The following is a 454464-nucleotide window of genomic DNA, read 5'->3' as shown; positions in this document are numbered from 1 at the left end:
CTGGCGCTTGGCGCGGCAGCGCTCGCCGCGCTGCTGGCCGGCTGCGCCGCCGGCGGCACCAACCTGTCCGCGGTGCCCGAGTTGCGTCCCGGAATGCCGGCCGGCTACCTCGCCGCCGAGGCGCGCCCCGACAGCCTGAGGCTGCTGTCGGCGCCGCCGGCGCAGGGTTCGGCGGCGCTGGCGCTCGATGAAGAATCCGCGCGCCAGGCCGGTCCGTTGCGGGGTTCGCCGCGCTGGCAGCTGGCTGCCGACGATGCCGTGCTGACCTTCCCGCAGGCGGCCAGCACCTTCTCCTGCGCGCTGGGCGTGCCCGTCAGCGACAAGGACACGCCTTACCTGAACATGCTGCTGCGCCGCAGCCTGGTCGATGCCGGCCTGTCCACGTACAAGGCCAAGGACCATTACCAGCGCACCCGCCCCTTCGTGGCCACCAAGACCCCGATGTGCACGCAGGCCGAGGCCGCCAAGCTGGAGAAGGATGGCTCCTACCCGTCCGGCCACAGCGCCATCGGCTGGGCCTGGGCGCTGATCCTGACCGAGATCGAGCCCGCGCGCGCCAATGAGCTGCTGGCGCGCGGCCGGGCCTTCGGGCAAAGCCGCGTGGTCTGCAACGTGCACTGGCAGAGCGATGTCAATGCGGGCCGCACCATGGCGGCAGCGACGGTGGCGCGCCTGCATGCCGATCCCGCCTTCCGCGCCGACCTGGAGCGGGCACGCAGTGAAGTGGCTGCCGCGCGCGCCGCGGGAGCGCGGCCATCGCGCGATTGCCAGGCGGAAAGCGCGGCGCTGGCGCCGTAGTTCCGCCGCGGATGGCCGACCTGGGCTACTTCACCGGAATCACCGTGCCGGCCGGCACCGGTACGGCAGTCACGCTGTTCTGGGGACTGCCGCTGACGATGCGGTCCGAATACGTCAGGTAGACCAGGGTATTGCGCTTGCGGTCGACCGCGCGCACCACGTGCAGCGCCTTGAACAGGATCGACATGCGCTCGGAAAACACATTGTCCTGCTGCTTGATCGGCGCCTTGAAGCCGATCGGGCCCACCTGCCGGCACGCGATCGAGGCCTCGGGCGGGTCTTCCGCCATGCCGAGCTGGCCCTTGATGCCCCCGGTGCGGGCGCGCGACACGTAGCAGGTAATGCCGTCCACCTGCGGATCGTCATAGGCTTCGATCACGACCTTGTCGGAACCGGTCATGCGGAAATTGGTGCTGACGCTGCCGATCTCCTCGGCACTGGCACCCGCGGCGGCGCTGGCGCAGGCGGCGGCCAACAGGATGCGAACGAGTTGGTGGCAGGACCTCATGGCTGTAGCGCGCATCGGCATTCAGTTCACCGACGACTTGATGTCGCCGTGGCGCTTTTCCATTTCCTGGCGCAGCGCGCGACGCTGCTGCGCGGCGGCAAAGCGCTGGCGCTCGACCTCGTCGCGCGGCTCCAGCGGCGGCACCTCGGCGGGGGTGCCGTTGTCGTCCACCGCCACCATGGTGAAATAGCAGCTGTTGGTATGGCGCACCAGCTTGCTGCGGATGTTCTCGGTCACCACCTTGATGCCGATCTCCATCGAGCTGCGGCCGGTGTAGTTGACCGATGCCAGGAAGGTCACCAGCTCGCCCACGTGGATGGGCTGGCGGAACACCACCTGGTCTACCGACAGCGTGACCACGTAGCGGCCGGCGTAGCGGCTGGCGCAGGCATAGGCCACCATATCCAGGTACTTGAGGATGGTGCCGCCGTGGACGTTACCGGAGAAGTTGGCCATGTCCGGCGTCATCAGCACGGTCATGGAAAGCTGGTGGGACAGGTCATTCATGATGCGGGATACGAAGATTGCGGGGGCGGGATTGCCGGCTGCGGGCGCCGGCAGTTTAACCCGGATCGCCGCGCCGTTGCCGGCTGGCATGGCGTTGCGTCGGCAACCGCCGTGCCGGCGCAGCGGGCGTATCCGGCGCATAAAAAAAAGCGGCCTGCCAGGCCGCTTCTTTCGCTATGGACGCAAACTGCTTACTTTTTCTTGTTCACGGCGTCCTTGAAACCCTGGCCTGCCGAGAACTTGACCGTCTTGGCGGCCGGAATCTTGATGGTTTCGCCGGTGCGCGGATTGCGGCCGGTACGGGCAGCGCGCTTGCCGGCGCTGAAGCTGCCGAAACCCACCAGCGTTACAGAATCACCCTTTGCCACTGCCTTCTTGATACTGTCCAGCGCTGCGTTGAGCGCACGCTCGGCGGCGGCATTGCTCAATTCTGCTTCCGCGGCGATGGCCGATACCAGTTCACCTTTATTCATGGCTGATTTCCCTTGTTGGTCGTCGTCACCGATGTGCGTGCCTCGCGGCAGGCCATCGATCGGCGCAGTCTAATCTGCCCTTCGCGCGTAGAGCAATCCCCAGTGGCACCAATGCGACAAAAAAACCCGCAAATCCTTGCTTGAGGCCGGTTAGCGGGCAATTTCCACCCCTGTTCGCGCTTGCCGCCGCCGCTTTTTGCCGGCCCGCCACTGCGCCGGGAGCGGGCGCCCGGAATAGTGACCTCAAAACTAATCAGCATAGGACAGATTCCCCCAATTGGGGCGACGCACCACAACGGATCATCGGACGCACCTCGCCGGCTCATTCTGGCGCAGGCTTGCCCCGCTGCCGGCAGCGCCCCGACGGCCGCGCGTCCCAGGACCTCGGGCCGCGTGCGGCATGCCGGTGCGGCTTTTTACCCGGCACGGTGCAAGCGGCACCAGGATGCAGCCGTCTGTGGAACGCTTTTTGCATACTGGTGCGCCCATTTTGAGCATGAGGTCACTATGGACAACTGGAAGACCGGCACCGACGCGCTGTTTATCCTGCTTGGCGCCATCATGGTGCTGGCCATGCACGCCGGCTTTGCGTTCCTCGAACTCGGCACGGTGCGCAAGAAAAACCAGGTCAATGCGTTGGTAAAAATCCTGGTGGATTTCGCGGTTTCCACCATCGCCTATTTCTTTATCGGCTACACCATTGCCTACGGCGTGCAGTTCTTTTCCGGGGCCGCAACGCTGGTCCAGAAAAATGGCTACGAACTGGTCAAGTTCTTTTTCCTGGCGACCTTTGCCGCGGCGATTCCGGCGATTATCTCCGGCGGTATTGCCGAGCGCTCGCGCTTCAATCCGCAACTGGTCGCCACCTTCGTGCTGGTGGGTTTTGTCTACCCGTTTTTCGAGGGCATGGTGTGGAACCAGCGGTTCGGCGTGCAGGACTGGATCGCGCGGGTGGCCGGCGCGCCCTTCCACGACTTCGCCGGTTCGGTGGTGGTGCATGCGCTGGGCGGCTGGATCGCGCTGCCGGCAGTGCTGCTGCTGGGCGCGCGCCGCGGCCGCTACCAGAAAGACGGCCGCATCAGCGCGCATCCGCCCTCGAACATCCCGTTCCTGGCGCTGGGCGCCTGGATTCTTGCGGTGGGCTGGTTCGGCTTCAACGTGATGAGCGCGCAGACCGTCGACAAGATCAGCGGCCTGGTAGCGATCAATTCGCTGATGGCGATGGTCGGCGGCACGCTGGCCGCCTGGCTGGCCGGACGCAACGATCCAGGCTTCGTCTACAACGGGCCGCTGGCCGGCCTGGTGGCGGTATGCGCCGGTTCGGACCTGATGCATCCGCTGGGCGCGCTGGTCACGGGTGCCGTGGCCGGCGCGCTGTTCGTCTCTATGTTCACGCTGGCGCAAAACAAGTGGCATATCGACGATGTGCTTGGCGTGTGGCCGCTGCACGGGCTTTGCGGCGCCTGGGGCGGCATCGCCGCCGGCATCTTCGGCGCGAAGGCGCTGGGGGGCCTTGGCGGGGTCTCGCTTGGCGCGCAGTGGCTCGGCACCTTGCTCGGCATCGTCGTGGCGCTGGCTGGCGGCACGCTGGTCTATGGCACGCTCAAGCGGCTGGTGGGCATTCGCCTCGACGCCGAGGGCGAGTTCAACGGGGCCGACCTGACGCTGCACCGGATTTCCGCCACCCCCGAGCGCGAAACCAACTGGTAATACGCGCCAGCCCATTTCCGATATAAACAGACGAGCCGTGCCATGCGGCTTGTCTTAACAATTATTTGCTTGCGCTTCCGCACGCGGCCTCTCAATAATTCCCGTGCCCGGGAATTGCGCGCAACGCGCAGGGGCTCGCACGCCGCAGCCGGCTGGTTCGGAGGATGTTGGGTCGGCGGCTGGCCGGTTACACCCACACCAAAGGATTACGCCGATGGACGCCTCTACCTTCGACAACCTCAAGACCCTGGTGGTCTCCTACGCCACCGAATTCGGCGTCAAGATCCTGGCGGCCCTCGCCTTCTGGGTCATTGGCCGCTGGCTGATCCACTTTGTCGTGCGCCTGGTGCAGAACGCGCTCGGCAAGCAGAAGGTCGATCCGACGCTGCTGCGCTATGTCGGCTCCATCGTCACCGTGACGCTGAACGTGGTGCTGGTGATCGGCATCCTCGGCTACTTCGGCATCCAGACCACCACCTTTGCGGCGCTGATCGCCGCCGCCGGCGTGGCCATCGGCATGGCCTGGTCGGGGCTGATGGCGAACTTCGCCGCCGGCGCCTTCCTGGTGGTACTGCGGCCGTTCAAGGTGGGCGACTTCGTCACCATCGGCGGCGTGGCCGGAACCGTGCGCGAAATCGGCCTGTTCGCGACCACGCTGGATACGCCGGACAATGTCCAGACGGTGATCGGCAACAACAAGATCTTCAGCGACACCATCCAGAACTTCACCGCCAATGCGTTCCGGCGCGTGGAACTGAAAGTGCAGCTGGCCGCCAGCACCGACGTGGCCGATGCGGTGGCGCTGCTGAAGAGCCGCATTGCCGAGATCCCCAACGTGCTGGCCGAGCCGCCGGTCGATGTCGAAATCCTCGAGTTCACGCTGGTCGGTCCGGTGCTGGCGGTGCGGCCCTATTGCCATAACGATCATTACTGGCAAGTCTATTTCGACACCAACCGCGTCATCCGGGAGTGCTTTGGCCAGGCCGGCTACGCCGCGCCGATGCCGGCGCACATGGTGGTGGTGCAACAGGCCGGGGTGCCGCACGCCGGCGCGGAGCAAGCCGCGGCACAGCAGGCCGCCTGAACTGGCGCGGCGCGGCTTCAGCGGGCGCCCGGGCGCGCGTGTGCGCCTGAACGCCCGTAATGGCGCATCAGCACCGCGCCGGCGCCGCAGGCCGCCATCACCACGCCCAGCGGCAGCGCGCTGCCGTCGCGCCATACGCTGACGGCGGCGCCGCCGAGCGTGCCGAGCGAAAACTGCAGCGTGCCCATCAGCGCCGAAGCGGTGCCGGCGCGATGCCCCTGGTGCGCCAGCGCCAGCGCCGAGGCGTTCGGCGAAACGCAGCCCAGCGCACCGATAAAGACGAAGAACCCGCCCAGCAGCACCGGCAGCACCGCCATCCCCGCCAGCGCGGCCAGCGCCAGCACCATCCCCGCGGCCAGCGCCGCCAGCAGCGTGGCACCCAGCACCTGATCGAGCGAACGCCCGCGCACCAGCCGGGCATTGAGCTGCGACATCGTGATCAGTCCCAGTGCATTGGCGCCGAACACAAAGCCATAGTGCGACGGCGCGATGCCGTGGAGCTCGATCAGCACGAACGGCGAGCCCGAGATATACGCAAACATGCCCGCCGAACCGAAACCGGCCGCCAGCGAATAACCCAGGAACTCGCGGTCGCGCAGCAGTTCCGCGTAGCTGCGGGCCACGGTGCCGAGCCGCAGCGGCGCCGCATGGCGGCGGTCCAGCGATTCCTCCATGCGCAGATGGACCAGCAGCAGGATCAGCAGGCCGGCCCCCGCCAGCACCCAGAAGATGGCGCGCCAGCCCGAGACGGTCAGCACCGCGCCGCCGATGATCGGCGCCAGGATCGGCGCAACTCCCATCACCAGCATCAGCGAGGAAAACGCCCGCGCCGATTCATGCGCCTCGAGCCGGTCGCGGATCACCGCCCGCGCCATCACCATGCCGGCGCAGCCCCCCAGTGCCTGCAGGAAGCGCCATAGCATCAGCGATTCGACGTTGCGCGCCAGCGCGCAGCCGACGGCGGCGGCCACGTAGAGGCACAGCCCCACATAGAGCGGCGGCTTGCGCCCGAAGCGGTCGCTGAAGGGACCATAGAAGGCTTGTCCGAGCGCCAGCCCGACCAGGAAGGTACCCAGTGTCAGCTGGACCTGGCCGATGTCGACGCCCAGGTCCCGCGCCAGCGTCGGGAAACTGGGCAGGTACATGTCGATCGACAGCGGCGCGATCGCCATCAGCGAGCCGCAGATCAGCAGCCAGGCAGGGAAACGCGGCGTGGGCAATTGTTGCACAACATAACCAACGCGGCCGGGCGCCGGCGAAGATGGCCCGGAACGTATCGCGCAGAATGCCGGCGCGCCGGACGCCATCGCCAACGCCGGACCAGGCAAAGCTGGCAAACCTCGCAGGATTGGTAAATAGTTAGGTCACGCAGTGATATTCACGGGCCTTGCAACGCAGCAGCGTGACGATGCATGGGGAGCGCGACTTTCATGCGCGCCGGCGTGGAGGGTACAATGCCAGCCTGTCGGCGTAAGACTCGACGTCGGCCTCGCAGAGAGGGACGACAGTACAGGTCCTCGCAACATTAGCCTGCATGGGATTGGTAAATAGTTAGGTCACGCAGTGATATTCACGGGCCTTGCAACGCAGCAGCGTGACGATGCATGGGGAGCGCGACTTTCATGCGCGCCGGCGTGGAGGGTACAATGCCAGCCTGTCGGCGTAAGACTCGACGTCGGCCTCGCAGAGAGGGACGACAGTACAGGTCCTCGCAACATTAGCCTGCATGAGAATACGACAAACGCCGCTTTCCGCTTCGCTAGGCGCCGCCGCTTTCGCGGCCGTGCTGCTGCTGGCGCCGCCCCTGACGGCCAAGGCGGCGCCGGCGCAGTTGCGCAATGCCAGCGTGCCGTTGCTGGTGCCCGCGGTCGACGACGCCGACCCGGTGGCGCGCATGCTCAAGGGCGCGGCCACCGGCCAGAACACCGGCGCCGCCGGCGTGCCGGAACTGCTGCGCAACGCCACCGGCCCTGACAACGTGCTGGCGCGCGCCTGCCGCCAGCTCAACGATGCCCTGCCGATCGAAATCGACGGCGAAACCCGCCTGCGCCGCTGCCAGTCGGTCCCGGGCAAACACGTATTGTTCCAGCTGGAGCTGACCAACTACCGCGGACCGATGCTGGACCTGGCCAGCTTCGAGGTCAACTACGCCGCGCCGCTGCAGCGCAATATCTGCGCCAACCGCGATGTCGAGATCCTGACCAAGCTCGGCGTCAGCATGTTGTTCCGCTACATGACCCGCAAGGACCGCGGCGAGCGCCGCATCGGCGACGTCTATATCAACGGCCCGATCTGCAGCGCAGCGTTGCGCTGACCCGCGCGCGCCAGTGCCAACAAAAACGGCCCGCTGCTGCGGGCCGTTTTTTTTCAGGCAACAACACGTCTCATGCGGCGCGCGGCCGCAGCGGCACCACGTTGGCGGCGCGCCGCACCAGCATGCGCGTGTCCTTCCAGCCGGCGTCGGCCAGCGGCGAGCCCCACACCAGCTCATGCAGCCGCGCCAGCGCGAACGGATTGCCGAGCAACACATGCTTCTGCGCCGGCGTGAGCGCGCGCGGCCCGTGCGTCAGCGCATGCTCGACCAGGCTCTGGTGGCGCTGGCGTGCCGATTCCGGCTGCACCACGCGCGGCGTCGCGGTGGCGCACATCAGCGCGTTGGTGACCGGGTCGACCACGGCGTCGACGAAGTTCGGCGTTTCGGCGGCGTTTTCGACATGCTGCTGGGTTTCGACGATCTCGCGCGGCACCAGCGTTTCTTCCGGGATCATGAACAGCCCCGCGCTGCGCGAAGCGCGGCCCAGCGACACCCGCGACAGCATCACCGAGAGCGGGATCGACAACGCCAGCGAGCCGACGATCGGCAGCAGCCACAGCACATAGGACGGGTTCAGCCAGTACACCAGCCGGCCCCACGCCAGCCCCAGCGCGGTATGCCAGCCGTGGCGGCGGAAGGCCTCGCCCCAGGTAGTCTCGGCATCTTCGCGCGGCGGCGATTTCCACGAAATGCCCCAGCCGCTGTACGCGGCGATCACGAACTTGGTATGGAACAGCATGCGCGTGGGCGCCAGCAACGCGGACAGCAGCACCTCGATCAGCATGCTGGCAAAGAGCTGCACCGCGCCGCCGTAGCGCCGCGCCTGCTTCATCAGCAGCGCCACGCTGGCGAGCTTGGGCAGGAACAGCAGCGTGGCCGTGGCGGAGAACAGCGCCAGCGCCTTTTCGGGATGCCACTCGGGCCAGGTCGGGAACAGCTGGTATTGCTGCGTGAAGTATTCCGGCGGCACCAGCGCGTGCTTGGCCAGCATCGCCGTCGACAGCAGCAGGAACAGCAGCCACAGCGGCGCCGACAGGTACGCCATGATCCCGGTCAGGAACACCGCGCGGTGCACCACGTGGAAGCCCTGCTTGAGCCACAGCCGGAAGTTCATCAGGTTGCCCTGGCACCAGCGGCGGTCGCGCTTGACTTCGTCGAGCAGGTTGGGCGGCAGCTCTTCGTACGAGCCCTCGAGGTCGTAGGCAATCCACACGCCCCAGCCGGCACGGCGCATCAGCGCGGCCTCGACAAAATCGTGCGACAGGATCTCGCCCGACAGCGGGCCGCGGCCCGGCAATGGCGCCAGCGCGCAGTGTTCGATGAACGGTTTGACGCGGATGATGGCGTTGTGGCCCCAGTAGTGCGATTCACCCAGCTGCCAGTAGTGCAGCCCGGCGGTGAACAGCGGCCCGTACACGCGCGTGGCGAACTGCTGCACGCGCGCATACAGCGTCTCGCGGCCCACCGCCAGCGGCGCGGTCTGGATGATGCCGGCGCCGGGATTGGCTTCCATCAGCCGCACCAGCGTGGCCAGGCAGTCGCCGCTCATCACGCTGTCGGCGTCGAGCACCACCATGTAGCGGTACTTGCTGCCCCAGCGGCGGCAGAAATCGGCCACGTTGCCGGTCTTGCGCTTCACCCGGTGGCGACGCCAGCGGTAGAAGATGCGGCCGAAGCCGCCGACGGCGCGGCACAGCTCCATCCAGGCATCGTGCTCGGCCGTGCGCAGGTCCGGATTGCCGCTGTCCGACAGCACGATGAAATCGAAGTTGGACAGGTGCGGCGTGCGCGACAGCGATTCATAGGTGGCGCGCAGGCCCGCGAAGACGCGCGTCACGTCTTCATTGCAGATCGGCATGATGATCGCGGTGCGGGCCTCGGCCGCGATTGGCGCGTCAGGCCGGCCCGGCACCGCCGAGCGCGAGATCAGATGCTTGTCGCCGCCCTTGGCCAGCACCAGGAAGCCCATCATGGCGGTCCAGAAGCCGGCCGACACCCACGAAAACAGGATGGCAAACAGGACCAGGATGGCAATCTCGAGCGGATCGGTGCCGTGATACGGCAGCACGCTGGTCATGAAGTACGTGGCCAGCGCGGTCTGGATTCCGACCAGGCCCAGCAGCACCCAGCGGCGGTGCGAGCCGGCGGGATGCCATTTGCCTTCGGCGTCGGGCCCGTCGTGCAGGGTGTCCCACGTCTCGGGCACCGGCGCGCGGCCCAGCATGCGGCGCCATGTGTTGCGCACCCAGCCGGTGACGATATGCGGCGGCCACTGGCGCGGCACCATCGAGCTGCGCTCGGGCGCGGGGCCGGTGTCCGCCTTCACGGTGCCGTCTTCGCGCCGGCGCAGCAGCGGCGCGCCGCCGACCTGCGGATTGCCGTAGGCCATGGCGAAGCGCCGCTGCACCGAGGCATAGGCGCTGCTGCCGTGCGCCGGCGGCGCTTCCTTGCCGGCCAGGCGCGACTGCAGGCGCGTGATTGCCTCCTGCGCGTCGCGGCCATCGGTCGTGACCGGGATCACCGGGGTCACCGAAGCCAGCGGCGTGACGGGTGCCGCCGCTGCGGCCAGGCTGGCGCTGTCGGCCAGCAGTTCGCTGCGCACTTCAGGCGATACGGGCAGGCGGTCGAGATAGCGCTCGCATGCCGCCGCCTGGGCCGGTCGCTGCTTTAGGCGGGGGGTAAGATGTAGCTCCACGTCTCGGACAGGGTTGTATTGCCGTTGCGAAGATAGCCGCGCAACTCTACCGGCTTGGTTTCGTCCTTGCGGCGCATCAGCATGGTCATGCGCCAGCCGCCGGTCGCGTCATTGCGCTGCACCGACGTCTTCAACAGCTCGCCGTTGGCATCGGCCGAAACCACCGGGTCGATGCGCACGTCCGCCGGCAGCCTGCGGAAGGCAGGGCCTTCGAAGTCCACCACCAGCGAAAAGCTCATGTCCTCCTTGCTGCGGGTCTGGCCCTGGCCCAGGCGGGTCTGGGTCACCCACGACAGCGGCGGCTCCTGTTCGCCGTCCTTCTGCCACAGCAGGCGGTATTCGTAGTCGAAGGCTTGCTTGGGCTTGGGCGGGTTGTCTGGCACCCAGTACGCGACGATGTTGTCATTGGTCTCGTCCGGCGTCGGGATCTGCACCAGCTCGACCCGGCCCGAGCCCCAGTTGCCGCGCGGCTGCACCCAGCCACTGGGCCGGCGCTCATACCACGCGCCGATCTCCTGGTAGCTGTTGAAGCTGCGGTCGCGCTGCATCAGCCCGAAGCCCTGCGGATTGGTCGCCGCAAACGACGTCACCAGCAGCCGCTTGGGATTGACCAGCGGACGCCAGACCCATTCGCCGGTGCCCAGGTGGATCGACAGGCCGTCCGAGTCGTGCACTTCCGGGCGGAAATCCTGCGCCGGCGACGGCTGGTTCTCGCCGTACAGGTACATGCTGGTCAGCGGCGCGAGGCCAAGCTTGGTCACGTTCTCGCGCAGGTAGAGGCGCGACTTGACCTCCATGGCGGTCTCCGCGCCGGGCTTGATGGTGAAGCGGTACGCCCCGCTCATGCGGCGCGAATCCATCAGCGCATAGATGGTGATTTCCTTGGCATTGGCGCCGGGGCGTTCGATCCAGTATTCGACGAAGCGCGGGAATTCCTCGCCCGAGTTGAGCGCGGTATCCACCGCCAGGCCGCGCGCCGAGAGCCCGTACCACTGGTCCTTGCCGAGCGCGCGGAAGTAGCTGGCGCCGAGGAACGAGGCCAGTTCGTCCTTGCGCTTGCCCTGGTTGAGCGGATACAGGATGCGGAAGCCGGCGTAGCCCAGCCCTTTCAGCTTGGCGGCATCGACCTTGTGCGGGCCGTAGTTGAACGCGGAGGGGTCGAAGCGGAATTCCCGCACGCTGTTGCCCACCACTTCATGGATGCGCACGGGCTGGTCGAACACCATGCCCTCGTGGAAGAACGACAGCTCGAACGGCGAACGCGTTCCCCGCCACGCGAAGCGCTCGGGCTTGTACTCGATCTCGCGGTAGCGCTCGTAGGTCAGTTCGCGTAATTCGCGCGGCAGGTTCGGCGCCGGCGCCTTGTAAGGCGAGGCCGCCAGCTGACGCGCGCGCGATGCGACCGTGTCGAAGTCGAACGCATGGGCCGCCATCGCGCACAGTGCCAGCGCCCCGCCGCCAAGCCAGGCCGCGATCCCTGCCGCCGCGCGCGCGGCGCGGCGACGGGCCTCCGGCCCGGCGCAGGGCAAGGTAAACGGTACGGCTGTTGGTGGCGTGGCGATCTGTGACATGTATGCCAGGGTGAGCGGTTGAATCGGAGCGGCCGGCATCGGCGGCCTGAACGATGAAGGACACGGCAAGAGATGAGCCCGACGCCGAGTGGCGAGGCCCTGGCGCGGGGCAGATTGCCCGCGGGACACCATGTCCGGGTTGTTGCGATGCGCAATAAACCATAGCAACTCGAGACGCAAAAGTCACGTTTCGATCACGCAAGGTTTGCAACAAAATGTAGGCCACGTAGCCCGAAAGCCGCTCCACGCATGGCTTTGCGGGCGATCTGGTCACATCGCCGCGAGTTCGGCACGGCCAGCCTCGATCGGCTGCCCCGGTCGCGCACCGATACGAGCCGGCTCGTGTCCGGCCCGTTTAATAGACGGTTACTTTTTGGCGCCTTCGCTGTAGGGATCGAACTTGCCGCTCTTGGCGCCTTCGGAATAGGGGTCAAACTTGCCGCTGTTCATGCCGCCCTGGCTGAACGAGTCGAACGACTTCTGCGCGCCGCCCTGGACCGGCTCCATCTGATCGGGCCTGGCGCCCGGGTTCAGTGCGGTCACGTTGTCGCTTTTTGCGCCATCGGTGTACGGGCTGAACTTGTCCTGTTTCGCCCCATCGGTGTAGGGATTGAACTTGTCCTGCTTGGCGCCGTCGGTGTACGGACTGAATTGGTCGGCCTTGCCCGCGGTCTGGGCGTGCACCGTGCCGAAGGCGCAGGCGACGGCCAGGCCGATTGTGAGATAGCGCAGCGTCATGAGATCTCCTTTCGCAGGATTGGGCGCCCCTGGGGCCGACGGCGCGAGGGGCAGAAATCAACGCTAGGTCAGGGCCACGCAGGTGTCAACCGCAGCCCGGTGGACGCAACTGGCGAGGCGCATTGGCAAGCGCCGCCACCGCCGCGCATTGCGCTTACAATGCCACTCCAACGCCACCATGTAGCTACAAGGAACCGTCATGCTGACTCGGCACACTTCACCCTCTGGCAGCGTCGCCCGCCCCGCCCTGCGCGCCGCACTCGCAGGCGCGCTGGGCGCGGTGCTGCTCTGCGCCGCGCCGGCGCATGCGTACTTCGACAACTACCTGAGCGGCACCATCATCGGCACGCTCAACGACAAGGAAGGCGCGTCGCTGGCCAAGTCGGTGCGTACCGCGCTGAACGATACGGCCGATGGCCAGTCGGTGGCATGGACCTTTCCGGCCGCGGGACGGCGCCAGCAGATCGACGGCACCATCACCCCGGTCGAGAGCAAGACCGACAAGGGCCAGCCGTGCCGGCGCCTGAAGTCAGACCTCAAGCGCGGCAGTGCCGAAGAGCATTGGAGCGGCTGGTTCTGCAAGCAGTCCAACGGGCAATGGAAGTCGCGCCACGTGGGCGAATAAGCCGGCCTGCAGCACGCCGTGCCGCGCGGCGGGCTTAGCGGCACAGCTTGCGCAGCAGTTCCCCGGCGATGGTGCCGGGGCCGGCCACCTGGAAGGTACCGGATTGCGGCGCGCGGATGGTGTAGAGCGATTCGCCACGCGCAAAGCGCTTGCTGTAGAGGGTCTGCTCGACCACGGCAAACATCGACGTGGCGCAATTCAGCACCATGCGCTTGAGCGAGGAACGGATCGGTTCGCCGCTGGCGGTGCGGATCACTCCCGACGGCGAGTTGCGCATCACCACCACGCCAACCTGCGTGCCCTGCCGGCGCACGGCCGACTGATCGAAATAGGAAATCACGCCGTTGGCGCCCATCAGCGGCAGCCAGCGCTGCGGATCAGGGGCGCCGGGATCGGGCGCGGCCACCAGGCGGCAACCTTCCCTGGGCGTCGAGCGAAACACGGTACCGGTGCCGGGGGCCTGGCACTCGTAGAGGCCGGCGGCAGCGGCAGGACGGGCAGCAGAAGCCGGTGCCGCCTCGGCGGGCAGCGCAACGCCGTCATCGGCGTGTGCCTGCGGCAGGGCCAGCCCGAACACGCAGCCAGCCAGCGCGGCCGCGTGCCGAAACATGCGGAACATCATGGAATTACCCTCATGTAGACGGGAAAAAGCGATCCGCATTGTCGCACAGGATGCATGCATTGCGGCGCGCGCGCGCGCCCCGATCCATGCATCCAGGCGGCCTTCAGCCGTGCAGGCGTCGCCAGGCGACGAGGTCCTCGATGGTCAGCACCGGCAAGCGGTACATCTCGGCAAAGGCCAGCGCTTGCGCGCGCCGCGCCATGGTGCCATCCGGATTCATCAGCTCGCACAGCACCGCGGCGGGCAACAGCCCCGCCATGCGCGCCAGGTCGACCGAACCTTCGGTATGGCCGCGGCGCTCGAGCACGCCGCCGTCGCGCGCCACCAGCGGGAACACATGCCCGGGGCTGACCACCGCATCGATGCCCGCGCCGTCGGCAATCGCCGCGCGGATGGTAGTGATCCGGTCGGCCGCGCTGACCCCCGTGCTGACGCCCTCGCGGGCCTCGATCGACACGGTGAAGGCGGTGCCGTACTGGCTGCGGTTGTGCTCGACCATCGGCCGCAGGCCCAGGCTGCGCACCTTGTCAGTCGGCAGGCACAGGCACACGATGCCGCTGCATTCGCGGATCATCATGGCCATGTTGGCCTGGGTCAGGCGCTCGGCGGCAAGGATCAGGTCGGCCTCGTTCTCGCGGTCGTCGTCATCGAGCAGCACTACGGGCCGGCCCTCGCGCATGGCCTCGAGGGCCTGTTCGATGCGCAACTTCAGCGGGCGCGGGTCGGCGCCTGCCATCGTATCGACAGTGGCCTTGGCGTTGGTATCCGCGGACGCCGCGGGGGCAATGGCTTCGGTGGAAAAGCTAGACATGAAACGCTCCGGGTTCAGCATCAATGGGCGTTCCAGGGGAAGGATCAACGGATGCAAGGCCCGCACGCCATACCGCAGGCACGCGCACGAACCGCCGCGCCCTGCGCGCGCAAGGCTCGGCAAACCACGTGGCCAGGCAAGTGCCAGGCCACGCGGGCAAGCTCCGTCCATCTTCTTTCATCCGGACTATGACCGTCGGCCCTGGCCTCTCACCAGGTCTGCTGACCTCGCACGGGAATGCGAGCGCTCGCGGGCTCGCCGGACACGCGCTGCGCGTCGCGGCATACCGCCGGTGGGGACTTCCACCCCGCCCTGAAGACGTAACGTAACCGGGCCGGCCAAGCGGCCGGCACCGGCCCGCGCATGTTAGCACGGTTGTCCTGTGTCGCTGCGGGTCGCGCGCCGCGCTCATATCCTGCGGACAACGCCGAGGTTCCAGCCACCTTCAGCCTCGGCAACGTACCTTCCCGTGTACTACAAATAGGGTAAGGAGGCAGCGCCTGGGAGCTGCAAGCGCCGGTTTCCCCTTGGCTTGCCTGACCACAACGCAGCATCGTTTCTGCATGCTTCCCATGCGCCGACCAGACCAAGAAGCCAGACCAGACAGCCATGCGAGTTGCATCCCCCTCCTTCCGACCTTCTCCGCGCGGCGGTGGCGACGGCCGCGCCGCGCCGCCCTGGCGGCGCTGCTTGCGCTGGCCGGGTGCCTGAGCACAGCCGCGCGCGCGGCGCCCGCGGTCCAGCTGGGCTACGGCTTCGACGACAGCCATCACCTGCAAAAGGCGGAGGTCGCCATGCTGTGGGATTCGGGCCTGGCGTGGGGCAACCCGCAGGGCTGGCAGGTGGATCTGCAATGGGAGCTCAACGTTGCCCGCTGGCTCAGCGACAGCAACAACAATCCCAACGATCTGTGGGAGTTCGGCGCGTCGCCGGTGGTGCGGATCGCATGGTGGCGCCACACCTGGGTGCCGTTCCTGGAGCTGTCGGTGGGCGCGCGGCTGCTGAGCGGCACGCGCACCTCCGACGATCACGTGATCTCCACCGCGTTCCAGTTCTCGGAATACGCCGGCCTTGGCGTGATGCTCGGCAAGGACCGCAACCTGGCCGCGGGCTACCGCATCCAGCATCTGTCCAATGGCGGCATCAAGGAGCCCAACCCTGGCACCACCTTCCACGTCATCTACCTGCGCTACCGCTTCTGACGGGAGCGTCGTGCGCCCCGCCCTGCGTTTCAAACAGGACACGCGTGGCGTCGTCGGCCGGGAAGAAGCATTCGATGCGCAGTTCCTGCAGCGTGACGTCCTGCGGAATGCCAAGCGTGGTCAGCGTCGAGAACAACGACGCGCGGAACGCGCCCGCATGCAGCACCACCGGCAACAGCGGCGGCGGCGGGCCGTCGCTGCCGTCATCCTCGGGCAGCAGCACGCCGCCGGGGCCGACCATGTCCGGATGCCAGTCGGCGATGCGGGCGAACAGCGTGCGCGCGGTCTGGTCGTGCGCCTGTACCTGCAGCTCCTGCCAGACGCGCCGCAACAGGTAACGGCCGACCTGGCGCGCGTTCTCGATGACCGGCCACAGGCCGTCGGGATCGAACACAGTCAGCATCAGATTGATCCGGTGCGGATCATCGGCAAGCGATGCCGGCGGGCGGCCGCCCAGCAGCGTATCGAACATGCGGCGGTAGGCGACGTTGGCGTCGACCAGGTTCCAGAAGCGGTCCAGCACCACGGCCGGGTACGGCTCCTGCTTGGCCAGGATCAGTGCGATTGCCTGCTGCACCATCTGCAACGGCGGCGCGGTCAACGCATGTTCGCTGTAGGCGGGGGCAAAGCCGCTCGCCAGCAGCAGCCGGTTGCGCTGGCGCAGCGGCACGCCCAGGCGCTCGGCCAGCGCCAGCACCATCTCGCGGCTGGGGCGGGCCCGCCCGGACTCGAGGAAGGAGATGTGGCGCTGCGACACCCCGGCCGCCAGCGACAGCGCCAGCTGGCTGTAGCCGCGCTTGCCGCGCCAGTAACGCAACAGTCCGGGGAAGTCGAGCGTGGCCTCGGAGGCAGGCGTCAGCGTTTCCATGCGCGTTATTACAGCATGGCGGCGGCTTCGCCGCGAATACCTGACAGGTAATCGCCGCCATCGATTGACGTAGCCGGGGACCGGAAAGCGCCGCCGCTTGCGGCGGGCGCATCACAGTGGCGATGTTGTGTAACAGGCGGATGGTATGCTTGATCTTTTCAGACACCCGGCGCGCAGAGGGCGCGCACCCTGATGGAAATTGCCATATTACTGGCGCTGATCCTGCTGAACGGCCTGTTTGCGATGTCCGAGATTGCACTCGTGACCGCCCGCAAGGCACGCCTGCAACGCCAGATCGAGAACGGCGACCGCGGCGCCATTGCCGCGGCCAAGCTGGGCGAGGACCCCACCCGCTTCCTCTCGACCGTGCAGATCGGCATCACCTCGATCGGCGTGCTCAACGGCGTGGTCGGCGAATCGACGCTGGCGCAGCCGCTGGGCCTGTGGCTGCAGGGCTTCGGCATCTCGGAAACCACCGCCGGCTATGTGGCCACCGCGATCGTAGTAGCCGGCCTGACCTATTTTTCCATCGTGCTGGGCGAACTGGTGCCCAAGCGCCTGGGCCAGATGGCGCCCGAGGCGATCGCGCGCCTGGTGGCGCGCCCGATCGGCTGGCTGGCGGTGGCCTCGACCCCCTTCGTCAAGCTCCTGTCGAGCTCCACGCGGCTGGTGCTGCGGCTGCTCGGCACCCAGGTCGACCGCGGCCCCGGCGTGACCGAGGAAGAAATCCATGCACTGCTGGTGGAAGGCTCCGAGGCCGGCGTGATCGAGCAGCACGAACACACCATGGTGCGCAACGTGTTCCGGCTCGATGACCGCCAGCTGGCGTCGCTGATGGTGCCGCGCGGCGACGTGGTCTACCTCGACGTTGACGCCACGATGGACGAGAACCTGCGCCGCATCGAAGAGTCCGACCACTCGCGCTTCCCGGTGGTGCGTGGCGGCATGCACGACATCATCGGCGTGGTCAGCGCGCGCCAGTTGCTGGCGCGCCGGCTGCGCGGCGAGGAAGCCGACCTGGAGGCCGCGGTGCAGCCCGCCGTATTCGTGCCGGAAAGCGTGACCGGCATGGAACTGCTGGAGAACTTCCGCGCCTCGGGCGGGCAGATCGCCTTTGTCATCGACGAGTACGGCGAGGTGCTGGGCCTGGTGACGCTGCAGGACCTGATCGAGGCCATCACCGGCGAATTCAAGGCCGAGGCGGCCGGCGAGCAATGGGCGGTCCAGCGCGACGACGGCTCGTGGCTGCTCGATGGGCTGATCCCGATCCCGGAACTGAAAGACCGCATCGGCCTGCGCCAGGTGCCCGAGGAAGAAAAGGAGCGCTACCACACGCTCTCCGGCATGCTGCTGTTGCTGCTGGGGCGCCTGCCCCAGATTGCCGACACGGTGCAATGGGGAGACTGGCGCTTCGAGATCGTCGACATGGACGGCAAGCGCATCGACAAGGTGCTGGCCGAGCGCCTGCCGCCGCAGGACGGGCCCGAGGAAGACACCACCGGCTGAGTACCGGAGGCCCGCGCCACCTGGATGGCGCCGTAGTGATCGCAGTCAAACGAAGTTGCGACCGAATCACTTTGGCGCAATCCGCAACGCCCCACCTCCTTCCCTTCGCTTATGATCGGGCTTCGCGGCCCGCAGGCGGCCGCGGCACGCATGGCTGCACCGCGGCAACGACTGCGACCGCAGCGTGCCGGCGGCCTGCCGAAGAACCATTTCAGACACGGGGAGACGCGTGCGCCGCAAGCCATTGTCCGGCGGCCCGCAAGATCATGCATGGATCCTGATGCCGACGATCTCGTCGACAGCGCTGCCAGCGGCGGCAGCGGCGCGATGCAACCGTCCGCGCTGGTACGCGCGCTGACCGCGCGCCGCGCCCAGGCCGGTCCGCCGGCGACGATCCTGGCGATCCGCCTGGACCGCTTTGCCAGCGCCGGTGAAACCCTCGGGACTGGCCGCTGCGCCACGCTGCGCGGCATCGTGCAGGCGCGCCTCGCCTGCCTGCTGCCGCCGGGCGCGTTCATGCACTGGATGGCCGCGGCGGACCTGGTGGTCATTACCCCGCTGCCCGCGGGCGGGCCCGATCCCGGCCAGGTGGCCAGCCGCGTGGCCGACGACCTGTCCCGGCCTTTTGCACTGGACGGCTTCGAGCTGCATCTGTCGTGCAGCATTGGCGTGGCCAACGACCATGCCGACATTCCAGCCGAGCGCAGCCTGCAGCAGGCCTTCGACGCCATGCTGCGGGTCAACCGCCAGGGCGGCGCCGGCCTCGCGCGCGCCGACAAGCCGCTGTCCCCGCCCACGGCCCCGTTGCTGGCGGCGCTGCCCGACGCACTCCAGCGGGGCGAACTGAGCCTGCAGCTGCAGGCGCGTGCCGACCTGGCCGGCGCCGCCGTCAGCGGCTACACGGTGCGGCTGCGCTGGCAGCACCCGGTGCTCGGGCGCGTGGCGCCGCAGGATTTCCTGCCCGGCGTCGAAGCACTGGGGCTGGTCGGCCGCATCGGCAACTGGCTGCTGGAAAGCGTGCTGCCGCTGGTCCGTGCCGCCGAGACCATCGCCCCGCTGCAGTTCACGCTACTGGCCTCCAGCGCGCAACTGCATCGCCCGCAAATGGTGGAAGCGCTGGCGCAGGCGCTCGATGCGGGCGGCATCGCGCCAGCGCGCTTGTGCATCGAATTGCCGGCCAGCACGGTGCCGACCGACGCCGAACTGATCGACCGCTTCGCCGCCCTGCGCCGGCGCGGGCTGCAGCTGGCGCTGGGCGATTTCGACGACAGCCCGGCTTGCCGCGAGGCGCTGGCGGCGCTGCATCCGGACGCCGTCACGCTGGATGCGCGCGGCCTGGGCCATGCGCGCGAGGCCCGCTGCGGTGCCGACAGCCTGCGCGAAGCCTGCCGCGCGGCGCGGCGCGCCGGCGCGTCGGTCTGCGCCAAGGGCATCGAGACGCGCCAGCAGCTGGACGCGGTGCGTGCCTGGGGCTGCCACAGCGTGCAGGGCTACCTGCTGGCGCAGCCGTTTCCCGCGGTCTGGCTGCTGCAGACCCATGCGGCGATCGAGCAACGCGCCCGGGCCTTGCTGGCGCCGCCGGCCTGACGCCCACCCCGCGCGGCGCGGCTGCGCCAATGGTTGCACGATTTACAAATTGCCACATACCAGCTATCAAAGCCGCGCACAGCGGCGGTAAAATCTGCGGCAATCCCTAACTCGATGAATCTCTCGATTCAGAACCTTCAAAAAAGGAGCCCGGCGTGAAGAAAGGTTGGATCTGGTGCGTTTTGTTTGCCACTCTGTTGGCCGGTTGCAACACGATGGCGGGGCTCGGCCAGGACATTCAGCGCGGCGGCCAGAAGCTCGAAAGCTCGGCAGACCGACACAAATAAGCCGGCCAGGGCTGCATCGACAGCAAAACGGCACGCCCGATGGCGTGCCGTTTTGCTTTGTCGGTCGCGGGCTGCCGCGCCGGCTCAGGACCTGGCGCGCAGGGCCCTGGCCTGTTCCGCCAGCGCGCGGATGCGGCCCCAGTCAGCACCGGCGACGGCATCCTTGGGGACCACCCACGAACCGCCCACGCACACCACATTGGGCAGCGCCAGGTACGACGGCGCCAGCGCGGCATCGATGCCGCCGGTCGGGCAGAAACGCAGCTGCGGCAGCGGCCCGCCCAGCGACTTCAGCATCGGCACCCCGCCCGCGGCCTGCGCCGGGAAGAACTTGAGGAACGTGAAGCCGGCTTCCAGCGCCGCCATGGCCTCGCTGGCCGTGGCCACGCCCGGCAGCAGCGAAATGCCCGCGTCTTGCGCGCCCGCGGCCAGGGTCGGCGTCAGGCCGGGCGAAACAGCAAACTGGGCGCCCGCGTCGCGCACCGCGTGCAGTTGCTCCACGTTCAGCACCGTGCCCGCGCCCACGCACGCTTGTGGCAGCGCCGCCGCGACGGCACGGATCGCTTCCAGCGCCACCGGGGTGCGCAGCGTGATCTCCAGCAGCGGCAAGCCCCCCGTCACCAGCGCCTCGCTGACATGCAGGGCCTCGTCGACCGAGTGGAATTCCAGCACCGGGATCACCGGCACATCGGCAAGGCGTTGAAGCAGCGGGGAAGTCTGGTTTGACATGGGGATCTCGCGGTATGTGGGTTCAGGAAAGCATCGGGTTGGGGCAGCGGCTCAGGCGATCACCGATACCGACTGCGCCAGTCGCGCCAGCACGGTCTGCGCATCGGGAATCGGCGCCACCGCGCCATAGCCGGTGGTGGACAGCGCTGCCGCCACATTGGCATAGCGCGCGGCCTCGAACGGATCGGCGCCCGCCGCCAGCCGCGCGACGAAGCTGCCACCGAAGCAGTCGCCCGCGCCGGTGGCATCGACCGGCTTGACCGGATAGGCCGGCACCAGGCTGCGGGACTCGGGCGTCGCGATGTACGAGCCCTCTTCCCCCAGCTTGAGCGCGACCAGGCCGATGCCGCAACCGAGCAGGTAGTCGGCAATCGCGTCGCGGTCGTCCAGCCCGGTCAGCACGGTGATGTCGTCCCAGCTGGGCAGGCACACGTCGGTCATCCGGAAGGCTTCGCGCATGATGCCGCGCGCGCGCGCCAGCGACCACAGTCGCAGGCGCAGGTTGGTGTCCAGCGTGACCCTGGTGCCGGCCTTGCGCGCGTGCTCCATCGCATCCAGGCCGGCATCGCACGCGCTGGTGCTGATGGCGAGACTGATGCCCGACAGGTGCAGGTAGCGCGCCGACGCGATCGCGCCCAGCGGCAGCTGCTCATGCTGGTAGCGGCTGGCAGCGGAGCCTTCGCGCAGGTAGTCGAAGCGGTGGCCGTGGCTGTCGTGCGAGACAAAGTAGACCCCGGTGGGGGCGCCCGCGTCGATGTGCACATGCCGCGTGTCGACGCGTTCCTGCGTCCACAGTGCGCGCAGGCGCTCGCCGAAGGTATCGGCACCGACCGCGCAGATATAGCCGGTGCTCGCGCCCTGGCGCGCAGCGGCAATGCAGAAGTTGGAGGTATCGCCGCCGAAGCCCTGCAGGTAGCGCGACGGATCGTCCGGCTGCTGGTTGAATTCAACCAGCGGCTCGCCATAGGCCAGGATGTCGATGCTCATGGGGCTGCTTGCCTCAGAAGAAGGTTTGCACGATGTCGATCACGCGCATGTCGCGGTCGAGCACCGGGATATGGCGCCACTTGTCGAAGGTCAGGCACGGGTGCGAGATATCGAAGGCGATCATGTCGCCGACCCGGATGTCGTCGCCCGGCCGGATCTGCAGATAGGCGTGCTGGTCCATCATGCCAGTGACCTCCCAATGCGCGGGCACGTCCACCGGCGCTTCTTCACCGGGACGGTAGCGGCGCGCGGGGATCGGCATGCCGGCGTCGAACGCGGCATCGCGCTTGCCCATGCCGATGATGACGCGGTCGGGTTCCGGAATCGACTGGACATAGGCCCACAGCTGCAGTGCCGGCAGCAAGCCCTCGCGCAGCTTCTGCGCGACCGGGTTGCTCGCCAGGATGCGCTGCTGCGCGGCTCGGTAGATGCCCACATCGTGCGTCAGGTAGCAGCCGGGGCGCAGCACGATGTCGAGCGGCGCACCAATGTCGGTGCGCGCGAACTCCTCGGCCACCACATCGTACCAGGCGGAACCCGCACCCGACATCACCACCGGGCTGCGGCCAAAGCGCCCCTGCGCGGCCAGTTGCTTGGTCACCGCCACGGTGCGCTGCAGGAACTTGCGGATATCGGCTTCTTCCTTCAGCACGCCCTCGTAGATTTCCACGCCGGCCAGCGACAAGGCCTCGGGCCAGCGCGCCAGCGCGTCGAGCACGGCTTGCTGCTGCGCGTCGTCGCGCACGCCGGTGCGCCCGCCTTCGACGCCGAGCTCCAGCAGCACCTGCAGCGTCTGTCCGCGCTGCTTGAAGAACTTGCCGAGCTGGTCGACCAGCTCGGCCGAATCCACCAGCGCGAAGAATTCGAACCCCGGGTCGCGCAGCAGGTCTGCGATGATTTCCATATTCCGGCGGCCGACCAGCTGGTTGGCCATCAGCACGCGCTTGACGCCGTGCGCATGCGCGGCCGCGGTCTGGTGCGCGGTGGCCAGGGTGATGCCCCACGCGCCGGCGCCGAGCTGCCGGGCAAACAGCTTGGGCGCCATGGTGGTCTTGCCATGCGGCGCCAGCTGCACGCCGTATTCGTTCATGAAGCGGCGCATCCACTCCAGGTTGTGCGCAAGACGGTCTTCATACAGCACCGCCGCCGGCAGGCTCAGTTCTTCCTGCAACAGGTTCCAGCCGGTCTGGCCAGCCGCGTCCGGGGCAATCGGCGCCTCCATCCGCCCCAGCGCCTTGTTGAGCGGATCGATCACGCCAGCCTGATACTTTATTTCACGCATGCCTGTCATCACCCTGAAAAAATCTGATTGACGTAATGATATCCCTGAAAATAAGATATTTCATCCTTGTTATAAAGTAACACACGAGGCTGCGACAGCAACCGTGCGCTGCCGGCAAGGGCGCTCACCACAAGGCGCCAGTCACTGTTATAGCCCCTGCCCGCACCGGCTGCAGATCTCGTCACATATCGATTCGAACCCGCTGCGCCACCTCGCCCCCGCCACCAGACATGACCGCGCCCTTCGACATCCTGACCCGCATCGCCGAGCGCGGCCCCGCGCTGCGCCTGGCCGAGCAGAAGGTGGCGCAGGTGGTGCTCGAAGACCTGGCCGGCGCGGCGGCGGCGAGCATCAACGAACTGGCCCGCCAGGCCGGCGTCAGCGAAGCCAGCGTGACGCGCTTCGCCAAGGCCATCGGTTGCCGCGACGTGCGCGACCTGAAGCTGCGCCTGGCCCAGGCCGCGGCGGTGGGCGCGCGCTTCCTGCAGCCCGGCAACGTTCCCGCCGCTGCAGCCGCGCCCGCCACGCTCGCCGACAGCATCCACGCCGATATCCTCACCGCGCTGGAAGCCAACCGCGGCCTGCTCGATACCGATCGTATCGAGCAGGCCGCGCGCCTGTTGCTGGGCGCACGCATGGTCTACGCTTTTGGCATGGGCGGCGGCTCGTCGTTCATGGCCGATGAAGCGCGCCACCGGCTGGCGCGACTGGGGCTGCCGGTGGCCAGTTACCAGGACGCCCTGCTGCAGAAGATGGTGGCGGCGACGCTGGGCCGCGACGACGTGGTGCTGGCCTTTTCGGCCAGTGGCCGCGTGCCGGAGATGCTGGCCAGCTGCGATATCGCGCGCGAGTATGGCGCCCGCCTGGTGGCCGTGACCGCGCTGGGCTCGCCGCTGGCGGCACGCGCCGAGGTGCTGCTGCCGGTGCGCACGCTGGAGACGGATTTCATTTTCAAGCCATCGGCCTCGCGCTACGCCATGCTGATGGTGCTGGACGTGCTGGCGACGCAGTGCGCACTGTTGCAGCCGGACCAGAGCAAGGAGCGCCTGCGCCGGCTCAAGTACGTGCTCGACAGCCACCGCGGCGAAAGCGGCCCCGGCAAGGGCCCCGACAGCCGCCAGCCGCTGGGAGACTGACCATGCCACACCTGTTCGATACCCTGATCCGCTGCGTCACGCTGATCGACGGCTCCGGTGCGGCCGCGCGCCTGGCCGACGTGGCCTTGCGCGATGGCCGCATTGCCCGCATCGACGCCCCCGGCGCGATCGACCCCGATGCGGCCGCGCACGTGGTCGAGGGCGATGGCCTGGTGCTCGCACCCGGCTTTATCGACGTGCATACCCACGACGACACCAACGTGGTGCGCCAGCCGGAGATGACACCCAAGCTGTCGCAGGGCGTGACCACGGTGGTGGTCGGCAACTGCGGCATCAGCGCCGCGCCGGTGACGCTGGCGGGCGATCCGCCCGACCCGATGAACCTGCTCGGCCATGCCGACGCCTTCCGCTATCCGGATTTCAAGGCCTATGTCGATGCGGTCGAGGCCGCGCAGCCCGCGGTCAATGTCGCCGCGCTGGTCGGCCATACCGCGCTGCGCAGCAACCATATGGACCGCTTCGACCGCGCCGCCACGCCGCAGGAAATCGAGGCGATGCGCGCGCAGCTGGAAGAAGCGCTGCGGCACGGCGCGCTGGGCCTGTCGACCGGCCTCGCCTACGCCAACGCCTTCAGCGCGCCGACCGAGGAAGTGCTGGCGCTGGCCGAGCCGCTGGCCAAGGCCGGCGCGCTCTACGCCACCCACTTGCGCAGCGAATTCGCCGAGATCCTCGAGGCCATGGACGAGGCCTTCCGCATCGGCCGCGATGCGCGCGTACCGGTGGTGATCTCGCACCTGAAATGCGCCGGCGTGGCCAACTGGGGCCGCAGCACCGAAGTGCTGGACGCGCTCGACGGCGCGCAGCGCTGGCAGCCGGTCGGCTGCGACTGCTATCCCTACACCGCCAGTTCGTCCACGCTGGACCTGAAGCAGGTCACCGGCGACTTCGACATCATGGTGACCTGGTCGGAAGGTGCGCCCGAGATGGGCGGCCGGCTGCTCGCCGACATCGCCGCCGAATGGCAGGTGGACCTGCACCAAGCCGCGCGCCGGCTGATGCCCGCCGGCGCGGTCTACCACTGCATGGAAGACGCCGATGTCGACCGCATCCTGAGCCACCCGGCCACGGTGGTGGGCTCGGACGGACTGCCCAACGACCCGCTGCCGCATCCGCGCCTGTGGGGCGCGTTCCCGCGCGTGCTCGGCCACTACGCGCGCGACCGCGAGCTGTTTCCGCTGACCGTGGCCGTCAACAAGATGACCGGCATGTCGGCCGAACGCTTCGGCCTGCACCGGCGCGGCTTCGTGCGCGAGGGCTATTGGGCCGACCTCGTGCTGTTCGACGCCGCCACGATCCGCGACGCGGCCAGCTTTACCGATCCGATGCAACCGGCCGAGGGCATTGCCTCGGTCTGGGTCAACGGCGAGCTGTCATGGCAGCAGCGCCAGAGCACCGGCGTGCGCGCCGGCCGGTTCCTGCCCCGCGGGGCGGACTGACCCGCACGCACCGCCGCTCCCTCCCCTATCCAACTCATTTCCAGGAGTACCCATGGACATCAAACGATTCGGCGTCGAAGGCGGCACCGGTACCGGCGGCCAGCACATGCCCTTTGCGCGCGCGGTCGCGGCCGATGGCTGGCTCTACGTCTCCGGCCAGGTGCCGATGGTCAACGGCGAGGTCATCGACGGCGGCATCGTGCCCCAGACCCACCAGGCCATCAAGAACGTGCTGGCGATCCTGGCCGAGGCCGGCTACGGCCCCGAGCACGTCGTGCGCTGCGGCGTGTGGCTGGACGACACGCGCGACTTCGCCTCGTTCAACAAGATCTTCAAGGAATACTTCGGCGCCAACCCGCCCGCGCGCGCCTGCGTGCAATCGAGCATGGTGGTCGATTGCAAGGTCGAGGTCGACTGCATCGCCTACAAGAAGCCGGCAGCCTGAGCCTGCTGCCTGCCTGCTTGCTTGACTAACCATTCCTGACTGTTTGCTCCCCTCTCCCGCCCGCGGGAGAGGGGCCCGGGGGAGAGGGCCGGCGTCACCACAATGTGAGCCGCCAGGGCGCTTGCCGCGCGTGCCCGCTTCCCCTCCGCCTCTCCCGCACCGCGAGAGAAACAAGAAAGCCAAAGCTCTGCTGCCGCCACAAGCGGCTCTTTTTCCACGCAAGGAGACAATATGGGTGCCGTCACCGGAACCACGCTCTTGGTGTATGCGCTGATCGCAGTGATCGCACTGGTCGTGCTGATTGCGCGCTACAAGCTCAATCCCTTCATTACCCTGGTCGTCGTTTCGGTGCTGCTCGGCTTTGCCGTCGGCATGCCGATGAGCGACATCGTCAAGTCCTTTGAGGCCGGTGTCGGCGGCACCCTTGGCCATATTGCGCTGGTGGTGGGACTGGGCACCATGCTGGGCAAGATGATGGCGGAGTCCGGCGGCGCCGAGCGCATCGCCAACACGCTGATCGATTTCTTCGGCGCGAAGAACGTGCATTGGGCCATGGCCACCATCGCGTTTATCGTCGGCCTGCCGGTGTTCTTCGAAGTGGGCTTCGTGCTGCTGGTGCCGATCGCCTTCAACGTCGCCAAGCGCACCGGCACGTCGATGGTGCTGGTCGGCATTCCGATGGTGGCCGGCCTGTCGGTGGTGCACGGCCTGATCCCGCCGCACCCGGCCGCGCTGCTGGCCGTGACCGCATACGGCGCCGACATCGGCAAGACCATCATGTACGCGCTGATTGTGGGCATCCCGACCGCGGCGCTGGCGGGTCCGCTGTTCGCCCGGCTGATGGACCGCTACGTCAAGCTGCCCGAAGTCAACCCGCTGGCCGAGCAGTTCACCGAAGAGGATGAGCGCGTCAAGGAATCGCATGAACTGCCAGGCTTCGGCATCACGGTGTTCACCATCCTGCTGCCGGTGGTGCTGATGCTGATCGGCAGCTGGGCCGACCTGTTCACCACGCCCAAGACCTTCGCCAACGATTTCCTCAAGCTGATCGGCAATTCGGTGATGGCGCTGCTGATTGCCGCGCTGGTGAGCTTCTACACCTTCGGCAAGGCGCGCGGCTTCAATCGCGAGACCATCCTCAAGTTCACCAACGAGTGCGTGGCGCCCACCGCCATCATCACGCTGGTGGTCGGTGCCGGCGGCGGCTTCGGCCGCATCCTGCGCGACTCGGGCATCTCCACCGCCATCGTCGACGTTGCCACCGGGGCCAATGTGTCGGTGCTGGTGCTGGGCTGGCTGGTCGCGGTGATGATCCGCATCGCCACCGGTTCGGCAACCGTTGCCATGACCACCGCCGCGGGCATCGTCGCGCCGATTGCCGCCAGCGTGCCCGGCACCCGCCCGGAACTGCTGGTGCTGACCACCGGCGCCGGCTCGCTGATCCTGTCGCACGTGAACGACGGTGGCTTCTGGCTGGTCAAGGAGTACTTCAACATGACCGTGGCCCAGACCTTCAAGACCTGGTCGGTCTGCGAAACCATCATTTCGGTGGTGGCGCTGCTGCTCACGCTGGGCCTGGCCACGCTGGTGTGACGGCCAACGGGGCCCACGGGGCCGCACCGCGGCGGCCCCGGCAGCATGCCTGCCATGGCCGGCCCGGAATGCGACATCTCTCATCGACGCCCTGGTACCGGCAGCCAATGCTGCATGCGTGTTGGCGGCGCTCGGCTCCGCAAGCGATCGCGCCCTTGCCCTGATTCCGTTTTTGATGCATATTGACATCAAACCTGATTCAAGGAGCCCGCGATGCGCACGACAGTCACGATCGATGACGCCCTGTATGAACAAGCCCTGGAGATGGCGGACCCCGGTATGGACAAAGCAGACCTGTTTCGCGAGGCAATCAAGACTTTCGTTCGGGTGCAGGCCGCCAAGCGCCTCGCGGCCCTCGGCGGCGCAGCGCCCGGCATGCAAGACATAGCGCGCCGCAATCCCGAACCCGACGCCAAATGAACGTGCTCGTCGACACTTCGGTATGGGTCGGCCATTTCCGGCAGCGCAATGACGCGCTGATCCGCCTGATGGAGGCGGACCAGGTGCTGACCCACCCCCTGGTGGTGGCCGAACTGGCCTGCGGCACGCCCCCGTCGCCCCGGGCACAGACGCTCGGCGACATCGGGCTGCTGCAGGCCGCCCGGCAGGCAACGCTGGGAGAAGTCATCGCACTGGTGGAGCGCGAGCAACTGTATGGGCTGGGCTGCGGACTGGTGGATGTCACCTTGCTGGCTTCGACCCTGATCACCCCCGGTGCCCGCCTCTGGACGCTGGACCAGCGCCTGAGCGCCTTGTCCGTCCGGTTCGGCGTGGGATATCGCCCTCGCCTGCACTAGGGATGCGCCGCGCACGCAACGGTTTACATGGCCGGGCCCACCGCCTAAGGTCAACCAGTCAGTGACTCGCCGGGAAACGCCTCCCATGTCGATCGACCGTCGCTCATTCCTCGCCCTGGCCGCAGGACTGGCCGCCACCGGGATCGGGCCAGCGCCGCCGGCCCATTCCGCCACCGTTGCCGCGCCCCTGCGCCGCACCATTCCCGGCACCACCGAAGCCCTGCCCGTGATCGGCATGGGCACCGCCGACACCTTCGACGTCGGCACCGGCCCCGACGAACGCAAGCCGCTGGCGGAGGTCATGGGGCTGTTGCTGCAGACCGAAGGTTCGGTGGTCGATACCGCGCCCAGCTACGGCAGCGCCGAAGCCGTGACCGGCGATCTGCTGCGGGCGGCCAATGCGCGCAACCGGGTCTTCCTCGCCACCAAGATCTCGGCCCGATCCGGCGCGCCGGCGCAGGCGCAATGGGAACGGTCGCTGGCCGACCTGCACGTCGACCAGGTCGACCTGCTGCAGATACACAACCTGATCGACTGGCAAGGCAACCTGCGCTGGCTGCGCCAGTTGAAGGAACAGGGCCGCATCCGCTACCTGGGCATCACCCATTACCGCGACGACGCTCACGAGGCGCTGGAGAAAATCGTGCGCGCCGAGCGGGTGGACTTTGTCCAGCTCAACTACTCCGTGGGCGAGCGCAATGCCGAGCGCACCCTGCTGCCGCTGTGCGAGGCGCGCGGCGTGGCGGTGCTGGTCAACCGGCCGTTCCAGGACGGCCGCCTGTTCCGTGTAGTCAAGGACCGCCCGCTGCCGCCATGGGCCGGCGATATCGACTGCGGCTCATGGGGCCAGCTGTTCCTGAAGTTCGTCGTCAGCCATGCGGCCGTGACCGCGGCGATCCCGGCCACCTCCAAGCCGCGCAACATGGCCGACAACCTCGGCGCGGCGCTGGGCCGCATGCCCGATCCGGGCCAGCGCGAGCGCATCGCCGCGCTGCTGCGCTGAGCCACCTCACCGTGGACGAGCCCGCGCGCGATGCACCCTCCGGCGGCCTGGCCCGCCTGTGGCGCGGCTTCGGCGTCCGCGCCGGCGAAGCCGGCGCCGTGGCGGCCGGCTTCCTGTTCTTCTTCTGCCTGTTCGCCAGCTATTTCATGCTGCGCCCGGTGCGCGAGACCATGGGCATCGCCGGCGGCGTGAAGAACCTGCAATGGCTGTTCACCGCCACCTTCGTCGTGATGCTGGCGGCGATCCCGCTCTACGGCGCGGTCTGCGCCCGGCTGCCGCGGCGCCGCTTCGTGCCGTGGGTCTATGCCTTCTTCATTGCCAACCTGCTGGCCTTTGCCCTGGCCACGCGCGCCCTGCCCGACAACGTCTGGCTGGCGCGCGTGTTCTACGTGTGGCTGTCCGTATTCAACCTGTTCGTGGTGTCGGTGGCGTGGAGCCTGATGGCCGATGTGTTCCGGCCCGAGCAGGCGCGCCGCCTGTTCGCGCTGCTGGCCGCCGGCGCCAGCGCGGGCGGACTGGCCGGCCCGATGCTGGGCGGCTGGCTGGTGCCGCACATCGGCCTGACCGGCCTGATGCTGCTGTCGGCCGCCTTGCTGGCCGCCACGCTGCCGGGCGTGGGCTGGCTGTTCGGCTGGCGCCGTCGTGCCGGCGCCGGCGTGGCGCCGCCGGGCCAGGCCGTTGCCAGCGCAGCGCAGGATCCGGCCAATCCGATCGGCGGCAGTCTGCTGGCCGGGCTGTCACTGCTGCTGCGCTCGCGCTACCTGCTCGGCATCGCCCTGTTCGTGATCCTGCTGGCCACGGCCAGCACCTTTCTCTACTTCGAGCAAGCCCGGCTCGTCGCCGAGGCCTTTCCCGAGCGCACCCGCCAGACCCAGGTGTTCAGCGCACTGGATGCCGTGGTGCAGGCGCTGACCATCCTGGTGCAGCTGTTCTTCACTGGCCGCATGGCGCGCCGCTATGGCGTCACCGTGCTGCTGACCGCGGTGCCGCTGGCCGTTGCCGCAGGGTTCGTCGTGCTGGCCCTGCTGCCCACCTTCGGCGTACTCGCCGGCGTCATGATCCTGCGGCGCGTCGGTGAATACGCGCTGCTGCGCCCCGGCCGCGAGATGCTGTTCACGGTGGTCGATGCCGAGACCAAGTACAAGGCCAAGAACGTCATCGATACCGCCGTCTACCGCGCCGGCGACGCGGTCAGCGCCTGGGTCAAGACCGCGATCGATGCCTTGTCTGGCCACCCTGCCACCGTGGCGCTGGCGGGTGCCATGCTGGCGCTGGCGTGGACGGGACTGGGCTGGTGGCTGGGGCGGCGGCATGCGGGGCAGCTTGCGCCGGCAGATGCCAGCCAGGACCATGCCGCGGGCAATGTGGCGGCACGCTAGTCCCACCATCAAGGGTTTTCCCGGTTGACGCTCCCATTGCGAAGTCATACATTGGCCTCGCAGATCCAGATAGAGACCATCTGTAAGATGGTCTCTTCGCGCCTTGCGCTTGCCGCGGCCTCTTACAGAACAAGTAAAAGGAGACCGCCGTGCAATCCTCTGCCATCAAGCTTCGTGGCATCGATGATGTCATTGCCTACATCGATTCCTGCCCTGGGATACGCGGCAGGGCCGGTGTCATCTGGTGGCTCGCCCTGGGCGGGCTGTTCCTCGACGCGTTTTCCAATTCAGCGCTAAGCGCCGGCCTCGGGCCGATGACGCGCGACCTCCAGCTCGCGCCCGCCAGGGTTGCGCTGCTGACGTCGTTTGCATCGTGGGTGGCCATTGCCTTCAACCCCATCGGCGGCTGGATGGCCGACCGTTGGGGCCGGGTCCGTCCGCTGATCCTGGCCAAGATCCTGGCGGTGGCCGGCGCGCTGCTGGTGGTGTTCGCGCCCGGGTTCGAGGTGATCCTGGCCGGGCGCTTCTTTGTCGGCGCGGCTTATGGCATCGACTTTGCCATCGCCATGGCCGTGCTGGCGGAGTTCACCCCGGTAAAGCTCAAGAGCCGGCTGAACACATGGCAGGGCATGTGGTACACGGCGGTCTGCGCCAACCTGCTGCTGGCGCTGCTGTTCTACTCATGGGACGTCGGCGATGCGATCTGGCGCTACTCGGTCGCGGCCACGGCGGTGTTCGGCGTGGCCATCCTGCTGCTGCAGGCCCTGTTCCTGGTGGAAAGCCCGACCTGGCTGGCGCGCAAGGAGCGGCTCGAGGCCGCCGCCACCGCCATGACACGCATCTACGGGCGCGCCTTCGTCGCCGCGCCGCCGGCGCAGCGGATCCGCGTCCTCAACCAGGCGCGCCGCGGCCTGGCCAACGTGCTGCTGATCTTCCGCGGCACCTATCTGCCGCGCACCATGCTCGCGGCCACCGTGCAGATCGGGCAGTCGATCCAGTATTTCGCGATCGGCTGGTACCTGCCGCTGATCAGCGCCGCGTTGTTTGGCAAGGACTTCGTCTACGCGACCATCGGCGCGCTGGTGTTCAACGTATGCGGCATTGTCGGCGGCTTCTTGTCACCGCTGGTCGGCCGCACGCTGGGGCTGCGCCGTGCCTCGGCGTTCGGCTTCGCGGCGGTGTTCGCCATGCTGCTGATCCTGGGGCTGTTCAACGGCAAGATGCCGCTGTGGGTGGCCGTGGTGGTGCCGTCGCTGTTCATCCTGTTCCACTCTGCCGGGCCCGGCGCCAACGGCAAGAGCCTGTCGTCGCTGTCATTCCGCAGCGAACTGCGCGCGGGCGCCAACGGCATCATCGGCGCGCTCGGCGCCATTGGCGCGGCCCTGGGCTTGCTGGTATTCCCGCTGTTCCGCGCGCAATACGGGCTGGAAACCACCTTCCTGATCCTTTCCGTGGTCCCGCTGCTGGCCAGCCTGGCCTGCTTTTCGATCCGCTGGGACCCGACCCGCACCACCATCCATCCCGACAACGAAGCGGATGCGCCGCAGTTCAAGGGCGATGCCGCCGACGCGTCGGCCCTGATGCATCCGGTCATCGAAAAGGCCCGGCCATGACCCGGCGCAACGATGTCATCCTTGCGATCGATGAAGGCACCTCGGGCACGCGGGCCGCGGTGGTGTCTGCCGACGGCCGTGTGCAGTGCCTTCACTACGCCACGCTCGAAATCCACAGCCCCTGCCCCGGCGTAGTGGAGCAGGACGCCAACACCCTGCTCGAGCGGACCCTCGCGGTTTGCCGCGCCACGCTGGCCGAGGCAGCCCGCGAGAACCTGAACGCAGTTGCCCTCGCCGTCGCCAGCCAGCGCGCCACCGCGGTGTTGTGGGACACCCGCAGCGGGCGCGCGCTGGTGCCCGCGATGGTGTGGCAGGACACGCGCTATGCGGCCGAACTGCGCCGGCTTGCGCCGGATTGGGATCCCATCCTGCGCGCAACCGTCGGCCGTCCCGGCGGCGTTCGCTCGCCCTACCTTTGGGCCGCGCGGCACCTGCGCGACACACCGGCGGTAGCCGAAGCCTTCCGTGCGCGCAGGCTCGCCTTCGGCACCATCGACACCTGGCTCCTGTGGCACCTGTCGACCGCGCGCGCGTGCCTGACCACGCCGACCCATGCCACGTCCTGCAACGCCTACGTGCTGACGGAGCATCGCTACCAGCTCGACTGGATCGACGCGCTCGGCTTCCCGCGCGAACTGCTGCCGGAACTGCGCCAGGATGCAGACGATTTCGGCCGCACCCGGCCCGAGGTGCTCGGCATCGACGTGCCGATCCTGGCTAGTGCCGGCGACCAGCTCGCCGGCGCCATCGGCCTGGGATGCCTCGATCCCGGGCAGGCGATGTGCCTGCATGGCACCGGCAGCTTCGTCGACCTGATCGTCGGCCCGCAGCTGCCCGCCCGCACCGGCCTGTCGGACAGCACCCTGACCATGACGGCGCGCCGGCAACAGGGGGTGTCGCATTTCTCGGTCGAGACCTTTGTCGCTACCACCGGCTCGGCGCTCAACTGGGTCTGCGACAAGCTTGGCTGGTTCGACAACGCCAGGCAGATCAGCGCGCTGGCCGGCACCGTGGCGTCGGCGCGCGGCGTGACCTTCATCCCGGCCCTGACCGGCCTGCGCGTGCCGCGCATGCAACCGGAGGCACGCGCGGCGCTGAGCGGCATCTCGATGGCAACCACGCGCGCCGAAATGGCCTTTGCCATCCTGGAAGGCATTGCGCAGTCCGTGGCCTCATGCATCGACGCCAACCAGGACATTGCCGGCGTGCCGGTGTCGGCGCTGGTGGTCGGCGGCGGCCTGTCCGGCAGCGACGCCCTGCTGCAGATGCAGGCCGATCTCAGCGGCATGACCGTCCACCGCATGACGCAGACCGACCGTGCCAGCCTGCGCGGCATCGCCTACCTCGCCGGCGCTTCAGGCCTGCTGTGGGATTCGATGCAGCACGCCCGCGCCACCACGACCCCCGAGGCGGTATTCGAGCCGGCGCTCAGCACCGATCAACGTGCCCAGCGGCGCGCGCACTGGCATGCGCGCGTGGCCTCCGAACTCGACCATGCCGATGCGCTCGCCACCAGGCCGGCCGAGACGGGCCCCAAGACCCATTGACCAGGAGCAACCCCAGACATGGTGATTTTTCCCTCCCGCAGCGCGAACCGAGAGCGTGCCGCCATGACCGGCACGGAGCCGTTGCGGCTGGTGCGCCAACAACTGCTCGACCGCCTGGAGACGGATGCCTTCGACATCCTGGTGGTCGGGGGCGGCGTCACCGGCGCCTATGCCGCGCTCGATGCCAGCCTGCGCGGCTATCGCGTGGCGCTGGCCGAAAAAAGCGACTTCGCCGCGGGGACCTCGTCCAAGTCGTCGAAGATGGTGCACGGCGGCCTGCGCTATATCGAGCAGGGCAACCTTGGCCTGGTGCGCCATTCGCTGCTGGAGCGCCAGCGCCTGCGCCGCAATGCGCGCCACCTGGTGCAACGGCTGCCGTTCCTGTTCCCGGTGATGGAGCGCAACGGCGTCTTCGACAAGCGCCTGGCCAAGGCCTTCGAGAGCCTGCTGTGGACCTACGACCTGGCCGGCGGATGGCGCGAGGGCATCCTGCATCAGAAGCTGACCAAGGCAGAGGTCTTGTCCCACTGTCCGACCTTCAACGAGGAACACCTGACCGGCGGCTACCTGTACTTCGACGCGCGCGTCGACGATGCCCGCCTGACGCTGAATCTCGCGCGTACCGCCGCGTTCCACGGCGCGGCGGTGCTCAACCACGCCACCGTCACCGCGATCACCCGCGACGGGCACGGCAAGGTGGATGGCGCCATCGTCCACGCCGGCGAGCGCGAGCTGCGCGTGCGCGCCGGCGCGGTCATCATGGCCACCGGGGTCTGGCTGCGCGACTGGACCGGCCGCAATCCTGGCGAAGCCAGGCCACTGCATATACGGCCGGCCAAGGGCGTCCACGTTGCCATCCCGTGGCTGAAGATCCGCAACGACTGCACCGTGACGATCCCGGTGCCGGGCCGCAGCCGCCGCGCCACCATCACGCGTTGGGGCGACGTGTCTTACCTCGGCACCACCGACGAAGACTATGACGGCGACCTCGACAACGTGCTGTGCACGCGCCAGGAACTCGATTTCCTGCTCGAAGGCGCACGCTCCGCGCTGAAGGTCGAGCTCTCGCCGCAGGACGTGGTGGGCAGCATCGCGGGTTGCCGGCCGCTGGTGGCTCCGCCCGGCGGCAAGACCCTGGAGATCCGGCGCGACCATGAGATTCATACCGCGCACGACGGCCTCGTCACCATCGTCGGCGGCAAGCTCACGACCTCGCGCCACATGGCCGAGCAAACCATCGACGCCGCGCAGAAGGTCATCGGCAAGCGCGGCAAGTGCCGCACGCGCTCGGCCTACCTGCTCGGCGCCGCCGGCTATGACCCGCAGGCCATCGTCGCGTCCGGCGGCATGGCCGCGCACCTGGGCGAGCGCTATGGCACCGAAGCACGCTTCGTCAGCGACATCCTGCAGGCCGACCCCGCCCTCGCCAGGCCGATCGTCGAGGGCCTGCCCTATACCGAAGCCGAGATCGTCTATGCCGCGCGTCACGAACTGGCGGGCACGGTCGACGACATCCTGTCACGACGCCTGCGCGCGCGCCTGATGGCGCGCGATGCCTCCGCCCGCGCCGCGGCACGGGTGGGCCAGATCCTGCAGGCCGAACTCGGCCTGTCCGAAGCCGTCGTGGCGCGGCAGGTCAGCGAATACCTCGCCGCCGTCGCGCACGAAAAATCCGTCCTCATGGGAGACCCAGCATGATCAGCAAGGAAGCCATCAAACGCGGCTACAACCGCGGGCAGTACGTCGTCGGTGCGCATACCCCGCCCGGGTACGCGGCGCATATCCGCGACACCCCGGATGCGCCCGGCCTGCAGCGCGATGCGGTCGCGCTCAGTTCCGCGGATCTCGCGGCCCTGCGCGAAGTTGCCGACGAAGTGCTGACCGCAACGGCCGATGTGGTGGCATGGACCCGCGACTGGTGGGCCGGCTCGATGATCACCGAGACCGCCGGCAAGCCCGCCACGCCGCGCGCTGTCATCGTGCGCGTCTCCAGCATCGAACAGGTGCAGGCCGTCATGCGCATCGCCAGCGCGGGCGCCATTCCGGTCACCGTGTCGGCCGGGCGCAGCAACGTGACCGGGGCTGCCTTGCCGGTGCGCGGCGGCATCGTGCTCGACGTGTGCGCGCTCAACCGCCTGATCGGGATCGACCGGGAAAGCCAGATCGTCGAGGTCGAAGCCGGCATGTTCGGCGACATCTTCGAGCAGACCGTGCAGCGCGAGTTCGGCATGACCATGGGCCACTGGCCCTCGTCATACGCGATCAGCACGGTTGGCGGATGGGTCGCCTGCCGCGGCGCCGGGCAGCTGTCCACGCGCTACGGCAAGATCGAAGACATGGTGTTCGGCATGGACGTGGTGCTGGCCGACGGCAGCCTGATAACCGTGGGCGGCTATTCGCGCGCGGCCGTGGGACCTGACCTGCAGCAGCTGTTCATCGGCTCCGAGGGCATGCTGGGCGTGATCGTGCGCGTGCGCCTGAAGCTGCATCGCCTGCCCGACTACGGGCGCGCCATCGCCTATGGCTTCAGCAGCTTCGCGAGCGGCCTGGACGCCTGCCGCGAGATCATGCAGCGCGGCGCCAACCCGGCCGCGCTGCGGCTCTATGACGCGCTCGAAAGCGGGGTCCAGTTCGGCCTGCCCGACACCAATGTGCTGCTGGTGGCCGACGAGGGCGCGCGCGAGATGGTCGATGCCGTCATGACCATCAGCGAGCGCGTGTGCCGCGAACTCGGCGAGGAACTCGACGGCGCCGCCATCTTCGAGCGCTGGCTCGACACGCGCTACCTGACCGGCAAGAGCGCCGAGGGCTTCAAGCGCAGCCCGGGCTTCGTCGCCGACACGCTGGAAATGTCCGGCCCCTGGCGCGACCTGGCCGCGATCTATGCCGACGTGGTCAAGGCGATCAACGCCGTGCCGGGCACCCTTGCCGGCTCGGCGCACCAGTCGCATGCCTACGTCGACGGTGCCTGCCTGTACTTCTCCCTGCGCGGCGAGGTGGCGGTGGAGGACCGCCGGAAATGGTATCGCCAGGCATGGGATGCGGCCAATGCGGTGCTGATCCAATACAATGCGGCACTGAGCCACCATCATGGAATCGGGTTGCTGCGCGCGCCGTACCTGGCGTCGTCGCTGGACACGGCGTTCCCGCTGCTGGCGGCGGTCAAGCAGGCGCTTGACCCGCAGCATCTCCTGAACCCTGGCAAGCTGGGTCTCGGCGACCGGCTCGCCCATGAAGCGAAGTAATCCGCATGGACAGGTCCCTCGGTGCGCGCCTGACGCGGCATCCCGTCATCGGCACGCTCTACGGTGTCGACCAGATCGACGCCATCCTCGCAAGCGTCGCCGAAGTCTGTATCGTCGCCAACGTCGAATTGCGCAAGCTGCAGCGCGTGATCGCGACGCTGGCCGGCGCCGGCAAGTATGTCATCGTCAATATCGACAGCTGCGAAGGCCTGTCGCAGGACAAGGGCGGCGTCGACTACCTGGCGGAGATCGGAGTGACCAGCCTGGTCTCCACCCGCGTGGCCACCATCCAGCGCGCCAATCGCGCCGGCATGGTGACGATGCAGAAGGTCTTCGTCACCGACCGCTCCACCTGGCCGCGCAGCGTCAAGGCGCTCGAGCAGAGCGACCCGAACCTGGTGCAGCTGATGCCGGCGCCGATGCTGTCGCACCTGCCGGAAGCGGACCGCAAGGCGCTGCCGCCGATCGTGACCTCGGGCTTTGTCTGCAACCGCGACGACATCCGCGACGCGCTGACACATGGCGCCGTCGCGGTGTCGACCAGCGATCGCAAGCTTTGGAGCCTGGATGCGAAGGTGCTCAAGCCGTGATACCGCCGCCGGGAAACGGCCGGCGGGGTTTCGCTGACCGCTGATCGGCCAAAGCTGGCCTGCCACCGCAGGAAGATCGTATAGTCATGTCCTCGGACCGGGCTTGCCGGCCGGCGCGGCGTGCTGCGTCGCGTCACCCGCAAGCCGTCCCCCTTATTCGTGATTCCGGAGGACTCCCCATGAAAACCAAAGCCGCCATCGCCTGGAAAGCCGGCGCCCCGCTGACCATCGAAGACGTCGACCTCGACGGCCCGCGCGGCGGCGAAGTGCTGGTGGAAGTGAAGGCCACCGGCATCTGCCACACCGACTACTACACGCTGTCCGGCGCCGACCCCGAAGGCATCTTCCCGGCAATCCTGGGCCATGAGGGCGCGGGCATCGTCACCGACGTCGGCCCGGGCGTGACCTCGCTCAGGCCGGGCGACCATGTGATCCCCCTGTACACGCCGGAATGCCGCCAGTGCAAGTTCTGCCTGTCGCGCAAGACCAACCTGTGCCAGGCGATCCGCGCCACCCAGGGCAAGGGCCTGATGCCGGACGGCACTTCGCGCTTTTCGATCGACGGCAAGCCGATCTTCCACTACATGGGCACCTCGACCTTTGCCAACCACATCGTGGTGCCGGAGATCGCGCTGGCGAAGATCCGCCCGGATGCGCCGTTCGACAAGGTCTGCTACATCGGCTGCGGCGTCACCACCGGCGTGGGCGCGGTGCTGTTCACCGCCAAGGTCGAGGCCGGCGCCAACGTGGTGGTGTTCGGCCTGGGCGGCATCGGCCTGAACGTGATCCAGGCAGCGAAGATGGTGGGCGCGGACAAGATCATCGGCGTCGACCTGAACCCGGCGCGCGAGGCGATGGCGCGCAAGTTCGGCATGACCCATTTCATCAACCCGAAGCAGGTCGAGAACGTGGTCGACCACATCATCCAGCTGACCGACGGCGGCGCCGACTACTCGTTCGAATGCATCGGCAACACGCAGGTCATGCGCCAGGCGCTGGAGTGCTGCCACAAGGGCTGGGGCAAGTCGATCATCATCGGCGTGGCCGAGGCCGGCGCCGAGATCTCGACGCGCCCGTTCCAGCTGGTGACCGGGCGCGAGTGGAAAGGCTCGGCCTTCGGCGGCGCGCGCGGCCGCACCGACGTGCCCAGGATCGTCGACTGGTACATGGAAGGCAAGCTCAACATCGACGACCTGATCACCCACACGCTGCCGCTGGAGCGCATCAACGAAGGCTTCGACCTCATGAAGCGCGGCGAGTCGATCCGCTCGGTGGTGCTGTACTGAGGACGGCGCCGACATGGAACTGATTTCTCAACATGGCTGCCACGGCGGCGCGCAGCGCTTCTATCGCCATGACTCGGCGGCGATCGGACTGCCGATGCGTTTCTCGGTCTACCTGCCGCCGCAGGCGCAGGCTGGCGCACGGGTGCCGGTGCTGTTCTGCCTGGCCGGCCTGACCTGCACCGAAGAGACCTTCATGACCAAGGCCGGCGCGCAGCGTTTTGCCGCCGAGCACGGCCTGATGCTGGTGGCCCCCGACACCAGCCCGCGCGGCGCCGGGCTGCCGGGCGAGGCGGATGCGTGGGACTTCGGCGTGGGCGCGGGCTTCTATGTCGATGCCACCGAGGCGCCGTGGCACAAGCACTGGCGCATGGAAAGCTACGTCGCCGAAGAACTGTTCGAACTGGTGACCAGCGCCTTGCCGGGCGATGCCGCGCGCGTCGGCATCTGCGGGCATTCGATGGGCGGACACGGCGCGCTGGTGCTGGCGCAGCGCCATCCGCAGCGCTTCCGCTCGGTGTCGGCGTTCGCGCCGATCGCCGCGCCGTCGCGCTGCCCGTGGGGCGAGAAGGCCTTTACCGGCTACCTCGGCAGCGACCGCGCCGCCTGGGCGCAGCATGACGCGAGCGAGCTGATGGCGCGCCAGCAGGGGGCGCCGTTCCCGGCCGGCATCCTGGTCGACCAGGGGCTGGACGACCAGTTCCTGCAAAGCCAGCTGCATCCGGACGCATTCGCCGCGGCCTGCCAGGCGGTCGGCCAGCCGCTGACGCTACGCCGGCACAGCGGCTACGACCACGGCTACTACTTCATCACCAGCTTTATCGCCGACCACATCCGGCACCACGCCACGCGGCTGTAGCCGCGGGCTCAGCCTTCCGCCACGCGGCGGTAGGCCCCCGGGCGCGATCCGGTCCAGCGCCGGAACGCCCGGTGGAACGCGCCGGGCTCGGCAAAGCCGAGCTCGGCCGCGATATCCGCGACCGGGCGTCCGGAATGGCTGAGCGCCTCGATCGCCAGGTCGCGCCGCAGCGCATCCTTCAGGTCCTGGTAGCTGACGCCCTCCTCCATCAGCCGGCGCCGCAGCGATGACGCGGACAGGTTCAGGCTGACCGCCAGGTCCTCGAAAGTCGGCCATTGATCCGGACGCTGGTTGCGCAGCAGCCTGCGCACGCGCGCCCCCATGCTGCTGCGGTCCGAATACTTGACCACCACGTTGTGCGGCGCATCGCGCAGGAAGGCCTTCAGGCTGCGCTCGTCCTGGCGCACCGGCTGCGCCAGCAGCGCCGCGTCGAACACCAGCGCGGTGGCCGGCTGGCCGAACGCCAGCTGGCGCGAATACATGACGCGATATTCCGCGCTGTAGGGCGGCTCGGCATAGTCGAACGCCGCCAGCCGCACCGGCACGCGCCGCCGCAGCAGCCAGCTCATCAGGCCGTGCAGCATGATCAGCATGGTTTCCTGCGCGAACACGCCCGGCTGGCGGCCCAGGTGCGCGCTGGGCGCGGTCAGCACCAACGCGGCCTCGTCGCCATGGCGCTCCAGCCGCACGCCGATATCGTCGAGCAGCAGCCGGAAGTACCGCGTGATGCGCTCCAGCGCCTGCGCCAGGGTGCGGCTGCCCGCCACCGCATGGCACAGCATGGCAAAGCTGCCGCACTTCATGCTGCGCGAATCCTGGCCGAAGAATTCATCGTCCAGCGCCGCCGCCACGGCCAGCCACAGCTCGCTGTAGCTGGCCGCCGAAACCCGCGCCTGCGGCACCGCCAGCAGCGCCGGCGCAATGCCGGCGCTGCGCAGCACCGGATCCGGGTCGATGCCGCGCGCGCGCAGTCCCGCAATGGCGTGGTGGACGAAACAGATGGCGACACTGCCTTTTTCCATGGTGCTGAGGGTGGCAAGCGATGGTGGCAAACGAGTTCACGAAGATTGGCGGATTTTGGCATAGGAGCCGGCCCCGGGCGTTCCTACACTGCCCGCAGGTCAAACGCCGAGCGCGCATTCTGCCTGAGTTGCAGCGCAGCTCCAAACGCCACTCCAACTGCCATGCACAGCGACTACACCGAAGAGCAAACCATGATCCGCGACAGCGCGCGCGCCTTTGCCACCGAGCGGCTGGCCGGTGGCGCGGCGCAATGGGACCGCGACGGCCGCCTTCCCGACGAGATCGTCGCCGAAATGGGCGCGCTCGGGCTGCTGGGCATGATCGTGCCCGAGGAATGGGGCGGCACCTATACCGACTACGTCGCCTATGCGCTGGCCATCGAAGAGATCGCCGCCGGCTGCGCCGCTTGTGCCACCATGATGAGCGTGCACAACTCGGTCGGCTGCGGGCCGATCCTGCACTACGGCACCGATGCGCAGAAAGAACGCTACCTCGCCCGGCTGGCCAGTGGCGAGCTGATCGGCGCGTTCTGCCTGACCGAACCGCAGGCCGGCTCCGAGGCGCACAACCTGCGCACCCGCGCCCGCTTTACCGACAACGGCTGGGTGCTCAACGGCAGCAAGCAGTTCGTCACCAACGGCCAGCGCGCGGGCGTGGCGGTGGTGTTTGCCGCCACCGAACCGGAGCGCGGCAAGAAAGGCATCTCGGCCTTCCTGGTGCCCACCGACACCCCCGGCTTTATCGTCCACGCCCCGGAAAAGAAGCTGGGCATCCGCGCCTCGGACACCTGCGCCATCACGCTGGAAGACTGCGTGGTCCCGCATGACGCGTTGCTGGGCGAGCCCGGCGAGGGTCTGCGCATCGCGCTGTCCAACCTGGAGGGCGGACGCATCGGCATCGCCGCGCAGGCGATCGGCATCGCCCGCTCGGCATTCGAGGCCGCCTGCCGCTACGCCTCCGAACGCATCCAGTTCGGCCGTGCGCTGCGCGAGCATCCTCCCATCGCCAACATGCTGGCCGACATGGCCACCGAACTCAATGCCGCGCGGCTGCTGGTGCATCGCGCCGCGCGCATGCGCAGCGAGGGCGTGCCGTGCCTGTCCGAGGCCTCGCAGGCCAAGCTGTATGCGTCGGAGCTGGCCGAGCGCGTGTGCTCCAAGGCGCTGCAGATCCACGGCGGCTATGGCTACCTTGAAGACTACCCGGTCGAGCGCCATTACCGCGACGCCCGCATTACCCAGATCTACGAAGGCACCAGCGAGATCCAGCGCATGCTGATCGCGCGCAGCCTCTGATTCCTCTTCCCCTGCAGAACAACACCCTCCGGAGACAACCATGACTGCCGTGCCCAACACCGCCACTGCCGTGCCGACCGTACCGCTGCTGATCAACGGCGAATGGGTGGACTCGTCCGCCACCGAATTCCGCAACGTAGTCAACCCGGCCACGCAGGAAGTGCTGGCCCGCGTGCCGCTGGCCACCGCCAGCGAAGTCGCCGCGGCCGTGGGCGCCGCGCACCGCGCCTTTGCCACGTGGCGTCATACCCCGATCGGCGCGCGGCTGCGCGTCATGCTGCGCTTCCAGGCGCTGATCCGCGAGCACAGCAAGCGCATCGCCGCAATCCTGACCGCCGAGCAAGGCAAGACCCTGGCCGATGCCGAAGGCGATATCTTCCGCGGGCTGGAGGTGGTCGAGCACGCCTGCTCGATCGGCACGCTGCAGCAAGGCGGCTTTGCCGAGAACGTGGCCGCCACCGTCGATACCTACACGCTGCAGCAGCCGATCGGCGTCTGCGCCGGCATCACCCCCTTCAACTTCCCGGCGATGATCCCGCTGTGGATGTTCCCGATGGCGATCGTATGCGGCAATACCTTCGTGCTCAAGCCGTCGGAGCAGGATCCGCTGTCGACCATGGAGCTGGTCAAGCTCGCGCTGGAAGCCGGCGTTCCGCCGGGCGTGCTGAACGTGGTGCACGGTGCCAAGGACGTGGTCGATGCGCTCTGCACCCACCCGGACATCAAGGCGGTATCGTTCGTCGGCTCCACCGCCGTCGGCACCCATGTCTACAACCTCGCCGGCGCGCACGGCAAGCGCGTGCAGTCGATGATGGGCGCCAAGAACCACGCGGTGGTGCTGCCCGACGCGCACAAGGAGCAGACCCTGAATGCGCTGGCGGGCGCGGGCTTCGGCGCGGCGGGCCAGCGCTGCATGGCCACCTCGGTGGTGGTGCTGGTGGGCGCGGCACGTGACTGGGTGCCCGACCTGGTGGCGCGCGCCAGGACGCTCAAGGTGGGCGCCGGCGCCGAGCCGGGCACCGATGTCGGCCCGGTGGTTTCGGTGGCGGCAAAGGAGCGCATCCTCGGCCTGATCGCCGCCGGCGAGCGTGAAGGCGCAACGCTGGTGCTGGACGGGCGCGGCGTGGAAGTCCCGGGATATCCGCAGGGCAACTTCATCGGCCCGACCATCTTCACCGACGTGAAGACCGACATGTCGATCTACACGGAAGAGATCTTCGGACCGGTGCTGGTGGTGATCGGCGTGGACACGCTGGACGACGCCGTCGCGCTGGTCAACCGCAACCCGTTCGGCAACGGCACCGGCGTGTTCACGCAAAGCGGCGCCGCGGCGCGCAAGTTCCAGAGCGAGATCGACGTCGGCCAGGTCGGCATCAACATCCCCATCCCGGTGCCGGTGCCCTACTTCAGCTTCACCGGCTCGCGCGGCTCCAAGCTGGGCGACCTGGGGCCGTATGGCAAGCAGGTGGTGCAGTTCTACACCCAGACCAAGACGGTGACGGCGCGCTGGTTTGATGATGCCACGGTGAATGACGGGGTGAATACGACGATCAGTTTGAAGTAAGCGACGCGCCGAAATCCCAATGCCGGACGCGAACCGCTTGTGTGCTCCCCTCTCCCGCTCGCGGGAGAGGGGTTGGGGGTGAGGGCCGGCGCCGGCAGTACCACAACCTCACCGCCAGCCACCGGGTTGTGGATGCCAACTGTCATTGAAGCGAAGCCATTGCCAATTGACACTCCCGCCCTCACCCCCGCCCCTCTCCCGCTCGCGGGAGAGGGGAGAAAACAAGCGGGATACTGACACCTGAAACGAAGGAGACACCCCATGCATATCGCCTTCATCGGCCTGGGCAACATGGGCGCGCCCATGGCGCGCAACCTGCTCAAGGCCGGTCACACGCTGACCGTATTCGACCTGAACGCCGCCGCGGTGGCATCGCTGTGCGCCGAGGGCGCGGGCAGCGCCGACTCGGCGCGCAAGGCAGTGGCCGAGGCCGATTTCGTCATCACCATGCTGCCGGCAGCCGCCCATGTGCGCAGCGCCTACCTCGGCGACGACGGCGTGCTGGCCGGAGTGCGGCCGGGCGTGCCGCTGGTCGACTCCAGCACCATCGACCCCGCCACCGTGCGTGAACTGGCCGCCGCGGCCGAGGCACGCGGCAATGCCCTGGCCGATGCGCCGGTCTCGGGCGGCACCGTCGGCGCGCAGGCCGGCACGCTGACCTTCATGGTCGGCGCCAGCGAGGCGCTGTTCGCGCAGGTGCGCCCGGTGCTGGCCGGCATGGGCCGCAACCTGGTCCATTGCGGCGGAACCGGCACCGGCCAGGTCGCCAAGATCTGCAACAACCTGATCCTGGGCATCTCGATGATCGGCGTATCCGAGGCGATGGCGCTGGGCGTCAGGCTCGGCATCGATGCCAAGGTGCTGGCCGGCATCGTCAATACCTCCACCGGCCGCTGCTGGGCTTCCGATACCTGCAACCCGTGGCCCGGCGTGATCGAGACCGCGCCGGCGGGCCGCGGCTACAGCGGCGGCTTTGGCGCCGAGCTGATGCTCAAGGACCTCGGCCTCGCTGCCGACGCCGCGCGCAGCGTGAAGCAGCCGCTGTTCCTCGGCGCGCTGGCGCAGCAGGTCTACCAGGCCGTGAGCCATGCCGGCGACGGCCATCTCGACTTCTCCGGCGTGATCCGCCAGTACCTGTCCGCCGCGGACAAGGAGCACCAGCAATGATCGAGTTCGCCCTGCACGGCCATGTCGCCACGCTGACGCTGAGCCGCCCGCCCGCCAACGCCTTCACCGCCGAAGGCCTGCAACAGCTGCGCGAGCTGGTGGCAAGGATCGACGCCAACCCTGAAGTCCGCGCCGTGGTCGTCACCGGAGCCGGCGAAAAGTTCTTCAGCGCCGGCGCCGACCTGAACGGCTTTGCCGACGGCGACCGCGCCCACGCGCGGGCGATGGCGCAGCAGTTCGGCAGCGCCTTCGAAGCGCTGCAGCAAGCGCGTCCGGTGGTCATCGCCGCGATCAACGGCTATGCCATGGGCGGCGGGCTGGAATGCGCGCTCGCCTGCGATATCCGCATCGCCGAGGAACAGGCGCAGATGGCGCTGCCCGAGGCCGCCGTGGGCCTGCTGCCGTGCGGCTGCGGCACGCAGACGCTGCCCTGGCTGGTGGGCGAAGGCTGGGCCAAGCGCATGATCCTGACCAACGAGCGCGTCGACGCGGCCACCGCGCTGCGCATCGGCCTGGTGGAAGACGTCGTGCCGCGCGGCCAGGCCCTTGCCACGGCGCTGGCGATGGCCGAACGCGCCGGCAAGGTCAGCCCGCGTGCCGCCGCGCACAGCAAGCGGCTGGTGCACCTGGCGCGCCAGGGCGTGCCGCGCCAGGCGGCGCTGGCGCTGGAGCGCGAGCGCTTTGTCGACCTGTTCGACGATGCCGACCAGCGCGAAGGCGTCCACGCCTTCCTCGAGAAACGCGCGCCGCAATGGCGCAACGCCTAGGAGCGCGCCATGCGCCTGACCGAAGAGACCAAGGCCGCCAACCTCGATGTGGCCGGGCCGGAGGTGCTGTTCCAGGTGGTCAACGGCGTCGGCATTGCCACGCTGAACCGGCCGCGCCAGCTCAATGCCCTGTCGTACCCGATGGTGGTCGCGCTGGGCGCGCAGATGGAAGCCTGGTCGCGCGACCATGCCATCCGCGCGGTGGTGCTGCGCGGCGCGGGTCCGAAGGCCTTCTGCGCCGGCGGCGATATCCGCGCGCTGACCGACAGCTACCGCGACGGCACGCCGCTGCACCGGCGCTTCTTTATCGACGAATACACGCTGGACTACCGCCTGCACCGCTATCCCAAGCCGCTGGTGGCGCTGATGGACGGCATCGTCATGGGCGGCGGCATGGGCCTGGCTCAGGGCGCGCACCTGCGCCTGGTCACCGAACGCTCGCGCGTGGCCATGCCCGAGACCGGCATCGGCCTGGTGCCCGATGTGGGGGCCAGCCACTTCCTGTCGAAGCTGCCGGTGCCGCTGGCGCTCTACCTGGGCCTGACCGGCGTGAGCATCGGCGCGGCCGATGCCTTGCTGTGCGGACTGGCCGATGCGGCGGTGGACAGCGCCACGCTGGCCGGGCTTGAGCCAACCCTGGCCGGCATCGACTGGGGCCCTGACACGCTCGCGGACCTGCGCCGCGCGCTGGTCCGCGAACAGGTTGTCAGCGCCGCCGAGGCGCCGCTGCTGCAAGTGCTGCCGGCGCTGCTGCAGCATTTCCCGGCCCACGCCACCCTGCCGGAGATCCTGGCCGGACTGGCTTGCCAGGACGATCCCGCCTGCACCGCATGGGCCACCCGCACCATCGACGTGCTGCGCACCCGCTCGCCGCTGTCCGCGTGCGCCACGCGCGAACTGCTGCTGCGCGGGCGCAGGATGGACCTGGCCGACTGCTTCCGCATGGAACTGGCGGTGGTGGTCAACACTTTCACGCAAGGCGATTTCGTCGAGGGTGTGCGCGCGCTGATCGTCGACAAGGACAACGCTCCGCGCTGGCGCGCCGCCAGCTATGACGCGGTGGACCCTGTCCAGGTCCAGGCGCTGTTCCGGCCGTGGTGGGCGCCGGGCGAGCAGCCGCTGCCCCTGGCCCTGCACCACTGAGCGGATGCGCTGCCGTGAGCCTCGACGCGCTGCTGGCGCGCAGCCCATGGGCCGCGGCACTGACGCCGGCGCAACGCGACCGCGTGCGCGCCGAACTGCGCGAGCGCGCGGTGCCGCAAGGCGCCTATGTGATCCGCAAGGGCGACCGGGCCGACAGCTGGCTGGGCGTCGCCGACGGGCTGGTCAAGGTGCATTGCGCCTCGCCCTCCGGCAAGCGCGCCACGCTCACCGGCGTGCCGGCCGGAGGCTGGCTCGGCGAAGGCTCGCTGCTCAAGCGCGAGGCGCTGCGCTATGACGTGGTGGCGCTGCGCGATTCCCGCATCGCCTGCATGCCCGGTGCCACCTTCCGCTGGCTGCAGGAGACCAGCCTGCCCTTCAACCGCTACCTGCTCGACCAGCTCAACGAACGGCTTGGACTGTTTATCGCCACCGTCGAGCATGAGCGGCTGCATGGCATCGAGGGCCGCGTGGCGCGGGCGCTGGCGACGCTATTCAATCCGGTGCTGTGCCCTGGCCTGGGTCCGGCGCTGCATCTGACGCAGGAGGAGGTCGGCCTGCTGGCGGGGATTTCGCGCCAGCGTGCCAATGCCGCGCTCAAGGTGCTGGAAAGCGAAGGCCTGCTGGCGGTCGAGCACGGCGCCGTGCACGTGCTCGACCTGGAGGCGCTGCGCCGCTACTGAATGCGGCGCACGTTCAGGCTTGTGCCGGCGATGACGACGGCTTCACCAGCCCGTCCGCCCGGAACATCGCCTTGATGCCGCGCACCGCCTGCCGGATGCGCGATTCATTCTCGATCAGCGCAAAGCGTACGTACTCGTCGCCATAGTCGCCGAAGCCGATGCCGGGAGACACCGAGACCCTGGCCTTGGCCAGCAATTGCTTCGAGAATTCCAGCGAGCCCAGCGCCCGGTACGGCTCGGGAATCCGCGCCCAGATATACATCGAGGCCTTGGGGATTTCCACCGGCCAGCCCGCTTCGGTCAGCCCGCGCGCCAGCACGTCGCGGCGCGACTGGTATTGCGCGGCGATCTCGCTCACGCATTGCTGGTCGCCTTCGAGCGCGGCAATGGCGGCAATCTGCAGCGGCGTGAAGGTGCCGTAGTCGTGATAGCTCTTGATGCGCGTCAGCGCCGCCACCAGGTCCGGATTGCCGACCATGAAGCCCACGCGCCACCCTGCCATGTTATAGCTCTTGGACAGCGTGAAGAACTCGACCGCAATGTCCTTGGCGCCCGGCACCTGCATGATCGACGGTGCCTTCCAGCCGTCGAAGACGATGTCGGCGTAGGCCAGGTCGTGCACCACGAAGATATCGTGCTTGCGCGCCAGCGCGATCACGCGCTCGAAGAAGTCCAGCTCCACGCATTGCGCGGTCGGGTTGGACGGGAACCCCAGCACGATCATCTTGGGCTTGGGATAGCTGCCGCGGATGGCGCGCTCCAGTTCGGCAAAGAAGTCGATGCCCGGCACCAGCGGCACCGAGCGGATATCGGCCCCGGCGATCACCGCGCCATAGATGTGGATCGGATAGCTGGGATCGGGCACCAGCACGGTGTCGCCACGATCGAGCGTGGCGAGCATCAGGTGCGCCAGGCCTTCCTTGGAGCCGATGGTGACGATGGCCTCGGTATCCGCATCGATGTCGACGTCATAGCGCTGGCGGTACCAGTGCGAGATCGCGCGCCGCAGCCGCGGAATGCCCTTGGATGCCGAATAGCCGTGCGTATCGGGCCGCTGCGCCGCCTCGGTGAGCTTGGCCACGATATGCGCCGGCGTGGCGCCATCGGGGTTGCCCATGCTCATGTCGATGATGTCCTCGCCACGGCGGCGGGCGGCCATCTTCAGCTCGGCGGTGATATTGAAAACGTACGGGGGAAGGCGATCGATGCGCGCGAAGCGGCGCTTGCCGGAGGAAGCGGCAGTCATGAAGAGTCCTTTACGTAAGCGCCCGGAACCGTCCGAGCGACGTCGGCAGCTTTTGTCTCGGCTGCCGGGGACTCATGTTAGCGGGGAAGCGGCCGTTGCACAACCGGCGTGCGCGGAGGCCTAAAGCCTGCCACCCGGAATACCTGTCGGCCGCTTCGCCGGCAGATGGCGCACGATGCAGTCCAGCGCGGGAGAATCGGAACGCCCGCCCAGCGCCGCGCTGACCGAATCGCGGTACTGCTGCGCAGAGATGCGCTGGTAGTACAGGCGCGAGGTCTGGTCCAGCCAGTAGACGTAGTCGTCGTCGCTGCGGCTGCCGCTGGTGCGCAGCCACTCGCTGATATTGTTGGTCCCCACCATCATGTTCGGGCACGCCGCCGGCAGCGAATCGAGATAGGCATTGAAGTCGGTGGCCTGGCGGCTGCGCACGGCGTCCGGCGCACAGGCTGCCAGCATGGCAACGGATGCCGCGGCAGCGGCGATGATGCGCAACGGCTTGGATGCAGGCAGCACGGCAGTCCTCCCGGCGGTGACCTTGCCTGCCATCTTATGGCAACGCCGCGCCCGAGTACACCGTGCCGCCGCGGCGCCTCAGTCATCGAGCGTCTGGTGCACCGCCGCGTCGCCGCGCTTCCAGTAGGCCGATGCGCGGATGCGCTTCTTGTCGATGCCACGCTCGCCGACCAGGTACTGGCGCACCGCCTTCATCGCGGCCGCTTCTCCCGCCGCCCAGACATAGCCTTCGCCCTGCGGCAGCGTGACCTGGCGCAGCGCCGCTTCCAGCAGGCTGCCCTCCGGCGCATCGCCGCGATGCAGCCAGTGCACCTCGACCTTGGCCCGGCTCGGCAACGCGATCTGCGCGGTCGCATCGCCCACTTCCATGACGACGACGGCGCGCGACTCCTCGCCCAGCTCTTCCAGCCGGCGCCCGATCGCCGGCAGCGCGGTATCGTCGCCGATCAGCAGGTGCCAGTCGAACGCCGTCGGCACCACGAACGAGCCGCGCGGCCCGCCCACGCCCAGGTACTGGCCCGGCCGCGCCTGCGCCGCCCACGTCGACGCGGGGCCATCGCCATGCAGCACGAATTCGAGGTCCAGTTCCTGCGCGGCAGCGTCGTAGCGGCGCGGCGTGTAGTCGCGCGCGGCCGGGCGCGGCTGCCCCTCGGGGAACACGATGCCGTCTGCCGTGACCTGCGGCAGCACCGGCTTGTCATCGCCGGCAGCCGGGAAAAATACCTTGACGTGATCGTCGAACGACGCCGAGACAAAATCCTGCAGATCCGCGCCGCCCAGCGTCACGCGCAACAGTTGCGGCGAGACCTGCGTGGTGCGCAGCACCTGCAGCAGGCGCATCTTCAGCGGATGCCGCACGCGCTCGACGGCCAGGTTGCGTGCGGGTTCAGTAGCGTTTTCAGTCATATCGGAATTCCTTGTAGGCGTGCCCTGCGCCTGCCGGGCACGATGGCTGAAGGCCGATGCCAGGGTCAGCGCCATGGTTCAGGCCTGCGGGCCCGCTTCGATCTCGGCCGCCGCACGCGCCAGGATCGCGGCAATGCGACGCTGCTCGTCGGCATTCGCTTCGCTGCGCATCACCAGCGCCTGCTTCAGCGCGGCACGCGCCTGCATCAGCTCCGGCAGCCAGCCGCCCTGCTCCGGCTCGGGCTGCTGCTCGCCACGCATTGCCCGGCGCATCCACTCCATCTTGCGCGCCACGTGGCGCAGCCGCGCCACCATCACGTCGACCCGCTCGCGATTGGCCGCCAGATGGGCCTTGCCGGTCTGCGACAACTGGTAGCGCTTCTTGTTGCCTTCGGTATCGACGGTGGCATAGCCGACTTCTTCCAGGTACGTCAGCGCGGGATAGACCACGCCCGGGCTGGGCTTGTAGAAGCCGTTGGTGCGCGTCTCGAGCGCCTTGATCAGCTCGTAGCCGTGGCTGGGCTTTTCGTCGAGGAGGCTCAGCAGCAGTAGCTGGAGGTCGTCGGCGCTGAACTTGCGGCCGCGGCGCCAGCCTTCGTTGTCGAAGCCGCCGGGGCCGTCGCCGCCGAAGCCGTCGTCGTCACGGTTGCCCCAGAAGCCGGTGCCACCTCGGACCATGGCGTGACGCATGAAGTGCGGAGCGAGTCGCATGAAAACGTTTCGAGCCTTGCCATGAGAGGCGTGGGGATGGCTTGGATGGTGATGTTGGTGGCGCATACGCCCTCCGATGCATCGCTAGATAGATCGTACGATATATATCGTACGATCTAAAGTCAACCCGGGATACGGCCGCATTCGTGCGCCAGATGCGTGCCTTACCGCACGAAGCCAGGTTGTTTATCCCCGCTCCACTTTCCAACATTCATTTAACGCCAAGCAGCGCGACAGACGCTGCGGTGCCCGCACAGAGATGCATTCAAGAACAACAAGTCCTACCGGGGAAACAACATGGTCGCCAACACGCAGCGCAGGCTCACTGCAATCTGTATCGGCGCCATGATGCTGGCGCCATGGGGAATGGCGCACGGTGCCATGGAGGATGCACTGCTGAGCGCGGAACCGGTGGTTCCATCAGCGCGGGGGTTCTTCGCGGAAGCGGCCTATGATGGAGGCGGCCATTACCAGGGCGGGCATTTCCGCACGGGCTACAAGTTATCGCCCGCGTGGTCGCTGGAGGCAGGATACTGGCGCCGGCACGTCACCTATGGCGACGATTCCGCCGGCATCGACAGCTGGCTGGCGTCCACCAGCTATGGCCTGGTCACGACGCCCGATGCAGGCCGGAAGCTGACCTTGCGCCTGTCCGCCTGGGGCAACTACACCGGCAACCTCAGCAAGAGCGGCTCCGCCTCATCCGGCAAGTTCAGCGATTTCACCATCGCGCACCCGAACGATACGCAAGTGCAGGCCGACGTGATCTACACAGGCCAGCCCTGGACCAACCACTTCCTGACAGGCTTCCTCAGCGCCGGCTACAGCTGGGTTCGCGCCGGCGATATCCAGGGCACGCTGAAACAGGGCTCATGCCTGTACAACGTCAGGGTCGGCTCCGACAACATGGCCCTCGGCACCCTGGCGGCGCCGTGCCGGGTCGGCCGTGCCACCATCTCCAGTGGCGGCTTCCGCATGAACGCCGGGCAGATCGGACTGGACGCGGGCGATGGCTTCAATGACGACGGCGCATTCATCGGCGCCGGCGGTTCGTGGCGGTGGCGCTATGGAGCGTGGAGCCTGGTGGCCGGCTACCACGCGCAGTACTTCTTCCGCGAGCTGGACGACCGCTATACCGCCTACGGCGCGCCCAAGTCGCAGTTCAACCAGACCATCGTGCTGCAGGCGTCGTACGCGATCAACCGCTACGTAGACGTATTCGTGCGTGGCCAGGGCGCGCAGAACAGCCTGATGGGATATGTGCCGATGCTCTACAACCCGGTCACGGCCAGCAAGCTGGACCGGTCGTTTGCATTGTTCTCGATCGGGTTGCGCATCAGCGGGTTCTAGTGGCAGGCGCTGGAGGCGCGCCGGTCAGCGGCGATGCAGGCGAACCCGGACGCCGTTGCCGGATCGGATCGTCACGCGCCCCACCACCTTCGGCACATGACCAGGGTCCGCTTCGACACGATAGCGGCGCACGATGCTGGCGAGGATCAGCACCGCTTCCTGCGTGGCGTAGGCAGCGCCGATGCACACCCGCGGCCCCTTGCTGAACGGGATATACGCGCACTTCGACGACTCCTTGCCGGCCTGCGTGTCGAAGCGGTCGGGATCGAACTCGTCCGGCCGCTCCCACAGCGTACGATGCCGATGCAGCAGCCAGGGCGAAATCAGGATCGGCGAGCCCTCCTTCACCGACTTGTCGCGGATGCACTGCGCCTGCGCGGCCTCGCGCACGAAGAACCCCACGGGAGGGTACAGGCGCAGCGTTTCGCGGAACACATTGCCCACGGTCGGCAGGCTCTTGATGTCGCTCAGTTCGAAATCCCGGTCTCCGACCGCGGCCTGGATCTCCGCCCGCATCTGCTCCTGCAGGTGCGGGCATTGCGACATCAGGTAAAGCGCCCACGTCAGCGCGCTCGCGGAAGTCTCGTGGCCGGCCAGGAACAGCATGCAGACCTGGTCCACCAGGTCTTCATAGGTGAAGCGGTCGCCGCTGACTGGGTCGACAGCGTCCATCATGGCAGCCAGGATGTCCTGCCTTGCGCTGCCCTGCCCGCTGTCGCGCTCCGCCATCCGTCGCGCGATGATCCCGGACAGGATGGTCCGGATTTTCTTCGCCGCGCGCTTGCTCGCCCAAGCCGAAAACACCGGCGGCAAACGGTAGATCATCAGGATCATCGCCCGTTGAGCGTGATGCTGGAAATCCAGGAAGGCGTCGTAGATCTCCTTCGCCGCGGACTCCTCCAGGTTTTCCGACAGAATGGTGCGAAAGATGATGTCCGCCGTCACGTAGGTCATCTCGCCGTCGACCTCGTACGAACGCCCGTCCGCCACCTCATCCAGGCGCCGGATCATGCCCGCGACCGAATCGGCCATCAGCGCGAACACCAGCCTGAGCCGCGCCTGCGCGAACGCCGGCTCCACCAGGCGGCGCTGCCGCTCCCACAGGTCACCGTTGGTGGTGAAGATACTGGTGCCTAGCAGCGGCTCCAGCATCCGGTGCATCAGCTTGTGCTTGGGGTACGCATGCGCATCGCCCAGGATCCGGCGCACCCAGTCGGCATCGTTCACCATGAAGATGTCCATGCCGGGCTGCGAGATCTTGCCCATCTTCATCGAATAGCTGCGCTCGAACAGCACATCGATCCACGAATTCCAGCCACGCAGGAAGCGCAACAGGAACGAACTCTTGCGCACATGCGGCTTGGGATATGGGGGCTGAAAATTCATGGGGGCGAACGGCGGATATCAGAAAGGCTGGACGCGGCGCGGGCCCGCCGTCAACCGGAAATAGTCGTACTCGTTAGGCAAGGCGCTTGCCATCAGGTACTGGAAGTGGAGGCGCTGCTTGCTGCGTTTGATTCGCAGAAACTCCTGCTGGCTGAACATGCGGAACGGGCGCACGACTTGCGCAACCGGACGCGCAACCTTGGCGCCTGCAATGCCGGAGATATCGAGCGGATTGGCCTGCGAGAAGCACAACGAATCGGCGCGCGCGTTCATGTCGAGCCACTGAAGGTCACGCGCATCGGCCAAGCGCTGCAGATCGCGGCGAAAGCCCTTGGCCGACGGTATCAGGCTCAGCAAGGGGATGCACTGGCCCAGCGTGACCAGCGTTACACGGCGCCGCTGAGCCGGCGTCAGTACCTGCGCCAGCCGCGCCGCCAGCGAAACCGCTACGATCGACCCGACACTATGGCCGACCACCAGTGCCTCATCGCATGGCGAGTTGTCCAGGTCTTGGCGGACCCAGTCTGCCAACGCATCGATGCGCGCAATGACGTCCTCCGGCTCCCGCTCGCCCCATCCCTGCACGAAGCGGTAGATTTGCAGCAGCCAGAACACCGCCAGCCGGTTCGCCAGCGCCATGCCGCCACCGAACAGCGCGGCGCCGGCGGCCATGCCACCGGCCCGCACCACCCAGGCACTGGCGCCCGCGGCCCCAAGCATTGCCTTGACACCCACGCCGCAGCCGACTGCCAGCATCAACAGCAAAAGCAGGTACATCAGTGGATATAGCGCACTGTAGAACGGTCCGCGGAACGACTTGCTGAGCCGGCCGAACGCCCCGCAGACGATGTAACGCCCGTAGCTGGCGAGCGAGGAGACAACCAGCCTGGCCAGGCTGGGCTCCCAATGCCGGCGCACCAGATCGTCCCAGTGCAGGAACTGGTAGTGCGTCGACACGGCGTGTCCGCCCCACTCTCCGTCCACGTTCCAGGCACTCACATGCTCCGCAAGCCTTGCCCGGGCGCTTACGGTCACCACCCCGCCATGATGAACCGCCTGCTTTGCCGATTCTTCGCGATACAGACGGTGGTAGTAGGCCGCACCGCGCGGATCGAAACCACTGACGTAATAGACCTTGCGGTGCTTCACCTGGCCCGCCACGACCTGCGCAGCCTCTTCCTGAACCATGGTGTCCATCATTGCGTCCGGTGATGCAGCTTCTTCTTCAGCACCAAGTCCACCACCGGCTGCTCTCGCTTGTTCGCACGGCGGCAATGGTCCTTCTGAAACTTGTCGGTGAACCAGATGATGAAGCGCGCCCACCAGCGGTGCTGCTCACGCCAGGCATGGGAGGAAACGGACTCCCAGGCATAGCCGTTGAGCAGCGTGGCGTTGACAAAGTGGTCCAGCGCACGAACGCCAGCGCGGCCACGTTCGGTATTGCCGAAAAAGCCGATGTAGACAATCAAAAGGTATCCGAGGACGGCCAACGGGACGATGAAGACCATCAGCAGGAAGCCGGCAATGCGTTCTCTCATGGCTGCGGGGGCGAGGTTAATGAGTGAGGGCGGGGGGGGGGGGCGCTAGAGGCAGGTCAGCCAACCTGCTGCGTCGAAAGGAAAGCAGGTGCGCTGGCAAGCCAGCGCCCGGTAGTATAACGAGAGACGGCCTCTATATCGGTGTGTCAGCCAGCGGCGCAATCACGCGAGACGGAGTTACGGTTTGCATTGTTGTAGTTTTGAAACACAGGGGTCGCTCCAACTCGCATGCGGCAGCGTCCGGTTCGGTGCAATCCTTAATTCCGGATAATTGAGCATATGCGGGTTTTCTCCTATTTGTACTAGGGTCCTATCGGCCGTTGAATAACCCATAGCCGGTGCCGGCTCCATAAAGGACTAGCATGGTGACGATCAGTCTTTTTTTGCTGTCTGTTGTTTTCTTGGCCATAGTCGTCATTGAATCCGCTGCCGAGGATTTTAACGATGAGCATATTTAAGCGAGACGCCGTCAGGGAGAGCAGACTACCTACCCGAGCAGTGCGGCCAGAATATTTACTGTGGCGGTGAAGTCCCACACTCTTCCGCTGTAGGCGTCTGCTGTGACCAGCCCAACAACAAAGAGCGAGCGGGCCAGCCGCCGCCGTTGCAACCTCCCGCGTTGCCGTTCCGGGACTTGCGCCAGCATGTCATCGGCATAAAACGACGAATTGATCTGCGAAACCCGGATCAGGTAATTCCGGAATCGCGTAAAGGTGTTCATGTCCACGGCGCCAGGATCGTTCCAGAAGGCATCCAGCGGCCCCTGGTACGTCAATCCTGGTTTGGCGTAGAAGCAGCGGCCAAGCGCAATCACCGGTACACGGTGGAACAAGGCTTGCAGCCCGGTGGTCGAGTTAACGGTCACCAGCCCCATGCAACGATGCAGCAGCGATGGCAGGTGCGCGTCGTGAATATAAAGAATGCGCCCGCTTGCGCCAAAACGTGCTGCGCATGCCTCAATGGTCGCAGAGTAGTCCGTATGCCCGCGATCCATCGGGTGATGCTTGAACACTAGTACGCTGTCGGCCGGCGCATGAGCGGCGAACGAAAAAATCGTCCACTCGATAAAATCCTCGATACGCCGCCATGGGCTATGCACGCGGATCTGGCTGTCATTGTAGACCTGCAGCGGCGCCAGGAAAAAATGGGGATGCTCGCTTGCCAGTAGCAGCTCGCGAAGATCTCGTTCCTGCCAGCGATAGACCTGCTTGCGGAATGCAGCCCGAATCCACCGGCCGAGTTCATGCAAGCCGATCTGTTTGTGATGCCGGTAATGCGGATAGCGGCGTGCGTTAGCCATACCGCCGGCAAAGTACCAGAACGATTGCAGCGCCATCTTCCGGAATGAGTGCCGGAACTTGCGGGGCCTGGCAGGCCCAGCCAACTTTGGGACGTCTCCCGTCGCCAACGGTGCGATCGGAGAATCGGCATTGACACCACCACGCTCCAGCGTGATGTAGTCCGGCCGCACATAGCCCTCCTCGAAGGCCCAGAATGCGATGCCCAGCGCTGCAGCCACACGAGCGGCAATCCGATGCTGACGCCGGCTGGTTCCGAACACGACGACCGCATCGATACGACGCCGCGCCAGCAGGTCCCGCAGGAACGACTCCCACAGCACCATCGGCTGCGTGAAGCGGACAACAGCGCCCGCCCGGTAGAAGAAATCGTCCCCACCGTTGAAATTGACTTTGGTGACCTGGCTACCTTTGGCAACAAGCAGGTCGCGGAGACGTGAGAAGAACGGTCCGTTCGGTCCTTGCAGTAGAAGGATGCGCCGATGCCTGGCAATCTGGCCGATGCTTGCCTGCTCGGTCCCGACCGGCGCTGCAACATCTTGTGAAGCCGTATCCCGGCTGACTCTCGTCAGATTCGGTATATCAACGCTTCCAGCTGTCTTCCTGAACGACAACATTTCCCGACCCTCACGCTGCACTTGTTTTCCGCCAATGCCTTCTTTGTTTCTTGCCCGTTGCCGCCCTATTGTTCTGGCGCAGCTACAGGCCGGTGCCGTCCGCCACTATCGCCCTGGGCCTGCCCGGCTCCGCCGTGACTTCTGCTCCGCCGCGTTTCGCCCACCCGCGGCCGCATCGCGCCAGCGGGTCCATGGCTTGAGCACGGGCTGCATCCAGCGTTGCAACAATCGCTCACCCGTCGTTGGCGCCTCATTGCGCCACGTCAACATGTGGTCAACCGCCTGCTCGGGAGTGGCAAAGCTGTCCCGCGCATTGCGCAAAACGTAGCGCGGATACAGGATCAGCGTTCCCGCTACGAGCATATCGAGCGAAAGCTGGCGGCACCGACGAGGTATTTCGCATCTGTCGTCGGTCAAGCCCCAGCCAGCGTAGAACGGCGCACCGTGCGTCGTGACGGGCTTGCCACGCAACAGGGCCTCGAAACCCGCCAAGGACGTCAGCACGTGCACGCTGTCGACAGCCGCAATCAAACGATCCATGGGGCAATCGGACACGACTTCGTCGCACAGCGCCGCAAGCTCCGTCTCGGCATCGCGGTCTCCACGCAAACCGGTCATGACATCCGGATGCGGCTTGTAGACGATGTAGGCATCTGGCGCTTCTGCTCGTACAGCCGCAAGCAGCGCGCGATTGGTGCGGATGCCGGGGGCTCCGAACCGGAGAGAAGCATCCGCTTCCACCTGACCTACGGCCAGGATGACTTTGCGGACCGCCGCCGGACGGCTCCAGGTTCCCGCACCAACGTTGTACTTTGTCAGGCCAGCATTGATGATCGATTGCCGGAGGCGGGCAGCGCGGGAGCGCGTCTCGGCATCGAATTCCGCACTTGCCAACAGCTGTTCCAGGTCGGACTCCCTGGTTGCGTCGTAGTAAATGCCGGTGCGGTCGAACACCCACGAGAGTGGCCGGATCAGCTGTGCGCCCAATCCGACAGAACGAAGGAAGCCATCCTCCACGGTAATCACGGAAAGGTCGGGGCGAGCTGACGTGTCGATCGCCCGGCCCCAACGCACAACGGTCGTGCCGTGGGGAACCGCGCCCAGGTTCCGATGAAAGACAATCTCGTTTCCTTGCAGGAAATCCCGCAAGATCGGGCGCTTCCAGCGCGAAAATCCGACCGCATGCAGTTGCTCAGGGAACTGCTGGCGCATCTGGCGTTGCAACGCCAGATAGTCGATCGCATCTTCCGCCTCGCAGCACTTGCCGGAATGTGGCAGGACATAGCGCGTGTACCGGACCAGCGCAGCAAATGCCAGTTGCTCCAGCGATACCGGATGACGCCTGGACGGCCCCGGCAGATCGTCGTTGGTCAGTCCCCAGCCAGCGTAGAACGGCATACCGAAGGTATGTACGGTCTTGCCGTGAAGGAGAGCTTCGAAGCCCACTTGCGATGTGACAACAAACACCACCCGCGCCTGCCGAATCAGCGGAACGACGTGTATGTCCTCCTGCAACCGCACCACGCGCGGATAATTGCCCGCGTCGAGAATGCTGCCAAGATAGCCCCGCTTGCGTCCGAGTGCGACCTCGGGGTGTTCCTTGACAACGATCTGGCAGTCCGGGTAATTCAACAGCGCAGACTCCAGCATGCGCCGGAAGCTGCTGCCACCAGCCATGCCAAACTGGACAGAGGCATCGTTGGCGGTCTGGTCGATAACCAGGACGTACGGCTCCGCCGGCAACTTTGCAGACGCTGGCGCATAGTTGTACTTGGAAATTCCGCCCGCACGCCAACGCTCGATCAGACGTTGCGCCCTTGCCCGCTCCATTTGCGTGACGGGCATGGAGACCATGGCCTCAAGCCGGGACGGCCCCGATGCATCGTAATAGATGCCAAGGTCATCCACAACCAGCGAGCAAGTCTGCGACGACGCCCCCGGATGCAGCGATCGCAGGAATCCATCCTCCAGGCACAGGAAGCGCTTGATGCCGCGCGAGCGAGCGAACGCTTGCGCCTTGCGTGCGGTCGGCCGCCGCCCCCAGGCAGCAATGCCTGTGAGCGGCGCACGTTCACCCCGCAGCGGATGCACCGCAATCACCGCTTCGCCAAGAAAGGCGGAGAGGTGTTCAATGCGGCGAATGCCGTGGGAAAGAATGCCGATGGCACCCTCAGACGGAAGGCTCATCGGTCCCCAGGTCATGAATCTGCAGGATGCCGACTACGCGCCCCGAATCATCCTTGACTACCAGTGCCCCAATCCGCGCTGCATGGATCCGCGCTTCCGCGTCGGCAAAGCGCTCATCGGGGGAAGCCAGCTTCGGGTCGGTCGACATGATTTGCCTGGCGCGGATCGCCTTGTAGTCGTAATCCGAATCGAACGCGCGGCGGACATCTCCGTCCGTGACGACGCCATGGAGCGTGTCGCCCTCCATCACCAATGCCATACCAAGACGGCTCCGGTTGATGACATGCACAACATCGCGGAAAGAAGCTTCCGGCTTGCAGATCGGCAGATTTTCCTTGTGCATCACGTCTGCGACCCGAGTCAGCAGCCTCCGGCCGAGACTTCCACCGGGGTGAAAACGCGCGAAATCCTCCGGCTGGAAATCGCGGTTCACGGAAAGCACCACCGCAAGGGCATCACCCATTACCAGCGTTGCAGTTGTCGAACTGGTGGGCGCCAGGTTGTTGTTGCACGCTTCCCGCTCGACCGAGATATCCAGCACAACATCACTATGCCTGGCCAACGTTGAATTGACCTTCCCGGTCATCGCGATCACCGGGTTCTGCTGATGCTTCAGGAACGGCAGAATACGGATCAGCTCTTCCGTTTCTCCGCTGTTGGAGATCATCAGCACCACATCGATGGGCTTGATCATGCCCAAGTCGCCGTGGAATGCTTCGCCCGGGTGCACGGAAAATGCCGGCGTCCCGGTCGATGCCATGGTGGCAGCGATCTTCTTTCCGATCAGGCCCGACTTGCCCATGCCGACGACAACCACCCGGCCGCGGGCACCCAGGATAGTGTCGATCGCCTTTTCAAAGGCTGCGTCGATACGGCTCGACATGCGATCCAGTGCCTGCATTTCCGCGGCAACGACATTGCGTGCCAATGTAATGACCCCAGTCATTTCTCTCATTCCCCGCTTGTTATTGTTGCTGTTCGTTCTACTTGTCAGTCGGGCTCGACTATTGCGCGACGCCAGACATCACCGTGGCAAAACCCTCAGCCGTACCAAAGACCTGCGCCTTCCCTTGCGCAAGCAGAATGGCATCAGCCAGTTCACGGAACGCACCCTCTCCACCACGGGTCGACAGCGCACCCGTCGCGCGCGCCTTCACATAGCTGGCCGAATCCGCGACGGCGTACGACAGACCGCATGCCGCAAAGGCGGGCAGGTCGATGCTGTCATCGCCGATACAAACGGTTTGCTCAGGCGTTGCGTCCGCTTGGGCCATCAGCGCGCGACAAGCAGCAAATTTGTCCCTGACACCAAACTGGAAAATCGTGACGCCAAGGTCGGCCACACGCTTACGCAGTGTTTCCGAGTCGCGGCCGGACAGGACTGCCACGCGCACGCCGTTCTCTTCCAGCAGACGGATACCGAGGCCGTCGCGCACATGGAAGCGCTTCAGGCACTCACCGGTGGCGTCGTAGTAGATGCCACCGTCGGTCAGAACGCCATCCACGTCGGTGATCACAAGACGAACATCGGCCAGCGACGGCGGCAACGCGGATTGCTCGCCCGCCATTAGCGCCCGCACGCGCGCAAGGCACTCCGGCGTATCCACGCCCGGGCCGGTAGGGGCAACCTCGAACGCACGAATACGCATGCCTGCTGCCAGCAATCGCAGTTGCTCGAGCTTCTCTGCCTGCTCGACCATGGGCTGGGGCAACTCCGCGTACGCCGCCAGCACCTCGCGGCGATATGCGTACACGCCAACGTGCTTGAGGTAGGTGGCCGCCTCCGCATCACGCGGGTACGGGATCGGTGACCGGCTGAAATACAGCGCATCGCCGTTCGAGGCCAGGACAACTTTCACCGAGTTCGGGTTGAGCGCCTCGTCTCCATCGATGCCGTGGCAGAGCGTACCGACTTGCACCGATGCGTCGTCTAGCATGCCCGCGGCCAGCCTGGCAATGTCCTCAGGCCGAACCAGCGGCTCATCGCCCTGCAGATTGATGTAGATATCCGCAGCCACGTGCGCCATCACTTCCGCGAGACGATCCGTGCCCGAGGGATGGTCAGGGGAGGTCATGACACACTGGCCGCCAAAGCCTTTCACCACCTCTGCCACACGTGCATCGTCGGTGGCTACCAAGACGGCGTGAACGCCCGACACCTGGCACGCACGTTCGTAGACGTGCTGAACCATAGGCTTGCCCAGAATATCCGCAAGCGGCTTTCCCGGCAGGCGCGTTGATCCATAGCGTGCCGGAATAACGATGGCGACTCGAACCTTTTCCCCGTTCAACACGAGATCAGCTCCATCAATCGATGTTCAACGGGGGCAGCGACTTCACAAGGTCGTCGATCGCCTTTACTTGCGCGAGAAACGGCTCCAACTTGTCGAGCGGCAAGGCGCTGGGCCCATCGCACCTGGCATTGGCCGGATCGGGGTGCGCTTCGAGGAACAGGCCGGCCAGGCCAACGGCCATACCCGAACGCGCCAGTTCCGCAACTTGCTGCCGGCGTCCACCCGACGCCGCGCCACCGGGATCGCGCTGTTGGAGGGCGTGGGTCACGTCGAAGATGATCGGCATATCGTTCGTGACTTTCTTCATCACGCCAAAGCCAAGCATGTCGACGACGAGGTTGTCGTAGCCAAAGCAGGTACCACGGTCGCACAGGATCAGCTGGTCGTTGCCGGCTTCCTTGAACTTCTCGACGATGTTTACGACCTGCGTGGGGCTCAGGAATTGCGGCTTCTTGATGTTGACCGGCTTGCCGGTCTTGGCAAGGGCGACAACGAGATCTGTTTGGCGGGCCAGGAAGGCGGGTAGTTGCAGTACGTCTGCAACTTCTGCAACTGGCTCGGCTTGCCATGGCTCGTGGACATCGGTGATTACGGGTACGCCGAACGTAGCCTTCACCGCTTCGAAGATCCTCATCCCCTCTTCGAGGCCTGGGCCGCGGTAGGAGTGAATGGAAGAACGGTTGGCTTTGTCGAAACTCGCTTTGAATACGTATGGAATGCCAAGCTTCTGGGTGACGCGAACGTACTCGGCACAAGCGCGCTGCGCCAGGTCTTGCGATTCCAGAACGTTGACTCCGCCAAATAATACGAACGGGGCATCGTTCCCTACGTTTATATTTCCGAAAATCATGTTCATTATTATCACTCAATTAATCAACGATATTTATTACGACATCACTTTTGAATATCGAGATCCCTTCCAAATCATTCGAAGCAGTTCGTGCCGCGAATCCAAATAAAATCTATTCTTATCGCGCAGGTACTTTCTCCTACGACGATCATCAACCATGATTCCTGCCGGAACAATAAAAAGGTCCATCGCTCGGACAGCGAGGTCACACCCAAGTTGTCGCATTCGGCCTGTATGAGCTGGAGTCTGCGCCTCCTTCCTTACGGGATCTTCAGCCTTATTCTGCGCCTTCAATATCTGAACCCCCTCTCTCCACAGCGCAATCGCACCCAGGTTATCCAATGGCGGGACAATATATCGCACATCTCTTCCCGAAAAATAATTTTCCAGGACAACTCCAGAAAAAATGCTCGCATCGCGCCAATCCGGCTTTTTAAATAAATTAAATAGCCGCTCGACGGATCCGATCGTCGCCAATTTGGAAATCCAATCGAATGACATCGGCAGAACTTTTGCCGCCTCATTACAAAAATCGATCGAATAGGCCACAACGCCCTTATGAAGATCGACAGCTAACCCCTTACGTTTTTGCTCGCCGTCAATTTTTAAGTAGACCGGCTCGAGTACATTTTCACTCGAACGATTGAAGCATACAAAACTATCATCCGAACTCAAAAATATTGTTTCGATCAAAAGTGCATATTTGATGTAATCTTCGCTTCTGTCGGATGGCGCCAGTCTATCGCGATAATACCCGAAGCCCTTATGCGAGCCCGGAACCATACCGAGAACATCATCGATTTTCGTGTATGTGCAGAAATAGTAGCCAATAGTGTTCTGCAGCCTAAGCAATTTTGCCAGACTGCTCTGCAAAGTCCCATTATGACCAATATCAACAAAGGCAACTCTGTCATCAGAGTCCACGGAAAGCCCATGCTCCTTACAATACGAAAGATAAGATTCCCTCTCACGCTGCGCATTTTCTAGCACGCCCTGCACAAAGAGAACCGATGCGAGAAACTCTCGTAGAGCTAACATGCCCTTACCGCTTTCAACCTCGAAATGTATAGGCAGTCCAATCTCCGCGAGCTTCGTAGCAGGCAAACCGAACCTTGACGATAGATGGGTGGCCAAATCCACTCGATGGCGAATTTTTGAAATCTCGCTCAGAAACACATCCACCTCATCGCGCACGTCTTGCTCTGATTGGAGTGAAGCAACGCGCAAGGCACGGCGTGAAGCCAAAAGGTAATGCGCCGGCGGCACCAGATCGGGGGCCATCTTCTTCAAGACGTTGTAGATTCGGTAAGCAATTTTCCCGTCACGCGCGAGGAAATAGATTTTAGATACCTTATCCACTCTCGCCCGATCGACAATCCAACTGACATATCCCAGCAGTACATCGCCGATTACGTTATAACCTAAATTGTATGCCTTGCCTTGCGAGTAGCCGGGGTTATTGGCAATAACCGGATACTTTGCGAGATTACGCTGAATAACCCCATTCCTCAAACTCGAACATTTACCATCCAGCTCCTTGAAACCAAGGATTGACGATTTGATCTGATCGAAGTTTGATTTCAACCATACTGCAGAAATACCAGCCTTTTTTGCACTATGATAATCGGACCGCAAGCTATCCCCTATATGGAGAATTCTCGCATCATTCTCTTTGAGCTTCACGGTAGCATACAACTTACCGCTCTCTTTTGTTTCATCGAAGTCCGAAGACACGTAAACGCAATCCACTGAAATCTTCAAGTTTTCGATTATTTCGCTAACGAATTGAAGATTAAAATACGTGTCGGATACAACGATCACTCGCTTGCCTTTTGATCGTGCAAATTTCACCAACTCAATACCAATGGTACGCGGGTGCAGCAGAGCACGTTCGACCTCAAGTTCCTTTTCATACAAGTCCGTCTTAGCTTCTACGGGAAGCAAAAGATTGCGACAAAGTATCTCGTATCTGTCTACGAGTGGAGTCTCTTCTTGAAATGCGCTGTACTGTTTTGCCGATTGCCTCGCCTTCACAAATGCGTCCGCATCGACGCCATACTTCGCGCAGGCATGCTCGCCGACAATTCGTAGAACATCTGAAGGTCGGCCGACACTCCGCTCCACCAATGTATCGAAAAGGTCGAAGGAGATTACATCGAATCCGTCAATCTGCTTTTTTATCCTATCCAGCGCAATGGAATTTGAATACAAACCCGATACGGGAAGACCTTCTTTTTTTGCTGCGGCTGGCTCTTTCTTTAGCGCGCCTGCATCGAGCTTCGAATATACGTATTGAGACCTATCAAAAACGTGATTGTTGTAATACAGAGAAAGCATATCCCTATAGGTATTCTCCCCTCGCAGAAAATCATACTGCGGCACATTCTTCCGTGTTTGGATAATACCAAGAAATAATTGCTCCCAAAAATCAGGTCTGTGGAGTTTATGATAAAGGGAAAAATAGCCACCATCACCTTCCAATTCGTTAACTGGAACTATTGGCCTATAAAAATACTCGGTTTGCTTCGAAAAATAGCTCGCCTCATAGACCAACGAAGAAGAGATCGCCGCAACCTTCTCTATCGCATCCACGCACAGTAGTTTGTAGCCCGGTTCGGACACAAGCGAGACATTTTTAAACTCCTTCAAAAATGCCAACTGGTCCTCGTCGCCGCCCTTAAGCAGCGGGTGTCTCGAAAAATAGACATGCCTATGGTTTTTTGTCAGCCCGGCAAATTCTTCCTTGAAATCTAAAACGTTGAGCATTTTGCCACGTTTGCACACAGCCTTATCTGTAAGCGTTTGCCCCACAAAAAGGCAAGAGCCATCAACGAGCTTATTCTCAAGGGATTTTTTAAACTTATTCCACCCCATGACGGATTGAATCCTTAGCTTATCAGCGTAAAGACCAAATACCCGAGTATCGAGCGATGATTTTTGCAGTCTTGAATTTATCTCGGGTGAATTTGATTTAAATGCAAAAAAGTTGTCATCCATGAACCTTATGGGATGCAACCAAATATCAACATATATCAAACCAGCACGAGCAATGATATTCCGCGTCTCTTCAGATATTTCGTAACCAACGATCAGACTACCCTCAAGATTGCTTTTCAAGTAATCTACGGACTCATCAGTAATGCTATTAGGGTCGAAATAAAAATGGGTTGAATCCACATTCAGCTCAATACCACTCCGACGAAAAAACTCCTTCCGAGCGACAGCACCCGATTCATTTTCACAAATGAATTCTCCGATGGAACAATCTAGCGCTGACGACAGAGCACGGGAGAGAAGTCGCATGAACCAGGAGTGATGGTATCGTTGCGTCTCAGGGCGGGTCATCAGAAAATCGCAACAAATAACGACCGCTTTGAAGTTATTAGAGTTCATGAAATAGTTTTGCCCGTGTGTTGTCAACGTACTGCTGCCCAAACTTATCGAGGAACTGAAATTTATATAGCTTTCTCAAATCATCCCCAGGCCTAACGCACTGAAAAAATCTATGCGCAGTCCTCAGGGAACTAGGTGCTGCAAAGAATGCGCGGGTTATCCACTCAGCACTCTCTTTTCCATCTTCGGTGCAGCGACTCAGCCAGTACAGGATATTGGGGTAGTAGCTGGTGCTGGGAGGAGTCCGTTCGACATATGCCAGCAGATCCTTTCGTAATAAAGCAGCCCCTGGAGAGCGCCAAGATTTATACGCTCTCCAAAGAACGCTGCAAGCACCTGGATGCATCGAAACGTCTCCAAAAGATAGTACTTTTGGATTAGGTGCCTTCGCAGACAAGAGCCCATCTAAAACCGAGTGCAATCCCTCAGTGAGATAAATAGCCTCCACGACCCCGTGCCCTTCGTTCGCTATCGTACGAATATTTCCAAAACCACGGTCGAGTTGAAGTCGTATTTGACGAAGATCCGGCTCACATTCCTCACCATAGAATATGGTCAGATTACGGAACGATTTCAGCTCCCCAAAATAGTCCTTTTTGGATTGAAATCGGCCGTGGAAATACTTTGAACTAAATGTATGTTCGCCAAACAACTCTATTTCTGGGCAGAAGGCGAATGCTCCCTCCAGTTCTACATTATGTAGCATACCTATGAGTCCGGCTGCCCCCATAGATGACCCTAACGCATATACTTTGCATTTTGGAAACTCGCTGCGAATAACGTCGCGGAGAGCAGCGGCGGCATCCTCCAACGTATCTCCCAATCCCGGAACCCCATCCAGATACCAACTATTATTTTCACAATTCAGGTAAATAACATTAACACCCCTTTCCTCGAGTTGGCGGCTAAAGCGAAACTTTCCAGGTGGTGTATTAATGGAACTAAACGCAACAACAAGACTATCTGAATCGCGCCGTGAAATTTTAAAATATGGCGTATTGTTAATTTTCATTGACCCACCTTTATAACCCCAGCACTACCTTCGCACTAATGGCGATTTGGTAAAGAATTTGGAAGACATCCTTCGCAAACTGACGCGTCTTGAAGTCCACCTTCGGCAACACCATGATCTCGTCGCCTGCTCGAACCGCGCCATCCTTCTTGCCGTCAGAGAAGCTACCGTCGCGGTGCGCGATGATTACGCGCGACGTGTCAGCGTTCTGTGAAAAGCCTCCGGCCTGCTGGATGAATTCATCCAGGTCCATGCTCTTGTCATAGGCAACGGCGTTGGGAAAGAGCACCTCGCCGCTGACCAGCACAAGACCATCCTTCACCGGCACGCGAAGAATGTCGCCATTTTCAAGAAGCAGACCATTGCGGGCCTCGGATTTCGCAATCAATGTCTGGCCGGTGGGCTCAATCTTCTTTGCGCGTTCCACCCACTGCAGCATCAGTGCGGCTTCCTCCTTGCGCAGCTGAGCTTCCTCCGCCGTCCCAGAGCGAGCGGTCAATACGCTGGACTCTAGGGTCTTCAGCGTGGCACCAAGCAATGCCTTCTGTCGTGCCTTCACACTCTGGCGGAACAGTTGGATGCTCTCAGAATCCGATTCCGGCGTGAACTGGACCTGACTGAGCAGGTGGCCCATGCGGGTGCCATAGGGCAGAACAAATTCCTGGGGGCCGGTGTGCTCGCCTTCAACGCGGACCGTGATCGTCCCCGGCCGCTTGTCAGCCGTGAATTCGATCTCGTCGCCATCCCGCAGGTCGATCTGGTTGCCTTGCGAGATGGGGAAGTATTCGACGTTCCGTACAGTTCCGCTGTTGCGCACCACCCGCACGTTGGTGGCTTCAGGCAGCGGCTTGGCCAGGCGGACGAACTGGTCGAGGCGGGCCTGGTCGCCCATGAACTCGAATCGCTTTGCGTTTTCTGCCAGACCGCTGACCTTAACGGTCTTCTTGCGGGACTGGACGAAAATGACGTCGCCGTTGTTCAGTTGCCGGGAAGTCAGATCGCCTTTCAGCAGGAAGTCATAAAGGTTCACGACTTCCAGCGTCTGGTTGCCACGCTTGATCGCGACATCCAGGAACGATCCGCGGTCCGGATCGATACCGCCGGCCTGGTCGAGATAGCGGAGCACGCTGTCGCTCGACGTGCCGTCGTACATGCCGGGCCGGCGAACAGCGCCGGTCACATACACGCGCACCGGTTGGGCTGCCAGCAGGCTGGCATAGATCGACACCTTGCTGGCAAACACCCGGCGCAGCGCATTGCTGATTGCCGTCTGCAGGTTGCCGTTGGTGATGCCCTGCACCCGGAACGGGCCGATTTCGGGCAACAGGATGGTGCCGCCCGCGTCTACGGTCAGCACTGTGTCGACGTTGTAGCCATTCCAGATCCTCAGCTGAATCCGGTCACCGACGGAGATGACGTGGCTGGGATTGAAGATGGATGCGCTGTCGCGGCTGAACGCGCCGGTGAAGAGCTGCGCGCCAAAGGCGTCGCTCGCCATGTTGGCGGTGTAGTCGTTGTTCTGCGGAGCGCTCTCAGGCAGAGACGTTTCGGCTCGAGCGGGGACCATGGGCGCGGCAGCGGTGCCCGTGCTGAACGTGGTGCCAGCAGGTGACGTGCCGCCCTGCGCCGCAATGACCGCATAATCCATTTGCCCGATGGCTGGCGACTGCGCCATGCGCGTTCCGGCCTGCGCAAGCGCACTATTGACGGCCGCGAGTCCTGCGGCGGCCACTGCAAGGGTGATGATTCTTCTAAGCATTTCTAGTCCCGGTGGTCGCGGATGATGGCGCTCATCAGTTGCACGACGCCAGCAAGCATCAACGTCATCAGGACAAAGACCACGATGTTGTAAATGCGCCTGGGTTGAAGCGGATATTCCGGGCGCGTCGGGCTTTGCACGACGGCCACGTTCTTGAGCTTGCGCGTTGCCTCGATCCGCGCTTTTTCCAGCGCGCCGATAGCGGTCTTGTAGATATCGAAGGCGAATTCCGCTGCAGCTTGCAGGCGGTCGTGCTCTTCCACGACGCGGTTCAGGCCACGGCCTTTCGTGGAGACCATCCGGCCGCGCTGCTCTGCCATCTGGCGCTCGACTGCGGCGATCTGGGCGTCGATCTGCTGGATTGCCGGGGACTGGGGCGTAAAGACGTCCTTCAGGGAATTCCGCTTGACATGCAGTTCGGCAAGGGTTGCCTCGGCGTTTGCCACCACGGTCGAGAGGCTCTCGACTTCGCCGCGCGGCGATACCAGGCCATTGGCGTTCTGGTAGGCAACCAGCGCCTGACGTGCCGCCTTCAGGCGTTCGCCCTGGTCGTGTACCTGTTTCTCGATATAGACCACCTGCTCGCTGGCGATGCGGTGAGTCATTTCGTTCATGAAGCGTTCGCCGTCCCGGACCAGTTCGGTGCTGATGGCGTGGGCCATTTCCGAGGTGTACGCCTGGACCTTGATCACTAAAACGCGGGCGAAGTCATCGTATTCGACGCTCACGCGTTTCAGATAGTAATCATGGAAACGCTCAAGCGACGCATCCTCGAACCAAAGCCGGGACAACGGGTCCCGGCCGCTGTCCGCGTAGTGCTTGCGCAGGCCCAGGCGCTCGTCCAGTTTCTTGAGCATGTCCGCAGAGAGCAGGTATTCCCGCAGCAGCAGCAGGTCCTGTGGCGCGGTGTTGCCGACCAGCAGCGAAGTGAAGTCGCTCGCGCTGGCACCCACGCCATCGCTGCGCTCGATAACGACGCGCGCTTCCGACACGAAGAGGTCGGAGGCAATCACACTCCAGTACACAACGGCGACAAGGCAGGCGGCGATAGCCACCTGCCAGATGCGGTTCAGGCGGTTCAGGCTGTTCATGCGTGTCAGGCGGCCAATCTGCCCTGCGGCGCCCGACGTGATCGTCTTCATCATGCTGTGATGCTTTCCCTGTACTCGCGCAGGGCTTCCTCGACGGAATCGAACCAATGCGCGCGGCCCTGATGCAGCCAGACCGCCGCCTGGCAAAAATTTTTCAGTGTGGATTCGCTGTGCGAGACCATCACCAGGCCTGCGCGGCCGGCGAGATCTTCGAAGGCTTTCTGGGACTTGCGCTTGAACGCCGCATCACCGACCGCCGTCAGCTCGTCCACCAGGTAGGTATCGAAATCAAAGGCAAGCGACATGGCGAAGGCCAGACGCGATCGCATGCCGGACGAATAGGTCTTTACCGGGTCATCGAAGGCGTCGTTCAGTTCAGAGAACTCGCGCACGAATTCGAGCTTGTCGGCAAGGCCGTCGCTGATGCCATGGATGCGGCAGACGAACTTGGTGTTCTGCCGGCCACTGAGCGAGCCCTGGAATCCACCGGACAGCCCGAGCGGCCACGAGACCCTGCAGTTGCGCTCGATGCGCCCGCTGTTGGGCTGGTCGATCCCACCGACCAGCCGCAACAGCGTGGACTTGCCTGCGCCGTTCGCGCCAATCAGCGCCACGCGGCTCTTGGGCGGGATACACAGCGATACGCCTTTCAGCACCCACTTGGAGCCATGGGCGGTGCGATAGCGCTTGTGGACGTCGGTGATTTCAATCATTGCGCCGTCAGCCTGGTTGCGTATCGCATATGCAGGGCCAGGCCGAGGAATACCGTGACCAGTGCCCAGAAGGCCAGGAATCCGAGGCTGATATGTGCTTCGCCGCGGTATGCAGCGAACCAGCCGCTGCGCATGGCTTCGAGCCCGTGCGTGATCGGGTTCACCAGCACGGCATTGCGCATGCCCAGCGGCAGGCTGGACACCGAATACATGACGGCGGACAGGAAGTAGAGCGGCGTGAAAGCGATCTTGATGAGCTTGCCCAGCCCCGGCAGGAGCGTGCCGATCACCGAAAGCATCAGGCCGAGACCGAGCCCGAAGGCCCACAGAAGGAACGCCGACCACATGACGAGCAAGGGGTCGGCCGGGCGTATGTCGATGTCGAGCAGTGCAAGCGCGGCCAGCAGCACCGCGCCGACGATGACGTACAGGAATGCTTCGACTGCGGCACGAACCAGTACGGTATCGACTGGCTGTACTTGCCGGTAAGAGAACAACGCCTGGTTCGCAGAGATGGCTTCCATGCCGCGTTGGGCAATGTTCCGGACCAGGAAAAATCCCCACACGCCGACAAGGATGAAGACTTCAATATTTGCGTCTTGCCTCACCTGATGCCGGATCACGCCGAAGACCACCATCAGGAAGACGATGTGGGCCGACGGCTCCAGCAGGATCCAGAGCCAGGCCGCACGCCCTCCCGCCAGGCGACCAGTGGCCTCGCGCAAGAAAAGCGCCTTCCAGACGGAAACCGCGACGGAGACGTCCGACCGGACCGAGGCCCGGTTCATTGCTGGATGTCGCTCAGGGTGAAGGCATAAAAGGCCCGGCCACAAAACGTGCGTTTTAATGCACATACACCAGCCTCGCACGATGGGACGATCTCGGCCCACTGAGGCCTCGCCAGCCGCGAGGTGCGAGGCGGCTGGCCAGCCAATGACCGACAGGCCACGAGCATGCTGCCGGCGACCGGTTCCCGATTTGCTCCACGCATTATTCGTTTGTGTTTTTTTTGACCGGGTGGCGCTTTACGCCACGGCTACTTTTGCAGCGCGCAATATTACGGGCCAGTCGCAACGCTGGCAACATCTGGTAACAATTTTCCACACGCACCCCCCAGAAGGGTGATGACAGCACATTTTGCCTGCGGCGAGATGCATTTCGGTCCACTCAGAGACGGATGAGTGGACCAATCAGCACTACCGAGATCCGCGCCGGGCTTGGGTCTTGCGGCCGGATACCACAGTTTTGCTGCACTGCAAAATCAGATTAATCCTATCCTCAGCCAGAGATGCAGGATAATCGCCGGATCAATCAACAACTCAAAATATTTGGAGCCCGTAAAATAGGAGAGAAAATACCCAGACAAATCAAACAAAGGGAAAATAGTTAATCCGTGTAGTCCATCAGCCATAAATGATGACGGGATTAAGTCACGTGGCGAAATTCCGATGACACCAGCCCGGATTGCCAGGCGAAACCCCTATGGGCCCCGCCCTGCCTATCGTCTGTGCGGCGTCGCACCGACACAGACTTCTCGGAATTTGTCACTGAGAAGTAGGCGGAAACCCCGGCTTATTTCTACGGATGAAGAAAAGGCGAGCCTGCTTTGTGGGGAAGTGGATCGCAGATGGATTAGGACGCGTGCGGGTACGCCTTACTTTCTGGTCGCCGCGTTGTCTGCTCCGCGCTGAACCCTTGAAAGCCGCGCAGCGATTCGGAATTTTCTCAATTCGTCTTCCGCGTTGAAGCCGGTCCGATCGGCTCGATCCGCGAAAAAAAAGCGGCAAACATTGCCGCCATCCTGTAGACAATTGCGTGCTTCAGCGAGGGCCGGGGAGTCGATGGTCGTTGTACGTCAGCAACACCATCGGGCACAACAAGCCTCCCGCCCCGTCGCCAGCTACCCCAACCGATACCAATAGCACCCATCTGCCGCCATCTCCCGCACCGCTTCCCCACGATGCAGCAGATAGTTCAAATGCGCAATACTCTCCCCCGTCGCCATCCCCAGCAGCCCCCCACTCCCCGTAATCGGCCGCGAAAACAATTCCCCGAACACATCCACCGCCCGCCTCGGTTCGGCCAGCGCCCCGCGCAGCCGGTCCAGCGCCTGCATCTGGCTGGCGCGCAGATAGTCGATCCGTGCGTGCAGCCCGCGGAACGGTTCGTTGTGCGCGGGCAGCACCAGCACATCGTCCGGCACGGCGGCACGGACCTTGTCGAGCGAGGCCAGCCAGTCGGCCATCGGATCGGCGTCGGGCTCGGTCGGGAACACGGATACGTTGGAAGAGATGCGCGGCAGCACCTGGTCGCCCGATACCAGCAGCTTCAGCGCCGGGCAGTACAGGCAGGCATGTTCGGGGGAATGGCCGGTGCCGACGATGACCTGCCAGTCGTGCGCGCCGATGCGGACGGTATCGCCGTCGGAGAGACGGCGGAAGCTTTCCGGCAGGGCGTGCACGTATTTGCCGAAGCCGCCGAAGCGGGTGCGGTACACCTCGATCGCTTCGTCATCCCATCCGGCCTTGCGATAGAACGCGATCGCGTCGTCCGGCGCGGCGCGTCCGGTATCGGCGGCGAGCACGCGGCACATCAGGTATTCGAGCCGCGTCATCCAGAGTTGGCAGTCGAACTTGCCGGTGAGCCAGCCGGCCATGCCGATGTGGTCCGGATGCATATGGGTCACGAACAGGCGGCTCAGGCCACCTTCCAGCGCGCCGCCGGCGGCGAACAGCGCGCGCCAGGCCTGCGCGGTTTCCGGGGTCTGCAGGCCGGCATCGACCGCGGCCCAGCCGCTGCCGTCGCGGATTGCCCACAGGTTGATATGGTTCAGCCCGAGCGGCATCGGCATGCGCAGCCACAGGACGCCGGGTGCGACTTCCCGCGCGCGCCCCGGTTCAGGGGCGTCGCCGCAGGGGTAGTCGAGTTCGGGCTTTTGAAGGGAGATGGGGACAGCTGCGAGCGCGATGTCGGGGGATTGGGCGGTCATCGGTGTCTGGGCCGGTGGGGCCGGCCATGCTGTGCGCCATGGTAGGGAGCAGCGATGCCCCGCCCCGGCGCGTTATGGATAGCTGACACCTTAGCCCAGATGGGCGATTCCTGCCACGCGCGCCCTGCCCGCGTGCCGGCCGCTGGAAACGACAGCCCGCTAGCGCGTCGGTGCCGGCAGCACCTTGCCCGGATTGAGCAGGTTCAGCGGATCCAGCGCCTGCTTCACCTGCCACATCAGTTCCAGCTCCACCGGCGACTTGTAGCGCGTCAGGTCATCGCGCTTGGCCACGCCGATGCCATGCTCCGCCGAGATCGAGCCGTTCTCCGCGTGGGCCATGCCGTCGACCAGCACGGAGACCCGCTCGTACCATTGCGCCAGGAATTCCCTGGTGGGCTGGTCCTTGGGCCGCAGCGGGTTGAAATGCACATTGCCGTCGCCCATATGGCCGTAGATCACCATGCGCGCATCGGGCACCAGTTCGAGCACCCGGGCCGACGCCTCTTCCACGAACGCGGCGATGCGCGACAGCGGCACCGAGACATCGCACTTGATGCTGCCGCCGGTGCGGGTCTGCGCGTCGGAGATCTCTTCGCGGATGCGCCAGAAGGTCTGCGCATCCGACAGGCTCGCGGCCACGGCAGCGTCCAGCACCAAGCCCTGGCTGAAGCCGGATTCGAGGATCTCCATCAACGTCGCGTTGAGGCTGTCGGCGTCGGTGCCGGAAGTCAGTTCGACCAGCACCATCCAGTCGTGCCGGTCCTGCAGCGGCGACGCGACATTGCCAAGGTATTCCAGCACGAGCTCCAGCGCGGGCCGCGAGACCAGCTCGAATGCGGTCACGGCCTGGCCGGACAGGCGCTTGGCTTCGCCGAGCAAGGCCACGGCAGCGGCGGGGTCCCGCACCGCGACGAAGGCCACGGCGCTGCTGCGCGGCTGGGGCATCAGCTTGAGCACGGCGCCGGTAATGATGCCGAGCGTGCCTTCCGCGCCGACGAACAGCTGCTTGAGGTCGTAGCCGGTGTTGTCCTTGCGCAGGCCGCGCAGCGACGAGTAGATGCGGCCATCGGGCAGCACCACCTCGAGGCCCAGCACCAGGTCGCGCATATTGCCGTAGCGCAGCACCGCCGTGCCGCCGGCATTGGTCGACAGGTTGCCGCCGATCTGGCACGAGCCCTCCGAGCCAATACGCAGCGGAAACAGGCGCTGCTGCGCTTCGGCGGCGCTGCGAGCCGCGCTCAGCGTGACGCCGGCCTGCACGGTCATGGTGTCGTTGACGGGATCGATGGCCAGCACGCGGTTCATGCGGCTCAGGTTGACGACCACGGCAGTGCCGCTGTCATCGGGCACGGCGCCGCCCATCAGCGAGGTATTGCCGCCCTGCGGCACCACTGGCACGCGCTGCGCATGGCACCACTGCAGCACGCGGCTGACTTCTTCCGTCGATGCTGGCAGCACCACCACCTGGGCCCGCCCGCGATAGATGCCGCGGTAGTCAGTGACGTAGGCCTGCGTGTCGGCGTCGCCGCTGCGGCAGGCGTTGGCGCCGACGATGGCCTGCATCGCGCGCAAAGTGGTATCTGGGTTCGGTAGCTCGGCGGTCATGGAGACAAGGCGAAGGAGATGCGGATCAATATGCGGCGGACGGCTTGTCCGCGGCGGCGCCTGCATGCGGCTCACGGAACGAAGCGGCAAGCTTGCGCGCGGCATTGGCATACAACATCACGTCCACGCCCGTGGCGACGAAGGTGCAGCCCAGGTCGAGGTAGCGGCGCGCGAGCGCGGGGTCCGACGTCAGCGTGCCGGCGGCCTTGCCGCTGGCGATGATGGTGCGCATTGCGTCCTCGATGGCGGCCTGCACGTCCGGATGGCCGGGGCGGCCGCGGTAGCCCATCGAGGCGGCCAGGTCGGCCGGGCCGATGAAGACGCCGTCGACGCCGTCCACCGCGCAGATCGCTTCCAGGTTCTGCAGCGCGGTGACGGTTTCGGCCTGCACCAGCAGGCAGATTTCGTCGTCGGCCACGTCAAGGTAATCGGTGCGCGCGCTCCACTGCGACGCGCGCGCGATGGCGCTGCCCACGCCGCGGATGCCAGTCGGCGGGTAGCGCGTGGCGCTGACCAGCGCGCGCGCCTGCTCCGCGGTATCTACCATCGGCACCAGCAGGCTGCGCGCGCCGATATCCAGCAACTGCTTGATCAGCGGCACTTCGCCGGCCACGGCGCGCACCACCGGTTGCACCGGATACGGCGCCACGGCCTGCAGCGCGTGCAGGGTCGAGCGCAGGTCGTTGGGCGCGTGCTCGCCGTCTATCAGCAGCCATTCGAAGCCTGCGGTGGCCGAGACTTCGGCCAGGTACGGCGTCGCCATCGACAGCCACAGGCCGATCTGCGCCTGGCGCGCGGCCAGTGCGGTCTTGAAGGGGTTGTTTGCGGGCATGGGGATTTCCTGGAGCGAAGGGATGGCGCGTGGCGCTTCAGCCGAGCTGGCCCTGGCAAAGGTACTTGCTATGCATGTAGTCGTCCAGCCCGTGGCGCGAGCCTTCGCGCCCGTAGCCGGATTCCTTGACGCCGCCGAACGGCGCCGCCTCGGCCGCGATCGCGCCTTCGTTGATGCCGACCATGCCGGTTTCCAGCGCCTGCGCCACGCGCCAGATGCGGCGGATATCGTTGGAGTAGAAATATGCGGCCAGGCCGAACGGGGTGTCGTTGGCGTCGCGGATCACCTCGGCTTCGTCGCGGAAGCGGAAGATCGGCGCGACCGGGCCGAAGGTCTCTTCGCATGACAACTGCATCGCCGGCGTGGCATCGACCAGCACCGTCGGCGCGTAATAATGCGGGCCGTCGGCGCTGCGCACGCGCTTGCCGCCGGTGACCACGCGCGCGCCCCGTGCCACCGCATCTTCGACATGGCGCGCGATCTTGTCGACGGCGCGGGCATTGATCATCGGCCCGATCTGTGCGGCGTCTTCGGTGGCGGGGCCGACATGGAGCGCGCCCACGCGCTGCGCCACGCGCTCTACAAACGCGTCGTGCACGGCGTCATGCACATAGACCCGGTTCGGGCACACGCAGGTCTGCCCGCCGTTGCGGAACTTGGATGCCATCAGGCCATCGACCGCGGCATCGAGGTCGGCATCGTCGAAGACGATGAACGGCGCATTGCCGCCCAGCTCGAGCGAGAGCTTCTTCAGCGTCGCCGCCGATTCGCGCGCCAGGTGCTTGCCGACCGGCGTCGAGCCGGTGAACGTGACCTTGCGCACGCGGCTGTCTGCCAGCCAGGCATCGACCACCCCGGGCGTGTGTTCGCGCGACGCCGTAACGATGTTGACGACGCCCGCCGGCATGCCGGCCTGCTGCGCCAGCCACGCCAGTGCCAGCGCCGTCAACGGCGTGTCCTCGGCGGGCTTGGCCACCACCGTGCAGCCCGCGGCCAGCGCCGGCGCGATCTTGCGGGCGATCATCGCCAGCGGGAAGTTCCATGGCGTAATGGCCGCGACCACGCCCACCGGCTCTTTCAGCACCAGCAGCTTGCGGCCGGGCACGGCCTCGGCCACGATGTCGCCGCAGATGCGCGTGGCTTCCTCGGCAAACCATTCCACGTACGACGCGCCGTACTGCACCTCGCCGCGCGCCTCCTTCAGCGGCTTGCCCTGTTCGGTCGAGATGATGCGCGCCAGGTCTTCCTGGTGGGCAAGGATCAGCGCATGCCAGCGCTTGAGCAGCTGCGCGCGTTCGCGGGCGGGCCGGCGGCTCCATGCCGGGAAGGCCGCGGCCGCGGCGTCGACGGCAAGGCGCGCATCGCCGGCATCGCTGTCGGCCACCTTGGCGAAGGCCTCGCCGGTGGCCGGGTCGGTAACGGGAAATCGCGCAGCCAGGCCGGCTTCGCGCCATTGGCCATCGACCAGGTTCTGGCTGCGCAGCAGCGTGGGCTCGGAAAGCGTCAGCATCGATATGTGTGGAGAGAGATGGGTAACGCGCGCCTCAGCTGACGATGCCGAGGTGCCACGGCACGAACTCGTTGTCGCCCAGCCCGAGCAATTCGCTCTTGGTGGGCTCGCCCGAGGCCGCGCGCAGGATATGGTCGAAGATGCGCTGGCCCATCTGCGGCACGCTCAGCTCGCCGTCGAGCACCAGGCCGCAGTTGATGTCCATGTCTTCTTCGAGACGGTGATACATCGCCGAGTTCGACGCCAGCTTGATCGTCGGCGCCGGCTTGGAGCCGAACATCGAGCCACGTCCGGTGGTAAAGCAGATCAGGTTGGCGCCGCTGGCGATCTGGCCGGTGACGGCCACCGGGTCATAGCCGGGCGAGTCCATGAACACAAAGCCGGCCTGGTCGATCGGCTCGGCGTACTCATAGACCGCCTGCAGCGGCGTGGTGCCGCCCTTCATGGCCGAGCCCAGCGACTTCTCGAAGATATTGGCGAGGCCGCCCTGCTGGTTGCCATGGCCGACCACGCCGTTGAACTGCGCGTTGTGGCCGGCGGTGTAGCGCTCCCACCAGGCGAGGCGGTCCAGCAGCTTCTGCCCCACTTCCGGCGTGACCGCGCGGCGCGTCAGCATGAACTCGACGCCATGGATCTCCGGGGTCTCCGACAGGATCGCCGTGCCGCCATGACGCACCAGGATATCCATTGCCGCGCCCAGCGCGGGGTTGGCGCTGATTCCGGAAAAACCGTCGGAGCCGCCGCACTCCAGCCCGATCTTCAGATGGCTGGCAGGCACCGGCTGGCGCAGCGCGGCATTGGCCGCCGGCAGCATCGATTCGATCGCGCGGATTCCGGCCGCGATGGTGGCGCGCGTGCCGCCGGCATCCTGCATCACCAGCGTATGCACCGCGGGCCCCGGCTCCAGCCCTTGCGACTCCACCAGCGCCGCGACCTGGTTGCGCTCGCAGCCCAGCCCGACGATCAGCACCCCGGCCAGGTTGGGATGGCGCGCATAGCCGGCCAGCGTGCGGCGCAGCACGTCGAAATGCTCGCTCGGCGATGACATGCCGCAGCCGCTGGTCTGCGCAAAGGCGACCACGCCATCGACATTGGGATAACCGGCGAGCCGCTGCGGCGTGAAATGCGCCGCGATCTGGCGGATCACGGTGGACGAGCAATTGACCGACGACAGGATGCCGATGAAGTTGCGCGTGCCGACGCGGCCGTCCGCGCGCACAAAGCCGTTGAAGGTGGCGCGCTGCGCCTCCGGCACGTAATCCACCGGACGCACATCCTGGCAGAAGGCCGGATCGCGGTAGAAATCGACCAGCGTCAGGTTGTGCGCATGCACGTGCTCGCCCTGCGCGATATCGCGCAGGGCCATGCCGATGACGGTATCGAACTTGCGCACCGGGGTGCCGGCCGCGATGGCGCAGGCCGCGATCTTGTGGCCGGCCGGGACCTGCGCTCGCACGCGCACGGCCGGATCGGCCAGCTGCTGGCCCAGGGCGAGGTCGCTGCGCGCGACCAGCACGTTGTCGTTGGGGTGCAGCCGGATGACGGGATTGGGATTCACTGGGTCTTGGCCTTCGCGTGCCGTCAGCTTTGCTGCAGCAGTTCTTTCAGCTTGAGGCGCTGGATCAGCTGGGTTTCCTGTTCATAGACGCTGGCAACGTACTTCTTGTAGTCGGGCCCGTCCAGGTACATCACGGGCGCGTCCAGCCGCGCCGCGACCTGTCTGAACTCGTTGCTGGCGACCGCGGCGCGGAAGGTGTCGCGCAGCTTCTTTTCCACGGCAGGCGGCAGGCCCCTGGGCGCGCCGATGCCGTTGGGCGCTTCCACCACCACGTTGTAGCCCAGCTCCTTGAGCGTGGGCGTGTCCTTGAAGCGGGTCGCGCGCTGTTCGCCCCACGTTGCCAGCAGGCGCAGCTTGCCGGCTTCGACATGCGGCGCCCATGAGCTGGAATCGGCCAGCAGTTCCACCTGCCCGGCCAGCACGTCCTGCAGCGCGGCGGCGCCGCCCTTGTAGGCGATGGCATTGAACTGGATGCCGGCGGCCAGCGCGAACTGTTCCATGCCGACATGGGTGGCGCCGCCGATGCCGGCGTGCGCATAGGTGAGCTTGCCGGGGCTGGCCTTGGCGGCGGCCACCACGTCCTGCAGCGTCTTGTAGCGCGAGCTGGCCGGCACCGCGATGCCGAAGGTCTGGCCCGAGGTGCGCGCCAGGTAGGTCAGCTCGGTGCGAGGGTCCAGCTGCAGCATGCCGAGCTGCGCGAAGCGCGTCACCGAGATCGGGATCTGGCCGATGGTATAGCCATCGGGATTGGCGCGCGCCAGCGCCTTGGTGCCGATCATGCCGGACGCGCCGGCGCGGTTCTCCACCACGATCGACTGCTTCAGGATGCCGCCGGCCACCTGGCACAGCGCGCGCATCGACTGGTCGGCGGTGCCGCCCACCGGCCACGGGCAGATGAAGGTGATGGGACGCTCCGGGTACTGGTCGGCCAACGCGCGCGTGGCCGGCAACAGCACGCCGGTGGCACCCGCGGCGGCTCCGATGAGCAGGCGGCGGCGCTTGGCATCGATGGGAAATGCTTGAGTCATTTGCAGGTGTCTCCGATGTTCTGATTATCGGCGGGACCGGCGCTGCCAGCCTCGTCATGCCCGCATTCTGTTGTCTCCGTCCATAACAATCCAATCGAAAATTGGCATTGCTTCATAACCTCGAGGTTAGATAGACTGCGGGCGTGGTACAGATCGACCGCGCGCTGCGCTCCAATATCAAGCTGCGCCACCTGCAACTGCTGGTGGCGCTGGACGAGTTTCGCCATCTCGGCCGCACCGCGGAATTCCTGTCGGTGAGCCAGCCGGCGGTGTCCAAGGTGCTGACCGAGGTCGAGAAAATGATGGGGCTGACGCTGTTCACGCGCTCTACCCGCGGCACCGAGCCGACTCCCGCGGGCGAGTCGCTGGTGCGCTTTGCGCGCTCGGTGCTGGCGCAGTACGAACAGACCCGCGACGAGATTGCCGCGGTGCAGAGCGGCGCGTCCGGGCGCATCCGCGTGGGCTCGATGGGCGCGGCCTTGCCGGTGCTGCTGGCGCAGGCCGTCGGCACACTCAAGCAGCGCCACGCGCACGCCACCGTACTGGTGGAGGAAGGCGACCTGACCCACCTGCTGCCCAAGCTGCGCCTGCGCGAACTCGACCTGATCGTGGGCCGGCTCGAGCCCGGCTATGCCGCGCCCGACCTGCTGACCGAAGCGCTTTATGAAGAGCCGATGGTGGTCGTGGTGCGGCGTGGCCACAAGCTGGCGCGCAAGGCCCGGCCGGGCTGGGCCGACCTGGCCGCGATGCCGTGCGTGCTGCCGCCGCCGTGGGCTTCGCTGCGGGTGAAGATCGAGCAAGCCTTCTTCCGCCACGGCCTGCATCCGCCGCAGGACGTGATCGAGACCTCCTCGTACCTGGCCCAGGCCGCCTTCGTCGATCAGCGCGGGGCCGCCGCCTTCATGGCCGCATCGGTTGCCATGGCGATGCAGCAGGAAGGCCGGCTGCAGGTGCTGAAGATGGAGGTGCCGGTCGAGCTGCCACCCGTGGGCATCATCACGCTGCGCGAACGCGCGCCGTCGATCGGCACCGACCAGCTGGTGGCGTGCCTGCGGCAAGAGGCGGCGGCGCGGCAATAGGTTGCGCGTGCGGGCCGGCGCGCTTGCGCCATCGCTGTTAGGATCATGCTCCGGGGAGCCCCGCGCACGCCAGGCGGGGCACCAAGCCAGGAGACATCCATGCCCGAAAAGAAGGCCGTCCTCGTCGTCGGGGCTGGCGACGCCACCGGCGGCGCCATTGCAAGGCGCTTTGCCCGCGAGGGCTACGTTGCCTGCGTGACGCGCCGCCATGCCGACAAGCTGCAGCCGCTGGTGCAGCAGATCCGCGCCGATGGCGGCGAAGCCCATGCCTTTGGCTGCGACGCGCGCAAGGAAGACCAGACCGTCGAGCTGATCGCGCGCATCGAGCGCGAGATCGCGCCGCTGGAGGTGGCGGTCTTCAATATCGGCGCCAACGTGCAGTTTCCCATCACCGAGACCAGCGCGCGCGTGTACTACAAGGTCTGGGAGATGGCGTGCTTCGGCGGCTTCCTGATGGGCCGCGAGGCCGCGCGCGCGATGCTGCCGCGCCAACGGGGCTCGATCTTCTTTACCGGCGCCACCGCCAGCCTGCGCGGGCGCGAGAACATGGCCGCCTTTGCCGGCGCCAAGCACGCGCTGCGGGCGCTGGCGCAAAGCATGGCGCGCGAACTGGGGCCAAAGAACATCCACGTCGCGCACCTGGTGATCGATGCTGCCATCGACACCGAGTGGATTTGCGAGAACTTCCCGGAGCGCTACGCGGCCAAGGCCCAGGACGGCATCGTCAATCCCGACCATATCGCCGATACCTACTGGATGCTGCACCAGCAGCCACGCGACGCGTGGACGCATGAGCTTGACCTCCGTCCCTGGATGGAACGCTGGTAGGCAAGGCGCGCCGCCAGCGCACGCACAACGCACAACACGCAGCGCATACAGACCACCACAACAGGAGACCGGCCGTGACCAGGCAAGTGGAATTCTTCTTTGATTTCGGCAGCCCCTACTCATACCTGGCATGGAAGGAATTGCCGCGCGTGGCGCAGCGCACCGGCGCCACCATCGTCTGGCGTCCGATTCTGCTCGGTGGCGTGTTCAAGGCCACCGGCAACCACAGTCCCGCCGAGGTGCCCGCCAAGCTGGGCTGGCTGCATGCCGACACCGCGCGCTGGGCCGGGCGCTATGGCGTGCCGTTCCGGCAGAATCCGCATTTCCCGGTGAATACGCTGATGCTGATGCGCGGCGCCACCGGCTACCTGCGCCAGGACGACGCCACCTTCCTGCGCTATGCCGACGCCATGTTCAGCGCAATGTGGGAACAGGGCCGTAACCTCAACGACCCGGCCGAGATCGGCGCGGTGCTGGCCGCCGCGGGCTTCGATCCACGGGCCGCGCTGACGCTGGTGGACGACCCGGAAGTCAAGCAGGCGCTCAAGCGCGACACCGAGCACGCGGTCACGCGCGGCGTGTTCGGCGCGCCCAGCTTTATCGTCGGCGACGAGCTGTTCTGGGGCAACGACCGTCTCTTGTTCGTGGAAGACGCGCTGGCGCGGCCCTAGCCAGCGCCGCGCGCGACCAGCACCGGCACGGAAGTGGCGAGCAGCGCCATCCCTGACGCCGTCAGCAGCGACAGCACGATCTTGCGGAAGGTTGCCTCGCTGATGCCCAGGTAAAGCCGGGTGCCCAGCAGCGTGGGCACCAGCATCGCCGGCGCCACCACCAGGAACATGGGCAGCATCTCGCGCGTGACGATGCCCTGGCCGACATAGGCGGCCATGGTCATGGCCAGCGTGGCGAGGTTGAAGTTCTGGATTACGGCGCGCTGCTCGTCCTTGTCGAAGCCGCGCAGGGTGCACCACAGCGTGGGAATTACGCCGGTAAAGCCGCCGATGCCACCCATCACGCCGCCGGCGGCGCCGGCCACGCCGTCGGCCACGCGCCCGCCCACGCCGATATGCGGCAGCCGCCGCGCCATCAGCATCACCGGGCACCACAGCGTCAGGAAGGCGCCCAGCACCGCCTTGAACCACTGCGCGTCGAGCAGCGGCAGCACCGCCACGCCCAGCGGGATGCCGGCCACGCCGCCGGCAACGAAGGGCCACAGGCGCCGCCACGACAGGCCGCGGCGCACCGACGCGGCCGCCAGCAACTGGCCGGTGAGCGCGCCGAACACCGTCATCGCCGCCGCCAGGCGCGGTTCGATCGCCCAGGCCCAGAACGACATCGCCACCATGCCGAAGGCAAAGCCGGACAAGCCCTGGACGAAGCCCGCCACGGCGGCGCCGGCAATGACGATCAGCAAGGTGGAATCGAAGGGCACGGGGAAGGACGCAAGAGAGCGGCGAGACAGGGCGCATAACTATGCACTTCCCTGCCCGCGTTGTCAGCCCTCATCCCTGATGCAATGCGCAAATCTGATACGGTTTTTTTCTCCGGACTTGATTCTGTTCCGCCTCGCGCGGGTCCGCTACGATCTGTTCATCGGCAATGGCCTGCGCGGCGCAACGACGGCCGCGCGTGCCCGAAGGTGCGGCGATATGTCGCCCGGCTGCCACCGGGCATCACGCTGCCCTTTGCGGTCCGCGCGGCGTACACTACGCTTACCGCACGCGCCTGCGCCCCCGCGCCCCCGGCGCGCTCCTGCCCACGGATCCGACTGCCAGAGTTTGTTCAAAGGCGGTCCGCGCCCGTCCAAGGCATGCGCCAGGCCAGCGCCCCGGAGAACACGACATGTTTGGTTTGACCGCGCTCGACCTCGCCCGCATCCAGTTTGGCTTCACCATTTCCTTCCACATCGTCTTTCCCGCCATCACCATTGGCCTGGCCGCCTATCTGGCCGTGCTCGAGGGCTGCTGGCTGCGCACGCAACGGCCGCTGTACCGCGACCTCTACCACTTCTGGTCCAAGATCTTTGCCGTCAACTTCGGCATGGGGGTGGTTTCCGGCCTGGTGATGGCTTACCAGTTCGGCACCAACTGGAGTTTTTTCTCCGAGTTTGCCGGCAGCATCACCGGGCCGCTGCTGACCTATGAAGTGCTGACCGCCTTCTTCCTGGAAGCCGGCTTTCTTGGCGTGATGCTGTTCGGCTGGAACCGGGTCGGCCCGGGGCTGCATTTCTTCTCCACCGTGATGGTGGCGCTGGGCACGCTGATCTCGGCGACGTGGATCCTGGCGTCGAACAGCTGGATGCAGACGCCGGCGGGCTTCGAGATCATCGACGGCCGCGTGGTGCCCACCAACTGGTTCGAAGTCATCTTCAATCCGTCGTTCCCGTATCGCCTGGTGCATATGAGCGTGGCGGCCTTCCTGGCCACTGCGCTGTTTGTCGGCGCCTCCGCCGCCTGGCACCTGCTGCGCGGACGGGACAATCCCGCCATCCGCAAGATGCTGTCGATGGCGATGTGGATGCTGCTGATCGTCGCGCCGATCCAGGCGGTGATCGGCGACTTCCACGGCCTCAATACGCTCAAGCACCAGCCCGCCAAGATCGCCGCGCTGGAGGGGCATTGGGAAAACAAGGGCAACGAGGCCCTGCCGCTGCTGCTGTTCGGCTGGCCCGACATGGAGCGCGAGGAAACCCGCTTCGCGGTCGAAGTGCCGCACCTGGGCAGCCTGATCCTGACCCACAGCTGGGACGGGCAGATCCAGGGCCTGAAGGAGTTCCCGCCGGAAGACCGGCCCAATGCGGCAATCCTGTTCTGGTCGTTCCGGGTGATGGTGGGGCTGGGGCTCCTGATGATCCTGCTGGGCGTGTGGAGCCTGGTCTTGCGGCGCCGCGACCGGATCTATCGCGTCCGTCCGTTCCTGCATATGGCCTTGTGGATGGGACCCGCAGGCGTGATCGCGATCCTGGCCGGCTGGTACACCACCGAGATCGGGCGCCAGCCGTGGGTGGTGTATGGGCTGCAGCGCACCGCGGACGCGGTGTCGCCGCACGGCGTGCCGGAACTGGCGGTGACGCTGGCGATCTTCGTGGTTGCGTATTGCTTCGTGTTCGGCGTCGGCATCGCCTACATGATGCGTCTGGTGCGCAAGGGTCCGCTGCTGGAAGAGCCCAAGCCGCATGGCGGCCCCGGTCGCGAGCATACGCCGGCGCGGCCCCTGTCGGCCGTGGACGACGATGAAGCGCTCGCCCCCACCCCCACCGCACGCACCCGGAGCTGACACATGGGCATCGATCTCTCGCTTCTCTGGATCGTCATCATCTTCTTTGGCGTGATGATGTATGTGGTGATGGACGGCTTCGACCTGGGCATCGGCATGCTGTACCCGTTCGTGCCTGACCGGCATGACCGCGACGTGATGATGAACACCGTGGCGCCGGTGTGGGACGGCAACGAGACCTGGCTGGTGCTGGGCGGCGCCGGGCTGCTGGCGGCGTTCCCGCTGGCGTATTCGGTGGTGCTGAGCGCGCTCTACCTGCCGCTGATGCTGATGCTGCTGGGCCTGATCTTCCGCGGCGTGGCGTTCGAGTTCCGCTTCAAGGCCAATGACCGCGAACGCCCGGTGTGGGACGCCGCCTTCATCCTCGGCTCGGCCACGGCCACCTTCTTCCAGGGTGTGGCGCTGGGCGCCTATATCGACGGCATCAAGCTGGAAGGCCACCGTTTTGCCGGCGGCCCGCTGGACTGGCTGGCGCCGTTCCCGCTGTTCTGCGGCGTGGGCCTGATCGTGGCCTACACCGTGCTGGGCAGCACCTGGCTGATCATGAAGACCGAGGGCGACCTGCAGCAGCGCATGATCCGCCTGACCGGCACGCTGGCATGGCTGCTGCTGGCGGTGATCGCCGTGATCAGCCTGTGGACGCCGCTGACCCATCCCGAAATTGCGGATCGGTGGTTCAGCCTGCCCAACCTGTTCTGGTTCTCGCCGGTGCCGATCCTGGTGGCGCTGTGCATGTTCATGCTGATGCGAGCGCTGCGCCGCGAGCCCGATATCTCGCCCTTCCTGTATGCGCTGGCACTGGTGTTCCTGGGCTACAGCGGGCTGGCGATCAGCGTCTGGCCCAATATCATCCCGCCCGGGATCTCGATCTGGGAGGCCGCGGGGCCGCCGCAAAGCCAGGGCTTTGCGCTGGTGGGCGCGCTCTTCATCGTGCCCTTCATCCTGATGTACACGGTGTGGGCCTACTACGTGTTCCGCGGCAAGGTGCGCCACGGCGAGGGCTATCACTGATGGGTGCGCCGCACCCGGACAGCGGCGGCACCGGCGCCGGCACCTGGCTGCGCCGCGTCGGCTGGCTGGTGCTGATCTGGGCCGCGAGCGTGGCGGCACTGGGCGTGGCCGCGTGGGTGCTGCGGCTGATCATGCGGGGCGTGGGCTTCCACAGCTGACGCCCCGCGCTTCGGGGCCTGCGCCTCAAAGCTGGACCGAGGCCTCGCCGATGCCTTCGAACGCCACCGTCACCAGGTCGCCCGCGGCGGCATCGAGGATGCCGACCCAGGTACCGGTGGTGACCACCGTGCCGGCCTCGACGCGGGCTCCGTCGCGCGTCGCATGGCGCAGCCAGGCAACCAGTCCATAGGCCGGATCGCCCAGCGCGTGGGTGCCGCGGCGCTCGAAAGTCTGCGCGCCGATCTGCACCACGCAGCGCTGGCTGGCCCAGTCGCGCGCGGCATAGTCGCGCCACGCCCCCAGTACCAATGCGCCATGCGCCTGAAGATCCGCCAGCTTCAGCAAGGCGGGTGCCTTCACGTACTGCTGCCAGCGCGAATCGACGATCTCGATGGACACCGCCATCGCCTCGACCAGTGCCGCTGCATCGGCATAGTCGAGGCTGGCCGCTTGCGCCGCATTCACGCCCTGCCCCAGCCGCAGCGCGATCTCCGCCTCGATGCCGCGCCACGTAAAGGGCCAGTCGCCGGCATGCGCAGGACTGTTCCAGACCCCGGCCGCCGGCAGCCGCGCATGGGTCATCGTGGCGTCGCGAGAAGGCCCGCCGGATTTCCAGTACGCGGCGCCGGCCTCTTGCCAGCCCAGTGACTGCGCGACGATGGCTTGCACCGCGTAGGCCTGCCCGGCGTTGGCGAGCGCCGTGGCGAATGCTTGCGCATCGGCGCAGCGGCGTTCGCGCCGCGCGCTGAGCAGGGCCTGGGCGACGCGGTCGATATCGGTAGTTGTCATGACTTGGTTGAGTCCTTGTGGATCAAGAATATTGCCCTGCAAGCCGCGCCCGCACGCTGGCGGGCGCGTCCACGCTTTATGAAGCGCTGGCGTTGGCCGTTTCGCCGCGGACCTCGCGCTGGCCTTCGGCGTCATCGTCGGTCTCGCCCATGGCGCGGCCGAAGGTTTCAGGCGCGAACTGCACCGCCAGCGCAAAGACGCCATACATGGCCGCCAGCATGCTGAACATGCCGCCAACGCCGTAGCTCTCGAACACGCGCCCGCTGACCAGCGGCGTCAGCGCCCCTGCCAAGGTGCCAAGCGCCAGGATCAGCGAGGTGCCGAAGGCGCGCACATGGGTAGGATACTGTTCCGGCGCGAAGATCCAGATCGAGGTATTCAGCAACACCACGCAGAACGTAAAGGCCGCGCCGAACAGCAGCACCAGCGCAACGTTATACGTCAGGAAGCCGAAGCACAGCCCCGCTGCGCAGGCCAGGCCCGCGCCGACGGTCAGCACCCGCTTGCGCGGGATGTGATAGCCGCAGTACGACGCGGCCAGCGCGCCGAACAGGCTGCCGCTCTGCATCACCATGGTGAAGAGAAAGCTCTTGGAGATGGTATATCCCTGCGCCATCAGGATGGTCGGCATCAGCGTCAGCACCGAGATCTGCGCGCCATAAGTCATCGACACCGCAATGCCCAGCGCGATGGTGCGCCGTCCCAGCCGGCCCTTGAAGATATCGCTCAACCGCACTTTGGCGCGCGGCGCTTCGTCCTGAATCGCCGCCTTGATATAGGGCGTGGGCTCGCCGTCGAGCTTGCCGAGCCGGCCCGATGCCAGCACCGACAGCACCCGGTTGGCCTCGTCCACCCGGCCCTTGGACAGCAGGAAGCGCGGCGTCTCCGGGATAAAGCGCCGATAGAAGATGACGAAGAACGCCGGCAGCACCAGGCAGGCAAAGAGCCAGCGCCAGCTGTCCGGTCCCGGGAACAAGGCGAACACCGCCAGGCCGAATGCCGGCGCCAGCATATTGCCCAGGCCGCCGCTGCCGACACTGACCAGGCCCACCGCCGTGCCGCGGAAGCGGGTCGAACACAGTTCCGCCAGCATGGTCACGGCGATCGAGATCTCGCCGCCCAGGCCGATGCCGACGATAAAGCGGCCCGCCGCCAGCACCCAGTAGTTCGGCGCCAGCGCGCAGATGATGGCCCCCAGCGTGAACAGCAGCAGGTTGGCGCTCAGCATCGCGCGCCGGCCGTAGCGGTCGGCGATATAGCCCGAGCCGATGCGCCCCAGCGCGGCGGCGCTGAACGTCAGCGTGTTGAGAAAGCCGATTTCCGCCACCGAAATCCCCCACTGCTCGCGCAGCATGGGACCGATCAGGCCGACGGCGTTCTGCTCGAACACGTCGAACATCACGCCCAGCATGATCATGAAGATGATCTTCTTGTGCGAGGCGGTCACCCCGATGCCGTCCATGGCCCGGTCCAGCTCCTGCTGCTGGGGGGAATTCGGCGATTGAACTACAGTTTCTGCGCCCATCTTTGTCTCCTCCTCGTCTAGAGGTCGCCGCGGTGTGTCCGCGAGCCTGGTGCCGCCGTGAGCGGCGGGCATTTGTCGAGCAGCGATAAAACTTCGTTCCGGCGCGCCGTTACTCCAGGGCCGGCGTCGAGTGCGGCGGCCGGCGGGCAAGCAAGGCCTGCTCGGCCGCGAACGCCAGGCGCAACAGCACGGGCTCGGTGAAGGGCAGGCCGAAGAATTCCAGCCCCACCGGCACGCCTTGCGGCGCATTGCGCTGCGGCGCGGAAAACCCGGCCGGGATGACGATGGCGGGAAAGCCGGTGGCCGACGCGAGCACGCCGTTGCGCTCGGCCTGGGTCTCCCCGATCGGAACCACCAGCCGCCGCTGGTGCGGAAACACCAGCGCGTCAAGCCGGTGCCGCGCCATCAGGTCCCGCAGCCATTGGCGCAGGGTGTGCTGGCGCTGCATGCGCTCGCGGTATTCGGCCTGCTGCTCGCTCAGCGCGACCGCGGTGGCCAGCGTTCCGGCCACGCTGGGATGCACGCCGCCCGCGGCGATGATGTCCTGCATGGACCGTACCGGCACGCCGGGCGGCAACTGCGACAGGTAGGCGTCGAGATCGCGCTCCATCTCGTAGTGGTGCACCAGCGTGGAAGCCAGCAGCGCGTCGGGGCTGATCGCGTCCTCGATGTCGACCAGTTCGGCGCCCTGCGCGGCGATGACGGCCAGCGCCTGCTGCATCACGGCGTTGACCGGTCGATGCACATCCTGGCTGCCGAAAAAGCTGCGCAGCACGCCGATGCGCGCGCCCCTGAGTCCGTCGCGGTCGAGGCTCGCCGCATAGCTCGCCGGGACATGGCCGGGACCTTCGCTGGTGACCGGGTCGGCGGGGTCATAACCGGCGATGACATCGAGCATCAGCGCGGTATCGGCAACGGTGCGCGTGATCGGACCGATGGTGTCCTGCGTCAGCCCGCACGGGACCAGTCCGGCCCGGCTGATCAGACCCATGGTCGGCCGCAGTCCGACCAGGCTATTGGCCGAAGCCGGAGAGCGGATCGAATTGACCCCGTCGGTGCCGATACCAAGCACGCCGAAGCTCGCGGCGATGCCGGCGGCGGTGCCGCCGCTGGAGCCGCCGGGCGTGCGTCCCAGGTCATAGGGATTCAACGTCTGCCCGCCCAGCGTGCTGACGGTCTCGCCACCGGACGCAAGCTCATGCAGGTTGGTCTTGGCCAGCACCACCGCGCCCGCCTCGCGCAACCTCTGGATGACGAAGGCATCGTTGGCTGACAGGTTGTCGCGCAGGCATTCGGCGCCCGCGGTGGTAGCCATGCCGGCGCATTCGATGTTGTCCTTGACCAGCACCGGGATGCCCTGCAGCGGCGCCAGCGCCTGCGAGGGATTGCGCGCAGCGGTGGCGTCGATGCGGTCCGCTTCTTCCAGTGCCTGCGGATTGACCTGAAGGATGCTGCGCAGCGCTGGGCCGCGCTGGTCATAGGTGGCAATGCGGTCCAGGCAGCGGCTGGCCAGCTGGCGCGCCGTCAGCGTGCCGTCGCGCATCGCGGCATGCGCACCGGCAACGGTGGCTTCCACCACGCTGAACGGCGCGTGCTGGCCCGGGCCGTGCGGCGCCGGTTGGTACGAGGTTTTCATGAGGGGACTTCCATGCGCCGCACGGGCGCGTAGGGTTGGGGGGAGTGCGGCGGGGCCGCGGCAAGGTGGCCGCGCCCCGCCTGGCCCGGCTATCGGTTGACCAGCCTGGCGGGAATGGTCCAGATCGCGAAGGCGCCGAGGACCAGCATGCCGGCGATCATGTAGTAGGCGCTGCTGCCGCTCTGGGTCACGTCGCGCAGGTAGCCGATCATGTAGCCGCTGGTGAAGCCGGCCAGATTGCCGATCGAATTGCTCATGGCGATGGCCGTGGCCGCCGCCGCACCGCTGAGGAACGCCGTCGGCAGCGACCAGAACAGCGGGGTGCAGGTCAGGATGCCGGCGGCGGCGATCGACAGGAACACCAGCGACAGCGCGGTGTTGTGCATCACCCATGGCAGCGCCAGGAAACCGATCGCGCCCATCATGCAAGGGATGATCAGGTGCCAGCGCCGTTCGCGGTGCTTGTCGGCGCTACGGCCGAAGAAATACATCGCGACAATGGCGGCCATGTACGGGATCGCGCTCAGCAGGCCGATATGCAGCGGATCGCTGACACCGGTCGACTTGATGAAGGTCGGCAGCCACAGCGTGATGCCGTACTGGCCCGTGACATAGCAGAAGCAGATCAGGCTGATCAGCCAGACGCGCGGATCGGTAAACACCCTGCCGACGCGGGCCTGCGGGTCCGCCGCCTTGATGTCCTCCGCCTTGGCCTGCTCGAGCACGCGCTTCTCGTCGCTGGTGAGCCACTTGGCCCTGGCGATCGAGTTGTCGAGGTAGTAGAAGCAGAAGCAACCCAGCAGCACCGCCGGCACCGCCTCGATGATGAACATCCATTGCCAGCCGCCCCACCCTCCGACGCCGGCCATGCTGCCCATCAGGAAGCCGGACAGCGGATTGCCGATGATGCCGGACAGCGGCGAACCCATGCAATAGATGGCCATGATCTTGGCGCGCCGGTGCGACGGATACCAGCACGACAGGTAATACACGATGCCGGGCGTGAAGCCCGCCTCCGCCAGCCCCAGCAGGAAGCGCAGCGTGTAGAACTGGGCAGGCGTCTCCACGAAGGCAAAGCAGGCGGACAGTATCCCCCACGTGATCATGATCCGGCCGATCCATACCTTGGCGCCGAACTTGTGCAAGGCCAGGTTGCTCGGCACTTCGAACAGGAAGTAGCCGATAAAGAAAATCCCGGCGCCCAGCCCATAGACGGTTTCGCTGAAGCCCAGTTGCTGCGACATCTGGAGCTTGGCAAAACCTACGTTGACACGGTCGAGATAGGCGATCAGGAAGCAGACCATCAGGAATGGCACCAGCCTCCAGCTCACCTTGCGATAGGTCGCATCCTCGAACGTCCTGATCCTTGCTCCCGCCTGCAGAGTCGTATCCACAGCGTCTCCTCTGTTTTTATGTCAGGTACGGCAGTGCTGCGCTGATCCGTTGGGATCAGTATCCGGCCGGGGCGGCGCGTGCGCCCGTCCCCGTACCAGATGGAAAGGGCTGCGTCAGGCGGCAGCCTTGAGCGACAGCGGCACGGTATGCGCGGCGAGATAGTCCATGGCGGCAACGGTGCCGCTGGCGGCGACCGGCACGCCCGAGATCTTCAGCCCCATCTCGCAGCCCGCCAGCGTGGCCATCAACGTAAGGTCGTTGCAGTCGCCCAGATGGCCGATGCGGAACATGCGGCCCTTGACCTTGCCCAGGCCGGCGCCCAGCGACATGTTGAAGCGCTCGTAGATATGCCTGCGCACCACGTCCGCGTCGACGCCGTCGGGCATCATCACGCCGGTCAGCACCGGGCTGTACACCGCAGGATCCGCGCACTGGATCTCCAGGCCCCAGGCCCTGACCGCGCGGCGGCAGGCCTCGGCCAGGCGCTGGTGGCGGGCAAAGACGTTGTCCAGCCCTTCCTCCAGGATCATGTCGAGCGCTTCCGACAGCCCGTACAGCAGGTTGGTGCTGGGGGTGTAGGGCCAGTAGCCGGTCCGGTTCATCTCGATGATCTCGTTCCAGCCCCAGAAGCTGCGCGGCAGCCGAGCCGAGCGCGAAGCCTCGATGGCCTTGGGCGATACCGCGTTGAAACTGATGCCCGGCGGCAGCATCAGGCCCTTCTGCGAGCCCGACACGGTCACGTCGACGCCCCATTCGTCATGGCGATAGTCGGCGGAGGCCAGCCCGGAAATGGTGTCGACCAGCAGCAGCGCCGGGTGCCCGGCCGCATCGATGGCGCGGCGCACCGCGGCGATATCGGAGGTCACGCCGGTCGAGGTTTCGTTGTGCACCACGCATACGGCCTTGATGGCATGCGTGGCATCGGCGCGCAGGCGGGCCTCGATCATGTCGGCCTGCACCCCGTTGCGCCAGCCTTCGACGCCCGGCAGGCCGAGGAACTCAGGGCGGATGCCCAGGTTCTCGGCCATCTTCTTCCACAGCGTGGCGAAGTGTCCGGTTTCAAACATCAGCACGGTGTCGCCGGGGCTCAGGGTGTTCGACAAGGCGGCTTCCCACGCGCCGGTGCCCGAGGCCGGATAGATCACCACCGGGTGTTCGGTCTTGAAGATCTGCCTGATCCCATCCAGCACCTTCAGGCCGAGCGCGCCGAATTCCGGGCCGCGATGGTCGATGGTCGGGTAGCTGATGGCGCGCAGGATCCGGTCCGGCACCGGGCTCGGACCGGGAATCTGCAGGAAGTGGCGGCCGGCGGGGTGAAAGTTGAGATTCTGCATGGAACTCCTCCGTTTGAGTTTTGAATGCAAAATACTCTACCAAAGGAGTGGTGAAAAAACAGAGCCGATAGGAGTCTTTTTCGCTAGCGTTTACCCGATAACCTCCGATGAAACTTGGGTTTACCATCAATCTGGCGTTCCTGTTAAGCGGCTGCTAAACTTGCATTCAATCTGTCCACCGGGCGAATTGAATGCAAATCCAAGCCGATTCAAACCCTGACGTGACGCGCCAGCTCCCTCCGGTGGAACGCCAGCGCCTGCACGACACCGTGGTCACGCATCTGCGCACCCTGATCGTCGAGGGCGCGCTGGAGCCCGGGCGCAAGCTCAACGAGCGCGAGTTGTCCGAGACCCTGGGCATCTCCCGCACGCCGCTGCGCGAAGCGCTGAAGGTGCTGGCGGCGGAAGGGCTGATCGAGATCTCGCCCAACCGCGGCGCCAGCGTCGCGCGCCTGTCCGCGACGGAAATCCGCGATACTTTCGAGCTGTTGAGCAACCTGGAGGCGTTTTCCGGCGAACTGGCGTGCCAGCGCATCACCGCCGTGGAGCTGGCCGAGCTCAAGGCCTTGCACTACGCCATGCTGGCGTGCCGCGCCCACGAAGACCTGCCCGGCTATTACCGCCTGAACCACCAGATCCATGACCGCATCAACCTGGCGGCCCGCAATGCGGCGCTGCGCCAGACCTACCTGTCGGTGAACCGGCGGCTGCAGGCGCTGCGCTTTCGCTCCAACTACCGCAAGCCAAAATGGGACAGCGCCATCCATGACCATGAGGAGATGCTGGCGGCACTCGAAGCCCGCGACGGCAAGCGCATGGCCGAGATCCTGCGCCAGCACCTGCTGGACAAGCGCGACGCCGTGCTGTTGATGCAGGCGGGCGTGGGGGGCGAAGCCGGCGGCACCCCGCAGGCCTAGCCCTCGCTTGCCAGGTCCGCCCCAAGAATCCAAATAGCCCCATCAGCATTCTTTGCCCCGCTGTCACCACGGTGACAACCCCGCTTCTTACTCTGCGAGCGCATTGCGGCACACGCAATCCGCCGCGCGGCCCTTGCCGCCGGCGCACAACAACGCAGATGAACAGGGGAATGAACGATGGCAGGGAACCTTGCACCGGCCCGGTCGGCGGGGAAGGCGCGTGCGCGCGCGCTGGCCGGCACCGTCGCAGTCATGCTGGCCGCGACGCTGGCAGGCTGCGGCGGCGGCGACAGCGCGCCATCAGGCGCGCCCAGCGATACCGACACCAGCAAGCCCGCGCCGGAGCCTGAGCGCGCAAGCGGCCCGCGCGTGCTGCTGGTCGGCGTCGACGGCGCCACCTATGCACAGGTGCAAAGTGCGGTGCTGCGGCGCGAACTGCCCAACCTGGCCAGCCTGAACCTGGTGCCGACCGCCACCGGCGGCATGCCCGGCACCATCACGTCGCAGCCGCCGCTCGACGCGCCCAGCTGGGCCACGGTGCTGACCGGCGCCTGGGCCAATCGCCATGGCATCGTCGACGACACCGGCGCCACCCCGCCGCGCGCGCCGACCGTGTTCCACTATCTGCGCGCAGCCGGCAAACCCGGCAGGCAGCAAGGCGCCGTGGTCAGTGCGCCAGCCCTACCGGTGCTGCTCAAGACGGACCAGGACGCGGGCGCGCTCGATACCCTGGTCGATTGCGCCGGGGTCGACCGCTGCGTCACGCAGGATGCCGTGCGCCAGGTGCAGTCCGGCTATGGCGTGGTGTTCGCGCAGTACAGCGCGCCGGCGCAGGCCGCGCAAGCCGGCGGCTTCGGCAATGGCGCCTATGCCGCCGCGCTGGCCGAGACCGACCGGGCGCTGGGCGAACTGTTGGCCGCCGTGGCCGCGCGCCGCCAGGCGCAGCCGGGCGAGGACTGGCTGGTGCTGGTCACCACCAGCCACGGCCTGGATGCCACCGGCGCCACCACCACGGTGCCGACGGTGGAAAACCGCACCGCGTTCCTCGCCACCAACAAGGCCCTGAACAGCGCGCTGGCCCGTCCAGGCGCGCTGGCGCCCGACACTCCGGCGGACCTGTCCGCGCTGCCGAGCGAGGCCGATATCGTGCCGACCGTGCTGGCCCATGCCGGCGTTGCGCCTGACAGCGCGACAACGCGCCTCGACGGCTCCGCGCTGACCACCACCACCGCCGGCGTGCGCGCCATCGGCGCCAGCATCAGTCAGTACAACGACGCCATTACGCTGACCTGGCAGAACCCGAGCCCGGCTGACGGCGTTACGCGCGTGTTGCGCGACGGCGTGCAGGTCGCCGCGCTGGGGCCGGAAGTGCGAACCTTCACCGACAAGGCGTTCGACATGCCCACGGGCCTGTACCAGTTCAACTACACTCTGGTGCGCAATGACGTGCCGGTGTCGTACCTGGCGCAGATCCACTACGTCAAGCCGGTCACACTGATGCCGTCGCTGCTCGATGGCCTGGCGTCGTATTTCAGCCTCGACGGCAAGCCCTTCGCCGACGCGAAGAACGCGGCCACGCTGGGGCCGTGGGTGGCAAGCCTTGACGGCGGCACGCTCGCCGCCGACAACTTCGGCGGCCAGTCGCTGCAGCTGGACTCGCGCATCGACAGCTACCAGCTCAGGCACAATGCGGCCGATATCGCGCAAAGCCCGCAGTTCACCATCGGCCTCTGGTTCCGCACCGACTGCACCCAGGGCAACAGCACCGGCGAGCCGATCCTGTCGAACAAGAACTACATCTCGGGCGGCAATGCCGGCCTTGCCATCGCCCTGTTCGGCAGCTGCGAGATCCGTTTCAACCTGGGCAGCGGCAGCGGCAAGCGCGACGACATCAACGGCATGAAGGTCTCGGCCAACCAGTGGGCGTACCTCGCGCTGTCGGTCGACGCGACGGCGAAGCGCTTCAGCGCCTATGTGGTCGACCCGGTGCTGGGCCTGCAGAAGACCGAGAACAAGGCGATCGCCAACACCGACGTGACCCGGCTCTCCGGCCTTGGCACCGGCTGGGGCGTCAACGACGACGCCACCCACAACTACGTCGGCAACAACCCGGGCGCGCTCAAGGGCGTGATAGGGCTGAACGAGCTGGCGCTGTGGACGCGCGTGCTGACGCTCGACGAGCTGAAGGCCATCACGGGCGCACGCCAGCCGCTGTCGACGCTGAATCCCTGAACCCAAGAATCCGGCGGCGCACCCGTTTCGTGAGGGAACGGGTGCCGGCCGGCCCCTCCCCCTCCCCGCATCCCGATCCCCCTGCAGGAGATTGACACCATGACCTTCCGACCTTCCATCCTGGCCCGGCCGCACTGGCTGGCCGCCCTGCTGCTGAGCGCGGCGCTCGCCGGCTGCGGCGGCGACTCCGGCGAGGGCACCAGCGGCACCCCGGCCGCGGCGCCGATCACGCCCGGCGCGCCCGGCACCGGCGGCAACCCCGGCCAGGGGACCGGCAGCGACCGGCCCGGCGAGACTCCGGCGGTCAAGCCGCAGCTGCGCTGCGCGCCCTGAAGCCGGCCCGGCCGTTCCACCCTCCCCGCAACCATCCGGCACCGAATCCAATGAATTCCCAAAGCAGACGCAACTTCCTCAAGCTTGCCAGCGGCAGCGCCGCCGCCACCGCCGCGCTGGCGGCCTTTCCGCCGTCGATCCGCCGCGCGCTGGCGATCCCCGCCAACAATGCCACCGGCACCATCCGCGATGTCGAGCACGTGGTCATCCTGATGCAGGAGAACCGCTCGTTCGACAACTACTTCGGCACCCTGCGCGGCGTGCGCGGCTTTGGCGACCGCTTCCCGATCCCGCTGGCGGGCGGCCTGAACGTCTGGCAGCAGACCTATGCCAACGGCAGCACCACCCGCACCGTGCTGCCCTACCACCTCGACAGCAGCGCCGGCAACGCGCAGCGCGTCAGCGGCACCCCGCACTCGTATCCCGACGCACAGAACGCCTGGGACCTGGGCCGCATGAACAAGTGGCCGACTTACAAGCAGACCCAGTCGATGGGCTTCTACACCGAGGCCGAACTGGATTTCCAGGTGGCGCTGGCCAACGCCTTCACGCTGTGCGACGCCTATCACTGCAGCTTCCATGGCGGCACCAACCCCAACCGCCTGTTCCACTGGACCGGCACCAACGATCCGGCCGGCGCCTCTGGCGGCCCGGTGATCGACAACAGCGGCGACTCGTTCACCGGCTCGGCCGCGCCCTACACCTGGAAGACCTATCCGGAGCGCCTGGAAACCGCCGGCGTGAGCTGGAAGGTCTACCAGAACCTGCCGGACAACTTCACCGACAACCCCCTCGCGGGTTTCAAGCAATACCGCGACGCCAATGCCGCGCGCGGCAACCAGGCCAACGGCAGTCCCTATCCGCCGTACACCAGTGCCGACGACGCTATCAGCCCGCTGCTCAAGGGCGTGGCCAACACCATGCCCGACGGCGGCTTCCTGCAGGCGCTGCGCGACGACGTCGCCGCGGGCAAGCTGCCGCAGGTGTCGTGGATCGTTGCGCCGGCGACGTACTCGGAGCACCCCGGGCCGTCCAGCCCGGTGCAGGGCGCCTGGTACACGCAGGAGGTGCTCGATGCCCTGACCGCCAATCCCGCGGTCTGGAGCAAGACCGTGCTGCTGATCAACTTCGACGAGAACGACGGCTATTTCGACCACCTGCCGCCGCCGTGCGCGCCGGCCTACGACGGCGACACGCTGGCCGGCGCCACCACGCTCGACCCGGAACAGGTCAAGCCGGAGTACCACGTCGACAAGCGTCCCTACGGCCCCGGCCCGCGGGTGCCGATGTACGTGGTCTCGCCGTGGAGCCGCGGCGGCTGGGTCAACTCGCAGGTGTTCGACCACACCTCGGTGCTGCGTTTCCTGGAAGCACGCTTCGGCGTGGCGGAGCCCAATATCAGCGGCTTCCGCCGCGCGGTGGCGGGCGACCTGACCTCGGCCTTCAACTTCGTCAGCCCCAATACCAACCCGCTGCCGCAGCTGCCCAGCCGCGACAAGGCCAGCGCCGACGCCATCCGCACCGCGCAAGGCGTGCTGCCGCAGGTGCCGCTGCCCCCGGCGGGCAGCCAGCAGATGCCGCGGCAGGACCCGGGCACGCGCCCGTCGCGCGCCCTGCCCTATGAACTGCACGTCAGCGCGCGCGAAGACGCCCGCGACCAGCGCGCGCTGTGGCTGCTGTTCAGCAACACCGGCACCGCGGCCGCGGTGTTCCACGTCTACGACCGCCTGCACCTGGACCGTGTGCCGCGCCGCTATATGGTCGAGCCGGGCAAGGAGCTGCATGGCAGCTGGGATGTCTTTGCCAGCGACGGCGGCAAGTACGACCTGTGGGTGCTGGGCCCGAACGGCTTTCACCGCGCCTTCCGCGGCGACGTCGCGGCGGTGACCGCGGCCGGAGCCAGTGCGCCGGAAATCCGCGTCTGCTATGACATCGCCAACGCCGCGGTGTACGTCGACATGATCAACACCGGCAGCGCCCCCTGTACCTTCACGGTCCAGCCCAACGCCTACCGCGCCGACGGCCCGTGGACCTACGAGGTGCCCGCCGGCATGCAGCTGCAGCAGCACTGGCCGGTGGCGCGCCAGGGCAACTGGTACGACTTCACCGTCACCACCGCGCAAGGCGGCTTTGCCCGCCGCTTTGCCGGGCGCATCGAAACCGGCACGGACGGCGTGTCCGACCCGGCGATGGGCGCGGCGGGCTGACGCAACCCGCCGACCCGGCGCCACGCCAGTCCCGCCCCGGCCGGTCCCATGCGGATCGGCCCGGGCGGGCGTCGCCGTTTTGTCATATTGGGCCGCTAGACTGCGCGGTCGTCCGGCCCGGTCCGGACTCTTCCCCAAAACTCCGCGCGGATGACCATGCTAGGCGACCTGCTGATGACCTTTTTCGAAGTGGCGCGCCAGGGCAGCATCACCATGGCGGCGCGGCAGCTGCGCGTGAGCCAGCCCACGGTAACGGGACGCATCCGACAGCTGGAGGAAAGCTACGGCGTGGAACTGTTCCATCGCCGTGCCAGCCGCGTCGACCTGAGCGATGTGGGCGTGGCGCTGATGCCGGTGGTCGAGCAGCTGATGCAGCAGGAAGGCAATGCCGATTACCTGCTGCGCAACGCGGGCAACCTGCGCTTTGGCAACCTGCGCATCGGCGCCACCGGGCCGTACTACATCCTGCGCGCGGTGGCGGCGTTCCGGCAGCGCTACCCCGCGATCGACGTGAGCCTGGATATCGGCAACTCGCAGCAGATGCTCGAAGCGCTGTTCGAATACCGCATCGACGCGGCGGTGTCCTCGCATCCGGTGGACGATGACCGCCTGGCCCGCGTCCGGCTGGCGAGCGACCCGATGGTGCTGGTGGTCCATCCCGACCATGCGCTGGCACGGCTGGGGCAGATCGACCTGCCGCAATTGCGCGGCTGCCACCTGCTGGTGCGCGAGCACGGCTCGATGACACGCAAGACCACCGAAACCGCGCTGGCCGCATGCGGGCTGGAATTGCCGCCGCATACGGTAATCGGCAGCCGCGAAGCAATCTACGAGGCGATCCGCCAGGGCCTGGGCGCCAGCGTGGTGCCGCTGGGCGAGGTGCCGCGCGACCCGCTGCTGCGCGTGGTGCCCTTTGCGTCGGGCGCGCCGGTGCTGCATGAATACCTGTACTGCCTGCGGAGCCGGCGGCAGACGCGGCTGGTCGGCGCCTTCCTCGATTGCGTGGCGCTGGACCAGCCGGCTGCCGCGGCCCAGGCTGCCTGACGCGGCGCATGCTGGTGAAAACGACGGGATATGCCGCGACGCAGGCGCCGATGCCGGCATCGGAAAACTTCGGTCCTTCATCACCGCGCGGTCACCGCGCCGCGCCAAGCTTGGCGGTTTCGCCTACGGAGCCCTCGCGCATGCCTGCCGCACCTCGCCTTGCCCTGTTCGACCTGGACCATACCCTGCTGCCACTGGACAGCGAATATGAATGGGCGCGCTACCTGGTCGCCGTCGGCGGCGCCGACGCGGCCGAGATCGACGCGCACAACGCGCGCTGGCTGGCCGCCTACCAGGCCGGCCGGCTCGACTTCGCCGCCCATGCGCGCTTTGCGCTGGGGCTGCTGGCACGCCATCCGCGCCAGCGGCTCACGCAATGGCGCGCCGGCTTCATGCGCGACGTGATCGTGCCCGCGATTCCGCCCGCCACGCGCGAACTGCTGGCGCGCCATCTCGGCGCCGGCGACCTGTGCTGCATCGTGACCGCCACCTGCCGCTTCATCACCGAGCCGATCGCGCGCGAACTGGGCGTGCCGCACCTGCTGGCGGTGGAGGCCCAGCACGATGTGCACGGCGAATTCACCGGCGCGCTGGCCGGGGTGCCCGCCTATGGGCCGGGCAAGGTGCTGCGCGTGCTGGCCTGGCTCGACACGCTTGGCCTTGCGCACACGGAGCTGGCCCACGCCACCTTCTACAGCGACTCGCGCAACGACCTGCCGCTGCTCGAAAGCGTCGGCCACCCCGTCGCCGTCAATCCCGACCCGACCCTGCGCGACGCCGCCGGGGCGCGCGGCTGGCCGGTGCTGCAGATATTTGCGGCGGCAGGCGCGCCGGCCGCCTGACCCATGCACGCGCGCGCCGACTTCCCGGAATACGACCAGTTGCTGACTTTGCTGGATGCCGGCAGCCATGTGCTCGATACCCAGGTGGTGTGCGAAACCACCGTGCAGGGCCACCGCTTCGGCGTCCATGTCGCCACGCTCGGCAGCCGCGACCCGGGCGCGCCGGCCATCGGCATCTTCGGCGGCATTCACGGGCTGGAGCGCATCGGCACGCAACTGGTGCTGGATTACCTGCGCTCGGTGCTGTCCCGCCTGGCCTGGGATGAGCTGCTGCACCGCGAGCTGCAATCGGTGCGGCTGCTGTTCATGCCGATCGTCAACCCCGGCGGCATGTGGGCCGGCACGCGCGCCAACCCCAACGGCGTCGACCTGATGCGCAACGGCCCGCAGGATGCCGACGCGCGCGTACCCTTCCTGGCCGGCGGCCAGCGCATCGGCGCCTGGCTGCCGTGGTACCGCGGCGCCGCCGGCGCGCCGATGGAGGTCGAAAGCAGCGCCCTGCTGCGCGTGGTCCGGCAGGAACTGCTGCCGCGTCCGCTCAGCTTCGCGGTGGACTGCCATTCCGGCTACGGCTGGCGCGACAGCATCTGGTTCCCGTACGCGCGCACGCGCCGGCCGATGCCGCACCTGGCCGAGATGTACCTGCTCAAGACGCTGTTCGAGCAGGCCCATCCGCACCATGGCTATACCTTCGAGCCGCAAAGCCACCAGTACCTGCTGCACGGCGACCTGTGGGACCATGCCTATGACATGGCCCCGCGCGGCAACCTGTTCCTGCCGATGACGCTGGAACTGGGCTCGTGGCTGTGGATCAAGAAAAACCCGCGCCAGCTGTTCTCGCGCGAGGGCATCTTCAACCCGATCAAGGCGCACCGCACCGCGCGCGTGCTGCGCCGGCACGTCAGCCTGTTCGACTTTCTCGGCCGCATCGCCTTTGCGTCGGACCGCTGGCTGCCGCGCGGCGCGCAGCGCGACCAACTGCTGCAACAGGCACGCGCGCACTGGCACACGGAGCCGCCATGAGCCGATGGGTATTCTTGCGGGGACTGACGCGCGAATCGCGCCACTGGGGAACGCTGCCGGCGCGCTGGGAGGCAGCCGGGCTGGGACGCCCGCTGTTGCCCGACCTGCCCGGCAATGGCGCGCTGTCGGCACAGCCAGCGCCATGGAGCGTGCGCGGCATGGTGACGGCGGTGCGGCGCCAGCTGAGCGCCGCCGGCGTGCCGGGACCGTACCGCGTACTGGCCATGTCGCTGGGGGCGATGGCCGCGACCGAGTGGGCCTGCGCGTATCCGGAAGAAGTAAGCGGCCTGGTACTGGTCAATACCAGCATGCGGCCCTTCTGCACGCCGGCGCAGCGCCTGCGTCCGCGCAACTGGGGCAGGCTGCTGCGCGTGGCGCAGCGCTGGCGGGACCGCGCGTATTGCGAACGGACCATCCACGCCATCACCTGCGCGCGCTCCGACACGCTGGCCAGCGACCTGGCCCAGTGGCAGGCCATCGCGGCGGACGCACCGGTCAGCCGGCAGGCCGCGCTGGCGCAATTGCTGGCCGCCGCGCGCTACCGCGCCCCCGCCCAGCCCCCGCGCTGTGCGGTCATGCTGCTGGCTTCCGCGGCGGACCGACTGGTCAGTCCGGCCTGTTCGGCGCGCATCGCGCAGGCCTGGGACGTGCCCTTGCTGACGCACCATTGGGCCGGCCATGACCTGCCGCACGACGACCCGCAATGGGTATGCGATGCGGTCGCACGGTCCGGATCAAGCTTCGGCTAGCGCTTCCTCGACCGGCATGGCGCTGGTCAGCAGGGCCGCCGCGGCATCGACGCGTTCCCACGTGCCGAACAGGCGCGCACTGATCAGCCCGTTCTGCAGCGCGCCGAATACCACCTGCGCCAACTGCTGCGGCGGCAGCTGCAATGGCGCCGCGCCCCGGGCGGCGGCCTGTTCGAACAGGCGCGCCAGCCACTGCTCGTTAAGGCGGGTGAAGTCCTGCATCGCCGCGCGCACGGCGTCAGGCATGGCCAGCACGTCGGCCGACAGCATGCCCACCACGCAGGCCTGGTCGATGCAGGCGCCATCGCGCAGCGGCGCCAGGTATTGCCGCGCCTGCTCGGCGCACGGCAGGCTGGTATCGATGGTCTGCAGCCTGGCCCGCTTGCGCGCGCTGTATTCGCGCACCGCCTCGAGCACCAGGTCGTCCTTGGACGGGAAGTAATAGTGGATGCTCGAGGTCTTGACGCCGACCAGTTCGGCCAGGTCGCGGTAACTGAAGCCGTTGAATCCCCGGCGGCGGATCAGCACCAGCGCGTGTTCGACCAGTTGCTCGCGTACGGTTGGGGTACTCATGGCATCCGCTCCTCGGCTTGCCGCCTGGCCCTTCAAGCCGGCAGCGTTTGTGCGATCAGCGTGATGAGGGACCCGCTCGCAAGGCAAAGTCCAACCCATCCGCCCAGGATCAGCGCAGTGTCACGCCAACGCATGATCAACTCCTGAAGCAGGGCCGCACCTTGGCAGCCCTGTGGTTTTCGGTGGCCGGCGCCAGGCCGGCCGGCTCTCAGGCGACCGCGCCGTCGGTGTAGGGATCAACCTTGCCCACGCGCGCGCCGTCGGTGTACGGGTCGAAGCTGCGGGCCGGCCCGGCCGACACGCCGCTGCGATCCAGGCCGGCTACCGTGCGGCCGCCGTCGGTGTACGGATCGGCCTTGCCCACGCGCGCACCATCGGTGAACGGATCGAACTTGCCGCTGCGGTAGTTGTAGCCGTAGCTGTCGGCGGGCACCGTGGCCGCGATCGTGCGCGCGCCGTCGGTGTACGGGTCGGGCTTGCCGACGCGTGCGCCTTCGGTGAACGGATCGAACTTGCCGCTGCGCGCGCCCTCCGTGAACGGATCGAACTTGCCGCTGCGCGCGCCCTCCGTGAACGGATCGAACTTGCCGCTGCGGGCACCGTCGGTAAAGGCATCGGCGTTGCCGACGCGATAGCTGTAGCCGTACTTGTCGCCGGCGTTGTCCTGCACGCTGGCGGCCTGCGCGACACCGCCTGCGAGCGTGGCGGCAAGGGTGGCGGCGGTGATCAGGGTCTTGGCGGTCTTGGTCATGATGGGCTCCTGGGTGCGATGGGTCGGGATCGCGTCAATTCGGTATCAGTGGCTGTTGCAGTCTTCTTCCGATTCCACATCTATCAGTAGATAGATAGCCGGCCTCAAAAAAATGACCGCTTCCGGTCGTGCAATGGGACCACCGCGTACCGCCTGGTCTTGCTTGTTGGTGGCGGTGCAGCGCTTCCATGGCCTTGATACTATCTACTACTAGGTAGAGAGTCAAGGAAAAACATTTCTATCGGACCGATAGCCATTCCCCAGGGCGGCCCTAAGCCATTGATTTTGCAACAATAGTTCGCCGGCTGACGGATGCGCGGAAGGCAAATAAAAAAACCGCCATGCGGCTTGCGCCACATGACGGCTTCAGACGCGCCACTGATATCGCGCGCAAACTCAACCGGAAACGGCAGCCATCAGCGTGTCGGCGGCGGCTTCGACGCGGTCCGACGTGCCGAACAAGCGTGCCGCGATCAGCCCGCTCTGCAGCGAGCCGAACACCACCTGCGCCAGCCTTGCCGGCGGTACCGGAAACGGCGTGCTGCGATGGGGCTGGGCACGCTCCAGCAGCCCGGCCAGCCATTGCTCGTTCAGCAGGAAGAAGCCCTGCAGCATCTTGTGGACCGATTCCGGCAGGCACAGGGTCTCGGTCGACAGCATGCCGCACAGGCAGATCTGGTCCGAGCCGCAGCTGGCGCGGAATGGTGCCAGGTAGATGGCGGCCTGCTCGGTCACCGGCAGGGTCGTATCGATGCCGTTGATGCGCTCGGCCAGGCGGGCGCTGTATTCCTTCACCGCTTCCTGGACCAGGTCTTCCTTGGTCGGGAAGTAATAGTGGATGCTGGAGGTCTTCACGCCCACCAGCTCCGCCAGGTCGCGGTAGCTGAAGCCGTTGAAGCCGCGCCGGCGGATCAGGATCAGGGTGTGCTCGAGCAACTGCTCGCGTACGGATTGGGTTTTCATGCAAGCAGTTTATCTACGCGAAGATAGACGCTCAAGTTGAAATGCCCCGGGGCTGGGGTAATTCCCTAGCCTCGGGGCACGGTGCAATACATCGGCATTAGCCAGGCAGGACCTGCGCGGCGAAGGTGATCATCGAGCCACTCGTCACGCAAAGTACCAGCCATCCGCCAAGCAACAGGATGCTGTCACGCAAACTCATGATGGACTCCATCGGACGGCGGCCACGGCCGCCATCGTAAGTTGTGGGCCGCCGGCCAGTGCCGGCAGCAATCAGGCCAGGGCGCCGTCGGTGTAGGGGTCAGCCTTGCCGACGCGCGCACCGTCCGTGTACGGGTCGAAGCTGCGGGCCGGCTCGGACGACACGCCGCTGCGGTCCAGGCCCGCGACGGTGCGGAAGCCATCCGTGAACGGGTCGGGCTTGCCGACGCGTGCGCCGTCGGTGAACGGATCGAACTTGCCGCTGCGCGCGCCCTCCGTGAACGGATCGAACTTGCCGCTGCGGGCACCGTCGGTAAAGGCATCGGCGTTGCCGACGTGATAGCTGTAGCCGTACTGGTCGCCGGCGTTGGCGTTCACGCTGGCGGCCTGCGCGACACCGCCCGCGAGCGCGGAGGCAAGGATGGCGGCGGTGATCAGGGTCTTGGCGGTCTTGGTCATGATGGGCTCCTGGGTGCGATGGGTCGGATCGCGTCAAATTCCGTGTCGGTGGCTATTCGAAGGTCGCCTCCCAGGCTCGCATCTACTAGTAGATAGATGATCGGGCCTGAAAAAAAGACCGTTCAGGTCATGCAATGGAATCGCCACATTTCCGTGCCTTCTTTCTTGCTTGCGGTGGCAGTGCAGCGGTGCCATGGACTGAATGCTATCTACTGATAGGTAGATAGTCAAGGAAAAAGATTTCTATCGAAGGAATAGCCCGCCCGCGCTGCCAGGGAAAAGCGCTTCCGAATGAGCAATTCTTCACTTGCAAAGGCCGGCCTGCTAGCCTGAAGAAGATGAATCCTGACCCCCGCCCACCTTCTCAAACCGCGCGTCACCGCTGGCTGGCTGCGGCAGCGGGCATGGCCGTGGCGGCCGGGGTCGCGCGACATCTGCTGTTTCGTGCGCTGGAGCGCAAAGCCTTTGTCACGCCAACGGATGAGACAAGGCTCGCGAAACCACCCGACAATTACACCCCTACGGTGCGGTACGACACCTTCGCCAGCGGCGACCGCATCCTGCATGCGGCCTTCATGGCGGTGGCAGACGGCGAAGCACCGGCCCTGATGGTGTGCCATGGCGACAACGAATGCCTGCCTGACTGGGCTCCGGTGCAGGCGATGCTGGCCGATGCGGGCATCGCCTCCTACGTGTTCGATTACAGCGGTTATGGGCGCAGCACCGGAAGGCCGAGCGTGCGCCGGCTGCGGCAGGATGCACTGGCTGCCTACGCGCAGTTCATCGCCGCCACGCCGCAATCGAAACGGCGCGTGGTGCTGGGACATTCGCTGGGCTCGGGCATCCTGCTCGACGTGGCGCGGCGTTTCGCGCCGCAGCCGGATGGCTATGTGATAGCCGCGGGCTTCAGCTCGGCGCGGCTGGCCGCGGTGCAGACCGGGCGCATTCCCGCATGGGCCGCGTGGCTGCTGCCGGATCCGTGGAACAACGCGGCCCGCGCGAGCAAGCTGGAACGGCCGCTGCTGGTGGTGCACAGCCGTGGCGACGTGGTCATCGTGCCGCCCCACGCGGAGCGCGTGGCCAGCGCCGCCAGGCATCTGCATGCGCTGGTGATGCACGATGCCATGCCGCATGATGCGGCCATCTTGCCGGAGCATATCGACACCTTCTGGCCGCCGATCCTGCGCTTCATGCACGCGCCCTCAACCGGCCCCGAAGCGCCATCGCAGCAAGCGCGCGATACCGGCCACATCATGGCCGATTAATCTAACGTAGAGTCCCGCAAGCGGCAATCATCCTTGTGGGCGAGGCGCCACGGCCAAGTGTCCGAGGGACGCGTTTTCGAATTCTTGTCTATATTTGTCCTCATGGCGAAAGCCCGCAAACTCGCTGTTGACAGCACTGGAGGTACTGCCATGCGTTGGCTTGCAAACTTGTTCAGTCCGCCGACCCCGGAAAAGATCGCCGAAAGGGAACTGCAAGACATGAGGCTGACGCTATTCCAGGCCGAAAGGCGCCTGCTCGAGGCACAGATGCAGGTGGCCTACTACCGCGACATGGTCGCGTTCCTTGAGGATGTCGCGGCCAAGGGCGTGGAAGACGTGGTCGACAAGCGCCGCGCCACGCCGCCGGCCATGCCCGAGTTGCCAGCGCGCACGCCGGGCCTGACCACGGTGCCGATCGTTCCGTCCGCGGCGTGACGCGGGCCCATGCCGCGGCGCTGGCCGCGGCGCGCGGCCAGGCAGGTCCGCACCTGTGCGATACTCGCGCTGCCTGACGCCCGCATGGCGCAGGCAGACCCTCCACAGGAACCGGCCCATGAGCGAACTGCTGCCCGCGATCGAAATCGAAACCGCGCCCAATCCCGGCTGCGCCGTCATCTGGATGCACGGCCTGGGCGCCGATGGCAGTGACTTCGCCCCGGTGGTGCCGGAGTTGCGGCTGCCGGCCGCGCCCGGCGTGCGCTTCATCTTTCCGCACGCTCCGGCGATACCAGTGACCTGCAATGGTGGCTATGTCATGCCGGCCTGGTATGACATCGTTTCCCTCGACCAGGCAGGCCGCCGCGCCGACGAGACCGGCATCCGCGCATCCTGCGAGGCTATTCGCGCCCTGATCGCACGAGAAAATGCACGCGGCATCCCGAGCGGCCGCATCGTGCTGGCAGGCTTCTCGCAAGGCGGCGCCATCGCCTACACCGCGGGACTGACCCATGCGGAGCCGCTGGCCGGCATCGTTGCACTATCGACCTACCTGCCCGCACCGTCGACGCTGGCGGCCGAAGCCAGCGCCGCCAACGCCAGCACCCCGGTATTCGCCGCGCACGGCACGCAGGATGAAGTCGTGCCGCTTGCGCTCGGCGTGGCGGCACGCGATTTCGTGCAGGCGCGGCCAAATCCGGTGACATGGCACACCTATCCGATGGGCCATGCGGTGTGCCTGGAAGAGATTGCCGAGATCGGCGCCTGGCTGGCTGCGCGCTTTGCGCAGGCCGGCGCCGCGCCGGCCTGATTCCTTCGACAAGACTACGATCGGCCAACGCTGCGCCGGTCCGCACCAAGCTGCAAGCATGACCCTCGCCCCACCCCGCCGGATCGATTTCAATACCCGCAAGGCGCTGCTGTTCGCGCTGGCCGCGGAGCGCCTGTCGGCCTATTACGAACACCGCAAGTGGATGACCGACGCCCAGGGCGCCACGCTGGCAGGCGAATGGCTGTCGCGCTCGAAACTGCAGTTGCCGCTGTCCGAGCGGCGCCTGCTGTCCGAGCTGAGCGACCAGTTTGCGCGCCAGCTCGCCGAGACCCTGTCGCGCGAAGCCGGCCTCTACGCCGCGCACGAGATGATGGAAGCGCTCGACCCGAAGTACCAGTCCGCATTCGCCTGCGACATGCTCGAGGAATGCGAGCGGCTGCTGCACGAGCACGGCGTTACGGAATAACGGCGACCGCCACCGAAACCTGCACGGCGGCTGCGTTTGCAAAGGTTGACAATTGCCCGGCGCACGCGCGCTTAAACTTCGCGCACTGATGACGCCCCACTGTCCGTACCATGGAACGCAAGCACTGCCTGGCCTGGATTGCGCTGAGCATGATCACAGCAGCCTTGCTGACGCTGCTGTGCCTGATCCTGAACGACCACGCCGAAACCCAGGCGCAGAAGCGCGTCGAGCAAATGGCTGTCCGCGTCAAGCCGGCAGGCGCTGGCCTGATCCAGGCCAATGCCCTTTCGCCCTCGTCGCAACGACTCCTGCCGGCCCGGCACGCCGACCGGCTGCCGCAGCCCAGCCCCCGCTGAGCTGGTTCCGGGGCGTCCCGGCCCGCAACTTCAGAACGACGACCAGGTAGTTAAGAAGGATTGCGATGCGGACCGGAGCGCGGGCTCGAGTGTAGACGCGCGCTATCCCGGCAACTGCAAAGAATTGAGAACACCCTGGCCGGTGCGGTCATGCGGCCGTTGCGGGCCATTGCAGCCCTGCAACGGCGGCCAGCGCCTGGTATGAGGTCGCCAGGTGATAGGGCGAGGTCGAGGGCATCTCCGCGCGCACCACGTCGCCGGTCGGCGCCACGCATTCATGCCAGCCTTGCGCAGACAGGAAACGGCTGCGGAATTGCCCGGCCCAGCCGGCCAGCGTGGCCAGCGACTGCGCCGATCCCTCCACCGCCAGCGCGCGCGCAAACTCGGTCTGCGCCCAGATGCGTTCGGTGCCGTCGATCCGTGCGCCGTCCGCATCCAGCGCCGCGCAGACACCCAGCGTGCCGGCGGCGACGCCGTGCCGCTGCGCGAACGCGAACGCGCGGCGCAGGGCATCCGATAGCGGCAGATCGCCGAACAGCGCCGGCCTGCCGGCCACCAGCGAAAACCATTCGAACTGGTGGCCCGGTTCGATACGGTTGTCCGCGCTGCCTTGCGGCAGCTCCGCCACGCAGCCGCTGGCGGGATCGACGAAGCGCTCGTGCACGGCCATCGCGATCTCGCGCAGGCGTTCCGCATACCACTCGTCACCGGTGGCGTCGAGCGCGGCCAGGTAGGCCTCGGTCAGGTGCATGACCGGGTTCTGCAGCACGCCCGCACCCTTGGGCCTGAAATGCCCGGTCAGCGCGGCGTGGTACAGGCCCAGTCCGTCGGCGAAGCGGTCTTCGACAATATCGACGGTTTCATCGAGCACCTCCAGCGCATCCTCGTTGCCGAAGCGCGCGTAATACGCGGCGCAGGCGAAGATCACGAAGGCATGGGTGTAGAGGTCGCGGGTGCTGTCGAGCGGCGCACCGGCCGGGTCGACGCTGTAGATCCACGCGCCTTCGCCATTGCCGAAGTAGGCCTGCAGCGAGCCGAACAGCGTATCGGCATGCGTCTGCTGCCCCGCCAGCGAAAACACGTACAGCTGGCGCGCGCACGCCATGGCGCGATAGCGCGCCGGCGGCAGCGGCGCGGCGCTGCCGCCGTCGAGCGCTTCAAAGGGCAGCAACAGGTCGGGATTCCAGCCGGAGGCGGTCCACAGCGGCAGCACGACGGCATCGTAATGCGCCGTCAGGGCGGCGATCCGTTGGTTGAACTCGGGCGAGAGAGGCATGTTCAGCGACAAAGATCCGGCGCGGCGACTGCCGCAAAGGCCGTATCTTGCCATGGCGCGCCCTTAAATCCCCCATGGCATTTGCGACGCACACTTGCTAGCATCAATGCGCCTACCTGAGAACGGGAGAGACCCATGTCGACTTTGCCTCTCACGCTGACCGACGATCACCGCACGCTGGTGCTCCATGTCCTCGAGGACGCACCGGGCCGCTTCACCTGGCGCATCGTCATGGAAGAACGCTGCGGCGCCGCCGACGAGGACTGCACGGTAGCGGCACCGGGAACCTACCGGTCCTATGCGGAAGCCGAAGCCGCGTGCTGGGCCGCCGGCAATGGCATCCTGAACGGCCCGCGCGCCGCAGGCGAACTGCGCGTCACCTGACACCGGCAGAAGATCGCGATTTACTTGCACTACGCGCCGCGTGACCTAGTCTGGAAGTGTGGCAGTGGCAACGCGGGCGATGCATTGCCCGCGATTCCTCATTCCGGCCACGTCCCGGGCACGCGCGCTGCCCGGTGCGCTTTTTTGCCACCTGCCTGTCATCTTCCTGGCCGCTACTGACCTGGTCGCCATGCCCCAAGAAATGGGTACGTTGCCAAGGCCGCAGGAGCATGCAATGGACAAGCCGGTCGTCACGCCCCAGCGTTTCGTTGAACTGATGAACGAACGCCTTACCAAGCACCCGCTGTTCCGCGAGGGCATGCGGGTCTATGCCATTCCGCAGCACAGCGACCATCCGCGCAGCCTGGTGTGCGTGGGACCGCGCGGCACCGAATGCGTATGCGCCACCATCGAGAGCATCGTGCGCGGCGAATGCGAGGTGTTCCCCGACATCGGCCCGGACTGGCACCAACCGCCCAGGACGGCAACGCCGCCCGAGATCCGGGCGCGCTGAGCGGACGCGGCGCCGGGATGGCGCCGCTTGCATTTCAGACGTCGATCGCTGAGTCCGACTTCACCTTGCGGCGCAGTTCGAATTTCTGGATCTTGCCGGTGGAGGTCTTCGGCAAGGGCCCGAAATAGACCGCCTTGGGTACCTTGAAGCCCGCCAGCAACGTGCGGCAATGCGCGATCAGTTCTTCCGCGCTGACGCTGGCCCCGTCCTTCAGTTCGACAAAGGCGCACGGCGTCTCGCCCCACTTGGCATCGGGCTGGGCCACCACCGCGGCGGCCAGCACCGCCGGATGCCGGTAGAGCGCATCTTCCACTTCCACGCTCGAGATATTCTCGCCGCCGGAAATGATGATGTCCTTGCTGCGGTCCTTGATCTTGATGTAGCCGTCGGGCATGCAGACGCCCAGGTCGCCGGTATGGAACCAGCCGCCGGCGAAGGCTGCGCGCGTGGCCTTCTCGTTCTTCAGGTAGCCCTTCATGCAGATGTTGCCGCGGAACATGATCTCGCCGATGGTCTCGCCATCGGGGGGCACCGGCTGCATGGAATCGGGATCGAGCACCGCCACCTGCGACTGCAGGTGGTAGCGCACGCCCTGGCGCGCCTTCTTGACCGCGCGGTCCTGCCCGGACAGCGTGCTCCAGTCGTCCTGCTCGGCGCACACCGCGGCCGGGCCGTAGACCTCGGTCAGGCCGTAGACATGGGTCAGCTCGAAGCCCATCGCCTCCATCTGGGCCAGCACCGCGGCCGGCGGCGGCGCGCCGGCCACCATGCCGCGCACCGGGCCGCGCACGCCCTCGCGCCACGCGGCGGGGGCATTGACCAGCGCGGTATGCACGATCGGCGCGGCGCAGTAGTGGGTCACGCCCTCTGCGCGCATCAGGTCGAACACCAGCCTGGGCTCGAACTTGCGCAGGCACACGTTGACGCCCGCGCGCGCCGCCACCGTCCACGGGAAACACCAGCCGTTGCAGTGGAACATCGGCAGCGTCCACAGGTAGACCGGGTGCTTGGGCAGGTCCCATTCGAGGATATTGGAGACCGCATTGATGGCCGCGCCGCGGTGATGGTAGACCACGCCCTTGGGATCGCCGGTGGTGCCCGAGGTGTAGTTCAGCGCGATCGCATCCCATTCGTCGGCGGGCAATTGCCAGGCGTATGCCGGGTCGCCGCCGGCGAGGAAGGCTTCGTAGTCGGTGTCGCCGAACGGGTCTGCCTGCGGGCCCAGCGCGTCGTGCACGGCAATCACCTTCAGGCCCGGCAATTCCAGCGCCATCTGCCGCGCCACATCGGCGAACTCGGTGTCGGCCAGCAGCACGCGCGCTTCGCCATGGCGCAGCATGAAGAGCAGGTTGGCGGCGTCGAGGCGGATATTCAGCGCGTTGAGCACGGCACCGGCCATCGGCACGCCGAAATGCGCTTCCACCATGGCGGGGGTATTGGGCAGCAGCGCAGCCACGGTATCGCCCCTGCCGATGCCGGCGCGTGCCAGCGCGCTGGCCAGGCGCCGCGCGCGCGCATAGGTGTCGCGCCAGTTCTGGCGCAGCGAGCCATGCACGATGGCCAGCCGATCGCCATACACCTCGGCGGCGCGGACCAGGAAATCAATGGGTGTCAGCGGCACGAAATTGGCCGCGTTGCGGGCGAGGCCGCTGTCGAAATCGGTTGGCATTGCTGGTGTCTCCGCCTTGTCGGGATCATCCCGGGTCATTCGGGCGCTGTCATTCGGGCGCCTTGCGGCGCTGTCACTTTTTCTGGCACAAGGCTATCATCGCACACGCCGGCGCACTGTCATCGAGACGACAAACTTCCCGCAAACCCGCGCCAGGCAAGGCTTACACGATTCTTACAGGATGCGGCGCGGCGCACCCGCCCCTGCCATGAGCGAACCCGCAGACCCCTCTTCCCTTGCCGCCCCGGCACCCGCCGCGATCCTTGCCAGCCATGCATGGTTCGGCGAACTCGCCCCGGCGCACCAGGCCCTGGCCGCGCGCGAAACCCTGCTGCAGTCGTTTGCCGCGGGCAGCTTCATCGCCCGGCGCGGCGAGCCCTCGCGCCACTGGATCGGCGTCGACAGCGGCCTGATCAAGCTGGCGGTGTACACGCCCGACGGCCGCGGCTGCACCTTCTCGGGCGTGCCCGCCGGCGGCTGGTGCGGCGAAGGCAGCGTGATCAAGCGCGAAGCCCGCCGCTATGACGTGATCGCGATCCGCGACTCGCAGGTGTTGCTGGTGCCCGAGCCAGTCTTCAACACACTGCTGGCGCAGAGCCTGCCCTTCGCCAGCTTTGTCGTGCGCCAGCTCAACGAGCGCATGGGCCAGTTCATCGCCACCGTGCAGAACGATCGCCTGCTCGGTGCCGACGCGCGCGTGGCGCAAGCCATCGCGCAGCTGTTCCATCCGGACCTGTATCCGCGCACCAGCCCGGTCCTGGAGCTGTCGCAGGAAGAAATCGGCCTGCTCACCGGACTGTCGCGCCAGCGCGTCAACCAGGCGCTGCGCCGGCTCGCCGATGCGGGCATGGTGCACTTGTCGTATCAGAGCATCCGCGTGACCGACCTGCCACGGCTGCGCCACTTCGGGATGTCAGAGCTGTAACGCGGCAGCCGCCGGGGCTGGAACTGGCTTTAAACGGGATCTTCACGGCCTTGCGCCGGCCGCCGAATCCTGCGACAGTTACCCGCCGCACCGCCGCCAGCTTCCGGGTAGTCTTCCGCATGCCGCTTGTCAGCCGTCACCACGTCCGCTTTGCCCGCCTGCGCTTTCCCTTTGCCGTCCATGTGCAAGCCCTGCACGGCACGGCCAGCCTGCGCGACGCCAATGCGCGGCGCGAAGTGCGCCCGGGCGACCCGTTCGTGGTGCACGCCTTCGCCCACTTCGACTGCGACCTGCCCGGTACCTGGCAGCAACCCTGCGCCATCGTCCTGACTGCGGTACCCGACAGCGACTGCCCGCGCCTGGCCGGCAAGCCCGCCGAGCGCCCGTGGTCGCGCCAGTTTGCCGGCCTGGTCTTTTCCCGCCCCGAAACCGACTGGAACGCCGAGCGCCTGGCCGCGCAATGGCAAGTGCCGGCACGCCTGGTGCGCGCGCGGCTCTTTGCCGAGGGCGAAGCGCTGCATCCGCTGCTGCGCGAACAACGTGCCGCCTTGGCACTGCATGCACTCGCCAGCGCCAGCGGCCTGGTGCCCCCGCTGGACGAGTTGGCCGCACATGCGGGCCTGCGATCCGCCAGCGCGCTGGCACGCGGCTGGCACGACTGGTTCGGCATCGATGCCGAACGGCTGGTCGAGGATTGCCGCGCCGATGACCGGGCGCCCGCATCACGGCCGATGTGGCCGGGGTTGGCCCAGGCGGCAGCCTGATCCGGATTTCCTCCCGTGGCGGCACGCCAGCCGCCACGCCTCGTGCACTTTGTCAATCACCTCAACGCGGGTTGGGCAGGTTAAGGCATATCACGCAAAATCGCGGCCGCAGGGCGGGTCAGCCTCCCTGCGGGCGGGTGTCCTGCATGAGCCAGTGTTCCACCCACGCAGCGCCCTGCCATGACAAAAACCACAGAGAACAATACAGGGATGAAAACAAAACATCTGTTTTTGACGGGTCTGGCGGCGGCCGTACTGACGGCCTGCGGAGGCGGCGGCGGAGATTCGACGCCCACCACCAACGCGCCCACCGCCACGAAAATCAGCGGTACCGCCGCCGTGGGTGCCGCGTTGGGGGGTGCCACCGTGCAGGCCAAATGCGCAGCGGGCAGCGGCACGGCCACCACCGCCGCAGACGGTACCTTCACGCTCAGCATCGAAGGTGCCACGCGCCCGTGCGTGCTCAGCGTCAAGACGCCTGACGGCACCACGCTGCATTCGGTGGTCGAGGCCGGCACCGGCACCACCGCCGTGGCCAACATCACCCCGCTGACGGAACTGGTGACCGCATCGCTGGCACAGGGCAGCACCACGGCCTTCTTCGACCAGTTCGACGCCGCCGCGCAGGCCACGCTCACTTCCGGCAACCTGACCAGCGCCACAGAGGCGGTGCGCCTGGTGCTGACCGGCGTGGTGGACCTGACCAGCGTCGACCCGCTCAAGGATCCGCTGGTTGCCGCCAACGGCGCCAACGCCGGCAATGCCCAGGACAAGCTGCTGGACCAGTTGGGCGATCGCCTGGAAGCGTCAAAGACGACGCTGGGCGAACTGTCCTCGGCAGTGGGCTCCAATGCCGGTGCGGCGGCGGTCCAGACCGCGCTGCAACCGGCGGCGGCGAGCTGCGCCGGGCTGAAGACGGGCAAGTACCATGTGATCGGACTGGGCTCCGCAGCTGCGGAAGCCGGCGACCTCGACGCCGCCGCGCTCAAGCTGCAGGTCGGCAACGAGACCGTCCCCTTCACCGCCGTTGCCAACGATGACTGCCGCTTCACCGTGCCGGGCGCGAACGGGACCACCAACACCGTGATGGTCGCCAAGTCGGGCATCGCACTGGCCGTGCCGCCCGCGGGCCCGATGAGCGATCTGCCCACCCTGCTGCTGCCCGCACAGGCCGTTGCCCTGGCCGAGCTGGCGGGCGACTGGAACGGTCTCGGCATGGAGCGCGACAACAGCGGAACTCCCTACGTATCGCGCCGCGTGAGCTTCAGCATCGATGCCGCGGGCAAGCTGACCAAGGGTGCCGACTGCTCCGGCGTGAATACCTGCGAGGCATGGCTGCCTGAAGAACTGCCGACGCTCAGCGTCAACGCCGACGGCAGCTTCAAGATCAGCGACAGCTTCGGCTCGCAGCTGGCCTATGCATTCAAGGGCACCGACGGCCAGGTGACGGTCGTCATCAGCCACGACGATGGCTTCATGCTCGCCGCCAAGCAGGTGGTACGTCCCCTGCCGGTAGTGGGTGCGACCAACTCGTACTGGGACACGGTCATGTTTGGCGGACTGGTGCCCACGCTGCAAAACGCCGGCACGTGGTCGACCGTCGTGACTGTGGTGGATGCGCAGACCGGCAGCTACACGCGCAAGCGCGTGGAAGACGGCCGCCTGGACAGCTGGAAGGTTAACAGCCCGGCCAACGGCCTGCGCTACCGTGCCGCCACCAGCGGCGCTTCCGAAATGATCTCGCTGATCCCGGGCAATACCGGGCTGAGCCTGGGCATCGCTGCCAACGGAGCGTTCTACGATATCTCGGTGAACCGCCCGTAACCGTAACACCGGGCGCCAGTTCAGGCGCCTTGCATGCGGCTTACACGAAGCCGGCACCGCCCCGCGCTGCCGGTTTTTTCATTCACGCCAGCCCCGCAGCCGCTTGCCAGCAAAAAAAATACCCACAGCCGGGTGGTAGTGGGTAACAAAAGTGGTGCGGGCACGTCGCGGAACTGCCCACGACTGGCATCTTTGCACCAGCTTTCCCGCGCGCCAATAATCTTTCCGGACTAGTTGCGCCCCCACGCCGGTTGCATGGACAAGCGCCGGCGAATCTTGTTCAATGGATCGCCCCTCGCACCGGCTATCTTCAATGCCCCACGCCCGCCTGCTGCTGATCGACGACCACACCCTGTTCCGCACCGGCCTGCGCCTGGTGCTCGCCGACAGCCCGAGCGTGGCCCATATCATCGAGGCCGGCTCGGTCATGCAGGCGGTGCAGGACCACGGCGGCACGGCGGTCGACATCGTGCTGCTCGACATCCAGATGCCGGGCCTGAACGGCATCGAGGGCGTCAAGGTGTTGCGCCGGCACTTTGGGGCGGCGCGCATCCTGATCGTGTCGGGCACGTCGGGCCTCGAAATCATCCCGGCCGAGGTGCGGCGCGAGATCGCGGGTTTCCTGCCCAAGTCCGCCGACGCGCACGAGATCGAGGAAGCCATCGCGTGCTGCCTGGCCGGCGGCACGTATTTTTCCGGCGAGGCCAAGGCCGTGGCGTCGCCCCAGGCGCCCTACGCTGCCAGCACGCTCACACCGCGCCAGCTCGAGGTGCTGCATCAGCTGACCCTGGGCCGCTCGAACAAGGTCATTGCTTACCATATGGGCCTGTCGGAGAACACCGTGCGCGTCCATGTCGCGGCCATCCTGGATCACCTCGGCGTGGTCAGCCGCGTCGAAGCCATCCTGGAGGCACAGCGGCGCGGCCTGGTGCAGGCGGTGCGATGACGACGGAGACCACCGGCCCGGCCGCCCCTGCGCGCAGGCCGCTGCGCTGGCTGCCCCGCTACGATGAGCCGCGCCTGCTTGCCGCGCAGATGAACCTGATCGACCAGAGTTTCGGCTGCGCGATGGCGGGCTGTTCGCTGGCTGCCATCATCCTGGCCGCAGGCCTGACCCTGAACGGTGACCGCCCCGGCGCACTGCCCTGGGCGGGCGCGATGGTACTGGTTTGCGCCGTGGCGTACTTTGGACGGCTGCGGTTGCCGGAGCGGCTGACCGAAGCCGGCGCCACCCGCTATGCGCACGGCATGACCGCCATGCTGGTGCTGATCGGCGCGCTGTGGGGACTGGTGGCCTGGCTCTACCTGGACGTGCGCATGCCGGCGGTAGTGATCTGCATCCTGTCGCTGATTGCCGGCATGAGCGCTGCCGCCCTCGCGGTATTCTCCGCATGCCTGCCGGTGGCCATCGGCTTCTTCGTGCCGGCGATCGTACCGGTATGGATTGCCTTCCTGGCCACCGGCGATATCGAATACCTGCCGATGTTCCTCGGCACGCCGCTGTACCTGTTCGTGCTGCTGGTGTTCGCGCGCAACTATGCGCGCGTGGCGCGGCAATCGATCGCCCTGCGCTTCGAGAACGTGGAACTGATCTCGCAGCTGCGCGAACAGACCGCGCGCGCCGAGGCCGCCCAGCACGCGGCCGAAGAAGCCAGCCGCGCCAAGTCGGTGTTCCTGGCCTCCGCCAGCCATGACCTGCGGCAGCCGCTGCACGCGATGGGGCTATTCCTGGTATCGCTGGGCCGCACCTGGCTGGATGAACGCCAGCGCCAGTTGCTGGCGCATATCGAAGCCTCTTCCGGCGCCGCGCGCGAGATGCTGAACTCGCTGCTGGACTTCTCCAAGCTCGAGGCCGGCGTGATCACGCCGCGCGCGCGTGCGTTCCGCCTGCAGCCGCTGCTGCACAAGCTGGAGAACGAATTCGCGCCGCAGGCCGAGGCGCGCGGGCTGGTGTACCGCACGCGGGATACCACCGTCACGCTGCATGGCGATCCCACCCTGGCCGAGCTGGTGCTGCGCAACCTGATTGCCAATGCCATCCGCTATACGCAACGCGGCGGCGTGCTGGTGGCCTGCCGCAAGCGTGGCGCGCGCGCGACGATCGAAGTCTGGGACACCGGCATCGGCATCCCCGCCGCCCAGCACCGCGCCATCTTTCGGGAATTCCACCAACTCGGCAATCCAGAGCGAGACCAGCGCAAAGGACTCGGGCTGGGCCTGGCCATTGTCGAGGGCCTGGCGCGCACCATGCAGACGCGCGTGACGCTCGTGTCCAGCCCCGCGCGGGGCTCCGTGTTCCGCTTCGACATGCCGCAGGCCTGGGAGTCGCCCGAAGAGAGCCCGTCCCCGCCGGCGGCGCGCGCACTCGACGGGCTGCGCGTGCTGGTGATCGATGATGACGAGGCCATCCGCAGCGCGATGTCCGAACTGCTGTCGGCCTGGCGCTGCGAGTGCCGCACGGTCGAATCCGAAGAACAGGCACTGGCAGCGCTGGCGGAATTCACGCCCAGGCTGGTGCTCGCGGATTACCGGCTGCGCGGCCACCATACCGGCCAGCAGGCACTGGACGCGATCCGGCAGCGGCTGGGCCGCCATGTGCCGGCCATCATCATCACGGGGGATACTGCGGCGGACCGCCTGCGCACCGCACATGCGAGCGGCACCGCATTGCTGCACAAGCCGGTGGTGCCGCAGGAACTGCAGGCGGCCATCGGCACCCTGCTGCGGGAATTCCCGGCGCAGGTCAAACCCGCTGGGAACCGCCAGGCGGCGGCCAAGTGAACGACGCCCCGGTCACGCCGGGGTCAGCGCCATCAACCGCCCGAATGCAGCGGCGACAGCGAATAGGCCAGCACCAGTCCCGCCACGATCGCCGGCGATCCGAGCCTGATCGCCGTGCTGCGAGACAGTACGCCCAGATACACATACAAACACACCAGCACCATCGCAGTCACATACAGCAGGCTGTCATAGACTTGCATGGACGTCTCCCTTGCCATTGTTCTTATTGCTTTACTTCGGTGGGCTGCCGACGGGGCGGGATGCGTGGGGTATTGCGGAACTGCGTGGGGGCGCTCCGTCGACAGCATGCTATGGCTGTCTGTTCAAAGGATAGTCCGCACTTCGGCGGCGTGTGGCAATTATGGAAATCCCTTTGCGGCACTGCACCAGCAGCGATGCAGTCGACTTAATCGGCCGACAGCATCTCGGGGTTCCAGGCGATTTCCCACAGATGCCCGTCCGGATCGTGGAAGTAGCCGGCGTATCCGCCCCAGAAGGTGTCCTGTGCCGGCTTGACCACGCTGGCGCCGGCGGCCAGTGCCTGGGCCATCACCGCATCCACCTCGCCCTTGTCGGCGACGTTATGGGCCAGCGAGAAATCGGTCAGCGCGCGCGACGTTACCTGCAGTCCGGCGTCATGCGCGAGGCTGGCGCGTGGCCATAGCGCCAGCTTGAGACCCGCCTGCAGGTCAAAGAACGCCACCGCGCCGTGCTCGAACTGTTCGCCGACAATGCCCGCGGTAGGCAAGCCAAGGCCGTCGCGATAGAAGCGCACTGCACGCTGCAAGTCATCGACACCCAGCGTGATCAGCGTAATTCTCGGTTTCATGGCTGTCCTCCACTATCATCAACCGCCTAGCGCTGGCCAAACGCCGCACCGGCGAACAGGTCCTTCAGTTCGCGCGGCTGCGAACGCCAGTATTGCTTTGGCGCCTGCACGCTCGCACCCAGCCGCGCTGCGGCATGCCAGGGCCAGCGCGGGTCATATAGCATGGCACGGGCCAGCGACACCGCGTCGGCCTCCTGGTTGGCGATGATGGCTTCGGCCTGTTCCGGCTCGGTGATCAGGCCTACTGCAATCGTCGGCAGGCCCACCTCAGCCTTCACCCGCTGCGCGTAGGGCACCTGGTATCCGGGCCCGAGCTTGATCGCCTGCTGCGGCGAGACCCCACCGGTGGTCACGTGGATCGCCGCGCAACCGCGCGCCTTCAGCGCCTTCGACAAGGCTACTGTGCCATCGATATCCCATCCTCCCGGCACCCAGTCGGTCGCCGAGATGCGCATCCACACCGGCCGCTGCGCCGGAAACGCCTCGCGCACCGCGTCGAACACTTCGATGGGAAAGCGCATGCGGTTCTCCAAGCTGCCGCCGTATTCGTCGTCCCGGTGGTTGGCCAGCGGCGACAGGTACTGATGCAGCAGATAGCCATGCGCGGCGTGGATCTCGATGCCATCCAGCCCAAGCCGCGCCGCGCGCCTTGCCGCGGCGACGAAGTCATCACGCACCTTGTCCATGCCTTCGCGATCCAGCGCCACGGGCGCGACTTCCCCAGCGCCGTGGGCCACCGCTGAAGGTGCCACCGTGTGCCAGCCACCGGGTGCATCCGGGGCGATCTGCTGGCCGCCATCCCACGGCGCCTGGCTCGATGCCTTGCGGCCGGCGTGCCCCAACTGGATCGCGATGGCGATCGGCGAATGCGCGCGCATCGCGTTCACCACGCGGCCCAGCGCCGCTTCGTTGTCATCCGAATACAAGCCCAGGTCATGCGGCGTGATCCGCCCTTTCGCCGACACCGCGGTGGCCTCGACAATCAGCATGCCCGCGCCCGACAGCGCCAGCGAACCCAGGTGGATCATGTGCCAGTCGCCCGCATTGCCGTCGTGCGCGGAATACTGGCACATCGGCGCGATGGTGATGCGGTTGGCAAGGGTGAGGCCGCCGATGGCGAGCGGCTCGAACAGATGGCTCATGCGTGGTGCTCCTTGCGGGGATCTTGCTGCCCTGGGGGGGTAAGAACCCTGATTCTAGGCCGATGAAGGGGTTGCTGCAGGCAGTGGCTTTAGGGCAGGCGCAGCGCGCGCCGGGATCCCTGCAAAATCGCTGTCGAAGGGTCTGCCCGCCGCGCCCGCGCTGGCTGCGGCGTGGGGCACCGTCCCATGGCCAACAACTCCCAGTTCAGGCACGTATTACACAGGACGGATTGCAGCACGCGCGGCAACAGGGTGCCGGCGCCCGCGATGCCCAGGCCCAGCCTGAGAAAGATGGTGTCATATCAGGGAAATGTTGGCAGAGTTCAGCCGGTGCCCTCGCCTAGCGGCGGAAACCCCAGCAAATTTGGTGGCAATTAGGTTGCTTGCCCCCCGCTATTGCGCGCCCACCAACTCCGGCATCGGCGGCGTCGTCGGCCGCAGTCTAATGCTCTTGAGCAATGCATCAAGCCGCGGCCGGGCCTGTTCATACGGTGGCGCGTCCGTCGTCAGTTTGGGGTAGGCCGCGCGCGCTGCAGACTCCATCGTTACCTCGATGGTCGGCAAGATTTGAGAGCCCGCCCATCCGCCGTATCCGGTGTACACGTGATAGCCCTCGCGCGGCGGCTGGCCAGGACGCTTGGCCTCCACCACGATGCCGCCCTGCTCCGAGGTCAATGCACCGATCTTGGCGGGACGGGGACCTAAACGTTGTTTCACCGTTGTGTTCTCAGGCAGTTGGCTCAGGATCCCTGTCGCCGAGCGGCCTGTTGCATTCAGGATCGTGGTTTCCGATGCCCCACCGCCGGGAATCGAAGCAACGCTGAGGGTGTAGATCACTGCGGGGCTGTCGGCAAAGCGGAAGGAGGTGGAAATCTTGTTGCCATAGGTGCCGTCGTCGCGCAGGAAGGCATAGGGTAGGCAGAAGCCTCGGTCCTTGGGGATCTCGTAGAGGTCTCGAGGCTGGAGTTGGCTGATCAGTTTGCGCAGGGCGTTCTCTGCGACTTGCCATTGGGCTTCGGTCGGCTCGACATAGTTCTCAAAACCTCGCAACATCGATTGGAAGGCTACAATGTGTTTGCCCACGACAATTGCCCCCCTCAGGTACGGTTTGGCGGCCTTGAGATTTGCGCGAAACGCCGCACTGTCGGGGCGGCGCAAGTCGATCGCCTTCCGATACTGGCCAGATTTTATATCTGCAAGCTCTTTTTCAAGTCTTGCTCTTTCTTCGGCTACGTGCTTCTTGATCTCCGGCTCAAGGAGTTCCGGTCGCCTCCTGTACATGTCTTCCGTTTCCTTCTGCAGCTCCAAGGCGCGCCTCAGCCCGCTGAGGGCCGCAGTGTTCATCGTCTCCCTGTACTTCAGGAACTCGTCGCGTAATTCAAGAGTTTGAGGACCATACACGGCGAATACCGTTTTCAGTTCCTGAGACTCAATTTCGAGGTGTCCTTTACCAGTGCCATTGCCAAAATGTTGAAACAATCGTTCAAACGTCCCCATTTCACTGGTTTCGGATGGAATCGCCCATTCCAGCGGCAGTTGCTCTGACGTGTCGAACATTAGTCTACCTAGGCACTCTGACTTATGACCAGTAGGCTTAATATAGGTTGGCGCTGTAACTGCCAGCCGATCTTCACGGCTTGGACTCGGTATCTCTACACGATTGCCGAAGCGATCAGTACCCATCGTGGTCTTGGGTTCGCGCGCCTGTCCGCTTTGCCCGCATGTGGCCATCGTTATGGCCGCCAGACACACTAGGCCAAAATGCCATGCATGCTTGGGCCTCAATTCTGGATCCATTGCCATTTTTGAATTTGCAACTTGGTCACCACACTACTGGATGCCGACCAACTCCGGCATCGGCGGCGTCGTTGGCCGCAGTCGAATGCTCTTGAGCAAGGCATCCAGCCGTGGCCGGGCCTGTTCATACGGTTGCGCGTCCGTCGTCAGCTTGGGATAGGCAGCTCGCGCTGCAGTCTCCATCGTCACTTCGATGGTCGGCAAGATCTGCGAGCCCGCCCAACCGGCAAATCCGGTGTACACGTGATAACCCTCCCGCGGCGGCTGGCCAGGACGCTTGGCCTCCACCACGATGCCGCCCTGCTCCGAGGTCAATGCACCGATCTTGGCGGGACGGGGACCTAAACGTTGCTTCACCGTTGTGTTCTCAGGCAGTTGGCTCAGTATGCCGGTCGCCGAGCGGCCTGTTGCATTCAGGATCGTGGCTTCCGATGCACCACCGCCAGGAATCGAAGCAACACTGAGCGTGTAGATCGCTGCCGGGCTGTCGGCAAAGCGGAAGGAGGTGGAGATCTTGTTGCCATAGGTTCCGTCGTCGCGCAGGAACGCATAGGGCAGGCAAAATCCGCGACCCTTCGGAATCTCGTAGAGATGACGTGGCTGGAGTTGGTTGATCAGATTGCGAAGGGCGCCCTCGGCGACTTGCCATTGAGCCTCAGTCGGATCCGTGAACGGCGGTATACCTCTGAGCATCGACTCAAAGGCAAGTAAATGATTGCCCAATATGATTGCCCCGCGCAGGTATGAAACTCCACCGCGCCGCTGATCATGGCGAAACGCCATACTATGAGGACGGCCGAGGTCAACCACTTTACGGTATCTATCGGCCTTGAGATCAACAATAGCCTTCTCTGTTTTGGCAATCTCCGCGGCAATATTTGCCATCGTATTGGGCCCCGGAGGATTCGGCCGAAAACGTTCCTCCTTCTCCTTCTGCGCCTTTAATGACCGCAAAGAGTTTCGCAACAAAGCTTCATTCTCCACAGCCCTATAAGTGAAAAATTCATCACTCAGTTCTCGCGAAACTGGTCCATATACTGCAAACACAGTGCGCAGCTCTTCAGTCTCGAATTGAATGTACCCCTTTCCAGTGCCATTATCGAAACGTTGAACAAAGCTATCGAATGTACCAACTTCACTAGTTCTGAATGAAACTGCCCATTCAACGGATGCTCCTTCCGGCACATCGAAAACCAGCCGCCCTAAGCATTCCATGCGCTGTCCTCCAGGAGAGACATACCCCGGTGCTGTAGCCGCCAATCTATCTTCGCGACTCGGATTTGGGATCCCAACCTGGTTTCCAAATCGATCAGTACCAATTGCCTCTTTTGGTTCTTGCGCCTGGCCACTTTGACCACATGCCGTTAGAGTCGCGGCCACTAAGAAAATGGCGCGGAGTCCGAGGACACGCTTGAACATTTTGGTCTGCATTAAACACTCATCCTAAATTTCCACTCAACTATTGGTTCTATCCGGCAGGAGCGCGTTCAATGCCGCCATTTGCTGCATGGCGTCCCCCTCACTTTCGGGCCAGATATTAGCAAGCGTAGTTAAGTTCATTCCCGAATCGTTGTTCTCCCCCCGCATCCACATGACCGGCAAGGCCACGATGAAGCCCCGGACACCAACAGGCGCACGTTCACGTAATAATAATTTAGCATCCCAAGTGAACCCCTCGTCGCGCGGTTCGGGAGCACGCCAGAATCGTTCATTGAACGGCATATAGCCACGTAGTTCGCTATTATCCTTATTCCACGTCGGCCATATAGATGTCGGCTCATCCAACTGAGGCAGGAAGGGAAACGCATTTTGGTATGCGATCGCATTGTCTCGCGCTAGCTCCTGAATCGACTCCCACGTCATTCTTGCGGCCGGCTGCTCAAGGCAGGATGCTAGCTTCCCGGAGGGTGCTGCCCCTCCCATTAACCCAAAATGCTTCCTCCACAATGCTTTGCGTAGATTGCAAGGGAACGTGCCGACAGGCTGCGGATGCCGACCGTCCAATTGCATCGGAGTCGACTTGTCATCATGAACGACTATAGCCAACTCTGAATCCCGATCACCGAGCTGACTGCGATCATTAATGTTCGCGCTGCCTAAAACAACCACACGATCATCAGCGATTAGAAGTTTGCTATGAACATAGATTTGTTCTGTCACCGGCCGACCGCCAAATTTATCCCAATTCCGTAAATTGAGTAACGTTAGATATTGCGACCATTCGTCTCGAGAAATCTCTCTGTCAAGCACCTGCGACCTTGCCGAATTTGCAACTTCCCTCGCCCTCTTCACCTCCATCTTCCGCTCACGCACATACTTCATTGCCAACAGCGCACGCCGAATTCGATTCACCAGACTGTGACTGCCAAACACCAGCGACTGCATCGTCAAATGCTGCTGCGTCATGATGTTGATCGTGTCCAGTGTCCCTTCCGGATGCACAGGCAGCACCATGTAGACATGGAACGGCTTGCCATCGTAAATGGCACGCGTAATACGATCACCCAACGCCTTGCAAATCGGATTCTTCAGGGACTTTTGAGACGGTCCCAGTGCAGCAAATCCGGCAATTTGGGCTTGCGTGGCCATGACCCGCTTCAGGTCATTGACGAAATCTGCACCGCCTCCCTTGATGTCCCGCTGGACATCGTCGAGCTGGCTCCATTTGAGGGACTTGTGAATCTGTCCGGGCGGCACGCCAAGTATGCCAAGTTGCGCTGCATATTTCCGATATCCCGGTGAGCCTTTGACGTCCATCAACGCATGCATCGGTCCTGACGCTGGGGCACCGCCGTCCGCCTCCGCGTCCCCGATCATCGTGCTGCCATAATCGGACTGAAAAAACTGACCCTCGATATAGATAAAATGTGACGCGCCTTCGATGTTCTTCAGCATTGCGCTCAGGCAGCTGCTTTCCGCAACGCTCGGCGTAGTCTTATCCGCCTCTCCCGCAGCTTCCGCCACCCGCATCTTCTTCGGGGCGCTTCGTAGGACCTGGATCCAGCATGACCCCGGAAGGGTCTTGGACCGTGCGGGCCGGTGTGCAGCCCCGATGCGGGGCGCCTTCAGACGCGCCGTGATGCCGAGTTGCCGCAGCAGCGCGTCGACCGTTCTGCCATCGCTGCGCTCATACTGCAGGGCCACGCCATTCCAGCGTCGAACAAAATTGCGGCTCAGGTCATAAACCGATGGCCCTTCGATTCGGCAATGTACGTCATGCCAAGGCATGCGGGGCTGTACGCTGCTGTCAGGGCACTTTCCGCCGGCTGGCAAAAGTTTCCCCAGTTTCTCCAGGTTTGCGTAGCACTGCTTGCGCTGGCTGCCTTCCGCCTGCAGGGCGAGCACCAGGCGCACGACAAAGGCCTGGATCGTATCGGCTGTATCTTGCAGCAGGCTGGGAGGCAAGCTGTCGAGGGTGGCGCCATTCAGCCACGCCATGAGGGCGGTGGTTGCATCGGCCAATTGCGCGCCGCCGTATTCCCGCAATTTTTCCACCTTGGTCTGCAGGGTGGCGCCCAACTGCTGATAGGCCCACTTGCTTGCATCGGCTGCGGTTTCCTGGGCCACGTCGATGACCTTGTCCTGGGCCTTTCGCACGAATTCCGGTACGACGTCGCTGGTGACCCACCAGTCAGAGATCTGCTTGTTGACGTCCTTGACCTTGTCTCTCGCCGCGGAATACACGTCCATCGCTCCCGCCAGCGGCTTCATTGGTGCGGAAAACAGGAATTGCGCCGCGCGACCGGCCTTGTTATCGAAGCAAGCCGCCACCAGTTCGGCGCGTGTCAGGTATGCCGTTTGTTCTACGCTGCTGAGGCTATGAATCGGCGGCACGCAACTGTTATAGAACTCACTGCCCTGCCGCCCGTCTGCCTTGAGCGAATACTTGCCATCGTCGCGCCTGCCGTAAGCGAGGTCGATGCCGCCCACGAACGCAAACTTGTTGTCGATGACCACCAGTTTCTGGTGATGCGAGAAGGCAATGCCCAAGGCGCCAGGCTGATCGCATTGCGACACGGCCGGCAAGACGAAGGCCCGGGGCGCCGGCAGACCGGCGTTGAGCTGGATCACCGTTAGCGCAGTTTCCAGGTCCCCGGTATCTACGCCAACCTTGGGAGACATCCATGGCATGACATAGACACTGGCCCCGTTCCTGACCGCGGTACGCAGGCATGTCCAGAGCGTTTTCTTGCCGGTCAGCACGACATCGAAGTTGACCTGCCAGCCGGTGACGAAAACACTGGACCGCGCACCCTCGATCGCCGCCGCAACGTTGTCGAAGTACTCGGTGCCCGTGACAAAGAACTGCACCGCATTGCCCTTCAAGGGCTCGGAGAAGACATCCTTGCCGTGCACGAAGCAGCCGGGCGCAGAAGTCGCCGTCTTTGCGGCCTTCTGGTCTTCACCAAGGATCTGATACACCTGCTTGTCTGGCGCACCCATAGCTTCTTATTTACTGAGTTTTTTTGTAGATCTGACTGGACGACCCGGCGGCGAGCGCATCGCGCGCGTAGCGTAGCCGTTGCTGCGTATTGTCGTCCGACATGGATTGCGGCAGTCCACCGCTGAAGTCACCGGCATTCAGTGCGTGGCGTGCTGCCTCCGCCTCAGTCCACGTCGGATCCTGCTCGGCAACGTGAACGCGTACGGTCTGGCCGGGATATACCAGCCAGGTGTTTGCCGGACTGGCGCAATAGGCGCGCGCCAGGGCCTCCTCCTGGGCCTGGCTGAGTGTCACGTTACCGTCAGCATCGGTGACGCCATGTGCTACCAACTCGTCGTCACCCACCATGCCGAGGCCCAGCGGCGCCTCCCCGACAGCAATCTTCCAGGGCGCGTGTGCCAGGGCGTGCCCGCCTTCACCCGGCGTATTTGCCAGGCGCATGCGGAACTCCATGGGCTTGTACGGCATCGGGGCCTGAGGAAACTCGGGGAGCGGGTAGGCATTATTCACCGCCCCTTCAAACTTCCTCTGCGCCGCCTTATAAGTAATCGCCCCCGGACACTCCACCGTAATATTCCCGCCCTCGATCAAGATCGAAGCCCCGCCGGCGGTGGCAATGCGGATTCGCTTCGCCGCGGCAAAATCCACGTTCATATTGGCCGAGACCACGGTCAAGTCATCACGCGCCGCTAGCTTCAGCAGATCATGCTGCGCCTGGATATCGATATCATCCTGGCCCGCCGTCAGCTGCAGGCCAATGTTGTTATCCCCCGCCCCCGACAACCCAGCGGCCACGCCTATCGCCTGACCCGCATGGACGCGGGCCTGGCCGGCAACCGCGATGTTGCTGTCGAGGCCGCTGGCAAGTGCCACGCTCTCCCCGCTGGCCATTTGCAGGTCCTGGCCGGCAACCATGGTCAGCCCGGCACGGCCGTTCAGGTGGACCATTGCGGCGGCCTGGTGCGGGACTTTGCCGCTGGTGGTGGTGTTGCCGCTGGACGCGTCGTCCTTTGCCGCTTCCAGCGCTTGCCCATCGACCATGCCCGAAGCGGCCCGGGTCTGCCTCGGCAATGGCGCTTCGTCATCCTTGCCGGTCGACAGCGCCTGGGCCTGGTGGGTGGTCGCGCCCTGGCTCAGGGTCTTGACCAGGTCGCCCGCCTGGCGCAGCAGCGCGATGCCCGCGGCGTTGTCTCCTGTGGGCAGGGCCTTGCCCGTGGCGGCGTCACGGTAGGTCGTCAGCAGCAACCCGGCCTGGCCGCGCACGGCGGCGTGGCCATCGGTGCGCAGCTCGAAGCCCTGGCCGCGGAAGCTGCCGCGGCGGTTGTCTTGCTGGTGGATAAGGTGGCCAAGGTTGAGTTGGGTCGATTGCAACGTGGTCGCCAATTGCGTGCGCAGTTGGCTGTCGCTGTCGTCCAGCACCAGTTGGTTGTAGCCCTTGCCGCCATGTTCCTGGCTCTTGAAACCGGTCAGCGCCGCGGCATTGCGGTGGCCGTCGGGCTGCGCGCCCAGGCCGTGCCAGGCGGGGCTGTTGCCTCCGGCGAGGTTACCTTGCGCGCTTGAGGCGCTGTCCGTGCCCTGCGCATACAGGGCTTGGCTGTCGCTGCCACCCGCGGCGCTCTTGCCCCCAGGCGTGGGAGCGTGCCCCGCTTCGCCTTGGCCGTTGTACAGCGCACCGATGACGAAAGGCTGGTCGATGTCGTCGTCGGCGAACTTGATCAGCACTTCCTGGCCGATGCGCGGCAGCCACTGCCAGCCCATTCCTGCGCCGGCCTGGCGTTGTGCCACGCGGATCCAGCGGCTGCTGCGATCGTCGGCACGCTCGCCGCGCTGCCAGTGGAAGCGCACGCGGATTTCGCCGGCGGGGCTGGCGTGGTGTTCGGCGTTGCCTTCAGGCTGGGACTGGCCGTCGGGACCGACGACGATGGCGCTATGCACGCCCAGCGGGCTGGACCGGCTGTAAAGACGTGGACAATTGACGTCGAGGACGCAGGCGCGCCAGGGACGGCGAGCGTCGATCGCGCGGAAGATGGCGGCGTAGCCCTGTTCGCGTGCCGCGCTCTGCAGCGCTTGCGTGGGAGTCAGGCGCACTGGCGCGTGATCGGGCAGCACGCCCAGCAGGCCGGCGGTTGCCTCCGCGGCGTCGGATGCCGGCGGCGGTGCGTCGAAGCACAAGGCTGCCTCGAGTGGACCCATGCGATCGGCCAGCGCGGCGCGCGTGTCGGCGGCCAGGTTGTTGAAGCCGCTGTGCTCCACCGCTGCGAGCAGCAGCGGATAGCCTGCCGCGTCATCTTCCTGCGGCGGCAGGTGCGGACAGCCGGTGACGGTCAGGCGCGTACCGCTGCGCAGCGTACGTACGGACGCACGGCCGGTGAACAGCAATGCACGGGCTTCGACGGCTTCGATTACCTGTTCGGCAATCCGTTGCGCACTGGCCGCGTCCGGCGCCAGCGACAGGCTGACAGAGAGGTACGGGTCCGGACTGGCGACGCGCGCCATGTTGCCGGCAGATCGTGCCGGGGCGTGGCCGCGGATGGCACGCTTCGCTTCCGGGTCCCATGCGGTGACCGCCACACCGCCGACCGTCGCCCGGCTCTCGCAAGCCAGTTGCTGGATGGCATCGGCCGATTCCTGGCTGTGCGCGCGATGGAAGCGGATGCCGCCACCAGCCGCAGACTCTGCGTCTTCCGGCAACTGCGCGCTGTCGGCAAAGATCACCACCGCATGCCCGCCCGGTGCTTTCTTGTCTTCCACGACGGTATAGCCCAGGCCGGCCTCGGCCAGCAGGCGCGTGAGGAAGTGATAGTCGGTCTCGCGGAACTGCGCGACATGGTCGCGCTCGCCGAACGCCGCGATGCGCGCTTCTGCGCCCGCCGCGTAGCGCCATTGCGCGTGCGGCGCATACGGTTGCAGGATGGTCTCGATGATGCTGTCGAGCGTGCGGTTCTGGAACACCTGGCCGTTGCGCTGCTGCGTGGTCAGCCACAGCCAGGGCACCACCGTCAGGCGATAGCGTGCCAGGCTGCCGTCGGCGCCAAGCTTCTCGGCCTGACGGATCAGGCCGGTGCGGCGCGACTGACCACCACCCGCGAGCGTGGTCAGCAGCGTGACGCGTTGGCCCAGCAGGCTCTCCAGTGCGATATCGGCGTTGGCGCTGACGGCAACGATGCGCGACTCTGCCAGCGCTGAAACGCCTTCGCGCCCGATCCAGGCTTCAACGGCGAGTTCGCCGAGCGCGCCTTCGCCTTCCAGGGCATAGAGCCGGTGCGCCGCGCTGAAAAGATGTTGGTAAAGAGTGGTTACATCCATTCGCTGTCCGTTCGTGCAGCTGCAACTGCGTCAGGGGCCGGCATGCCCGCGGGTCTGCCGTTGCTGGTGCCCGCCTTGGATTGCAAACACGAAGTGGCGCATGCCGGCCCGCCACCCCGATCCTCTAATTCAATCGAACCGTCGCGGGTGTTCAGTTGCGCGCCTTGGCGGCGGACCGCGTGCTGGCCGTCGCCGTGCTGATCGGCTTGCCCTCGGGTTGCGACAGCAGGGCCGCAAGAACTTCGGCATCGGGGTCAGCCGTCGTGGCAGAGGATTTGCGACGTGTTGTTTTCGACTTGGCCGAGGTGTTGGCCCTGGCGACGGTCTTCTTGTCTTTGCTGGTCGCAGCGGTACTGGCGGTGCCCTGTTCCACCGGCGTCGTCGTCTTCGACGTTGCTGTCTTTTTGGGATTTTTGTTGACTTCAGCCGGCTTCAGACCGGTCCCGGCTGGCTGGGTACCGGGAGATGTCAGCGCCGCCAGCGTGGTCACGCCCGCGACGGCACCCGCGGCAACCACCGCGCCATCGACCTTGCCGAGCCGATCGAGCGCAGGGTTGCTGTTTTCGGCATCGACAATGGTTGCGGCCTGCGGCTGCGAATTCTCGGCAACCGACTGGGCGGATTCCGCTGGCGCGGCGGAAGTAACGGGCGCCGATGCGGACACATTGTCGGCCAGAGCCTGCCCGCCGGGTGCCGCTGCGCCAGCGGCAGGCTGCGTAGGGACCGCCGGATTGCCCGCCTGGATCGATACGGGCGCATCGGCGCCCGGGTCCAGCCACAGCCAGCCGGCCACGGCCGTAGCGGCAACAGCGACCAGGCCTGCCCCCAGGTAGCGCCAAACCGGCTTTCTGGCCGGCGCATTGGCGGCCATCGGCACGCGCCCTTCCAGGCTGGCCAGGATGCGGGTCTGCGCGGTGGCGTCGGCGTCAGGCTCGTTGCCGAAGAGCGTTGGTGGCGCTGACGGCTTCACATCGTCGCTATTGCTCATCTGTCATCAAGAAATTTGAAATAAAATGCGCGGCGGCTGCTAACGGGCGGATTTACAATTACAAGACCGTTGTGTCATATATGGCAAATTCGTTCAATTTGGCCTTAGACTTCCGGATTCTACGGCTGGCCTCGTCGAAAGACAAACCCGATACGGGGGACATCCCCCCCGGGATTGAGATCTCATCGAATACAGATGTAAAAAATACTGAATATGCTGAGTCACCCTTGCGCCAGCCTTCACAGCAAGGGTCGCAGCCAGCCCCGGTCAAGCAGGAAAGCATGGTCTTTGTCGCACTGGTCCTCTATTTCGTGTTGATGGTTGCCGCTGCTGCCGTGCTGCTTCTTCCCGCAGTACGGCAGCGCTGCTTTGCGGTGGCGCGCACGCAGTGGCGCCGCGTGAGCACCAGTGCGGCGTCGGCGGGCTCGCAATCGGCCAGCTCGATCCGCCAGTCGGTTGGCAACGCCACCACTACGTTGGCTTCAGCCAGGGACTTCCTGGCACAGCGCCGCGCCCTGGTGCTGGCGGCCGCAGGCGTGGTAACGCTGCCGCCGGTGGTGGCGCTGGCGTTGCGTCACCGGCAAGTGTTCCAGTTCGAGGACGATGAGGGCGTGCGCGAACCGGATCCGCAGATCGCCGCGCTGCTCAATGGCGAGCGGCTGGTGCCGCCGCCGCCGCTGCCGCCAGAGGTCTTCACCACGCGCGAGGTTGAGCTGATCCGCCCGGCCATCCGCGAAGCCAGCCGCGACTGGGAGCAGCTGGACGCCGATTTCAGGCAGCGCTTGTTGCTGGTCTACAAGATCATGCGCGACGAACACGGCTATGAAATGGCGCTGCTGGAGGGCTACCGCAGCCCGGAACGGCAGGCCAAGCTGGCCGCGATGGGCAGCCACGTGACGCAGGCCGGCGCTTATCACAGCTACCACCAGTTCGGGCTGGCCGCGGACAGCGCCTTCTACCGCGGCGGCAAGCTGGTGATCAGCGAGAAGGACCCGTGGGCGATGCGCGGCTACGAGCTGTATGGCCGTGCCGCCGAGTCAGCCGGTCTGGTCTGGGGCGGCCGCTGGAAGATGATGGATCTCGGGCACGTCGAGCTGCGCCGTCCCGGTGTGCTGGGCAAGCGGCCAGCGCAGCAATAACGGCACGATCGCCCCGCTTGGCGGGGCTGGCAGGAACATGGAAACAGGACCGGCAGCAGTTGGCCGGCGCAATTTGGGGAGAGCGTAGTGGCACGTCCTTTCATTCTGCTGGGCGACAAGACCGACCACGGCGGCGTGGTGATCACCGCTTCGGGCAACACCAGCACCAACGGCAAGGGCATTGCATGCGTGGGGGATCGTGTCACCTGCCCTCGCTCCGGTCATGACGGCACCACCGTCATCGTCACCGGCGACCCCAACGTAATCATCGACGGCCGTGCCGCCGCGCGGCACGGCGACAAGACCGCTTGTGGCGCAACCTTGCTGTCGAGCCAGGGCGTGACCGGCAGCCAATGAAGTCCCGGCAGCGAACGGCCGTTTCAAACGCCCTCCCGCCGCTACTCGACACGAAACCATGTTTCCAAGACTGATCAAGTCCACGCTGATTCTGTTCGCGGTGTTCGCCGTGGTGTGGGTCGCGACCATTGCCTGGTGGCAATCGATCAACCGGATGCCGACCACCACGGACATCGTCACGCACCTGGTACTGATGCCGGCCGGCATGGTGGCCGCTTACCTGGTCATCAAGCGCGCCCTGGACGGCATCCGCACCAATGTTGCGGCCGCCAGCCAGCCGCCCGCCACTGCGGCGCCCGCAGAGGCCGGCAATGGCACGGCGGCAACGCAGGCAGAGCCCAACGATCCCACCCGTACCTGGCGCGCGGCGCTGCTTGCCACCGCGGTGCGCACGCCCGCCGGCAACGCGGCGGATGCGCTGGCGGAGGCCGCCAAGGCCGGCAACCGGCCTGGCCTGGTTGCGATGGATGGCTTGCCCGCACCTGTCTTTGCTGCCCAGGTCGAGTCGCTCGATATCGAAACCCTGCGCACGGAATTCGCCACGCGCACGCCTGATCTTGTCTGGGACGACGAGGCCCTGCGCGCGCTCGCGCTGGCGTCCGAGGTCACCGACGAGCTTGCCATGCAGGCGGCAGTCTACGCGCCAGCCGGCCACGACATGGCCGTGCCGGACAGCACCGCGCCGCTGGTGGCCACCTTGCTGCTGCCGCGCGGCTGGCCGGAAGCGCGCCAGGCCGCGGCCGGTGACTGGCTGCGCGAGCGTTTGTCCCAGTACTGGCCAGCAGCTCGGCTCACGCTCGAAGCCACGGCCGCGCGCGGCGACGGCGACGCGCTGCTGTTGCTGGATCGGGCCACCCAGGCCGTGAACTGCCCGGTCGACGGCCAGCCGGCGTTGCGCATGCTGGTCGCCGCCGATTCGCTGATCGGCGCCAATGCCGTCGAGGCGCTGGAACAGGAAGACCAGCTCTTCAGTGCGCGCTGCCCACATGGCCGAACCCCGGGCGAGGCCGCCGCCGGCGTGCTGCTGGGCGCGCACCAGCCTGCCGCGAGCGCCACCGAGACAGGTTCTGACAGCAAGGCCGACGCAGATGCCCAGAGCACGCCGATCCTGATTACACGCACGGCGATGGCCCGCCTGGACGCGCCTACGGCCGACCGCGGCCAGCCACGACTCGAGGCGCTGGCGCAGGCTGTCACGCAGGCGATCGAAACCATTGCCGGCAAGGCCGAAGCCGCGCCACAGGATGCCCCCGAAACCGCAGCGCAGCCCGGCAACGCCCCTGCGGCCGTGGCAACGATCGTCACGGACACCGGCGTCCACCCCGTCCGCACCGTCGAGATCGCCCAAGTGGTCAGCACCCGTTTCCCGACCCTGGACCCCGTCGCCGACCTGTTGGCGCTGGGCCTGCCTTGCGGCCACGCCGGCGCTGCCGGTGCGCTGCTGCCGGTGGCGGTGGCCCACCAACTGGCGCTCGATGGCGGCCGGCCCGTGCTGGCACTTAGCGCCGGCGACGCGCACCAGCGCGGCGCCGTCGCGATCCTGCCGGCGTGATCCAGCGCCAGACCTGCCGTGACCTGCCCCTGACCCGAACCGCGCCCCCAAATCCCGTATTGCTCCCGAGCCAAAGGCAACATGCATCGCATCCTTAACTTCCTGACCCACACACGCACGCTGTCGGTATTCGGCGTGGTCGTGCTGACCGTCTTCCTGTTGCTGATGGCGCAGACCTTCGAGATCGGACTGGCCTGGGTCGCCATCGTCCTGGGCGTGCTGTTGCTGGCATGGCTGGCCACCTACCTGTGGAAGCGCTGGCGCGCGCGCCGGGCCAGCGGCAAGCTCGAGGGCATTCTCGGGCAGCAGGCCGACATGGCCGCCAAGGCCGCGCCGCCCGACAAGCGCGACGAGGTCGAGGCACTGCGCACGCGCCTGGCCAGCGCCGTGAAGACCATCAAGACCTCGAAGCTGGGCCAGATGTCGGGCAGCGAGGCGCTCTACGAGCTGCCCTGGTACATCGTCATCGGCAACCCCGCGGCCGGCAAGAGCACGGCCGTACTGAACTCGGGCCTGCAATTTCCGTTTGCCGACAAGAACAGCGCCGTGATCCACGGCATCGGCGGCACGCGCAACTGCGACTGGTTCTTCACCACCGAGGGCATCCTGCTTGACACTGCCGGCCGCTATGCCGTGCACGAGGAAGACCGGCGCGAATGGCTGGGCTTCCTGGATCTGCTCAAGCGTTATCGGCCCAAGGCACCGATCAACGGCATCGTGGTCACGGTCAGCATTTCGGAGCTGACCCAGAACCGACCGGAATTCGCCCTCAACCTCGCCAAGAACCTGCGCCAGCGCGTGCAGGAACTGACCGAGCGTCTGGAGGTATTCGCGCCGGTCTACGTAATGTTCACCAAGGCCGACCTGATCACCGGCTTTACCGAGTTCTTCGGCGACAACGAGAAGCAGGAGCGCGACCGGGTCTGGGGCGCCACCCTGCCCTTCGCCCCCGAAGAACGCCGCGATGTCGCGGCCGTGTTCGACCAGCGCTTCGACGAGCTGTGCGACGGCTTGAAGGAAATCAGCGTGGCGCAGATTGCGCAACATCGCAACGGCAAGCTGTCGCCGGGACTACTGAGCTTTCCGCTGGAGTTTGCCTCGGTCAAGCCGACGCTGCGGGCCTTCCTGGTCACGCTGTTTGACGAGAACCCGTTCCAGTACAAGCCCGTGTTCCGCGGCTTCTACTTCACCAGCGCGGTACAGGAGGCCAGCACTACCAGCGTGTCGGCCGAGCGCATCGCGCGCCGTTTCGGGCTGAAGCTGGAAGGCGTGACCGGCAACCGGGAGGTGTTCTCGAAGAACGGCTTCTTCCTGCGCGACCTGTTTTCCAAGGTGATCTTTGCCGACCGCCGCACCGTGCGCCAGTTTGCCAGCCCCGCCAAGACACGGCTGCGCTTCGCCACGTTCTTCGGGCTGGTGCTGGTGCTGGGCCTGCTGCTGGGCGGCTGGACCTGGTCGTTCCTGGGCAACCGGCAGCTGACCGCCAATGTGCAGGCCGATCTGGACAAGATCGTCAAGATGCAGCAGAACCGCGTGGACCTGCAGGCGCGGCTGGAAGCGCTGGACATCCTCCAGGACCGCATCGAACAGCTCGAGCGCTTCCGCGCCGATCATCCGCTGGCGCTGTCGCTGGGCCTGTACCAGGGCGATACGCTGCAGCACAAGTTGCTGGACGAGTACTACAACGGCTTGCGCCAGGTCATGCTGAAACCGGTCGGCGGCGCCATCGAGACCTTCCTGGCAGAGGTCAACGCGCATCCCGACCAGCTCGCACCGATGGTGCGACCGCCTGAAACCGGCGCCGTGACCTCGACCACGCTGGCATCGGCGGCGCCGGCGCCGGCCCCGGCCCCCGCCGCCACGGCAGCCACGGCCACCGCCACGCCCGCCGCAGGCAAACGCTACACCGACGCCTCGCCCACCAACGTGGAAGATGCGTACAACGCGCTCAAGACCTACCTGATGCTGGCGGACAAGCGACATGTCGAGGTGGCACACCTGACTGACCAGATGACCCGCTTCTGGCGCAGCTGGCTCGAAGACAACCGCGGTAACATGCCGCGCGAGCAGTTGATCCGCTCGGCCGAGCGCAACCTGTCGTTCTACCTGGCTCGCGTCAACGACGACAACTGGCCGCTGCTGGAAGGCAACCTGTCGCTGATCGACCAGTCGCGCGAGAACCTGCGCCGCGTGGTACGGGGCATGCCCGCGCGCGAGCGCGCCTACGCCGAGATCAAGGCCCGCGCCTCGACCCGCTTTGCGCCGATGACCGTGGCCCGCATCGTGGGCGACGGCGGTGCTTCCGTGGTCGCCGGCAGCTACGCCGTGCCCGGCACCTTCACGCGCGAAGCGTGGCTCGGCTATGTGCAGCCCGCCATCCGCGAAGCCGCCAGCAAGGAACTGCAGACCAAGGACTGGGTGCTCAATGTCGCCGCGCGCGATGACCTGACCCTGGAAGGCAGCCCCGAGCAGATCCAGAAGATGCTGGTCACGATGTACAAGACCGAATACGCGCGCGAATGGCAGCGCTTTATGCAGGGCGTGACCATCCAGGATTTCGGTGGTTTCGAGCAGGCCGTGACCAGCATGAACCTGCTGGGCGACCCGGCCAGCTCGCCGATCCGCAAGGTGCTGGACACCGCGTATGAGCAGACCTCGTGGGACAACCCCTCGCTGCTCAATGCCGGCCTGAAGCAAGCCACGTCCGGCATGCTGGACTGGTTCAAGCGGCTGATCTCGCGCGGCACGCCCTCGCAGGTCAGCGTCAATGTCGATGTCAGCGGCGCCAACAGCGCGGCGGGCACGATCCCGATGGGTCCGGTCGGCAAGGAGTTCTCGGGCCTGGCGCGCATCGTCGTGATGCATGACAACAACTCGATGCTGCACGGCTATATGGAGTCGCTGTCCAGGGTGCGTACGCGCTTCAACCAGCTCAAGAACCAGGGCGACCCGGGCCCCGGCGCGCGCCAGCTGATGCAGCAGACGCTTGACGGCAACGGCTCGGAGCTGTCGGATGCGCTCAAATACGTCGACGAGCAGATGATGACCGGCCTCACCGACAGCCAGCGCCAGGCGCTGCGGCCCCTGCTGGTGCGCCCGCTGCTGCAGTCTTACGCCGTGGTGATCCGCCCGGCCAGCGTCGAGATCAACAAGGTCTGGAACGCACAGGTTTACCAGCCGTTCAGCCAGACCCTGGCCACCAAGTATCCGTTTGCATCGGATGCCAAGATCGAAGCCAGCGCGGCCGAGATCGGCCAGATCTTCGGGCCGGAGGGCGCCATCGCCAAGTTCACCACCGCCACCATCGGCCCGCTGTCGGTGCGCCGCGGCGACATGCTGGCAGCGCGCACCTGGGGCGACCTGGGCCTGACGCTGGCGCCGGAGTTCACCACCAACTTCACGCGCTGGGTGGCGCCGCTGACGGGCGGTGCCGCAGGCGGCGGTGGCGGCGCCACGGCCGCGGCGGCCCAGCAGACGGTGTTCCAGATCCTGCCGACGCCCGCGACCGGCACCACCGAGTACACCATCGAGATCGACGGCCAGCAACTGCGCTATCGCAATACGCCGGCGCAGTGGGCCAACTTTGTCTGGCCTAACCCGCAGGGTTCGCCCGGCGCCAGGATCACGGCGACGACGTTCGATGGGCGCTCCGTCGAGCTGCTCAACGAACCCGGCCGCTTCGGCCTGGAGCGCCTGATCGCCACGGCCGCGCGCAAGCGCCGCCCGGATGGCGCCTTCGACCTGACCTGGAGCCGCGACAACATCGCGGTCAGCGTGGCATTGCGCATCATCAGCAGCCCGCAGACCGCCGGCAACGCCAGCGCATCCGACTCGCCGCAAAGCCAGGGCCTGCGCGGCCTGCGCCTGCCGACCGCGATCGCCGACGCCAATGCGCCGCTCAACACCGCGACGCCGCCGGCCGCTTCGCCTTCGACGTCTCCCGCGGCGCCGCCTTCCGCACCCTCTGCCCCGAACCCGCAGGCCAGCACGCCGGGCAGCGCGCAGGCCTCGGCCCAAGTCAACCAAGGAGGTACGGCGCAATGAGCCAGCCGACCCAACTGCAGCTGTCCTATTTCGGCAAGATCCCGTCCCGGGGCGACTTCGTCAAAAGTGCCAATAACACCCAGTTGCTCGATACGCTGGACCGCTGGCTGGCGCAGGGCATGGAGCTGCTGGCCGAGGACCCGGCCTGGAAGTCCAGCTATGACGCCTGGAAGCCGATGCACTTCGCCATTCTGGGCTCGCAGAGCAAGCTGGCCATCGCCGGTGCGCTGATGGCCAGCAGCGACCTGTCCTCGCGCCGCTTTCCGTTCCTGACCGCCGCGGCGATGGAAGTGGAGCGGCCCCTGCAATTCATCGCCCGCAGCCCGCTGGCGCTGGCCCGCCTGTGGACGCGCGCGGGGCAGCAGATGCATGCGCTGGCACAGGCTTCCGACGCCACCGCAGGCCTGCAGCAGCTCGCCCAGGCTCAGCTTGGCGTGGAAACCGGCGCCGGCGCGCAGTCACATGACGCAAGCTTTGCCGACTTCATCGACTTCCAGACCGTGGCCGGCCTGGAGCACATGCTGGCGGGCCAGGGCCAGCAGGTACGCCTGCGCCGCACGCTGCTGGCGCTGGGCATCCTGCTGCAGCCGCTGATGTCGTCCGGCTCCTCGCATCTTGAGAAAGGCCTGACCCTGCCGCTGCCCGCCGACCCGCTCTACCGCAGCCTGGCAGCAAGCTTCTGGCTGGAGCTGGTATCGCGCTTCCTGCACCGGGCCGACTTTGAACTGTCGATCTTCCTCGGGCAGATCGGCGGCAACGAGCGGCTGGTGATCGGCTTCAACGGCGCCTCGTCACGCACGCTGCACGGCGTGATCTCGCCACTGGCCTATGCCGAGCAGAACATCAATATCGATGACCCCGAATGGGTCGAGCAACACGTCAACGGAGACTACGGCATGGCCAAGTTCGTCAGTTACATGGACCAGCCGCAACTGTCGCTGCGCCTCGCGCTGGATACCTTCCGTGAAGTCTTTGCCGGGGAATGAGCATGGGTTTCGATGCAGTACGCAACCGGGCAGCTGCTTTCAAGACTGCCTCCATCGCCGTGAAAGCGCGCATGCCAGCGTTGGCAGCTGGATTGCTGGCCGCCCTGACGATGCTATCCGGCCACGCCGCGCCGGGCGATCCTGGTACCACCGGCATCGCTGCGCCTGCTGCCGCCGCAGCCGCTGCTTCGGGCCGCGTCGTTGCAGGCGGCGCCGTTCCTGACGAGGCCACCAAGGCCAGCGTGCTGGCGCGCCTGCGCGAGTTGTATGGCAGCGCCAACGTGGTGGATCAGATCGAGGTCGGCAATGTGGTCTCGCCCCCGAACTGGTCGGCCAACGTGCAGAAGATCCTCTCGCCGCAAATCAAGCAGGTCAGCCGCGGCCAGCTCAGCATCGACGGCACGCAGGTATCCGTGCACGGCGACGTGCGCAACGAAGCCCAGCGCCAGCAGATCGCCAGCGACATGGCCACCGGCCTCGGTCAGACCTATACGGTGAAAAACGGCCTGCGCGTGCCGGCTTCCGAACAGAACCTGCTGGACCAGACCCTGGCCAACCGGATCATCGAATTCGAGACCGGCGCAGCGACGCTGACGCCCAAGGGCCGCGCCATCCTCGATGAAATGGCTGCGGTGCTGCCGCGCCTGAGCGGCCGCAAGATCGAGATTGTCGGCCACACCGACAACTCCGGCAGCCGCGCGCTGAACCTGACGCTAAGCCAGGCACGCGCCGAGACGGTGAAGAACTACCTGATCGGCAAAGGCGGCGAGCCCGGCATGCTGACGGCGGTGGGTGTGGGGCCGGACCAGCCGGTGGCGCCGAATGACAAGGAGGAAGGACGGGCGAAGAACCGGAGAATCGAGTTCCGGGCGGGGCAGTAATGCGATACACCACGCGAGCCAGGGCCCTGGTCCACTGATACCCGTTGCCTGAAGATGGAACCACGCCCCGTCTACATGAGTTCCGAGGACCGGGAAGCGCCCGACCCCGTCACGGCCTATCCCATATGGCTGGAGTGGCCCTGGCGCATCTGGTGCGCCATGATCTGGCTCGCTCAACGGGCCTTGCCCGCGTCACGTGGCGACAGCAAGGTCAAGCTTGAAATGCGCGAAGGCATCCTTGATAGCGTCATCGCCGGCGATGCGGCCTTCAGCGTCCATGAGCATATGGGCTTGCCGGTTGCTGCGCTGGCAAGCCTGAAATGGGACTACCCAGAAGTCATGCCGCGTCGCGCCCATATCCGCGCGACACCCGTAATTCTGCGGCTTGTGGACGGCCAGGATATCCATTTTTTCGACTATCAGATCAACACCGTTCCTGTACCTGGCAACCTGGCCTATTTCGAGACCCTTTCCACCGGTGTCAGCTTCGAGCTGTCGGCTGGAACGATCAGGGCATCTTTTCGGCATGGGGCATCCGTGTCGGCACGGGCCAGGACGCCCTATCGCTTTATGCATCTCGCCGGCCGCAGCCCGTTGCCACGCCATGGCGGACCCTGCTGGCTCGCCGGAACAACGGCTTTCCTCAACTCGTACAAATTGCAGGTTTGTCCATGGCCGCCCTGCTCGCTACGCTGGGAACCATGCTAGTTGCAGGTGAAATCGACACCATCGAGGCCATCTGGGTGTGCGCGATGCTCACCGCTGGCTTCGCACTTACCGCACTTACCGGCTGGCTGATCATCGCAGGCATTCGTGTGATGGCAGGCCCATTGCTCCCCATCCCTGCCATGATGCCCCGCGGCTTATTTGGAGTGCTGCGAAATCAGCGCTTTACCAGCTATGACTTTGGCTGCTACGGCGTTCAGGTACGCAAGATGCTTGAGTGAGTTCCGCCTACAGCGATAGATCGGTACTGGCATCAGCCCGCGTCGTCGCTGGAGCGATTTTCGTCCACACCGAGAAGCTCCTCGATCTGCGACAGCGTGGCATCGTCCTTGACCACCGTGCGCAGCCAGGCATGCAACGGCATGTCGCCCCACTTGGCCGCCCGTGCTGCCAGGTAGGCCACCGGGCTATGTGGCTCCGTGCGTCGGAAAAAATCCGCGACCTCGCGCAACTGGGCCAGCGCCTGGGCACGCGTGCGGATGGGGCCGGAGTGCGTATCGGCAGCGCCAGCCGGCCCGCTTGTTTGTGCGTCGTGTGCAGGCGCAGAAGATCCCGGGTTCTCCCCAGCGCCAGCCGGCCGATCCACCGGCTTGCCGACAAAACGCTCCACCAGCATACGCACTGCCTCCAGCGCCTCGCGCGCCTGGCGGAAGCTTGGTGCATGCTCGCCTGCCCGCTCGTCCAGCACGTCGCCGAGCAGCTTCAGCGCTGCCTCGCAGGACACCAGGTCCGCATGCAGCGCCGTATAGAATGCCGCCGGCGTCTTCTTGCGCGCCGCCTCGAATTGCTCCTGGCTGACCTTGCCCTGCGACAGCTCGTCCGCCTGTTCAGGATCGCGGCGAATAGCTTCCGCGAGATGCGTCGCCACCTCCCAGTCGACGTAGGCGTATCCGCCCGCCGATTCATCGACCAGCGGAATCTCGCGAATCAGCTGGCTCGACCGTCCTGCCAGCCATGTCACACTACCGGTGCGGTAGTCGACATCATCAGCTTCCATTACCGGGTGCAGGTGATCCCAATATTGGCTGCAGAGCTCCGCTGTCAGGCGGTAGCCATCGCCCAGGCCCGCAAAACCCCGCTCCTTCGAAAGCGCCTCGGTCAACCAGACCGCCACGCGAAGATCCTTGGTGCGGTCCTGCAGCAGCGAGGTGGCAATGCCGATCACCTCGCGCCAGTCCGCTTCCTTGATGTCCGTTACCCAATCGCCCTGGTCCAGCGACGGATCGTCAGCACGGCGCGCCTCCTGGATGCGGTCGAATTCAGCGGAAAATAGCAGGTCTTCGCCACAGGGTCGGGCGCCAGGAAGCGGAGCAAGCAGGCGGTCGAACTGGAGGGATGCCATGGTGGTCGGTCAGCCGTGGGAACAAGAAGCAAGTGTACCGTTGGCGGTGCGGTAAGGCCATGGGCGTGATGTCAGTGCGCGGATTTGCGACGTACACTCTGCCGGACCGAACACGTTTATCGGCGCGATTTTCCGCCCGATCCGTTCCGCATCCCCAGCGGTGGGAATGGCAGGCTCCGCGGGCCTTCTTCCATATTAGCGACGCACCTTCTCCAAATGTTCCAGTACCGCACCGCGGCTGGTGCTGCCATCCATGCCGACGGCGAAGGTATCGCGCACCATGCGTTGATCGCCCAGGACATTGCAACGCAGATCGAAGCTGTAGTGGCTCGCACTCCCAGCGGCCGGACTGGATCGGCCGATGTGAAAGCAGGCCTTGTGCCAAGGTACGGTCAGCACACCGCCCGGACCGTTGGGCCGGAACACGTAGACCATCCTGTTCTTGCGGTTCAAGCGGATTGGGTAGTGGGGAAGTCTTTGAGCCAGATGAATTTGATGACACATAGCGCAAACAGCGGCCACGCGGCTAGAAATATCCAATCTGCAGTAATGAACGACGGATCCCGCGCACATTCAAAGTTCTTATCACTGGATTTCTATTAGCGTTGACCCATGGCCGGGTTGGGCCACCTCGGCTCAGGTGCTACCTTCATCGCCACAAATTCGCAGAAACTGAGTGGAAGGAACAACCAAAACAGCGGGATAAATACCACCGCATTGTACAGTAATGCTGTTACATGGAGCTTCCTACGACGCTCCCTCCCTTCCACTGTAAAATCCAGCACAGGGTAATAGCGCAGCAGACATCGCGAAAAACTTATTCCCTTAGAACGCCGACCCACCTGCAGGCCAGCTTTTCCATTGATCATATAGCATCGAACGAATGCCCACATGCGATGCAGTGCAATCGGAAAAATCTCGTCAGCTTTGAGGACAATGCGTTGTTTCACCTTATCAGTACCAGGATGACATTCAGCAATAATTAGCGAATATCGCACCGAGTACACCTTACCAGTGTAGCCAACCATCTTCGCCATCTCTGCCGACAAATTGTGCCAATCCAATTCCCTTTGAACAACCTCCCATTTCGCAAAAGGATTAAATTTAGGGACATATTCTAAAGACATGATGCGCCCAGTGTTTCGATAGAAACGAATCGGCAGATCGCGCGGCGTACAAAGGTCCTTCTTAATTACATAAATAATTAAAATTAAAAAAGCCAACAAACCACAACCAAATATTGCCGTCAGAACAGGAGCTTCCGAGACATCTTCCGTCAGCAGCGAGAATATAAACTTCGCCGCAGATGCAATGCCAATCAGCATTCCTCCGCCAATGAGCAATCCAGCTCCGCGTTGCATGGAGCTTCCACGCGACAGTTCGAGAAAATGGCCATCCAGGTGCAGCAAATCCTCCCCGACATCCGGCACATCATTTTCGAGACAAAATGTCCGCTCAGGCAGGTCTTCGTACCAATAAGGACTTTGGGGCTCAAGTCGAGATCGCTTAGCTGTCATTTCAATCGCTTACTGTAATCAACTTCTCTGCCCATCCGTCTGTATCATTCCTGTCAGGCCAGTATCGGACGTCAATCTGAGCACGTTTGTAGACACGCGTGTTTACCTCTACACTCTCCTCGACAACATATGCTCCGTTCTCGGTCCGTCCTGTACCCTGGCGGTTCCGGAACTTCAACGACGTGTCAGTGGCTGTGGATGAAGCCGCGCGCAATTCCGGCATTACCTGGGCATCGCGCCCACCGGCCATCACCAATTGCGATTGCCCTCGCCCATCAATCGCTTTCACCTTCCACTCATAGACGGAGCGCATCCCATCGAAGTTTGCGAAACTCAATTTCACTCTGAGTGTATCAAAGCCACTCGTAGTTTCGAACCAATCGTCGTTGAATCCCAGTTCGACACCTAGCCCCAACACAAGCGCGTTTAGATCCGCCAGTTCTTCGTTCAACTGCCCGTCTATCCATTTCCCTTCCGCTCTCTTCCCATAGCCCCAATAGCATCTGTCAAGCCAAATCTCCACCGGCGTAGACTCCAAGGACGTTGCCCACCAATAAAGCATGACACCAGCCGCGGTCAATAGGAGGACCCATCCCAAAGGCCCGATTCCGAGAAGCCCACCAACAAGTGCCGTAGAAAATCCAGAAGCAAAGCCGACAACAGCACCAGCGCCAAATGCCACGGCGGCTACTCCATATGCCCTTGCCGCGCTCTTATCGCCTTGTTCCCAAGCACGGAATCCTGTGCAGCCGGCCTGTATTGCATCCAAGCTTAGCGAGATGGCGCCAAGAAACGCACCGGCTTTCATAAAGGACTCCGCCCGAACGCTCCCCATGGCCTTAAGCCCCAGACCACCAAGCTCTGACATCGCGCCTAAGATCCCAAGGGTTGCTGATGCCACAGGCAACTTGGCTTCGATGCCCCCTTGCGGGCCGACAGCCGCATCCATGGTCTTCTTCGAGTCCCGGAATGACCAACACTGGAGCAGCAGAGATCCCAAGGCCAACAGTGGCTCACCGCTTCCCGCAACGATCTTCAAGCTCTTCGCCACAACATCCCGCGCCACAAGCTTTGCAGCGCCTGGCAACAGCCTTACTGAATGCTCCAGCGGCCGAAGAATCTGTACGGCCTCCCTGCTCAGCGTCACGCCTGCAATCTTCAGAGCGCTTGCCGTCCCCGCACCGATCTCGACCATCTGCTGCCTGGCCTTCGCAACCGAAGCCTCAATGGTCGTTTTCAGCTGCTCCGCTTCCTCGAAGGACCAAAGGGTGACTTCGATGACCGTGTTCCTCACCTTGTCATTAGGGATGGTAAGAATCCCCCCGAGCAGAACGCTGCGTGCCTTCCGGCCGGCGACATCTGTCAGCTTCTTGGCGGCATCAGATCCTTTACGCGACAGCTGATTCAGCATATCCACGTATTGCCCGACAGTCATCCTGACCTGGAGAAATATTGGAGTCGCGTTGCGATACAACTTCAGTGCTGCCTGCGTTGCCCTGCGGACACAGACATCAATTGCGTCCGTCGTCTTGTCGGACATCTGCGATGCAGCGCCTTCGATGGCCCCAAGCAAATGGGCTGCCGCCTGCTGGACTTTGTCGTCCATGAAGTTTTTGAACTTCTCAGGGGCCTTGAGTTCGTCGGAACCAAGTATGCCTTTGACGGTGTCATATAGCTTGTCCCCCTTGTTCAGCTCATCCTCCTTCCATGGCTTGGCGCCACTCGGGAACAAGTACTTCAGTAAGTCCTTGCGGCCGCCCATGATCGCGGCATAGGGAATGGTATAGCCGGCCGGGTTAGTGGCATCCTTCTCGTTGGTAAGCCAGTCCTCCCAAAGCTTGACCCCAGCTTTGCCCTGTGGCCCGCCCGCGAGACAGGGGGCGCACATAACCATCAGCCTGACGTTCTCATGGAGTCTTTCTAGATCATAGTCGCCGAGCCAGACCTTCCATTCGTTCGAGCGGGCCCAGACTTCCCAATCGGCATCCGCGTCGCCTATGCCATTCGTCAGCGTCGTCATCTGCTGGACGTATTGCTCTTCGAACTTGACTCGCTCCGCTTCGTTGTACCGCTCCTGAAGCCTGTTCCAGCCCTCCTTACTCTTTGATTCAATGCGCTCCTTTCGTGTCGTCGTCACTGTCTGGACCGCGTCGGGGGTATAGTTCGGATTTCCGACGACATACGACGTGGTGACCCGATCGCCTACCCCACGAGCTTTCTCATCGGTTTCGATTGCCTGAGAAGTCGCCACGGCAATTTGCTTCTTCAGGCCAACAATGGCTTGGGAGATCAGCAGCGGACGCGCTACGGCACCGCAGTATGCCTGACGCCATTGGATGCGATCATGAGTCTGGCCGTTCAACTCCTTGACTATCCCGACAGCATCGTAGAGAGCAAAAGCCGCAACTTTCCCCGGCTTTCCGCTCTTGCTTCTCCTCTCCATCGCTGACGCGGCGAATTTTGCCAGGGCGGGGCCTTGTCCCGCCCTCGGAAAATTTCCATGGAGGCTCTGCCAATGACGGCCCTTTTGTTTCTGTTGCCTGCCTTTGTCATTCCAATAGCCTCCCTCGTAGGAGCAGCGACTAGTGTACTGGGGCTCTTCATCAACGTACTCAAACACCAGGTCATTCAGCCCAGATTGTCCTTGCCCAATTTCAAAAGCATGTTTTGCCTTCCCGGGCGTCGAGGCCAGCGCGCTGACCTGACAAGATTGCATCCGTTTATCGGGGGCTTTCTCGTAAGTGGCACGGACGGAGGATGACCAGACGTCTTCCGCAAATGCCAGCCAAACCTTCTCATATCCAGGTGGGATAGTGATGAAGCTGGCCGGAATATTGTGTCCGTCTCGCTTGCATGCGGTAGTCATCGGCCGGTCGACCTTCCAGTCAGGATCGTCAGGATCCGCCAGCAGACGAAGATAGCCATCTGTCGTCACTACGTACGATTGCCATACGCCGGGGGTGCCCAAATACACATGAACGAAGCCTTTTCGCAACGTGCGCAAGACATACTTACTCAATCGAAGCCGCTTCTTTTCGAATGAATCAAGTGTCGTAACGGCGCTGAGCGGCAGCGTCCCTGTGTTCTGCAGGTAGCTGGGCACGACAGCGTAGCGCACCGGAAGAATCGGATACCCTTCCCGATCACAAAATCCGCACTTTCCGCTCTTATTTCCCGGCGCACATTTCTTGGCCGCATCTGCATTGGCACGCAGCGCTGAAGCGCCTGCGGAAGGTTTCTGTTGCGCCTGACTGACGGTGGCCATATTTGCGGGTCCGGAGCTTGTAGTCTTCGACATCGTTGCCTCGTATCTTTCTCACCTTGGCGCACTGCCGGTGGTTTCATATAGTGCAATTTCGTCCAACACCGCGTCTGATTGTCCGGCGAGAATGTCCGCCAACGTCAAATCATCCGATCCGGCCAGCGTCTCCAGCGCAGCTTGCACCACCGGATGCTGGAACCAATCCTTACTGAGCGTGAGGCTGTTCATTGCGAAGAAGACCACATCTTGTTCGCCGTGCAGACCGCATTCATGGGCCTGGCCAACAGCCTTATCCATAGCCAGCTCCGGGAATGCCGGCAATGGAAGGCCTGCCTTTCGCATCGCCATGCCAACCAACCTCCCTTCTCGGATGCGCTCCTGACCGTCCCAGACAGCGCTAATCTGCCGGCCGGACAACGGGAGCAGCGAGCGTGGCGGGTCGACGATGTCATTTCGTATACCTTCCGGTGGTGACACAACTCGAAGTTGTTTCGCCATGTCTACAAACCACCAACTCGATATGTTAGTTAGTCGTGACAAGGCGAAAGATGGATGCCGATCCACAAGCAACGCTAGTCGATGGGGTTCAAACCATGGAAGCACTTTTCGTCCAGATAGCGGATGCGTAATGACAGTGGACATGGCGATTTTCTTGGCGAAGTCTTCACCGCTCAAGGTAGTGGCTATCCACCCACATACATAGGATCCGTTGACGCTTGTGCACCGGGATACCGCATTGTCGGCGGTTTCCTGCAACAATTCTTCGTCTCTATAACCACGATCACCGGGGGAAAACAATGTCACCACAATGGGGCAAAGCGCCGGCTGGTGTTGAAAATCGGTACGCATCGATCGATGAGACTTTACCGAAGGAACGCGTTCTTTCAGATGGTCCGGGTGGAGAGAGTCGAATGGCGCAACGGGATGATTCGGATCCAACACCACATGAATATAGATTTCGGCATTGAATTCTCTCGCTTGAAAAAACGCACGCCGTAGTTGATTGGAAACGTCGTTGGAGGCGTTTCCCACAGCATCGGTAGTCATGATTTCCACTCACATTGAGCAAGCGAACCCGGCGTCAACTCGGCAGTGGCTTCCACTCCCCCCGGCCGCACAAACAAATGCTGCGCCCCCTTGAACGTAGTCATCCCCGGCGCATGCACCTCGATCGTGTTCCCCAGCACCCGGATCTGCGCCCCGGCCGCATTCAACAGCACATGCTCCTTGGCTTGCACAGTGACCGCCCCCTGAGACGAGGAAACCGTCACCAGCTTTTCGGCTGCAATGCGTCCCTCGCCCTGCAAGCTGGCAACACCCACCTTCCCGCTCGCCGCATGCATGGCAATCCCCCCACCGGCCTCACCCCCAGCCTTGCCATGGGTGAACAAACTCAGCCCGTCAGCGACTGCCACCGACAAATTCCCGCCCGCCGCCACATTGGCATCCTTCTGCGCCGCCATCGTCAGTTGCGTACCCGCGACCAGCACCGCATCGGCGGGCGTCGTTGCGGCGATGCCTTGGGGCGCAGAGACCTGGAGGTGGGGCTCGTTGTAGGCAGTGGCGCTGGCCTTGCCATCGGCCCCCGCTTCCGTATGGCGCAGCACTTCGGAGGTGTGCTTCAGTTGAGCGATGGCCGGCAGTTCGGCGGGAGCCGGCTCTTCCGGTAAATCCGCCTTCTGCTTGCGCGCGACATCGGCCAGCGAGGTCAGCAGTTCGGTGCTGCTTTCCACCTGCGTTGCAGCCCCCTCGCTATCCAGCAACGGCACGCTGGTGCCCGCGCCATGGGCGGTCAGCAACATGCCGGAGCCGCCGCGCAGGGCGCCGCTATCGGCCGTTTCCAGCGCGGCACCGTGGCCGAGTGCTGCCTGGCGGGCGTTGTCGCGCTGTTCCAGGTGATGGCCCAGGGTCAGTGCGGAGGCCGCTTGCGTGGTCGATAGCAAGGTACGGCTTTGTCCCGAGGTATCGTCGAAGACTAGCTGGTTATAGCCGCCCGTACCGTCCTGGCTGTTGCCCAGTGCCTGAGTCTTGACGCCGGACAGCACCGCATTGTGGGCGTGGCCTTGCTGGCCATCGGGCCGGCTGTTGCCGTCCTGCTTGCCATCGGCGGCCTCATTGCTGCCGGCAAACCATGCGGGTGCGTTGCCGGTGGCGTTGGCGGCGCCGGTCTGGTTCTGGTTGTACTGGGCGCTGGCCTGGCCGCGGCCGTTGTAGGCGGCGCCGATGACCACCGGGCGGTCGATGTCGCCATGCTGGAACTCCACCACCACTTCCTGACCGGCTCGCGGCAGTGCCACACCGCCCCAGTTGGCGCCGGCAACCGGGGTCGATACCCGCACCCAACTGCCCAAACCGGCTTCGGCGCGGGCGTTGTCGTCGCCGGCGGGATGGGACAGCCGGCTGGCCGAGCGGGCGCCGCGCTGCCAGTGGAACTGGACCTTTACCCGATGGTCGCGGTCCGTATGCACGGGACCGTCCGTGCCGATGACGACGGCGGTCTGGGCGCCGATGACGGTGGGGCGGAGGTGCAGTTGCCGGCCCTGTCCGTCAAGCTGCTGCGGGCGGTATGGGATCTTTGCCGGGACTACCGTAAATTGGTTGCGGTAGAACGGCACGTCCGCGTCGGCCGAAGTCTCTTCGGCAGGCCCGGCGGTAGTTTGGCCTACTCCGAGCAATTGATCGATGACGCCGCGGAAGCGCTCGTTCAGGTTGTTGCGGGCCGCGTGCGCCACCGCCAGCACGACAAAGCGGCGCTCCTCGTCCCCCTGCACGCGCTCGTAGTCATAATGGCCGGTCAGCATGAAGCGGCTGGCGGGCGCCAGCGTGCGTACGCTGCCCTCGCCAGAGAACGACAAGCGCCGTACTTCGAGCGCCTCCACCAGTTGCCGCGCATGGCGCTGTGCCTGGTCGCCGTCCTCGAACCAGTATTGGCCGGGATAATCTGTGTCCTGCAGGGCCGGCGCGGCTGAATTGCCCTCTGCCGGCGCACCGGCCTCGGCACTGCGCACCGCCTTGGCACGATAGTCCCAGCTGGCCACGGCCACGGCATTGGTCTGCAGCCTGCGCACGCCTTGCCAGCGGTCGATCACGTCTTCGGCAGCGGTGGCATCGGCGCGGCCGAAGCGGATGCTGGACTGTTCGTTGTCCTGGAAGACATCGTTGGCATCGGCGATCACCATGCGGTGCGTGCCAAGTGCGTCGCCATCGGCGGCTTCATGCTCGAAGTAGTAGAACAAGCCTTCTTCGGCGAGCAGGCGCGTCACGAAATCGAAGTCGCTTTCTTCGTACTGCGTGACGATGCTGCGGCGCGGATATGCCGAGGCGTCGCGCAGCGCCCAGCGCCACGCCGGCACCAGCTTGCCCTGGCCGTTGTAGTCGCCAAACACGCTGTCCACCACGTCGATCACTGAAATGTCCTGGAACAGGAAGCTGTCGCGGCGGTGGCGCAGGAAGGACAGCCATGGCTCGACCACCATCCGGTAGCGCGCCAGCCCGCCGTTGGCGCCCACGCGCTCAAAACGTGTGACGTGGCCATGGAAAGGCCGCAGCGTGGTGCGGCTGCGCTGGGTCAGCAGGTCGACGCGCACGGCCTGGCCCAGCAGGCTTTGCGCTTCGATGCCAGCGTTATCCGACACCGCTGTCAGCTCGATGCGGAACCCGCCGCCATCGAGTTGCTCTGCCACCCGCAACTGCTCCGGCATCAGCGCGTCTTGCCCAAGGGGCGTCTGCAGGCGCAGCAAGCGGTTGGCCTGCGAGAAAGCGGCGCCAAGCAATTTGGCCAGGTCGGTCGCTGAAACCATGAATTACTCCCGCGATGTCACGAGTCTACGCATGCCGATATCAGCTGATGCGGTACTTGAACTCACCGTTCCTTCCGGTGGTGACCTTGATCTTGTCGACGCCGCCGCCCTCGGCCATGCGCACCAGCACGGTCTGCGCGATCTCCGGAAGCAGCGTGCCGTTCAGGATATGGTCGACGGCACGCGCGCCGGCGTCCACTTCGGTGCAGCGAGCCAGCACCGCCTCGATAAGGGCGCTGTCCCACTGGAATTCCGCCTTGTGGTTGGCTGCCACGCGGTCGCGGATGCGGCCCAGCTTGAGCGTGATGATCTCGACCAGCACGTCGTCCGGGATCGGGTAGTACGGCACTACCTTGGTACGCCCCAGGAAGGCGGGCTTGAAAGCCTTGTACAGCGTCGGCCGCAACATCTCGGCCAGGGCGTCCGCGTCAGGCAGTTCCTCGGCCGGCTTGTTCAGGCAGGCTTGCATGATGGCCGACGAGCCGACGTTCGACGTCAGGATGATGATGGTGTTGCGGAAGTCGATAGGCCGCCCTTCGGCATCGTCCATCTCGCCCTTGTCGAATACCTGGAAGAACATCTCCAGCACGTCCGGGTGGGCCTTCTCTATCTCGTCCAGCAGCACCACGCTGTAGGGGTTGCGGCGCAAGGCCTCGGTCAGCACGCCGCCTTCGCCATAACCGACATAGCCCGGCGGCGATCCCTTCAGCCCCGACACGCTGTGCGCTTCCTGGTACTCGCTCATGTTGATGGTGATGAGCTTGCGTTCGCCACCGTAGAGGATGTCTGCCAGCGCCAGCGCGGTTTCGGTCTTGCCAACGCCGGACGGGCCGGCGAACAGGAACACGCCACGCGGCTTGTTGGGATCTTCCAGGTTGGCGGTGGCGGTGCGTACGCGCTGGGCGATTGCATCCAGCGCATGGTCCTGGCCGATCACGCGCGCGGCCAGCAAGGGCTTCAGGTTCAGCACCGTGCGCAGCTCATCCTTGACCATGCGGCCAAGGGGAATCCCGGTCCATGCCGATACGATCTCCGAAACCACGTGACCGTCCACCTGCAACGGCACCATCGGTGCTTCACCCTGGAGTGCACGAAGTTGCGCCAGCAACCCGTCAAGTTCGTCGGGCTCCGGAGCCGCAGCGGCTGCCTTGCGGCTGCCCTTGCGCGGCATTGCCACCACATCGCTGTTGGCGGCCATGGGCGGCTCGGCTGCTTCGGCCTCTGCATCGTTGCCCTGCTCCCGTGCGGTGCGAAGCGCCTGGATGCGCGCCACCAGCTCGCGCTCCTGCGCCAAACGCGCATCGGCGGCGGCCACGCGCTGTTCCAGTTCGGCACGCTGCGCTTGCAGCGTTGCCAGGCGCTCCGCGTGCGCGGCGCCGGCGCGTTGCTCGCGCTGCAGCGTGGCCAGTTCTACGGCCAGGCGCTCGAGCGCCTTGCGGTCGTCCTCGATCGCGCCTGGCGTGGCGTTCTGCCCCAGCGCCACCTTGGCGCAAGCGGTATCGAGCACGCTGACCGCCTTGTCCGGCAGCTGGCGGCCGCTGATGTAGCGATGCGACAGGCGCACCGCCTCGGTTATAGCTTCGTCCAGCACGCGCACGCCGAAATGGCGCTCCATCAGCGGAACCATGCCGCGCAGCATCGCTGCCGCCAGGGTTTCGCTGGGCTCGTCTACCTCGACCACCTGGAAACGGCGTGCCAGCGCGGCGTCCTTCTCGAAGTACTTCTTGTATTCGCTCCAGGTGGTGGCCGCGATGGTCCGCAACTCGCCCCGCGCCAGCGCTGGCTTGAGCAGGTTGGCGGCATCGTTCTGCCCGGCCTGCCCGCCTGCGCCGATGATGGTATGCGCTTCGTCGATAAACAGGATGATGGGCTGCGGACTCTTGCGGACCTCCTCGATCACGTTCTTCAGGCGATTCTCGAACTCGCCCTTGACGCTGGTGCCGGCCTGCAGCAGGCCCATGTCGAGCGTACGCACGGTCACGCCCTGCAGCGGCGGCGGCACGTCGCCGGTCGCGATACGCTGCGCCAGGCCTTCCACCACTGCGGTCTTGCCGACGCCGGCTTCACCGGTCAGGATGGGGTTGTTCTGGCGGCGCCGCATCAGGATGTCGATGACCTGGCGGATCTCCGTGTCGCGCCCGATTACCGGGTCGATGCGGCCATCGCGCGCCGATTGGGTCAGATCGACGGTGAACTGGTCGAGTGCCGGTGTCGCGGTCAGCGCGGGTGCCGCCATGGCACCGTTGGCGCTTGCCGTGGCCCCACTGCCACCCGCAATGTCCACCGCCTGCTCCCGCTCTTCGGAACCGGCGGTCAGCTTGTCGAAATCATGCTTGAGGCGGTCCGCATCGAACTCGGCAAAGCGATGCGAGCCGCGTACCGCCAGCGGCGCCAGCGCCGGCTCTGTCAGCAAGGCCAGCAGCAGGTGGCCGGAGCGGATGCGAGTGGTCTGGGAGTCGAGCGATGCAATCAGCCACGCATGTTCGAACAGCTTCGGCAGATAAGGCGAAAATGCCGGCGTGCGCGTGTTGCCGTCCTTGAAGCGCGCGATTTCCGCTTCCAGGTCGCGCTGCAGCGCCGAGGCATCGATGCCGCTGGCACGCACCGCCACCGAAAAGTCGCTGCGCGCGTTCTCCAGCAAGGCCAGGAACAGGTGCTCCAGGTCGACCTCATAGTTGCCGCGCGCCATGCACAGCGACGCGGCGCGCTCGGCGGCCTGCCGGCAGCTTGCATTCAGTTTGGCGATCAACGTCTTGAGGGGAATGGCCATGGCGGCTTCGGCTCCGGTAGGTCTGAATTGCGTTAGTGGTGCGCGTTGTCGGGAAATGGGGCCCGCGCTCAGTGCACGGGCGCCAGCGTGTAGCGGGCATCGCTGCGGTCCTGGCGAGCGGGCCTGGTGCTGAGGAAGGTATCCCAGCCAAGCCGGCCGCTGCCCTGCGCGCCAAGCTCACAGCCGGATACGTCCCTTGCGCGCAGGATCAGGCCCACTTCGTACTCCAGCGTGGCGCCGCACAGCACTGTGACCATCTTGCGCAGGGCCAGCGCGCCTTCGGCGCCGGGCAGGAAGTTGCGATATTGCTCGCGCCCGAGCGGCCCCAGCCAGATCCGCACGCGCAGGTCCCGCTGCCAGACACGCGCCCCGGCCAGTGCCGTGGCACCCAGCAGATTGTTGGTGCCGCCCAGCCGCGAATACTGTGACGGCGGCACCTGATACCAGCCGCCGACGAACTGCTCCACGCGCACTTCAGCCTGGAAGTAGTCGGACAGCACCTGCTGCAAATAGGCGGCCGATACCGGCCGGTGGCGCACGGCGGTGGCATACCCGGCCAGCGCTTCGTCATGGACGACCCCGGCCGTGGCTGACAGGCCGCGCCGCATGGACTTGTCTGCCATGCCGGCCAGCGACAGCAGCAATGGCAGGTAATGCCGGTTGCGGTCGACCTCATGCTGGAACGGCAGCCGGTACTTTTTCCACGCCTGGTAGAACAGCGCCGTGGCGCGATTGGAAAAGATGTCGAAGAAGGCGCGTGCGGCGCGGTCACGGCGCAGGATTTCACGCTCCGCCACGATCTCGGTGTAGTGCAGCGGGAGCGCGCCCTGCGCGCCGAGCATCCCGAAGAAGGTGGGCGTGATCGACACCTGGTCCAGCGCACCATCGGCCAGGGCCTGGGCAAAGGCCGCATCGCTATCAAGTGCGCCATTCAACCCCGTGGCGGCCTCGATGGACTGCAGCTCGCTCGGCGGAAACGACAGCGACAGGGTATTGCGGAAGGCGACGCGCGTGGCGAGCACCTGCTCCGGCGTGCCGGCACCTTCGCGCGCATAGTGGAGCTCAAGCAACCGCACCGCCTGAAAAAACTCATAGCGGTAGGGTTGCCGCAGCAGCGTGCGGATTACACCAGGATCGATTCGCCGCTGCGGGGTGCGCATCTTGCCAGTTCCTTGCTGCCGCGGCGCGATACCGCGACCAGCTGCACAAAGCTGTTCAGGTGGACATAGAGGCCAAAGAAATGATCCATGACCCGGATAAAGCGATGCAGGCCGGTGCCGACGAAGGCATCTTCGTCGAGCGTCAGCTGGATCTCCAGCCCGCGCACGAAGGTGGCGAACGGCTTGCCCGCCAGCCACTGCGTGGTCGGCTTGTAGTCCAGGCCGACGATGCCTTCGATCTGCCGCGCCGAGATCGCGCTGCGCGGCAGGTCATGCAGGCGCAGCATTTCCTTGAGCGTGGCCAGGCCGTTCTGCACCAGGGACAGGTGATTCAGCGCCAGCAGCGACACCAGCCGCCACTGCGACGAGCGTCCGCTGCTCAGCCGCATCGACGGCGTGGGCTTGCGCAGGAAGCTGATGCGTCGGGCGATCGAGCTGCCCTCCATGGTCAGGTCGCCATCGGGCTGGCCGAACGCCAGCAACGCGGGCAGGTCGCGGTTGGTACAGGTCACGCTCAGGCTCAGCGTTTCCGTGCGTGGGCTGGCGGGGTCGAAGTCAGAATCGACGATGGAGATCTCGGTCTCGAAGCCCGGGCTGCGTTCCGCTACCAGCGCATTGCGGCGGGCGATCCAGTAGTGAGCGGCGCTGCCCGGGTCTTCGCCGTGGTGCAGAGAGTAGAACGGCCGGAACTCCACCACGTCGTGGCTGGCGGCGGTTTCACGCACCAGTTGCACCTGGTCGATCGAATAGATCTCGAACCCGTGTGCGCGCCGGCTGTCGGCCACCACCGGATAAGCGGTGGCGGTATGTTCGATGCGGATCGGGTCGGCCTTCTGCCGGAACAGATTCACCACCGGTGTGCAGTGCAGGCGCAGGTGGGCAGCCCCAAGACCTTCAAGCAGACGCGCGGTGTTGCTGTCGCTGCGCACGTCTGTCAGTACCAGGTGCAGCGTCACGCGGCGCACGGCGCCGCCGTGCAACAGCGCCCGCTGAACCGGATCCAGGTCAAGATCGAAGAAGTTGAATTTCTCGGCAAAGCCGAAATGCTCGCTCAGCAGGCGGTATGCCGGATGCGAGCGCGAGGGGGTGTCGATCAGCGCCTCGTCCGCGCCGAAACCCACCTCGCGCAACGGCACCCGCTGCAGGCGCTTCCACACACCCGGGCGCTCTTCCACATACGCCGCGGCCACGTGCAGGAACAGTGCGTCGCCCAGCGCCGCCACGAATGACGGCTCGCCATCCAGGTACACGCGTACCGCCTGTCGGCCCAGCGCATCGAAGCCGCCCTGCTCGCCCAGGAACTCCAGCTCGATCGAGATGGCACCGGTTGCGCCCTTCGGCAAGGTCACCGTCGACGGGGCAGACATTGCCCGCTCAAAGCCTGCGGCAGCGACCCGCAACGGCAGGAAGGTCACGTCATAGGCGGTGCGGAAACGGCACTCCACCTTGCGTACCGGTCGCGTCGTCAGCAACGTGCCGCGTGGCACCTTGACCGGCGCGCTCAACTGCGCCGCCATGCCGGCCACGTCGAAATGCGCAATCGAACAGGACGGAAACGGGCTCAGGTAGTGCGGATACAGCACCTCCAGCAGCGCTTCGGTGAATTCGGGGTAATCGTCGTCGAGCTTCTTGCTGATGCGCGCGGACAGGAAGGCGAACGATTCGATCATTCGCTCGACATGGGGGTCGTCGCAGCCATCGGCCGACATTGCCAGGCGCGCCGCAATCTTGGGATAGCGCTCGGCAAAGTCGCGCGAATACCGGCGCAGGAAGGCCAGTTCGCGTTCGTAATATGGCAGCAAGTCTTCCATTCTGTGTGGCCGGTGGTGACACTAGTGAGGCAGGTACGCAGCGATGGAGGTCGGTGGCTCCGACAGCCAACCTGACGCGCCGCCGCGCGTCAGCTCCGCCCTCGCGTGACCGAATACTGCAGCGTCGATGGCTGCAGCATGGCATCGAAGCTGACCGGCTCCCGCGCGGGACCCACCAGCAGCACTGCACTGATGCCGAAGCACAGCACGCTGGTGGCCCGCTCGTTGACCGACAGCGCGACGTTGACGTTCTGCAAGCGCGGCTCATGGCGCTCGATCGCATTGCGCAACGACTGGCAGATGTACTGACGGTCATCGAAGCTGGCCAGGCTCAGCCCCGCGAAGTCATTGAGGCCATAGGTCAGCAGCGACCGGCGGCATTCGGGCAAGCCGTTGAAATCGGCATCCTCATGGACGATGCGCGTATTCAGCAGCGCCTCGATATCGCGCGCGACGGCCGCCTTCAGCTCCTCCAGCGACAATTGCCGCAGCGCGCTGGGCAGCGGCGCGTGCGGCTCGTCGTCGAAGAGCTTGTCGAGCAGGCTGGGCTCAAAGCCTTTCATGGAAGCGAACGAGCAAATGCCGCGGCAACGCTGCCGCGGCAAGGCTTGACTGCAGGAACGTCAGACCGAGTAGGTCTTGTCGTTCTTGGTCAGGCTCCAGGCGCCCTGGGAGTTGCCGCCCTGGTTGCCGCCGATCTTCTGCTGCGTGTACTTCCATTGCACGGCAGCGTACTTCAGCGTGAAGCTGTCGCTGGGGATGCCCTCGGCAACCACGTTGGCCGACACCGCACCCAGGATGGCGTTCTTCAGCTTGATCTCCAGGTACTTGACGCGCTTGCCTTCACCGTCGGCACGCAGGAAGTCGATGGTGACTTCGTCGAACGTGGTGCCGCCCGACACATGCTGGTACAGCAGCGGGCTGACCACGTCCAGATCCTTGGTGAACACCATCTCGCCGTGCTCGCAGCGCTCGGCGGTATGGCCGCCGGCGGTCGACGCGGTGGCCGAACGCGGCTGCGTGATGCTGTGCTTCCAGGTGTTGACCTCGATCCAGTCCTTGTGGTCCTTGTCTTGCGATTCGCCCTTTATTGCCGGGCTGCCGAACTTGACGTAGATATCCTTCATGGAAAGACCCTCGATGAAAATCGCTATTTAGGCTTCTTGCCAGTTTCCTGGCATTGCTAGGTACTGCGCCCGCATTCCCCCGCAGGGATCACGGTCAGGAGTTTGCCGCTTTCGGCAAATCCGCAACCAGCCGCAGCGAGATCGAAAGTTCGTCAAGCTGGAAGTGCGGGCGCAGGAAGGCGACGGAGCGGTAGGTACCCGGCTTGCCGGGTACCTCCGACACCTGGATCGAGGCCTCCCGCAAGGGGAACTGTGCCTTCTGCTCCTGGCTGGCGTTATCGTCCAGCAGAACGTATTGGGAGATCCAGCGGTTCAGGAAGCTCTCCACGTTCTGCGCTGAAGCAAAGCTACCGATCTTGTCGCGCATCATGGCCTTAAGGTAATGCGCCACGCGCGACACGGAGAAGATGTACTGCAACTGAGCCGACAGCACGGCATTGGCGTTGGCGCTGTCGGTGTTGTACTTCTTGGGCTTCTGCACCGACTGGGCGGCGAAGAACGCGGCATAGTCCGAATTCTTGCAGTGCACCAGCGGGATGAAGCCGAGGTCGCTCAGTTCCTTCTCGCGGCGATCGGTGATGGCGATCTCGGTCGGGCACTTGAGCGCGATCTCGCCGTCGTCGGTCTTGAAGGTATGCGTCGGCAGGTCTTCGACCAGGCCACCGCCTTCGACGCCGCGGATGGCTGCGCACCAGCCAAAGTCTTCGAAGGCCGCGGTCAGGCGCGCGCCGAAGGCCCAGGCGGCGTTGCACCAGAGGTATTTGCCATGGTCGGTGCCGTCCACATCCTCGACGAAGTTGAAGCCCTCCACCGTGGTGCCATCCTTCGGGTTGTACGGCAGGCGCCCCAGGAAGCGCGGCATGGTCAGGCCGACGTAGCGCGAATCCTCGGATTCGCGGAACGACTTCCACTTGGCATATTCGACGGTATCGAACACCTTGGCCAGATCGCGCGGCTTGCCAAGGTCAGCGAAGGTCTCCAGGCCAAGCAGCTCCGGCGACGCCGACGCAATGAACGGTGCGTGCGAGGCGGAAGCCACGTGCGACATCTGCTCGATGAAATAGACGTCCTCGGGCTGGCGCGTGATCTCGTAGTCGCCGATCAGCGCGCCGAACGGTGCGCCGCCGAAGGTACCGAACTCTTCCTCGTAGACCTTCTTGAACAGCGCGCTCTGGTCGAAGTCGATCGCGGTCTTGAAGTCACGCACCAGGTCGCGCTTGGTCGCGTTCAACGCCTTGATCTTGATCATCGTCCCGGTCTGCGTTTCCTTGACCAGGTACGACAGGCCGCGCCACGTACTTTCCAGCTTCTGGAACTCGGGCGCATGCATCACGGCGCTGAGCTGCGCCGAGATCAGCCGGTCCAGCTCGGCCACGCGCGCATCCAGCGTCGCCGACAGGTTGTCGGACACCACCACGGTGCCGTCCAGCACCTGGCTGACCAGCTCGCCGATGATGTCCTTGGCACGCGCATGCTCGGAATCCGACTTCGCCACCTTGCTCTGCTCGACGATCTCGTCGAGCAGGTTCAACGTGCCGACAGCCGCACCGGGCTGGGCCACTCCAGCGGACTGGTTATCAAGCATCGTCGCCCCCGTTCCTGGCATTGGCACCGAGCTTCTGCAGCGACTCGGTGTTGGTCAGGACTTCCGACAGCAGGTCTTCCAGCTTGTCGTTGCCTGCCAGCTTGTTGCGCAGGTCGGCCAGCTTGGAGCGCGCCTCGAGCAGCTTGCGCAGCGGCTCGATCTGCTCGACCACGGCTTCGGGATTGAAGTCTTCGAGGGAATGGAACTTCAGCTCCACGCCAAACTTGCCGCCTTCCTCGGAAAGCGTGTTCGGCACCTGGAACGCCGCGCGCGGCTCGATGCCGGCCATCACGTCGTCGAAGTTGTCGCGGTCGATGTTGACGAACTTGCGGTCGCGCAGCTTGGGCTGGACCACTTCGGACTGCCCCGACAGGTCAGCCACCACGCCCACGACAAAGGGCAGTTCCTTCTGCTCGATGGCATCGCCCTTCTCGACGTCGTACGTCAGTTGCACGCGCGGGGGACGCACCTTCTGCAGGCGCTTCTGGACACTTTCTTTCTTGGCCATCACTACTCTCCGATCTGGCGGAATCCGGTCTGAATATCAGCGCAGGGCGCCGAACGGGTCTGCGCTGCCGCCGCCCGACGCTGCGGGCTGGGCCGGTTGCGCCGCGGCGGCCGTCGGCTTGGCAGGCGCGGCACGGCGGCGCGGGGCCGGCTTGGCCACGGGCGCGGCATTCTTGTCGCGCGGGAACAGCACCTGCTCGCCCAGCGTGTCGCGCAGCATCTGGGCCAGCAACTGGGCGTCGGAGCGGACGTCGCCAGCCAGGGCGCTGTCGGCGCGCAGTTCCTGCAGCGAGCGGCGCGCCACGCGCAGGCCGCTTACCGCCAGCACGCTCTTGGCCTTGCGGTCGGTGGCGTCGCGCTGCAGCGCCTCTTCGGCCGCGACGATTGCTTGCGGGTAGTGCTCGGCGCCGAACTGGATCTGCGCCATGCGCGACCACGGCTCTTCGCGCGTCGGATTGTTCTTGGCGATCTGCTCGAACAGGCTGAGGGCCTGGTCGCGCTGGCCGCTGGTCAGTGCCGCCTCGGCCTCGGACATGCTTTGCATGAACGACTCATCGCTCTGCGGCCCCGGATTGAAGGTTGCGCAGCCGGCTAGCAGCACGGCGGAGCTGGCCAGCATCACCAGGGTGCGTTGGATTCCTGACTTGGGCTTGTAGTCGTTCACGGCGAGTCTCTGTGAAAGTTCGAGATTGCGGCGGGGCGATTCGGGCGTGGCCTTGGCGAGATTCGCGCTAGGAAAAATGCCAAATGCCAAGAATGCCAGAACTGTGTTGAACCAGAATTGGCCGGAATAGTACACTCTGCCGCTTACGGCTGACAACCGATCGGAAGATATTGTCAGCATTAGTACTTTTTGGTAGTTCTCTACCATTTTGTCGGATTGGTCCCAAACTGCTGAATTAGATGCTTCTAAATCCTGTCATGCGCCAAATTGAATTCGGCCGGCAACCGGGTAGCGAGCCAGCACAGCAACGCCCGTGTAGTGCCGCCGCGGCTGTTCCAGGCAGGCTGGCCGCAGGCCTGGCGGCGGTTGCCTGTACCGCGATGCTGACAGGGTGCGCGGTCGGCAGCACGCTGCTGGCGGGCGCGGCCAGCGGCGCGCTGGAGGCGGTGGGACTCAAGCCCTCCAACCTGCCGGAATCGCAGAAGCCGCCGCGCGAAGTCCCGCTCAAGCTGTACGCGGGCACCAACCTCAATGCGGCGGCCGATAACCGGCCCGCGGCCATCGTGGTGCGGCTCTACAAGCTGAAAGACCCGACCAGCTTCCTGCAGGCGCCATTCGATGCCTTCATCGACCCGCAACGAGAGCAGAAGACACTGGGCGCCGACCTGGTACAAGTTAGAGAGATGACTCTAATTCCTGGCCAGCGCTATGAAATCGTGGAAAAGGTTACGCGCGAGGCAGGCACGTTCGGCGTGGTGGCACTGTTCCGCAGCCCTGCCCCGCAGCGCTGGAAGTTCGCCTTCGACACCGCCAAGAGCGAGAAGTCCGGGGTGACCATCGGCCTGCACGCCTGCGCCATGACGCTGACCGTCGGCGATGCCATCACGCCGGCGGGCGCCGCGGCCAGCAGCAACCTCAACCTTGTATCTGCCGCGGGCTGCCGTACCTGACGCGGCACCGGGCACCAACAACGACAACCAAGGCAAACGTGAGTTATTCCGCCAAGATTCTGTGGGGCGAAGGCCTGTTTCTGCGGCCCCAGCATTTCCAGCGGCAGGACGCGTACCATGAGTCGCGCCTGCACGCCACCGCGCAGGTGATCCAACCCTATGGCTGGGGCGTGCGCAATGCCGGTTTCGACACGGATGCACTCGCCAGCGGGGTGCTGCGCGTGACCGAGCTGTCGCTGTTCTTCCCCGACGGCGAACTCTATTCCGCGCCCCAGGCCGATGAACTGCCACCGCCAGTGGTGCTGGACGCCATGCCCGCGGGCACTTCGGAACTGACCTTCTACCTCGCCCTGCAACCGCTGCACGATGCCGGCGGCAACTACCGCGACGACGTGGAAGGCTCGCTGTCATCCCGTTATATCGGCCTGCAGACCGATACGTCGGACCTGTTCACCGAAGCGGAGCCGGCCGCCATCACCTACCTGAAGAAAGCCGTGCGGCTGGTGGCTGAGACCGAGCCGCGCGACCAGTTCATCTCCCTGCCGGTCGTGCGCATCCGGCGTACCGCCACCGGCGGCTTTGAACTGGACGAGACCTTTGTCTCCCCGAGCTTGTCGATCAACGCGTCGGCGGTGCTGTACCTGCGCCTGCGGCGGCTGATCGACGCTCTTCAGGCCAAGGTCAACGCGCTGTACGGTTTCCATCGCGAACCCACCAAGAACATCATCGAGTTCCGCTCGGGCGATATCGCGTCGTTCTGGCTGCTGCACACAGCCAATGCGTCCTTCGCCGCGCTGGCGCACCTGTTCCACCATCCCGAACTGCATCCCGAGCGCCTGTTCCAGGAAATGCTGCGCCTGGCCGGCGCTCTGATGACCTTTTCCAAGAGCCACACGCTGGCCGATCTTCCCGTCTATGACCACGACAGCCCGGGCCCCGTCTTTGCCCGGCTGGACAGCATCATCCGCGACTTGCTCGATACCGTCATCTCCACGCGCTACTTTTCGATCGCGCTGGACGAGACCCGCCCCTCTTTCCATCTGGGGCGGCTGGATTCCGGCAAGATCGACGACAAGACCAGCTTCTACCTGTCGGTCAGCGCGGATATGCCCGTGGCCGAGCTGGTCGAGGCCATTCCAAGCCGCTTCAAGGTCGGCGCCCCGGATGACGTGGACAAGCTGGTGCTGTCGTCGATGCCGGGTGTGCCGCTGAGCTACACGCCGCAGGTGCCGCCTGCCATCCCGGTGCGTCCGGGTGCGTGCTATTTCGCGATCGAGTCGCGCGGCGCGCTCTACGACCGCATGCTGCAGGCCCAGACCATCACCATCTACACCCCGGCCGGCATCCGGGAACTCAAACTTGAACTCATCGCGGTGACATCATGAGCGCTACCTCCACACCCTCGCTGTTTGGTGCCTCCCCGGTCGGCCAGCCATCCCCGGCCGCCGGCGGCTCCGCCGATGGCGCCATGCACGCCCGCACCCTGCTCGATCTGCTCTACGATGGTTTTTTCATGCTGTTCCTGCTGCGCAACGGCCAGCAACCGGGCAGCGCCGAAGAGTTCCTGCAGAAGGTGCGCGAGTTCCTCGATGACTTCGAGCGTGGCGCCAAGCGGCTCAACGTCTCGGCGGAAGACATCTTCGATGCCAAGTACGCGTTCTGTGCCGCCATCGACGAAACCATCCTCGCGTCGAACTTCAGCATCCGCAGCACGTGGGAGCGGCGTCCGCTGCAACTGGTGCTGTTCGGCGAGCAACTGGCCGGCGAAGGCTTCTTCACCAAGCTGGAAGAACTGCGCGCGCAGGGCGCCCCGCGCCTGCAGGCGCTGGAAGTGTTCCATATGTGCCTGCTGCTGGGGTTCCGCGGCAAGTACATCCTGGAGGGGCCGGAGAAGCTGGCCTACCTGACCGCGCGCCTGGGCGACGAGATCTCGGCAATCAAGGGCAAGCGTGCCGCCTTCGCCCCGCAATGGCCGATCCCGGACAAGATCTCTCACGCGCTAAAGCGCGAAACCCCGCTGTGGATCTTCGGCGCGGTCTTTGCGTTGATCGCCCTGCTGGCCTTCCTTGGACTGTCGACTACGCTGCGCTCGCAGACCAGCGACACGCTGCAGGGCTACTCGCAGGTGATCAAGCTGGGCCCGCGCTATTCGCACCTGACCATCTCGCTGCCCTGATGCCGCGTTGATGCCATCGATGACGGTCTTGCCGCCTGCTTGACCGCCTACCGTCCCCTCTAGCGCGACGATGCTCCGATGAAGCCCTTGTCCTCTTACCCCTCCTCCGCGATGGCCGCGCTGTCCGGCCTTCTCGGCCAGCGCACGCGCCAGATCACCCTGGAGACGGCGCTTACCGCAGACGACCTGGTCGTGGAGCGCTTCGTCGCGCAGGAGGGGGTCTGCACGCCCTTCCAGCTGCAGATTGATTGCCTTAGCCCGTCCGCACACCTGGACACCGCGCGCCTGGCCACCGAGGAAATCACGCTGCGCCTGATGCTTGCCGACGGCACGCGCCGCGCCTGGCACGGCTATGTGCAGACCTGCGCGGCCATCGGCGGCGACGGCGGCCTGGCCCGCTACCGCCTGACGGTGGGCACCTGGTTCGATCACCTGTGCGCACGCACGGATTGCTACGTCTACCAGGACAAGACTGCACTGGAGATCATCGAAGACGTCCTGGCGGATTACCCGCTCGCTCAATTCCGCATGGCAGTTGGCCAGCCGATGCGCAAGCGCTCCATCTGCTGCCAGTATCGCGAGACGGACCTGGCCTTTGTCACGCGCCTGCTGGCCGAGGAAGGCCTGTCCTACCGCTTCGAGCATCAGCAGGACGACGCCGAAACGTCGGCCCAGGACGACAAGCCCCAGTCCCGCCATTGCCTGGTGATCTTCGACACCCAGGCCGAACGCCCCGCCTGCGCGCAGGCCAGCATCCGCTTCCACCGCAGCGCCGCGACCGAGCGCGAAGACGCCATCGACCACTGGTCGCTGCAGGCAGCCACCGGCACCAATGCCGTCACGGTTGCCTCGTGGGACTATAAGTTCCTGGCCGCGACAGCGGGCGATGGCAGCAGCGAGAGCCTGGGCGAATGGCCGACGCTGGAATCTTTCGAGACCCGCGGCACCTATCGCTTTCCTGACGCCGACGCGGCCCGGCGCGCCGCGCAGTTGCAGGCGCAAGCGCATGAAAGCCGCTACCTGCGCTATGCGGGCGAAGGCAGCGTGCGCGCCCTGGGTGCCGGCGAACGCTTCACCCTCACCGGGCACTTCGATACCGCCGCGAACGAGTTCGTCACCCTGGCCGTGCGCCATGAGGCCGCCAACAATCTGGGTGCCGAAGTAGCATTGCTGCTGGGCCTGTCCGACATCGAAGCCGGCAGCTACCGCAACCGCTTCGAAGCCGTGCGCGCCGATGCGCCGACCGTGCCGGTGTACTCGCCCAAGCCCACCGCTCCGGAAGGCCAGCCTGCCGTCGTCATCGCCGAAGGCGGCGCCCCGCTGACCACCGAGCGCGACCATCGCGTACGCGTGCGCCTGCCCTGGCTGCGCGCACCGATGGCTGACCCCCGTGCCGACACCGCCGCCGACCCGGCCCAGGACGACCTGACCCAGGTCACCGCCTGGGTGCGCGTGGCCACCGCCGCGGCCGGCCCCAACTGGGGCGCGCATCACCTGCCCCGCGCCGGCACCGAGGTCATGCTGACCTACCTCGATGGCGACATCGACCGTCCGATGGTGGTGGCGCAGCTGCACAACGAACAGGACGCCCTGCCCTGGCCCGCCAGCGAGGCGCCGCTGAACACGGCGCTGTCCGGCTGGCATTCGCACAACCTCGCCGACGGCGGCTACAACCAGTGGGTGGTCGACGACAACACCGGCCAGTTGCGCATGCGCCTGGCCAGTTCCGCCGCCGATACCCAGCTCAACCTTGGCTACGTAATCGCGCAGCCGCCAGCGAGCGGTGAACGCGGCGCCTGGCGCGGCACCGGCGCTGAACTGCGCACCGACGCCTGGGCCATCGTGCGCGCCGGCAACGGCCTGCTGCTGTCGACCACCGTCCAGGCGAGGGCCGGCGGCACCATGCTCGACATCCGCGAGGCGCGCGGGCAGATCACTGCCGCAGAGCGTACCGCCCAGCGCCTGTCCGATGCCGCCACCTCGCAGCAGGCGCTGCCGCTGGGCGCCGTCGCCGCCTTCGAACCGCTGACCAAGGCCATCGACCCGCAACAGGACGGCAGTTATCCGGACCGGGTCAACGAGCAGGACGCCAAGCGCCCGGATACGGGCACCGCCGCCGAGCGCTTCGGGCAACCGTGGCTCCTCGCGGAATCGCCCAGTTCGATCGCACTGGCCACGCAGGCCACCACCAGCATCTTTGCCGGACGGCACCTGCTGGGCCTGGCACAGGCTGACTGGCATGTCGGCGCCGGCAACACCGTCGCCGCGGCGGCAGCCAAGGGCGTGAGCCTGTTCAGCCAGCACCATGGCATTCGCGCGATTGCGGCCGGCGGACCGGTTTCCATCCAGGCGCATACCGATGCGCTGGCTGTCATGGCGGACAAGGCCGTGACGGTGACGTCATCGACCGACGGCATCGAGGTGCTGGCGCAGAAGAAGGTGGTGCTGCACGGCGGCTCGTCGCGGATCGTGCTGGACGGGAATGCGATTACGTTTGAGACGCCGGGGTTGTTGTCGGTGAAGGGGGCTGGGCATCCGTTGGTGGGGGCTGGGGGGAGTCCGGCGGAGTTAGCGGCGCTGCCGGTGGGAGCGATGTCGCCCTCGACGCTAATGCTTGATCACCGCTATCACGACGACGAAGGCCTTGCGGGCGCCCAGTACTTTGCGAAGTTCGCTGATGGTTCTCAACGTCAGGGAACGCTCGATGCGCAGGGTCGCGCCGTCATTGAAGGCATTCCTCCTGGGCCCGTGCAAGTCAGCTTCGGCCCGATGCCGGGCGCGTTTGAACGCAAAGACAAGACACCGACGCCGGGGCACGACCCTAATCCGACGGAAACGAAGTTAGCCAGCCTGGTGGACAAATACCTGTCCACTTCCACGGATGCGGAAGCAAAGTCCGCCTAGCCTATTGCCAGAAGCAAGAGAACATGCCTTCAGTTGCAAACACAACGCCACCGGGTGGCCTGACCTGGAGTCGCTTCCGTGCCATCTGCGCCGACGTCGGCAGTTGGACGTGGGGTACGGTCCAGGGCGCCTTCAATGAGAAGGCAAATTTCTCGCAGATCATCGTAGACGCCGTAATCGGCATGATCCCACTTGTTGGCGACGTGACCGCCGTTCGCGATATTATCGCCGTCGTTATCGGTTTGGTCGACAAACCGGAAAAGCGGGAAAGCGTCTGGGAGTGGGTGCTGCTCGTTGTGCTTGTCGTTGCCTTGATTCCTGTATTCGGTGGCGTCGTCAAGGGCGTGGGCCGCATTCTGATCAAAGTTTGCAAGGAAGCCGCTGCGCTGAAGGGCGCTGCGCGGGCCGCGAAGCTGCTTGAAGGTGCCAATGAAATCATCGCCTTCCTGAATCGCATAGGTGTCAAGAATGCTGAACGGTGGCTACTGAAGCTGCGTTTTGCAGATCATCAGGCAGCGATCATGGAGCGATTCGCGGCATTGATGAACAATCTGTATACGGTACTCGGGCAAATCAAGAGCAAGACTGGTGCTGCGATTCCATCCGCCTTGCTGCGGCGGATCGATGGCCTGCGTAGTGGATTGCTACAACTCAAAGCTAAGGGGAATGAAATGATCCCCAAGGCGATCAAGGAATTGGATCAATATCTGAGGGAGGTCCAAGCCTACATTCGGTCTGGCGGCGAGTCGACAAGTCGGAAGACGATGCATCAGGTGGCCACAGGGCAGCGGGTCGTTACTCGGGCCGATGAGGCGAGGTTGATTGAAGACGGCGCATTGCCTGTGCGCACTGCCAGGGGTGGCTGGAAGCAGAATGAAGCTCTCGTTCGAGCTCCGGAAACTTGGAAGAGCAAGTATCGACCGGCTCCTGGATATCCTGACCTTACCGCCCGAGCGTCATCGGACGGAAAATTTTATCCCGCCATTCGCGCTTATAGCGGAAGGTTGGTCAATCGTGAACTGAAGCAGGGCGAGAGAATATTTCGATTCTTTGGACCTGAAGGAACAACTCACGGTAAGAAAATAAATGAAACGTTCCCTGGTGGCGCTTGGTGGGGCCTTGGCGCACCGCCGAAGTCCGCAAAGGAATGGCGCGAAGGAGCAGCCGTATTGGATGAATTCAACCGCGATGGCTTCTTCGTCACTGGAAGCGTGAATGGGAAAACCGGACCCAAGGCGGTAGTCGGGACTGTCGCAGAGCAACGTGGCAAGATGCTACCAGGGCAATACCTTCCCGGAGGGGCAACTCAGGCGTTCTTCTTCCTTGATAAGAGAGTTTCCGACGCGCTTGAAACATTTGGAAAGAAAGTTCTTGCGTCCGGAAAAGCGATGACGTGGACAGATGAGGTCAGTGGTCTGACTTTTCGCATCGCTCCCACGGGATGGACTGATGCAAACGGTATCTGGGGATACAAGTCGCCGTTTGGAAATGGCACTATTCAAACTCTACGGCTTGGTGCGCGCGAAAGAGCGACGAAAGAAAACCAACAAGTATTGGTAAAACCATGAAACCAAGCCAAATTAACAATCTCCATCTCCCCAACGACGATGAACGGCGAAAACTCTTTCATTGGCTCAAGCGAATCAGTTCGTACACAGCATGGAAACGCATTCTTGGATACTACGAGATCTGGACGCTCGCTATCGAAAACTGCAGGAAACTGGCAAGCAAACTAAATAAAGAACACTCTTCTCAAATCAGCGAATCTCACTATATCGATGTGCTGAAAGGACTCGCACATTTCGAGGATGCAATACTTCGACTTAAACGCGGTGACAAGCGAGTTTTCAAATATGACGTAAACGGCCTGTTTTCAATGGCAGATCGGCCTCGCTCATATTGGGGAAATTACCTGGTTCGTATAGAGTGGAGAGAACATCCAGCAGTCGAAGAAGCCAGTACTCCTGGAGCAATGAAATTTCTCGATGCCTTTAATGATCTCTCTCAGGCTTGGGGAGAATGTTCCGACATACTTGAAAGCGAGTGGCTTGATGACGCCGCCCCGCTTAGCTTTGGCAACTGGCTGCAAGATCAACTTGCGAGTATGCATTTCCCCAGCTTTTTGTCCGATGTACCCGACCCCAAGGTCGCGGCGCTCGTCTCAACTGGGCACACCATTCCTTGCTTCGGCATTTGGGAACCTGTCGAGGTTACGAAATCAGGCAAGTTCTCGCTATTCAAGAAAAAAGAAGAGCCCAAAGGGCCATTTCCGATCATCGGATGCATGAATTACTTGCACGCCGGCTCGCCGGCACCAGCGGCAAGGTATGAGGATGAGGATGAAAGTTACTCCGAACCTGTGACGTGGCGTCTCCTATGGAAGGATACGCGTTACGAGGATGGCTCCATCCCCGCGGAGGAAGAGGAGTATGTCTTCCAGAAACCAACTGGAGCCAAAAATAATCCTGCCCCGCCAAGTGGAACGGATAGCCCCATGATTTGGTTTGAAACGGGGCAACCTGCCCCCAAAGCGGGACGTTGGCTTCCAGAAGATGACCTCTCCGCTAGCATCGTCGTGCAAGCCGGTGAAAAATTTCCGATGCATCGAGGCCGCTCTACTCGGTGGGTCTTCTCGTCCAAATAGGGGCACCGAGGGGGATGGCTTTGAAAAATCCTCTCCCCGCTGACCACCGAGCGCGACCATCGCGTACGCGTGCGCCTGCCCTGGCTGCGCGCACCGATGGCTGACCCCCGTGCCGACACCGCCGCCGACCCGGCCCAGGACGACCTGACCCAGGTCACCGCCTGGGTGCGCGTGGCCACCGCCGCGGCCGGCCCCAACTGGGGCGCGCATCACCTGCCCCGCGCCGGCACCGAGGTCATGCTGACCTACCTCGATGGCAACATCGACCGCCCGATGGTGGTGGCGCAGCTGCACAACGAGCAGGACGCCCTGCCCTGGCCCGCCAGCGAGGCGCCGCTGAACACTGCGCTGTCCGGCTGGCATTCGCACAACTTCGCCGACGGCGGCTACAACCAGTGGGTGGTCGACGACAACACCGGCCAGCTGCGCATGCGCCTGGCCAGCTCGGCCGCCGACACCCAGCTCAATCTTGGCTACGTGATTGCCCAAGCCCCCGCCAGCGGTGAACGCGGCGCCTGGCGCGGCACCGGCGCCGAACTGCGCACCGACGCCTGGGCCATCGTGCGCGCCGGCAACGGCCTGCTGCTGTCGACCACCGTCCAGGCCAGGGCCGCCGGCACCATGCTCGACATCCGCGAAGCCCGCGGGCAAATCACCGCCGCCGAACGTACCGCCCGGCGCCTCTCGGATGCCGCCACCTCGCAGCAGGCGCTGCCGCTGGGCGCCACCGCCGCCTTCGAACCGCTGACCCAGGCCATCGACCCGCAGCAGGACGGCAGCTATCCGGACCGCGTCAACGAGCAGGACGCCAAGCGCCCGGATACGGGCACCGCCGCCGAGCGCTTCGGGCAACCGTGGCTCGTCGCGGAATCGCCCAGTTCGATCGCACTGGCCACGCAGGCCACTACCAGCATCTTTGCCGGACGGCATCTGCTGGGCCTGGCGCAGGCTGACTGGCATGTCGGCGCCGGCAACACCGTCGCCGCGGCGGCGGCCAAGGGCGTGAGCCTGTTCAGCCAGCACCATGGCATTCGCGCGATTGCGGCCGGCGGACCGGTTTCCATCCAGGCGCATACCGATGCGCTGGCTGTCATGGCGGACAAGGCCGTGACGGTGACGTCATCGACCGACGGCATCGAGGTGCTGGCGCAGAAGAAGGTGGTGCTGCACGGCGGCTCGTCGCGGATCGTGCTGGACGGGAATGCGATTACTTTCGAGACGCCAGGGTTGTTGTCGGTGAAGGGGGCGGGGCATCCGTTGGTGGGGGCTGGGGGGAGCGCCGCAGCGTTGCCGGCGCTGCCAATTGCAGCAAGCCAGCCCAACTGGATCGAGATGAGCCTGCTGGGCTATGAAGGTCACCCTATGCGCAACGTCGAATACGAACTCACGTTTGCCGACGGCACCAAGCGTACGGGCAAGCTGAATGGCGTTGCCGAGCAGCGGGAAGAAGCCGTGCCGTGGGGTCAGGGCCACGCTCACATACAAGAACAACCCCGCCGCAAAGGACGTGCCCCGGCCCTCTCTGGATGACCTGCTGGTGGCCACTGAACCGCTCATCCGTGAAGAGGGAGCACGGCTAAACCAGGATCAGACGAATACGACCGCATGAGCACCCAACAACAGACAGAAGAGGCATGGGGCCTTGTCCACGGCCAAGCCAAGCCCGAAGACAAAGGGGTCGGCCTTTGGCTATGGGAAGCGATTCAGGGCGACTTCAATGAAGACCGTTCCGCCGGCCAGATTGCGGCCGACATGGTCATCTCCCTGATTCCGATCGTCGATACGATCTGCGACATCCGCGTCCTGTGTGCGAATATTCGTGCGTATCGGAAGGACCCCGGCAACAAGCTGATCCTGTTCTTCATCGCGCTGACGATTATCGGCTTCTTCCCGGAGGTCGGCTCGGTTATCAAGGGCGTCATCAAGATCGCCTTTGTCTACATTCGCAAGTACTTGCGGCGGGTCGATGAAATTTTCGACGCAACCAAGCTCGGCCGCGCCACCAACCAGGCACTGGATGCCGCCCTGCCCAAGATCACCGAGTTTCTCAGCAGTTCCAGGGTCGTGAAATGGGCCACCAAGGAAGGCGTGGCTGACATCTACCGCTTCTGTTCGAAGAAGATAACTGAGCTAGCCGGCTTGGTCAACGGTGCCAAATTGAATGCGCAGTTCCTGACCGCGGCGGACAAGACCGAGAAGTTTCTCGGACGCCTGAAGTATATTGTTCCGGGATCAACGCGGGAGAAGTTGAACGATTTCCTCGATTTCCTTGGCAAGAACAAGCAAAAGATGGCAAATGGGCTCGAGCGGTTTACCGGGCCGATTCGGACGATTTTGAAGATTACAGCGAAACGGCTAGACGACCATGCGTGGATCGCCTATACGCAAACGCATAACAAGGGCTGGGATCGCACCGATTAGCCGAGAGGGAGCAGCGGGACTAATTAACAGACGGCCGCCCTCTTGGGTAAGCAGGGCACCAAAACTCCCCCACCCTGCACCGAATATCTTGCAAGCCCAATCAACCCAGAAAAAACTGGAGAAAAAATCGCGGATCGAGCTGCAAAAGGACTGAGCAGCCCGCCGATGCTCGATTTGGAGCTAATCCAAACTTTTGAACACAAGAAGATATCCATAGAGGTTATTCAAGGTCCTGCAAAGCTCTACCGCATCGTAGACCCTACCAGTGCAGCCGGTAGAATTTTTTGGGTCGACGAAAGAACTTTTCATAGCCTGAAAAATGGTTCGGATTGGCGCGAGCAACTGGCGGTCAAGCCGGATTGGAACCAGAATGGTCAGTATGTTGTATACGAGATCTCGGCTGGGGAAGGGCTCCCAGTATGGAAAGGCCCTGCCGCCTCGCAGGAGCTTGATGGAACTCCTTATCACCTCCCTGGCGGTGCCGAACAGCTTGTATTCTTCCCACCTGCCGATACGCTCGCACCAACTCGGCCACGCATCGATCCCAGCACTGGCAAGGCGTTTCCCGGCCGTAAGCCCGATCAGATAGATAGCCGCATTGACTGGCAGGACGTAACCGGACGTACGGCGCCGGCTGTCCTACGTGGAAAGGTCAATGATAAGCATGTGCGCGGCCCTTTTGAAACTGGTTGGGGGTTCTCTGACTGGAAGCACTCCGAAGCAAAAGGCATCATGCTCGCATTACCGGACAGCAAGAAATGAGCAAAACCAACCTTCGCCCCTACAACATCACCCGCAACCTGGACCAGGACGCATGGTTTCTTTATCAGACTACATCTTTCGGTTTTTACGAATTGTGTGCAACGCTATGCGAAGAATTTGCCAACCTGTATAACGGATTCATCACCGATCATGGGCTCCATCGCCAAGCTCGGCTGGACTATTGGGTGTCGCGCTATCTGCAGCATGCCGACAATATTCGCCGCGGAGTCAAATTCATCCAAGACGGAGGCGACTATATGCCTATGGTCGATTTTTTGAATTCACCCACCACAGACTATCGCGGTCTTATCGAACAGCCACTCGGTTGGATGAACGAGGAACAATCCAAGCAGTGGAAAACATCACACGAAAAGCTTAGTGCTGCTTGTGGGACCGGGCATGTCACACTTAATAACCTTCGACCAGGAGGTTTGGAATGGCTCAGACGCGACGCAGCGGAAACTGATTCTCCTTTTCTTGACCGAGACGATAGCCATGTCGGTGACATGGCTCAATCAATAAAGTTTATTGAAAAACATGGCATACTCAATTCATTAGAGACTTACCCGAGACACACAATCAATGACGATTTTGCAGTATTCCCCGGGCAGACGTGTCCTCGCACCGGCGTTTGGGTTCCGTCTCAATGGATCGAAGGTGCCAGTAATTTCAGCTTGGCATTCTGTGTTGAAGGCCTATCGATGCAGCCTGCATACCAAATTATTGGGCTTGATATGTGGCATCTCGATGATGAGGATGGAGGCACGCTTGAGCCAGATTGGGAACTCGAAGGAGATCCCGTAACGAAAGCCACTAATACAACGTGGCATTTTGTTGAAAACGGCTCAATGGATCAAAAGTCCCCAATTGGGGAATATCGCCTACGCTGCGAAGGAGGGCAACCTTGCCCCAAGAGCGGCTATTGGATAACGCCGCCCAAGAGCCTGTCGCGGCGATATTTCAAGCGAGGTGACACCATGCCCGAAGTGGCCTCAGACTATGGCACTACCATCTGGCAATGGGACATTAACCAATCCGATCCGAAGCTCTGAAACACGCAGGATGTTTCGTTTGGAATGATCCACCAACACGAACAAGTCCCCAGGGTACACAAGCTGCAGTATCCATTGCTGCTCACTGGAGGCAGCTCAGACAGCCCTGCCGCCATCCTGCCCCGGGGCACATCTCTGTATCTTGATCGCGCTTTCCCCGAGGGTTTTGCCCGATACAAGCTCTACATCAATGTAGAGGGCACAAAGCTGGACACTCGGGAAGCAACGGAGAAATTCTGGCTGGATCCGCTGACTGCTACGCCCTTGGACAAAGAGAGCCTTCACTCGCTGCTCGCGCGCTTTCCGCTGGGGAAGGATGATTTTTCGGCTGCGCTCGCCTCTGGCCAGTTGACCAAAGAAGAGATACGTGACTTGCTCCGGGCCTACAGCGACTAGCGGCGTTCAACTTTCGCGCCGAGCGATTCCCCCCTTTTATCACCGCCCCTTCTCCCTCTCCATCTTCTCAATCACCCCCACCCGCTGCCCACAATCCCCCGCCACCGCCTTGCACAACACCTTGTCATCCACCCCAAGCTGGCGCTGCAAAGCACGAAATTCCCGCAGATAGACCCGCGCCGCCGCCTCGGCTCCAGGCAACGACAAGCGCGCCGAACTATTGGCCCCGACCCACGCATAGTAGTAATGCCCGAGCAACCGCGCCGTCGTATCCTTCCGCCCGCGCGGAATCTCGCGGGCGACGGCGTCGATGCAGGCACGGTATTCGTCGGCATCGCCATGCATGAATTCCTGGCAAGCCGCCATGGCATGCCGGCTTGCCAGCGTCACGGCTGGCGGCAGTTCGGTGGCGCGGGCGTGGGCCATGCCCGCGCAAGCAGCGAGCGTGCAGGCGATCAGGTAGCGATGCATTGGCTTAGGTGCATGGCATTGATGGCGTTTCAGCTTAGCGCCATGGCATGACATCCCCGCGTCATGAAGCAGTCACGATGGGCCCATAGAGTGGCTGCCTGCAGCCGCTTCCCAGTGGTACAGGATCCGGCCAACCCGGCTGGCACCCGCGTTTCGGCGGGCGGTGCCGCGTATCTGGCCTCGCTGATCCAGAACCTGAAAGCGAAGAACCCGAACAACGTAGTGGTGGCGGCGGGGGACATGGTCGGCGCTTCGCCGCTGGTTTCCGGGGCCTTCCATGAGGAGCCGGCGATCGATGTGCTGGGCCAGATGGGCCTGGAGATTTCGTCGGTGGGCAATCACGAGTTCGACAAGGGCCGCGATGAGCTGCTGCGGCTACAGCACGGCGGCTGCTTTCCCCGGTCTGCCGACGGCCGCCGCGGCATTGTCGGCGTGGATACGTGCATGACCAACGACGCATACGCCGGGGCGAAGTTCCAGTACCTGGCTGCCAATGTCATCGACCAGGCGACGGGCAAGCCGCTGCTGCCGGCCTACCGGATAAAGACCTTCGACTGGGCCAAGGTGGCCTTTATCGGCATGACGCTGAAGGATACGCCGTCGGTGGTGACACCTGCGGGCACGGCGGGACTGTCCTTCGAGGCCGAGGCCGACACGGTCAACAAGCTGATTCCTGAACTGCGGCAGCAGAACGTCAATGCCATCGTGGTGTTGCTCCATGAAGGCGGGTCGACCACGGCGGGCACGGTGAACGACAAGAGCTGCCCGGGACTGAACGGTGCTGTCGTCTCGATCGTCGACAAGCTGGATCCCGCCGTGGATATCGTGGTCAGCGGCCATACCCACCAGGACTATGTCTGCACCCGGCCGGACGGCAAGCTGCTGACGCAGACGGGCTTTTACGGCCGGCTGGCCTCGGAAATCGATATCACGATCGATCCGTCGACGCGCAAGGTCTCGTCCAAGGTGGCTAACAACCGTGTCGCGGTCAATGATCTGGTGATCAAGGACAACAACGGCAACCCGATCGCGCTGCCTGCCGGCTACACCGCGCCTGCCAAAGACGGCGCCGTCGATGCGATGGTCAGGCGCTACGTGGAACTGACCGCGCCGATCAAGAACGCAGCCGTCGGCGCCATTACCGCCACCATCGATCGCACCCAGACTGCCGCGGGCGAGTCGGCACTAGGCGACCTGGTGGCCGACGCCTACCTGGCCGGCACTTCCGATGCGTCGTTCGGGCCGGCCGTGATCGCCTTCACCAATCCAGGCGGACTGCGCCAGAACCTGGTGTACGACGCCGCCACCGGTGGCCAGGCCACGTTCGGGCAGCTCTATGCCGTGATGCCCTTCGGCAACAGCATGGTGACGATGGACCTGACCGGCGCGCAGATCCTGCGCCTGCTGGAGCAGCAATGGGAGGCGCCGCAACCTGCGGGCGGGCGTGTGCTCCAGGTTTCCAGCGGCTTCACCTATACCTGGGACGCCAGCAAGCCGGCAGGCGCTGCCGCGGGCCAGGGCAACCGTGTCGCGAGCCGGCCAAGACTTACCGCGTCACGGTGAACAACTTCATGGCTTCGGGCGGTGACAACTTCACGGTGCTGAAGCAGGGCACGAACCAGCAGGCCGGGCCGGTCGACATCGATGTCTTCGAAGACTACTTCAAGGCAAGATCGCCGGTCGGCCCGAGCGCGGCGAACCGGATCACACGCCTGAACTGAGACGCAGCCGGGCCGTACAGCCTAGGCCCGCGCGTCGGCAGCGGCCAGCCGCATCCAGCTGGCCACGGCGCCGGCGCCGGCAAACGCCGCGCCCAACGCCAGCGCCATGCCGGGGCCATGGTCGCCGGCCAGGCCAAAGCACAGCGCCACCAGGGCCGCGCCGGTGGCCTGCCCCAGCAGCCGCGCCGTGGCCACCACGCCACTGGCGCCGCCGCTGCGCTCGCGCGGGGCGCTGGTCATCAATGCCTTGAGATTGGGCGACTGGAAGAAGCCGAACCCGGCGCCGCACAGGCACATGCGCAGGCCGATATCGAGCGTGCTCGGGTTGGCCGGCAGCAGCGCCAGCGACAGCATGCCGGCACTGAGCACCGCCAGCCCCACGCCGCCAAGCACGGCCGGCGGGTAGCGGTCAGACAGGCGCCCGGCCAGCGGCCCGATCAGCGCCACCACCACCGACCATGGCGTCAGCAGGAAGCCGGTCTCCACCTGCCCTAGCCCCAGCACGTGCTGGAAGTAGAACGGCAGCGAGACAAAGGCCAGGCCCTGCGCGGCGAACGAGCACACCGCGGTCAGCGTCGACAGCGCGAACATCGGCCGCCGGAACAGGTCCACCGGCAGCATCGGCGCCGGATGGCCGCGCTCGCGCCACAGCAGCAGCGCAAACGCCACCACGAAGATGCCCGCCGCGGCCAGCGACAGGTGCAGCGGCGCGCGCTGCGCGCCCTCGCCCAGCGCCAGGATCAGGGCGGCAAAGGCAATCACGCTGAGCACCGCTGCCACGCGATCGAAACCGTGCGTGCTGCGTGCCGTCTGCGGCAGGGAACCGCGGCCGATCGCCAGCGCCAGCAGGCCGATCGGCAGGTTGACGGCAAACAGCCACGGCCATGTGCCAACGGACAGGATCACCGATGCCACCGTCGGCCCCACCGCAAACGAAACCCCGACCACCAGCGCATTCAGCCCCAGCCCGCGGCCAAGCCGGTGCGTGGGAAAGATCGCGCTGATCAGCGCCGTGTTGACGCTCATGATGGCCGCCGCGCCGATGCCCTGCAGCACCCGCGCCGCCGCCAGCGTCGGCAGCGACCACGCCAGCGCGCACACCATCGACGCGGCCGTGAACAGCAGCACGCCGCCCAGGTAGATGCGCCGGTGGCCGACCACGCCGCCCAGGGCCGCGAGCGGGAGCAGCGTCGCCACCATGGCGAGCTGGTAGGCGTTGATCACCCAGACCGAGGCCGCCGGGGTGGCGCGCAGGTCCGCCGCAATCGATGGCAGCGCCGTATTGGCGATGGCGGTATCGAGCGTGGCAAGGGCGACGGCAATCAGGATGGCGGCCATGCCGCGCCGCTCGCGCGAGGTCATGGCGTCCGCTGCGGAGGCGGTCTGGAGGGGGGCTGTGCTGGACACTGTCTTTACCGGTTGCCGCCAGACCGGGTCGGCGGCGCAGGGGCGTCGCGCTGGCTGGGGCGATCATCAGGCAAGACGATACGGGAAAACCCTTCACCTTGCTGAAGACGCATTCATATGTATGCACATTACCAGCTTGCAACGCCTATAGATGATCCTCAACATCTATTGAATAAATGATGATCATCATCTAAACTTCGCAAGAACCGGATCCCAGAGGCTGCAGATGGCACGCGCATCACGTGAGCAAACCAACAAGAACCGCGAGGCGATCGAACAGGCATCGTCGCGGCTGTTCCGCGAGCGCGGCCTCAACGGCGTCAGCGTGGCGGAGTTGATGGCCGGCGCCGGCCTGACCCATGGCGGCTTCTATGGCCACTTTGCCTCGAAGGACGCGCTGGCGGCGCAGGCTTGCAAGCGTGCGTTCGAGGAATCGACCGCGCGCTGGGAGCGCCGCCTCGCGCGCGCCGGCGGCGACCGCAAGGCGATGCTCGCCAATCTGGTCGAGCCCTACCTGACCGCCGCGCATTGCGCCCACCCGGGCGTCGGCTGCGCGGCCGCCGCGCTGGCGGTCGATGTCGCCCGCGAGCCCGCCGGCAAGCCCGTGCGCCAGGCCTATGCGGAAGGGCTGCGAACCATGATCGATGACATGGCGCAGACCGTGGCGTCTGACGATCCACAGCAACGCCACGACCAGGCGCTGGTGCGCATGGCGTTGCTGGTCGGCGCCCTCACGCTGGCGCGCGCCACCGAAGGCGATCCGCTCTCCGACGAGATGCTGAACGCGGTGCGGGCGCACCTGCTGGGCAGCACCGGCTAGTACCGAGCTTTTCCCCCGAACACTGACCGACCGCCCGCGGCGGAGTGCAGCGGGGATGCCCTTCCTTTGCCCTTTTCGAACCGCAATAACCGACACACGAGAGCCCCATGTTCGCGCAAGCCCTTTCCAGCCGGCTCGACCGGCGCGGCATCCACTACGCGTGGCTGATTGCCGCCCTGACCTTCCTGGTGATGCTGACCACCTCGGCCGCGCTGGGCCTGCCCGGGGCCTTCCTGCAGCCGCTGACCAGGGAGATGGGCTGGAACACCGACCAGATCTCGTCGATCCTGGCGTTCCGCTTCGCGCTGTTCGGGCTGATGGCGCCGTTCTCGGCGCTGCTGATGGACCGCTTCGGCGTGCGCAACGTGGTCTGCGCCGCGCTGGCGCTGATTGCCGGCGGCATGGCGCTGGCCACCGTGTCGACCGAGCTGTGGCAGCTCTTTGTGGCATGGGGCCTGATGCTTGGCGTCGGCTCCGGGCTGACCGCGCTGGTGCTGGCGGCCGTGGTGGCGAACCGCTGGTTCAGCGCGCGGCGCGGCCTGGTGATCGGCATCCTGACGGCCAGCGCGGCCACCGGGCAGCTGGCGTTCCTGCCGGTGGCGGCCTGGCTGATCGAGCATATGGGCTGGCGCGTGGCTGTGCTGCCGGTGCTCGCGGCGTGCGCGGTGCTGGCATTGCTGGTATTCGGCCTGATGCGCAGCCGGCCCGCCGAAGTCGGCCTGGCCGCGTTCGGCGAAGTGCCGGCCACCACGCCAGTGCCACCGGCACCGGTGGTCGCCGTGCCGTTCACGCTGAGCGGCCCGTTCCGTGTGCTGCGCGACGCGGCACGTACCCAGACCTTCTGGATCCTGGCGGGCACGTTCTTTATCTGTGGCCTCAGCACCAACGGCCTGATCCAGACGCATTTCATCGCCCTGTGCGGCGACTTCGGCATGGGTCCGGTGCCGGCGGCGTCGGCGCTGGCCATGATGGGCGCGTTCGATTTCGTCGGCACCATCCTGTCGGGCTGGCTCTCCGACCGCTACGACAGCCGCAAGCTGCTGTTCTGGTACTACGCGCTGCGCGGCCTGTCGCTGTTCTGGCTGCCGCATTCCACCTTCACGCTGTACGGGCTGTCGATCTTTGCGATGTTCTACGGCCTCGACTGGATCGCCACCGTGCCGCCCACGGTCAAGCTGGCGGCCACGGCGTTCGGGCGCGAGCGCGCGCCGATGGTGTTCGGCTGGATCTTCGCGGCCCACCAGATCGGCGCGGCCGTGGCGGCGTTCGGCGCGGGGCTGAGCCGCACGCTGCTGCTGACCTATACGCCGGCGCTGTACGCGGCGGGGGCAGCGTGCCTGGTGGCCGCGCTGATGGCGTTGATGGTCAGCCGCACGCGTACGGCCGAGCGAACGGAGCCTGCAACCGCCTGATGGCGGGCGCCTTCAGAACTTCGGGATGCGCAGCGTCTTGCTGACCATCAGCGTGCCCGACAGCGCGAACAGCAGCACCAGCGGATGCAGCACGGCCGGACCCAGCACCCATGCGCCGCCAGGCAGTTCGCCGCCCAGCAGGCCCTGCGAGGCGCACCATGCCAGCACCGCGGTCAGCAGCACGCTGGTGGGGATGGGCGTGCCTTCGAAGTACGCAACCTTGCCGCTGTCGCTGCCCGCCGCCAGCGATTCGGCGGTGACGTTGAAGCGCGCCAGCCGGCTGACGCCACAGCAGACAAAGTAGATCAGCACCGCCAGGTCCCAGCCGCCGCGCATGCCGGCGGCAAAGGCCAGCGTGGCGGGGCCGACGCCGAACGAGATCACGTCGGCCAGTGAGTCCAGCTCGCGCCCCAATGCCGAATGCGCATGGCGCCAGCGCGCGATGCGCCCGTCCAGCACGTCGAAGATAAACGCCAGCGGCGCCAGCGCCGCCGCCGTGTAGAAATGCGACAGCCGCTGGTCCGCGACGAAGAACATCGCGAAGAACACCGAGCCCATGCCGCAGGCCGCGTTGCCGAGCGTGAAGACATCGGCCAGCTGCAGTTCGCGCAGCATCGAGAAATGGCGGGGACGTTCGGGCCGGGTGTTCATGGCGCGGGCTTACAGGACCTTGGACTCGTGGTGCACGTCGGGCGGCGCGGCAAAGGTCTCCGCCACCAGGCCGCGCCATTGCTGGAACTCGGGCGATTCGCGGAACAGGACCATATGGTCGTCCACGGTTTCCCAGTCCACCACCAGCGTGTACTGGTCGGGCTGCTCGATCGAGCGGAACAACTGCACGCCGTGGCAGCCGTGCGAGCGCAGGAACAGCGGCGTGGCCTGGCTCACGCCATGCTCGAACTGCTTGTCCATGCCGGGCTTGATGGTGATTTGTGCGATTTCCTTGATCATGTCGTCGTGGCGATGAAGTGGATGCCGGCGCCGGTCGGGTACCGGCGGGTCTCTACTACCTTAGCACGATCGCGGCGTCACATGCCCGCGGCAAGCATTCCGTTACACGCGGGGGTTAGCATCGTTCACCTTGCCATGACCTGCCGAAACCGCCATGCGCCTGCCTCTGCCTGAACGCAGCATTGCCCTGAATGCGCTGCCCGCCCTTTTCCTGGCCTGCCTGCTGGCCCTGCCGTCCGGCGCCGATGCTGCGATGCAGCCATGCGGCAGCCCCGCAACCGCGCTGGCCGACGTGCGCGCCCCCGGCCAGGCCTCGGCGCAGGCGGGAAGGATGGTCGAATTGCAGGCCATCGTCACGGCAGATTTCAGCGGCGACGAGGGACTGCGCGGCTTCTTCCTGCAAACAGCGGACGCGCAGCGCGTGCATCGGCCAGGTGGTTCGGAGGGACTCTTCGTCTATGCGCCACGCACCCGCGCCAACGTGGGCGACATGGTTCGCGTGTCCGGAAAGATCGAGGAAAAATTCGGACAAACGCAGCTGGTGCTGGCTGGCTCGCTGCTGGTCTGCACCCAGGGCCTGTCCGTCACGCCGCGGACGCTGACGCTGCCACTGGCCGACGAGTCCGACCTGGCAGCGCTGGAAGGCATGCTGGTGCGCCTGCCGCAGACTCTGACCGTCAGCGATACCCACGAACTGGGCCGGTATGGCACGGTGGTGCTGAGCCATGGGCGTCCGATCGCGCCTACGCAACAGGCCCTGCCGGGACCGCAGGCGCGCCAGGCAGCGGCAGACAATGCCCGCAACCGGTTGTTGCTCGACGATGGCTCGACACGCCAGTTTCCTGCCGTGGTGCCGTACCCGCCCCCGCGCCTGTCGACAGACCATCCGCTACGCGCCGGCGATACCGTCACCGGCGTGCAGGGCGTGCTGGAGCGGCGCCACGGACAGTGGCGGCTGCAGCCGGTGCGCGCTGCCGGCGCACCGCTCTACCGGCGCGCCAACCCGCGCCCCGCAGCGCCGCCGCGGCATCCCGCCACCGCGCTGCGCGTGGCAGCCTTCAACCTGCAGAACTACTTCAATGGCGACGGCGTGGGCGGTGGCCTCGATGCGCCCGGCAACCGCGGCGCGCAGGACGCGGCCGCGCTGGCGCGACAGCAGGCCAAGCTGGTGGCCGCGCTGCGCGCCCTCGATGCCGACGTGATCGGCCTGATGGAGGTCCAGAACAACGGCTACGGCCCCACCGGCGCGATCCGCCAGCTGGCCGCGCTGCTGGGACCGGACTGGCGCGTAGCCGATCCCGGCACGCCTGCGCTGGGCACCGATGCCATCGCGGTCGGGCTGCTGTACAACGCCCGCACCGCGTTACCCGCCGGCCGGGTGGCCAGCACATGGCTGGGCGAGCGCAGCCGCCAGCCGCTCGCCGCGACTTTCCGCGCCGCGGCGGGCGGCGCGCCGGTGACGGTGGTGGTCAACCATTTCAAGTCCAAGAACTGTGTCGAAGCCGCCGGCGCGCACGCCGACCAGCGCGACGGCCAGGGCTGCTGGAACCCCGCGCGCGTGCAGGCCGCCGACACCCTGGCCCGCTGGCTGGGCATGGCGCCGACCGGCGTCGCCGACGCCGGCGTGCTGGTGATCGGCGACCTGAACAGCTATGCGATGGAGGACCCGCTACGCCTGCTGGCGCGGCGCGGCTATGCCGACATGGTCGCGCGGTTTGCCGGGCCGCAGGCCTACAGCTACGTCTACGAGGCCCAGGCGGGATACCTCGACCATGTGCTGGCCGATGCCGCGGCCGCGGCGCATGTCGTGGCCGTCCACGCCTGGCACATCAATGCCGACGAGCCGGCGGCTTTCTCCTATGTCCCGGTCCCTCGCGCCAATGGCACGCCCGCCCTCTATGCGCCCGGTCCGTACCGGTCTTCGGATCACGACCCTTTGGTGGTCGACCTGGCCAGCAGCCCGCGCGCCAGATAGAGCACCACCAGCAGGTTGGCCGCGGCCAGCGCGCCATGCAGCCAGCTGGGATGGACCAGTGCCTCGTACAGTTCCAGCGGGATATAGATGCCGCCCGACCACACCCCGATCCAGTTGCCCCAGGCCAGCCCGCGCCACAGCCCGTAGGCCTCGGCAAAGCGCATCAGCGCATAGACCGCGGCGGATCCGCCGATGGCCCACAGGCGCGCATTGTCGGGATGCTGCAGCAGCGACAGGAAGATGGTGGGATAGCGGCTGGCCGGGTTGACATGCCAGCGCTGGATGATGGCTTCGGCCAGCGCCTGGGCATCGCGATGCAGCAGTGCGGCCAGGCCCAGCCCCGCCACGATCACCAGCAGCCCCTTGGCGGCCTCGAACAACGCAATGCTCCTGAGTCCCAGTGCGCCCTGCTTTGCCATGCGGTATCTCCGGTCGATGCAAGCCTGCAAAGCCGGTATTGTGCAATATCGGGAGCGGGCCCAGGACGCGCTAGGGTGCAGGCTGGGCCTCCAGCAGCGACTTGAGCCGGCGCACGGCTTCGGTGGACTCGGCCTGCAGCTGGTCGCGCAGCGTCAGTCGGTTGATCAGTGCGAACAGAAGCGTGGGCGAGCGGTAGCGAAACTCCCGCTCGAAGCGCGTGCGTTCGGCCGATGGTGTCAGCGACGGTGACATCGTCGGCGTCAGCCGGTAGGTGATGGTGCCGACGCGGCGCCCTCCGGCCAGCCCTTCGATCGACCACGTGCGCGGCGGCTGGCTTTCGATCACCGTCCAGACCACCACCCCGCCGCGCCGGGCCAGCACGAAGGTTTCGGCGACGCGTTCGCCGTGCCCGAGCGGATGGTCGGTCGCGCCCGCCACCGCCAGCGACGCCGGATGCCAGGCGGGCCAGTGGCGCGGCGTTGCAACAAAATCGAAGACCTGCGCCGGCGGGCGCGCGATCACCACCTCGTCATGGATGGCGGTGCGGTCCAGCCCCGGCAGCGGCGCCACCAGCGCGCCCACGGTGAGCGCGGCAAAGACGAAGCCCCAGAGCGGTTTCCTGTGTCGGACAAGCATGGCGGCGGGACCGGACGCAAGCGGGACGCACCCGTGCATCCCTTGCGCATGGCGCGATGCTTACAGTGTAGTGACTGCCCGGCATCGCGCCAGTCCCGTGCGTGGCTTAGCGCGCCACCGGAGCGGCCGCGCCCTCGGCCGCAGCTGCCGGCGCCGCGGCCACCGTTGCCGGCAGCGGACCCCAGCCGCCGCCCAGCCGGCGCACCAGCGATACCGTGGCGGCCGCGCGCAGTCCGGCAACCTGGTTGGCCTCGCGCTGCGACTGCAGCACGGTGCGGTCGGCATCGATCACCGTCAGGTAGTCGACCGCGCCCGCGTCATAGCGGCTGCGCGAGATGCGCGCCGCCCGCCTGGCGCCGCCGAGTGCGCTGTCCAGCGCGCCGGCCTGCTGGCTGAGCCAGCGCACGTCCGCGAGGCTGTCCTCCACCTCGCGGAAGGCCACCAGCACGGTCTGGCGGTAGCTTGCCACCGTTTCCTCGTGGGCGGCGCGGGCGCCGGCCAGGTTGGCGCTGTTGCGGCCGCCGTCGAACACGGTCTGCGCGATGCTGGAGCCGAGCAGCGGCCCCAGCATCCAGGTGCGCGAGGACCACTTGAACAGGTTGGAGAGATCGGCCGATTCAAAGCCGAACAGCCCGGTCAGCGTGATGCGCGGGAAAAACGCCGCCTTGGCCACGCCGATGCGCGCATTGGCCGCCGCCATCTGGCGTTCCGCCGCGGCGATGTCCGGGCGCCGCTCCAGCAGCTCCGAAGGCAGCCCGGCGGGAATCGCCACCGGCGCGGCATCGAACGGCCGGGACGGCAGCGAGAACGCCGCCGGCGGCACGCCGGTCAGCACCGCCAGCGCATGCTCCTGGTTGGCGCGGCGGCGCTCGATGCCGGCCAGGTCCGCGCGCGCGGTACCCAGTTCCGCTTCGGCGCGGGCCGGATCGAGATCGGTGGTTTCGCCGGCGTCATAGCGCTTCTTCAGCAGCGACAGCGCATCCTCGCGCAGCCGGATGGTGGCGTTGAGCAAGTCGCGCTCGCTGTCCAGCGTGCGCAGCGCGAAATACGCCTGCGCCACGTCGGCCTGCAGCGCCAGCTGCACCGAGCGGTACAGGTCTTCCGCGGCCTCGCCTTCGGCGCGCGCGGCGTTGACGCTGGACGCGACGCGGCCGAACAGGTCCAGTTCATAGCTGGCGAAGGCGCGCGCCTTCAGCACCGTCTGCGGCGGCACGCGGGTGCCGTCGGGCAGGCCCTGCGACGCCGCCGACGGCTGCGAGCGGGTCGGGTCCAGCCCCACGCTCAGCTGCGGGTAGAGGTCGGCCTCGGTGGCACCGGTGAAGGCGCGCGCCTGCTTCAGGCGGGCCGCGGCGATGGCGAGATCCTGGTTGGATTCGCCGGCTGCGGCGATCAGGCGGTCCAGTTCGGCGTCGCCGAAGATCTTCCACCATTCGCCGCGATGCTGGCCCTCGGCCGGCGTCGCGGTCTTCCATTGCGCGCCTTCGGCCTGGGCGGCCTCGGCTTCCTTGAAGGCCGGCACGGTGGCCGTCTCCGGCACCTTGTAGGTCGGTGCCAGCGAGCAGCCGGCCAGCACCAGCGCGGCGGCCAGCGTGGCGATTCGGGGCAACTGCCTTGTGATGTGGGCAATCATTTTGGGATTTCCTTGACTGTTCTGTGCTCTGGGGGTTCAACGCCACCGAGGTAGCTCCCCGCTCCCGCTCGCGGGAGAGGGGTTGGGGAGAGGGCCGGCGCATGCGCGAAGTGAAGCGCCACAGTACTGCCAGCGCTGCCCTCTCCCCCGCCCCTCTCCCTGAGGGAGAGGGGAGCAAACAAGCGCTATTCAGCGGACGCCATCGCCTGATGTTCCACCGACGCCGACGACTTACGCCGCTGGCCCCGCGTAGCCAGCAGCCTCAGCGCCACGTAGAACACCGGCGTCAGGAACAGCCCGAAGAAGGTCACGCCAAGCATCCCCGCGAACACCGCCACGCCCATCGCATGGCGCATCTCGGCGCCGGCGCCGGTGGAGACCACCAGCGGCACCACGCCCATGATGAACGCGAACGACGTCATCAGGATCGGGCGCAGGCGCAGGCGGCTTGCCTCAATCGCGGCCTGCACCACGGTGCGGCCGTGATGCTCCAGCTCGCGCGCGAACTCGACGATCAGGATCGCGTTTTTCGCTGACAAGCCCACCAGCACGATAAAGCCGATCTGCGTGAAGATGTTGTTGTCGCCCTGCGTCAGCCACACCCCGGTCATCGCCGCCAGCAGGCTCATCGGCACGATCAGGATCACCGCCAGCGGCAGCGTCAGGCTTTCGTACTGGGCAGCCAGCACCAGGAACACCAGCAGCACGCACAGCGGGAAGATCCAGATCCCCGCATTGCCGGCCAGGATGTCCTGGTAGGTCAGCTCGGTCCATTCGAACTTGATGCCCTTCGGCAGCGTTTCCGCGGCGATGCGCTCGGCGGCGGCCTGCGCCTGGCCCGACGAGAAGCCCGGCGCGGGCCCGCCGTTCATGTCGGCGGCGGTAAAGCCGTTGTAGCGCACCACGCTGTCGGGACCGAAGCCCTGCTTCACCTGCACCAGCGACGACAGCGGCACCATGTCGCCGGCGGCGTTGCGCGTCTTCAGCTGCAGGATGTCCTCGGCATGGGCGCGGAACGGCGCGTCGGCCTGCACCTTGACCTGGTAGGTCCGGCCGAACTTGTTGAAGTCATTGACATAGGCCGAGCCCAGGTAGGTCTGCAGCGTGTCGAACACATCCGTCACCGGCACGCCAAGCTGCTTGGCCTTGACGCGGTCCAGCCTGACGTCGAGCTGCGGCACGTTGACCTGGTAGTTGCTGAAGATGCCGGTCAGCTCGGGCGTGGCGCGCGCCTTGTTGGCGAACGCGTTGGTGGCCTCGAACAGCGCGTCATAGCCCAGCGCCGCACGGTCCTCGATCATCAGCTTGAAGCCGCCGATGGTGCCCAGGCCCTGCACGGGCGGCGGCGGGAACACCGCGATAAAGGCATCCTGGATCGCCGCGTACTTCTGGTTCAGCTCGGCCGCGATGGCCGCGCCGCCCAGCTCGGCGCTCTTGCGCTCCTCGAACGGCTTGAGCGTGGCGAACACGATGCCGGCGCTCGGGCTGTTGGTGAAGCCGTTGATCGACAGGCCCGGGAAGGCCACCGCCGATTCCACGCCCGGATGCTTGAGCGCGATCTCGCTCATCTTGCGGATCACGTCTTCGGTGCGGTCCAGCGTGGCACCGTCAGGCAGCTTGGCAAAGCCCACCAGGTACTGCTTGTCCTGCGCCGGCACGAAGCCCTTGGGCACCAGCTGGAACACCCCCCAGGTCAGCGCCAGCATCACCGCATAGACGCCGAACACCGAACCCTTGCGGCGGATCACGCCCTTCACGCCGCGGCCATAGCTCTCGGCGCTGCGGCCGAAGAACCTGTTGAAGCGCTTGAAGAAGCCGCCGAAGACGCGGTCCATCCAGCGCGACAGCCAGTCCTTGGGGGCGTCGTGGCTCTTCAGCAGCAGCGCCGACAGCGCCGGCGACAGCGTCAGCGAGTTGAACGCGGAGATGATGGTCGAGATCGAGATCGTCAGCGCGAACTGCTTGTAGAACTGCCCGGTCAGGCCGGTCATGAAGGCCAGCGGCACGAACACCGCGATCAGCGTCAGCGCGATCGCGATGATGGGGCCGCTGACTTCGCGCATGGCCTTGTAGGTGGCCTCCTTCGGCGTCAGCCCTTCCTCGATATTGCGCTCGACGTTCTCCACCACCACGATCGCGTCGTCGACCACGATGCCGATCGCCAGCACCAGCCCGAACAGCGACAGCGCGTTGATCGAGAAGCCGAACAGATGCATCAGCCCGAAGGTACCGACGATCGACACCGGCACCGCCAGCAGCGGGATGATCGACGCACGCCAGGTCTGCAGGAACAGGATCACCACCAGGACCACCAGCGCAATCGCCTCGAACAGCGTGTGCGTCACCGCCTCGATCGAGTGGCGCACGAACTGCGTGGGGTCGTAGACGATGCTGTAGTCGATGCCGTCCGGGAAGTTCTGCTTCAGCTCCTCCATGGTCTTGCGCACGTCATCCGAGATCTGGATGGCGTTGGAGCCCGGCGCCTGGAAGATGGGAATCGCCACCGCGGGCTTGTTGTCGAGCAGCGAGCGCAATGCGTATTCCGATGCGCCCAGCTCGATGCGGGCGACGTCCTTCAGGTAGGTCACGGCGCCATCGGCGGAGGTGCGCACGACGATATCGCCGAACTCTTCCACCGTGCTCAGGCGGCCCTGGGCATTGACCGAGAGCTGCAGGTCGGCGCCCGGCAGCGACGGCGACTGGCCGATCACGCCGGCCGCCACCTGCACGTTCTGCTCGCGGATAGCCTTGATCACGTCGCCGGTGGCGAGCTGGCGCTCGGCCATCTTTTCCGGGTTGAGCCACACGCGCATGGCGTAGTCGCCCGAGCCGAACAGCTGCACCTGGCCCACGCCCTGCAGCCGCGCCAGCCGGTCCTTGACGTTGATCACCGCGTAGTTGCGCAGGTAGGTCATGTCATAGCGGTCGTTGGGCGAGACCAGGTGGACCACCATGGTCAGGTCCGGCGAGCTCTTGACGGTGGTGATGCCCAGCCGGCGTACGTCCTCAGGCAGGCGCGGCTCGGCCTGCGAGACGCGGTTCTGCACCAGCTGCTGCGCCTTGTCCGGGTCGGTGCCCAGCTTGAAGGTCACGGTCAGCGTGAGCAGGCCGTCGCTGTTGGACTGCGACGACATGTACAGCATGTCCTCGACGCCATTGATCTGCTCTTCGAGCGGCGACGCGACGGTCTCGGCGATGACCTTGGGGTTGGCGCCCGGATACTGCGCGCGCACCACCACCGACGGCGGCACCACTTCCGGGTACTCCGAGATCGGCAGCTTGAACATCGAGATGGCGCCGATCAGGAAGATCAGCACCGACAGCACCCCCGCGAAGATGGGGCGGTCGATAAAGAATTTTGAGAGATTCATGTTGGTCTCTGCTAAAAGCGCTCCCCTGGCGGCCTGCTTGTGGCGGGCACCATCAACATCTGGGGGCAATACAAAGTCGGGGTGCTGGCAAGGCACCACATCAAGCAAGCCGACAGTTCTGGATGCTGCAAAACCGCCAGCGCTTGTCTGGGCCTTCTGCTCCCTCTCCCCTCATTCGGGAGAGGGCCGGGGTGAGGGGTGGTTTAACCGGAGCCAGCGGTTTAAACCCACCGGCCTGGGCCTTTGACGCGCCCGCCCTCACCCCCTGCCCCTCTCCCGCAAGCGGGAGAGGGGAGCAACCCTCAGCAAGCTTTCATGGCGCTCAACTCACCGGCTTCACGTCGGCGTCGCCCTTCTCGCTCGCAGCCTGCTTGCGGTCAGGCGCCGCCGGGCGCGGCTCCAGTTCGCTGCGGTAGGCCATGGCCACCGCCTTGGGCTGCACCGTGTCGCCCGGCCGCACGCGCTGCAGCCCGTTGACGACGATGTTCTCTCCCGGCTTCAGCCCCTTGCGGATGACACGCAGGCCTTCATAGTTGGGCCCGAGCTCGACTTCGCGGTAGACCAGCTTGTTGGCCTTGTCGACCACCAGCACGAACTTCTTGCCCTGGTCGGTGCCGACCGCCCGGTCGTTGACCAGCACCGCCGCATGCGGCGCGCCGCCACCCATCTTGACCTTGGCGTACAGGCCCGGCAGCAGGCGGCCGTCGTCGTTGTCGAACACCGCGCGCACGCGGATGGTGCCGCTGCGGGTATCGAGCCGGTTGTCGACCGACTGGATCTTGCCCTGGTGCGGATGGCCGTCCTCATTGGCCAGGCCAAGGTAGACCGGCAGGTTGGCCTGTCCGCCGCCGGCGCCGGGAGCGGTGTAGCGCAGGTAGCTCTGCTCGTCGATCTCGAAGCTGGCGTAGATCGGCGACACCGATACCACCGTGGTGAGCGGCGGCGTCGCCACGCCGGGCGCCACCAGGTTGCCCACCGTGATCTCGGCGCGCGACACGCGGCCGGACACCGGCGCGGTGATGCGGGTGTAGGCCAGGTTCAGGCGCGCGGTTTCCAGCTGCGCCTGCGCGGCGCGCACGTTGGCGCCGGTTTCGCGCGCGGCATGGATGCGCTCGTCGAACTCGCGCTTCGAGATGGCGTTGTCGTCCAGCAGGCGCTGCGCGCGTTCGCCCTCGCCCTTGGCGTGGGCGGCGCGCACCTGCGCCGCGCCCAGCGCGGCCTCGGCGCGTGCCACCTCCGCGGCATAAGGCCGCGGGTCGATGGTGAAGAGCGGATCGCCCTTTTTCACCAGCGCGCCTTCGCGGAAGTGCACGGCATCGATGGTGCCGCCCACGCGCGGGCGGATCTCGACCCGGTCCACCGCTTCCAGGCGGCCGGAGAATTCATCCCACTCGGTGATGGTCTGCCCGACCACCGCGGCCACCTCGATGGCGGGCGCCGGCGGCGGCGTGTTGGCGTGCGCTTCGCCGCTGTGCCAAGGGCGCAGGATCGAACCGGCCACGCCGGCACCGAGCACCACGACGATGGCGAGGGCAATCAGGGTACGTCGCTTCTGCTGCTGCATTTCTCAAACTCCTGGATCGGGTTTTCTTCAACCGGAAAAGCAAATGGCCGAACGCCGCCTGCCGGTCCGCGCGGGCGGATCGGAACCATGGTCAAACTGATGGTCGGACTTGGGACCGCGCGCATCACGGCGCGCGCTGCGGTCCTGGCTCTGGCCGAAACAGAGCCGGCTGGCGGTTGTCTGGAGCGGCTCAGCCGGCGGGCTTGGCTCCAGGCCGGCTGGCGTTGGCGCCAGCGCGGCGTTCAGTCAGGGTGAGGTAGCGTCGGCCACGGCCAGACATCGCCGCAGGAACCGCGCACCTTCGTCGACCCATGCCTGACAGCTGTCATGGGCCTCTTCCACGCCGTCGCCGCAGGCGCCGGGCATGATCATGGCTTGGGCCGGCACACCGGCCTTGCCCAGGCGCCCGGCGAAGGCTTCGCCTTCGGCACGCAGCGCGTCGTGTTCGGCCACCTGCACCAGCGTGGGCGGCAGCCCGGCCAGGCGCGAGGCCAGCGCCGGGGCGGCATACGGATGCACCGTATCGGCCGGCGTCGGCAGGTAGTCGCGATAGTTCTCGGCCAGGCGCTTCAGGGTTTCCATCGGCACCTGCCCGCCGTCGAAGCCCGCGCAAGAGGCGTGCTGCAGGCACGGGTCGGTCACCGGCCGGATCAGCCACTGGCCGCGCGGCTGGGCGGTGCCGCGGTCGCGCAGCATCTGCGCCAGGGCGATCGCCAGGTTGCCGCCGGCTTCCTCGCCCACCAGCGCAAAGCGGGTCTTGTCCACCTTCAGGCGCCGGGCATTGCGCAACACCCATTGCACCGTGCTGTGCGCGTCCTCGGGCGCCGCCGGGAACGGGTGGTCGGGTGCCAGCGAATACGCCGGAGTCACCACCACCGCGGGCACCGTCGTGGCCAGGTCCTGCACCAGGTGGCAGGCGTGCTCCAGGCCGCCGTCGACGAAGCCGCCGGCATGCAGGTACACCAGCCAGGGCAGCAGCGCGGCGCTGTCGAGGCCCGGTGCCGGGTAGCCCGGCGGATAGCACACGCGCACCAGGACCTCGCGGCCGTCGCTGGTCACCGTGTGCTCGGCCACGCGCGCCTGTCCCGGCCCGGCTGCCGCGGGGGCAGTGGCGGCGCTGGCGGCTGCGGAGCGTTGGCCTGGCTTCTGTGACATGGCATAGGCGCACGGCATGGACAATGCGCTTGAGTGTTGCGATGCAACGGATTATGGTGATTGACGAGGATGGGATAAAGCGAGAGATCGCCAATGCACTGTTCCGGGATTGGAATAATCGCAACCCGGCCTGCCATGCGTCTGAAAACCGAAATCCCCACGCATGACAAGGTCTTGGATTTTGTGATTCACTCCCGCTCTCGGCACGCGCGGCGGTTGGCCAGGCCGTTGCGCGCCCGGCCCGCGGGTGGGACTGTCGCGGCGCCGGACGCCTGACTTGAACCCATGCCGGCATCGCGCCCAGCCAGCGCGCATCCAGTACCAGCAGCCGGCAGACTCCCCGTCACAACAACAAGACAGGCCGCGTGCGCTACGAGCGCGGGCGGTGCGCCGTTCGGAGCTATCGTCGGAACCACATCATGGACCGTCTCGTATCAATGCAGGCATTCACCCGGGTCGTCGACGTCGGCAGCTTTGCGCGTGCCGCCGAGTCGATGGACCTGCCCAAGGCCACGCTGACCCGCCTGATCCAGAACCTGGAAACCCATCTCGGCGTGAAGCTGCTGCACCGGACCACGCGCCGCATCAGCGTGACCAACGACGGCGCCGCGTACTACGAGCGCTGCGTGCGCATCCTGGCCGATGTCGAGGAGGCCGAGCAGTCGCTGACGCGCCAGAACAATTCGCCGCGCGGCACGCTCTCGGTCGACACCACGGCCGGGCTGGCGCAACTGGTGCTGGTGCCTCACCTGCATGAATTCTTCCAGGCCTATCCGGACCTGAAGCTGGAGCTGACCATCAACGGCAAGCCGATCGACCTGCTGCAGGAAGGCGTCGACGTGGTGCTGCGCGTCGGCATACCGCTGGACGAAGCCATGGTGGCCCGCCGTATCGGCCATGTGCAACTGGCGTTCTACGCCTCGCCGATCTACCTGAACCGCAGCGGCACCCCGCGCGACCTGGCCGAGCTGGCGCAGCACAAGGCGGTCAACTTCCTGTCCAACCGTAACGGCCGGGAGATGCCCTGGCCGCTGGCGCGCGGCGCGGAGCGCGGCGAGGTGCTGCTGCCCTCAGCCATTTCCACCAACGACGCGGATGTCTACCTTGGCTGCGCGCTGGAGGGCCACGGCATCGCCCGCATCTCGCGCGCCATGGCCGAGCCCTATGTGGCCAGCGGCAGGCTGGTGGAAATCATGGCCGACTGGCAGACCGATGAACTGCCGATCTCGGCGATGTATCCGCAGAACCGGCACCTGTCGGCCAAGGTGCGGGTGTTCGTGAACTGGGCCGCCGAGCTGTTCTCGCGCCATCCGCATTTTGGTGCGGCACAGCAGCCGCTGCCCGTGGCAGCCTGAGCGGCCGGTCCGCTGGCGCGATCCGCCAGCGGCGCGCATGCCCGGCCGCATGTAGGACAAAACCGGAAATCGGTTCAGCGGCCGCCGACCTATACTGTTTCATCCGAAATCACGACAACAAGAGGATTCCGATGAAACAAGTGCTTCTCCCGCTGGCGGCGTGGATTGCCGCAACCATGGCACTGGCCGGCTGCGCCGGCTCCGGCATGCCCTCTTCGTCCGCGGCCCAGCCGTCCGCCACCGGCGCCACCAGCGGCGCCAGGGCGTCGGCCACGCTGCAGCCCAAGAGCGGCTCCAACACCGCCGGCACCGTCACCTTCCAGCAGCAGCCCGGCGGCGTGATGATGACGGCCGCGATTACCGGGCTGCCGCCCAATTCGGTCCACGGCTTCCACGTCCACGAGAAAGGCGACTGTTCCGCGCCCGACGCGATGAGCGCGGGCGGCCATTTCAACCCGGCCGGCAAGCCGCACGGGCAGATGACCATGGCGGACCACCATGCCGGCGACATGAACAACGTCACCGCCGATGCCAACGGCAACGTGCGCGTCAGCATGCTGCTGCCGTCGCTGTCGGTGGGTACCGGCGCCAACAGCGTGATCGGGCGCGCGGTGGTGGTGCACAAGGATCCGGACGACTACAAGACCCAGCCCACCGGCAATGCCGGCGGCCGCATTGCCTGCGGCGTGGTGGCGGCGTCCTGACCGCCGCGCGCGGCCGGCTGGCATTGGCGCCGGCCTGCGCGAATCGCGACGCCCGCGGCGCGGCATGGCAACATGGCACCATTGCCGCAATCACGGAGCCCCGCCACGGGGCGACCCCGCCCACCGATGCCATTGCCGACCGACGCCGCGTTCCCCCATCGCCGCCTGCGCGCCAGTTCGCTGATGCTGTGCTGCGCCACCCTGCTCGGCGGCTGCGCGCTGCCGCCGCTGAATCCCCGCACCGAATCCTTTGCACTGACGCCGGCCGAAGCCGAGTCCACGCCGCTGGGCCGGGCGCTGGCCGGCGAAGTGGCGCGCCACCCGGGGCTGAGCGGCATCCATCCGCTGGAGAACGCCTACGCCGCCTTTGCCGCGCGCGTGCATCTGGCCCGCACCGCCCAGCGCACGCTCGACGTGCAGTACTACATCTGGCGCGATGACCTGACCGGCACGCTGCTGCTCGAGACCCTGCACGAAGCCGCCGAGCGTGGCGTGCGCGTGCGCCTGCTGCTCGACGACAACGGCATTGCCGGCATGGACGAACGGCTGGCCGCGATGGACGCGCACCCGCATGTCGAAGTGCGCATCTTCAACCCGTTCGTGATCCGCCAGCCCAAGGCGCTCAATTTCCTGACGGATTTCCGGCGCCTGAACCGGCGCATGCACAACAAGTCGTTCACCGCCGACGGCGTCGCCACCATCATCGGCGGGCGCAATGTCGGCGACGAATACTTCGGCGCCACCGACGGCGTGCTGTTCGCCGACCTCGACGTGATCGCGGTCGGCCCCGCAGCCGGCGAGGTGGCGCAGGATTTCGACCGCTACTGGTCCAGCGCCTCGGCGTATCCGGTGGACCGGCTGCTGCCGCCGGTCAGCGTGGAACGGCTGCAGGCGCTGGTCGGGCAGGCCCGCGAGGTCGAGCGCAACCCGGCCGCCGCGGCCTACCTGGCCGCGGTGCGCGAACTGCCTGACGTGCGGCGGATGCTGGACGGCACGCTGCAATTCCAGTGGGCAAGCACGCGCATGGTCAGCGACAACCCCGCCAAGGCCCTGGGCGAAGCCTCGCGCAGCACGCTGGTGGCGCACCAGCTGCGCGAGATCCTGGGCGAGCCGCAGCGCACGCTCGACCTGGTCTCGCCCTACTTCGTGCCCTCGACCGGCGGCACGTCCTTTTTTACCGACATGGCACAGCGCGGGGTCGCGGTGCGCGTGCTGACCAATGCGCTGGAGGCCACCGACGTGGCCGCCGTGCATTCCGGCTATGCCAAGCGGCGCAAGCAGCTGCTCGAGGCCGGCGTGGACCTGTACGAACTGCGGCGCGCGGCCGAGCCCCGCAAGAAGGAGGAACGCGCCGGCCCCTTCGGCAGTTCCGGTTCCAGCCTGCACGCCAAGACCTTCGCGGTCGACGGCAACCGGGTGTTCGTGGGTTCGTTCAATTTCGATCCGCGTTCGGCCATGATCAACACCGAACTCGGCTTTATCATCGACAGCCCCGCGCTGGCGGGCCGGATCGAATCCACCTTCGCCAGCGTGGTTCCACAAGCGGCCTACCAGGTCCGGCTGGACGAGACCGGCCGGCTCTACTGGCTGGAACGGCGCGACGGCGAAGTGATCCGCCACGACACCGAGCCCAACACCAGCTGGTGGCGCCGGCTTGGCATCTGGTTCCTGTCGATCCTGCCGATCGAATCGATGCTGTAGCCGCGCGGTCGCCCGCCCCCCCCGGGTACTCAGATCTGGTCGATCAGGCTGCGAACCACGTCGGCCAGCCGGCCGGCGCGCTGGCGCCCCTTCGCGTCGAGTCCCATGCCGCTGCCGCCGGCCAGCGCCTTCAGGCCGAACAGCGCATCGCCCACGTCGCGCCACGCCGGGAAATCGGCATGGATCTTCTCCAGGGCGGCGGCGCCTGCCGCGACCTGGGCAGGCGCGGGCGTGTTGCCGGCCGCCAGGTCTTCCAGCGCCAGGGCGGCGTCGACCAGGCCTTTGCGATTCATCTGCTGTCTCCCCGAAAGCTCTTTTGTCATGGCCGCCGGACTGGCGGCCATGACACTGTAGCAGGCCTGCGCATGGCCTTTGCCGGGACGGGGAAAAGCCCCCGGGCGGGCCCGGTTGCGACGACTCAGTTGCGGCCGATATCCTGCAGGATCCGGGTCATCAGGTACAGGCGCGGCACGATCGAATCCAGTTCGATGTATTCGTCGCGCGCGTGGTAGCCGAAGCCCGCCAGCCCGAAGCTTTCCACCACCGCAGGCTTGCCCGAGCGGGCGGCGTAGCTGGCGTCGGTGGCGCCGCCGGTGCCTTCTGCCAGCGCCAGCGTGCGGCCGTCCAGTTCGGCATAGATTTCCTGCGCGCGCTTGGCGAGCGCGCGGCCGCGCGCGTCGGCGACGAACGGCGGACGGCCCTCTTCCATCGTCACCGTGGTGTGGGTGTCGGGCACCAGCTGGCTGGACTTGACCTTGTCCTGCAGCGCCACCTTCAGCTTTTCGGCGGCACCGGCGGCCGTGGTGCGCACGTCGCCATAGGCCACGGCGCTTTCCGGGATCTGGTTGCGCACCGTGCCGGCCTGGGCCTGGGTCCAGTTCAGCTGCGAGCCCGGCACCAGGCTGGCCGTGTCGCGCGTCTGCTGCAGCTGGTGCGCCAGCTCGAGCAGCGCATTGCGACCACGCTCCGGCGCGGCGCCGGCGTGAGCGGCGCGGCCCTTGACCTGCATGGTGGCGGTGGCGGTGCCGGAGGCACCCAGCAGCAGCGCCTCGGCCTTGACCACATCCTTGGCCGCGGTGGGCTCGCACGACAGCACCACGTCATGCTGCGCGGCCAGCGTGGCGATGGTTTCGGCCGAACCGACCGAGCCCACCTCCTCGTCCGGGTTGAACAGCACCGTGATCTGGGCGTAGTCGCGCCAGCCCTGCTGCTTCAGGATCTCGAGCGAATGCAGGATCACGGCGATGCCGCCCTTGTCGTCGGCGATGCCCGGGCCATAGAGCCGATTGCCCTCCTCGCGGATCGGTTGCGTCGCCAGCGTGTTGTCGGGGTACACCGTGTCCAGGTGGGCAATCAGCATGACGCGGCGCTTGCCGGTGCCGGTGAAGGTGGCCTTGACCATGGTGCCCGGGCCCTTGGTCACGGGCAGGCGTTCGACCTTTGCGCCCAGCGCCTGCAGGCGCTTCTCGGTATAGCTGGCCATCTGCGCCAGCCCCTTGGCATTGGCGCTGCCGGATTCGATCGACACCATCTCCTTGAGCGACTGCACGACCTTGGGCTGGGCCGCCTGCGCGGCCGACAGCAGCGCGGCATCGGGCTGCGCGGCACTGGCCGGCATGCCGGCCCCGGCAAGCGTCAGGGCAGCGGCAATGGCAACGTGGCGAACGGAAAACGGCATGGAATCTCCTCGGTCTGGTCTTGTTGGCGGTGCCGCGGTCATGGCCTTTCGCCGCGGCACAACGGCACGATGCTAGCCCTTGCCAGTCACTATGGGGAGGTTCAATATCGCCAATCCGGATGCCGATCCCGCCACGGCGTTCCGCGCCCCCCGGGCCACCAGCAACCATTCGAACCGCCTCAAGGCATGCCAGCCCCCACTACCGCCATCGCGCCCTCATCCCACAACGTCCCGCTGCACGTGCGCCTGCTGTGGCTGACGCAAGCCATGCCCGGCAGCCTGTTCACCACGCTCGACGTGCTGCGCACGGTGGCGGGCGTGGCCAGCCTGCAGCGCCCCGGCGCCGCGCCCACGCTGAGCTGGCAACTGTGCCGCACCAACGGCCGCACGCTGGCCACCGAGCTGCCGGGACTGGTATCGTCGACCCGGCGCGCGCGCGCGCCGGGCAGCCGCACGCTGCTGGTCATTCCCGCGCTGATGGCCAGCAACGCGCCGCACCTGGGCGAGCTGGCGCTGCGCGATGCCGCGGCGCTGCGGCTGGTGGAGCGCCATGCGCGCGCCGGCGGCTGGATCGCCGCGTGCGCGTCGGGGATGGTGCTGCCGCTGCAGCTGGGCCTGCTGGATGGCGCCAGCGTGGGAGCACCATGGATGTTCCAGAGCTGGATGGCGCGCCAGTACCCGCATTGCGACCTGGCCAGCGACGCGGCCATGAGCGTGCACGGGCAAGTGTTTTCCTGCGTGGCGCCCGCGCTGCAGGTGGAGTTCATGCTGCGCGTGCTGGGCCATCTGCACGATCCCGACCTGGCGCAGGCGGCGTCGCAACTGATGCTGTTCCAGCCCGAGCGCCAGCGCAGCGTGCCGGCGCTGGTGTCGCAACGCTGGCTCGGCCGCACCGCCGACAGCCCGGTCTACCGCGCCATCCAGTGGCTGCGCGACCATGTCTCGGAGCCCTACCGGCTGGCCGCGGTGGCGCAGGCGGCGGCGGTCAGCGAACGCACGCTGCTGCGGCATTTCGGCCAGGTCACCGGCATGACGCCGCTGGACTACCTGCACACGCTGCGTGTCGAGCGTGCCCGCATGCTGCTGGAAGTCACGCTGCACGGCATCCATGCCATTGCCGAAGCCTGCGGCTACAGCGACGCCGCGGCGTTCCGCCGGCTGTTCCAGCGCGCCACCGGCATGTCGATGTCGGACTACCGCGCCCGCTTTGCGCTGCGGGCGCGGCGGCGCTACTGGCGCATGGAAGATACCGCTGCAAAGCGCGCCCCGCGGCGCGGCGCGCGCCGGTAGCCGGTTCCGTGCCCGCGCTCAGGGGCGCAGCGAGATGTGGTTGACCACGTCTTCCACGCCCTGCACGTACCATGCATCGCGCTCGGCCTGGCGGCGCGTGCGCTCATTATTGACGCAGCCCTCGAGCGTCACCACGCGGTCCTGGGTATGCGCGCTGACCTGGGCGGCATCGACGAAGGGATCGGTCTCCAGCACCAGCATCAGCGCCTCGGTGATCTCATCGTCGCGGTCGGTCTCGGCGGGCGCCACCACCAGTTCGTTGACGACGCAGCGGCAACCGCGCGACCACCACGCCAGCACGCCGGCCAGGCGCATGTGCGACAGGCTGATCACCTGCCCCCACAGCGTCACCACGCCGTCCTGCACCGCGACCTCGATCCAGCCGCTGCGCTCGCTCACCGGCTCGCGCATGGCCTCGGGCTTGCCCTTGACGCGCGCGCAAATCTTGCAACTGTGGAATTCGACGGCACTGAGCAGGCGCTCGCACACGGCGTCGCGCAGTTCGCCGTCGCCCACCGGGGCGCCGCCGTTGGCCACGCGCAGGTGGTCGATCACGCTGGTGACGCCGTCCACGCGCCGCAGCGTCGCCGCGGCCCGGGTCTTGTCGACAATATCGGCTACCTCGCCCTCGAGGATCAGGGCGCCGTCCGAGAGCCGCAGCTGGATGGTGGGATGGAGGACATGGCCCTGATAGGGCACATGGGCCAGGGCTGCGCGCGCCTGCGTCAGCACCGCTTCGCTACTCTGCATGTTGTCGCCTCGCCGGTTGGTCTGGAGATGGAGGGATGCGCGCCCCTGCCTGCGGACGCGCGGGAGCGGCGCCGCGGCCTCCTTCAACCCCCGGGGCCCCGGCAACCGCTTCCTCATTATAGGAAGCGGTCCGCCACCGGCCTGCCGCCGCCCAGCCCGCCAGCGGGCAGGGCCGGGCTCAGGCGCCGGCCGCCATGCGCACGCGGGCGACTTCCTGGTTGCGCAGGATAAAGCGCTGGACCTTGCCGCTGGGGGTCTTGGGCAGTTCGGCGACGAACTCGATCTCGCGCGGATAGGCATGCGCGGCCAGGCGCTGGCGCACGTGCAGGCGCAGGGTCTCCGCCAGTTCGGGCGAGGCCGCGTGCTGCGGATCCAGCACCACGAAGGCCTTGATCAGCTCGGTGCGCTCGGGGTCGGGCTTGCCGATCACCGCGGCCTCGACCACGGCCGGGTGCTCGATCAGCGCGCTTTCGACGTCGAACGGGCCCACCCGGTAGCCCGAGGTGGTGATGACGTCGTCGGCGCGCCCGATAAAGCTGATGCTGCCGTCGTGGTTGAGTTCGGCGGAATCGCCGGTCAGGTAATAGTCGCCGGCAAAGGCGCTGGTGGGCGTGCCGTGGTAGCCGCCGAACCAGCACATCGGCGAGCGCTTCAGGTCCAGCGCCAGCGTGCCCGGCTGGCCAGCCGGCAGCTCGCGCAGCGCCTCGTCGACCACCACCACGCGATGCCCGGGACTGGCAAAGCCGGCCGCACCCATGCGCACCGGGTGGGCCAGGGCGTGGTGGTTGCACAGCACCATGCCCAGCTCGGTCTGGCCATAGTGGTCATGGATGGCGACGCCCAGCTCGCTGGCGAACCAGCGGATCACTTCCGGGTTGAGCGGCTCGCCGGCGCTGCTGACGGCACGCAGCTGCCCGCGCAGCGGGCCGGACACGGCGTCGCCGGCCGCGATCAGCATGCGGTAGGCGGTGGGCGAGCCGGCCAGGTTGGTGATGCCGTATTTGCGGATCACGCGGCAGGTGCTGTCGACGCTGAACGGGCCGTCGTAGAACGTGGTGGCATGGCCCAGCGACAGCGGGCCGGTGACGGCGTAGTACAGGCCATAGGCCCAGCCCGGATCGGCCAGGTTCCAGAACGCGTCCTCGTCGCGCAGGTCGACCGCGTCACGCATATAGCCGGCAAATGCGGCAATGGCCTTGAGCGGCACCAGCAGCGGCTTGGCCGGGCCGGTGGTGCCGGAGGTGAACATCATCAGGAAGGGATCTTCGCCGCGCCGCATCACGGGCGCGAACGACGCCGGCTGGCGTGCCAGCTCGGCCCAGAAGCTGAAATCGCCGGCGCTCACGGCGTGTTGCTCCGTGCCGCCCTGGGTGCCGGCCACGGTAACGATGGCAGGACAGCCCGAGACCTCGTCCAGCTTGGCCCGGTTGGCGGTATCGGTAACCACCACCCTGGCGCCCGACGCATTGAGCCGGTGCTCGATGGCCTTGGGCCCGAAGGCGGTAAACAGCGGCTGGTACACGGCCCCGGCGCGCCAGGTGCCGAGGATCGTCACCAGCAGTTCGGCGTTGCGCGGCAGCAGGCCGGCGACACGGTCGCCCGGCTGTACTCCCTGTGCCTGCAGGAAGCCCGCGAACTGTGCGGACAGCGCCTGCAATTCGGCAAAGGTCCAGCTGCGCGCGTCGCCGTTGCGCCCTTCCCAGTTCAGCGCAATCCGCCCTGGCTGTGCGTGCCGGTCGCAGCATTCGACGCAGGCGTTCATCGCCGCCAGGCTGCCGTGCAGTTGCCTGGATACGGCGTCGTCATAGGAAAATCCGTCGAAAGCTTGGGCGTAGTCGCGCATGGGGTCTCCTGAGTCCGGCTGATGCCTTGTAGTCGGTTGCCGTGCGCGTTTTGCCGCGCCACGGCTGCCGCAAGAGTGTGCGCCACGGCGCGCCGATCCGGCAATAACCGATTCCGCCAGCGCGGCTGACGGTTTTTGCCATCCTTGCCATGTGCACTGACGGGCGGCGCAGCGGCGGCCTTGACGCGGCGCCAGCGGGCCCACACGATACGGGCATCGCCCCGAGGAGACAGCGCATGTGCACCAACTATGCCCCGGTCCAGCGCCGCATCCTGCGCGAAATCTTCGGCGTGGAGCCACCCGCGGGCGTGTACAAGGCCGAGACCTACCCCGACTATGCGGCGCCGATCGTGCGCGCCGATGACCACGGTAGCCACAGTGCCGCGCTGGCCTCGTTCGGCATGGTGCCGCGCGCGCGCATTCCACCCGGCGCACGGCGCTACGACACCACCAATGCGCGCAGCGAAACCGTGGGCGAGCGCCCCGCCTTTGCGCGCTGCTGGCGCCAGGGCCAGCTCTGCCTGATACCGGCCACGGCGTTCTATGAGTTCGCGTATCCCGACCAGGGGACGGACGGTGCGGCGCCAGCCGGCTCGCCGGGCAAGCCGGTGCGCTGGCGCGTCTGGCTGCCCGGCGAGCCGGCCTTCGGCATTGCCGGGCTGTGGCGCGACTGGCCGGACCAGGCGCTGTCGTTCACCATGCTGACCGTCAACTCGGCGCAGCACCCGCTGATGCAGCGCTTCCACAAGCCGGGCGACGAGAAGCGCTCGGTGGTCATCGTGCCGCGCGCGCAGTGGCACGACTGGCTGACGTGCCGGGACCCGGAGATCGCGCGCACCTTCCTGCGGCTGTTGCCGGCCGATGCGCTGCAGGCCGAGCCGGCGCCGAAAGTGCAGGGAGCGCCCATTCCCGACGCGGATTAAGCCCCCGGTTCTTTGCGCGGCCCCGCTCAGAAGCGATAGGTGACCGTGCCCACCACCGTGCGGCGCGCGCCGAAGTAGCAGTCGCCGCGCGCGAGGCAGGTGGTCAGGAACTGCTTGTCGAACAGGTTGTTGGCGTTCAGCGCGACCCGCAGCGGGCCGTGGTCATAGGCGATCATGGCGTCGTACAGCGTCACGCCGCCCACGCGGTTCTGGTCGGCGCCGTCATAGCTGGGACCGACATAGCGCAGGCCGCCGCCGGCCACGAAGCCCGGCATCCCGAACAGCTTGAAGCGATAGTTGGCCCACAGCGATGCCATGTTCGACGGCGTGCTCGCCAGCTTCTTGCCGACCTCGGCCGGAGTGCCTTCGACCACGCGCGCATCGAGGTAGGTGTAGGTCGCGATCAGGTCGAGCCGGTTCGTCAGCGATGCCAGCGCCTCCACCTCGATGCCGCGCGTGCGCGCTTCCCCCACCTGCACCGAATCGGGAATGCCGTTGACCACGCCCGCGGTCTTGCGGCTTTTCTCGCGCATGTCGAAGGCAGCGATGGTCAGCGAGGCATTCTTGCCCGGCGGCTGGTACTTGATGCCCGCCTCCCACTGCGAGCCGCGCAGCGGTTTGAACGCCTGGTTGGCCTTGTTGAAGCCGGCCAGCCCCTGGAATGACTCGGAGTAGCTGAGGTACGGGTTCAGGCCGACGTCCGAGCGGTACATCAGCCCGGCGCGCTTGGTCAGCTCGCTGTCGTCGCGGCTGGCCGTGGGCGTGTTGTCCTGCGCGGCACGCGACCAGTCATAGCGCAGCCCCAGCATCAGCAGCCACTTGTTCCAGGCCAGCTGGTCCTGCACGTACAGGCCCGTTTGCGCCTGCGTGGCGGGATTCAGCGAGCGCGTGCCCGGGAGCGTGAAATTGCCGTAGACCGGGTTGAACACATCGAGCGGCGCGGCGGAGCCGCCCACGCCGGTGGTCCCAGTGATTTCAGCGTGCTGGTAGTCAACGCCGGTCAGCAGGGTGTGCTGGACCGGGCCGGTGCGGAAATTGGTCTGTGCCTGGGTGTCGACGGCAAACGAATTCAGCGTCGGCTGGTTGACGTACACCGTGCGGCGCAGCAGCGAATTGCTGCCCGGCACCCAGCCATGACCGGCACCGTTGAAGCCGGCGGCGTAGATGCTGCGATAGTCCACCGAGCTGTGCGAATAACGCAGGTTCTGCCGCACTGTCACGGTGTCGTTGAACTTGTGCTGGAACTCGTAGCCGACCGACTGCTGTTCCGCGGTGTAGCGGTCGAAGCCGGGTTCGCTGATAAACAGGTGGTCGGGAATCTGCCCGCCCGGGTTCGGATACAGCGTGCCGCGCCACGGGAAGAAGCCGACCGAGGTCCCGCTCACGTCGCGCTGGAAATTGGCCAGCAGCGTCAGCGAGGTGTCCTGGGTCGGCCGCCATGTCAGCGAGGGCGCGAGCAGGTAGCGATTGTCCTGGACGTAGTCCACCTGCGTGTCGCTGTCGCGCGCCAGCGCCACCAGGCGGTACAGCCACTTGCCGTCCGCATCGAGCGGGCCGGTCAGGTCGGCCTGCACCTGCTTGCGGTTGTAGTTGCCGAACTGCACCCCAATCTCGCGCGCGGCCTCCGCTTGCGGGCGCTTGCTGACCAGATTCAGGATGCCACCGACCGCGCCCTGCCCGAACAGCATCGACGACGGGCCGCGCAGCACATCGATGCGCTCCAGCGCGTAAACGTCGGGACGCACGTTGTTGTAGAAACCGACCTGGTTCAGCAAGCCATCGCGATACTGCGTGAAGTCCGTGCCACGGAACTTGCCCCAGTCACCGCGCGCATCATTGCCGTAGGGACCGGCGTAGACGCCGGCGCTGTAGCCGATGGCCTGCTGCACGCTCTGCGCGCCCTGGGCTTCCATGCGGTCGCGCGTGATGACGGTGATCGACTGGGGCGTCTCCATCACCGGCGTGTCGGTCTTGGTGGCAGTGGCGCTGCGTTTCGCCACAAAGCCATGGACCGGGCCGGTGGCGGTTTCATCGTCGCTGCTGGCGCGCACCGTGACCGCCGGCAACTCCGCCGCGGCTGTGGCCACCGGCGCGGCAGGTACCGGGTTCGCGCCGGACTGCGCGAACACGCCGCCGGCTTGCAGGCTCAGGACAAGGGTAGTAAGGGAAAGGCGGCAAGGGGTGACAAGCGCGGAGCGGGCAAAGCGCGGGGTCGCCCGACGGTTCGGGTGCAGAGGCATCACTCAGGGTAGGAAGGTGGCGATGCCGGCAAGGCGGCACCACCAGTGAACAATTCTGATTACGAATAGGAATGATTCGTGATTACAACAGAATTGTAGCCTCAATGTGTCAGAGACGATACATAGGAGGGGATTTTTCGTGCAGTGTGTTCGCGCGAGTGACCGATTTTCCGGCAGAGGACGCCGCCATCTCGTGAGGTATCGCGGTTGACTTCGATGCGGTGGCAGTGCCGACAGACCAGTTCAAGAAGATGCGCCCGGCACGGGAGCTGCTCGGCAACGACAAAGCCGATGCACTGGCAAAACGTCGCGGTAGGCCGGCTAAACCGGTCGGCGAGCGCAAGGTCAATCAGACCCTACGCATCGATCCCGACGTGCCGGCGGCCTACAAGGCAACCGGGCAGCGGCTGGCAAACGCTGATGAATGATGCGCTGCGTGACTATGCGGCAGCGCGCCGGATGCTGCCCCGGCGCTAGGCCGGACGATCCTTCATTCGCCTTGCAGGCGGCCAAGCAACCGCCTGCCCGCCTCGACCACCGCGCGGTCCGGCTGCACCTGGTAGCGCACGATCATGCCCTCGATGCACAGCATCGCCTCGGCAGCTACCGCCTGTGGGTCGCGCAGTCCCAGGCGGGCCGCGATATCCGCGACGAAGGCCTCCAGCCCGGCCTTGTGGGCCGCCGCCTGCTGGTGCGCCTCGGCGTCGCCCGCCTCGGCCACCACGTTGATAAAGGCGCAGCCGCGAAAGTCGCGCTCGAACCAGTCGGCCAGCGCGTCGGCGATCACGTCAAGGCGGGGCCGCTCGGCGAGGCGGGTTTCCACCTGCTGGCGGAACCACGCCATCCATTCGTCATGCCGGCGCGCCAGGAACGCCGCGATCAGCGCGTTCTTGGAGGCGAAATGCCGGTAGAGCGACATCTTGGCCACGCCCGATTCGGCAATGATCCGGTCGATGCCGGTGGCGCGATAGCCTTCCTGGTAGAACAGGCGGGCGGCGGTGTCGAGGATGCGGTCGCGGGCGGAAGGCGTGGCCATGTGGTGCAAGCGGAGTAACGAAAACAGGAATCCGCCCGGGGCAGCGCCAAGCGCCGCCCCGGGCCTGTGCTTCGATACTATGACAGACAGACCTGTCTAGCAATCATCGCGATTTCAGGCCTCGAGCGGCGGCCGCATCGCGCAGCGCGGTGCGCAGGCCTTCTTCCACCACCGGGTGGTAGAACGGCATCGTCAGCATCTGCGCGATGGTCAGGCCCTGCTGGTACGACCACGCCAGCAGGTGGGCGATATTCTCGGCGCGCGGGCCGGTCCATTCCGCGCCCAGGAAGCGGCCCGTGGCCTTGTCGGCATAGATGTGCATCAGCCCTCGGTTCTTCAGCATGACGCGGCTGCGGCCCTGGTCTTCGAAGCTGACCTCACCAGTGACGAAGCTGTCTTCACCCCGTGCCGCCAGTTCGGCGTAGCGCTGGCCGACCATCGCGATCTGCGGGTCCGTGAATACCACCGCGATCGGCGCGCGGCGCGCCAGCGGCTTCACCTGCGGATAGCTGGCGGCGTTCTCGCCGGCGGCCTTGCCCTCGTCGGCGGCCTCGTGCAGCAGCGGCAGGATGTTGTTGGCATCGCCGGCGATAAAGACCGGCGCGTTGCCGCACTGGAGCGTGTGCGCATCGAACAGCGGCACGCCGCGCGCATCCAGCGTCAGGCCGGTGTTCTCTAGGGCCAGGCCGCGCACGTTGGGCGCGCGCCCGGTGGCTGCCAGCGCGTAGTCGAAGCGTTCGGTCACGCTGCGGCCTTCGCGATCGAGGTAGGTCACCACCACCTGGTCGCCATCGCGGCCCATGTCGGTCACCTGGGCGTCGGGATCGAGATAGAACTCCTGGTTGAAAGTGCGGGCCGCGTCGGCGCGGATGACCGGATCGGTCAGCGGCCCGAGCGAGCCGCTGACGCCGAACACCCGCACCCGCACGCCCAGCCGCGACAGCGCCTGGCCCAGCTCCAGCCCGATCACGCCGGGGCCGAACACCACCACGCTGCCGGGCAGGTCCTGCCACGAGAACACGTCGTCATTGACGATCAGGCGGTCGCCGAACACCTGGAACGGTGCCGGCAGCACCGGCGTGGAACCGGTGGCGATGACCACGCGGCTGGCGCGCACGGTGGTGTGCCCGTCCACTTCCAGCGTGGTGGTGTCGATAAAGCGGGCATAACCGCGAATGCGGTCGGCCGGCGCGATGTTCTCCACGCCGCGCACCACGAAACCGACAAAGCGGTCGCGCTCGCTGCGCACGCGCGCCATCACCTCGCGCCCGTCGATGCGGACCTGGCCGTCGACATGCACGCCGAACGGCGCGGTGTGGCGCAGCTCGTGCGCGGCCTCGGCGGCGGCGATCAGCAGCTTGGACGGCATGCAGCCCACGCGGGCACAGGTGGTGCCGTAGGGGCCGCCTTCGATGATCACGGCGCGCTTGCCCGCCGCAATCGCGGCGCGGTAGGCGGCAAGGCCGGCGGTGCCTGCGCCGATCACGGCGACGTCGGTCTGGATGGTGGTCATGGCGGTGGTTCCTTTGTGTTCTGAAGCGTCAGGCTGGGTCAATCAGCGGGCTGGATGGCGCTGCCCGGCGCGGTTCGGGCAAGGCAGCGCCATCGGGTCCGGCGACTGCCGGCCCCGTGGCTCGGGGCAAGAGTGGGAAACGGCTGATTGCGGCTCAGGCGGCCAGGTACTGCTGCAGCGCTTCGGCGCCGCCGACCAGCCTGCCGTTGATAAACACCTGCGGTGCGGTCATCTCGCCCGACACGGCGCCCAGCACCTTGCCGCGCACCTTGTTGTCGAGCGGCACGTCGATGTAGTCGAAACCGTTGTCGTCCAGCAGCTGCTTGGCCTTGGCGCAGAACGAGCAACCCACCTTGGAGAACACCACGACCTGGTCAGGCTTGCGCGCGCCGGGGGCGATGTAGGCCAGCATGGTGTCGGCATCGGACACCTTGAACGGGTCGCCCGGCTCTTCCGGCTCGATGAACATCTTCTGCACCACGCCGTCCTTGACCAGCATCGCATAGCGCCAGCTGCGCTTGCCGAAGCCCAGGTCGGCCTTGTCCACCAGCATGCCCATGCCTTCGGTGAATTCACCATTGCCGTCGGGGATCATGGTGATGTTTTCGGATTCCTGGTCCTTGGCCCATTCGTTCATCACGAAGGTGTCGTTCACCGACACGCACAGGATGTCGTCGACGCCATGCCTGGCGAACACCGGCGCCAGTTCGTTGTAGCGCGGCAGGTGCGTCGACGAACAGGTCGGGGTGAAAGCGCCCGGCAGCGAGAACACCACCACGGTCTTGCCGTCGAACAGCTCGCCGGTGGTGACAGTCTTCCACTCGTTGTCTTCACGCACACGGAAAGCGACATTGGGAACGCGTTGGCCTTCGCGGGATTGCAGCATCAGTTCACTCCTGGTTCTGGATCGGGTTGGTTCGGCTGCGGGTTGCAGCGAAGGCCCCATTCTGGAGACCGGGAAGTGATTTGTACAATTCATCGTATCAAATAAAATGATTGCCAAAAACTATGATCTGCGCATAGGCAATGTCTACTGCCCTGCAAACTGCGCGGGCGCGCGCGGACTAAAAAGCATTTTTTTTCGGGAAAATCCCGGGAGTGCCCTATCATGCGGCATCTGCTCCGACTCCCTTCTTTGCAATGATCCGACCTTGCCGCCCGCCGCACCGCCATCGATGGGCATCCCTGCTCGCGTTGTCGCTCGCGCTGGCCCTTCCCGCGCACGCCCAGACGCTGAAAAAGCCGGCGCTGGAAGCCCTGACCGGCAACGGCCCGGTCGCGGCCAAGGCGACCCAGGCCGACCTGCCGGCCTTCATGGCGGCGGCGGCCAAGGCCGAGCCGCTGGTCGCGCCGGCGGTGGCGGCGTGGCAGTCGAAGGCGCCGCTGTCGGGCGACAACCTGGTCAATGTCGCGCGGCTGCTCGGGGTTTACAACCGGCTGCGCAACGAGGCCGCCGCCATCGATGCGCTCGGCAGGATGGTGGCGCTGCGCACCGTGCGTGAGGAAAAGATCGCGCAGCACGAGCATCCCGCCATCGTCGAGTTCGGCAAGATGATCGAAGGCATGGCGCGCGAGTTCGGGCTGGCCTATCGCAATGTCGACAACCGCGTCTTCGAGGTGACCTTGCCCGGCGGCGGCAAGGACACCTTCGGCATCCTGACCCACGCGGACGTGGTGCCGGCGGTAGCCGAGGAATGGGTTCTGGACGACGGCACCAGGCTGGACCCGTTCCGGATGACGCGCATCGGCGACCTGCTGTATGGGCGCGGCACCATCGACGACAAGGGCTCGATCGCCGCGGTGCTGTATGCGATGAAGACCGTCAAGGAAAGCGGCGTGCCGCTCGAGCGCAGCATCCGGCTGATGATCGAAACTACCGAGGAAACCGGCGGCGACGGCATGAAGTACTACCGCCAGCACACCACGCTGCCGGAGTACAACATCGTGCTCGACAGCAAGTATCCGGCCGTGGTGGCCGAGAAAGGCGCGGGCACGCTGACGGTCTCGTTCGGCATCAAGGCGGCCGACGACAAGCGCGCCCCCAGCCAGGCCGAGAGCAAGGGCCCGGCCATTGTCGCGATGCGCGGCGCGGCCTCGGCCAACGCCATTCCCGAGACCGCCACCGCGCGCATTGCCGGCGGCGATCCTGCTGCGGTGGCCGCCGCGCTGGAACAGGCGCGCGCGGATTTCCTGCGCCGCTACACGCCGCGCGGCAAGTTCTCGATCGAGGTCAAGCGCACCGGCAACGATGTCGAAGTCAAGGTCACCGGCGCCTCGGCGCACGGCTCGCGGCCGGAAGAAGGCGTGAACCCGCTGCCGCGGCTGGCGCTGTTCCTGCAGGCCAGCGGCGTGCGCCTTGCCGAAAACCACTACCTGAACGCGGTCCGCTACCTGAACGACCTGTACGGCCTGGACTACCTGGGCAATCGCATGGACGTGGCCTACCGCGATCCGTTCATGGGCCCGCTCACCATGTCGCCCACGCTGGTGCGCGAGCGCGGCGAGTACGTCGACGTGGTCACCAATGTGCGCATGCCGCGCGGGCGCACCCCGGACGAGCTGGGCGGCAAGATCACCAAGCGCATTTTCGGCTGGGCCGCCACCCATGGGCCGGTCGAGATCAAGTACGACCAGGGCAACTGGATGGCGCGCGATCCGAAGGGCGCGTGGCTGTCGACGCTGCTGAACATCTTCGGCGATACCACCGGGCTGGAGGCCAAGCCGGTCGCCACCGCCGGCAGCACCACCGCCAAGCTGATGCCGAACGCCATCAACTTCGGGCCGGCCATGCCGGGCAAGAAGTACACCGCGCACAACGCGCGCGAGTACAAGGAAGTGGCCGACCTCGATCTCGATATGCAGATGTTCACCGAGATGCTGGTGCGGATCGGCAACCTGGACAAGATGCAGTAAGCCGGCCTTCTGATTTTTGACCTCTCCCGCGCGCGGGAGAGGTCGCCACAACACCCCTCACAAGCCCAGCTCGCTCAAGCCCGGATGCCCGTCCGGGCGCCGGCCCAGCGGCCAGTGGAACTTGCGCTCCGCTGCCTGGATCGGCGCATCGTTGATGCACGCAAAGCGCTTGCGCATCAGCCCTGCTTCATCGAATTCCCAGTTCTCGTTGCCGTATGACCGGTACCAGTTGCCGGAATCGTCGTGCCATTCATAGGCAAAGCGCACCGCGATGCGGTTCTGCTCGTGCACCCAAAGCTCCTTGATCAGGCGGTAATCCAGCTCCTTCTGCCATTTGCGCTGCAGGAAAGCGACGATATCGGCGCGACCGTTGGCGAACTCGGCGCGGTTGCGCCACGCGCTATCGACGGTATAGGCCAGCGCCACGCGTTGCGGGTCGCGGCTGTTCCAGCCATCCTCGGCGGCGCGGACCTTGGCAAGGGCCGTTTCGCGGGTAAACGGAGGCAGCGGCGGACGGGTTTCAATGGGTGCAGACATGAAAGCTCCTTTGAGAGACAGGCATTGAAGTGACGAGAACCACAGTGTGATACAGCTCTGTCTCATTATTGGTAGACAGGTCTGTCTTGTCAAGGCAGTATGGCGACAGAGTTTGAAAGCAAGGGCCGGAGTGTGCCGCGCAGGGGCTCGCCCTAAAGTTGGCACCATGCATGCACAGGACAGGAGATTCACAGTGGGCAACAGCCAGATTCAGCAGCCGGCAATGGCGGTCGCAGGGCCGCGGCGGCCGGTTTCGCAGGCACGCGGCGCAGCGGTTCGGCGTGGGCATGACGCGAACGTGGCGACCCGGGTCGATGGCACCGACTGGGCCGCTGTCGCGCGCGCACTCGATGACTACGGCTGCGCCGCCATCCCCGGCCTGTTGTCCGCCGACGAATGCGAGGCGCTGGCGGCCGGCTATGGCAACGACGCGCAGTACCGTTCGCGCATCGAGATGCGCCGGCACGGCTTCGGCCAGGGCGAATACAAATACTTCGGCTACCCCCTGCCCGACCTGGTCGCCGGGCTGCGCACGGCGCTCTATCCGCACCTGGTGCCGGTGGCCAACCGCTGGAATGCCGCGATGGGCATCGAGGTCCGTTACCCCGCCGCGCATCCGGATTTCATCGCGCGCTGCCATCACGCCGGCCAGTCGCGGCCGACGCCCTTGCTGCTGCGCTACGGCCCGGGCGACTACAACTGCCTGCACCAGGACCTCTACGGCGAGCACGTGTTTCCGCTGCAGGTCGCGATCCTGCTCTCCGAGCCCGGCCGCGACTTCACCGGCGGCGAGTTCGTGCTGACCGAGCAGCGCCCGCGCATGCAGTCGCGGGCCGAGGTGGTGGCGCTGCGCCAGGGCGATGCCGTGGTGTTCGCGGTCAGCCAGCGGCCGGTGCAAGGCAGCCGCGGCAGCTATCGCGTCAACCTGCGGCATGGCGTCAGCCGGCTGCATGCCGGCCAGCGCTACACCCTCGGCATCATCTTCCACGACGCTACGTGAGGCCTCCATGACCCGATCCATCCGCCGTGCCGCGCAAGCGGCCGAAGCCACCCTGGTCGAACACGATCCGCGCTGGGCGCGCGTGCTGGCGCGCGACCCCGGCGCCGACCGTGACTTCGTCTATGCGGTCAGGACCACCGGCGTGTATTGCCTGCCGAGCAGCCCGTCGCGCCTGCCGCATCCGGCCAATGTCGAGTTCTTCGACAACGCTGCCGCGGCCGAAGCCGCCGGCTACCGGCCCAGCCGCCGTGCAGCGCCGCCCGCGCTGGCGGCACGGCACGCGGCCATGGTGGCGGAGGCCTGCCGCCGCATCGAGGCCGCCGACGCCGTGCCCACGCTGCCGGAACTGGCCAGCGCCGCGGGCGTCAGCCCCTATCACTTCCACCGCCTGTTCAGGAGCGCCACCGGCCTGACCCCGCGCGCGTATGCCGCCGCGCACCGCGCCAGGAAACTGCGCGAGCAGCTCGGCACCAGCAGCTCCGTGACCGAGGCCATCTACGATGCCGGGTTCGGCTCCAACAGCCGCTTCTACGAGACCGCCGACGCCGTGCTCGGCATGACCCCGTCGCGCTACCGCGCCGGCGGCGCCGACATCGATATCCGCTTTGCCGTCGGCCAGTGCTCGCTGGGCGCGATCCTGGTGGCGCAGAGCCTGCGCGGCGTCTGCGCGATCCTGCTGGGCGACGACCCGCAAGCGCTGTTGCAAGACCTGCAGGACCGCTTCCCGCGCGCCAACCTGCTCGGCGGCGATGCGCAGTTCGAGCAGCTGGTGGCCAAGGTGGTAGGCATGATCGAAGCGCCTTCGATCGGCCTGGCGCTGCCGCTGGACGTGCGCGGCACCGCGTTCCAGCAGCGCGTCTGGCAAGCCTTGCGCGAGATCCCCGCCGGCAGCACCGCCAGCTACGCCGAGATTGCGGCCCGCATCGGCGCGCCGCGCGCGGTGCGCGCAGTGGCGCAGGCCTGCGCCGCCAACCACCTGGCCGTCGCGATTCCCTGCCATCGCGGGGTGCGCAGCGACGGCGACCTGTCGGGCTATCGCTGGGGCGTGGCGCGCAAGCGCGAGCTGCTGGAGCGCGAGGCGCAAGGCTGAGCCGCCTGCGCCTCAGCGGGAGGCAGGCACCTCGATCTTTGCCAGGTAATCGTGGATCTGCGCCACCACCGCCGCGCCTTCGCCGACCGCCGCGGCAACGCGCTTGGTCGATCCGGCGCGCACGTCGCCGATGGCAAACACGCCCGGCACGCTGGTCTGCAGCGGATACGGCACCGCCGACGCGCAGCCCAGCGCGCCGCCGCCGGTTCGCACGAAGCCCTTGTCATCGACCTCGACATGGCAGGTGCGCAGCCACGCCGCATTGGGGTCGGCGCCGATGAACAGGAACAGGTGCCGCACTGCCATGGTGACCGGCGCCGGATGCTCGGCGCGGCAATCGTAGTGCACCGCGCTGAGCCAGCCGTCGCCGTCGAGCGCGCTGATCTGGGCGTGGGTATGCAGCGTGATATTCGGCAGCGCGGCGATGCGGTCGATCAGGTAGCGCGACATGGTGGCGGCCAGGCCCGGACCGCGCACCAGCATGTGCACGTGCGCCGCGTGCGAGGCCAGGAACACCGCCGCCTGCCCGGCCGAATTGCCGCCGCCCACCAGCATCGCCGGCTCGTTCTTGCACAGCTTGGCCTCCACCGGGGAGGCCCAGTAGTAGACCCCGCGGCCTTCGAAATGCTCGAGCGCGGCGATGCCGGGGCGGCGGTACTGCGCGCCGGTGGCGATCACCACGGTGTGGGTCGGCACCATGCGGCCGTCGGCCAGCTCCAGCCGGATCGGATCGTCGCCGCAGTGCAGTGCCTTCACCTCCAGCGGGATGGCGATATGCGCGCCGAACTTGAGCGCCTGCACGAACGCGCGCCCGGCCAGCGCCTGTCCGGAGATGCCGGTCGGAAAGCCGAGGTAGTTCTCGATGCGTGCGCTGGCGCCCGCCTGCCCGCCCGGCGAGCGGCAATCGATCACCGCCACCGACAGGCCCTCGGACGCGGCATAGACCGCCGTCGCCAGCCCTGCCGGCCCGGCCCCGACCACCACCACGTCATAGACGTGGTCCGGATCGAACTCCGGCAGCAGGCCGAGGCACGACGCCAGCTGCCCCTCGTCCGGGGCTCGCAGCACGCGGCCGTCGGCGCAGATCACCAGCGGAAAGTCGCTGGCGGGCGCGTTGGCGTAGTCGAGCAGCAGCGAGCAGTCGCGGTCCGCGTCGATATCGATGACGGTATGCGGATAGCCGTTGCGCCGCAGGAAGGCCTGCAGCGCCAGCAGTTGCGGCTCGGTGCCGTGGCCCACCAGCACCGGGCCGCTGCCGAACTCGATCAGCCCGACCCGGCGCAGGATCAGCGCGCGCATAATGCGCTCGCCCAGTTCGGCCTCGGCCACCAGCAGCGCACGCAGCCGCTCCGGCAGGATCACGTAGCCGTGGGTCTCGGTGACCGCGACGCCGTCGACCAGCGCAGGCCGGCCGGACAAGGTGCCGACCTCGGCCAGGAAGTGCCCCGGCCCCTGCTCGGTGATCTGGTGCTCGCGCCCCAGCCCGTCACGCCGCATCACGCGCACGCGCCCGCTGGTGACCAGGTACATGCCGCGCCCGGCGTCGCCGATGGCAAACAGCTTCTCACCCGCGCGCCAGCTCTGCGGGGTGCCGAAGCGGCGCACGCGTTCCATCTCGTCGGCGCTCAGTTGCGGGAACATCTGGTGCCAGCGTGATTCCAGCGTGGAGTACGGTGCCTCCAGCCCCGCGCCGGCCTCCGCACCCGGCTCCGCTTCGGCTGCCATTGCATCCGCCTGCAAGTTCGCCATGCTGCCTCCCTGGTTGCATCAGTGATCGCCAGATTGCAAGTCTCCGGCTGCCGCGGCGCGACCTATGGATAGTAGACGGCGCGACGTGGAATGCGAGGCCGCGGGCGCCAACAGTTGCGCATTACGCCGGCTTGGGATTGAATGGTCGCCTCGGCGCGCCGGCAAGCCCGGCCGCGCCGCCACCGTCAGCAAAAAATCAAGCCTTGATGCAATCCACTCCTGAATCCGATCCGAACCCGCCCAGCGACCGTCCCGCGCGCCCGGCATCGCGCGCCCTCACGCCGGTCGAAGGACGCGTGCTGGGCGTGCTGGTCGAAAAGCAGCACACCGTGCCCGATACCTACCCGCTGTCGCTCAACGCGCTGGCTTCCGGCTGCAACCAGAAGACCGCGCGCGCGCCGGTGATGAACGTCAGCGAGGCCGAGATCCTGGAGGCCATCGACGGCCTCAAGGGCCTGAGCCTGGTGTTCGAAGGCAGCAGCAGCCGCGTGCCGCGCTTCGAGCACAACATGCAGCGCGCGCTCGGCGTGCCGAGCCAGTCGGTCGCGCTGCTGGCGATGCTGCTGCTGCGCGGGCCGCAGACGGCCGCGGAGTTGCGCCTGAATACCGCCCGCCTGCACGGCTTCGCCGACATCTCCTCGGTCGAGGCCTTCCTCGACGAACTGGCCAGCCAGACGCCGCCGCGCGTGGTGCGCTTGCCGCGCGCCCCCGGTGCGCGCGAAAACCGCTGGATGCATCTGCTGAGCGGCGCAGCCAGTGCCGTCTTGGCCGCCGAAGACAGCGGCCAAGACAGCGGCCGTGCCGCCGACGGCGACGCAGCACCGTCGGCCGAGGTGGAACAGCTGCGCGCCGAGCAGCAGGCCCTGACCGAAAAAGTGGCAAGGCTGCAAGACCTGGTCGAACACATGGCCGCGCAACTCGGCATCTCAGCCGACGAGTTTCTGCGCTGATCCCCGGCACCACGCCCCGCCGGAAGCGCTGCCCCGCCCTTGCTGGCCCACGTTCACGGCGGGGGGAAATTCATGGCGGTTAATTGCATTATTGCCCAAAAAAACGCGGCCGCGGCAGTGGCAGCCCGAACTGTCGGATGACCCGTACGTCGCCTATCCTTTTGCACAGGACGCCGACAAGCCAGGGGAGACCACCGCAGTCATGGACAAGACAGCCTTCGTATTCGCCGGCGGCGGCAGCCTGGGTGCGATCCAGGTCGGGATGCTGCGTGAGCTGGCGGCCTGGGGCGTGACGCCGGATATCGTGATCGGCGCGTCGGCCGGGGCCATCAACGGCGCCTACTTTGCCTGCAACCCCGGCGTGGCCGGCGCGCAGCGGCTCGACGCGCTGTGGCGCGCGATCCGGCGCACGGACATCCTGCCGTGGAGCTGGCGCAGTGTCTGGAACATGTTCGGCGGCAGCCGCGGCCATCTGGTGGAGGCGACGGGTTTGCGCAGCCTGCTGGCGCGGCATTTCGGGCCGCGCAACCTCGAGGCCGCCGAACTGCCGCTGCACGTGGTGGCGACCGACATGCAGAGCGGCGACGAAGTGGTGCTGTCCCACGGCAGCATCGTCGACGCGGTGCTGGCCAGCGCCGCCATTCCCGGCGTGTTCCCGCCGGTGCAGCTGGCGGGTCGTACCCTGATCGATGGCGGGGTGGCCAACAATACGCCGGTATCGACCGCGATCGGCCTGGGCGCCACCCGCGTGATCGTGCTGCCGGCCGGCTTTACCTGCGCCGAGCGCCGCCCGCCGCGCGGCGCGCTGGAGCATGCGTTCAACGCGCTCTCGCTGCTGGTGGCGCGCCAGCTGGTGCACGACCTGCAGCACTTCGCCAACCAGGCGCACATCAGCGTGGTGCCGCCGCTGTGCCCGCTCGATATCTCGCCCTACGACTACTCCCGCTGCGGCGAACTGATCGACCGCGCCGCGGCCACCACGGCCGAGTGGCTGCGCGGCAAGGGCCTCGACACGCCACGCATCCCCGGCGCGCTCGCCCCGCATTCGCATGACGAGACGGCAGCGAGCTGCAGTGCCGACATTCCGGCGGCAGCGCCGCACTGAAGCGCCTGTTCGCCGCCGGGGGCCACGGCGCGGAACTGCGTTTCCGGATCGGACCGAAGCGGCACGGTACCGCGGTGACGGCAAGCCGCCCCCGCGCCGTTGCTACAATCCGGCCCATGCCCAGCCAAGCCGAACGCAGCGCCAGTACCCGCCAGTCCCTGATCGACGCCGCCGCCACCTTGCTCATCGAGCAAGGCTACGCGGCCTTCTCCGAAGCGCGCGTGTGCGAGCTGGCGGGCACCAGCCGCGGCTCGCTGCGCCATCACTTTCCGGAAGGGCGCTACGACCTGCTGCCGGCCATGCTGGAATCGCTGCTGGAGCGCGAAGCGGCGCGCCTGGCAGCGCTGGGGCCGCTGAGCGCGTCGCTGCGCCTGCACCTGATGCTGCATGCGCTGGCACACCGGCCGCAGCGGCATGCCTCGCTGGCGATCCTGGAGGTGTGGATGGCGACGCGCGGCGACATCCGTCTTGCCCGCTCCGTGCATGCGCCGCTGGCGGCGGTGCCGCAGCGGCTGTTCGGCCAGCCGCCGGACGCGGCGCCCCAGCCGGAATGGCTGGCACTGCGTTGCTTCCTGCACGGCGCCACCTTGCACAGCTTTGCCGCCGACTACGACGCCCAGCAGCTGTCCGGGGCGGTGCGCTGGCTGATCGCGCAGCTGCCGCGGCCCGACGGCCTGGACGCGGTGCTGGCCCGCATGCTGGCCGCGCCGCGCTAGCGCGCCGGGCGCGCGCTCAAGGCAGACGCGCCAGCAGCCGGTCGTGCAGCGCGGGCGGCAATGCCAGCCGACCCTTGCGGCCCGGCGCGGCCGGGTCGAACACCACGGCCTGCCCGTCCCAGCTGAGCCGCACCGGCCCGGCACTGGTGAAGGTGCGATGGGCCAGCACCCGGTCGCGTTCGGCGCCGTAGATCCGCAGCAAGATCCGCTCGCCGCCCAGGTAGCAGTATTCGGCGGCGTAGCGGGCCGCGGCATCGACTGCCGGCACGCGGCGGCAGTTGTGCGCGCCGGCCCGCTCGGTGACGCCATGGCCATAGGCGATGGCGGTCCAGATGACGCCGACCGCCAGCACGCGTCCGGCGCTGACCAGCAGCATGCGGCGGGCACGCGCCGGGCGCCCGTGCGGCGACGCCATGACATAAGCCACCGCGCGGAACGCGGCCAGCCCCAGCAGCAGCAACGCCAGCGCGGCCAGATGGAAATAGACTGCCGAATCCGGCATCGACGCCATGACATGGGCCATCCCTGCCCTCCTCCCCGTCAATGCCTGAAGCCGCAGCCAGCAAGAGCCGGCAGCATCGGCATTCGACCAGTCCCGGATAAGATAACTCGGCGTGATTTATTCCTGATAATCAATAATGCACGCCTTATTTCCTTTCAAGGCACCAGAATAATCAAGCACCGGGATCGCGCCAATTCGGTGTATTCCCGCTGTGTCTATTTTCCGGGAGCGCTATCGGCGTGAGTTGCGGAAGGCAGGCTGGCCAGCAGGACAAGCAGCCGTGCCGCCGTTGTCGCCACGATCGCCGCCAGCGCCGCGGCGGTGGTCGCATCGCCATCGCGGGCGGCATGCTCGAGCCGCTGCGCCATCAGCCGCAGCGCATGGCAACCGGCATAGTGGGCCGAGGCCTTGAGCCGGTGCGCGACGCCCCGCACCACCTCCAGGTTGGCGCCAGCCTGGCGCAGTTGCGCCAGGTCGGCGCGGGTCGAGCTCACCAGCGCCTGCAACAGTTCCCTGGCGAATGCCGGATTGCCGAAGGTCTGCCTGGCAATGGCCCCGGCGATGCCGGCGGCCTCGCGCGCGGACAGCGCCACGTAGTGCTGGCCGGCCAGCATCGCCAGCAACGCCGCCTCGGTGACCGGCGCGGGCAGCGTGCTCACTGCGGCGTCTGCGCCAGCCGCCGGCGCCGCGCCCGCAGGCAACACCACGGCGCAAACCGCGCCGCGGGCACGCCATGCCTGCATCAGCGCGCAAGGCACGCCGGCAGCGGCGCTCGCCACCACCAGCGCGACCGCGGCGGAATTATCTGCCACCGGCGCGCTGACTTCGATCTGCGCCACAAAACCGAGATTACGCAGGATCGGCGCGACCTCTCCCAGCCAGTCCGGGTCGCCGGCGGGTGCCAGCAACAAGGCCCTGGGGCGCGACTGCGCTTCGGCCGCGTCCACGCTATCCCACCGCAATATGATGGCGCCGCGCAAAATCGATGACATCGACAATCGATCTTGCGCCCAGCTTTTCCATCACCCGGGTCTTGTGCGTGCTCACGGTCTTGTTCGAAATAAACAGGACCTGTCCGATTTCCTTGTTCGACATGCCCTTGGCCAGCATCTGCATGACCACCAGTTCCTTGTCCGACAGCGAGGCCAGGCGCTCGGCTTCATCAGCCAGCCCGGACGTGCCATGGTCGATCTCGGGCATCACCGTATAGCCCGCCAACACCGACTCGGTGCAGCGCACGATTTCGGCCAGTTCCTGGGTCTTGCTGACAAAGCCGTGGGCACCGGCATGGCGCGCGCGCGGCGCGAAGGCGTTCTGGTCCTGGCCCGAGATGACCAGGATGCGCACCGCGGGATGGCTGGCCTTGAGGCGCGGAATCACGTCGAGCCCATTGATCTTGGGAATATCCAGATCCAGGATGACCACGTCGGGCATGTATTGGCGCACGATCTCGATGGCGGCCTGGCCGTTGTCGGCCTCGAGCACGTGGGTGACACCCAGCACCTGGGAAAAGTGCGTCTTGAGTACGGCACGCACGGGCGGGTGGTCATCGACGATCAGGATTGTGGTCAAGCTGTACTCCGTTGCAAGGAACGCGTTTTTCCGGGCGACCGGGCCCATCATTGTGCTAAGCATTTGCCCCTTACGAAACCAGAAATTTCCGAGGCACCGGTGGTTTCTTCCGAAACGCGGCGCTTGCCATGGTGGCCGCGCCGTTCATGTGATGCACCGCAAACGTGTCGGCATTGCGGTGCCGCGGGCGTGCCTCCCATAGCGCCCGCAAGCGGGCCCAGATTGTGTTCTATATGTGGCGCGCCAGACGGTAAGGTGCCCGCGATTTCGAAATTTCCGTATCAATTTCAGATTCGTCCTAATGAGATGACGGGTCCGCGCCCCTAGAGTGAAGACAGTTCACTGACCTCGCCAACCCGCTTGCCGTTCCGTCCGCCCTCTTCTGCTGCGTCACCCGCCACCGCGCGCACGTTTCGTGCTGCTGTCGATTCCACCCAACCCGACCGGGCCCCGCCACGGGCGGGCCGGAGCGCGCGTGCGCGGCAGCCCGGGCGCGCCATGGCCATGGCCATGGCCATCGGCCTGTCGCATGGCATGATGACCGCGGCGCTGGCGCAAATCGTGCCAGTGTCCCCCCAGGTGCCTGCGCCCGCTTCGCATGCGCACCTGCTGGGCTGGTCCACCGCCGTGCTGTGCGTGCTGACTCCGTGCCTGCTGGCGTGGATCGTCGCGCTGTACCGCGAGGTGCGCCGGCGCCGGGCCGCCGAGACCGCGCTGAAAGACTGCGTCGCAATCCAGACCGCGCTGCTTGACGGCATTCCTCAGCCGGTCTATCTGCGCGATGCCCGGCTGCGGCTCGTCGCCTGCAACCGCGGCTATGAGGAACTGGTTGGCGCCACGCGCGCTACCCTGGTGGGGCAGCCGCTGGACGCCCTGCAGGCGTCACACCCCCTTGCCGTCGACATGGCGGAACTGGCGCACGACTACCGCCAGGTCATCGAAGACGGCGCGCCGCTGCGCACCGACCGGTGCCTGCGACTGGGCGACCGCACCCTGCATGTGCTGAACTGGCTGACCCCGCTGCGCGGCGCCGACGGCACCGTCAAGGGCCTGGCCGGTGGCTGCGTCGACCTGACCGAACGCCACCAGATGCTGGCCGAGCTGGCCCAGGCCAAGACCGACGCCGAAGCCGCCAACCGCGCCAAGTCCGCTTTCCTGGCGTCGGTCAGCCATGAGATCCGCACGCCGATGAATGCCATCACCGGGATGCTCGAGCTGACGCTGGCGCAAAGCCAGTTGCCGGATGAACAGCGGCTGCAGCTGGTCACCGCGCACAAGTCGGCACTGGGACTGCTGGCGCTGATCGATGACATCCTTGACCTGTCCAAGCTGGAGGCCGGCAAGTTCAGCATCCATCCGGCACCCGCCTCGCTGGCCGGGCTGGTGGACGATACCCTGCTGATCTTCGGACCCGTGGCTGCGCAAAAAGGCCTGCCCCTGACCAGCGGCGTCGGCGCCGCGCTGGCGCCGCTGCATCAGGTCGATGCGCTGCGCTTGCGGCAGATCCTGGCCAACCTGGTGTCCAATGCCGTGCGCTTTACCGACAGCGGCACGGTCCACATCCGCCTGGACGCGCAGGCGCCCTGCGACGGCGTCCAGCACGTCCTGCTGACCGTCTCCGACACCGGCGTCGGCATTCCCCTTGAGGCCCAGGCCCGGCTGTTCCAGCCGTTCGAGCAGGTGCACGGCTGCGCGCACCCCAATGCCGGCGGCACCGGGCTGGGACTGGCCATCTGCAGGCGCCTGGCCACGGCCATGGGCGGCCGCATCACGCTGACCAGCCAGCCCGGCCGCGGCACGCGCGTGGTGGTGTCGCTGCCGCTGCAGATCGCCGGCGCAGCGCCGCCGGCCGGCCTTGCCGAACCGGCGCCGCCGTTGCGCATGGCCGGTTGCCCGCGATGCGACGCCAGCATCCTGGTAGTCGACGACCACGCCCCCAACCGCCTGCTGCTGCAGCGCCAGCTGGAACACCTGGGCCACCGCGTGAGCACGGCAGGCGATGGCCGCGAAGCCCTGGCCGCGCTGGACCGCGGCAGCTTCGACGTGATCGTGTGCGACTGCGCCATGCCGGTGATGGACGGCCTCGCCTTCGCGCGCGCGGTGCGGGCCCGCGACGACGCCCACCGGTGCGTGCCCATCGTCGGCTGCACCGCCAGCGCCGCAGCCAGCGACCACGCCGCGGCCGTGGCCGCGGGCATGAACGCCGTGGTGGTCAAGCCGGTGGGCCTGCAGGCCCTGGATGCCGCCGTGTCGCGGGCGTGCGGCGACCGGCCTGCGCCGTCCGCGACGCCGCAGCCCCAACCAGCCGGCCCCGCCCAGTTGCAGGCCCTGGCGCCGTCTGCCGGCACGGCGAGCGGCGACGATTCCCGCTGCGAGGCCGCCCCCGGCGCGCGCGCATCGTGGTGTGCGGTCTGCCGCGCGATGAACGTGCAGTGCGACCGCATCGATCTGCCCGAGGACTGACCGGTCCGCTTCAGGGCTCCATCGGCACCGCGCTGGTGCACTTGATCTCGTCCAGGCACACGCTCGACTTCACGCCGCTGACCCCGGGAATGCGCATCAGCGTATCCAGCAGGAAATCCGACAGCGATTTCAGGTCGCGCGCGACCACCTTCAGCACGTAGTCGATATCGCCCGTCACCGAGAAGCACTCCTGGATCTGCGCCAGTTCGGCCACCAGGCGCTTGAAGTTGGACAGGTCGCGGATATGCCCGCGCTCCATCGTCACGTGGATAAAGGCCACCACGCCGAAGCCAAGCGCCGCGGCGTCCAGGCGCGCCTCGTAGCGCTTGACCAGCCCGGCTTCTTCCAGCCGGCGGTGGCGCCGCAGGGTCTGCGCGGGCGACAGCGCGATGGCTTCGGCCAGTTCCAGGTTGGATGCCCGCCCGTTCTCCTGCAGCACCCCGAGCAAGCGGCGATCGGTGCGGTCAAGCTCGATTGATTGCACTTCGGTTTCCTCATCTCAAGTATTCAAGCAATCAAATTTCATAATCTAGGGTTTCCCTGCCTGTTTTACGAAATCCAATTTTGCCTCCCCGAATATACACTGCATGCCAAGCAAGCGCACCGCAAACCCGTGCCACCATGGGTCCGGTGCCAAGCCGGCTGGCCCGGCGCGACTGCGCAAAGCAAGTGCTGAAGCCACAATATTATTTCCCGCCCCTACGTTCTTACCGAGAAAGCCATGGCCGACCTGTTTGACAATCCGATGCAGCTGATGGGCTTCGAATTCGTGGAATTCGCCTCGCCCACCCCCAACCTGCTTGAGCCGCTGTTCGAACAGATGGGCTTCACGCTGGTGGCAAAGCACCGTTCCAAGGACGTGGTGCTGTACCGCCAGGGCGACATCAACTTCATCGTCAACCGCGAGCCGCACAGCCACGCCGCCTACTTTGCCGCCGAGCACGGCCCGAGCGCCTGCGGCATGGCTTTCCGCGTCAAGGATTCGCACAAGGCCTACGCGCGCGCGCTGGCACTGGGCGCGCAGCCCGTCGAGATCCCGACCGGCCCGATGGAGCTGCGCCTGCCGGCGATCAAGGGCATCGGCGGCGCGCCGCTGTACCTGATCGACCGCTTCGAGGAAGGCAAGTCGATCTATGACATCGACTTCGAGTTCATCGAGGGCGTCGACCGCCACCCGGTCGGCCACGGCCTCAAGCTGATCGACCACCTGACCCACAACGTCTACCGTGGCCGCATGACTTACTGGGCCAACTTCTACGAAAAGCTGTTCAATTTCCGCGAAATCCGCTATTTCGACATCCAGGGCGAGTACACCGGCCTGGCCTCCAAGGCCATGACCGCGCCGGATGGTAAAATCCGCATTCCGCTGAACGAGGAATCGTCCAAGGGCGCCGGCCAGATCGAAGAGTTCCTGATGGCATTCAACGGCGAGGGCATCCAGCACATCGCCTTCCTGACCGACAACCTGATCGAGGTCATCGACCGCCTGCAACTGGCCGGCGTGCCGCTGATGACCGCGCCGAACGACTACTACTACGAAGCGCTCGACACCCGCCTGCCCGGCCACGGCCAGCCGGTCGAGCAACTGAAGTCGCGCGGCATCCTGCTGGACGGCACCACCGAAGGCGGCAAGCCCCGTCTGCTGCTGCAGATCTTCTCCAAGACCGCGCTCGGCCCGGTGTTCTTCGAGTTCATCCAGCGCCAGGGCGACGAAGGCTTCGGCGAAGGCAACTTCAAGGCACTGTTCGAGTCGCTGGAACGCGACCAGATCGAACGCGGCACGCTCAAGGTCGAGGCCTGACCGGCATCGGCCCTTCCTGACCGGCCGCCTTCGGCGGCGCGCCGGTCCGGCAACGCGCACGCCCCGCGCGGCAGACACCCTGCCGCGCGCGCGGCGACGACCCCCAGGCCCAAGCGTCCGACTCAGACAACAGCCAGAGACGCGGGCCCGCATTCCATGAGAATGGGTAGAGGAAACACTGCATGCATTCCAGCAACAACGACGGCTCGCTCAAGCGCGGGCTGAAGAACCGGCACATCCAGCTGATCGCCCTGGGTGGCGCCATCGGCACCGGACTTTTCCTGGGCATCGCCCAGACCATCAAGATGGCGGGGCCTTCGGTCCTGCTGGGCTATGCCATCGCCGGCATCGTGGCTTTCTTCATCATGCGCCAGCTGGGCGAGATGGTGGTGGACGAGCCCGTCGCCGGCTCGTTCAGCTATTTTGCCGACAAGTACTGCGGCCATTTCGCCGGCTTCCTGTCGGGATGGAACTACTGGGTGCTGTACATCCTGGTGAGCATGGCGGAACTGTCCGCCGTCGGCATCTACGTGCAGTACTGGTGGCCGGAGATCCCTACCTGGGTCTCGGCGCTGACGTTCTTCGTCATCATCAACGCGATCAACCTGGCGAGCGTGAAGTCCTTCGGCGAGATGGAATTCTGGTTCTCGATCATCAAGGTCGCGGCAATCATCGGCATGATCGGCTTCGGCGGCTACCTGCTGGTCTCCGGCAACGCCGGCCCGCAGGCCAGCGTGGCCAACCTGTGGCAGCACGGCGGCTTCTTCCCCAACGGCATGGGCGGCCTGGTGATGGCCATGGCGGTGATCATGTTCTCGTTCGGCGGCCTCGAGCTGGTGGGCATCACCGCGGCCGAGGCGGACGCGCCCGGCAAGACCATCCCCAAGGCCACCAACCAGGTGATCTACCGCATCCTGATCTTCTACGTGGGCGCGCTGGCGGTGCTGCTGTCGCTGTACCCGTGGGAGAACGTGGCCACCGGCGGCAGCCCGTTCGTGCTGATCTTCCACGCGCTGAACAGCAACTGGGTGGCCAACGTGCTCAACGTGGTGGTGCTGACCGCGGCGCTGTCGGTCTACAACAGCGGCGTGTACTGCAACAGCCGCATGCTGTACGGCCTGGCGCAGCAGGGCAATGCCCCCAAGGCGCTGCTCAAGGTCAACCAGCGCGGCATCCCGCTGACGGCGCTGGCGTTCTCGGCCGTGGCCACCGCGGCCTGCGTGGTGATCAACTACTTCATGCCGGGCAAGGCCTTCGAGCTGCTGATGGGCCTGGTGGTGTCGGCGCTCATCATCAACTGGGCCATGATCAGCCTGATCCACCTGAAGTTCCGCGCCGACAAGCGCAAGGCCGGCCAGGCCACGGCGTTCCAGAGCTGGGGCTATCCGCTGACCAACTACCTGTGCCTGGTGTTCCTGGCCGGCATCCTGGTGGTGATGTACCTGACCGAAGGCCTGCGCATCTCGGTGTACCTGATCCCGGTGTGGCTGGTGGTGCTCGGCGTGAGCTACCTGGTGCGCCAGAAGAAGGCCGGCGCCGCGCTGCAAGCCGGCGTGGCCGCGCAGCAGCTGCGTTGACCCGGCCCGGCGCCTGCAGACCGCGGGCGCCGCCGGTTAAAATCCCGGGCTGCGCGGCGTCTTGCGCCGCGGCAGCCGCCCCCGACCCAACTCCATCGCATCCCATGTTCGCACACATCGAGGCCTTTCCCGGCGATCCGATCCTCTCGCTCAACGAGGACTTCCAGCGCGACCCGCGCACCGACAAGGTCAACCTCAGCATCGGCATCTACTTCGACGACGACGGCCGCCTGCCGGTGATGCAGGCCGTGGCGCAGGCCGAGGCCGCGCTGCTGGCCGACATGGGTCCGCGCCCCTACCTGCCGATGTCGGGCCTGGCGGCCTACCGCAACGCGGTGCAGGCGCTGGTGTTCGGCGAGGCCTCGCCGGCGCGCGCCGCCGGCCGCATCGCCACGCTGCAGACGCTGGGCGGCTCGGGCGCGCTGCGCGTGGGCGCCGATTTCCTCAAGCGCTACTATCCGCAGGCGCAGGTGTGGATCAGCGACCCGAGCTGGGAAAACCACCGCGTGGTGTTCGAGCGCGCCGGCTTTACCGTCAACACCTACCCGTACTATGACGACGCCAGCGGCGGCCTGAAGTTCGACGCCATGGTCGACGCGCTGCGCGCCATCCCGGCCGGCAGCATCGTGCTGCTGCACGCGTGCTGCCACAACCCGACCGGCGTGGACCTGAACCAGGACCAGTGGCGCCAGCTGATCGCGCTGCTCAAGGCCAACCAGCTGCTGCCGTTCGTCGACATGGCCTACCAGGGTTTCGGCGCCGGCCTGGAAGACGACGCCTTCGCCATCCGCGAACTGGTCGCGCAGGACGTGCCGTGCCTGGTGGCCAATTCGTTCTCGAAGAACTTCTCACTGTACGGCGAGCGCTGCGGCGGCCTGAGCGTGTTCTGCAACACCGCGGCCGAAGCCTCCAACGTGCTCGGCCAGCTGACCGGCGCGGTGCGCGCCAACTACAGCAACCCGCCCACGCACGGCGCGCGCGTGGTCTCGAAGGTGCTGACCACGCCCGAGCTGCGCCAGCTGTGGGAACAGGAACTGGCCGAGATGTGCGGCCGCATCGCGCGCATGCGCGAGGCCATCCACCACCACCTGCGCGACCATGTCAGCGGCGAGGCGCTGTCGCGCTACCTGACCCAGCGCGGCATGTTCACCTACACCGGCCTTAGCGCCGACCAGGCCGAGCGCCTGCGCGAGCAGCACGGCGTGTACCTGCTGCGCTCGGGCCGCATGTGCGTGGCCGGGCTGAACGAGCGCAATGTCGGCACCGTGGCCAAGGCCATCGGCAGCGTGCTGAAGGGCTGAGGACCCCGGACAATCGATGGTGTGCCCCCTTCTCCCGCACGCGGGAGAAGGGGAGTGAACCAGCAGCATGGCGGATTTCAACGAATCTGACGGCGCCGTCTGGCGCCGTTCTTGTTTTCATCGCCATGGTTCGCGCCAGCGTAATTTCTACACGCACCGCGTGGCGTTTTTGACGCTTGCCCCGCCGCGTTGCCGTGCCGCCCTTGACGCCATGGCCGGGGACGCCGCCCGGCACTGAACTTGCGGCCTTCCGGTATTCCCGGCGCTCAGACGACATGCCGGGACGTCGACAGCAGGCTCGCCATGTCCGAAGACAACGTTCCGGCCCATTGCAGCACTACCGCCCCGCCAGGCGCGGCCACCCGCGCGGTGACGCTCCACGTCAACGGCAAGCCCTGCACGCTGCAGCTGGAACCGCGCTGCACGCTGCTCGACGCGCTGCGTGAAATCCTCCACCTGACCGGCGCCAAGAAGGGCTGCGACCGCGGCCAGTGCGGCGCGTGCACGGTGCTGGTCGAGGGCCGCCGCATCAACGCCTGCCTGACGCTCGCGGTGATGCAGGAAGGCCGCCACATCACTACCATCGAAGGCCTGGCCAGCGGCGACACCCTGCACCCGATGCAGCAGGCCTTCGTCACTCACGACGCGCTGCAGTGCGGCTTCTGCACGCCCGGCCAGATCTGCGCGGCGGTGGGCATGCTGGCCGAGGCGCAGGCCGGCCACGCCAGCGCAGTGCACCCAGTTGGCCCGGCGCCACTGCCGCTCGGCGACGACGAGATCCGCGAGCGCATGAGCGGCAACCTGTGCCGTTGCGGCGCCTACAACAATATCGTTGCCGCGGTCCGCGCAGCCTGCGGCAAGGGCGACGGCAGCTAAGGCCCGCTATGAATCCTTTCGCTTATGAACGGCCGGGCTCGGTCGACGAAGCCATGCGCCTGGGGAGCCAGCCAGGCGCGCGCTATGTGGCGGGCGGCACCAACCTGCTGGATCTGATCAAGGCTGGCGTGGAAACGCCGCGGCTGCTGGTCGATGTCAGCCGCCTGCCGCTGGACCAGCTAACGGCGCTGCCCGACGGCGGCCTGCGCCTGGGGGCGATGGCCAGCAACACCGATGCGGCCAATCATGCGCTGGTGCGCGAACGCTATCCGCTGCTGGCGCAGGCGCTGCTGTCGGGCGCCTCGGGGCAACTGCGCAATATGGCGACGGTGGGCGGCAACCTGCTGCAGCGCACCCGTTGCCATTACTTCTACGACCTGGGCTTCCCGGCCTGCAACAAGCGCAAGCCCGGCTCGGGCTGCGGCGCGCGCGACGGCATCAACCGCATCCATGCCATCCTCGGCGCCAGCGAGCATTGCATTGCCGTGCATCCGTCCGACATGTGCGTGGCGCTGGCCGCGCTCGAGGCCGTGATCGTGGTGCGCGCCAGCACCGGCGAGCGCCGCATCCCGATCGGCGACTTCCATCGCCTGCCCGGCGACACCCCGCAATGCGACACCATGCTCGCGCCCGGCGAGCTGATCGTCGCCATCGACCTGCCGCCCTCGCCCTACGCCGCGCACGCGCACTACCTGAAGGTGCGCGACCGTTCCAGCTTCGCCTTCGCCCTGGTGTCGGTCGCGGCGGCGCTCGAGCTCGACGGCAAGCTCGTGCGCAGCGCCCGGCTGGCGCTGGGCGGCGTGGCGCACAAGCCCTGGCGCGTGCCCGCGGCCGAACGCGCCCTGACCGGCCGGCCGCTGAGTGCGCACAGCGCGGCCGACGCCGCGCGGCTGCTGCTCGACGGCGCGCACCCGTATGCGCACAATGCATTCAAGGTCAGCCTGGCGCAGCGTGCCGTCGCGCTGGCGCTGAAGGTCGCCAGCGGCCCGCAAGGAGCTTCGGCATGAGCGTAACCGGCACCCCGCTCGACCGCGTCGACGGCATCCCGAAGGTCACCGGCCGGGCCCGCTACAGCGCCGACCATACCTTGCCGGGACTGGCCCATGCGGTGATGGTGACCAGCACCATTGCCCGCGGCGAGATCGTCGCCATCGACAGCGCCGCGTGCGAACGCATGCCGGGCGTGCAGCTGGTGCTGACGCCGTTCAACGCCCCGCACCTGCCCAGGGGCGGCAAGGCGGCCGCGGACATCCCCACGGCCGGCCACGTCATGAGCCTGCTGCAGGACCCCGCGGTCCACTACAACAACCAGCCCATCGCGGTGGTGGTGGCCGACACGCTCGAGCAGGCCCGCGACGCCGCGCGCTGCCTGCCGGTGCAATACCGGCAGGCCGATGCCGTGCTCGACTTCGCGCAGGCGCGCACACGCGCCCGCAAACCCGACGAGGACGACGCCGCCGACAGCCGCCGCGGCGATCCCGACGCGGGCCTGCGCGGCGCCGCTGCCGTGATCGACGCGGTCTACACCACGCCGATGGAAAGCCACAACCCGATGGAGCCGCATGCCACCCTCGCCGCGTGGGATGGCGACCAGCTGACCCTGTACGACGCGACCCAATACGTCACCGGCGTGCGCAAGGCCGTCGCGGCCGCGTTCGGCATCGCGGCCGACAAGGTGCGCGTGATCTGCCCGTACGTCGGCGGCGGCTTTGGCTGCAAGGGCTCGGTGTGGTCGCACGTGGTGCTGGCCGCGATGGCGGCGCGGCAGGTGAGCCGGCCGGTCAGGCTGGTGGTGGAACGAACCCAGATGTTCGGCCCGGTGGGCGGGCGTCCCCTGACCGAGCAGCGCGTGGTCGCCGCCGCGGCAGCGGACGGCGCGCTGCAAGCGCTCCGTCATGACGTGACTGCCTGTACCTCGGCGCTCGAGGAGTGGCTCGAATCCGCTGCGCTGATCACGCGCCGGCTCTACGCCTGCGCCAGCGTGCAGACCAGCCACCGGCTGGTCGAACTGGACATCGGCACCCCCACCTTCATGCGCGCGCCAGGTGAAGCCCCGGGCAGCTTTGCGCTCGAATGCGCGCTCGACGAACTGGCGGAGCGGCTGGGCCTCGACCCGGTCGCACTGCGCCTGCGCAACCACGCCGACACCGATCCGGACAAGCAATTGCCGTTTTCCAGCAAGTCGCTGCGCGCATGTTATCGCGACGCCGCCGAGCGCTTCGGCTGGGCACGCCGCGATCCCGCCCCGCGCTCGATGCACGCCGACGGCAAGCTGGTGGGACTGGGCATGGCCACCGCCACCTATCCCACCTACCGCTCACCGGCCAGCGCCATGGTGCGCCTGCTGCCGGACGGCACGGCGCTGGTACGCACGGGCTCGCAGGACCTTGGCACGGGCACCTATACGGTGATGACGCAGGTCGCCGCCGATGCGCTCGGCCTGGCGCCGGCGCAAATACTTCTTGAACTGGGCGACACGGCCTTCCCCGAGGCTCCGGTGTCGGGCGGCTCGCAGTCCGTGGCCAGCGTCGCGCCCGCGGTGCGGCAGGCGGCCGAGGCGGCACGGCTGCGCCTGATCCGCCAGGCCGTGGCCGATACCGCCTCGCCCCTGGCTGGCGCGCCGGTGGAGGACGTCGAGATCGTCGCTGGCTGGCTGCAACGCCGCTCGGATCCGACGCGGCGCGAACCCATGTCCGCGCCGATCCGGCGCGCCGGCGGGCGTGCGCTCGAAGCCCGCGCCAGCACCCGGCCCGGCAAGGAGCGCCAGGCCTATGCCATGCACGCCTTCGGCGCCGTCTTTGCCGAAGTCCGCGTCGATCCGGACCTGGGCGAGATCCGCGTCCACCGCGTGGTTGCCAGCTACGGCGCGGGCCGGCTGCTGAACCGCAAGACCGCACACAGCCAGCTGATGGGCGGCATAGTCTGGGGCATCGGCATGGCGCTGCACGAAAAGACGGAGCTGGACCTGGCCACCGGTCGCGTCGCCAATGCCAACCTGGCCGAATACCATGTGCCGGTCAATGCCGACATCGGCACCATCGAGGTCACGGTGGTGGACGAGGACGATCCGCATATCAATGCGCTCGGCACCAAGGGCATCGGCGAGATCGGCATCGTCGGCGTGGCCGCGGCCATTGCCAATGCCGTGTACCACGCCACCGGCCGGCGCGTGCGCGACTTGCCGATCACGCTGGACAAGCTGCTGGACTGATCCCCTCCCGTCAGCGCCGGCACCGGGCAGGGATGCGCAGGCACCGCGCTGGCCGGGCCACCGGTTGCGCCGGCCGCGATCCAGTGGAAAGATGTCGCCCACGGGCCCCGTGCCCGCAACCTGGCTGCCCGCCATGCGGGCATGGAGGCTGCCGTGACCGAACGAATTCCATCGCGTACTTCCTCGTGCCTCGCCCTGCTGCTGGCCACCGGTGCGCTGCTGGCCACTGGCCCGGCCGGCGCCCAGACGCCGGCGCCGCTGGCGGAATGGCAGTTCTCCGCCGGCATTCCGCTGCAGAAGCTGTTCCAGGACGACATTCCCGACTGGCAGGTGCGGCTTGGCGCCGCCGCGATGCTGCGGCCGCGCTACGACGGCTCGTCCGAGTACATCGTGATCGGTGGTCCCAGCATCGATATCCGCTACCGCGACCTTGCCTTTGCGTCGATCGGCGAAGGGCTGGGCGTGAACCTGCTGCGCGGCAAGAACTGGCGCGCCGGCATCGCGCTCACCTACAACCTGGGCCGGCGCGGCCAGGAAGACTCGCCGCACCTGGACGGCATGGGCAACATCGACCCGGCGCCGGAAGGCAAGCTGTTCGCCGAATACGCGGTCTCGAAGGAATTTCCGCTGGTGCTGCGCATCGACGCGCGCCGCAGCCTGGGCGGCAGCGACGGCTGGATCGGCGACATCGGCGCCTATATGCCGCTGCCCGGCAGCTCGGAAAAATTCTTCTGGTTCGCCGGCCCCACCGTCACGCTGGCCGACTCGCGCTACATGAACGCCTGGTACGGCGTCAGCGCCGCGCAGGCGCGCGCCGGCCGGCCGCAGTACCACGCGCGCGGCGGGATCAAGTCATACGGCTTCGGCGTGACCTCGGTCTGGTACTTCGCCAGGCACTGGTTTGCCAGCTCCGACGTGGCCGTGTCGCAACTGGCCGGCGATGCGGCCGACAGCCCGATCACGCGCAAGCGGACCAACGCGGTGTTCGACCTGTCGGTCAACTACGAATTCTGACGAGCGTCGCGGCCAGCCTGGTTCGGCTATCGCACATTGGATCGCCCGCATCCGCAATTCCGCCGCACCCGGTGCGGCACCGCGCAGACTGCGTCCCGCATAATTGGCCGGCCGGATCTCCGGCAGCAGGCCCCGACAGGGGATTGCCAGGCATGCAAAAGAAGGAGACGTAGTTGAAGTCCAGCATCAAGCATCGCGTCGCGCGCAGCGCGCGTTCCATCGCCATCGCCGTTGCCGGCGTGGCCGCCGCCCACGGCGCTACCAGTGCCATTGCCGCCGACGCATGGCCGGCCAAGCCGATCAAGGTGATCGTGCCCTACACCCCGGGCGGCTCCACCGACACGGTCTCGCGTGTCGTGTTCGAGCAGGTCTCGCAACGGCTGGGCCAGCCCATCATCATCGAGAACAAGCCCGGTGCCAACAGCACCCTCGGCGTCGGCGTCGCCGCGCGCTCGGCGCCGGACGGCTACACCTTTGTCTCGGTGCTGGCCGCCTACAGCGCCAACATGTCGCTGTACTCGAAGCTCAGCTACAAGCCCGCCGACCTGGTGCCGGTGGCGGAAATGGCGGAGCTGCCGCTGTTCCTGTTCGCCAGCAAGAAGCTTCCGGTCAAGACCGTGGCCGAACTGGTCGACTACGGCAAGAAGCATCCCGACACGCTGACCTTCGGCTCCAGCGGGGTTGGCAGTTCCGCGCACCTGACCGGCGAGCGCCTGGCAATGGAATCGAGGCTCAAGCTCACCCACGTGCCCTACAACGGCAGCGCGCCGATCCTGCCGGCACTGGTGTCCGGCGAAGTCTCGGTGGCGTTCGACCCGCTGCTGGTGCCGATGCCGCACGTCAAGTCCGGCAAGATCAACGTGCTGGCCGTCGCCTCGGCCAAGCGCTGGCCGGGCGAGCCCAATATCCCGACCATGGAAGAAGCCGGCTTCCCCGGCTTCGTCATGAGCTCGTGGACCGGCCTGCTGGCGCCTGCCGGCACGCCGCAGCCGATCGTCGCGCGCATGGCCCGGGAAATCGCCGCGGCCACGCGCAGCCCGGAAGTCACGAAGAAGCTGACCGACCTCGGCTTTGTGCCGGTGGGCGGTACGCCCGAGGAATTCCGCAAGCTGATCGAGCGCGATACCAGGCGGTATGCGGAGATCGTCAAGGCGGGCAAGATCACGCTCGACTAAGGCCGCGGGCTGGCGGCGGCAAGCGCCGCCAGCCACGTTGCCATCGCGCTTGCAGCTGGCGCTGGCGTTCGTAGCGCAGGCCGCCCGCGCATCGAAAGGCGGGAAACGCGTGAAGTAGTCGCGGTAGTAGAACTGGCTCGATACCGTGCCTCGGATGGCATCGGCGCGGGGCTCGAAGTGTGCCACGCGCGCCGCCGGCGCTGGTTGCCGTGATAGAGTCGCTCTTGCTCCGCTGTCGCCCGAGCCTGAGGTCGCCACCCGCTGAACCTGGGCCAGACCGTCCGGCCGGCCACCAACCACGCCTGGAAGGCACCGCCGGCACGCACAGCATGACCGCCCAGATCCCGCCCATCGTTCCGTCGCAAACAGCCCTGGTCGTCATGCACTACCAGATCGACATCCTGGCCCTCTTCCCCTCCGTCGCTCCCACCCTGCTTGCCAATACCCGCAGGCTATGTGACGCCGCGCGGGCCCGGGGCGTCAGCGTCTGTTTCGCCAAGATCCATTTCAGCCCGGGCTATCCGGAAGTCAGCCCGTTGAACCGCAATGGGCAGGGCATCAAGCGGCTGGGCCTGTTCGTCGACGACCAGGTCTCGCCCGAACTTGGCCGGCGGGACAGTGAGCCGCTGATCATCGCGCATCGCGCCAGCGTGTTCTTCGGCACCGACCTGCAGGTGCGGCTGTCCGCGCAGGGCATCGATACCCTGCTGATGGTGGGCATTGCCTCGACCGGCGTGGTGCTGTCGTCGGTGGCGTATGCGAGCGACGCGGACTTCCGCCTGTTCACGGTCAAGGATTGCTGCTACGACCCGGACCAGGTCGTGCACGACCATCTGTTTGCGACGGCCTTCGATTCACGCACGACCGTGCTGTCGCTTGCCGATGCCCTGGCGCTGCTTGCCTGAGCGTCGCCGGATGCCAGGCGCCCGCAGCACAACGCGGGCACATAGACGACTGAGGAGATCCCCATGTTTGACCACGTCAAATTCGGTGTCAGCGACTATGCCGCAAGCAAGGCGTTCTTCCTCGAGGCCCTGGCACCGCTCGGCGTAGCGGTGGTGTCCGAAGGGCCGCCGACATACGGCGTCGAGCTCAGCGCCGACGGCAAGGCTTCGTTGTGCCTGTTCCAGGCCGGGGAAAAGCCTGCGCCTCTGCACCTGGCGTTCACCGCCGGTACCCGGCAGCAGGTCGACGCCTTCTATCGCGCGGCGCTATCCGCCGGGGCCAGGGACAATGGTGCGCCGGGCCTGCGGCCGCACTACCACGCGAACTACTATGCGGCGTTCGTGATCGGTCCTGACGGGCACAATATCGAGGCGGTTTGCCACGCGCCTGGCGCGTAAGCGCTGTCCCGGCGCCCCCTTCGCCACGATGACAACGTAGCCGCCATCGCGCCGGGGGGTACGCCCCAGCCGGATGGCTGGCCGGCGTGCAGCATAGCGCGCTCGCGCCGACCCAAAGTCTGGTTGTCATCACGCCGCCCCTGGTTTGCCTCAAGAAGGCGCCAGCCCTGCCGCGTCGAATTGATGCACATCAAACGCGTATCCGCGCCGGCATCTACGCTGGACGCAACGCCTCGCACCCCGGATTTCGCATCTCGTTCCCAGGAGACTCATCATGTACAAGCGCATCCTGCTCGCCGTCGACGGCAGCCGTTCTTCGGACCTGGCCCTGAGCCAGGCCATCATCATTGCCAAGGCGACCGGTGCCGAGGTCAAGGCCTTGTTCGTGGCGGACGACACCGATGTTTTCTTCGAAGCGAGCTATTTCAACCCGAAAGAACTGGTCGACAGCATCATCGCGCATGGCCGCAAGGCGCTCGATGCGGCCTCGGTCAGGCTCAACGAGGCAGGCGTGCCGAATCTGGCGCAACTGGATGAAAAGCCGGTGGCGCCGGGCAAGATCTCGTCGACCATTGTTGCCGACGCCGATGCCTGGAACGCCGACCTGATCGTGCTCGGCACGCATGGGCGCCGCGGCGTCAGGCGCCTGCTGATGGGCAGCGTGTCGGAAGGCGTGCTTGCAAAGACCAGCAAGCCCGTGCTGCTGGTCCGCAGCGAGATCGAAGGATAGCCATTCCACCGCCCTTCCCGATGCCCAGCCAAAGCATGCGAGCAATGGTTTTCGAAGGTCCCGGCCTGCCGCTGCAACTTCGTCGGTTGCCGGTGCCGGAGCCCGGTCCCGGCGAAGTCCGCATCGCCGTGACGGCCTGCGGCGTGTGCCGGACCGACCTGCATATTGTCGATGGTGACCTGCGGCACCCCAAGCCGGCACTGATCCCGGGACATGAAATCGTCGGACGGGTGGATGCCTGCGGCGCCGGCGTCAGCACCTTCCGTCCGGGCGAACGCGTCGGCGTGCCATGGCTGGGACATGCGTGCGGAGCGTGCCGCTATTGCCTGCGGCAGCGCGAGAACCTGTGCGGCGCACCGCTTTTCACGGGATATACCCGCGATGGCGGCTATGCCGAGTATGCGGTGGCCGACAGCGAGTTCTGCTTCCGGATTCCGCCCGCCTACGATGACGAACACGCCGCGCCGCTGCTTTGCGCCGGCCTGATCGGCTATCGCACACTGCGCATGGCTGGGCCAGCCGGCCAGGCACGCCGCATCGGCATCTACGGCTTCGGCGCCGCGGCCCACCTCGTCACGCAGATCGCGGTGGCGCAAGGCCGCGAGGTCTACGCCTTCACCCGCGCGGGCGATAGCGCCGCCCAGCAACTCGCCTTTCAGACAGGCGCATGCTGGGCCGGCTCGAGCGAGCTGCAGTCGCCCGTGCCGCTGGACGCGGCGCTGATTTTCGCTCCGGTGGGCGCGCTGGTTCCCAAGGCGCTGCGCGACGTGGACAAGGGGGGCGTGGTGGTCTGCGGCGGGATTCACATGAGCGATATCCCAAGCATGCCTTACGAATTGCTCTGGGAAGAAAGGCGCCTGTATTCCGTTGCCAACCTTACGCGCGCCGATGGCCACGCGTTGATGGATATTGCCGCCCGGACGCCGCTGCATACGCACATCACCGCCTATCCGCTCGAGCAAGCCAACGAGGCACTGGCCGCGCTGCGCGACGGCCGCCTTGCCGGCGCCGCCGTGCTGAGTATCCGTCAATAGATCGCCGGCAGGGCCCATCGATGAGCCGATACCAGACTCGTTTCCAGACGCGCGAGCATGCCGGCGCGGAACTGGCCTCGGCGCTGCGCGCCTATCGTGCAACCGGTGCGCTGGTGCTGGCGATTCCGCGTGGCGGCGTGCCGGTCGCGCGCGTCGTGGCCGACGCCCTCGGCGCGGACTTCGACCTGGTGATGGCGCGCCGGATCGACGCCGGCGTGGCGCTGGACGACACCGGCAAGACCTGGCGCACCAGCGGCGCGGAGGCGGACAGCGGCTTCGGCAGCCTGCGCGGCCCCCACTTCGACCAGCTGTGCCGGCAGCGCGCGGTCTATACGCCGGTGCGCAAGCCGGCCGACCCCGGCGGCCGCGTGGTGATCGTCGTGGATGACGGCCTGGTGAGCGGCGCCACCATGCACGCCGCGCTCGCCAGCCTGCGCAAGCGCCGTCCCGCCCGCCTGGTATGCGCCCTGCCGATCGCCACCCGGACCGGACTGGACCAGGTGCGTGCACTGGCCGATGAGATCGTCTGCCTGGACACGCCGGATCGCATCGAAAACCTGGCGCACTTCTATCATGAGTTCCAGCTGGTCAGCGATGACCGGGTCCGGCAGTTGACAGGCATGGCGTCCGCGCCCGCTCAGGTCCGCGCGGGGCCGGGTGCCGCGGCAAGCGTGCCGTCGCTGAGCAAGGCCATGCTGATTCCCTATGGCACGACCCGTCTGCGGGCCATGCTGGAATCCGCGCCCAACCCCATCGGGGTCGCGGTCATGGTGCATGCCGGTGGCGCGCAGCGCCGCGCCGCCCGCAGCCAATACCTGGCACGCAAGCTGCGGGCGCAGGGACTGGCAACCATGCTGGTAGACCTGAAGCCTGACAGCCGGGTCGACGACGCGCCGGCATCGGAGGTCGATGAGCTGACCGCGAGACTGGCCCAGGCCCTGGACTTCCTGCATGCCGGCACGCCGTTCGCGAGCCTGCCGGTCGGGTTGCTCAGTGCCGGCACCGCCGCGGCGGCAGCGCTGCGCGCGGCCGCGGACAGCCCGTCACCGGCCGGCGCCATCGCCTGCATGGCCGGGCGACCCGACCTTGCCGGCGACGCGATCCTGCGGCGGCTCGAGACACCCACATTGCTGATCTGCGCAAGCGGCAATCCGGACAGCATCCGGATCAATCATCTTGCCTTCGAACAGATGCATTGTCCCCGCCAACTCAGGCTGGTGCCTGCCAGCGGCTGCGGCTTTGATGACCGCAAGGCCCTGGCCGACGTTGCGACGCTCACGGTGGACTGGTTCGAGCGCCACCTTGCGCAGCGACCGCGCCCGTGCCTGGGCTACAGCGAATAAGGCGTGGCCAGCCACGCCTCAGTGCATCCACACCCATGCGCCTGCAAGGCACACCGGCCTACTGGCCAAACGCCGCGAATTTGTCGGCCAGATACTCGACGAACAGCCGGATCCGCGACGACAGCTGATGCCTCTGCTGATAAACGGCATAGATGTTGGCTTCCGGGGTCGCATACTGCGGCAATACCTGCACCAGCCTTCCGCTGCGCAGATAGCGGTCGACATCCCATTCGGCGCGCAGCACGATGCCGTGTCCCTCCAACGCCCAGTTGACGGCGATCTCGCCATCGTTGGTGGTGAGGTTGCCGCGCACGTGGACAGCCTCGGTGCGCGGCCTGGCTCCCTTGACCGCCGTCAGTCGCCACACGCCATAGGCATCGCTGCCCTGGCGGATGCCGATGCAGTTATGGCGCGGCAGGTCCGCCGGTACCTGCGGAGCGCCGTGCTTGCGCAGGTAAGCCGGCGACGCCACCAGCAAGCGGCGATTGGGCGCCAGTTTGCGCGCCACGATGCGGGCGTCCGGTGGCTCGCCGAAGCGCACGCAAACGTCGAAGGCGTCTTCGGTCAGCGCCGGCGGGTCGGCTGACAACTGCAGTTGCACATCTACTTCGGGATACATCCGGCTGTAGTCGGAGATGACCGGCGCCACATGCATGCGCCCGAAACCCAGCGTGGCATTGACGCGAAGCAGGCCGCTGGGCCTGCCCCTGGCGCTGGTCAGCAATTGCTCCAGATCGTCCAGTTCGCCGAGGATGCGACGCGCATGCTCGAGCAAGACCTCGCCCTCCGGGGTCAGGCTCATGCGCCGCGTGGTGCGGATCACCAGCGGCATGCCGATGCGCGCCTCCATCTGGCCAAGCCGCTTGCTGACCGCCGCCGTGGTGATGCCGAGGTCGCGTGCCGCGGCGCTCAGGCTGCCGGCCGCGGCCAGCGCGGCGAAGAAGCCCAGCTCGGCGGGCTGGATCGCACTATTGGCCGCCATGGCTCACCTTCAACCAAAAGTTAAGAATGGTTTAACTTTAGCCCCGATCCAACACCTCGTCCACCCACCAGAATCCGTCCAACGCGCTCGGCAGCGATGCCGCGCACCCAACGGAATTTCCAGACCCGAGAGGAGACGAACGATGAAGACGTACAGGATTGCAACCATTCCCGGTGATGGCATTGGCAAGGAAGTGGTACCCGCCGGCCGCGAGGTGATGGAAGCGCTGGCCGCCCATGGCGCCGGCTTTCGCTTCGAGTTCGAAAACTTCGACTGGGGCGGCGACTACTACCGCCAGCATGGCGTGATGATGCCGGCGGACGGTCTCGATGCGCTGCGTGACAAGGACGCCATCCTGTTCGGCTCCGCCGGCGACAACCGGATCCCCGACCACATCACGCTCTGGGGCCTGCGCCTGAAGATCTGCCAGGGCTTCGACCAGTACGCCAACGTGCGCCCGACCCGCATCCTGCCCGGCATCGATGGCCCGCTCAAGCGCTGCGCGCCGGAAGACCTGAACTGGGTGATCGTGCGGGAGAACTCGGAAGGCGAATACTCCGGCGTCGGCGGCCGCGTGCACCAGGGCCATCCGATCGAGGCCGCCACCGATGTCTCGATGATGACGCGGGTCGGCGTGGAGCGCATCCTGCGCTTCGCCTTCAGGCTGGCCCAGTCGCGTCCGCGCAAGCTGCTGACGGTGATCACCAAGTCCAACGCGCAGCGCCATGCCATGGTCATGTGGGATGAAGTCGCGGTGCAGGTGGCAAGGGACTTTCCCGATGTCACCTGGGACAAGGAACTCGTCGATGCGGCCACCGCGCGCATGGTGAACCGCCCCGCCACGCTCGACACCATCGTCGCCACCAACCTGCACGCCGACATCCTGAGCGATCTGGCCGCCGCGCTGGCCGGCAGCCTCGGCATTGCACCCACCGGCAACATCGACCCGGAGCGCCGCTATCCGTCGATGTTCGAGCCGATCCACGGCTCCGCCTTCGACATCATGGGCAAGGGCCTGGCCAACCCCGTCGGCACGTTCTGGTCGGTGGTCATGCTGCTCGAACACCTGGGCGAGCACGCGGCCGCGCAACGCGTGATGGCGGCAATCGAAGCCGTGACCGCCAATCCGGCGCTACATACCGGCGACCTGGGCGGCAAGGCCGGGACGGTCGACGTGACCAGGGCCGTCTGCGACTTGCTTGCGGCCAGCAGCCAGTCCAAGGCCGCCTGAGGCGCCCGCCCGGCGGGCTTTCTCCCTGCCTTCCCTGCCGCACCTGCGCGCCACGTGGCGGGACTGCTGAAGGTGCCCGGGCACGGTGGCCGGCACCAGCGCGGGCTATTCCGCCCTGCGCGTGGCGCGCGAGCGCCATGCGGTGCCGATTCCCGGCATCACGCACCCTCACGCATGACCGCCACGACAACCACAGGAGACCCCCATGCCCACTTTCACCACCCGGACGATCCGCCGCCTCTGCGGCCTCTCGATCTTCGCCATCTGCCTTGGCGGCGCTGCCGCCGCGATGGCACAGGACTGGCCGGCCAAACCTATCAGCCTGGTAGTGCCGTTCCCGTCTGGCGGCACCACCGACATCCTGGCGCGTGCGCTCGGCGACCAGTTGTCCAGGGCGCTGGGCCAGCCGGTCATTGTCGAGAACCGGCCCGGCGCAGGCGCCACCGTCGGCGCCGATTACGTCGCGAAGGCCAGGCCCGATGGCTATACGCTGCTGATCGGCGCGGTACACCATACCATCGCCACCTCTGTCTACAAGAAGCTGCCCTACAGTTTCCAGAAAGACCTTGCGCCGGTCTCCACGCTGGCGATGGTGCCCAATGTGCTGGTCGTCAACAGTGCCAGGACGCCGGCGCAGAACGTGGCGGAACTGGTCGCGCTGGCCAAGAAGGCTTCACCGGAACTGTCGTACGGCTCGAACGGCAACGGCACCGCCCAACACCTGATCGGCACCCAGTTCCAGGCGAGCGCCGGGGTGACATTGCTCCATGTTCCGTACAAGGGCAGCGGTCCCCTGACCACCGACCTGCTTGGGGGCCAGGTATCGATGTCCTTCGACACACTGACCACGGTGCTGCCTCACATCAAGGGCGGCAAGCTCAAGGCGCTGGCGGTGACCACGGCGAAACGCTCCACCGCGTTGCCCGAGGTACCGACGATGGAGGAGTCCGGACTCAAGGGCTTCGATATCGGCACGTGGTTCGGTGTGCTCGCCCCGCCGCTACGCCAAGGCCGGTGGTCACGAGGCTGAATGCCGAGATCGTCAGGATCGTGAATTCACCCGATTTCCGGCAGCGCATGCTGGCGGCGGGTGCGGAACCCATGTCGAGCACGCCCGAAGCGTTTGCCCGGCGCATCCATGACGAGACCACCAGGTTCGCCGTCCTGGTCAGGGAGGGCAAGGTCACCATCGAATAGCCCGATCGCGGCCAATGGCCTGCGGCACAAGCCCGGGCGCCGGCGTACGGCCGGCGCCCCGGCTTATCCGAGCTGCTGGATCCGTATCATGTTGCCGGCCGGATCGCGCACCGCGAAGTCGCGCACGCCGTACGGCTGGTCGGTCGGCTCCTGGACGATCTCGGCGTCGCGGTCCTGCAGGCGCTGGAAGACGGTGTCCAGGTCTTTGGCGCCGAGCAGCAGCATGGCGAAGGTCCCCTTGGCCATCATCTCGGCGATGGTGCGCTTCTCCTCGTCGGTGACGCCCGGGGTCGCGTCCGGCGGGTACAGGACGATGGAAGTGTCGGGCTTGTCCTTCGGGCCAACGGTGATCCAGCGGTGGCCGCCGAAGGCGACGTCCTTGCGGATGCCGAAGTCCAGGGCGTCCCGGTAGAACGCCAGCGAGGCCTCCGGATCGGAATGAGGCAGGAAGGTCGAGTGAATGGTGAGGTCCATGATCTGTCTCCGTGAGGGTGAGGAAGCGGTGGCCGCGGCCGCCGCGGCGCGGATGCGGCAGCCACGGCAGGCAGTCTAGTCAGGCAACCGCTCCGGCGCTTCTCGATTCCTGATCGGTCGCGTTACCTGCCGGGCGATGCAGGACGGGATACCCTCGGCCTGGCGCGCGCAATCGCGCCGGTAGCTGCTGGGCGAGACGCCCACCAGCTCGGTGAAGCGGGAACTGAATGAACCCAGCGACGCGCACCCGACCTCGAAGCAGACCTCGGTCACACTCAGGTCGCCCCGGCGCAGCAGCGCCATCGCGCGCTCGATGCGCCGGGTCATCAGGTAGGCATAGACCGACTCGCCATAGGCCAGCCGGAACTGCCGGCTGAGATGACCCGCCGACATATGGACGCCGCGTGCGAGCGCCTCGACGTCCAGGGGTTGGGCGTAGTCGCGGTCAATGCGGTCACGGACCCGGCGCAGGCGGGCCAGGTCACGCAGTACGGTGTCGGGGGTCGCGGCGGGCATCGGCGTATCGTGACATGCCTGCCTGGCAGGCTCAACCCCGGCGCCGATGGCAAAGACGCCAGCGCAACACCAGTCGCGGCAGTTCAGTCGCGATACGCCCACAGGTCCACCACGCGGCCACCGTCGTCCGCGATCAGGCGGAATGCGGCCGGCTGGTAGTCGGCATCGATGGCGAGCACCCCGGTGGCGCTGGCGGGCAGCGTGCCGCAGGCCGACGTGGACAGCTTCAGGCCGAGCGTATTCGGCATGGCCTGCGCGGCCAGCGTTCCGGACAACTGGCATGCCGAAGCGCCGGGCGCGATCTTGCCCTCTGCCGTGATGGTGAAGCTGGCGCTGGCGCCGGCGGGCAGCACCGTGGTGTAAGTGCCGGCCACGCTGGCGGGATCGATGCTCGCGACGGGCAGCGCGGCCTGGCTCAGCAGCTTGACGCTGGCGGACGCGTCCGCGCCCGGTGCGGCGACCCAGCTGCCGCCCTGGGCGCGGCGGTAGATGTTGGTGGCCTTGTCTTCGGCATCGGCCAGAGCCAGGTAGCGGCTGCCGTCGGTGCCGGCGTAGTACTTGCCGACGGTCGGGTTGTCGGCATCGCCCACGCTGACGACGTAGGCGCCGGGCTCCAGGTCGGTGACCGACAAGGTCGCGCTGGCGGGCGCTGCGCCGTTGTCGGGCGCGTCGTTGCCGCCGCAGGCGGCCAGCCCCAGCACGGCTGCCAGGGGAAACAGGGAAATCAGGCGTTTCATCGGGACCTGCCTCACTGGCCGAACAGTTCACCCAGGCGCAGGCGCAGCCATTGCTGGCCGGCGGGACGCTGGTCGAAGCCGATCTGCATGGCAGTCACGGCGGTCCTGGTCTTGTACACGACAGACTCGTCCTCGGCCTGCGCGGCGGTCGGCGTGCCGCTGCCGGCGCCAATGCCGAGCCCGTACGGCGCGGTGCCGCTGAACTTCAGCGCATAGGCGTCGAAGCTGCCGTGCCGCGAGAATGCGAACGGCGTGGCCGCCGTCGGCGCGTTCGGGAAGTTGACGTTCAGCGCCAGCCCCGCCGGCAGCAGCGGGCCGCCGTTGGCCTTGGCCTGCAGCGTGCCGAGCAGCTTGATGGTCAGCTGCGCCACCACGCCGGACACCGGGTTCGCCAGGCCGGCATTGTCGACCGAGTCCGTGCCCGCGCTCAGCGCGATCGACGGAATGCCGCGCGAGGCGCCGAACTGCGCATTGCTGACGGTGCCCGAACTGTTGACGATGCGGCCGACGTTCTGGCCTTCGTTGGGACCGGACAGCACCAGGTCGGGGGCCTTGCCCCAGCGTGCCGGCGCCAGCACGTCCAGGCCGTACATGGTCGCCATCACCGGCGTGCCGTGGGCGTAGTGGTAGTCGCCATTGGTGTAGCCCGCCCTGGTGAAGGGCCCGACCGCCGGCTCGCCGGTCCTGGCCGCGCCGTTGTGGCAACCGCCTTCGGCCTCGACCTGGGTCTTGTCGTTGTCCGGCACGATGACCGTGGTGCTGTACATCACGATGCCGGCGCCGCGGCCGCTCTGGCCGGTGCAGGGTACGCTGACGATGACGTTGTGGCCGGCGCCCTTGAGCGCGTCGTACAGCGCCTTCAGGTTGCTGGTGAGGCCGTCGTCGTTGGTCAGCAGGATGTTCAGGGCGAAGGCAGGACTCGCCGTGGCGGCCAGCAAGGCCGCGGCGATCAGGCGGGATTTCATGTCGGTGGTGTATCGAGGTGGTTCAGGAATGCGGGACCGGCTTGCCCCGCCCGGCAGGGAAGTAACTTCGGGCAGCCCGGTGAGGCTGGCGGGCGCACGCGGCCGCGGCGCCGGTGTAGGCAGCGCGGACCGGGCGCAGCGCCCTGTGTATCCGGTGGTGGATGGACGCTACCTTACCCGCGCTGCATGACAGTTGCGTGAACAACAAGGGCAGCGGTTCCGCGTGGACAAAGCCCGCGGGGCGGCGCCTCAATGAAAATCCCGGCTTCCCACCATCAACCGTCCCAGCATCGGGCTCAGGTCCACCAGTTCCTTGGCCACCAGGTGGCGCACGTCGCCCTGGCGTTGCCAGGTGCCGACCACGCCCAGCAGCATGGCCCCCAGCACCTCCTTGCGCTGGCGCTCGACCAGGTCGGGCCACAGGATCAGGTTGATGCTGCCGGTCTCGTCCTCGATGGTGGCGAAGATGGTGCCGCTGGCGGTGGACGGGCGCTGGCGCACGGTGACGATGCCGCAGGCGCGCACGCGGCGGCCGTTGGCGCAGCGTTCGAGCTGGCTGGCGGTGACAAAGCGCATCGCCGCCAGCCTGTGCCGCAGCAGCGCCAGCGGGTGCGACTTGAGCGACAAACCCAGGCTGGCATAGTCCGCGCTGACGTCTTCGCCCAGGCGCGGGGCGGGCAGTGCCAGCGCGGCTTCGGCTGGCGGCGCTTCATACAGCAGGTCACGGTGCGCGGCATGCGCGGCCGCGGCGCGGGCCTGCCAGCGGGCCTGGCGGCGGTTGCCGGCGAGCGGCGCCAGCGCGTCGGCGGCGGCCAGCACGTCGATGTCGTGGCGGTCCAGGCCGGCGCGCAGGGCCAGGTCCTCGACGCTGTCGAAGGCACGCTGCGCGCGCGCGTCCTCGATGCGCAGCGCCGCGGCCTCGCGCATGCCCTTGACCCGGCCCAGCCCCAGGCGCACGCGCGGATGCGGCGGCCGATCCTGGCGGGTACCGGCCGCGTTGGCGACTTCGGACAGCGGCGCCGGCTCCAGCGTGCTGTCCCAGCGGCTGATGGTGACATCCACCGGCAGCACCTCCACATCATGCCGGCGCGCATCCTGGACCAGCTGCGAGGGCGAATAGAAGCCCATCGGCTGGCTGTTCAGCAGCGCGCACAGGAAGGCCGCCGGATGATGGCACTTGAGCCACGAACTCACGTACACCAGCTTGGCGAAGCTGGCCGCATGGCTTTCGGGGAAGCCGTACTCGCCAAATCCCTCGATCTGCTTGCAGATCGCCAGCGCGAAGGATTCCGGGTAGCCCTTGCCGGTCAGCGCGCGCACCAGCGCCTCCTGGTGCTTGCGCAGGTCGCCGCGCCGCCGCCATGCCGCCATCGAGCGGCGCAGCTGGTCCGCCTGCCCCGGCGAGAAACCCGCCGCGTCGATGGCCAGCTGCATCACCTGCTCCTGGAAGATCGGCACGCCCAGCGTGCGGCCCAGCACTTTCTCGATCACCGGGTTGAAGTAGACCGGCGGCTTGCCCGTGCGGCGGAAGGCCTCGCGCCGCTTCAGGTACGGATGGACCATGCCGCCCTGGATCGGGCCGGGCCGCACGATCGCCACTTCCACCACCAGGTCGTAGTACGCGCGCGGCTGCAGCCGCGGCAGCATCGATTGCTGCGCGCGCGACTCGATCTGGAACACGCCGATGGTGTCGGCCTTGCAGATCATGTCGTAGGTCGGCTTGTCTTCCTTCGGGATGTCTTCCATGCGCGCCGGCAGTCCCGCGCGCGCCGGATCGGGGCTGGGGTTGGGAATCATCTCCAGCGCGCGCCGGATCGCCGACAGCATGCCCAGCGCCAGCACGTCGACCTTGAGCAGGCCCAGCGACTCCAGGTCGTCCTTGTCCCACTGGATCACGCTGCGGTCGGCCATGGCCGCGTTCTCGATCGGCACCAGCCGCGACAGCTTGTGCCGCGCGATCACGAAGCCGCCCACGTGCTGCGACAGGTGGCGCGGAAAGCCGCGCAGCTGCGCGGTCAGGCTGGCCCACTGCTGCACCGCCGGGGACTCGGGATCGAGCCCGTAGCGGGCGATCTTGTCGACAAAGCCCGGGCCACCGTCCCACCATGCCTGGCCCTTGACCACCTGCTCGACCACGCTGGCGTCGATACCCAGCGCGCGCCCCACGTCGCGCAGGGCGCTGCGCGAACGGTAGGTGATCAGCGACGCCGCCAGCGCGGCGCGATGGCGGCCGTATTTGTCGTAGATGTACTGGATCACCTCTTCGCGCCGCTGGTGCTCGAAATCCACGTCGATATCGGGCGGCTCGTCGCGCTCGCGCGACAGGAAGCGGCCGAACAGCAGGTTGGCCTGCTCGGGGCTGACCTCGGTCACATACAGGCAGAAGCACACCAGCGAATTGGCGGCCGAGCCGCGCCCCTGGCACAGGATGCCGCGCGAGCGCGCAAAGCGCACGATGTCGTGCACCGTGAGGAAGAACGGCTCGTAGTGCTTTTCCTCGATCAGTTCCAGCTCTTCTTTCAGCTGCGCTTCCCACTCCGGCCGGAGGCCGTTGGGAAAGCGCTCGCGCTTGCCTCGCTCCACCTCCTTGCGCAGGTAGGAGATCGGGGTCTCGCCGGGCGGCACCAGTTCCTCGGGATACTCGTAGCGCAGCGTGCCCAGCGAGAAATCGCAGCTCCCGGCAATCTTCAGCGTCTGCGCCAGCGCCTCGCGCGGATACAGGCGCGACAGCACCTGGCGCATGCGCAGGTGCTGCTCGGCGTTGGGCGCCAGCGCCATGCCGCATTCGGCCAGCGGCTGGCCCAGCCGGATCGCGGTCAGCACGTCGGACAGCGGCTTGCGCGAGCGCACGTGCATGGTGACCGCGCCGGCCGCGGCCAGCGGCACGCCGGTCCGGGCCGAGACCGCTTCCAGGCGCGCGCGGTGCAAGGCATCGGCATGGCCCTGCAGCTGTTCCAGCGCGATCCAGGCACGTTCGCCGAACACCGCGCGGCACCACTCGGCCTGCTCCAGCAGCCGTTCCGGCTCGGCGCAATAGTCGGGCAGCAGCAGTGCCACGCAGCCGGGCATGCCGCGCAGGTGGGCGGTGTCGCCGGCGGGCGCGGCGAGGTCTTCGGGGTGCAGCCGGTAGCTGCCCTTCTGCGCGCGCCGGCGCCCCAGCGTGATCAGCTCGCTCAGGTTGCCGAAGCCCTCGCGGTGCTGCGCGATCAGCACCAGCCGCAGCGGCGCCTGCTCCGCGCCATCGGCGCCGGTCAGGCTGAAGCGGCTGCCGATCAGCAGCGAGAACGCGTCGGCGGCGCGCGCCAGCGCCTGCAGGCGCTGGTGGCGGCTGGAGTGGAAGCCGGGATCGTCATCGCCGCTGCCGAAGGCATCGCCGTCGTCGAGCAGCGGTTCATCGACGCCGTCATCGACACCATCATCGACGCCCTCAGCGCCCCGTGCCGCGCTGCGCGCCACCGCGTCGTGCAGGCGCTTGCGCAGGGTCTCGATGGCATCGTGCGCGCGCGCGGTGCCGGCCACCGAGCATTCATCGGTCAGCGCCAGCCCGCTGTAGCCCAGGCCGAAGGCGCGCTCGATCAGCTCGCCGGGGTGCGAGGCGCCGCTCAGGAAGGTGAAGTTGGAGATGCAGTGCAGCTCCACGTAATCCGGCAGCGCCGGCAGCAAACCCGGCAAGGACGAAGGCAGCGAGGGTGGCAACGAAGGCGGCGCGCTCATGCGAACAACCCATGCAGGAACCAGCGGTACTCCCCGCCCTCGTCCGGCGCGGCATGGCCCGGACGCTCGCGGAAGATCCAGCAGCGCAGGCCGTCGGCGCGCTCGGCGATAAAGTAGTCGCGCGTGGCCAGCGCCCCGTCCCACCAGCCGGCCTCGATGCGCTCGGGCCGGCTCAGCAGCGCCAGCGGGCCGCCGTGGCAGGGCCGGTGGCGCTGCACCGGCAGCGGCAGCGGTTGCGGCAGCAGCCACAGCGGGCGCTCGGGCGGCGGCTGCGGCAGGCTGGCGGGCTTGCCGCCGGGCTCGTCGACCGGGCCCCAGCGGTTGGCGCGCTCGGGCCGGTGGTCGGCCAGCGGCCGCGGCTGCAGCACGTTGTCGCGGCCCAGCCGCGCCATCAGCGTGTCGAGCAGGCGGCCCAGGTCTTCCGGCGTGCCGCCGGGCTCGGGGAACAGCGCCTCGCTGTGCGGCACGCATGCGGCCATGGCCTCGACCCGCAGCGCCAGGCCGGTCACCGGGGCATGGAAGCTGAGCTGGTCGAGTTTTTCGCGCAGCAGCCGCGACAGGTGCGCGGGATCGCGGCTGGGCTGGGCCAGGCCCAGTGGCACCGGCGTGCCGTCGGTCGCCGCGCCGCGCCGGTAGCGCTCATGCTCCAGCACCAGCACGCAGCGCGTCACGCCGGCCTGCTGCACCGCCAGCCAGCCCGCCAGCGCCAGCAGCAGCCGCTGCGCGCCGGCCAGCACGGCTTCGGCGGATTCGATCCGGCCCGGCAGGTCCATGCGCTGCGCAAACGCGGGCGGCGCCACAAACCAGACAAAGCGCGCCGGCGCCTCGCCATAGGCCTGGTCCAGCCGCGCCAGCAGCGCCGGGCCCAGCCGGCGCGTCAGGCCCGCGCGCGGCAGGCGCCGCACCTCGCCCAGCGTGCGGCAGCCGATGCCGTCCAGCCAGGCCGGATCGGCCAGCGTGTGCAGCGCCTCCACCGGCAGGCGGTCCAGCAGCCGGTGCAGGCGCGCCATGCCAACCGCGCGGCGGCCGGGCCGCCCCACGCCGCGCCGCGTGCGCCGCAGCGGCTGGCGCGCCAGCCATGCGGCGCCATGCGCGGTAGGCCCGCAACCCACCTGGGCAATGGTGCCCAGCTGGCGCACGCAGGCACGCACCGCGCGGCACAGCGCGCGGTGGCCGCCAAACAGGCGCAGGCTGGCGGTGACATCCAGCATCACGGTGGCCGACTCCGGTTCCTCGTCGACGGTCACGGCCGGCGTGAAATGCAGCAGGGCCAGGGCCACGGCCTCCATCAGCGCAGCTTCCGCCGCCGGGTCGCGCTCCAGTTGCACGATATCCGCCGACAGCGCCTGCACGCCGCCGCGGCGCATGCCATAGCGCACGCCCAGCTGCATCGCCGGGCCGTTGGCCAGCACCACCTGCTCGCGCGCCATCACCGCCACCGGCAGCGCATGGTGCAGGGTGGCGGTGGACAAGCTTGCGGCGGGCGCCAGCTCAGGCCAGTTGGGCTGCAGGGCGTCCAGGGGCAGGCGCGGCAGGTGCACCGCGATCCAGTACGGCATCGGAAGAAAGCTGAGAAGGCTGGGCCAGCGGTTCGGGCCAGGCGGCCGCGCGCGTGGCCGCCGCCATGCCGTCCAGGCGCAGCAGCAGCGGCGTGTCCCGCACCGGCCCGCGGCGCTTGTGGAAGGTGATCGACAGCATGTTGCCGGGCAGCGGCGCCAGCAGCAGCCGCAGCACCGCGGGCGACGACTCGCGCAGCGCCGCGGCCGGGCGCAGCGCCCAGGCCACCGCGTCGCCGGCCTGCGCCAGCACCTGCAGCCGCCGCAGCGCCTCGGGACGCGCCGCGGGCAGCCACACCAGCACGCCGCCAAAGGCCTGGCTGCGCAGCACCTGTTCGGCCGCCCACAGCATGTCGGCCTGCTGCGCGGCCCGGGCCGCTTCGGCGGGAGCACGCACCCAGTAGCACTGCCGCGCCGGCAGCCCGGCCGCGGCCAGCCCCATCGCATTGGGCAGGTAAGGCGGCGCCACCAGCGCGATGCGCCGCCCCGCCCCGGCCAGCGTGCGCAGGGCCGGCAGCAGCAGGCGCATTTCCCCCGCGCCGCCCTGCGTGGTCAGCAGTTCGGTCAGGCCGCCGGCCGGCCAGCCGCCGCCGGGCAGTTCCGCCGACAGCGCGTCATACCCGGTGGGGCACACTGCGGCCCCGCCGGCGCGGCCCAGCTGGCCGGCCCGCCATAGCCCGGGATAACGCTGCTCGAGCGCCGACAGCGCCTGCTGGCGCTCGGCCGCGGCAGGCCAGGCAGGCTCGGGTACCGCCGGCGCAGGGGAAAGCAGACCCTCCGCCGCCCTTGGCGGGGCTGCGTGCAATGGCGCAGTCATGTGAGGTTGGCGTCGCTCGCGATAACGGCGAGGATTTAGGATATTTACGATAACTGTATATTTATACAGTATCGATGACAAGGCAAGTGCTAACGGCAGGGGGTGACTGCAGAGCCACGGCGCAGGTGTCTCGATGACGCGCCGGCGCACTCGCACCTTGTCCACGGGAGTTACCATGGACTATCATTCCATAGAATGATTTTCTCAGGTAAAAGCTTCTATTGCATGAGAGCAATGAACCCGGCCAAAGCACGTATCATTCTATAGAATGAATTTTTCAGAAAATTAATTCTATGTCATTAATCTCCCAATGCCGCGAATTGCGCGAGGCGCGCGGCAAGAGCCTCGGCGACCTCGGCCGGATCCTCGGCATGGCGGCGCAAAACCTGTCGGCCATCCTGCTCGGCAAGAAGGACAGCCGCGCTTCCACCCTGGAAGCGCTGGCAGCCGCGCTGGACGCGCAGTGGGTCCTGGTACCCAACGAGCGGCTTGCCGAAGTCCGCCAGGTGCTGGAAGGCAAGGGCAGCGGTCCCGACCGCAGCGCCCGCGCCGCACTCGATATCTTCCTGGGCCAGGAATGAACTACGCCCTGCACCCTCGTTTCCTGGAGGTCCGGCTCTATGACCGGCTGTGCGGCTACCTGTGCGAGGCCGGCGGCAATGTCCGCTTCGTGCCCGCCGACGAATTCCGCGGCGACACCGACCGCCCTACGCTGAGCCTGTCGATCACCGTGCCCACCGAAGCCGGCCGCCGGGCCACCGCCGAAGTGCTGGACAACCCTTTCCATCCTGCGGTCTACAGCACCGGCCATGAACTGCCGCCCTACTTTGCCGGGCTGCTGCCCGAAGGCGAACTGCGCAAGCGCCTGGAGGCCACGCGCAGCCACCCGGAAGACAAGGACGACTTCGGCATCCTGGCCTCGGCCGGCAATGACCTGCCGGGAGCGGTGGTGGTGCGGCCGGCCGACATCGGCGCCCTGCCCGCCTACGCGCGCGCCTATGGCGTGACCGGCGGCGCCGACAATCTCGAGATCGCCGTGGTCGAGGGCGCCACGCAAGGGGCCGCGTCGGTGTCCGGCGTGCAGAACAAGCTGGCGCTGTCGACGGTGCAGGACGGCAAGCGCTACACCTTGCCCGGCCACGGCAAGCTGTCGGACATCATCGCCAAGCTGCCGGCCAGGAACGACGACGCGCAGGTGTTCAACGAATCGGTCTCGATGCAGCTGGCGGCCGCCGCCGGCGTGCATGTCGCGCCCACGCGGGTGCTGCCGGTATCGACCATCGCCGTCGAAGGGCTGGCCGAGGCCCTGGGCGAGCACCTGCACTACCTTGCGGTCGACCGTTTCGACCGCACCCCGGCCGGGCGCGTGCATGCCGAGGACGGCTGCCAGATGCTGGGCCGGATGCCGGCCAGGAAGTACGCCAGCATCGACGGCTACGTGCAGCTGGTTGCCACGCTGTACCGCCTGAGCCCGAGCGGGGTCGAGCATGTGCGGCAGTTCTTCCTGCGCCAGGCGGTCAATACGCTGATCGGCAACAGCGACGCGCACCTGAAGAACTTTTCGGTGATCTACCCCAACGGCGTGCTGCCGGTGCTGTCGCCGGCGTACGACATCGTCTGCGTGGCCGCGCTGCCCGGCTTTGCCACGTACGGCCAGAACGTCGCCATCGACCGGCTGCAGCGCGAGGAAACCCTGCTCACGTACGAGGCCATCGCCGAGAAAGCCGGCGTGCCGCGCCGCATCGCCACCGCCGCGGTCAAGGAAGCGGTGGCGCTGGCGCATGCGCGCTGGCCGCGGCTGCTGGACGAGCTCGACGCAGCGCCTGCGATCCGCGAGGTCGTCAGCGGGCGCCTTGCGACGCTGCCGCTGGCGCGAGCCGGGCGCCCGGGCCGGTGAGTGCCAGCGCCAGAGCGGCGCCGAAGCCACCGCCATCGCCATCGCGGATAATGCGCCTTCCACCCATCGACCTCGCGCCATGTCCGCCAGCAGCCCCAGCATCCGACGCCCCGACTGGACCACCCTGTTCCTGCTGACCTTCCCCCCGCTGAGCTGGGCCGGCAACGCCATCGTGGGGCGGCTTGCCGCCGGCACGGTGCCGCCGGTCACGCTCAACTGGGTGCGCTGGGTGCTGGCCGGCATGCTGCTGGCACCGTTTGCCTGGCGCGGCGTGATCGAGCATCGCGCGCTGCTGCGCCGGCACGCGGGCGTGATCACCGCCATGGGCATCCTGTCGATCGCCAGCTATAACGCGCTGCAGTACCTGGCGCTGACCAGCTCGACGCCGATCAACGTGACGCTGATCGGCGCGTCCACGCCGCTGTTTCTGATCGTGATCGGCGCGCTGTGCTTCGGCGAACGGGTGCGGCCCTGGCATGTCGCCGGCGCGCTGCTGTGCATGGTCGGCGTGACCTTCGTGCTGGTGCGCGGCGAACTGGCGCGGCTGGCGCAGCTGGACCTGGTTCCCGGCGACCTTTTCATGCTGGCGGCCACCATCGCCTGGAGCGCCTACACCTGGCTGCTGCGCAAGCAGCGTCCCGCGCTGCCCCTGCACGTGCTGCTGTTCGCGCAGATCGTCACCGGCGTGCTGGCCAGCGCGCCGGTGACGGCGTGGGAACTATTGACGCTGGCGCAACCGCTGCAATGGAGCGGCAAGGTCGCGGGCATCCTGCTCTATGTCGCGACCATCCCGTCGCTGCTGGCCTACTTTGCCTGGGACCGCGCCATCGCGCGCGCGGGCGCGCAGCTGCCGGTGTTCTTCATCACGCTGACGCCGGTGTTTGCCGCGCTGCTGTCGACGGTGCTGCTGGGCGACTGGCCGCGCTGGTACCACGGCGTCGGGCTGGCCGCGATCGCGGCCGGGATCTGGCTGGCGCAGCGGCGCTGACGCCGGCCGCCCCCTTAGCGGGCCATGACCTTGTCCGGCGTCATCGGCGTGCTGCGCAGCCGCCTGCCGGTGGCGTGATAGATCGCATTGCCGATCGCGGCGGCAACGCCCACCAGCCCGATCTCGCCCACGCCCTTGGCGCCCAGGCTGCTGACCACGCGGTCATCCTCGTCGACGAAGATCACGTCCAGGTCCTGGATATCGGCATGCGAGGCGATGTGGTACTCGGCAAGATTGCGGTTCATGAAGCGGCCGAGCGCATGGTCGCTGTGCGTTTCCTCGTGCAGCGCCTGGCCGATGCCCCACACCATGCCGCCAAGGATCTGGCTGCGCGCGGTCCTGGGGTTGATGATGCGGCCCGCCGCCACCGCGCTGACCACGCGCGTCACGCGCACGGTGCCCAGTGCCTCGTCGACGCGCACCTCGCAGAACACGGCGGAGTGCGCGGCGCGCGTGTATTGCTTCTGCCTGAACAGGTTGGGCAATTGCAGTAACGATGCCTCGATCTGCTCGCGCCGGGCCGCTGCCAGGATGCCGGCCAGCGGCAACGACACACCGGGGCTGGCGCGCAGGCTGACCTGGCCGTGCCCGAACACCAGGTCCTCGTAGCGGGCGCGCTCGAAGCCGGAACCCTGCATGCGCCGCGCCATGTGCCACAGCATCCGGCGCAGCTTGTCGCACACGCCGTCGACCGCGCTGCCGACCGTGGCCACGTGCGCCGAGCCGCCTTCGACGGGCGCCACCGGCAGCTCCGAATCGCCCAGCACGAACGTCACCTGCTCCAGCGGCAGCCCCAGCGCCGCGGCGGCGATCTGGCTCATCACCGTCAGCGTGCCGGTGCCGATATCGCTGGCAGCGCTGGCTACCTCGAGCCGGCCGTCGGCGCGGAACACCGCGCGGGCGCGGCTGAACATCTGCAGCGCATCCCAGGTGCCGCTGGCCATGCCCCAGCCGACCAGCTCGTGGCCATCGCGCATCGAACGCGGCTGCGGCGGCCGCCCGGTCCAGCCGAACCGTTGCGCGCCCTGCGCGTAGCATTGCCGCAGCGCCTTGCTCGAGAACGGCAGGCCGCTGGCGCCGTCGCGCTCGGCGTAGTTCTTGAGCCGCAGCGCGAGCGGGTCCATCCCCACCGCATAGGACAATTCATCCATCGCCACCTCGATCGCATGCACGCCGTGCGCGGCGCCCGGCGCGCGCATGTCGGCCGGAGTGGGCTGGTCGAGGTCGACCAGCTGGTAGTCCTGCCGGCTGGTCTCGGACGCATAGAGCTGCGTCGACCAGTTGACCACCACTTCGACGTAGTGTTCCATGCGCGAGGTCTCGGCCACGGCTTCATGGATCAGGCTCACCAGCCTGCCATCGGCGTCGGCACCCAGCCGCACGCGTTGCCAGGTTTCGGGCCGGTGGCAGAACGTGAACATCTGCGGCCGCGTCAGCACCACCCGCACCGAGCGCTCCAGCGCCAGCGCGGCCATCACCGCCAGGATCAGCTGGTACTGCGGCCGCAGCCCCGAGCCGAACGCGCCGCCCACGTATTGGTTGCGCACCGTGACCTTGCGCCTGGGCAGCCCGAACACCCGCGACACCATCCAGCGCGAGTTCTGCGAGCCCTGGGTCTTGTCGTAGATGGTGAGGTGGCCGTCGCCGCCGCGGATCACCGTGGTGGCGTGCATCTCCATCGGGTTGTGGTGCTCGACGCCGCTGTAGAACTCGGCGTCGACCTGGCAGGGCGCGCGCGCGAAGGCGGCGTCGGCGTCGCCGCGCGCCCTGGGCGGACCGGAATAGCCCACCTTGAAGGGCTTCGGCTTGCCGGCACGGTCCAGGTGGTCGAGCAGGCTGGTCTGGTGCGGCCATGCCTCGTAGCGCGCGCGCACCAGCGTGGCGGCATGGCGCGCGGCCTCGAAGGTTTCGGCCACCACCAGCGCGACCGGCTGGCCGCTATACCAGATGCGCGCATCGTGCAGCGGCTTGAACGGCGACCCCGCGGGCGCGACCATGTCCTTGTAGAACAGGTCGAGCGAACGCACGCGCGGGCGGCGCTCATGGGTCAGCACCTCGAGCACGCCCGGCACCGCCAGCGCCGCGCTGCAATCGATCGACACGATGCGTCCGCGCGCAATGGTGCTGTTCACCACCACGCCGTGCGCGAGGTCGAAGGCCGGATGCTCGGCGGCATAGCGCGCCGTGCCGGTGACCTTGGCCACCCCGTCGAGGCGCGGGACCGGCGTGCCGATGCCGACCGGGCCCGTGCCGGGCCGTGCGCGCGGCGCGCATTGGGGAATCGGGTCGTTCATGGCAGCTCCTCTTCGCTGAAGGCGTCTTCGCCGGTATTGCTGAGCACGCCGGCGACGGCCATTTCCAGCGCGCGCACGATCGCACGCTCGGCCAGCCCGATCTTGAAGCTGTTGCCGGGCAGGCTCTCGGGCACTGCCGGCCCGCCCCAGGCGCGCGCATCGCGCAGCAGGAAGCGGGCCACGGAGGCAAAGTTCACGGCGCTGGCGGGCCGGCCCCGCAGCTGCGCCTCGGCCTCGGGATCGCGCCACGGCTTGTGGGCGACGCCGCCCAGCGCCAGCCGCGCGGCGCGCACGGTGCCATCGTCGGCGAGATCCAGCGCGGCAGCCACCGACACCAGTGCGAACGCAAACGACGCGCGCTCGCGCAGCTTCAGGTAACAGGCATGGCGCGCGAACTCGGCGGCCGGCGGCAGCACGATGTGGGTCACCAGCTCATCCGGGCGCAGCGTGGTGTCGAGGTGCGGGCGGTCCTCTGGCAGTCGATGGAATTCATGAAACGGAATCTCGCGGCGACCGCTGGCCGATGCCACGTGCACCACCGCGCCCAGCGCCGCCAGTGCCACGCACATGTCGGATGGATGGGTGGCGACGCAATGCTCGCTCGCGCCCAGGATGGCATGCTGGCGCGCCAGCCCGGTCGCCGCCGGGCAGCCGCTGCCGGGCTCGCGCTTGTTGCAGGGCACGCCCGGATCGTAGAAGTAATAGCAGCGCGTGCGCTGCAGCAGGTTGCCGCCGTTGGTCGCCATATTGCGGATCTGCGCCGAGGCTCCGGCCAGGATCGCCGCGCGCAGCAGCGGATACTGCCCGCGCACCAGCGGATGCTGCGCGGTATCGGCGTTGCTGGCCAGCGCACCGAGCCTGAGCCCGCCTTCCGCGGTGGCCTCGATCATCCGCAGCGGCAGTTGCCTGACATCGACCAGCACGGCCGGATGCATCATGCCGCCCTTCACCAGGTCGATCAGGTTGGTTCCGGAGGCCAGGAAGTGCGGCGCGTGGTCGTCGCCAAGGCTCTGCGCGCCGGCGTCGCGCTGCGCCGCGGCGATCGACTGCAGCGCCGCTTCCACCGTGGCCGCGCGCTCATACCGGAACGGGTTCATGATGGCTCCTGGTCACGCTCCGTGAGCCCGGCCACTTCGGCAATCGCCTCGACGATCTGCGCATACGCGCCGCAGCGGCACAGGTTGCCGCTCATGCGCTCGCGGATCTCCTGCCGGCTCGCCGGCGGATGCTCGTTCATCAGGCCCACGGCGGAGCACAGCTGGCCCGGCGTGCAATAGCCGCACTGGAACGCGTCGTGGTCGATAAAGGCCTGCTGCAACGGATGCAGTGCGCCCGTGCCGCGGTCGGCCAGCCCCTCCACGGTGGTGATGTCGGCGCCGTCATAGGACACGGCCAGGCACAGGCAGGACTTGATGCGCCTGCCGCCGACCAGCACCGTGCAGGCGCCGCATTGGCCGTGGTCGCAGCCCTTCTTGGTGCCGGTGAGTTGCAGTTGCTCGCGCAGCAGGTCCAGCAGGATCACCCAGGGGGCCAGCAGCAGCTCGTGGGTGATGCCGTTGATGTGCAGCGTGGTGGGGATCTGTTGCAGTGCGCCGGCCGGGGATGCCGGGGGCGCAAGCGGGTCTTCCAGTGCCATGGGCGCCTCCGCTGGTTCATGTTCCTTGGGGGAATGGAACCGAGGCTGCAAGCGTCATGCCATCGGCATCGCCGGCTTCACCACATGGCAGCCGGCGCGCGGCGCGTGCCGCCGCGCCGGCCGGCTTTGCACATATTGCCGCCGGCGCCTTGCATGAATTACCGCAGTGCGGCCGGATGACCCTGGCTTGCGCGCCTGAAGCGCGTCGGCGCATGCCCGGTCCAGCGCTGGAAAGCGCGGCGGAAGGCCGCCTCGCTGGCAAAGCCGAGCTGCTCGGCGAGCCTGGCGATGCTCCAGCGCGTGGTCCGCAAGCATTGCTCGGCGTAGTCCTGCAGGCTGTGCTCGCGCAATTGGCGGTAGCTGCTGCCGTCCGCGGCGAGCCGGCGGCGCAGCGTCGGTTCGCTGACATCGAAGCGGAGCGCCAGTTCGGCCAGCGTCGGCAGGCGGGCGCCGTGCACCAGCGCCGCGTGCAGCGTGCCGCGCACTTGCTGGCTCAGCGACACCACCTCGACCGGCGCGCCGACCAGCCGGTAAGGCAGGTCCTTCACGAAGGCCTCGAGTTCCGTAGCCTGCCGCACCACCGGCCGGTCGAGCAAGGCCTGGTCGAACTCGAAGCCGTAGGCCGGGTTGCCGGACGTCACCGGCGCATGGAACAGGCCGAGGAACGGCAAGGCGTCCTCGCGCCGCGGATGCGCCAGGCTGACACGGGTCGGGCGTATCGGCTGGCCCACCAGCCAGCCGAACAGCAGCAGATAAAAGAAGAGTCCCGTCAGGTCCACCAGGCAGGCCGCCGACGATTTCACCCGCCGCAGCGAATCCATCTGAAAGACCGCCTGGCCCGCACGCTGCTCCAGGGCGAGCGCGCCGGCGCGCGGATATAGCATCGCGCAGAAATCGGCCGCGCAGTGGATCGCTTCGCGCAGCGTCTGGCAACTCAGCACGCAGCGGCACAGCAAATCCACTTCCTGCTTGCACATGGGCGCATGGCCGTCGCCCCTGGCGACCAGCGCCTCGAGCCGCTCGATCGCGGCGCGATAGAGGGCGGTGAACTGTGCCGGCCGCGGCGGTTCGGCGCCGGCGGCCGGGACCTCGACGCCGTGCCGTTTCAGCTCGTCCAGCAAGCACTGCACCATGCCGTGCGGAACAGGGACGGGACTCCCCGGGATGTGGGCGTTCATGGGCGCTGGTGGTGATTGCTTCGGTAGCGGTGATTGATCGTCCGGGTAGGGGTGCGTGGCCAGCCAGGCTTCCATAATCATCCCGGCGGCCATGGAGGTTGCCATGCGCGCAGCGCCATGCCTATACGGGACAACCCATGAGAGTGACGCCACACAGCCATGATCCACGTGCTCGATGAAATCGTGCTCGCGCCCGGCCACCTGTCCGCGGTGCTTGACCTGCTGGAATCCCGCTACCTGCCCGGCAGCGCCGCCAGGGGCCTGACGCTGCTGCAGCGCTGGGTTTCGCCACCCGTGGCGCTGCAAGATGCGCCCAATACGTTGTGGCTGCTATGGCAAGTGCCGGATGCGCCAGCCTATTACGCCATGCGCGCCGGCATTGACGGTCCCGCCCTCGCCTTCTGGTCGACGCTGGGTACGCTGTGCCAATCCCGCCGCCGCCATGTGATGGCCGCAGCGACAAGGCTGCTGCCGCAGCCGCAGGAGGCTTGCGATGCGCCTTGAGACTGCGCAACTGCGCTTGCACACCGGCATTTGCGAGGGGATGCCAGACCTCGAGCCAGTACTGCTCGACCGCGCCAAAAGGTTGCCGGGCCTGCACCGGGTGGCGCTCGGCCGCAACCTGCCGGGAAGCTGGGGCGCCGGCGACTACACGCTCGACCTGCAATTCAAGCCCGCCCCGCCGGGCGCGCCGGCCGATGCCTCCGGCCTGGCCGCGGCACTGGACGACATCGCAACGGTCGATCACGTCGCCTATCGCGCGATCGCGGGCGGCACGCGTGCCGACCAACTGCATGACGGCGTCTGGCGCACGCTGATGTTCCGGGTCCGCCCGGAAGCGCCGCCCTGGCAGATGCACGCGCTGGAGCAGGACCTGCTGCGGATGCCCGCTTACATGCCCGGCATCCGCAACTGGCGGCTGGCCCGCGTGCTGTCGCCGGGCCCATGGACCCATGTCTGGCAGCAGGAATTCGCCGGCGCGGACGACCTGCTGGGCGAATACCTGATGCACCCGTTCCATTGGGGACGGGTCGACCGCTGGTTCGACCCGGAGTTTCCGGAATGGACGGTCGAGGCGATCTCCCATGCCTTCTGCCCGCTCGCGACCAGCCTGATTGACGGCCACAACCATAAGGAGGAAACCACACCATGACCGCACACGGAAAACTGGCAGGAAAGATCGCACTGGTGACCGGCGCCAGCCGCGGCATCGGGCGCGCCATCGCGCAGCGCTTCGCGGCGGAAGGCGCGCTGGTGGTGGCAAGCGCACGGCGCGCCGGCGATTGCGGCGAAGATCCTGGTACGCTGGCCGAGACCGTGGCGCTGATCAGGCGGCAAGGCGGCCGCGCCATGGCGCTGGCGGCGGATCTCGACGATGCCGCGCAGCGCGACCGGCTTGTGCCGCGGGCCGCCGAGGCCGCGGGCGGGCTGGATATCCTGGTCAACAATGCCGGCCTGGCCGAATACAGCCCGATCGACGCGATGCCGCTGGACACCTTCGACCGGACCGTGGACCACTACCTGCGCATCCCGTTCGTGCTGAGCCGCTCCGCGATCCCGCTGCTGCGCGCACGCGGCGCGGGCTGGATCCTGAACCTGGGCTCGGTCACGGCGCTGTCGCCGGCGCGTCCGTACCAGGACTTTGACCGCGCCGGCGGCGTCACCGCCTACGCTGCCGTCAAGGCGGCCATCAACCGGTTCACCGAAGGCCTGGCCGCGGAACTGGAGGCAGACGGTATCGCCGTCAACTCCGTGGCGCCAAGCACCGCGATCCTCACGCCGGGCAGCGAGCGCTATATCCCGGAGGGCTATCCCACCGAGCCCGTGGAATACCTGGTGGAAACCGCGCTGGCGCTATGCAGCGTGCCGGCACGACGGCACACCGGCCAGATCGCGCATAGCCTGCACTTCCCGCTTGCGCACGGACTGCAGGTCCGCACGCTCGACGGCAAAGGCGTGCTGCCGCCGCCCGTGATCCCGGCCTGGTCGCATCCGGCGCTGGGCCAGCCCGAACCGTCGGCGAGGTAAGACTCATGGAACAGAAGATGCGCGCGGTCCTGATCGACCGTCACGGCGGAGCCGAGGTGATCCGGCTGGGCGAGGTCGCAAGGCCGGAGCCGGCCGCCGGCGAAGTGCTGATCCGCGTCGCCTGCGCCGGCGTCAATCCCGCCGACTGGAAATGCCGCGAGGGTTATCTGAGCGCCTTCATGCAGGCCAGCTTTCCCTTCGTGCTCGGCTTCGATGCCAGCGGCGTGGTGGCCGCGGTCGGCGCCGGCATCACGGGCTTCGTGCGCGGACAGCGCGTGTTCGCGCAAACCGGGGTCGGCGCCGGCCAGTGGGGAGCGTACGCGGAATACGTTGCGGTCGGCCAGGATTGCGTGGTGCCGATGCCCGACCACCTGGACTTCGCCGAAGCCGCGGCGGTGCCGACGCCGGCGCTGGCAGCCTGGACCGGACTGTTCGATGACGGCGGTCTGCGCGCGGGCCAGACCGTGCTGGTGCACGGCGGCGCGGGCGCGGTCGGCACCTTCGCCGTGCAACTGGCCAGGGCCGCCGGCGCCACCGTCGCAGCCACCTGCAGCACGGCCCGTCGCGACGCGCTGATGGCGCTGGGCTGCGACCTGGCCATCGACTATCGGGCAAGCGATATCGGCGCCGCCGTGCGCGCCTGGGCGCCGGCCGGCGTCGACCTGGTGCTGGACGCGGTGGGAGGCGGCACCCTGCCGATGGGGCTGGACCTGCTCAGGCCCGGGGGCATCCTGGTCGCCATCCTGACCCTGGCCAGCGGCGACCACGGCCCCGATCCGGCCGAGGCCGCGCGGCGCGGCGTGCGCAGCGCCGTCACGTTCAGCAAGATGCCAAGCGGCGCGCGGCTGGGCGAGATCGCCGCGCTGCTGAACCACGGGCGCTTGCGCCCACCTCGCATCGAATGCCTGCCGCTGGCACAGGCCGGGCAGGCGCTCGAGCTGGTGCGGTCGGGCCAGGCGACGAGCAAGCTGGTGTTGTGCGTCGACGCGCCGGGCAACGCGTGAGCGATGGCGCGGGGCGGTGCTGCGCTGATCCGGTCAAACGGGACTGCGCGCCCGAATCGCCTCCTCTAGCATCTCGAGCCGGTCCTGGCCCCAGAACAATTCGCCTTCGAACACATAGCTGGGCGATCCGAACACGCCTGCGCTGACGGCCTCGTCGGTGTAGCGTCGGTAGCGCATTCCGGTTTCCCCGGCGCGGGCCAGCTCCATGACGCCGCTGCGATCCAGGCCGAGGCGTTCCAGGATCGCCTGCAGTGTCGGCTCGCACGAGATGTCCAGGTCCTCGCACCATTCGGCGCGCAGAATCGCCTTGTACAGCGCGAGCACGGGCAAACCCAGCGCATCGGCGGCGATCACGATACGAGCGGCGAGCTCCGCGTCCGGACACATGTAGCGGGGCGTGGGGTTCACCCGGATCCCGAGCTTCCGGCACCATCGCTGCAGCTCGACGAGCCGATAGCGCTGCCGCTCCGGTGAACGCTGCCCCAGCAGCACGCCTCCCGTGCGCGCATACACCGCGGGAAGATCGACGGGCTTGTGCCGGATTTCCACCCCGGTGCGGCGTGCCAGTGCATCCAGCCGGTCTGCGCCCAGGTATGCCCAGTCGGAATTGAGCCAGAAGTAGTAGTCGATATGCGCACCGGCGTTCATACCCGCTCCCCCTTTGCCAGCGGCACCGCGTGCCTGGCCCCGTTCGCATCGCGCATCAGTGCCGTACTGACGAAGGCGATCACGCTGAGCGCACCCAGGTACCAGACGATGTATGAGGGGTCGCCGCCGCCATGATTCAACAGCGACGTGGCCACGATGGGCGCCAGGCCGCCACCGATCGCACCTGACACCTGCACCGCAATCGAGATGCCGCTATAGCGGACCTCGGGCGGAAACTGGGCGGAGAACAGGCTGCCTTCAGGGCCGTAAAGGCAGGCGTAGACCAGACCGATCGCAATCGCCATGGCCATCGTGACATTGCCCGCATCGAGCGTCTGCAGCAGCGCGAAGAACTGCGGCGCAAAGACCAGGATGCCCACGGTGCCGGCCATGAATACCCACTTGAAGCTGAAGCGGTCACCCAGGATCCCGAACAGGGGCATGGTGAACATCGCGACCGCGGCGCCCCAGACCGTGGCATCGAGCATCACGGTCTTGGCTATGCCCAGCGTGCCCGTGGCGTAGGCCAGGGCAAAGGTCACCACGGTGTAGAACCACGTGACTTCCGCCAGGCGGCCGCCGACCACGGTCAGGACCTGGCGCGGATAGCGGCGCAATACCACCAGGGCCGGCATCTCGACCTTCTCGCCAGACTTTTTCATCTGCTCGAAGTCCGGCGATTCGCTCACTTTTGCGCGGATGAACCAGCCTACCGCCAGCAGCGCCACGCTTGCCAGGAACGGCACGCGCCATCCCCACGCCAGCATGTCCTGCTCCGGCAGCGTTGCGACCATGCCCATCGCCAGCGAGGACAGGATCAGGCCCGGTGCCACCCCTGCCTGCGGCAGGCTGCCAAAGAAGCCCTTCTTGCCTTCGGGCGCGTGCTCGACCGCCATCAGCACGGCACCACCCCACTCGCCCCCCACGGCGACGCCCTGCAGGAAGCGCAGCAGCACGAGCGCGACCGCGGCCCAGTAGCCGATGCTGTCATAGGACGGGATCAGGCCGATCAGGATGGTCGGGACCCCCATCATGAACAGCGTGATCAGCAGCATGGACTTGCGTCCGACCCTGTCGCCAAAATGGCCGAACACAATGCCCCCCAGCGGGCGCGCGAAGAAGCCGACCGAGTAAGTGGCGAAGGCCGCCAGGGTCCCGGTCAGCGGATCGAACGAGGGAAAGAAAATCTTGTTGAAGATCAGGGCTGCGGCGGTGCCGTAGAGGAAGAAGTCATACCATTCGATGGTCGTGCCCATCATGCTGGCCAGGCCCGCCGTGATGTAGTGGCGGCGCGAGCGCGTGCCTTGTTGCGTGGTCATCGTCTTGTCTCCTTGTCGGTCTGATGCGTGCGGCCAGCGCGTCACGGCTTGACGTACGGCGCGATGCCGTGCGTCTGGCGGGCCCAGTACGAGAACGTCGAGTTGACGATGGACGGCTTCAGCAAATAGTCGTGGGCCTCGCGGGCCAGGTCGTCATCGACCGGCGTGAGCGGGCCGAAAGCCTGGGCGCGGATCTGCATGCGGGCAGCGCGCTCGAGATAGACGGACAGATAGGTTGCCTCTTCACACGTCCTGCCCGCGGTCAGGTAGCCGTGGTGCGCGAGAATGATCGCGCGCTTGTCGCCCAGCGCCGTCGAGATGATGACGCCTTCCTGGTCCGCAATCGGGACCCCCGGCCAGTCCTCGAGGAACGCGCAGTCGTTGTGCAAGGGCGTCATGTCCATCTGCGCGATGACCAGCGGCTGGCGCGCGGCAGCGAGGGCGCTGGCCCACGGCGAATGGGTATGGATGATGGCGTTGACGTCCGGCCGGGCGTCGTAGACCCACAGGTGGAAGCGCGTCGCCGGGTTGGCCATGCCGTCGCCGCTCAGCGTGTTGAGATCGCGATCGACCTCGATAAAGTCCGCCGGCGTCGCTTCGTCGAAGCCGAGGCCGAAGCGCAGGGTCCAGTAAGCGCCCGCGCGTTCGGAGCGCACACTGATCTGGCCCGCCAGGCCGGCTTCCTGCTCCGTCATGGCCAGGATCCGGCAGGCATAGGCCATGGTTTCCTGCGCGGTGCGCGACTGGCTCGGCAGATGCTTCGCCATGTCGCTGGTGGCGCGCTGGTCGAAGTACGACTTGTCTCTCAGGGGGGCGTTCATACTGGTTGTCTCCGGGTTTTCCCTGCGACGAGAGGTCGAAAGGATCGGGAGCCAGTATGGGATTCGGCTTGCGGGCGTGCTACGGAGCCGGCTTCATAGCAGCTATGTCACGGATTCACGGGTCCAGCGTCCTCGCAACCTGGAGCGCACACGAGAGCAAGGCCGCGGCCAACGGCGAGGGCTGGCGCTCCGGATGCGTCACCGCCACCATGCGCCGTTTCAACAGCGGTGTATGGATCTTCACCTTGCACAGGCCATATTCGGCCAGCAGCTTGTCCGGCAGGCGGCTGGGCAGGATGCAGGACCCCACCCCGGCGGAAACCAGCTTGAGCATGGCATCCACCGTTTCCGCCTCCGCGACATAAGCGCCCTTCAGGCCGGCGCTATCCAGCATCCGTCGCAGGGCATAGCCGTGCGGAAAGGCGACCAGGCGCAGCTCGCGCCCGCCCAGGTCGACACCGGGATCGTCCCCGGCCGCGGCCATGCTGCCCTGTTCCACCAGGCACCTGGTATCGTCGAAGAGCGGATAAACCGCCAGCGCGGCCGTGTCCACCGCGGTATCGTAGGCCACGCCCAGATCCGCCTTGCCGCTTTCCACCAGGGCCACGACCTCCGGCGAGCTGCGCCCCATCATCGACAGGTTGACCCCGGGATGCGCACTGACGAAGCTCGCCACCACATCGCCGATAAAGTAGTAGCTGACGGTGTGGACCAGGGCCAGCCTGACCGTCCCCTCGGTACTGCCATGCGCGTCGCGGATGGTGTCGACGGCGTGGTCGATGGCGCGATAGGGCCCTGCGATCGCTTCCTGCAGCTTTTGCCCGGCTTCCGTCAGGGCAACGCCACGCCCCGTTCGCGTAAACAGGGCCTTGCCAAGGTGGGCTTCGAGCGCGGCCAGTTGCTTGCTGACGCCGGATTGCGTCTGGTTCAGGTCATCCGCAGCCTTCGACAATGACTTCAGCGAGGCGATACGCAAAAAGCTGCGCAGCAGGCGGTCTGGCGTTTCCATGTCGGGGGCAGGTAGTTTTGCCGCCATTCTGCATTCGGCGTGGCCCTGGCCGCAACCACGCCGCGGCGACGACGCGGCATGCCATGCAAGGCCTGCACCATCGCCAGTGCGCTCGGGATCCGGTCGGCCAGGCCGCCGGCAAACAGGTGCTGCGCCGCGCCACCCGTGTCAGAGCGGCCGCGGCAGCTTCACGCCGGGCACCGACATGCCGATGCGCAGGATCTCGCCCGCCGTGGAATCCGTGATGTAGAGCGTGCGCCGGTCTGCTCCGCCGAACGCCACGTTGGTCAGCGAATGCCCGGGCGTGCCGCGGATGACCTCGACCGGCTCGGCGCGGTGGTTCAGCACCCAGACGTAGGCCAGCCCCGGATTGGCGACCAGCAGGCGGCCATCGGCGTCCATGGCAAGGCCGTCCGGCCCGCTCGGCCCATATGAGGTGAAGAACTGGCCGGCCTTGGACACGCTGCCGTCGTCCTGCAGCGGCATGCGCCAGACACAGTTGCCGCGCGTGACCGCGACGAACAGGAAGCGCTCGTCCGGCGACAGCACGATGCCGTTCGGGCTCGGCACATTGGCAAGCAGCAACTCGAGCCGGCCTGCGCGGGTGAGCCGATAGACCCTGCCGGTGGGATCGTGCAGGCCGGTCTGGCCCTGGTCGGTGAAATAGACATTGCCGCGCGCATCCAGCGTCAGGTCATTGAGGCCCTTGAAGCTCTCGGTGTTGCGGCGTGGCAGGTAGGGCCGCACGGTGCCGGCGCGCAGGTCGACCTCCATCAGCCCGTTGCGGTAGTCCGTGACCAGCAAGGACACCGGGCTGAGGAACTTCATGCCGTTGGGTTCGCCGTCCCACTCCGCAACCAGGTCCCAAACGCCTTTCGGGTCGATCCTGAAAATCCGCCCGTTCGGGATATCGGTCACGTACAGGTTGCCCTGCTCGTCGGTGACGGGGCCTTCCAGGAAGGCGTCGATCTCGCGGCCGCCCTGGTTGGCGCGGGACCAGTCGCTCTGCCGCGGCCGGCGATAGCGGGCGGGAAGGCTGGAAAACGGCTCAGCTTCGCGGATCGCCGGTGGGTTCAGTAGAAACATCTCGTGCCCTCTGTGGATTGTCGCGCGGCCTGGCCGGGCCCGGGCCCAGGCCTGGGCCCGGCTGTCCGAACCTACTGCTTCTGGAACGCCGTGCCGTGGGCCACCTTGCCCCAGAATGCGGTCCGGCTGGCCACTTCGGTGCGGAAGGTGGCGGCGTCCCAGTAGCCGGGCTCGGCGCCGATGCTGTCAGCATAGGCGCGCATGTCCGCTGTGGCCATGGCCCTGGACACCTCTTTCTGCAAGCGCTCCACCACTTCGGCCGGCGTGCCCTTCGGTGCCCACAAGCCGGTGAAGTTGGTCACGCCGAACCCGCTGACGCCGGCTTCGGCGAAGGTCGGCACCTGCGCCAGCGCCGGCAGGCGTTTGCTGCCGCTGACGGCCAGCACCGCCAGCTTGTTGCCCTTGACCTGCCCGATCACGCCCGGAATGGAGGCCATCTGGAAATCGACGGTGCCGCCCAGCAGCGCGACGGTGGCCTCGCCCGCGCCCTTGAACGGCACATGCATGAAGTGCGCCCCCGCGGCCAGGCCCAGCGCTTCGCTGGCGAAGTGCGGGGTCGAGCCCGCGCCGCCCGAACCGTATGAGACCTTGTCGTCGGCCTTGGCCGCGGCAATCAGGTCGGCCAGCGTCTTGTACTTGCCGCCGGCCTTGACGACCACGCCCATCGGCGCGAACACGTAGGCCGCCACGGGCTGCAGGTCCTTTGCCGGATCGAACGGCAGTGCCTTGAAGATGTGAGGCAGCAGCGCGTAGGTCGTGTCGTTGGCCAGCAGCATATAGCCGTCGGGCGCGGCGCGCGCGACCTGCGCCGTGCCGATGGTCCCGGTTGCGCCGGCCTTGTTTTCCACATAGAAGCTCTGGCCGGTCTGCTCCGAGAGCCGCTGCGCCATCTTGCGCGTGACCACGTCGACGGCGCCGCCCGGCGGGTAGGGCACGATGATCTTGACCGGCTTTGCCGGCCAGGCCTGCGCCTGCGCAACCATCGACACGGCGGCCAGGGCGGCGAACGCCAGGCCCCGGAGCTTCCAGGCTCCGCTGACTTTCCTGTTCATGCTGTCTCCATTCCTGCGAACGTTCTTATCCCGGCACGGCGGTTATCGCTGCCCGACCGCCGGCTCGCGCACCTGGTTCAGGACCGCGAGAGTATTGGTCGCCGCGGCGACCCCCATATTGACGTAGGCGGCGCCGGTCACGCCACCGATATGCGGACTCAGCACGAAGCCCGGCTGCCGCTGGAACAGGTGCGGCGTGGCCATCGGCTCCTGCGCAAAGCTGTCGAGGCCGGCGGCCGCCACGCGCCCGGACCGCACCGCTGCCAGCAGCGCCGCCTCGTCGATCAGTCCGCCGCGGGCGGTGTTGACCAGGATCACGCCGCGCTTGCAACGCGCCAGCGTGGCGGCATTGACCATGTTCCTGTTCTCCGCCGTCAACGGGCATTGCAGCGAGATGACATCCGACGCTTCCCAGATCGTTTCCAGCGGCACCGCCTCCACGTAGCCGGGCAGTTCCGTGGCGAAGGGATCGAAGCCGATCACGCGCATGCCGATGGCCTCGCACATGCGCGCAAAGCGCCGGCCGATCGCCCCCAGCCCGACCAGGCCCACCGTCAGGCCATTCAATTCCAGGCTCTTGTGCGTGGCCTTGTCCCAATGGCCCGCATGCATGCGCGCATCCAGCGGCACCACCGACTTGGCGCACGCCAGCATCAGCGCCAGCGCATGCTCGGCCACGGCGGCGGCATTGGCGCCGGCCGCGGCCGTCACCGTGATGCCGCGCGCCTGCGCGGCGGCCTTGTCGATGGTGTCAGTGCCGGTGCCGTGCTTGGAAATCACCTTAAGGGCCGGTGCCGCGTCCATGACTTCGGCGCTGACGCTGCCATAGCGCACGATGATGCCGACCGGGTTGTGCTGCCGGGCCAGCGCCACCAGAGCTTCGGTCTGCGGCGTTTTCCCCGCGAAGACGAGGGCGTAGTCGCCCAGCAGCGCGATGGCTTCAGGGGCCAGGTCCGACCCCGTGACGATGATGACCGGCTTGTTCGTCACAGCGCTTCTCCCTGCTTGAGCACGCCCGCCGTCACCAGCGAGGCCAGCAGCCACGGCGCGGTGGTGTTGCCCTCCTTGATCTGGGCAATGCGCACGCTTTCCGCGGCCTCCTTGCGGGCCGCGGCATCGAGCAGCGCCTCGATCTTTTCGCGCTCGACCACGACCAGCCCATCGGCATCGCCGCAGATGTAGTCGCCCGGGTTGACCGTGACGCCGCCGACGGAAATCGGGTGGCCGATACGGCCGCCGACTTCCTTGGTGGGGCCGTTGGGATTGGTGCCCACCGAAAACACCGGGAACTCCATTGCGTCCAGCTCGAGGCTGTCGCGCACCGCGCCGTCGATGACGACACCGGCCAGGCCGCGCTGGCGGGCGGCATGCATCATGATGGTTCCCATCAGCGCGGAGGTCTGGTCCCCCTTGCCGTCGACGACCAGCACATCGCCGGGCTGCGCCAGCGCCAGCGCGGCATGGATCATCAGGTTATCGCCGGGGCGAACCTCTACCGTGAAGGCGGGCCCGGCGACCTTCATGGTCGGGCGCAGGGCCCGGATGCGTCCGTGCAGCGCGCCGCGCCGTCCGCCCACGTCGGACAGGATCGCCGGCTGGAATGCGGCGGCGCGCGCCACGATCTCGGCAGGTACGCGCTCGAACGATTTGATGATGTTTGGCAAGGTCATGATGGGTTCCAGGCTATGGCAAGGGATGGTGAGGGGCGGGCGTCAATCCGGCTTGGTGCCGGAGGCCTTGATGACCGCTGCCCAGCGCACGATGTCCTGCCGGATCAGCGCACTGAAGGCCTCGGGCGTGCCGGCCAGCACCGCTGCGCCCTGTTCGTTCAGCTTGCTGGCCAGCGCCGGAGACTTGAGCGCCTTGTTGAACTCGGTGTTCAGGCGGACCACGATGTCCTTCGGCGTCGCGGCAGGCGCGACGAAGCCGAACCACGTCGCGGTATCGAAGCCGGGATAGCCGAGCTCAGCCACGGTGGGCACCTGGGGCAGGTCGTGCACGCGCTTCGGCGAGGTCACCGCGAGCGGCCGCAGCCGGTTGTTCTTGATATGGCCCAGCAGCGTCGGCACCGACGCCATGTAGAGATCGACCTGTCCGCCCATCAGGTCGTTGACGGCCTGCGCAGCGCCCTTGTACGGCACGTGGGTGAACTTCACTTTCGCGGTGCCCTGCAGCTGTTCGCCGCCAAGGTGCGCGACCGTGCCGTTGCCGGGCGAGGCGAAGTTGATCGCGCCCGGCTTTGCCCTGGCTGCCTGGATCACGTCCTTCAGCGTCTTGTAGGGCGAGTTGACATGCGTGACCAGCACCAGCGGCGCGGACGCGACCAGGCCGATCGGCGCGAGGTCCTTGAGCGGGTCATAGGGTAGCCGCTCATACAGCGAGGGATTGATCGCCAGGTTGCTGGTCTGCCCCATCACGATGGTGTAGCCGTCGGCGGGCGCCTTGGCGGCGGCGTCGACGCCAAGGTTGCCGCCCGACCCGGGCTTGTTCTCGACCACGAAGACCCAGCCGGTCGACCTGGCCACGGTATTGGTCACTTCCCGCGCGATGATGTCCGTGCCGCCGCCGGCGGGGAACGGCACGATCACACGGATCGGCTTGGCGGGGTACTGGGGCGCTGCATGGACGGCGGATACCGCGACCAGGCCGGTGGCAAGGATCGACAGGCAGCGAAGGAACATGGCGTGCATCAGGGTCTCCGGATCTCGTTTCGTTGTGAGTCGGATTGTGGTGCACCGTTTCAAGCCATACAATGGCGTTTCATCCCGTGCAACGAAGTCCATGCAATGAACCGAAGACATGAATCATCAGGCACTTCTGCCGAGGAAACCTCCGGCTCCGTGATCGCCGTCACCCGTGCCTTGCGCGTGCTGGAAGCGTTCGGCGTCAATGATCCGCAGCTGTCTCTGGCGGAGCTGAGCCGGCGCACGGGCATCCACAAGACCACGGTACTCCGGCTCGCCCGCACGCTGGCGGCGGATGACTACCTGGTGCAGAAGGAAGACGGCAGCTGGCGTCTCGGCCGCGCGGCGGGATGGCTGGGCGCGTGCTATCAGGCAACCTTCAATGTGCAGGAAGTGGTCGAGCCGGTGCTACGGGCCCTGACGATCCAGACCGGGGAAAGCGCTTCGTTCTACGTCCGCGAGGGCCAGCAGCGCACCTGCCTGGTCCGGGTCGAAGGCCCGCAGGCAATCCGCCACCACGTCAGGATCGGGGCCGCGCTGCCGCTGGACAGCGGCTCGCCCGGCCGGGTCATCCTGGCGTTCTCGGGAGAGCCCGGCGAGCTGTATGAAATGATTCGCCGCCGCGGCTTTCACCTGTCGCTGGGCGAACGGGAACCCGAAGTCTCCAGCGTCTCGGCGCCGGTGTTCGGCTTGCACTGGCGGCTGCTGGGCTCCATGTGCATCTCCGGCCCGACCGCGCGGCTGAACGAGGCGCGCTTGCTGGAGCTGGCCCAGACCGTGGTCGATGCGGCCAACAAGCTGTCCTATGCCATGGCGGGAAGCCAGCGGCCGGCGCCGCAGTTGGAGAGGCCGTCGACCTGGCATCCCTGAGCGGTTGCAGGCGGCGTCTTGCCACACGGCGCGGGCGCGCCGTTGCCGTGCGGCCGGATGGGCATGGTGCGGCTCCCGCAAGGTGTCATTGACGCTGACTGACCGTGACCGGGACGATCTTTTCCAGGCGGTCCAGCAACAGCTCCTTCTGCTGCTCAGGCAGCCTGACCAGGGTGGGGTACATGTTGATCAATGCCATCCGCTGCGCAGGCGACCGGGAAGGCAGCAGCATCAGCAGCCCCGCCTTCTCGCGCTCGGACAGCGATGACAGATGGGGCAGCGCGTCGAGTTGCGCCAGCTCGGGCGACCCTGGCAAAGGTACGGCAGGTTCATCCGTCACGGACGACGGTGCCGGGGTTTCCCGTCCCGGTGCGGTTCCCTGCGTGGCCCACGGGCTCTGCTCCGATGGCGCTTGCTGCGGGACCGCCATGGCTGCCGGGGCTGAATCCCCGCCGCCGCATCCGCCCAGCAGCAGGCTCAACCACAGCATCCACCCGGCATGCAGAAAATGGCGCGGCGCAGGTGGCACCGCCCAGGCGCGGTCATTGAGGTGAAGGTCTTGTCGCATGGCGCATCATCCAACATTCAGGACAAGGCAGGCGTGGTACCGCATGCAATGACGGTACCCGCCATAGCCGATTGCGACGTGCCAGCGATGCTGGCACGTCCTCCCATTGGCTCGGAACGCTCTCGCCCGTGTCGCAATGTTCCGCTGTCAGTCGAATGTGTGCCGAAGCCTGTGCCAGGTCGATCAGGGACCCACAATGCTGATATAGGGCTGGGTGAAGCCGGCGAAGGTGACCGTATAAACGAAATTCACCAGCGTGGGGGACCCGAGCAGCAGCTTGCTCCAGTTGCCGTTCGGGCAGACCGCCGCGTTCTGCAATTCCGTGGTGGTGGGGGCCGTCGTGCTGAGCGGCGGCACCACCAACTGCCCGTTCTTGGCAGGCCTCAGGGTGCCTGACGAAGTCGCCTCCGTGGCCTGTGTCTTCACCTCGACGATCTGGCCGCCGCGGTTCTGGCACTGCACGGTGCCGGAGTACGTCGCTGACAGAATCGCGGTCGCATTCGTGTTGCCGACGCCTCCGATGGTAGTGCCGGTACAGCTCACATCGAGCGAGGAATCCACGCTGCATACGGGCTCGGCAGCGCCGTTTGCATAATGCGCCCCGCTTGGCCCATTGGCGGCGATGGTGTCGGCCCACGCGGCGGGAGCAACCAGCACCGCAGCCAGTGAAACTAGAGCTAGATTCTTCATATTCGTCTCCAGAGCGTCCAATAAGCCCCCGGATGAAAAATGACTGGCTTGCTGTTTACGTTGCTCCTCGATTAATCAATTAATTGGGGCGCAGCGCGGTCAGGGTCTCGATCTGATTCTGTAACTGCCTAATACGAAAATGAGGTGCGTGCGCTGCGTCAGGCTTCCGCAAAAGCGCAGGATCTGATGCGCCTGCCGATGCGCCGCGCGCCCCGGACGGCCTTCTGCACCGGCGCGATCAGTGCGACGTCTTTGGCTCGCACAGGGCGCCCGAGCATGCGGCTCCAGCGACGAAGGCTTATTCGCCAAACCCTAAAAGGGCGTACTTGGATGTGCAAAATTATAGTTACGGCAAGGCAGCGAACCGGGTATTTTTTATTGCTTTGGCGTGCGTGTTCGCACCGTATATTGGCGCGCTCCGCTGGCGCGCCAGCTATGCTTAATATCTTTAACCACGTGCGCTCCCGCGCGCGAGCGGACTATTAAAATAGCGTGACCATTATTGCTGCGCCAGGCCGGGCCGCCGGGCATGCATGCTCACCGCGTGGCCATGGCGCGTACCACGGCGCGCGCACCATTCCGCCCGGTACGAATGCAGTCGCGGCCCCGGGGATCGGGGCCGCGCGCCAGGCGCTACAGCGCCTTACCGGAAACCACGGTTTCACCGGCACGCCGCGCGCCGTGCCCTTGGCGCCCGGCGTGCCAGGTGCCGCCCGCGCCGATGCCCTTACGCCGCGGCGCGCCGCGCCGCGCCGCGATACTGCGCCAGCAGCGCCTCGCGCCGTACCGCCGCGGCCGCCATGCTGGCCTCCTTGACGTGCCCATAGCCGCGGATATCGTCCGGCAGCGCGGCCAGTGCCAGCGCGGTGTCGAGGTTGTCCGCGCTCAGCGAAGCCGCGAACTCTTCGACCATGGCCAGGTAGTCGTTGACCAGCGCGCGCTCGGCGCGGCGCTCGGCGGTCTTGCCGAACACATCCAGAGCGGTGCCGCGCAGACCCTTCAGGCGCGCCAGCAGGCGGAAGGCCGTCATGGTGCGCGGGCCGAAGCGGCGCTTGACCAGCTGGCCCTTTGCGTCGGTCCTGGCCAGCAGCGGCGGTGCCAGCCAGAAATTGAGCTGGTAGTCGCGGCCGGGCTCGCCTTCGAACTGCGCGCGCAGCTTGTCGAGGAAGGCGGGATCGGTGTACAGGCGGGCCACTTCGTACTCGTCCTTGTACGCCATCAGCTTGGCCAGGTTGCGGGCCACGGCCTCGGTCAGCGGCAGCTTGCGGTCGGTGCCGAGTTGCTGCTCCGCGGCGCGGATGCGCGCGACCGCGTCGCGATAGCGCGCGGCATAGGCGGCGTTCTGGTAGTCGGCCAGCATCGCCTCGCGCTTGCGCACCAGGGTGTCGAGCGTCTGCGGCATCGACACCACCTGCGCGCTGGCGGCGGCCGGCGCGGCCGGCAGCAGCGCCCTGACCGCGGCCTCGCCGTGGTGCGCGAGGTAGCGGCCCCATTCGAAGGCGAGGCGGTTCTTCTCGACCGAGACCCCGTTGAGCTCGATCGCGCGCACCAGGCTGGCGTGCTGCAGCGGGACCCAGCCCTTCTGCCAAGCATAGCCCAGCAGCAGCGGGTTGGAATAGATCGCGTCGGCGAGCAGGGTCACCGCCCAGGCGCTGGCGTCGAAGAAGGCGCAGGCCTCGCCCACGCTGGCGCGCAGGTCCTGCTCGGCGCTGGCGCCGGGGAACTTCCACTTCGGGTTCTTGATGAACTCCGCGGTCGGGGTGTTGGCGCTGTTGACCACGGCGGCGGTCAGGCCGTGCCGGACCTTGGACAGCACTTCGGCCGACGCCGAGACGATGGCGTCGCCGCCGATCACCAGGCGCGCCTCGCCGGTGGCGATGCGGGTCGCATGCAAGTGGTCCGGAGCGGGCGCGATCTGCACGTGGCTGATCACCGCGCCGCCCTTCTGCGCCAGGCCGGCCATGTCGAGCACGGTCACGCCCTTGCGCTCCAGGTGCGAAGCCATCCCAGCAGCCCGCCGATGGTGACCACGCCGGTGCCGCCGACGCCGGTGACCAGCACCCCGTACGGCCGCTCCAGCGCCGGCAGCCGCGGCTGCGGCAGCGCCGCGAAGTCGGCGCCGCTGCCCTTGCCGGCCGCCGCCGCGGGCTTGCGCACCTGCGCGCCCTCGGCGGTGACAAAGCTCGGGCAGAAGCCGTTGACGCAGGAGAAGTCCTTGTTGCACGACGACTGGTTGATCCGGCGCTTGGTGCCGAGTTCGGTCTCGAGCGGCTCTACCGACAGGCAGTTGGACTTGGCCGAGCAATCGCCGCAGCCCTCGCACACCGCATCGTTGATAAAGGCCCGTTTGGCCGGATCCGGATAGGTGCCGCGCTTGCGGCGGCGGCGCTTTTCGGTGGCGCAGGTCTGGTCGTAGATCAGGATGGTGACGCCTTCGGTGTCGCGCAGCTCCAGCTGCACGGCATCGAGCTGGTCGCGATGGAGCACCGCCACGCCGGACGGCAGCATCGCGCCGTCGCCATACTTGGCGGGTTCGTCGGTGACCACCACCAGCTTCTTCGCGCCCTCGGCCAGCACCTGGTGCGCGATCTGCGGCACCGTCAGCACGCCGTCGATGGGCTGCCCGCCGGTCATCGCCACCGCATCGTTGAACAGGATCTTGTAGGTGATGTTGGCGCGGGCCGCGATCGACGCGCGGATCGCCAGCAGGCCCGAGTGGAAGTACGTGCCGTCGCCCAGGTTGGCAAACACGTGCTTGTCATCGGTGAAATGCATCTGGCCGGTCCACGCCACGCCCTCGCCGCCCATCTGGCTGAAGGTGTCGGTATTGCGGTCCATCCACAAGGTCATGTAGTGGCAGCCGATGCCGGCCAGCGCGCGCGAGCCTTCCGGCACGCGCGTCGAGGTGTTGTGCGGACAGCCCGAGCAGAACCACGGCTTGCGCTCCACCGCGATGCGCGGCTGCGCCGCTTCGCGCTCCTTGGCCTCGATCAGCGCCACGCGCGCAGCAATGCGCGCGCGCACCTCGGCCGGCAGGTCGAAGCGTTCCAGCCGTCGCGCGATGGCCTTGGCGATCAGCGCCGGCGACAGTTCGTAGTGCGCCGGCAGCAGCCAGTCGCCGCGCGGCACCGACCACTCGCCGCCGTCGTTGCCGCGCTGGTCGAACTTGCCGAAGACCTTGGGCCGCACATCCTCGCGCCAGTTGTAGAGCTCTTCCTTCAGCGCGTACTCGAGGATCTGGCGCTTTTCCTCGACCACCAGGATCTCTTCCAGGCCGGTGGCGAACTCGCGCGCGCCGTGCGCCTCGAGCGGCCACACGCAGCCCACCTTGTAGACGCGGATGCCGATGCGGGCGCAGGTGTCGTCATCCAGGCCCAGGTCCGCCAGCGCCTGGCGCACGTCCAGGTAGGCCTTGCCCGCGGTCATGATGCCGAAGCGCGCGTTGGGCGAATCCAGCACCACGCGGTTCAGGCGGTTGGCGCGCACGTAGGCCAGCGCCGCATACCACTTGTGGTCGAGCAGCCGCGCTTCCTGCTCCAGCGGGGAATCGGGCCAGCGGATATTGAGGCCGCCGGCCGGCATGGCAAAGTCCTGCGGCAGCGCGACCTGCACGCGCGCCGGGTCGATCTCGACCGAGGCGGTCGACTCGACCACGTCGGTGACGCACTTCATGGCCACCCACAGCCCCGAATAGCGGCTCATGGCCCAGCCGTGCAGGCCGTAGTCCAGGTATTCCTGCACGTTGGCGGGATACAGCACCGGAATCCCGGCCGCCTGCAGCACATGCTCGGACTGGTGCGCCACGGTGGAGGACTTGGCGGCATGGTCGTCGCCGGCCAGCAGCAGCACGCCGCCGTGGCGCGACGAGCCGGCGGAGTTGGCATGCTTGAGCACGTCGATGGAGCGGTCGACGCCGGGCCCCTTGCCATACCACATCGAGAACACGCCATCGCGCTTCGCGCCGGGGAACAGGTTGACCTGCTGGCTGCCCCATACCGCGGTGGCGGCCAGGTCTTCGTTGACGCCCGGCTGGAACACCACGTCGCTGGCCGCCAGGTGCTGCTTGGCCTTCCACAGCGCCTGGTCGACGCCGCCCAGCGGCGAGCCGCGGTAGCCCGAGATAAAGCCGGCGGTGTTGAGCCCGGCGGCGCGGTCGCGCGCCTTCTGCAGCATCGGCAGGCGCACCAGCGCCTGCACGCCGCTCAGATAGATACGGCCCTGGTCCAGGGTGTACTTGTCGTCCAGGCTGGCGCTGGCCAGGGCTTCGAGCAAGGCGGGATTGAGCGGGGCATTCACGATGTGGGTCTCCGGGCTTTGTTCTGATGCGGTGATCTGTTGTCCGAAGGAGTGTAGAAACCGGCGCGATCATCGTAAAATCATGAATTCCCACACCTGATATCCGCAAAACGGATACCTCGGAGATCCCATGTTCAAGGCGCGCGAAGGTTCGGAAAGACTGGCCAAGGAAGTCACGCTGCGGCAGTTCCGCTATTTCGTCGCGGCGGCGGAAACCGGGCAGTTCTCGATGGCGGCGACCGCCGAGCACGTGTCGCAGTCGGCCGTGACCAATGCCGTGCTGGCGCTGGAGCAGCGCCTGGGCGTGCGCCTGTTCGAGCGCCGGCCGCATGGCGTGACGCTGACGGCGGAAGGCCACCTGTTTTTCCAGCACGCGCGCCAGATCCTCGATTCGGTCGAAGACGCGCTGCGCGAGCCGCGCTTCCAGGTCCACGGGCTGCGCGGCAGCGTGCGGCTGGCGGCGTCATACACGGTGCTGGGCTACTTCCTGCCGGGATTGCTGGCGCGCTTCCGCACCAACTATCCGGATATCGAACTGGACCTGCTCGACATGGACCGCCCCGACATCGAGCGCGCCGTGCTGGCGGGCGAGATCGAGCTGGGCATCGCGCTGCTGTCCAACCTGGAGAAGCCCCAGCGCTTCCGGCGCCATACGCTGATGCGGTCGCGGCGCCAGTTGTGGACCTCGGCCAGCCATCCGCTGCTGGAGGTGGAGCGGCCTTCGCTGCGCGATATCGCGGCGTATCCGTACCTGCTCATCACCGTCGACGAGGCCGAGGACTCGACGCTGCGCTACTGGCGCAGCCACCGGCTCGCGCCCAATATCGCCTTCCGCACCGGCTCGATGGAAGCGCTGCGCGGGCTGGTGGCGCATGGCTTCGGCGTCACCGTGCTGTCCGACATGGTGTATCGGCCCTGGTCGCTGGAGGGCAAGCAGATCGAAGCCCGCCCGATTGCCAACGCGGTGCCCGACATGGAGGTCGGCATGCTGTGGCAGCCCGGCCGCAAGCTGGGCAAGCCTGCCGATGCATTGCGCGAATTCCTGATCCACGCTTGCGGCAGCTGAAGCGCGCAAGCGTGTGGCGGGCCGGCCTGCCCAGGCCCGGAGCCCTCAGTTCAGCGTGGCACCGGCCTGCCTGACGATGCGCGCGTGCTTGTCCAGCTCGCTCTTGAAGAACGGCACCGCCGCGTCGGCGCCGGTGCCCGTCACCACCAGCCCTTGCGCCGTCAGTTGCTCCTGCACCTCGCGTGCGCGCAGGGTGGCCTGGATCTTCGCCTGGAGGTCCTGCACCGCCGGCTTGGGCATCCCCGCGGGACCGACGATGGCCAGCCACGCATCGAAGCTGTAGCGCGGCACGCCCGATTCCGCCAGCGTTGGCACCTCGGGCAGCGCCGGCACCCGCTGCGCGGTCGACACCGCGATCGCCCGCAGCTTGCCCGCCTTGATCAGCGGCAGCACCGCCTGCACGGTGAGGAAGCCCATCTGCACCTGGCCGCCGACCAGGTCGGTGGTGTAGTTGCCGGCGCCCTTGTACGGCACGTGGCGGATATCCACCCTGGCCTCGCTGGCCAGGAGCTGGCCGGCCAGGTGCAGCACCGTGCCGTTGCCCGACGAGCCGTAGTTCAGATCGCCCGGCTTCGACTTCAGCAGCGCGAGCAGTTCCCCGGTGTTGTGCGCGCTCACCGCGGGATTCACCGCCAGCACCAGCGGCAGCGTGCCGATCACGGTGATCGGCGTGATGTCCTGCAACGCGTCATACGGCAGGCTCTTGTAGATAAACGGGTTGATGACGTGGTTCGACGAGATCAGGCCCAGCGTCGAGCCGTCTTTCGGCGCGCGCACGATCTGCTGGGTGCCCGGCACGCCGCCGGCGCCAGCGATATTCTCGACCACCACCGGCTGGCCCAGCTGCCTACCCAGCGGCTGGCTCAGCGTCCGCGCCACGGCATCGGCCTGCGAGCCGGGCTGGGTCGGCACGATCAGCCTGAGCGGCTTGCCATCCTGCGCCCGGACCGAAGCGGCCTGGCCGCCAAGCATGGCCAGCGCGGCCAGGGCCGCAAGCGCCTTGCATGCCTGTCGAAACAGCGAGTTCTGCATGTTTTGTCTCCGTGGATCGAATCGCACCGTGGACGGTGGCTTTGGCACGGAGTGTAGGGTTGCGACGCCGCGATGGCCGAGTGCTAATCCGCTGCACCGGGTATCTCAGCCCGGCATAGCCGCGGATCCCCCTTTGGCTGCAGCGCGTCGATGATGGCGGCAATCGCACGCAGCCGCGGTTGCTTGTAGGGGGCATAGATGCGCAACTGTCGCTGGCGCCATGGTTCATCCAGCGGCACGCGCACAAAGCGCCGCGTTCCCGCATAGGCCGCGCCGGCACTGGCCGGCAGCACGGCAATGCCAAGCCCCGCCTCCACCATGCGGCAGGCGGCCTCGAAGCTGGAGACGGTCACGCCCTGGTTGAACGGCAGGCGCAGGTTGGCCGCCTGTTCGCGCAGGTCCTGGTCCAGCGCGCCGCCAGGCTGCACCACCACCAGCGGATGCTCCAGCACCTCGGCATAACGCATGCGCTTGCGCCGGGCCAGCGCATGCGACGACGGCACCACGACATTGAGCGGATCGCTGGCAAAGGCCCACGACTCCAGCCCGCCCGGCGTCCTGGCCGCGACCCCGATGCCGACATCGGCCCGGTCATCGAGGCAGGCGCGCAGCGTCTCCGCAGTGGAGCGCTCGTGCAGCGCGATCTCGACCAGCGGATGCGCCGCCTTGAACGCATGCAGGCGCTCCGGCAGGAAACCGATGATGGCCGACGGGCTGGCCGACACCCGCACCACGCCGGCGACCCGGTCGCCCAGGTCCTGCACCTCGCGCGCAAAGCTGGCGATGTCCGCGTTCAGCTTGCGCCCCAGTTCCAGCGCGCGGGCGCCGGCGTCGGTCAGCACCACGCCGGCGTGCGAGCGCACCAACAGCACCACCCCGAGGCTGCGCTCCAGCTCCGCGATGCGCCGGCTCAGCGCCGACTGGGCAATATGCTCGGTTTCGGCCGCGCGCTTGATCGAGCCCTCGCGGGCCGCGGCCAGGAACAGCTGGATGTTGACGGGATCGATGCGGTGCATGGTCAGTGCGCCCGTGTGGGCAGGCCGGAATGTCGCCCGATACTAACCTTGGCGCGCGCGCCGCGCATGACCCGTGGGTTTACCCTGATATGCCTGGTGCAGATAGCCGCGATGCCGCATCAGCGCTTCATGCGCGCGCGCCAGCGCCGGTAGAGTTGCACCGAAATGCCATCGGAGACCTGCATGAGCGCCATCGCGGCCACGGCCCGCATCCTGTACCTTGCCGACTCCGCGCCGGCCATGACGGCACAGCTGCAGGGGCAGCCCATGACGCTGGCCACCGCGGGCGCGCTGCGCGACGACGTTTCCACCGACGAAATCACGCCGGTGCCGATCCTGACGCACTATGACGACGCGCTCGGCCGCTTTCCCTATACCGGCTACAAGGTCGACGGCGCCTGCCCGGTTCCGGCCGGCGCGATCCGTGACGGCGGCTTCGCCGTGACCGTCGCCGGCAACCGCTACGGCAAGGGCTCGTCGCGCGAGCACAGTCCGGCGGCGGAGCAGCTGGCCGGCATCCGCCTCGTCATCGCCCGCAGCTTCGAGCGCATCTACCGCCAGAATGCCGACAACATCGGCCTGTTCACCTCGACCGACTTCAGCCTGCTCACCCGGCTGGAGCAAGGCGCCTCGATCGACGCGGACACGCTGGTGGCCGGGCGCGACGCCCTCGCCGCGGCCATCCTGCGGCATGGCGGGCTGCTCAGGTTCGGGCAGGCGTACTTGAGCGAGGTGGAACCCGCACCCTGCAGCGACCCCACCGGCCCGCGGACCCTGTTCGAGAAAATCGTCCAGCGGCATTTGCTGGCAACGCCGGTGACGCCGGCCCGCCCGCTCCCGGGCGACGGCGTCTTCGTGCGCGCCGACTGGCGCTTTATCCACGAGTACTACACCGGCATGTGCGCCCACATGCTGCACGCGGCGTTCGGCAAGCCGCTGCGGCTCCGGGACGCGGACCGCATCGTGGTATTCGAGGACCACACCTCCTATGTCCGCGAAAGCCCGGCCCACGTGCGCGGCGGACTGGTCGACAACGTCGCCCGCATGTGCGCGGCGCAACGCGACTTCGTGCGCGACTACCAGCTGCGCTGCCATCGCACGCTGACCGAAGACGAGTCCCGCGGCGCCGCGGTCGCTCGCGCGGCAGGCATCTCGCACGCCATGATGGCCGAGCGCTATGCCCTGCCCGGCCAGGTCGTGGTGGGCACCGATTCCCACACCCCGCACAGCGGCGCGCTGGGCTGCGTGGCCTTCGGCGTCGGCACCACCGACATGGCCAATGCCTTCGTCACCGGCGCGGTGCGCCTGACCCTGCCGCAATCCATCCTGGTCCGCCTGCACGGCGTGCTGGCACCGGGCGTCACGGCCAAGGACGTGGTGCTGCACCTGCTGGGCCGGGCCGACATCAAGGCCGGCGCGGGCGTCGGCAAGGTGTTCGAGTTCACCGGCCCGGTGGTCGGCGCGATGTCGATCGACGAGCGCGCCACGCTGACCAATATGTGCGCCGAGCTGGGCGGCTTCACCGGCATCGTCGCGCCCGACGCCGAAACCGTGCGCTTCCTCAGGGAACGGCGCGGCATCGATTTCGAGATCGAGCCCTGGATGCGCAGCGACGACGGCGCCACTTTCGCGGCCACGCTCGAGCTCGACTGCGGCGCGCTCGCGCCCATGGTGGCCCGCCCCGGCGATCCGGGCAACGGCATGCCGCTGGCCGCGCTGACCCGGCGCGTTGCCGTGGACATTGCCTACGGCGGCTCCTGCACGGCCGGCAAGCGCGAGGACTTCGACTGGTATCACAAGGTCCTGCACTGGGCCGTGCAACGCGGCTTGCGGATTGCGCCGGGGGTCACGCTCTACCTGCAGTTCGGCACCACCGACGTGCGCGACTACTGCATCCGCCAGGGCTACATGGAGACGTTCCAGGCCATCGGCGCGCGCATCCTCCAGCCCTCCTGCGGCGCCTGCGCCAACTGCGGTCCGGGGTCGTCGGAGCGGCCGGAACAGGTGACGGTCAGCTCGATCAACCGCAACTTCCCCGGGCGCTCGGGCCCGGGGCAGGTCTGGCTGGCCAGCCCGCCAACGGTGGCCGCCAGTGCGATCTGCGGGGAACTGGCGTCGTTCGGAGAACTCCGGCGGCGCCATGGCGACGGCGCGGCGTAGGCCAGCCCGACCGGCCGGCACACCGCTGCCGGGCTCAGCCGCCCGGCCCCGCCTTCGAATAATCCATGCCGAAGTCCCCCAGGCAGTGCAGGTTCTGCGCCCGGATCGCCTCCGTCATGAAGTCGACGAACACGCGGATGCGCGAGGGCAGGTGCTGACGGCTCAGGTAGCAAAGGTAGTGGCCGCGATCGTCGGGCGCATGGCGCCCCAGCGCGGTGACCAGCGCGCCGCGCGCGATCGGCTCGCACACCTGGTAGCCCGCCATCTGCGCCAGCCCCAGGCCATCGAGCACCGCCGCCAGCACCAGGTCCGGGTCGTTGAAGGTCAGCCTGGCGGCGGGCAGCAGCTTGCGCAGGTGCCCGTCGACCTTGAACTCCCATTCCAGCACGCGCGCGCCGCCGACACGGGTATGGATGCATTGATGGCGGGCGAGATCGTCCAGCGTCAGCGGCAAGCCGTGCCGCGCGGCATACGCCGGCGCCGCGCACACGGCCATCTGCATCGGGATCAGTTGCCTGGCGATGATGCTGGAATCCTCGATGCGCCCGTTGCGGAACGCCACATCGATCTTCTCCGCGGCGAAATCCAGCGGGCGGTCGTCCAGCAGCAGGTCGAGCGAGATTTCCGGATAGGCTGCCGAGAACCGGGTCAGCAGCGGCGCCACCACCTTGCGCCCGAAGCCGGTCGCCGCGCTGATGCGCAGCAGGCCGCTGGGCGGCCCCTGGCGCAGCGCCAGCATGTCGTTCATGGCTTCGACGATCTGCGCCACGCCCTGGTGGCAGTTCTCGAAGAAGCGCTCGCCCTCGCGCGTGAGCCGGGTCGAACGCGTGGTGCGCAGGAACAGCCGCGTGCTCAGCTGCGCTTCCAGCTTCTGCACATTGCGGCTGACCGCGGAGCGGCCGATGCCCAGCCGCTCGCCGGCGCGGGAGAAGCTGCCTTCGGTGGCGACCGCCATGAAGGCGATGATGCCGGCGTAGCTGGCGGCGAAGCTGGCCGACAGGCCGTCGGCGTGGTCGGGCGCAGCCTCCTGCCGGGCGTGCGGTTGCCCCCGTCGCAACAGGTGGGGTGTGCCCGTGTCCGGGCCGGCACGCCTGGCGGGGGACGCCGGACGGAGGTCGGGGACGACGATGTCCATGTCAATGCCTTTCGGCGCAATGCCAGGGTTCAGGTCCATGCTGCGCGGTGCATGACCATGCCGGGATCTTAATGACCCGCCGCGGGCCGGGTAAATGCCAGATGCCCCCTCGATTCCTGCCAGCCGGCCCCTGCGACCCGCAACAATGCAGACATGGCGATGCGGCAGAACTCCACCGCAGCCGCTTCGTGGCGCAGGCGTCGCATGCCGCCGCGACGGCGGCCGCCGCGCCTTGCCGCGGGTCGCGCGCCTGGCATAACATCGACCGACTTTCGCGATCCCTGCCATGGCCCCTTCCGCATCCGCGCCCCCCGCGCACGACTCTGCCCGCCGCCTGGACCACCAACCGCGCGGCCTGCTGTTCGTGGCCTTTCCCGGCATGAGCGTGCTGGATCTCACCGGGCCGCAAACCGTGTTCTGGGCGGCGTCGCGCTACGCGCGCGAACGGGGCCTGGCCGGCTACCGGATTTACCTGGCCAGCGAGCATGGCGGCCTGGCCGCCTCGGCCGAAGGCACGGCGGTCGATACCCTGCCGCTTGCGGCCATCGATCTGCGCCACATCGACACCATCGTCCTGCCCGGCGCGCCCGAGATGCTCACCCTGGTGGACAGCGCCGCGTCGCTGGTGGCCTGGTTGCGGCAGGCCGCCGGCCAGGTGCCCCGCGTCGCCTCGGTCTGCAGCGGCGCCTTCCTGCTGGCGCAGGCGGGCCTGCTCGACGGCAAGCGCGCGGCCACGCACTGGGCCATGCATGGCGCGTTCCGCGCGCGCTTCCCCGCGGTCACGCTGGACCCGGACGCGATCTTCGTGCGCCAGGACCGGGTCTGGTCCTCGGCCGGCGTGACCACCGGCATCGACATGGCGCTGGCGCTGGTCGAAGACGACTACGGCCACGACATCTCGCTGAGCGCCGCGCGGGAACTGGCGGTCTTCATCAAGCGCCCCGGCGGCCAGCCCCAGCTCAGCGAAATGCTGCTGGCACAGAGCCGGCAGATGCCCTTGTTCGAGGCGCTCCATCTCTGGATCGTCGAGAACCTGTCGCGCGAAACGCTGTCGGTGGAGCAGCTGGCCGAGCAGGCCGGCATGAGCCCGCGCAACTTTGCACGGGTCTACAAGCAGCAGACCGGCCGCACCCCGGCCAAGGGGGTGGAGCATTTCCGCCTGGAAGCCGCGCGGCGGCTGCTGCAGGATCCGCACCGGCCGGTCGACCAGATCGCCAGGCAGTGCGGCTTCGGCAGCGAGGAACGGATGCGGCTGACGTTCCAGCGCCACCTGGGGGTCTCGCCCAGCGCTTACCGCGCCGGGATTACCGGCTGAAGGCCCGCCGCGCGCGGCAGCCGGGTGATTGGTGCCGCTCCGGAAACAGCGTGCATCCACCCGCGGCGCTACCGCGTCGATCGTCATTCACCTAGCATGGGACATGGGTTGACTGCCCATCTCTTCCAACAGAACCGAGGTGCATGATGAAGATCGTTGTGATTGGCGGTACCGGACTGATCGGCAGCAAGGTGGTGGCGCGGCTTGCCGCGCAAGGCCATGACGTGGTGGCGGCATCGCCGCAGACCGGCGTGAATGCGCTGACCGGCGAGGGCCTCGGGCAGGCGCTTGCCGGCGCGCAGGTCGTCGTTGACGTGGCCAATTCGCCCTCGTTCGCCGACGATGCCGTGCTGCATTTCTTCGAGACCTCGGGCCGCAACCTGGCGGCGGCGGAGAAGGCAGCCGGGGTCAGGCACCATGTCGCGCTGTCGGTGGTCGGCACCGACAAGCTGGCCGAGAGCGGCTACTTTCGCGGCAAGATCGCGCAGGAAGCGCTGATCCGCAACGCCGGCATCCCCTACACCATCATCCGTTCCACGCAGTTCCTCGAGTTCCTCGGCGGCATCGCCGCGTCGGGCGACGACGGCGATGCGATCCGCCTGTCGTCCGCGTCGATCCAGCCGATCGCTTCCGACGACGTGGCCGAGGCCGTGGCTGACCATGCCCTTGCCGATCCCGTCAACGGCATCGTCGATATCGCCGGGCCGCGGCGCTTTGCGCTGAGCGACCTGGTGCAACGCTATCTGCAGGCCACCGATGATCCGCGCAAGGTGGTGGTCGACGCCAGGGCCCGCTATTTCGGTGCCGAGCTGGACGATGGCACGCTGGTTCCCGAGGGCCCCGCGCGGCTGGGCAAGACCGATTTCGAGGCATGGCTGCGACAGCGCCAGCAAGCGCGCGCCTGACCCCAAGGGCCGGCCCATGGCGAAGCAGAAGCTGCAAGCGCCGCCGTTGAGCCTGCTCGACCGATATCGCGGGCCCGGCTTCGATCCGCTCTACATCACCGCCGTCACCGTCACGGGCGGTGAAACCGGACACGGGCGCGCCTCCGGCGTGGCCCGCTCCGATGACGGCAACCTGGTCATCGACCTGCGGCTGCCGGCTGCGCTGGGCGGGCCGGGCAACGGCACCAATCCGGAACAGCTGTTCGCCGCGGGCTATGCCGCGTGCTTCCACGGCGCCCTGCACCTGCTGGCCAGGCGTGCCCGCATCCAGGTCGACAAGCTCGCCGTTGAAGTCGAGGTCGCGGTCAGCCGCGACCCCGTGGACGGCGCCTACGCGTTGTCCGCGGAGGTCCGCGTCAGGATGCCGGGCGTCGCCCGGGCGCTGGCCGAAGAACTGGTGCGCAATACCGAGCGCTTCTGCCCCTATGTGAAGATGGCCCGGCAAGGCATTGCCAGCGTCGTGGCGGTGGTTGACTGAGCCTTGCCGCCACGACTGGCGGGCGCTATTTCGTCGGCGTCAGGAGGGGTGCCCCCTGGTTCTTCAGCAGCAGCACCAGGAACTTCGCCGGCCTGGTGCTGCTGGCGTTGCGCCCCACGGTATGGATGTCGTGCGGCCCCTCGTGGAAGGTCTGGCCGGCCTGCAGCGTGACCTCCTTGCCGCCCCTGACCGCCATCACGATGCTGCCTTCCAGCACGTAGACAATGCCGTGCGCGTCATGCCGGTGGACCGGGTCGGCCCCGCCCGGCGGGTACTCCACCACGATCATCTGCGCCTCCTTGCCGGGATAGTCGGGCAAGGCTTCGGTCGACAGCAGCGTGACCTTGGGCTCCGGCGGCGCCGCCATGGCCGGCTGGCCCACCCACAGCAAGGACAGGAGAAGCGGGACCAGGGCCCGCGTTGCGGTGGTCTTCATGACGTCATTCCAGGTTGGCCTTATCGAGGCCGTAGGCCTTGTCCGCCGAGCCGGGCACGGTCCGGAACGCCACGTTCAGGCGGTTCCAGCCGTTGATCGCCATTACCAGGAAGGTCAGGTCCGACAGTTCTTTCTCCGACAGCTGCGCGCGCACGCGCTCATAGACCTCGTCCGGCACACCCTGCGCCGGAATCTGCGTCAATACCTCGGTCCACGCCAGCGCGGCACGCTCGCGCGGCTGGAACAGCGTCGATTCACGCCAGATCGCGACATGGTGCAGGCGCAGCTCGCGCTCGCCATGCAGGCGCGCCTGCTTGACATGCATGTCAAGGCAAAACGCACAGCCGTTGAGCTGCGAGGCGCGAATCTCGACCAGGTCGCGGATCGAGGCTTCGATGGCGCTGTCGTTCAGCGCGGTGCTGAATTCCAGGTACTTCTTGAACAGTTCGGCGGACTGCTTCATCGCGTTGACACGTTGGGTCATGGCGGCTCCTTGATCGATGCAATGGTGGAAGGCATGCGGCGGCACGGTATATCCGGTGCCGCCGCATGCAGCCATCGTAGGGCGCGAGGATGCGTAGCGGTAGGCGCGCCAGGGTGCCCACACTGTTGCCGCATCGACACCAATTGGTGCGGCGGGCGTGGTGCACCGCACGACGCTCCTAGTCGGCGATGGTGGACCTGTCAGAAATTTTGTGTTTAGGGCATAACATGTCGCCAAGGAGCATGTATGCCACGCAAAACCAAGACCAGCCAGGCCGCCGACCGTGAGCTGCCGACCATTCCCGAGGACCTGATTGCCCATTTCGTTAAGGGTCCGATGACCGCCGAGGCGGTGCAGGACGCCTCGATGGCGTTCAAGAAGGCCCTGATCGAGCGCGCCCTGGGGGCCGAGCTCGGCCATCATCTGGGCTACCCGGCTGGCGCCGAGCGCCCGGCCGGCACGGCCAACCAGCGCAATGGCAAGAGCGCCAAGACGGTTCTGACCGACGACGGGCCGCTGCGGTTAGACATCCCTCGCGATCGCGACGGCAGCTTTGATCCGATCCTGATTCCCAAGCACGAGCGGCGCTTCACCGGGTTCGACGACAAGATCATCGCCATGTATGCGCGCGGCATGACCTTGCGCGAGATCCAGGCGTTTCTGGCCGAACAGTACGGCACCGAGGTCTCGCCCGAGTTCATCAGTTCGGTGACCGATGCGGTCATGGACGAGGTCACCGCCTGGCAGGCCCGTCCGCTGGAGGTGATGTACCCGGTGGTGTTCTTCGACGCGCTGCGGGTCAAGATGCGCGAGGACGGCGTGGTGCGCAACAAGGCCGTCTACCTGGCCTTGGGCGTGCTGCCCGACGGCACGCGCGACATCCTGGGCCTGTGGATCGAGACTACCGAAGGCGCCAAGTTCTGGATGAAGGTGTTCAACGACCTGAAGACCCGGGGTACCCAAGACATCCTGATCGCGGTGACCGATGGCCTTAAGGGCATGGAACAGGCCCTGGCCGCGGTGTTCCCGAACACCACCCTGCAGACCTGCATCGTGCATCTGATCCGCAACAGCCTGGAGTACGCCAACTGGAAGGAGCGCCGCGCCGTGGCGGCGGCGCTCAAGCCCGTGTACACGGCCCCCACGGTCGAGGCCGCGCTGGCCGAGTTGGCGGCCTTCGAGAACGGGGAATGGGGTCGGCGGTATGCACCGATCGGCGCATCCTGGCGTCGCGCCTGGGATCAGGTGATCCCGTTCTTTACGTTCCCGCCGGCGATCCGCAAGATCATTTACACGACCAACGCGATCGAGAGCATCAACGCGCAGCTGCGCAAGATCATCAAGACGCGCGGTCACTTCCCCAGCGACGAGGCGGCGACCAAGCTGCTGTGGCTGGCGCTGCGAAACATCACGGTGAAGTGGGGCAGTTCAACCCATGACTGGAAGGCTGCCATGAACCAGTTTGCGATCCTCTACGAGGAACGCTTCACCCACCCTTATCGTTAAGATATTGCTGGCTCACCGTTCCATCGACGGTGAGCCTTTACCTGCCCTGCACACAAAAAAACTGACAGGCCCGCGATGGTCTCCAGCGCCCTGCCGCGGGTCTCGATGCCGAAGCGGAATACGATCGCCGCCGCCGCAAGGAAACACAGCGCGCCAAGACAGAACACGCCAGCCTGCCCGGCGACGGGAAGCACCAGTCCCACCAGCGCCGGCCCCAGCAGCGAGCCGATGCGCCCGACGGTCGAAGCCATGCCGCAGCCCGAGGCGCGGGCACGCGTGGGATATAGCTCCGGCGTGTAGGTATAGAGCACCGCCCACATGCCGAACATGAAGAACTGCATCATTCCGCCGGAAAGGAACAGCGCCAGCGGCTCCGGCGCCGAGCCGGCGACCCGGCCATAGATGAAGACCATGCAGGCTCCGCCGACCAGCGTCGCCACACAGGCAGGCTTGCGCCCCCAGCGCTCCACCGCCCACGCCGCCCACAGAAAGCCCGGAATCCCACCGATCGAGATATACACCGTGTACAGCACGGACTTGGTCACGCCCAGGCCAGACTGCTGCAGCAACGCGCCAATCCACGTATTCAGGCCATAGAACCCCAGCAGGGCGAAGAACCACAGCCCCCAGACAGTCAGGGTCCGGCTGCGGTACGCGCGGGACCACAGCACGCGCAGCCCCGATGCGGCCGGCTCCGCCGCTGCAACGGCCGGGGTGACTTCCGGCAATGCGTCAAGTTTCATCCGCCGCATCACCGACTGCTCGATACGTTCGACGATCGCGCCCGCTTCCGCATGGCGCCCCTGCGATTCGAGCCAGCGCGGCGACTCGGGCACGAAGCGCCGGACCACGATCAGGAAGAGCGCCGGCACCGCGCCGAGCAGGAACATCGTGCGCCAGGTATAGGCGCTCAGCACGTAGTACGACATCAGGCCGGCGCAGATAAACGCGATCGGCCAGTTGCCGTCCATCAATGCCAGGTACTTGCCGCGCTGCCGCGCGGGGATGAACTCCGACATCAGCGTCTGTGCCAACGGCAGCTCCATGCCCATGCCGATGCCGAGCAATAGCCGATATGCGCCCAGTTCCATGGGGTTGCTCGCGGTGGAACAGAGATAGCTGCCCACGCCCCAGATGATCATGCTGACCTGGAACACGGGCTTGCGACCGAACCTGTCGGCAAGCATCCCCGAACTGAGCGCGCCGATGGCCATGCCGACAAAGCTGGCGCTCCCCAGCATGCCCGCCTGCGCAGCGGTCAATCCGAATTCCGTGCGTATCGAGCCTAGCAAGTACGTCATCATGGCCAGGTCAAGATTGTCGAAGAAGAAGGCCAGCGCAATGATTGCAAACAGAAGGCGGTGATACCCGCATACGGGCAGCCTTTCCAGCCGGTCGCCGGTGCGCACGCGCATCAGCTCGAGAGGGGTGTGCTTCATCTTGTCTCCAGTCGTTCTAGTGCCAGTGCTCTATGGCACGGGCGGCGAGCGATAACACGTGGTTGCGCTATCGCTCACTAATGTCGCCTGCGGCCGCTTGCACGACGCGCGCCCGAACGCCAAGGTCTGTCTCGCAGGCGCCAAGGCATTGGCCGGAGTTGCAGGGACGTCGCGTCGGTTGGGCTGGGGTACTGCGGTTGGATTGTTTTTCGTGCTTGGCGGGCGCGGCTGTTTCGCCGGCGTAGCCGGCGACTTGCTCTTTTGACCAAGCGACAGAAGAGCACGCAGAAGAATGGCGTTGCCTGGGCGGCTGGCCAAGGCGGCGTTGGTGGTTCCGGCGGTGGTGACTTGCGGTCCGGCGGTTGCCGGTTCGACCCTGCTGACGCTACCTGGAGGTGCCTGGCGTTCGAGGTCGGATGGACGAACCCGACTTTAGGTCGGTGGCCGCCTGCCGACTGCGTTATCGGTGGACGCCTTCGGCTGCGCTGCGCGCGTCGTCGCTGGCGATTCCGACAGCGATTTCCTTCCTGCCTGTTTTCTCCCCTCTCCCGCTTGCGGGAGAGGGGCGGGGGTGAGGGCCGGCGCATCCACGAAGTCAACCGCATCAATCCGCGCGCACCGTCATCATCCCCCGACATTCAGCAATGAACCCTCAAAAAAAAAGAGGTGCCGAAGCACCTCTTCACGCCATGCGATGGCGAGCCCTACTTCGCCTCGAACCGGTGGGGATCGAACGCTTCCGGCGGCAGGCCGGACAGCGTCGCGCCGGACTGAAACGGATAGCGCAGGTACGGCGCGCGCGGCTGCCCTGGCGGCGAGTACTGGCCGTCGGCCAGGATGCGCTTCTTCGCGCTCATCTCGCGGATCTCGCAGCGATAGGCAACGATCTGGCTGGCCGCGCCATCCTCGATCGGCGAGTAGTCTTTCTCGGGGCGGAACTTGTCCAGCGCCTGGTACTGGTGGGCACGCACCTCATCGGTACTGTCACGCAGCCGGACTTCACAGCGTGCGATGACGCTGAAGTACTCGAGGCTGGTGTTCTGGCCCTTCGGCGCTTTCAGCAAGGCCACGGGCCGATCGATTTCGATCGTGACCAGCGGGTGCGCCCGGATCGCGGCGGCGAGCTTGCCGAATCTCGAGCTGTGGATCAGGAACGCATCGCCGGTGAAGGTAAAGCTCTGCGCCGTGACATACGGGTACGGTGCATCATGCACAGCAACGCGGCAGATCAGCTCATCCTTCAGGAAGGCTTCGATGGCCGGCCAGTCGGTCCAGGCCAGGTCGGTCCTGCGCATCTCGCTGCGCAGGTAGGCAGGGGTTTTACTTGTCATGGTGTGGTCTGCTGGGTGGGTTCAAGAAGCCGCATCTGAGCGCGTTCCGGCCCTAGTCCGATGCCGCGCAAGGGCCGGCCGATAGCCTGCGCCATCCACTCGAGCAACGCTTCAAGCTGCGGGGGCAGCGGCGATCCGGCATCGGCCGGCATGGCGTCCTGCGCAAACGCCGGAAATCGCAACACGCGCTGGCGTACGCCGTCGGCCTCGACGACCACGACCGGAATGCAGCGTTCCGGCGTGTGGAAGAAGGCGGCCAGGCTGTCGCATTTGTTCAGATACACCTCGTCGACGCCGGCCTGCTGTATCGCGAGCCGCAGCTGTGCAACGTCAAGCAGACCCACGCGCCGTGGCCGACCGGTGCCGGTGCCGTACTCGTTGGCCAGCATCCGGATGGCGACGCCCGTCGCGAACGCATCCGCTTCGGCGAGCAAGGCCAGCGGATCGTGGCTGGCCGCTTCGTCGGCGCGGCCGCGGCCCGCGTGTGCCGCCGCGGTGCAGTAGGCGTCGGAGCGCGGCCCGCCCAATTCGGTAGGCAGCGGGCCGGAGCCGACCCGGGAGACGATGGCCTTGGCCACGCCGATGGACTTGCGGTGATACCGGCACGGCAGATCTCCGCCCACGTAGGCGTAGGCGGGAAGCGTATGGCTTGACGTGACCCACGGCTGGACACCATGCACCACATCCAGCATCACCGACTGCGCGCCTTCGAACAGTACCCTTGCACCGGCCTCGACCCGCCGCAACAGCGCGAGAGCATCGTCCGTCACGAACGGCCGAACCACAGTCCACGCGCGACGCATGCCCTCCACCATCGCCGCGATGCCCTCGCCATTGTCATCTTCTTGCCCGGCCAGTCGGGCCATCGATTCGAACACGCGTTCCTCGTCGCACCGCAGGTCACGCAACTGGAACGCAACACGTTCGGCGCCCCGCATCCGGGTCGCCAGATCGGCGTAGCACGGACCGATGCCGTTTCCGGTGGTGCCGATCCGTGCGCCATCGCGGCGGTCCGCCAGCACGTGACGCGGCTGAACCAGCGGGCACCTGTCGCTAATTGTCAGTCGTCCCTCCAGGCTGATACCCTGGGCCGCCAGCATCGCAATCTCGGATGCCAGCTGCTGCAACCCGACCACGCAGCCAGAGCCGATGTAGAGCGCAACGCCGGGGTGCAGCACGCCGGAAGGCACTTGCCTAAGCCGCAGCGCACCGGCAGCCGATGCGATGGTATGCCCGGCGTTGGCCCCGCCGTTGAAGCGCGCAATTACGTCATACCCGGCGGCGAGGTGATCAACGACCCGGGCCTTGCCCTCATCGCCATATTGCAGGCCCACCAGGACGTCGGCGTAGCCGGCCTTTGTCGCGGCGCCCATGGCCTAGGCGTCCAGCGCAAAGGTTGCCTCGATCTCCACCGGGGCGCCGAACGGAAGGCTCGCCACGCCGAGCGCCAGGCGGGCATGGCGCCCGCGCTCGGCGAAGATCCGGTTGAGCAGTTCCGACGCGGCGTTGATCACCAGCGGTGCATCGTTGAAGCCTGGGTCGGCAGCGACGTAGCCGCCTAACCGCACCACGCCCCGGATCCTTTCGAAATCGCCCTCGACCGCAACGGCCACCCAGCCCAGCAGGTTGGTCAGGCAAAGCCGAGCCGCCTCCTGCGCTGCCTCGACGCTGACCGCGCCGGGCACCTTCCCGACAAACACCGGCTTGCCGTTATGCAGCGGCAGCTGTCCCGATATCGTCAGCAACCCACGGTGCTGCGTGTACGGGACATAAAGCGCCTTGGGCATCTCGGCACCAGGCAGGACGATGCCCGCCGCGTGGATACGCTCCATCACTGACATACTCACTCCTCGACTTGGACAAATGCCGACGGGGCAAGCACGGTGCTGGCCATCCGGCGACACCCAGACTGTGCCGCACGGCCCTGGCCTCGGTCCGCGCCTTGACGCCACGTAATGTCGCGCAGATGCCAACCCGAAGGGAAGACGCCTAATCGCCGGTCCGGTCCCGGAAATATTCGGTGGGAGTCATGCCAAGCGCCCGCCTGAACATGGCGCTGAATGCGCTTGGACTTTCGTATCCGAGTTGCAGCGCGATGTCGGTGACATGGCAGCCCTCGGCAAGCAGGCGGACCGCCGCCATCAGCCGGGCCTGCTGCTTCCAGCGGCTGTAGGTCATGCCAGTTTCTTCCGGAAACAGGCGGATGATGGTCCTTTCGCTGGCGCCAACCGAGCGGCTCCACGCCTGCACCGAGGTCTCGTCCGAGGGATCCTCGAGGATCTTCGCGCAGATCTTGCCCAGCCGTGGATCCTTGGGCATTGGCAGATGCAGCGGGACCACCGACAGCGGCCGCAGCTCTTGCAGCAGAAGCTGCACCACCAGGCCGTCGCGGCTGCTTTCCTCGTACGCTATCGGCATGCGCACGGCGGCCGAGATCAGCTCGCGCAGCAGCGGCGGCACCGCCACCACGCAACAGCCCTGCAACTCCGCGGGAACGGCATCCTCGCGGACATAGACCGTCCGCATCTCGACGTCTCCGCACGCCTGCATGGCGTGTTCGACGTTGCTGGGCACCCAGACCGCGCGCTGCGGCGGCACCACCCAGGAGCCAAAGTCGGTGGTGACCAGGATGGCTCCCACATAGGCATAGATCAGCTGGCCGCGCGGATGTGAATGCGCGGCGATATAGAAGCCATCCTTCAGCTTGCGCGCCATGCCACCGACCGGCCGGTCTATCGCCTGGTAGTCGTCGCGGTTCTCGCTCTTTCCGTACATGGCGTCTTTGCGATAGGGGTTGTCATCTGGCGGCGCACGCGGCAAGGCGCGGATGCGTATCTTTGGCCGGACGCGACAAGCGTCGCAACGACCCCCACGGAATCGAAGCATCGATTCCACAGTCTGGAGCCAATGTAATGTCAGTGTATCGAAACTTCAATCAGGAAGAACTGGACAAGCAGTACAACGTCAGGGCGGGAATCCCCGGGTTCCAGGACATCTTCCAGCGATGGAACGACAGCAGCGCCGCGTTCCGTCGCCAGCATCCGGTCAAGCCGGATCTTGCCTATGGCGAGCACCCCAAGCAATCACTGGACTTCTTCCCAACGACCACCCGTGAGCGTCCGCTGCTGGTCTTCATTCATGGCGGCTACTGGCAATCGCTGGACAAATCCGACTTCAGCTTCATTGCCGCGCCATACCTGCAGCGCGATATCAACGTGGCAGTGGTGAACTACCGCCTCGCGCCGGAGGTGGGCATGGCGGAGATCGTCCGCGACAATCAGGAGGCGGTGGCCTGGCTCTTCCGCCATGCTGCCGAACTGGGATTCGACCCGCACCGCATCTTCGTGTCCGGCCATTCGGCCGGCGGTCATCTCACCGCCACGCTGGCGGGAACGGACTGGGCGTCCTTCGGCGTACCGGCGGAGATCCTCAAGGGTGGATGCGCGATCAGCGGCTTGTATGACCTGGAGCCCATCCGGCTGTGCTATCTGAACCAGGTAGTCGGGCTGACCACGACGGACGTCGCCCGCTACAGTCCGATCCACCATGTGCCGCAAATCAAGCTGCCCATGATCCTGACCGTCGGCGGCGATGAATCGCCCGAATACCACCGGCTGCAGCGCGAATACCAGGCGCTGCTGGCCGAATGCGGCTTCGACGTGCAGGTGGTGGTGCAGGAGCGCGGCCATCATTTCGATGCAGTGGACCTGCTGGGTGCCCCCAATGGCGCCCTGGCGGCCGCGGTGCTGCGCATGGTCGACGGCGCCTGACTCATCGGGCGCACGCACCCGGCGCCAGGCGGGGGTTGCGCCTCACGCCATCACGGCTGCGACAGCGCGAACTCGTAATCCGACGTATCCAGCCGCGAAACGCGGTATTCGATGCGCTCGTTCTGGTACGACGATGCGACCCGCAGGATCTTCAGCATCGCTGTGCCGACTGGGACGCCCAGCAGTTCGTGGTCTTCCTCGTCGGCCAGCGCCGCCCGCAGCCGTTCTTCGGTGCGGATGATGTTGATGCCGAAGACGTCCTGGTAGAAGTTGTAGAGGGTGTTCGGCCGCTCGCGCAGCAGCTTCTCGGTCAGCGTCCTGAAGCGTTCCGCGGGGACGGTGATGGCGTCGATCATGACCGCGCGCCCTTCCAGCGACAGCACGTTGGTAAAGCGGAACACGGCCTCGCCGAGCGGCAGGCCCAGCGCCGCGGCTTCTTCCTTGTCGGCCTTGGCGCGGCGGAACCTTGCCAGCTGCACCGTCGGGAATTCGCGGTACCCGTCCTGCCGCACGATGCGGAAGAAGCGGAAGAAATGGTCTTCCTGCCGATGCGTCGCGACGAAGGTCCCCCGCCCCTGGTGGCGGATCATGATGTTCTCGGCCACCAGTTCGTCGATGGCCTTGCGCAGCGTGCCGATCGAGACGCCGAAGCGCTCGATCAGCTTGCGCTCCGACGGAATCGCCTCGCCCGGCTTCCACTCGCCCTCGGCAAGGGCGGCCAGGATGGCATGCTTGACGTCCTTGTACAGCACGCCGCCGATGGCTGCGCCGGCATCGAATCTGGAGCCCACGTTAATGTCCTTTGCAACGCCGCCTGCGGGGCGGCCGGCCGATCCATGACTGACTCATATAGATAAGACGAATCATACTAAAGCCGGCCGCCACGCCCGCAGGCCGGCGTTTCCGCGCGCGGCGCCGGCACGCGCCGCTATTCGACCCGGATGTGCTTCTCCTCGATCAGCCGGGCCCAGCGCGTCACCTCGCCGCTGAAGTAATCGGCGAAGGGCGTCGCGCCGGCCGCGGGACTGAAGCCGGCGGCAACGATGCGCCCGCGCACCGACTCGGCGGACAGCATGCGCGCGACCGCGGCGGCCACCTTGTCGACGATCGGCCGGGGCGTGCCGGCCGGCATCATCAGGCCGGTCCAGTTCTCGACGATCAGTTCCGGATAGCCGGCCTCGGCCACGGTGGGCACGTCGGGCAGCAGCGGATGGCGCTCGCGCGTGGTCACGGCCAGCGCGCGCAGCTTGCCGCCTTTCACATAGGCAAGCGACTCGGGAAAGTTGGAGAAGACCACGTCGATCTGGCCGCCGATCAGGTCGGTCATCGACGGCGCCCCGCCCTTGTACGGCACATGGGTAAAGCTGGTGCGGGTCTGGCTTTCGAACAGGGCCAGGGTCAGGTGCGGCGGGGTGCCGTTGCCGCTCGAGCCGGCGTTGAGCTTCGACTTCTGCGCCGCCGCGGCCAGGTCTTTCATCGACTTGATCGGCGAGCTGGCCGGCACCACCACCATCATCGGCGACGAGGCGATGCGCGCCACCGGCACCAGGTCCTTCTGCATGCTGAACGGCAGCCTGGGAAACAGGGTCACGTTGGACGCGTGCGTCAGCGTGACCGCCAGCCAGGTGTAGCCGTCGGGCGGGGCCTTGGCGACCTGCTCGGCGCCGATGTTGGCATTGCCGCCGGGGCGGTTGTCCACCACGATGGGCTTCTTCCATTCTTCGGAGAGCTGGTGGCCGACCATGCGCGCCATGATGTCGGTCAGGCCGCCGGCAGCGAACGGCACCACGTACCGGATCGGCTTGCCCGGATAGTCAGCGGCCGCGGCATCGTTGCCGTCCTGCGCGGCGGCGGGCCGGGGCGCCAGCGCGGCGAAGGCCGATACAACTGACAAGGCTAGCAGCACGCGGTTCAGTTGCCTGCGCGCGCCGCACATCAAGCGTCTATCCATGGTTTGTCTCCGGTAATTGTGGCCGGCCCATCTGGCGTGGGTCCGTGGTGAGGAAATCAGTGCGGCGCGCCGACCTCCACGCCCGCAAGCGATTGCAGTTCGCGCCATAGCCCGTCGGGCACCTCGACGCCGCACGCGGCTGCGTGCGCCTGCGCGGTTTCGCGGCGGGCGCCGGGCAGGCGCGTGCCCTCGTCTGCCAGCATCGCCGCCAGCAGCGCTTCGACGCGCGCGGCGTAGACCTGCGAGCCGGCGAAGGCGCCCGGGTCGAGCACGAAAAACAGCTGGCCGATGCGCGGACGGTTGCCGGCATCGCTGAAGAAGGAATCGGCCTCGGCGCCGAACTGCGCCCCGGCCAGCGACGTCACCAGCAGTTCCACCAGCAACGCCAGCATCGCGCCCTTGACGCCGCCCGCCGGCAGCATCGAGCCGCGCAGCGCGGCCTGGGCGTCGGTGGTCGGCTGGCCGGCCTCATCCAGCGCCCATCCGGGCGGAATCGGCTTGCCCTGCTTCGCCGCCACCATGATCTTGCCGCGCGCGACTTCCGACAGCGACAGGTCGATCACCACCGGCGCGTGGCCCTGGCGCGGGAATGCCGCGGCAATCGGGTTGGTGCCGAACAGCGGCCGCTTGCCACCCCACGCCGGCATGGCGGCGGGCGAATTGCCCATGGCGATGCCGACCATGCCGGCGCGCGCCACGGCGTCCAGCGGCAGCGCGGCGGCGCCGAAGTGGTGGCTGTTGGTGACCGCGGCCACGCCGACGCCGCTTGCGCGCGCGCGCGCCACGGCCTCGGCGATGGCCAGGTCGCACGCCGCGAAGGCAAAGCCGCAGCGCGCGTCGACCAGCACGGCGCTGGCGCGCGTGCCCTGCAGCGTCGGTTCGGCGTTGCCGTCGACGCGGTCATGGCGCAGGTGTGCCACGTACATCGGCACGCGCGAGACCCCGTGCGACGGCAGACCCGCGGCATCGGCCCGCACCAGCGCCGCCGCCGTGGCCCCGGCCTGCAGGGCGCTGGCCCCGGCCCGACGCAGGCCCGCGGCGGCCACGCGCTCCAGTTCCTGCAACGCAATCCGGCTCATGGCATCTGCTCCAGCGCTTGCCGCACCTCGCGCGCAATCATCATCGATACGCGCGCATTGGCTTCGCGCGTCACGCCGCCCACATGCGGCGTCAGGATCAGGTTGGGCACGCCCTGCAGCGCGCTGCCCGCGGCCAGGGGCTCGCTGTCGAACACGTCCAGCGCGGCGCCGGCCAGGTGCCCGGCCCGCAGCGCGTCGGCCAGCGCCGCCTCATCGACCACGCCGCCGCGCGCGGTATTGATCAGCACCGCGCCGGACTTCATCGCCGCGAGGCGGCCGACATCGATCAGGTTGCGCGTCGCCGCGACGAGCGGCACGTGCAGGCTGACCGCGTCGGCCTGCGCCAGCAGCGCATCGAGCGGCACGCAGGCCACGCCGGTGGCGGACCAGACCGGATCGTCGGCCGGCAGCATCGGATCGCAGGCGATCACCGACATGCCGAAGGCGCGCGCAAGCGCCGCGGTGTGGCGGCCGATGTCGCCAAACCCGATCAGGCCCAGCGTCTTGCCCAGCGCCTCCCTGCCCTCCGACAGCCTGGCACGCGGCCACTGGCCGTCCGCCACCTCGGCGCTGGACAGATAGGCGCCGCGCAGCAGCACGGCGGCCGTGGTCACCACGTATTCCGCCACCGAGCGCGCATTGGCGCCAGCGGCGGGAATCACGCGGATGCCGCGATCACGGCAGGCGGCGACGTCGATATTGTCCAGCCCGACGCCGAGCCGCCCCACCACCCGCAAGGCCGGCGCGCTCGCCAGCAGCGCCGCGTCCACCTGGGTGCGGTTGCGCACCACCAGCGCGTGCGCCCCGTCCAGGATCTCGAGCAGCTCGCCGCGGCGATCGACCCAGCCCGGCTCGTAGCGCAGGTCGAAGCCGGCGCTCAGCGCCTGCACCGCGGCCGGGTCCATGAACTCGCTGATGCAGATGCGCTTCATCATGCCGACTCGTGGATGCGGGTCAGCACGAACTCGCGGTGGCCGAGCGCCTCGGCCGCGGTCCAGCGGCCGTTGACCGTGGCCAGCATGCATTCCAGCAGCTTGTCGCCGGTCTGGTCCAGGGTCTGCTCGCGCTGCAGCAGGCCCGAGCAGTCGACGTCCATGTGCTCGCTCATCAGGCGCACAGTGCGGGGGTTGGCGCACAGCTTGATCACCGGGACAATGGGGTTGCCGATCACGTTGCCCTGCCCGGTCGGGAAGAAATGGACCACGTAGCCGGCGGCCGCGCACAGCGTGACCATCTCGGCCGCGGCCGAAGACGAGTCCATGAACCACAGGCCCGGATGCGTCGGCGCCTCGGCCTTGTCGAGCACGCCGTCGACGGTGCACTTCTTGCCGATCTTCTGGATATTGCCCAGCGCCTTCTCTTCGATGGTGGTGAGGCCGCCGGCGATATTGCCCTTGGTCGGCTGCGACTCGGACAGGTCCGACGTCTTCCAGCGGTCGATCATGCCCTGGTAGCGCTCGAACATCGCCATGAACTGGTGGCGCACCTCGTCGCTGGCGCAGCGCGCCGCGACGATATGCTCGCCGCCGGTCAGCTCCGAGGTCTCGCCGAACACCAGCGTGGTGCCGAGCGGATGCAGCTTGTCGAAGGCGTTGCCGACGGTCGGATTGGCGCCGCAGCCCGAGGTGGTGTCCGATTCGCCGCACTTGGTCGAGACCCACAACTCGTTGATCGGGCACTCGACGCGGTGCAGCGCGGTGGCGTACTGCACGAACTCGCGCGCCGCCTTCGAGGCGCGCATGATGGTGTCGTGGTCGCCGTGGCCCTCGATGCCGAAGCCGACCACCGGCTTGCCGGTCTGGGCGATGCCGTCGACCACCTTCTTGGTCCAGCCGTCCTCGATGCCGATCACCACCACCGCGGCGACGTTGGGGTTGCTGCCGGCGCCGATCAGCGTGCGGAAATGCAGGTCGAGGTCCGGCCCGAACTGCAGGCGGCCGTACGGATGGGGAATCGCCATGGTGCCCTTGATCGCGACGGCGACCGCCTCGGCGGCGGCGTTGGACAGGTCGTCCAGCGGCAGGATGATGACGTGGTTGCGCACGCCGACGCGGCCATTGTCGCGGCGGTAGCCCCGGAAGGTGGTGTTTTGGTCGATCACGGACATGACGTGGATCCTTGCAAGCGGGATGGAAGCGGGATGGAAGCGTGGGCGGACACAGGCGCGGCGCGCCTGGCTTACCAGCGCTTGGTCTTGATGTTGTGAACGTGGGCGTGTTCGCCGGCCTTGATCGGCGCGACCACCTTGCCGATATCGATGCCGTACTTGTAGACCGTCTCGTTCACATCCATGTCGCGCAGCGCCACCTTGTGCCCGATGGGAATCGGCTGCAGGGCGGTCACCGTCACGACCTTGTCTTCGTCCATGATCCAGGCGTTGAGCTGGGTGCCCGGCTGGATCCCTTCCACCACGGCCACCGCGACGGTGTCCTTGGCGTCATGAAGCACTACGTGAATCATCGTTGTCTCCTCTCTGTGGGTCATGCGTGATGTCATGTTAGGCGGTGTATTCATCCATGTCAACCAACTCATATATATGAATTTCAACTGATGCCTGCGGCACCCTGGGGGGCTCGCCCCGCCGACTCAGGCGGGTTCGGGGACCAGCACCACCTTGCCGGCGGCAACGCGGCCCGCGGCCAGGTCGGCAAAGGCAGCCGGGCCGTCGGCCAGCGCGCGCGTCTCGACCCATGCCAGCGTGCCGAAGCAGCCTTGCTCCAGCGCCGCCACGGTGGCGCGCAGGTCAGCCATGGTGTAGGTGTAGGTGCCGAGCAAGGTCAGCTCGGCCAGCGTCAGCTTGCGCATGTCGATCTCGCTGGCCCAGTCCTGCAGGCCGATATGCATGACCACGCCGCCGGGCCGCGCGGCGGCGATGGCAAGCTTGCGCGTCGGTCCGGCGCCCACCGCATCGATCACCACGTCGAAGGCGGAATCCGGCGGCGGCCCCGCCAGCGGGTCCACCGCCTCGCAGCCCAGGTGCCGCGTCACGGACGCGCGGCGCAGCGCATTGGTCTCGGCCACGCGGACCTGGCTGCAGCCATACGAGCGCACCAGCGCGGCGGCCAGCATGCCGATCGCCCCGCCGCCGATCACCAGCACGCGCGCCTCCGGCAGCGGCCTGGCCATGGCGCGCATGGCCAGGTTGACCGCATGCAGCGCGGTGGCCGCGGGCTCGGCCAGCGCGGCGCTGACGCTGGCGAGCGCGTCTGGAATGGGAATCGCGCAACGAAGCGGGATCGCCAGGTACTCGGACAACGCGCCCGGCCGGCTCATGCCGACCATGCCGCGGTTGGCGCACAGGTTGTCGCGGCCTTGCAGGCAATAGTCGCAATGGCCGCAGGTCACCAGCGGGTTGGCGGTCACGCGCTGGCCGACCGGCAGCAGGCTCGGGTCCGACGAGGCCACCACCGTGCCGGCAAACTCGTGGCCAAGCACCAGGCCTGGCTTGCGCCGCGGATCGTGGCCGTGATACGCGTGCAGGTCGGAGCCGCAGATACCGCTGGCGTCGATGCGCAGCAGGGCTTCGCCGGGCGCCAGGGCCGGCATGTCGCGCTCCAGGACCGCGACGGCATTGGGTTCGGTATAGACGATGGCTTTCATGGCTTTGCCAGTAGAAGACATTGGGAGGGGGAACGGCACGGAGAGGCGGCGCGTGCCGCCCGCGGGAAACCGGTCAGGCGCCCGCCTTGGACGTTGCCAGCGCGTGCGCGCCCGCCGGGGCGGAGCGCCGGCCGATCCACAGCGTGCAGGTCGCGCTGAGCACGCCGATCGCCAGCACGTAGCCGCACAGGTACCAGGGCTCGCCGCCGGCCCGCGCATTCAGCCAGGTGGCGATGATCGGCGTCAGGCCGCCGGCGAACACGCCCGCGAACTGATAGACGAAGGAAATGCCGGTATAGCGCACGCGCGCATCGAATACCTCCGAGAACATCGACGACATGGTGCCGAACACGGCGGCATGGAAGATGCCGAACGGAATGATGATGGCCGCCCACACCAGCAGCACGTTGCCGCCCGAATGCTGCATCAGCCAGAACGCGGGAAACGCCGACAGCCCCGCCATCAGCGCGCCGGTGCCGTAGACCAGCGGCCGCCCGAGGCGATCGGACACGGCACCCCACAGCGGGATGAACAGCGTCATCACGCCGGCACCCAGCAGCACGCCCAGCAGCGCCTCGTTGCGCGAGAGCTTCAGCGTCTGGGTCAGGTAGGCGAGCGAGAACACGCCGAAGACGTTGAAGAAGACACCGTCGATAAAGCGCGCGCCCATGCACGCCAGCACCACGCCGGGGTACTGGCGCAGCATGGCGATGAACGGCAGGCCGTGCGCCGCCGGCTGGTTGCGCTGCGGCTGGCGCCGGGCCGCCGCAAATTCCGGCGACTCCTCGACGTGCGAGCGCATGTACGAGCCGATAAACACCATCACCGCACTCAGCAGGAAGGCGATGCGCCAGCCCCATGCCAGGAAGTCCTGGTCCGACAGCATCAGCGACAGCAGCGCGATCACGCCGCTGGCCAGCACCAGCCCCAGCGACATGCCGGTCTGCGGCAGGCTGGCGAAGAAGCCGCGGCGGCCCGGCGGCGCGCTCTCGAACGTCATCAGCACGGCGCCGCCCCATTCGCCGCCCAGGCCGATGCCCTGCGCGATCCGGCACAACAGCAGCAACACCGGCGCCCAGATGCCGATCTGGTCATAGGTCGGGATCAGGCCTATGGCGGTGGTGGCGATGCCCATGATCATCAGCGTCAGCACCAGCATGCGCTTGCGCCCCAGCGTATCGCCGAAATGGCCGAAGATCACGCCGCCCAGCGGGCGCGCGACAAAGCCGGCGGCGAAGGTGGCGTAGGCCAGCAGCGTGCCGACCACCGGGTCGGTCGACGGGAAGTACAGCCTGTTGAACACCAGGCCGGCGACCACGCCGTAGAGGAAGAAGTCGTACCACTCCACCATCGCGCCGATCGTGCTCGAGGTCACGATCTTCCTCAGCTTGTGTCGGGGGTCTTGCGCCGGCGGCTGCGCCGATAGCTGTCTCGTCATGCTGGTCTCCTGTCGGGTCTGGTCCCCGTGGCGGCGCGTAGCGCGCTCTGAATATCGGTCACCGCGCGGGGCATCGATGCGCCCCGCGGCGGCGGTCATCTTGCCGTGTAGCCCCCGTCGACCATGAAGGTCTGCCCGGTGATATACGCGGCCATGTCGCTGGCCAGGAACGCGGCCAGTCCGTGCAGGTCCGGCAACGCGCCGTTGCGGCCGATGCAGGTGCGCGTGGCATGGTGCTGCGCCAGCGCGGCGTCGGCGAACACGGGCCCGGTCAGCGCGGTGGGGAAAAAACCCGGGCCGATCGCATTGCAGGTGATGCCGTGCGGCGACCACGCCTCGGCGATGGCGCGCGTCAGCTGGACGATGCCGCCCTTCGCCGCGCCGTAGGGCGCGCTGTTGGCGAAGGCCCGGTACGACTGCAGCGAAGCCAGGTTGAGCACGCGCCCCCAGCCTTGCGCCTGCATCGCGGGCGCCAGCGCCTGCGTCAGGAAGAACGGAGCGCCGAGATGCGTGTCCAGTTGCAGCCGCCATGATGCCGGCGTGACGCTGCCAAACGGCTCGCGCAGGTTCATGCCCGCGGCATTCACCAGGATATCGATGATGCCGCAGCGGCGCTGCAAGGCCGCGGCGGCGGCGGCTATGGCATCGAGGTCGGACACGTCCAGCGCCTGCGTGTCGACGGCGATGCCCATGGCATCGAGCCGCGACGCCGCGGCATCGAGTTGCGGCAGGCGACGCGCCGCCAGCACTACCCTGGCGCCGGCCCGGCCCAGTGCCTCGGCCAGGCTCTCGCCAATGCCGGAACTGCCGCCGGTCACCAGCGCCTGCCTGCCGCGCAGATCGGGTCCGGGTCCGCGACCTTCGGCCGCATGCTGCAAGGGCGCCATCATCAGACCTCCACCGCGGTGCCCATCTCGAAGCGGGCGTTCGGAAAGTACTTTGCCATGCGGTCGTCGGCGGTGCGTGCGTGCGCCTCCATGCCCTCCAGGCGCGAGATGCGCGCGGTCACCTGGCCGATCTGCCGCGTCGCCTCGCGCGTCATCTTCTGCCAGGTCAGGGTCTTCATGAACTTGTGCACCGAAAGCCCGCCGGAATAGCGCGCCGCGCCCTTGGTCGGCAGCACGTGGTTGGGGCCGCTGGTCTTGTCGCCAAAGGCCACCGTGGTCTCTTCGCCAAGGAACAGCGAGCCATAGCAGGTCAGGTTGTCCAGCCACCAGTCCAGGTCCCGCGCGTGCACCTCCAGATGCTCGGAGGCATAGCGGTCCGAGACCGCGGCCACTTCCTCGCGGCTGTCGCAGACGATGACCTCGCCATAGTCGCGCCATGCCGCGGTGGCCGCGTCGCGCGCGGTGGGCGGCAACGCCGCGATCAGCGCCGGCACCCGTGCCATCACCTGCTCCGCCATTGCGCGCGAGGTGGTGAACAGCCACGCCGGTGACTCGTGGCCGTGCTCGGCCTGCCCCACCAGGTCGCTGGCGACGATGGCCGGGTCGGCGCTGTCGTCGGCGATCACGGCGACTTCGGACGGCCCCGCAAAGACGTCGATGCCAACCTGCCCGTAGAGCGACCGCTTGGCCTCGGCGACGAACTTGTTGCCGGGGCCGACCACCACGTCGGCGGGCTTGCCGGTGAACAGGCCATAAGCCATCGAAGCGATCGCCTGCACGCCGCCGAGCGTCATGATCACGTCCGCGCCCGCCGCCTGGAAGGCATAGAGCACGTGCGGATGGATGCCCTGGCCGCGGAACGGACTCGAGCACGCCACCACGGTGCCGACGCCGGCGGCCTTGGCCGTCGCCACGCCCATGTAGGCCGAGGCGATATGCGCATAGCGGCCAGCCGGGGCGTAGCATCCCACCACGTTGACCGGGATCACGCGCTGACCCGCGGTCACGCCCGGATGCAGCCCGACCGAGAACTCGCGCAGCGATTCGCGCTGCGCCAGCGCAAATTCCCGCACCTGGCGGATCGCGAAATCGATATCGGTGCGCACCGACGCGGGCACCTCGCGGGTCTGCTTGCGGACCTGGTCCGCGGTCAGCACGATCGCGCCGTCCCAGCCGTCGAGCTTGCTGGCGTACTGGCGCACCGCAGCCTCGCCATGTGCCTGGATCTCGGCCAGCATGTCGGTCACCACTTTCTGCGCGGTGGCGGTTTCCGTCTGCGGCGTTTTGCCGGCTCGTTTCAGGTAGGTGATCATCAGGGTTCCTTGCAGGGGGGTTAAATGTAAGCGCTATCATTTCAGGGCAAAATCTAATCGCGTTCCACGGGTTCAAGCGGGTGTTGCAAATGAAAGCGCTTTCATAAGAAGCTTAGTAGGCAAACCGCTGGGCGCAAGGCAGGGTTTTCCCTTGACCATCGCGCGTGGCGGCGCGCCATTGCCGGCGTAGTCGTGTGCAGCGCACAGATCGGTGACAATGGCGCAACGGCAAACGAGGACAGCAAACGTGCGGCGGACCAGACTTGAAGACGTGGCGAAGCTCGCGGGGGTATCGATGGCGACGGTGTCGCGCGCCCTCTCATCGCCCTCGCTGGTGCGGGAAGACACCCTGCTGCGGGTGCGCCAGGCCATCGACGCGCTCGGCTATGTCCCTGATGCGTCGGCGCGCACGCTGGCCTCCGGCCGCTCGCGCACCGTCGCCGCGGTGGTGCCGACGCTGGACAACGCCATCTTTTCCCACGCGATACAAGGCATGCAGCAGGTGCTGGCGGCCGGCGGCTACCAGTTGCTGCTTGGCTCGCACAACTACGATCCGGACACCGAGACCGACGTGGTGCGGGCGCTGTCCGAGCGCGCAGTCGATGCCATGGTGCTGGTCGGCGCCGACCATGCCCCGGACACGCTGGCGCTGCTGCGGCAATCCGGCACGCGCACCATCCTGACCTGGTCCCTGTCGAACCAGTACCCGTGCATCGGCTTCGACAATTTCGAGATCGGCGCGCAGGCCGCGCGCCACCTGTACGACCTGGGCCACCGTCGCTTCGGCATGATCTCCGGCATCGGCGCCCACAACGACCGCGCGCGGCTGCGCACCGAAGGCTTCCTCGGCACGCTGCGTGCGCTGCGCGCGCCGCTGGCTGTCGGCGCCGTGTGCGAGCAGCCCTACACCTTCGCCGGCGGCCGGGCCGGCCTGCGCGCGGTACTGGCGCAAGCCCCGGCCACGCCGACGGCCATCTTCTGCGGCAATGACGTGCTCGCGCTCGGCTGCCTGTTCGAGGCCGCCGCCATCGGCCTGGAGGTGCCGCGGCAGTTGTCCATCGTCGGCTGCGACGATCTGCCGATCTCCGCCGAGCTCACGCCGGCCTTGACCACGATTGCGCTGGAAAGCAGCGAACTGGGCCGGCAGACCGCGCTGGCGCTGCTGCGCTGGCTGCAGGAAGGCATCGAGCCGGGCCGCATGGAAATGCCGGTCGCGCTGGTGCAGCGCGGCACCACCGCGCCGCCGGGCGCGCCGGGCTAGGTTCCGGCGGCTTCACCACCTGCCGGCAGTTGCGCCCCGCGCCGGCCGTTGCATCACCCTGAGGAGACATAACATGATCACGCCATACCGCTTCACGCTGGGCCTGCTTGCCGCGGGCGCCCTCATCGCTGCCGGCCCGGCCGGCGCGCAAGACTCATGGCCCGCAAAGACCATCCGCTTCGTCGTGCCGTTCGCCGCGGGCGGCGCCAATGACCTGATGGCGCGCGCGGCCGCCGAAGGCGCCAGCAAGGCGCTGGGCCAGACCGTGCTGGTCGAGAACCGCCCCGGCGCGGGCGGCACCGTCGGCGCCGACCTGGTGGCCCGCAGCGCGCCCGACGGCTACACCTTCCTGATCAGCGCCGCCGGGGTGATCTCCAACAGCATGATCAAGAAGTCGATGCCGTTCAAGGATGACGCGCTGGTCCCGGTGGTCATGATCGGGCTCGCGCCTTCGGTCATCGTGGTGCCGAAAAACGCGCCCTACAAGGACCTGCGCGACTTCGTCGAGGCCTCGAAGAAAAGCAGCGGTTTCAACTTCGCCACCGCCGGCACCGGCAGCACGCCGCATTTCGTCGCGGAGATCCTCAACGTGAAGTACGGCGCCAAGCTGCAGCCGGTGCCCTACAAGAGCGGGTCGGAAAGCACCACGGCGGTGCTGGGCGGGCAAGTGGAAGGCACCTCCGAAGCCAGCATCATTGCCCTGCCGCATATCCTGCACGACGGCAAGTTCAAGGCGTTGGCCACTACCTGGACGCAGCGCATCTCGGCCTACCCGCAACTGTCCACCGCGGTCGAGCAAGGCTTCCCGGACCTGCAGATCGCGCACTGGGCCGGCGTCCATGCCCCCCGGGGCACGCCTGACGCGATCCTGGACAAGGTCGCCGCGGCGGTGGACAAGGCCATGAAAGACCCCGCCGCCGCGGCCAGGCTCAAGCAGGTCGGCATCGAGCCGGTCGGCGGCACGCGCGCGGATTTCGTCAAGTTCGTCGACGCGGAGCGCCGTCGCCTGGGCGAGATCGTCAAGGCGGCGAAGATGCAGGAGAAGTAGGCGCACTCGATGCCATGCCGCCTGCGGCCATGACGCCGGGGCGGCACTGGCTCAACTGGCCGCCGCGGGCAGTTTGCGGCTGCCCCAGTTCTCGGCCTGCCGCTCCAGGTGCAGGCGGATGAAGTCCATCAGCGTGCGCGTGGCCAGGGTCGGATAGCGGTTGGGCGCGGTCAGCATGTAGACACTGTCGCCGACGCCCTCGGCTTCGCATTCGGCCAGCACCTCGCGCATCTGCCCGGACTGCAGTTGCCGCCAGACCGCGTAGCGCGGCAACAGCGCCACGCCCAGCCCGCCCATCACCGATTCGAACAGGAACGGATAATCGCCTGACTGGATTCGCGGCGACACGCGCAGAGTCATGGGCGTGCCGGCCAGCCATACCTTGAGCGTAAAGCGGCGTCCCAGCGATGCCGGCGCAATCATGTCGCAGCGTTCCAGGTCGGCCACGGTACGGACCGGCCCGTGGCTGTCCAGAAACGAGGCCGACGCGCACAGGCACCAGCCGACCGCGCAGATGCGCCGCGCCACGTGGTCGTCCGGCGGCTGCGAGGTGATCTTCAGTGCCACGTCGACCTCGGCCGGGATCAGATCGCCGATGTTGTCGTTGATCACCACACGCAGCGATATCTGCGGATAGTTGCGCGCGAATTCGAGCAGCAGCGGCGTCAGGTAGAGGTGGCCAAGGCCGGTCGGCAGGCGGATCCGCACGTCGCCGCGCACCACCTCGCCGAGACTGTCGATCGCGGTGCCGGCGGACTGCAACTCATCCAGCATGCGCAAGCCATGGGCATACAGCAGTTGCCCGGCCTCAGTCAGTTCGACATGGCGGGTGGTCCGGCGCATCAGTTGCGCGCCGAGATGCCGCTCCAGCAGCTTCAGGCGGCGCGACACGTTGGAGCGCGTCATGCCGCTGCGCTGCGCCGCCGCCGTCAGCGTGCGCGACTCGACCATGGTCACGAACAGCCGCACCAGGTTGAGATCGAAAGCATTGTCAATCATCAGTCAACACCATTGGCACAAGTCGAGGGATTGTTTCAGCGGGAGGCCAACCCTAGCATAAAGCTCTCCTTTATCGCTGCTGCCGAGTTCATGCCTCCTCCGTCGCTTACCCATCCTGATACGGAACTGCCCTTCGCCGGCCTGCGCGTGCTGGACATCAGCCAGGGCATCGCCGGCCCGTATTGCGCCCACATCCTGTGGAAGCAAGGCGCGCAAGTCATCAAGGTGGAGCCGCCGGCGGGCGACTGGGGCCGCAAGGTCGGCGTGGTGCGCGGCGATACCAGCGCGCTGGCGCTGGCCTACAACGGCGGCAAGCGCAGCGCCTGCATCGACGCCACCACCGGCGCTGGCAAGGCCGTCCTGCTCGGCCTGGCGCTGCAGGCCGACGTGGTGGTGCAGAACTTCCGCCCGCAGGTTGCCGAGCGCCTGGGCGTGGGCTATGCCGCGCTGGCCGCGCAACGCCCGCAACTGGTTTATGTGTCGATCAGCGGCTATGGCCCGGATGGCCCCTATGCCGACTATCCGGCGTCGGACTCGGTGATGCAGGCCGATTCCGGACTGATGTTCGCCAACCGCGACGCCGACGGCGGCGCGCGCCGCATCGGCATGCTGCTGGCCGATGCCGCCACCGGCCTGTATGCCGCGCAGGCCTGCGCCGCGGCGCTGTGCCGGCGCTATCGCAGCGGCCGCGGTGGCCATGTCGAGCTGAACCTGTTCGAGGCCTGCTGCGCGCTGCAGGCCAACAACCTGCTCGAGCATGCCCTCGGCGGCCCCGCCGCCGCGGGACCGGTCAGCGCGCCCAACGGCGTCTATACCAGCCGCGACGGCAGCGTGACGCTGCTGGCGCTGAACGACACCCAGTTCGGCAAGCTGTGCCGGGCGCTGGACCATGCCGACTGGCTCGATGATCCGCGCTTCACCGACAACGCCGCGCGCATGGCCCATGCCGCGCTGCTCAACCAGCTGGTGGCAAGCCGGATCGCCACGCGCACCACCGCGCAATGGCAGGAGATCCTGAGCCGGCATGACGTGCTGCATGCGCCGGTACGCAGCTATGACGACGTGCTGTCGCACCCCCAGGCGGTGCATCGGCAAAGCTTCCAGACCCTCGCGCAGCCCGGGCTGGGGCCGCTGCCCTTTGCCGGCATCCCGGCGCGCGGCATGCGCCGGGATGCCGGCGCGGCGCCGGCCAACGGCGAGCATACCGTCGAGATCCTGCGCGACGCTGGCTTCGCCCAGCCCGCCATCGACGACTGGCTGCGCCAGGGCGTGGTGCGGCAGGCCCCAGCGGCCGGGGCAGGTGTCCAATGAAGGCGCTGGTGTGCGAGCGCTTCGGCAGCGTCCATGACGTGGCGGTGCAGTCGATCCCGGCGCCGGCGCTGGCAGACGCGCACGCGGTGACGATCGCCGTCGAATACGCCAGCGTGAGCCATGCCACCGGCCTGATGATCGCCGGGCAGTACCAGCGCCGCCCGCCGCTGCCGTTCGTGCCGGGCACGGAAGCCGTCGGCCGCGTGCTCGCCTGCGGCGATGCCGTCACGCGGCTGCGCCCCGGCGACCGCGTGGTGGCGGTCGCGGACTGGGGCTGCTTTGCCGAACAGGTGACCTTGCCCGAATACACGGTCTACCGCGTGCCGGACCAACTGCCGCCAGCGGTGGCGCTGCCGGTCCCGATCTCATACGGCACGGCCTATTGCGGGCTGGTCTGGCGCTGCGCGCTGCGCGCCGGCGAGACCGTGCTGGTGCTGGGAGCCGGCGCCGGCGTGGGCCTGGCCGCGGTGGAAATTGCGCGCGAACTCGGCGCCACCGTGATCGCCTGCGCCAGCACCGAGGCCAAGCGTGCCGACGCACTGCGGCGCGGCGCCTCGCACGCGCTGGCGCCGGCAGGCCTGGCGGGCGCGGTCAAGGCGCTGACAGACGGCCGCGGCGCGGACGTGGTGGTGGACCCGGTCGGCGGCGAGCTGTTCCAGCAGGCGCTGCGCGCGGCGGCGGCCAATGCCCGCATCCTCAGCATCGGCTTTGCCAGCGGCACCATCCCGCAAGCGCCGGTGAACCTGCTGCTGGTCAAGAACCTGACGCTGCACGGGTTCTTCTTTGGCCGCTACATCGGCTGGACGCCCGCCAATGAACGCGCGCAGCACGCGGCGGCGCTGCAGCAAGTCATGGCGACGCTGTTCGACTGGGCCGCGCAGGGCAAGCTCGCGCCGACGGTGTCCGCGACATATCCGATCACCGGCCTGGGCGATGCCCTGGCCGCGCTGGAATCCCGCCAGGTGGTGGGCAAGGTAGCGATAAAAATCAAGGAGACAGAGACGTGAACACTGCAGACCCGAAACCCCGTGCCGCCTGGACGCGGCTGCGCGCGGCGCTGCTGCTGGCGGCCGCAAGCGCCCTGCTGCCGGCTGCCGCCGGCGCGCAGGAATTCCCGCAGCACCCCGTGCGCATGGTCTTGCCCTACCCCGCCGGCGGCCCCACCGACCTGCTGGCGCGCGTGGTCGCGCTCAAGATGGGCGAGAGCCTGGGCCAGGGCGTGGTGGTCGACAACAAGCCTGGCGCGAGCGGCATGATCGGCGCCGAAACCGTGGCGCGCGCGGCGCCCGACGGCTACACCATCCTGGCCAATGCCTCGCTGCATGTAATCAACCCCAGCATCCAGCCAAAGATGCGCTATGACGCGTTCAAGGACTTCGTGCCGATCACGCAGCTGGCCGACGTGCCGCTGGTGCTGGTGGTCAACAACGCCTCGCCGGTAAAGACCGTGCAGGACCTGATCGCCTATGCCAGGCGCGAGGGCGGCGCGCTCAACTTCGGCTCGGCCGGCAACGCCTCGGCCCAGCACCTCGCCGGCGAATCGTTCAAGCTGGCGGCCAAGGTGCCGATGCAGCATGTGCCATACAAGGGCAGCGCGCCGGCACTGACCGACCTGATGGGCGGCCAGATCCAGCTGATGTTCGACTCCATGCCGTCGGCCATGCCCTTCATCAAGTCCGGCAAGCTGCGTGCCGTCGCCGTCACCACCACGCGCCGCGCGAGCGCGTTGCCCGATATCCCGACGGTGGCGGAATCCGGCCTGCCCGGCTTCGACATCAGCACCTGGTATGGCCTGTGGGCGCCGCGCGGCACGCCGGCAGCGGTGGTGGAAAAGCTGGCCGCGCACGCGGGCGCGGCGCTGAAGCGGCCGGACGTGCGGCAGCAGTATGCCGACATGGGCGCGGAGCCGGTGGGCTCTGCCCCCGCCGACTTTGCCCGCTACAACGCTGCCGAAGGCAAAAAATGGGCGGAAATCGTGCGCCGCTCGGGCGCGAAGGCAGACCAGTAGCGTCAGCGTGCCAGCGCCCTCACCGCCGGAACCACACCATCGACAGCCCGCACGCCACTGCCAGCAGCAGCACCGCGCCGGCGGCGAACAAGGCACCCAGCTCGGTTTCCCTGCGCTCAAGCGCAAAGCGCGCGCTGAGCTGGCGGTACACCTGGGTCAGGTCGGCCGCCGAGCCCGCGTGAAAGTACTCGCCGCCGGTAATGTTGGCGACCGCACGCAGCGCCGGCTCGTCGAGCTGCATGAAGTAGGACAGGCTCGACTCGGGCGCGCCGGTGACCTGCTGCGAGCCAAAGCCGACGGTGTAGACGCGCACGCCCCGCTGCGCGGCCACGCGCGCGGCATCGAGCGGATCCGGGCCGGTGGTGCGCCGGCCATCGCTGAGCAGGATCACCGCGCCATGCCGGTAGGAGCCGGGCTGCGCCGCCTGCTGGTTCTGTTCGCGCCGGCGCGCGGCATCGGCCGCGGCGGCCTCGTCCAGCGAGGCGCCGCGGCCGGCGCGGTCCGAGCGGCTGCCGAACAGGATCACTTCGAGGTCGATGCCGTCTTCAGGAAACAGTACCGCCAGCGCCTGGAACAGCCCGCTGCCGGTGGCGGTGCCGCGCTGCAGCTGGAAGCGCTCGATCGCGTCGAGCATGTCTTGCCGGTTGTCGGTGGGCGGCAGCACCACCGCCGCGGTGCCGGCGAAGGAGACGATGCCCAGCCGCACGCTGGCCGGCAGCCCCACCACCAGGTCGCGCGCGGCCTGCTGGGCGGCGCTGATGCGGTTGGGCGGCACGTCGGCGGCCTCCATGCTGCGCGAGGTGTCCATCGCCAGCACCAGGGTCACGGTGTCGGCCGGCAGCGTGATGGTGGCGCTGGGGCGCGCGCAGGCCAGCAGCGCGGCAGCCAGCGCGAGGAAGAACAGCAATGGGGGAATGTGGCGCCGCAGGCGTTGGCGCGGGCCGAGCGCGGCGCGCGGCAATGCAAGGCTTGCATACAGCACTGCGGCCTTCTTGCGCCGCGCGAGCAGGTACAGGTAAGCGGCTGCAAGCACCGGAAGCGCAAGCAGCAACCAGAGCATCTGCGGCCAGAGAAACTGCATGCCCTGCTCCTTGGCGCGTGGGTAAGAGGATGGTACTGTATTTTCCACGGCGGGACGGGACCTCGGGGGCTGCGATGAAACGGGTGACGATCTACGGGTGGGTCTCGGCGGCCGTCGCGCTGGTTCTCGCCGCCGGGGTGGGCTCGGCGTGGCTGTTCCAGCCCAAGCCGCGCGCGCTGACGCAGAAGGACATCGACGCGGCCGTGCTGCATACGCTCGAGACCAGGCCCCTGCCCTCGCGCACCGCGATGGCGGCCGAGGCGGTGCGTGAATCGGTGGTCGAAATCCGCAACTACCCCGCGCCGGAGAAACCCGCCGATGCGGCTTCCGCGCCGCAGGCCGGTCGTGACGCCCCTGCCACGCCGCCCGAAGCCGCACCCTCCTCTCCCCCCGCCCACACCGTCCCGCCTCTGCCCAGCGAGCGCCCGTCCGGCAACGGCGCGGAGAACACGCCGGAATCCCGCCACATCGGCTCGGGCGTGGTGGTGACCGAGCGCGGCGTAATCCTTACCAGCCTCCACGTGATTGCCGGGGCGCGGCGCCTGGAGCTGACCTTCCACGACGGGCACACGTCCGAGGCCACCGTGCTGCAGACGATTCCCGAGAAAGACCTGGCGGTGATCCAGGCCAGGTCGATCCCCGACGACCTGCCCGCGGCAACGCTGGGTTCGAGCCGGGACCTGCTGCCCGGCTCCGAAGTGGTCGCGGTGGGCTTTCCGTTCGGCATCGGCCCGTCGGTGTCCGCCGGGGTCGTGTCCGGGCTGGACCGCGAGTTCGTCGCGCCGGACAACAAGCGGACCCTGGACAAGCTGATCCAGTTCGACGCCGCCGTCAATCCGGGCAATTCGGGCGGCCCGCTGGTGAACATGAATGGCGAGGTGGTGGGCATCGTCACCGCCATCCTCAATCCCGGCAACAGCGGCACCTTCATCGGCATCGGCTTCGCCACCACGATCGAAAGCGCCGGCGTATCCATCGGAACTTCTCCTTTCTGACGCGGGGACCTATGAACGACCAAGCCAGGGGCGCAGCCGACAGCGCCAACTTGATGGAACGCCTGCTGTACGAGGTAAAACGCGTGGTGGTCGGACAGGACCACTTTCTCGAACGCGTGCTGGTGGCCATCCTGTCCGGCGGCCACCTGCTGGTGGAAGGCGTGCCCGGGCTGGCCAAGACCCTGACCGTCAACACGCTGGCGCGGACCATGAGCGGCACCTTCAAGCGCATCCAGTTCACGCCGGACCTGCTCCCCGCCGACCTGGTCGGCACGCGCATGTACAACCAGGGCACGGGCGAGTTCTCCACGGTGCGCGGTCCGGTCTTCGCCAACCTGCTGCTGGCCGACGAGATCAACCGCGCGCCGGCCAAGGTGCAGAGCGCGCTGCTGGAAGTGATGCAGGAAAAACAGGTCACCATCGCCGGCGAGACCCATCGCGTGCCCGCCCCCTTCCTGGTCATGGCGACGCAGAACCCGATCGAAACCGAGGGCACCTACCCGCTGCCCGAAGCGCAGGTCGACCGCTTCATGATGAAGGTGCTGGTGGGCTACCCGTCGGAAGAGGAAGAAGTGGTGATCGTCAACCGCGTTACCGGCCCGCGCATCAGCGTGAGCCCGGTGGCCACGCCCGAGCACCTGACCGCGCTGCAGGAGGCCTGCCGCAAGGTGTATGTCGATCCCAGCCTGGTCCAGTACGCGGTGCGGCTGGTCGCGGCCACGCGCAGGCCGGGCGACTACGGCCTGGCCGACCTGGACCGCTACTTGTCGTTCGGGGCCAGCCCCCGCGCCACCATCGGCCTGATCGAAGGCGCGCGCGCGCTGGCCTACCTGCGCGGCCGCCACTACGCCCTGCCCGAGGACGTGACCGACCTGGTGCCCGACGTGTTGCGCCATCGCCTGTCGCTCTCGTATGAGGCCATGTCCGACGGCGTGACGGCCGACCAGCTCATCACGCGCATCTCGCAGGCGCTGCCCGTCCCCGAGCGGCCCATGGAATCCCATGTTCGGGCTGCGGCGGACTAAGCGCCGGGACGCCCCGGATCCCGCGCCCGGGATCACGTCCGGCGCTGTAGCCGGCGTTAAATCCGGCGTGGCGTTGGCCGGCGTCGGCGCGAACCAGACCGACGCCCTGCTGCGCCGCCTGGAATGGACCGTGGTGCGCCGCCTCGACGGTCTGCTGCAAGGCGACTACCGCACCCTGTTCCGCGGCTTCGGCCTCGACCTTGCCGACCTGCGCGAATACCACCCCGGCGACGACGTGCGCCATATCGACTGGAACGTGACCGCGCGGCTGCAGACGCCGCATGTGCGCGAGTACCAGGAAGATCGCGAAGTCGCGGCCTGGTTCCTGCTGGACCTGAGCGGGTCGATCGACTTCGGCTCGGGCAGCGTGCGCAAGCGCGACCTGCTGAGCGACTTCACCACCGTGATGGCGCTGCTGCTGACGCGCTATGGCAACCGGGTGGGTGCCGTGCTCTATGGCGGCGCCGTCGACGTCGACGCCACGGTGGTGCCGGCGCGCGCCGGGCGCCGCCAGTTGCTGCACCTGCTGCACCGCATGCGCGCCACGCCCGCCGCAGCGCCGGGCGACACCCGCCTGCGCGACCTGCTCGAGCGCGCCCGCGCGGTGGCAAGGCGGCGCTCGGTGGTGTTCGTGGTGTCGGATTTCATCAGCGCGCCGGGCTGGCAGGCGTCGCTGGGCATGCTGGCGCGGCGGCATGAAGTGGTCGCGGTGCGGCTGGTGGATCCGCTCGAAACCGCCTTGCCGGACCTGGGACTGGTGGTGCTGCAGGATGCGGAAACCGGCGACCAGTTGTTCGTCGATACGCATGACCCGTCCTTCCGCAAGCGCTTCGCCGCCGCCGCCGAGGCGCGCGAGGCGGAGCTGCGCCAGGCCTTCGCGCGCGCGGGGGTGGCATGCCTGACGCTGTCGACCTACGCCCGCCTCGACCTGGCGCTGCTGAGCTTCGCGCGGCAGCGCCGGCGCCGGCAAGGCAGCGCCAGGGCCGCGAACCTGGCCAGGGAGCCAGCATGATCGATACCATCAGCCGCCTGCCCCTGTTCAGCTTCCTGTGGCCAGGCATGCTGTGGCTGTTCGCGCTGGTCGGCGGGCTGGCGGCGGGCTATGTCTGGCTCGACCGGCGCAGGCGGCGCGCGGCCGTGCATTACCCGGCGCTGAAGACGGCGGGCGTTGCCACCCGTGGCGGCGCCGACTGGCGCCGCCACGTTGCGCCCGGGCTGATCCTGCTGGCGCTGGCCGCGCTGATCGCCGCGATTGCGCGGCCCCAGGCCGTGATGATGCTGCCCTCGCGCATCGAGACCGTGGTGCTGGTGATGGATCTGTCGGGCAGCATGCGGGCCCAGGATGTCAAGCCCAGCCGCCTGCGCGCTGCCCAGCAGGCCGCCACCGTCCTGCTGGAGGCGCAGCCCGCCGGCGTCAGCGTCGGCGTGGTCGCCATGGCCGGCACCGCCGCCGTGGCGCAGGCGCCCACCCGCGCCAGGGAGGCCGTTGCCACCGCGATCGAGCGCCTGCAGCCGCAAGGCGGCACCGCGCTGGGCAACGGCATGCTGATTGCGCTGACCACGTTGTTGCCGGAACTCACGCCCGAAGCCGAGCGGCTGATGAACGACGACACGCCGGTGCCAAGACAATCACGGGGCCTGGTCAATCCGCCCGGCGACAGCGAGCCGGTGAAGCCGGGCTCCTATACCGCCGGCGCGATCGTGCTGTTCTCCGACGGCGAAAGCAACGCCGGCCCGGCCGCGATGCGCGCGGCACAACTCGCCGCCGAGCACGGCGTGCGCATCTATGCCGTCGGCGTGGGCACGCCTGAAGGCGTGGTGCTTTCGGTCGAGGGCTGGTCGGCCCGGGTCAGGCTGGACGAGAAGGTGCTGAAGGAGGTCGCCGATGCCACCGGCGCCGAGTACTTTCGGCTCGAGGACGCCGCCGAACTGAAGCGGGTGTACCGCGCCCTCAACGCGCGGCTGGCGTTCGACAAGCGCAGCCAGGTCGAGATCACCGCGCTGTTCGCCGCGCTGGGCGCGCTGCTGGCGACCTGCGCGGGGCTGTTGTCGCTGTGGTGGTTCGGTCGCGTGATGTAGTGGGCCGCGGGCGGCAAGTCAGCGCGCGGTGCGCGGCGTGACCGAGATCGCGATCGCCTCGGTGTAGACCGCCTGCACCTGCTCGCCGGCACGGACCGCCTTCAGCTGCTTCGGATCCGCGACGTGCACGTCCACCACCCTGCCCTGCGGACCCTTCAGCGTGACCATGCCGGTGCGGGTGTCGACCGCCACCACGTCCGCGGTGACCGTGACCTCGCGCCCGACCATGCCGCCCGGCTTGGCGCCCGGCGCGGCGCGCTGGGTGATCTCGCGCTCGCTGCTGGAGCGGATGCCGCTCTGGCGGTTCAGGCTCACCGACAGGGCCTGGCTGTATTCCGCCGTGACCGCATCGCCCACGCGCAGCTGCCCGAAATTGCGCACGTCGTCGCCCACCTGCACGTCAGTGAGCTTGCCTTGCTCATCCTTGAGGGTAATGGTGCGGGTGGCCGCATCGATGGCCGCCACCGTGGCCGTGGCCTTGACCGTGCCGGTGGTGCGCGTCGCGCCCACGCCGGAAACCGAGTCGACGCGGGTCTCGGGTTGCGCCAGCGCCATACCGGGCGCGAGGGACGCGGCGGCCACGGCGGCCGTAAGCGCCGCCGCCACGATGAGCTTGCCGGATTTCATGCCGTTCTCCCTGCTTTCGAGTTTGCCGTGGGCCACCGTGCGCGATGCCGGCAAGGGGCCGGCACGTGACGGACAGGCCTGTTAACCATAGCAGAGGGAAAGGCAGTCTGCGGGCCGCGCCCGGGCTAGCCGAGCCAGCCCTTGATCGTTTCCGCGAGCACGTTGGCCGAAATGCCGTAGCGGTCGTGCAGCGTAGGCAGGGCGCCGGCATCGAGGAACGCATCCGGCAGCCCGGCCTGCCGGAACGGCACGCAGGCGCCGGCGCGCATCAGCGTGGTCGCCACGGCTTCTCCCAGGCCGCCGATGACGCTATGGTTCTCGGCCACCACCACCAGGCGGCCGGTGCGCCGGGCCTCGCGCAGGATGGCATCGGTATCCAGCGGCTTGATGGTCGGCACGTGCAGCACCGCCACGCCGATGCGATCCCGCTCCAGCGCGTTGGCCACCTCGAGCGCGCGCATGGTCATGATGCCCGACGAGATTACCAGCACCTCGGCGCCGTCGCGCAGCAGCGTGGCCTTGCCGAGCTCGAACTGGTAGTCGTACCGGTCCAGCACCACCGGCACGTTGCCGCGCAGCAGGCGCGCGTACACCGGGCCGTTGTGCGCCGCGATGGCCGGCACCATCTGCTCGATCTCGACCGCATCGCACGGGTCGATCACGGTCATGTTCGGCATGGCGCGCATCAGCGCCAGGTCTTCGGCGGCCTGGTGGCTGGGGCCGTAGCCGGTAGTCAGCCCGGGCAGCGCGCACACGATCTTCACGTCGAGGTTGTCCTCGGCAATGGCCTGGTGCATGAAGTCATACGCCCGCCGGGTCGCGAACACCGCGTAGGTGGTGACGAAGGGCTGCGCCCCTTCATGCGCGAAGCCGGCGGCGGCGCCCATCAGCAGCTGCTCGGCCATGCCCATCTGGTAGTAGCGCTGCGGGAATGCCTGCGCGAAGATATGCAGGTCGGTGTACTTGCCCAGATCGGCGGTCATGCCGATCACGTTCTGCTTGTGGCGGCCCAGCTGCGCCAGCGCGTGGCCAAACGGGGCGGAGCGGGTGGCCTGCCCCTCGCTTGCGATGGAGGCGATCATCGCCGAGGTCTTCAGCTTCGGCTTGGCAGCAGTGGTGGCGGTGGCGGTGGTATTGCTCATGCTTGTCTCCCGGCTTCCAGGGCCTGCAGTGCGAGTTGCCATTCGTGGGCATCGACGCGGATAAAGTGGTTCTTCTCGCGCTGCTCGAGGAACGGCACGCCGCACCCCATGCGCGTATCGCAGATGATCATGCGCGGCTGCGCGCCGCGGTGCTCGCGCGCCGCGCGGAAAGCGGCGGCGACGGCGTCGATGTCGTTGCCATCGACGCGCTGGGTGAACCAGCCGAACGCTTCCAGCTTGGGCAGCAGCGGCTCGAACGCCATGACCTGCGTGGAGGGGCCGTCGGCCTGCTGGTTGTTGACGTCGACGATGGCGATCAGGTTGTCCAGCTTCCAGTGCGCGGCGGACAGGATGCCCTCCCAGATCGCACCCTCGTCCAGTTCGCCGTCGGAGAACAGCGTGTAGACGAAATTGCCGGAGCCCTTGCGCCTGAGGCCCAGGCAGCGGCCCACGGCAATGGTCAGGCCCTGCCCCAGCGAGCCCCCGGACATCTCCATGCCGGGCGTGTAGCTGGCCATGCCCGACATCGGCAGGCGGCTGTCGTCGCTGCCATAGGTCTCCAGCTCTTCGGCGGGCAGGATGCCGGCCTCCAGCAGCGCCGCGTACAGTGCGATGGCGTAGTGGCCGTTGGACAGCAGGAAGCGGTCGCGCCCTTCCCATTCGGGATCGTCCGGGCGGTAGCGCATGGCGTCGAAATAGGCCACGGCCAGCACGTCGGCGATGTCGAGTGCCTGGCCGATATAGCCCTGGCCCTGGACCTCGCCCATGAGCAAGGCGTTGCGGCGGATGCGGTAGGCGCGTTCCCGCAAGGATACGGCCTTGTCGGTGGTGGCTTGTTGCATGGTGTCTCCAGCAATCGGTTGGATCAGCATTTCAGGAAAAGGAAGCGGCCTCAGCGGTTCACGGACCTGGCCGGAACCATCAGCACCAGCACGGCTCCGAAGACCACGGTGGCGGAGATGAACACAAGTCCCGCGGTCGACTTTCCGGTCAGGTCGTTGAGCCAGCCCACGATGGCGGGCGAGAAAAAGCCGGCCAGGTTGGCCACGCAGTTGACCGCGGCGATGCCGGCGGCGGCGGACATGCCGCCCAGCAGCGCGGTCGGCAGCGCCCAGAACTGCGAGGACGAGGCCAGGATGCCGGCGGCGGCGACGCACAGGCATACCAGCGAGGCGCTGACACTGCCCAGCAGCGGCAAGGTGGCAAAGCCGGCGGCGGCGACCACCATCGGCACGATCAGGTGGAAGCGACGCTCGCGGCGGCGGTCGGCGCTCATCCCCACCAGCGGCAGCGCGACGATGGCGCACAGGTATGGCAGCGCGGTATAGATGCCGACCCACAGCGGGTCCGCCACGCCGGCCTTGCGGATGATCGTCGGCAGCCAGAAGGTCAGCCCGTACTGGCCCAGCACCACGCAGAAGTAGATCGCTGCCATCAGCCACAGGCGGCGGTCGGCCATGAAGGAGCGGATCGACATGTGCTCCACCTTCTGCGCGTTGTCGCCATCGATATTGCGCTTGAGCAGCGCCTTCTCGGCGTCGGTGAGCCAATGCGCCTGGTCGATGCCGTTGTCGAGGTAGTACAGGATGGCCACGCCCAGGCACAGCGACGGCAGCGCCTCGATCAGGAACAGCCACTTCCATCCGGCCAGGTCGCCCACACCGTGGAAGGCATGCATGATCCACCCCGACAGCGGCCCGCCCACGATGCCCGCCAGCGGGATCGCCATGAAGAACATCGACAAGGCCTTGGCGCGCCGCTCCGACGGGAACCAGTACGTCAGGTAAAGGATCACGCCCGGCGCGAAGCCGGCCTCGGCCACACCCAGCAGGAAGCGCAGAAAGTAGAACTGGGTCGGCGTCGTGACGAAGGCGAAGCAAGCCGAGATCACCGCCCAGGTCAGCATGATGCGCGCCAGCCAGCGCTTGGCGCCGACCCGGTGCAGGATCACGTTGCTGGGCACCTCGAAGATGAAGTAACCGAGGAAGAAGATGCCGGCGCCGAGGCCGTAGACGGTCTCGCTGAACTGCAGGTCGCTCAGCATCTGCAGCTTGGCGAAGCCGACATTGACGCGGTCGAGGTAGGCGCCGAGGTAGCACAGCATCAGGAACGGGATCAGCCGCTTCACCACCCTGGCGTAGGTGCGGGTCTCGAAGCTGGCGGCCTCGGCGTGCAGCGTCGCTTCGCCGCCAATGGGCGAAGCCGCGTATTTGGTCTTCATCGCTTGTCTCCTGCCTGGTGGCGCCGCGCTGCGGCGCACCGGCTGTTGTGGAATCCCGCCTCGGTCGGGCGGCTGGGTTCGGATTTAGTGGATCAGCATGCCGCCGTTGACGTCGAGCGTGATGCCGGTCAGGTAGGCGGACATGTCGCTGGCCAGGAACACGCAGGCGTTGGCGACGTCGGCGGCGTTGCCCAGGCGGCCCAGCGGGATGCCCTTGATGATGTCAGCGCGCATCTCGGGCGTGAGCTTGTCGCCGGTGATGTCGGTCTGGATCAGGCCTGGCGTGATCGAATTGACCCGGATGCCGTCGGGCCCGAACTCGCGCGCCATGGCGCGCGCCAGGCCCAGCACGCCGGCCTTGGCGGCGCTGTAGTGCGGCCCGCCGAAGATGCCGCCGCCGCGCTGCGCCGATACCGACGACATGCACACGATGCTGCCGCGCTGCTGCGCGCGCATCTGCGGCAGCACCGCCTGCGACATGTACAGCGTGCCGCGCAGGTTGACGTCGAGCACGGCGTCGTAGTTGGCCGCCTGGATATCGAGGGTGCGCACCGGCTGGGTGATGCCGGCATTGTTGACGAGCGCGTCGATGCGGCCATAGCGCTGCAGCACGGCATGCGCCGCGCGCTCGCAGGCAGCCTTGTCGGTCACATCGCAGGCCAGGCCGAGGTGCTGGTCACCCAGTTCGCCGGCGGCGGCCTGCGCGTCTTCCAGGCGCAAGTCCAGGATGACGACGGTGGCGCCCTGGGCGGCGAAGGCCCTGGCGGTGGCCTTGCCGATGCCGCGCGCCGAGGCGGCGCCGGTGATGATGACTACGTTGTTCTCGACCAGCATCTGTGTCTCCTGAATTGGACTTGGGATGTGTCGAGTGTTGTCGCTGGCGGCCCGGCGATCAACGCGGTCTGCCTCAGCTATTGCTGAGAAATTTTCAAACGTCGGCGACGGGCACTTCAACCGGCGCCGCTCCGGTCACTTTGCCAGCCATGCCCGGGTTGCGCGGGTTCAGGGCGAAGCCGGCAACTGGCGCTCGAGCCAGGCCAGGAACCGCGCCACGCGCGGCATTCCGGCGTTCTGGGCCGGGCAGACCACGTGGTGGCTGCCCACCTCCAGCGCGTGGCTGTCGTCGAACACCGGCACCAGCGCACCCTTGCGGATCTGCACCGATGCCAGCAACGTGCTTTCCAGCGCCACGCCCAGTCCCAGTGCCGCCGTCTCCAGCGACATGTAGGAGCGGTCGAAACTGAAGTCGAAGGTCTTGTGCGAAGCCGGCACGCCGAAGCGCGCGAACCACTGTTGCCACTGCACCAGCGGCGTTTCGGAATAGATCAGCCGCTGCGCGAGCAAGTCCTCGGGTGTACGGATCGGATGTTTTTCGAGATAGGCGGGCGAAGCCAGCGGCGCGATCGTCTCGCGCCGCAGCGTCTTCACCTGCAGGTCGCGCCAGTGCGCATAGCCATGCCGGATATCGACATCGTAGTAGCCGCTGGTAAACGACACGTCTTCATACGAGCACGACAGGTTGAGCTGGATGTCGTCATTGTCGGCCTGGAACGATTCCAGCCGCGGCAGCAGCCACATCAGGCCAAAGCTGGGACTGGAATGCACCCGCAGGATCTCGATGCTGGCCGGGCTGGAAGCGCGCTCGGTGGCGCGGTTCAGGTCCGCCAGCACGCCGGTGACATCGCGCAGGTACTGCTCGCCCACCGGCGTCAGCGCCAGCCCGCGCCCCTGGCGGAAAAACAGCGCCTGCCCAAGCGCCTCTTCCAGGTTGCCGATCTGGTGGCTGACCGCGGATGCCGTCAGGCCCAGCTCCTCGGCGGCGCGGCTGACGCTCTTGGTTCGGGCAACGCTCTCGAAGGCGATGATCGCCTTCACCGGTGGAATTCGCATGGGTGGCAGGGATCGGGCCCGGGAGCGCCGAGGCACCTCCATCCCGATCGCGGTCAGGAACATGCCCGGATTCTACTTCGGCGGTCCGCGGGCGCCGACGTTCCGCTACTCAGTCAACAGCTTGATGACCGCGTGCGCGCGTATTGCATGAACGCCGCAACCCGCGCGCCATGCGGGCAGGGCCGGGGCCGCCATGTTCACAGCGGCCCCGGCAGCGTCTTCAGGCCCAGCCACAACACGCCGATGACAACGTTGACCGGCACGCACAGCGCGCCCGGCACGTAGAAAAGCGCCGACAGCGCCGGCGCGGCCAACATCAGCTCCACCGCGCCGCCCAGCGCGTAGAACAACACGCCGCACCAGAGCCAGCGCCGCATGTAGGTCAGCAGCCAATGCGCGCGCGCCTGGTTGAAGTGCCAGGCGCGCGTGCGTTCGGCGCGGTTGCCGCGGCTGGCGTCCCGGAACAGCCAGCCGAAGAAAAAATAGCGGTACAGCAGGGCGCTGAAGCTCGGCTCTTGCATGATCACTCCTTTGGCCGCTGCCAGCCGGGGGAGTGCGGAATTCACCCACGCTCGGGGTGCATGCGGCGATGGCAGCGGCAGGTACACCACCAGCGTACCAAAGAAGCGGGGCTAACCGGAGCCACGGATGCCCCGGCATGACTGGCCGCACTAAGACAGTGCAGCCGCTCGCGCGGTGATCACACGCTGATCACTGCAGGCTGATATCGAGTTGCTGCACCACGCGCTTCTCGCGCTCGAACTGTTCCGCCGCGAACCTGGTGTAGTCCGCGCTGTTGAGGTGGACCGGCTCCAGGTCGATGGCCTCGAGCGAGCGCAGGTAGGCCGGGTCCTGCGCCGCGCGGAAGAATGCATCGTGCAGCTTCCTGACTACCGCCGGATCCATGCCGCGCGGGCCGACGATGCCCACCAGCGAGCTGGCGGTGATGTCGTAGCCGCGCTCTTTCAGGGTCGGCACATCCTTGAAGCGCGCAAAGCGCGCGTCGCCGACGATGGCCAGCGGCCGCACCTTGCCGGCCACGGCGAATTGTCCCCAGCCCGGATCGAGCACCGCATCGATGTCGCCGCCGATCAACGCCATCATCTCCTCGGCGCCGCCCTTGTAGGGCACGAAGGTGAATTTCGCGCCGGCGGCGCGGCCGAGCTTTTCCATCGAGATATGTCCCGAGCTGCCGATGCCGACGGCACCGTAGGTCACTTTGCCCGGGTTCGCCCTGGCGTAGGCAAGGAATTCTTCCAGCGTCTTCCAGCGCGCGTCGGCGCGGACCACCAGGCCATAGCGGTAGTTGGTCAGGCCGATGATGTAGGTGAAGTCCTTGAGCGGGTCGTATGGCGTCTTTTGCAGGTGCGGCATGCGGAAGATGTTGGCCGCGACCATCGACAGCGTGTAGCCGTTCGGCGCCGCGGTCTGGGACATCACCTGGGCCGCCAGCGTGGCGCCCGCACCCGGCTTGTTGATCGGCACCACGCGCTGGTCCAGCTCCTTGCCGGCGGCTGCCAGCAGCGTGCGCAGCGAGCCGTCGTTGGGACCGCCGGGCGGGAATGGAATCCAGAACTCGATCGGCTTGGCCGGAAAATCGCCCGCCGCTGTCGCCGCCATCGCGGCCGGCGCTGCCGCCGCGCAGACCGTCAGTGCCGCCATGGCCCTCGCCACGACCGATAGCAAACGCCCCCCCATTCCACGCTTCGCGATAGCCATGCCCTGTCTCCTGGTTGTCGTTCTGGTGTCGCCGCCCGGTGTGCCGGCCGCGGTCGTTTTCGACAGACGTTAGAGCGTTGCGCCAGGCGGGCCAATTGCCGTTCTGTTCAATCTCATTGGCAGAAATGCCCCGCATTGCGGGGCCGGACCAGCCGGACCGTTCACGCCGCCAGCGCCGCGACCACCGTGCCCAGCACCCGCACGCCCTGCTCTATCTGCGCGGTGGTCAGGCTGGCGTAGCCCAGCACCAGGCCGGCGGCCCGGCGCCGGCCAGACCCATGCGGCCGGGCATACAGCGCCGAGACCGGGTACACGCCCAGGCCGGCGCCGCGCGCGGCGGCCACCAGCGCCGGCTCGTCGCGCGGCCGCAGCGACGGCAGCCACAGCACCACGTGCAGTCCGGCGGCCGTGCCGCTGACCTCGGCATCGCCGGGCAGGTGGCGCGCAATGCCATCGAGCAGCGCCGCGCGGCGGCGCTCGTTCTCGCGGCGCATGCGGCGCACATGGCGCTCGTAGGCGCCGCTGTCGATCAGCGCGGCCAGCACGCGCTGCTCCAGCACGGGCGCATGGCGGTCGGCCAGCCGCTTGGCCTGCTGGAACACCGGCACCAGTTCCGCCGGCAGCACCAGGTAGCCTAGCCGCAGCTGCGGCGACAGCGCCTTGGAGAAGGTGCCGACGTAGATCACGCGGCCGTCGGTGTCGATCGCGCGCAGGGTGTCGATCGGGCGCTGGCCGTAGCGGAATTCGCCGTCGTAGTCGTCCTCGACGATCCACGCGTCATGGCGCCGCGCCCATTGCAGCAAGGCCTGCCGGCGCCCGATCGGCAGCACCCCACCGAGCGGGAACTGGTGCGACGGCGTCACATAGGCTAGCCGGACCCGGCCATCCGCGGGCAGGCTGGCGGTATCCATGCCATGCCCGTCCACCGGGACCGCCAGGCAGCTGGCGCCGGTGGCCTCGAAGCAGCGCCTGGCCATCAGGTAGCCGGGGTCTTCAAAGCCAAAGCCATCGCCGTCGTCCAGCAACAGCCGCGCGCACAGGTCGATGGCCTGCTGCGAGCCATGCACCACCACGATCTGCCCGGCGTCGCAGGCCAGCCCGCGCGCGCGGCGCAGATAGCCCTGCAGCGCGCGCCGCAGCGATGCCTCGCCTGCGGGCGCGGCGTAGGACAGGCTGTCGTGCTGGCGCAGCAGCTCGGCCTGCCAGGCACGCCGCCAGGCCAGCGCCGGGAAGTCGCGCCAGGCCACCGCGCCGTACAGGAAATCGATGCGGACCGGCTCGCAGCGGCTGCAATGCGCGCCGCCCGCCCTCTCGCCGTGACCAGGAAACCCTCCGCCGCCAGCTGTTCGTAGGCCGCGGTCACGGTGGTGCGCGATACCCCCAGCTCGGCCGCCAGGCCGCGCGTGGATGGCGCCGGCGCGCCCGGCGCCAGCGTGCCGTCGGCGATCTGGGCGCGCAGCAGGTCGTAGATGCGGCGTCCCGCGCCGGTGGCGCCGGCACGCCTGCCCGCGGGCTGGTCTGACTGGCCCATTCAAATTCCTTTAAACTGGTCCTTCCGATTGTGCCAGTTGTCGGCGACAGTATCGACCATCCGATCGCACCAGGCCCCCACGATGTACCTCCCCGACCATTTCGCCGAGCCCCACCCCGACGCGCTTGCCCGCATCATCCATGCGCATCCGCTGGGCATGCTGGTCACGCACGGCCAGCACGGCCTGGATGCCGACCATCTCCCGTTCGAATTCGACCCCGGCGCCGGTGCCCACGGCGTGCTCACCGCGCACGTAGCGCGGGCCAACCCGGTCTGGCAGCGGTGCCCGACCGGCACGCCGGTAATGGTGGTGTTCCGCGGCCCCGAGGCCTATATCTCGCCGAACTGGTATCCGAGCAAGCACGAGACGCAGCGCCAGGTGCCGACCTGGAACTATGAAGTGGTGCACGCCCACGGCATCCTCACCGTGCGCGACGACGAGCGCTTCGTGCGCGGCCTGGTCGCCCGCCTGACGCGGCGGCACGAGGCCGCCGAACCCCGCCCGTGGAAGATGGGCGACGCCCCGCCCGACTACCTCGACGCCATGCTGCGCAGCATCGTCGGCATCGAGATCGCCGTCACGTCGCTGGTGGGCAAGCGCAAGCTCAGCCAGAACAAGGACACGCGCGACCGTCTGGGCGCGGCGGACACGCTGCAGGCGCGCGGCCGCGCGGAGCTGGCGCAGTCGATGCGCGACGCGGTCTGAGCCGGCGTCCCCGCATGCGCTGAGCCCGGCACGCCCGAGCGCGCCGCACCACGCGCCCCCTCACCAGCAAGGAACCCCGAACCATGTCGCTGATTCCCTTCCTGATCGCCGCCGTCGTGCTCGCCATCACCCCCGGCCCGGCCATCGCCTATGTCGTCGCGCGGACCGTGGCCGGCGGGCGGGCGGAAGGCCTGGCTTCATGCCTCGGTACCGGCATTGGCGGGCTGCTCCATGTGTTCGCGGCCGCGGCAGGCCTGTCGCTGCTCATCGCACGGTCGGCGCTGGCGTTCAGCCTGCTCAAGTACCTCGGCGCGGCGTACCTGGTGTACCTGGGCATCCGGCTGCTGCGGCGCAAGGAGCCGCCCGCCACGGTCGCGTCGGTGCCGTCGCGAGGCGCGCGCCGCGCGCTGCTCGATGGCGTGATGGTCGAGGTGCTGAACGTCAAGACCGCGCTGTTCTTCCTGGCGTTCCTGCCGCAGTTCGTCGCGCCGGGCGCGGCGGCGGTGTCGCAACTGGTGCTGCTGGCCGGCATCTGCGTCGCGCTCAACACGCTGGTGGACGTGGTGGTGGTATTTGCCGCGCACCGCCTGCTCAGCTCGGGCGCCGCGCGCGCGGCACGCGCACGGCTGATGACCCAGGCTTCCGGCGCCACCATGGTGGGCCTGGGCGCGTTCCTGGCGCTGGCGCGGCGCGAGGCGTGACGGGCCCCGCTTGCCTGCCGGCCGGCATCAGCCCTGGAAAGGCCGTCCCATCGGCTTGAGCCGGAGGCCCGGGGCCAGCCGGGTCCAGGGCAGGTCCGCCGGATCCGCCGTCATCGGGCCCGGCGCCTTGGCCACCAGCACCGCGTGGGCGATGCCCTGGAAATCGGCGCGGAAGTGCACCGAGCTCTTGTTGACCAGGATCTTCATCGCCTCGGGCTCGACCCCGCCCACGCGGAACAGGTTGCGGTCCAGCATCTGCGCCTTGCCGGCACTGACGACGACCTGGACATCGTCGATGCGCAACAATGCCACAGGCCCGATATCGGCCAGCATGCCGTGCATCATCGGCCCGCCGTAGCGGCATACGCCATCGGACAGCTTCAGCACCTCGAAGCGGCCTTGCAGCGGCGCATCGCCGGGCACCCCGGATACGCCGCCGAGTGCGACCTCGATGGTCGCGCCCACGCCGGCGCGGTGCGCCTCGGCCACCACGGCCGGGTCCCAGATCAGGCCGATCGCTGCCTGCCGCGCGCCATGGCGCAGCAGCGCGCGCAGCATGCCCATGGTGTTCGAATCGCCGCCCGCGCCGGGGTTGTCCTGGGTGTCGGCGATGACCACCGGGCGCGTCGCGCCCTCGGCCAGGCGCATGGCTTCGAGCACGGCTTGGTCGGGCGCGAGGAACGGCACCTCCCAGGCCGGCTCGTCGGCCAGCATGCGGTCGTACAGCGCCTGCACCGCCGCTTCGGCCGAAGCGGCGTCCTCGCCATAGCCCCAGATCACCGGACCGCACTCCGGAAAATCGGCGGCCGGAAAGCCCGGGGCAAACGACAGCGACACCACGGCGCCGCGTTCGCGCTGCTGCAGCAGCGCATACATGGCGCGCCCCGGCTCCAGCATCGTGCACATGCCGTTGATCGGAATCAGGAACGGCAAGCGGCGCACCGCGCGCCGCAGCGGCCGCTGGCCCGCCAGCAGGCGCTGCAGCAAGGCGGCGGCGCGCGCGCCGGTCTCGGCCATGTCCACGTGCGGATAGGTGCGGTAGGCCACCAGCGCATCGGCTGCCTGCAGCATGGCCTGCGTGACGTTGGCGTGCAGGTCGAGCGAAGCCACCACCGGCACGCCGGGGCCGACCGTCGCGCGGATGCGCGCCAGCAGCGTGCCCTCGCCGTCATCGGTGTGCTCGGCCACCATGGCGCCGTGCAGGTCGAGATAGACCGCGTCGAAGCCGCCCGCGCGCGCGGCGCCGACGATCTCGCCGGCGATGCGCTCGTACGCGTCCTCGGTCACGTGGGCCGACGGGCTGGCGCCGGCCCAGATCACCGGCAGCAGCGTCCAGCCGTACCGCTCGCCGGCTGCCATGAAGCCGCCGGCCGGGATGTTGACGTCGCGCAGCGCGCGCATGCCGTCGCCACGCACCATCGCGGGAAAGCCCTCGCCGCGCTCGAAGCTGGCGTAAGTCGCCTTTGACGGCGCAAAGGTGTTGGTCTCGTGCTGGAAGCCGGCGACCAGGATCCGTGTTGCCAAGGTTCTTCTCCGTGAATCAAGGGTCCGGCGTCAGGCCGGCGACACCGCGCCCTGCGGCGCCGGCATCCGGTTGGCCACCAGCACCGCCGCGCCGGCCAGCAGCAGCGCCACCATCACCAGCAGGCCGGCCTGCATGCTGCCGGTGGCGGTGCGCACGGTGCCGATGATGGTCGGACTGAGGAAGCCGCCGATCAGGCCGATGGTGTTGATCAGCGCGATGCCGCCCGCCGCGGCATCGCCCTCCAGGTATTGCGAGGGGATCGCCCAGAACACGGTGTAGGCGGCCCACATCATCGCCGTGGCGATGGTCATGCACAGCAGCGACACCGGCAGGTTGCCGCTGGACTGCGTGGCCACGGCCAGCGCCACCGCGCCGGCAAAGGCGGGCACCGCGCTATGCCAGCGGCGCTCGCCAAGGCGGTCCGAGCTGCGGCCGATCACAAGCATGGCAATCGCCGCGGCAATAGAGGGAATCATCGAATACAGCCCGATCTGCATGGTGTCGGTGACGCCATCCGCCTTCAGGATAGACGGCAGCCAGAAGCTAACCGCGTAGATGCCGCAGATCATGGTGAAGTAGGCAAAAGCCAGCAGGTACACGCGCGGATCGCGCGCGACCTGGCCGAACGAGTGGTGCGCGCCCGCCGGTGCCTGCAGTTCGGCGGCCAGCATGCGCTTCTCCGCGTCGCTGAGCCAGCTCGCCTCGGCCGGCCGGTCGGCCAGCACGCGCAGCGCCAGCGCACCAAGCAGCACGCACGGCAGCCCTTCGACCAGGAACATCCATTGCCACCCTGCCAGGCCGTGCGCACCGGACAGCGCGGTCATCAGCCAGGTCGAAAGCGGCGAGCCAAAAATGCCGCCGATGGGCCCGGCCAGCATCACCACCGCCATCACGCGGGCCATGCACCGCTGCCCGTACCAGTAGGTCAGGTAGAAGATCATCCCGGGCGCAAAACCGGCCTCGAATACGCCGAGCAGGAAGCGCAGCACGTAGAACGTGGTTTCGTCGCGCACGAACATCATGCCCGCCGAGGTCAGGCCCCACAGCACCAGGATGCGGCTGATGGTCTTGCGCGCGCCGATCCGGGGCAGCAGCAGGTTGCTCGGGATCTCGAACAGCACATAGCCAAGGAAGAAGATGCCGGCGCCGAGACCGTACACCGCATCGGATAAGCCCAGGTCGCTCTGCATCTGCAGCTTGGCGAAGCCGATGTTGACGCGATCCAGGTAGGCAAAGGTGTAGCACAGCAGCAGGAACGGCAGCAGGCGCCAGTTCAACTTGCGGTACAGCGCCTGCTGCGCGGCGCTGCCGCTTTCCGTCGGGGTGCTTGGGGGCAGGGATGTGGACATGTCGATCTCTTTCCGGTGCTCGGCTCTGGTGGATGCGATGTCTGTCGGTGGCAGGCGTCGATCGTCTGGTATTTGAAAAAACAGAGCAAGAGCAACTTAAGTCGGCTATCGTTGCCCTGCCGGCAACACCACGACACGCCGGCGCCCCCCACGCCAGACAGCGAGATACGACATGCGGGAACTGAACCAGCGCAGGCTGCGTTACTTTCACGAGGTACTGACCCACGGCTCGATCCGCGGCGCCGCCGACAGCATCAACACCTCGCCGTCGGTGATCACGCGCCAGATCCGCCTGCTTGAAGAAGAGGTCGGCGCGCCGCTGTTCGACCGCCATGCGCGCGGCGTGCAGCCGACCGAGGCGGCGCTGCACCTGCTGGAATACTGGCGCGGCTGCCGCGCCCAGCAGGAACTGTTCGAAGACCGCCTGCAGGCCTTGCGCGGGTTGCAGCACGGCCAGGTGCGCATCGCCACCAGCGAGGGCTATGTCGACGGCCTGATGGATGAAGTGCTGACCGACTTCTGCGCGCGCTATCCGCGGCTGGACGTGACCGTCGACATCCTGCCGGTCAACAACGTGCTGCAGGAGGTGGCCGAAAGCCGCGCCCATATCGGCCTGGCCTACAACCCGCCGGGCCATGCGGACATCGCCTGGGTGGCGACGTCATCGCAGCCGGTGGTGCTGCTGGTGCATGCCGGGCATCCGCTGGCCCGCCGCGGCGGCAAGGTCGGCGTGCAGGAACTGGCCGACTATCCGCTGGCGATGATGCCGCCGGCATTCGGGCTGGGACAGGTGGTGCAGATGCTGGCCTACGCGGAGAACATCCAGATCCGCCCGACGCTGACCACCAATTCCCTGGCAGTGCTGCGCCACTTCGTGAAGCGCCATGACGGCATCACGCTGATCGGCGGCTTCGCGGCCTACCGGGAACTGCAGGCCGGCGAACTGGTGACGTTGCCGATCGCCCATCCGCTGTTCGAAGCCGCCAAGGCGCGCCTGCTGGTCAAGGCAGGCCGGCCGATGGGCGTGGCGGCCAATACGCTGCTGGACTGTATCCTGCGCGACATGTCGATGTTCTCCGGCGCGCGCCGGCGCAGGAAGCAACGGCCCGCTGCCCGCTCCGCCCCCGTGGCGATCGCAACCAAAGCAACCCGCGCATAAAGGGCACGTGCATGGGAGCGTTTGCCCCTGCGTGACAGGGCGTGCCGCCGTCTCGATCGCGACTACATCCGGCCACGAGCCGGCAGGTGCGACCGACGGCTTCCGGGCAGGTCGCGCAGTACGCTAATGCGTGCACTTCGCCCTGAACGTATCGATAAGATCGTCCCGTGCGCGATCCCTTTCCAGGCCAGGCAGGCTTCGCCCCTGGCTCGTTGTAATCGGTCGTCCGGAAGCGGGCTGGTACGCGCGGGGCGAGGTCGAGTTGAATTGCTCCAGCAATTCCTGGCACTCCGCCGAATTGATATTGCCGGATGCTGCCGGGGCGCGTGCCGGATGATAAGGGCTATGTCCTTCCTGCACGGCGTCGCTGACGGCATCGGCTGCCGCAGCCGCACCGTCCTGACGCTGCGCGTGGGCAATGGAATTCATGCCCAGCGCAGCATATACAGTCATAACCAGCATCACTGTCCGCATACTTGTCATGGTGGCTCCCGAAGTCCTGGCCTGGCTACTCCAGCCCGCCGCGCAACCTACCCCATTATGTTGACGCCACCATCGACGTAAAGGGTCTCGCCTGACAATCGGCGGGCATAGGGAGTGGCAAGGAAAGCGCAGGTATATCCGACATCCATGATGTCGACCAGCTCGCCCAGCGGTGCCCGCTGGGCGGCATCCGCGAGCATCAGGTCGAAGTCCTTCAGTCCTGATGCCGCCCGCGTCTTGAGCGGACCGGGCGAGATCGCGTGCACGCGAATTCCTTGCGGCCCCAGTTCGTAAGCCAGGTAGCGCGCCACCGCTTCCAGTGCCGCCTTCACCGGCCCCATGACGTTATAGTTCGGCACGACCTTGTTGGCACCGTAATAGCTCATCGTGAACATGGTTCCACCGTCGCGCATCAGCGGGGCAGCAAGGCGGGCCATGCGGACGAAGGAATGGCAGGAGATGTCCATGGCCTTGGCGAAGCCTTGCGCGGAACAGTTCAGCAGCCCTCCCTGCAAGTCGTCCTTCGGCGCCCACGCCACCGAGTGCAGCAGAATATCGAGCTTTCCCCACGTGTCCTCGATCTGCCGGAACAGCGCCGCCATCTCGGCCTCGCTCGAAACATCGAGCGGCAGGAAAATGGGCGCCTCCAGCTCCCGCGCCACCGGCTCCACATATTGCCGGGTCTTCTCCTGGGCATAGGTAATGGCGACTTCGGCGCCAAGCTCATGAAACGCCTTGGCGCAACCGTAAGCGATGGAATGCTCATTCGCGATCCCGCATACCAGCGCCTTGACGTTGGCCAGGATCGGTTGCCTGATCTCGACGGTCATCTGACTTCTCCCCGCAAAGTGAATTCAGGTGCGGCACAAGCGGTGCTCATTCTGCCCCCGTGCCGATCAATGCCCTGGTGTGCCGCGCAATCATCAGCTCCTCGTCCGTCGGGATCACCCATACCGCGACCCGGCTCGATGGCGTGCTGATGCGCCGCGCACCGCTGCCATTTGCCTGCGTATCGACATCGATACCCAGCCACGCTGCCTGCTGGCACACCCGCTCCCGGATCAGGGCAGCGTGCTCGCCGATCCCGCCGGTGAAGACCAGCGCGTCGAGTCCCTGCGCGGCCGCGGCCAGCGAGCCAAGCTCGCGCCCGATCCGATAGGTGAAGAGCTCAACGGCAAGGCGCGCACGCGGATCGTCGCTGGCCAGCAACGCACGCATGTCGCTCGAGATGCCGGAGACGCCGAGCAGGCCCGACTGGCGATAGATCAGGTCCTCGATGTCGTCCGCACTCATGCCAAGCTGGCTGATGAGGTACAGGATCACTCCCGGATCGAGGCTGCCGCAGCGTGTCCCCATCGGCAATCCGTCGACCGCGGTGAAGCCCATGGTGCTGGCCACGCTGCGCCCTGCCACCAGTGCGCACATGCTGCTGCCGTTGCCAAGGTGCGCCACCACGGTGCGGCCGGCCGCCGCGCCGGCGTCGATCCCGGGCATGACGCTGGCAATGTACTCGTAGGAAAGCCCGTGGAAGCCATAGCGTCGGATGCCGCGTTCCGTCATCGACGCCGGTAGCGCGAAGGCTTGAGCGATTTCAGGCTGCGCCCGGTGGAAGGCGGTGTCGAAGCAGGCAACCTGCGGCAGCTCCGGCCGCCGTTCGGCGAGAATCCGGATTGGCTTGAGGTTGTGCGGCTGATGCAATGGCGCCAGCGGGCACAGGGCATCCAGTTCCGCCAGCAGTGGTTCGGTGACACGCTCCGGCCGGGAAAAGCTTACGCCGCCATGCACCACGCGATGGCCAACGCCCACCAGGGTATGGCCTTCACCGTGGCTCATCAGAAAGTCCGCCAGAAAGGCCACGGCACCGCCATGTCCAAGCTGGGTCCCTTCGCCCCAGTGCCGGGTTTCCACCTGGTTGCCCGACGCATCCGATGCGCGAAAGCTCGGGGACGTATAGAGCCCATCGATACTCCCGCGCAGGATCAGCCCGAGTTCATCTCCCCTGGCATCGTAGGCGCGATACTTCAGGCTAGAAGAACCGGCGTTCAGGACAAGGATTACGTCTGCCATGTCTTCACCCCCGGATCTGGCCGGATTCCCGGCGCGCCTTGGCCACCAGCGCCGCCACTGCGCATGACGCCAGGCGCGTCATGACAGCATCGGCGCGACTGGTCAGGATGATCGGCACGCGCGCGCCCAGCACGATGCCGGCAGCGTCGGCGCCCGCCAGGAACGTCAGGCTCTTGGCCAGCATATTGCCGGCATCGAGGTCTGGCACCAGCAGCACGTTGGCCCGCCCGGCGACGGGCGAGTCGATCTTCTTGACGCGTGCGGCATCGAGGTTGATGGCGTTGTCGAGCGCAAGCGGGCCATCGACCACCGCGCCGGTGATCTGGTGCCGGTCGACCATCTTGCAGAGCGCCGCGGCCTCGATGGTGGACGGCACCTTCGGATTGACCGTCTCCATGGCCGACAGGATGGCAACCCGCACGTCCTTGACCTGGAGTGCGTGCGCCAGGTCAATGGCATTCTGGAGGATATCCGCCTTCTCTTCCAGCGTGGGAGCGATGTTGACCGCGGCATCGGTAATGATGAGCGCGTCCTCGTGGCCGGGAACATCCATCACGAAGCAATGGCTGATCCGCCGGGCCGTGCGCAAGCCACTGTCCCCTCTGACCACCGCCCCCATGAGTTCATCGGTGTGCAGGCTGCCCTTCATCAACGCCTCGGCCTTGCCTTCGCGGACCAGTTGCACGGCGGCGGCGGAAGCGGCATGGCTATGCTCGGCGTCGACGATTGGGAACTGGCTGATGTCAATGCCATTGGTCCGGGCGGCTTCCTGGATACGACCGCTGGGCCCGACCAGCAGCGGCGCAATCAGGCCCAGCCTGGCTGCCTCTGCGGCCCCCTCCAGCGAACTCTGGTCGCACGGATGGACGACTGCAGTGGGCGTGGGCGGCAGGGCCTTGCAGTAGTTGATCAGGCGCTGATACTTCTCGTGCATGGCATTCACGGAATTTTCTCCTGCTTTAGCCGGTTGCTTCGGGTTCCAGCGAAGGATGTGGCGCTAGGACGCGCGTCGCGCCAGCGGCACCGCGCCACGGCGCGGCCGGTCAGGCTTGCCCGACAGGACGGCCCGGATACGCTGCAGCATCGCGGCCTGCTCGGCCGTAGGCGCGCGGCCAAGCAGCCGCTCGTCGGCCTTGAGCTTCTCGGCCAGTGTCTGCAGGCGGTCGCGATCGGCCTGTTCATGCAGCAGCGCCGGCAACGTCTCGATTGCCTGTTCCGGCGCATACAGCGTGATGAGCTCCTGCTGGCCCCGAATCTGGCGCCAGTCTGCCGGCTGCAGTTCCGGCAGCAGTTCGGCGTAGTCCGTCACCAACTCCTTGCGCAGCTCGAGTCTGGACAGCGGCAACGGCTCGCCCTGACGCTCGAGCAGGCAGGCCATCCGGGCGATCGCTTCGGTGTAGCCGCCCTCCCGGATCGACTCCAGCGCTGCCTTGACTTCCGGCAGCTCGCGCGGCTCGGTAACTGCCGGCCGACCGGCATGCGCGGTCTTGTCCTGCGGCAAGAACGACAGCATGTTCGCGTAGACGTTGAAGAAGGTAGCTTCCGTCATCGCGTCGCGCACGGCACGGTAGGCGTCGAGGCCGGCGCTGAGCATTTCCGCACCGGCTTGCTCTTGCTGGCGCAGCGGATGGTCGTCTTCCAGTGCCTGCCGGTTAGACCTGACCGCATTGGCGGCCGCACCCAGCCACGTCATCCAAGGATTCAGGTCGGAGAATGCCCAGTTCTGCATCCGCAGCGGATGGAACTCGCGCAGCATGCGCGCCGTCGTTTCGTTGGACATGGCCTGCACGTACGGCTGGGCGAACAGTTCGTAGGCGCGCTGGGTGAATTCGGAGATGGCGGCAACCGCTTCGAAAGGCTTCTCGTCGGCGCGCTCAAAGCGGTTGAGCCGGCGCGCGATCTCTTCGAGCGAGTGCTCGCTGAACTCGACCTCGTACTCGACGCCAGCGCCCGACTTGCGCTCATGGATGATCATGCCGTAAAGACCCGGCGGCAACAGCTCGATGCTCTGCAGCACCGAAACGATCTGCGCGTGCTCCTTCTGCGCGACCTTGCCGGAAACGAAGATGCCGAGGTGGCCGATGTTCTGGTGCATCATGCCGACGATGACCTGCCCGCGGGCTTTGATTTCCTCGGTGCTGCCATAGACATCCACCACCCAGTTGAATGCCTGTTGCGGCGGCGTGATGTTGTCGCCCATCGAGGCAAACAACACAATGGGCGCCTTGATGTCACGCAGGTCGAAGCCCTTGCCGCCGGCATCCTTGACATCGCCGCTCCAGAGCTTGTTGCCGACGAACAGGTTGCGCGTGATCCATTCGATTTCTTCGCGGTTCATCAGGTAATAGCCGCCCCACCAGCGCTCGAACTCCAGGAAGCGTGGCGGCTCGGTATCGGCCTTGCGGTACAGGTTGTAGTACTTGTCCCATAAGCTGTTGGCCGGATTCAGGTTCTCGAAGTTCTGGACCAGCCAGGCGCCGTCGAACTTGCCGTTGCCGAGATCGGCCGTGAGCGACGCCAGCCAGGTGCCGCCGAGCAGGCCTCCCGAGTAGCGCATCGGGTTATCGCCTTCGCCCTCGCTCCAGGCACCGCCCCAGTAGGACATCGGTGCGCCGTTGATGACAATGGGCCCGGTGTCGTCCGGATCCGATGCCGCGAGCATCATGGCGGCCCAGCCCCCCTGGCAGTTGCCGATAATGGCAGGCTTCTGGCTGTCAGGATGCAGCGCACGCACCGTCTTGATGAACTGCTGCTCCGCTTCACAGACGTCCAGCAGCGTTTGCCCCGGCTCCGGGTCGCGGAAGAAGATGACGAAATAGACCGGGTGTCCCGCGCGCAGCGCCACGCCCACCTGCGAGTCGTCCTTGAAGCCGCCGATCCCGGGGCCGTGCCCCGCACGCGGATCGATGATGACGTACGGTCGACGACGCTTGTCGATAGTGACGCCTGCTGGCGGCTTGATCTTGAGCAGCGCATAGTTGACGGGCCGGGCCAGGCTGCGGCCATCCAGCACGGTCTCGTACTCGAAATGCAGCACCGGCTTGAGGCCCTGGACGGCATTCTCTACAAAGTTGTTGCCCCGCTGCCGGATCGTGTCCCAGAACAGGATGGCGCGCTGCATGCTGTCCACTGCGTAGGCATACGCGCTCGCCGGATCCGCCGCGGCCATCCAGCCAGCCGGCTTGGCCTGGTCGCCGCCCATGGCTTGCTGCGCACGTTCATTGAACGCCTGTTGCGCGTTCTTGATGCGCTTTTGCAGCACCACGCCAGTCTTCACGCCGACTTCACGGGCGTGAGCGAGTTTCTGTCCTGCATCCATGCGGCCCTCCGCTAAAAGCGATCGTCGTAGATAAGTAGGCAAGAATGGCCAATTCCGATACTGGCCCTGACACGACATGGCAGTCTCAGGGGGCCGCCGGCGGTCGGACCACCGCCTCCGGGTCCCTTAAGTGTCTCGGCGCCTGCTGCCGATGAAGACGGGCTGCCGGCGGTTCAGCTGAAGCGCTCCCTGAGTACTTGCGCACTGAGCTGGTGCCCTTTCCAGTACATGCCGTGAACACGGCTTTTCAGTTTGTCCAGGGCGTCGCTGTCGAGCGAGTCGAAGGTCAGCCTGGCAGTAGGCCTGCTGCCGTCTCCTTCGAGATACTCGATGGCGCTGAACTCGGGCAGCCCATACTTGACCAGGAAGGCACGGACCTCCTCATCCGTTGTATCCGCCCCGATGTTTGCAAGCAATAAGATCGACATGCTCTCTCCCCAGGCGCACGAACATCATGGAAAAATGAAAACTGTCGGCCAGCGTGTTCGAATTGGAGAACGAAGCGATACCCGATGTCTGCGGGGCCGCTGAGTCCTTTGCGGTTAAGCTGGAGTGAACACTCTAGCGTTAATCATCGGGGCGGCCGACATGAAATCTTTCCTAGGCCGAGATAAGAAAATCTTCAAGCCTGCGGCACGGGGCTGATCGGTCACTTGGAGTGAGAACTTGCACCGAGGGTGTCGTGGTGGCGACTTTCACGTGGTTGTCACAACGATGGTGCGTAGCAGTCTTTCCTGACGAACCATTGTGCCATCCATGGGCGCCTTCCCGGTCCTTGGAGCGGGACCGGCGCAAACCCGGCAAGCCGCAACACCACCGGCGAAGGCGGCTTGCGGCTTGCGTCCGGCTACTCCGGCACGAAGCGGATCGACCGCAGCAGTTCCGCCTGCCGCTCATATGCCGCGCGCGCTTCCTTTGACAGCGCCTCGCTGCCGAGCGGCTGGCCGCTGTCCATGCCCATTTCTTCCACGTGCTTGCGGTAGCCGGGCTGCTGCACGATCGCCAGCGTGGCGTTGCGGATCTTCTCCTGCACCGCCGCCGGCACGTCCGGCGGCAGCCACAGGCCCATCCAGCCCGGCTCCGTCATCGCCGGGAAGCCGACCTCGGCGAAGGTCGGCACCTCCGGCAGCGCGGGAATGCGCTTCGGGTAGGCCACGGCATAGGCCCTGAGCTTGCCGGACTTGATCAGCGGCAGCGAGGTGGCCAGGCCGTCGAACATCAGCGGCACGTGGCCACCCATCACGTCCTGCAACGCCGGCGGCGAGCCCTTGTAGCCGACATGGCTCATGTTGACGCCCGCGAGCCGGTTGAACTGGACCCCGAGGGTCTGCCCGCGCATGCCGGCGGCGTACGAGGCATAGTCGATCTGCCCCGGCTTGCTCTTGATGTAGGCCAGCAGCTCGCTGAAGTTCTTGGCCGGCAGCCTGGGGTTGCCGACCAGGACCAGGCCGGTGCGCGCCACCTGCGCAATCGGTTTCAGGTCCTTGAACGGATCGAACGAGACCTTGAGCGCCAGCGGCGTCTCGGAAACGATGCCGCCCTGGATCAGCAGCAGCGTATGCCCGTCGTGCGGTGCCGACAGCAGCGTGCTGACCGCGATCGCGCCGGCGCCGCCGGGCTTCTGCTCGACGATCACCGGCTTGCCCAGCGACTGCGTCAGGCCCTCGGCCAGCAGGCGCGCGAGGATATCGGCGGTGCCTCCGGCGGGGCCGCCGACCACGATCCTGACGACCTTGGTCGGCCACGCCTGGGCATGGGCGACCGCGGGCAACGCAGCCGGCAGCACCAGGCCGAGCATGCATGACAACAGCGCCCTGCGGCGCACCGACGCTTGTGCTTGCTTCATGGTTGTCTCCGAATATGCGAGGGCTCGGGGCAGCCAGCTGCCGCCCCCGCCGTTCTGCGGGCCGCTTGCCAGTGGCAGGCAGCCCGGGTCAGGCTGCCTTGCGCAGGAAGCCCTGGTTGCCGCCGTTGCGGTTCGGCGCGAAGCCGTTGGCCGCCAGGGTCTCTTCGGCCGTGTCATAGAACACGCCGATCTTCTGGATCTCGCGCGCTTCCTGGGCGGTTGCCACCTTGCGGCCGAATTCGCCGGCAATGCGCACCAGCTGCTCGATCTGCCTCACCGTGCTCATCTTGGCGGTGCGTGACTGGTTCCACAGGCAGTCCTCGGTCCCGCAGCGCACATGCAGCCCCAGCGCAATGCCCATCATGTTCACCGGCAGCACATTGCGCACCGAGCTTTCGACGGTCAGCACCGCGCCATCCGGTACCGCACGGACGATGTTGGCCAGGTTGAACACGCTCGGCGCATCCATGCCGCCGCTGATCGCGACCCAGTTCATCACCAGCGGGCCTTTGTAGACACCGCGCCGGATCAGCCGCTCGACGGATTCGAAGCTATTGATGTTGTAGCACTGGAACGCGCTCTGGATGCCGGCGGCGGACAGGCGGCGGATATGCTCCTCGACCCAGCCGGGCTGCGCGGGCACCGTCATTTCCTTGTACGCGTTGAAGATGGCGGGGTTCTCGCGCGAGGTGCCCTTGAAATCCGCCAGTTCGGCATGCTCGGTCACGTTCATCTGCGAGGTGTTCACCGTCACGGTGACCTGGTCCGGCACCGGATCGAGTTCGGCCAGCATGTGGCGCGTGTCGTCGGACAGCCACTTCGCTGCATCGCCCTCGTTTTCCGGGGCGAAACTGATCGACCCGCCCACTTGGATGACCATCTCCGGCACCGCCTTGCGCACCCCGGCGATCAGTTCGTTGAACTTGGACAGGCGCTTCGAGCCCTTGCCGTCGAGTTCGCGCACGTGCAGGTGCAGCACCGTCGCGCCCGCGTTGTAGCAGTCAACGGCCTTCTGGATCTGGTCTTCCATCTTCACCGGGATGTCTTCCGGAAAATCGGAAGGCAGCCAGCCCGGCGCGTAAGGGGCCGCGGTGATGATCAGCGGCTGCTGGTTTTCAGGGAACAGGGACCCATCGAGGTAATTCACGGCATGTCTCCATTTATCGTGGCGCTGGCCAGGCTTGCGGCGCTGGCGCGGCTCAGAACGGCTTGTCGCCGATGATGGCGGCGCGCTCCATCTTGCGCGGCGCCGGCCAGTAGTCCTGCACCGCGTAGTGCTGGGTGCAGCGGTTGTCCCAGATGGCGACGCTGTTGGGCTGCCAGCGGAAGCGCACCTGGTATTCGGGAATCGCCGCCTGGCTGATCAGGTAGTTCAGCAGGTGGCTCGCGCCCGGGGTCTTGTCCTGGCCGTAGCGGACGTTCTCGGGCGTGTGGAAATTGACGAAGTGGGTGGAGAAGCCGCAGACATAGAGCACCTTCTCGCCGGTCTCGGGATGCGTGCGCACCACCGGGTGCTCGACCGCCGGGTATTGCGCGGCGAGTTTGGCGCGGTTCTCCGGGCTCATCGCCGCGCCGAAGGAGTGCTCGATGCCGTGCTTGGCGCGCAGGCCGGCGATGCGCTGCTTGATTTCCTCCGGCAGGTTCTCGTAGGCCGCGGCCATGTTGACCCAGATGGTGTCGCCGCCGACCGGCGGCGACTCGATGCAGCGAAGCACGCAGCCCATCGGCGGGCGTTCGCGCCAGCTGCCGTCGGTGTGGTAGCTGTTCTCGTAGTTCTCGCGCTTGTCGCTGCGATAGATCTGCACCAGGCCAGGATGGTCGGGATCGCTGCCCGCGACCGGATGGTCTTCCAGTTCGCCGAAGCGCCGCGCGAATGCCACGTGGTCGGCGCGCGAGATCTCCTGGCCGCGCAGGAACAGCACCTTGTGCTCGAGCAGCAGCGACTTGATCTCGGCAAACAGCGCCGCATCGCGCGCGGCATCGGCCAGGCTGACGCCGCTCAGTTCGGCGCCGATGCTGCAGGTAAGTTGTTGGACTCGCATGAAGACACTCCTTTACAGCACGAAAACCGATGAGCCGGTGGTCTTGCGCGACTCCAGGTCGCGATGGGCCTGGACCGCATCCTGCAGCGCGTAGCGCTGGTGGATACCGATGCGGATCCGGCCCGCGGCAACGTGGCCGAAGACTTCCGCGGCCAGTTCCGCCTTTTCGGCGGGATCGGCAATGTAGTCGGCCAGCGCCGGACGGGTCAGGTAGAGCGAGCCTTTCCGCGCCAGCAGTTGCGGATCGAACGGCGGGATCGTGCCCGAGGCGGTGCCGACGCAGACCATCAGGCCGCGCCGCCTGAGCGAATCCAGCGAGCCGTGGAAGGTGCTGCGGCCAACGCTGTCGAACACCACCGACACGCCCGCGCCGTCGGTCAGTTCGCGCACCCGCGTGGCCACGTCGTCGCGGCTGTAGTCGATGATGTGGTCGCAGCCATGCGCGCGCGCCAGCTCGGCCTTGGCTTCGGTCGAGACCGTGCCGATCACGGTCAGGCCGAGCAGCCTGGCCCATTGCGACACGATCAGCCCCACTCCGCCGGCGGCCGCGTGCAGCAGGATGGTCTCGCCGCCGCTGAACGGATAGATGCGGCGCATCAGGTAGGCCGAGGTCAGGCCGCGCATGGTCATCGCCGCGGCGGTGTCGAAGCCGATCGCATCCGGCAGGCGGATCAGCGCCGCGGCGGGCACCAGGCGCTCGGTGCTGTAGGCGCCCAGCGTGTTGGTGAAGCCGGTATAGGTGACGCGGTCGCCCTCCGCGATGTGGCTGACTTCCGTGCCGACCGCCTGCACCACGCCGGCCGCCTCGACGCCCATGCCGCTGGGCAGCGGCACGGGATAGGTGCCGTTGCGGAAGTAAGTGTCGGCATAGTTGAGTCCGACCGCGACGTGGCGGATCCGTACCTCGCCCGGGCCCGGGTCGCCGACTTCGGCGTCCTCGTAGCGGAGGACTTCGGGGCCTCCGGTCTCGTACATGCGTATGGCTTTGGCCAAGGCTGTCTCCTGATTGTGGTGTCCTGCCGGCGCCGCTATCATTGGCGCGGCGCAGTCGATTGTGAGACAGCCGGGCCGCAGCGCCCTTGACCGATCGCGCCACGACTTGCCCTTTGACGACGGACACGACCGACGCCCCCACCCACTCTCGCGGCAGCCCCATGACCGTCCTTGTTCGCAGCGCATCGCTGACCAAATACCTGGGAATTGCCCGGGGCGCGGGCCTGGATCCGGTGCGGATGGTGGCCCGGGCAGGCCTGGACCAGGCGTGCCTGTACACCCCCGACCTGCGCATCCCCGAGCAGCGCCTGGCGGAAGTGCTGGAGGCCTCCGCGCGCGAGACCGGCTGCCATTCACTTGGCCTGATGGTGGGCGAATCGTGGCGCCTGTCGGACTTCGGCCCGGTCAGCCTGCTGTTGCAGCACCAGCCCACGCTGCGCGACGCGCTGGCCGAGATCGAGCACTACCGCCACTGGCTCAGCGACTCGATTTCGATCCTGGTCACCGAGCATCCCGCGGTCGCGGTGCTGCACGTGACGCTGCAGACCGGGCGCCAACAGCCCGGCAGGCAGGCCGTGGAACTGACCATGGCCGCATTGCACAGCCTGATCCGCGCCATCCTGGGCGAGTCGTGGAGGCCGCACAGCGTGCATTTCGCGCATGCGGCGCCGGCCGACCTGCGCATCCACCGGCGCCTGTTCGGCCCGCGCATCGAATTCGGTTCGGACTTCGACGGACTGGTGCTTGCCCGCGGCGACCTCGACCGCGTCAATCCCCTGGCCGATGCCAGCCTGGCCGGGTACGCGCGGGGTTTCCTCGACCTGCAGCCGGGGGCCGGCAAGCCATCCATCGCCGCGGACGTGCGGCGCACCCTCACCCAGTTGCTGCCGCGCGGACGCGGTGCGGTGGAGCAGGTTGCGCAAAGCCTCGGCACCAGCCCGCGTACCCTGCAGCGCCAGCTGGAACAGGATGGCCTGACGTTCTCCGCACTGGTCAATGAAGTGCGCCGCGAGCTGGCGCAGCGCCATCTGCAGGATCCGCGGCGGCCGCTGGCGCAGGTCGCCACCTTGCTGGGATTTTCGGAACCGAGCGCCTTCTCGCGCTGGTTCGCGGCGCAGTTCGGCAAGTCGCCGACGCGCTGGCGCCAGGACGGCGCCTGAGGCGGGCCGCCTACTTCAGGTACTTCATCGTGGCCACGCCGGTGGCCACCAGCAGTTCGCCATCGAGCCACACCTCGGCGCGCGAAAAGAAGATCGAACGCCCGCGGCGGTCGACCATGCCTTTGGCCGTCAGCAGCTTGCCGGTCCCGTTGCTGAGGAAGTTCGAGGTCAGCGACAGCGTGACCGCGTGCCGCGGGCTTGCGCCCGGCGCGGCGTAGAGGCCGGCATAGCCGGTGGCGGCATCCAGCAAGGTGCAGATGGTGCCACCATGCACGACGCGGCTGCGGTTGAGCATGCTGGACGCGAGCGGCAGTTCCAGCTCGACGCAGTCGTCGCGCCAATGGGTGATCCTGACCCCGATGCTCTCCAGTGCCGGATTGTCGAGGCTGTAAGCCTCGCCCTTGCTCTCTGCCATTGCCGCGTCCATCGCCCGGAGTTCCTTTGCTTGATCAAGCCTCCTTTCTGCGCGATCCGCGGGTTTCCGACAATCTGTATTTCGCAAACCGGACCTTCCGCCTGCATGAATCCGTGCCGGCACCGCGGCAACGACAGGCAAGCGCGGCTTTGACTCGGAATTGGTAACGACCTAGTCTAGGTAGGCTTACCGCGCACTCGGCCCCGCGCCAAGTGACGTAGCGGCGATGTTGCGAGGTCCGCCAGGACCAGGGAGGGCTCACCATGAACATGCGGCCAGATCCGACGTTTCACGCCTCGCCGGAGCTTGCGATCAGCGCGCCAGCGGAATCCTTTGCCTATACCGTGCTGCTCAGCCCCGACGGCGCGCAGCCCGACGCGCTCGCGGTGATCGACGTCAAGCCCGGATCGCCGACCTACAGCCAGGTGGTGCACACCGTGCCGATGACGCACGAGGGCGACGAGCTCCATCACTTCGGCTGGAACGCGTGTTCGTCCGCGCTGTCGCCGCTGACCGGGCATGCCTTCCTCGAGCGGCGCTACCTGATCATCCCGGGAATGCGCTCGTCGCGCCTGTATATCGTCGACACCAGGCCGCATCCGACCCAGGCGCGCATCCACAAGATCGTCGAGCCCGACGAGATCTTCCGCAAGACCGGCTATTCGCGCCCGCATACCGTGCATTGCGGCCCGGAAGGCATTTATGTCAGCACGCTCGGCGGCAGCGGGCCGGATGGCACCGACGGCCCGCCCGGCATCTTCATCATGGACTGCGAGACCTTCGAAGTGCTGGGCCGCTGGGAGATCGACCGCGGCGAGCAGCAGAAGCACTATGACTTCTGGTGGAACCTGCCGCGCGACTACATGGTGTCGAGCGAATGGGCCCTGCCCCCGCAGTTCGAGAACGGGCTGGTGCCCGAGGACCTGCTTGGCAACCGCTACGGCCACAAGCTGCATTTCTGGGACCTGCGCGCGCGCCGCAACGTGCAGACCATCGACCTGGGCGCACAGCACCAGATGGCGCTCGAAGTGCGGCCCGCGCATGATCCGGTGCGCGAGTACGGCTTCGTCGGCGTGGTGGTCGACACCACCAGCCTCGAGGGCTCGATCTGGACCTGGTGGCGCGAGGACGGCAAGTTCCACGCCGAAAAGACCGCGACGATCCCGCCGGAAGCCGCCGACGCCAGCCAGTTGCCGCCACTGCTGCAAGGTTTCGGCGCGGTGCCGCCGCTGGTGACCGATATCGACCTGTCGCTGGACGACAGGTTCCTCTACGTGTCGTGCTGGGGCACGGGCGAGATGCGCCAGTACGACGTCACCGATCCGCGCAAGCCCCGCCTTGCCGGTTCGGTCCATCTCGGCGGCATTGTCCGGCGCACCCCGCATCCCAACGGCAAGCCCTTCGCCGGCGGCCCGCAGATGGTGGAGATCAGCCGCGACGGCGAGCGCGTGTACTGGACCAACTCGCTGTATTCCACCTGGGACCGGCAGTTCTACCCCGACGGCATTCCCGGCGCACAGGTCATGGCGCGCGCCGGAGCCGACGGCGGCCTGACGCTGGCCGACGATTACTGGGTCGAGTTTCCCGAAGGCTACCGCGCGCACCAGATCCGGCTGGAAGGCGGCGACTGCTCGACCGATTCGTTTTGCTATCCCTCGGCCAGGGCTTGACGGGTCACGCGTGGGAACAGCTTGGCCTGTGGTCGGCGGTGCTGGCCAGCGGGCTCTATCACGGCGTCAACCCTGCGATGGGATGGCCGCTGGCGGTATCGAACGGGCTGCTGGCGCACAGCGGCCGCGCCCTGGTTGCCGCGCTGGGGTATCTGGCGGCCGGGCACGCGCTGGCGGTGCTGGCGGTGACGCTGCCGTTCGGCATGCTGGCCGCGCTGGTCGCATGGCAGGCGCAGATCCGCATCGGCGCCAGCGTGCTGCTGATCGGCTGCGGCATCGCGCTGCTGCTCAGGCGCGGCCATCCGCGCGCACTGGTGCGCATCGCGCCCTCGCGCCTGGCACTGTGGTCGTTCGCGGTGGCGATCGCGCATGGCGCCGGGCTGATGCTGGTGCCGATCTATCTGGGCCTGTGCCGCACCGACAGCGAGCCGGGGCACCGGGCCGCCGCGACGCTCGCCGGTGCCAACCTGGGCATGGCGCTGGCGGTCGCGCTGCTGCATACGCTGGCCATGTTTGCCATGGGCGGCGGCATGGCCTGGCTGGTCTACCGCTACCTGGGGCTGCAGTTCGTTTCGCGCAGCTGGTTCAACCTGGAGGCGGCCTGGGCCCTCAGCCTGATGCTGGTGGGGCTGCTCGCGCTGGGTCTTGAGGCCTTTGGCTAGCGCTCAGCCGGCCAGCCGCGCCGCCAGGCGCCCGCGCGTGATCGCCGCGATCTGGGCCAGTGCCTCGTCCAGTTCCTGCTGCGTACTCCGCCCGATGCGGCGCTCGAACGCGGCAAAGATGCCTTCGCGGGTGTAGTGGCGCACGCAGATGATGAAGGGGAAGCCGTGGCGCGCCTGGTAATCGGCGTTGAGCTGGTCCAGCGCGGCCTCCTGCTGCACCGACATTGCATCCAGTCCGGCGCTCTTCTGCTCGGCGTTGGAATCCGCCGTCATCGTGCCCGCGCGGATATTGCGCGCCGACAGCTGCGGGTGCAGGTTGAGGAAATCGCACTGGCGCGGCGCATCGAGCTTGCGCACCACGTCCATCATCGCGCCATGCAGCGCCGCCACCGAGGCGAACGGCCGCTGCGACCAGGCGCCTGCCGCGGCCTGCGGAAAGTGTTCGAACACGCTGCCGAAGGCCTCGGCAAAGGCCGCTTCGTCCAGGGCGTTGACCGACGCCAGGTCGAGGGGGTGAGACATGGAGGCTTCTCCCGTAGGGATTCCCGCAAGGGCAATCGTTGAATACGGGGCCGAGTATAGGAACGCCCCGCCGCAGCGGCGAGAGCCCGCGCCCTATAGATCGCATAACAGAAACCGATACCGCTAACGATGCATGTCGCGCAGGTCGCGCAGTTCCTGCGAGGCCGCGCTCAGCATGCCGCGCAGCCAGACATGGGCGGCCGAGCGGTGGCGCGACGGGTGCCACAGCTGGTAGAAGCGCATGAAGGGAAACTCGATCGGCGGCTCCAGCACCGCCAGCGGCACATGCTGCGCATGGTAGTTGGCGAAATGGCGCGCGGTGGTCAGGATCAGGTCGGTACCGGGGATCAGGCTGGGCGCGAGGTTGAAGTAAGGACAGCTGACGCGGTTGTCGCGGTGCACGCGCATGGTGCTCAGGCCCGCGTCGACGAGGCCGCGCTGGTCGCGCGAATACGGCGTCGGCACGATATGCGATGCGCCCAGGTAAGCCTGCGCGGTGAACTTGCCGGGTTGCGCGTGCACGCTGTCCTGCGCCACCACGCATACCACCTCGTCTTCCAGCAGCACCGACAGGTGCAGGTGCTCGGGCGGATTGGGCCAGTTGCCGATCACGATATCGACCGCGCCCGCCGACAGCGCCTGCTCATAGTCGAAGCTGGTCCCCAGCGGCAGCGCCGACAGCCGCGCATGCGGCGCGGCGCGGCGCACCGCGCGCACCACATGCGCAAAGAACGGCGGCGCCAGGTAGTCCGGCATCGCCACCACGAAGCTCTGCTCGGTGGTGGCCGGGTCGAAGCGGTCGTCCGAGACCAGCAGGTTGTCGAGCGCGCTGAGCGCGGCCTGGGCGTTGCGCGCCAGCTGCAGCGCGCGCTCGGTCGGCACCATCACGTTCTTCTCGCGCGTCAGCAGCGGGTCGTTGAAGATCGCGCGCAGGCGCTTGAGCGCTGCGCTGATGGCCGGCTGCGACTGGTTCAGGCGGATCGCCGTGCGCGACACGCTCTGCTCGGCGATCAGGATGCACAGCACGCGCAGCAGGTAGGTATCGAACGGGTCGTCGGCGCGAATCATGTCGGGTCCGTGGCAGGGAGAGCAGGGAAAGCACGGCAGGTGCGGCCGCCGCCGCTCGCGACGGCGCCGGCACCCCGGGCCATGGCGACTTTGTAGCGTGTCGCGCACCGCACGGCAACCGGTGCAACCCGCACAGGCGCCGCCGCGCCGCGCGCGCGGCGTCTCCGCAGCAGCCCGATCAGGGTAATCCATAGGTCCGCGGGAAGCCGCCGCAAACGCCGGCAAACCCGCGCCAGGCAAGGGATGGCGGCCCATATCGACGCTGCTATGGGGCCTATACCAGCCCCCTCGTTTCGCATCGGCGGGCCATTCATATACTTGCTCCCAATCCGGCAGCCACGGCGCATCAGCCACGGCGCGTCAGCCGCGGCTGACCGCGTGCACCGCCACCAGGCCCGGCCTGGCAGAACACCACAAGACAGGAGACATCATGTCGATCACGAAACAAGGCGTACCGGCCTTCGCCGGCACCGCCGAAGACGCCGAGGACAGCGTCTACCGCAAGGTTACCTGGCGCCTGCTGCCCTTCCTCGGGGTGCTGTGGGTGCTGGCGTGGCTGGACCGCGTCAACATCGGCTTCGCCAAGCTGCAGATGCTGGACGCGCTGCGCTTCAGCGAAGCCGTGTACGGGCTCGGCGCGGGCATCTTCTTCCTGGGCTACTTCTTCTTCGAAGTGCCGTCGAACATGCTGCTGCAGAAGATCGGCGCCAAGAAGACGATCATGCGCATCACCATCTGCTGGGGCGTGATCTGCATGCTGCAGAGCTTCGTCACCACGCCCACGCAGTTCTACATCCTGCGCTTCCTGCTGGGCGCGTTCGAGGCCGGCTTCTACCCCGGCGTGATCCTGTACCTGACCTACTGGTACCCGTCGCAGCGGCGCGCGCGCGCCTTTGGCACCTTCATGTCGGCCTCCGCCATCGCCGGCGTGCTGGGCGGACCGCTGGCCGGCTGGATCATGACCGGCATGGCCGGCGTCAGCGGCATGCACGGCTGGCAGTGGCTGTTTATCCTGGAAGGCATCCCGTCCGTGCTGGCCGGCATCTTTGCCTGGTTCTACATGACCGACAAGCCCGAGCAGGCGCGCTGGCTGTCCGACGCCGAGAAGCGCGTGGTGCAGGACGCGCTCAGGCGCGACCACGCCGCCATGGGCGAACGCGGCCACGACTGGCGCACGCTTTTCACCAACCCCAAGGTCTGGCTGCTGATCGCGATCTTCTTCTGCCTGCTGTGCGCCAACTCGACGCTGACCTTCTGGATCCCGACCATCATCAAGGACGTCGGCTTCACCGCGCCGATGGCGGTGGGCTGGATCGCCGCGGTGGCCTACCTGTGCGGCGCCGCCGGCATGATCCTCAACGGCGCGCACTCCGACCGCCGCAATGAAGTGCGCTGGCACTTCAGCGGCGCGGCGCTGATCGGTGGCGGCGCCATGGCCGTGCTGGCCGTGCTGCTGGGCGCGCAGGTGCTGTCGCCGGTGATCGCGCTGCTGGCCATGACCGCCGCGCTGGTCGGCACCATGAGCGCGATCCCGGTGTTCTGGCAGCTGCCCAACCGCTACCTCGCCGGCAGCGCCGCCGCGGTTGGCGTGGCGCTGATCAACTCGGTCGCCAACCTGGCCGGCTTCGGCGCGCCGTACGTGATGGGGCTGGTCAAGAACACCACCGGCAAGCTCACTTCCGGCCTGTACCTGGTGGCGGTGATCGAAGTGCTGGCCGCGGTGCTGGTGCTGGTGGGCATCCGCCAGCTGCGCGACAAGCCGGCACGTCAAGGAGCCTGAGATGGACAACCATAGCTTTGATCCCGCGCGCCGGCGCTTCGCGCTGCAATCGATGACGCTGGGCGGCGGCGCGCTGCTGGCCGGCGCCAGCTGGAGCGCCACGCCGGATGCGTCCGCACCCGACCAGACCGCCGCGCCGGTGCAGCAGGGCGGCCTGAGCCCGCGCCTGACGCTGCATGCGCTGGACACCTACCACGGCACGCCCGCGGCCGGCATGCGCGTGGAGATGTTCCGCATCGACCATGGCCAGCGCGTGCCGCTGCAAACCGTCACGCTGGCCGCCAATGGCCGCAGCGAGCCGCCGCTGCTGATCGGCGACAGCTACCGCACCGGCACCTACGAGCTGATCCTGCACGCCGACGAGTACTTCGCCGCGCGCAAGGCCAGCCTGCCGCAACCGTCGTTCCTGTCGAAGATCCCGCTGCGCGTGCGCGTCACCGACGCCGGCCAGCGCATCCACCTGCCCGTGCTGTTCGGGCCGTGGAGCTACAACTACTACCGCGGCAGCTGAGCGCGCGGCCCAACCCGGAGAGATCGCATCATGGCAGGTATCAGCACCCATGTGCTCGACGTATCGCTGGGCCGCCCGGTGGCCGGCATGCAGGTCGAGCTGTTCGACGTCGCGGTGCAGCCGCCCCGGCTGCTGGCGCGCACCCGCACCAACCACGATGGCCGCACCGACGCGCCGATGCTGCCGCCGGCGCAGGCGCGTACCGGCGAGTTCGAGCTGCGCTTCTGGGTGGCGGACTACTTCCGCACCCCCGACGTGTTCGCCGACATCGTGCCGGTGCGCTTCACCATCGCGGATGCCGCGCAGCACTACCACGTGCCGCTGCTGTGTTCGCCGTGGAGCTTCGGCACGTATCGCGGCAGTTGAAACTCCGGCGCAAGCACCCGGCTAGCGCGGCTTGCGCACTTCCGCCTCGTCGTGCGACAGCACCTTGCCGTCGCCCGACCGGGGCCTCATCGGCGGCACCGGCTTGCCGGTGCGCTTTTCCACCAGTTGCGAGCGGCGCTCGCCGCGCGCGAACAGGTGGTGCTCTCCCCACTGGCGCAACGCCACCACGATGGGGAACAGGCTCTCCCCCATTTCGGTCAGCACGTACTCCTGGTAGGCACTGCCGTCCGAGGCCGGCCGCGTCGCCAGGATGCCGGCTTCGACCAGCCGGCGCAGGCGGTCGGACAGGATATTGCGCGCCACCGCCAGGCTGCGCTGGAAGTCGCTGAAGCGGTGCATGCCGTCAAAGGCGTCGCGCACGATCATCAGCGACCAGCGGTCGCCGACCAGCGCCAGCGCGCGCGCCACGGGGCAGGTGTCTTCGCTCGGGTCCTTGCGGGTGACCATGTCCGGTTAGCCTTGGGCGCATCGCCCGCCGTCAAAGTGGTTGCATTTTAAAACCAACACGCTTACGCTTCAACTGGTTTTGATTTGCAACCACTTGGAGGCGATATGGAAGCCTGCTCGCGCGCGCCGGACCCGGCATCGCCCGCACCTCGCTCCGCGGCCTTGCCCGCCCCGCTGCCGCGCGCCGCGGTGCTGCTGTTCGCCTGCGCCAGCGGGCTGAGCGTGGCCAACGTCTATTACGCGCAGCCGCTGCTGGACGCACTGATGGCGGACTTCGACATCGGTGCCGCCGCCATCGGCGGCGTGGTCACCGCCACCCAGGCCGGCTGCGCACTGGCGCTGCTGCTGCTGGTGCCGCTCGGCGACCTGCTGCCGCGCCGCGGCCTGATGCTGGCGCAGGTGCTGGCGCTGGCCGGCGCGCTGGCCATGGTGGCGCTGGCCCCATCGGTGCCGGTGCTGCTGGCGGGAATGCTGCTGACCGGCCTGCTCGGCACCGCCATGACGCAGGGACTGATCGCCTTTGCGGCCGCCGCGGCGGCGCCACGGGAACGCGGGCACGTGGTCGGCACGGCGCAGGGCGGCGTATTTGCCGGCTTGCTGCTGGCTCGCGTGGTGGCCGGCGGCGTCAGCGACCTGGCCGGATGGCGCAGCGTCTACGTCTGCGCCGCCGCGGCCATGCTGGTGCTGGCCTTGCTGCTGTGGCGCGCGCTGCCGGTCCTGCCCGGTTCCGTGCAGCGGATGCGCTATGCCAGCCTGGTGCTGTCGATGTTCGCGCTGCTGCATCGCGACCGGGTCCTGCAGATCCGCGGCATGATCGCGCTGCTGATGTTCGCTGCGTTCAATATCTTCTGGAGCGCGCTGGTGCTGCCGCTGAGCGCCCCGCCCTACCAGCTGTCGCACACGGCCATCGGCGCCTTCGGCCTGGTCGGCGCGGCCGGCGCCCTGGCCGCGGCGCGCGCGGGACGCTGGGCGGACCAGGGTTTCGGCCAGCGCACCACGCTTGCTGCCCTGGTGCTGCTGGCGGCCGCCTGGCTGCCGCTGTCATGGCTGGGCACCTCGCTGTGGCCGCTGGCGCTCGGCATCGTGCTGCTCGACCTGGGCGGCCAGGCCATCCATGTCACCAACCAGAGCATGATCTTCCGCGCCGATGCCACCGCGCACAGCCGGCTGGTCGGCGCGTACATGCTGTTCTATGCGACCGGCAGCGGCCTGGGCGCGCTTGCCACCACGGCGACCTATGACGCCGCCGGCTGGCGCGGCGTGTGCATGCTGGGCGCGGCAGTCAGCCTGCTGGCGCTGATGTTCTGGGCCGGCACGCGGCGATGGATGCCGGCGCGGGCCACGCCATAGCGTTGCCTCACCCGTTCAGGCGAAAGCCGCGCGCAGGCAAGGGAAAATCCGGGCAAGAAGGCTTTAGAATCTCGCATCCAACCTCATTCCAGAACGTGAAACCCTCTTCTCGCCTCAACATGAAGCAGTTCTCCCTGCTCTGCGCCGCATTGCTCGCCGCCGTTTCCGTCCACGCCGCAACCACTGCTGCCCAGCCGGAAGCCGCCGGCAATACCGCCGCGCCGCTGGGCCTCGAGCTCGGCAAGGCCCGGTGCTCGCGCCTGGCGCCGCCGCAGAACCATGCAAAAACCGGCACCTCCGAGTGGGCCGGCGGCGATACGGTGGAACTGAAGCACCTCGAGCGCTTCCATCTGCCCGGCCTGTCGCGCGTGGTGCTGAACTGCGATGCGCAGGATGCGGTGGCGCTGGTCACCATGACCTTCGAGCGCTCCGCCATGGAAGAGGTGCGCAGGAAGCTGGACCAGCGCTATGCCGCCGTGCGCAAGACCGAAGGCGCGGCCGAGAATGGCTACGCCGAATGGAGCGCCGCCAATGGCAGCCTGGAACTGCTCTACGGGCGCGACAGCAGGCACTTCACCGTGGCTTACTGGGCCAGGGGCGCCAAGGCCAGGTACTTCGCCTACAGCGGCGGCGGCAACAAGCCGGCGGCGCCCGCCACCGCGGCACCGCCCCAGCCTGCGCCGCTGTAGCGGCGGGCCGCGACGCGGACCTGCACAGCCGTGTCGCCAGGCGCCTGCGGGCGCCGAGATCATCACTGCACGACTTTGATGCGCTGGATGATTCTTTTGTATGGAAGGCGCCGTGTCGCCTATGCTGTCCAGTGCGGCAACAAAAAAATCTCCGCGCAGCATCACATGCACTGAAAACAAGAAGGGGCAAGTCCCCACAAGCGGGGAAGCGCAGCGGCTGGCGCCTCCCGGCTTTTGCCTTGGCCTGGTCACGGGGTGAGTCGATCGCACGCGAGTTTGTGGGGCTCGTGGGCGGGATTCGCCGTTGACGACAACATGACAGACCAATTCCTGTTCAGCAAGCCGTTCACGTTTCTCGCCTGTGCCGGCATGACCGAAGTCAGGGACGGCATCGAGGCACTGGAAGCGCTTCCGGGCCACCTGTTCTGGCTGGAGAACGAGGATTTCATCCGCCGGGTCTACGTGCCCGATTTCCTGGAGCAAAGCCGCGCCGCCCTCGAGGCCGCGATGCCGGGCGGGCCGGAGCTGATCGACGCGCTCGCGCCTGAGATCCGCCGCAACGCGGCCATGCTGCCGGCACTGCGGCAACTGTCCGCGGAACAGGCTGCGCTGGCGCACTCGTACTGCTACTGGGGCCATTGCGCCGATGTGGTCGGGCGCGCCCAGGGCATCCCGCGCAGCGCCATCGCGCGCCAGTTCGAGCGCGCCGCCGCGGCGCGCGACGGCGCGCACAAGCTGCAGTGGCTGTGCCCGTGCTGCGGTGGCCGGGCGCAGTATCAGGTCGATGGCTTGCTGGCATCGCAGCGGCCGGGGCGCCAGGGCGGCTTTTCGCTCGAATGCGCGCAGTGCGGACACCAGGAGCGGCTCTATGCCGGCTTCCTGCACGCGGGCCGGCTCGAATGCCGCTGCGCGCTGTGCACCGGTTTTGTCCAGTCGCTGGCCGGCCAGCTGGCGCGGGCCGCGCGCAGGCTGTGCGCCAGCCTGGAGGACTATGCGTGGATGCACGCGGTGGACACCGCCGCGGAAATCGGCGAACTCAAGGATGCCTCGCTGCAACGGATTGCACACGGGGACAAGCCTTCCGCCAACGCGATGGCGTTCGCGGCGGCGGCCCAGTCCGGCGAGGTGCGCACCATGCCGGAACTGCTCGCCCGCATCGACCCCACGCTGGAAAGCCGGCTCGACAGGAACCCCAGGGCCTGGGCGCTGCTGTGCGAGCTGCTGCGCGAAGGCGTGGTCGATAGCGAATGCGCGATCTATGACCACGACGGCCGCAAGCACGTGGCGCTTGAAATTGCCGTGCTCGACGACGACCCGGCGCTCGACGGCGGCACGGCGCAGGACTATCTCGCGACCCTGCTGCGCGGCTACCAGCCGGCCGAGCCCGAGGCCTTCGTCGGCTGGCTGAAAGCGCTGAAGCGGCTGCGCCTTTGCACCGGCCGGTTCAATGCGGCCGTCGACGTGTCGTGGAAAGCCAACCTGGAGCATTGCCGCATCCTGACCGCGCGCTGGCTGCAGGACACGGCGCCGCTGGCGTCATTGGCCGCGCACGGCGGCACCCCGTGGCCGCCGCCAGCGCAGCGCGCGCGCACCCCGGAACGCCCGGTGTATCTCGACGCCGAACTGGAGGCCGTGCAGCTGCTCAAGTCGCTGGGCTACATCCTGCTCAGTCCGGAGGACATCCGTTCGCAACGGGATCCCGCCGAGTCCACCGGACTCGACTGAGCGCATCCGCGGCCGCCCTGCCCGCCCCCACCACGCATATCGAAGCGCGGATTTATTCGTTGGTGCGCGGGCGAGGCACGCGTACGTTCGGGGGTTCCGATATTGAACACCCGAACGCCATGACCGCTTCCCGACGCCAGTTCCTGCGCCGCGGCGCCGCCGCCACGGCCGCGCTTGCCTCCGGCCCCCTCCTCACCTTCACCACTTTCGCCGCCGGCGATGCCCATGCACAGGTCCGCCCGGTGCTGAAGGCCGGCGACCAGAAAGGCGGCCTGCGCGCGCTGCTCGAATCCGCGAACGCGCTCGAGGGCCTGGCCTACGAGATCCAGTGGACCGAGTTTCCCGCCGCGGCACCGCTGGCCGAGGCGCTCAACGCGGGCGCGGTCGACAGCGGCCCGATCGGCGATGCGCCAGCCATCTTCGCGCTGGCCGCGGGCACGCGCATCAGGCTGATCGGCGCGAACCGCTCTGACCCTTACGGCACCGCAGTGCTGGTGCGACCCGACTCGCCACTGCGGCAGGCGGCAGACCTGAAAGGCAAGAGCATCGGCACCAACCGTGGCTCGATCGGGCACCTGATCGCGCTCAAGGCGCTGGAATCGGCCGGACTGAAACCGGACAACGCCAACCTGCGCTTCCTGCCGCCGGCGGATGCCAAGCTGGCGCTGAGCAGCGGCTCGATCGATGCCTGGGCCACCTGGGAGCCCTATACCGCGATGGCGGAAACCAGCCAGCACGCGCGCGTGCTGGTCAACGGCCGCGGACTGTGGTCGGGCCTCAGCTACCTGGCCGCGACCGAGGCCGCGCTGGCAGGCAAGCGCGCGGTGCTGCAGGACTTCCTGCACCGCGTGGTGCGCGCGCAGCAGTGGTCCTACCAGCATGTGCCGGAGTTCTCGGCAACGCTGGCCCGCATCATCGGCATCTCGCCGCAGGCGGCGCGGCTGCAATTCGAGCGGCGCCGCACGCAGTGGCGCAGCATCGACGCGGGCCTGATCGCCGAGCAGCAGCGCACCGCGGATTTCTACCTGAAGGCCGGCCTGCTCAGGCAGCGGCTCGATGTGCGCCAGACCTTCGACTCCGGGTTCTCCCTGAGCGCCTGAGCGCCGGAGCGCCTCTGGCGCGACCCCGGCTCCGGCCGCGGCCGGTACAGGAATTCCATGATTGACGCAGTCCCGCGCCACCGCTCCCCGCGGCCCGGCGCGGGCTGCGCGCGCGCGGCCGGTTCTGGCCCCAGCGAATCCGGGCAACTGGTCCTATAGGCCCGGAATCCGGCTCACCTATAAAGCCGTGACCCCCAAACCCATTTCTCATCCGAGGAGCACAACCATGCGGTGGATCAAGCAGATCGCGATGTATTTCGCCCTGGCGGCGGCGCTGGCGCCGGCCGCACAGACCGTGCAGGCCGCACCGGCCCAAAGCAAGAATGTAGTGATTGCTTACCAGGACATGGTCGTGCCCTGGCGCTACGCGCAGGACATGAAGGAGCTGGAAAAGCAGACCGGCTACACGGTCTCGTTCCGGCAGTTCGGCGGCGGCGGCGACGTGATCCGCGCCATGGCCTCGGGCCAGATCGCCATCGGCGAAGCCGGCACCTCGCCGATCGCCTCGGCGCTGTCGCAAGGACTGGATGTCGAGCTGTTCTGGATCCTGGACGACATCAACGCCGCCGAAGCCATGGTCGCGCGCAACGGCAGCAAGATCGCCAGCGTTGCCGACCTGAAGGGCAAGCGCATCGGCGTGCCGTTCGTGTCGACCACGCACTACCACACGCTGGTCGCACTGGAGCGCGCCAGGATCAATCCGAAGGACGTGCGCATCGTCAATATGCGCCCGCCCGAGGTGGCGGCCGCATGGGAGCGCGGCGATATCGACGCCACCTTCATCTGGGATCCGGTGCTGGCCAAGCTCAAGCAATCCGGCACGGTGCTGACCACCTCCGGGCAGATTGCCGCCGACACCGGCAAGGCGACCTTCGACGGCATGATCGCCAACAAGAAGTTCGCGCGCGAGAACCCCGAGTTCATGGTCAAGCTGGTGCGCGTGCTGGCCGCGGCGGATGAAGGCTACCGCAACAACAAGGCCTCGTGGACCGCGGATTCGCCCATGGTCAAGGCCGTGGCCAGGGTCTCCGGCGCCAAGCCCGAGACCGTGCCGGCGAGCATGGCGCTGTACAGCTTCCCCACGCTGCAGGAACAGGTCTCCGAGCGCTGGCTCGGCGGCGGCGCGGCGCGCGCGCTGCAGTCGGCGGCGCAGTTCCTCAAGGAGCAGGGCACCATCCAGACCGTGCTGCCGGACTACGGCCCCGGCGTCAACGCGGAATGGGCAAGGCGGGCGTTGCGCTGACGGCGCACCCTGTCGCTGAAGCTGGCCGCCGCTCCCCCTTCTTCATGCGGCGGTCCCGGAGATCCTGTTGCGGAAGCCCATCATGTACCAACTCGAAATCGATAATGTCAGTGTCAACTACGGCACGGCCGGCGGCGCGAAGACGCTGGCACTGTCGCAGGTCAACCTCACCATGGAGCGCGGCGATTTCGTGGTCGCGCTGGGTGCCTCGGGCTGCGGCAAGACCACCCTGCTGTCATGCATTGCAGGCTTCATGGAGCCGTCGGAGGGCGAGATCCGGCTGAGCGGCAAGCCCGTGCACGGGCCCGGCGCCGAGCGCGGCGTGGTGTTCCAGAAGCACGCGCTGATGCCATGGCTCAGCGTCGAGGACAACGTCGCGCTGGGCCTGCGCCTGCGCGGCGTCAATCGTGCCGAGCGGCTGCGCATCGCCCATGAAAAGCTGGCCGCGGTAGGACTGGAAAGCGTCGCCGCCAAGCCGGTCTACCAGCTCTCGGGCGGCATGCAGCAGCGCGTGGGGATTGCGCGCGCGCTCGCCTGCGATCCGGCGGTGATGCTGATGGACGAGCCGCTGGGCGCGCTCGACGCGCTCACGCGCGAGTCGATCCAGGCGCTGATCCTGAAGCTGTGGGCGCGCGAGCAGAAGATCGTCTTCTTCATCACGCACAGCGTGGAAGAGGCGCTGTTCCTGGCCACGCGCCTGATCGTGATGACGCCCTCGCCCGGGCGCATCGCCCATACCTATGAACTGCCGTTCGCGCGCCGTTTCATCGAATGCGGCGACGCCCGCGCGGTCAAGTCCGACCCCGAGTTCATCCGCTACCGCGAAGAGATCGTTGACCTGATCCATGCCACCGCCTGAGGAGAAGCAGATGTCCGCTACCGTCCAACGCATCGAACCGCCGCCTGCCGCCGCGGCGGGCCCGACCGCGGCCAGCCGCCCCATGAAGACCGTGTCGGGCTATCGCCTGCCGGGCGAGGGCTCGAGCTCGCGCATTTCCACCATCACCGTGGTGCTGCTGCTGGCGCTCTGGTGGCTGGCCAGCCACCTGCGCTGGCTGCCGCCGCTGTTCCTGCCCACGCCCGAGTCGATCTTCACCGCCTTCATCGATGCCTGGCAGGGCAATCTGCAGGGCGGCCAGCCGCTGACCGAGCATTTTGCCGCCAGCATGCTGCGCGTGTTCGGCGCCTTCGCGCTGGCGGTCGCCACCGCGGTGCCGATCGGCGTGATGATGGGCGTGTCGCGCATCGCCCGCGGCATCTTCGATCCGCCGATCGAGTTCTACCGCCCGCTGCCGCCGCTGGCCTACCTGCCGCTGATCGTGATCTGGTTCGGCATCGACGAGACCTCGAAGGTGCTGCTGATCTTCCTGGCCTGCTTCGCGCCGCTGGCGATGTCGGCGCAGGCGGGCGTGCGCTCGGTCACGATCGAGCAGATCAACGCCGCCTACTCGATGGGCGCGAGCCCCTGGCAGGTGGTGCGCCATGTGGTGATCCCGGCGGCGCTGCCCGATATCCTGACCGGCATGCGCATCGCCATCGGTTTCGGCTGGACCACGCTGGTCGCCGCCGAGATGGTGGCGGCCACGGCCGGACTGGGCCAGATGGTGCTCAACGCGTCCAACTTCCTGCGTACCGACGTGGTGATCATGGGCATCGTGCTGATCGGGCTGATCGCCTACGTGTTCGACCTGCTGATGCGCAAGCTGGCCAAGTGGCTGGTGCCCTGGAAGGGCCGGATGTAAGCGGCGCGGCAGCGGATGCGCTGCCGCGCGGGGCCTGCGCGCTAGCTGGCGCGCAGTTCCTCGATGGCGTTGATCAGCGCATCGAGCGAGACCGGCTTGGTCAGGTGGGCATCGAAGCCCGCATGCATCGAGCGCCGGATATCGTCGGGGCGCCCGTAGCCGCTGAGCGCGAACGCGGTCAGCTTGCTGAGCTGCTGGTTGTTACGGATCGCCCGGATGAACTCCAGGCCATCCATGTCCGGCATGCCGATGTCCGACAACAGCAGGTCGGGACGCAGCGTCTCGAGCTGGTGCATGGCGTCCTGCGCGCTGGTGGCGACCCTGACATGCGCGCCTTCCATTTCCAGCAACAGCTTGAAGGTCTCGACCGTGCCGGGATCATCGTCGACCAGCAGGATGGTGGTGTTCGCGAGCGGCCGCGTCGACGCCTGGCTGGCGCCATCCTCCAGCGGAACGCTGGCGCAAAGCGGGAACGACACGGTAAACAACGAGCCCTTGCCCGGCCCCTCGGACTCGGCCTGCACCTTCCCGCCCTGCACCGTGACCAGCTCCCGCACCAGCGACAGGCCGATGCCCAGCCCGCCCTTGCGCGCGGACGGCGCCGCGCCCTGGCGGAACATGTCGAAGATATGCGGCAGGCTCTGCGCATCGATGCCGGCGCCGGTGTCGCGCACCTCGAGCACACCCTGGCCGTTCGCCTGCGTCAGCGACACCTGGATGGTGCCGCCGGCACCGGTGTACTTGATGGCGTTGCTGACCAGGTTCCACACGATCTGCTCGATCCGGGTAAGGTCCGCGTCGATCATCACCGGCCGCGCCGGCAGCGAGCGCTCCAGCGCGATCTGCTTGCGCGCGACTTCCTCTTCGATGGCGCTGCAGACCCGGGCGACCACCTCGCTCCAGTCCAGCGGCGCATGCGCGATCGACAGCTTGCCGGTACGCAGCCGCGACATGTCGAGCAGGTCGTCGATGATATGCGCCTGGCCCATCACCGTGCGCCGGATGGTGGCGGCGGCACGCTGGATCACGTCGCTGCCGCGCGCGTCGGGAGAACGGCTGATCAGCTCCGCGCTGGCGCTGATCAGGTTGAGCGGATGCTTCAGTTCATGTGACACCACCGCGAGGAATTCGTCGCGCAGCCGTTCGGCGCGCCCGTCCATGGATTCGATGCCCGGCACGCCGGCGCCATCGCCGGGACGCACGGTGCGCGTGGCAATGCGGGTCAGCGCCAGTTCGTCGAGGTCGCGCATGATCTTGGCGAAGCCGCTGACGCCGCCCTTGTCCAGCCGCGACAGCACGCCGGTGGTGCGGAAGCGGCTGCCGTCCTTGCGCACGTGCCAGCGGTCTTCCTCGACCCGGCCGTACATGCGCGCCTGCGCCATCTCTTCCTGCGGCACGCCCGCGGCGCGGTCCTCCGGGGTGTACAGCACCTCCGCCGGCAAGCCCAGCATGTCGGCCTCGCCGACGCCGAAGATGCGCTCGGCACCGGTGTTCCAGCTGTTGACGCGGCCCTGGTCGTCGAAGGTGATGATGGCGTAGTCGCGCGTGCTCTCGGCGACGATGTTCATGCGCTTTTCGCCTTCGCGCAGGCGCTCCTCGGCGGCGCGCCGCGAGGTGATGTCGATGAAGGAAAGCACCGCGCCGTCGATGCGGTCCTCGGTGGTGCGATAGGGCAGGAAGCGCGCCAGGTACCAGCGGCCGTCGTTGCTGCGCACTTCGCGTTCGATCAGGCGCAGCGAGTCGAAGGCCTCGGCGGCATCGTCGGCGAGCTTGTCGTACTCGAGCCGGTGGGTGATGTCGAGCAGCGAACGGCCGATGTCGGACGGAATGATGCTGAAGACATCGGTCGCGCGCGGGGTAAAGCGCTTGATGCACATGCTGCGGTCGACAAACACCGTGCCGATGTCGTTGGCCGTGATCAGGTTCTGCAGGTCGTCGTTGATCTTGCCGGTTTCCTCGACCTTGGACTTCAGCTCGGCATTGACCGTGGTGAGTTCCTCGTTGATCGATTGCAGCTCTTCCTTGCTGGTTTCCAGTTCCTCGGTGGCCGAGCGCAGCTCTTCGTTGATCGCCTGCAGCTCTTCGTTGGAGGCCTTCAGCTCTTCGGTCGAGGTCTCGGACTGCTCGATGGTGGCTTGCAGCTGTTCCTTGGTGCGCTGCAACTCGCGCTCCAGCTGCGCGATCATCGGGTCGCGCTCCTCGCCCGGCTGGCTGGTCGGCGCGGCGCTCATGCTGTCTTCGACCTCGTCGAACAGCACCAGCACAAAGTCGCCATTGGCTTCGGCGTCGTGCACCGGGCGCGCGGTCATGTTGACGAAGAAATGCTTGCCGTCGCGATCCAGTTGCACGCGCCTGGCCTCGACGCTGTGGTTGGTCTGCAGGGCCTGGTAGATCGCGGTGCGCAGCTCCAGCCGCAGCTCGGGCCGCACCACCGCGATGATGTTGTGCGAGGGTTCGCCGCCGACGTATTGCAGGAAGCGCCCGGCGCGGTCCGACAGGTGCACGATATCGGATTCGCGGCTGACCAGCACGCTCGGCGGCGCATGCTGCTCGATCAGCCGCTGGTGCAGGTCGCCAAAGGAAAACTTGCGCTTGCCCGACGGCTGCAGCAGCGATACCGGCGGACGGGCCGCGGTGGTGCCGGCGATGGCCAGCGGCATCGGCGTATCGGCGCGCACCGCGACGTTGGCGCGGTAGATGCGCGCCTTCTTGTCGACCACCGAAAACAGGTTGCTGACGCTGTCCGCCGCTTCGGAGTTGCCCAGGAACAGGTAGCCACCGGGCCGCAGCGCGAAATGGAAGGTACGCAGGATTTCGGTCTGCGCGTCGCGGTCCAGGTAGATCAGCAGGTTGCGGCAGCAAACCAGGTCCAGGCGCGAAAACGGCGGATCGCTCAGTACGTTGTGCAGCGCGAACAATACCCGCTCGCGCAGCTCCTTGCGCACGCGCAGGTGCGAGGCTTCCTTGGTGAAGAACTGCCGGATCCGGGCGGGCTCGATGTCGTTGGCGATCGGCTCCGGGTACAGCCCGTTGCGCGCGATGGCCACGGCGCGCTCGTCGATATCCGTGGCGAAGACCTGGAACGACACCTGCTCCGGTGTATGCGCCGACGCCTCCTGCAGCAGCATGGCGAGCGAATATGCTTCTTCGCCGGTGGCACAGCCAGGGGTCCAGGCGCGAATCACTTCGCCCTCGCCCCGGTTCTCGAACAGCTGCGGCAGCACCTGCGTGCGCAGCGCGTCAAAGGCCTCCTTGTCGCGGAAGAAATTCGTCACGCTGATCAGCATGTCCTGCAGCAACGCCGGGGTCTCTTCGGGGTGCAGATGCAGGTAGTCGCGGTACTGCTGCAGGTCGGTCAGTCCGTTGACCTGAAGCCGGCGCTCGATGCGGCGCAGCACCGTGGCGCGCTTGTAATGCCGGAAATCGTGCGAGGTGCGGGTGCGCAGGATCACCATGATCTCGCGCAGCGCGCGCTCGCCGCTTTCCGACTGCGGCGTGTGGTGCGGCGCGGATTCCACGTCGTCGATCGCCGCCGGCAGCCGGATATGGCTGGCGGCGCTCCACAGGTCGATCAGGCGCTGCGGAATGTCGGCGGCGCGGACGACGAAGTCGACCATGCCCGTGCTGATCGCCGAGCGCGGCATGCTGGAGTACTCGGCATCATCCGGCTCCTGCGCGATGGCGATGCCGCCCAGCTCCTTGACGCGGGTCAGTCCCACCGAGCCGTCGGAACCCGCGCCCGACAGCACCACCGACACCGCGCGCTGCTGGTGCGCTTCGGCAAGGGAGCGGAAGAACAGGTCGATGTTGGCCGTGCTGCGGTTCCGGCTGCGCTCCTGCGGGGTGACGCGCAGATAGCCGTCCACCATGGTCAGGTTGTGGTTCGGCGCGATCACGTAGACCTGGTTGGCCTCGATCGGCGTCGACGTGGTGACCTGCTGGACCCGCATGCTGGTGCGCGCCTGCAGCAGGTCGGCGAGGTGGCTGGCGTGGTCGGGCGAGAGATGAATCACCAGCACGTAGGCCGCCCCGGTAGTACTGGGCAGTCCTTCGAAAATCTCGATCAGGGCTTCGATGCCGCCGGCCGACGCGCCGATCCCCACCACGGGAAAGGCGAGCTGGCTCGGCAAAGAGCGTTCGCTGTGTTTGGCCATTGCTGCACGGAAAGATAGGAATGCGCCGGCCGGTCCAGGTGCTAGCTCTCGCGAAGCCAACCTTCGATACGCTTCGCGGACGCTGCCGCGCGGCCAGCTGCCTCGGTGTACTGACGTGCCACGTCAGTGTCCCCAATTTGCATATGATACGCCGCAATACGTGTATAAAGTTCATTCTGCTCGTGCAGCGCACGCAGCGAATCGTAGAGCATGTGCTCGAGTGCGCTATTGCAAGCGTGGCGCAGCGTCAGCAGCCCGAAGGTGTGGCCGGTGTGGCAACGAAACCGCGGGGGCAGGGCCTCGCGTATCTCCCAGAGCGCACCGCCGCACTCCGGGCAGGTAAGGGCCGAAGGCTGCGCAATGCGCTGGACTGCATCGATGGACGAGGGCCCGATCGACAGGGCATGTTCCGTCATGAGCGACGCCGACGGCTCTGGCGCAGCATGCGCGGCGCTGCCCGCCAGCCGTGCAAGCTCTGGCGCGATGCCATGCAGCGGCAGCACGTAATGCGGGGTGACGGCCCGCAGCGCGTTGCGCGGCATGTCCGAGGCATAGGCGCTGTCGGGATCCTGGACGATGGTGATGCCGCCGCACTCGTGCACGGCATGCAGGCCGGCCGAGCCATCGTCGAGCTGACCGGTCAGGATGGCCCCGATGACACGGTTGCGCCGGCTGACCGCCGCGCTGCGGAACAACGGATCGATGGCCGGCCGCGCGAAGTTCTCCTTCGGTCCGCGCCGCAGCATGGTGCGCTCGCCGTCGATCATCAGGTGGTGGTCGGGCGGCGCGACATAGATGACCCCCGGCAGCACCGCTTCACCGTCGCGCGCGTGGTGCGCCGGCAGCGGCCCGACCTGCATCAGCATCTGCGGCAGCATGCTCGGATTGGCGCCGATATGCAGCACCACCAGGACCGCGGCGTCGAAGCGGGCCGGAAGACCCGCGGCGAGTTGCCGCAGGGCATCCACCCCTCCGCTTGAGGTCCCGACTACAACCGTGTCGCGCATCATGGGAACTCCGCTACTTCGCGTGGTAATACCCGGCTTCACGCAAGTATCGTTCCAAACGCAAGGTCGCCGCCGGCCATGGTGCCGGCGGGGTGAACCTTGCTTCAGGCCTTGCTGTCCTCGGGTGCCGGCGCACCGCTGCCGGCGCGGATGCGCATCACGGTCTGGCGCGTGGTATGGAAGCGCCGCGCGGCGGCACTGACGGATTCCCCCGCTTGCAACGCCTGGAGGATGGCCGCGCGCTGTTCGGCCGTATGTTTCGGCGGACGGCCGACGGGGTGGCCCACCGCCTTGGCCGCGGCCAGGCTCTCGCGTATGCGCGCGCTGCGCCTGGCGCCTTCCAGCGTGGCCGCGGCGCGCAGCACCTTGACGGCTTGCGGCGGCGTGGCGCTGGCCAGATTGACCTGGCCCAGCTGCAGGCAATACAGCGCTGCGCCCAGCTGCCGCACCCTGCCGATGGTGTCCAGCGTTTCGGCCACGGTCGAACCCAGGCAGCGCAATGCCATCACCACCACCGTGTCGCCGTGCCGGACCTGCCGCAGCATCGCCTGCAGCCTTGGCCGATCCACGCTCGTCACCGATGGCGGCTGGTGTTCCCAGAAGGCCCGGCGCAGATCCACGGTATGTCCGGCGCGGTAGGCGAGGTGCAGTTCGGCTTCCATCGCCTCCGGGTTGCGGACTCGGTTGGAATAAATAAAGGTCGACGGCATGGCGGGTCCGCTACTGGGGCGGGGCAGGAACTCCGATGCAGGCACACTGATGCGGCTCGGGCTGGCGCACGACCGCGGTGAATGGAATCAATGTACATCAGCTCGCGCGGTCGCGGCGGCAAGCCCTAGCGGGTGCGCGGGTCGGCCCCGCCGGCCGGTACGAAAAGCAAGATTCCGTACAGGCCGGCCGTGCAGCGACAGCTTGCGGAGTTCGCTAGCATGGCAAGTAACGCAGGCGCCCCGCCCTGGCCCCCCGATGCACACGCATGCCCATGGGACAAGGCCGCCCGGGAAGGGGTAGACAAGGAGAGCAGCGATGGCCACACAGAACTATTTTGGCTATGTCGTGCGCGGCAACGCCCGCCCGCTGGCCGATGCCCTGTTCGAAGCTTCCGTATCCGTCGAGCGCGACGGCCAGACCGTGATCCTGTCGGGTCCGCTGGGCAGCCACCGCACCCTGGAACGCGCCATGGCGGAAGGCATTGCCTGGGGCAAGGTGTGGATCGACATGCGCGAGCTTGGCTATACCGACCTTCGCGGGGCGCAGCGCAAGACCGGCAAGCGCGCCAACTGAAGGGTTGGCGGGCGGACCTGCCCGCCATTCCGGAATCCGCCGAGCCTCAGTGTCTCGGGCGTCTCGGGGTTTCAATCGGGAGCGGACGTGCCCAAGATCGTCAAATTCATCCTGCAGGGACCGTTATGCGGCCGCTGGTATGCCACGCCGGTCTTTGCCGACGGGTCCAAAGGCGGCGTGACCGGCTTTGACTCCTTCGCCAGCGCGCAAGCCCATACCGCGCGCTACCCTGGCGCGGCCATCGTCTACGCGGGACCGCATGCAGCCAGTTGCCGGGTATCGCGCCAGGTCGCACGCGTCGATCTGCCCGCCTGACGCCGCGGCGCCGGCTGCCCCGAGCCGCCGGCCGGCGGCGCCGATATCCGCGGCCGCCCCCGTGGCCCGGCCTTGATACAATCCCGGTTCACACAACGGCAGACATCATGGGCTTCGAACAACTGGCAGCACTCAGGGACCAACTCGCCAAGAAGGCGGCCGCCGAATCCAGGAAGGGCGAGCGCAAGGGCCCGCGCCAAGCCGCGACCGGCGGCACGACCGGCGACGCGTCCAAGGACGCATCCAAGGGCGCATCCAAGGGCGCGCCGAACCGTCCCCGTGAGGGCAAGCGTAGCGGCGCGGATGCGGGCGCGGGCATCAAGGGCCGCCGTGCGGCGCCCGCCGCCGCGCCTGGCAAGCAGGTCGATCCGGTGGTGCATTCCATTGCCCGGCTGCAGAAGCATTTCCCCAAGGCCTTCCCCAAGAACCCGGCTCCCAAGGTGCCGCTGAAGATCGGCACCTTCGAAGACCTGACCCAGCACGCCGGCAAGCTCGGCCTGGACGAGGCGGAGTTGCGCGAGGCGATCCGCACCTGGTGCAGCGGCGCGCGCTACTGGTCGTGCATGGTGGAAGGCGCCAAGCGCCTGGACCTGGACGGCAACGAGGCCGGCGTGGTCACGCAGGCGGACGCCAAGCGCGCCCAGCAACTGAAGGCGCGCCGCGCCGGCGCCGCGCGCCAGAAGGCCAAGGCTGCCGCGCCTGCGGCGGCGGCCGCGCCGGCCGCGGTGGAGTCCGCCGCGGCGCCTGCCGAGGCGCAGGCAGCGGCGACACCGGCTACGCCCGAAGCCCCGGAAACGCCCTGATCCGGCGCCGCCGGCCTGCGGCGGCGCTTACCCGAGCACCGCGCGCGCGATCACCGTGCGCTGGATTTCCGACGAGCCCTCGTAGATGCGCAGGATGCGCGCATCGCGCACCAGCCGCTCCAGCGGCATCTCGCGCGTAAAGCCGTAGCCGCCATGGATCTGCAGCGCGGCATCGGTGACGAACCCCACCATCTCCGACGCATAGAGCTTGGCCATCGACGCCTGCTCGGTAAAGGGCTCGCCGTCGCGGCGCCGCGCCGCGGCCTGCAGCGTCAGCAGCCAGGCCGCCTCCAGCCGCGTGCGCATGTCCGCGAACATCCATTGCAGGCCCTGCTTGCGCGCCAGCGGCTCGCCGCCCACCTGGCGCTGCCGGGCCCAGTCCACCGCGCAGGCCAGCGCCGCCTCGGCGATGCCCAGGCTGGTGGCGGCAACGTCGAGCCGGCTGTTGTCGAGCACCTTCATCGCGGTGCGGAAACCCGTGCCCTCGGGCCCGAGCCGGTTGGCGGCGGGCACGAAGCAGTCGAGCGCCACCTCATGCGCCGGCGCGCCGTGGATGCCCATCAGTTTTTCCGCCGGCGCCACCTGCACGCCGTCGCTGCGGCGGTCCACCACGAAGGCGCTGATGCCGCGCGTGCCCGCGGCCGGGTCGGTCCTGGCATAGACCACGATAAAGTCCGCCGCCTCGGCATTGGAGATGAAGTGCTTGACCCCGCGCAGCCGGTAGCCGTCGCCTTCCGGCGTGGCGCGCGTAGCCATGTCGGCCGGGTTGGAGCCGGCGCGCGGCTCGGTCAGGGCAAAGGCGCCGAGCCGCGTGCCGGCCGCCGCGCCGGGCAGGTAGCGCGCACGCTGGCCGTCGTCGCCGCCGATCAGGATGGAATCAGTCGCCAGGTAATGCGCGCCGAGCATCGATGAGGTCGACGCACAGGCCTTGGCGATCTCCGCCAGCGACAGGATCAGCGCCACCGGCGAAGTCTCCGTCCCGCCCCAGCGCTCCGGCAGGTTCATCCCCATCAGGCCCAGTTCTGCCAGCTGCGGCACATAGCGCGTGGTGGACGTTTCCGCGCGGTCCACTTCGGCCGCCTCCGGGGCCAGCTCGCTCTGCGCGAAGCGGCCGATGGCATCGGCGATTTCCAGGTCGCCCGGCTCGACGCCCAGTCGTTTAAGCATGTTGTTTCTCCTTGCTGAAATCGTGCGCGGCCAGGATGGCCTCGGTGTGCTGCCCCAGCGCCGGCGCGGGCGTGACACGGTTGGGGCCATACCCCGAGAACTTCACCGGCTGCGACGGCAGCCGCACCGTGCTTCCGTCCGGCCCGGCGACTTCGGTCAGCAGGCGGCGATGGACGGCCTGTTCGCTTTCCAGCGCCTGCCTGACATTGCGGATCGGCGCGACCGGAATGCCCGCGCCGCCCAGCAGGCGGTTCACCTCGGCGACGCTCAGGCCTGACGACCACGCTTCGAGCGCGGCGCGCAGCGCTGGCTCGAAGCGGCAGCGCGATTCGTCATCGGCAAAGCGCGGGTCTTGCGCCATCTCCGGGCAGCCGATGGTCTCGGCCAGCGTGTGGAACAGCTTGTTGTTGAGCACCGCCACTACGTAGAAGCCATCCGCGGCGCGGTACACGCCGAACGGCGCCGACGAGGGATGGCGGTTGCCCACCCGTTGCGGGGCGCGCCCGGTGGCGGCATAGCGTGCCACCAGCGTCGCGCTCAGGCTCAGCGTGGCGTCGAACATCGACACATCGACATGCGTGCCGCGGCCGTTCTTCTCGCGCGCCAGCAGCGCGGCCAGCACGCCCCACGAGGCAAAGAGCCCGCTGACCGCATCGGAGACCGCCTCGCCAAGCATGGTCGGCGCACCGTCCGGGGCGCCGGTGGCGTCCATCAGTCCGCACATTGCCTGCAGGATGATGTCGTAGGCCGGCCGGTGCGACTCCGGCCCGGTCTGGCCGAAGCCCGACACGCTCGCATAGACCAGCGCCGGATTCAGCGCCCGCAGCGCCTGGTAGCCGATGCCGAGCTTGTCCGCCACGCCCGGACGGAAGTTCTCCACCACCACGTCGGCGCGCGCACACAGCGCGCGCGCCAGTTCCAGACCCGTCGTCGTCTTCAGGTCGATGACGATGCTCTGCTTGTTGCGGTTCATCGCCGCGAACAGCCCGCTGCGGCCGTCGACGAAGGGCCCGACGGCGCGGTAGTCGTCGCCGCCCGGCGGCTCGATCTTGATCACCTCGGCGCCCAGGTCGCCCAGCAGCGCCGTGCAATAAGGGCCAGCCAGCACCCGCGAAAAATCGATCACGCGGATGCCGGCGAGCGGCAGTTCGGAATGGCTGGCATGGTCCAAGGCTTGCTCCTCGATGGCTTGCAAGCGCACAGGCTTGCGTTGCAGTGGCTTGATTCTGCGCAGCGCAAGCTATCAAGTAAAATATGGAATTCGACTAGCACCTATAGGATTTCCTGATGCGTGTCTCGCTGCGGCGGCTGCGCTACTTCGCCGCGACCGCGGAAACCGGCAGCACCACGGCCGCGGCGCGGCTGCTGAACGTGTCGCAGCCGTCGATCTCGGTCGCCATCCGCGAGCTGGAGACGCTGTTCGACGAAGCCCTGTTCGCCCGCGACGCCGGCGCGCGCATGACCCTGACCCGCTTCGGCGTGCGCAAGCTGGCCGAAGCGCGCCACATCCTGGGCGCGGCCACGGCGTTTGAAGTCGACAAGAGCGGCGACGGCGCGGCCGGCGAAGTGAAGCTCGGCGTGTTCCGCACGCTGGCGCCGGTCTACCTGCCGGTGGTGCTGCGCCTGGCGCGAGAGCGCTACCCGGGGCTGACGGTGCGTTTCGTCGAGGGTGACCTGGCCCAGCTGGAAGACTGGCTGCATGGCGGCCAGATCGAACTGGCGCTGAGCTACGACGTCGGCATGCCCGACGACCTCGAGCGCGAACGGCTGGCTGAGCTGCGGCCCTACGGCCTGGTGCCCGCCGGCTCGCGGCTGGCCCGGCGCCGGGGCAGCGTCTCGCTGCATGAGCTGGCGCAGCAGCCGCTGATCCTGATCGACCTGCCGCACAGCCGCGAATTCCTGATGGCGCCGTTCTGGCAATACGGGCTGCAGCCAGAGGTGCGCTACCGCGCCACCTCGCTGGAACTGGCGCGCGGCATGGTCGCCAACGGCCTGGGCGTGGCCCTGCTGATCACGCAGGCGCCCGCGTCATCGCAGATCACCGCGGTGGTGGAGAAACCGATACGCGAAGAGACCGTGCGCCAGCCGCTGGTGATTGCCCGCGCGGCGCGCGCCACGCGGTCGAGGGCCGCGGAATTGCTGGCTGAATGCGTGCGCGCCGCCGTGGCCGAGGCCACTGCCGCAGGCGCCCGCGCGCGACCACGCGCCACCTGAGCTACCTGAGCCCCCCTGAGCTACGTTAGCGCCAGCGCGACTGTGGTAGCGTGGCGCTTTCCGACTGGCCTGCTCCCATGACCGATTTCGACGCCGACGCCCTGAAACGCCTGGTCACCGTCGCCATGCCTTTTGGCAAGCACAAGGGCACGCTGATCGCCGACCTGCCGGGCAACTACCTTAACTGGTTCGCGCGCGAAGGCTTTCCGCCGGGACAGCTCGGCGCGCTGCTGGCACTGATGCATGAACTGGATCACAACGGGCTGGCGTACCTGCTGAAGCCGTTGCGGGGCAACGCATCGCCCCGATAAGCGCCGCCCTCAGGTCACCGGCGCCGGATTGAACAGCACCAGCGCATTGCGGATCTTCCAGTGCTCCGCCCATGACTTCTTGCCGCTGGCCACGGCCAGCAGCGTGTGGAACAGCTCCCAGCCCACGTCCTCGATGGTGGCTTCGCCGGTGGCGATGCGGCCGGCGTTGACGTCCATCAGGTCGTGCCAGCGCCGCGCCAGGTCATTGCGGGTGGAGACCTTGACCACCGGCACTTGCGCGAGCCCGTAGGGCGTGCCGCGTCCGGTGGTGAACACGTGCAGGTTCATGCCGGCGGCGAGTTGCAGCGTGCCGCAGACAAAGTCGCCGGCGGGCGTGGCGGCGTAGATCAGGCCTTTCTGCGTGACCTTTTCGCCCGGGCCGGTAACGCCGTGGATCGGGCCGGTGCCGGACTTGACGATCGAGCCCATCGCCTTTTCGACGATATTGGACAGGCCGCCTTTCTTGTTGCCGGGCGTGGTGTTGGCGCTGCGGTCGACCTGGCCCTGCTCCAGGTAGCGGTCATACCAGGCCATCTGGCGTACCAGCGCCTCGGCCACCTCGGGCGTGGCGGCGCGCGCGGTGAGCTGGTCGATGCCGTCGCGCACCTCGGTCACTTCGGAGAACATCACCGTGGCGCCGGCGCGTACCAGCAGGTCGGTGGCAAAGCCTACCGCCGGGTTGGCGGTGACGCCGGAAAAGGCATCGCTGCCGCCGCACTGGACCCCCACCACCAGCTCCGACGCCGGGCAGGTCTCGCGCCGGCGCTCATTCAGGCGCGCGAGGTGCTTTTCCGCCGTGGCCATGATCGATTCGATCATCGAGGCGAAGCCCACATGCTGCTCGTCCTGCAGGCACACCACGTCGGGCTCGCCCGCTTTCTGGATCGGGATGGTGCCGGCGCCGATCAGGCGCGCCGGCTGCAGCTTCTCGCAGCCCAGGCTGACGATCATCACCTCGCCACCGAAGTTGGGGTTCAGCGCGATATTGCGGATGGTGCGGATCGGGATGCCGGCATCGGGCGCGTCGATGGCCACGCCGCAGCCATAGGTGTGCTCCAGGCCGACCACATCGTCGACGTTGGGGTACTTCGGCAGCAGTTCTTCCTTGATGCGGCGCACGGCGAACTCCACCACGCCTTCGACGCACTGCACCGTGGTGGTAATGCCCAGGATGTTGCGCGTGCCGACCGAGCCGTCGGCATTACGGTAGCCCTCGAAGGTATAGCCCTCCAGCGGCGGCAGCGGCGTCACGCGCGTGCCGACCGGCAGGTCTTCCAGCCCGGGCGCCGCCGGCATGCGGATCACGCGCTCGTTGACCCAGCTGCCGCGCGGCAGGTCCCTGAGCGCGTAGCCGATCACGACGTTATAGCGGATCACCGCCTCGCCTTCGCGCAGGTCGGCCAGCGCTACCTTGTGGCCTTGCGGAACGGCTTCGGCCAGCACCAGGCCGCACGGGAAAGTGGTGCCCGCGGGCAGCCCGCCGTCATTGGCGATGATGGCGACGTTGTCGTGCGCGTCCATCGTGATGTAGAGCGGGCGTGATGCCTGGGTGGCCGCTGCAGGGGTCACTGCCATGTCTTCTCCAGCCCGAAAACCAATCAAGGGCATGTGTTACGTTGTCTGACAACATTCTACCGACTCAAGGCTGGATTTGGTTGCGGGTTATCCCTAGATGAACTGGAATATGAAAGGCATCCGCTTCACATTCGACTCACGTTGTACGACGACCCATAAAACCAAGGCGACGCTACAGCAGGCCAAAGGGCGCTTTGCTGCGCCGCAAAATGACCGTTACCCGCGACATGGCCTATAAGAGTGCAACCGGGTTTCATGCCAGATGGCGCCGGCCAATCGATGCGCCGGCAATGTGCAACGACCTGCCCGGCTCCCGATTCCATTCCGCATCGCCTGGTCGTCCCGCGGCCAGTCACACGACAGGAGGCATGACTCATGCGCTGGAAGCAACGTCCGCAAGGTTCCAACTGGGGAGACTTCGGTCCCGACGACCAACTCGGCCGCATCAACCTGATCGGGCCCGAACAGGTCGTCAAGGGCGCGCGCGAGGTGCAGGCCGGGCTGAGTTTCTGCCTGTCGCTGCCGCTGGACTACCCCGGCGGCAACAAGCTCAATCCGCGCCGCCATCCGCCGGTGCTGCGACCGACCTTCCGCGACGACTCGCCGTACACCAATTTCCCGCTGGCGAAGATGGATCCCGCCGCGACCGATGTCATCAGCGATGACCAGGTGCTGATGTGCCTGCAGTACAGCACGCAGTGGGACGCGCTGGCGCACGTGGGCGCGCTCTTCGACGCCGACGGCGATGGCCGCGCCGAGCGGGTCTACTACAACGGCTACCGCGCCAACGAGCATATCGTCGGGCCGGTCGATTATGCCGAGGACGACAACTTCGCGGCGCACCCGTGCGGCCACGACCACAGCGCCGCGCACGCGCTCGGCATCGAGAACTTCGCGGTCAAAGGCATGCAGGGACGCGGCGTGCTGGTCGACCTGGCGCACGTCTTCGGCATGGACTTCCGCAACGTTGGCTACGACGACCTGATGCGCGCGATGGCAGCCGCCAAGGTCGAAGTGGAACGCGGCGACATGCTGCTGCTGCGCACGGGATTTGCCGAAGTGGTGCTGTCGATGCAGCGCGAGCCAGACGAGGCCGTGCTCCACCACAGTTGCTGCGCGCTCGACGGGCGCGATGACAAGTTGCTGAACTGGATCACCGATACGGGCATTGCGGCGCTGATCGCTGATAACTATGCGGTGGAGCGGTACCCTGCCCGGCCTGCACCCGAGGGCGATTCGAACCATCCTTTGCTGCCGCTGCACCATCATTGCCTGTTCAAGCTGGGCTTGCCGCTGGGAGAGCTTTGGTACCTGCGTGAACTCGCCGATTGGCTGCGCGGTAATGGGCGTACGCGGTTCCAGTTAACGGCGCCGCCATTGCGGTTGCCGGGGGCGGTGGGATCGCCGGTGACGCCGGTTGCTACGGTGTGAGTGTTCGGGACGCGTAGGAACCGCGGTCGATGTCCGTGCATGGCGGGCGCTGCTGTGTCACCGGTACCCGGCGACCCTGCCTGTCTGGGCCTGTCAGTTTTTTTGTGTGCAGGGCAGGTAAAGGCTCACCGTCGATGGAACGGTGAGCCAGCAATATCTTAACGATAAGGGTGGGTGAAGCGTTCCTCGTAGAGGATCGCAAACTGGTTCATGGCAGCCTTCCAGTCATGGGTTGAACTGCCCCACTTCACCGTGATGTTTCGCAGCGCCAGCCACAGCAGCTTGGTCGCCGCCTCGTCGCTGGGGAAGTGACCGCGCGTCTTGATGATCTTGCGCAGCTGCGCGTTGATGCTCTCGATCGCGTTGGTCGTGTAAATGATCTTGCGGATCGCCGGCGGGAACGTAAAGAACGGGATCACCTGATCCCAGGCGCGACGCCAGGATGCGCCGATCGGTGCATACCGCCGACCCCATTCCCCGTTCTCGAAGGCCGCCAACTCGGCCAGCGCGGCCTCGACCGTGGGGGCCGTGTACACGGGCTTGAGCGCCGCCGCCACGGCGCGGCGCTCCTTCCAGTTGGCGTACTCCAGGCTGTTGCGGATCAGATGCACGATGCAGGTCTGCAGGGTGGTGTTCGGGAACACCGCGGCCAGGGCCTGTTCCATGCCCTTAAGGCCATCGGTCACCGCGATCAGGATGTCTTGGGTACCCCGGGTCTTCAGGTCGTTGAACACCTTCATCCAGAACTTGGCGCCTTCGGTAGTCTCGATCCACAGGCCCAGGATGTCGCGCGTGCCGTCGGGCAGCACGCCCAAGGCCAGGTAGACGGCCTTGTTGCGCACCACGCCGTCCTCGCGCATCTTGACCCGCAGCGCGTCGAAGAACACCACCGGGTACATCACCTCCAGCGGACGGGCCTGCCAGGCGGTGACCTCGTCCATGACCGCATCGGTCACCGAACTGATGAACTCGGGCGAGACCTCGGTGCCGTACTGTTCGGCCAGAAACGCCTGGATCTCGCGCAAGGTCATGCCGCGCGCATACATGGCGATGATCTTGTCGTCGAACCCGGTGAAGCGCCGCTCGTGCTTGGGAATCAGGATCGGATCAAAGCTGCCGTCGCGATCGCGAGGGATGTCTAACCGCAGCGGCCCGTCGTCGGTCAGAACCGTCTTGGCGCTCTTGCCATTGCGCTGGTTGGCCGTGCCGGCCGGGCGCTCGGCGCCAGCCGGGTAGCCCAGATGATGGCCGAGCTCGGCCCCCAGGGCGCGCTCGATCAGGGCCTTCTTGAACGCCATCGAGGCGTCCTGCACCGCCTCGGCGGTCATCGGACCCTTAACGAAATGGGCAATCAGGTCCTCGGGAATGGTCGGCAGCTCACGGTCGGCGGCCTGGCTGGTCTTGGTTTTGCGTGGCATACATGCTCCTTGGCGACATGTTATGCCCTAAACACAAAATTTCTGACAGGTCCGCCTGTCTGAGCGACAAGAACAGGCAAGAAACGCATCGCCCAAGCGGCTGGCCAAAGGCGGCGTTGGTGGGGTCAGACTGCCAAGTTCGCGCGGGCGGCCGGGCCTTTCAACGTTTGAGCCTGTCCGCATTCTTGTCTGCGACGCGGTGCCTGAATTCCCGCCAGCGCCTGCTGCCGGCGCGCAGCGCAGCCGAAGGCGCGTTCCCGCAACAAGGCCGGCAGCAGGGGCCACTTCGCGATCTGGGCTCGTTCAACCCACACTTCAACGCCCCGCCACCGTGGTGCACCCCCGCGGCAGACAGTCCAGCTATGTGAGGAAGCCAAGCCCCGTACGAAACCCCCCACGCACACTACGATAAGACATGCCGCCCGCAGGGCAGTAATGTACGGAGCAACCACATGACCCGAAACGCTTCATCAAGACATGCGTTGGCTGGTGAAGTTGGGTGGATTTGCAGTTCCCGCTTCGTGGATACGCCAGCCCTCTCCCCCGCCCCTCTCCCGCTTGCGGGAGAGGGGAGAAAACAAGCGACAGGGCACGCCAGCCCCCCAACCCTTACGCAACCCCCTTCCTCCCCCGGATCCGCAAATCACTGACCACGGGCCACACCAGCACAAAAACCGCCATCCCCATGATCGTCCCGACCAGCCCATTCGACCAGAACACATCCAGCGCCCCCGACGACACCAGCATGGTCTGCCGGAACGCATCCTCGGCCCGATCCCCCAGCACCAGCGCCAGCACCATCGGCCCCAACGGATAATCCAGCTTCTTCAAAACATACCCCACCACGCCAAAGCCCAGCATCAGCCAGACATCGAACAACGCCCCGTTCACGGTGTACGCGCCGATCGCGCAGATCACCAGGATCAGCGGCGCGATGATCGAGAACGGAATACGCAGGATCGCCGCGAACAGCGGCACCGTCGACAGCACCACGATCAGCCCGACGATATTGCCCAGGTACATGCTGGCGATCAGCCCCCATACGAACGGCCCCTGCTCGGCGAACAGCAGCGGCCCCGGCTGCAGGCCCCAGATCATCAGGCCGCCCAGCAGCACCGCCGCGGTGGCTGAGCCGGGAATGCCCAGTGCCAGCATCGGCAGCAGCGCGCTGGTGCCGGCCGCGTGCGCGGCGGTCTCGGGGGCGACCACGCCCTCGACATTGCCCTGCCCGAACGAAGAGGGATCCTTCGCCATGCGCTTGGCCACGCCATAGCCCATGAACGACGCCGCGGTGGCGCCGCCCGGGGTGATGCCCAGCCAGCAGCCGATCACCGACGAGCGCAGCACGGTCAGCCAGTAGCGCGGCAGCTCGGCCCAGGTCTTCAGCACCACCTTCAGGTCGATGCGGGCCTGCTTGCCGCGGAAGGCAACGCCCTCTTCCATCGTCATCAGGATCTCGCTGATGCCGAACAGGCCGATCACTGCAACCAGGAAGTCGAAGCCGCGCAGCAGCTCGGTCGAGCCGAAGGTCATGCGCAGCGTGCCCGATACCGTGTCCATGCCGACCGCGGCCAGCACGAAGCCCAGGCACATTGCGATCAGGATCTTGGGCTTCGATTCCTTGCCCATGCCGACGAAGCTGCAGAAGGTCAGCAGGTACACCGCGAAGAACTCGGGCGGGCCGAAGCGCAGCGCGAACTTTGCCACCATCGGCGCCAGGAAGGTGATCAGCAGCACGCCGGCCAGCGCGCCCAGGCACGAGCCGGTAAAGGCCGAGGTCAGCGCCTTGCCGGCCTCGCCGCGCTGCGCCATCGGGTAGCCGTCGAAGGTGGTCGCCACCGACCAGGCCTCGCCCGGAATATTGAACAGGATCGAGGTGATCGCCCCGCCGAACAATGCGCCCCAGTAGATGCAGGACAGCATGATGATGGCGGACACCGGGTCCATCGAAAACGTCAGCGGCAGCAGGATCGCCACGCCGTTGGGCCCGCCCAGGCCGGGCAGCACGCCCACCACGATGCCAAGCAGGATGCCGACGAACATCAGGCCGACGTTCTGCCACGACAGCGCCACGGCGAAGCCGCCCATCAATGCATTGAGTTCATCCATGGTCCGCTCCTTCCTAGTAGCCCAGCGCCGCTTCCAGCGGGCCCTTGGGCAGCGGTACGCGGAACTGGAGCTCGAAGATGCAGAACAGCAGCGCATTGATGCCGACGCCGGTCAGTGCGGCCTTCCACCATGCCGCCTTGCCCACCCACACCATGAAGCCGGCGATGAACGCCGCCGATGCCACGTAGATGCCGAGCAGCCCGATCAGCCCGACATACACGGTCAGCGGTACCAGGATCACGCCCACCTGCCGCAACTGCTGCCACGTCGCGAACACGGCGGTGCGGTCGGCGCGCAGCGCCTGCACGCCCACCAGCGCGCTGCAGACCAGGATGATGAGGCCCACCCGCATCGGGAAATAGCCCGCCTCCGGCCCATCCGGCGCCCAGCCGGCGCCGATGCCATGGTTGCTCCAGATCACCACCAGCGCGCCGGCCAGCAAACACAGCGCCACCGCCAGTTCCACCGTCTTGACCGAGATGCCGGCGCCCGCATGCGCCGTTTCCTGTTGTGAATCCATGTTGTCTCCCGCCTTGCTTCAGGCCATCGGCTGCGCCGCGCGGCGCAGCCCCCTGGTGATCGGTGCCGGCCTCAGCGCGCGGCGACGAAGCCCGCCTCCTTGATGATGTCGCGATGCGCGGCTTCATCGCGCGCCAGGAAGTCGGTCAGCGCCTTGCCCGCCAGGAACTCGTTCTTCAGCGCGTTCTTCTCCAGGTATTCCTTCCACTCCGGCGTGGCCACGATTTTCTGCATCAGGTCCACGTAGTATTTCTGCTGCTCCGGAGTCACGCCGCCCGGCATCATGAACACACGAAGCATCTGGTATTGCACGTCGAGGCCCTGCTCCTTGCAGGTCGGCACGTCATGCCAGCTCTGCGTCTGCGTGACCTTGCCGTTGTAGGCCATGCGCTGCGGCGCGAACACGCACAGCGCGCGATGCTCGCCGGCGCGCCACTGGCCGATCGATTCGGACGGGTTGTTCACGTTGGCGTCGATATGCTGGCCCGACAGCTGCGTGGCGGCCTCGCCGCCGCCCTTGTACGGCACGTAGATGAAGCGGGTGCCGGTCTTCTTCTGCACCAGCGAGGCGATGATCTGGTCTTCGCGCTTGGAGCTGGTGCCGCCCACCTTGATCTTGCCGGCGCTGGCCCTGGACGCGTCGATGAACTGCGCGACGGTCTGGTACGGGGCCGCGGCATTGGTCCACAGCACGAATTCGTCCTGGGCGATCATCGCCACCGGCGTCAGGTCGCGCCAGCTGAACGGCAGGTGGCTCACCATCGGCACGGTATAGAGCGCCGACGAGGCCACCAGCAGCTTGTGCGGATTGCCTTGCGATGCCTTGGTATCCATCAGCCCTTCGGCTCCGCTGGCGCCCGCCTTGTTCAGCACGATCACCGGCTGGCTCATCAGCTTGTGCCTGGCGATGATGCCCTGGATCGAGCGCGCCATCTGGTCCGAGGCGCCACCGGCACTGAACGGCACCACGATTTCGACCGGCTTGGCCGGCTCCCATGCCCATGCGCTCAGGCAGGCCGTGGCACCCACCACGGCCGCCAGGGTCTTCCTGACTGTGTTGCGTTGCATCGTTGGTCTCCTTTGGCTTTGACTACCCGCTGCCGCTCGTTGCGGCTCTTCTCTCTTCTCTTTATCTGCGTTGCCACGCGGCATCAGCGGCTCAGGCCGCGCGCGGCGATGTCCCACAGCTCCGCCACATGCCCGTCGCGGCAGCACACGTATTGCGCGTGCAGGTTCGCGGTGGGGTCGCAATGGCCGGGCACCAGCCAGAGCTTGCTGCCCAGCAGGGCCTGGCCGTCTTCGTCCAGCACCTGCAGCACCCCGTGCTCATCGTTGGCCGCGACATAGCGCAGCCACTCGCTGCCGGGGCCGGACCACAGGCGCGGCAGGCCGGAATCGACCGCGAGCGACTTCAGTCCCGCATCGCACACCGCCACGCCGGCGCGCGCGGTGCTCATCACCGTGGTCGACAGGAACAGGCCGTGCCGGGGCCGGAAGCGCCCGGGCCATTCGCTGGCGCCATAGTGGCCGTCCAGGAACACGTAGCTGCCGGGCTGGATCTCGGTATAGACGCCGCTCTCGCAATCGAACTCCGCGGTGCCGCTGCCGCCGCCGGTGATGACCGGGCAGGCGATGCCACGGGCGCGCAGGTGCGCCGCATAGGCATCCGCCTGCCCGGCGGCGCGCCGCGCAGCGTCCCGGCGCTGGGTCCAGGCCGCCAGGTGCTGCACGCCGCCGTGATACGCCTGCAGCCCACCGAAGCGCAGCGACGGAGACGCGCCGATGGCATCGGCCAGCCGGCTCAGCGCTTCGGGGCTGTCGACGCCGCAACGGCCCTGCCCGACATCGGCTTCCGCCAGCGCGGTGATGCGCACCCCGCCGGCCGCCGCGGCGGCGGCGAGCGCGGCCACCTGGCGCACGTCGTCCACGCAGACGCTCAGGTCCACATGCCGGGCCAGCTCCACCGCCATCGCCAGCTTGTCGGCGCCGACGAACTCATTGCTGATATGGATGCTGGTGATGCCGGCCGCGGCAAACGGATAGGCCTCGCTGAGCTTCTGGCAGCAGATGCCCACCGCGCCGGCGGCAACCTGGCGCTGCGCAATCGCGACCGACTTGTGCGCCTTGGCATGCGGGCGCAGCACCACGCCGGCGGCATCGGCAAGCGCCTGCATCCGGGCCACGTTCTGGTCGAAGGCGTCGAGGTCGACCAGCAGCGCCGGCGTGCCGACGTCCTCGACGCGATCGCCGATCCTTGCCGGCGCCGGGGGCTGCAGGCGGGCACGCTCGTGGACCGGATTGCGCATCGGCTCAGTCATGGCGACCGCCCTCCAGCGCCAGCGCCAGCACTCTTGCCACGTGCATCGCCTCGGCCTGCGCGCCGTCGCGGATCTGGTGACGGCAACTGGTGCCGTCCGCGACCACGATGGCGCCCGCGGCGCGCCGGCGCACCGCCGGCAGCAGCGACAGTTCGGCCATCGCCTGCGACGCTTCGAAATGCTCGGCCTCATAGCCGAAGCTGCCGGCCATGCCGCAGCACGACGACTCCACCGGCGCCACCTTCAGGCCCGGAATCCACCCCAGCACGGTCTGCACCGGCGTGAAGGCATCGAACGCCTTCTGGTGGCAGTGCCCATGCACGATGGCCTCGGACACCTGCAGCGGCCGCAGCGGCAGCTCCAGCCGGCCCGCCTCGCGCTCGCGCACCAGGAATTCCTCGAACAGGAACGACAGGCTGGCGAGCTGGCGCGCTTCTTCGCCATAGCCGTAGCCCAGGAACTCGTCGCGCAGCGACAGCAGGCACGACGGCTCGAGGCCGACCACCGGCACGCCGCGCTCGACGAACGGGCGCAGCGCATCGAGCAGGCGCCGCGCCTCGGCCTTCGCCTGGTCGACCAGTCCGGCGGCCAGGAAGGTGCGGCCGCAGCACAGCGGGCGTTCGCCGGCACGGGTGTTGAAATGCACCGTGTATCCCGCCGCTTCCAGCACGACCTGCGCGGCGCGCGCATTGGCGGGCTCCATGTAGTTGCTGAAGGTATCGACGAACAGCAGCACCTCGCGGCCATCGGCCTTGCTGCCTGCAGCGTTGCCTGCGCCGCGGCCGCGCGCCAGGAACGGCGCGGTGAAGCGCGGCAGCGAACGCTGCGGGGCAAACCCCAGCGCGCGCTTGATCCAGCCGGAGACGCCGGGCAGGCTGTCGGCCAGCGCCAGCAGGCCCGGCACGCGGCTGGCAGCCGGTGCGTAGCGCGGCAGGAATGCGACCATGCGCTCGCGCAGGCCGATGCCGTGCCGGCTGGTCCAGGCGTGGCGCGCCTCGATCTTGAACTTCGCCATGTCGACGCCGGTCGGGCAGTCGCGCTTGCAGCCCTTGCACGAGACACACAGGTCCAGCGCCTCCTTGACCTCGGCACTCGCCAGCCCGTCGCTGCCGAGCTGCCCGGTCAGCGCCAGCCGCAGCGTGTTGGCGCGGCCGCGCGTCACGTGCTGCTCGTCCTTGGTCACGCGATAGCTGGGGCACATGGTGCCGGCGTCGAACTTGCGGCAGTGGCCGTTGTTGTTGCACATCTCGACGGCCGACGCGAGGCCGTGCGTGGCGGTATCGTTGCCGGTGCCGGGCGCGGTCTCGGCGCCCGTCATCGGGTCGCGCCGCACGTTCCAGGCCGACCAGTCCAGCGCCGGGGTCAGCGGCAGCGCGGCGTAGCCGGGCGCGAAGCGGAAGTTCTCGCGCGCATCCATCCGTGGCGGGCGCACGATCTTGTCGGGGTTGAAGCGGTTGTCCGGATCGAACAGCGCCTTGATCTCGCCGAACGCCGCGTTGATGCGCGGGCCGTATTGCCAGGCCACCCATTCGCCGCGGCACAGGCCGTCGCCGTGCTCGCCGGAATACGCGCCCTTGTATTCGCGCACCAGCTCTGCGGCCTCTTGCGCGATCTCGCGCATGCGCAGCGCGCCGTCGCGGCGCATGTCCAGGATCGGCCTCACGTGCAGCGTGCCGACGCTGGCATGGGCGTACCAGGTGCCCTCGGTCTCGTGCTTGTGGAAGACGTCGGTGAGCCGGCGGGTGTATTCGGCCAGGTGCTCGAGCGGCACCGCGCAGTCCTCGATAAACGAAACCGGCTTGCCGTCGCCCTTCATGCTCATCATGATGTTGAGGCCGGCCTTGCGCACATCCCACAGCGCCTTCTGCGCCTTCTCCTCCGGCATCTTCACCACCGAGCCGGGCAGACCCAGGTCGGCCATCAGTTCCGCAAGCTGGTCCAGTTGCGCCAGCAGCGCCTGGCGGTCGTCGCCGGCGAATTCCACTAGCAGGATGGCCTGCGGATCCCCGGCCAGCGCGCGCTCGACCACCGGGCGGAAGGCGGGGTTTTCCATCGACAGGTCGATCATGGTGCGGTCGACCAGTTCCACCGCCACCGGACGCAGCGTGACGATATGCCGGGTCAGGTCCATCGCCTGGTAGAAGGTGGGGAAATTGACCACGCCCAGCACCTTGTGCGCCGGCAGCGGCGCCAGCTTGAGGGTGAGCTGGCGGCTGCAGGCCAGCGTGCCCTCGGAGCCGACCAGGATATGGGCGAGGTTGGCGTGGCCGTCGTCGGTATAGGCGCGCGGGTTCTGGCAGTCGAACAGGTCGATGTTGTAGCCGGCCACGCGACGCAGCACCTTGGGCATGCGCTCGGCGATCTCGCCGCGCTCGCGCGTGGCGATGCGCTGCAGCCCATGAAAGATGCCCTCGATGCGTCCTGCCGCCAACGGTTGCGCCAGCGAACCGAAGTGGCAATCGCTGCCGTCCGCCAGCACCGCATCGATGGCCAGCACGTTATGCACCATGTTGCCGTAGGCAAGCGAGCGCGAGCCGCAAGAGTTGTTGCCGGCCATGCCGCCGATGGTGCATTGCGCGCCGGTGGAGACGTCCACCGGGAACCACAACCCGTGCGGCCTGAGCCAGGCGTTCAGGTGGTCCAGCACGATGCCCGGCTCCACCGTCACCGTGCGCGCGCCGGCATCGAAGGCGACCACGTTGTTGAGCCACTTGCTGGTGTCGATGACCAGCGCCTCGCCCACGGTCTGGCCGCACTGGCTGGTACCGGCACCGCGTGCCAGCACCGGCACGCGCTGGTCGCGCGCGATGTCGAGCGCGCGCACCAGGTCGGCCTGGTCGCGCGGCACCACCACGCCGAGCGGCATGATCTGGTAGATGGAAGCGTCGGTGGCATAGCGGCCACGGGCGGCGCGGTCGAACAGCACGTCGCCGCGCAGTTCCTTGCGCAGCAGCGCCGATAGCGGCGAGACGGCCCGGCGCTGCGCGGGCACCAGGTGGATCGGCTTGACCAGCAGGGAGGACGAAGTCATGTTCATGGCATGCAAGAAACAAGGGCTGCGCGCCCACGGCGATGCATGCGGCCGCCCTGCGGCGGGCGCATGTCGTGTTGATGCTCCGGCAGGAATGGCAGGCAGGCGGCGGACCGTGCCCGGCCTGCCCCGCGCCGCCCGCTTCGCTCAGGCGGCGGCCTTGAGCACCGGCTTGTCGGCGTGCGCGGCGAGCGACGCCATGGCCGCGGCCACGCCGCTGGCGGCAAGCGGCACGCCTGCCAGCTTCAGCCCCATCTCGCAACCGGCGAGCGTCGCCATCAGGGTCAGGTCATTGCAATCGCCAAGATGGCCGATGCGGAACATGCGGCCGCGCATCTTGCCCAGCGCCTGCCCCAGCGACATGTCGAAGCGCTCATAGATCAGCTTGCGCACCGCATCCGCGTCGACACCGTCGGGCATCATCACGCCGGTCAGCACCGGGCTGTACACCGCGGGATCCGCGCACTGGATCTCCAGGCCCCAGGCGCGCACGGCCTGGCGTGTTGCCTCCGCCAGCCGCTGGTGGCGGGCGAAGACCTGCTCCAGGCCCTCGCCCAGGATCATGTCGAGCGCTTCGGACAGGCCATACAGCAGGTTGGTGTTGGGCGTGTAGGGCCAGTAGCCGTTCTTGTTGGCTTCGATGATCTCGGCCCAGCCCCAGAACGCGCGCGGCAGCGTAGCGTTCTCGCTGGCGGCGATCGCCCTGGGCGACAGCGCGTTGAAGCTGATGCCCGGCGGCAGCATCAGGCCCTTCTGCGAGCCCGACACGGTCACGTCGACGCCCCACTCGTCATGGCGATAGTCGGCCGAACCCAGGCCCGAGATCGTGTCCACCAGCAGCAGCGCCGGGTGCCCGGCGGCGTCGATGGCGCGGCGCACCGCGGCGATATCCGAGGTCACGCCGGTCGAGGTCTCGTTGTGCACCACGCACACGGCGCGGATCGCGTGGCCGCTGTCCTCGCGCAGGCGCGCTTCGATCATGTCCGCCTGCACCCCGCGGCGCCAGCCCTCGATGCCGGGCAGGCCGAGGAATTCCGGGCGCAGGCCCAGCGCCTCGGCCATCTTCTTCCACAGCGTGGCGAAATGCCCGGTCTCGAACATCAGCACATGGTCGCCCGGGCTGAGCGTGTTGGTCAGCGCCGCTTCCCAGGCACCGGTGCCCGACGCCGGATAGATGATCACCGGGTGCCGGGTCTTGAAGATTTCCTTGATGCCGGCGAGCACCTTGCGGCCGAGCGCGCCGAACTCCGGGCCACGGTGGTCGATGGTCGGGTAGCTCATCGCGCGCAGGATGCGGTCGGGCACCGGGCTCGGACCGGGGATCTGCAGGAAGTGGCGGCCAGAGGGGTGGAAATCGAGCTGAACCATGGAAAACTTGCCTCCTTGTTGGGATTATGAATTTTGAATGCAATCGACTATAGCAGAGCGATAGATGCGGTCCAAGGCGGAAATTGCAGTGATTTGTCGTGGTTAACCCGAATTTTGAGGCCAGGAAGCAAGATGCAGTAAAATCCGCGCCAAGTGAATAGAGGACATTGAATGCAAAACTCATATAACGATGACCGAGCGGGAGGCGTTGCCGAGCACGTTCCGCCGCCCTCGCTGCCGCGCCTGGCACGCCCGCGCCTGCACGACACCGTGGTCGAGCACCTGCGCCAGTTCATCGTCGAAGGCGTCTTCGCGCCCGGCACCAGGCTCAATGAACGCGAGCTGTGCGAGACCCTGGGCATCTCGCGGACGCCGCTGCGCGAGGCGCTCAAGGTGCTGGCGGCCGAAGGCCTGATCGACCTTCTGCCCAACCGCGGCGCCAGCATCTCGCGCATGAGCGAGGCCGAAGTCAGGGAGAGCTTCGAGCTGATGAGCGGGTTGGAGGCGTTTTCCGGGGAGCTGGCCTGCGAGCGCATCACCGCGGCGGAACTCGCGCAGATCAAGGCGCTGCACTACGCGATGCTGGCCTGCCGCGCCCAGAACGACCTGCCGGGCTACTACAGCCGCAACCAGGAGATCCACGACCGCATCAATGAGGCCGCGCGCAACGGGGCGCTGCGCCAGACCTACCAGTCGATCAACCGCCGCCTGCAGGCGCTGCGTTTTCGCTCCAACCAGCAAAGCGGCAAGTGGGACGAGGCGGTCGAGGACCATGAAGAGATGATCCAGGCGCTCGAAGCCCGCGACGGCAAGCGGCTTGCGGCGGTACTGAAGCGCCACCTGCTGGAGAAGCGCGATGCGGTGCTGCCACTGGTGTCGGCGACGGTACGGGCACCAGGAATGATCTGAAAACGACGCGCGCGTAACCGTATCCCAGTGTGTTACCCCTGCAAGGGCCGGATTTTTCTTGCCTCCACGCCAATACTGTATATATTTACAGCACCTGTATGGATGAACAGTGGAGTCCCGGCATGGAACACCTGATCCGCGTGCAAAACGACTATGACCGCCAGGTGCTGGCCTGGCTGCGCGGCCGCATCGGCGATGCCGCGCTGCAGAGCGCAGTGCAGCGCCTGGCAGGCCCGCGCAAGCCTTATCTGTCAACGATCTGCCGCAGCCTGGGCATCCGCCCGCCCAGCCGGCGCCAGTTCGCCGCCGAGGCGGCGCGCCTGCACCGCGCGGTGGGCGACAGCTACCTGGCCCGCATCAGGGAAATCCTGGCAACCGCCCCGGCGCACGCAGCCCCGGCCCGTTAGGCATTTGCCGATCACCGGCCACGCGCGGACCGTCCGCGCGCGCCGGACGTATCATGAAAGCCCCGTTGCCGTCACCCGGCACGGGGCTTCTTGTTTCACAGCGCATTTATCCGCGTTTATCCCCCAAGGCCGACATGAGCGAACTCCGCATTCCGACCCGCGCCCTGCACCAGTGGGTGACCGATCTCTGGCTTGCCGCCGGCAGCAGCGCGCAGGAAGCGCAACTGACGGCCGACCACCTGGTCGGCGCCAACCTGAGCGGGCATGACTCCCATGGCGTCGGCATGATCCCGCGCTATGTGCTGGCGTGGCAGGCCGACGAGTTGCAGCTGAACCGGCAGGTCAGCGTGCTGCAGGACGGCGGCAGCCTGCTCAGCCTGGACGGCAACCGCGGCATGGGCCAGGCGGTAACGGCGCAGGCCATGGAGATGGCCATCGCCCGCGCGCGCGAGCACGGCGTCTGCGTGATGGGGCTGCGCCAGTCGCACCACCTGGGGCGCGTCGGCCACTGGGCCGAGCAGGCCACGGCCGCGGGCATGATCTCGATCCACTTCGTCAACGTGCTGTCCAAACCCATCGTGGCCCCCCATGGCGGCTACGACGCGCGCTATGGCACCAATCCGTTCACCATCGGCGTGCCGATGGCGGGCGAGCCGCCGCTGGTGCTGGACTTTGCCACCAGCGCCATCGCGCTGGGCAAGGTGCGCGTGGCCCACAACAAGGGCGCGCCGGTCGGGGCCGGTTGCCTGCTCGATGCGCAGGGCCAGCCGACCACCGATGCCGCCGTGATGTACCCGTCCGCCGGCTCGCCGCAGGGCGCCTTGCGGCCCTTCGGCGAGCACAAGGGCCATGGGCTGGCGATGATGTGCGAACTGCTCGGGGCCGCGGTCACGGGCGGCCATACCATCCGCCCGGACACGCTGCGGCACGAGCATGCGGTCTGGAACAACATGCTGGCGATCGTGTTCGATCCCGCGCGGCTCGGCGCCAGCACCTCGTTCGGACACGAGGTCGCGGCCTTCGCCGAGTGGATGAAAAGCGCGCGGCTGCAGCCCGGCCAGAGCGGCATCCAGCTGCCCGGCGAACCCGAGCGGGCCTGGCGCGCGGCCCGCGCGCAACGGATACCGATCGATGCCGGCACGCTGGCGCAACTGGACGACGCCGCGGCGCGCGTGGCGGCGGCGCGGGCCGGCGGGCATCCTGGGCCGGGTCCGCTGTCTGCGCTGGCGTGCGACTGACTATCATCAGATATGCGCCCGGCGCGGTGCACGACGCACCCCCGCCGGGTCGGCGCCTGAACTCCAACCGGACACTGACATGAGCAAGATCGGCTTTATCGGGCTTGGCGTGATGGGCAAGCCCATGGTGCGGCACCTGGTCGACGGCGGGCATACCGTGTTCGCCCACAGCCGCAGCGGCGTGCCGCAAGACCTGCAGGATGCCGGCGTGAACGCCTGCGCCAGCGCCGAGGACGTCGCCAGGCAAGTGGAGACCATCATCCTGATGCTGCCCGACACCCCCGACGTGGAGAAGGTGCTGTTCGGCGAGCGCGGCGTCGCCGACGGCCTGGCCGATACCCCGGGCGGCGTCACGGTGATCGACATGAGCTCGATCTCGCCGATCGCCACGCGCGAGTTCGCGCGCTGCATCGAGGCGATTGGCGCGGACTATGTCGACGCGCCGGTGTCGGGCGGCGAGGTCGGGGCCAGGGCCGGCACCTTGTCGATCATGGCCGGCGGCAAGCAGGAGGTGTTCGACCGCGTGCTGCCGATCCTGCAGCTGATGGGCAAGACCATCACGCGCGTGGGCGCGGCCGGCGATGGCCAGGTGGCCAAGGTAGCCAACCAGGTGATCGTGGCGCTGACCATCGAGGCGGTCAGCGAGGCCCTGGTGCTGGCGGCCCGCGCCGGCGCCGACCCGGCCCGCGTGCGCGAGGCGCTGATGGGCGGCTTTGCCAGTTCGCGCATCCTGGAAGTGCATGGGGAACGGATGATCCGCCGCACCTTCGACCCCGGCTTTCGCATCGCGCTGCACCAGAAGGACCTGGAACTGGCGCTGTCGACCGCGCGCGAGCTTGGCGTGGGCCTGCCCAATACGGCGTCGTGCCAGCAGCTGTTCAACGTCTGCAACGGGCTGGGCGGCGCGGCCTGGGACCACTCCGGGCTGGTCCGGGCGATCGAGCATTTGTCCTCGTTCGCCATCGGCGACACGGGCGACCCGCGGCCCGCCGGCTAAGCGCAAGGCCCTGCCGCATGCCGCATGCAAACACCGCGCTGCTGACCGCGCTGGCGATGCTGGCGTTCGCCGGCAATTCGCTGCTATGCCGGCTGGCGCTGAAAGGCACGACCATCGACGCCGGCAGCTTCACGCTGGCGCGCGTCGCGGCCGCGGCGGCGGTGTTGTGGCTGATCGTGATGGCGCGGCGGCAGGCCGGGCGACCCGGCACCGGCGGCATCACGCTGGGCGGCAACTGGGTGTCGGCGCTGGCCCTGTTCTGCTATGCGGCGGCGTTCTCGTTCGCCTATGAGCGCCTGAGCGCGGGTACCGGCGCGCTGCTGCTGTTCGCCGCGGTGCAGGCGACCATGACCGGCTACGGGCTTTACACCGGCGAGCCGCTGCGCACGCAGCAGTGGGTCGGCCTGGCGCTGGCGCTGACCGGTCTGGTCTGGCTGATGCTGCCGAGCCTGGCGACGCCACCGCTGGCCTCATCGCTGCTGATGATTGCGGCGGGTATCGCCTGGGGGGTTTACTCGCTGCGTGGCAAGCGGGCCGCGGATCCGGTCGAGACCACCGCGGGCAACTTCTTGCGCGCCGTGCCCATGGCGCTGGCCCTCGGTGCCGCGATTCAGGCGCAGCGCTCGCTCGATGCCACGGGGCTCGCCTATGCGGTGGTTTCAGGCGCGATCACCTCGGGGCTTGGCTATGTGATCTGGTACGCCGCGGTGCCGCGCCTGCGCGCGGCTACCGCGGCCACCGTGCAGCTGAGCGTGCCGGTCATCGCCGCGGTGGGCGGCATCGCCTGGCTCGGCGAGTCCCTGACCTTGCGTCTGGCGCTGAGCGCGGCGGCGGTGCTGGGCGGCATCGCGCTGGTGATCCTGGGCAAGCGGGCCGAGCGCGCTTAAGCGGGGCGCTTAACCGGCGCAGGGTTCGCGCGCGTCGGCAAAGCCGCCGCCATGGAACACCAGCGGCATGCCCGGCGCCGCGCCATAGGCCACCACTTCCACGACGAACAGCACATGGTCGCCCACGGTGCGCACCGAGCGGTGCCGGCAGATGAAATAGGCCAGCGTGCCGTCGATCAGCACCGTGCCGCACGGCCCGGCACGATGGGCGATGCCGGCGAAGCGGTCGTCGGCGCGCGCGGCAAAGCGCCGGCACACTTCCAGCTGGCCGCTGCCCAGCACGTTGATCGCGTGGCAGGGCGCGGCGCGCAACACCGGCAGGCTGCCTGAGCTTCGCGCCAGGCACCACAGCAGCAACGGCGGCGCGAGCGACACGGACGCGAACGCATTGATCGTCACGCCGACCGGGCGGCCGTCGGCGCCGGCGGCCGTGACCACGGTCACGCCAGTGGCAAACTGCCCGAGCGCATCGCGCAGGGCGCGGCGCGCCGTGCCATCGTGGCCGATGGCGCAGGCGTCCTCGCCCTGGCCGCTGTCATTGCAGGCCTCGGTGTCGTAGGAGAGCTGGGCCAGGGCGGACATCATTGCGCTGCCGTGCGCACCTCGCCGGTCGGCGCATCGATATCCAGCCCCAGCGCCATGCGTCCGGCGTACTCCTGCTGGGCCCCGGCCTGCAGCGGATGGAAGCGCGCGCCCTGCGCATCGCGGAAGCGCCGCTCCAGCCCGGCATCGCGATAGAAGCCCGCGCCGCCGGCCAGGTCCATCGCCGCTTCGACCGTCGCCAGCACCGCACGCGCCGCCAGCGTGCGGGCGCTCATGATGCGGTTGGTGGTGATCGCGCCGGGCGCCTGGCCGGCCGCGGCGGCAAACATCGCATCGAGCGCCAGCCGCGCCGCCTCTGCTTCGTTGCACAGCCGTCCCGCCGCCTCGACCGCATGCGCATTCAGGCGCCGCTGGCGGGCCAGCTGCAGCGCGATCTCGCGCGCGGCCTCGGCGATGCCGACGTAGACGGCGTAGATCAGCGGCAACGCGATCATCGCCACCGTATGCATCATCGGATGCCATACGCCTTGCGGGCGGCGCGCGGCCACCGCGGTGTCGGGCACCAGCACGCCTTCCAGCATGACATCGTGCGAGCCGGTGCCGCGCATGCCCAGCGTGTGCCAGTTCGACAGCACGCGCACGCCCGGCGTCTTCATCGGCAGCGCGAAATGCAGCACGGTGGGGCCGGCCTCCGGGTCGTCATAGACCGCGCAGGTCATGAACAGGTCCGCCACCGGCGCACCGCTGGCGAAGATCTTGCGGCCGTCGACGCGATAGCCACCGTCGACGCGCGTGGCCTTGCCACTGCCCTGCAGCCAGTCGGAGCCGCCGCTGCCGAGCAGCACCAGCTGCTCGGCGCCGACGCGCCGGAGCAGGCTCTCCACCGGTGCTTGCTGATTGCGCCAGCGCCATGCGGCCGTGGCCACCGGATGCGTATGCATGGCAAAGGCCAGCGCGGTCGAGCCGCAGTACTTGCCCAGTTCGCGCAGCACCGCGCCCAGTTCCTGGTGCGACAGCCCGGCGCCGCCCAGCTCCTGCGGCACAGCCGCGGCAAAGAAGCGGTGCGCGCGCAGGTCGTCATAGTTGGCGCTGACGAACTGCTCGCTCGCGTCGATCTCGGGCGCGCGGCCATCAAAGGTGCGGCCCAGCGTGGCGGCAAGGCCGATCCAGTCGGCCTGCGCGCCGGCGCTGGCATCCGCTGCGGAAAGGGTTTCCATGGTGTTGTCTCCGTCCAGTCAGGTGGCGTGTGCCGCGCCGTTGTACGGCCACGGGCACGGTGCTAGTATCGGAGCCCGGTCCCCTCGCCCGTATGATCGGGCGTCCGGCTTTCTTGCGCGAAACCCCGGATCTGGAGGAATGTGGCCATGGATGCCTTGTCCGACCTCCTGCGCGCCGTGCAACTGAGCGGCGCCGTGTTCCTGAACGGCGAATTCAAATCACCGTGGTGCCTGATCAGCGAAGCCGATGCCGAGTTGCGCGCCGCGTTCCTGCCGCGCGCCGACCGCGTGGTCTCGTATCACCTGATCACCGAAGGCATCTGCTGGGCGCGCCTGGTCGACGACACCGGTCCCGGGGTGCGCGTGGAAGCCGGCGAACTGCTGGTGGTACCGCAGGGCGAGCCGCATGTGCTCGGCAGCGACCTCCATCTGCAGCCCTTGCCTTCGGCGCCACTGGTGTATGACCTGCTGCGCAACAGTCCCGGCGAAGTCATGCGGGTCTCGTACGGCGGCGGCGGCGAACACACGCGCATGGTCTGCGGCTTTCTCGGCTTCGACGACACCATGGGCAATCCGCTGCTGACATCGCTGCCGCGGCTGTTCAAGGTAGCCCTGGGCGCCGGGCTCGAATCCGCGTGGCTGGCCTCGGCACTGGCCTTCGCCACCTCGGAGGCGGCCGAGCCGCGCGCCGGCAGCGCCACCGTGCTGGCCAAGCTGTCGGAACTGCTCTTCGTGCAGGCGGTGCGCCGCTGCATCGACACCTTGCCGGCCAACGAAAGCGGCTGGCTGGCAGCGCTGCGCGACCGCTACGTGGCGCGTGCGCTGTCGCGCATGCATGCGCGGCCGGGCCATCCGTGGACCGTCGACGAACTGGCCGGAAACGTGGGCCTGTCGCGCTCGGCTCTGGCGCAGCGCTTCACCGACCTGCTCGGGCAGCCGCCGATGCAATACCTCGCTCACTGGCGCCTGCGCACCGCCGCGGCCGAGCTGCGCAGCGGCAACCGCTCGATCAGCGAGGTCGCCGGCGCGGTCGGCTATGACTCCGAGGCCGCCTTCAGCCGGGCCTTCAAGCGCGAATTCGGACTGCCGCCGGCCAGCTGGCGCCGCAACTGCACCGAAGCGGCGCACGCGTGAACCAGCATGAATGAAAACGGCCCGCGCCTGGGGCACGGGCCGTTGACTGGCCGCGAGGTGGCCGCGAGGTGGCCGCCAGTCGCTTACATCTTCTGCTTGGTGGTCTCCGCCGCGCCCTGCACCTTCTCGCCGCCGCGCTCGATATCCTTGCCGGCACCGGCCATGGTGTTGCAACCCGTGGCCAGCAGCATGCCAGCGAGGGCAAACAGTGCGTATAGCTTTCTCATGATGATCTCCTTGCTTCGTGTGGATGCGGCATGCGCCGCCAAAATGGAAGAGCTCGGAATAGCTTGACCGGGCAGCCTGTTGCCCAACCGGCAATTGGATCGTAGCAATCCGAGGCGCGACGAAAAGTCGGCATTCGTCCTACCGCGATGTCAGCAGAACGCGCGACATGCCGCACTACGGCGGTGCCTGGCCCGGTCTGCCGGCTGGTCCCGAATATGCTTGTAGGACTGCGACCTATAGCCCGCGGCCGCGGGATCCTTTAAAACCCCAATGTCACTGCCAGCCATCACGGAGAACACCATGACGTCACGCAGCATCCACGTGCTTCCCGCCGCGAGCGGCGACTCCGAATACGCCAGCGAGGGGGGATGGGCGCTTACGATCGAGGGCCTGGAAAGCGGCCCCGACGACGCGGCACTGCACTTCCCGACACAGGAAGCCGCCATTGCCGCCGGCTGGATGCGTGCCCGCGAGGACGGCGTGTCGCTGTGCATCCATGGCCGCGACGGCCTGGTGCGTGAACGCAAGATCTACTGCCGCGATGGCCGCGGCAATTCCCGCCTCGGCCGCTAGCGCCACCTCGGCCGGCCCGACGCGGTGCCGGCTGCCGCGCCATCATTGCCTTGCGCGGCCGCTGACACGGCGGGCCGCAACAGTTCATTGCGCCCGGTGCATTGAGTCGCATCAAGGTGCCGCGCATCTTCTGCTGGAAACTCCGGGTCCACCGCCAATACTGGAGTCAGGCCACAGGCCCACGACCAGGACAACCGAGACCCGTCATGTGTTTTCTGCTCCGATACCGTCCGCTGGACATCTATCCCGACCCGCTCGACGCCAGGGTGGCGGAACTGCACGATCTTGCCGCAGACATCCAGGATCGCCACGCCCGCAAGTGGCGGCGGCATGGCTCCATGCTGAGCCCGCATGACGGCGCGCCGCCAAGCTTTCCTACCGGCGACCCCAAAACGCGGCACTGATGCGCCATGCGCGGAGATTGCCCGCTGCAGGAATGTGAACAAGTGTCATATCGGGTTGGCAAGACCATGACCCCTGCTGAAGAATGGTTATCCGCAGGCAAGGGACCCGATCGGCGGGTTCGCTGCCTCACCATTTTTCTGACGCAGCGACATGAATCGAACCACCCGGGAATGCGTGATGGCGTTGATTTCCAGCCTGCGTGCCAATGGGCCCATGCCCCGGCACCGGCTCGCCACCGCCAGCCGCCTGAGCGCCGCCGAACTGACCCGCGCGCTCAAATCCGCCCGCCAGATGGGCGTGGTCGCCTACGAAGGCGAGCCCGACCTCCCGCCCGAGGCCGAAACTCCACTGGCCCTGACCGGCCGCCCGTTGCCGCCGCCACGGCGCGTCGCCCCCGCGCCGCGCGACAATACCCCGCACTTCGAGCCACTGCTGGACGTCTGGGGCATCGCCCGCCCCGCCACGCTGCGGCGCGGACACGCTTCCTGACGCGCTTCGCGCCCTCCGGCGCGCGGGCTCGCGAGTGCCGTTCTTACAAAGGCCGGTAAGGCGCACACGCAAAGGCCGCGCCCGGCGTGGCACCAGCGGGCGCTTGCGCAGGGTACGGAACTTGCGCGGCGCTTCAGGCTATGGCTTCCGCTTCCCCTGAGCGTGCGCAATGAGGCAATACAACCCGCCCGGCACCACGGCGTCTCCGGCGTCCACGGTGCCGCCATCACCGCATGATCCGACCTCCCCGCCCGGCTTCGAGCTCGAGCCCGGGCGCAACTGCTGGCGCGTCGAACCTTGCCGGCGTTTTGCCATGCTGGTCGACGCCGACGCCTATTTCCGCGCGCTGCGCGAGGCGTTGCCGCTGGCCGAGCACACCATCTTCATCCTGGGCTGGGACATCGACAGCCGCATGGAACTCGTTCCCGCCGGCGCGCAGGATGGCCTGCCGCCCGGACTGCGCGACTTTCTGTGCGCGCTGGCCGACCGTCGCCCCAGCCTGCGCATCTACATCCTGAGCTGGGACTACGCCATGGTGATGGCGATGGAGCGCGAATGGCTGCCCTCGGCCAGCGCGCACTGGCAGGCGCACCGGCATCTGTCGTTCCGGCTGGACGGCAATCACCCGCCCGGGGCATCGCACCACCAGAAGGTGGTGGTGCTCGACAACAAGGTCGCTTTCGTCGGCGGGCTGGACCTGACGCTGCGCCGCTGGGACGATAACCAGCACGCGCCCGGCGCGCCGCTGCGCATGGCCGAGGGCCGGCCCTACCCGCCCTTCCATGACGTGCAGTGCGTGCTCGACGGCGACGCGGCCGCGGCGCTCGGCAAGCTGTGCGCGGAACGCTGGCTGCGCGCCAGCGGCAGCCGGCCGCGGCCAGTAGCGGCGACCTCGTCCGATCCGTGGCCGCCGAGCCTGGCGCCCGAGCTGACCGACGTGCGCGTGGGCATCGCCCGCACCATGCCCATGTGCGAGGACGAGCCCGGCGTCAGCGAGGTCCGCATGCTGCTGCGCGATGCCATTGCCTCGGCGCGGCACAGCATCTACATGGAGAACCAGTACTTCAGCTCCGGCGAGATCGCCAAGGCGCTGGCGGCACGGCTGGGGCACGAGGACGGCCCGGATATCGTGCTGGTATCGCGCCGCAACGAGAGCGGGTGGCTCGAGGCCCACAGCATGGGCGTGCTGCGCGCACGCCTGTACCGTCAGCTGCGCGCGGCCGACCGGTTCGATCGCTTCCGCCTGTACTGCCCGACCATTCCCGGCCTGTCGCCCGACTGCGTCAACGTCCACAGCAAGGTCACGGTGATCGACGACGACTTCCTCACCATCGGCTCCGCCAACCTCAGCAACCGTTCGCTGGGGCTGGACACCGAGTGCAATGTCGTGGTGGTGTCGGGCGGCGAGCCGCGCATCCAGGCCGCCATCGCCGCGATGCGCGCGCGGCTGCTGGGCGAACACCTGGAGGTGGCGCCCGAAGCGTTCCAGGCCGAGGTGGCGGCCACGCGCAGCGTGCTTGGCGCGATCCGAAACCTGCAGCGCAGCGACGGCCGCTCGCTGGAAGACTATGTGCCGCCACTGCCCGACGATGTCGATGCCGCGTCACCCGCCGCCAACCTGCTGGACCCGATCGAGCCCATCGACAGCGATCAGGTGCTGGCCGAGTTCGTCAGCCACGAGGCGCGCCCGCGCGTGCTCGGTCGCGTCGGGGCGATGGTGACGCTGGCGCTGCTGATGGCCGGGCTGGCCTTTGCGTGGCGCTATACGCCGCTGCGCGAGTGGGCGGATTTCCGCGCCCTGCTGGGCGCGATCGAGCGCGTCGACCAGATCCCGCTGGCGCCGCTGGCGATGATGGCGGTCTATCTGGCCGGCGCGGTGACGATGCTGCCCGTGACGCTGCTGATCCTGGTCACGGTGGTGGTGTTCGGCCCGCTCTACGGCGCGGTGCTGGCCCTGGGCGGCACCGTGCTGAGCACCGGCGCGGGGTACCTGGCCGGGCGGCTGCTCGGGCGCCAGGCTGTGCGCCGCTTTGGCGGCAGACGGCTGAATCGCGTCAGCCACCAGTTGCGCAAGCACGGCATCGTCGCCATGGTGGTGCTGCGGCTGGTGCCGATCGCACCGTTCGCGCTGGTCAACCTGGTGGTGGGTGCCTCGCGCATCAGCCTGCGCGATTGCCTGATCGGCACCGCGCTGGGGATGTTGCCGGGCATCGTGGTCAGTGCCTTGCTGGTGGACCGGGTCGCCGCGGCGGCGCGCGACCCGGGGTGGTTCACCTTTGCGCTGCTGGCACTGGTGCTGCTCGTGCCGGCCTCGCTGCTGCTGGTGCTGCGCCGGCGCCGGCGCAATGCGGCGCGGCCGCGCGGCGGCCGCCACGACGATCCGCCCGGCCCCGGCTCGCGTGTGTCGCGGCTGGCGCGGATGGCGGGAGAGCGCTCCTGAAGCTCAGCGCTGGCGGCGGTAGGTAGCCTTCACGATCTGCGTCCACTCGCCGTTTTCGCCCTGCATGTATGAAGTCAGTTCGCGGTGGTCGTCGTCGCGGAACGTGATCACGTCGCGGTACTGCACCATGCGGCCGTTGCCCGAGCAGTCCGGCCCTTCGGCGCGCAGCGTCAGCTGCCGGCCGCCCGCGTCGAGGTCGCCTTCGTAGATCCACAGGTGGGTCATCATCGAGCCGATAAAGGTGCCGACAAAGTGCTTGCGCGCCGGGTCGTAGCCCAGCGTCATGACCGTCGAAGCCGGGCCGCAGCCGGGCATGTCGCCCTGGGCCACGCACTGCACCCAGACGTCGCCGATGGCGCTGACCCGCTCCGGGATCTGCCAGGTCTGCACCGGCTGGTCCGGTCCCATCACGGCCTCGCCCTGCGCCATCCAGGTGCCAACCAGACGTTGCAGCCAGCGGTGTTCCTTTTGTGCTTCGATTTGCATTTTCGATCTCCAGTGAGTGGGTAACGGCCGGGTGCGGCGATTGTCGCGAGCATTTGTGGATGCTGTACACATACACTAGCAAATGAAATGGACAGGGTCCACATTTAATTGCAACAGCCGGCGCGGGGGACAGCCGGGTTACTGCGGCAGCCGCAGCTTGGGCACGGCAAAGCGGTTGCCCTGCGCGCGGCGTACGTCGCACTGGACCTTGGCTTCGCGCACGGCGCCGTCCTGGGCCAGGTATTCGACATCTGCCACCACGCTGTAATTGTCCTTGTCGATCTGGCGCGCGGTGGCGGCCACCCACTTGAAGCTGCCGGGATTGGGCAGCGCGGCCTTGACCGCGTGCCGGCAGGCGGCTTCGGGCGCGCCCTCCCGGGCGTGCGGCCGGGATGCATCCTGCTGGGCCGCGGCCAGCGCTGCCGGCGCGCCCGCCGCGCTGGCTGCGGATAACGCCACCGCCAGCGCGGTGGACAGCAAACGTGGGGAAAGCGGCGAAAGCATCCTGGACTCCTGCGACTGTGCGGCACCGGACCGCACCACCCCAGGCGCCGCGCCGATGCAGTTCAGGCCCCGGCGCCTGGGCGAAAGTTCCCTTGCCGCCACAGCCAGCGGCCCTAACGCCGCACGCAGGCCTTGTAGGTGAACTTGTCGCCACGGAACATGAATTCCGAAAACGCCAGCGGCCGGTCGTCGATGTCGTGGGGCGTGAAGCGGATGCGCAGCAGCGGCTCGCCTGGCTCGATCTTCAGCCGGCGCGCGCTCTCCGCGGTGGCTGGGATCGCCGCGCTTTCCGTATGCAGGTACTTGAGGCGATAGCCCAGCCGGCCCTCCACGATCATCAGCGCGTCGTTGTTTTCCAGGTCGTGTTCGAGGATCGCGCGCATCAGCGCTTCGGGCGCCATGGTCACGCCGACCGCCACCGGCGTGCCGGCCACGGACTTGAGCGTGGTCACGCTCAGCAGCTTGCTGCCGGGCGGCACGCGCAGCGCATCGGCGGCGATGGCCGGCGCGGTCACCAGCCGCGTCGACAGCAGCTTGCCGTGCGCTTCCTGGCCACGGGCGCGCATGTAGTCATAAAAGCCGGTCAGCGGTCCCAGGTCTGCCTGCCCGGCGGGGCGGCTGACGAAGCTGCCCTTGCCGTGGACTGTTTCGATCAGCCCCTCCGCCAGCAGCGACGCCAGCGACTGGCGCACGGTGATGCGGCTGACGCCGAACTCCGCCATCAGCTCGGCCTCCGACGGCAGCTTGATGCCCGGTGTCCATTCGTTGTTGACGATGCGCTGGCGCAGCGCGACTTCGATCTGCTTGAAGCGAGGCAGGGAACTTGTTGTCACGAGAGTCGGGGTATTCATGGGGACGGCCCATGCGGGCATCTACTTATCATAACAACGTTGACTCATCATAACATGTTATGACAACATGGGCCGGCATCACCCATGACAAGATCAGTGGCGCCTCCCCTCCCGCAAGGGCCTGCGTGAAGGCGCACGCATACGGAGACAACCGATGCCAGACCTGAGCGCACTGCTGCAACCGCGCACCATCGCCGTGATCGGCGCTTCCACCCAGCCAGACAAGGTAGGCGGCATGCCAGTGCGGCTGCTGAGCGAGCTGGGCTACACCGGACGCATCGTCCCGGTGCACGCGACTGCGAGCGAAGTGCAGGGCCTGGCCGCGCTGCCGACGCTGGACGCGCTGGACGCGCCGGCGGACCTCGCCATCGTGGCGCTGCCGGCCAGTGCCAGCCTGGACGCGATGCGCCAGCTGGCGCGCAACGGCACGCGCGCCGCGGTCTTCTTCACCTCGGGCTTTGCCGAGACCGGCGGCGATGGCATCGCGCTGCAGGCAGAGCTGGCGGCGCTGGCGCAGGCCCATGGCATCACCCTGCTGGGCCCGAACTGCCTGGGCGCGATGAACCTGCGCGAGCGCGTGTTCGCCACCTTCTCGCCGATCCCGCTCGGCGGGCTGCCGCCGGTCGGCGAGGTCGGGCTGGTCAGCCAGAGCGGCGCTTTCGGTGCCTACGCCTTCGCGCTGGCGCGCGAGGCCGCGCTGGGCCTGAGCCACTGGGTCACCACCGGCAACGAAGCCGGCCTGCACGTGGCGGACGTAATCGAATGGCTCGCGCGCGACGACGCCACGCGCGTGATCCTCGCCTACCTGGAAGGCTGCCGCGACGGCACCCGCCTGCGCCGCGCGCTGGCGGCAGCGCGGGCCGCCGGCAAGCCGGTGGTGGTGACCAAGGTCGGCACCACCGCAGCCGGCGCACGTTCCGCGCAATCGCATACTGCCAGCCTGGCGGGCGAAGACGCGGTCTACCAGGCGGTGTTCGACGAGTACGGCGTGTTCCGCGCCGATACGCTGGAGGAATTCTTCCGGCTCGGCTACGTGCTGTCGCGCGGGCGCCGGCCGACGCGGTGGCAGCCTGCGGCGCGGGAGCCGGCCAATGCCGTCACCCCGGTCGCGCTGGTCACCGTCTCCGGCGGCGTCGGCATCATGATGGCCGACCAGGCCGAGGCGCTGGACCTGCCGCTGCCGCCGCTGCCTGAAGCCCCGGCCGCGGCGCTGCGCGGCGCGATTCCGTTCGCCAGCACCGCCAACCCCATCGACGTCACCGGCCAGGTGGTGGCGCAGCCCGAAGTATTGCTTGACGCCATTGCCGCCGCGGCGCAAAGCCCGGACTACGGCAGCGTGGTCGCCTTCCTGGCCGGCGGCGTGGGCTCGCCGCGGATCTGGCCCGGGCTGCAGGAAACCGTCGAGGCGCTGTACCGCGGCGGCAATGCGGCGCCGCTGCTGTTCAGCGGCCTCGCCGACGACGACAAGCGCCGCTGGCTGGAAGCGCGCGGGGCGCTGGTGTTCCGCGAACCGGCGCACGCGGTGCAGGCCGTGGCCGTGCTGGCCCGCGCCGCGGCGCAAGCTGCGGCGGCACAGGCGCCCATCTGCGTATCGGCCGCCGCAGACAGCCTGCCCGTTCCCAAGGTCCCGCCCGGCACCACCGCCTGGTCCGAGTTCGAAGCCATGCAATGGCTGGCCGCGTGCGGCATCCCCACCGCGCCGCACGGGCTGGCGCGCGATGCCGACGAGGCCGCGCGCATCGCCGGGGCCATCGGCTATCCGGTGGCGATCAAGCTGTGCTCGCCCGACATCCTGCACAAGAGCGACGTCGGCGGCGTGGTGCTGAACGTGGCCGACGCGCAGGCGGCACGCGCGGCGTTTGCGCAGGTGCGGGCCGCCGCCGCCAGCCACGGCACGCCCGCGCGCTTCGACGGCGCTCTGGTCGCCGGCATGGTGCGTGGCTGGGGCGAGCTGATGGTGGGTGTGCGGCGCGACCCGGTGTTCGGACTGGTGGCGCTGGCCGGCATCGGCGGCACCGCGGTGGAGATCTTCCGCCAGACCGCGTTCGGCCTGGCGCCGCTGAGCCATGCCCGCGCCCGCGCCATGCTGCGCGCGAGCCGTGCCGAGGCACTGCTGTCGGGCCATCGCGGCCATCCCGCGCTCGATGCCGGGGCCGTGGCCGAGGTGCTGGTGCGCGTCTCGCAGGCCGCGGCGGCGCTGGGGCCGCGGCTGGACACACTCGAAATCAATCCGCTGATCGTCACCGCGCGCGGCGTGGTCGCCGCCGATGCCGTGGTGACCCTGCATGCGGCGGACCCCGACAGCCACACGAACCGACCCACCGAGGAGATCACCCGATGAACCAACCCGCTGCGCCCTTCCTTGCCGGCGCCCCCATCGACACCCCGCAGGAAGCGCTGACCGCCGCGGCAGCACTGCCGCTGGTGCTGGCCACGTATCCGCTGCTTGAAAGCCTGCGCACCTGCCGGCTGCAGACCTCGGTGGCGCAGACCACCGGCTACGGGCGCGCGCCGGTCAACACGCTGTCTGCCAGCACGCAGCCGTGGACCCACCGCGACCGCGACATCGTCACGCCGGCCAATGACCTGCTCTACTTCTGCGCCTGGGTCAACCTGGCCGACGGCCCCGTCACGCTGCACGTGCCCGCGCTGCCGGATGCGCGCCGCTACTACGTGGTGGAACTGCTCGATGCCTGGACCAACAACTTCGAGAACCTGGGCCCGCGCAACGTGCCCGCCGCGGGCGCCGACATCGTGCTGGCCGGCCCGGGCCAGCGCGCCGACGGCGCGCACGTGGTGCATTGCCCCACCTCGCTGGTCTGGCTGCTGGGCCGCGTGCTGGTGAGCGGCGCCGACGACCTGCCGGCCGCCAGCGCCTTCGAGCAGGGCTTCCGCCTGTGCGGCGGCAACGCGCGTCAGCCCGACTGCGTGCGCGACTGGCAGGACCGCGGCGAGCCGGCGCTCGACTTCTTCGCCAACGTCTTCAACGCGCTGCGCGAGTATCCGCCCGAGCCAGCCATCGCGGGCCTGCTGTCGCTGCTGCGCAAGTGCGGCATCCGCGCGGGCGAGCCGGTCGACGTGGGGGCGCTGCGGCCCGCGGTGCAGCAGGGCCTGGTGCGCGCCTGGCGCGAAGGCATGGCGCTGATCGAGGCCAGTACCCGCAGCCATGCCCGCAAGAGCTGGACCTACAGCCTGCAACTGGGCCGCTATGGCGACGACTGGATGCAGCGCGCCGTGACCGCGATGAAAGGCCTGGGGGCACTGCGCGCCGACGAAGCCGTCTATGCCGCCGCCGACTACGATGCCGACGGCGAGCTGCTGCATGGCCGCCACACCTACGCGCTGCGGTTCCCGGCCGGACACCTGCCGCCGGCGCAGGCGTTCTGGTCGGTCTCGCTCTACGGCGCCGACCGCTTCTTCACCGACAACGCGATCGGCCGCTACGCGCTGGGCGACCGCAGCCCGGGGCTGCAATACGACGCCGATGGCGGGCTCACGCTGACGATCTCGCACCAGCCCCCCGCCCGGGCACAGCAGAACTGGCTGCCGGCGCCGGACGCCCCGTTCTACCTGATCCTGCGCCTGTACCACCCCACCGACGGCGTCATCGCCGGCGACTACGTGATCCCGCCGCTGCGGCGCATCGCCTGAAGGAGCGCGCCCATGGCAACCCGGGACATCTCACTGGACACGCTCGCCCGCGACGCGGTGCGCTACACGCTGCCGCTGTACGAAATGGCGCGCATGCGCGCCGCCACCTGCCCGCGCCGCGACAGCGCCGGCGCCTTTGCCGGCGACGGCCCCGATTCCACGCTGCGCTGGATCAACACCGTCACCCATGTGCGCGCGCTGCTCGGTCCGCAGCACCGGCAGGTCGTCACGCCCAACAACGACACGCTTTACACCAACGCCTGGCTCGACCTGTCACGCGGCCCGCTGCTGCTGGACGTGCCGGACTGCCACGGCCGCTACTACGTGCTCGGGCTGCTCGACGCCTATACCAATCCGTTCGGCTACATCGGCACCCGCACCACCGGCACGCAAGGCGGCACCTGGCTGCTGCACGGGCCGGCCTGGCGCGGCGAAGTGCCGGCCGGCGCCACGCCGCTGCCCTGCCCCACCGATGCGGTCTGGATCATCGGCCGCATCCTGGCCGACGGCGAAGCCGACCTGGCCGGTGCGCATGCCTTGCAGGACGGCATCCGCCTGCGCCGGCCCGACGGCACCGCCGCCGCGAGCGTGATCGACGCCGGCATGCTCGCCGGCGAGCGGCCGGCCGATCCCGACCGCTACGCCGCCGTCGTCGGGCGCATGCTGGCCGAGAACCCGCCGCCCGCGGCCGAGGTGGAGCTGGTGCGCAGCTTCGCCGCCGCCGGCATCGGCGGCGCGACGCCGCTGACACCAGCCCAGCGCACCGCGCTGGCAGCCGCGCTGGCGCAGGTCGATGCCGAACTGGCCGCGCCCAGGGCTTCCGCGCTGGGCGGCGGCTGGTCCGTGCCGGTGGAAATCCGCACCTCGTTCGGCTCGCACTACGCGCTGCGCGCCGAGGTGGCGCGCAACTACATCGGCGCGCTGGGCATCGAGGAAGCCATGTACCTGATGGCCGATTGCGATGCCGACGGCCTGCCGCTGGACGGCACGCACCAGTACGAACTGGTGTTCCCCGCGCACGGGCTGCCGCAGGTGGGCGCGTTCTGGTCGCTGACCCTGTACCGCAAGGCGGATTGCATGCTGGCGCAGAATCCGCTGCAGCGCTATTCGCTGGGCGACCGCTCGCCGGGCCTGCGCGCCGCGGCCGATGGCAGCCTGCGCATCGTGCTGGGCGCGCGCGCGCCGGCGCACGCGGCCGATACCGGCAACTGGCTGCCGGCGCCAGCCGAACCGTTCTACGTGGCGTTGCGCCTGTACGTCCCCGGCACGGCGCACCTGCAACGCACCTTCCGCTACCCCGCCATCCGCCGCCTCGAGGAACCATCATGAAACCAACCGTTGCCTTTGCCCGGGCCGTGCTGACTGCCGGCGTGGCCCTGCTGAGCCTGGCCGGCCAGGCGCAGGCACAGGCGTATCCGTCGCGTCCGGTCAAGCTGGTGTCGCCCTACGGCGCCGGCGGCTCCAACGACATCTCGGCGCGCATCCTCGCCGACGCGCTGGGCAGCAAGCTCGGCCAGCACGTGGTGGTCGAGAACAAGCCCGGCGCCGGCACGCGCCTGGCCACCGAGCACGTGGCGCATGCCGCGCCGGACGGCTACACGCTGCTGTGGGCGGCGGCGCCCTTCGCCATCAACACCGCCGCCGGCATCGCCCAGCGCTACGACGTGCACAAGGACTTCGTCGCGGTGGGACCGCGCGTGCTGGGGCCGATCTTCCTGATCGTCAATGCCAGCTCGCCGGCGCGCAGCGTCGCCGACTTCGTGCGCATGGCCAGGGAAAAGCCCGACGGCGTCACGGTGGCCTCGCCCGGCGCCGGCTCGGGCCCGCACCTGACCGCCGAACTGTTCGGTCAGGTCGGCAGGTTCAAGCTGCTGAGCGTCCACTACCGCGGCGACGCCACCGCCTACACCGAACTGCTGGCGGGCCGCGCCGACGCCACGCTGACCGCCATCACCTCGGCGCTGCCCTTTATCAAGGCCGGCAAGCTGCGCGTGCTGGCGGTGGCCTCGGAGCAGCGCACGCCGGTCTATCCCGATGCGCCCACGTTCGCCGAGCAGGGCTATGCGGGCATGGTCGGCTATGGCTGGTTCGGCATGGTGGCGCCAGCCGGCACGCCGCCCGCCATCACCGAGCGGCTGAACCGCGAAGCGTCGGCCGTGCTGGCCGATGCGCAGACCCGCAACAAGCTGCTTGGCCTGGGCCTGGAGCCGCACCCCGAGCGCGGCAGCGCGTTCTCGGCCTTCATCGACCAGGAGATCGGCAAGTGGGGCCAGCTGATCCAGGCGCGCGGCATCAAGCTGGACTAGCGCATCGGCGCACAGCGTGCGCGCCAGGCACACCGTGACATCGCATAAACAGGAGACCACGCCATCATGAAGACCATTGCCCGTTTTTCGCCGTGGCTGCGCGCCGCGCTGCCGCGTGGCGCGCTGCCCTGGCTCGGCGTCGCGGCGCTGGCCGTCGCGCCGGTTGCCGCGCCGGCGCAGGGCGCCTACCCGGCCAAGCCCATCCACCTGATCGTCGCCTATCCGCCGGGCGGCCTCACCGACACCCTGGCGCGCGCCGTCGGCGACGGCCTGTCTCGCCAGCTGGGCAAGACCGTGGTGGTCGAGAACAAGGGCGGCGCCGGCGGCATCATCGGCACCGACTATGTCGCCAAGGCGGCGCCGGATGGCTACACCCTGCTGATGACCATTCCCGGTCCGATCACTTCCAACCTGGCGCTGTACAAGAAGCTGCCCTACGATCCCCGCACCGACCTGCGCGCGGTCTCCGACATTGCCACCGCGCGCACCGTGCTCGCCGTCAACAGCAGCGTGCCGGCCAGGACCGTCGCCGAGCTGCTGGCCTATGCCGGGGCCGCGCCGGGCAAGCTGCGCATGGGCTCATGGGGCGCGGGCACGCAGCCCCATACCATCCAGACTTACTTCGCCAGGCAATACCAGGTCGACATGCTGCACGTGCCCTACCGCGGCGAAGGGCCGATGGTGACCGACCTGCTGGCCGGCCAGGTCAACGTGACGGTGGGCTCGGTGACGGCACTCAAGCAGCATTTCGCCACCGGCAAGCTGCGTCCGCTGGCGGTCACCGGCACCCGGCGCGCGCAGGCGCTGCCGGAGGTGCCGACGTTCACCGAAGCCGGCTACGCCGACGAGCCGTTCCGGCTGACCGGGCCCATCACGCTGATGGCACCAGCGAAGACCCCGCAGGACATCGTCGACCGCCTCGGCCGCGAGACCGCCAGCCTGGTCGCCAGCGCCGACATGCGGCGGCGCATCGCGGACTTGGGCGCGGAGCCGCTCGGCACCACCCCGGCGCAGGCGGAAGCCGCCTACAAGGCCTACCTGCCGGTAGTGCTGAAGCTGACCGCGGATACCGGCGTGACGCTAGACTGACGCCAACTGCTGGCTACGCCACGGTGGCGTAGTCCAGCGTCTTCGGCGTCTTGATGATGACTTCCGGCTGGTCGCCGGCCACAGCCGTATCGGCTGGTCGGCGTTGACCTTGCTGATCACGCCCGCGGGCGTGCCCGAGCGCGCCACGATGGCGAGTGGCCGGTGCGCGACCCGGTGAAGCTGCCGTGATACAGTCGACCGCGTGCGTCAGACGGACGCACCCTTCCCCCGCACGATGAAAACGCTGCTGATCGTCTACCACACCATGACCGGCGGCACGCGCCAGATGGCCGCGGCCGCGGCCGACGCGGCGCGCCGGCAGCCCGGCGTCACGGTGGTGCTCAAGACCGCTGCCGAGGCCGGCCCCGACGATGTGCTGGCCGCCGACGGCTACATGTTCGCCACCCCGGAGAACCTGGCGGCGATCGCGGGCATGATGAAGGACTTCTTCGACCGCTGCTATTACTCCGCGCTGGACCGCATCAACGGCCGGCCCTACGCTGCCATGATCTGCGCGGGCAGCGATGGCCAGAATGCGCTGCGCCAGCTCGAGCGCATCGCCACCGGGTGGCGCCTGAACCGCGTCGCGCCCGGGCTGATCGTGTGCACGCATGCGCAGACGCCCGAGCGCATCCTCGCCCCCAAGCAGATCGAAGCGCCCGAGCTGGCGCGTTGTGCCGAGCTGGGCGAGGGGCTGGCGGCCGGGCTGGGGCTGGGGGTGTTCTGAAGCACGCCCGGCCATCGGCGGCGTGGGCAAGAAACGAGCGGGAACGGGACTTGCACGTCCCACGCATTCCCTTTGCGGCCCCCGCCATGGAAGACCCCGAAATCACCGCTTCAGAAGCCCGGCGCGATCCCCTTGCCGGCACCGCGCGCGGCGTCATGCGCGTGGTCGATGCGCTGACGCAGACCGCGCTGGTGGTCGCCACCGCCACCCTGGCCTGGGCGCTGTGGCGGCGTTCCGATGCCTATGCCTGGTTCGGCGGGCTTGCCCCCGGCACCGCGGTGACGCTGGCGGTGCTGGTCACGCTGGTGGCGCTGCTGGGCGTCTGGATGGGCGTGCGCACCTGGCGGCGCGTCGGCTGATGCGTCGCTAAACCTTACAAGGCCACAGTAAAAACGCCCACCCCAAGGAGATCCGGTGGCTGACACTGCGCATCGCCGTGCCGGCCCCTTTGCGGTGGTGACCGGCGCGTCTTCCGGCATTGGCTACGAACTGGCGCGCTGCTGCGTGCGCCGGGGCTATGACGTGCTGATTGCCGCCGACGAACCGCAGATCGAGATCGCCGCCCGGCAACTGCGCGACGAAGGCACCGAGGGGACAGCGCTGCTGGCGGACCTGTCCACGCCCGACGGCGTCGAGCAGGTCTGCGCAGCGCTGCGCAGCCGCCGCGTCGACGTGCTGGCCGAGCAGCATCGCCGCATGGCGGAGCCGCAGGAGGCGTCGAGGAGCGCCCCGGCAGCGCCGGCGGACAAGCCGCCGGCGCCGTAATTCGGCATCAACCCATGCGCGTGGTGCCGCCGGTGCTGTCGCGGCCCTGGCCCGGACCGCCGCTACCGGTTTCCATGCCGCCGCCATAGCTGCTGGCCGTGGACCCGGTGGCGCTGCCGGAACTGCTGACGCCGCTGACGTGGCCCGGGCCAGGCCCGCCGGATTGCGCGCCGGACTGCGCCCCTTCGGTAATGCCCGCTACGCCGAAGGCGCCCGGCGCGCCCAGGCGCACCGCGTTATGGATCTCCTGCACGCCGAAGACATCGTCGACGATGTCCTCGATGCAGTACTTCTGGCGGCGGTCGCGCACGTTGCCGGTCAGGCGCACCACGCCGCCCTGCACTTCGACCTCGACCTCGCGCACATCGACATGGCGCGCGTGCGCGAGCCGTTCGCAGATGTCCTCGCGGATGCGCTCGTCGCTGCGCTGGTAGCCCTTGGGGCCGGCCCGCTCGCGCCCGCGCGGCATCCCCCGCGACGCGTTGCCGGGGCTGTCGCCCCATTCGTCGCGCACCTCGCTGCCGCGGCGCCAGGCTTCGTCCTCTTCCCATGGCGGGCGCCGGGCGGACGATTCCCAGACCCGCTGCGCCGGGCTGGAGCCGCCGCCGTAGTAGCCCGACTCGCGCACGTCGCTGTCGTGCCGCTGGCGGCCCTCATAGCGGCCTTCGCCGTAGTCGCGCGCCGGACCGCCGCGCTGGCCATAGCGCCCCTCGCCGTAGCCGCGCGGGTCGTCGCCGCGATTGCGGGGGGATTCATCGGCGTCGCGGTCCTCGCGCCGCCAGGAGCCGCCGCCTTCATTTCGGAACGGATGCATCGTTGTCTCCAAGGGTTGAGCTTCCGGCGCGGCCCCCGGGCCGCGCAGTCAGTCACCGGGGCGCAAGTTCCATACCATTGGCCGGCACGGAGGCCGGCACACATGCCGCGCGCCCGGCACCAAAGCAAAGGCGGGCGCCACCGGTAAAGGGGGCCCGCCGTTGTCACGCAACCGGGTTGCCGCGTCAGGCGGCCAGGGGAGCGAGCCCGCGCGGGGCATCGTCCTCGTCTTCGTGCACGATCAGCACCACCCCGCGCCGCTTGGCCGCGGCCATGCCGATGTTGACGGCGACGTCGCGGTCGTCGCATTGGACCAGGCCCTTGCGCGCGCTTTCGACCGTCAGTTCCCAGCCCTGCGCGGTCTGCCTGATCAGGAAGTTTGCAGCCATGGGTTGCTCCCTGTCATTGGTGTTCTTGCAGCGTAGCCCATGGGCGGCACCGTTAAATCGGCGTCTGTCCGATAGCGTGCGGGCGCTTCTCCTACAGCCCGGCGTGCTGGCGCGCCGGGCACCGACAAATTGCGCCAACAACGGACCCGGGCAAATTGATGCCGTCGATCGTGGAATTGCGATTGTTGACAAGAATCACGGATATAAGCGGGCTACGATCGAAGAATCGTCCTCCATCACGCCAGGCCGGACGCGCGCAGGCGGACAGCGCCGCACCGTGACAGTCCCCGCGGGAGGAGACCATGGACACACACCCTGTCGCCGCCGTCGGCGGCCCAGCTGCGGCAACGTCCCGCCCGTTGCCCGCACCGGCCCGCAAGAGCGTGCTGCACGACATGGAGCAAACCCGGCTCGCGATCGAGATGATCGGCATGGGCGCGCGCCTGCAAGTGCTGGAAGCGGAAGTGTCGCTGCCGCGCGAGCGGCTGAGCCGCCTGTACAAGGAGCTTTGCGGGGCCTCGCCGCCCAAGGGGATGCTGCCGTTCTCGACCGACTGGTTCCTGGCCTGGCGTCCCAACGCCCATGCCTCGATGCTGCTCGGCGCCTACCGCTTCATGATCCGTGCCGGCCACCTGGACGGCATCCATGCCACCCTGTCCGGCTTCCGCATGTATCGGGAGCATCTGTGCGCGACCGGCGAGGCCGCCCAGCTCAGTTTTACCCGCGCCTGGATGCTGGTCCGGTTCTATGAGCGCGGCATGCTGCGGCTGGCGCGCTGCCGGTGCTGCCGCGGCGAGTTCGTGGTGTGCGCCGACGATGCGCGCCAGCGTTACATCTGCGGCCTGTGCCTGCCGCCGGCGCGCGCGGGCAAGGGCCGCAGGCCCGCCCCCGCCGGCGCATGAAGGCTCGTGCGCCCCGGCGCCATGGTCTGCTGGCGCACAGTCCGGCGACGCGCACCCTTCCATGATGGATGCACCGACCCCGCCGCCGCCGGCGCTCCCGGAGCCTCGCCCATGTTCAAGATCCCCATGCTCGGCAAGATGCTGGGCACACCCGCGCCCCAGACCAGCGGCAAGGACCGCGCCGAGCCGCCGCCGGCGCCGTCCGGCCCCAGCGCGCCGCGCAAAGGCATGCCGGAACAGCTTGCGCAGAACCTCAAGACCCAGGGCGACGCCATGATCCAGTACGGCGCCCGGCTGCTGGTGATGCGCGAAATGCTGTGCGCCATGGCCGTGGCGCTGCCGCCCGATGCGCGCGCCAGCGCCCAGCGGCAGTTCCGGCAGCGCATCGACCAGTTGCTGTCGCTGACCGACGACCACGTGCTGCCGGCCGAATTCCATACGGCGCTGCTGGCCGAGGTCAACTATTACCTCGGCGAGCTGAGGCAACGCTGACGGCAGCGCGCCCGGCGCGGCGCCCGGGCCCATGTTTGCTGCCAGGCCACCTTATCGTCACCATCCTCGCTGTCCTGCGCCGGGCGCTGCGCAGACGGCAGCTGTTGCTGCTTTGATACCGGTCGTAACCGCCATTCCGGGGTCCCGGGGCATCGTGCTACAGTGCGCCCTCGGCACAAAGCTGCGAAGCGGCGTATAGCACACCCCAGTCAGCCTGACCGGGCCGCAGGGGGCCCTGGCGTTCCGCCCCGGCTTTGTCATCCCGACGCGCACACGGTGCGCAGCAGGCGCCGGCGTGTGCCGGGAGCCGGCCCCTTGCTCTTCGCGCCTTGCCGCGCCCGCCGCTCGCCACCCGCGTGGCGCCCAACCATTGCCGCGCAGCCGCCTGCCCCCGGGTCCGTCCCGACCGCGCTGCCGCCCCCAGGATCTTCATGACGCACCAGCTCCAGGCTGCGCTCGCCATTGCAGCCTTCAAGCTCTTTGCCGCCTTGCCCTACGGCGTGACCGCCCGCCTGGGCGACGCCCTCGGCAAGTTGCTGTACCGCATCCCCAGCCGCCGCCGGCGCATCGTCCAGACCAACCTGGCGCTGTGCTTCCCGGACATGGATCCGGGCGAGCGCGAGCGGCTGGCGCGTGACCACTTCGGCCACGTGTTGCGCAGCTACCTGGAGCGCGGCGTGCAATGGTTCGGCAACGCCGAGCGGCTGGGCAAGCTGGTCGAACTGGATTCGCGCATCGACCTGGCCTCATGCGCGGAACATCCGACCATCTTCATGGGCTTTCATTTCGTCGGCATCGAGGCCGGCTGCATGTTCTATTCGATGCGCCATCCGGTGGCGTCGCTGTACACGCGCATGTCCAGCCCGCTGCTGGAGCAGATTGCGCGCACGCAGCGCGGGCGCTTCGGCGCCGAGATGATTCCGCGCAACGGCAGCGGCAAGCAGGTGGTGCGCACGCTGCGCGCCGGCTGCCCGGTGATGCTGGCCGCGGACATGGATTTCGGCATCAACGATTCGGTGTTCGTGCCGTTTTTCGGCGTGCCGGCGTGCACGCTGACCTCGGCCTCGCGCCTGGCCAGCATGACCGGCGCGCGCGTGGTGCCGTTCACCACCGAAGTGCTGCCCGACTACCGCGGCTACCGGCTGCGCGTGTTCGAGCCGCTCGAAGGCTTTCCGTCCGGCAGCGTCGAGGAGGACTCGCGCCGCATGAACGCCTTCCTCGAAACCCAGATCGCCACCATGCCGGAGCAGTATTACTGGATCCACCGGCGCTTCAAGAACCGGCCGGAAGGCATGCCGCCGGTGTACTGACGCCGCTAGCCGGCGGCGCGCCGCCACGCTTGCTGGATGTCAGCGACCAGGCGCTCCAGTTGCGCGGCATGGCGCGCATGGTCGCGGCGGCGCTCGGCCTCGTTGAACGGATAGCTGATGTTGAGCCCGTACAGCTGCTGGTCCGGGCCCGAGAAAGCCGCGCCCACTGCCAGCAGATGCCCCGGCTGGTAGGCCGCGGTGCAATGGCCGTGGCGCTGGGCCTGCGCGATGCCGCGCAGCACGCCCGCGCGCATGCCGGGCCAGGCCGCCCCCTGCCGCGCGGCGATGCCTGCCAGCAGATCCCGGCGCACCTCCTCCGGCTGCGCCGCCAGCCATGACAGGCCGATCGCCGTCAGCTCCATCGGCACGCGCGAGCCCGGCACCACGCGGCGCGTGCGCGACACGCTGTCGCGGCTGTGCCGGATCGACGCCAGGTACACCATCTCCAGCTGGTCGCCGACGGCCAGCCCCACATTGACCTTGCCCGCCTCGGCCACCTTGCGCATCAGCGGCAGCGCTATCTCCGGCGCGCGGCTGGACTGGTGGAATGCATCGGCCAGGCTCAGCACCACCGGCGCCAGCCGGTAGGCGCGTTCGTTGACGTCGTAGCGCAGGAAGCCGGCATCGACCAGCGAGCGCGTCAGCCGGCTCACGGTCGGACGCGGCAGGCCGGTGCGCGCGGCCAGTTCCGCATTGGTCAGGCTGGTGGTGCCGACGCGGAAGGCACGCAGCAGCACCAGCCCGCGCTCGAGCGACTGGCTGCCCGCGGTGTCCCGGGTAAAGCGGCCGGTCCGATGAGTCACGCTGCGCGTGGATCCCTGCGGCGGAATGGCGTCAGGCATCGCCGTCAATTTCAGTGAGTGAAATTCGAGTATAGCGGCGCGGCGGCGCGGCGCGAATACTGTGGGCACACGGCCCCGAGCCGGCCGACCACAGAGGAGCCCCCCGCATGTCATCCGCTGCCGAGATCCACGTCACCCGCGACGGCCACGTCGCGCGCGTGGTGCTGTCCCGCCCGCCACATAACTTTGTCGATGCCGAGGTAATGCGGCGCCTCGCCGAGACCCTGCTGGCGCTGGACCACGACCACCACTGCCGCGCCATCGTGCTGGCCTCGGGCGTCGGCGCGTTCTGCGCCGGCGCCGACTTCAGCGGCAGCGGCCAGGGCGAAGTCGCCAGCGACCCCGCCGCCTTCTACACCCATGCGATGAAGCTGTACCGCAACCGCAAGCCCATCGTCGCCGCGGTGGCGGGCGCCGCCATCGGCGCGGGGCTCGGGCTGGCGCTGATGGCGGATTTCCGCGTGACCTGCGCCGAGGCGCGTTTCAGCGCCAACTTCAACCGGCTTGGCTTCCATCCCGGCTTCGGCCTGAGCCTGACGCTGCCGCGCCTGGTGGGCGAGCAGCAGGCAGCGCTGCTGTTCTACACCGGCCGGCGCATCACCGGGACCGAAGCGGCCGGCATCGGCCTGGCCGACCAACTGGTGGCCAGGGACGAAGTCGACGCCAGCGCCATGGCGCTGGCGCAGGAGATCGCCGCCTCCGCCCCGCTGGCGGTGGAAACCACGCGCGCCACGCTGCGCGAGGGGCTGGCCGACCGCATTGCCGAGGTCAACCAGCGCGAGCTGGCGATCCAGCGCGGCCAGTTCCGCAGCGAGGATTTCCGCGAGGGCGTCGCCGCCATGGCAGGGCGCCGCGCCCCTGTGTTCCAGCGCCGCTGAAGGAGGCACCGATGAATGAAGCAGACCATGGCGCGGCGCCGGCAGGCCCGCTCGACGGCATCCGCGTGCTGGACCTGACCGCGGTCGTGCTCGGCCCGCTGGCGACGCAGGTGCTGGCCGACTTCGGCGCCGACGTGATCAAGGTCGAAGGCCCCGAGGGCGACCTGATGCGCGCCAATGGCGTGTCGCAGCACGCCGGCATGAGTTCGATCTACCTGGCGCTGAACCGCAACAAGCGCTCGGTCGTGCTCGACCTGAAAACCGCCGAGGGCGCGGCGGCGCTGCGCAGCCTGATCGCCGGCGCCGACGTGCTGGTGCATAACATGCGAGTCGCGGCAATCGAGCGGCTCGGCTTCGGCTATGCCGAGGTGGCGCGCCTCAACCCGCGCATCGTCTACTGCATGGCCACCGGCTTCGGCCAGGACGGCCCGCACCGCGACAAGCCGGCCTTCGACGACATCATCCAGGCCGGCTGCGGACTGGTCGCGCTGGGCGCCGGCAACGGCGGGCGCCCGGAGTACGTGCCCAGCCTGCTCGCCGACAAGACCACCGGGCTGGCGCTGGCCAATGCCGTGCTGGCCGCGCTGCTGTACCGCGAGCGCCACGGCGTGGGCCAGATGGTGGAGGTGCCGATGCTCGAAACCATGGCCGCCTTCGTGATGACCGAGCACCTGGGCGGCCTGACCTTCGATCCGCCCCCGGCTGGCGCCGGCTACGCGCGCCTGCTGCAGGGCGGTCGGCGCCCCGCGCCGACCCGCGATGGCTGGATCTGCGCGCTGCCCTATACCGAGCGCCACTGGCATGCCTTCTTCCGTGCGGTCGGCCGCGACGACCTTGCCGACCGCTATGAAGTCGGCGACCGTGCGCAGCGCAATGCCAATATCCGCGCGCTGTACGGCCATCTCGCCGAACTGACGCCGGCGCGCAGCACCGGCGAATGGATGGCGCTGTTCGAAGCGCTCGACATTCCCGCCACGCCGATCTACGGGCTCGATGCGCTGGTCGATCACCCGCACCTGCGCGCCGTCGGCCTGTTCCAGCAAACGCAGCACCCGACCGAAGGCCCCTTGCGCGAAGTGCGCCCGGCCGCGCGCTTTTCGGCCACGCCGCTGTCATTGCGCCGGCATGCGCCGGCGCTTGGCGAACACACCGCGGAGGTACTGCGGGAAGCCGGCATCACCCGGCCCGCCACGCATGCCGGCGCACCCGCCGGCGCCCGGGAATAACAAGGAGACACGCATGAATTTCCAGCTCGATGAAGAACACCGCATGCTCAAGGACCTGGTCGCGCGCTTCGTGCGCGAGCAGCTGATCCCGCTGGAACCTGCGGTGCTGGCCCGCGAGGCCGGGGGCGGACAGCACGCGCTGCTGCCGGAAGAACACGCGCGCCTCGACGGCCTGTCGCGCGAGCTTGGCCTGTGGGGGCTGGATGCTCCAGCCGAAATGGGCGGCGCCGACCTGCCCGCGGTGGCGATGGTCGGCGTCAACGAAGAACTCGGCAAGACCATCACGCCCTACGACCTGCCGCCGGACTCGCCCAATCTGCGCATGCTGATGCTGACCGCAAACGACGCCCAGCGTGAGCGCTACCTGGACCCGTACGCGCGCGGCGAGACCGTATCGGCCATTGCCATTTCCGAGCCCGGCGCCGGCGGCGACCCGGCCATGATGACCACCCGCGCCGAACGCGATGGCGAGCACTGGGTGTTGAACGGCCGCAAGATCTGGATCAGCCGCGCGGCGCGCGCCGACTGGACCATCGTCATGGCCGTGACCGACAAGGCCCGCGGCGCGCGCGGCGGCATCTCCGCCTTTATCGTCGAGCGCGGCACGCCCGGCCTGCGCGTGGAGCGCCGTATCCCGATGATCGGCGGCCATTCCACCTATGAAGTGGTGCTGGAAGACTGCCGCGTTCCCGCCACGCAGTTGCTGGGCACCGAAGGCCAGGGCTTCGCGCCGATGCAGGCGCGGCTGTCGACGCGCCGGGTGCAGATGGCGGCGTGGTGCGTCGGGCGCGCCCAGCGCGCGCTCGACATGATCTGCGAATACGCGCCGCAGCGGCAGACCTTCGGCGCGCCGCTGGCGCAGCGCCAGGCGATCCAGTGGTGGGTGGCCGACGCCGCCACGCGCATCCACGCCTGCCGCCTGATGACCTACGAAGCCGCGAGCCGCATCGACGCCGGAGAAGAAGCCCGCACGCAGGTGTCGATGATCAAGGTGTTCGCCACCGAAATGGCCTGGGACGTGATCGACCACGCCATGCAGACCTTCGGCGCGATGGGCATGACCAAGGAGCTGCCACTGCAGCAGATGGCCAACGAGACCCGGCTGATGCGCATCTACGAAGGACCCAGCGAAGTGCACCGCTGGGTCGTCGCGCGCGACCTGCTCGGCCTGCGCCGTTAGGCCCGCATCGATCCCTTGCACCGGCGGAGACACGCCGGGCATTCCACCGTCAGGAGACCACCATGCAACAGGCTTTACGTTCCCGCCGCCGCTTCCTCGGACTTTTTCCGGCCGCGCTGGCGCTGCTGGGCGCTGCCACGCCGGCGCATGCCGCCGAGGCCGACGCCTTCCCGTCGCGGCCGCTGCGCTTCATCGTGCCGTTCCCTTCGGGCAGCGGCACCGACACCACCGCGCGCATGTTCGCCAAGAAGATCGGCGAGCTGACCGGACAGGGCGTGGTGGTCGAAAACAAGCCTGGCGGCAACGGCTTTATCGGCGTGCAGACCGCGCTGAACGCGCCGGCCGACGGCTACACCGTCTTTATCGGCAGCAATTCCACGCTGTCGACCAATGCCGCCACCTTCCGCAAGCTGCCGTATGACCCGCTCACCGACTTTGCCCCGATCACGCTGCTGTCGCGCGGCCCGTGCGTGATCATCGTGCCGGCCGGCTCGCCCTACCGCACGCTGGCCGAACTGCTGGACGACGCGCGCAAGCGTCCGGGCGCGCTGAACTACGGCTCGGGCTCGATCTCGTACACGCTGTATTCGGAATGGCTCAACGAACTGGCCCGCATCAAGACCACGGCGGTGCCGTACAAGGGGGCCGGCGATGCCATCAATGGCGTGTTGGCGGCCAATGTCGATTTCGCCGTGGTCGACGCCACCGGCGCGATCGAGCTGGCGCGCAGCGGCAAGGTGCGCGCGCTGGCGTACACCGCGCCGCAGCGCTCGCCGCTGCTGCCCGACGTGCCCTCCATCGCCGAGGCCGGCCTGCCGGACTTCCTCGCCTACAACTGGGTCGCGGCAGCGGTCTCGGCGAGGACGCCGCCGGCGGTGGTGAAACGGCTGCAGGACCTGTTCACGCAGGCGGGCAATGCCGCGGATGTGCGCGAGTACTACACACGCCAGTCGACCAGGCTGATCCTGTCGTCGCCGGCCGAGATGCGGCAGTACCAGAAGGACGAGATCGAGCGCTGGAAGCGGCTCGCGGCCGTGGCGAGGATTCCGCTGCAGTAGGCGCGCCGCGCTAGCCGCTATGCTCGCGCAGCAGCCCCGTCAGGCGCTGCGCCAGCGGCGACAGGTAGGCGCCGGCGCGCGTAACCACGCCGATGCGCCGGCGCAGGTCCAGTTCCTCCATGCCCAGCGGCAGCACGCGCAGGCCGCGCTGCATGGCCTCGCCGCCGGCGTTGGCAATGCTCAGCATCTGCGTGCCCTGCATCAGCGCGAACAGCGAGCTGCTGCCGAAGTCGATCTCGATGCGCGGCTGCGGCTCCGGCAGCCCGCGCTGGCGGAACGCCGCGTCGACCTGCTGGCGCAGCGTGATATGCCGCTCCGGCAGCAGCCATTCCTGGTCGGCGAGGTCGGCCAGCCGCAGCTTGCGCCGCCGCAGCAGCGCGTGGCCCTGGTCGGCCACCACCACCAGCCGGTCGTCGAACAGCGGCTGCACCGCGAAGGTGTCCGCCAGCGCGCCGGACGGCGTGGGCGCCACCGCCATGTCCAGCTCCCCGGCCGCGAGCAGGTCCAGCAGGTCGCGCGCGAGCCGGCGGCGCAGGCGCAGCCGCGCCACCGGGCGCTCGCGCACCAGCTGCTGGCACGCACCGAGGACCACGTCGCCCGGGATCGACGGTGAATAGCCGACGCGCAGGATGCCCTGCTCGCCGGTGCGGATGCCCAGCATCTCCTTGATGCCGTCCTGGTACTCCAGCTGGATGCGCTGCGCGCGCTCGAGGAAGCGGGTGCCGGCATAGGTGGCGGCCATGCCGTTGGCGGTGCGCTCGAACAACGGCAGCCCCGCCTGCGTTTCCACCCGTTGCACCGCCTTGGTCAGCGCCGGCTGGCTGATGCCCAGCGCCTCGGCGGCCCGGCCGATGCCACCGTGCGCCGCCACGGCGAGGATGTACTCGATATCCCGCGTCTCCATTGCCTCACATTCCCGACGGTTATGGCTTTATAGCCATCGCGTCATTGTGGTGATGCCCGCCATCTTACAGACTACAGCGCACCAGCACACCACCGAGCGTGCGGCAATATCACTCAGCCTTCACGGAGACAGCATGGGTTTCGCGTATTTCCTGCGCCGCGCCGCGCGCTACTGGGGCGACCAGCCCGCCATCCTCTACCAGGACCAGGTGGTGACCTATCGCCAGCTGGACCAACGCTCGACGCGGCTGGCCAATGCGCTGCTGGCGCTGGGCCTGCGTCCGGGCGACCGCGTCGCGGTGCAGTCGCGCAACCGGCCGGAGCTGGTGGAACTGGAATGCGCGCTGTACAAGGCCGGCCTGGTCAAGGCCGCGCTCAACCCGCGCTTCACCGCGGCCGAGGCCAGCGACGTGGTCGAGAACTGCACTCCGCGCGTGCTGATCGCCGGCCCGGGCTATACCGGCTACGACCGGGCCACGGCCGGCTTCGGCAGCATCGAGACCTTTATCGCCATCGGCGCGGCGCCCGCCGGCTATGTCGAATACGAGGCGCTGCTGGCCAATGCCGGCACCACCGCGCCCGACATCACCCCGGCGGCCGACGACCTGGCCGTGCTGCATTTCTCGTCGGGCTCCACCGGCAAGATCAAGGCCGCCATGCAGAGCTACGGCAACCGCATCGCGGCGCTGCGCAAGGTGGTGTCCGGCATGGACCGCCCCGCCCGCCCCGGCGACCGGCTGGCGCTGATCGGCCCGGTCACGCACGCCTCCGGCATGCTGATGCAGCCTTACCTGTACGTGGGCGCGACGCTGGTGCTGTTCGAGAAATTCGAGCCGGCGCACTTCCTCGCCGAAGTCGCGCGCCTGCGCATCACCCATGTGTTCATGGTGCCGGCCATGATCAACATGCTGCTGGCCGAGCCCACGCTGGCGCAGGCCGACCTGTCGAGCCTGAAGACGCTGGCCTACGGCGCCGCGCCGATGGCGCCGGCTCGCATCCGCGAGGCCTGGGAGCGCATCGGCCCGATCCTGTCGCAGGGCTATGGCGCCAGCGAATCGACCTCCGGCGTCACGCGGCTGTCCACCAGCGACCATGCCGAGGCCATCGCCAACCATCCCGAGCGCCTGGCCTCGTGCGGCCGCGCGCTGGGCGAGACCGAAGTGCGCGTGGTCGACGAGCACGGCAAGGAAGTGGCCCTGGGCGAGATCGGCGAACTGGTGATCCGCGGCGAAGACGTGTTCCATGGCTACTGGAACGAACCCGCGCTGACGCGCGAGACCCTGGTCGACGGCTGGCTGCATACCGGCGACATGGCGCGCGTGGACGAGGCCGGCTACCTGTACCTGGTCGACCGCAAGAAGGACATGATCATCTCCGGCGGCTTCAACGTCTACCCGACCGAGGTCGAGGCCACGCTATACCAGCATCCCGACGTGCTGGAGGCCTGCGTCATCAGCGTGCCCGACGACACCTGGGGCGAAAGCGTCAAGGCCGTGGTCACGCTGCGCCCCGGGCGCGAGACCACCGCTCAGCAGCTGATCGCGCACTGCCGCGAGCGCATCGCCGACTACAAGTCGCCGCGCTCGGTCGACTTCGTCGCCGAGCTGCCCAAGAACGCCAGCGGCAAGCTGGCCCGCAAGATCGTGCGCGAACGCTACTGGCAAGGCGTCGGACGCCGCGTCAACTGAGCCCGCAAGCGCACCGAGGAAACCGCCATGTTCGATCACCTGACCAACCCCGTCCTGCTGGAAACCCGCGCCGGCATCCGCCGCTTTATCGATGAGGAGCTGCGCCCGCTCGAACGGGAACTCGGCCTGGGTTCCGAGGACCCGTGGCCGCGCGAGACCCTGCGCCAGGTCTGGCGCCGCTCCAGCGAGCTGGGCTTCTACGCCGCCTGCCTGCCCACCGCGCTCGGCGGCAAGGGCCTGAACATCCAGGAGCAATGCGCACTCAAGGCCGACCTGGCCGCCAGCGGCTCGACCCTGGCCGCGCACGTGCTGGGCGACCTGGGCGGCCCGCCGCGCGTGGGCAACATGCTGAAATACGCGACCCCGGAGCAGCTCGAGCGGTATTTCAAGCCGGTGATCCGCGGCGAGAAATCGACCTGCTTCGCGCTCACGGAAACGCATTCCGGCTCCGATGCGCAAAGCATCAGGACCTCGGCCATCGCCGACGGCGATGAGCTGGTGATCAACGGCGGCAAGCACTACATCAGCGGCGCGCCGTTCGCCGACTTCGCCATCGTCATGTGCGTGACCGATGCCAGCGCCACGCCGCCGGCAATCACCGCGGTGCTGGTCGATCTGGACCTGCCCGGCGTGACCGTCACCAACGAGTACGTGCCGATGTCCGGCCAGCATATCGACGGCGACATCCGCTTCGACAACGTGCGCGTGCCGCGCGCCAACATCTTCGGCGGCGAAGGCAACGGCTTCAGGCTGGGCATGTCGCGCATCAACGTGAACCGCCTGCTGCACTGCCCCAGCATGCTCGGGCTGGCCACGCGGGCCTTTGAGTCGTCGGTGGAGTATGCCGGCCAGCGCCGCCAGTTCGGCGGACCGATCGCGCGCTTCCAGGCGATCCAGCATATGCTGGCCGACATGGCGGCGGCGCTGTGGGCCTGCGAAAGCATGATCGCGCACACCGCGGCGCTGGCCGACGCCGGCGCCGACCTGCGCATGAAGGCCGCGGCGTGCAAGCTCTTTGTCTCGGAGCGCTGCTTCGAGGTGGCGGACAAGGCCGTGCAGATCCACGGCAATGTCGGCGTCACGCGCGGCCATCCGGTCGAGCAGACCTTCCGCAAGCTGCGCATGTTCCGCATCTTCACCGGCACCAGCGAGATCCAGCGCAACACCATCGCGCGGGCTATCCTGGAACCGCTGCAGCAGAAGGCCTGACCGTGCCGGCGGCGCGGTCGCCGCCGGCATCCGGATCCCGGCCACAGCACCATACGACAAGACCACGGAGACCAAGCATGAACCGCCGAAACTGGCTTGCCACCGCCGGCGCCGCCGCGCTGGGCAGCCTGCTGCTGCCGGCCCGCGCCGCCAGCGCCGCATCGACCTACCCCAACCGCCCGATCCGGCTGATCGTGCCGTTTATCGCCGGCAGCACCCCCGACAGCACGGCCCGCACGCTGTCGGCGGAACTTGGCAAGAAGCTCGGCCAGCCGCTGGTGGTCGAGAACATGCCGGGCGCCGGCGGCATCATCGGCGCCGGCGCGCTGCGACGCGCCGCGCCCGATGGCTACACGCTGGGCATCCTGGCCAACTCGCACGTCATCAACGTGCACATGTACCGCAAGATGCCGTACGACCCGACCCATGACTTCACCCCGATCACGGCGTTGTCGGGCGGGCCGTCGGCGCTGGTGGTGCCGGTGTCCTCGCCCTACAAGAGCGCGGCCGAACTGGTCGCGGCGATGAAGAAGGAGCCGGGCAAGTTCAACTACGGCTCCGGTGGCAAGGGCAGCATCGCCCACCTGGCGGTGGAGACCATGCTGCACCAGACCGGCTGCGACGCGGTCCACATTCCCTACAAGGGCGCGCCGGAAATCATCACCTCGATGCTGACCGGACAGACCCAGTTCGGCATGCCGGTGCTGGGCACCGCGACGCAGTATGTGCGCAACAACCAGGTCCGGGTGCTGGCGGTCACCGCCGCCGCCCGTTCGCCCTACTTCCCCGACGTGCCGACCATGGCCGAAGCACTGCCGCCAGGCTTTGTCATCGACAACTGGAGCGGCCTGTTCGCGCCGGCCAACTTCCCGCCCGAGCTGGCGCAGAAGCTCCACGCCGCGGTACGCGCGCTGCAGACCGCCGGCGTGTTCGACGCCCAGCTCAAGGCCAATGCCGGCGAGCTGCGCCGCAGTGCCTCGCCGGCGCAGTTCGGCACCATGGTGGCCAGCGACAACGCGCGCTATGGCGACCTGATGAAGTCGATCGGCATGACCGGCGACCTGGGCTGATACAACCGCCCCGCTCCCTGCGCCGCACGCCGCCCCGCGCGTGCGGCGCTTGTGTTTTCTCCCTTTCCCCAGAGGTTCCGCATGAAGCCAGCATGGTCTTGCCTGAAGGACGTCACCATCCTCGACGTCAGCCAGTTGCTGCCCGGTCCGCACGCCTGCAGCCTGCTGCGCCAGTTGGGCGCGGATGTGATCAAGGTCGAGCAGCCCGGCAGCGGCGACACCGCGCGCCAGCTGGGCGCGCATGTGTATGCGCAGTTCAACCGCGGCAAGCGCTCGGTGGCGCTGGACCTGAAGACCGACGCAGGCCGCGCGGCGTTCCTGGATCTGGTGCGCAATGCCGACGCCGTGGTCGAAGGCTTCCGCCCGGGCGTGATGGCGCGGCTGGGATTGGGCTATGACGCGCTGGCGGCGGTCAATCCGGCCATCGTGCTGTGTTCGGTCTCGGGCTTCGGCCAGACCGGGCCGTACGCCAGCCACGCCGGGCATGACCTGAACTACCTGGCGCTGGCGGGGTACTGGGCCACGCCGGTGCAGGTGCACGATGCGGTCTCGCGCCCGCGCGTGCGGGTCTCGGACTATGCGGCCTCAGGCTACGCGGCGTTGTCGCTGGCCGTCGCCATCATGAGCGCGCGCCAGCACGGGCGGGGGCAGCATCTGGATGTCTCGATCCATGACGCGATCCTGTCGTGGACCGCGCATGGCGCATGGGCGGCGCGAGAGCACGAGGAGTCGCCACAGGCAGCGCCGACCGTGATGCCGGAGAACGACCTCTTCGAAACCCGCGACGGCCGCCACCTGGCGATGGGCATCCTGGAGAACAAGTTCTGGATCAACCTGTGCGAAGCGCTGGGCGACGCATTCCCGGCGCTGCGCGATCCGCGCTTTGCCACGCGCGCCGGACGCGCCGGGCACAAGCTCGAAGTCAATGACCTGATGGCGGCGGTGTTCCGCACCCGCGACCTTGCCGACTGGGAGATCTTCTTCGCCCCGCTGGATATCCCGTTCTCGCCGGTGCTCGGGGCCAGGGCGCTGTTTGAAGACCCGCATGTGCAGGCGCGGCAGATGGTGCGGCGGATGCCCGCGGAAGGCGGGATCGCGGTGGATTTTCCGGTCAGGTTTTCATTGGGGTTGCCGCAGGGGGAGGATTTCGTGGCCGAGGTGGGGGAACACAATCCACGGTAACGGCGGGCCAAGGCGTCATCGGTCCACCTGCCGGTGCGCCGGCGTCAAGGCTTGACCTCGGTCCACCCCGGGCCGGGGTCGAACGACCGGATCGCGCCGGCCCTCGCCGCGCTGTCGGGGCCCAGGTCGCGCTCGTAGACGCGGCCGTCGTGGCTCACCATGAAGCTCTTGACGCCGGTATCGCCGTACCGCAGCGGCCACGCGATCACGGCAAACCCGCCAAAGAGCTTGCCGTCGACGACGTAGTCATACTTGCCGCCGGGCGCATGCGAACCCTGCGACGTCAGCAGCCGATAGCGATAGCCATGGTAGCCCCCGCCCGGCGTGCTGCGCTGCTCGGCGCTGAGAAAAGCGGGCCCGAGCGGACTTTCCGGCTCGCCCGGCTTGGTTGGCCAGTACAGGCCGTCGTTCTTGCCGGGCGAGCTGACCAGCTTCGATGCGTAGGCCGTCACGCCGCGGTCCTGGCGCATCAGCTGCGCATACTCGTACTGCGCGTCGCGCACCGCCAGCAGGGTCTGCATCACCGACAGTTCGTTGCGGCCGATGCGGCGCAAACGCATTTCCTCGACGCCGGCACGCGTATCGAAATGCCAGCCTTTCGCGGTCTTTACCAGCGGAACCGGCATGGTCCAGCCGTCTTTGCCCGCGGCAATGCGCGCGCGGTCGGGGCCGTCGGCGCGAATCGAGTGCGACTGGTGCCACGCCTCCAGGAACCGGTAGCGGATCTCGGCGCCGACCGGCGGGATCAGGTCGTTATAGCGGGCGCCGAGCAAGGACTTCATGGCAGCGTCGTCGCTGGTGGCGACTGCTTCGCCGAACGCGTTCATTGCCGCCTCGGGCGTAGCGAAATTCTTCTGCGCCAAAGCCGGCGCCGCCGCCAGGGCGAGCAGCACCCCGACCAGGGACAACGCCTTGCGGCAGGGCCACGTCAGGCCCGATGGTTGCGTGCGCTGCATATCGCTGTCCCCTGATCAACGCCGTCCGCCACCACGGCCGCCACCACCACCGCGGCCACCGCCGAAGCCCCCGCCGCCGCGGCCGCCGCCGCCGCTGAAGCCACCGCCACCTTGGCCGCCGCCGCCACTGAAGCCACCGCCGCCACGCTGACCGCCACCGTCGCGGAACGAGGCCGACTGCGTGCTGGCACGGCCGCGGTCGAAATCGCGCTGCGCGCTCGCACCGCCGCCGCCTACACCCTGGAATGCGTTGTCGCGGCCACCGCCGGCGGACCGGTCCGACACGCCGGCACGATCGCCGACGCCGCCACGGTCGCCGACTCCGCCACGGTCACCAACCCCGCCACGGTCACCAACCCCACCACGGTCACCAACCCCGCCGCGATCGCCAACGCCGCCGCGGTCACCAACCCCGCCACGGTCGCCAACCCCGCCACGGTCGCCTACCCGCCGCGGTCGCCAACCCCGCCGCGGTCGCCTCGATCCCCGCCGGCCATGCGGTCGGACACGCCGCCCTCGCGGCCGCGGAATTCGTTGCGGCGGTTGGCGGCAGCCGCATCACGCCCGCCAAACCGCTCGCTGGTTGCGTTATCCCGGTACGACACCCCTTTGCGGTGCGAGGCATCGTGCTGCCACTTGCCTCCGCCCTGCACCTTGGTACGGTCGAAATTGCGGTCGATATTCGCGGCCTTGTTGACGTTGATGTTGACGTCGCCCCCGCCCCAGTTGCAGTTGCCGAAAATGGCGCCCGCAGCGGCCAGGCCGACGCCCCAGGCAAAGCCGGTCATCAGCGCGGCGCCGGGATAGTAAGCGGGATAAGGCGGCCAGTAATACGGCGGATAGGAAGGATAGCTCCAGGCGCCGTACACCACTGTCGGGTTGTAGGCCGGGACGTAGATGACTTCGGGGTTCGCCGGCTCGATCCGCACGATGGTCTGCGCCGGCGCCGCCCCCTGCGCTGGCTGTGCCGCGGTCGCCGGCGCCGGTTCGACAATGACCTTTTGCTGCTCGTTCGACTTGAGATTGCCGGATTGCTGCGCGCGCGCCCGCAGCCGCTGCACGGCATCGAGCACTTCCTTCTCCTGGCCGATGAAGGCGTCGCCCAGCTTCTGCGTCCAGTCCAGCTTGTCGCTCATCGGCTCCAGCACCTGCGGGAAAGCCACCAGCGACTTGACGCTGACATCCCACGGCTGGCTCTCGACCGCCTTCAGCGCGGCGTCGCCCTTCACCTTGGGATTGGCCTTGACCCAGCGTGCCGCCTGCACGATCTCGAGCGGATAGGTGGAGGCCATCAGCACCTGGGACAGCACGGAATCGGGATAGAGGGCGATGGGCGCGACCAGCGCCTCAAGTTCTTCCGGCTTGAACGGTGCCGCTTGCGCTGGCGCATTCTGCGCCTGGACATTGAGCGCCAGCCATGCCAGGCCCGCGCACAGGCCGGCGCCGATCCGGCGCCACAGACGCATTCCCCGCCCCTCCATGGCCGTCTCCCTTGCCCCCGTCGCCGGGCGCCTTTATGGGGGCTCAACTTCCAGCATGCCGTCCGCGCCATCTCCGCGCCAGGCCTGGAAAAGCTTCAGCAATCACGTCTTGCCCTGACAAACTATAGATTCCGGCAACGGCTGCCGAGTTGAAAAGTTTGTGCAGGTGAATTAGGAAAAACTTTTGTCGCCGTTCGTGGCCGGACATCGCTTGCCATGCTGGTGGTGGTTGCGATGGTCGCGCGTGGGACCGCCGCCCGACAGACTGCCGGATGCGGGGATGACAGCGCCCGATCCGGCACAAACGGCGGTCCCATACGCACGTGAACCGCCGTCTCTCCCGAGCAACGCCAAGCTAGCCCTGCGACTTCGCCGCGCGCGCGGCCTCCTCGCGCAGCCGCTCCTCCTGCTCGCGCAGCTCCGGCGTCAGTTCGGCGCCGAAATCCTCCAGCTCGAACAAGGGCCGGATCTCGATGTCGGATTCGCCTTCCATGGGATTGGGGCAGCGCTTGACCCATTCCACGGCCTCGTCCATCGACCTGACCTGCCACAGCCAGAATCCGGCAACCAGTTCCTCGGGCCGTGCAAAAGGCCCATCGGTCACGGTGCGCTGGCTGCCCGCAAAGCGCACGCGCTTGCCCTTCGCGCTGGGCTGCAGGCCCTCGCCCGCCAGCATGATGCCGGCCTTGACCAGTTCTTCATTGAAGTTGCCCATCGCTGCCAGCAGCTCGGTACCGGGCATCGTGCCGGCTTCCGACTCGCTGGTTGCCTTGACGATCACCATGACACGCATCGACATGCCTCCTCAGGTACTGTGTGGGCGATGTGGCGCGCCGGTCGGCACGCTCCACGCTCACGCCCTGCGGCGTGTCGCACACCGGTCCAGCATAGACGCTATGGCTTTGCTCGCTGGTGCCGCGATGCTATTGCTGCATGGACCAGGACGATTGGCGGCGCAGATCCTCCTGTCCCGGCTGCCGCGGTGGCTTGCCGAGATCGTTGTCGTGCCGGGGAGGAAGTTGCTCTTCGCTCTTGCGCGAAGGATCGGCCGGCGGCACCTCAGGTACGTGCGGCCCTTCCTCGGGCCGTGGAATTTGATGTGCCATGATGCCCTCCTGCTTGCAGAGTACGACACCCTTGCTGACGCAACCGCCATGCCAGGCCGCGCAGCGCGGTTTTGTGCGCTCCGACCATCCCGTGCGCCGCGCCGTCCCGCGCTGGCGGGTCCGGCGGCGCAATCCCGGCGCGCAAATCTGCCTGACTTTGTAATGCCGTGTGAGAGTGCGCCGTCGACGAGCCGCGCCGGCGCCACGTCCAGCATGGCGCAGAGGCGTTCACGCTGCAGACCGGCGCCCGGCACGAAAGGTGCACCGCCCTGCCGTGGCGCGCCGGGTTGGCCCGGTGTGCCACGGATACTTCAACGCGGAGGCGCACCATGGAACAGATGGAAACGACAAGCACGCCCACCAGCACGTCGGGCCTGCGCCAGCAGGACACGCGCATGTCTTCGGTATCGGGTTCGGACACTCGCACCGGCGCGGCGTGGAAAGATACGTCGGCACGATCGCCGGCATCGCAGGACCTGGCGCGCGAGCTCGACCGGCTGCTCGAACGCCTGCCCACCCTGACCGGCGATAACCTCGAACAAGCCAAGGCGGAGTTCGTCGAACTCGCCGCCAGGTCGGGCAGCGCGGCGACCGAAATCGCGGCAAAGTCGAAGGACGTTGCCCGGCGCATGACCGGGCGCGTCAAGACCGAGTGGGAAACCGGCCTGGAGCGCACCGAATCGTTCGTCCATGCCAACCCCGTGCGCGCGCTGGCGATGGCGCTGGGGATCGGCGTGGTGCTGGGCGCGCGGCTGTTCGGCGGCTCCCGCCGGCACGACAGCCACTAAACAGGCTGCTCCAATGGCGCGCCGGGCGGCAGCGACGCAGCCGCCCTGGCGTGCGCCATGACCATCCCTGCACGACCCGTTACGTGCTTCAACCAACCGAAGCCCCACGTCCCCTCGTGGACGAGCACTCATCCCTGCCTATACTCTGCCGATATAAAAATAAGTGATCGTGGGTCACCATGCCCCGGGAGGGGGGAATGAACGCCTTTGACAGCAGCATCATTCACTGGCTCAACCAGTTCTCCTTCCGCTGGCCCTTCCTCGACCGCGGAGTGCTGGCCTTTACGCAGTTCTACATGCTGCGCGGCCTGCCCATGGTGACGCTGCTGTGGTGGATCTGGTTTCGCGACGGCACGGACAAGCAGCGTGATCGGGAAATCGTCACCGCGACCGTGATCGCCGCGTTCTGCGCGCTGGTATTGGGCCGCTTCCTGGCGGACTGGCTGCCATTTCGCGTGCGGCCCATGGCCAATTCGGATGTCGGCCTGCGCTTTCTGCTGGCCTCGGACGATGGCATGCGAACTTGGAGCTCATTTCCCAGCGATCACGCGATGATGTGGTGCGCGGTAGCCGCCGGCGTCATGGTCGCCGCCCGGTGGCTTGGCCTGCTGGCGCTGGCGTATGCCCTGCTGCTGATCTGCATGGCCCGCATCTTTGTCGGACTGCATTACCCGACCGACGTGATCGCGGGCGCGCTGCTGGGCGTGCTGACCTGCCTGGCGCTGACCCGGCCGCCGTTGCGCGCGCGGATTGCAGCGCCCTTCCTGTTCCTGTTTGATCGGTACCAGGGCTTGTTCCAGGTCGGCATGTTTCTGCTCAGCTTCTGACTGATCACCAATTTCGACGAGATCCGCACCGTAGCCTCGTCGCTGATGAAGGTTACCTGAGTTCGCTGCAGGGCAGCGCGGTGCCGAACTGCTTGCGATACGCCGACGGCGATACCGCAAGCGCCCGGGTGAAGTGCTGGCGCAGCGAAACGGCCGAGCCGAACCCGACCAGCCCGGCCACCAGGTCGACGCCCTTGTCGGTCGTCTCCAGCAGGCGCCGCGCCGCGGTCAGGCGGTGGTTCAGCAGCCACTGCGTGACGGTGGTGCCGGTCTTCTCCTTGAAGCGCCGCGTGAAATTGCGCCGGCTCATGCCGGCCCTCTCGGCCAGCGTATCGAGCGTCAGCGGCTCGGCCAGGTGCGCGATGGCCCAGTCCAGCGCCAGGCTGAGCCGGTCGGCGCCGTCCGCGCGCGGCAGCGGTTGCTCGATGTATTGCGCCTGGCCGCCGTGCCGGTGCGGCGCCACCACCATGCGGCGCGCCACGCGGTTGGCGACTTCGGCGCCATGGTCGCGCCGCACCAGGTGCAGGCAGCAGTCGAGCGCGGCGGCGGTGCCGGCCGAGGTCAGGATCGCGCCATCGTCGATATAGAGCGAATCGCGGTCGAGCCGCACGCGCGGATAGCGCTGCGCGAAATCGTCGGCCCAGGCCCAGTGCGTGGCCGCGGTGCGGCCGTCCAGCAGGCCGGCCTCGGCCACCACGAAGGTGCCCAGGCACAAGCCGGCAATACGCGCGCCGCGCGCGCTGGCGGCCCGCAGCGCATCGAGCAGGGCCTGCGGGGCACGCTCGCCCGGATCCCGCCACGCCGGCATGATCACGGTATCGGCCTGCTCCAGCACCGACAGGTCGTGTTCCACCTCGATGCGGAATCCCGACATGGTGGCAATCAACCCCGGCGCCTCGCCGCAGATCAGCAAACGGTAACGCGGCACGCCCAGGCGGTCGAGGTCGTCGCCAAAGACGATGCAGGGTACGGACAGGTGGAAGGGGCTGATGCCTTCGAAGGCAATCACCGCGACGGTGTGCATCGCAATCTCGCTGGGTGGGGACCGGGCTGGGGGCAAATTGGTGGCTGACAAAGCTTGGCCCGATTCTATCGGATGTTGTCCATCGGGCCACTTCCGGCGCTGCCGGCGGCGCCGGAAACTACGCTCCATGCCGCGCCTGCGGCGAACTCAGCGGCCGCCACTGGCGCCGTCCACCTACTTCCCTGTCGACGAGGACCATCATGCACCACCCGACCCTGCGCACCATCGCCGGCGCGCCGGCCCGCACCGCGATCGAAGCCGCCAGCACCGCCGTGCTGGTGATCGATTTCCAGAACGAGTATTTCAGCGGCAAGCTGCCGATCCCCGACGGCCCGGCCGCCCTGGGCAACGCCCGGCGCCTGGTCGACCACGCTGATGCGGCCGGCATGCCCGTGTTCCACATCCAGCACGTCACCCCCGCCGGCAGCCCGGTGTTCGCCCAACACGGCGCCACCGTGGCCTTCCACGGCGACCTGCAGCCGGCGCCGCACCACACCGTGGTGCAAAAGACCTCGGTCAGCGCCTTCACGACCACCGACCTGGACCAGCGCCTGAAGGCGGCCGGCATCAAGACCCTGATCATCACCGGGCTGATGACCCACGCCTGCGTCACCGGCGCGGCGCGCGACGCGGTGCCGCTGGGATACGGCGTGATCGTCGCGGCGGACGCCTGCGCCACGCGCGACCTCGATACCGCGGCCGGCACGGTGGCGCACCAGGACCTGCACCGCGCCGCGCTGGCCGCGCTCGACGACACCTTCGGCGACATCCTGACCACCGAGCAGGTGCTGAAGCTGCCGCTGGCCTGAGCCAGGGCGAGCTTGTCCGAGCCGGGCGCGGCTCAGCGGCTGGCCGCGGCGACGATGGCGTGCGCCGCGGCCACCATGGCCTCGGCGGATTCCAGCGCGCGCGCCGGGTCGTCGCGCTTGCGCACGGCGGCGGCGCTGGTGGCGCGCGCCGCGCCGTCGGGGCTGGCGGAGAACTTCACCACGGTCAGCCCCCTGGCGGGATTGATGTAGAGCTTCTGGCCGAAGCGGCCGCTGGCCTCGATGCTGCCGTCGCCGTCGTTGCGCTGGAACCAGTAGTTGCGGTAGCCATAGCCGTCACGCCCGGCGGTGGTATTGCCGCGCGCGAAGCGGGCCTGGTTGCTGGCCGGCTGCAGCGCGATCCGCACCGCCTTGGGCGAAATGCCGAGCGTGGCATCGCCGGCCGCGGCGCGGCGCACGGTCTCGGCAAAGCGGGCGGCATCGCGCAGCGTCGAGTTCATGCCGCCGCTGGCCATTTCTGTGCCCTGACGGTCGACCTGGGTGTAGGCATCGTCATCGGCGAAGCGCGACCACAGCCGCTCGGTGACCAGTTCCGCCCAGCGCTTGCCGGTGATGCGGCGCAGCGCCCACGCCACCGCTTCCGGCGAGCCGTTCTGGTAATACCAGACGCCGCCGTCCGGGCCCTCGCCAGCGGTGCCGGTGGCATGCACGACCTTGAGGAAGTCATAGATGGTGTCGGGCGCATCCGCCTTGCGCGGCACGATGCCCACCGCGCCGAACAGTCCCAGGTCGGGCGGCAGCGCCTGCGGATAGCCGACCGGCACCTCCATGTCCAGGTTCTGCTGCACCGTGGCCTCGCCGAACGGATTGCCGGCCAGCTCGGGCACATACTGCGCCAGCCGCGCGTGCGGATCGAGCTTGCCCTCCTCGACCAGCATCGCCGCCAGCAGCCCGGTCACGGACTTGGTCATCGACGCCCAGATATGCGGCTGGTGCGGGCCGATGCCGGCCAGGTAGCGCTCGTACACGATGCGGCCCTGGTGCAGCACGATAAAGCCATCGGTGTGGGTGTCGCGCAGGTAGTCCGCCACCCGCACGGTCTGGCCCGCGACAGTAAAGCTGACCGCGTCCAGCGCCGGCGCCGACTGGCCCGGCAACGCCAGCGGCTGGCTCGCATGGCGGATGCCGACCGTCGGCGAGATCTCGCGCGCATGCCGGAAGGCCCAGCGCATATAAGGCGGGCGCAGGCCGGTGCCGCGACTGACCTGGTGCTGCGGCGACGGCGGGAAGCCCTGCATGACTTCGCTCTCGGCCACCGCCGCGGGCTGGCCCGCGCCCTGCGCCAGCGCCACGCCGGCCGGCGCCGCCATCAACGCCAGCAGCGGCGCCGCCCTCCACCACCCCCGACTGCGCCGGAACCCCGTCCCGCGCGACTTCGCTTGTCCCTGCATGCTGTCTCCATGGCCGTCGAGGCGGCTGCACCGTACGCGCGCCGCCTTCTGTGATGCGTTGCCAGCCTGCCGGGGCAGGCCGCGGGCGCCATGTTGCAGGCCTGCTGCCATGGCCACAATCCTCTGTTCGGAATAGAGCCATAACCCTTGGGAATGTCGGCGCAGCGGCCGCCTTCAGACAGCCAGGCGCGCTTGCGGCCGTTCCCGCCTGACCACGCCCAGCGAGAACATCGACAGCCCGGCAATCAGCGCCGGCACGCCAATCCACGCGAACAACGCGGGCATGCCCAGGCCCATCGACAGCATGGTCGCGCCGCCGACCGAACCCACCACCGAGCCCATCCGGCCCACGCCGTTGGCCCAGCTGACGCCGGTGGCGCGGCAGTCGGTCGGATAGAAGCTGGCCGACAGGGCATTGGCGCCCACCTGCGAGCCCGAGATGCAGAGGCCCGCGACAAAGACCGCCACGCCCGCGGCCACCGGCTCGGCGGCCACGCTGCCCACCGCGGCAATGCCCAGCGCCGCCAGCGCATAGCTGGTGGCCAGCACATGGTGCGGGTTGAACCGGTCCATCAACCATCCCAGCGCGATCGCGCCGACCGTGCCGCCCACCTGGAACATGGTCGTCACCAGCGCCGCGGTGCGCAGCGAATGGCCGGTGCCGCGCAGCAGCGTCGGCAGCCAGCTCGACAGCAGGTAGATCACCAGCAGGCTCATGAAGAAGGTCAGCCAGAACAGCAGCGTGCCGCGCAGCAGCGCCGGCCGGAACAGGTGCCGCGCCGGCGAGCTGGTGGCGCGCTGCTCGCTGACGGCGAAGGTGGCGCCGCGCAGGTCTTCATGCGGGGCGATCTTCTGCAGCGTGGCGATGATGCGCTCGCGCGACTTGCCCGTCATCACCAGGTAGCGCACCGATTCCGGCAGCAGCCAGACCAGCGCCACCGCCAGCAGCAGCGGCAGCACGCCTCCTGCCACCAGCACCGAGCGCCAGCCGAAGGCGTCGATCAGCCCGGCCGAGGCCAGGCCGCCGAGCGCCGAGCCCAGCGTGAAGCCGCAGAACATGGTGGTGACCAGGAACGAGCGCCGCTTCTCGGGGCAGAACTCCGAAGTCAGGGTGATGGCATTGGGCATGGCCCCGCCCAGCCCCAGGCCGGTGACGAAGCGCAGCAGCACCAGCGTCCACAGGTCCGGCGACCATGCCGACGCCAGGCTGGCCGCGCCGAAGCACAGCACCGACAGCACCAGCACGCTCTTGCGGCCGAAGCGGTCCGCCAGCGGTCCGAACAGGAAGGCCCCGGCCATCAGGCCGCCCAGCCCGGCGCCGAACAGCGGCGCCAGCTGGGCCGGCGTCAGCTGCCATTCGGCGCGGATGGCGGGCGCGATAAAGCCGATCGCGGCGGTATCGAAGCCGTCGACGGCGACGATCAGGAAGCACAGTACGACGATGGTCAGCTGGAACGCAGACAGCGGCTGGCGGTCGATGAACGCGGTGACGTTGAGCGGTTGGCTGGCAGGCATGGTGTCTCCTCCTGGTTGCCAGGTTTAGGGCGCGAGAGGGCCGGCGGCTTCGTCGGCCGCCAGCTCGATGCAGGATATTTTTCAGCGCGGAAAGAACGCCGCGCTCAGCGGCTTACAGCCAGGGCGTGGGGCTCAGGCATCGGTCGGCGCGCCAGCCGTGCAGCCACTGCAGCGCGTCGTAGAACTGCGCCTGGGTGCGGCCGGCCCACAGGCGGTTGCGCACCTGGCGGTCGACGCCTTTGGCGTGGTAGACGCGGCCCATGTCGCGCGCGGCATAGAGCACGCGCGCGGTGCGCGGGATGCGGGCCTGCTCGTACAGCCTGAAGGCCGCGGTGTAGTCGCCAGCGGCGGCCTGCACCGCCGCGCCCAGCGTGACGGCATCTTCCAGCGCCTGGCAGGCGCCCTGCGCCACGTATTGCGTCATCGGGTGCGCGGCATCGCCGAGCAGGGTGGCGCGGCCGAAGCTCCAGCGCTCGACCGGGTCGCGGTCGGCGGTGGCCCAGCGTTTCCATGAAGTCGGCCGGTCCAGCATCTGGTGCGGCAGCGGGTGGATGCCCTGGAAGTACGACAGCACTTCTTCCTTGCTGCCCTCGCGCACGCCCCAGCTTTCCTGCTCGCGGCTGTGGAAGGTCACCACCAGGTTGTACTGCTGGCCGCCGCGCAGCGGGTAGTGCACCAGGTGGCAGTGCGGGCCGGCCCATACCACGGGTGCGTTGACCTGCAGGTCCTGCGGCATGTCGGCCACGTCGACTACCGCGCGGTAGACCACGTGCCCGGTCACGCGCGCTGCATCGCCGATCAGCGCCTGGCGGATGGCGGACTTGACGCCGTCGCAGCCGATCACCGCATTGCCGCGGTGGTGCTCGCCGTGCTGGTCGATCACGGTCACGCCGTGCTCGTCCTGCAGCAGCTGCTCCACGCGCGTGCTGGTGCGCATCGTGATCAGCGGATGGTCCTGCACGGCCTCCAGGATGGACCGGTGGATATCGACGCGGTGGATCACGCCATAGGGATTGCCGAAGCGCTCGCGATACGCCTGCCCGACATCGACCTGCGCGATCACGCTGGTGTCGACCGCATCGCGCAGGCTGAGGAAGTCGGTGAAGACGGTGCGGCCGCGCGCGGCCTCGCCCACGCCCAGCGCGTCGAGCGCGGCGAAGGCGTTGGCGGCCAGCTGGATGCCGGCGCCGATCTCGCCGATCTGCTCGGCCTGCTCCAGCAGTTCGACGCGGATGCCCTGGCGCGCCAGCGCCAGCGCCGCGGCCAGGCCGCCGATGCCGCCGCCGATGATGAGGACCTTGCCGGTCGCGTTGTGGATCTCGTTCATGTCTGTCTCCTGGCCTGCGCCGCTGGCGTCAGGCGTTGCCTGGGCGGTGCTCAGGCGGTGTAGTCCGGCTGGCGCGCGGCCGCGGCCTGGGCAAAGGCGGGATGGGCGCTGGCGTGGGCGAACACAGCCATCGCGCGCTGGTAGCGATCCAGTTGGCAGCCCATGCGCAGCGCGTTGGCGACCTGCGGCACCAGCGCGACATCGGCCAGCGTGGGTGCATTGCCGAAGCACCACTTGCCATGGCCGTGGCGCGCCAGCAGCCGCTCGACGCCGGCCATGCCCTGGTCGATCCAGTGTCGGTACCAGGCGTCCTTCTGCTCCGGCGTGACCTGCAGCGTGTCCTGCAGGTAGCGCAGCACGCGCAGGTTGTTGAGCGGGTGGATGTCGCAGCCGACCAGCATCGACAGCTCCAGCACGCGCGCGCGCTGCTCCGGATCCTGGGGCAGCAGCCGCGGCTCGGGATGGCGCGCGTCCAGGTAGTCGATGATCGCGAACGACTGGCCCAGCGTGAAATCGCCATCGACCAGCGCCGGCACGGACGCGGACGGGTTGATGCCGTCGACGTATTCCGCGTGCCGATGCTGGCCGGTGCGGATATTGACGCCCAGGTAGTCGTACGGCAAACCCTTGAGAGCCAGCGCGATGCGCACCCGGTACGAGGTCGAGCTGTTGAAGAAACTGTAGAGCTGCATGGTTCGGTTCGCTGGGTTCAGACCACGCGCACGGTCAGTTCGCCCAGGCCGTCGACGCCTGTGACCATGGTGTCGCCGGCCCTGACCGCGCCCACGCCCTCGGGCGTGCCGGTGAAGATGACGTCGCCCGGTTCCAGCCGGAAGAACTGCGACAGGCAGGCCACGGTCTCGGCCACCGACCAGATCAGGTGCGAGACGTCGCTGCGCTGCCTGGTTTCGCCATTGACCGTCAGCCAGATGCCGGCCTGCTGCGGGTGGCCGATGTCGCTGGCGCGGTGGATCGGGCCGACCGGCGCCGAGGCGTCGAAGGCCTTGCCGATTTCCCACGGGCGGCCCATCTCGCGCATCTTCATCTGCAGGTCGCGGCGGGTCATGTCGAGGCCGACGGCGTAGCCCCACACGTGCTCGAGCGCCTGCGCCACCGGGATGTCGGAACCGCCCTTGCCGATCACGGCCACCAGTTCGGCTTCGTAGTGATAGTTCTGCGTCTGCGCGGGGTACGGCAGGTCGAGCGTGGTGCCGGCCTGCACCGGGACGATGGCGTCGTCGGGCTTGCAGAAGAAGAACGGCGGCTCGCGCTCGGGATCGAAGCCCATTTCGCGGGCGTGGGCGGCGTAGTTGCGGCCGACGCAGTAGACGCGGCGCACCGCGAACCGCTCATCGCTGCCGGCAACGGGGATGGCAACGGTGGCGGGAGGGGTGAAAACGTAGGACATGGTAAGGCTTCCAGTGAGGGGTCAGGTAAGCGCCGGCCCGGCGGCCTTGGCCGGGGCTGCCGGCTCAGGTGCGCGCTTCGCGCAGCAGGTTCAGCGCGGACAGCACCGGCCGGTCGGAATAGCTGAAAAGCACGGCGTCTTCCAGCGCGCCGAGCTGCACCGGCGCCCACGACGGCGCCACGAACACGTCGCGCGGCTCGAACTGGAACTGCGCATCGCCGATGCGCACCGTGCCCCGCCCTTCGACCACGCTGTACACGGTGGCGTCGGTGCTGCGGCAGGTCTTGCCCTGGAAGCCCGCCGGCAGGTACTGCATGAAGGTGGCGATGGTCGGCATCGGCCAGCCGCCGGTGGCCGGGTTGACGTAGCGCAGCTTGACGCCGTCCCAGGGATCGAGCTCGCCGTTGCGGTAAAGCTGGTCCAGCGCCTCGCGCGAGCGCGCATACGGGTAGCTGAAGACCGGCGACGTAGGATCGGTCACGCGGTGCCGCACCGGCACCATGTTGTGGCCGAAACGGGCAAAGCTGTCGCCTTCGGCGCGAGTCACGGGCTGCTGCGACTCGGGGTAGTTCTCGGCGAAGCCAGCGTCGAACTGCTGCACCATGGGGATGTCGAGGCCATCGAGCCACACCACCGGCTCGCCGCCGTCCTCGACCGCAGGGTTGCCATGGTCATGCCAGGTCCAGGACGGCGTGATGATGAAATCGCCGGGATGCATGGTGGCGCGCTCGCCGTTGACGGCGGTCCACGCGCCCTTGCCCTCGACGATAAAGCGCAGCGCCGACTGCGTATGGCGGTGGCTGGGCGCGATCTCGCCCGGCAGGATCAGTTGCAGGCCGGCGTACAGCGTCGAGGTGATGCTCGACTTGCCGGGGATGCCGGGATTCTCCAGCACCAGCACGCGCCGGACCGCCTCCTCGGCGCTGATGACGCCGCCGGCCTGCATTACCAGCGGGCGGATCTGCGCGTATTTCCAGATGGCGGGAACGATCTGTGGACGTGGCTGCGGCGGCACCAGGGCGTGCAGCGACTCCCACAGCGGGGTCATGTGGCTGCGGCCGATTTCTTCGTAGTAGGCCACGCGGGCCGGGTCTGGGGTGTGCTCGGACATGCTGTCTCCGTAACTTGGTAGCGGGCTTGCGAGAGCGCTTTGGGTGGGTGCCTGTCTGCTGCGCACCGTCTTGTGTTGTCGTTATACGCGCCGCGCTATAAGATCTGAAATGAAGATTTCATCTTATCGATACGATTTACCGTATAGGTCACGCCCGATGGACTGGACCCAGAGACTGCGCCTGCGCAACCTGCAGATGCTGCTGAGCCTGGCCGAGACCGGCAACATGAGCCAGTCCGCCGCCATGCTGAACACCACCCAGCCCGGGCTTTCCAAGTGGCTGAAAGACCTCGAGGACGATATCGGCCTGCCGCTGTTCGAGCGCCAGGCGCGCGGCCTGAGGCCCACGCCATACGGCGAATCGCTGATCGAGCACGCGCGCCGGATCGAGGCCCAGCTCGACACCGCCCGCGACGACCTGCAGGCCATGCGCGACGGCGGCAGCGGCATCGTGGTGGTGGGCACCTCGGGCGCATCGGCGTCGGACACCGTGCCGCTGGCCGCGCTGCAGCTGATGCAGCGCATGCCCCGCGCCAGCGTGCGGCTGCTGGAAACCACCATGGACCGGCTCATGACCCAGCTCGCGCGCAGCGAGCTGGATATCGTGGTGGGCCGGTCGGCGCCGGAGCTGCAGGATGCGCAGATGCGCACCGAATCGCTCTACATGGAGCCGATCCACTTCGTGGCGCGGCCGCGGCACCCGCTGCTGCAGGGCGGCAAGGTGGCGTGGGACGACCTGTACCGCCACCGCTGGGTGGTCTGGCCGCGCGGCACGCCGATCCGCAATGCGCTCGAAGGCGCGCTCGCCAGCGCCGGGCGTGCGCTGCCAGCGGACTGCGTGGAGAGCAATTCCACCGTGCTGAACCTGACCCTGTTCAACAACAGCGACATGGTCGGGCTGGCCTCGCACCGCACCGCGCGCCGGCTGGAAGAGCTGGGCGTCCTGCGCATCGTGCCGCTGCGGCTGGCGGGGTTCGGCTCGGTGTCGATGTACTGGCGCGCGGATGGCGACTCCCGCACGGCGGTGGCGGCGATGCTGGATTGCCTGCGGCTGGCGGCCGGCGTGGCGCAGGCGCCCGCTGCAAACCCGGCCTAGCGCGCCGCATAATGTCGTCTACCGCCACTTCCGGTGCCTGACATGCACCTTACCGACACCCGCGTCGGCGGCCTGCTGCGCCACCCGCTACGCTTTGCCTGGCACACGCTGCGGCAGTTCCGCGCCAACCAGGGCCTGCTGCTGGCCGGCGCGGTGGCCTACTACGCGCTGCTGTCGATCGTGCCGCTGCTGATCCTGATGGTGATCGCGTTGTCGCACGTGATCGAGCCCGAGTCGCTGCTGTCGACGCTGGCGCGCTATCTCGAATGGATCGTGCCCGGCCAGTCGCGCGCCCTGATCACCGAGCTGGCCGCCTTCCTGCGCAATCGCGCCACCATCGGCTGGGTGCTGCTCGGCACCATGCTGTTCTTCAGCTCGCTCGCCTTCACCGTGCTGGAAAACGCCATGTCGGTCATCTTCGAGCACCGCGTGGCGATCCGGCGCCGGCATTTCCTGGTCTCGGCGCTGCTGCCCTATTGCTATATCGCCGTGCTCAGCATCGGCCTGCTGCTGGTCACCGTGGTCTCGGGCGCGCTGCTGGCGATCGGCGAACGGCACGTCGAGGTGCTGGGCCGCGACTGGTCGCTGGACCGGCTTTCCACCGGCCTGCTCTACCTGCTCGGCTTTATCGGCGAGGTGCTGATGCTGACCTCGATTTACCTGGTGATGCCGGTCGGGCGGCTCTCGCTGCGCCACGCGCTCAGCGGGGCGGTGATCGCCGCGGTGCTGTGGGAGATCTCGCGCCACGTCCTGGTGTGGTACTTCACCACGCTGTCGCAGGTCGGACGGGTCTATGGCTCGCTGACCACGGCGATCGTGGTGCTGCTCAGCCTGGAAATCGCCGCGACCCTGCTGCTGCTCGGCGCGCAGGTGATCGCGGAATTCGAGCGCGGCGCCTGGCACCGGCTGCCGGGCCGCGGTGACGGGGCGGAGGAGTTCCATACCTGAGGCCAGGGCCGCGGCCACGCGCGACTCAGGCCAGCGCCGCCTCGATGCAGGCGCGCAGGCGCGCTTCCGCCGCCGCGTCGAAGGCACCGATGAAGACCAGCGCCGGGTCCCGCAGGCCGGCGCCTTGCGCCGGCCGCAGGCGCATCCGGCCAGCGACGAGGTGGACCTCGTGCAGCCGTGGGTCGCCGTCGAACCGGACCAGCCCCTTGGCACGCAACAGCCGCACCGGCGCGCTCGCCAGCGCGTGCCGCAGGCGCGCCTTGTCGAATCCGCGGTGGGTCTGGTAGGCAAAGCTGCGGATGCCGGCATGGCCGCCAGCCGCGGCGCCGCGCTGCCAGCCAGACCCGTCCAGCCGCGCCGCGCTGCCGGGCGCTGGCAGCGCGCCTGCATCGAGAAATACTGGCAGCGGCAGTTCGCCGCGGCGCGCCGTCAGCACGGTGGCGTGCGGCGCCAGGCCCGCCGCCGTGGCGGCGGCGCGGGCCACGGCCGCGGCCCCGGCCAGGTCGGCCTTGGTCAGCGCCACCACCGACGCGCCCGCGATCTGCCGCCGCACCATGTCGCCGACCAGCGGGTCGCGCAGGCTGTCGTGCACGCTGGTCACGTCCACCGCAACCAGCACCGCATTGAGCCGGAACGCCGGATCCAGCAGCCCGACCTGCGCGATCCGCTGCGGCTCGGAAACACCGCTGGCCTCGATCACCAGCAACTCCGGCCGCTGCGCGCGCGCGGCGATGGCCACCAGCGCCTCGGCCAGCCGGCCGCCGATCGAACAGCAGATGCAGCCGTTTTCCAGCTCGATCACATCGTCGCTGCGCGCGCGCACCAGCGCGGCATCGATATTGACCGCGCCGAAATCATTGACCAGCACCGCGATGCGGCACCCCTGCGCATCGGCAAGCAGGCGGTTGAGCAAGGTGGTCTTGCCGGCACCGAGGTAGCCGCCGACCACCACCAGCGGAATCGGCGCGCGCGCGTTCATCGTGCCGGCGCCGGAAACACGCGCCCGCCCAGCACCGTGCCCCACACGCGCACATCCTTCAGGCTGGCGGGCGCGATGGCGGCAGGGTCGTCCTCCAGCACGGCAAAGTCGGCCAGCTTGCCGGGCGCGATGCTGCCGATGCGGTGCTCCAGCTTCAGCGTATAGGCCGCGCCCATGGTGATGGCATAGAGCGCGTCGGCCAGCGTCAGCCGTTCGGCTTCGCCCAGCACGTGCCCCGAGGCGGTCTGGCGCTGCATCGCGCACCATGCCGTGAACAGCGGGTTCAGCGGCGTGATCGGCGCATCGGAATGGATCGCGAACGGAATCCCCAGCCGCCGCGCGGTGCCGGCCGGGTTCATGCGCGCGGCCCGCGCCGGCCCCACGGTCTGGCCGGCATGCGCATCGCCCCAGTAGTACAGGTGGTTGGAGAAGAAGTTGATGCACAGGCCCAGCCGCGCCGCGCGCGCCAGCTGGGTGGCGTCGGCCAGCTGGCAATGCTGCAGCGTATGGCGATGGTCGGCGCGCGGATGGCGCGACAGCATGGCTTCGAGCACGTCGAGCACCACTTCGGTGGCCTCGTCGCCATTGGTGTGGATATGCAGCGGCAGGCCGGCCAGGTGGAACGGCGTGAAGGCATCGAGCAACTGCTGTGGCGGGATCAGCCACAGGCCGTTGGGCTGGCCGCCGGCATAGCCCGGCGCACGCAGGCGCGCGGTAAAGCCCTGGATCGAGCCGTCGACGATGAACTTGGCCGGGCCGAAGTGCAGCTTGTCGGTGCCCGCGGCCGCGGCGGCCTGCACGCGCGCCGGCCCGCCCTGCGCATTGCGTTGCGGCGAAAACGCGGGTACCAGGCGCAGCGGGAAATCCGCTGCGGCCGTGACCGCGTGCAGCGTCTCCACCCCCCGCGGCGACAGGTCGTTGACCAGGTCAGTGGCCGTGGTCACGCCCGCCAGTTGCGCCACGCGGCCGAAGCGGCGCACCGCCTCGGCATTTTCGGCCGCGGCCAGCGACAAGCCGCTGCCCAGCACGCGCTGGACCGGGAACATCGCGGCGAACTCCTGCAGTTCGCCGGTGGGCTGGCCCTGCGCGTCCTTGTGCACGCCGTCGATATCGGTGTCCGCGTCGATGCCGGCCTGTGCCAGCATCGCCGAATTCACGTTCATCAGGTGCACGCTGGCATGCATCACCACGATCGGGCGAGTCGCCGAGACGCGGTCCAGCTCGCGCACCGAGAGCCGGCTGGCGCCGAAGTAGATCGGGTCGAAACCCCACGCCAGCAGCGGCGCATCGGCGTCGCGCATCTGGCTGGCGGCGCCGGCGAGGCGATCGATCACCTGCTCCAGCGTACGCAGGCCGCGCCACAGCCGGCCGTCCGGATCGCGGCGGTCGAAGTAGCCGACGTAGACCGCGTCCCACATCGCGCCCTCCATCAGGTGGCAGTGGCCCTCGACCAGCCCCGGCATCAGCACCTTGTCGCGGAAGGTGTCGAGCTGCACCGCGTCGGGCCAGGCCGCCATCTCGGCGGGGCCGCCGACGGCAAGGATGGCGCCGTCGCGCACCGCGACATGGGTTGCTTCGGGCCGGTCCGCCTCCATCGTCAGGATCTTGCGCGCGACGAATATCTGCGTGCGCGCGGTGTCATAAAGTGTCATCGATTGAACAGGTTCGGATCTTCAGGCCGCCTGCATCCGTGCCAGGCGGGGGGCGTAGTGCACCAGCGCGGTCACCAGCAGGTTCACGCCAAGGCTGATCAGGCCGAGGTTGAAGCCGCCGAAGTCGGCCTGCTGCACGTACAGCGCGATGGCCAGCAACTGGCCGGTGACGATGCCCAGCGCAATCGCCAGCGGCCGTACCTTGAGCGAGAACAGGATCACCATCACGCCGGGGAAGAACTGCGTCACGCCGTAGTAGGTGGTGTTGATCAGTGTCAGCATCAGGTTGGGCGTGGCCAGCGTCATGGCGATCGACAGCACCAGGTAGATCACGATCACCACCTTGGCGCCCTGCTTCTGGCGCGGCTCGGGCAAGCCCGGCAGCAGGTTGCGCGTGACGATGGGCCCGATCGCCAGGCAGATGCCGGCCAGCACCAGCAGGCCCGACAGCGCCGCGCCCGCGGCGACCAGCCCCAGCAGCCAGCCCGGCAGCAGCCGCACCGCGGCGGCGAAGAAGGCCTCGTTGGGCGACGCCAGCTGCAGGTTCTGGCTGATGGCGTAGTACGACGCCAGCACCAGGAACGGGTACATCAGCATGTACAGCGGCATCGCCACCTGCGTGCGCCGGATGGTGTTGGCGCTTTTGGCCGTGAAGAAGTTCTGCACCGCGAACGGCATCACGTAGAAGCCCAGTGCCTGGAACAGCATGGTGCTCATCGAGAAGCGCAGCTGGGTCTCGCTCATCTGGTTGCTGACCTGCACGCTGGCGGCATGGAACACGTCGCCGATGCCGGCCTTCCAGCCCACCGCAACGCCGGTGGCGACGATCGCCACCACCATCAGGATGTCCTTGAGGATGGCGATATAGGCCGAGGCGCGCACGCCGGAGATGGCGATGTAGGTGAACGCCAGCGCCGCCGATATCAGCACCAGGTACATCGGGTCGAAGTTCCAGCCGAGCCCCTTGAGCGCCGCCACCAGCCCGGTGAACTGCAGCTGGCCCCACGGCAGCAGGAACAGGATCGACGAGCCTGCCACGATCAGCTCCAGCGCGCGGTTGCCGTAGTGGCCCTTGAACAGGTCAGGCAGCGTGATCGCGTTGTAGCGCGCGCCGGCGTGCCAGATCTTCGGGCCCAGGAAGTAGCCGAGCGGATAGGCCAGCAGGATATAGCCGAGAAACCACACGCCATAGGTCGGCCCCTTGGCATAGATGCCGCCGGGGAAGCCCACCATGGTGCCGATGCTGTAGATCTCGCCGGCCGCGAGGAAGAACACCAGGAACGCGCCGAACTGCCGCGACGCGACGAAGAAGTCATGCATGCTCTGCGCGCCGTGGCCCTTGCCGGAGCGGATGGCAAGGTAGAGCGAGAACACGATGAAGCCCAGGAACACCGCTGTGGTCATGGCTGCTCCCGCGTCAGGCTTCGGCCGCCGCGTCGGCGCCGTGGCGGTCGAACAGCAGCCAGCACGCCAGCATGCAGCCCGAGGTCAGCACGAACCACGCAAAGATCCAGGCGTAGATAAAGGGCACGCCGAGCACGAAGCGCTCCACCGATGCCACCCACGGCAGCATCCCGATCACGCCGATATACGGCAGGCCTAGGCCGATCAACAGCTTGAGCATGTCTTGTCTCCGATGTCCGATGGACGTTGTGGCGGTCTCCGGTGCGGGTCCCGCTTTTCTTGTTCCGCTCATCATAGGGAGCGCCAAGGTATGATTCAAATGCAAATGTTGAACCGCTCCCATAACCAATGCGCATGGTTTTCCGCATGGACATCCAGAAACTTCTGCATCTGCTCGCGGTGGTCGAGCACGGCACCTTCTCCGAAGCGGCGCGCGCCGTGCACCTGACCCAGCCGGCGCTGAGCCGCAGCATCCGCGCGCTCGAACACGAGCTGAAGGCGCCGCTGTTCGATCGCGGCGCGCGGCGCGCCACGCTGACCGTGTTCGGCGAACTGGTGGCCGAGCGCGCGCGCCGCATGCGCCTGGAAGAGCGCCAGCTGCGGCGCGACCTCGAGCTGCTGCGCGGCGGCGAGGAAGGTTCGCTCGCGCTCGGCGTGGCGCCGGCGCCGGCAGCGCTGCTGCTGGCGCCGTTCCTGATCCACATGGCGCAGGCCCACCCGCGCATCAAGGTGCGCACCGAGACCGGCGCCACCAGTGCGCTGCTCGAGGCCCTGCGCAGCGAGTCCATCGACGCCATCGTCGGCGACGCCTACGTGCTGCGCGCGGCCGACGACGTCGATGTCGAGCCGCTCGGAGAACTGCCCGCGGGGCTGGTCTGCCGCGCCGGGCATCCGATCCTGCGCAAGCGCCGCATCGATATCGACACCATTCGCGCCTACCCCGTCGCCACCACCACGCTCAGCACCGTGGTCAGCCGCCAGCTGGCGGAATTGTGGGGGCCCGACGCCGCGCCGGAGCGGCTCTTCACCCTGCATTGCGACAACCTCGACATGCTGCGCAGCGTGACGCTGGCAAGCGATACGCTGCTGTTCGGCGTGCTCTCGATCACGCGGCAGGAGCGCGCCGCCGGGCTGATGGCCGAAGTGCCGATGCCGCCCGATGCGCGCCGCTGCGGGCGCTACGGCATCGCGCGCATGGCGGCGCGCTCGCTGTCGCCGGCGCTGGAGGTGCTGTACCGCTTCACGCGCGAGCACTGGAAGGCGCTGTCGTCCGCAGCCGGCGGCGGCAACGGGCGCCGCTGAGCAGCCGCTGCGGTATGCTCCCCCCTGAGCCATCGCCCTTGTCCCGCATGACCGACGCCACGCCCGACCGCCCCCGCCGCATCACCATCCACGACGTTGCCCGCGCCGCCGGGGTCTCGCTGACCACGGTGTCGCATGCACTCAACGACCGCGGCGTGCTGGACCCGGCCACGCGCGCGCGCGTCAAGCGCGTCGCGGCGGAGCTGGGCTACCGGCCCAGCGTGCGCGCGCAGCGGCTGCAGTCGGGCCGCGCCAACTGCATCGCGCTGCTGTCGTCGATGCCGTTCGCGGTGGCGGGCGGCACCTCGCGGCTGGGCTTCATGATGGAGGTGGCGGCGATCGCCGCCGAAGCGGCGCTGGGGCGCGGGCTGGGGGTGGTGCTGGTGCCGCCGCTGGAAGGTGCCGGCGGCCTGCTCGATACGCTCGATATCGACGGCGCCATCGTGATCGAGCCGATCGCCGGCGATGCGCATATCGCGCGCCTGCGCGAGCGCGGCGTCAGCATCGTCTCGATCGGGCGCGAGCCGCTGACCGAGACCCCGGTGCCGTGCGTCGACCTGCAGTCGGCCGAGACCGCGCGCCTGCTACTGGCGCACCTGCACGGCCAGGGGCGGCGCCAGATCGGCCTGATGATCGGCGCGGCGCCACGGCAGTCTTATGTGGAAACGGAGCGCGCCTACCGCGAGTTCACGCAGGCGCTGGGGCTGCCCTGCCATATCGTCAAGGCGGCCGAGGAACACGGCGAAGCCGCGGGCGCCGACGCCTGCGCGCAGCTGCTGGCGATGATGCCGGGGCTGGATGCGCTGTGCGCGCCGGTGGACGCGTTCGCGGTCGGCGCCATGGCGCACCTGCAAGGGCTGGGCAGGCGCGTGCCCGACGACGTGCTGGTGGTGACGCGCTACGACGGCATCCGCGCGCGCAGCGCGCAGCCGCCGCTGACCGCGGTCGACCTGCACCTGGAGCGGGTGGCGTCGCTGGCGGTGGAACTGCTGTTCGCGCACCTGTCGGGCGAGCGCGGCCGCAGCGTGATTGCCGGGCCCGCGCCCGAACTGGTGGTACGGGCATCGTCGACGCCGGGCGCCTAGCCGCGCAACAGCACCACCGCGCCCGACACCAGCGCGAACACCAGCACGCCGATGCGCAGCATGCGCTGGTTGATGCGCTGGTGCACCAGGTGGCTGGCGACCATGCCGACGCCCAGCACCGGCAGCAGGCCCGCGGCGTAGACCACGTGGTCCATGCCGAGGCGGCCGCCCAGCGCCAGCACCGCCAGCGAGATCACCTCGCCCACCAGGAAGCACAGCGCCACGGTGGCGCGCAGGGTCGCCACCGGCGCGTGCTGGTAGGCCAGCGCCAGCGGCGGGCCGCCGACGCCGGTGGCGGTCTCGGTGACGCCGGTGATCAGGCCGGTGGAGGCAAAGGTCAGCCGGCCCGGCGTGAACGCCGGCGCCAGCAACGACACCACCGCCGCCGCAATGGTGCTGCCGCCGACCAGCGCGTTGAGCCACGCCATCGGCATCGCCACCAGCACCCACAGGCCGCCGAAGGTGCCGGCCACGCGCCCGGCGCTGATCCAGCCGGCCCCGCGCATATCGATGGCGTGGCGCTCGCGCCAGGCCACGTAGGCGTTGAGCGGCAGCATCGCCAGCAACAGCGCGCCGGGCAGCATCGCCGGCGCGGCCAGCGCCAGCACCGGCACCACGATCAGCGCAAAGCCCATGCCGGTGGCGCCCTGGATCAGCGCGCCCGTAAACACGGCCACGCCGACGCTGAACAGGGTCATGTCCATGCTCATGCCGCCTCCGTGCCGGCATGGCGCGCGCGGTGCACGTCGGCGGCGTCATGCAGCTTGCGGATCGGCGCGTTGGCGACGGTGTGCTCGGCCATGGCATGGATGTCGCGCATCAGCGCGCGCGCGTCCCAGTCGGTGGGCCAGCCCTGCCACAGGCGCAGGCTGCCGTCGACAAAGACCGCGCGGATCTGGTCGCGGTTGGCCAGCCGCACCAGTTCCCAGGTCAGGTCCCACGACGGCGTCAGTTCCGGCACGTCGAGGTCGACCAGCAGGAAGTCGGCGCGCTTGCCGGCGGCGATCTCGCCGGTAAGCGCGCCCAGCCCGGCGACGTCGGCCGCGTCGTGCGTGGCCATGTCGAGCCAGCGCCAGCCCGCGCCGCAGGATGAATCGCCCACGCCGATGCCGAAGGCGAAGCGCTGCGCGGCCTCGGCATAGTCGAGCAGGCGGAAACCGTCGCTGCGGGTGCCGTCGGTGCCCAGGCCCAGGCGCACGCCGAAGGTAGCCATGGTCTCGGCCGGGGCCACGGCGTTGCCCTTCCAGGCGCTGGCCACGGGGTTGTAAGCGACCGCGGCGCCGCTGTCGGCCAGCAGCCGGATCTCCTGCGGCGTCACCAGCGTGGCGTGCGCGAGCAAGGCCGCCGGGCCGAGCGCGCCGATCGCGGCGAGGTGCTCGATCGGCCGGCGCCCGCACGCGTTGAGCGAACGCTCCACCGCCACCAGGTGCTCGTTGGCATGGGTCTGGAAGATGCGGCCGGACTCGGCGCACAGCTGGTAGACGTGGTGCAGCATCGCGTCCGAGGCCACCTCGGGAATCGAGATGGCCAGCGACGGCGCCACCAGCGCATCGCCGGCGTAGCGGTCCAGGTGCGCGGCGGCGCGACGCAGGATGGGCGCGGCGTCGAGCGTTTCGGCGCCGGGCTTGTCGTTGCAGATCAGTCCCAGCACGCAGCGCACGCCGGCATCGCCGACCGCGCGCGCCACCGCGTCCAGCCCGGCCTCGCTGCGCGTGCCGGCATCGACCACGGTGGTAAAGCCGCCGCGCAGCGCTTCCAGCGCCGCCAGCTTGGACGACAGGTACAGGTGCTCGGCCTTCAGGCTGCCCTCCAGCGGCACCCACACGCGCCGGAATATCTCCGACGGCTCGCCGAACACCAGCGACTTGCCGAACGACTGCGTCAGGTGGTGGTGGGTGTCGATCATGCCCGGCATCAGCAGCATGCGCGGCAGCGGCAGGGTCTCCAGTTGCGGGAAGCAAGCGGCGATGTCTTCAGCGGGGCCGACCGCGGTGAAGCGGCCGCCCTCCACCACCACCGCGTGGCCACGTACCGCGCCCTGGCGCAGCAGGGTCCATTCCGGCAGCAGGATGCGCGGGCGCTGGAAGCGGTCCGGCGCCAGCGCCGGGTTGAGGTCGCCAGGCCAGGCCGGCGTCGAGGCATAAGGTTGAGTCATGGCAATGCAGGAAGCGAGGTCAATGCGTGGCGGCGGCATCGTCGCGCGGGATCGCGCCCGTGGCCGCGGTCCGCAGACCCGTATGGAAAAACAGGAAGTTGAGCAGCGCAGCGGTGATGGCGCCCATCGCCACGCCATTGCCCACCAGGATGCGCAGGTTGGCCGGCAGGCCGCCATAGATGCCCGGCACCAGGATCGGCAGCAGGCCCACGGCCAGCGCCACCGCCACCAGGTACATGTTGGCGTGGTCGCGCAGGTCCACCTTGCGCAGCATGTCGATGCCCATGGTGCCGACGATGCAGAACACCACCAGCCCGGTGCCGCCGACCACGGCCTCGGGGATCGCGCTGATCAGCGACGACACCGGCACCAGCAGCCCGAATGCCACCAGGATCGCGCCCGACATCGCCGTGACAAAGCGCGAGCGCACGCCGGTGGCCCGCACGATGCCGATGTTCTCGCCGCTGGTGATGATCAGCGAGGTGCCGAACATCCCGCCCAGCAGCGAGGTCAGCGCGTCGGCGCGGATGGTGCGCGGCACGTCGCGCTGCTGGTCCACCGGCCGGCCCACGGCATCGCTGATCGCCAGGGTCTGCCCGGTGGCCTCCACCATCGAGATCACGGCAAACACCATCAGCGGGATCGCGGCCACCACGTCGAAGCTCGGCCAGCCGAACGGCAACGGCGTCGGCAATGCCAGCACCGGCGACATCGACACCTGGCCGAGCTGGAACGCACCGGCCAGTCCCGCCACCAGCGCGCCGCCCAGCAGGCCGAGCAGGATCGCCAGCTGCGCCAGCATGCCGGTGAGCCAGCGCGACGCCGCCACGGTGCAGGCGATGGTGGCAAAGGCCAGCAGCAGGTTGAGCGGATCCACCGCGCTGCCCGGGGCCGGGTGGCCGGCCACGAGCTTGCCCGACACCTGCGCCAGGTTGATCGCCACCAGCAGCAGCATGGTGCCCACCACCACCGGCGGGAAGTACCGCAGGCAGCGTCGGAATACCGGCAGCACCAGGAAGTAGAAGACGCCGGTCAGGATCACCGCGCCGGCCGCGGTCTGCACGTCGGTCTGCTGCGCGATCAGGATGAACAGCACGATCGGCGCGCCGCCGGGCAGCATCACGAACGGCAGGCGCGCGCCGATGCCGCGCTGGCCCAGCGACTGCAGCAGCGTGCCCAGGCCGCAGATCACAAAGGTGGCGCTGAGCAGCTGCACCGCCAGCGCGGGCGGGAAGTTGAGCGCCTTGCTCATCAGGAACACCGACGCGATCGGCGACGCGGCCATGACCAGTACGTGTTGAAGCCCGAAGACGAACAGGCGCCGCCATGGCAGCCGTTCATCCACCGGCGCGGGGGCGGGGTGGGACATTGCTTTGCTCCTCGTTTGGTGTGTCGGGCGTTGTGCCATGGCACCGGGGCCACAGGCTGCGTCTGTGCGCGATTCGCCGCAGATATAATGGTTTTCCGCTAACAAAAACGTTTTGGTAAGTGTAGGGAAACCAAGTTTGCGATGCAAGCGGTTTTGCCCGTGCGGCCGCCGTGGTCTTCCCCTATATCGAATAAATCGATAACTACTAGCAGCAAAACCCGTTTCACAAGTTGATGACGCCGCGTCAAAGTACCCGCCACAGCGCCTTGCGCGCCACAACACCGACCAGCACGCCCCCGAAGGAGACGCCCCCATGCGAGACAAGAACCGTCCGGCGCAATCTGCCGACCACGACCGGCCGCTACCCACCCGGCGCCGCCTGGTGCAGGGCGCGGGCCTGCTGGCGCTGGGCGCCTCGCCACTGGGCACCCTGGCCGCGCAGGCCGCGCGCGCCACCGACGGCGTCACGCTGGCCGACGGCCCGCGCCCGCTGGTGCGCTATCCCGGCAAGCGCCCGCTGGTGCGCGTCAGCACCCGCCCGCCGCACCTGGAGACGCCCTTTTCCGCCTTCAACGAGGGGCCGATCACCGCCAACGACGCCTTCTTCGTGCGCTACCACCTGGCCAACCTGCCGCTGTCGGTGGATCTGGCCACTTACCGCCTCAGCGTCGGCGGCCACGTCGGCAAGCCGCTGCAGCTGTCGCTCGATGAACTGAAGCGGCTGGCGGAGCCGGTGGAGGTGGTCGCGGTGAACCAGTGCTCGGGCAACAGCCGGGGCTTCTCCGAGCCGCGCGTGTTCGGCGCGCAACTGGCCAACGGCGCGATGGGCAATGCGCGCTGGACCGGCGTGCCGCTGCGCAAGGTGCTCGAGCATGCGGGCGTCAAGGCCGGCGCCAAGGTGGTGACCTTCAACGGCATGGACACGCCGGTGTTGCCGAGCACGCCGGACTTCCGCAAGTCGCTCGATATCGCCCACGCCATGAACGGCGAACCGCTGCTGGCGTGGGGCATGAATGGCGCAGACCTGCCGCTGCTCAACGGCTACCCGCTCAAGCTGGTGGTGCCGGGCTACTTCGGCACCTACTGGATCAAGCACCTGCACGAGATCGAGGTGCTGGACCACCCGTTCGAGGGCCACGATGCGTTTTTCATGACCAAGGGCTACCGCGTGCCGGACAACGATTGCCAGTGCGTGGCCCCCGGCACGCCGGCGGCGAAGACGCGGCCGATCTCGACGCTGGCCGTGCGCAGCTTCATCACCAGTGTCCAGAGCGGCGGCAGGCTGCCGTCCGGCCGCGCCGTCGAACTGAAGGGCATGGCCTTCGACGGCGGCTCCGGCATCCGCACGGTCGAGGTCTCCGTCGACGGCGGACAGAACTGGCGTGCCGCGCAGCTGGGCGAAGACCTCGGCCGGTTCTCGTTCCGCGCCTGGCAGTTGCCGGTGAAGTTCGCGCGCAAGGGCCCGGCGGTGCTGATGGTGCGTGCCACCAGCAACAACGGCGAGACCCAACCGGCCAGGGCCAGCTGGAACCCCGCCGGCTATCGCCGCAATGTCATCGAAGCCACGCCGGTCACCATCGCCTGAGGAAAGCGCCATGAAAGCAACCATCGCCCCCGCGCTGCTGGCGCTCGCCCTGCTCGGTGCCGGCCATGCCGGCGCCGCGCCACAGGACATCAAGCTGCCCGCGGAGAACGTCAAGCTCAAGCCGGCAAGACTCCCCGGCTACGGCATCGCCACGCAGAAATGCGCGATCTGCCATTCGGCCGACTACGTCTCCTACCAGCCGCCCGGGCTGAGCCTGGCGCAGTGGACCGCCGAGATGAAGAAGATGCAGCAGGCCTACGGCGCACCGATCGACGATGCCGAGGTCGAGCAGCTCGGCGCCTACCTGGCCGTGGCCTATGGCTCGGCCAAGGCGAAGGATCCGGAGATCGTGGCGATCGCGCAGAAGGCCGGCAAGCCGGCCGCGCCTGCGCCCGCCGCCGCCGCAGGACTCGACGTGCAGGCGCTGCTGGCGAAGAACGCCTGCCTGAGCTGCCACGGCGTGACGCAGAAGGTGGTCGGCCCCGCCTACCATGAGGTCGCCGTGCGCTACCAGAACGATGCGCAGGCCCAGGCCAAACTCGAGGCCAGCATCCGCGGCGGCAGCAGCGGCAAGTGGGGTGCAGTGCCGATGCCGCCGTTTGCCGGGTTGAAGGCGGAGGAAGTCAAGGCGCTGGCGGCATACGTGCGACAGCAATAGGTCTCGCCCGCGCTGCCCTGATCGCAACACGCCCCGGCGGGTCCGGGGCGTCTTGCATTCTGGCCTTGCAAGTTCCGGCTGGCTCCTTATACTTAGCCACATGGCTAACCATTGCGCCGAGTTTGCAGACGTGTCCCAGGCTGTCGATATTTCCCCACTGTCCGGCGTGTTCTACGCGCTGGCGGACCCGACCCGGCGCGCCATCGTCAGCACGCTCGGGCGCGGGCCCGAAACGGTTTCGGCGCTGGCGGCACCGTTCGCGATGGCGCTGCCCTCGTTCATGAAGCACCTGCACGTGCTGGAGCGCAGCGGCCTGATCCGCTCGCGCAAGACGGGCCGGGTGCGCACCTGCGAGCTGGTGCCGCAACCGCTGTCCGACGCGCAGCAATGGCTGGCCGACCAGCGCGCCCTGTGGGAGGCCCGTACCGACCGCCTGGCGGCTTTTGTCGAAGCACTTCACCAAGAGGAGCAGTCCAATGACGATTGAAAACGCCGCCGCGCCAGAGAGCCAGGACCTGGTCATCTCGCGCCTGCTCAAGGCTCCGCGCGCCAAGGTCTGGCGCGCCTGGAGCGATCCGCAGCTGCTCAAGCAATGGTGGTGCCCCAAGCCCTGGACCACCGAGGTCCGCGCCTTCGACATGCGCCCCGGCGGCGCCTTCCATACCTTCATGCAAGGCCCTGATGGCGGCACCAGCGACAACCCCGGCTGCTTCCTCGAAATCGTGCCGATGGAGAAGATCGTCTCGACCTCGGCGCTGGTCGCCGGCTATCGGCCCGGCACCCCGTGGCTGTCGATGACCGCGGTCATCACCATGGCCGACGAGGGCGACGGCACCCGCTACATCGCGCGCGTGATGCATCCCGACGAGGCCACCCGCAAGCAGCATGAGGAAATGGGGTTTTATGAGGGCTGGGGGATCTGCATTACGCAGCTGGAGGAGTTTGCGCAGCAGTTGAAGTAAGGCTCGTCATGCCGATGGCGTCGGCATCGCTGCCGGTGTGCTCCCCTCTCCCGCTTCGCGGGAGAGGGGAGCGTATGCGAGCGGCGGCGCCTTTCGCCGACTCTCTCGGTTGCATCGGCGCCCCGCCCTTCAAAACCGGTGCCGCAACCCCACGCTCACCGACTTCGCATCATCCCCGCTGCCCGGATCGATCACGATGCTGTTGTTGCTGACGCTGCCGCCGGCGCTGTTGTGCACCAGCACCGCGCGCGCGTAGGCGGTGGTGCGCTTGCTCAGGTCGTGGTCCCAGCCCAGCGTGACTGCCAGCGGGCGCTGGCCGCCGCCGAGGATCTGGCGCTTGAGCGCGGCGGCCTTGAAGGTGTCGCGCGGGGTCACGGTCCAGCTGAAGGTCACGCCGTAGTGGCGCGCCGAGCGGGTCTCGGGCCGGTCGCTGCTGGCCGCGCTGAACAGAAGGCCGATCTCCACCGGCTTGAAGCGGTACGAGCCGCCGACGAAATGGTTCGATGTCAGGGTCGGCTCCACCGGCACGTTGGCGCCCGAGTACATCCCCTGGTAGCTGTAGAACGCATAGGCGTTGCCCGCCTCCCAGGTCGCGTTCATGCCGAAGTTCAGTCCCGAGCGCGCCGACCCCGGCACCTCGCCCGGCGCCACCGCGGCGCCGAAGCCGAAGCCGCCCCACTTGGGCGAGAAGTACTGCACCGCGTTGTCGAAGCGCGCGCCGTAGGCCACATGTCCGGTGCCCTGCGATGCGGTCGCGCTGAGCAGGTTGAACGGCGACACCGCGCCATTGAGCAGGAACGGGTCGAGCCGCAGCAGCGCATAGAACGAGGGCGTGTACTGCCGCCCCAGCCGGACCTCGCCCCAGCCGCCTGACAGGCCCAGGTAGGCCTGCCTGCCGAACAGCCGGTTGTTGCCGAAGAACTCCGTGCCGGTGTCGATATTGAAGCCCGACTCGACCAGGAAGTTGGCCTTGAGTCCGCCGCCAAGGTCTTCGATGCCGCGGATGCCCCAGCGCGACGCGGCCTGCTGGCCTTCGCGCATGCGCACCACGCTGTCCGAGCCCTTGGCGTATTCGATCGATGCGTCGACCACGCCGAACAACTGCATGGTGCCGGCCGCGGCATGGCCCGCGGCCAGGGCCACACCCATCGCCATCCACTGTGTTGCCTTCACGCTCGCTGTCTCCCGTCCTCGTTCTATGTGCGCCCTACTTCGCCTGCAGCCCCGCCACCTTCACCACCTCGCCCCATGCGGCCAGGTCGGCGCTGAGCAGCCTGCCCAGGTCCGCGGGGCTCGACGGCGCGGCCGGCTGCAGGTTCATCGCGGCGAATTTCTCGCGGTCGGCCGGGGTCTGCAGGATGCGGTTGACCTCGGCGTTGAGCCGCTCGACGATCGGCGCGGGCACGCCCCGGGGCCCGAAGATCGCGACCCAGCTGGCCTGCTGGAACGGCACGCCCTGCTGCGACATGGTCGGCACGTCCGGCGCGGTCAGCAGGCGCTCCGGCCCGGACACCGCGATGCCGCGGATGCGGCCGGACTTCAGGTGCGGCACCGACGAGATGGCATCGGTAATGCCGATGGTGACGTGGCCCGCGGCCAGGTCGTTGCTGCACTGGGTCGCGGTCTTGTACGGAATGTGGCGCAGGTGGATGCCGGCCTTGGCCTTCAGGTATTCGATCGCCAGGTGGCCGCCGGAGCCGACGCCCCACGAGCAGTAGGCCAGTTCCGTCTTGCTGGCCCTGGCATAGGCGATCAGTTCGCGCAGGTTGTGCACCGGCACGCTGGCACTGACCGCCAGCAGGTTGCCGCCGGGCTGGCTGGGCCGCGCGATCGGGGTGAAGTCCTTGACCGGGTCGTACGGCAGCGCCGGCGTGGTCCACGGGTTCACCGTCATGGTGGCGGCATAGGTGAACAGCAGCGTGTAGCCGTCCGGCGCGGCGCGCGCCACGGTCTCGCTGGCGATGATGCCGTTGGCGCCGGGGCGGTTGTCGACCACCACCGGCTGCTTCAGCCCCGCGGTCAGGCGCTCGGCCACCAGCCGCGCGGTCTGGTCGGTCACGGTGCCCGCGCCCGACGGCAGCACCATGCGGATCGGCTTGCTGGGGTAAGGTGCCTCGGCGTGCGCGCTGGCGGCGCCGGCCAGGGCCAGCGCCGCGGCCAGGGCCGTGCGCGTGGCGCGCTCCCGGCGGGCACCGGTTTGCTCTCTGCGGATGCCAGTGTGCTGGCTGCTCATGTTGTGGTCTCCGTTGCGGCGCCTTTGGCCGCGCATGCCGGTACGTTGCCGGCGTGTCGTCAGCGGGCGCGCCGGCTGGCCCGGGCGCCCGCGCTGAACCGGCTCAGGCCTGCGCCTGCGCCGCGTGATCGAGTGCCGCCAGCCGCTCGTAATGCCAGTCGGCATCGCCGAACAGGTTGGCGTGCGCGGCCAGGCGCTTGTAGCAGTGGCCGACTTCCATCTCGTCGGTCATGCCGACGGCGCCGTGCAGCTGCACCGCGTCCTCGCCCACCGCGCGCCCGGCGTCCGAGACAAAGGCCTTGGCATGCGAGACCGCGCGCATGCGCGCCACCGCATCCCCCGGCAGCGCATCGGCGGCGGCTTCGGTGATGGCGCGCGCCTGCTCGACGCTGACATAGAGGTCCACCAGCCGGTGGCGGATCACCTGGCTGGCGGTCAGCGGCCGGCCGAACTGCTCGCGCGTCGCCAGGTAGTCGCGGGTCAGCTCGAACGCGCGCGACATGGTGCCCACGGCCTCGGCGCAGGCCATCACGGTGGCATGGTCGATGGCGGCCTCCACCAGCGGCCAGGCGCCGTCGCGCGGGCCGATGCGCGCGCAGTCCGGCACCACGGCGCGGCGCAGCGTCACGCTGGCGGTCTGGCGGCCGTCGTAGGTCGGCAGCGCCTCGACGCTGACGCCGCGCGTATCGGCCGGCACCGCGAACAGGGTCAGGCCGTCGCGCTCGCGGCGCTGGCCGCGGGTGCGCGCCAGCACCAGCAGCAGGCTGGCGCTGCCGCCGCCCAGCACCAGCGTCTTGCGGCCGTCGAGCGACCATTGCCCCGGGGCGTGGGCCTGCGCGGTGGTGCTGACATCGAAGGCGTCATAGCGCCCCTGCGTTTCCCAGGCGGCCAGCGCCAGCATCGCGCCGCCTTCGGCCATCGCCGCCGCGGCGGCCACGTGCGCGGGATCGCCGCTGGCAGCCAGCAGCGGCGCGCACAGCGCGGCGTTGGCCAGCCACGGCTCGGCGGGCTGGGCGCGGCCCAGTTCTTCGGCCAGCAGCGCCTGGTCCGTGGCGTCGCCCAGGCCGCCGCAGGCTTGCGGCAAACCCAGCGCGAGCCAGCCCATGTCGGCAAAGGCCCGCCAGTGCGTGCGCGAGAAGCCATCGGGCCCGGCCAGCGCGGCACGGCGCTGCTCGAAGCCGTAGCCGCGTTCGAGATAACGCCGCACGCTGTCGCGCAGCATGCGGCGATCGTCCGTTGCATCGCTCATCTTTTGGTTTCCTTTATGCGGAGATTGCAGCTGTGGCTGCGTGCGCTACAGGCCCAGCACCTGCTTGGCCAGCAGCTCGTGCTGGATCTCGCTGGAGCCGCCGGCGATGGTGTAGCCGCGCGTGACGAAGCGGCGCGCCGAGGCCGCCGCGGCGTAGGCGGACTGGCCCGCTGGCGGCAGCGCCGGCTCGAAGTGCGCGGCGCGGTCATAGGCCAGCGTGTCCGGGCCCAGCGCGTCGACCGCCAGGTTCTCGATGTCCTGGATCAGCCGGCTGCCCAGCAGCTTGAGCATGCCGGTCTCGGGCCCGAGCGCCTGGCCCGCGCGCGCGTGCCGGCGAAAGCGCAGCACGGTGGCCGCCAGCGCCTCGAGCCGCACCTCCAGCGCGCGCAGCCGGCGCGCAAACCACGGGCGCTGCAGCAGCGGCTGGCCGCCCTCCTCCAGCTCCGCGCCGATGGCGCGCACCTTGGCCAGGCGGCGGCGGTTCTCGGCCACGCGCGCCAGGTTCAGCCGCTCGTGCTCGAGCAACGACTTGGCGATGGACCAGCCGGCGTTCTCCTCGCCGACGCGGTTCTCCACCGGCACTTCCACCTCGTCGAAGAACACCTGGTTGAACAGGTGCCAGCCATGGATGCCGACCAGCGGCCGCACGCTCACGCCGGGGCTGCGCATGTCGATCAGCAGGAAGCTGATGCCCTGCTGCGCGCGCGCGGCGGTATCGGTGCGCACCAGGCAGAAGATCCAGTCGGCGTATTGCGCGTGAGAGGTCCAGATCTTGCTGCCGCTGACCACGTAGACCTCGCTGCCGTCGGGCCGGGTCTTGCGCACCGCGCGGGTCTTGAGCGCGGCCAGGTCCGAGCCGGCGTTGGGCTCGGAATAGCCCTGGCACCACCAGTGCTCCTGGTTCAGGATGCGCGGCAGGAAATACTGCTGCTGCGCCGGGGTGCCGTAGCGGATCAGGATCGGCCCGATCATCTCGAGGGTGATGCCGCCGCTCTCGGGCGCGTGCGCCAGCACCAGTTCTTCCTGGAACACGGCGCGGCGCTCGGCGCTCCAGTCGCAGCCCTGCCAGGCCGCCGGCCAGTGCGGCACCAGCCAGCCGCGCCCGGCCAGCCGGTGCTGCCAGTCGACCAGCTCCTGCTTGCTGAGCTCCAGCCCGAGGCGGACCTTCTCGCGCATGGCATGGGGCAGCGCGCGCGCGACGAACTCGCGCACCTCGCCGCGGAAGGCCTGCAGCGAGGCCTCGTCGTCGTTGATAGGGGATTCGGTCATGGTGTCTGCCTTCAAGCGTTCCTGGCGCGCGCGACTGAGGCCGCGCGCATGCCGCCCTTGATCGCGGCCACGCCTTCGGCCGGAAAACCGCCGATGGCTGCGGCCAGCCCGCGCGCGCGGTCCAGCACCTGGGTGTCGTCGACCATCTCGGTGGCGATGCCCAGGCGCAGCAGCTCCGGCGCGGGCACGCGGTCGCCCAGCAGGCACAGTCGCGCGGCCACGGCTTCGGCATGGCGCAGCGCCAGCCACTCGGCATTGCGCGGCGCGGCCATGCCCAGGCGGATTTCGCCGATCTGCAGGAAGGCGCCGGCGCCGCACACCAGCAGGTCGCCGGCCAGCGCCAGCGCCGCGCCGCCGTTGATGGCGTGGCGCTCGAGCGCCACCACCCACGCCTTGCGGCTGTGCCGCAGGCCCTGGTGCACGCGCTCCCACACCGACGCGAACGCCGCCAGCCCGCCGGCTTCGGCCTGCAGCGCCTGCAGGTCCAGGCCGGAACAGAAGCCGCCGTCGGCACCGCGCAGCAGCACCGCGCGCACGCTGTCGTCGGCGCCCAGGGTCTCGATCGCGTGGCCCAGTGCCTGCGCCAGTGCCATGTCGATGGCGTTGCGGCGCGCGGGGCGGTTCAGCACCAGTTCGGCCCAGCCGGCGTGGCGCTGCAGCAGGACGGCAGGCTGCGGCGCGTTCATGCCGCCTCCTGCTGCACGTGTTCCACGCCGATGTTGCCGGCGCGGGCCATGGCCTCGATCTCGGCGGCGCCGTAGCCCAGTTGCGCCAGCACCTCGGCGGTATGCTGGCCAAGCCGCGGCACCGCAGGGAGTGCGCCGGCGGGCAGGCCCGCCATGGTGAAGGGCAGCCCCGGCAGCTCCATCCGGCCGCCCTCGCCGTCGTCGACGGGCTGCAGGATGCCGCTGGCATGCACATCGGCGCTGGCCTTGACCTGGTGGTAGTCGCGCACCACGCCCACCACCACCTGGTGCCGTTCCAGCAGCGCGCGCGCGGCATCGCCGCTCAGGTGGCGCAGGGCGTCGTGCAGGATCGCCAGCAGCGCGGCGCGGTGCTGCACCCGCAGCGCGTTGCTGGCAAAGCGCGGGTCGTGCGCCAGCGCGGGCTGGCCGATGGCCTGGCACAGCCGCGCCCAGTGTTCGTCCAGATAGGCCGACAGCACGATATGGCCGTCGGCCACCGCGATCACGTCGGCCGCCGGCGCGGCCTTGGGCTGGCTGTTGCCGCTGCGCACCGGCAGCGCGCCGGAGCACTGGTACTCGGCCCACAACTGGGCCTGCAGCTGCACGCCCACCGACAGCAGCGAGGTCTCGATGGTCGCGCCGGCGCCGGTGCGCTCGCGCCGGAACAGCGCGGCCAGGATGGCATTGCCGGCCGCCAGCGCGGTGGCCGCGTCGATCAGCGCGAAGCCGGCCTTGAGCGGCTGCCCGCCGGCCTCGCCGGTCACCGACATCATGCCGCTCTCGGCCTGCGCGGCAATGTCCAGCCCGGGCCGCGTGCGCGACGGCCCGCGCGTGCCGAAGCCGCTGATGGCGGCGTGGATCAGGCCGGGGCGCGCCGCGCGCAGCGTGGCGGCGTCCAGCCCCAGCGCTTCCATCACGCCGGCGCGGGTGTTGTGCAGCACCACGTCGCTGGCCAGCGCCAGCCGCCGCGCGGCATCGAGCCCGCCGGGCGTGCGCAGGTCCAGCGCGATGCCGCGCTTGCCGCGGTTGTAGGCCAGGAACATCGGGCTCTGCGGGCTGGTGCCGTCAAAGCGTCGCGCGCTGTCGCCGCGCAGGGCTTCCACCTTGACCACGTCCGCGCCCAGGTCGGCCAGCATCATGGCCGCGCCCGGCGCCGCGATGAACTGCCCGAACTCCGCCACGCGTATGCCTGCCAGCGGCAGGTCTTGCCGGTTTGCCATGCGGTTTCACTCCTTCGATGAAGCCGGCGCGGGCCGGCGGTTGGCGTCGATGTGGAGCGATCATGCGTTAGCACTGCGCATCACGGCAGATGCCAAAAGGGCTGCGGTGCAAACCACGGGTTAGCACCCCGGGTTATCCCGAAGCCCTCGGATTGCCGCTATGCTGTGCGCCCGGGGCATCGCCTGAACGGGACCATCCATGCGTCTGAGCCAACTCCAGGACTTCATCGCCGTCGCCGAGCACGGCAGCATCCGCGCCGGTGCGCGCGCCCGCGACGTGTCGGCGCCGGCACTCACCAAGAGCATCCGCCAGCTCGAGGAAGAGCTGCACGTGCCGCTGCTGACCCGCACCACCCGCGGCGTGG

The 454464-nt window shown here is 67.5% G+C and carries 406 protein-coding genes, 5 pseudogenes and 1 riboswitch (2 of these 412 cut by a window edge); of the genes and pseudogenes, 197 read left to right on the top strand and 214 right to left on the bottom strand.

Annotated features, from left to right (window positions below; translation table 11 throughout):
* Positions 1-798: the 3' portion of an acid phosphatase gene (locus tag CBM2586_RS22820; RefSeq protein WP_115689955.1), read on the top strand. The gene continues 3 nt to the left of window position 1, outside the view; 798 of the gene's 801 nt are visible here — the last part of the coding sequence; its start codon lies off the left edge, out of view; the stop codon is at positions 796-798.
* A 25-nt stretch (positions 799-823) separates the two neighbouring features.
* On the opposite strand, the gene CBM2586_RS22815 is transcribed toward CBM2586_RS22820, so the two are convergent.
* The 3 genes from CBM2586_RS22815 to CBM2586_RS22805 all read right to left on the bottom strand — a co-directional run bounded on the left by CBM2586_RS22815 (position 824) and on the right by CBM2586_RS22805 (position 2286).
* Positions 824-1306 carry a CreA family protein gene (locus CBM2586_RS22815; protein ID WP_115664565.1) on the bottom strand — a complete coding sequence of 161 codons (483 nt, stop codon included), beginning with the start codon at positions 1304-1306 and terminating at the stop codon, positions 824-826.
* A 21-nt stretch (positions 1307-1327) separates the two neighbouring features.
* Positions 1328-1813, bottom strand: coding sequence for an acyl-CoA thioesterase (locus CBM2586_RS22810; protein WP_012355963.1), 486 nt, complete (start codon positions 1811-1813; stop codon positions 1328-1330).
* 191 nt (positions 1814-2004) lie between these two features.
* Positions 2005-2286 carry an HU family DNA-binding protein gene (locus CBM2586_RS22805; protein WP_010814166.1) on the bottom strand — a complete coding sequence of 94 codons (282 nt, stop codon included), beginning with the start codon at positions 2284-2286 and terminating at the stop codon, positions 2005-2007.
* Between the two features lie 507 nt (positions 2287-2793).
* Here CBM2586_RS22805 and CBM2586_RS22800 point away from each other — a divergent pair.
* Together CBM2586_RS22800 and CBM2586_RS22795 are read left to right on the top strand one after the other, a co-directional pair.
* A complete protein-coding gene (locus CBM2586_RS22800; protein WP_115664568.1) occupies positions 2794-3996 on the top strand; it encodes an ammonium transporter in 1203 nt (400 codons plus the stop codon).
* 214 nt (positions 3997-4210) lie between these two features.
* Positions 4211-5080, top strand: coding sequence for a mechanosensitive ion channel family protein (locus CBM2586_RS22795; RefSeq protein WP_115689953.1), 870 nt, complete (start codon positions 4211-4213; stop codon positions 5078-5080).
* 17 nt (positions 5081-5097) lie between these two features.
* Here the strand turns inward: CBM2586_RS22795 and CBM2586_RS22790 are convergent, their stop codons facing one another.
* Positions 5098-6252: a Bcr/CflA family multidrug efflux MFS transporter gene (locus CBM2586_RS22790; protein ID WP_240991486.1), complete on the bottom strand. Its 1155-nt coding sequence runs from the start codon at positions 6250-6252 to the stop codon at positions 5098-5100.
* Between the two features lie 554 nt (positions 6253-6806).
* Here CBM2586_RS22790 and CBM2586_RS22785 point away from each other — a divergent pair.
* Complete coding sequence (locus CBM2586_RS22785) at positions 6807-7394, top strand: hypothetical protein (RefSeq protein ID WP_115689949.1); 588 nt, start codon at positions 6807-6809, stop codon at positions 7392-7394.
* A gap of 70 nt (positions 7395-7464) precedes the next feature.
* On the opposite strand, the gene mdoH is transcribed toward CBM2586_RS22785, so the two are convergent.
* The 3 genes from mdoH to CBM2586_RS22770 form a co-directional block, all read right to left on the bottom strand.
* Positions 7465-10089, bottom strand: coding sequence for a glucans biosynthesis glucosyltransferase MdoH (gene mdoH, locus CBM2586_RS22780; protein WP_115689947.1), 2625 nt, complete (start codon positions 10087-10089; stop codon positions 7465-7467).
* Positions 10062-11660: a glucan biosynthesis protein G gene (locus CBM2586_RS22775; RefSeq protein WP_115691428.1), complete on the bottom strand. Its 1599-nt coding sequence runs from the start codon at positions 11658-11660 to the stop codon at positions 10062-10064. Before CBM2586_RS22775 ends, mdoH begins: the two co-directional genes overlap by 28 nt.
* Positions 11661-12026: 366 nt before the next feature.
* The gene (locus CBM2586_RS22770; protein ID WP_115664582.1) at positions 12027-12398 is read right to left on the bottom strand and encodes a hypothetical protein; all 372 of its coding nucleotides are present in this window, start codon (positions 12396-12398) and stop codon (positions 12027-12029) included.
* Between the two features lie 199 nt (positions 12399-12597).
* On the opposite strand from CBM2586_RS22770, the gene CBM2586_RS22765 reads away from it, so the two are divergent.
* Positions 12598-13023: an RT0821/Lpp0805 family surface protein gene (locus CBM2586_RS22765; RefSeq protein ID WP_115689945.1), complete on the top strand. Its 426-nt coding sequence runs from the start codon at positions 12598-12600 to the stop codon at positions 13021-13023.
* A 34-nt stretch (positions 13024-13057) separates the two neighbouring features.
* Here the strand turns inward: CBM2586_RS22765 and CBM2586_RS22760 are convergent, their stop codons facing one another.
* Together CBM2586_RS22760 and ribB are read right to left on the bottom strand one after the other, a co-directional pair.
* The gene (locus CBM2586_RS22760; RefSeq protein WP_115664587.1) at positions 13058-13645 is read right to left on the bottom strand and encodes a surface-adhesin E family protein; all 588 of its coding nucleotides are present in this window, start codon (positions 13643-13645) and stop codon (positions 13058-13060) included.
* 103 nt (positions 13646-13748) lie between these two features.
* Positions 13749-14381 carry a 3,4-dihydroxy-2-butanone-4-phosphate synthase gene (gene ribB / locus CBM2586_RS22755; RefSeq protein WP_231942717.1) on the bottom strand — a complete coding sequence of 211 codons (633 nt, stop codon included), beginning with the start codon at positions 14379-14381 and terminating at the stop codon, positions 13749-13751.
* A gap of 240 nt (positions 14382-14621) precedes the next feature.
* Positions 14622-14780: riboswitch (FMN riboswitch) on the bottom strand.
* Positions 14781-15028: 248 nt separating this feature from the next.
* On the opposite strand from ribB, the gene CBM2586_RS22750 reads away from it, so the two are divergent.
* A complete protein-coding gene (locus CBM2586_RS22750) occupies positions 15029-15658 on the top strand; it encodes an acyloxyacyl hydrolase (RefSeq protein WP_220376932.1) in 630 nt (209 codons plus the stop codon).
* On the opposite strand, the gene CBM2586_RS22745 is transcribed toward CBM2586_RS22750, so the two are convergent.
* The gene (locus tag CBM2586_RS22745) at positions 15633-16526 is read right to left on the bottom strand and encodes a helix-turn-helix domain-containing protein (protein ID WP_115664592.1); all 894 of its coding nucleotides are present in this window, start codon (positions 16524-16526) and stop codon (positions 15633-15635) included. The genes CBM2586_RS22750 and CBM2586_RS22745 overlap by 26 nt on opposite strands.
* A 192-nt stretch (positions 16527-16718) precedes the next feature.
* Between CBM2586_RS22745 and CBM2586_RS22740 the strand changes: the two genes are divergently transcribed.
* From CBM2586_RS22740 to CBM2586_RS22730, 3 genes are all read left to right on the top strand, one after another.
* Positions 16719-18032: a hemolysin family protein gene (locus CBM2586_RS22740; RefSeq protein WP_115664594.1), complete on the top strand. Its 1314-nt coding sequence runs from the start codon at positions 16719-16721 to the stop codon at positions 18030-18032.
* A gap of 270 nt (positions 18033-18302) precedes the next feature.
* The gene (locus tag CBM2586_RS22735) at positions 18303-19619 is read left to right on the top strand and encodes a GGDEF domain-containing protein (RefSeq protein WP_115664596.1); all 1317 of its coding nucleotides are present in this window, start codon (positions 18303-18305) and stop codon (positions 19617-19619) included.
* Positions 19620-19774: 155 nt separating this feature from the next.
* The gene (locus CBM2586_RS22730) at positions 19775-19906 is read left to right on the top strand and encodes an entericidin A/B family lipoprotein (protein ID WP_010814145.1); all 132 of its coding nucleotides are present in this window, start codon (positions 19775-19777) and stop codon (positions 19904-19906) included.
* An 84-nt stretch (positions 19907-19990) separates the two neighbouring features.
* On the opposite strand, the gene CBM2586_RS22725 is transcribed toward CBM2586_RS22730, so the two are convergent.
* From CBM2586_RS22725 to CBM2586_RS22715, 3 genes are read right to left on the bottom strand one after another with little or no spacing between them, the layout of a single operon-like run.
* Positions 19991-20635: a bifunctional 4-hydroxy-2-oxoglutarate aldolase/2-dehydro-3-deoxy-phosphogluconate aldolase gene (locus tag CBM2586_RS22725; RefSeq protein ID WP_115689943.1), complete on the bottom strand. Its 645-nt coding sequence runs from the start codon at positions 20633-20635 to the stop codon at positions 19991-19993.
* 51 nt (positions 20636-20686) lie between these two features.
* A complete protein-coding gene (locus tag CBM2586_RS22720; RefSeq protein ID WP_115689941.1) occupies positions 20687-21622 on the bottom strand; it encodes a sugar kinase in 936 nt (311 codons plus the stop codon).
* Positions 21623-21635: 13 nt separating this feature from the next.
* The gene (locus CBM2586_RS22715; protein WP_115664605.1) at positions 21636-22904 is read right to left on the bottom strand and encodes an amino acid deaminase; all 1269 of its coding nucleotides are present in this window, start codon (positions 22902-22904) and stop codon (positions 21636-21638) included.
* A 230-nt stretch (positions 22905-23134) separates the two neighbouring features.
* Here CBM2586_RS22715 and CBM2586_RS22710 point away from each other — a divergent pair, with 230 nt between their 5' ends.
* The 15 genes from CBM2586_RS22710 to fghA all read left to right on the top strand — a co-directional run bounded on the left by CBM2586_RS22710 (position 23135) and on the right by fghA (position 39851).
* Positions 23135-24040, top strand: a complete 906-nt coding sequence (locus CBM2586_RS22710; RefSeq protein ID WP_115689939.1) for a MurR/RpiR family transcriptional regulator — start codon at positions 23135-23137, stop codon at positions 24038-24040.
* A 2-nt stretch (positions 24041-24042) separates the two neighbouring features.
* Complete coding sequence (locus tag CBM2586_RS22705; protein WP_115689937.1) at positions 24043-25497, top strand: N-acyl-D-amino-acid deacylase family protein; 1455 nt, start codon at positions 24043-24045, stop codon at positions 25495-25497.
* Positions 25498-25549: 52 nt separating this feature from the next.
* Positions 25550-25942 carry a RidA family protein gene (locus CBM2586_RS22700; RefSeq protein ID WP_012355941.1) on the top strand — a complete coding sequence of 131 codons (393 nt, stop codon included), beginning with the start codon at positions 25550-25552 and terminating at the stop codon, positions 25940-25942.
* 231 nt (positions 25943-26173) lie between these two features.
* Complete coding sequence (locus CBM2586_RS22695) at positions 26174-27535, top strand: GntP family permease (protein WP_115664613.1); 1362 nt, start codon at positions 26174-26176, stop codon at positions 27533-27535.
* Positions 27536-27748: 213 nt separating this feature from the next.
* Positions 27749-27955 carry a type II toxin-antitoxin system VapB family antitoxin gene (locus CBM2586_RS22690; RefSeq protein WP_115664615.1) on the top strand — a complete coding sequence of 69 codons (207 nt, stop codon included), beginning with the start codon at positions 27749-27751 and terminating at the stop codon, positions 27953-27955.
* Positions 27952-28332, top strand: coding sequence for a type II toxin-antitoxin system VapC family toxin (locus tag CBM2586_RS22685; protein ID WP_115664618.1), 381 nt, complete (start codon positions 27952-27954; stop codon positions 28330-28332). Before CBM2586_RS22690 ends, CBM2586_RS22685 begins: the two co-directional genes overlap by 4 nt.
* A gap of 85 nt (positions 28333-28417) precedes the next feature.
* Positions 28418-29335 (top strand): aldo/keto reductase, encoded by a 918-nt coding sequence (locus CBM2586_RS22680; protein ID WP_115689935.1) that lies wholly within the window; start codon positions 28418-28420, stop codon positions 29333-29335.
* Positions 29336-29346: 11 nt separating this feature from the next.
* Complete coding sequence (locus tag CBM2586_RS22675) at positions 29347-30714, top strand: NTP/NDP exchange transporter (RefSeq protein WP_115689933.1); 1368 nt, start codon at positions 29347-29349, stop codon at positions 30712-30714.
* 149 nt (positions 30715-30863) lie between these two features.
* Positions 30864-32327, top strand: a complete 1464-nt coding sequence (locus CBM2586_RS22670) for an MFS transporter (protein ID WP_115689931.1) — start codon at positions 30864-30866, stop codon at positions 32325-32327.
* The gene (locus tag CBM2586_RS22665; protein WP_115689929.1) at positions 32324-33874 is read left to right on the top strand and encodes an FGGY family carbohydrate kinase; all 1551 of its coding nucleotides are present in this window, start codon (positions 32324-32326) and stop codon (positions 33872-33874) included. Before CBM2586_RS22670 ends, CBM2586_RS22665 begins: the two co-directional genes overlap by 4 nt.
* Positions 33875-33892: 18 nt before the next feature.
* Entirely contained in the window at positions 33893-35572 is a 1680-nt protein-coding gene (locus tag CBM2586_RS22660; protein WP_115664631.1) for a glycerol-3-phosphate dehydrogenase/oxidase, read from the top strand.
* A complete protein-coding gene (locus CBM2586_RS22655) occupies positions 35569-37119 on the top strand; it encodes an FAD-binding oxidoreductase (RefSeq protein ID WP_115689927.1) in 1551 nt (516 codons plus the stop codon). Before CBM2586_RS22660 ends, CBM2586_RS22655 begins: the two co-directional genes overlap by 4 nt.
* A gap of 5 nt (positions 37120-37124) precedes the next feature.
* On the top strand, positions 37125-37709 hold the full coding sequence (locus CBM2586_RS22650; RefSeq protein WP_115664635.1) for a glycerol-3-phosphate responsive antiterminator: 585 nt from the start codon (positions 37125-37127) through the stop codon (positions 37707-37709).
* A gap of 179 nt (positions 37710-37888) precedes the next feature.
* Positions 37889-38995 carry an S-(hydroxymethyl)glutathione dehydrogenase/class III alcohol dehydrogenase gene (locus CBM2586_RS22645; protein ID WP_115664637.1) on the top strand — a complete coding sequence of 369 codons (1107 nt, stop codon included), beginning with the start codon at positions 37889-37891 and terminating at the stop codon, positions 38993-38995.
* Positions 38996-39008: 13 nt separating this feature from the next.
* On the top strand, positions 39009-39851 hold the full coding sequence (fghA, locus tag CBM2586_RS22640) for an S-formylglutathione hydrolase (RefSeq protein WP_115689925.1): 843 nt from the start codon (positions 39009-39011) through the stop codon (positions 39849-39851).
* A gap of 8 nt (positions 39852-39859) precedes the next feature.
* On the opposite strand, the gene CBM2586_RS22635 is transcribed toward fghA, so the two are convergent.
* A complete protein-coding gene (locus tag CBM2586_RS22635; protein ID WP_115664642.1) occupies positions 39860-40873 on the bottom strand; it encodes an AraC family transcriptional regulator in 1014 nt (337 codons plus the stop codon).
* Between the two features lie 162 nt (positions 40874-41035).
* Here CBM2586_RS22635 and CBM2586_RS22630 point away from each other — a divergent pair, with 162 nt between their 5' ends.
* The 6 genes from CBM2586_RS22630 (at position 41036) to CBM2586_RS22605 (ending at position 47490) form a co-directional block, all read left to right on the top strand.
* Complete coding sequence (locus CBM2586_RS22630) at positions 41036-42169, top strand: acyl-CoA dehydrogenase family protein (RefSeq protein WP_115664645.1); 1134 nt, start codon at positions 41036-41038, stop codon at positions 42167-42169.
* Positions 42170-42209: 40 nt separating this feature from the next.
* On the top strand, positions 42210-43733 hold the full coding sequence (locus CBM2586_RS22625; protein WP_115664647.1) for a CoA-acylating methylmalonate-semialdehyde dehydrogenase: 1524 nt from the start codon (positions 42210-42212) through the stop codon (positions 43731-43733).
* A 261-nt stretch (positions 43734-43994) separates the two neighbouring features.
* Positions 43995-44900: a 3-hydroxyisobutyrate dehydrogenase gene (mmsB, locus tag CBM2586_RS22620; protein WP_115664650.1), complete on the top strand. Its 906-nt coding sequence runs from the start codon at positions 43995-43997 to the stop codon at positions 44898-44900.
* Entirely contained in the window at positions 44897-45667 is a 771-nt protein-coding gene (locus CBM2586_RS22615) for an enoyl-CoA hydratase (RefSeq protein ID WP_115689923.1), read from the top strand. The genes mmsB and CBM2586_RS22615 overlap by 4 nt, the downstream gene beginning before the upstream one ends.
* A gap of 9 nt (positions 45668-45676) precedes the next feature.
* A complete protein-coding gene (locus tag CBM2586_RS22610) occupies positions 45677-46810 on the top strand; it encodes an enoyl-CoA hydratase/isomerase family protein (protein WP_115689921.1) in 1134 nt (377 codons plus the stop codon).
* Between the two features lie 14 nt (positions 46811-46824).
* Positions 46825-47490, top strand: a complete 666-nt coding sequence (locus CBM2586_RS22605) for a Crp/Fnr family transcriptional regulator (RefSeq protein ID WP_115664657.1) — start codon at positions 46825-46827, stop codon at positions 47488-47490.
* Positions 47491-47503: 13 nt separating this feature from the next.
* Here CBM2586_RS22605 and alaC read toward each other — a convergent pair whose 3' ends face one another.
* The 4 genes from alaC to CBM2586_RS22585 all read right to left on the bottom strand — a co-directional run bounded on the left by alaC (position 47504) and on the right by CBM2586_RS22585 (position 50866).
* On the bottom strand, positions 47504-48736 hold the full coding sequence (gene alaC, locus CBM2586_RS22600) for an alanine transaminase (protein ID WP_115664659.1): 1233 nt from the start codon (positions 48734-48736) through the stop codon (positions 47504-47506).
* Positions 48737-48856: 120 nt separating this feature from the next.
* Positions 48857-49249: a hypothetical protein gene (locus CBM2586_RS22595; protein WP_115664662.1), complete on the bottom strand. Its 393-nt coding sequence runs from the start codon at positions 49247-49249 to the stop codon at positions 48857-48859.
* Between the two features lie 78 nt (positions 49250-49327).
* Positions 49328-50155 (bottom strand): siderophore-interacting protein, encoded by an 828-nt coding sequence (locus tag CBM2586_RS22590; protein ID WP_240988001.1) that lies wholly within the window; start codon positions 50153-50155, stop codon positions 49328-49330.
* 78 nt (positions 50156-50233) lie between these two features.
* Complete coding sequence (locus CBM2586_RS22585) at positions 50234-50866, bottom strand: PadR family transcriptional regulator (protein ID WP_240988000.1); 633 nt, start codon at positions 50864-50866, stop codon at positions 50234-50236.
* Between the two features lie 297 nt (positions 50867-51163).
* Here CBM2586_RS22585 and CBM2586_RS22580 point away from each other — a divergent pair, with 297 nt between their 5' ends.
* Entirely contained in the window at positions 51164-52216 is a 1053-nt protein-coding gene (locus CBM2586_RS22580; protein ID WP_115689915.1) for a hypothetical protein, read from the top strand.
* A 24-nt stretch (positions 52217-52240) separates the two neighbouring features.
* On the opposite strand, the gene CBM2586_RS22575 is transcribed toward CBM2586_RS22580, so the two are convergent.
* From CBM2586_RS22575 to CBM2586_RS22480, 20 genes are all read right to left on the bottom strand, one after another.
* Positions 52241-53602 carry a cytochrome P450 gene (locus CBM2586_RS22575; protein ID WP_115689913.1) on the bottom strand — a complete coding sequence of 454 codons (1362 nt, stop codon included), beginning with the start codon at positions 53600-53602 and terminating at the stop codon, positions 52241-52243.
* 18 nt (positions 53603-53620) lie between these two features.
* A complete protein-coding gene (locus CBM2586_RS22570) occupies positions 53621-54802 on the bottom strand; it encodes a hypothetical protein (protein ID WP_240987999.1) in 1182 nt (393 codons plus the stop codon).
* Entirely contained in the window at positions 54799-55140 is a 342-nt protein-coding gene (locus tag CBM2586_RS22565) for a hypothetical protein (protein WP_115689909.1), read from the bottom strand. The genes CBM2586_RS22570 and CBM2586_RS22565 overlap by 4 nt, the downstream gene beginning before the upstream one ends.
* A 487-nt stretch (positions 55141-55627) precedes the next feature.
* Entirely contained in the window at positions 55628-57076 is a 1449-nt protein-coding gene (locus tag CBM2586_RS22560) for a capsule biosynthesis protein (RefSeq protein ID WP_240987998.1), read from the bottom strand.
* Positions 57077-57160: 84 nt separating this feature from the next.
* Entirely contained in the window at positions 57161-59257 is a 2097-nt protein-coding gene (locus CBM2586_RS22555) for a capsular polysaccharide biosynthesis protein (protein WP_240987997.1), read from the bottom strand.
* A complete protein-coding gene (locus CBM2586_RS22550) occupies positions 59226-60188 on the bottom strand; it encodes a KpsF/GutQ family sugar-phosphate isomerase (protein ID WP_115689905.1) in 963 nt (320 codons plus the stop codon). Before CBM2586_RS22550 ends, CBM2586_RS22555 begins: the two co-directional genes overlap by 32 nt.
* 58 nt (positions 60189-60246) lie before the next feature.
* Positions 60247-61533 (bottom strand): 3-deoxy-manno-octulosonate cytidylyltransferase, encoded by a 1287-nt coding sequence (kdsB, locus tag CBM2586_RS22545; RefSeq protein ID WP_115691426.1) that lies wholly within the window; start codon positions 61531-61533, stop codon positions 60247-60249.
* Between the two features lie 16 nt (positions 61534-61549).
* Positions 61550-62392 carry a 3-deoxy-8-phosphooctulonate synthase gene (gene kdsA, locus CBM2586_RS22540; protein WP_240987995.1) on the bottom strand — a complete coding sequence of 281 codons (843 nt, stop codon included), beginning with the start codon at positions 62390-62392 and terminating at the stop codon, positions 61550-61552.
* Between the two features lie 30 nt (positions 62393-62422).
* Positions 62423-65779 carry an HAD-IA family hydrolase gene (locus CBM2586_RS22535; protein ID WP_115689903.1) on the bottom strand — a complete coding sequence of 1119 codons (3357 nt, stop codon included), beginning with the start codon at positions 65777-65779 and terminating at the stop codon, positions 62423-62425.
* Complete coding sequence (locus tag CBM2586_RS22530; RefSeq protein WP_145987437.1) at positions 65769-66791, bottom strand: hypothetical protein; 1023 nt, start codon at positions 66789-66791, stop codon at positions 65769-65771. The genes CBM2586_RS22535 and CBM2586_RS22530 overlap by 11 nt, the downstream gene beginning before the upstream one ends.
* 10 nt (positions 66792-66801) lie before the next feature.
* Positions 66802-68550, bottom strand: coding sequence for a polysaccharide biosynthesis/export family protein (locus CBM2586_RS22525; protein ID WP_115689901.1), 1749 nt, complete (start codon positions 68548-68550; stop codon positions 66802-66804).
* A gap of 2 nt (positions 68551-68552) precedes the next feature.
* The gene (locus CBM2586_RS22520; protein ID WP_115689899.1) at positions 68553-69695 is read right to left on the bottom strand and encodes a chain-length determining protein; all 1143 of its coding nucleotides are present in this window, start codon (positions 69693-69695) and stop codon (positions 68553-68555) included.
* The gene (locus tag CBM2586_RS22515) at positions 69692-70354 is read right to left on the bottom strand and encodes an ABC transporter ATP-binding protein (RefSeq protein WP_115689897.1); all 663 of its coding nucleotides are present in this window, start codon (positions 70352-70354) and stop codon (positions 69692-69694) included. Before CBM2586_RS22515 ends, CBM2586_RS22520 begins: the two co-directional genes overlap by 4 nt.
* The gene (locus tag CBM2586_RS22510; RefSeq protein WP_115689895.1) at positions 70351-71142 is read right to left on the bottom strand and encodes an ABC transporter permease; all 792 of its coding nucleotides are present in this window, start codon (positions 71140-71142) and stop codon (positions 70351-70353) included. Before CBM2586_RS22510 ends, CBM2586_RS22515 begins: the two co-directional genes overlap by 4 nt.
* Before the next feature lie 1112 nt (positions 71143-72254).
* Positions 72255-73343 carry an MBL fold metallo-hydrolase gene (locus CBM2586_RS22505; protein ID WP_115689893.1) on the bottom strand — a complete coding sequence of 363 codons (1089 nt, stop codon included), beginning with the start codon at positions 73341-73343 and terminating at the stop codon, positions 72255-72257.
* Between the two features lie 159 nt (positions 73344-73502).
* Complete coding sequence (locus CBM2586_RS22500; RefSeq protein WP_115689891.1) at positions 73503-74948, bottom strand: FAD-binding oxidoreductase; 1446 nt, start codon at positions 74946-74948, stop codon at positions 73503-73505.
* Between the two features lie 25 nt (positions 74949-74973).
* Positions 74974-75780 carry a 4-hydroxy-2-oxoheptanedioate aldolase gene (hpaI, locus tag CBM2586_RS22495; RefSeq protein WP_115689889.1) on the bottom strand — a complete coding sequence of 269 codons (807 nt, stop codon included), beginning with the start codon at positions 75778-75780 and terminating at the stop codon, positions 74974-74976.
* 37 nt (positions 75781-75817) lie between these two features.
* Positions 75818-77290 (bottom strand): NAD-dependent succinate-semialdehyde dehydrogenase, encoded by a 1473-nt coding sequence (locus CBM2586_RS22490; RefSeq protein WP_115664675.1) that lies wholly within the window; start codon positions 77288-77290, stop codon positions 75818-75820.
* Positions 77291-77324: 34 nt separating this feature from the next.
* A complete protein-coding gene (locus CBM2586_RS22485) occupies positions 77325-78848 on the bottom strand; it encodes a UxaA family hydrolase (protein ID WP_115689887.1) in 1524 nt (507 codons plus the stop codon).
* Between the two features lie 23 nt (positions 78849-78871).
* Positions 78872-79876, bottom strand: a complete 1005-nt coding sequence (locus tag CBM2586_RS22480) for a Bug family tripartite tricarboxylate transporter substrate binding protein (protein ID WP_115689885.1) — start codon at positions 79874-79876, stop codon at positions 78872-78874.
* Positions 79877-80019: 143 nt separating this feature from the next.
* Between CBM2586_RS22480 and CBM2586_RS22475 the strand changes: the two genes are divergently transcribed.
* The 3 genes from CBM2586_RS22475 to CBM2586_RS22465 all read left to right on the top strand — a co-directional run bounded on the left by CBM2586_RS22475 (position 80020) and on the right by CBM2586_RS22465 (position 82454).
* Positions 80020-80955 carry a LysR substrate-binding domain-containing protein gene (locus CBM2586_RS22475; protein WP_115689883.1) on the top strand — a complete coding sequence of 312 codons (936 nt, stop codon included), beginning with the start codon at positions 80020-80022 and terminating at the stop codon, positions 80953-80955.
* A 99-nt stretch (positions 80956-81054) separates the two neighbouring features.
* Positions 81055-81783 (top strand): SDR family oxidoreductase, encoded by a 729-nt coding sequence (locus CBM2586_RS22470; RefSeq protein ID WP_115689881.1) that lies wholly within the window; start codon positions 81055-81057, stop codon positions 81781-81783.
* A 74-nt stretch (positions 81784-81857) separates the two neighbouring features.
* The gene (locus CBM2586_RS22465; RefSeq protein ID WP_115664684.1) at positions 81858-82454 is read left to right on the top strand and encodes a 2-hydroxychromene-2-carboxylate isomerase; all 597 of its coding nucleotides are present in this window, start codon (positions 81858-81860) and stop codon (positions 82452-82454) included.
* On the opposite strand, the gene CBM2586_RS22460 is transcribed toward CBM2586_RS22465, so the two are convergent.
* On the bottom strand, positions 82451-83215 hold the full coding sequence (locus tag CBM2586_RS22460; RefSeq protein ID WP_115664685.1) for a sulfite exporter TauE/SafE family protein: 765 nt from the start codon (positions 83213-83215) through the stop codon (positions 82451-82453). The two genes, CBM2586_RS22465 and CBM2586_RS22460, sit on opposite strands and share 4 nt — an antisense overlap.
* A 410-nt stretch (positions 83216-83625) precedes the next feature.
* On the opposite strand from CBM2586_RS22460, the gene CBM2586_RS22455 reads away from it, so the two are divergent.
* The 3 genes from CBM2586_RS22455 to CBM2586_RS22445 are packed head-to-tail and all read left to right on the top strand — an operon-like array spanning position 83626 to position 86228.
* Entirely contained in the window at positions 83626-85059 is a 1434-nt protein-coding gene (locus CBM2586_RS22455; protein ID WP_115689879.1) for a cytochrome ubiquinol oxidase subunit I, read from the top strand.
* 3 nt (positions 85060-85062) lie between these two features.
* Positions 85063-86070, top strand: coding sequence for a cytochrome d ubiquinol oxidase subunit II (gene cydB, locus CBM2586_RS22450; protein ID WP_115664689.1), 1008 nt, complete (start codon positions 85063-85065; stop codon positions 86068-86070).
* Positions 86070-86228 (top strand): DUF2474 domain-containing protein, encoded by a 159-nt coding sequence (locus CBM2586_RS22445; protein WP_115664691.1) that lies wholly within the window; start codon positions 86070-86072, stop codon positions 86226-86228. Before cydB ends, CBM2586_RS22445 begins: the two co-directional genes overlap by 1 nt.
* A gap of 25 nt (positions 86229-86253) precedes the next feature.
* On the opposite strand, the gene CBM2586_RS22440 is transcribed toward CBM2586_RS22445, so the two are convergent.
* From CBM2586_RS22440 to CBM2586_RS22420, 5 genes are all read right to left on the bottom strand, one after another.
* Positions 86254-87018, bottom strand: a complete 765-nt coding sequence (locus CBM2586_RS22440) for a fumarylacetoacetate hydrolase family protein (RefSeq protein ID WP_115689877.1) — start codon at positions 87016-87018, stop codon at positions 86254-86256.
* 76 nt (positions 87019-87094) lie between these two features.
* The gene (locus CBM2586_RS22435; protein WP_115689875.1) at positions 87095-88543 is read right to left on the bottom strand and encodes an MFS transporter; all 1449 of its coding nucleotides are present in this window, start codon (positions 88541-88543) and stop codon (positions 87095-87097) included.
* Positions 88544-88652: 109 nt separating this feature from the next.
* Positions 88653-90179, bottom strand: a complete 1527-nt coding sequence (locus CBM2586_RS22430; RefSeq protein ID WP_115689873.1) for an amidase family protein — start codon at positions 90177-90179, stop codon at positions 88653-88655.
* 89 nt (positions 90180-90268) lie between these two features.
* Positions 90269-91573 (bottom strand): MFS transporter, encoded by a 1305-nt coding sequence (locus tag CBM2586_RS22425; protein ID WP_115689869.1) that lies wholly within the window; start codon positions 91571-91573, stop codon positions 90269-90271.
* Between the two features lie 114 nt (positions 91574-91687).
* A complete protein-coding gene (locus CBM2586_RS22420) occupies positions 91688-92908 on the bottom strand; it encodes a pyridoxal-phosphate-dependent aminotransferase family protein (RefSeq protein ID WP_115664704.1) in 1221 nt (406 codons plus the stop codon).
* A gap of 191 nt (positions 92909-93099) precedes the next feature.
* Here CBM2586_RS22420 and CBM2586_RS22415 point away from each other — a divergent pair, with 191 nt between their 5' ends.
* The 8 genes from CBM2586_RS22415 (at position 93100) to CBM2586_RS22380 (ending at position 102255) form a co-directional block, all read left to right on the top strand.
* Complete coding sequence (locus tag CBM2586_RS22415; protein WP_115689867.1) at positions 93100-93825, top strand: GntR family transcriptional regulator; 726 nt, start codon at positions 93100-93102, stop codon at positions 93823-93825.
* Between the two features lie 177 nt (positions 93826-94002).
* A complete protein-coding gene (locus CBM2586_RS22410; RefSeq protein WP_115689865.1) occupies positions 94003-96057 on the top strand; it encodes an alkaline phosphatase family protein in 2055 nt (684 codons plus the stop codon).
* 99 nt (positions 96058-96156) lie between these two features.
* A complete protein-coding gene (locus tag CBM2586_RS22405) occupies positions 96157-96390 on the top strand; it encodes a hypothetical protein (protein WP_115664710.1) in 234 nt (77 codons plus the stop codon).
* 50 nt (positions 96391-96440) lie between these two features.
* Complete coding sequence (locus tag CBM2586_RS22400; RefSeq protein WP_115689863.1) at positions 96441-98597, top strand: phosphocholine-specific phospholipase C; 2157 nt, start codon at positions 96441-96443, stop codon at positions 98595-98597.
* Between the two features lie 156 nt (positions 98598-98753).
* Positions 98754-99641: a LysR substrate-binding domain-containing protein gene (locus CBM2586_RS22395; protein ID WP_115691422.1), complete on the top strand. Its 888-nt coding sequence runs from the start codon at positions 98754-98756 to the stop codon at positions 99639-99641.
* Positions 99642-99781: 140 nt separating this feature from the next.
* Complete coding sequence (locus CBM2586_RS22390; protein ID WP_115689861.1) at positions 99782-100483, top strand: HAD family hydrolase; 702 nt, start codon at positions 99782-99784, stop codon at positions 100481-100483.
* 3 nt (positions 100484-100486) lie between these two features.
* Positions 100487-101506, top strand: coding sequence for a M14 family zinc carboxypeptidase (locus tag CBM2586_RS22385; protein WP_115689859.1), 1020 nt, complete (start codon positions 100487-100489; stop codon positions 101504-101506).
* Positions 101503-102255, top strand: coding sequence for an alpha/beta fold hydrolase (locus CBM2586_RS22380; RefSeq protein ID WP_115689857.1), 753 nt, complete (start codon positions 101503-101505; stop codon positions 102253-102255). The genes CBM2586_RS22385 and CBM2586_RS22380 overlap by 4 nt, the downstream gene beginning before the upstream one ends.
* Here the strand turns inward: CBM2586_RS22380 and CBM2586_RS22375 are convergent.
* The 4 genes from CBM2586_RS22375 to CBM2586_RS22360 all read right to left on the bottom strand — a co-directional run bounded on the left by CBM2586_RS22375 (position 102241) and on the right by CBM2586_RS22360 (position 105199).
* Positions 102241-102828 carry a TetR/AcrR family transcriptional regulator gene (locus CBM2586_RS22375; protein ID WP_115689855.1) on the bottom strand — a complete coding sequence of 196 codons (588 nt, stop codon included), beginning with the start codon at positions 102826-102828 and terminating at the stop codon, positions 102241-102243. The genes CBM2586_RS22380 and CBM2586_RS22375 overlap by 15 nt on opposite strands.
* A 208-nt stretch (positions 102829-103036) precedes the next feature.
* Positions 103037-103579: a copper resistance protein CopQ gene (locus CBM2586_RS22370; RefSeq protein WP_172587107.1), complete on the bottom strand. Its 543-nt coding sequence runs from the start codon at positions 103577-103579 to the stop codon at positions 103037-103039.
* 396 nt (positions 103580-103975) lie between these two features.
* Positions 103976-104542 (bottom strand): TetR/AcrR family transcriptional regulator, encoded by a 567-nt coding sequence (locus CBM2586_RS22365; RefSeq protein ID WP_115664725.1) that lies wholly within the window; start codon positions 104540-104542, stop codon positions 103976-103978.
* A 270-nt stretch (positions 104543-104812) separates the two neighbouring features.
* Positions 104813-105199 carry a hypothetical protein gene (locus CBM2586_RS22360; RefSeq protein WP_115689851.1) on the bottom strand — a complete coding sequence of 129 codons (387 nt, stop codon included), beginning with the start codon at positions 105197-105199 and terminating at the stop codon, positions 104813-104815.
* Positions 105200-105537: 338 nt separating this feature from the next.
* Here CBM2586_RS22360 and CBM2586_RS22355 point away from each other — a divergent pair, with 338 nt between their 5' ends.
* From CBM2586_RS22355 to CBM2586_RS22335, 5 genes are all read left to right on the top strand, one after another.
* Positions 105538-106464 carry an alpha/beta hydrolase gene (locus CBM2586_RS22355; RefSeq protein WP_115689849.1) on the top strand — a complete coding sequence of 309 codons (927 nt, stop codon included), beginning with the start codon at positions 105538-105540 and terminating at the stop codon, positions 106462-106464.
* Positions 106465-106614: 150 nt separating this feature from the next.
* Complete coding sequence (locus CBM2586_RS22350; protein ID WP_010812500.1) at positions 106615-106899, top strand: hypothetical protein; 285 nt, start codon at positions 106615-106617, stop codon at positions 106897-106899.
* A 118-nt stretch (positions 106900-107017) separates the two neighbouring features.
* A complete protein-coding gene (locus tag CBM2586_RS22345; protein WP_115664731.1) occupies positions 107018-107710 on the top strand; it encodes an alpha/beta hydrolase in 693 nt (230 codons plus the stop codon).
* 58 nt (positions 107711-107768) lie between these two features.
* The gene (locus CBM2586_RS22340; RefSeq protein WP_115691420.1) at positions 107769-108137 is read left to right on the top strand and encodes a hypothetical protein; all 369 of its coding nucleotides are present in this window, start codon (positions 107769-107771) and stop codon (positions 108135-108137) included.
* 149 nt (positions 108138-108286) lie between these two features.
* The gene (locus tag CBM2586_RS22335; protein WP_231942590.1) at positions 108287-108493 is read left to right on the top strand and encodes a hypothetical protein; all 207 of its coding nucleotides are present in this window, start codon (positions 108287-108289) and stop codon (positions 108491-108493) included.
* 148 nt (positions 108494-108641) lie between these two features.
* Here the strand turns inward: CBM2586_RS22335 and CBM2586_RS22330 are convergent, their stop codons facing one another.
* Positions 108642-109769, bottom strand: coding sequence for an AGE family epimerase/isomerase (locus tag CBM2586_RS22330; RefSeq protein WP_115691418.1), 1128 nt, complete (start codon positions 109767-109769; stop codon positions 108642-108644).
* A 135-nt stretch (positions 109770-109904) separates the two neighbouring features.
* Here CBM2586_RS22330 and CBM2586_RS22325 point away from each other — a divergent pair, with 135 nt between their 5' ends.
* On the top strand, positions 109905-110153 hold the full coding sequence (locus tag CBM2586_RS22325; RefSeq protein WP_115664735.1) for a hypothetical protein: 249 nt from the start codon (positions 109905-109907) through the stop codon (positions 110151-110153).
* Positions 110154-110388: 235 nt separating this feature from the next.
* A complete protein-coding gene (locus CBM2586_RS22320) occupies positions 110389-110667 on the top strand; it encodes a hypothetical protein (RefSeq protein ID WP_115664737.1) in 279 nt (92 codons plus the stop codon).
* A 34-nt stretch (positions 110668-110701) separates the two neighbouring features.
* On the opposite strand, the gene CBM2586_RS22315 is transcribed toward CBM2586_RS22320, so the two are convergent.
* Positions 110702-112336, bottom strand: a complete 1635-nt coding sequence (locus CBM2586_RS22315) for an acyl-CoA synthetase (protein WP_115664739.1) — start codon at positions 112334-112336, stop codon at positions 110702-110704.
* A gap of 208 nt (positions 112337-112544) precedes the next feature.
* On the opposite strand from CBM2586_RS22315, the gene CBM2586_RS22310 reads away from it, so the two are divergent.
* From CBM2586_RS22310 to CBM2586_RS22290, 5 genes are all read left to right on the top strand, one after another.
* On the top strand, positions 112545-113261 hold the full coding sequence (locus CBM2586_RS22310; RefSeq protein WP_115664742.1) for a Crp/Fnr family transcriptional regulator: 717 nt from the start codon (positions 112545-112547) through the stop codon (positions 113259-113261).
* A 119-nt stretch (positions 113262-113380) separates the two neighbouring features.
* Entirely contained in the window at positions 113381-114025 is a 645-nt protein-coding gene (locus tag CBM2586_RS22305) for an AraC family transcriptional regulator (RefSeq protein WP_115689847.1), read from the top strand.
* 210 nt (positions 114026-114235) lie between these two features.
* Complete coding sequence (locus CBM2586_RS22300) at positions 114236-115849, top strand: hypothetical protein (protein WP_115689845.1); 1614 nt, start codon at positions 114236-114238, stop codon at positions 115847-115849.
* Positions 115850-116162: 313 nt separating this feature from the next.
* Complete coding sequence (locus CBM2586_RS22295) at positions 116163-116795, top strand: response regulator transcription factor (RefSeq protein WP_115689843.1); 633 nt, start codon at positions 116163-116165, stop codon at positions 116793-116795.
* Positions 116792-118630: an ATP-binding response regulator gene (locus tag CBM2586_RS22290; RefSeq protein ID WP_115689841.1), complete on the top strand. Its 1839-nt coding sequence runs from the start codon at positions 116792-116794 to the stop codon at positions 118628-118630. The genes CBM2586_RS22295 and CBM2586_RS22290 overlap by 4 nt, the downstream gene beginning before the upstream one ends.
* A 32-nt stretch (positions 118631-118662) precedes the next feature.
* On the opposite strand, the gene CBM2586_RS22285 is transcribed toward CBM2586_RS22290, so the two are convergent.
* The 8 genes from CBM2586_RS22285 to CBM2586_RS22250 all read right to left on the bottom strand — a co-directional run bounded on the left by CBM2586_RS22285 (position 118663) and on the right by CBM2586_RS22250 (position 131136).
* Positions 118663-118830 (bottom strand): hypothetical protein, encoded by a 168-nt coding sequence (locus tag CBM2586_RS22285; protein WP_010812488.1) that lies wholly within the window; start codon positions 118828-118830, stop codon positions 118663-118665.
* Between the two features lie 206 nt (positions 118831-119036).
* Entirely contained in the window at positions 119037-119459 is a 423-nt protein-coding gene (locus CBM2586_RS22280; RefSeq protein WP_115689839.1) for a VOC family protein, read from the bottom strand.
* Positions 119460-119485: 26 nt separating this feature from the next.
* The gene (locus tag CBM2586_RS22275; protein WP_115689837.1) at positions 119486-120601 is read right to left on the bottom strand and encodes an NADH:flavin oxidoreductase/NADH oxidase; all 1116 of its coding nucleotides are present in this window, start codon (positions 120599-120601) and stop codon (positions 119486-119488) included.
* Between the two features lie 393 nt (positions 120602-120994).
* The gene (locus CBM2586_RS22270) at positions 120995-122158 is read right to left on the bottom strand and encodes a T6SS immunity protein Tli4 family protein (protein ID WP_231942591.1); all 1164 of its coding nucleotides are present in this window, start codon (positions 122156-122158) and stop codon (positions 120995-120997) included.
* Positions 122159-122431: 273 nt separating this feature from the next.
* Positions 122432-123829, bottom strand: a complete 1398-nt coding sequence (locus tag CBM2586_RS22265) for a T6SS immunity protein Tli4 family protein (RefSeq protein ID WP_172587106.1) — start codon at positions 123827-123829, stop codon at positions 122432-122434.
* A gap of 24 nt (positions 123830-123853) precedes the next feature.
* A complete protein-coding gene (locus tag CBM2586_RS22260) occupies positions 123854-126841 on the bottom strand; it encodes a phospholipase (RefSeq protein ID WP_115689835.1) in 2988 nt (995 codons plus the stop codon).
* A gap of 10 nt (positions 126842-126851) precedes the next feature.
* The gene (locus tag CBM2586_RS22255; RefSeq protein WP_115689833.1) at positions 126852-130148 is read right to left on the bottom strand and encodes a type VI secretion system Vgr family protein; all 3297 of its coding nucleotides are present in this window, start codon (positions 130146-130148) and stop codon (positions 126852-126854) included.
* Between the two features lie 151 nt (positions 130149-130299).
* Positions 130300-131136 (bottom strand): hypothetical protein, encoded by an 837-nt coding sequence (locus CBM2586_RS22250; protein WP_115689831.1) that lies wholly within the window; start codon positions 131134-131136, stop codon positions 130300-130302.
* Positions 131137-131417: 281 nt separating this feature from the next.
* Between CBM2586_RS22250 and CBM2586_RS22245 the strand changes: the two genes are divergently transcribed.
* From CBM2586_RS22245 to CBM2586_RS22210, 8 genes are all read left to right on the top strand, one after another.
* Complete coding sequence (locus tag CBM2586_RS22245; protein ID WP_115664767.1) at positions 131418-132275, top strand: M15 family metallopeptidase; 858 nt, start codon at positions 131418-131420, stop codon at positions 132273-132275.
* Between the two features lie 87 nt (positions 132276-132362).
* Entirely contained in the window at positions 132363-132632 is a 270-nt protein-coding gene (locus CBM2586_RS22240) for a PAAR domain-containing protein (RefSeq protein WP_115689829.1), read from the top strand.
* A 58-nt stretch (positions 132633-132690) separates the two neighbouring features.
* Positions 132691-134184 (top strand): hypothetical protein, encoded by a 1494-nt coding sequence (locus tag CBM2586_RS22235; protein WP_115664771.1) that lies wholly within the window; start codon positions 132691-132693, stop codon positions 134182-134184.
* 81 nt (positions 134185-134265) lie between these two features.
* The gene (gene tssM, locus CBM2586_RS22230) at positions 134266-138228 is read left to right on the top strand and encodes a type VI secretion system membrane subunit TssM (protein WP_115689827.1); all 3963 of its coding nucleotides are present in this window, start codon (positions 134266-134268) and stop codon (positions 138226-138228) included.
* On the top strand, positions 138225-139214 hold the full coding sequence (gene tagF, locus CBM2586_RS22225; RefSeq protein ID WP_115664775.1) for a type VI secretion system-associated protein TagF: 990 nt from the start codon (positions 138225-138227) through the stop codon (positions 139212-139214). Before tssM ends, tagF begins: the two co-directional genes overlap by 4 nt.
* Positions 139215-139216: 2 nt before the next feature.
* A complete protein-coding gene (locus tag CBM2586_RS22220) occupies positions 139217-140095 on the top strand; it encodes an OmpA family protein (protein ID WP_115689825.1) in 879 nt (292 codons plus the stop codon).
* Positions 140096-140170: 75 nt separating this feature from the next.
* Entirely contained in the window at positions 140171-140803 is a 633-nt protein-coding gene (locus CBM2586_RS22215) for a hypothetical protein (RefSeq protein ID WP_145987436.1), read from the top strand.
* Entirely contained in the window at positions 140767-141042 is a 276-nt protein-coding gene (locus CBM2586_RS22210) for a hypothetical protein (protein ID WP_115689821.1), read from the top strand. The genes CBM2586_RS22215 and CBM2586_RS22210 overlap by 37 nt, the downstream gene beginning before the upstream one ends.
* Positions 141043-141074: 32 nt before the next feature.
* Here the strand turns inward: CBM2586_RS22210 and tssA are convergent, their stop codons facing one another.
* The 14 genes from tssA to CBM2586_RS22140 all read right to left on the bottom strand — a co-directional run bounded on the left by tssA (position 141075) and on the right by CBM2586_RS22140 (position 160321).
* Positions 141075-142163, bottom strand: coding sequence for a type VI secretion system protein TssA (tssA, locus tag CBM2586_RS22205; RefSeq protein ID WP_115689819.1), 1089 nt, complete (start codon positions 142161-142163; stop codon positions 141075-141077).
* A gap of 195 nt (positions 142164-142358) precedes the next feature.
* On the bottom strand, positions 142359-142616 hold the full coding sequence (locus CBM2586_RS22200; RefSeq protein ID WP_145987435.1) for a hypothetical protein: 258 nt from the start codon (positions 142614-142616) through the stop codon (positions 142359-142361).
* A gap of 146 nt (positions 142617-142762) precedes the next feature.
* Positions 142763-143680 (bottom strand): DUF6708 domain-containing protein, encoded by a 918-nt coding sequence (locus tag CBM2586_RS22195; RefSeq protein WP_145987434.1) that lies wholly within the window; start codon positions 143678-143680, stop codon positions 142763-142765.
* Between the two features lies 1 nt (position 143681).
* Positions 143682-146945, bottom strand: a complete 3264-nt coding sequence (locus tag CBM2586_RS22190) for a T6SS effector BTH_I2691 family protein (protein ID WP_145987433.1) — start codon at positions 146943-146945, stop codon at positions 143682-143684.
* A gap of 51 nt (positions 146946-146996) precedes the next feature.
* On the bottom strand, positions 146997-147989 hold the full coding sequence (locus tag CBM2586_RS22185) for a hypothetical protein (RefSeq protein WP_145987432.1): 993 nt from the start codon (positions 147987-147989) through the stop codon (positions 146997-146999).
* Entirely contained in the window at positions 147986-150742 is a 2757-nt protein-coding gene (locus tag CBM2586_RS22180; RefSeq protein ID WP_115689815.1) for a type VI secretion system Vgr family protein, read from the bottom strand. The genes CBM2586_RS22185 and CBM2586_RS22180 overlap by 4 nt, the downstream gene beginning before the upstream one ends.
* Positions 150743-150782: 40 nt before the next feature.
* Entirely contained in the window at positions 150783-153512 is a 2730-nt protein-coding gene (tssH, locus tag CBM2586_RS22175; RefSeq protein ID WP_115689813.1) for a type VI secretion system ATPase TssH, read from the bottom strand.
* Between the two features lie 68 nt (positions 153513-153580).
* Positions 153581-154672 carry a type VI secretion system baseplate subunit TssG gene (gene tssG / locus CBM2586_RS22170; RefSeq protein ID WP_115689811.1) on the bottom strand — a complete coding sequence of 364 codons (1092 nt, stop codon included), beginning with the start codon at positions 154670-154672 and terminating at the stop codon, positions 153581-153583.
* Positions 154636-156483, bottom strand: a complete 1848-nt coding sequence (gene tssF, locus CBM2586_RS22165) for a type VI secretion system baseplate subunit TssF (protein WP_115689809.1) — start codon at positions 156481-156483, stop codon at positions 154636-154638. Before tssF ends, tssG begins: the two co-directional genes overlap by 37 nt.
* An 89-nt stretch (positions 156484-156572) precedes the next feature.
* Complete coding sequence (gene tssE, locus CBM2586_RS22160; protein ID WP_115664801.1) at positions 156573-157046, bottom strand: type VI secretion system baseplate subunit TssE; 474 nt, start codon at positions 157044-157046, stop codon at positions 156573-156575.
* 60 nt (positions 157047-157106) lie between these two features.
* Entirely contained in the window at positions 157107-157610 is a 504-nt protein-coding gene (locus tag CBM2586_RS22155) for an Hcp family type VI secretion system effector (RefSeq protein ID WP_012355844.1), read from the bottom strand.
* 94 nt (positions 157611-157704) lie between these two features.
* On the bottom strand, positions 157705-159195 hold the full coding sequence (tssC, locus tag CBM2586_RS22150; protein ID WP_115689807.1) for a type VI secretion system contractile sheath large subunit: 1491 nt from the start codon (positions 159193-159195) through the stop codon (positions 157705-157707).
* A complete protein-coding gene (gene tssB / locus CBM2586_RS22145; RefSeq protein WP_115689805.1) occupies positions 159188-159703 on the bottom strand; it encodes a type VI secretion system contractile sheath small subunit in 516 nt (171 codons plus the stop codon). The genes tssC and tssB overlap by 8 nt, the downstream gene beginning before the upstream one ends.
* Before the next feature lie 36 nt (positions 159704-159739).
* Complete coding sequence (locus CBM2586_RS22140; protein ID WP_115689803.1) at positions 159740-160321, bottom strand: tetratricopeptide repeat protein; 582 nt, start codon at positions 160319-160321, stop codon at positions 159740-159742.
* A gap of 389 nt (positions 160322-160710) precedes the next feature.
* Here CBM2586_RS22140 and tssJ point away from each other — a divergent pair, with 389 nt between their 5' ends.
* The 11 genes and pseudogenes from tssJ (at position 160711) to CBM2586_RS22085 (ending at position 173671) form a co-directional block, all read left to right on the top strand.
* The gene (gene tssJ, locus CBM2586_RS22135) at positions 160711-161316 is read left to right on the top strand and encodes a type VI secretion system lipoprotein TssJ (protein WP_115666444.1); all 606 of its coding nucleotides are present in this window, start codon (positions 160711-160713) and stop codon (positions 161314-161316) included.
* Between the two features lie 38 nt (positions 161317-161354).
* Positions 161355-162701, top strand: coding sequence for a type VI secretion system baseplate subunit TssK (gene tssK, locus CBM2586_RS22130; RefSeq protein WP_115664810.1), 1347 nt, complete (start codon positions 161355-161357; stop codon positions 162699-162701).
* On the top strand, positions 162698-163492 hold the full coding sequence (gene icmH / locus CBM2586_RS22125) for a type IVB secretion system protein IcmH/DotU (RefSeq protein ID WP_115664812.1): 795 nt from the start codon (positions 162698-162700) through the stop codon (positions 163490-163492). Before tssK ends, icmH begins: the two co-directional genes overlap by 4 nt.
* A gap of 78 nt (positions 163493-163570) precedes the next feature.
* Positions 163571-166396, top strand: coding sequence for a type VI secretion system Vgr family protein (locus CBM2586_RS22120; protein WP_115689801.1), 2826 nt, complete (start codon positions 163571-163573; stop codon positions 166394-166396).
* 23 nt (positions 166397-166419) lie between these two features.
* Positions 166420-167964: a hypothetical protein gene (locus tag CBM2586_RS22115; RefSeq protein ID WP_115689799.1), complete on the top strand. Its 1545-nt coding sequence runs from the start codon at positions 166420-166422 to the stop codon at positions 167962-167964.
* Positions 167961-169040 carry an Imm71 family immunity protein gene (locus CBM2586_RS22110; RefSeq protein WP_115689797.1) on the top strand — a complete coding sequence of 360 codons (1080 nt, stop codon included), beginning with the start codon at positions 167961-167963 and terminating at the stop codon, positions 169038-169040. The genes CBM2586_RS22115 and CBM2586_RS22110 overlap by 4 nt, the downstream gene beginning before the upstream one ends.
* Before the next feature lie 33 nt (positions 169041-169073).
* A pseudogene (locus CBM2586_RS22105) lies at positions 169074-170570 on the top strand (DUF2345 domain-containing protein); the annotation flags it as partial.
* 75 nt (positions 170571-170645) lie between these two features.
* A complete protein-coding gene (locus CBM2586_RS22100) occupies positions 170646-171461 on the top strand; it encodes a hypothetical protein (RefSeq protein WP_115689795.1) in 816 nt (271 codons plus the stop codon).
* Between the two features lie 42 nt (positions 171462-171503).
* Positions 171504-172223 (top strand): hypothetical protein, encoded by a 720-nt coding sequence (locus tag CBM2586_RS22095; RefSeq protein WP_145987431.1) that lies wholly within the window; start codon positions 171504-171506, stop codon positions 172221-172223.
* The gene (locus tag CBM2586_RS22090; protein ID WP_115689794.1) at positions 172220-173275 is read left to right on the top strand and encodes a hypothetical protein; all 1056 of its coding nucleotides are present in this window, start codon (positions 172220-172222) and stop codon (positions 173273-173275) included. Before CBM2586_RS22095 ends, CBM2586_RS22090 begins: the two co-directional genes overlap by 4 nt.
* A gap of 24 nt (positions 173276-173299) precedes the next feature.
* Positions 173300-173671: a hypothetical protein gene (locus CBM2586_RS22085; protein WP_115689792.1), complete on the top strand. Its 372-nt coding sequence runs from the start codon at positions 173300-173302 to the stop codon at positions 173669-173671.
* Positions 173672-173710: 39 nt separating this feature from the next.
* On the opposite strand, the gene CBM2586_RS22080 is transcribed toward CBM2586_RS22085, so the two are convergent.
* The gene (locus tag CBM2586_RS22080; RefSeq protein ID WP_240987994.1) at positions 173711-174142 is read right to left on the bottom strand and encodes a hypothetical protein; all 432 of its coding nucleotides are present in this window, start codon (positions 174140-174142) and stop codon (positions 173711-173713) included.
* Positions 174143-174256: 114 nt separating this feature from the next.
* On the opposite strand from CBM2586_RS22080, the gene CBM2586_RS22075 reads away from it, so the two are divergent.
* Together CBM2586_RS22075 and CBM2586_RS32170 are read left to right on the top strand one after the other, a co-directional pair.
* The gene (locus tag CBM2586_RS22075) at positions 174257-175705 is read left to right on the top strand and encodes a bifunctional metallophosphatase/5'-nucleotidase (RefSeq protein ID WP_346777689.1); all 1449 of its coding nucleotides are present in this window, start codon (positions 174257-174259) and stop codon (positions 175703-175705) included.
* Positions 175702-175863 (top strand): hypothetical protein, encoded by a 162-nt coding sequence (locus CBM2586_RS32170; protein ID WP_240988061.1) that lies wholly within the window; start codon positions 175702-175704, stop codon positions 175861-175863. The genes CBM2586_RS22075 and CBM2586_RS32170 overlap by 4 nt, the downstream gene beginning before the upstream one ends.
* A 21-nt stretch (positions 175864-175884) precedes the next feature.
* Here CBM2586_RS32170 and CBM2586_RS22070 read toward each other — a convergent pair whose 3' ends face one another.
* Positions 175885-177225 (bottom strand): MFS transporter, encoded by a 1341-nt coding sequence (locus CBM2586_RS22070; protein WP_115689790.1) that lies wholly within the window; start codon positions 177223-177225, stop codon positions 175885-175887.
* 271 nt (positions 177226-177496) lie between these two features.
* Here CBM2586_RS22070 and CBM2586_RS22065 point away from each other — a divergent pair, with 271 nt between their 5' ends.
* Together CBM2586_RS22065 and CBM2586_RS22060 are read left to right on the top strand one after the other, a co-directional pair.
* Positions 177497-178090 (top strand): TetR/AcrR family transcriptional regulator, encoded by a 594-nt coding sequence (locus tag CBM2586_RS22065; protein ID WP_115689788.1) that lies wholly within the window; start codon positions 177497-177499, stop codon positions 178088-178090.
* Positions 178091-178197: 107 nt separating this feature from the next.
* Positions 178198-179502: an MFS transporter gene (locus CBM2586_RS22060; RefSeq protein ID WP_115664835.1), complete on the top strand. Its 1305-nt coding sequence runs from the start codon at positions 178198-178200 to the stop codon at positions 179500-179502.
* A 12-nt stretch (positions 179503-179514) separates the two neighbouring features.
* Here the strand turns inward: CBM2586_RS22060 and CBM2586_RS22055 are convergent, their stop codons facing one another.
* Both CBM2586_RS22055 and CBM2586_RS22050 read right to left on the bottom strand, forming a co-directional pair.
* Positions 179515-180153 carry a CDP-alcohol phosphatidyltransferase family protein gene (locus tag CBM2586_RS22055; RefSeq protein WP_115664838.1) on the bottom strand — a complete coding sequence of 213 codons (639 nt, stop codon included), beginning with the start codon at positions 180151-180153 and terminating at the stop codon, positions 179515-179517.
* A gap of 9 nt (positions 180154-180162) precedes the next feature.
* Positions 180163-180453, bottom strand: a complete 291-nt coding sequence (locus CBM2586_RS22050; RefSeq protein WP_115664840.1) for an antibiotic biosynthesis monooxygenase family protein — start codon at positions 180451-180453, stop codon at positions 180163-180165.
* A gap of 154 nt (positions 180454-180607) precedes the next feature.
* On the opposite strand from CBM2586_RS22050, the gene CBM2586_RS22045 reads away from it, so the two are divergent.
* The gene (locus CBM2586_RS22045; RefSeq protein WP_115689786.1) at positions 180608-182428 is read left to right on the top strand and encodes an ExeM/NucH family extracellular endonuclease; all 1821 of its coding nucleotides are present in this window, start codon (positions 180608-180610) and stop codon (positions 182426-182428) included.
* Here the strand turns inward: CBM2586_RS22045 and CBM2586_RS22040 are convergent.
* The 6 genes from CBM2586_RS22040 to CBM2586_RS22015 all read right to left on the bottom strand — a co-directional run bounded on the left by CBM2586_RS22040 (position 182380) and on the right by CBM2586_RS22015 (position 191204).
* Positions 182380-182847, bottom strand: a complete 468-nt coding sequence (locus tag CBM2586_RS22040) for a DUF2127 domain-containing protein (RefSeq protein ID WP_115664845.1) — start codon at positions 182845-182847, stop codon at positions 182380-182382. The two genes, CBM2586_RS22045 and CBM2586_RS22040, sit on opposite strands and share 49 nt — an antisense overlap.
* A 70-nt stretch (positions 182848-182917) precedes the next feature.
* Complete coding sequence (locus tag CBM2586_RS22035; RefSeq protein WP_115664847.1) at positions 182918-183484, bottom strand: SRPBCC family protein; 567 nt, start codon at positions 183482-183484, stop codon at positions 182918-182920.
* Positions 183485-183590: 106 nt separating this feature from the next.
* Positions 183591-185114: an efflux transporter outer membrane subunit gene (locus tag CBM2586_RS22030; protein ID WP_115689784.1), complete on the bottom strand. Its 1524-nt coding sequence runs from the start codon at positions 185112-185114 to the stop codon at positions 183591-183593.
* Between the two features lie 185 nt (positions 185115-185299).
* The gene (locus CBM2586_RS22025; RefSeq protein ID WP_115664851.1) at positions 185300-188485 is read right to left on the bottom strand and encodes an efflux RND transporter permease subunit; all 3186 of its coding nucleotides are present in this window, start codon (positions 188483-188485) and stop codon (positions 185300-185302) included.
* 322 nt (positions 188486-188807) lie between these two features.
* Entirely contained in the window at positions 188808-190049 is a 1242-nt protein-coding gene (locus CBM2586_RS22020; protein ID WP_115664853.1) for an efflux RND transporter periplasmic adaptor subunit, read from the bottom strand.
* Between the two features lie 246 nt (positions 190050-190295).
* The gene (locus tag CBM2586_RS22015; RefSeq protein ID WP_115691414.1) at positions 190296-191204 is read right to left on the bottom strand and encodes an alpha/beta hydrolase; all 909 of its coding nucleotides are present in this window, start codon (positions 191202-191204) and stop codon (positions 190296-190298) included.
* Positions 191205-191623: 419 nt separating this feature from the next.
* Here CBM2586_RS22015 and CBM2586_RS22010 point away from each other — a divergent pair, with 419 nt between their 5' ends.
* From CBM2586_RS22010 to CBM2586_RS22000, 3 genes are all read left to right on the top strand, one after another.
* Entirely contained in the window at positions 191624-192559 is a 936-nt protein-coding gene (locus CBM2586_RS22010) for a LysR family transcriptional regulator (protein WP_115689782.1), read from the top strand.
* Positions 192560-192690: 131 nt separating this feature from the next.
* Entirely contained in the window at positions 192691-193263 is a 573-nt protein-coding gene (locus tag CBM2586_RS22005) for a superoxide dismutase family protein (RefSeq protein ID WP_115664857.1), read from the top strand.
* 126 nt (positions 193264-193389) lie between these two features.
* Complete coding sequence (locus tag CBM2586_RS22000; RefSeq protein ID WP_115689780.1) at positions 193390-194964, top strand: phospholipase D family protein; 1575 nt, start codon at positions 193390-193392, stop codon at positions 194962-194964.
* Positions 194965-194993: 29 nt separating this feature from the next.
* On the opposite strand, the gene CBM2586_RS21995 is transcribed toward CBM2586_RS22000, so the two are convergent.
* Both CBM2586_RS21995 and CBM2586_RS21990 read right to left on the bottom strand, forming a co-directional pair.
* Positions 194994-195257: a hypothetical protein gene (locus tag CBM2586_RS21995; RefSeq protein ID WP_115664862.1), complete on the bottom strand. Its 264-nt coding sequence runs from the start codon at positions 195255-195257 to the stop codon at positions 194994-194996.
* 125 nt (positions 195258-195382) lie between these two features.
* Positions 195383-196642 carry a M20/M25/M40 family metallo-hydrolase gene (locus CBM2586_RS21990; RefSeq protein WP_115664864.1) on the bottom strand — a complete coding sequence of 420 codons (1260 nt, stop codon included), beginning with the start codon at positions 196640-196642 and terminating at the stop codon, positions 195383-195385.
* A gap of 186 nt (positions 196643-196828) precedes the next feature.
* Between CBM2586_RS21990 and CBM2586_RS21985 the strand changes: the two genes are divergently transcribed.
* Positions 196829-197932, top strand: a complete 1104-nt coding sequence (locus CBM2586_RS21985; protein ID WP_115689778.1) for a GlxA family transcriptional regulator — start codon at positions 196829-196831, stop codon at positions 197930-197932.
* Positions 197933-197950: 18 nt separating this feature from the next.
* Here CBM2586_RS21985 and CBM2586_RS21980 read toward each other — a convergent pair whose 3' ends face one another.
* Both CBM2586_RS21980 and CBM2586_RS21975 read right to left on the bottom strand, forming a co-directional pair.
* Positions 197951-198682 (bottom strand): BON domain-containing protein, encoded by a 732-nt coding sequence (locus tag CBM2586_RS21980; RefSeq protein WP_115664868.1) that lies wholly within the window; start codon positions 198680-198682, stop codon positions 197951-197953.
* A 178-nt stretch (positions 198683-198860) separates the two neighbouring features.
* Positions 198861-200525 (bottom strand): AMP-binding protein, encoded by a 1665-nt coding sequence (locus tag CBM2586_RS21975; protein ID WP_115689776.1) that lies wholly within the window; start codon positions 200523-200525, stop codon positions 198861-198863.
* A 236-nt stretch (positions 200526-200761) separates the two neighbouring features.
* Between CBM2586_RS21975 and CBM2586_RS21970 the strand changes: the two genes are divergently transcribed.
* A complete protein-coding gene (locus tag CBM2586_RS21970; protein WP_115664872.1) occupies positions 200762-201448 on the top strand; it encodes an SOS response-associated peptidase in 687 nt (228 codons plus the stop codon).
* A 26-nt stretch (positions 201449-201474) separates the two neighbouring features.
* Here the strand turns inward: CBM2586_RS21970 and CBM2586_RS21965 are convergent, their stop codons facing one another.
* Positions 201475-203688 (bottom strand): TonB-dependent siderophore receptor, encoded by a 2214-nt coding sequence (locus CBM2586_RS21965; protein WP_115689774.1) that lies wholly within the window; start codon positions 203686-203688, stop codon positions 201475-201477.
* A 227-nt stretch (positions 203689-203915) separates the two neighbouring features.
* On the opposite strand from CBM2586_RS21965, the gene CBM2586_RS21960 reads away from it, so the two are divergent.
* Positions 203916-204116 (top strand): BrnA antitoxin family protein, encoded by a 201-nt coding sequence (locus CBM2586_RS21960; protein ID WP_306418350.1) that lies wholly within the window; start codon positions 203916-203918, stop codon positions 204114-204116.
* A gap of 62 nt (positions 204117-204178) precedes the next feature.
* Here the strand turns inward: CBM2586_RS21960 and CBM2586_RS21955 are convergent, their stop codons facing one another.
* The 3 genes from CBM2586_RS21955 to CBM2586_RS21945 all read right to left on the bottom strand — a co-directional run bounded on the left by CBM2586_RS21955 (position 204179) and on the right by CBM2586_RS21945 (position 207123).
* On the bottom strand, positions 204179-204724 hold the full coding sequence (locus tag CBM2586_RS21955) for a TetR/AcrR family transcriptional regulator (protein ID WP_115689772.1): 546 nt from the start codon (positions 204722-204724) through the stop codon (positions 204179-204181).
* A 103-nt stretch (positions 204725-204827) separates the two neighbouring features.
* A complete protein-coding gene (locus CBM2586_RS21950) occupies positions 204828-206237 on the bottom strand; it encodes a dihydrolipoyl dehydrogenase (protein WP_115689770.1) in 1410 nt (469 codons plus the stop codon).
* 154 nt (positions 206238-206391) lie between these two features.
* Positions 206392-207123: a glutathione peroxidase gene (locus CBM2586_RS21945; protein ID WP_115664879.1), complete on the bottom strand. Its 732-nt coding sequence runs from the start codon at positions 207121-207123 to the stop codon at positions 206392-206394.
* A gap of 254 nt (positions 207124-207377) precedes the next feature.
* Between CBM2586_RS21945 and CBM2586_RS21940 the strand changes: the two genes are divergently transcribed.
* Positions 207378-209150, top strand: a complete 1773-nt coding sequence (locus tag CBM2586_RS21940; RefSeq protein WP_115689768.1) for a dipeptidase — start codon at positions 207378-207380, stop codon at positions 209148-209150.
* Positions 209151-209207: 57 nt separating this feature from the next.
* Here CBM2586_RS21940 and CBM2586_RS21935 read toward each other — a convergent pair whose 3' ends face one another.
* Positions 209208-209687: a DUF1348 family protein gene (locus tag CBM2586_RS21935; protein WP_115689766.1), complete on the bottom strand. Its 480-nt coding sequence runs from the start codon at positions 209685-209687 to the stop codon at positions 209208-209210.
* A gap of 193 nt (positions 209688-209880) precedes the next feature.
* Between CBM2586_RS21935 and CBM2586_RS21930 the strand changes: the two genes are divergently transcribed.
* Both CBM2586_RS21930 and ada read left to right on the top strand, forming a co-directional pair.
* Positions 209881-210687, top strand: coding sequence for a 2OG-Fe(II) oxygenase (locus CBM2586_RS21930; RefSeq protein ID WP_115689764.1), 807 nt, complete (start codon positions 209881-209883; stop codon positions 210685-210687).
* Positions 210688-210694: 7 nt separating this feature from the next.
* Positions 210695-211777 carry a bifunctional DNA-binding transcriptional regulator/O6-methylguanine-DNA methyltransferase Ada gene (gene ada, locus CBM2586_RS21925; RefSeq protein WP_115689762.1) on the top strand — a complete coding sequence of 361 codons (1083 nt, stop codon included), beginning with the start codon at positions 210695-210697 and terminating at the stop codon, positions 211775-211777.
* A 12-nt stretch (positions 211778-211789) separates the two neighbouring features.
* On the opposite strand, the gene CBM2586_RS21920 is transcribed toward ada, so the two are convergent.
* The gene (locus CBM2586_RS21920; RefSeq protein ID WP_115689760.1) at positions 211790-213526 is read right to left on the bottom strand and encodes an FAD-dependent oxidoreductase; all 1737 of its coding nucleotides are present in this window, start codon (positions 213524-213526) and stop codon (positions 211790-211792) included.
* 206 nt (positions 213527-213732) lie between these two features.
* Here CBM2586_RS21920 and CBM2586_RS21915 point away from each other — a divergent pair, with 206 nt between their 5' ends.
* From CBM2586_RS21915 to CBM2586_RS21905, 3 genes are all read left to right on the top strand, one after another.
* Entirely contained in the window at positions 213733-214476 is a 744-nt protein-coding gene (locus tag CBM2586_RS21915; RefSeq protein WP_115664889.1) for a YceH family protein, read from the top strand.
* Between the two features lie 202 nt (positions 214477-214678).
* Positions 214679-215581, top strand: coding sequence for a patatin-like phospholipase family protein (locus tag CBM2586_RS21910; protein ID WP_115691412.1), 903 nt, complete (start codon positions 214679-214681; stop codon positions 215579-215581).
* A gap of 116 nt (positions 215582-215697) precedes the next feature.
* Positions 215698-216297 carry a TetR/AcrR family transcriptional regulator gene (locus tag CBM2586_RS21905; protein ID WP_115689758.1) on the top strand — a complete coding sequence of 200 codons (600 nt, stop codon included), beginning with the start codon at positions 215698-215700 and terminating at the stop codon, positions 216295-216297.
* A 16-nt stretch (positions 216298-216313) separates the two neighbouring features.
* On the opposite strand, the gene CBM2586_RS21900 is transcribed toward CBM2586_RS21905, so the two are convergent.
* The 3 genes from CBM2586_RS21900 to CBM2586_RS21890 all read right to left on the bottom strand — a co-directional run bounded on the left by CBM2586_RS21900 (position 216314) and on the right by CBM2586_RS21890 (position 218371).
* Positions 216314-216820, bottom strand: a complete 507-nt coding sequence (locus CBM2586_RS21900; protein ID WP_115664894.1) for a hypothetical protein — start codon at positions 216818-216820, stop codon at positions 216314-216316.
* A 194-nt stretch (positions 216821-217014) separates the two neighbouring features.
* Positions 217015-217746, bottom strand: coding sequence for an Hpt domain-containing protein (locus tag CBM2586_RS21895; RefSeq protein WP_240987993.1), 732 nt, complete (start codon positions 217744-217746; stop codon positions 217015-217017).
* Between the two features lies 1 nt (position 217747).
* Entirely contained in the window at positions 217748-218371 is a 624-nt protein-coding gene (locus CBM2586_RS21890; protein WP_115664898.1) for a response regulator transcription factor, read from the bottom strand.
* Between the two features lie 498 nt (positions 218372-218869).
* On the opposite strand from CBM2586_RS21890, the gene CBM2586_RS21885 reads away from it, so the two are divergent.
* Positions 218870-220834, top strand: a complete 1965-nt coding sequence (locus CBM2586_RS21885; protein ID WP_240987992.1) for a PAS domain-containing hybrid sensor histidine kinase/response regulator — start codon at positions 218870-218872, stop codon at positions 220832-220834.
* Positions 220835-220844: 10 nt separating this feature from the next.
* Here CBM2586_RS21885 and CBM2586_RS21880 read toward each other — a convergent pair whose 3' ends face one another.
* Positions 220845-221318 (bottom strand): Lrp/AsnC family transcriptional regulator, encoded by a 474-nt coding sequence (locus CBM2586_RS21880; protein WP_025581629.1) that lies wholly within the window; start codon positions 221316-221318, stop codon positions 220845-220847.
* Between the two features lie 237 nt (positions 221319-221555).
* On the opposite strand from CBM2586_RS21880, the gene hppD reads away from it, so the two are divergent.
* From hppD to CBM2586_RS21810, 14 genes are all read left to right on the top strand, one after another.
* Positions 221556-222635: a 4-hydroxyphenylpyruvate dioxygenase gene (gene hppD, locus CBM2586_RS21875; protein WP_115664900.1), complete on the top strand. Its 1080-nt coding sequence runs from the start codon at positions 221556-221558 to the stop codon at positions 222633-222635.
* A gap of 182 nt (positions 222636-222817) precedes the next feature.
* Positions 222818-224212, top strand: coding sequence for an amino acid permease (locus CBM2586_RS21870; RefSeq protein ID WP_115664902.1), 1395 nt, complete (start codon positions 222818-222820; stop codon positions 224210-224212).
* A 104-nt stretch (positions 224213-224316) separates the two neighbouring features.
* Positions 224317-225513, top strand: coding sequence for an amino acid aminotransferase (locus CBM2586_RS21865; RefSeq protein WP_115664904.1), 1197 nt, complete (start codon positions 224317-224319; stop codon positions 225511-225513).
* A 67-nt stretch (positions 225514-225580) separates the two neighbouring features.
* The gene (locus CBM2586_RS21860) at positions 225581-225751 is read left to right on the top strand and encodes a hypothetical protein (protein WP_172587105.1); all 171 of its coding nucleotides are present in this window, start codon (positions 225581-225583) and stop codon (positions 225749-225751) included.
* 65 nt (positions 225752-225816) lie between these two features.
* A complete protein-coding gene (locus tag CBM2586_RS21855) occupies positions 225817-226389 on the top strand; it encodes a 2Fe-2S iron-sulfur cluster-binding protein (protein ID WP_115689754.1) in 573 nt (190 codons plus the stop codon).
* 8 nt (positions 226390-226397) lie between these two features.
* Positions 226398-227396 (top strand): FAD binding domain-containing protein, encoded by a 999-nt coding sequence (locus tag CBM2586_RS21850; protein WP_115689752.1) that lies wholly within the window; start codon positions 226398-226400, stop codon positions 227394-227396.
* Entirely contained in the window at positions 227393-229600 is a 2208-nt protein-coding gene (locus tag CBM2586_RS21845) for a xanthine dehydrogenase family protein molybdopterin-binding subunit (RefSeq protein WP_115689750.1), read from the top strand. The genes CBM2586_RS21850 and CBM2586_RS21845 overlap by 4 nt, the downstream gene beginning before the upstream one ends.
* Positions 229601-229741: 141 nt before the next feature.
* The gene (locus CBM2586_RS21840; RefSeq protein WP_172583348.1) at positions 229742-230614 is read left to right on the top strand and encodes a MipA/OmpV family protein; all 873 of its coding nucleotides are present in this window, start codon (positions 229742-229744) and stop codon (positions 230612-230614) included.
* Positions 230615-230787: 173 nt separating this feature from the next.
* Positions 230788-231789 carry a Bug family tripartite tricarboxylate transporter substrate binding protein gene (locus tag CBM2586_RS21835; RefSeq protein ID WP_115664912.1) on the top strand — a complete coding sequence of 334 codons (1002 nt, stop codon included), beginning with the start codon at positions 230788-230790 and terminating at the stop codon, positions 231787-231789.
* A 329-nt stretch (positions 231790-232118) separates the two neighbouring features.
* Positions 232119-232694 (top strand): isochorismatase family cysteine hydrolase, encoded by a 576-nt coding sequence (locus CBM2586_RS21830; RefSeq protein ID WP_115689748.1) that lies wholly within the window; start codon positions 232119-232121, stop codon positions 232692-232694.
* Between the two features lie 63 nt (positions 232695-232757).
* Positions 232758-233132: a VOC family protein gene (locus CBM2586_RS21825; RefSeq protein WP_115664916.1), complete on the top strand. Its 375-nt coding sequence runs from the start codon at positions 232758-232760 to the stop codon at positions 233130-233132.
* Positions 233133-233406: 274 nt separating this feature from the next.
* Positions 233407-233862, top strand: a complete 456-nt coding sequence (locus CBM2586_RS21820) for a universal stress protein (protein WP_115689746.1) — start codon at positions 233407-233409, stop codon at positions 233860-233862.
* A gap of 20 nt (positions 233863-233882) precedes the next feature.
* Positions 233883-234896: a zinc-dependent alcohol dehydrogenase family protein gene (locus CBM2586_RS21815; protein ID WP_115689744.1), complete on the top strand. Its 1014-nt coding sequence runs from the start codon at positions 233883-233885 to the stop codon at positions 234894-234896.
* Between the two features lie 20 nt (positions 234897-234916).
* Entirely contained in the window at positions 234917-236239 is a 1323-nt protein-coding gene (locus tag CBM2586_RS21810; RefSeq protein ID WP_115689742.1) for a phosphoribosyltransferase, read from the top strand.
* Positions 236240-236297: 58 nt separating this feature from the next.
* Here the strand turns inward: CBM2586_RS21810 and CBM2586_RS21805 are convergent, their stop codons facing one another.
* Entirely contained in the window at positions 236298-237221 is a 924-nt protein-coding gene (locus CBM2586_RS21805; protein ID WP_115664924.1) for a LysR substrate-binding domain-containing protein, read from the bottom strand.
* A 142-nt stretch (positions 237222-237363) separates the two neighbouring features.
* On the opposite strand from CBM2586_RS21805, the gene CBM2586_RS21800 reads away from it, so the two are divergent.
* Together CBM2586_RS21800 and CBM2586_RS21795 are read left to right on the top strand one after the other, a co-directional pair.
* A complete protein-coding gene (locus tag CBM2586_RS21800; protein WP_115664926.1) occupies positions 237364-238452 on the top strand; it encodes a tartrate dehydrogenase in 1089 nt (362 codons plus the stop codon).
* Between the two features lie 205 nt (positions 238453-238657).
* Positions 238658-239649 (top strand): annotated as a pseudogene (locus CBM2586_RS21795) (Bug family tripartite tricarboxylate transporter substrate binding protein).
* Positions 239650-239712: 63 nt separating this feature from the next.
* On the opposite strand, the gene CBM2586_RS21790 reads toward CBM2586_RS21795, so the two are convergent.
* The 7 genes from CBM2586_RS21790 to imuA form a co-directional block, all read right to left on the bottom strand.
* A complete protein-coding gene (locus tag CBM2586_RS21790; protein ID WP_115664930.1) occupies positions 239713-240123 on the bottom strand; it encodes a VOC family protein in 411 nt (136 codons plus the stop codon).
* 75 nt (positions 240124-240198) lie between these two features.
* A complete protein-coding gene (locus tag CBM2586_RS21785; protein ID WP_115664932.1) occupies positions 240199-240639 on the bottom strand; it encodes a helix-turn-helix transcriptional regulator in 441 nt (146 codons plus the stop codon).
* Positions 240640-240722: 83 nt separating this feature from the next.
* Complete coding sequence (locus CBM2586_RS21780) at positions 240723-241376, bottom strand: hypothetical protein (RefSeq protein ID WP_115689740.1); 654 nt, start codon at positions 241374-241376, stop codon at positions 240723-240725.
* An 11-nt stretch (positions 241377-241387) separates the two neighbouring features.
* Positions 241388-242341, bottom strand: coding sequence for a 5'/3'-nucleotidase SurE (locus CBM2586_RS21775; protein ID WP_115664936.1), 954 nt, complete (start codon positions 242339-242341; stop codon positions 241388-241390).
* Positions 242342-242590: 249 nt separating this feature from the next.
* On the bottom strand, positions 242591-246055 hold the full coding sequence (locus CBM2586_RS21770; RefSeq protein ID WP_115689723.1) for an error-prone DNA polymerase: 3465 nt from the start codon (positions 246053-246055) through the stop codon (positions 242591-242593).
* Complete coding sequence (locus CBM2586_RS21765; protein ID WP_115664939.1) at positions 246052-247614, bottom strand: Y-family DNA polymerase; 1563 nt, start codon at positions 247612-247614, stop codon at positions 246052-246054. Before CBM2586_RS21765 ends, CBM2586_RS21770 begins: the two co-directional genes overlap by 4 nt.
* Positions 247547-248428, bottom strand: coding sequence for a translesion DNA synthesis-associated protein ImuA (gene imuA, locus CBM2586_RS21760; RefSeq protein ID WP_115664941.1), 882 nt, complete (start codon positions 248426-248428; stop codon positions 247547-247549). The genes CBM2586_RS21765 and imuA overlap by 68 nt, the downstream gene beginning before the upstream one ends.
* A 293-nt stretch (positions 248429-248721) precedes the next feature.
* On the opposite strand from imuA, the gene CBM2586_RS21755 reads away from it, so the two are divergent.
* The 3 genes from CBM2586_RS21755 (at position 248722) to CBM2586_RS21745 (ending at position 251313) form a co-directional block, all read left to right on the top strand.
* Positions 248722-249009, top strand: coding sequence for a helix-turn-helix domain-containing protein (locus CBM2586_RS21755; protein ID WP_172583349.1), 288 nt, complete (start codon positions 248722-248724; stop codon positions 249007-249009).
* Positions 249006-250325 carry a type II toxin-antitoxin system HipA family toxin gene (locus CBM2586_RS21750; RefSeq protein WP_115689720.1) on the top strand — a complete coding sequence of 440 codons (1320 nt, stop codon included), beginning with the start codon at positions 249006-249008 and terminating at the stop codon, positions 250323-250325. Before CBM2586_RS21755 ends, CBM2586_RS21750 begins: the two co-directional genes overlap by 4 nt.
* Positions 250326-250404: 79 nt before the next feature.
* Positions 250405-251313, top strand: coding sequence for a DMT family transporter (locus CBM2586_RS21745; protein ID WP_115666450.1), 909 nt, complete (start codon positions 250405-250407; stop codon positions 251311-251313).
* A gap of 14 nt (positions 251314-251327) precedes the next feature.
* Here the strand turns inward: CBM2586_RS21745 and CBM2586_RS21740 are convergent, their stop codons facing one another.
* The 4 genes from CBM2586_RS21740 to CBM2586_RS21725 form a co-directional block, all read right to left on the bottom strand.
* Entirely contained in the window at positions 251328-253607 is a 2280-nt protein-coding gene (locus tag CBM2586_RS21740; protein ID WP_115689718.1) for a xanthine dehydrogenase family protein molybdopterin-binding subunit, read from the bottom strand.
* On the bottom strand, positions 253604-254704 hold the full coding sequence (locus tag CBM2586_RS21735) for an FAD binding domain-containing protein (protein WP_115664948.1): 1101 nt from the start codon (positions 254702-254704) through the stop codon (positions 253604-253606). Before CBM2586_RS21735 ends, CBM2586_RS21740 begins: the two co-directional genes overlap by 4 nt.
* Positions 254701-255243, bottom strand: a complete 543-nt coding sequence (locus tag CBM2586_RS21730) for a (2Fe-2S)-binding protein (RefSeq protein WP_115664950.1) — start codon at positions 255241-255243, stop codon at positions 254701-254703. Before CBM2586_RS21730 ends, CBM2586_RS21735 begins: the two co-directional genes overlap by 4 nt.
* A gap of 158 nt (positions 255244-255401) precedes the next feature.
* On the bottom strand, positions 255402-256421 hold the full coding sequence (locus CBM2586_RS21725) for a helix-turn-helix domain-containing protein (RefSeq protein ID WP_240987991.1): 1020 nt from the start codon (positions 256419-256421) through the stop codon (positions 255402-255404).
* A 159-nt stretch (positions 256422-256580) separates the two neighbouring features.
* Here CBM2586_RS21725 and CBM2586_RS21720 point away from each other — a divergent pair, with 159 nt between their 5' ends.
* The 4 genes from CBM2586_RS21720 to CBM2586_RS21705 are packed head-to-tail and all read left to right on the top strand — an operon-like array spanning position 256581 to position 259453.
* Positions 256581-256925: a hypothetical protein gene (locus CBM2586_RS21720; protein WP_115664953.1), complete on the top strand. Its 345-nt coding sequence runs from the start codon at positions 256581-256583 to the stop codon at positions 256923-256925.
* Positions 256915-257574, top strand: coding sequence for a Dabb family protein (locus tag CBM2586_RS21715; RefSeq protein ID WP_115664955.1), 660 nt, complete (start codon positions 256915-256917; stop codon positions 257572-257574). Before CBM2586_RS21720 ends, CBM2586_RS21715 begins: the two co-directional genes overlap by 11 nt.
* Positions 257571-258449, top strand: a complete 879-nt coding sequence (locus tag CBM2586_RS21710) for an SDR family NAD(P)-dependent oxidoreductase (RefSeq protein ID WP_115664957.1) — start codon at positions 257571-257573, stop codon at positions 258447-258449. The genes CBM2586_RS21715 and CBM2586_RS21710 overlap by 4 nt, the downstream gene beginning before the upstream one ends.
* Before the next feature lie 5 nt (positions 258450-258454).
* Entirely contained in the window at positions 258455-259453 is a 999-nt protein-coding gene (locus CBM2586_RS21705) for an NADP-dependent oxidoreductase (RefSeq protein WP_240987990.1), read from the top strand.
* A gap of 33 nt (positions 259454-259486) precedes the next feature.
* Here CBM2586_RS21705 and CBM2586_RS21700 read toward each other — a convergent pair whose 3' ends face one another.
* The 9 genes from CBM2586_RS21700 to CBM2586_RS21660 all read right to left on the bottom strand — a co-directional run bounded on the left by CBM2586_RS21700 (position 259487) and on the right by CBM2586_RS21660 (position 268069).
* Positions 259487-260101 (bottom strand): 2-hydroxychromene-2-carboxylate isomerase, encoded by a 615-nt coding sequence (locus tag CBM2586_RS21700; protein WP_115689714.1) that lies wholly within the window; start codon positions 260099-260101, stop codon positions 259487-259489.
* Positions 260098-261420, bottom strand: coding sequence for an MFS transporter (locus tag CBM2586_RS21695; protein WP_115664963.1), 1323 nt, complete (start codon positions 261418-261420; stop codon positions 260098-260100). Before CBM2586_RS21695 ends, CBM2586_RS21700 begins: the two co-directional genes overlap by 4 nt.
* 41 nt (positions 261421-261461) lie before the next feature.
* Entirely contained in the window at positions 261462-262241 is a 780-nt protein-coding gene (locus CBM2586_RS21690; protein ID WP_115689712.1) for an aldolase, read from the bottom strand.
* Positions 262242-262356: 115 nt separating this feature from the next.
* Positions 262357-263250 (bottom strand): LysR family transcriptional regulator, encoded by an 894-nt coding sequence (locus CBM2586_RS21685; RefSeq protein WP_115689710.1) that lies wholly within the window; start codon positions 263248-263250, stop codon positions 262357-262359.
* A 168-nt stretch (positions 263251-263418) separates the two neighbouring features.
* Positions 263419-264336: an SMP-30/gluconolactonase/LRE family protein gene (locus CBM2586_RS21680; RefSeq protein ID WP_115664969.1), complete on the bottom strand. Its 918-nt coding sequence runs from the start codon at positions 264334-264336 to the stop codon at positions 263419-263421.
* A 71-nt stretch (positions 264337-264407) separates the two neighbouring features.
* A complete protein-coding gene (locus CBM2586_RS21675; protein WP_115664971.1) occupies positions 264408-265388 on the bottom strand; it encodes a Bug family tripartite tricarboxylate transporter substrate binding protein in 981 nt (326 codons plus the stop codon).
* A 42-nt stretch (positions 265389-265430) separates the two neighbouring features.
* A complete protein-coding gene (locus tag CBM2586_RS21670) occupies positions 265431-266378 on the bottom strand; it encodes an NAD(P)-dependent oxidoreductase (protein WP_115689708.1) in 948 nt (315 codons plus the stop codon).
* Entirely contained in the window at positions 266375-267058 is a 684-nt protein-coding gene (locus CBM2586_RS21665; protein ID WP_115689706.1) for an RraA family protein, read from the bottom strand. The genes CBM2586_RS21670 and CBM2586_RS21665 overlap by 4 nt, the downstream gene beginning before the upstream one ends.
* 42 nt (positions 267059-267100) lie before the next feature.
* Positions 267101-268069 carry a Bug family tripartite tricarboxylate transporter substrate binding protein gene (locus CBM2586_RS21660; protein ID WP_373424286.1) on the bottom strand — a complete coding sequence of 323 codons (969 nt, stop codon included), beginning with the start codon at positions 268067-268069 and terminating at the stop codon, positions 267101-267103.
* Positions 268070-268174: 105 nt separating this feature from the next.
* Here CBM2586_RS21660 and CBM2586_RS21655 point away from each other — a divergent pair, with 105 nt between their 5' ends.
* Complete coding sequence (locus tag CBM2586_RS21655; RefSeq protein WP_115689702.1) at positions 268175-268942, top strand: IclR family transcriptional regulator; 768 nt, start codon at positions 268175-268177, stop codon at positions 268940-268942.
* Positions 268943-269027: 85 nt separating this feature from the next.
* On the opposite strand, the gene CBM2586_RS32165 is transcribed toward CBM2586_RS21655, so the two are convergent.
* The 3 genes and pseudogenes from CBM2586_RS32165 to CBM2586_RS21640 all read right to left on the bottom strand — a co-directional run bounded on the left by CBM2586_RS32165 (position 269028) and on the right by CBM2586_RS21640 (position 274496).
* Positions 269028-269510, bottom strand: a complete 483-nt coding sequence (locus CBM2586_RS32165; protein WP_240987989.1) for a hypothetical protein — start codon at positions 269508-269510, stop codon at positions 269028-269030.
* Between the two features lie 183 nt (positions 269511-269693).
* Positions 269694-270200 carry a hypothetical protein gene (locus CBM2586_RS21645; protein WP_115689700.1) on the bottom strand — a complete coding sequence of 169 codons (507 nt, stop codon included), beginning with the start codon at positions 270198-270200 and terminating at the stop codon, positions 269694-269696.
* Positions 270201-270927: 727 nt separating this feature from the next.
* Positions 270928-274496 (bottom strand): annotated as a pseudogene (locus CBM2586_RS21640) (indolepyruvate ferredoxin oxidoreductase family protein).
* Positions 274497-274626: 130 nt separating this feature from the next.
* On the opposite strand from CBM2586_RS21640, the gene CBM2586_RS21635 reads away from it, so the two are divergent.
* Positions 274627-275562 (top strand): LysR substrate-binding domain-containing protein, encoded by a 936-nt coding sequence (locus tag CBM2586_RS21635; protein ID WP_115664980.1) that lies wholly within the window; start codon positions 274627-274629, stop codon positions 275560-275562.
* Between the two features lie 45 nt (positions 275563-275607).
* Here CBM2586_RS21635 and CBM2586_RS21630 read toward each other — a convergent pair whose 3' ends face one another.
* Both CBM2586_RS21630 and CBM2586_RS21625 read right to left on the bottom strand, forming a co-directional pair.
* Positions 275608-276594, bottom strand: coding sequence for a tripartite tricarboxylate transporter substrate binding protein (locus CBM2586_RS21630; RefSeq protein ID WP_240987988.1), 987 nt, complete (start codon positions 276592-276594; stop codon positions 275608-275610).
* Between the two features lie 83 nt (positions 276595-276677).
* Complete coding sequence (locus CBM2586_RS21625; protein ID WP_115689698.1) at positions 276678-277610, bottom strand: LysR family transcriptional regulator; 933 nt, start codon at positions 277608-277610, stop codon at positions 276678-276680.
* 183 nt (positions 277611-277793) lie between these two features.
* Between CBM2586_RS21625 and CBM2586_RS21620 the strand changes: the two genes are divergently transcribed.
* Positions 277794-279770 carry an aconitase family protein gene (locus CBM2586_RS21620; RefSeq protein ID WP_172583350.1) on the top strand — a complete coding sequence of 659 codons (1977 nt, stop codon included), beginning with the start codon at positions 277794-277796 and terminating at the stop codon, positions 279768-279770.
* Positions 279771-279804: 34 nt separating this feature from the next.
* Here the strand turns inward: CBM2586_RS21620 and CBM2586_RS21615 are convergent, their stop codons facing one another.
* Positions 279805-280905, bottom strand: a complete 1101-nt coding sequence (locus tag CBM2586_RS21615) for a LysR family transcriptional regulator (protein WP_231942603.1) — start codon at positions 280903-280905, stop codon at positions 279805-279807.
* A 286-nt stretch (positions 280906-281191) separates the two neighbouring features.
* On the opposite strand from CBM2586_RS21615, the gene CBM2586_RS21610 reads away from it, so the two are divergent.
* The 3 genes from CBM2586_RS21610 to CBM2586_RS21600 all read left to right on the top strand — a co-directional run bounded on the left by CBM2586_RS21610 (position 281192) and on the right by CBM2586_RS21600 (position 283642).
* Positions 281192-282220, top strand: a complete 1029-nt coding sequence (locus CBM2586_RS21610) for a GlxA family transcriptional regulator (RefSeq protein WP_115664986.1) — start codon at positions 281192-281194, stop codon at positions 282218-282220.
* 146 nt (positions 282221-282366) lie between these two features.
* A complete protein-coding gene (locus CBM2586_RS21605) occupies positions 282367-283125 on the top strand; it encodes an SDR family oxidoreductase (RefSeq protein ID WP_115664987.1) in 759 nt (252 codons plus the stop codon).
* 16 nt (positions 283126-283141) lie between these two features.
* A complete protein-coding gene (locus tag CBM2586_RS21600; protein ID WP_115689696.1) occupies positions 283142-283642 on the top strand; it encodes an Ohr family peroxiredoxin in 501 nt (166 codons plus the stop codon).
* Between the two features lie 25 nt (positions 283643-283667).
* Here the strand turns inward: CBM2586_RS21600 and CBM2586_RS21595 are convergent, their stop codons facing one another.
* Both CBM2586_RS21595 and CBM2586_RS21590 read right to left on the bottom strand, forming a co-directional pair.
* The gene (locus CBM2586_RS21595) at positions 283668-284078 is read right to left on the bottom strand and encodes a cupin domain-containing protein (RefSeq protein WP_115689694.1); all 411 of its coding nucleotides are present in this window, start codon (positions 284076-284078) and stop codon (positions 283668-283670) included.
* Between the two features lie 4 nt (positions 284079-284082).
* Positions 284083-284562, bottom strand: a complete 480-nt coding sequence (locus CBM2586_RS21590) for a carboxymuconolactone decarboxylase family protein (protein WP_115666453.1) — start codon at positions 284560-284562, stop codon at positions 284083-284085.
* Between the two features lie 246 nt (positions 284563-284808).
* Here CBM2586_RS21590 and CBM2586_RS21585 point away from each other — a divergent pair, with 246 nt between their 5' ends.
* The gene (locus tag CBM2586_RS21585) at positions 284809-286068 is read left to right on the top strand and encodes an IS256 family transposase (RefSeq protein WP_012354364.1); all 1260 of its coding nucleotides are present in this window, start codon (positions 284809-284811) and stop codon (positions 286066-286068) included.
* On the opposite strand, the gene CBM2586_RS21580 is transcribed toward CBM2586_RS21585, so the two are convergent.
* From CBM2586_RS21580 to CBM2586_RS21560, 5 genes are all read right to left on the bottom strand, one after another.
* A complete protein-coding gene (locus CBM2586_RS21580; RefSeq protein ID WP_240991481.1) occupies positions 286065-287507 on the bottom strand; it encodes an MFS transporter in 1443 nt (480 codons plus the stop codon). The genes CBM2586_RS21585 and CBM2586_RS21580 overlap by 4 nt on opposite strands.
* 704 nt (positions 287508-288211) lie before the next feature.
* A complete protein-coding gene (locus CBM2586_RS21575) occupies positions 288212-288838 on the bottom strand; it encodes a pyridoxamine 5'-phosphate oxidase family protein (RefSeq protein WP_172583351.1) in 627 nt (208 codons plus the stop codon).
* The gene (locus CBM2586_RS21570) at positions 288835-290211 is read right to left on the bottom strand and encodes an adenylosuccinate synthetase (protein WP_115689692.1); all 1377 of its coding nucleotides are present in this window, start codon (positions 290209-290211) and stop codon (positions 288835-288837) included. The genes CBM2586_RS21575 and CBM2586_RS21570 overlap by 4 nt, the downstream gene beginning before the upstream one ends.
* A gap of 3 nt (positions 290212-290214) precedes the next feature.
* On the bottom strand, positions 290215-290679 hold the full coding sequence (locus CBM2586_RS21565) for a RidA family protein (RefSeq protein WP_172583352.1): 465 nt from the start codon (positions 290677-290679) through the stop codon (positions 290215-290217).
* 148 nt (positions 290680-290827) lie between these two features.
* Positions 290828-291613, bottom strand: a complete 786-nt coding sequence (locus tag CBM2586_RS21560; RefSeq protein WP_115689690.1) for an AraC family transcriptional regulator — start codon at positions 291611-291613, stop codon at positions 290828-290830.
* A 137-nt stretch (positions 291614-291750) separates the two neighbouring features.
* On the opposite strand from CBM2586_RS21560, the gene CBM2586_RS21555 reads away from it, so the two are divergent.
* Positions 291751-292608 carry an alpha/beta hydrolase gene (locus CBM2586_RS21555; protein ID WP_115665000.1) on the top strand — a complete coding sequence of 286 codons (858 nt, stop codon included), beginning with the start codon at positions 291751-291753 and terminating at the stop codon, positions 292606-292608.
* Positions 292609-292658: 50 nt separating this feature from the next.
* On the opposite strand, the gene CBM2586_RS21550 is transcribed toward CBM2586_RS21555, so the two are convergent.
* The 10 genes from CBM2586_RS21550 to hisD all read right to left on the bottom strand — a co-directional run bounded on the left by CBM2586_RS21550 (position 292659) and on the right by hisD (position 302876).
* Positions 292659-293399, bottom strand: coding sequence for a GntR family transcriptional regulator (locus CBM2586_RS21550; protein WP_115689688.1), 741 nt, complete (start codon positions 293397-293399; stop codon positions 292659-292661).
* Positions 293400-293536: 137 nt separating this feature from the next.
* On the bottom strand, positions 293537-294559 hold the full coding sequence (locus CBM2586_RS21545; protein WP_115665004.1) for a Bug family tripartite tricarboxylate transporter substrate binding protein: 1023 nt from the start codon (positions 294557-294559) through the stop codon (positions 293537-293539).
* A 56-nt stretch (positions 294560-294615) separates the two neighbouring features.
* Positions 294616-295638 (bottom strand): Ldh family oxidoreductase, encoded by a 1023-nt coding sequence (locus CBM2586_RS21540; protein WP_115665006.1) that lies wholly within the window; start codon positions 295636-295638, stop codon positions 294616-294618.
* A complete protein-coding gene (locus CBM2586_RS21535) occupies positions 295635-296570 on the bottom strand; it encodes a hydroxyacid dehydrogenase (RefSeq protein WP_115665007.1) in 936 nt (311 codons plus the stop codon). Before CBM2586_RS21535 ends, CBM2586_RS21540 begins: the two co-directional genes overlap by 4 nt.
* Positions 296570-297745: a UxaA family hydrolase gene (locus tag CBM2586_RS21530; protein ID WP_115665008.1), complete on the bottom strand. Its 1176-nt coding sequence runs from the start codon at positions 297743-297745 to the stop codon at positions 296570-296572. Before CBM2586_RS21530 ends, CBM2586_RS21535 begins: the two co-directional genes overlap by 1 nt.
* A gap of 71 nt (positions 297746-297816) precedes the next feature.
* Positions 297817-298098, bottom strand: coding sequence for a UxaA family hydrolase (locus tag CBM2586_RS21525; RefSeq protein ID WP_092312927.1), 282 nt, complete (start codon positions 298096-298098; stop codon positions 297817-297819).
* Between the two features lie 126 nt (positions 298099-298224).
* Positions 298225-299238, bottom strand: a complete 1014-nt coding sequence (locus tag CBM2586_RS21520; RefSeq protein ID WP_115689686.1) for an alcohol dehydrogenase catalytic domain-containing protein — start codon at positions 299236-299238, stop codon at positions 298225-298227.
* Between the two features lie 73 nt (positions 299239-299311).
* Positions 299312-300676: an MFS transporter gene (locus CBM2586_RS21515; RefSeq protein WP_115689684.1), complete on the bottom strand. Its 1365-nt coding sequence runs from the start codon at positions 300674-300676 to the stop codon at positions 299312-299314.
* Positions 300677-300771: 95 nt separating this feature from the next.
* The gene (hpsO, locus tag CBM2586_RS21510) at positions 300772-301563 is read right to left on the bottom strand and encodes a (S)-sulfopropanediol 2-dehydrogenase HpsO (protein WP_115691401.1); all 792 of its coding nucleotides are present in this window, start codon (positions 301561-301563) and stop codon (positions 300772-300774) included.
* Positions 301564-301565: 2 nt separating this feature from the next.
* On the bottom strand, positions 301566-302876 hold the full coding sequence (gene hisD / locus CBM2586_RS21505) for a histidinol dehydrogenase (protein ID WP_145987430.1): 1311 nt from the start codon (positions 302874-302876) through the stop codon (positions 301566-301568).
* Between the two features lie 247 nt (positions 302877-303123).
* On the opposite strand from hisD, the gene CBM2586_RS21500 reads away from it, so the two are divergent.
* Positions 303124-304137 (top strand): LacI family DNA-binding transcriptional regulator, encoded by a 1014-nt coding sequence (locus CBM2586_RS21500; RefSeq protein WP_240987987.1) that lies wholly within the window; start codon positions 303124-303126, stop codon positions 304135-304137.
* Positions 304138-304210: 73 nt separating this feature from the next.
* Positions 304211-305185, top strand: coding sequence for a tripartite tricarboxylate transporter substrate binding protein (locus tag CBM2586_RS21495; protein WP_115665014.1), 975 nt, complete (start codon positions 304211-304213; stop codon positions 305183-305185).
* Positions 305186-305236: 51 nt separating this feature from the next.
* On the opposite strand, the gene CBM2586_RS21490 is transcribed toward CBM2586_RS21495, so the two are convergent.
* Positions 305237-306184 carry a LysR family transcriptional regulator gene (locus CBM2586_RS21490; RefSeq protein WP_115665015.1) on the bottom strand — a complete coding sequence of 316 codons (948 nt, stop codon included), beginning with the start codon at positions 306182-306184 and terminating at the stop codon, positions 305237-305239.
* A gap of 90 nt (positions 306185-306274) precedes the next feature.
* Between CBM2586_RS21490 and CBM2586_RS21485 the strand changes: the two genes are divergently transcribed.
* Genes CBM2586_RS21485 through CBM2586_RS21475 form a run of 3 tightly spaced genes read left to right on the top strand, consistent with a single transcriptional unit; the run spans position 306275 to position 309503 of the window.
* Complete coding sequence (locus CBM2586_RS21485; protein WP_115689678.1) at positions 306275-307495, top strand: CaiB/BaiF CoA transferase family protein; 1221 nt, start codon at positions 306275-306277, stop codon at positions 307493-307495.
* On the top strand, positions 307492-308502 hold the full coding sequence (locus CBM2586_RS21480) for an NADPH:quinone oxidoreductase family protein (protein WP_115689676.1): 1011 nt from the start codon (positions 307492-307494) through the stop codon (positions 308500-308502). Before CBM2586_RS21485 ends, CBM2586_RS21480 begins: the two co-directional genes overlap by 4 nt.
* A complete protein-coding gene (locus CBM2586_RS21475) occupies positions 308499-309503 on the top strand; it encodes a tripartite tricarboxylate transporter substrate binding protein (protein ID WP_115689674.1) in 1005 nt (334 codons plus the stop codon). The genes CBM2586_RS21480 and CBM2586_RS21475 overlap by 4 nt, the downstream gene beginning before the upstream one ends.
* 19 nt (positions 309504-309522) lie before the next feature.
* On the opposite strand, the gene CBM2586_RS21470 is transcribed toward CBM2586_RS21475, so the two are convergent.
* Complete coding sequence (locus CBM2586_RS21470; RefSeq protein WP_115665019.1) at positions 309523-310584, bottom strand: VWA domain-containing protein; 1062 nt, start codon at positions 310582-310584, stop codon at positions 309523-309525.
* Positions 310585-310658: 74 nt separating this feature from the next.
* Between CBM2586_RS21470 and CBM2586_RS21465 the strand changes: the two genes are divergently transcribed.
* Genes CBM2586_RS21465 through CBM2586_RS21450 form a run of 4 tightly spaced genes read left to right on the top strand, consistent with a single transcriptional unit; the run spans position 310659 to position 314683 of the window.
* Positions 310659-311579: a S1C family serine protease gene (locus CBM2586_RS21465; protein WP_115665020.1), complete on the top strand. Its 921-nt coding sequence runs from the start codon at positions 310659-310661 to the stop codon at positions 311577-311579.
* A gap of 11 nt (positions 311580-311590) precedes the next feature.
* Positions 311591-312604, top strand: a complete 1014-nt coding sequence (locus CBM2586_RS21460) for an AAA family ATPase (protein WP_115665021.1) — start codon at positions 311591-311593, stop codon at positions 312602-312604.
* A complete protein-coding gene (locus tag CBM2586_RS21455) occupies positions 312582-313616 on the top strand; it encodes a DUF58 domain-containing protein (RefSeq protein ID WP_115689672.1) in 1035 nt (344 codons plus the stop codon). The genes CBM2586_RS21460 and CBM2586_RS21455 overlap by 23 nt, the downstream gene beginning before the upstream one ends.
* Positions 313613-314683 (top strand): VWA domain-containing protein, encoded by a 1071-nt coding sequence (locus CBM2586_RS21450; protein WP_115665023.1) that lies wholly within the window; start codon positions 313613-313615, stop codon positions 314681-314683. The genes CBM2586_RS21455 and CBM2586_RS21450 overlap by 4 nt, the downstream gene beginning before the upstream one ends.
* An 18-nt stretch (positions 314684-314701) precedes the next feature.
* On the opposite strand, the gene CBM2586_RS21445 is transcribed toward CBM2586_RS21450, so the two are convergent.
* From CBM2586_RS21445 to CBM2586_RS21405, 9 genes and pseudogenes are all read right to left on the bottom strand, one after another.
* Positions 314702-315310, bottom strand: coding sequence for a hypothetical protein (locus CBM2586_RS21445; protein WP_115665024.1), 609 nt, complete (start codon positions 315308-315310; stop codon positions 314702-314704).
* Positions 315311-315435: 125 nt separating this feature from the next.
* Positions 315436-316452 (bottom strand): transketolase family protein, encoded by a 1017-nt coding sequence (locus CBM2586_RS21440; protein WP_115689670.1) that lies wholly within the window; start codon positions 316450-316452, stop codon positions 315436-315438.
* Positions 316449-317294, bottom strand: coding sequence for a transketolase (locus CBM2586_RS21435; RefSeq protein WP_115665026.1), 846 nt, complete (start codon positions 317292-317294; stop codon positions 316449-316451). The genes CBM2586_RS21440 and CBM2586_RS21435 overlap by 4 nt, the downstream gene beginning before the upstream one ends.
* 50 nt (positions 317295-317344) lie before the next feature.
* Complete coding sequence (locus CBM2586_RS21430) at positions 317345-318673, bottom strand: MFS transporter (RefSeq protein WP_115689668.1); 1329 nt, start codon at positions 318671-318673, stop codon at positions 317345-317347.
* An 84-nt stretch (positions 318674-318757) separates the two neighbouring features.
* A complete protein-coding gene (locus tag CBM2586_RS21425) occupies positions 318758-319507 on the bottom strand; it encodes an SDR family NAD(P)-dependent oxidoreductase (protein ID WP_115665028.1) in 750 nt (249 codons plus the stop codon).
* A 168-nt stretch (positions 319508-319675) separates the two neighbouring features.
* On the bottom strand, positions 319676-320563 hold the full coding sequence (locus tag CBM2586_RS21420) for a LysR substrate-binding domain-containing protein (RefSeq protein ID WP_115689666.1): 888 nt from the start codon (positions 320561-320563) through the stop codon (positions 319676-319678).
* 197 nt (positions 320564-320760) lie between these two features.
* Positions 320761-321084: a hypothetical protein gene (locus CBM2586_RS21415; RefSeq protein WP_115665030.1), complete on the bottom strand. Its 324-nt coding sequence runs from the start codon at positions 321082-321084 to the stop codon at positions 320761-320763.
* 190 nt (positions 321085-321274) lie between these two features.
* Complete coding sequence (locus CBM2586_RS21410) at positions 321275-322225, bottom strand: tripartite tricarboxylate transporter substrate binding protein (protein WP_115689664.1); 951 nt, start codon at positions 322223-322225, stop codon at positions 321275-321277.
* Positions 322226-322443: 218 nt separating this feature from the next.
* Positions 322444-323813: pseudogene (locus CBM2586_RS21405) on the bottom strand (PLP-dependent aminotransferase family protein).
* An 82-nt stretch (positions 323814-323895) separates the two neighbouring features.
* On the opposite strand from CBM2586_RS21405, the gene CBM2586_RS21400 reads away from it, so the two are divergent.
* Together CBM2586_RS21400 and CBM2586_RS21395 are read left to right on the top strand one after the other, a co-directional pair.
* Entirely contained in the window at positions 323896-324519 is a 624-nt protein-coding gene (locus CBM2586_RS21400) for an FMN-binding negative transcriptional regulator (protein ID WP_115689661.1), read from the top strand.
* A gap of 83 nt (positions 324520-324602) precedes the next feature.
* Positions 324603-325220, top strand: a complete 618-nt coding sequence (locus CBM2586_RS21395; RefSeq protein ID WP_115689659.1) for a LysE family translocator — start codon at positions 324603-324605, stop codon at positions 325218-325220.
* Between the two features lie 27 nt (positions 325221-325247).
* Here the strand turns inward: CBM2586_RS21395 and CBM2586_RS21390 are convergent, their stop codons facing one another.
* Positions 325248-326744, bottom strand: coding sequence for a M81 family metallopeptidase (locus CBM2586_RS21390; RefSeq protein WP_115689657.1), 1497 nt, complete (start codon positions 326742-326744; stop codon positions 325248-325250).
* Positions 326745-326774: 30 nt separating this feature from the next.
* Positions 326775-328094: an MFS transporter gene (locus CBM2586_RS21385; protein WP_115689655.1), complete on the bottom strand. Its 1320-nt coding sequence runs from the start codon at positions 328092-328094 to the stop codon at positions 326775-326777.
* 172 nt (positions 328095-328266) lie between these two features.
* Here CBM2586_RS21385 and CBM2586_RS21380 point away from each other — a divergent pair, with 172 nt between their 5' ends.
* Positions 328267-329253 (top strand): LysR family transcriptional regulator, encoded by a 987-nt coding sequence (locus CBM2586_RS21380; protein WP_115665037.1) that lies wholly within the window; start codon positions 328267-328269, stop codon positions 329251-329253.
* A 123-nt stretch (positions 329254-329376) separates the two neighbouring features.
* Here the strand turns inward: CBM2586_RS21380 and CBM2586_RS21375 are convergent, their stop codons facing one another.
* From CBM2586_RS21375 to CBM2586_RS21330, 10 genes are all read right to left on the bottom strand, one after another.
* Positions 329377-329682 (bottom strand): hypothetical protein, encoded by a 306-nt coding sequence (locus CBM2586_RS21375; protein ID WP_145987429.1) that lies wholly within the window; start codon positions 329680-329682, stop codon positions 329377-329379.
* Between the two features lie 101 nt (positions 329683-329783).
* A complete protein-coding gene (gene fabI, locus CBM2586_RS21370; protein WP_115665038.1) occupies positions 329784-330566 on the bottom strand; it encodes an enoyl-ACP reductase FabI in 783 nt (260 codons plus the stop codon).
* A 46-nt stretch (positions 330567-330612) separates the two neighbouring features.
* Positions 330613-331803 carry an acetate/propionate family kinase gene (locus CBM2586_RS21365; RefSeq protein WP_115689653.1) on the bottom strand — a complete coding sequence of 397 codons (1191 nt, stop codon included), beginning with the start codon at positions 331801-331803 and terminating at the stop codon, positions 330613-330615.
* Positions 331804-331807: 4 nt separating this feature from the next.
* The gene (locus CBM2586_RS21360; RefSeq protein WP_115665040.1) at positions 331808-332746 is read right to left on the bottom strand and encodes a phosphate acetyltransferase; all 939 of its coding nucleotides are present in this window, start codon (positions 332744-332746) and stop codon (positions 331808-331810) included.
* Between the two features lie 54 nt (positions 332747-332800).
* Complete coding sequence (locus tag CBM2586_RS21355) at positions 332801-335122, bottom strand: DUF3141 domain-containing protein (protein WP_115689651.1); 2322 nt, start codon at positions 335120-335122, stop codon at positions 332801-332803.
* 173 nt (positions 335123-335295) lie between these two features.
* Positions 335296-335550 carry an RNA recognition motif domain-containing protein gene (locus CBM2586_RS21350; RefSeq protein WP_115689649.1) on the bottom strand — a complete coding sequence of 85 codons (255 nt, stop codon included), beginning with the start codon at positions 335548-335550 and terminating at the stop codon, positions 335296-335298.
* Between the two features lie 419 nt (positions 335551-335969).
* On the bottom strand, positions 335970-336968 hold the full coding sequence (locus CBM2586_RS21345) for a Bug family tripartite tricarboxylate transporter substrate binding protein (RefSeq protein ID WP_115665043.1): 999 nt from the start codon (positions 336966-336968) through the stop codon (positions 335970-335972).
* Between the two features lie 88 nt (positions 336969-337056).
* Positions 337057-338115: a 3-keto-5-aminohexanoate cleavage protein gene (locus CBM2586_RS21340; protein ID WP_115689647.1), complete on the bottom strand. Its 1059-nt coding sequence runs from the start codon at positions 338113-338115 to the stop codon at positions 337057-337059.
* Between the two features lie 52 nt (positions 338116-338167).
* The gene (locus CBM2586_RS21335; RefSeq protein WP_115689645.1) at positions 338168-339010 is read right to left on the bottom strand and encodes a TauD/TfdA dioxygenase family protein; all 843 of its coding nucleotides are present in this window, start codon (positions 339008-339010) and stop codon (positions 338168-338170) included.
* Between the two features lie 12 nt (positions 339011-339022).
* A complete protein-coding gene (locus CBM2586_RS21330) occupies positions 339023-340003 on the bottom strand; it encodes a quinone oxidoreductase family protein (RefSeq protein ID WP_115689643.1) in 981 nt (326 codons plus the stop codon).
* Between the two features lie 161 nt (positions 340004-340164).
* Here CBM2586_RS21330 and CBM2586_RS21325 point away from each other — a divergent pair, with 161 nt between their 5' ends.
* A complete protein-coding gene (locus CBM2586_RS21325) occupies positions 340165-341163 on the top strand; it encodes an AraC family transcriptional regulator (RefSeq protein WP_115689641.1) in 999 nt (332 codons plus the stop codon).
* A gap of 10 nt (positions 341164-341173) precedes the next feature.
* Here CBM2586_RS21325 and CBM2586_RS21320 read toward each other — a convergent pair whose 3' ends face one another.
* On the bottom strand, positions 341174-341578 hold the full coding sequence (locus tag CBM2586_RS21320) for a PaaI family thioesterase (protein WP_115666456.1): 405 nt from the start codon (positions 341576-341578) through the stop codon (positions 341174-341176).
* A gap of 263 nt (positions 341579-341841) precedes the next feature.
* On the opposite strand from CBM2586_RS21320, the gene CBM2586_RS21315 reads away from it, so the two are divergent.
* Positions 341842-343248: a selenium-binding protein SBP56-related protein gene (locus tag CBM2586_RS21315; protein ID WP_115665048.1), complete on the top strand. Its 1407-nt coding sequence runs from the start codon at positions 341842-341844 to the stop codon at positions 343246-343248.
* A complete protein-coding gene (locus CBM2586_RS21310; protein ID WP_115689639.1) occupies positions 343245-343910 on the top strand; it encodes a hypothetical protein in 666 nt (221 codons plus the stop codon). Before CBM2586_RS21315 ends, CBM2586_RS21310 begins: the two co-directional genes overlap by 4 nt.
* Positions 343911-343913: 3 nt before the next feature.
* Here CBM2586_RS21310 and uraD read toward each other — a convergent pair whose 3' ends face one another.
* Both uraD and CBM2586_RS21300 read right to left on the bottom strand, forming a co-directional pair.
* Positions 343914-344432, bottom strand: coding sequence for a 2-oxo-4-hydroxy-4-carboxy-5-ureidoimidazoline decarboxylase (uraD, locus tag CBM2586_RS21305; RefSeq protein ID WP_115665050.1), 519 nt, complete (start codon positions 344430-344432; stop codon positions 343914-343916).
* Between the two features lie 123 nt (positions 344433-344555).
* Positions 344556-345500, bottom strand: coding sequence for a LysR family transcriptional regulator (locus tag CBM2586_RS21300; protein ID WP_115665051.1), 945 nt, complete (start codon positions 345498-345500; stop codon positions 344556-344558).
* Between the two features lie 430 nt (positions 345501-345930).
* On the opposite strand from CBM2586_RS21300, the gene CBM2586_RS21295 reads away from it, so the two are divergent.
* Genes CBM2586_RS21295 through uraH form a run of 3 tightly spaced genes read left to right on the top strand, consistent with a single transcriptional unit; the run spans position 345931 to position 348157 of the window.
* Positions 345931-347280, top strand: coding sequence for an MFS transporter (locus tag CBM2586_RS21295; protein WP_115689637.1), 1350 nt, complete (start codon positions 345931-345933; stop codon positions 347278-347280).
* A gap of 1 nt (position 347281) precedes the next feature.
* The gene (locus CBM2586_RS21290; RefSeq protein WP_115689635.1) at positions 347282-347791 is read left to right on the top strand and encodes a hydroxyisourate hydrolase; all 510 of its coding nucleotides are present in this window, start codon (positions 347282-347284) and stop codon (positions 347789-347791) included.
* 30 nt (positions 347792-347821) lie between these two features.
* Positions 347822-348157: a hydroxyisourate hydrolase gene (gene uraH, locus CBM2586_RS21285; protein ID WP_012355646.1), complete on the top strand. Its 336-nt coding sequence runs from the start codon at positions 347822-347824 to the stop codon at positions 348155-348157.
* Positions 348158-348178: 21 nt separating this feature from the next.
* Here uraH and CBM2586_RS21280 read toward each other — a convergent pair whose 3' ends face one another.
* Entirely contained in the window at positions 348179-348625 is a 447-nt protein-coding gene (locus CBM2586_RS21280; protein ID WP_115665054.1) for a winged helix-turn-helix transcriptional regulator, read from the bottom strand.
* A gap of 105 nt (positions 348626-348730) precedes the next feature.
* On the opposite strand from CBM2586_RS21280, the gene CBM2586_RS21275 reads away from it, so the two are divergent.
* The 7 genes from CBM2586_RS21275 to CBM2586_RS21245 all read left to right on the top strand — a co-directional run bounded on the left by CBM2586_RS21275 (position 348731) and on the right by CBM2586_RS21245 (position 356474).
* Positions 348731-349975 (top strand): MFS transporter, encoded by a 1245-nt coding sequence (locus CBM2586_RS21275; protein WP_198035867.1) that lies wholly within the window; start codon positions 348731-348733, stop codon positions 349973-349975.
* A gap of 119 nt (positions 349976-350094) precedes the next feature.
* Positions 350095-350664 (top strand): hypothetical protein, encoded by a 570-nt coding sequence (locus CBM2586_RS21270; protein WP_172587104.1) that lies wholly within the window; start codon positions 350095-350097, stop codon positions 350662-350664.
* 315 nt (positions 350665-350979) lie between these two features.
* A complete protein-coding gene (locus CBM2586_RS21265) occupies positions 350980-352389 on the top strand; it encodes a hypothetical protein (protein ID WP_115689631.1) in 1410 nt (469 codons plus the stop codon).
* Between the two features lie 119 nt (positions 352390-352508).
* The gene (locus CBM2586_RS21260; RefSeq protein ID WP_115689629.1) at positions 352509-353489 is read left to right on the top strand and encodes an ABC transporter substrate-binding protein; all 981 of its coding nucleotides are present in this window, start codon (positions 352509-352511) and stop codon (positions 353487-353489) included.
* A 226-nt stretch (positions 353490-353715) separates the two neighbouring features.
* Positions 353716-354732 carry a taurine ABC transporter substrate-binding protein gene (tauA, locus tag CBM2586_RS21255; RefSeq protein ID WP_115665059.1) on the top strand — a complete coding sequence of 339 codons (1017 nt, stop codon included), beginning with the start codon at positions 353716-353718 and terminating at the stop codon, positions 354730-354732.
* A gap of 82 nt (positions 354733-354814) precedes the next feature.
* A complete protein-coding gene (locus CBM2586_RS21250) occupies positions 354815-355591 on the top strand; it encodes a taurine ABC transporter ATP-binding protein (protein WP_062804169.1) in 777 nt (258 codons plus the stop codon).
* A gap of 10 nt (positions 355592-355601) precedes the next feature.
* Positions 355602-356474 carry an ABC transporter permease subunit gene (locus CBM2586_RS21245; RefSeq protein ID WP_115689627.1) on the top strand — a complete coding sequence of 291 codons (873 nt, stop codon included), beginning with the start codon at positions 355602-355604 and terminating at the stop codon, positions 356472-356474.
* A gap of 41 nt (positions 356475-356515) precedes the next feature.
* On the opposite strand, the gene CBM2586_RS21240 is transcribed toward CBM2586_RS21245, so the two are convergent.
* The 3 genes from CBM2586_RS21240 to CBM2586_RS21230 all read right to left on the bottom strand — a co-directional run bounded on the left by CBM2586_RS21240 (position 356516) and on the right by CBM2586_RS21230 (position 362345).
* The gene (locus CBM2586_RS21240; RefSeq protein WP_115689625.1) at positions 356516-360628 is read right to left on the bottom strand and encodes a CheR family methyltransferase; all 4113 of its coding nucleotides are present in this window, start codon (positions 360626-360628) and stop codon (positions 356516-356518) included.
* A 41-nt stretch (positions 360629-360669) separates the two neighbouring features.
* Positions 360670-361638 (bottom strand): chemotaxis protein CheB, encoded by a 969-nt coding sequence (locus CBM2586_RS21235; RefSeq protein ID WP_115689623.1) that lies wholly within the window; start codon positions 361636-361638, stop codon positions 360670-360672.
* Positions 361639-361739: 101 nt separating this feature from the next.
* On the bottom strand, positions 361740-362345 hold the full coding sequence (locus tag CBM2586_RS21230) for a recombinase family protein (RefSeq protein ID WP_240987986.1): 606 nt from the start codon (positions 362343-362345) through the stop codon (positions 361740-361742).
* Between the two features lie 316 nt (positions 362346-362661).
* On the opposite strand from CBM2586_RS21230, the gene CBM2586_RS21225 reads away from it, so the two are divergent.
* From CBM2586_RS21225 to CBM2586_RS21215, 3 genes are all read left to right on the top strand, one after another.
* On the top strand, positions 362662-362919 hold the full coding sequence (locus CBM2586_RS21225; RefSeq protein ID WP_115665062.1) for a hypothetical protein: 258 nt from the start codon (positions 362662-362664) through the stop codon (positions 362917-362919).
* Between the two features lie 87 nt (positions 362920-363006).
* Positions 363007-363234 carry a hypothetical protein gene (locus CBM2586_RS21220; protein ID WP_115665063.1) on the top strand — a complete coding sequence of 76 codons (228 nt, stop codon included), beginning with the start codon at positions 363007-363009 and terminating at the stop codon, positions 363232-363234.
* Between the two features lie 107 nt (positions 363235-363341).
* Positions 363342-364037 (top strand): ProQ/FinO family protein, encoded by a 696-nt coding sequence (locus tag CBM2586_RS21215; RefSeq protein WP_115689621.1) that lies wholly within the window; start codon positions 363342-363344, stop codon positions 364035-364037.
* A gap of 27 nt (positions 364038-364064) precedes the next feature.
* On the opposite strand, the gene CBM2586_RS21210 is transcribed toward CBM2586_RS21215, so the two are convergent.
* Together CBM2586_RS21210 and CBM2586_RS21205 are read right to left on the bottom strand one after the other, a co-directional pair.
* Positions 364065-365204, bottom strand: coding sequence for an acyl-CoA dehydrogenase family protein (locus CBM2586_RS21210; protein WP_115689619.1), 1140 nt, complete (start codon positions 365202-365204; stop codon positions 364065-364067).
* A complete protein-coding gene (locus CBM2586_RS21205; RefSeq protein WP_115665066.1) occupies positions 365197-366375 on the bottom strand; it encodes a CaiB/BaiF CoA transferase family protein in 1179 nt (392 codons plus the stop codon). The genes CBM2586_RS21210 and CBM2586_RS21205 overlap by 8 nt, the downstream gene beginning before the upstream one ends.
* A 116-nt stretch (positions 366376-366491) precedes the next feature.
* On the opposite strand from CBM2586_RS21205, the gene CBM2586_RS21200 reads away from it, so the two are divergent.
* Together CBM2586_RS21200 and CBM2586_RS21195 are read left to right on the top strand one after the other, a co-directional pair.
* A complete protein-coding gene (locus CBM2586_RS21200) occupies positions 366492-367418 on the top strand; it encodes a LysR family transcriptional regulator (RefSeq protein WP_115689617.1) in 927 nt (308 codons plus the stop codon).
* Between the two features lie 77 nt (positions 367419-367495).
* The gene (locus tag CBM2586_RS21195) at positions 367496-367729 is read left to right on the top strand and encodes a DUF3820 family protein (RefSeq protein WP_115665068.1); all 234 of its coding nucleotides are present in this window, start codon (positions 367496-367498) and stop codon (positions 367727-367729) included.
* A 9-nt stretch (positions 367730-367738) separates the two neighbouring features.
* Here CBM2586_RS21195 and garD read toward each other — a convergent pair whose 3' ends face one another.
* A complete protein-coding gene (gene garD, locus CBM2586_RS21190; RefSeq protein WP_115665069.1) occupies positions 367739-369304 on the bottom strand; it encodes a galactarate dehydratase in 1566 nt (521 codons plus the stop codon).
* 375 nt (positions 369305-369679) lie between these two features.
* Between garD and CBM2586_RS21185 the strand changes: the two genes are divergently transcribed.
* Positions 369680-370735, top strand: a complete 1056-nt coding sequence (locus tag CBM2586_RS21185) for a cyclase family protein (protein WP_115665070.1) — start codon at positions 369680-369682, stop codon at positions 370733-370735.
* A gap of 158 nt (positions 370736-370893) precedes the next feature.
* Here the strand turns inward: CBM2586_RS21185 and CBM2586_RS21180 are convergent, their stop codons facing one another.
* From CBM2586_RS21180 to CBM2586_RS21150, 7 genes are all read right to left on the bottom strand, one after another.
* Entirely contained in the window at positions 370894-372153 is a 1260-nt protein-coding gene (locus tag CBM2586_RS21180; RefSeq protein ID WP_012354364.1) for an IS256 family transposase, read from the bottom strand.
* A 609-nt stretch (positions 372154-372762) separates the two neighbouring features.
* Positions 372763-374262, bottom strand: coding sequence for a tripartite tricarboxylate transporter permease (locus CBM2586_RS21175; RefSeq protein WP_115689615.1), 1500 nt, complete (start codon positions 374260-374262; stop codon positions 372763-372765).
* A 13-nt stretch (positions 374263-374275) separates the two neighbouring features.
* Positions 374276-374782 carry a tripartite tricarboxylate transporter TctB family protein gene (locus CBM2586_RS21170; RefSeq protein ID WP_115689613.1) on the bottom strand — a complete coding sequence of 169 codons (507 nt, stop codon included), beginning with the start codon at positions 374780-374782 and terminating at the stop codon, positions 374276-374278.
* A gap of 71 nt (positions 374783-374853) precedes the next feature.
* Complete coding sequence (locus CBM2586_RS21165; protein WP_115665073.1) at positions 374854-375849, bottom strand: Bug family tripartite tricarboxylate transporter substrate binding protein; 996 nt, start codon at positions 375847-375849, stop codon at positions 374854-374856.
* 83 nt (positions 375850-375932) lie between these two features.
* On the bottom strand, positions 375933-377099 hold the full coding sequence (locus tag CBM2586_RS21160) for a DSD1 family PLP-dependent enzyme (protein WP_240987985.1): 1167 nt from the start codon (positions 377097-377099) through the stop codon (positions 375933-375935).
* Positions 377092-380136, bottom strand: a complete 3045-nt coding sequence (locus tag CBM2586_RS21155) for an FAD-binding and (Fe-S)-binding domain-containing protein (RefSeq protein ID WP_115689609.1) — start codon at positions 380134-380136, stop codon at positions 377092-377094. The genes CBM2586_RS21160 and CBM2586_RS21155 overlap by 8 nt, the downstream gene beginning before the upstream one ends.
* A 141-nt stretch (positions 380137-380277) precedes the next feature.
* Positions 380278-381498, bottom strand: coding sequence for a pyridoxal-phosphate-dependent aminotransferase family protein (locus CBM2586_RS21150; RefSeq protein WP_115689607.1), 1221 nt, complete (start codon positions 381496-381498; stop codon positions 380278-380280).
* 171 nt (positions 381499-381669) lie between these two features.
* On the opposite strand from CBM2586_RS21150, the gene CBM2586_RS21145 reads away from it, so the two are divergent.
* The 5 genes from CBM2586_RS21145 to CBM2586_RS21125 all read left to right on the top strand — a co-directional run bounded on the left by CBM2586_RS21145 (position 381670) and on the right by CBM2586_RS21125 (position 385936).
* Positions 381670-382407, top strand: coding sequence for a GntR family transcriptional regulator (locus tag CBM2586_RS21145; RefSeq protein ID WP_115689605.1), 738 nt, complete (start codon positions 381670-381672; stop codon positions 382405-382407).
* A gap of 122 nt (positions 382408-382529) precedes the next feature.
* Positions 382530-382814 carry a hypothetical protein gene (locus CBM2586_RS21140; protein WP_115665078.1) on the top strand — a complete coding sequence of 95 codons (285 nt, stop codon included), beginning with the start codon at positions 382530-382532 and terminating at the stop codon, positions 382812-382814.
* Positions 382815-382948: 134 nt separating this feature from the next.
* Entirely contained in the window at positions 382949-384052 is a 1104-nt protein-coding gene (locus CBM2586_RS21135) for a malate/lactate/ureidoglycolate dehydrogenase (RefSeq protein ID WP_115689603.1), read from the top strand.
* Between the two features lie 79 nt (positions 384053-384131).
* Positions 384132-385049 carry a 2-hydroxy-3-oxopropionate reductase gene (locus tag CBM2586_RS21130; protein WP_115689601.1) on the top strand — a complete coding sequence of 306 codons (918 nt, stop codon included), beginning with the start codon at positions 384132-384134 and terminating at the stop codon, positions 385047-385049.
* Between the two features lie 17 nt (positions 385050-385066).
* Entirely contained in the window at positions 385067-385936 is an 870-nt protein-coding gene (locus CBM2586_RS21125) for a DMT family transporter (protein WP_115665081.1), read from the top strand.
* A gap of 9 nt (positions 385937-385945) precedes the next feature.
* Here the strand turns inward: CBM2586_RS21125 and CBM2586_RS21120 are convergent, their stop codons facing one another.
* Both CBM2586_RS21120 and CBM2586_RS21115 read right to left on the bottom strand, forming a co-directional pair.
* Positions 385946-386521, bottom strand: a complete 576-nt coding sequence (locus CBM2586_RS21120) for a flavin reductase family protein (RefSeq protein ID WP_115665082.1) — start codon at positions 386519-386521, stop codon at positions 385946-385948.
* The gene (locus tag CBM2586_RS21115; protein WP_115689599.1) at positions 386518-387696 is read right to left on the bottom strand and encodes an acyl-CoA dehydrogenase family protein; all 1179 of its coding nucleotides are present in this window, start codon (positions 387694-387696) and stop codon (positions 386518-386520) included. Before CBM2586_RS21115 ends, CBM2586_RS21120 begins: the two co-directional genes overlap by 4 nt.
* 147 nt (positions 387697-387843) lie before the next feature.
* On the opposite strand from CBM2586_RS21115, the gene CBM2586_RS21110 reads away from it, so the two are divergent.
* Positions 387844-388830, top strand: a complete 987-nt coding sequence (locus tag CBM2586_RS21110; protein ID WP_115689597.1) for an AraC family transcriptional regulator — start codon at positions 387844-387846, stop codon at positions 388828-388830.
* Positions 388831-388913: 83 nt separating this feature from the next.
* Here CBM2586_RS21110 and CBM2586_RS21105 read toward each other — a convergent pair whose 3' ends face one another.
* Positions 388914-389057 carry an entericidin A/B family lipoprotein gene (locus CBM2586_RS21105; RefSeq protein WP_115689595.1) on the bottom strand — a complete coding sequence of 48 codons (144 nt, stop codon included), beginning with the start codon at positions 389055-389057 and terminating at the stop codon, positions 388914-388916.
* Between the two features lie 301 nt (positions 389058-389358).
* Between CBM2586_RS21105 and CBM2586_RS21100 the strand changes: the two genes are divergently transcribed.
* The 4 genes from CBM2586_RS21100 (at position 389359) to CBM2586_RS21085 (ending at position 392965) form a co-directional block, all read left to right on the top strand.
* Positions 389359-389631, top strand: a complete 273-nt coding sequence (locus tag CBM2586_RS21100) for a DUF2188 domain-containing protein (RefSeq protein ID WP_115665085.1) — start codon at positions 389359-389361, stop codon at positions 389629-389631.
* Between the two features lie 206 nt (positions 389632-389837).
* On the top strand, positions 389838-390035 hold the full coding sequence (locus CBM2586_RS21095; RefSeq protein WP_115665086.1) for a hypothetical protein: 198 nt from the start codon (positions 389838-389840) through the stop codon (positions 390033-390035).
* 151 nt (positions 390036-390186) lie between these two features.
* Positions 390187-390525: a hypothetical protein gene (locus tag CBM2586_RS21090; protein WP_373424253.1), complete on the top strand. Its 339-nt coding sequence runs from the start codon at positions 390187-390189 to the stop codon at positions 390523-390525.
* Positions 390526-390694: 169 nt separating this feature from the next.
* Positions 390695-392965: a VTT domain-containing protein gene (locus CBM2586_RS21085; RefSeq protein WP_115689593.1), complete on the top strand. Its 2271-nt coding sequence runs from the start codon at positions 390695-390697 to the stop codon at positions 392963-392965.
* A 3-nt stretch (positions 392966-392968) separates the two neighbouring features.
* On the opposite strand, the gene CBM2586_RS21080 is transcribed toward CBM2586_RS21085, so the two are convergent.
* The 3 genes from CBM2586_RS21080 to CBM2586_RS21070 form a co-directional block, all read right to left on the bottom strand.
* Positions 392969-393451 (bottom strand): DUF1579 domain-containing protein, encoded by a 483-nt coding sequence (locus tag CBM2586_RS21080; protein ID WP_115689591.1) that lies wholly within the window; start codon positions 393449-393451, stop codon positions 392969-392971.
* A 138-nt stretch (positions 393452-393589) separates the two neighbouring features.
* Positions 393590-393955, bottom strand: coding sequence for a DUF2880 domain-containing protein (locus tag CBM2586_RS21075; protein ID WP_115665090.1), 366 nt, complete (start codon positions 393953-393955; stop codon positions 393590-393592).
* Between the two features lie 113 nt (positions 393956-394068).
* Entirely contained in the window at positions 394069-394806 is a 738-nt protein-coding gene (locus CBM2586_RS21070) for a GntR family transcriptional regulator (RefSeq protein WP_115689589.1), read from the bottom strand.
* Positions 394807-394960: 154 nt separating this feature from the next.
* On the opposite strand from CBM2586_RS21070, the gene CBM2586_RS21065 reads away from it, so the two are divergent.
* From CBM2586_RS21065 to CBM2586_RS21030, 8 genes are all read left to right on the top strand, one after another.
* Complete coding sequence (locus tag CBM2586_RS21065) at positions 394961-397147, top strand: acetate--CoA ligase family protein (protein WP_115689587.1); 2187 nt, start codon at positions 394961-394963, stop codon at positions 397145-397147.
* Positions 397144-398457 (top strand): DUF1254 domain-containing protein, encoded by a 1314-nt coding sequence (locus CBM2586_RS21060; RefSeq protein WP_115689585.1) that lies wholly within the window; start codon positions 397144-397146, stop codon positions 398455-398457. The genes CBM2586_RS21065 and CBM2586_RS21060 overlap by 4 nt, the downstream gene beginning before the upstream one ends.
* 12 nt (positions 398458-398469) lie before the next feature.
* Positions 398470-399786: a DUF1254 domain-containing protein gene (locus tag CBM2586_RS21055; RefSeq protein ID WP_115689583.1), complete on the top strand. Its 1317-nt coding sequence runs from the start codon at positions 398470-398472 to the stop codon at positions 399784-399786.
* Positions 399783-400763 (top strand): Bug family tripartite tricarboxylate transporter substrate binding protein, encoded by a 981-nt coding sequence (locus CBM2586_RS21050; RefSeq protein WP_115689581.1) that lies wholly within the window; start codon positions 399783-399785, stop codon positions 400761-400763. Before CBM2586_RS21055 ends, CBM2586_RS21050 begins: the two co-directional genes overlap by 4 nt.
* A 66-nt stretch (positions 400764-400829) precedes the next feature.
* On the top strand, positions 400830-401852 hold the full coding sequence (locus CBM2586_RS21045) for a Bug family tripartite tricarboxylate transporter substrate binding protein (RefSeq protein ID WP_115689580.1): 1023 nt from the start codon (positions 400830-400832) through the stop codon (positions 401850-401852).
* 235 nt (positions 401853-402087) lie between these two features.
* Positions 402088-402579 (top strand): flavodoxin family protein, encoded by a 492-nt coding sequence (locus CBM2586_RS21040; protein WP_115689578.1) that lies wholly within the window; start codon positions 402088-402090, stop codon positions 402577-402579.
* 86 nt (positions 402580-402665) lie between these two features.
* Positions 402666-402938: a hypothetical protein gene (locus CBM2586_RS21035; RefSeq protein WP_115665098.1), complete on the top strand. Its 273-nt coding sequence runs from the start codon at positions 402666-402668 to the stop codon at positions 402936-402938.
* Positions 402939-402993: 55 nt separating this feature from the next.
* Complete coding sequence (locus CBM2586_RS21030; protein ID WP_240987984.1) at positions 402994-403344, top strand: SDR family NAD(P)-dependent oxidoreductase; 351 nt, start codon at positions 402994-402996, stop codon at positions 403342-403344.
* 7 nt (positions 403345-403351) lie between these two features.
* Here CBM2586_RS21030 and CBM2586_RS21025 read toward each other — a convergent pair whose 3' ends face one another.
* Both CBM2586_RS21025 and CBM2586_RS21020 read right to left on the bottom strand, forming a co-directional pair.
* The gene (locus CBM2586_RS21025) at positions 403352-404158 is read right to left on the bottom strand and encodes a BON domain-containing protein (protein WP_115689576.1); all 807 of its coding nucleotides are present in this window, start codon (positions 404156-404158) and stop codon (positions 403352-403354) included.
* Between the two features lie 184 nt (positions 404159-404342).
* Complete coding sequence (locus CBM2586_RS21020) at positions 404343-404546, bottom strand: hypothetical protein (RefSeq protein ID WP_115665100.1); 204 nt, start codon at positions 404544-404546, stop codon at positions 404343-404345.
* Between the two features lie 302 nt (positions 404547-404848).
* On the opposite strand from CBM2586_RS21020, the gene flhC reads away from it, so the two are divergent.
* From flhC to CBM2586_RS21005, 3 genes are all read left to right on the top strand, one after another.
* Complete coding sequence (gene flhC / locus CBM2586_RS21015) at positions 404849-405448, top strand: flagellar transcriptional regulator FlhC (RefSeq protein WP_115665101.1); 600 nt, start codon at positions 404849-404851, stop codon at positions 405446-405448.
* A 111-nt stretch (positions 405449-405559) separates the two neighbouring features.
* Positions 405560-405940: a hypothetical protein gene (locus tag CBM2586_RS21010; protein ID WP_115665102.1), complete on the top strand. Its 381-nt coding sequence runs from the start codon at positions 405560-405562 to the stop codon at positions 405938-405940.
* 431 nt (positions 405941-406371) lie between these two features.
* Positions 406372-407250 carry a lipid A biosynthesis lauroyl acyltransferase gene (locus tag CBM2586_RS21005; RefSeq protein ID WP_115665103.1) on the top strand — a complete coding sequence of 293 codons (879 nt, stop codon included), beginning with the start codon at positions 406372-406374 and terminating at the stop codon, positions 407248-407250.
* Positions 407251-407255: 5 nt separating this feature from the next.
* On the opposite strand, the gene CBM2586_RS21000 is transcribed toward CBM2586_RS21005, so the two are convergent.
* Positions 407256-408053, bottom strand: a complete 798-nt coding sequence (locus CBM2586_RS21000) for an IclR family transcriptional regulator (protein ID WP_240987983.1) — start codon at positions 408051-408053, stop codon at positions 407256-407258.
* A gap of 146 nt (positions 408054-408199) precedes the next feature.
* Here CBM2586_RS21000 and CBM2586_RS20995 point away from each other — a divergent pair, with 146 nt between their 5' ends.
* The 4 genes from CBM2586_RS20995 to CBM2586_RS20980 all read left to right on the top strand — a co-directional run bounded on the left by CBM2586_RS20995 (position 408200) and on the right by CBM2586_RS20980 (position 412434).
* Complete coding sequence (locus tag CBM2586_RS20995) at positions 408200-408970, top strand: enoyl-CoA hydratase/isomerase family protein (protein ID WP_115689572.1); 771 nt, start codon at positions 408200-408202, stop codon at positions 408968-408970.
* A gap of 11 nt (positions 408971-408981) precedes the next feature.
* Positions 408982-410196: a CaiB/BaiF CoA transferase family protein gene (locus CBM2586_RS20990; RefSeq protein ID WP_115665106.1), complete on the top strand. Its 1215-nt coding sequence runs from the start codon at positions 408982-408984 to the stop codon at positions 410194-410196.
* A gap of 13 nt (positions 410197-410209) precedes the next feature.
* The gene (locus CBM2586_RS20985) at positions 410210-411376 is read left to right on the top strand and encodes an acyl-CoA dehydrogenase family protein (protein ID WP_115689570.1); all 1167 of its coding nucleotides are present in this window, start codon (positions 410210-410212) and stop codon (positions 411374-411376) included.
* 62 nt (positions 411377-411438) lie between these two features.
* On the top strand, positions 411439-412434 hold the full coding sequence (locus CBM2586_RS20980; RefSeq protein ID WP_115665108.1) for a Bug family tripartite tricarboxylate transporter substrate binding protein: 996 nt from the start codon (positions 411439-411441) through the stop codon (positions 412432-412434).
* A gap of 10 nt (positions 412435-412444) precedes the next feature.
* On the opposite strand, the gene CBM2586_RS20975 is transcribed toward CBM2586_RS20980, so the two are convergent.
* Entirely contained in the window at positions 412445-413338 is an 894-nt protein-coding gene (locus tag CBM2586_RS20975; protein WP_115665109.1) for a LysR family transcriptional regulator, read from the bottom strand.
* Positions 413339-413471: 133 nt separating this feature from the next.
* On the opposite strand from CBM2586_RS20975, the gene CBM2586_RS20970 reads away from it, so the two are divergent.
* From CBM2586_RS20970 to CBM2586_RS20955, 4 genes are all read left to right on the top strand, one after another.
* Positions 413472-415025 carry an AMP-binding protein gene (locus tag CBM2586_RS20970; RefSeq protein WP_115689568.1) on the top strand — a complete coding sequence of 518 codons (1554 nt, stop codon included), beginning with the start codon at positions 413472-413474 and terminating at the stop codon, positions 415023-415025.
* 27 nt (positions 415026-415052) lie between these two features.
* The gene (locus CBM2586_RS20965; protein ID WP_115689566.1) at positions 415053-416234 is read left to right on the top strand and encodes an acyl-CoA dehydrogenase family protein; all 1182 of its coding nucleotides are present in this window, start codon (positions 415053-415055) and stop codon (positions 416232-416234) included.
* 77 nt (positions 416235-416311) lie between these two features.
* Positions 416312-417304: a tripartite tricarboxylate transporter substrate binding protein gene (locus CBM2586_RS20960; RefSeq protein WP_115665112.1), complete on the top strand. Its 993-nt coding sequence runs from the start codon at positions 416312-416314 to the stop codon at positions 417302-417304.
* 81 nt (positions 417305-417385) lie between these two features.
* A complete protein-coding gene (locus tag CBM2586_RS20955) occupies positions 417386-418486 on the top strand; it encodes a CaiB/BaiF CoA transferase family protein (protein ID WP_115689564.1) in 1101 nt (366 codons plus the stop codon).
* A gap of 44 nt (positions 418487-418530) precedes the next feature.
* On the opposite strand, the gene CBM2586_RS20950 is transcribed toward CBM2586_RS20955, so the two are convergent.
* The 4 genes and pseudogenes from CBM2586_RS20950 to CBM2586_RS20935 all read right to left on the bottom strand — a co-directional run bounded on the left by CBM2586_RS20950 (position 418531) and on the right by CBM2586_RS20935 (position 422029).
* Entirely contained in the window at positions 418531-419442 is a 912-nt protein-coding gene (locus CBM2586_RS20950; protein WP_115665114.1) for a DUF2950 domain-containing protein, read from the bottom strand.
* Between the two features lie 15 nt (positions 419443-419457).
* A pseudogene (locus CBM2586_RS20945) lies at positions 419458-420908 on the bottom strand (DUF3300 domain-containing protein).
* Between the two features lie 370 nt (positions 420909-421278).
* The gene (locus CBM2586_RS20940; protein ID WP_115666458.1) at positions 421279-421716 is read right to left on the bottom strand and encodes a YciI family protein; all 438 of its coding nucleotides are present in this window, start codon (positions 421714-421716) and stop codon (positions 421279-421281) included.
* A 130-nt stretch (positions 421717-421846) separates the two neighbouring features.
* Entirely contained in the window at positions 421847-422029 is a 183-nt protein-coding gene (locus CBM2586_RS20935; RefSeq protein ID WP_145987428.1) for a hypothetical protein, read from the bottom strand.
* A 329-nt stretch (positions 422030-422358) separates the two neighbouring features.
* Between CBM2586_RS20935 and CBM2586_RS20930 the strand changes: the two genes are divergently transcribed.
* Together CBM2586_RS20930 and CBM2586_RS20925 are read left to right on the top strand one after the other, a co-directional pair.
* Complete coding sequence (locus CBM2586_RS20930) at positions 422359-422817, top strand: hypothetical protein (RefSeq protein WP_231942610.1); 459 nt, start codon at positions 422359-422361, stop codon at positions 422815-422817.
* A gap of 197 nt (positions 422818-423014) precedes the next feature.
* A complete protein-coding gene (locus tag CBM2586_RS20925; protein WP_115689562.1) occupies positions 423015-423644 on the top strand; it encodes a phosphatase PAP2 family protein in 630 nt (209 codons plus the stop codon).
* Between the two features lie 52 nt (positions 423645-423696).
* On the opposite strand, the gene CBM2586_RS20920 is transcribed toward CBM2586_RS20925, so the two are convergent.
* On the bottom strand, positions 423697-424668 hold the full coding sequence (locus CBM2586_RS20920; protein WP_115689560.1) for a GlxA family transcriptional regulator: 972 nt from the start codon (positions 424666-424668) through the stop codon (positions 423697-423699).
* A gap of 200 nt (positions 424669-424868) precedes the next feature.
* On the opposite strand from CBM2586_RS20920, the gene CBM2586_RS20915 reads away from it, so the two are divergent.
* On the top strand, positions 424869-425477 hold the full coding sequence (locus tag CBM2586_RS20915; RefSeq protein WP_115689558.1) for a cysteine hydrolase family protein: 609 nt from the start codon (positions 424869-424871) through the stop codon (positions 425475-425477).
* Positions 425478-425509: 32 nt separating this feature from the next.
* Here CBM2586_RS20915 and CBM2586_RS20910 read toward each other — a convergent pair whose 3' ends face one another.
* The 6 genes from CBM2586_RS20910 to gtdA form a co-directional block, all read right to left on the bottom strand.
* Complete coding sequence (locus CBM2586_RS20910; RefSeq protein ID WP_115689556.1) at positions 425510-426886, bottom strand: serine hydrolase domain-containing protein; 1377 nt, start codon at positions 426884-426886, stop codon at positions 425510-425512.
* Between the two features lie 174 nt (positions 426887-427060).
* A complete protein-coding gene (locus CBM2586_RS20905) occupies positions 427061-428401 on the bottom strand; it encodes an MFS transporter (RefSeq protein ID WP_115689554.1) in 1341 nt (446 codons plus the stop codon).
* A gap of 112 nt (positions 428402-428513) precedes the next feature.
* Entirely contained in the window at positions 428514-429728 is a 1215-nt protein-coding gene (locus CBM2586_RS20900; protein WP_115689552.1) for a 3-hydroxybenzoate 6-monooxygenase, read from the bottom strand.
* A 50-nt stretch (positions 429729-429778) separates the two neighbouring features.
* Entirely contained in the window at positions 429779-430420 is a 642-nt protein-coding gene (gene maiA, locus CBM2586_RS20895) for a maleylacetoacetate isomerase (RefSeq protein WP_115689550.1), read from the bottom strand.
* A 17-nt stretch (positions 430421-430437) separates the two neighbouring features.
* Positions 430438-431136, bottom strand: a complete 699-nt coding sequence (locus CBM2586_RS20890) for a fumarylacetoacetate hydrolase family protein (protein ID WP_115665123.1) — start codon at positions 431134-431136, stop codon at positions 430438-430440.
* 64 nt (positions 431137-431200) lie between these two features.
* The gene (gtdA, locus tag CBM2586_RS20885) at positions 431201-432247 is read right to left on the bottom strand and encodes a gentisate 1,2-dioxygenase (protein ID WP_115665124.1); all 1047 of its coding nucleotides are present in this window, start codon (positions 432245-432247) and stop codon (positions 431201-431203) included.
* A gap of 157 nt (positions 432248-432404) precedes the next feature.
* Here gtdA and CBM2586_RS20880 point away from each other — a divergent pair, with 157 nt between their 5' ends.
* Both CBM2586_RS20880 and CBM2586_RS20875 read left to right on the top strand, forming a co-directional pair.
* A complete protein-coding gene (locus CBM2586_RS20880) occupies positions 432405-433343 on the top strand; it encodes a LysR family transcriptional regulator (protein WP_115689548.1) in 939 nt (312 codons plus the stop codon).
* Positions 433344-433385: 42 nt separating this feature from the next.
* Positions 433386-434291, top strand: coding sequence for a YihY/virulence factor BrkB family protein (locus tag CBM2586_RS20875; RefSeq protein WP_115665126.1), 906 nt, complete (start codon positions 433386-433388; stop codon positions 434289-434291).
* Positions 434292-434316: 25 nt separating this feature from the next.
* On the opposite strand, the gene CBM2586_RS20870 is transcribed toward CBM2586_RS20875, so the two are convergent.
* From CBM2586_RS20870 to CBM2586_RS20855, 4 genes are read right to left on the bottom strand one after another with little or no spacing between them, the layout of a single operon-like run.
* On the bottom strand, positions 434317-435270 hold the full coding sequence (locus CBM2586_RS20870) for a CobW family GTP-binding protein (protein ID WP_115665127.1): 954 nt from the start codon (positions 435268-435270) through the stop codon (positions 434317-434319).
* Positions 435267-436922 (bottom strand): amidohydrolase, encoded by a 1656-nt coding sequence (locus CBM2586_RS20865; protein WP_115689546.1) that lies wholly within the window; start codon positions 436920-436922, stop codon positions 435267-435269. Before CBM2586_RS20865 ends, CBM2586_RS20870 begins: the two co-directional genes overlap by 4 nt.
* A 21-nt stretch (positions 436923-436943) precedes the next feature.
* Entirely contained in the window at positions 436944-438326 is a 1383-nt protein-coding gene (locus CBM2586_RS20860; RefSeq protein WP_115665129.1) for a sodium:solute symporter family protein, read from the bottom strand.
* Positions 438327-438339: 13 nt separating this feature from the next.
* Positions 438340-438546 (bottom strand): DUF3311 domain-containing protein, encoded by a 207-nt coding sequence (locus tag CBM2586_RS20855; RefSeq protein ID WP_115665130.1) that lies wholly within the window; start codon positions 438544-438546, stop codon positions 438340-438342.
* A 146-nt stretch (positions 438547-438692) separates the two neighbouring features.
* Between CBM2586_RS20855 and CBM2586_RS20850 the strand changes: the two genes are divergently transcribed.
* Together CBM2586_RS20850 and CBM2586_RS20845 are read left to right on the top strand one after the other, a co-directional pair.
* The gene (locus tag CBM2586_RS20850; RefSeq protein WP_115666460.1) at positions 438693-439628 is read left to right on the top strand and encodes a LysR family transcriptional regulator; all 936 of its coding nucleotides are present in this window, start codon (positions 438693-438695) and stop codon (positions 439626-439628) included.
* Positions 439629-439675: 47 nt separating this feature from the next.
* Complete coding sequence (locus tag CBM2586_RS20845) at positions 439676-440713, top strand: LacI family DNA-binding transcriptional regulator (protein ID WP_115665131.1); 1038 nt, start codon at positions 439676-439678, stop codon at positions 440711-440713.
* Here the strand turns inward: CBM2586_RS20845 and CBM2586_RS20840 are convergent.
* Genes CBM2586_RS20840 through CBM2586_RS20830 form a run of 3 tightly spaced genes read right to left on the bottom strand, consistent with a single transcriptional unit; the run spans position 440710 to position 444237 of the window.
* Positions 440710-441417 (bottom strand): sulfite exporter TauE/SafE family protein, encoded by a 708-nt coding sequence (locus CBM2586_RS20840; RefSeq protein WP_115666461.1) that lies wholly within the window; start codon positions 441415-441417, stop codon positions 440710-440712. The two genes, CBM2586_RS20845 and CBM2586_RS20840, sit on opposite strands and share 4 nt — an antisense overlap.
* A 2-nt stretch (positions 441418-441419) precedes the next feature.
* Positions 441420-442868, bottom strand: a complete 1449-nt coding sequence (locus CBM2586_RS20835; RefSeq protein WP_115689544.1) for an amidohydrolase family protein — start codon at positions 442866-442868, stop codon at positions 441420-441422.
* Between the two features lie 19 nt (positions 442869-442887).
* On the bottom strand, positions 442888-444237 hold the full coding sequence (locus CBM2586_RS20830) for a uracil-xanthine permease family protein (protein ID WP_115689542.1): 1350 nt from the start codon (positions 444235-444237) through the stop codon (positions 442888-442890).
* 313 nt (positions 444238-444550) lie between these two features.
* Here CBM2586_RS20830 and CBM2586_RS20825 point away from each other — a divergent pair, with 313 nt between their 5' ends.
* The 4 genes from CBM2586_RS20825 to CBM2586_RS20810 all read left to right on the top strand — a co-directional run bounded on the left by CBM2586_RS20825 (position 444551) and on the right by CBM2586_RS20810 (position 447442).
* Complete coding sequence (locus CBM2586_RS20825) at positions 444551-445822, top strand: molybdopterin-dependent oxidoreductase (protein WP_115665133.1); 1272 nt, start codon at positions 444551-444553, stop codon at positions 445820-445822.
* A gap of 10 nt (positions 445823-445832) precedes the next feature.
* On the top strand, positions 445833-446480 hold the full coding sequence (locus tag CBM2586_RS20820) for a c-type cytochrome (protein WP_115665134.1): 648 nt from the start codon (positions 445833-445835) through the stop codon (positions 446478-446480).
* Between the two features lie 100 nt (positions 446481-446580).
* Complete coding sequence (locus CBM2586_RS20815) at positions 446581-446967, top strand: ArsR/SmtB family transcription factor (RefSeq protein ID WP_115689540.1); 387 nt, start codon at positions 446581-446583, stop codon at positions 446965-446967.
* On the top strand, positions 446957-447442 hold the full coding sequence (locus CBM2586_RS20810; protein WP_115665136.1) for an SRPBCC family protein: 486 nt from the start codon (positions 446957-446959) through the stop codon (positions 447440-447442). The genes CBM2586_RS20815 and CBM2586_RS20810 overlap by 11 nt, the downstream gene beginning before the upstream one ends.
* A 129-nt stretch (positions 447443-447571) precedes the next feature.
* Here CBM2586_RS20810 and CBM2586_RS20805 read toward each other — a convergent pair whose 3' ends face one another.
* The 6 genes from CBM2586_RS20805 to CBM2586_RS20780 all read right to left on the bottom strand — a co-directional run bounded on the left by CBM2586_RS20805 (position 447572) and on the right by CBM2586_RS20780 (position 454099).
* Complete coding sequence (locus tag CBM2586_RS20805; protein WP_115665137.1) at positions 447572-448597, bottom strand: porin; 1026 nt, start codon at positions 448595-448597, stop codon at positions 447572-447574.
* 52 nt (positions 448598-448649) lie between these two features.
* Positions 448650-449675 (bottom strand): Bug family tripartite tricarboxylate transporter substrate binding protein, encoded by a 1026-nt coding sequence (locus CBM2586_RS20800; RefSeq protein WP_115689538.1) that lies wholly within the window; start codon positions 449673-449675, stop codon positions 448650-448652.
* A 103-nt stretch (positions 449676-449778) separates the two neighbouring features.
* Positions 449779-450924 carry an acyl-CoA dehydrogenase family protein gene (locus CBM2586_RS20795; protein ID WP_115665139.1) on the bottom strand — a complete coding sequence of 382 codons (1146 nt, stop codon included), beginning with the start codon at positions 450922-450924 and terminating at the stop codon, positions 449779-449781.
* A 45-nt stretch (positions 450925-450969) separates the two neighbouring features.
* Positions 450970-452193, bottom strand: a complete 1224-nt coding sequence (locus tag CBM2586_RS20790; protein ID WP_115689536.1) for an acyl-CoA dehydrogenase family protein — start codon at positions 452191-452193, stop codon at positions 450970-450972.
* Positions 452194-452204: 11 nt separating this feature from the next.
* Positions 452205-452879 carry an enoyl-CoA hydratase/isomerase family protein gene (locus CBM2586_RS20785; RefSeq protein WP_115689534.1) on the bottom strand — a complete coding sequence of 225 codons (675 nt, stop codon included), beginning with the start codon at positions 452877-452879 and terminating at the stop codon, positions 452205-452207.
* Positions 452876-454099 (bottom strand): CaiB/BaiF CoA transferase family protein, encoded by a 1224-nt coding sequence (locus CBM2586_RS20780; RefSeq protein WP_115665142.1) that lies wholly within the window; start codon positions 454097-454099, stop codon positions 452876-452878. The genes CBM2586_RS20785 and CBM2586_RS20780 overlap by 4 nt, the downstream gene beginning before the upstream one ends.
* A gap of 199 nt (positions 454100-454298) precedes the next feature.
* Between CBM2586_RS20780 and CBM2586_RS20775 the strand changes: the two genes are divergently transcribed.
* On the top strand, positions 454299-454464 hold the beginning of the coding sequence (locus CBM2586_RS20775) for a LysR family transcriptional regulator (RefSeq protein WP_115689532.1). The gene runs 767 nt beyond the window's last position; 166 of the gene's 933 nt are visible here — the first part of the coding sequence; it begins with the start codon at positions 454299-454301; its stop codon lies off the right edge, out of view.

The sequence above is a fragment of the Cupriavidus taiwanensis genome, from assembly GCF_900250115.1.
Taxonomy (GTDB): domain Bacteria; phylum Pseudomonadota; class Gammaproteobacteria; order Burkholderiales; family Burkholderiaceae; genus Cupriavidus; species Cupriavidus taiwanensis_B.
This window is presented reverse-complemented; position numbering and strand designations above follow the sequence as displayed.

Bases quoted from the DNA above. Each gene is read 5' to 3' on its own strand.
- CBM2586_RS22815 (WP_115664565.1), bottom strand. From the start codon at position 1,306: ATGAGGTCCTGCCACCAACTCGTTCGCATCCTGTTGGCCGCCGCCTGC.
- CBM2586_RS22810 (WP_012355963.1), bottom strand. From the start codon at position 1,813: ATGAATGACCTGTCCCACCAGCTTTCCATGACCGTGCTGATGACGCCG.
- CBM2586_RS22805 (WP_010814166.1), bottom strand. From the start codon at position 2,286: ATGAATAAAGGTGAACTGGTATCGGCCATCGCCGCGGAAGCAGAATTG.
- CBM2586_RS22800 (WP_115664568.1), top strand. From the start codon at position 2,794: ATGGACAACTGGAAGACCGGCACCGACGCGCTGTTTATCCTGCTTGGC.
- CBM2586_RS22795 (WP_115689953.1), top strand. From the start codon at position 4,211: ATGGACGCCTCTACCTTCGACAACCTCAAGACCCTGGTGGTCTCCTAC.
- CBM2586_RS22790 (WP_240991486.1), bottom strand. From the start codon at position 6,252: ATGGCGATCGCGCCGCTGTCGATCGACATGTACCTGCCCAGTTTCCCG.
- CBM2586_RS22785 (WP_115689949.1), top strand. From the start codon at position 6,807: ATGAGAATACGACAAACGCCGCTTTCCGCTTCGCTAGGCGCCGCCGCT.
- CBM2586_RS22775 (WP_115691428.1), bottom strand. From the start codon at position 11,660: ATGTCACAGATCGCCACGCCACCAACAGCCGTACCGTTTACCTTGCCC.
- CBM2586_RS22770 (WP_115664582.1), bottom strand. From the start codon at position 12,398: ATGACGCTGCGCTATCTCACAATCGGCCTGGCCGTCGCCTGCGCCTTC.
- CBM2586_RS22765 (WP_115689945.1), top strand. From the start codon at position 12,598: ATGCTGACTCGGCACACTTCACCCTCTGGCAGCGTCGCCCGCCCCGCC.
- CBM2586_RS22760 (WP_115664587.1), bottom strand. From the start codon at position 13,645: ATGATGTTCCGCATGTTTCGGCACGCGGCCGCGCTGGCTGGCTGCGTG.
- ribB (WP_231942717.1), bottom strand. From the start codon at position 14,381: ATGGCAGGCGCCGACCCGCGCCCGCTGAAGTTGCGCATCGAACAGGCC.
- CBM2586_RS22750 (WP_220376932.1), top strand. From the start codon at position 15,029: ATGCGCCGACCAGACCAAGAAGCCAGACCAGACAGCCATGCGAGTTGC.
- CBM2586_RS22745 (WP_115664592.1), bottom strand. From the start codon at position 16,526: ATGGAAACGCTGACGCCTGCCTCCGAGGCCACGCTCGACTTCCCCGGA.
- CBM2586_RS22740 (WP_115664594.1), top strand. From the start codon at position 16,719: ATGGAAATTGCCATATTACTGGCGCTGATCCTGCTGAACGGCCTGTTT.
- CBM2586_RS22735 (WP_115664596.1), top strand. From the start codon at position 18,303: ATGGATCCTGATGCCGACGATCTCGTCGACAGCGCTGCCAGCGGCGGC.
- CBM2586_RS22725 (WP_115689943.1), bottom strand. From the start codon at position 20,635: ATGTCAAACCAGACTTCCCCGCTGCTTCAACGCCTTGCCGATGTGCCG.
- CBM2586_RS22720 (WP_115689941.1), bottom strand. From the start codon at position 21,622: ATGAGCATCGACATCCTGGCCTATGGCGAGCCGCTGGTTGAATTCAAC.
- CBM2586_RS22715 (WP_115664605.1), bottom strand. From the start codon at position 22,904: ATGCGTGAAATAAAGTATCAGGCTGGCGTGATCGATCCGCTCAACAAG.
- CBM2586_RS22710 (WP_115689939.1), top strand. From the start codon at position 23,135: ATGACCGCGCCCTTCGACATCCTGACCCGCATCGCCGAGCGCGGCCCC.
- CBM2586_RS22705 (WP_115689937.1), top strand. From the start codon at position 24,043: ATGCCACACCTGTTCGATACCCTGATCCGCTGCGTCACGCTGATCGAC.
- CBM2586_RS22700 (WP_012355941.1), top strand. From the start codon at position 25,550: ATGGACATCAAACGATTCGGCGTCGAAGGCGGCACCGGTACCGGCGGC.
- CBM2586_RS22695 (WP_115664613.1), top strand. From the start codon at position 26,174: ATGGGTGCCGTCACCGGAACCACGCTCTTGGTGTATGCGCTGATCGCA.
- CBM2586_RS22690 (WP_115664615.1), top strand. From the start codon at position 27,749: ATGCGCACGACAGTCACGATCGATGACGCCCTGTATGAACAAGCCCTG.
- CBM2586_RS22685 (WP_115664618.1), top strand. From the start codon at position 27,952: ATGAACGTGCTCGTCGACACTTCGGTATGGGTCGGCCATTTCCGGCAG.
- CBM2586_RS22680 (WP_115689935.1), top strand. From the start codon at position 28,418: ATGTCGATCGACCGTCGCTCATTCCTCGCCCTGGCCGCAGGACTGGCC.
- CBM2586_RS22665 (WP_115689929.1), top strand. From the start codon at position 32,324: ATGACCCGGCGCAACGATGTCATCCTTGCGATCGATGAAGGCACCTCG.
- CBM2586_RS22660 (WP_115664631.1), top strand. From the start codon at position 33,893: ATGGTGATTTTTCCCTCCCGCAGCGCGAACCGAGAGCGTGCCGCCATG.
- CBM2586_RS22655 (WP_115689927.1), top strand. From the start codon at position 35,569: ATGATCAGCAAGGAAGCCATCAAACGCGGCTACAACCGCGGGCAGTAC.
- CBM2586_RS22650 (WP_115664635.1), top strand. From the start codon at position 37,125: ATGGACAGGTCCCTCGGTGCGCGCCTGACGCGGCATCCCGTCATCGGC.
- CBM2586_RS22645 (WP_115664637.1), top strand. From the start codon at position 37,889: ATGAAAACCAAAGCCGCCATCGCCTGGAAAGCCGGCGCCCCGCTGACC.
- fghA (WP_115689925.1), top strand. From the start codon at position 39,009: ATGGAACTGATTTCTCAACATGGCTGCCACGGCGGCGCGCAGCGCTTC.
- CBM2586_RS22635 (WP_115664642.1), bottom strand. From the start codon at position 40,873: ATGGAAAAAGGCAGTGTCGCCATCTGTTTCGTCCACCACGCCATTGCG.
- CBM2586_RS22630 (WP_115664645.1), top strand. From the start codon at position 41,036: ATGCACAGCGACTACACCGAAGAGCAAACCATGATCCGCGACAGCGCG.
- CBM2586_RS22625 (WP_115664647.1), top strand. From the start codon at position 42,210: ATGACTGCCGTGCCCAACACCGCCACTGCCGTGCCGACCGTACCGCTG.
- mmsB (WP_115664650.1), top strand. From the start codon at position 43,995: ATGCATATCGCCTTCATCGGCCTGGGCAACATGGGCGCGCCCATGGCG.
- CBM2586_RS22615 (WP_115689923.1), top strand. From the start codon at position 44,897: ATGATCGAGTTCGCCCTGCACGGCCATGTCGCCACGCTGACGCTGAGC.
- CBM2586_RS22610 (WP_115689921.1), top strand. From the start codon at position 45,677: ATGCGCCTGACCGAAGAGACCAAGGCCGCCAACCTCGATGTGGCCGGG.
- alaC (WP_115664659.1), bottom strand. From the start codon at position 48,736: ATGACTGCCGCTTCCTCCGGCAAGCGCCGCTTCGCGCGCATCGATCGC.
- CBM2586_RS22590 (WP_240988001.1), bottom strand. From the start codon at position 50,155: ATGACTGAAAACGCTACTGAACCCGCACGCAACCTGGCCGTCGAGCGC.
- CBM2586_RS22585 (WP_240988000.1), bottom strand. From the start codon at position 50,866: ATGCGACTCGCTCCGCACTTCATGCGTCACGCCATGGTCCGAGGTGGC.
- CBM2586_RS22580 (WP_115689915.1), top strand. From the start codon at position 51,164: ATGGTCGCCAACACGCAGCGCAGGCTCACTGCAATCTGTATCGGCGCC.
- CBM2586_RS22575 (WP_115689913.1), bottom strand. From the start codon at position 53,602: ATGAATTTTCAGCCCCCATATCCCAAGCCGCATGTGCGCAAGAGTTCG.
- CBM2586_RS22570 (WP_240987999.1), bottom strand. From the start codon at position 54,802: ATGATGGACACCATGGTTCAGGAAGAGGCTGCGCAGGTCGTGGCGGGC.
- CBM2586_RS22565 (WP_115689909.1), bottom strand. From the start codon at position 55,140: ATGAGAGAACGCATTGCCGGCTTCCTGCTGATGGTCTTCATCGTCCCG.
- CBM2586_RS22555 (WP_240987997.1), bottom strand. From the start codon at position 59,257: ATGACCTGGGGACCGATGAGCCTTCCGTCTGAGGGTGCCATCGGCATT.
- CBM2586_RS22550 (WP_115689905.1), bottom strand. From the start codon at position 60,188: ATGACTGGGGTCATTACATTGGCACGCAATGTCGTTGCCGCGGAAATG.
- kdsA (WP_240987995.1), bottom strand. From the start codon at position 62,392: ATGAACATGATTTTCGGAAATATAAACGTAGGGAACGATGCCCCGTTC.
- CBM2586_RS22535 (WP_115689903.1), bottom strand. From the start codon at position 65,779: ATGAACTCTAATAACTTCAAAGCGGTCGTTATTTGTTGCGATTTTCTG.
- CBM2586_RS22530 (WP_145987437.1), bottom strand. From the start codon at position 66,791: ATGAAAATTAACAATACGCCATATTTTAAAATTTCACGGCGCGATTCA.
- CBM2586_RS22525 (WP_115689901.1), bottom strand. From the start codon at position 68,550: ATGCTTAGAAGAATCATCACCCTTGCAGTGGCCGCCGCAGGACTCGCG.
- CBM2586_RS22520 (WP_115689899.1), bottom strand. From the start codon at position 69,695: ATGATGAAGACGATCACGTCGGGCGCCGCAGGGCAGATTGGCCGCCTG.
- CBM2586_RS22515 (WP_115689897.1), bottom strand. From the start codon at position 70,354: ATGATTGAAATCACCGACGTCCACAAGCGCTATCGCACCGCCCATGGC.
- CBM2586_RS22510 (WP_115689895.1), bottom strand. From the start codon at position 71,142: ATGAACCGGGCCTCGGTCCGGTCGGACGTCTCCGTCGCGGTTTCCGTC.
- CBM2586_RS22505 (WP_115689893.1), bottom strand. From the start codon at position 73,343: ATGACCGCCCAATCCCCCGACATCGCGCTCGCAGCTGTCCCCATCTCC.
- CBM2586_RS22500 (WP_115689891.1), bottom strand. From the start codon at position 74,948: ATGACCGCCGAGCTACCGAACCCAGATACCACTTTGCGCGCGATGCAG.
- hpaI (WP_115689889.1), bottom strand. From the start codon at position 75,780: ATGCCCGCAAACAACCCCTTCAAGACCGCACTGGCCGCGCGCCAGGCG.
- CBM2586_RS22490 (WP_115664675.1), bottom strand. From the start codon at position 77,290: ATGCTGACGCTTTCCGAGCCCACGCTGCTGCGCAGCCAGAACCTGGTC.
- CBM2586_RS22480 (WP_115689885.1), bottom strand. From the start codon at position 79,876: ATGACTCAAGCATTTCCCATCGATGCCAAGCGCCGCCGCCTGCTCATC.
- CBM2586_RS22470 (WP_115689881.1), top strand. From the start codon at position 81,055: ATGCCCGAAAAGAAGGCCGTCCTCGTCGTCGGGGCTGGCGACGCCACC.
- CBM2586_RS22455 (WP_115689879.1), top strand. From the start codon at position 83,626: ATGTTTGGTTTGACCGCGCTCGACCTCGCCCGCATCCAGTTTGGCTTC.
- cydB (WP_115664689.1), top strand. From the start codon at position 85,063: ATGGGCATCGATCTCTCGCTTCTCTGGATCGTCATCATCTTCTTTGGC.
- CBM2586_RS22445 (WP_115664691.1), top strand. From the start codon at position 86,070: ATGGGTGCGCCGCACCCGGACAGCGGCGGCACCGGCGCCGGCACCTGG.
- CBM2586_RS22440 (WP_115689877.1), bottom strand. From the start codon at position 87,018: ATGACAACTACCGATATCGACCGCGTCGCCCAGGCCCTGCTCAGCGCG.
- CBM2586_RS22435 (WP_115689875.1), bottom strand. From the start codon at position 88,543: ATGGGCGCAGAAACTGTAGTTCAATCGCCGAATTCCCCCCAGCAGCAG.
- CBM2586_RS22430 (WP_115689873.1), bottom strand. From the start codon at position 90,179: ATGAAAACCTCGTACCAACCGGCGCCGCACGGCCCGGGCCAGCACGCG.
- CBM2586_RS22420 (WP_115664704.1), bottom strand. From the start codon at position 92,908: ATGCAGAATCTCAACTTTCACCCCGCCGGCCGCCACTTCCTGCAGATT.
- CBM2586_RS22415 (WP_115689867.1), top strand. From the start codon at position 93,100: ATGCAAATCCAAGCCGATTCAAACCCTGACGTGACGCGCCAGCTCCCT.
- CBM2586_RS22410 (WP_115689865.1), top strand. From the start codon at position 94,003: ATGGCAGGGAACCTTGCACCGGCCCGGTCGGCGGGGAAGGCGCGTGCG.
- CBM2586_RS22405 (WP_115664710.1), top strand. From the start codon at position 96,157: ATGACCTTCCGACCTTCCATCCTGGCCCGGCCGCACTGGCTGGCCGCC.
- CBM2586_RS22400 (WP_115689863.1), top strand. From the start codon at position 96,441: ATGAATTCCCAAAGCAGACGCAACTTCCTCAAGCTTGCCAGCGGCAGC.
- CBM2586_RS22395 (WP_115691422.1), top strand. From the start codon at position 98,754: ATGCTAGGCGACCTGCTGATGACCTTTTTCGAAGTGGCGCGCCAGGGC.
- CBM2586_RS22390 (WP_115689861.1), top strand. From the start codon at position 99,782: ATGCCTGCCGCACCTCGCCTTGCCCTGTTCGACCTGGACCATACCCTG.
- CBM2586_RS22385 (WP_115689859.1), top strand. From the start codon at position 100,487: ATGCACGCGCGCGCCGACTTCCCGGAATACGACCAGTTGCTGACTTTG.
- CBM2586_RS22380 (WP_115689857.1), top strand. From the start codon at position 101,503: ATGAGCCGATGGGTATTCTTGCGGGGACTGACGCGCGAATCGCGCCAC.
- CBM2586_RS22375 (WP_115689855.1), bottom strand. From the start codon at position 102,828: ATGAGTACCCCAACCGTACGCGAGCAACTGGTCGAACACGCGCTGGTG.
- CBM2586_RS22370 (WP_172587107.1), bottom strand. From the start codon at position 103,579: ATGACCAAGACCGCCAAGACCCTGATCACCGCCGCCACCCTTGCCGCC.
- CBM2586_RS22365 (WP_115664725.1), bottom strand. From the start codon at position 104,542: ATGAAAACCCAATCCGTACGCGAGCAGTTGCTCGAGCACACCCTGATC.
- CBM2586_RS22360 (WP_115689851.1), bottom strand. From the start codon at position 105,199: ATGACCAAGACCGCCAAGACCCTGATCACCGCCGCCATCCTTGCCTCC.
- CBM2586_RS22355 (WP_115689849.1), top strand. From the start codon at position 105,538: ATGAATCCTGACCCCCGCCCACCTTCTCAAACCGCGCGTCACCGCTGG.
- CBM2586_RS22350 (WP_010812500.1), top strand. From the start codon at position 106,615: ATGCGTTGGCTTGCAAACTTGTTCAGTCCGCCGACCCCGGAAAAGATC.
- CBM2586_RS22345 (WP_115664731.1), top strand. From the start codon at position 107,018: ATGAGCGAACTGCTGCCCGCGATCGAAATCGAAACCGCGCCCAATCCC.
- CBM2586_RS22340 (WP_115691420.1), top strand. From the start codon at position 107,769: ATGACCCTCGCCCCACCCCGCCGGATCGATTTCAATACCCGCAAGGCG.
- CBM2586_RS22335 (WP_231942590.1), top strand. From the start codon at position 108,287: ATGATCACAGCAGCCTTGCTGACGCTGCTGTGCCTGATCCTGAACGAC.
- CBM2586_RS22330 (WP_115691418.1), bottom strand. From the start codon at position 109,769: ATGCCTCTCTCGCCCGAGTTCAACCAACGGATCGCCGCCCTGACGGCG.
- CBM2586_RS22325 (WP_115664735.1), top strand. From the start codon at position 109,905: ATGTCGACTTTGCCTCTCACGCTGACCGACGATCACCGCACGCTGGTG.
- CBM2586_RS22320 (WP_115664737.1), top strand. From the start codon at position 110,389: ATGGACAAGCCGGTCGTCACGCCCCAGCGTTTCGTTGAACTGATGAAC.
- CBM2586_RS22315 (WP_115664739.1), bottom strand. From the start codon at position 112,336: ATGCCAACCGATTTCGACAGCGGCCTCGCCCGCAACGCGGCCAATTTC.
- CBM2586_RS22310 (WP_115664742.1), top strand. From the start codon at position 112,545: ATGAGCGAACCCGCAGACCCCTCTTCCCTTGCCGCCCCGGCACCCGCC.
- CBM2586_RS22305 (WP_115689847.1), top strand. From the start codon at position 113,381: ATGCCGCTTGTCAGCCGTCACCACGTCCGCTTTGCCCGCCTGCGCTTT.
- CBM2586_RS22300 (WP_115689845.1), top strand. From the start codon at position 114,236: ATGAAAACAAAACATCTGTTTTTGACGGGTCTGGCGGCGGCCGTACTG.
- CBM2586_RS22295 (WP_115689843.1), top strand. From the start codon at position 116,163: ATGCCCCACGCCCGCCTGCTGCTGATCGACGACCACACCCTGTTCCGC.
- CBM2586_RS22290 (WP_115689841.1), top strand. From the start codon at position 116,792: ATGACGACGGAGACCACCGGCCCGGCCGCCCCTGCGCGCAGGCCGCTG.
- CBM2586_RS22285 (WP_010812488.1), bottom strand. From the start codon at position 118,830: ATGCAAGTCTATGACAGCCTGCTGTATGTGACTGCGATGGTGCTGGTG.
- CBM2586_RS22280 (WP_115689839.1), bottom strand. From the start codon at position 119,459: ATGAAACCGAGAATTACGCTGATCACGCTGGGTGTCGATGACTTGCAG.
- CBM2586_RS22275 (WP_115689837.1), bottom strand. From the start codon at position 120,601: ATGAGCCATCTGTTCGAGCCGCTCGCCATCGGCGGCCTCACCCTTGCC.
- CBM2586_RS22270 (WP_231942591.1), bottom strand. From the start codon at position 122,158: ATGTTCGACACGTCAGAGCAACTGCCGCTGGAATGGGCGATTCCATCC.
- CBM2586_RS22265 (WP_172587106.1), bottom strand. From the start codon at position 123,829: ATGCAGACCAAAATGTTCAAGCGTGTCCTCGGACTCCGCGCCATTTTC.
- CBM2586_RS22260 (WP_115689835.1), bottom strand. From the start codon at position 126,841: ATGGGTGCGCCAGACAAGCAGGTGTATCAGATCCTTGGTGAAGACCAG.
- CBM2586_RS22255 (WP_115689833.1), bottom strand. From the start codon at position 130,148: ATGGATGTAACCACTCTTTACCAACATCTTTTCAGCGCGGCGCACCGG.
- CBM2586_RS22250 (WP_115689831.1), bottom strand. From the start codon at position 131,136: ATGAGCAATAGCGACGATGTGAAGCCGTCAGCGCCACCAACGCTCTTC.
- CBM2586_RS22245 (WP_115664767.1), top strand. From the start codon at position 131,418: ATGGTCTTTGTCGCACTGGTCCTCTATTTCGTGTTGATGGTTGCCGCT.
- CBM2586_RS22235 (WP_115664771.1), top strand. From the start codon at position 132,691: ATGTTTCCAAGACTGATCAAGTCCACGCTGATTCTGTTCGCGGTGTTC.
- tssM (WP_115689827.1), top strand. From the start codon at position 134,266: ATGCATCGCATCCTTAACTTCCTGACCCACACACGCACGCTGTCGGTA.
- tagF (WP_115664775.1), top strand. From the start codon at position 138,225: ATGAGCCAGCCGACCCAACTGCAGCTGTCCTATTTCGGCAAGATCCCG.
- CBM2586_RS22220 (WP_115689825.1), top strand. From the start codon at position 139,217: ATGGGTTTCGATGCAGTACGCAACCGGGCAGCTGCTTTCAAGACTGCC.
- CBM2586_RS22215 (WP_145987436.1), top strand. From the start codon at position 140,171: ATGAGTTCCGAGGACCGGGAAGCGCCCGACCCCGTCACGGCCTATCCC.
- CBM2586_RS22210 (WP_115689821.1), top strand. From the start codon at position 140,767: ATGGCCGCCCTGCTCGCTACGCTGGGAACCATGCTAGTTGCAGGTGAA.
- tssA (WP_115689819.1), bottom strand. From the start codon at position 142,163: ATGGCATCCCTCCAGTTCGACCGCCTGCTTGCTCCGCTTCCTGGCGCC.
- CBM2586_RS22195 (WP_145987434.1), bottom strand. From the start codon at position 143,680: ATGACAGCTAAGCGATCTCGACTTGAGCCCCAAAGTCCTTATTGGTAC.
- CBM2586_RS22190 (WP_145987433.1), bottom strand. From the start codon at position 146,945: ATGGCCACCGTCAGTCAGGCGCAACAGAAACCTTCCGCAGGCGCTTCA.
- CBM2586_RS22185 (WP_145987432.1), bottom strand. From the start codon at position 147,989: ATGACTACCGATGCTGTGGGAAACGCCTCCAACGACGTTTCCAATCAA.
- CBM2586_RS22180 (WP_115689815.1), bottom strand. From the start codon at position 150,742: ATGGTTTCAGCGACCGACCTGGCCAAATTGCTTGGCGCCGCTTTCTCG.
- tssH (WP_115689813.1), bottom strand. From the start codon at position 153,512: ATGGCCATTCCCCTCAAGACGTTGATCGCCAAACTGAATGCAAGCTGC.
- tssG (WP_115689811.1), bottom strand. From the start codon at position 154,672: ATGCGCACCCCGCAGCGGCGAATCGATCCTGGTGTAATCCGCACGCTG.
- tssF (WP_115689809.1), bottom strand. From the start codon at position 156,483: ATGGAAGACTTGCTGCCATATTACGAACGCGAACTGGCCTTCCTGCGC.
- tssE (WP_115664801.1), bottom strand. From the start codon at position 157,046: ATGAAAGGCTTTGAGCCCAGCCTGCTCGACAAGCTCTTCGACGACGAG.
- CBM2586_RS22155 (WP_012355844.1), bottom strand. From the start codon at position 157,610: ATGAAGGATATCTACGTCAAGTTCGGCAGCCCGGCAATAAAGGGCGAA.
- tssC (WP_115689807.1), bottom strand. From the start codon at position 159,195: ATGCTTGATAACCAGTCCGCTGGAGTGGCCCAGCCCGGTGCGGCTGTC.
- tssB (WP_115689805.1), bottom strand. From the start codon at position 159,703: ATGGCCAAGAAAGAAAGTGTCCAGAAGCGCCTGCAGAAGGTGCGTCCC.
- CBM2586_RS22140 (WP_115689803.1), bottom strand. From the start codon at position 160,321: ATGCTGGCCAGCTCCGCCGTGCTGCTAGCCGGCTGCGCAACCTTCAAT.
- icmH (WP_115664812.1), top strand. From the start codon at position 162,698: ATGAGCGCTACCTCCACACCCTCGCTGTTTGGTGCCTCCCCGGTCGGC.
- CBM2586_RS22120 (WP_115689801.1), top strand. From the start codon at position 163,571: ATGAAGCCCTTGTCCTCTTACCCCTCCTCCGCGATGGCCGCGCTGTCC.
- CBM2586_RS22115 (WP_115689799.1), top strand. From the start codon at position 166,420: ATGCCTTCAGTTGCAAACACAACGCCACCGGGTGGCCTGACCTGGAGT.
- CBM2586_RS22110 (WP_115689797.1), top strand. From the start codon at position 167,961: ATGAAACCAAGCCAAATTAACAATCTCCATCTCCCCAACGACGATGAA.
- CBM2586_RS22100 (WP_115689795.1), top strand. From the start codon at position 170,646: ATGAGCACCCAACAACAGACAGAAGAGGCATGGGGCCTTGTCCACGGC.
- CBM2586_RS22090 (WP_115689794.1), top strand. From the start codon at position 172,220: ATGAGCAAAACCAACCTTCGCCCCTACAACATCACCCGCAACCTGGAC.
- CBM2586_RS22085 (WP_115689792.1), top strand. From the start codon at position 173,300: ATGATCCACCAACACGAACAAGTCCCCAGGGTACACAAGCTGCAGTAT.
- CBM2586_RS22080 (WP_240987994.1), bottom strand. From the start codon at position 174,142: ATGCATCGCTACCTGATCGCCTGCACGCTCGCTGCTTGCGCGGGCATG.
- CBM2586_RS22070 (WP_115689790.1), bottom strand. From the start codon at position 177,225: ATGACCTCGCGCGAGCGGCGCGGCATGGCCGCCATCCTGATTGCCGTC.
- CBM2586_RS22065 (WP_115689788.1), top strand. From the start codon at position 177,497: ATGGCACGCGCATCACGTGAGCAAACCAACAAGAACCGCGAGGCGATC.
- CBM2586_RS22060 (WP_115664835.1), top strand. From the start codon at position 178,198: ATGTTCGCGCAAGCCCTTTCCAGCCGGCTCGACCGGCGCGGCATCCAC.
- CBM2586_RS22055 (WP_115664838.1), bottom strand. From the start codon at position 180,153: ATGAACACCCGGCCCGAACGTCCCCGCCATTTCTCGATGCTGCGCGAA.
- CBM2586_RS22050 (WP_115664840.1), bottom strand. From the start codon at position 180,453: ATGATCAAGGAAATCGCACAAATCACCATCAAGCCCGGCATGGACAAG.
- CBM2586_RS22045 (WP_115689786.1), top strand. From the start codon at position 180,608: ATGCGCCTGCCTCTGCCTGAACGCAGCATTGCCCTGAATGCGCTGCCC.
- CBM2586_RS22040 (WP_115664845.1), bottom strand. From the start codon at position 182,847: ATGGCAAAGCAGGGCGCACTGGGACTCAGGAGCATTGCGTTGTTCGAG.
- CBM2586_RS22035 (WP_115664847.1), bottom strand. From the start codon at position 183,484: ATGCTTGTCCGACACAGGAAACCGCTCTGGGGCTTCGTCTTTGCCGCG.
- CBM2586_RS22030 (WP_115689784.1), bottom strand. From the start codon at position 185,114: ATGATTGCCCACATCACAAGGCAGTTGCCCCGAATCGCCACGCTGGCC.
- CBM2586_RS22025 (WP_115664851.1), bottom strand. From the start codon at position 188,485: ATGAATCTCTCAAAATTCTTTATCGACCGCCCCATCTTCGCGGGGGTG.
- CBM2586_RS22020 (WP_115664853.1), bottom strand. From the start codon at position 190,049: ATGCAGCAGCAGAAGCGACGTACCCTGATTGCCCTCGCCATCGTCGTG.
- CBM2586_RS22015 (WP_115691414.1), bottom strand. From the start codon at position 191,204: ATGTCACAGAAGCCAGGCCAACGCTCCGCAGCCGCCAGCGCCGCCACT.
- CBM2586_RS22010 (WP_115689782.1), top strand. From the start codon at position 191,624: ATGGACCGTCTCGTATCAATGCAGGCATTCACCCGGGTCGTCGACGTC.
- CBM2586_RS22005 (WP_115664857.1), top strand. From the start codon at position 192,691: ATGAAACAAGTGCTTCTCCCGCTGGCGGCGTGGATTGCCGCAACCATG.
- CBM2586_RS22000 (WP_115689780.1), top strand. From the start codon at position 193,390: ATGCCATTGCCGACCGACGCCGCGTTCCCCCATCGCCGCCTGCGCGCC.
- CBM2586_RS21995 (WP_115664862.1), bottom strand. From the start codon at position 195,257: ATGAATCGCAAAGGCCTGGTCGACGCCGCCCTGGCGCTGGAAGACCTG.
- CBM2586_RS21990 (WP_115664864.1), bottom strand. From the start codon at position 196,642: ATGCCGTTTTCCGTTCGCCACGTTGCCATTGCCGCTGCCCTGACGCTT.
- CBM2586_RS21985 (WP_115689778.1), top strand. From the start codon at position 196,829: ATGCCAGCCCCCACTACCGCCATCGCGCCCTCATCCCACAACGTCCCG.
- CBM2586_RS21980 (WP_115664868.1), bottom strand. From the start codon at position 198,682: ATGCAGAGTAGCGAAGCGGTGCTGACGCAGGCGCGCGCAGCCCTGGCC.
- CBM2586_RS21975 (WP_115689776.1), bottom strand. From the start codon at position 200,525: ATGCGCGACTACGCCCAAGCTTTCGACGGATTTTCCTATGACGACGCC.
- CBM2586_RS21970 (WP_115664872.1), top strand. From the start codon at position 200,762: ATGTGCACCAACTATGCCCCGGTCCAGCGCCGCATCCTGCGCGAAATC.
- CBM2586_RS21965 (WP_115689774.1), bottom strand. From the start codon at position 203,688: ATGCCTCTGCACCCGAACCGTCGGGCGACCCCGCGCTTTGCCCGCTCC.
- CBM2586_RS21955 (WP_115689772.1), bottom strand. From the start codon at position 204,724: ATGGCCACGCCTTCCGCCCGCGACCGCATCCTCGACACCGCCGCCCGC.
- CBM2586_RS21950 (WP_115689770.1), bottom strand. From the start codon at position 206,237: ATGACCACCATCCAGACCGACGTCGCCGTGATCGGCGCAGGCACCGCC.
- CBM2586_RS21945 (WP_115664879.1), bottom strand. From the start codon at position 207,123: ATGCTGCAATCCCGCGAAGGCCAACGCGTTCCCAATGTCGCTTTCCGT.
- CBM2586_RS21940 (WP_115689768.1), top strand. From the start codon at position 207,378: ATGATCCGACCTTGCCGCCCGCCGCACCGCCATCGATGGGCATCCCTG.
- CBM2586_RS21935 (WP_115689766.1), bottom strand. From the start codon at position 209,687: ATGTCTGCACCCATTGAAACCCGTCCGCCGCTGCCTCCGTTTACCCGC.
- ada (WP_115689762.1), top strand. From the start codon at position 210,695: ATGACCCGATCCATCCGCCGTGCCGCGCAAGCGGCCGAAGCCACCCTG.
- CBM2586_RS21920 (WP_115689760.1), bottom strand. From the start codon at position 213,526: ATGGCGAACTTGCAGGCGGATGCAATGGCAGCCGAAGCGGAGCCGGGT.
- CBM2586_RS21915 (WP_115664889.1), top strand. From the start codon at position 213,733: ATGCAATCCACTCCTGAATCCGATCCGAACCCGCCCAGCGACCGTCCC.
- CBM2586_RS21910 (WP_115691412.1), top strand. From the start codon at position 214,679: ATGGACAAGACAGCCTTCGTATTCGCCGGCGGCGGCAGCCTGGGTGCG.
- CBM2586_RS21905 (WP_115689758.1), top strand. From the start codon at position 215,698: ATGCCCAGCCAAGCCGAACGCAGCGCCAGTACCCGCCAGTCCCTGATC.
- CBM2586_RS21900 (WP_115664894.1), bottom strand. From the start codon at position 216,820: ATGGCCCATGTCATGGCGTCGATGCCGGATTCGGCAGTCTATTTCCAT.
- CBM2586_RS21885 (WP_240987992.1), top strand. From the start codon at position 218,870: ATGGCCATGGCCATGGCCATCGGCCTGTCGCATGGCATGATGACCGCG.
- hppD (WP_115664900.1), top strand. From the start codon at position 221,556: ATGGCCGACCTGTTTGACAATCCGATGCAGCTGATGGGCTTCGAATTC.
- CBM2586_RS21870 (WP_115664902.1), top strand. From the start codon at position 222,818: ATGCATTCCAGCAACAACGACGGCTCGCTCAAGCGCGGGCTGAAGAAC.
- CBM2586_RS21865 (WP_115664904.1), top strand. From the start codon at position 224,317: ATGTTCGCACACATCGAGGCCTTTCCCGGCGATCCGATCCTCTCGCTC.
- CBM2586_RS21860 (WP_172587105.1), top strand. From the start codon at position 225,581: ATGGCGGATTTCAACGAATCTGACGGCGCCGTCTGGCGCCGTTCTTGT.
- CBM2586_RS21855 (WP_115689754.1), top strand. From the start codon at position 225,817: ATGTCCGAAGACAACGTTCCGGCCCATTGCAGCACTACCGCCCCGCCA.
- CBM2586_RS21850 (WP_115689752.1), top strand. From the start codon at position 226,398: ATGAATCCTTTCGCTTATGAACGGCCGGGCTCGGTCGACGAAGCCATG.
- CBM2586_RS21845 (WP_115689750.1), top strand. From the start codon at position 227,393: ATGAGCGTAACCGGCACCCCGCTCGACCGCGTCGACGGCATCCCGAAG.
- CBM2586_RS21840 (WP_172583348.1), top strand. From the start codon at position 229,742: ATGGAGGCTGCCGTGACCGAACGAATTCCATCGCGTACTTCCTCGTGC.
- CBM2586_RS21830 (WP_115689748.1), top strand. From the start codon at position 232,119: ATGACCGCCCAGATCCCGCCCATCGTTCCGTCGCAAACAGCCCTGGTC.
- CBM2586_RS21825 (WP_115664916.1), top strand. From the start codon at position 232,758: ATGTTTGACCACGTCAAATTCGGTGTCAGCGACTATGCCGCAAGCAAG.
- CBM2586_RS21820 (WP_115689746.1), top strand. From the start codon at position 233,407: ATGTACAAGCGCATCCTGCTCGCCGTCGACGGCAGCCGTTCTTCGGAC.
- CBM2586_RS21815 (WP_115689744.1), top strand. From the start codon at position 233,883: ATGCCCAGCCAAAGCATGCGAGCAATGGTTTTCGAAGGTCCCGGCCTG.
- CBM2586_RS21810 (WP_115689742.1), top strand. From the start codon at position 234,917: ATGAGCCGATACCAGACTCGTTTCCAGACGCGCGAGCATGCCGGCGCG.
- CBM2586_RS21805 (WP_115664924.1), bottom strand. From the start codon at position 237,221: ATGGCGGCCAATAGTGCGATCCAGCCCGCCGAGCTGGGCTTCTTCGCC.
- CBM2586_RS21800 (WP_115664926.1), top strand. From the start codon at position 237,364: ATGAAGACGTACAGGATTGCAACCATTCCCGGTGATGGCATTGGCAAG.
- CBM2586_RS21790 (WP_115664930.1), bottom strand. From the start codon at position 240,123: ATGGACCTCACCATTCACTCGACCTTCCTGCCTCATTCCGATCCGGAG.
- CBM2586_RS21785 (WP_115664932.1), bottom strand. From the start codon at position 240,639: ATGCCCGCCGCGACCCCCGACACCGTACTGCGTGACCTGGCCCGCCTG.
- CBM2586_RS21780 (WP_115689740.1), bottom strand. From the start codon at position 241,376: ATGAAACGCCTGATTTCCCTGTTTCCCCTGGCAGCCGTGCTGGGGCTG.
- CBM2586_RS21775 (WP_115664936.1), bottom strand. From the start codon at position 242,341: ATGAAATCCCGCCTGATCGCCGCGGCCTTGCTGGCCGCCACGGCGAGT.
- CBM2586_RS21770 (WP_115689723.1), bottom strand. From the start codon at position 246,055: ATGAGCGCGCCGCCTTCGTTGCCACCCTCGCTGCCTTCGTCCTTGCCG.
- CBM2586_RS21765 (WP_115664939.1), bottom strand. From the start codon at position 247,614: ATGCCGTACTGGATCGCGGTGCACCTGCCGCGCCTGCCCCTGGACGCC.
- imuA (WP_115664941.1), bottom strand. From the start codon at position 248,428: ATGACTGCGCCATTGCACGCAGCCCCGCCAAGGGCGGCGGAGGGTCTG.
- CBM2586_RS21755 (WP_172583349.1), top strand. From the start codon at position 248,722: ATGTCATTAATCTCCCAATGCCGCGAATTGCGCGAGGCGCGCGGCAAG.
- CBM2586_RS21750 (WP_115689720.1), top strand. From the start codon at position 249,006: ATGAACTACGCCCTGCACCCTCGTTTCCTGGAGGTCCGGCTCTATGAC.
- CBM2586_RS21745 (WP_115666450.1), top strand. From the start codon at position 250,405: ATGTCCGCCAGCAGCCCCAGCATCCGACGCCCCGACTGGACCACCCTG.
- CBM2586_RS21740 (WP_115689718.1), bottom strand. From the start codon at position 253,607: ATGAACGACCCGATTCCCCAATGCGCGCCGCGCGCACGGCCCGGCACG.
- CBM2586_RS21735 (WP_115664948.1), bottom strand. From the start codon at position 254,704: ATGAACCCGTTCCGGTATGAGCGCGCGGCCACGGTGGAAGCGGCGCTG.
- CBM2586_RS21730 (WP_115664950.1), bottom strand. From the start codon at position 255,243: ATGGCACTGGAAGACCCGCTTGCGCCCCCGGCATCCCCGGCCGGCGCA.
- CBM2586_RS21725 (WP_240987991.1), bottom strand. From the start codon at position 256,421: ATGAACGCCCACATCCCGGGGAGTCCCGTCCCTGTTCCGCACGGCATG.
- CBM2586_RS21720 (WP_115664953.1), top strand. From the start codon at position 256,581: ATGATCCACGTGCTCGATGAAATCGTGCTCGCGCCCGGCCACCTGTCC.
- CBM2586_RS21715 (WP_115664955.1), top strand. From the start codon at position 256,915: ATGCGCCTTGAGACTGCGCAACTGCGCTTGCACACCGGCATTTGCGAG.
- CBM2586_RS21710 (WP_115664957.1), top strand. From the start codon at position 257,571: ATGACCGCACACGGAAAACTGGCAGGAAAGATCGCACTGGTGACCGGC.
- CBM2586_RS21705 (WP_240987990.1), top strand. From the start codon at position 258,455: ATGGAACAGAAGATGCGCGCGGTCCTGATCGACCGTCACGGCGGAGCC.
- CBM2586_RS21700 (WP_115689714.1), bottom strand. From the start codon at position 260,101: ATGAACGCCGGTGCGCATATCGACTACTACTTCTGGCTCAATTCCGAC.
- CBM2586_RS21695 (WP_115664963.1), bottom strand. From the start codon at position 261,420: ATGACCACGCAACAAGGCACGCGCTCGCGCCGCCACTACATCACGGCG.
- CBM2586_RS21690 (WP_115689712.1), bottom strand. From the start codon at position 262,241: ATGAACGCCCCCCTGAGAGACAAGTCGTACTTCGACCAGCGCGCCACC.
- CBM2586_RS21685 (WP_115689710.1), bottom strand. From the start codon at position 263,250: ATGGAAACGCCAGACCGCCTGCTGCGCAGCTTTTTGCGTATCGCCTCG.
- CBM2586_RS21680 (WP_115664969.1), bottom strand. From the start codon at position 264,336: ATGTTTCTACTGAACCCACCGGCGATCCGCGAAGCTGAGCCGTTTTCC.
- CBM2586_RS21675 (WP_115664971.1), bottom strand. From the start codon at position 265,388: ATGAACAGGAAAGTCAGCGGAGCCTGGAAGCTCCGGGGCCTGGCGTTC.
- CBM2586_RS21665 (WP_115689706.1), bottom strand. From the start codon at position 267,058: ATGACCTTGCCAAACATCATCAAATCGTTCGAGCGCGTACCTGCCGAG.
- CBM2586_RS21660 (WP_373424286.1), bottom strand. From the start codon at position 268,069: ATGTTCCTTCGCTGCCTGTCGATCCTTGCCACCGGCCTGGTCGCGGTA.
- CBM2586_RS21655 (WP_115689702.1), top strand. From the start codon at position 268,175: ATGAACCGAAGACATGAATCATCAGGCACTTCTGCCGAGGAAACCTCC.
- CBM2586_RS32165 (WP_240987989.1), bottom strand. From the start codon at position 269,510: ATGCGACAAGACCTTCACCTCAATGACCGCGCCTGGGCGGTGCCACCT.
- CBM2586_RS21645 (WP_115689700.1), bottom strand. From the start codon at position 270,200: ATGAAGAATCTAGCTCTAGTTTCACTGGCTGCGGTGCTGGTTGCTCCC.
- CBM2586_RS21635 (WP_115664980.1), top strand. From the start codon at position 274,627: ATGTTCAAGGCGCGCGAAGGTTCGGAAAGACTGGCCAAGGAAGTCACG.
- CBM2586_RS21630 (WP_240987988.1), bottom strand. From the start codon at position 276,594: ATGCAGAACTCGCTGTTTCGACAGGCATGCAAGGCGCTTGCGGCCCTG.
- CBM2586_RS21625 (WP_115689698.1), bottom strand. From the start codon at position 277,610: ATGCACCGCATCGATCCCGTCAACATCCAGCTGTTCCTGGCCGCGGCC.
- CBM2586_RS21620 (WP_172583350.1), top strand. From the start codon at position 277,794: ATGAGCGCCATCGCGGCCACGGCCCGCATCCTGTACCTTGCCGACTCC.
- CBM2586_RS21615 (WP_231942603.1), bottom strand. From the start codon at position 280,905: ATGGACATCGTCGTCCCCGACCTCCGTCCGGCGTCCCCCGCCAGGCGT.
- CBM2586_RS21610 (WP_115664986.1), top strand. From the start codon at position 281,192: ATGGCCCCTTCCGCATCCGCGCCCCCCGCGCACGACTCTGCCCGCCGC.
- CBM2586_RS21605 (WP_115664987.1), top strand. From the start codon at position 282,367: ATGAAGATCGTTGTGATTGGCGGTACCGGACTGATCGGCAGCAAGGTG.
- CBM2586_RS21600 (WP_115689696.1), top strand. From the start codon at position 283,142: ATGGCGAAGCAGAAGCTGCAAGCGCCGCCGTTGAGCCTGCTCGACCGA.
- CBM2586_RS21595 (WP_115689694.1), bottom strand. From the start codon at position 284,078: ATGAAGACCACCGCAACGCGGGCCCTGGTCCCGCTTCTCCTGTCCTTG.
- CBM2586_RS21590 (WP_115666453.1), bottom strand. From the start codon at position 284,562: ATGACCCAACGTGTCAACGCGATGAAGCAGTCCGCCGAACTGTTCAAG.
- CBM2586_RS21585 (WP_012354364.1), top strand. From the start codon at position 284,809: ATGCCACGCAAAACCAAGACCAGCCAGGCCGCCGACCGTGAGCTGCCG.
- CBM2586_RS21580 (WP_240991481.1), bottom strand. From the start codon at position 287,507: ATGAAGCACACCCCTCTCGAGCTGATGCGCGTGCGCACCGGCGACCGG.
- CBM2586_RS21575 (WP_172583351.1), bottom strand. From the start codon at position 288,838: ATGACAAGTAAAACCCCTGCCTACCTGCGCAGCGAGATGCGCAGGACC.
- CBM2586_RS21570 (WP_115689692.1), bottom strand. From the start codon at position 290,211: ATGGGCGCCGCGACAAAGGCCGGCTACGCCGACGTCCTGGTGGGCCTG.
- CBM2586_RS21565 (WP_172583352.1), bottom strand. From the start codon at position 290,679: ATGTCAGTGATGGAGCGTATCCACGCGGCGGGCATCGTCCTGCCTGGT.
- CBM2586_RS21560 (WP_115689690.1), bottom strand. From the start codon at position 291,613: ATGTACGGAAAGAGCGAGAACCGCGACGACTACCAGGCGATAGACCGG.
- CBM2586_RS21555 (WP_115665000.1), top strand. From the start codon at position 291,751: ATGTCAGTGTATCGAAACTTCAATCAGGAAGAACTGGACAAGCAGTAC.
- CBM2586_RS21545 (WP_115665004.1), bottom strand. From the start codon at position 294,559: ATGGATAGACGCTTGATGTGCGGCGCGCGCAGGCAACTGAACCGCGTG.
- CBM2586_RS21540 (WP_115665006.1), bottom strand. From the start codon at position 295,638: ATGAGCCGGATTGCGTTGCAGGAACTGGAGCGCGTGGCCGCCGCGGGC.
- CBM2586_RS21535 (WP_115665007.1), bottom strand. From the start codon at position 296,570: ATGAAGCGCATCTGCATCAGCGAGTTCATGGACCCGGCCGCGGTGCAG.
- CBM2586_RS21530 (WP_115665008.1), bottom strand. From the start codon at position 297,745: ATGTCCGTGATCGACCAAAACACCACCTTCCGGGGCTACCGCCGCGAC.
- CBM2586_RS21525 (WP_092312927.1), bottom strand. From the start codon at position 298,098: ATGATTCACGTAGTGCTTCATGACGCCAAGGACACCGTCGCGGTGGCC.
- CBM2586_RS21520 (WP_115689686.1), bottom strand. From the start codon at position 299,238: ATGAAAGCCATCGTCTATACCGAACCCAATGCCGTCGCGGTCCTGGAG.
- CBM2586_RS21515 (WP_115689684.1), bottom strand. From the start codon at position 300,676: ATGACGAGACAGCTATCGGCGCAGCCGCCGGCGCAAGACCCCCGACAC.
- hpsO (WP_115691401.1), bottom strand. From the start codon at position 301,563: ATGGCGCCCTTGCAGCATGCGGCCGAAGGTCGCGGACCCGGACCCGAT.
- hisD (WP_145987430.1), bottom strand. From the start codon at position 302,876: ATGATCACCTACCTGAAACGAGCCGGCAAAACGCCGCAGACGGAAACC.
- CBM2586_RS21495 (WP_115665014.1), top strand. From the start codon at position 304,211: ATGATCACGCCATACCGCTTCACGCTGGGCCTGCTTGCCGCGGGCGCC.
- CBM2586_RS21490 (WP_115665015.1), bottom strand. From the start codon at position 306,184: ATGATTGACAATGCTTTCGATCTCAACCTGGTGCGGCTGTTCGTGACC.
- CBM2586_RS21485 (WP_115689678.1), top strand. From the start codon at position 306,275: ATGCCTCCTCCGTCGCTTACCCATCCTGATACGGAACTGCCCTTCGCC.
- CBM2586_RS21480 (WP_115689676.1), top strand. From the start codon at position 307,492: ATGAAGGCGCTGGTGTGCGAGCGCTTCGGCAGCGTCCATGACGTGGCG.
- CBM2586_RS21470 (WP_115665019.1), bottom strand. From the start codon at position 310,584: ATGCAGTTTCTCTGGCCGCAGATGCTCTGGTTGCTGCTTGCGCTTCCG.
- CBM2586_RS21465 (WP_115665020.1), top strand. From the start codon at position 310,659: ATGAAACGGGTGACGATCTACGGGTGGGTCTCGGCGGCCGTCGCGCTG.
- CBM2586_RS21460 (WP_115665021.1), top strand. From the start codon at position 311,591: ATGAACGACCAAGCCAGGGGCGCAGCCGACAGCGCCAACTTGATGGAA.
- CBM2586_RS21455 (WP_115689672.1), top strand. From the start codon at position 312,582: ATGTTCGGGCTGCGGCGGACTAAGCGCCGGGACGCCCCGGATCCCGCG.
- CBM2586_RS21450 (WP_115665023.1), top strand. From the start codon at position 313,613: ATGATCGATACCATCAGCCGCCTGCCCCTGTTCAGCTTCCTGTGGCCA.
- CBM2586_RS21445 (WP_115665024.1), bottom strand. From the start codon at position 315,310: ATGAAATCCGGCAAGCTCATCGTGGCGGCGGCGCTTACGGCCGCCGTG.
- CBM2586_RS21440 (WP_115689670.1), bottom strand. From the start codon at position 316,452: ATGAGCAATACCACCGCCACCGCCACCACTGCTGCCAAGCCGAAGCTG.
- CBM2586_RS21435 (WP_115665026.1), bottom strand. From the start codon at position 317,294: ATGCAACAAGCCACCACCGACAAGGCCGTATCCTTGCGGGAACGCGCC.
- CBM2586_RS21430 (WP_115689668.1), bottom strand. From the start codon at position 318,673: ATGAAGACCAAATACGCGGCTTCGCCCATTGGCGGCGAAGCGACGCTG.
- CBM2586_RS21425 (WP_115665028.1), bottom strand. From the start codon at position 319,507: ATGCTGGTCGAGAACAACGTAGTCATCATCACCGGCGCCGCCTCGGCG.
- CBM2586_RS21420 (WP_115689666.1), bottom strand. From the start codon at position 320,563: ATGCGAATTCCACCGGTGAAGGCGATCATCGCCTTCGAGAGCGTTGCC.
- CBM2586_RS21415 (WP_115665030.1), bottom strand. From the start codon at position 321,084: ATGCAAGAGCCGAGCTTCAGCGCCCTGCTGTACCGCTATTTTTTCTTC.
- CBM2586_RS21410 (WP_115689664.1), bottom strand. From the start codon at position 322,225: ATGGCGGCACTGACGGTCTGCGCGGCGGCAGCGCCGGCCGCGATGGCG.
- CBM2586_RS21400 (WP_115689661.1), top strand. From the start codon at position 323,896: ATGTACCTCCCCGACCATTTCGCCGAGCCCCACCCCGACGCGCTTGCC.
- CBM2586_RS21395 (WP_115689659.1), top strand. From the start codon at position 324,603: ATGTCGCTGATTCCCTTCCTGATCGCCGCCGTCGTGCTCGCCATCACC.
- CBM2586_RS21385 (WP_115689655.1), bottom strand. From the start codon at position 328,094: ATGTCCACATCCCTGCCCCCAAGCACCCCGACGGAAAGCGGCAGCGCC.
- CBM2586_RS21380 (WP_115665037.1), top strand. From the start codon at position 328,267: ATGCGGGAACTGAACCAGCGCAGGCTGCGTTACTTTCACGAGGTACTG.
- CBM2586_RS21375 (WP_145987429.1), bottom strand. From the start codon at position 329,682: ATGAATTCCATTGCCCACGCGCAGCGTCAGGACGGTGCGGCTGCGGCA.
- fabI (WP_115665038.1), bottom strand. From the start codon at position 330,566: ATGACCGTCGAGATCAGGCAACCGATCCTGGCCAACGTCAAGGCGCTG.
- CBM2586_RS21365 (WP_115689653.1), bottom strand. From the start codon at position 331,803: ATGGCAGACGTAATCCTTGTCCTGAACGCCGGTTCTTCTAGCCTGAAG.
- CBM2586_RS21355 (WP_115689651.1), bottom strand. From the start codon at position 335,122: ATGGATGCAGGACAGAAACTCGCTCACGCCCGTGAAGTCGGCGTGAAG.
- CBM2586_RS21350 (WP_115689649.1), bottom strand. From the start codon at position 335,550: ATGTCGATCTTATTGCTTGCAAACATCGGGGCGGATACAACGGATGAG.
- CBM2586_RS21345 (WP_115665043.1), bottom strand. From the start codon at position 336,968: ATGAAGCAAGCACAAGCGTCGGTGCGCCGCAGGGCGCTGTTGTCATGC.
- CBM2586_RS21335 (WP_115689645.1), bottom strand. From the start codon at position 339,010: ATGCGAGTCCAACAACTTACCTGCAGCATCGGCGCCGAACTGAGCGGC.
- CBM2586_RS21325 (WP_115689641.1), top strand. From the start codon at position 340,165: ATGACCGTCCTTGTTCGCAGCGCATCGCTGACCAAATACCTGGGAATT.
- CBM2586_RS21320 (WP_115666456.1), bottom strand. From the start codon at position 341,578: ATGGCAGAGAGCAAGGGCGAGGCTTACAGCCTCGACAATCCGGCACTG.
- CBM2586_RS21315 (WP_115665048.1), top strand. From the start codon at position 341,842: ATGAACATGCGGCCAGATCCGACGTTTCACGCCTCGCCGGAGCTTGCG.
- uraD (WP_115665050.1), bottom strand. From the start codon at position 344,432: ATGTCTCACCCCCTCGACCTGGCGTCGGTCAACGCCCTGGACGAAGCG.
- CBM2586_RS21300 (WP_115665051.1), bottom strand. From the start codon at position 345,500: ATGATTCGCGCCGACGACCCGTTCGATACCTACCTGCTGCGCGTGCTG.
- CBM2586_RS21295 (WP_115689637.1), top strand. From the start codon at position 345,931: ATGTCGATCACGAAACAAGGCGTACCGGCCTTCGCCGGCACCGCCGAA.
- CBM2586_RS21290 (WP_115689635.1), top strand. From the start codon at position 347,282: ATGGACAACCATAGCTTTGATCCCGCGCGCCGGCGCTTCGCGCTGCAA.
- uraH (WP_012355646.1), top strand. From the start codon at position 347,822: ATGGCAGGTATCAGCACCCATGTGCTCGACGTATCGCTGGGCCGCCCG.
- CBM2586_RS21280 (WP_115665054.1), bottom strand. From the start codon at position 348,625: ATGGTCACCCGCAAGGACCCGAGCGAAGACACCTGCCCCGTGGCGCGC.
- CBM2586_RS21275 (WP_198035867.1), top strand. From the start codon at position 348,731: ATGGAAGCCTGCTCGCGCGCGCCGGACCCGGCATCGCCCGCACCTCGC.
- CBM2586_RS21270 (WP_172587104.1), top strand. From the start codon at position 350,095: ATGAAGCAGTTCTCCCTGCTCTGCGCCGCATTGCTCGCCGCCGTTTCC.
- CBM2586_RS21265 (WP_115689631.1), top strand. From the start codon at position 350,980: ATGACAGACCAATTCCTGTTCAGCAAGCCGTTCACGTTTCTCGCCTGT.
- CBM2586_RS21260 (WP_115689629.1), top strand. From the start codon at position 352,509: ATGACCGCTTCCCGACGCCAGTTCCTGCGCCGCGGCGCCGCCGCCACG.
- tauA (WP_115665059.1), top strand. From the start codon at position 353,716: ATGCGGTGGATCAAGCAGATCGCGATGTATTTCGCCCTGGCGGCGGCG.
- CBM2586_RS21250 (WP_062804169.1), top strand. From the start codon at position 354,815: ATGTACCAACTCGAAATCGATAATGTCAGTGTCAACTACGGCACGGCC.
- CBM2586_RS21245 (WP_115689627.1), top strand. From the start codon at position 355,602: ATGTCCGCTACCGTCCAACGCATCGAACCGCCGCCTGCCGCCGCGGCG.
- CBM2586_RS21240 (WP_115689625.1), bottom strand. From the start codon at position 360,628: ATGGCCAAACACAGCGAACGCTCTTTGCCGAGCCAGCTCGCCTTTCCC.
- CBM2586_RS21235 (WP_115689623.1), bottom strand. From the start codon at position 361,638: ATGATGCGCGACACGGTTGTAGTCGGGACCTCAAGCGGAGGGGTGGAT.
- CBM2586_RS21230 (WP_240987986.1), bottom strand. From the start codon at position 362,345: ATGCCGTCGACCTTTATTTATTCCAACCGAGTCCGCAACCCGGAGGCG.
- CBM2586_RS21225 (WP_115665062.1), top strand. From the start codon at position 362,662: ATGGCCACACAGAACTATTTTGGCTATGTCGTGCGCGGCAACGCCCGC.
- CBM2586_RS21215 (WP_115689621.1), top strand. From the start codon at position 363,342: ATGGGCTTCGAACAACTGGCAGCACTCAGGGACCAACTCGCCAAGAAG.
- CBM2586_RS21210 (WP_115689619.1), bottom strand. From the start codon at position 365,204: ATGCTTAAACGACTGGGCGTCGAGCCGGGCGACCTGGAAATCGCCGAT.
- CBM2586_RS21200 (WP_115689617.1), top strand. From the start codon at position 366,492: ATGCGTGTCTCGCTGCGGCGGCTGCGCTACTTCGCCGCGACCGCGGAA.
- CBM2586_RS21195 (WP_115665068.1), top strand. From the start codon at position 367,496: ATGACCGATTTCGACGCCGACGCCCTGAAACGCCTGGTCACCGTCGCC.
- garD (WP_115665069.1), bottom strand. From the start codon at position 369,304: ATGGCAGTGACCCCTGCAGCGGCCACCCAGGCATCACGCCCGCTCTAC.
- CBM2586_RS21185 (WP_115665070.1), top strand. From the start codon at position 369,680: ATGCGCTGGAAGCAACGTCCGCAAGGTTCCAACTGGGGAGACTTCGGT.
- CBM2586_RS21180 (WP_012354364.1), bottom strand. From the start codon at position 372,153: ATGCCACGCAAAACCAAGACCAGCCAGGCCGCCGACCGTGAGCTGCCG.
- CBM2586_RS21175 (WP_115689615.1), bottom strand. From the start codon at position 374,262: ATGGATGAACTCAATGCATTGATGGGCGGCTTCGCCGTGGCGCTGTCG.
- CBM2586_RS21170 (WP_115689613.1), bottom strand. From the start codon at position 374,782: ATGGATTCACAACAGGAAACGGCGCATGCGGGCGCCGGCATCTCGGTC.
- CBM2586_RS21165 (WP_115665073.1), bottom strand. From the start codon at position 375,849: ATGCAACGCAACACAGTCAGGAAGACCCTGGCGGCCGTGGTGGGTGCC.
- CBM2586_RS21160 (WP_240987985.1), bottom strand. From the start codon at position 377,099: ATGACTGAGCCGATGCGCAATCCGGTCCACGAGCGTGCCCGCCTGCAG.
- CBM2586_RS21155 (WP_115689609.1), bottom strand. From the start codon at position 380,136: ATGAACATGACTTCGTCCTCCCTGCTGGTCAAGCCGATCCACCTGGTG.
- CBM2586_RS21150 (WP_115689607.1), bottom strand. From the start codon at position 381,498: ATGGTTCAGCTCGATTTCCACCCCTCTGGCCGCCACTTCCTGCAGATC.
- CBM2586_RS21145 (WP_115689605.1), top strand. From the start codon at position 381,670: ATGCAAAACTCATATAACGATGACCGAGCGGGAGGCGTTGCCGAGCAC.
- CBM2586_RS21140 (WP_115665078.1), top strand. From the start codon at position 382,530: ATGGAACACCTGATCCGCGTGCAAAACGACTATGACCGCCAGGTGCTG.
- CBM2586_RS21135 (WP_115689603.1), top strand. From the start codon at position 382,949: ATGAGCGAACTCCGCATTCCGACCCGCGCCCTGCACCAGTGGGTGACC.
- CBM2586_RS21130 (WP_115689601.1), top strand. From the start codon at position 384,132: ATGAGCAAGATCGGCTTTATCGGGCTTGGCGTGATGGGCAAGCCCATG.
- CBM2586_RS21125 (WP_115665081.1), top strand. From the start codon at position 385,067: ATGCCGCATGCAAACACCGCGCTGCTGACCGCGCTGGCGATGCTGGCG.
- CBM2586_RS21120 (WP_115665082.1), bottom strand. From the start codon at position 386,521: ATGATGTCCGCCCTGGCCCAGCTCTCCTACGACACCGAGGCCTGCAAT.
- CBM2586_RS21115 (WP_115689599.1), bottom strand. From the start codon at position 387,696: ATGGAAACCCTTTCCGCAGCGGATGCCAGCGCCGGCGCGCAGGCCGAC.
- CBM2586_RS21110 (WP_115689597.1), top strand. From the start codon at position 387,844: ATGGATGCCTTGTCCGACCTCCTGCGCGCCGTGCAACTGAGCGGCGCC.
- CBM2586_RS21105 (WP_115689595.1), bottom strand. From the start codon at position 389,057: ATGAGAAAGCTATACGCACTGTTTGCCCTCGCTGGCATGCTGCTGGCC.
- CBM2586_RS21100 (WP_115665085.1), top strand. From the start codon at position 389,359: ATGACGTCACGCAGCATCCACGTGCTTCCCGCCGCGAGCGGCGACTCC.
- CBM2586_RS21095 (WP_115665086.1), top strand. From the start codon at position 389,838: ATGTGTTTTCTGCTCCGATACCGTCCGCTGGACATCTATCCCGACCCG.
- CBM2586_RS21090 (WP_373424253.1), top strand. From the start codon at position 390,187: ATGAATCGAACCACCCGGGAATGCGTGATGGCGTTGATTTCCAGCCTG.
- CBM2586_RS21085 (WP_115689593.1), top strand. From the start codon at position 390,695: ATGAGGCAATACAACCCGCCCGGCACCACGGCGTCTCCGGCGTCCACG.
- CBM2586_RS21080 (WP_115689591.1), bottom strand. From the start codon at position 393,451: ATGCAAATCGAAGCACAAAAGGAACACCGCTGGCTGCAACGTCTGGTT.
- CBM2586_RS21075 (WP_115665090.1), bottom strand. From the start codon at position 393,955: ATGCTTTCGCCGCTTTCCCCACGTTTGCTGTCCACCGCGCTGGCGGTG.
- CBM2586_RS21070 (WP_115689589.1), bottom strand. From the start codon at position 394,806: ATGAATACCCCGACTCTCGTGACAACAAGTTCCCTGCCTCGCTTCAAG.
- CBM2586_RS21065 (WP_115689587.1), top strand. From the start codon at position 394,961: ATGCCAGACCTGAGCGCACTGCTGCAACCGCGCACCATCGCCGTGATC.
- CBM2586_RS21060 (WP_115689585.1), top strand. From the start codon at position 397,144: ATGAACCAACCCGCTGCGCCCTTCCTTGCCGGCGCCCCCATCGACACC.
- CBM2586_RS21055 (WP_115689583.1), top strand. From the start codon at position 398,470: ATGGCAACCCGGGACATCTCACTGGACACGCTCGCCCGCGACGCGGTG.
- CBM2586_RS21050 (WP_115689581.1), top strand. From the start codon at position 399,783: ATGAAACCAACCGTTGCCTTTGCCCGGGCCGTGCTGACTGCCGGCGTG.
- CBM2586_RS21045 (WP_115689580.1), top strand. From the start codon at position 400,830: ATGAAGACCATTGCCCGTTTTTCGCCGTGGCTGCGCGCCGCGCTGCCG.
- CBM2586_RS21040 (WP_115689578.1), top strand. From the start codon at position 402,088: ATGAAAACGCTGCTGATCGTCTACCACACCATGACCGGCGGCACGCGC.
- CBM2586_RS21035 (WP_115665098.1), top strand. From the start codon at position 402,666: ATGGAAGACCCCGAAATCACCGCTTCAGAAGCCCGGCGCGATCCCCTT.
- CBM2586_RS21025 (WP_115689576.1), bottom strand. From the start codon at position 404,158: ATGCATCCGTTCCGAAATGAAGGCGGCGGCTCCTGGCGGCGCGAGGAC.
- CBM2586_RS21020 (WP_115665100.1), bottom strand. From the start codon at position 404,546: ATGGCTGCAAACTTCCTGATCAGGCAGACCGCGCAGGGCTGGGAACTG.
- flhC (WP_115665101.1), top strand. From the start codon at position 404,849: ATGGACACACACCCTGTCGCCGCCGTCGGCGGCCCAGCTGCGGCAACG.
- CBM2586_RS21010 (WP_115665102.1), top strand. From the start codon at position 405,560: ATGTTCAAGATCCCCATGCTCGGCAAGATGCTGGGCACACCCGCGCCC.
- CBM2586_RS21005 (WP_115665103.1), top strand. From the start codon at position 406,372: ATGACGCACCAGCTCCAGGCTGCGCTCGCCATTGCAGCCTTCAAGCTC.
- CBM2586_RS20995 (WP_115689572.1), top strand. From the start codon at position 408,200: ATGTCATCCGCTGCCGAGATCCACGTCACCCGCGACGGCCACGTCGCG.
- CBM2586_RS20990 (WP_115665106.1), top strand. From the start codon at position 408,982: ATGAATGAAGCAGACCATGGCGCGGCGCCGGCAGGCCCGCTCGACGGC.
- CBM2586_RS20985 (WP_115689570.1), top strand. From the start codon at position 410,210: ATGAATTTCCAGCTCGATGAAGAACACCGCATGCTCAAGGACCTGGTC.
- CBM2586_RS20980 (WP_115665108.1), top strand. From the start codon at position 411,439: ATGCAACAGGCTTTACGTTCCCGCCGCCGCTTCCTCGGACTTTTTCCG.
- CBM2586_RS20975 (WP_115665109.1), bottom strand. From the start codon at position 413,338: ATGGAGACGCGGGATATCGAGTACATCCTCGCCGTGGCGGCGCACGGT.
- CBM2586_RS20970 (WP_115689568.1), top strand. From the start codon at position 413,472: ATGGGTTTCGCGTATTTCCTGCGCCGCGCCGCGCGCTACTGGGGCGAC.
- CBM2586_RS20965 (WP_115689566.1), top strand. From the start codon at position 415,053: ATGTTCGATCACCTGACCAACCCCGTCCTGCTGGAAACCCGCGCCGGC.
- CBM2586_RS20960 (WP_115665112.1), top strand. From the start codon at position 416,312: ATGAACCGCCGAAACTGGCTTGCCACCGCCGGCGCCGCCGCGCTGGGC.
- CBM2586_RS20955 (WP_115689564.1), top strand. From the start codon at position 417,386: ATGAAGCCAGCATGGTCTTGCCTGAAGGACGTCACCATCCTCGACGTC.
- CBM2586_RS20950 (WP_115665114.1), bottom strand. From the start codon at position 419,442: ATGCAGCGCACGCAACCATCGGGCCTGACGTGGCCCTGCCGCAAGGCG.
- CBM2586_RS20940 (WP_115666458.1), bottom strand. From the start codon at position 421,716: ATGCGTGTCATGGTGATCGTCAAGGCAACCAGCGAGTCGGAAGCCGGC.
- CBM2586_RS20935 (WP_145987428.1), bottom strand. From the start codon at position 422,029: ATGGCACATCAAATTCCACGGCCCGAGGAAGGGCCGCACGTACCTGAG.
- CBM2586_RS20930 (WP_231942610.1), top strand. From the start codon at position 422,359: ATGGAACAGATGGAAACGACAAGCACGCCCACCAGCACGTCGGGCCTG.
- CBM2586_RS20925 (WP_115689562.1), top strand. From the start codon at position 423,015: ATGAACGCCTTTGACAGCAGCATCATTCACTGGCTCAACCAGTTCTCC.
- CBM2586_RS20920 (WP_115689560.1), bottom strand. From the start codon at position 424,668: ATGCACACCGTCGCGGTGATTGCCTTCGAAGGCATCAGCCCCTTCCAC.
- CBM2586_RS20915 (WP_115689558.1), top strand. From the start codon at position 424,869: ATGCACCACCCGACCCTGCGCACCATCGCCGGCGCGCCGGCCCGCACC.
- CBM2586_RS20910 (WP_115689556.1), bottom strand. From the start codon at position 426,886: ATGCAGGGACAAGCGAAGTCGCGCGGGACGGGGTTCCGGCGCAGTCGG.
- CBM2586_RS20905 (WP_115689554.1), bottom strand. From the start codon at position 428,401: ATGCCTGCCAGCCAACCGCTCAACGTCACCGCGTTCATCGACCGCCAG.
- CBM2586_RS20900 (WP_115689552.1), bottom strand. From the start codon at position 429,728: ATGAACGAGATCCACAACGCGACCGGCAAGGTCCTCATCATCGGCGGC.
- maiA (WP_115689550.1), bottom strand. From the start codon at position 430,420: ATGCAGCTCTACAGTTTCTTCAACAGCTCGACCTCGTACCGGGTGCGC.
- CBM2586_RS20890 (WP_115665123.1), bottom strand. From the start codon at position 431,136: ATGTCCTACGTTTTCACCCCTCCCGCCACCGTTGCCATCCCCGTTGCC.
- gtdA (WP_115665124.1), bottom strand. From the start codon at position 432,247: ATGTCCGAGCACACCCCAGACCCGGCCCGCGTGGCCTACTACGAAGAA.
- CBM2586_RS20880 (WP_115689548.1), top strand. From the start codon at position 432,405: ATGGACTGGACCCAGAGACTGCGCCTGCGCAACCTGCAGATGCTGCTG.
- CBM2586_RS20875 (WP_115665126.1), top strand. From the start codon at position 433,386: ATGCACCTTACCGACACCCGCGTCGGCGGCCTGCTGCGCCACCCGCTA.
- CBM2586_RS20870 (WP_115665127.1), bottom strand. From the start codon at position 435,270: ATGAACGCGCGCGCGCCGATTCCGCTGGTGGTGGTCGGCGGCTACCTC.
- CBM2586_RS20865 (WP_115689546.1), bottom strand. From the start codon at position 436,922: ATGACACTTTATGACACCGCGCGCACGCAGATATTCGTCGCGCGCAAG.
- CBM2586_RS20860 (WP_115665129.1), bottom strand. From the start codon at position 438,326: ATGACCACAGCGGTGTTCCTGGGCTTCATCGTGTTCTCGCTCTACCTT.
- CBM2586_RS20855 (WP_115665130.1), bottom strand. From the start codon at position 438,546: ATGCTCAAGCTGTTGATCGGCCTAGGCCTGCCGTATATCGGCGTGATC.
- CBM2586_RS20850 (WP_115666460.1), top strand. From the start codon at position 438,693: ATGGACATCCAGAAACTTCTGCATCTGCTCGCGGTGGTCGAGCACGGC.
- CBM2586_RS20845 (WP_115665131.1), top strand. From the start codon at position 439,676: ATGACCGACGCCACGCCCGACCGCCCCCGCCGCATCACCATCCACGAC.
- CBM2586_RS20840 (WP_115666461.1), bottom strand. From the start codon at position 441,417: ATGGACATGACCCTGTTCAGCGTCGGCGTGGCCGTGTTTACGGGCGCG.
- CBM2586_RS20835 (WP_115689544.1), bottom strand. From the start codon at position 442,868: ATGACTCAACCTTATGCCTCGACGCCGGCCTGGCCTGGCGACCTCAAC.
- CBM2586_RS20830 (WP_115689542.1), bottom strand. From the start codon at position 444,237: ATGTCCCACCCCGCCCCCGCGCCGGTGGATGAACGGCTGCCATGGCGG.
- CBM2586_RS20825 (WP_115665133.1), top strand. From the start codon at position 444,551: ATGCGAGACAAGAACCGTCCGGCGCAATCTGCCGACCACGACCGGCCG.
- CBM2586_RS20820 (WP_115665134.1), top strand. From the start codon at position 445,833: ATGAAAGCAACCATCGCCCCCGCGCTGCTGGCGCTCGCCCTGCTCGGT.
- CBM2586_RS20815 (WP_115689540.1), top strand. From the start codon at position 446,581: ATGGCTAACCATTGCGCCGAGTTTGCAGACGTGTCCCAGGCTGTCGAT.
- CBM2586_RS20810 (WP_115665136.1), top strand. From the start codon at position 446,957: ATGACGATTGAAAACGCCGCCGCGCCAGAGAGCCAGGACCTGGTCATC.
- CBM2586_RS20805 (WP_115665137.1), bottom strand. From the start codon at position 448,597: ATGGCGATGGGTGTGGCCCTGGCCGCGGGCCATGCCGCGGCCGGCACC.
- CBM2586_RS20800 (WP_115689538.1), bottom strand. From the start codon at position 449,675: ATGAGCAGCCAGCACACTGGCATCCGCAGAGAGCAAACCGGTGCCCGC.
- CBM2586_RS20795 (WP_115665139.1), bottom strand. From the start codon at position 450,924: ATGAGCGATGCAACGGACGATCGCCGCATGCTGCGCGACAGCGTGCGG.
- CBM2586_RS20790 (WP_115689536.1), bottom strand. From the start codon at position 452,193: ATGACCGAATCCCCTATCAACGACGACGAGGCCTCGCTGCAGGCCTTC.
- CBM2586_RS20785 (WP_115689534.1), bottom strand. From the start codon at position 452,879: ATGAACGCGCCGCAGCCTGCCGTCCTGCTGCAGCGCCACGCCGGCTGG.
- CBM2586_RS20780 (WP_115665142.1), bottom strand. From the start codon at position 454,099: ATGGCAAACCGGCAAGACCTGCCGCTGGCAGGCATACGCGTGGCGGAG.